Raw genomic sequence first — 459,931 nt, forward strand, 5'->3', positions numbered from 1 at the left:
CGGGTAGGCCGCATCAGGCCAGACGGCGGGCCGGCCCCAGCTGTTGCGGACCATGTAGTTGAGGACAGGTTCACCCAGCCCGGCCCGGCAAAGGACGAGCCGCATTTTCGTCTCCTGCGGAGAATCCGCCCCCACCCGGATATCGGCCAGCGCTGCACGCGCCGTCCGCACCCCGCGCATACCGGGATGCGCGGCGACCATCCGCTGCAGCTCGCCGATCGAGGCCAGTGCAACGCGGGGCGCAGGAAAGTCCCGGCCGTGTCCGACGACGATCGAGTCGCCGGCCGCCACCAGCTCGTCCGGGGCCAGCAAGGACGCCAGATCCAGCCACGTCCGGGCCGCTGAGGTGACGCGCAGGCCGTTCAGATTGACGACCTCGCCGGCAAGGAAGGTCAGGCGGTGCCCGACGACATTCCGGCGCCGGGGTTTGCTGCAGTTGCGTTCCCTCGCCACATGGATCCGCCAGTCCTCCTGCAGCCACGCCGGGAGGCTCACACCCCAGACCAAGCCGCCGGAGTGATGGGTAATGATCGACACGCCGTCGAGGGCTGTGAAGGCGCGCAGGTTGGACGCCGCGCCGCCGGGACCCCCGGCGGGGATCCTGATGCCGCGGGAAGGAATGTAGACGTCCGGCCGGCGTGTGCGTTTCCGGGTCAGTCCGGCGTCATCCGAGGCGGCGGCTGTGAAGGAGCCAGCCAGGAGTTCCGGCGGCAAAGGCAGGCGGGGCATGCTTCAGTTTCGCCGGTCCGGGACCCCCGCACCCGGTTATCCACAGGCCGGGCCCCGCCTGACAGCGCGAACGGGCACTTGGCGCCCGGAAAACCGCGGTTCCGGGGCGCCAAGTGTCCGCTCGCGCGAGGGGAGAGAGGGGAGAGAGGGGAGAGAGGGGAGAGAGGGGGGAGAGGGGGGAGCGAGGAGGAGGGAGAGGGAGAGCCCGGGGTGGAGGGGTTACTTCCGGAGCCGGGCGCGGACGCCCGTCTGCAGCCCCTTGACCAACGTCTTCGCGGCCTGGGCACACCGGCGGGCCAGCTGGTACGCGCCGTAGCGCAGCTTCCGCACCGGCAGGTCCCAGGTGCCGGGATAGGCCACCCCGCGTCCGCCGAAGGACTTCTTGAACACCGTGAAACCGGCCCACTTGTGGTCCGGCTGGTCTTCGGGGGCCACGCCCCAGAGGTCGACGTGCTTCAGGCCCTTGTCCCTGGCGTCGGCGATCAGGGTCACCAGCAGCGGAATGCCCGCGCTGAGCTTCCGGTGCGTGTCATCCAGCGCGGCGTGCGCGTAGGTGCGGGTGTCCGCCGAATCGTACGCCAGGGCGGCGGCGATCGGAGTGCCCTCCAGCTCGGCAATGAAGAGCGTCGCGGCCCCGGCCGGCATCAGGGAGCGGGCCACCTGGCTCAGGTACTCATCGCTCTGGGGCTTGAAACCGTTGCGCGCCGCGGTCATATGCAGGAAATCCAGCAGCACCGAGACCTCGGCCGGATCCTGGCTGGAGCGGAACGTCACACCCTTCTTGTGGATGTTCCGGTACAGGTTGCGGTTCACCGGCTTCATGTCCGCCAGGACGTCCTTGAAATCGCGGTCCAGGTCCACAATCCAGCTGAGCTCGGGCTGCTGGTTCGCCGGCGCGGGCTGCAGGCCGCGGCTGCGCAACACGGCGGCGGCGGGCGCTGGCAGGCCGGCACCTACCGGCTCAATCCGGACAAACACTGCCCCGCGGCTGCGCGCCAGATCCGTCAGGGCCGCCAGCGCGGCGTCGAACGCCTCCAGCGTAGAGGCCACCGGGCCGTAGGGTGCGTACAGCAGCTTCCCCGCCGGGTTCGTCTCCTCGACCGCGAGGAAGCTCCAGCCGGGCCCGGACTTTTCATGGACGGTCCGGCCCAGCGCGCGTTGGAAGTCGGCCCACGGGGGGCTCTGCAGGAAATAGTCCACGGTGTCAGGCTTTCAGTGCGGTGGTGACGGCAAAGGCCAGGGCTGCCTCGGTGGCGCCGGAGACGGCGTGCACGTTGACCGGCGCTTCGGCGGCGGGCAGGAAGGCGCTCGCGCCGCGGCCCAGGCGCAGCTCGCCCTTGGGGGAGTCGAGGAGGACGGCGCCGGCGACCACGATGATCACGGCGGCTCCGGACTGCGCCAGCGGGACCGGCTCGCCGCCGGGCTCCAGGTCCACCCGCTGCAGCTGGAATTCCCGGAACGGCGGCCGGAAGAGCTCCTGGCCCAGCATCGTGGTCCCGGCGCCGAGCATCGGCACGCCGACGGCCTCGAACGCAACGGTCTTGAGGAGCTCCGGCACGTCCACGAACTTGGGCGTCAGCCCGCCGCGGAGCACATTGTCCGAGGAGGCCATGACCTCGATCCCGAGGCCGTGGAGGTACGCGTGCACATTGCCGGCGGGCAGGTACACGGCCTCACCCGGCGCCAGCGAAATCCGGTTCAGCAGCAGCGAGATCAGCACGCCCGGGTCGCCGGGATATTCGCCGTTGAGCTCGACGACGGTCGACAGCTCCGCCTGGTAGGAGGCCGTGGGGGCGCCCGAGACCAGGGCGGCGACGACGGCGGCGGTCGCGTGCGAAACGTCCTCGCCGCCAGCTATCAGCCGTTCGAAGGCGGCGCGCAGGGCAGCCTGTTCGTCGGGTTGGGCCAGGTCTTCCAGCAGCTGCGGAACCAGCGGAGGGAGCTCGAGCCCAGCCAGGTCAAAGCACGCCGCCAGGTGCAGGAAGACGCCGCGGGATTCCACCGCCGGACGGAAGCCGCACAGTGCCTCGAAATCCGTCAGCGCGAAGATCATTTCCGGCTTGTGGTTGTCGTCCTTGTAGTTGCGCCCGGGGGCGGAGTGATCGACGCCTGCGGCCTCCTCCCGGGCAAAGCCTTCCCGGGCCTGGCGGAGCGTGGGATGCACCTGCAGGGAGAGCGGTCTGTCCGCGGCGAGGACCTTGAGCAGGAACGGCAGCCGGGGGCCGAACTCGGCGATGCTTTCGCCGCCCAGGTGATGCTCCGGGTCTTCCGCGATCAGCTCGTCCAGGGGCCGGCGTCCGTCGTCGTCAGCCCCCGCGGCGTGCGCTCCGCCGGAACCGGACGCGGCATACGACAGCGCCACGGACGGGGAGTCCGGGTGCGCGCCGATCCACAGCTCGGCCTCGGGCCCGCCGGACGCGGGCCTGCCGAGCAGTTTCGCAATCGCCGTGGTGGAACCCCAGGCGTAGGGCCGGAGGACGTTCTCGAGTTCGTACACTGCCTGGTCCCTATCTGGTTACTGACGTTCGGTCGCTAAAAGTTGGGTGGACCGCCGGATCAGGTCAAGTCCGCGTCCCGGATATCCGGAGCGCTTCCGGAGTCTAGAGCGGCGCGCACTGGCCGTTGGTCGCGACCAGATCGCGGATCGACTGTTCGTCGCCCTGACGCTTGAAATCGTTGAGCATCTCCTCCGTGATCGGCTCGCCGTCGGGCGTCGTGGTCACGGGGGTGAAGTCCGACGGCGGCGGCGGGGGCTGCGTGCCGGTTACCCCGCCGGCGGCGGAGAGCGGTCCGGGCGCCGCGGCCTGCGGGAGCAGGCTGTCATCGGCCGTTGCCGAGGCCTTCGCGGCGAGGAGCCGGTCCACCCGCTCGTGGATCTGATCGAAGTCCGGAACCGTTGAGAAGGAGGCGTCGAAGTCCGGCGGCCCGATGGTCAGGCGGCTCACTTCCTGGCCCTTGGCCTTCATCGCCAGGTCCACGAAGCTTCCGAGCTGGCCAGCGGAAATATTGGAGTCCACCACCTTGGTGCCCGCCTTGGCGATGTCTTCGAACTTGGACAGCAGCGTGGCCGGGTCGAGCTGCTTGAGCATCGCCTGCTGGACGCACTGCTGCCGCTGGATCCGGGCGTAATCGTCCACGAATTCCCGCGAACGGCCGTACCAGAGGGCGTGGTAACCATCCAGCGTCTGGTCTCCTGCCGGGATCCAGCCCAGCGGCATGCCGTGAATGCCGTTGGCCTCATCGACCATGTCGCCGCTCATCGGGACCCAGCCGCCCGCCTTGATCCGGATGCCGCCCATGGCATCGATGAGCTTGGAGAAGCCTTCCATGTCCACCAGCACGTAGGCCTGGACCTTGATGCCGAGCGTTCCGGACACCGCCTCCAGCGTGGCCTGCGCACCCGGGTCTTCCACCCCGGGGTAGAGGTCCTGGTGTTCGTTGGTGACTTCGGTGTTGATGGCGTTGATGAGGCATTCGTCGCCGCAGTCGTAGCCGTCGGGGTATATCTTGCGCATGGGGGAGTCTTCGCTGAACTGCGCGTTCTGGAGGTTGCGGGGCACCGAGATGATGGCGGTTTTGCCGGTCTTGGCGTCAACGCTGATGACGGAGAGGCTGTCCGGGCGGCGGCCCGTGCGGTCCGCTCCGGCGTCGCCGCCCATCATCAGGAAGTTGTACCGGCCCTCGGACGGCTCGATCGTGGGGCCGTTGGAGGAGAAGATGCTCCCGATTGCGTCCCGTCCCACGTTGAGCAGGTAGGCCGCATAGCCCAGTGAACCGCTGCCAAGGACCATCGCCAGCACGAGGGCCAGCACGACGGCGGGGCGCACCCCGGGTGCCAGCAGCGCCGGGCGGATCAGGCGCAGGGTGTTGTAGAACAGGGCGGCCCAGCCGATGGCGAGGACCGCGAGGCCGATGACCAGCAGGAGCGAGGCGATGGGGTTCGTCAGGAGGTTGATCAGCGTGGAACGCGCCGTCAGGAGAAGCACAACCGCCGCAAGGGTCAGTGCCCAGACGGTGAAGGTGACCCGCAGCGCGATCCTTCCGAGCCGCTTGTTGCCCGCGACGATCTGGGCGCTGCCGGGAACCAGCAGCGTCATCAGGACCAGCAGGAACGCGCGCTTGGTCAGGACCGGTGCCGCGGCGCCCGAGGGAAAGCGGACAGGGTCCGTCAGGGACGGCTGCGGCTGGTTCTGCCGGTCCGGCCGCCGTTTGTTCTGCGGAGCAGGGGCGTAACTATTGGTCATCGGGTGATCCTTAACGGCTGCTCCGCGTGGCTGTGCGTCCGTTCCCGTCGGAGAACACTTCGCTCACTTTTTGCCGGAGGTTGGCGCCTTTGCGCGTGGCGACGTCGTTGAGTTCCTGGGCGAACTCGACGAGGTCGGCCCTGAGCTGGGTGGCGAGGTCATCGGTGCCCGAGGCGAGCATCCGGACGGCGAGCAGCCCGGCGTTCCGCGCGCCGCCGATGGACACCGTGGCGACGGGAACCCCGGCGGGCATCTGCACGATGGACAGCAAGGAATCCATGCCGTCGAGCGTCTTGAGCGGCACCGGTACACCGATCACGGGGAGCGGCGTGACGGAGGCGAGCATCCCGGGCAGATGGGCGGCGCCTCCCGCACCGGCGATGATGACGCGCAGTCCGCGCGCGTGCGCGGTCTGCCCGTAGCGGATCATTTCGGCGGGCATGCGGTGGGCGGAGACGACGTCGGCCTCAAACGGGATGCCGAACTCGGCGAGCGCCTCGGCGGCAGCCTCCATCACGGGCCAGTCCGAGTCCGAGCCCATGACGAGGCCCACGATCGGGCCGCCGCTGAGTGGTTCGCTGCTCGCGGCGGGCATTTCGGTGCTGGCGCTCATGCGGTCTCCTCGGAAAGTCCTGATGGGGTGCCGGGCTGCGCCCGGCCGTTCCTGATGATGTTGGCCACCGTGGTGGCCCGCTCCCGGAGGGAGTCCACCTCCGCCGCGGACGTGCCGACAAGGTTGACGTGGCCGATCTTGCGTCCCGGCCGCACGGCCTTGCCGTAGCAGTGGACCTTCGCGGCGGGTTCGCTGGCGAGGGCTGCGGGGTAGGCGGAAAACAGGTCCTGGTTGTCGCCGCCCAGGAAATTCTTCATCACGACGACGGGGCCGAGGACGTCGGTGGCGCCGAGCGGCAGGTTAAGGATGGCGCGGAGGTGTTGTTCAAACTGGCTCGTGACCGAGCCGTCCTGCGTCCAGTGGCCGGTGTTGTGCGGGCGCATCGCGAGTTCATTGATCAGGAACCCTGCGCCGACGCCGGGCGTTTCGAACAGTTCAACGGCCATGACACCCGTGACGCCGAGCTCGTTGGCAATCCGGAGGGCTGCGTTCTCTGCCGCTGCGGCCACCTCGAGCGGGATGTCCAGGGCGGGGGCGATGACCTCGTCGCACACACCGTCGACCTGGATCGTGTGCACCACCGGCCAGGCCCTGGATTCGCCGTCCGGGGTCCGGGCGACGAGCGCCGAGAGTTCGCGGCTGAACTCCACCTTGGCCTCGGCCAGCAGGGGCGACATCGCCTCGAACCAGGCCGAGGTCCCGGCGGCGTCAGCGGCGGAATCAACAATCCGCACGCCCTTGCCGTCGTAACCGCCGCGGGGGGTCTTCAGGACCACGGGCCAGCCGGTGGCCTCGCCGAAGGCAGTGAGCTCCGCCACATCGGCGACGGCGGCCCAGCGCGGGTTGGGGAGTTCCAGCCTGTCGATGGCGGCGCGCATCACGAGCTTGTCCTGGGCGTGGACCAGGGCGTCCGGGCCGGGGTGGACGTTGACGCCGGCCCGGATCAGGGAGCGCAGATGCTCGGTGGGGACATGCTCATGATCGAAGGTCAGGACGTCCAGGCCGCGGGAAAACTCGAGCAGGTGGTCCAGATCGGTGTAGTCACCGACCGGGGCGTTGGCCACGGCAGAGACGGCAGAGACGCCCTCCCCTTCGGCAAGGACGCGGAGCTCGAAGCCCAGGGCGGTGGCCGCCGGGGCCATCATGCGGGCCAGTTGGCCGCCGCCAACAACACCGATTACAGGAAAAGTCACATCACCCAGCCTACCGAAGACCTCACCTTATCCCCGACTTAACCCCGAATTTGCGCCGTCGGACGCGGCAGGGACGGCGAATCCCGCCACATCGAGTCCGCGCTCCGACCAGGTTGGGAGGGCGCCCGTGCAGCTCCCAAGGCCCCCAGTTACCCCCTGCGGGGCGAGCTCCCGGCAATCGGCGCTAAAATAGTCCCTTGGCCCAATGGCCGACAGTTCCAGCAGGCCACGGAGGGTCATGATTACTACACTTAATGAGCGCATGCGCGGGCTTGCCTCGCTCTTCTGGCGCGAAGTGGCCAAATTCGGTGCCGTTGGAGGTGTTGCGTTCGTCATCGACAACGGACTCACGTACTACCTGATGCACGGTCCGATGACCGACAGCGAGGCCAAAGCCCGGTTTGTCGGCGCCAGCGTCGCCACCGTCTTCTCGTGGATCGCAAACCGCTTCTGGACCTTCCGGCGCCGCCGCCAGGACAACGTGGTGCGCGAGTTCCTGATGTTCATCCTCATCAACGGCATCGGCATCGGCATCTCCACCGGGTTCACCGCCCTCGCCAAGTACAGCTTCGGAATTACCGACAAGAACATGCTGTTCCTCGCGGGCGTCGTCGGCATCCTCGTGGCCACCGTGATGCGGTTCTTCGCCTACCGCTTCCTAGTCTTCAACAAGGAACTCGACGAAGAGCCGGAATTCTCCCACGACCACGAAATCATCGAGCGGCACCCGCACGCGGCTCCCGGCGTCCGGGTTCCTGAAGAGCAGGTCAAGGATCCCGAGCTGCCGGGCCCGCACTCCTAGGGTCCAGGGGCTACGGCCCGGCTTTAAGGACGGCGCCTAGCGGCCGTCGACGCGTTCCTCGCTGAGCAGCTTCTCCGTCACATCGACGTCGGGGTGCACCAGCACCACCGAACCGTCGGTCTTCCAGACGCCCAGCGACCGGGCCAGGGCTGCCTCGAGGCCGTCTCCGGCCGGCACCAGAAGCCGCAGTCCGGCGTCCTGCACCGAGGCGAAACCGTCCAACAGCCCGGCGTGCGTGTGCGCCGTCCCGGCGGTGCTCAGTACGGCCGGCCGGGATGCTTCCGGATCCACGTGCGGCATGAAGACGTCGCCGTGGGACCGGACTTCGGCGGCGTAGTCGACGACGCCGCTGGGCAGCTCGCCCGGCCAGCGCATGGCCAGGGCCGGCAGCGCCACTGCCAGGACGGCGTCGAACGCCCCTTCCGCGGCGGCAGGCCCCGGATCGGCGGTGGCCACAAGGTCCGCTTCTCCGGCATCGAGCACCAGTTCCATCCCCAGTTGCCAGGCCGCGAGGGCGAGGATCAGCGACTTCCAATGCGCGGGCAGGTCCAGGCGCAGCCGCGTACCGGGCTCGGCGTCGAGCTCGTCCTGCAGGAGGTTGCTGGTTTTCGCCACCCAGTTGTCCAGGACCCGGCCCGAGAGTTCAACGCGTTCGCCCTCCGGCCCGTACCAGGTGAGCCGCGGCGAGGTGGACTGGCCGGAACGCAGGGCTGTCATCAGATCGAATGCCGGGATGCTCATGCCTTCATCTTGCCACGGCCGTCTTGCCGGGGTGCGCGGACCCGTGATCTTCGTCATAGGCGCGCCGGAGGCTTTGCTCCGGACGCCATCCAGCCCGCCCGGAAGATCCCCGGGATTTCGGTAAAAACGTCCGGAAGTACTCAGCACCCTGACAACTACGGTGCCGCCGTGCGGGGGGCGGGCGAAAAATCCCGGGCGTGGCGTGCCTCCGCAACAGGTCTCAAGTTGATTATTATCTCCGCCGCGGCTTGACTCCCGGATACTTACACACGTGTAATTAGGTATCGAAGGCCAATGCGTAGAAACCGGCACACAACCGAGTGTCCGAGTGTCAGGCAAAAGGCTGCAAAATCAGAGAGGGAAACGCCAATGGGGCTAGCAGAGCGTATCCATGAAGATGCCGTCGTCGCCGGCCAGGCCACGGCGAAATACCGTTCACGCGGAGTGCCGAGTGACTGGTACGTAGATCCGGCCGATCCGGTCGCAGCCGACCGTTACAACGAACACACTCGAGACTCACTCCAGGACCAGGCCACGGCCTTCCTGGCGGCGCACGATGAACTTCTGGCCGGCAGCCCGGACCAGGACAACGATCTTCACGACCCGCCGATGGAACTGCACGCACTCCGCGCAGGCACCACCGCGCAGCCGGTCTGGATCGGGTTGCCGTCCCGGCAGGACTTCGACGATGAAGGCGAGCTCGGATGGCAGACGGATGCGCTGTGCGCACAGACGGACCCGGAGGCATTCTTCCCTGAGAAGGGCGGCTCCACGCGCGACGCAAAGAAAGTCTGCGGGGCCTGCAACGTGCGTTCGCAGTGCCTCGAGTACGCCCTGTCCAACGACGAGCGCTTCGGCATCTGGGGTGGCCTCTCCGAGCGGGAGCGCCGCCGGCTTAGGAAGCGAGCAGTCTAATTCTTCAGGAAGTACGAGTCACCGCCGTCGTGGTCTCCCACGACGGCGGTGACTTTCTCCCCAGGACCCTGGCAGCGCTGGCGGGCCAGACCCGGCCGGCGGACGCTGTGATAGGCGTCGACACCGGTTCCCGCGACCACTCTGCAGCTCTCCTGGAGCAGGCGTTCGGCAAGGCCAACGTCGCTCACTTCGCCCAGGCCAGAGGCGGCATGGGCGCCGCCGTGACTGCCGGACTCGCCGCCCTCGCGCCATGGCCTGCGAAGGGCGGGACGGCGGGGGGAAGCGGCTCAACCGGCCGGCCCGGTTCGGAATGGATCTGGCTGCTGCACGACGACGCCGCACCGGCACCCGAAGCCCTCGCCGAACTGCTCCATGCCGTGGAACGGGCCCCGTCCGTCACCGTGGCAGGCTGCAAGCAGCTGGACTGGCACGCCGAGCGGCGGCTGATCGACGTCGGCCTCTCCACCAGCCGCTGGGCCGAACGGTTGACCCTCATCGACGCCGACGAACTGGACCAGGGACAGTACGACGGCCGCAGCGACACCTTTGCCGTCAACTCCGCCGGCATGCTCGTCCGCCGCGACGTCTGGGAGGAACTCCGGGGCTTCGACCCCGCACTTCCGGGCAGCGGCGACGACGTCGACTTCTGCTGGCGCAACCGGCTTGCCGGACACCGGGTGGTGGTGGTGCCTGCCGCCAGGATGTTCCACGTTTCGCACCGGCCCCAGGCGATGGGCAATGCGAAGGCAGCCCGGAAGGCCCAGGTCCACCTGCGGCTCAAGCATTCGGCTGGCTGGAAACTTCCGCTGCATGCGGCGGGCGCACTCCTGGGGAGCCTTTTCAAACTTGTCCTGAGCATCGCTGTCAAGGACCCCGGCCACGGTTTCTCCCAGCTGCTCGCTACCTTTGGCGGCCTGGGACGCCCCGCTGCCGTGATCCGCGGCCGGCGCAATGCCGCGCGGACCCGCCGCATCCGCCGCTCCGTCATCAAGGGGCTGCAGACACCGCGGCGTGAGGTCTGGGCCCACCGGCGCTCCCTGATGGAAGCCCTGGGCGCGGACGACGCCGGCGAGGCCCTCACCGGCCACGAACTGGCCGAGCAACCCAGCGGCGACGCCGCGGACGACTTCGCCGCCCTCGCCACCTCCGAGCGCGGATGGGTGGGCAACGGCGCGCTGCTCGCCGTGCTCGTCACCACGGTGGCGTCCCTGATCGGCCTGCTCAGCCTCTTCCAGGCCGAGGCGGTCTCCGGAGGCGCACTGATTCCCGTCTCGCTCCGGCTGGGCGAGGTCTGGGACCACGCCTCCGGCTGGTGGATCACCCTCGGTGCGGGCCTTCCGGGGCACGGCGACCCCTTCGGCTACGTGCTGTGGCTGCTGGGCGTGCTGGGCGCGGGGGATGCCAACGCCGCCCTGGTCTGGCTGGTGGTCCTCGCCATGCCGCTGTCCGCGCTCGGGGCCTGGTTCGCGGCCGGTGCGCTGACGCAGCGCCGCCGGCTCCGCCTGGCCGCCGCGTTCGTCTGGGCCGGTGCCCCTGCCCTTCAGGTGGCACTCAACCAGGGACGCGTCGGTGCGCTGCTCGCCCACGTCATGATGCCCCTGCTCGTGCTCGCCCTGCTGCGGGCCACCGGCACCGCCGTCGGCCACGGCCGTCATGCTGTTCCGGCCCCGGGGGAGAGGCGCACTAGCGTGCAGCCTCCCGCCAGGCTGCAGCCTCCCGCCAAGCTGCAGCCTCCCGGCAGGCCGGGTAGTAACGGAACCCCGTCGTGGACCGCGGCGGCTGCAGCCGGGCTCGCGCTGGCCGTGGTCACCGCGGCTGCCCCGGCACTGCTGGTGCCCGCCGTCGTCGTCGTGGTCCTTTGCGGTGTGCTCCTGGGCCGGCGTGGCCGCACCGTGTGGTGGGCCCTGCTTCCCAGCGCGGCACTGTTTGTGCCGTTCGCTGTCTCCGTCATGGACCGGCCCCGGGCCGTGCTTGCCGATCCCGGCATGCCGCTGGGCTTCGACGCGGCGCCGCTCTGGCAGCAGGCGCTGGGGCAGCCGCTGCGGTTCGCAGCCGACGGCGGCCTGACCGGCCTCCCGTTCTTCGGCGGTTTCGGCGCAGCGGCGATTGTTCCCTGGGCGTTGCTGCTTGCACTGCTGATCGGCCTGCCCGCGCTGCTGCTCGCCGCGGCCGCGCTCTTCCTGCCGGGGCGGCCGGGCGTTGCCCGCTGGCTGTGGGCGGCGGCTGTCCTGATGCTGGCCGGGGGCTGGCTGGCGGGACACGTCGCCACCGGTGCCAGCGCGAGCGTCCTGGTCACGCCGTTCACGGGACCCACGGTGTCCGCTGCCGCGTTCGCCATCCTCGGTGCCGCGTTGCTCGGTGCCGAAGATTTGCTGGATTCTGCCGACCGGGCCGCCGCAGCGACGGCCGGGCGCAGGTTCCTGATCCGCGCCACCGCCGCCACGGCCACCGTCCTCCTGCTGGCCGGACCACTGGCAGGGCTCACGGCCTGGACCGCGCAAAACCTTCTCCAGCCCCCCACGCCGGCCGCGGAGTCCGCGGAGTCCGCCGACGCACCGTCAGCTGTGGATTCCACAGCGGCCGCCGGCCTGGTTGCCGGAACGGGAAGCCTCGGCACGCCACGGCTGGTCCGGCCGGCCATGCCCCGCACCCTCCCGGCCACCGCGGTCGACCGCGGCCAAGGCCCCGAACAGGCCCGGACCCTGATCATCACCGTCACCGGAAACGACGGCTACGGCGCCACCCTCATGCGTGGTGCCGGCACCACCCTGGACGCGCTGTCCACGGCCGCCGCCGCCCGCCCCATCCTGGGGCAGCCGGGCAGTGAGACGGTCCGGGACGACGACGCCGTCGCCGGTTCCCTCCGCGGTGTCGTCGCCATGATCGTCGCCGGACAGGGGGTGGATCCCCGCGAAGACCTGGAGCGGCTCGGAGTCGGCTTCGTGGTCCTGCGGGCCTCCGACACCGCGGCCCAGCTCACGGCCAGCAGGATGGACGCCGTCCCGGGACTCGTCGCCGTCGGCAAGACGGATGTCGGCTGGCTCTGGCGGATCAGCCCCCTGAACCAGCCGGTCATCGAGGCCGCCGACGTCGCGCACCGCGTGCGCATCGTCGACGGCGACGGTGCGGCCATCGGGCTGCTCCCCTCGGAGGCGGTGTCCGCCAGGGCCCCAGTGCCTGCCGGCCCGGAAGGCCGCCTCGTCGTGCTCGCCGAACGCGCCGATCCGGGCTGGAGCGCCTGGCTCGACGGACGCCGCCTGACCGCCACCACCTCGGGCTGGGCCCAGGCCTTCACCCTGCCCGCCGAGGGCGGCCAGCTGAGCATCCGCTATGAGGCTCCCTGGGCCCTTTGGGCAGGAATCGCGCAGGCCGTCGTGATCGGGCTGACCGTCCTGCTCGCGATTCCCATGCCGGCGCGCCGGCCGAAAACCGGGCTCTCACGGGACGAAGGCTCCCTGCGTAAGGAACATCAGCATGCATAAGGAAGCCAGCGACGGCGCGAAAGACAGCCCCGACGCCCCTGAACAGCAGGTAGCTGAACAGCAGGTAGCTGAACAGCAGGTAGCTGAACAGCAGGTAGCTGAACAGCAGGTAGCTGAACAGCAGGCAGCTGAACAGAAGACGTCGGGCAGGCCGGCCAGCCGAAGGGCAGCCGGCCCGGTGCCGACACGCCTGAAAATACCGCGGCGCGGGACAGTGGGGCGTGTCCTTTCCGCCCTCGCTCTCGTCGCCGCCGGCGGCGGGCTCGTGTCGGCGGCGTCGCTGGTGCCGCAGGAACGTGGCAGCAGGCAACTCGAGGCGCCCGTGGCGGCCGTCCCGGCCGGCGGCAACATCGGCGTCTGCCCGGGACCTGCCCGGCTGCTCGAAGGCACACCGGTGGGCACCGATCCGCAGTTCAGCCCGGAGTCTGCCAGCGCGAAAAGCGTCGTGAATGCTGTCGTGCTCAGCTCAACCGCGGGCACCCTGCCCGGCAGCCGGCTCGCCTCGCTGAAGGGCAAGACCCTCGTCGAGCTCGCCAAGGCCGCAGACCCGTCCGCGTCGGCAACCGCCGCCAAGCCCGCCGCCGGTGCGCCCGCGCCGCTGGCCGGGGTGGTGCGTGAGCGCGCCGTGGACGCGGTCAGCGTCCTGAGCGCCGATGCGCAGGCAAACCGCCAGCCCTCCGCCGGCGCCATCATGAGCTTCACGGCCGACGACGGGGACCTCCGCGGTTCAGCTGCCGCGGCCTGCCAGCAGCCTGCCAACGATCTCTGGCTGGTCGGCGCGAACACCGCGCTCGGCCGGACCGCCGTACTCAACCTCAGCAACGCCTCAACCACCCCGGCCACCGTCAGCCTGGACCTATACGGGGCAAAGGGCCTGATCCATGCGCCCGGAAGCCGAGGGCTCCTCGTGGCGCCCGGCAGCACCCGCTCCGTCATCCTGGCCGGGCTGGCCCCCGGTCAGGAACGGCTGGGCGTCCGGGTGCGCAGCGCCGGCGGCCCGGTTGCCGCCGTGATCCAGCAGAGCGTGCTGCGCGGGCTCACCCCTGGCGGAGTCGACTTCATCGTGCCGGGAACGGCCCCCGCGGCCCGCCAGGTGATCTCCGGCGTCGAGGTACAGGATCCCGCCGCCCTGGCGGCCCTCACTGCGAAGTCCGGTTCCGCTGAAGCCGGACCATCCCTTCAGATCGCGGTGCCCGGGTCCTCCGACGCTGTGGTGGCCGTCAAGCTGTACGGACGGGACGGGCAGAAAGCACTGCCTGGCGGGGGCGTCGTGGAGGCGAAGGCCGGAGCTGTCACCGAAGTCTCGCTGGCGGGTCTGCCGCAGGATTACTACACCGTCGAAGCCAGCTCGGACGTCTCCTTCACCGCTGCCGCCCGCGTCACGAAGGGACTGGCCTCGGAGGATGCCTCCGACGTCGCATGGTCGCCCGCCTCGGCCAGGCTCGGAAGCCAGCATGTTGTTCCGGTGCCCGCCGCCGGGGACCGCTTCCTGGTATTCGGGGCGCCGGGCGGACAGGCCACGATCTCTTACACCCCAATCACCGCTGACGGAAAAATTCGGACGGCCGCGGCCGCGGAGATCGCCGGTGGAACCACGGCGTCCTTCAAGGTGCCGGCCGAGGTGGAGGGTTCGCCGATCGTCGGCTACCAGCTGTCCGCCGCTGGTGAACCGGCCTACGGCGCGGTGCTGCTGCAGCAGGACAGCTCCCAGGACATCTCAACCATCGCGGTGGCGCCGGGAGCCGCAGGCCAGGAACAGGTCCCGGTTTCGCTGGGGTACTAGTCTGTTTTATTCGCTGAGGGACCGGCTGTTGTAGTCCGGGAGCCGGGCACGGCCGGGTCAGTAACGGCGGCGGTAGACCGGATCCAGGGATTCGGGGGGCACCCCGAGCATCTCGGCGGTGTGCTCCACGACGACGTCGTGGACGAGGTCCTGGAGTTCCTCCCGGCTGCCGCAGGCTTGTTCCACCACCCGGCGGAACAGGGTAATGACGGGACCTTCCTCGGCCGTGGCAGAGGTGTAGGCGCCCATCGGGGCGGGAGTGCCGTCCGATACGAGCTGCTCCAGGCCCGGCGGGATCTCGTCGACGGCAAAGCGGACACCATCCAGGGTCTTGCCCCAGATGTCATGGAGCCGCTGGGCTGAATCGAGCACGAAGTCATCAAAACGCTCGGAGCGGGTCCGGTACCCCGGCAGGGTGGGCAGCGTCAGCTCGCCCCGGAGCCCCCGGCCGTGCCTGTTCCTGCGGCGCTGCCTGAAGTTCTTCGGGGCAGCGGTGCGGCCGGAACCGGCCGGCGCGGAAACGGCGTCCGTGGCTGCGTTGTCGGGGTCAGCCAAGCGGACCGTAAAACCCGGATCTTGGTGCGATGACTGCATATCTTGACTCTAAACCCGGCAGATGATTTACGCGACACGGACCCCGCGACCCGCCGCCGCGGCCCTTGCGGTGGACCCGGGGATCCGGCAGGACCCGGCCGGACCGGGGTGTTTCAATGCGACGTTCCGGCGCCGAGGGGGAGTAGTCTGTGATCTCGTGGGTGCAATTCGTCTTTGTTCAAGGTCAGCCTGCCGCAATTCAGCGGTGGCCACTTTGACGTACGTCTATGCCGACTCCACCGCCGTTCTCGGACCCCTGGCAACCTACGCCGAACCGCATTGCTACGACCTCTGCGAACAGCACGCGGGATCCCTGACCGTCCCCCGGGGCTGGGAAGTCCTGCGGTTGGCCATGCCCGCTACGCCGGCAGGACCCGGCCCGGATGATCTGCTGGCACTGGCCAACGCCGTTCGTGAGGCGGCGTCGCGGCCCCCGGCATCCGAGACGAACCAGGGGCAGCGGAGCGCGCACCCCGCCCTGGAAGCGCCGGCCGCAGCCGAAGGCACCCGCCGGGGGCACTTGCGCATTCTGCGCGAACCCTCGTGAGCTGCAACTGGCGGTAGGCTGGGAACTGCAAAATCCGTAAGCCACCGGCGCCTGCTGCGGCGTCCACCAGGGAGCGTTCACCATGCCGAATCTCAGTCCCGAGCTGTTGTCTGTCCTGCGATGCCCCGTGACCGGATCCGCGCTGGTCCAGGAAGGCGAGGAACTCGTCGCCACCACGGCTGATGCAACCGGCGCGAAGCCTCGTTACCGCATCGAGGACGGTATCCCGCTGCTGCTGCCGCCGGAGCTGCTCTCGACAGCCACCTCTGCCCCCTCCGACCAGCACGACGCCGGTCCCCGCCACACCGCCGAATAGGCCCCGCCGCTGGGGCCCGCCGAATAGGCCTCGCCGCTGGGCCCCGCCGACCAGGCACGGCACAGCTCCCTCGGGCCGCCCTTCGGCACCGAACCGCTTTCTAGTCACCGACAAGCAAGGTCACCAAACGCAGGTGCCCGACCCCCAGCCGGCTACAACAAAGGATTCACATGACTTTCGATTACAGGATTGCGGACATTTCCCTGGCCGAGGCGGGCCGCCACCAGATCCGCCTCGCCGAGCACGAAATGCCGGGACTCATGTCCCTGCGCGAGGAATTCGGCGCCGGCCAGCCCCTTAAGGGTGCCCGCATCGCCGGATCCCTGCACATGACGGTCCAGACCGCCGTGCTGATCGAGACCCTCACCGCCCTCGGTGCCGAGGTCCGCTGGGCTTCCTGCAACATCTTCTCCACCCAGGACGAGGCCGCCGCCGCCGTCGTGGTCGGCAACGGCACCGCCGAGGCCCCGCAGGGCGTCCCTGTGTTCGCCTGGAAGGGCGAGACGCTCGAGGAATACTGGTGGACCGCCCAGCAGATCCTGACCTGGCCGGGCGCGGACGCCAACCCCGACCTCGGCCCGAACATGATCCTGGACGACGGCGGCGACGCCACCATGCTCGTCCACAAGGGCGTCGAATTCGAAGCCCTCGGCGCCGTGCCGTCCGCCGCCGCGGACGAGTCGGAGGAAGGCCGCGTGTTCCTCGAGGTGCTGCGCGCCTCGCTGCAGGAGGACCCGCAGAAGTGGACCCGGATCGGTTCCCGCCTGCTGGGCGTCACCGAGGAAACCACCACCGGCGTTCACCGCCTCTACCAGCTCGCCGAGCAGGGCAAGCTGCTGTTCCCGGCGATCAACGTCAACGACTCCGTCACCAAGAGCAAGTTCGACAACAAGTACGGCATCCGCCACTCGCTGCCGGACGGCATCAACCGCGCCACCGACGTCCTCATGGGCGGCAAGGTCGCCGTCGTGTGCGGGTACGGCGACGTCGGCAAGGGCGCCGCGGAGGCCTTCCGCGGCCAGGGTTCGCGCGTGATCGTCACCGAAATCGACCCCATCTGCGCGCTGCAGGCGGCCATGGACGGCTACCAGGTCGCCAAGCTGGAATCCGTCCTCAGCGAGGGCCACATCTTCATCACCACCACGGGCAACAAAGACGTCATCATGGCCGAGCACATGGCGGGCATGCGGGACAAGGCCATTGTCGGCAACATCGGCCACTTCGACAACGAGATCGACATGGCCGGCCTCGCCAGGATCCCCGGCATCAAGAAGGTTGAGATCAAGCCGCAGGTGCACGAATGGGTCCTCGACGCCGGCGCCCCGGAAGAGCGCTCCATCATTGTCCTCTCCGAGGGCCGGCTGCTCAACCTCGGCAACGCCACCGGCCACCCGTCCTTCGTGATGAGCAACTCCTTCGCGAACCAGACCATCGCGCAGATCGAACTGTTCACGAAGCGGGACCAGCCCGAGGGCGAGCGTGAGTACGAAAAGCAGGTCTACGTGCTGCCGAAGATCCTCGACGAGAAGGTGGCCCGGCTGCACCTGGATGCCCTCGGCGTGGAGCTGACCGAGCTGTCCAAGGACCAGGCCGAATATCTGGACCTCGAAGTGGCCGGCCCGTACAAGCCGGAGCACTACCGCTACTAAAAGCCGGTGCCGGCTGGAAAGGGCTCCCGACCCCGCGGTCTGGAGCCCTTTCTTTGCGACCGGATCGTGGCGGAACGCGCGGTCGGGTTCCGCCACGAATTCGCCTATGCTGGCAGGAGAGCGTCTGGAAGGACCTGAGTATTGTGATCGCCCCGAGAAGCTGGAGCACCGGCCGCAAGCTGGCCGTGCTCGGAGCGGTGTGCGCCCTGGCCGCGGGCGGCGGAGCGTTTGCGGCGACAGGTCCGCTGGCCCGCGCATCCTTCGCGTCCGAGGCCACGTCGCCGGAGCGTTCGACGCCGGGACTGGCCTTCCCGGTTGTGGCGCCGGCAGAACTTGACGTCTCGCCGGCGGACGACGCCAAGCCGGTCAACCCGGCCGCGCCGGTGACCTTGAAAGTCAGCAACGGCCGGATTGAGCGGGCGGCACTCACAAGCGGTTCCGGCGACGCGGTGGAGGGAACCCTCAGCGCCGGCCGCTCCAGCTGGACCGCGTCGGAGCCGCTGAAGTTCAACACCCGCTACTCCTTCACCTTCTCCGTGGTGGACGCGGCCGGACGCAAGACCAACAACACGCGCAGCTTCTCCACGGTTTCCGCCGCCAATGAAGCCGATGCCGCAATTTACCCGCTGGACGGCATGAAGGTCGGAGTCGCACAGCCGCTGCAGATCACCTTCAGCGAACCCGTGCTGAACCGGGACGCCGTCGAGAAGGCCATCAAAATTACCTCCAGCGCGGGCCAGGCCGGGGACTTCCACTGGTTCAGCAACACCATGGTTCGGTACCGGCCGGAGAGTTTCTGGACAGCGAACAGCACCATCACGATGGACATGCAGCTGTTCGGAGTGGACCTGGGCAAGGGGCAGATCGGTAACTTTAATAAGTTGGTCACGGTCCACATCGGAGACAAGAAGCTCGCGGTCGCCGACGCCGCTGCGCACACCTTCTCGATCAGCATCAATGACCAGCCGGCCGGATCCTGGCCCGTCACGATGGGCGATCAGCGCTTCCCCTCCGCCCGGGGATACCTGGTTCTGATGGAGAAGCACCGGTACGACCACTTCGTCGCCGCGAGCATCGGCCTGAAGCCGGGGGATCCGGCGAACTACGGGGAACTGGACGTTGAGTATGCCACCCGGCTCACTCCCAGCGGCGAGTACATCCACCAGGCCCTGGATTCCGCGCTGCCCTACATCGGCAACACGAACGTGTCGCACGGCTGCATCGGCATGACGGCGGACCGGGCCGCCTGGGTCTTCAACAACATGACCAGCGGTGATGTGGTCCAGGTGGTCAACACGGAAGGCGACTTCGCGAATTTCGACGACGGCTTCGGGGACTGGAACATCCCCTGGTCGCAGTACGCGAACTGAGGCGGGTTCCGCGGGCAGTTCCGCGGACACCAGGAGTGGAATGACGTTGGGGGACGAAACATAAACATGGCCAAAATGACAAGAGTCAGGCGCCTCGGGCGCCGACGCGGAGAATCCGCAGGCCGCCTGCGGCCCGGGAGACGGAGCCGCGGAAAGTTCACCGGCCGGATCACCGGCAAGATGCTTGCCGTCGTCGGGATCTGCGCTGCCGTCGGCGCCGGCGCGCTCGGCGTCGCCACCGCACCGCAGTGGGCCCACGCTGACATGCCGTCAGAATCATCGGCGCCGATGCGGAACGTGCCGGGCCTCGCGGTTCCAGTGGTGAAGCCCGTCGAGCTCGGTGTGACGCCGACCGACGGCGCCAAGAGCGTCAACCCGGCCGCGGCACCCTCCGTTAAGGCGGTCAACGGCCTCGTGAAGGACGTGGTGCTGGAACCCGCCACCGGCGGTGGCCGGGTCCCGGGCAGCACCAGTGCCGACGGCTCCACCTGGACTGCGGAAGATCCGCTGGAATTCGACACCAAATACAAGTACAGCTTCACGATCGTGGACCAGGCAGGCCGGGAGACCAAGAAAACCCAGACCTTCAGCACGGTGGCGAAAGCGAACGAGGCCGATGCCGCAGTCTACCCCCTCAACGGCACCACCGTCGGTGCCGGACAGCCCATCGAGATTGTCTTCAGCGAACCGGTCCTGAACAAGGAGGCGATGGAGAAGGCGGTCACCGTTACCGCCTCCTCCGGCCAGGCCGCCGCCTGGCGCTGGTACTCGGACCGGCGCGTCCGGATCCGGCCCGAGGCGTTCTGGGCCGCCAACAGCCAGATCACGGTGGACCTGAAGCTCTTCGGGGTGGATTTCGGCAACAAAATGATCGGCAACTCGGACATGCTGGTGTCGTTCAAGGTGGGACCGCAGCGCCTGGCCGTCGTGGATGACACCACCAAGACGATGAAGGTCTACTTCGACGGGCAGCTGGTCAGGACCGCGCCGGTGACGCTCGGCGGCTCGGACTGGCTGTCGCCTTCGGGCTTCGCCGTCATCATGGAGCAGGAACGCAACTCGAAATTCAACGCCGGCAGCATCGGCCTGAAGCCGGGCGACAAAGGCTACTACCCGCCGCTGACGGTGGAATATGCCAACCGGCTGACCAGTTCGGGTGTCTACGTCCACCAGGCCCTCGCCTCGGCGTGGGGCGCTGTCGGAAGATTCAACGTCTCGCACGGCTGCGTCGGCCTCCTCCCGGCAGACGCCGAGTGGTTCTTCAACAACATGACGAGCGGAGACGTGGTCCAGACCCTCAATACCGGCGCGCCTCCGGTCGAACCGCTGGAAGGCTTCGGCGACTGGAACATCCCTTGGGCCCAGTACGCCAGGCGGTGATGGCGGGCACGGCCGCTACGCCTAAATAACCGCCGGAAATACCGTCACACGGGGTGGCACCTCGCCCGGCCAGAGGGTCTGGCGGTAGGCTCGGAGACAGATATGTTGCGTTGCCGGGCGCAGTCCTGGCGGCACGGAATCCTACGGAAGCGAAGCTGCAGTGACTGACACAGGTCCCACCCCTCCGAATCGACAGGATCCGCAGCTGGATCCGGCCGACGACGGCGATGAACCCGCTTTCGATTGGATGAAGCCGTCACCAGCAGGCACACGGGAATCGGGCAGCGACGAGCGGTCCGCGGGGACCGGAGCCAGCGCGACGCCTGGCAGCCGCGCCGACCGCAAGGCCGCGGAAGCGGCCGCCGGATCGCCGGGCGCCGGGCCAGTCGCGGAAGCGGCCGCCGGATCGTCGGCCGCCGGGCCCGGATCGCCCGCCAGCGAGCCGCTGCACACCTCCGCGCTGCAGATCCGTCCGCCTGAGGAGGACGTCGAGCGCCGCAATGCCGAACGCGAGCACGCGGCGAATACCAAGCCCGTCCTCCCGCGCGTGATGCAGGTCCTGTTGGCCATCTGCTACCCCATCATCCTGCTGGTGCTGGCCGTCCGGGCCGTGACCAGCCCCTTGTTCCTGTGGGTCGAGTACAACCGGCCCGGATTCCCGGGCGACGGTTACGGCTTCAGCACGGACGACCGCATGACCTACGGCTCCTACGCTGTGGACTACCTCAGCAACTGGGCCGGCCCGCGCTATCTCGGTGAGCTCGTCAACCGCGGCGGCGACCAGCTCTTCAAGGACGGCGAAGTCAGCCACATGGCGGACGTCAAGCTCGTCATCCTAGCCGCCTTCGGAGCCGGCATCCTGCTGCTCCTGCTCAGCCTCATCGCCGTGATCTACCTGCGGCGTCGCAGCACCGGAGGAGTCCGCCGCGGACTGTTCGCCGGCTCCATCATCACCCTCGTGATCATCATCGGCTTGGCAGTGCTGGCCGTGCTCGGCTGGGAGCAGTTCTTCACCGAGTTCCACCGCATCTTCTTCGCCAACGGCACGTGGACCTTCTCCTTGCAGGACACCCTGATCCGGTTGTTCCCGGGCCAGTTCTGGGTGGACGCCGGGATTGTGATCGGCGCCCTTGTGCTGCTCGCCTCCCTAGTCACACTGATCCTCACCTGGCCGACGCGGAAGCGCCGCGGCCTGCTGGAGAACGCTGCGGCCGCGGACAGCGTGCCCGCCGACGGCGCGGCCACGGAGGACGCGGCCGGAGAGTCTGCCGGAACGCGGTCCCGCGTCAAGCGCGTCAAGGCCCGGAGGGCCCGAGCCGGGGATAGTTCCGCGGAGGAGCCTGAAGACTCGGCGGCAACGGACGCCGACGCCGATACGGTGGCGGACACGGATCCGGCCCCGGCGGAAGGCCAGGCGTCCCGGGGTCACTCCAGCGCCGTCTAGGGGGCATTAAGCCGCCCGGATTCAGCCGTAAATCCGGTTGATCTGCGCCTGGAAATCCCGCACGACGGCTGCCCGCTTGAGTTTGAGGGACGGGGTCAAGTGCCCGGATTCCACGGTGAAGTGGGCGTCCAGGATGACGAAGCTGCGGATGGATTCAGCCTGGGACACGAGCGAGTTCGCCTCGTCTATGGCGCCCTGGATTGCCGCCCGGACCTGTTCGTTGCCCGTGGCTTCGGCCAGCCCCAGGGCTGGGACCTTGTGCGTGGCGCACCAGTTTTCCAGGCCTTCGGGATCCAGATTGACGAGGGCCGAAACGAACGGCCTGCCGTCGCCCAGGACGACGACCTGGCCCACGAGCTGATGCTCGCGGATCTTTTCCTCGAGCGGCCCGGGGGCCACGTTCTTCCCGCCGGCGGTGACCAGCACGTCCTTCTTCCGCCCGGTGATCGTCAGGAAGCCGTCCTTGTCAAGGGATCCGAGGTCCCCGGTGCGGAAGAATCCGTCCAGGAACGCTTCGGCGTTGGCGGCGGCGTCGGCGTGGTAGCCCTTGAAGACGCCGATCCCTTTGACCAGGATCTCGCCGTCGTCGGCGATCCGGATGGTGGTTCCGGGGACCGGGATGCCGACCGTCCCCACCTTGGTCCGGCTCGGGGTATTCGCGGTGCAGGGCGCCGTCGTTTCGGTGAGGCCGTAGCCTTCGAGGACCGGGACGCCCGCGCCCCGGAAGAAGTGTGCGTCGTGGGAGCTCAGCGGGCTGGCACCGGAGACGGCGTAGCCCAGCCGGCCGCCGAACGCCTGCCGCAGCTTCGGGTACAGCAGCCGGTCGAAGAGGGCATGCCTGGCGCGGGACGCCAGGCCGGGGCCGGGCCCCTTGCCCTGCGCCGCTGCGTCGAGGGCCTTCGAATAGTCGATCGCGGCGGCGGCCGCCGCCCCGAACAGCCGTTCCTGGCCGGCCAGCGCCGCTTTGTGCGCGGCTCCGGCATAGACCTTTTCCAAGATCCGGGGCACCACCAGCAGGAAGGTGGGCCGGAAACTGGACAGGTCCTCCAGCAGTTCCTTGGCGTTGGAAGTGTGGCCCAGGGTGGTTCCGGCGCTCAGGCAGATGACCTGGACGGCTCGGGCGAGGACGTGGGCCAGGGGGAGGAACATCAGGGTGCGGGAGCGGGGCTGCAGCAGGATTTCGGGAAGGAACAGCACAATGTTCCTGGCCACGAGGGCGAAGTTGCCGTGGGTGATCTCGCAGCCCTTGGGCCGGCCCGTGGTCCCGGAGGTGTAGACCAGCGAGGCCACGTCCGCCAGTCCCGCCGTGGCCCGGTGCCGTTCGAGCTCCCCGTCGCCCACACCGGTGCCGGCGGCGGCGAGGCTGGCCAGGTTGGGGGCGCCGCCGTCGTACTCCATCCGGACCACCGGGACCAGACGGTCCCCGAGCAGCTCGGAGGAGTCCAGAACGTTCTGGACGAGGGTGACCCTGGCCTGGTTTTCGGCGAAGACGCGCCGGGCGCCCGAGTCGTGGAGGATCCACTCGACCTGGCTGGGGGAGGACGTCTCATAGATGGGGACCGTCACACCACCGGCAAACCAGATGGCAAAGTCCACCACCGTCCACTCGTAGCGGGTGCCGGACAGGACGGCTACGGTTTCCCCCGGCGTAATGCCGCCGGCGATCAGGCCTTTCGCCAGGGCCGTCACCTGGTCCAGGAACTGCTGCGCGGAGATGTCGGCCCAGCCGGCCGGTCCCTTGCGGGAGTAGAGCGCGTGGACGGGATCCTTGGCATGTTGTGCCAGCAGCAGGTCCGTCACGTTGCTGTCCGGGTCCAGTTCGACGAGCAGTCCCGTACTTGCTTCTCTCACAGCCTGGTCTCCGTTCCGGGTCCGCGCGGGTGGCGGCGGACTTACCCTGTCATCCTGCCCTAGATCCAGGACGGCATCCACATCCGGAACCGCCAGTCCTGGTAGGGGATGGTCTCGGCAGCCCAGACGGGGTAGAAGAATGCGGACACGACGACGGCGGTGACCACGAAGAGCGTGACTAGGTACAACCCGGAGCGGCGCCGCCAGGGCGGATCCGTCCGTTTGCCCAGGACGAGGCCCAGGCAATAGACGAGGGCCAGCACCAGGTAAGGCTCGAAGGACACGGCATAGAAGTAGAACATGGTGCGTTCGGGATACATGAACCAGGGCAGGTAGCCCGCCGCGACTCCCGCGAGGACGGCCCCGGCCCGCCAGTCGCGCCGGCCGGCCCACCAGAAGAGCAGGATGCCCAGGCAGATGGCGGCGCTCCACCAGATCAGCGGATTGCCGACCGAGAGGATAGCCATGGTGCAGCTGCCCGTGCCGCAGCCGGGGCTGCCCGGTTTGGGGGATTCGTAGAAGAACGAGGTGGGCCGGCCCAGCACCAGCCAGCTCCAGGCGCTCGCTTCATAGGGATGGTCCGAGCTGAGCCCCTGATGGAACTTGTACGCCTCGAGGTGGTAGTGGGCCAGGGACCTGACGGCGTTGGGCAGCCAGCCCCAGTCCGCCGACGGGTTGGTCTCCGCCCAGTGCCGGAAATAAGCGTCCTGGGACCGGAACCAGCCGGTCCAGCTCGCGGCGTAGGTGAGAGCCGCGACCGGGACAATGCTCAGGAAGGCCGGGATACCGTCCTTGAGGATGCCGCCGCTGATCCAGCCGTGGATCCCGGCGATCCGCCGCGCGCTGAGGTCCCAGAAGACAGTCATCAGTCCGAATCCGGCAAGGAAAAACAGGCCGGACCATTTTGTCCCGACCGCCAGTCCCAGGCACACTCCGGCCGCAAGGCGCCACCAGCGGATGCCCAGCCACGGGCCGGAGGCGAGCTGGAGCGGGGAGGGCCGGCCGTCGGCGGAGGCCGCGGCCTGCCTGCCGAGCCGTTCCGCGAGCCGGCGCCGGCCGTCGTCGCGGTCCATCAGCAGCGCGCCGAACGCGGCAAGGACCCAGAACATCAGGAAAATGTCCAACAATGAGGTGCGGGACATCACCAGATGGTGTCCGTCCACCGCCAGCAGCAGCCCGGCCACAGCCCCGAGCGTCAGCGAACGGAACAGCTTCTGCGCAATCAGTGCCAGCAGCAAGATCGACAGCGTGCCGGTCAGGGCCGCTCCGAAGCGCCACCCGAAGGGGTTGTCGGGGCCAAAAAGCCACATGCCGGCAGCGATCATCCATTTGCCGACCGGCGGGTGGACCACGTATTCGGGCGAGTCCAGCAGGACTCCGGGGTTGCCGGCGATGAAGGAATCGTTGGCCTTCTCCGGCCAGGCGCGCTCGTAGCCGCTGATCAGGAACGAATAGCCGTCCTTGACGTAATAGGTTTCGTCGAAGACGAGGTTGCGGGGCGTGTCCAGCCGGACAAAGCGCAGGACTCCGCCGAGGGCGGCGGTGAGGACTGGGATGAGCCAGAACCACAGGCGCAGCGACGGCGGATAGTCCCGCCAGCTGCGGACGCAGCCGATCAGGCGCTCCTTGAGAGCCTCGGGGGTGTTGGCCTCCGAGGGGCGGCTGACCCAGCGATGCCCCTCCAGGTTGCGTCCGGAAGGTGCAGCTGAGGCCGCCGATCCGGCTGAACCGGCCTCGGCGGGCCGCGTGGGGGTCTGCGTCACGTTGCCCATGCTACCTTTCGCGGCTGTGCCCGTCGGGCCGCCCTGCCGCCCGCAGTAGGCTGGTCATGTGGACCCTCAACTCAGCACCTCCCCGAATCATCCCGACAGCGCCGGAATTCCGGCCGACCGCGCCGGGACTGACACCGGGCAGGACAACGCCCCTGACACCGGGCAGGACACCGCCCCGGCAGCCGCAGCGTCGCCCGGCGGACCGGGCCGGATCGTGCTGGCGGCGACCCCGATCGGCAACGTCGGCGATGCCTCGTCCCGGCTGATCGAGCTGCTCACGACGGCGGACATCGTCGCCGCCGAGGACACCCGGCGGCTGCACCGGCTGGTCCAGAACCTCGGCGTCACCGTGGGCGGCCGGGTGGTCAGCTACCACGAGCACAATGAGGCAGCCAAGACTGGCGAGCTGCTGGACCAGGTCCGGTCCGGGAAGACCCTGGTGATGGTGACCGACGCCGGGATGCCGTCGGTCTCGGACCCCGGCTTCCGCCTGGTCGAAGGAGCCGTGGCGGCCGGCCTTACGGTCACGGCCGTCCCCGGGCCCTCCGCTGTGCTCACGGCTCTGGCGCTCTCCGGGCTGCCCACCGACCGTTTCTGCTTCGAGGGGTTCCTGCCGCGCAAGGCCGGTGAACGGTCCTCCCGGCTGGCGGATCTCGATGCCGAGCGGCGCACCATGGTGTTCTTCGAAGCCCCCCACCGCCTGGAGCCGATGCTCCGCGCCCTGCGCGAACGCTTCGGCGCCGACCGCCGGGCCGCCGTCTGCCGGGAACTGACAAAGACGTACGAGGAAGTCATCCGCGGCAGCCTGCGCGAACTGCTGGAATGGGCCGAGAGCAACGAGGTGCGTGGCGAAATCGCCGTCGTGGTGGGCGGCGCCCCGGAACGGGAGCCCGGGAAACCGGAAGACCACGTGGCCGCGGTGAACGCGCTGATGGCGCAGGGGATCCGGCTCAAGGAAGCAGTCGCAGCGGTGGCCGAAGAGGCCAGGGTGAGCAAGCGGGAGCTCTACTCGGCGGTGCTCGCTGCGCGTTAGCCCGGCTGCCACCCCGCCGCATGGATCCGGCCTGTCGCCCGGTCGGCTGTGTAGCTGTGTAGTTGAGTAGCTGTGCAGCTGCACAGCGCATCCCACTGGACGTAGTGCGGACATGCGTAGACACTCCGGAGAATCCGGCAGTACCGTGGCAGTAAATCCAGCGCGGTTTCCACAGCGCTGAACCCGTTCCTAGTTCACCCCGAATTGCTGACGAGGGAGTCAACCGTGACTGTAACTGCCCAGCCCATTGTTACCGCCGAGCGCGAAAGCGCCCTGCTGGCCGCTGTTCCGACCGGCCTGCTGATTGACGGCCGGTGGCGCCCGGCCGCGTCCGGAAAGACCTTCGATGTGGAGGACCCCGCCACCGGCAAGGTGCTGCTGAGCATCGCCGACGCGGGGCCCGAGGACGGTGCCGCCGCCCTCGACGCCGCGGCCGCGGCACAGGATTCCTGGGCCAAGGTGCCGCCGCGTGAGCGAGGCGAGATCCTGCGCCGGGCCTTCGAGCTGGTGACCGAGCGCGCCGAGGACTTCGCGCTGCTGATGACCCTGGAAATGGGCAAGCCGCTTGCCGAGGCCCGCGGCGAAGTCACCTACGGGGCTGAGTTCCTGCGCTGGTTCTCCGAGGAGGCCGTCCGGGCCTTCGGCCGCTACTCCGTGTCCCCGGATGGCAAGTCCCGGCTGCTGGTGACGAAGAAGCCGGTGGGCCCGTGCCTGCTGATCACCCCCTGGAACTTCCCGCTGGCGATGGCCACCCGCAAGATTGCCCCGGCCGTGGCCGCGGGCTGCACCATGGTGCTCAAGTCCGCCAACCTCACCCCGCTGACCTCGCAGCTGTTCGCAGCCGTGATGATGGAGGCGGGCCTGCCGGCCGGCGTCCTGAACGTCATCCCCACCTCTACCGCGGGCGCGACCACTGGCCCGCTGATCAAGGATGCCCGGCTCCGCAAGCTCTCCTTCACCGGCTCCACCGAAGTCGGCCGCCGCCTGCTCTCCGACGCTTCCGAAAACGTGCTGCGGACCTCGATGGAACTCGGCGGCAACGCCCCGTTCGTGGTCTTTGAGGACGCCGACGTCGACGCCGCCGTCGCCGGAGCCATGATCGCGAAGCTGCGGAACATGGGCGAGGCCTGCACTGCCGCCAACCGCTTCATCGTGCACGAGTCCGTCGCCGATGAATTCGCCGCCAAGTTCGCGGCGAAGATGGCAACGATGACCACTGCACGCGGAACGGAAGCTGACTCCAAGGTCGGCCCGCTCATCGATGCGAAGAGCCGGGACAAGGTCCACGAGCTGGTCAGCGATGCCCTCGCCGCCGGCGCCACAGCCGTACTCGGCGGCGCCCCGGTGGAAGGTCCCGGCTACTTCTACCAGCCGACCATCCTGAAGGGCGTCACCGAGGGGACCCGGATCCTGTCCGAAGAGATCTTTGGCCCGGTGGCCCCGATCATCACCTTCAACACCGAGGACGAGGCCGTCCGGCTCGCGAACAACACCGAATACGGTCTCGTGGCCTACGTCTTCACCCGCGATCTGAACCGCGGCATCCGGATGGGCGAACACCTCGAAACCGGCATGCTGGGCCTGAACGCCGGCGTCATTTCCAATGCAGCCGCACCGTTCGGAGGCGTCAAGCAGTCCGGGCTCGGACGTGAAGGCGGTCTCGAAGGCATCGAGGAATACCTCTACACGCAGTACATCGGCATCGCCGATCCCTATGCCGGCTAGGTCCCACGCAGGTTAGCGGTCCACGCAGGCTAGGAAGCCAGCCTAGCTCCGGCGCACCCGGCGGAACACGTCGCGGGTCCTCAACCAGGAACCCGCGACGCCGCGCCGGGTGCGCTTTGCTGTCCGCGACACGGCGCGGAAGGGTTCGGAGATTGACTTCCGCCAGCTCGCCATGACCGACGGCGGCAACCAGGCCGCACGGAGGCGCACGAGCGGCCGCGCATTGACGCGCAGTGCCGCCTGGACCGCGGCGATCCTGGCGGCAGCCGCGCGGGCGGAGCCGTGGTCGGAGCCGCTGGTGGTCCCGCCTCCGGCGCCGCCAGGGCGGCCGTACTGGTGGCGTTCGAAGTCGCCGGTGAGGGAAACCACCGCCGCGTGACCGGCAGCGTCAACGCCGTCCGGCTGTCCCAGCGCGGCCGAGGCCCGCAGGCGCGCGCTGAAATGCCGCGGCGTCTCGCTGGTCAGCGGCGGCACGCCGTAGTCCGTTGCGAGATCACGCAATTCCGCATAGGCCGGCGGCGCAGATCCATCGCCGTCGGATCCGCCGCCCCCTTTCAGACGCCTGCGCCGGAGGCCGTTGCGTGCCAGCTGGGGGGAGGCCGCCAGCAGCGCCAACAGCAGCAGCGCACCGGCACCATACAGTGCGGGCAGCAGCAGGTTGCCCGCATCCGTCGTCGCTCCCCCACCCGGAACCGGGACCGGCGCGGCGCCGGGCAGCGGGGTGGGTTTGCCCTCGTCGGCCGGAATCAGGCCGTCGTTGCTTTCGTTGGTGCTGGCGCCGCTGGGAGGGGCGCTTTCCGTGGCGTAGGACGGCACCACCCCGCGGGAAGGCGTCGGTTCGAACGCCACCCAGCCCACGCCCTGGAAGTAGAGCTCCGGCCATGCATGGGCGTCGCGGGCGTCCACCTCGAACTCCGGCAGCGCCCCTTGGTCCGCGATCGACACCGTGCCGCCGGTGGGACGCCCCGGGGCGTAGCCGACGGCAATCCGGCTGGGGATTCCCTCCAGCCGGGCCATCACAGCCATGGCCGAGGCGAAATGGATGCAGTAGCCGCTCTTCTGGGTGAGGAAGTCCGCCAGCACGGAGAGCCCGTTGCCGTCGTAGCCGCCCTGCACCGGGGACTGGAGTGAGTAAGTGAACTCTGCGGAGCGGAGATACTTCTGGATGGCCATTGCCTTCGCGTAGGCAGTCGGGCTGCCGGAGGTCACGGCTTCGGCCGTCGTGCGCACGATCTCCGGAACGTTGTTCGGCGGCCGGAGGAACAGCTCGGGGACTCCCTGGGCCGGGGCAGGTGCCTGGGCCAGCAGATCCGGCGTCAGCTGCGGGGCAACGGAGAGCACCACATACTGCTGGTTCCTGGAGTTAGTGTCGACTCCCTTGATACTGAGCGTTGCCGGATCCCAGCTCCAGCGCCCGGTCAGGCCGTTGACAGCCTCGGGGGCGTAGGGCGCGGGGAGGTAGGGGCTGGTGAACTGGCCGGTGTTGACGGCGGTGACAACCCGGAGCTCCGTCGCGATGGACTCGAGTCCCGAGTCCATCCTTCCGGTGCCCGCCCGGCGGGTATCCTCCCGGTCATCCGGAGCCCAGGAATCGCCGTTGAAGCTGTCCACGGTCACGGACCGGAGGTATGGCGCGGACGGTGCATTCGTGGCAAAGGTGATGCGGCCGTCCCCGGTCGGACTGCGCAGGCTGTTACCGAGGCTGATCATCGGGTTGAGTCCGGTGGCTGCGCTGAACGGGTTCAACCGCGAGCCCTGGGGAAAGGTGCCCTGGTCAAAGCCGGGGAGCACCAGCTGGAGCAGCAGCGTGACGGCCAGCGCCAGGGCTCCGGTCAGCGAGGCCCGCCGGAGCTGTCCGGGGTTGCGTGCAGTGTCCGCCCGGGTCCGTGGGTCCGGAGCGAACCACTGGCTGCTGGCCAGGATCATCAGGTAACCGACGGCGGCGGCCGCGAAACCGAGCGCGCCGACGCTTTGCGGCTTGACCACCGCCGGGACCACGAGGATGGCCAGGATCCCGAGTCCGCTCGTGGCGGGCAGCGCCAGCGGGAGCGCCAGGGCGTCAACCAGCATCACCAGCAGCCCGAGGACGGCGCAGATCAGCAGCACGATTCCGGCGTTGGGGGCCACGGGGGAGCTCTCCGCGAGGATCGTTTCGCTGGCACGGCGCAGATAACGGCCCAGCTGGGTCATCGTGGCGCCGGACGGGATGAAACCGATGAAGCTGTGCGGGCGGAAGAAGGTGAACGTCAGGATCATGACGAGCGACGCCAGGCCGCCCAGACCCACGAACACAGTGCGCCACCGAAGTGCCCGGAGGCCCGCCATGGCCAGCGAGACGGTAAAGACCGTTGAAAGCACGGGGGAGTACCAGGCCCAACCCCTCAGGACCCCGTTGAGGCCAAGCGCGGCCCCCGCGACGGCCGTGGCGATCGCCAGGGCCATCACCCACGGTTGCGCTCCCACTCGTTCCCGCCGCCGAGGATCGGCCGGGGCAAGGACGGCCGCCTGTCCTCCGGTCCCGGACACGCCGGTGCCTGCGCGGGAGTCCCGCTGCGGTGTGAGTGTCATGGCCTGGCCCCAACGCCACGCCGCACGTCGGCGGTGCCCGGAGGAGGAACCGATTCGTCCTGGTCGAAGGCTGTCCAGGCAGCCCGGAGCGCCGTCGAGGCGGAGACGGCAACCGCCCGCCAGCCGCCGCGCCGCAACGCTTCAAGGACTGCGCCGGAGTCCTGCGCCTGCTCCGTGATGACGAGGGCAAAAGCATTGGCCCCGAAGGCGGCCGCCGGGGCGAGATCCCGGGCCTCACCCAGCGAGAGGTTCCCCAGGATGGCCAGGACGGGCCCCCGCAGACGGTGCGCAGCCAGCTTGTCCATGAGCCGGTCGTCGAACGCTTGCGGCCCGGCCTCGGTTCCGGCGGGAGTCCCGCGCCGGGCAGCATCCTTCGTCTCCCGGTGCGGGTGCTGGGGTCCGCTGAGCTGGATGGCGGCCAGACTCTCGGCGACGGACTGCAGCCCGGTGGCGCCGATGTATTCCTCGGTCTCAGGTTCGGGGGCGGACGGGGAATGGAGGAAGGCAGGCTCGCCTGCGGCATCCAGGAAGCGCAGCGCGTAATTGCGTTCGGACAGGTGGGCGCCGATCGACATCGCGGCCGTCACCGCCCATTCGAAGGCCTCGCTCGTGCTGAGCTCATGACCGTCCGCGTCCGCAACTCCGGAGGCCTTGGCATAGGAATGGGCGCCATGCGGGAACGCCGCAAGCCGCTGGTCCAGGATGATGGTGGCCTCCGGGGTCGTGACGGATTCCTCCTGGCGGACCATGAGTTCACCATGACGTGCGGTGGCGGCCCAGTGCACGCGCCGCATCGGATCACCGTGGCGGTATTCGCGGGTCATGACGTCGTCGTCGCTCGGGTTGGCGCGGAGCCTGGTGGCAGTAATGCCGTCGTGGCCGCGGGCGCCGGCCAGGCCTGTCACCGGCAGATCGACGGCGGCCGGAGTCACGGTGAGTATATCGCCGTCGTCGATCGCGTGACGGTGCAACGAGAGCCCGAAGGGGTCGCTGAATTCGGCCATAACCGGTCCGATCCGGAACTGGCCGCGTTTCCCGGACCGCAGATGGTATTCGTAACGGCTGGTCCCGCCCACCGCGGAACGCGCCGGAAAGCGGAAGGCGGGCGATTCCCCGAACCGGGCAGGAAGGTGCTCCTCCATGAGGGCATGTCCGGATCCGGTCCCGATCCGGGCCACGGCCAGGCGGACCGTCGTGGTGGCAGCAGTTTCGACGGTTGACGGATTGAACTCCCGGTAAACCCGGAACCGTGGCTTGAGGACCCGGGTCCCGGCGAGCGAGAGCAGCGGCAGGACGGTCACGAGGATGGCCAGCGCCAGCAGGTCGCGGCGCCCCATCACCTGGGCCGCCAAAAGGAAGACGCCACCCGCTCCCAGCAGGCCCCAGCCGCGCGTGCTGAAGATGTTTCTGGGAAACCGGTCCATCAACGACACGGCGGGGCCACCTAGCGGAGATTCGGCAACTGGGACGCCGGTCCGGCCGCCGGGACAGGGCCCGGCTTCCGGCCGTTGGCGGACGCGGGGGCCGCACCGAGCTCCGGGTTGACCGGGATCCTGGCCAGGATGGCCCGGACGACGCTTTGCGGCGTCTCGCCGGTGCTGGCGGCCTTGCGGTCCAGGATGATCCGGTGGGCCAGGACCGGCTCGGCAACGCTGACGACGTCGTCCGGCAGCACAAAATCCCGGCCCGCGAGGGCCGCCGTGGCCTTGGCCGCCCGAAGCAGCTGGAGCATGGACCGGGGACTGGCCCCGAGCCGGAGCATCCCGCTTTCCCGGGTGGCGCGTCCCAGCGAAACCGTGTACTCCTTGATCGACTTTGAGACGTAGACCTGCTGCACCGTGGCAATCATCGCGGCCACGTCACCGGCGGTGACCACAGCCGTCACACGCGTCAGCGGTGACGTCGCCTGGTGGGTCTCCAGCATTTCCATCTCGGAGTCCTTGTCCGGATAGCCCATGGAGATCCGCGCCATAAAGCGATCCCGCTGGGCCTCCGGAAGGGGGTATGTCCCTTCCATCTCGATGGGGTTCTGCGTGGCCACCACCATAAAGGGCTCATCCAGTTTGTAGGACTTGCCGTCCACAGTGACCTGGTGTTCCTCCATGCACTCCAGCAGCGCCGACTGCGTCTTGGCCGAGGCACGGTTGATCTCGTCACCGATGACGATGTTGGCGAACACCGCACCCGGCCGGAACTCGAACGACCGGGAGGCCTGGTTGTAGATGGACACCCCGGTGACATCGGAGGGCAGCAGGTCCGGCGTGAACTGGATCCGGCTCACCGAACAGTCGATGGTGCGGGCCAGCGTCTTGGCCAGCAGGGTCTTGCCGACGCCCGGGACGTCCTCAAGCAGCAGGTGCCCCTGCGCCAGGAGCACGGTCAGCGCCAGTTTTGCGGCATCCGCTTTGCCGTCGATCACGGTGTTGATGGCCTGCAAGACGCGCTCGCTGGCCGCGCGAAACTCCTCCGCAACCATGGCTGCGGGCAACCGCGCCGGGCGCCTGGCAGTTGCGTTTCCCTCCACGGCGGAGCCATCCTGGAAGCCCTGGCCTTCAGGGAGAACTTCGTCTACGGAGGTGCGGTGGTAGTCCATCGGCAGCCTTTCAGCCCTGGTGCGTTCCTTGGCGGGACCGGCGCGGATTGCCGGGCCCGTCATCGCGTGTTCGCCCTTATTGCTATCAGAGTACTAACAGAACTGCCGGGGCTGACAGAGAGTTCCGGGTAAATCTCCGGCACCGGCCCGGAGACGGATTAACCCGCCCCGGTTAAAACGGCCGGTTAAGCCAGCCCGTTAAGCCAGCCCGCGGCTCCCGGTTAAGGTAGACGGATGCGCAATCCCCTCACTCCGGCCCCCTTCCGCGCCCCGGGCAGCGACGGTGCGGGCCGGCAAGGATACCCGCCCGCGCCGGAACCCCTTCCGGTCCCGGTCATGGACAACCACACCCATCTGGACTTCCCCGACGCCGAACTGACGGTCAGCATCACGGACGCCCTGGACGCGGCCGAGGCGGTCGGGGTCCATGGTGCCGTGCAGGTGGGATGCGACCTGGAGTCCTCCCGGTTCACCGTCCGGGCCGTGGAGCTGGACGCACGGCTGCTGGGCGCCGTCGCGCTCCATCCCAACGACGCGCCCGGCTACGCCGCGCGCGGGGAGCTGGAAGACGCCCTCGCCGAGATCGAGGCGCTCGCCTGGCATCCGCGGATCCGGGCAATCGGGGAGACGGGGCTGGACTATTTCCGCACAGAAGGGGAAGGACTGGCGCATCAGCGCTATTCCTTCCGCCGGCACATCGACATCGCCAAACGCCTCGGGCTGACACTGCAGATCCATGACCGGGACGCCCACGAGGACGTGGTGCAGGTGCTGCGGGAGGAAGGCGCGCCGGAGCGGGTGGTCTTCCACTGTTTTTCGGGCGGGGAGCCGCTGGCCAGGATCTGCAACGACGAAGGCTGGTACATGTCCTTCGCGGGGACCGTGACGTTCAAGAACGCGGTGAATCTGCGCGATGCCCTGGCGATCGCGGAGCCGGAGCGGATCCTCGTTGAAACCGATGCCCCCTTCCTCACGCCGCACCCGCACCGCGGCCGCCCCAATGCCAGCTACATGGTGCCGTACACGGTCCGGGCCATGGCCGAATTGACTGGAAGCGAGCTCTCGGGGCTATGCGCCCGGATCAGCGAAAATACCGTGCGGGCATACGGATCCTGGGCCTGAAAGTGCCGCCCGCCACCGACTTTCGAGCATACCTGGTATGCACAAAATCTTGGTGGCTTTATAACGCTACGGTTACAGTGGTCAACTATTAGCCGGGGTCGGGGAAGGCCTACGGATAACTTCACTCCTGCAGGGCGTGCATTGTGGCCAAGGTTCCACATGCGCGCTCTCGTTTGTGAGTGTGGCAGTGCACACAGCTGCCGCGAACAGCCGGACCCGTTCCGGAGCTGCCCCTGGGGTGTTTGCGACGGCTGATCCTGTGCGCTTTTCCCCGTGCCCGGATGGTCCAAGAGATACGGGCAATCGTGGTCAAGTTCTTCACTTCGGACGGCAAGTTCAGCTTCGTCAAGGTCGGCACGCAACTCGTGGTGCTTGTGGCACTCGTGCTCGGCCTCGTGGCCTTCGTCGGCAACAACAAGACAGTCACGCTCAATGTCGACGGAAAAGTCAGCTCCGTGCAGACATTCGGCGGCACCGTCGGCCAGGTCGTCAAGGGCGCCAAGGTTGAACTGCAGCCGTCCGACAGGGTGTCGCCCTCGGCGGACGCCCATGTGCAGGACGGATCGGTCATCAACGTCAACCTCGCCAAGGCCGTCAAGGTCAGCCTGGACGGCGCCGAGCGGACCATCAACACCACCTCGCCCACCGTCGAGGGCCTCGTGACGGAACTCGGCGTCGCCAGCGCCTCGGAAGTGTCCGTCCCGAAGGACGCCCAGCTGTCCGTCTCCGGCTCCTTCGTGGCGATCTCGACGCCGAAGACGGTCAGCATCGTCGCGGACGGCAAGGCCGCCCGGACCACCACAACGGCAGCCACCGTCTCCCAGCTCCTCGCTGACGCGGGCCTGTCCCTGGGCGCCAGCGACCGGAGCTCACAGCCGGGCAACGCACCGGTCGTCAATGACATGGTCATCAAGGTCTCCCGCGTCGACGTCAGCAAGAGGGCGGATGTAACCGAGCCCGTGCCGTTCGAGACCCTCACCACCGAAAGCCCGGAGATGCTCAAGGGCGAGAAGGACGTGACCCAGGCAGGCGTGGCGGGCGCCAAGAACAAGAGCTTCAAGCTGGTCCTCGTGGACGGCCGGGAAGCGTCCCGGACCCTCGTGTCAGAGTCAGTCAGCGTCCCGCCGGTCACCGAGAAGATCACGGTCGGCACCAAGGAAAAGCCCAAGTCCGCGGCCCAGGCCGGAAACACCGGCGCCGCCGCCCCGGGGATGATGAACGAAGCCATGTGGGACAGGATCGCCCAGTGCGAGTCCACCGGCAACTGGTCGATCAACAACGGCAACGGCTACTACGGCGGCCTGCAGTTCGACGTCCGGACCTGGCTCAGTGCCGGCGGCGGAGCGTACGCCCCCAACGCCAGCCTGGCCTCCAAGGCCCAGCAGATCGACATCGCCAACCGGGTGTACGCACAGCGTGGCCTGCAGCCGTGGGGCTGCGGCTGGGCCGCCTCCCGCTAAGACCGGCAGCTCCGGCTGACCAGCACATGATTCACAACGGCTGCCGCAGCGTCTGACCACGGCTGCGGCGCCCGGCAGAGGCCGGGTCCGGTACTCCGGACCCGGCCTCTGCCATGCCCGGCTTTTGATCTGCCCGAGTTGTGGTGCGCGCCCTGTCCGCTGCCGGGGGACCGGCGCCGGCGCCCGGCTGCCCGGGCGCAGCGGACTCAAGCCGGCGGGATAGGATACTTAGGTGACTGAACCGACCCCCTCCGCGCCTGCCAACGTGGCCGGAACCGAGCGCGCCAGCGCGTCCGGAACCGTGCCCGGAACCACGCCTGCACCCCTCATGGGTGCCTCCGACATCCGCCGGCTGGCCGAGGAAATCGGGGTGCGTCCCACCAAGACCCTGGGCCAGAACTTCGTCATTGACGGCAACACCATCCGCCGGATCGTGGCAGCCGCGGACATCCACCCGGACGAGACCGTGCTGGAGGTGGGACCCGGGCTGGGCTCGCTCACGCTCGGCCTGCTCGACGCCGCCCGCGCCGTCGTAGCCGTCGAAATCGATCCGGTCCTCGCCGCGAAGCTTCCGGCCACCGTGAGCCAGTGGCGCCCCGAGGCCGTGGAGAACTTCCACCTGGTCCTCGCCGACGCCATGAAGGTCACCGGGCTGCCCGTGGAGCCGACGGCGCTCGTGGCAAACCTTCCTTACAACGTTGCCGTCCCGGTGGTTCTGCATCTGCTGCAGCATTTCCCCGGCCTCCGGCACGGACTCGTCATGGTCCAGGACGAGGTTGCCGACCGGCTCGCGGCCGGACCCGGCTCCAAGACCTATGGCGTGCCGTCCGTCAAGGCGGCCTGGTACAGCAGCATGCGCAAGGCCGGCGTGATCGGGATGAACGTCTTCTGGCCCGCGCCCAAGATCCACTCCGGCCTCGTCGCCTTCACGCGCAGGGAGCCGCCGGTCACCACGGCCACCCGGGAACAGGTCTTCGCCGTGATCGACGCAGCCTTCGCCCAGCGCCGCAAGACCCTGCGCGCCGCGCTGGCGGGCTGGGCCGGAAGCGCGGCCGAGGCCGAGCGTTGCCTGCGGGCGGCCGGCGTCGACCCCACCGCCCGCGGCGAAGTGATCGACATCGCGGCGTTTTCCCGGATTGCCGAAGCGCACGCCCGGCCCGAGGCCTGAACACCCCGCCTGCGTCCCCAGGCAGCCCCTGGGCGGACGCGATGTATTCGGTCAACGCTTGGAGCCTGGCACTGCCATGCCATAGCGTGGAGCCATGAACGCAGTGAGAGGGCGCTTTGCCGCGAGGACCGTCCGGGTCAAGGCTCCCGGCAAAGTAAACGTCTCACTCGACGTCGGACCCCGGCGCGGTGACGGCTACCACTCCGTCGCCAGCGTGTACCTCGCGGTGTCCCTCTACGAAGAGGTCGCCGCCACCAGCACAGACACCGGCGAGATCACGGTCAGCCTCAGTCCGGCAAGCACGCTGGACCTCGACGGCGTCGACATTCCACTCGATAAGCGAAACCTGGCCTATCAGGCCGCCGCCATCATGACCGATGTCTCGGAGCACTCCACCGGGGTCCACCTCGAGATCACGAAGCGCGTTCCCGTGGCGGGCGGCATGGGCGGCGGCTCGGCCGACGCCGCCGCCACCCTGCTCGCCTGCGACGCGCTGTGGAACAGCGGGCTCTCCCGCGATGAGCTGGCGCACCTGGCCGCTGAACTCGGCGCCGACGTGCCGTTTTCCCTGCTTGGCGGCACGGCCGTCGGACTGGGCCTGGGCGACGACCTGTCCCCGGCCCTGGTCAAGGCCCAGACGGACTGGGTGCTCGTCACAGCCGATTTCGGCCTGCCCACCCCGGAGGTCTACCGGACCCTGGACCGGCTGCGCGCGGCGGAAGGACTCGTCGTGGAGGAACCCACGGCCGTGGACGCCATGATCCTCAAGGCGCTGCGCAGCGGAGACGCCGATGCCCTCAGCCGGGTCCTGGTCAACGACCTCCAGCGGGCCTCCATCGAGCTGGCGCCGGAGCTCCGGGACACCCTGGGGCTCGGCGAATCGTGCGGCGCAATCGCCGGCATCGTTTCGGGCTCCGGACCCACCGTGGCCTTCCTCGCGCACAGTCCCGCGGCGGCCGCCGGACTGGCCGAGGACCTGCGCCACCATGGCCTCGAGGCCATGGCCGTCCACGGCCCGGTTCACGGGGCACGCATCATCTCCGATACGCTCCTTTAATAGCTCCGATGGCTTCGGTGCCATCCGCATGACCTTTTTCGCTTGACCATATTCTTATCTAGGAAAGCAGTTCCCAGTGGCACACCTGCTCGGCGGCGAGAACCTCACGGTTTCGTATGCAACCCGTACCGTCCTCGATGGCATTACCCTCGGCCTTGAAGAGGGCGACCGGATCGGCATGGTGGGCCGCAACGGTGACGGCAAGTCGACCCTCATGCGGCTGCTGGCAATGCGCTCCACCCCGGACTCCGGCCGCGTGACCAAGCGCAGCGAGGTCAACACCGGCTACCTGGACCAGAGCGACGTGCTCGACGGCGACCTCACCGTCGGTGCTGCGATCGTCGGGGATCAGGCCGACTATGAATGGGCCCGCAACCCGCAGATCCGCGAAGTCATGGGCGGACTCGTGTCCGACGTCGACTGGCACGCCAACGTCCACGCGCTCTCCGGCGGGCAGAAGCGCCGTGTGGCGCTGGCCAAGCTGCTGATCGAGGACCACGACGTCATCATGCTCGACGAGCCCACCAACCACCTCGACGTCGAAGGCGTCGCGTGGCTGTCCCGGCACCTGAAGACCCGCTGGCGGGCCAACCAGGGCGCCTTCCTCGTCGTCACCCACGACCGCTGGTTCCTGGACGAAGTCTGCACCAAGACCTGGGAAATCCACGATGGCATCATGGACCCGTTCGACGGCGGTTACGCCGCCTATGTGCTGGCCCGGGCCGAACGTGACCGCTCCGCTTCCGTGGTGGAAAGCAAGCGCCAGCAGCTCGTGAAGAAGGAGCTGGCATGGCTGCGCCGCGGCGCCCCGGCCCGCACCGCCAAGCCCAAATTCCGGATCGAGGCGGCCAACGCGCTGATCGCCGACGTCCCCGAACCGCGCGACTCGACGGCGCTGAGCAAGATGGCCACCGCCCGGCTCGGCAAGGACGTCTTGGACCTCGAGCACGTCTCGCTGGACTTCCTCGGCGGCGAGCCCGGGCAGAAGCTCTTCGACAACATCACGCTGCGGCTTGCGCCGGGTGAACGGCTGGGCCTCGTGGGCGTCAACGGCGCCGGCAAGACCACCCTGCTGAAGCTCCTCAACGGCGAAATCGAACCCACCTCCGGGAAGGTGAAGCGCGGCAAGACGGTTGTCACCGCGGTCCTGACCCAGGAGGTCAAGGAGCTCGACGACGTCTCGGACCTGCGCGTGATCGAAGTGATCGAGCGCGAAAAGCGTTCCTTCAACGTCGGTGGCAAGGAATTCACCGCCGGCCAGCTCGTGGAACAGCTCGGCTTCACCAACGAGAAGCAGTGGACCCCGGTCAGGGACCTCTCCGGTGGCGAACGCCGGCGGCTGCAGCTGCTGCGCCTGCTCGTGGGGGAGCCGAACGTGCTCATGCTTGACGAGCCCACCAACGACCTCGACACCGACACCCTGGCCGCCGTCGAAGACGTACTGGACGGCTGGCCGGGCACGCTCGTCGTCGTCAGCCACGACCGTTACCTGCTCGAGCGCGTCACGGACCACCAGATGGCGCTGCTGGGCGACGGCAAGATCCGCGCCCTGCCGCGCGGCGTGGACCAGTACCTCGAACTGCGCGAAGCCGCGCTGGCCGGCTCCACCATCACCGGCGGCGGCAACCCCGTCATCTCCTCAAGCTCAGGTTCCGCCCCCGCCGCAACCGGCTCCTCGGAAGCCGAGAAGCGCGACGCCCGCAAGGCCAAGAACCGGATCGACCGCCAGCTGGGCAAGCTCAAGCAGCAGGAAGACAAGATCCACGCCCAGATGACCACCGCCGCCGCCGATCCCTCCGCCGCGGGCCAACTCGCCGAATTGAACAAGAAGCTCAAGGACCTCGCCGGAGAACGCGAAGCCCTCGAACTCGAATGGCTAGGGGCCCTCGAAATCCTCGGCGAGTAATCTCCTGGCGGCCCGGGGGAGACAGGCCCAGTGTGTTGCGGCACGGCTGGACATGTCCCTCGGACCACTCAAGACCCTCAGGACATGTCCCTCGGTGCAGGCCACGGATGGACATATTAGTGTTATGTCCATTCCTCGGGGCCGGGGGAGCGCATGTCCCGCGGAGCGTTCGGAGCCCTGAGGACATGTCCCGCGGAGCATTCTTGGCGCCCGGAAGACAACTCCCTTCGCGCAGGCCAGCAATGGACATGTCCCTCGGTGCAGGCCTGGGATGGACATCTCCCTCAGAGCGCTGGAAACCCCCGGGACACGTCCCTCGGTGCACGCCACGGACGGGCATATTGGTGTTATGTCCATTCCTCGGGGCCGGGGGAGGGCATGTCCCGAGGAGCGCCGAAGACTCTCCGTCCCGCGGCAACAAGCGTGCCCCGCACCGGGCTTGGGATTCAGTCGTCGCTGCGGAGTCCGGGGTCCTTTTGCAGGCCGGTGAGGCCGTTCCAGGCGAGGTTGACCAGGTGTGCGGCGACTTCGCGTTTGTCCTGGGCGCGGCTGTCCTGCCACCGTTGGCCCGTCATCGCGACCATCCTCACCAGCATCTGGGCGTACATGGCGCCGTCGGCCGAGGTGAAGCCGCGGCGGGCGAATTCGCCGGCCAGGCCTTCCGTCCCGCCGGATGCCCTTGTGCGCTTGCTCACAGCACCACCATGCCCTGCGCGCCGTACCCCCGGCAGTCTGCGCCGGGTCCGGCCGGGCTCCCGGCGGCTGAGTCGCACGAGGCTCAACCTTCGTGGCAGAATTGGTTCTCGTGCCACCGGCTGAACGCCTGGGCATGGTCCGCCCTGGTGTAATGGCAGCACCCCGGCCTTTGGAGCCGTGGAGTATAGGTTCGAATCCTATGGGCGGAACCGCCGCGCATCGGCGGGGCGTGGAACATCCCCCGACGGGCGGGGACCGTCTGGGTCCAGTAGGATGAAGCTGACGCCGTGACCGGATTCTGGTCCGGACAAGCCGCGCGGATCCGGCAGGCCAGGTGCAGCAACAGGGCCTCAGCCGCGGGGCAACTCAGATCCACCGAACAGAGGCGCTGAGCCGCGCCGCTGAGCAAGGAGAGCCCGTACGTGAGCCCCGAGAATACCGGCCCAGCCGCCGTAATCGTCCTAGCTGCAGGTGCCGGTACCCGGATGAAATCCCGTACCCCCAAGATTCTCCACGCGATCGGCGGCCGCTCCCTCGTCGGGCATGCGCTCGCCGCCGCCCGCGCCATCAACCCGCAGCAGTTGGCGCTCGTTGTCCGGCACGAACGCGATCTCGTGGCCTCCCACGTCGCGACGCTGGACCCTGAGGCCCTGATTGTTGACCAGGACGAGGTGCCCGGCACCGGCCGCGCCGTGGAAGCCGCCCTTGAGGCGCTCGACGCGCTCGACCCCCAGGGTTCGCTCGGCGGCACGGTCGTCGTCACCTACGGCGATGTTCCCCTCCTTACCGGAGCGCTGCTGGCCGAGTTGGTTGCCTCCCACGAAGCAGACGGCAACGCCGTCACGGTCCTCACCGCCGTGCTGGACGACGCCACCGGCTACGGGCGCATCCTTCGCGCCGCGGACGGAACGGTCACCGGCATCCGGGAGCACAAGGACGCCACCGACGCCGAGCGCGACATCCGCGAGGTCAACTCGGGCATCTACGCCTTCGACGCCGGCGTGCTGCGTGACTCGCTCACACACGTCACCACCAACAACGCCCAGGGCGAAAAGTATCTCACCGACGTACTGGCGCTGGCCCGTGAAGCCGGCGGCCGGGTGGCCGCCGTCGTCACGGATGACCGCTGGCAGGTCGAAGGCGCCAACGACCGGGTCCAGCTTTCGGCCCTCGGCGCCGAGCACAACAGGCGCACCGTCGAAGCCTGGATGCGCGCCGGAGTGACCGTCGAGGATCCGTCCACCACCTGGATCGACTCCACCGTGACCCTCGACGAGGACGTCCGCCTGCTGCCCAACACCCAGCTGCACGGCGCCACCACGGTGGCGCGGGACGCCGTCGTCGGCCCCGACACAACCCTGACCGACGTCCGCGTGGGCGAGGGCGCCACGGTGATCCGCACGCATGGTTCCGGCTCCACGATCGGCGCGAACGCCAGTGTCGGACCGTTCACCTACCTGCGCCCCGGCACCGTCCTGGGGGAGACCGGGAAGATCGGCGCCTTCTACGAGACCAAGAACGTCACCATCGGCCGCGGCTCCAAGCTCTCCCACCTCGGCTACGCCGGCGACGCCGAGATCGGCGAGGGCACCAACATCGGCTGCGGCAACATCACGGCCAACTACGACGGCGAGAAGAAGCACCGCACGGTCATCGGCTCCGGCGTCCGCACCGGCTCAAACACCGTCTTCGTCGCCCCCGTGCAGCTCGGCGACGGCGCGTACAGCGGCGCCGGCGCGATCATCCGCCGCGACGTCCCCGCCGGCGCACTTGCCGTGACCGAGGCCAAGCAGCGGAACACCGACGGCTGGGTCCTCGCGAACCGCCCCGGTACCGTCTCGGCCGCACTGGCCGAGGCCGCCGGCGCCACCCCACCATCCTCCAGTACCCCGGCATCTACAGAAGAGGGCTAGCAAACATGAGCGAAATTACGGCACGCGGCGAGAAGAAACTGGTGCTTGCCGCTGGGCGCGCACATCCCGAGCTGGCGAAGGAGATCGCCAAGGAGCTCGGCACCGAGCTGCTGCCCCTGGATGCTTATGACTTCGCCAACGGCGAGATTTATGTGCGGGCCGGCGAAAGCGTCCGCGGCACCGACGCATTCGTCATCCAGGCCCACCCGGCCCCGCTGAACAACTGGCTGATGGAACAGCTGATCATGATCGATTCGCTGAAGCGGGCCTCTGCCAAGCGCATTACCGTGGTCTCGCCGTTCTACCCCTACGCCCGCCAGGACAAGAAGGGCCGCGGCCGCGAACCGATCTCCGCCCGGCTCGTGGCGGACCTGTACAAGACGGCCGGCGCGGACCGGATCATGAGCGTGGACCTGCACACCTCGCAGATCCAGGGCTTCTTCGACGGCCCGGTGGACCACCTCATGGCCATCCCGCTGCTCGCGGACTACATCCGTACCCGCGTCGCAGCCGACGACATCACAGTTGTATCCCCGGACACCGGCCGCGTCCGGGTTGCCGAGCAGTGGGCCGAGCGGCTCGGCGGAGCGCCGCTGGCGTTCGTGCACAAGAGCCGCGATCTCACCGTTCCCAACCAGGCCGTGTCCAAGACCGTGGTCGGGCAGGTCGAAGGCCGCACCTGCGTCCTGATCGATGACATGATCGACACCGGCGGAACCATCTCCGGGGCGGTCCAGGTGCTTAAGAACGCCGGTGCCAAGGACGTCATCATCGCGGCCACCCATGCAGTGTTCTCCGATCCGGCCGCCAGGCGACTCGCCGAATCCGGCGCCCGCGAGGTCGTCGTCACGGACACCCTGCCGATCAGCGCCGACAAGCGCTTCCCGCAGCTCACCGTTTTGTCCATTGCTCCGCTGATCGCCCGGGCCATCCGCGAAGTGTTCGACGACGGTTCCGTCACCAGCCTCTTCGACGGCAACGCCTAACAGCGCTGCTCGAGCCGGGTCCGGTTTCATAAACCGCGCCCGGCGCTGGTAGCCTTGTACCGAAACCTTGGCGAGGGAGAGCACCGGTAATCCGTATTCACGGTGAACCGGACTGCTGGTCTCCGTTATCGACTGGGTCTGAATCTCCCTTCGGAAGGGTGGCCTCGCGGCCACCCGGCGTTGAAGGTCGCAAACAGACCTCCGCCCTTGCTGAACACCGCTAGTCCACTAGGAGATACCCATGGCTGAGCAGAAGCTCGCAGCAGAAGTACGCACCGAATTCGGCAAGGGCTTTGCCCGCCGCGCCCGCATGGACGGCCTGATCCCCGCGGTGATCTACGGCCACGGCGCAAAGCCGATCCACATCACCCTGCCGGCCAAGGCGACCACGCTGGCCGTCCGCGCTGCCAACGCCCTGCTGACCTTGGACATCAACGGCGAAAAGCACCTCGCCCTCGTCAAGGACATCCAGCGCAACCCGATCAAGCAGATCATCGAGCACCTTGACCTCCTGACCGTCCGCACCGGCGAGAAGGTCACCGTGGACGTTCCCGTGCACCTGACCGGCGAGCTTGCCCCGGGCAACGTCTACAACCAGGAAATGACTGTTGTTTCCCTCGAGGCCGAGGCAACCCACCTGCCCACCGCCGTCGAGGTCAGCATTGAGGGCCGGACCGCGGGCGAGCACATCCACGCTTCCGACCTGGTCCTGCCGAAGGGCTCCGTCCTGCTGGCCGACGCCGAGTCCCTCGTCGTGCACATCTCCGAGGCCACCGAGGTCACCGAGGAAGCGGCTTCCGAAGGGGCCACCGCGGCTTCCGAGGCTGCAGCCGAGTAATTCCGGCGAATTTTGCGGTGGCCGGGTCCCTTTGGGGCCCGGCCGCCGTCGTCTCCGCCGCCGGGACGTCGACGCGGCTCCGGCCGCCCACGCCCCCTGGAACCGGACCGCCCCACAGAAGGACTGATCCATGACTGACAACTGGCTGATCGTAGGGCTGGGCAACCCGGGAGCCGAGTATGCCCACAACCGGCACAACGTCGGGCAGATGGTCCTCGACGAACTCGCCGCTCGCGTCGGCGGCCGCTTCAAATCCCACAAGTCACGGGCCCAGGTCCTGGAAGGGCGGCTGGGCATCGGCGGGCCCCGGTGCGTGCTGGCCAAGCCGCTGAGCTACATGAATGTTTCCGGGGGCCCGGTTTCGGCGCTCGCCAGGTTCTACGACATCGATCCCGGCCACGTCATCGCGGTACACGACGAAATCGACATCCCCTTTAACACTGTCAAACTCAAGATCGGCGGCGGCGAAGGCGGCCATAACGGACTGCGGGATATCTCCAAGGCCCTCGCCACGAAGGACTATCCGCGGATCCGGGTGGGCGTCGGACGGCCACCCGGGCGGATGGACACCGCGGACTACGTGCTGAAGGATTTTTCCGCCGCCGAGAAGAAGGAACTGCCGTTCCTGCTGGATTCCGCGGCAGATGCGGTGGAGGTCCTGGTCCGGGACGGCCTGCTCGCAGCCCAGCAGCAGTTCCATCCCGCGAAAGCCCCGTAGGCCCCGTAGCCCCCGTTTTTGGGTTTCCTGCCCGGACCGCCGGGCGGGCGCCCGGCGCCGCCCGCAGCCACGCCGCGGGCATTCCTTCCAAGCATCCGGGATTCCCGCTATGATCTCTCTACTCTCATGTCGGGGGATAGGGATACGCTACTTCTAAGCGGGCAATCTGGGGTTGCTGTCCGCAAAGCGGTACGAAGGAAACTAGATGTCGAGGGATTCACTGGGCTGGGGAAATGTTTCCACTACATTGGCACCCGCCGAAGAGCACGCTGCCGGTCCGGTCAACAGGCACAGGTGGTCCGGTCTTGCGCGCGCCGCCGACGCCGACCGCGTCCGCGAAGCATTGCTTGCCGACGGCCGGACGGGCGTGGTCATCACCGGTGACCGCGGCGTCGGCAAGTCGCTGGTGGGCCGCACCGCTTTGGCCGGGTTCGGTCCGGACATCTACACCCTGCAGCTCCGGAGCTCGGGACCGGGGTCAGCGACCCCGTACGGCTGCCTGGCGTTCACGCTGGCGCGCCTGCCGCAGAGCTCCCTTGGCTCCCCGACCGCCATTCTGCACGGGATTACCTCCTTGATCCGCGACGACGCCGCCGGGCGGCCATGCGTCATTTTGCTGGACAATGCCGGTGCGCTGGACGACCTGAGCACCGGGGTCCTGCTCAACCTGCTCCAGACTCAGACGGCCCGCCTCATCGCGACGGCCCAGCGCACCAGCGACCTGCCTCCTGATTTCTACTGGCTCATCACCTCCGGCCAGCTGGCCGAGGTCAGGCTCGCGAACCTTACGGAACTCGAAACCCTGGACGTGCTGCAGACGGCGCTGGGCCACCGCGTCTCGAGCGCTCTCGCCAACCAGATGCACCAGCTCGTCGGCGGCAGCCCGACGTTGCTCCAGGCCGTGGTCTCCGAGCAGATCGAGCGCGGAAACCTCGTGCTGTCCGGTTCCGTCTGGACCCTGCTTGACGAAGTGGTCCTGGACGGACGCACCGGGCTGGAAGACATTGTCAGGGCCCGCTATGCCCGCGAGACTCCGGTGGCCCGGGAAGTCATCGAAGTCCTGTCCTGCGCCCGGACCATGGCGCTGTCCCGGCTCGCGAGGATGTACGGGGCGGGCGTCATCGCGGACATGGAGGATGCGGGCCAGATCATCGTCGACCGCACCGACCGCCACTTCGTGACCCTGGGTGACCGCTATCTGGGTGACATCGTCCGGAACTGGCTCAGCGTGGAACGCCGCCTGGAGTTGCGGGACAAGGTGCCCGGTCATCGGCCGGACGAGCTCGGCGAACTGACCGTCGAGGACCTGCTCGCCTACGCGGCCTGGACCCACGACTGCCAGGCCCCGCTCGCGCCGGCGTACGCGCTGGCGGCAGCCGAGGCGGCTGTGAAACTTTTTGACCCGAAGTTCGCGCTCGAATGCGCCGGCAGCCTGTCCCGGGGTGACCGGGAATGGGCCGAAGGGCAGCTGCAGAAATCGGCGGCGTACCTGCAGCTGGGTCTGCCGCTGCAGGCGATGGCGGCCCTCGACGATATTTCGGAGGAACAGATCAACGCCCTGGGCGCGGGGGTGTTTGCGGAGCTTGTCGCCGCCAAGGCTGATGGCATGTCGTGGCTGGAGGACCGGTCCGGCAAGGTCCCTGAGCTGATCCGGCAGGCCCGGCTTCGGCTGCAGGAGCTCAGTCTGAATGAGCTCCCTGAGCCCGAGGAGGAGCTGGCCCGGGCGGGACGGTGCCTGGACCTCTGTGAGTTCAACTTTCTCTCCTTCATCGGTGATTTCGAGCCGATGATGGACAGGCTCACGGCAGCGGCAACCGCCGAGGGGCCAGGCATCGATCCGGTGCACAGGCTCAGGTGCGCCATCATCCTGATGGAAGCCCTGTGCATGACGGGCAAGGAGCTCGACGCGCGAAGACTCATGCGCGAAATCGGCGGCCAGCTGGGCGAATGGTCCAACGTCCCCCGGATCCGCGAGAATTTCGCCTGGAGATCGTTCAACGTGCTGCTGCTGTCCGGGTACTGGCGCCAGAGCATCGACATGCTCAAGGACGCCAGCGGACGGGCGGGGCACGGACTGCATTCCGGAAGCGCTGCCACGGACCTGGCTGTCGGGCTCGCGTATGTCTACGCCGGCCGCGGCTACATGGCGCTGGATCCGCTGCTTGCCGCAATTGCCCAGCTGGAGGTGCGGTCGAGTCTGCACTCCCTGCGGCAGGCCTACGCCGCAACCGCCTTTGCCTACGCCCAGACGGGCAATTCAATGCAGGCGACCATCTACCTCGACCGGGCGCGGTCCGCGGACGGCCCGGCACGGTTCGCGATCAGCAGCTCCGCCGAGTTCTGCATGGACATGGCCTCGCGGTGGCTGGGGGACCCGGAAGCGAGGGAGCGGCTGGTGCACACGGCTGAGGGCCACTTCCGCGCCGGCCGCTTCACTCTGGCCGGCATCTTCATGCTTGGTGCCACGGTCAACGGAACCGCCAAAGACTTCCTCTTTATGGAGGACATCGCCGCCAGGCGGCAGGGTCCGCTGGCGGAGCTGTCCCGGACGGTCGCCGAGGGCAGCCGGAAGAAGGACGCCGCGATCATGCTGGCGGCCGCCGAGCTCTCCGCCAACCTGGAACTGGACGCCGTCCAGGCCAGATGCGCCGCCCTGGCCTTCGACTTCGCCCAGGCCGCGGGACTGAGCGGAACCGCCAGCACAGCTCACACCATGCTGGAAAAACTTTCAGAGTCCGTCCCGGCCCTGCCGATCACGCCCCGGAACAAGGGCCCGCTGCTGACGGAAAGAGAACGGCAAATAGCCACCCTCGCCGGCAACGGCGTCTCAAACAGGGACATTGCCCTTGATATCGGCATTTCCGTGAGGACCGTGGAGGGCCACCTGTACCAGGTGTTCACGAAGCTCGGAGTATCTTCGCGGAGTGATCTGCTTGGACTCATCTAGGGCCCGCGCAACGTCGCCCGGAGCAGAGACGTCAGCCGTCCTGACCGGGCGGACGGAAGACCTGAAATCAGCAGTGGCGGCCATCCGGGGCGGCACCCACGTCGCCGTCATGCTGCTTGGGGACAGCGGCATCGGAAAATCCACCCTCATGGAAGCGGTCGTTGCAGAGCTCGGACCGGAAGTGACGCCGATTCGTATTCACGGCAGCCCCTCGCTGACGCACGTCCCCTACGGAGTGCTGGGTCCGTTCATCGTTGGCCTCCCGGTGCAGGAGGCCACTTCTCAACTGGCCGTCCTCAGGACGTTGTGGACCCATCTGGAGGAGGAGCGGCGCGCAACCCAGAAACCGCTGCTTCTGATAGTGGACGACGCCCACGACCTCGACGAGGCAACGGCGGGGATCCTGGTGGAACTTGCCGCCGCCGGCTGGGTGAAACTGCTGGTGGGGGCAGCCGCACGGCCCGGGCTGCCCGAACCGCTGCTGCAGCTATGGTTCGAAGGCATCGCCGAGCGGCACGATCTGCGTCCCCTGACGCAGCCCCAGACGACGGAAATGCTGGAGCAAACGCTGGGCCCCCAGGTCCTTCCGAACGTCGCCGAACTACTCTGGGAGGCGTCCGAAGGTAACCCGCTGCTGCTCAATTCCCTGATCGACGACGCGAAGAACGACGGAACGCTCCTTCAGCGCAAGGGAGTCTGGCTGCTGACACGGCCCCCGAACAGTCATGGCGACCGTCTGACCGACGTCGTCCGCCGCCAGCTGCTGCGGCGGTCGCCGGAGGAAAGGCAGGCGCTGAACCTCGTGGCGCTTGCCGAGCCGGTGTCCAGGGAACTGATTGAGGCCGTGGTCGGCGAAGACGCCGTGGCGGCACTGATCGTGCACGAAATGATCCGGGTCTCGGCCGCTCCCGATCCCGAACTGAGGCTGCGGCACGCCGTGTACGGTGACACGCTGCGCAACCTGATCTCCCCCGCGCGCAGCCTGCAGCTGCGGCAGAGCCTGCTGCGGCTCATGGACACGGAACCGACATCGGCCGAAGGGCTGCTGCGGCAGGTCAGCTGGTCAATGGAATGCGGAGCGGAGATGGAGGACCGGCAGCTGCTCAGGGCGGCGGTGCTGGCGAGCCGGCTCTACCAGGATGATCTGGCCCGCAAGGCCGCGTCCCTGGTCCAGGACCCCGAACTGCAAATAGCGGCACGGTCAGTGACGGCGCGGACCCACTACAACACCGGTGATTTCGCCGTCGCACAGGGTATTCTTGAGGCTGACTTCGGCACCGGGCACAGCGTTTCAAGCCTGCTGACCGGAACCCTGCTGTGGGCCGCCGTGCTGTCCGCGCAGGGCCACACACCGGCGGACATCATGGCCCGGGCGGGCGCGCTCGTGCAGGCCGGCGAGCGGCTGGCCCGGGAAAAACCGGCCGACGCCGGACGGATCCGCGCTGCGACGCAGGAACGGTACATGACGATTCAGAGCATGGTCCTGGCACTGGCCGGTGAGCTTGGCGGGGAAACGCCCGCGGAAGCAGGCGCAGCCCCTCCCGAGCCGCCGGTTAACCATCTGGACGAGGCATTCAGGCTCTCCCTTGAGTCCGAACGGCTCCTCGTCGCGGGCAAACCCGTCAGTGCCTTCGAGGTTGCCTCCAACGCGCTGAGTGCCGCTGGTGCCGGGCACGACGAACTGCACTTCCTCACGGGCTTCCTCATTGTGCGGTCCGCCGCGGCCGTGATTCACGGCGGCGACTGGCAGGCCGCCGAAACGCTGCTGGCTCGCTTTGCCGCCGGAACCGGGCCAAGCCTGATCTCTTTCGGCGGCGGTGTCCATGCCGCGCACGGCATCATCCTGCTGTACCAGGGGAAGGCCGCCCAGGCCCTGAACACGCTGAGCGGTGCCCTCGAGTCGCTGCGGCTCGCGGATCCCCAGCAGCTGTTCGGCCTGACCGCGGCGATGGCATTCGCCGCCGCCGCGGAAGTCGGCGCCAGGGAGAAAGCCGATTCATTCCTCGCGGACTATGGGTCCCTGCGGCCGGCTGTCTCGCGCTACCCGCGCACGCTCGCCGAGATGGCCGTGGTGTACGGCAAGGCTCGCCTTGGAAACCATCCGGAGGCCATCGCTGAGCTTCGGCTGCTGGGTCAGCCCGATCCCGGGCAGAACACTGCCGGGCTGGAGTTCGACGCGCTGGCATTCTGTCTCGCCCTGGGGGACCGTAACGCGGCGGCCCGGCTGCTCGAGCTGAAGCCCCAGCTGGAGGGCCGAAGACCGGCAGCGATCTGCGACTATGCGGCCGCCGTCAGCACGGACCTGGCCGCGGACCACCTGTCGGCCGCCAAGAGCTGTGAAGACGCCGAACTCTGGGGCTTCGCTGCTCTTGCCTATGATGCTGCCGCACACGCCTACCGGACGGCCGGCGACTCCCTGCGGGAACGCATGGCGATGTCCCACCGAAAGAGGTGCCTGGACCGGGCAGACAATGCCCCCGGACAGGAGCCGGAAGGCATCGATGATTCCCTCGGACTCCTGACGCGCCGGGAACGGGACATCGTGGCCCTGGCCGTCCGCGGGTTCAGCGACCGGAGGATCGCCGCCGCGCTCCAGGTATCCATCCGCACGGTTGAAGGCCACTTGTACCGGAGCTACGCCAAACTCAACGTCAAAGGCCGCGACGAGCTCCCCGGCATCCCCGGAAACTAGTGTCGCCGGAAACTAGCATCGCCGGACGCCAGCTTGACCGTTAGGCCGTCTACCCGGGCCGACAGGCCGTCTACCCGGGCTGACACGCTGTCGGCGCCGTCGGGTCTGCAGACGCTACGGCCAACGACACTCGGGTGCCTTGCCGACTACTTGGTTTCCGCACGCGGGTGTCTCGACCGATCTGAGTACATCCACGTAGACCCGGGTCAAGTACGCGCCACGTATTCGAGTACTACTTACGCATCCCGAAGAGTCCCGCGCTCCATAGTTTGGATATATCACTGGTCAACCATTGATTGCGAAGGTCTCACTCATGTTTCAGCAGGACGTCGGGCTGCCCGCGGGCAGCGGCAAAACAGATGCGATAAATCCGCCACAGCGCTTCGCCCAGGGGCGCTACGAGAAACCCTTCATCCGCAATCAGATCGTTGCGGACGTCGTCGAGACGCTGACAGCAGGCTCCGGCTGCGGCGTCGTCCTAGTGGGGGAGCACGGGGCCGGAAAGTCCTTCATCGCCCAACGCGCTCTCGAGCAACTCGGCCCGGAATACGCAGTGGTCCAGGTCCGGGGCAGCTCCATTTCCTCAAAACTTCCCTACGGCGCCCTGAGCGTTCTGCTCAACGACCTCGACGCTTCCCACCTCGAGCACCCCCTCATGGTGCTGCGGGGGCTCACCCAGGTGCTCCACAACAAGGCCCAGGGGCGGAGCATCGTCTTGTTCGTCGACAACGCGCACGACCTGGACGATCTGTCCAGCATGATGGTGGCCCAGCTCAGCGCCGGGGCTCATGTCACCCTGCTGGCCGCGTGTGTCGACCTTCCCCATGTGGGCGGGGACATCATGGGTCTCTGGAAGGACGACCTGCTGCGCCGGATGGACCTCGCGCCGTTCGACTTCGCCGAGGTTGCGGCCTCCCTCAGCCACGAATACGGCGGTCAGTTCTCACACACCGCCGCCCGGGCCCTGTGGAGCGCCAGCGGGGGAAACGCACTTTTTCTTCACTCGCTCGCGAGGGAGCAGATCAAACTTGGAACGATCGTCCGCCAGGACGCTGCCTGGGTCCTGAGCAACGGCCCCATCGCCCTGACGGGGGAAATCCGCGATGTCGTGAAGGCCCGCCTGAACCGGCTCAGCTCGGGCCAGCGCGATGTCTTTGAACTGTTGGCCCTGGCCGGCGCCGTCCCGCTGCAGACGCTCATGAGTATCGCGAACCCCCAGGACATGGATGCCCTGCAGGAGCGTGCCATGATCCGCGTCAGCCATGATCACCCGCCCATGGTCAGCGTTGCCAACCGGCTGTCGGCAGGGATCGTTGCAAGTGTGGTTCCCCCCGGCCGCAGCGCCGAGCTCCGCCGGCGGCTGACGGCGGTTCTCCAGGATTCGGAGCAGAGCGACGCCAGCGGATCAGCCGGCGTCGCCTGGGCACTGGACTGTGGCGAGCAGATTAGCCCGGAGACGGCCCTGGCCGCGGCACGCACAGCGAACAACTCGTCCGATCCGGCCGCGGCGCTGAGATTCATCCACGAGATCCGGGGTATCGATTCCGTCTCCCGGACCGCTGTCGAATCGGTCCATGCCTACGTCTCGTCCGACAATCATGACTCCGCGCGTCGTGTTCTTTCCGCACTGGATCACTCTGCCGGCGACGAAATTCCGCTGGCTGACTGGATCTCGCTGCAGCTTTTCCGGGCCGAACTGGACAAGCGAAGCATCTTGACGGCCGCAGGCGCCAAAGCCAGGCTGCAGGAGATCGGGCGGAGGCTCTCTGCTGAGCCCGACGGGGACCCCGCTGGGATGGATTCGGCCTGGCAGCGATTGCATCATGCTGAGGCTGAGCTCGCTGTTTTCGAAGGACGCTACCACGACGCCCTGTCCATCACAGATGTCCCGGACGTCGGCAGTCTGGACACCGAGTCACGGATTCTGATGGCAAGCCTGCGCTGCGAGGCCATGGCTGTCACCGGAAACGTTATCGGTGCCCTCGGGCTTGGCAAGCAGATCCTATCGTCGGCAGCTACGGTGCCCCTCGCGGACCGGGCCATGCGGGAGATCAGGGGCCGCTTCCTGCTGCTGATGCTGCTCTCGGCCAAGTTCAGGGAGGCATCCGCCTTCCTGGCGGGTTCCGCCGGCACGGCTGACCCCCAGGAACGGATGGGCGGGATGTTCGAGATCGGGCAGGGAGTCATCGAACTTCATGCCGGACTTCTCGACGAAGCGCTCCCACGGCTCCAAGCCGGCATGGACCAGCTTCTGGCTCGGGACCCCGATGCAGTGGCCGGTCTGGCCATGGCAGCCTTCGCCTACGCCGCCGCACTCCACGGTGACGAGGAGAAAGCCAGCCTTCAGTTGCTGGAGCTGGCGCAGCTGCAGCCACACGCGTCCTGGCTGGTGACCCGGATGACACGGTATTTCGAGCTGTGTGCCTTGGCTGAACTCGGACAGCGGGCGACGGCAATCCGGGCGCTCGTGGCAGAGGCAGACAGCGACACGGAAGCGTCGGCGTTGGCCCCCGGGCTGCTCTTCTTGTCCGCCGCGGCCCGGCTCGGAGACCGTCAGATGGCACTGAAGCTTGGAAGTCTGGCCGGAAGGGTCACCGGGCACTTCTCAGGCCTGTGCTCGCGGCTGGCTGACGGCGTGAAGGTGTCGGACAGCGAGCAGTTGCTGGCCGTCTCGAAAGACTCCGACGCCGCCGGCAACGCCATATTCGCCAGGGACGCGGCCCGCAAGTCCGTCAGCTGCGCCAACGACGCCGGAAACCGGATCGCGTTGCGGACCGGTCAGCGTACGCAGCAGTCTCTCGACGACAGGTTCGGCAGTCCGAAAAACGGTCTTCACTCGCTCACGACGTCGACGCTGACGGCCCGGGAATGTGAAGTCGCTGTCAGGGCAGCTGCGGGTACCTCCAACCGCAAAATCGCGGAACAGATGCATGTTTCGGTCCGCACGGTTGAGGGTCACCTTTACCAGGTGTACTCAAAGCTCCATGTGGCCAGCAGATCGGAACTCAAAGATGTCATCTCCACACCGACGGAAAGCGCGCGTCTCGGCTGAAACCGGGCCAGCCCTACGGGCTGCCCGGGTTCGTCCGGGTAGCCGGGGAGGTGCCCGGGATGGAAAGCCTCGCTGAAACCGCCCCCTTGATAGGGCTGTCCGGCCTGGTCAAGGATGTGGTGCGCTGCCTACGCGACGACTCCAGATCCGGTGCCCTGATCGTCGGGGCCGCCGGAACCGGAAAAACGGCCGTGTTCAAGGCGGTAATCCGCGACTTGCGTCCCCGCGGGACGGTGATTCGCCTCATAGCTACCCGTGCCTTGGCCGCGGTGCCGTTTGGAGCCTTGGCGCCCTATCTGTCGGAACTGCCGGACCACGAACTGGATTCCTATGCTGCCGTCCTGCGGGCAATGACGGGCCGGCTCAGGTCCGAGGCAATCCGGCCTCTGTTCGTGATCGACGACGCGCAGTGCCTGGACCGGGGGACGACACAACTGCTCGCGCGGGCCGTAGCCACAGGGGCCGCGGGCATCCTCGCCACCAGCCGGCCGGGGCCGTTGATTCCTGAGGAATTTCTGGCTCTTTGGGACGACGGGCTCCTTTCCAAGTTCGAACTCTCACGGCTCAGCCGGCCGGGCGTCCACGAGCTCTGCGAACAGGTGCTCCGGGCGGACGTCTCGCCCTGGGTGAGCGCGGTGTTCTCCGAGGCAGCCGAAGGCAACCCGCTGATGCTCATGTCCCTGATCGAGCACGCGCGGAGCAGCGGCGCCCTCGTGCTTCGGCACGGCGTGTGGTTTCTACAGGCCAATCCCGATCTGGCCGGGGTGCCTGCGGCCGACGTCGTCGACCAGCAGCTGCGCTCCATGACCCCGGAAGAGAGGACCGTCGCTACCATCGTGGCCCTGGCCGGCCCGCTCTCGCTGGGCCAGATTCTGAAGTTCAGCAGTCCCAAAGCCGTTGACGCATTGGAGGCGGCTGGAATCATCACCGTCTCCCCGGGACATGACCGTACCGTCAGGCCGGCCAGTCTGTTGCTGGGCGAAATCATCCGCCGCCGTGCCCCGGCGGGACAGAGTGCGGCCTTGCGGGCGAGTCTCTTCGCGCTGCCGTCGGCGGGCGCGGTTCGTCCCGAGGCGTTTCTGAACCAGCTGCGCTGGTCCTTGGACTGCGGAGCGCGTGTCCCCCCTGGGCAGCTGCTACAGGCCGCCGCGGCGGCCAACACCGATTTGGACCCGGCTGCCGCGATCCAGGCTGCCTGGGCTGTCCGGGACGCGCAATTTCTGCCGGAAGCCAGACTACAGCTGGCCTATGCGCATCACATCCTGGGCCGGCCCGAAGATGCCGTCGGCTACCTCCTGACGGCCTGGCCTCTGCGCTACGGGCGTGCGTCGTACCTTGCGGCGCGCCTCGCTGCCCTGCTCCCGGCTGCCGTGAAGGTGACCTTGCCCGGAAGCGGGACTGAGACGGCCCGCGGTGACGGACCGGACCTGACCTCGAACGAGCCCTCTTGGTCGCGGTCGCCGGCAGCCGGCATGGCGGCAGGCATCATGTACCGCCGTTGGGACGGGCAGTTCTCGGACCTTGAGGCAGGACTGCAGGATCTGATCGACGCAGCTGCAATGAATCCGGATATCCGCCTACCGGCTGTCTCCCTCCTCGCCGAATTGAGAGGCGCCGAAGGCCGCCTCCTGTCGGGACTGCGGCTGGACCGCGAAGCGTGGGCAGGCATCCGCAACGGGGGCCTGACCCTTCCGCTGGTCCGTGAGGAGCTACTGGCACGCCATTGCCTGAGCCTCATTCGGGCCGGGGAATGGGCGGAGCTCGCCGTTGCCCTGGACGACTACGCCTCGGACCATCCTGCCCGGCTGCTGTACAGCGGGGGGATGCTGCACGTGATGCGTGGGTTCTCGCTGTTGCGTCAGGGACGGATCCCAGAAAGCCTTGCGGAGCTTTTCCTGGGCGTTGAAGAACTCATCATCGCCGATCCCCTGGAAATGCTGCCCTTCGCGCACGCCGTAACCGGGTACGCTGCCGCCTTGGCCGGGCGCCCGGGGGAGGCCCAGGAACAGGCTCTGAAGTTCCGTACTGCCGCCTACAGTGGGCTGCAGAGCCTGCAACTGCTCTCCGAAGCGTATTGCCTTGCGGTTGAACGCCTCACGGGCCGGGATGACGGCCGGCGCGGCCTCGGAGACTTGGCAGACCAGGCGCAGCGCCAAGGTTTCAGGGGAGTTGAAACCGACATCAGGAGGCTGGTCCTCCGGAGCGGCGACACCGGCGGTGCCCCGGCTTTGGCTTCCAGCAGCAGCGCAGTGGAGGGGGCGGAAGCCCGGCTACTCGAGGCTTTTGCCCTCGCCGTGTCAGCGTCCGACGCAGCCGGACTGATCGGGATCAGCGACGAAGCGGCGGCTGCCGGACACGGGCTTCTGGCTTTTGAGGCCGCCCAGCAGGCGGCGGCCTGCCTTGAACACAGCCCGGATCGGTGGAGACTCTCTGCGGCCCAGCGCAGAGTCCATCACCTGATGGTGGATGTCGGCATGTCCGGGCACATGGACGTTGTCCGGAGCGAGCGGGGACCCGGGCTGACGGCACGGGAAACGGAGATTCTGGAGCTCGTGGCCGGCGGGTCCAGCAACGCCAACATCGCCACTGCCCTGTCTTTGTCGCCGCGAACGGTCGAGGGGCATCTGAGCCGGATATTCGCCAAACTTGGGGTCAGCCGCCGCGCGGAGCTCCTCGATGTTAAGCGGGAGAACCATCGCCCCCTATCGGCGAGCAAAGATGCCCCTGAGCTGCGGTGATACTGTCGGCCACACGCGACCTGGCGCATGAGCTGCGGTCAGTCTGCGTACTGCACGGGTGGCCGGTGGGCCCGGCGGGAGTATCACCAAGTAGTGGGACCGAGCGTTGGGAAACAGAAATCGGGTAAACGCTACTCGTGCACATATTAGGCCTGGGGGCTTCAATTAAGACAGTTCACGAAAAACCATAAAGGTCTCAAAATGAGAAACTTCAGGGCGGACATCGGCCGCGGGCTAAACCAGCATAAAAGTGTCGTCCCAGGACTCCTCTTGATTGCTGGCGCAGCTACTGCCACCATTGAAGGTGGTCGCGCCAATACCTCCCATCTCCGTACTCCTTCATTGGAATCGCACGGTGCCTTAGCCGGCAGCTGTGCGCCAAGGTCGGAGCCGGCGGCGTCAGAGCCTTCTGAGACCGAGGCTCTCCCCCCAGCCGCCGCCGGCTCCCTTAACGGTCTGCGCCACTGAACGACGTGGAACCGGCATGTGCGCCATGAATGAGCGCCGCCGGGGGAATCGCCCAGGGGGCTCGGGTGGAGTCGTGGAAGTCCTGGGCACAGGCGTGTCCCTCAAATAGCTTGGCCGCCGGCTGCATGACGCGGACTTCGCGATCGTGACGATCGCCGTCGCGGCCGCCTATTCTTCAACGTCGACGCCGGCTGACCCTTCCTCGCACTGCCCACGGCTGGTGTCTCCTGTCTGGCCGCCCGCATGCCACTCTCGTGCCGGGCCCGCCCTTCAAGAGACGGCCTCCAAGAGACGGCACCGTGAAGAGACCTTCCAGGAATCGGCTCCGAGGAATACGGGCGGGTCCTGGACGCTACCTTGGCGCCTTCTGAGGCATCGCCATGCTCGTCTTCCCTTGGACATCGACGTCGAACAGGGCGTCCGCCAGTTCGGCAGCTCCGCCAGGTAGCCGGTGGCAGAAACAATGCTGGAGCGTCCCGAACGCCCGTGTCAGCCTGGCGGGAGCCCTTCCGCCCCGGCCGCTGCGCAGGCCGGGGCGGGCCGCCTGGCGGCCCCGGGAAGCCGGCTGGCGGGTAGTCCATTGGCGGTGGCACGTAGCGACTACCCGTGTGGCGCCACTCCGGCGGGTAGTCCAGGGTGCCGGGGGCAGGAACGGTGCCGCGAAGATAGGTGGGACGTACTCGTGTGACCCGCACGTCCGGCTCATAGGTTAGCGATAGCAGTCAGTCAGTAATCGCTACGGCTACCAAGTGGGTCTCGATATGTGCTCTTCAATGCCTTGCGCCTTTGCCAGATTTTCCCTAATTTACAACACACGCGCAGCTGCGTGCCAGACCGGAGTCCGACCGTGAGCGCGCTCCGTGAAACTAGCCCTGCTCCACTCCTGACCCGACCCGTCTTCAGCTTTCCCAAGGTTTCCGCACCGCCGCTGCTGCGGCACCGGGTCCGCGTTGTCCGGGAAGGGACGCGCTGGAGCAACAAGTACCGCCGCGTGCTGGCCGTCAGTGACGGTTCCGTCATCTTCTCCGTTGCCGTAATCGCCGACATAGCCCGGTTCGGGCTCGATGAGGCCCAGGTCGCAGTCGGATGGTTCGACGTCGGCTATCTCCAGATTTCGATCCTCATCGCGGTGGCCTGGATGCTGGCGCTGGGCGCTTACCGTACCCGGGACCCCAGAATCGTGGGGATCGGAGTGGATGAGTACAAGCGGGTGATCAGCGCGACGGTGGCCCTTCTCGGCATCCTCGCCATGGTTTGCCTCGTCTTCCAGGTCGACATCGCACGCAGCTACTTCGCCCTGGCTTTCCCTCTCGGAGTGGCCGGCCTGATCGGCTCACGCTGGGTGCTCCGACGCTGGCTCAGCCGCCAACGCACCAAGGGGCATTATCTTTCACGGGTCCTGGTACTCGGGAAACCGCGGGACGTGAGCTACGTCGTCAACCAGATTGAAAAGAAGTCTGGAGCCGCCTATCACGTTGTCGGAGTGTCCCTGACGGGAGATTCCGGGATGCCGTGGCTGAATCTCGGCCGGCGGACAGTTCCCGTAGTGGCGGAATCCTGCTCCATCGTCGACGCTGTCCGTGAGCTTGGAGCCGATGCGGTGATCGTTGCCGGTGCCGGCAAAGGTGGCGGCGAGTATATCCAGGAACTTGGCTGGCAGCTGGAAGAATCGGCCACCGAGCTGATCCTCACCACCGGCCTGACCAACGTGGCCGGCCCGCGGATCCATGCCCGTCCCGTCGAGGGACTGCCGCTGATGCACGTTGAGCTCCCGCAGTACACGGGGGCCCGGCACACCCTGAAACGACTATTCGACATTCTGGCTTCCGCCTCGGCTCTGCTGGTCCTGCTTCCGGTCTTCCTGACGCTCGCCTTCCTGATCAAGCGCGACGGCCCGGGCAAGGTCCTGTTCCGCCAGGAACGGGTAGGCAAGGGCGGCAAGAAGTTCCTCATGGTCAAGTTCCGTTCCATGGTGGAGACCGCCGAGGAAGATCTGGCCGGCCTGCTGGATCAGAACGAAGGGGCGGGAATGCTCTTCAAGATGCAGCATGATCCCCGCGTCACTGACGTAGGTCGTTGGCTGCGGAAGTACTCCCTCGACGAACTCCCGCAGTTCTGGAACATCCTCAAGGGGGATATGAGCCTGGTCGGCCCCCGGCCTCCGCTTCAGCGGGAGGTCGACGGGTACAACAGCCGGGTACACCGCCGGCTCTACATCAAGCCGGGGCTGACGGGAATGTGGCAGACCAATGGCCGCTCCGAGCTGAACTGGCAGGACAGCGTCCGCCTGGATCTGTACTACGTGGAGAACTGGTCGCTCGCCGGGGATCTGATCATCATCTGGCGTACGGCGCTGCAGATGATCAAACCCGTCGGGGCATTCTGATGCGGCTGCCTCCCGGTGCAGCAGCACTTTCCCGTTCCCGAATCTGACCCGCAGCCTCAAGGAGATGCCATGAGCACACGTATCGGCTACGCCGCCGGAGCCTTCGATCTGTTCCACATCGGTCACTTGAACATCCTTCGACATGCCAAGAGCCAGTGTGACTATCTCGTTGCCGGTGTCGTCTCGGACGAATTGTGTGAGGCCACCAAAGGAACCCGACCGGTCGTTCCGCTGGTGGAGCGGCTCGAAATCGTCTCCAGCATCGGCTGCGTGGACCGGGCAGTTGCCGAAACCCACCCGGACCGGCTGGATACCTGGAAGGAAGTCGGTTTCAACGTTTTCTTCAAGGGTGACGACTGGCGCGGAACCCCGAAGGGAGTCCGGCTGGAACGTGCCTTCGCCAAGGTCGGTGTGGAAGTCGTGTACTTCCCGTACACCGTCCACACCTCAAGCACCGCCTTGCGCCGGACGCTCGAGGCCATCACGGCCTCGGCCCGGCGCGAGGCGGTCCACTAGAAACGCAACAGCTTCTTCCGTGCTGACAGTCCGGTCTCACCTGCCAGGACGCGCACATCCAACCCTTAGGAGGTCGGCGTGAAAAAATTCACAGCTAGCCCTGCACCGATGCGGATAGCGATGGTAGGAACGCGCGGCGTCCCGGCCCGCTACGGTGGTTTTGAAACGTGCGTTGAGGAAGTGGGCAAGCGGCTGGCTGCCCGTGGGCACAAAGTCATCGTTTACTGCCGGGCAGCAGAGGACACGGACACCTCACAAACGGAATACCAGGGCATGCAGCTGATCCACCTGCCGGCCCTGAAGCGCCGCTCCCTGGAGACGCTGAGCCACACGGGACTCTCCGCCGGACACCTGTTCGCGAACCGGGTGGACGCGGCCATTGTCTTCAACGCCGCCAACGCACCCTTCCTGCCGGTACTGCGTGCCGCCGGAATCCCGGTTGCCACCCACGTGGATGGTCTTGAATGGAAGCGGGCCAAGTGGGGAGGAATGGGCAAGCGCTACTACCGGCTGGCGGAGTCACTGGCTGTGCGTTGGTCCGATGCCCTTATTGCCGATGCCGCGGGCATCCAGGACTACTACCGCCGCGAATTCAACGTGGACACCACGTACCTGGCCTACGGTGCGCCGATCCTGGAATCCGGGGCCTCGCACCGGCTCCCTGAAATGGAGCTGGAGGCCGGGAAATACCACTTGGTCGTGGCCCGTTTCGAACCCGAAAACCATGTGCACCTGATCGTGGAGGGCTACGCCCGCAGTTCGGCGACTCATCCGCTCATTGTTGTGGGTTCCGCCCCTTACGCGGACGAGTACACCCGGCATGTCAAGTCACTGGGGGATGAGCGGGTCCGCTTTGTCGGCGGCGTCTGGGACCAGGAACTGCTGGACCAGCTCTATGCCAATGCCTTGATCTACTGGCATGGACACTCCGTGGGAGGCACGAATCCCTCCCTGCTGCGCGCGATGGGGGCAGGCGCCGCAACTAACGCCTACGACGTGACATTCAACCGCGAAGTGCTCGGCGAGGCCGGCGAGTACTTCGCTGACGCTGCGGCCATTCCGGACCTGGTCGCAAGCGCCGAGGACCCCACCTCGGACACGGTGCTGCGCGGGAAAAAGGCGCAGGCGGAAGCCCTGCGGTACGACTGGGACTGGGTGGCGGAAGGCTATGAGGAGTTGTGCCGCAACCTGGTGGAACGTCGCTCGCCTCCGGACGGCGCCAACAACGGACGCCGGACCGGCGCCTATCCGCTGGAGCCCTCCCAGCCGCTGACCGGAGCGCGGTCATGACCAGCACCCGCATCCCGGCACGGCCGCCCTCCGCCCGGGACCGCGGGTATTGGGAGATTGTCGCGCAATTGGCGGCGGCCCAGAAAACAGCCGCCCGCAGCGCACCTGCCTACTCGCTCTTTATCAACCGCAAGCTGGGCCGGCTGCTCGCGGCCTGGGCATACCGGGCCGGCCTGACACCGAACGCTGTCACGGGCCTCAGCGCGGCTTTCACGTTCAGCGGTATCGCGCTGCTGATGGTCTTTCCGCCCTCTGCCTGGCTGGGCATCGCCGTTGCACTGCTGCTGGTCACCGGCTATGCCTTTGACTCGGCCGACGGCCAGGTAGCCCGGCTCCGTGGTGGAGGCAGCCCGGCCGGCGAGTGGCTGGACCACGTGGTTGACGCCACCAAAGTCTCGATGCTGCCGCTTGCGTTGGCCGTTGGCCTGTACCGTTCCGGCGCCGTCGACACTGCATGGCTGCTGGTTCCGCTGGCATCCGCCGTGGTATCGGCCGTGCTGTTTTTCGGCATGATCCTCACGGAGCAGTTGCGCCGGCAGCACGGGGTCACGGCATCCAAGGCAGTACAGGGCCGCGGCTCGTGGCTGCGGCCGCTGCTGGTTCTGCCCATGGATTACGGCGTGTTGTGCCTGTCCTTCCTGCTGTTGGGCTGGCCGGCGGTTTTCGCCACTGCCTATACCCTGATCTTCGCCGGAACGACAGCATTTCTGTTGGCAGCCCTCCCCAAGTGGTATCGCGATCTCGCCTACGTAGGAAAGCAGGAACGCTGACATGGCAGTAACGCCCCCACGCAAAAGGCACACCATCATCGTCTCCGCCGCGGCGCTGCTCCTGGCTGCCGGCGTGCCCACAGCTGCCCTTCAGCTGAATGCGGAAGCTGAAGGCAGCCACGCCGCACAGCCGGTGACGATCACGCCCGAGGCAGGCTCGAGGGCATCCGAGTCAATCCAGGGCCCCGGGGCCGCCGCCACGGCCGCAACCCCGGCGCCCGCGGAATGGGGCGCAGCAACGTCGGAGCGTCCGGCAGACTCGGCACAGCCTGCGGCTCCCGTCCCCGCGCCGGCGGCACCCGAGGGAGCAGTGGCCGGAATGAGTGTTGTGGAACTCGCGGAAATCAAGCAGCCAGTCTCTGCCGCCGCCCTGGATGAACCGATCGCGATCGGTCCGAGAGTGGAGGCACATCTGGGCCAGCTGGAAGCCGTTGACGGCGAAGCGGCCGGCGTCGGGGAAGTGTCCGGGCCGGCTGTTCGCTTCGTTGTGACCTTGACCAACAGAACCGGTCAGGACCTGCCGACGAACAACACGGTGGTGACTGCCAATGCTGGTCCGGACGAGACGCCTGCCCTGCAACTCAGCGGGCCGGGTGCAACCAGCCTCCCGGCAGTGATTCCGGCCGGCCAGGAAATATCAGCGAACTTCGTGTTCCTTATCCCTCCTGAGCTCAGGAACCAGGTCCGAATCTTTGTCAATTATGAAGCCAGTTCACCGATTGCTGCCTTTGCAGGAACCGCACCAGGAGCGAAGAGCCAATGACCAACACTCATGAATCCACACCTGTTGAAGGCACCGGAAACCACCGGACCAGGCGGCCGCGGTCCCGGTTCTCCGCCCTGTCGGCCATCGTCGGGATCATCAGCTGCGCCGCGGCCCTGACGATCTTGCCGCCGGCCGGGGCGGACACGATGCCCGTCAATGCCGCGGATCCCGCCACGCCCGAAACCGTTTCCGCCGACGCTCTGCCCACCGCGCAGATCGACGGCGTGGTCTGGCAGCAGGTCATCGTCGGGAACACTGTCTACGCGGCGGGCAACTTCAAGACAGCCAGGCCGGCGGGATCGGCTGCCGGGATAAACACCGTCGCCAGAAGCAACATTGTTGCCTACAACCTGGATACCGGCGCCATTGTCCCCGGGTTCGCTCCTACCTTGAACGCCGAGGCGCGGAGCATCACGGCGTCCCCGGACGGGTCGAGGATCTACGTCGGGGGCAGCTTCACCAGCGTCAACGGCACAGCTGTCTATAACATCGCTGCGCTCAACCCGACAACGGGTGCGCTGATCACCAGCTTCCGGCCTCTGATGGGCGCGCGGGTGAACTCCATTGTGGCGACAAACGAGACCGTCTACGCCGGCGGCTGGTTCACCTCGGTCGGTTCAGTGGCACGCACGCGGCTGGCGGCCCTGAAGGCCAGCAACGGCGCGCTGCTGCCTTGGAACCCAACCGCGGATATCGGAGCGGTCAACGCCATGGTGCTCTCCCCGGACGGATCGAAAATGGTTGTTGGCGGTGCCTTCACCAGCCTCAACGGCTCCGCGAACCCGGGCTACGGTCTCGGCGCGGTCGACACCGTCGCCGGCGCCTCCCTTCCCTGGGCGTCGAACAGCCTGATCCGGAACGGGGGTACCAAGGCTGCCATCCTTTCGCTCAAGAGCGACGGAACCAACGTATACGGCAGCGGCTATGTCTTCGGAACGGGAGGCAACCTGGAGGGTGCCTTCTCCGCAAACTGGAACGACGGCTCCGTCAAGTGGGTCGAGGACTGCCACGGCGACAGCTACGACGTCTACCCTTCATCAACGGCGGTGTACGTAGCCTCCCACTCCCATGCATGTGAAGGGGTCAACGCATTCCCGCAGACAGACCCGTGGACCATGCATCACGGAACCGCCTACAGCAAAGCGGCAACACAGACGTTGTCGGCGACGCCGTACAGCGCGTATTACAACTTCAAGGGAAAGCCCGGGCCCTCACAGCTGAACTGGTATCCGGACTTCACCATTGGCACCTTCACCGGCCAGGGGCAGGCGACTTGGGCTGTGACCGGCAACGGCAAGTATGTGGTGATGGGGGGAGAATTCACGGCCGTGAACGGGCAGCCTCAGCAGGGGCTCGTGCGCTTCGCCACAAAAGATATCGCACCCAACAAGCGCGGACCAATGGCCGGTGGCAAGACTTTCCAGGCGTCGGCGGCTTCCTTCCAGCCCGGTACGGTGCGTGTTTCCTGGCCGGCGAATTGGGACCAGGACAACAGGAATCTCAGCTATGAACTCGTGCGGGACAACAAGATCGCTACACCCATCTACAAGACGTCCGTCGAGTCGACGTTCTGGAACCGCCCGCTGCTGAACTTCGTGGACTCCGGCTTGAACGCAGGGTCCAGCCATAGCTACAGAGTTTATGCCAGGGACCCCTTCGGCAATGTGATCCAGTCTCTCACCGCGAACGTGACCGTTGCGACGGCAGCCACAGCAAGCCCCTACGCCGATGCTGTCCTGGCGGACGGCGCAGCGAATTTCTGGCGCCTGGGCGAAGCCGGCGGGACCACAGCCATGGACACGGCCGGCAGTACGACGGCGACGGTCGGCACAGGCGTGACGCGCGGTATCGACGGCGCCATCAACGCGGACCCCAACACCGCCTCGACCTTTGACGGTTCGGTCAACGGAATTGCCGTTTCGGGTAACAAGGCTGCCGGACCGTCCGTGTTCAGCGCAGAAACGTGGGTCCGCACCACATCCACCGTTGGCGGAAAAATTCTCGGCTACGGAAACGCTGCCACCGGGAACTCGACCAGTTACGACCGGCACGTGTACATAGACGCCGCAGGCAAGGCCTGGTTTGGGGTAAATTCCGGTGGAGCCAAGACGGTGAACTCCACCCAGAGCATCAACGATGGCCAATGGCACCACATCATGGCGAGCCTGAGTGGGGCCGGCATGCGGCTCTTCGTCGACGGCAAGCTGGTGGCCCAGCGCACTGACGTGACGTCAGGCCAGGCTTACAGCGGTTACTGGCGCATCGGAGGGGACAACTTGGGCGGCTGGCCGTCGGCGCCGTCGAACGCCTACCTGTCCGGGGACATAGACGAGGTCGCCATCTATCCGACGGCGCTGACCCGGGGCCAGGTGCAAAGCCACTACCAGAAATCCGGCCGGACACTGAACCTGCAGCCGGCACCGGCTGACGCATACGGCAAAGCAGTTTTCGAGGCGGATCCGCAACTGTATTGGCGGTTGGGCGAAACCAGCGGGACTCAGGCCGGCGATTCGGGGCTGATGGGCAATCAAGGAACGCTGTATCCCGGCGCTACCTTGGGGGCGGCGGGCGCCATCTCGGGTACGGCGGACTCGGCGGCCGGATTTGATGGAGTGGGCGGCCTGTTGACCAGCAACAATCTCGCCAACAACCCGACGGTGTACTCCGCCGAGCTGTGGTTCAACACCACGACGTCGACGGGCGGCAAGCTGATCGGATTCGGCAATCAGAAATCGGGTCTGTCATCCAGCTATGACCGGCACGTTTACATGGAGACTTCGGGAAAACTGACCTTCGGCGTGTACACCGGCAGCAAGATCACAGTCACCTCGCCCGGCTCCTACAACGACGGTAAGTGGCACCATCTGGTGGCCAGCCAGTCCTCCTCGGGGATGGCCCTCTACGTCGACGGCGGATTGGCGGGCGCCAACCCGGAAACACGGCAGCAGGCCTACGACGGCTATTGGAGGGTCGGCGGCGACCGGACCTGGGGTCCGCAGCCGTACTTTGCAGGCCTTATCGACGAAGTGGCCGTCTACCCCACGGCGCTCACGGCTGCAGCCGTGGCCACGCACTATTCGCTGGGGGCGGGGACGGCGGTCAATGCCGCTCCGGTGTCCTCGTTTGCGGCGGCGGCGTCGGATCTGATGGTTGCCTTTGACGGGTCCGGTTCCTCGGATGCTGATGGGACCGTGGCTTCCTATGCCTGGGACTTTGGTGACGGGACGGCTGCCGGAACGGGGCAGAAGGTCTCGCACACCTATGGGCAGGCCGGGACGTATACAGCCCGTTTGACGGTCACCGATAATGCCGGCGCCACGCATGAGAGCTCGCAAAGCGTGACCGTTGTTGCTGCGGCGGTCAATGCCGCTCCGGTGTCCTCGTTTGCGGCGGCGGCGTCGGATCTGGTGGTTGCCTTTGACGGGTCCGGTTCCTCGGATGCTGATGGGACCGTGGCTTCCTATGCCTGGGACTTTGGTGACGGGACGGCTGCCGGAACGGGGCAGCAGGTCTCGCACACCTATGGGCAGCCGGGGACGTTTACGGTCCGCCTGACGGTCACCGATAATGCCGGCGCCACGCATGAGAGCTCGCAAAGCGTGACCGTATCGCAGGCCCCTGTTACGGTGCTTCCGCTTGCCAAGGACGGCTTCGAGCGGAGTGTTACCGGAGGACTGGGTGCTGCTGAAGCCGGAGGAAACTGGACGCTCAGCGGGTCAGGCTCCTTTTACTCAGTGGGCAGCGGAAGCGCAGTTATCTCGACCCCGGCAGGGAAAGGACCGGCTGCCCATCTTGGTTCAGTCGCTTCGGCGGCCGCCGACTCTGCGGTTACCTTCGCCATTGACAAGCTTCCAAGCTCAGGTGCAATTTATGTTTCGGTGATCGGCCGGCGGGTCGGTACCTCGGAATACCGGGCGAAATCCTGGATCACCACCTCAGGTGCTCTGCAGCTGCAGGTGACCAGGGTTGTCGGCGGAGTGGAAACGGCGATCAGCACGGGTACAGTTCCCGGCCCGTACGTGGTGGGTGACTCCTTGCGGTTGCGGCTGGCTGTTTCCGGTGCCGCCCCGACGACGGTGCAGGCCAAGATGTGGAAGATTGGCTCGGCGGAGCCGGCCGGCTGGCAGGCCACCGGGACGGATTCGACGGCCGGGCTTCAGGTCGCGGGGTCCGTCGGAATGCTGACCTACCTCTCCGGCATCGCCGCCAACGGACCTGTCAGCGTCAGGTTCGATGACTGGCTCACAGAAGAAATCAAGTGAGGGGAAAGCCATGACATTGCTCGCAAGGCACAGGGTCAATGATCCCGGGCAGAAGGATTGTCAGCCGATCACGGTGCTTCAATCCTTTCCCGTTCCCCGCCCGCACAGCAATCCTTACACCGAGCTGCTGAGCCGCAGCCTCCGGGACCTGCCGGACGTCACTGTGGTGAACTTCTCCTGGCGCCGGGCACTCATGGGCCGCTATGACGTCTTCCACGTGCATTGGCCCGAGATCCTGGTGGACGGGCATTCCCCGGTCAAGAAAGCGGTGCGCCAGATGCTGACGCTCATCTTGTTGGCAAAGCTGGCCGCCAAGGGAATTCCAATTGTCCGGACGATGCATAATGTCGGGCTGCCGCAGGGGATATCGCGGCGGGAGAAATTTCTGTTGCAGGTATTCGAGCGGCGAACCGCCTTGTGCATTCGACTGAACGCACTCACCGACGTACCTCCGAGGCTTCACGCCGTCACCGTTCCGCATGGCGACTACCGGTCGTGGTACGCCCCGCACCAAAAAAGCGGGGCGGCCGCCGGGAGGTTCGGCTACGTAGGACTTGTCCGGCGCTACAAAGGGGTGGAGTCCCTTGTCGAAGCTTTTGCCGCCATCTCCGGGAACCAGCCGGGGCTGACCCTGCGCATCGGCGGCAGGCCTTCAACAGCCGAACTGGCAACCACCATCCAGGATCTCGCGGGCGGCGACGCCCGCATTCAGCTGGATCTGCGCCAGCTCTCCGATAGCGTGCTCGTGGACATCGTGACGTCCTCGGAGCTTGTGGTGCTTCCTTACCGGTTCATGCACAACTCGGCCGGCGCGCTGACGGTGCTGTCGCTGGGCAGGCCGGTATTGTTGCCGGACAACGAGGTCAATCGGTGCCTGCTCGAGGAAGTGGGGCCGGGCTGGGTCTATTTGTACCAGGGCGATCTGGTGGCTGAGACTTTGGTAAACGCACTGCAAGCTGTCCGGTCCGGCGTCCGTTCCGCGGAGCCCGATCTGTCCCGCCGCGGATGGGACGAGACTGGACGGTTGCACTTGGACGCCTATCGAAAGGTACTCTCATGACCGGCCGGCCCCGAGTGCTGATGGCCCACCCCGGCGCTGAAATGTATGGCGCCGATCGGGTCTTCCTTGAAAGCGTCGCAGCTGCGGTCAACCACGGTGCAGCCGTCACCGTGGTGCTTCCGCAGACCGGCCCGCTTGTTGCCGAACTGGAACGGCTGCGGGTTCCTGTGCTGTTCTGTCCTACCCCCGTGCTCCGGAAATCGATGCTCCGTCCCAGGGCGCTCCTCGGCCTTGCCGGCCATTCCCTCAAGGCCTCTGTCAATGGCTGGCGGCTGATTGCCGGCGCCCGTCCAGACGTGCTGTACGTCAGCACGCTGACCATCCCGTTATGGGGTTTGCTGGGACGGCTGGCCGGGAAACCTGTGCTGACGCACGTGCATGAAGCGGAGGAATCAGCTCCTGCCATTCTGCAGCGCCTCCTGGCGGCGCCGTTGGCCCTTTCATCGTCCATCGTGTCCAACAGCCAATTCAGCGCGCGCCTGCTGGCCCGCTCGCTGCCGCGGCTATCCGGCCGCACCCATGTCTTGTACAACGGTGTTCCGGGGCCGGACAGCGTTGAGGGGGCACGGACGCCGATCCAGGGGCCGCTGCGCCTGCTGTATGTCGGCCGCCTCTCGCGGCGCAAGGGGGTGGATGTGGCGGTGGAAGCGGTGGCCCGGGCCCGGCAGGAAGGGGTCAACGTTTCGCTGGACATTGTCGGCGGCGTATTTCCCGGCTACGAGGAATTTGAAGAGGACCTTCACCGCCGAGTGCACGAGCTGGAATTGGACGACATCGTGACGTTCCACGGTTTCAAAGACGACGTGTGGCCCCTTCGGAAGGAAACGGACGTTGCCATCGTGCCGTCGAGCTTTGATGAACCCTTCGGCAATACGGCCGTCGAGGCGATCCTGAGTGCGCGGCCTCTGATTGTCAGTGATACGTCCGGCCTGCGAGAAGCGGCAGCGGGCTACGAATCGGCCCAGCTCGTTCCGCCAGGGGATATCGACGCGTTTGCGCGGGCGATTGTGCTGGTGTGGGCCAGATGGAATCACTACCGTCTGGCGGCGGTGCGCGACGCCGGGCATGCAGCGGCCCGCCACAGCGTGGAGACGTACGCTGAAGGCCTGAACGAGCAGCTGGACGCCCTTGTCGCCGGCTCGATCCAAGGGAGGACCCATGTCTTGCGCTGATGCTCATGTTGTTATCGCCGTGCTGACATATCTCCGGCCGGAGGGGCTGCAGGCGCTGCTCCCCCTGCTGATACAGCAAGCCGCCGGGGCGCCCCTGGCCACCAAGGTGCTGGTGGTTGACAACGATCCCAAAGCGTCTGCGCGGAGCGTCGTCGATTCCTTCGGATCCGATGTCCTCGTGTATGTGAACGAGCCGCGGCCCGGCATTGCGGCAGGGCGAAGCCGGGCCCTGCTGGAAGCGCGTGGTGCACGTGTCCTCGCCTTCATCGACGACGATGAACTTCCGTCCGCCGGCTGGCTGCGTTCTCTGCTGGACACCTACCACCGGACGGAGGCGGCGGCAGTGGTCGGGCCTGTCGTGTCCGAATTTGCTGTCAAACCGGAGGACTGGATCTCCAGCGGCGGGTTCTTTCAACGCCGCCGGCTCCCGACAGGAACTGAGGTTACGGTCGCTCACACGGGCAATCTTTTGTTGGATCTGGAACAGATCTCCCGGCTGGGACTGGACTTTGACTCCCGGTTCGGATTGACCGGGGGAGAAGACACGCTCTTTACGCGGCAGATCATTCAGCGCGGCGGCAAGATCGTCTGGTGCGATGAGGCGTTGGTTGCCGACATTGTTCCCGAGGACAGATCCACGCGCAAGTGGGTCCTGCAGCGTGCCTTCAGCAGTGGGAACACCTGGAGCCAGGTCAGCCTCGAACTGGCCGGTGGGGGATCCGGCGGGCGATACGGCCGTCTTGGAGACCACTGCCGCCTCGTGGGAGCGGGCTGCGTGCGATCCCTTGGCGGCGCCTTAAGATTCGTCTACGGGGTCGCCACCCACTCGGTGGCTGACAACGCCAAGGGGCTACGGACCTGCGCGCGCGGAGCGGGAATGCTCGTCGGCGCGTTGGGCTACAGCTATCAGGAGTACCGCCGTGGCTGAGGCTAGTGTGCAACATATGGATGATACTGGGGCAGCACCGTGGGCCATTGTCGTCGTGAATTATGGCTCGCACCGCCTTCTCGAAGCCAATCTCCTTCCCATGGCCAGGCAATCACCCGAGGCGCACATCGTCGTCGTTGACAGCTTTTCGACGGCTCCTGAGCGCACGGCTGTCCGGGTGCAGGCCCGCAGCAACGGCTGGCATCTGCTGGCGCCCGAGGTTAACGTCGGATTTGGCGGCGGCATGAACCTCGGCGTTGCCAGGGCCATCGAGCTCGGCGCTGAACGCATGCTCTTGATCAACCCCGATGCGACTATGGACCGCCGCGATGTCGAGTTACTGCAGGCCGAGGTTGCGGCCTCTCCCATGACCATGTGTGCCCCGGTAATCCGCACGTCCGAGGGCGCGGTGTGGTTCGCCGGAGCGGACCTGTATCTCCGCGATGGCAGCATCCGATCAGAGCGACGCCGCGGTGAAGTGAACGCCCCGTACCAATCCTGGCTGACCGGCGCATGCCTGATGATCAGCAGGCAGCTATGGGAGGTAGTGGGCGGCTTTGACGAGGACTATTTCCTGTACTGGGAGGACGTCGACCTTTCGCACCGCATCCTCCAGGCCGGTGGGCGACTGACCTGCGTAAGGACTGCGACCGCAATCCACGACGAAGGGGCCACCCACACTGACGACGCATCCGGAAACCGTCACCGCGCCAAGTCGCCGACCTACTACTACTACAACATCCGCAACCGCCTCATGTTTGCCCGGAAGAACCTCGACCTGAAAGACCGGCGCCGGTGGCAGCGTGGCTCGCTGAAGGCGGCCTACGAGATTCTCCTCCGGGGAGGGCGGCGGCAATTCCTGCACCGGCCCAGCCAGACCATCAAGCCTGCGCTTCGCGGCCTGAAGGATGGCTTGCGCCTGAAGGGCATCACCCCCGGCTCCGGCGGCGCCGCAACCGGAGGGCAGGTGCCGGGATGACTGGAAGTCTGGCGACGGAAGTGAACGGCGACCTGCTCACCGGGGTCGCAGCGGTGTTGGCCGTTCTGCTGGTGCTCGCGCTGCGAAAGTACCCGACGCTCGGCTTCTGCCTGTGGGCGTTCACCCTGTGCTTCGTGCCGATCTGGGTTGGTGCCGGCAGCAAGGTGTTCCTTCCAGGCCTTGTCCTGTTGTCGGCGCTCGCGGTAGTCGCCTGGGCGGGGAAGCCGGTGGCAGGTATTTCCGTCGTCGACATCGTTGTGCTGGTGATCGCCGTTCTCTACGGTCTTGCGTTCCTCCTCGGCCTTGAGCGGATTTCGGACGGGCTCACGCTGTTCGCCTACTGGATTCTCGCCTATGTGTTGGGGCGCCTTGCGCCAGCGCGCATCTCCGTTCCGGTGCTGTACCGGATCCTCGTTATCGTCTTCGCAGCAGTAGCCATACTGGCCCTGGTCGAGTACCTGAGGGGCGAGAATTTTTTTGTCAGGCTCTTCCCCTCCTCCAACGCCCAGTTCATGCTCTGGGGCCAGATCCAGCCCCGCGGGGGCGTGCTTCGTGTCGAGGGCGCCTTCGGCCATTCGATAGCACTGGGCGCCTGCCTGGCGCTGGCACTGCCCCTGGCCATGGCTGCGAAGTTGCCTCTCTGGATCAGAATGCTGGTGGTTTCGGGTCTCTTGGGGGCGGCTGCGCTCACCTTTAGCCGGATCGGGATCATTACGGCCGTCACGGCGCTCGTGCTGACGGTGGTGTTTCTTCCCTCGGGGCTGACGGCGCGGAACCGCTTGGCTTTCCTGGCCCTGCTGGCGGGTGCGGCGGCTGCGGCCTTGCCGCTCCTGACCGGGACTTTCCTGGAGGCTGGGGAGGAGGCCTCAGGGAGCGCCGAGTACCGGGCTGATCTCTTGGGTCTCGTTCCGCAAATGAGGCTGCTGGGCGTCGCCGATGTCTTCCAGGTGTTGCCTGACGGAACAGCGTATTTCGGGAATTTCCGTTCCATAGACAGTGCCCTGATTCTCCTGGGGCTCTCCTTCGGACTCATTCCCCTGCTCGGGGTAGGGGGCCTGTTGGTGGGGGCCGTGGTCCTTGTGCTTCGCCGCAAAGCCACCCCGCCGACCATCGCCCTCGTCGCGCAATTGCCCAGCTTCGCAACCGTGGCTCTTATCACGCAGTACTCTTTTTTCCTGTGGTTTATGTGCGGTCTCGCAGTCAGCACGCAGATGATTCAAAAAGAGCGCAAGCAACTAGTCACTCCGGAATTCAGGACGCCGCCAGCCGGCCGCATTGACTTGAACCGGCCGAAACAGGGGGTAAGCAATGAATGAGAAGCGCAAGGAACTCGAGTTCCTGCGGCGTCACTGGATAACGTTTATCGTATTCATCATGCTGGGTGCGGCAGGGGGCTGGGCGGCCGATCAGTTTAGTGATCCCCTCTATAAATCTCAGTCCAGCGTCTATTTTTCCCTCGATTTCTCGCAGTCCGCAACGGACCTCAACCAGGGCTCGAACTACACCCAGAAACAAATGGTGTCGTTTGCAAAACTGGCCGCTGCCCCGATTGTGCTGGACTCAGTTATTCGGGATTTATCCCTGGATACGTCCTCGCGGGCGCTGGCGAATTCCCTTGACGTCTCCTTTTCGCCTGACTCCGTGATTCTGCAGATTGTCGTGGCGGACCGGTCGGCCAGCCAAGCCAGGGACATAGCCAATGCGGTGGCACAAAACCTGACTCTGGTGGCGGAGCAAATCGGGCCAAAGTCCGGTGCCGGGAAGGGCAGCATCAGCGCCCAGACTATTGAGCAGGCGACGGCGGGATCCAGCCCTGGATCGTCCGATGTGAGGACCAACATTGCGGCAGGAGCCTTTTTAGGACTCCTGCTGGGCTTCCTGATGGGCCTCATCCGGGAGACACTACGCTCGCGTGTGAGGGGAGTGAGTGACCTTAAGTCCGCGGGGCCGGTAGCCGTTCTCGCCGTCGTGGAACCCCGTCCAGCCGGTGTGCCTCTTATGGTGGCCGAGCCTTCATCCACGTCCGCTGACCAGTATCGCCGCGCCGTGATGAACCTCCAACAGCTCCATGGGGCGGAAGGGCCGTTAAGCATTGTTGTGGCTGCCGCCTCGCGCCAGCGGTCCAACTGTCAGGTTACGGACAACTTGGCCGCCGCCTTCGCGGAGCAGGACACCCAGGTCATCGTGGTGCATGCATACCAGGGGAAGGATCCCACGGGAGGGCACGGCCTTTCGGACGTTCTGGAAGGCGACGTGGAGCTGGAGGAAGTGGTAAGCCCCGCCGCTGGCGGAACCTACGACGAGCTGATGGCCGGAACAACGGGAGCGAACCGCCACCGGCAGTTGGCGTCCAAAGGATTCGATGGCTTGATTGAGCGTCTGCAGTCGCTGTACGACGTCGTGCTCGTCGAAGCGGCGCCCCTTGATCAGGCGGCCGACGCCCTGCAGATCGCACGGCGCCTTGATGGTCTGGTGTTGACAGTCGAGGACGGAAAAACCCGGCGCCGCGACGTGCGGACGCGGTTGGAGGAGGTGCAGGCCGCTGGGGTTCAGATTTCGGGAGTGGTCTTCTGCCTCCGGAAGAGGCGATCGAAGAACGGAGGTGTCCGCACATCCCAGCCGGCCCGCGAGCAGGCGGCTCCTGCTCCCAGACACGAAATGGTTTGACGCCTGGAAATTTGACCCCCTGGAAACAGGTGCTTCGGAAGGGAGGCGGGCCCGCAGCCCGATGATTTCGACAGGCTGCGGAACGCATTTATCCATCACCGGCCGCATGTTTGCGTATATACCGTTTGTCAAACGTCGAGCGATTTGGACGCCTAAGCAGGGGAGCTGAGGGCCAGATTGCCCGGGGTGGCAGCCTTCAAGCACCAGTGCTAACGGTCTCATGAGTACGCGAACAACCGGACGGCCACGTTCCTTCGGTTTGCAACGTTCACCGACGCCTGGAGTTGTTAAGCATGCTCTCACCTCATCGCTCATGTTTCTCCCCGGCCAGGCTGGCCGCCCTCGCCGTGCTGTCCATTGCACTCGCGAGCACGCCGCCAGCCCAGGCCGCAACGCCCGCCAGCGTGCATGTCCAAGACGACTTTTCCAGCCCGCAGTCCGCGGGATGGGGGACGCCCGACAAAGGTGGACCATACTCGTACAGCAGCGACAAAGGACTGCGGGTGGTGGACCATTCGGGTGTCATCGCAATCGACGAGCCGGGATCGGCCCGCGACGTCACCTATGCCGGCGCCAGGGTCAACGACGTGCGGGTCTCAGCCAATGTGAATGTACGGGAACTGCCGCAGCAGGGCTGGGGTGCCACCTTCGCTCTCCAGGCCCGAAAATCCGGCGGATGGTCGTACCGCTCAACTGTGCGCACCACGCCCGACGGATCCGTTTACCTGGGGACCAGCCGCGTCGACGGTGCGCCGGAGACGGTCACGGAGCTGGGAGCTGAGCAACTGAGCGCCATAAACGCAGGCGCCGGCCAGAAGCTGAACATTCAATTCGAAGTCACGGGCGCGGATCCAGTGACGTTGAAGGCCAGGCTTTGGGTCGCCGGCAGCGTCCAGCCGGACTGGCAGGTGGTGGCTGACGACGCGTCGCCAGGCCGGATCCGAGCGGCAGGAACGACCGGCCTGTGGGCATACACGTCCACCGGATCCAATGCTGTGCGCTTCGGAGTGCAGCGTTTCGAAGCAACGGAGCCAGGAACTCGCGCAACTGCACCGGCTCCCGCACCGGCTCCCGCACCTGAGCCGGTCCCCGCGTCCAGTGCTCAGGCCGGATCCCTGCCGGTCGGGCGGGCAGCCTATCCCTACCCCGCCGGCGCCGTGTTTGTGGCATCCTCCGGGTCCGACACCGCCAGCGGCAGGATAGGCGCCCCGCTTCGGACCCTGCAGCAAGCGGTTCGTTCAGCCCCCGCGGGGGGCACGATCGTGCTGCGTGGCGGTGATTACCACGAATCGGTGATGCCGGAGAACAACAAGAAGCTGATAATCCAGAACTATCCTGGCGAAGCCGCCTGGCTGGATGGCAGCGAGGTCATTAAGGGATGGACTAAATCAGGCAATGCCTGGGTTCGTGCGGACTGGAATACGAACTTCGATGCAAGTCCCACCTATCGCCGCGGTGCAGCAGATAACACCGTCCCTGGCTGGTCATTTATTAGCGCGTTGCACCCGATGGCTGCCCACCCCGACCAAGTCTGGATTGGCGGCGCGGCACAAAAACAAGTGGGCAGCCGCGGCGCAGTCACAGCGGGTACTTTCTATGTTGATCTTGCCGGGAAACGTCTTTACGTGGGCAGCGACCCCGCCAGCCAAACCGTGCGCGCCAGTACCCTCAACAAAGCCATCTCCCTCCGCGCGGACGGCAGCGTGCTGCGGGGAGTGGGCGTACGACGCTACGCTCCGTCGGTGCCCGATATGGGCGCCATCGAAGTTAGCCAGCTGGCAGCCAACGGTCTGGTCGAAAACGTAGTGACAACTGACAACGCGACAACAGGGTTGACTGTCGGTGCACCCAACGTCGATCTGCGAAGGGTCACCAGCTCAAACAACGGCTTCCTCGGTATCCATTCTGTTTACGCCGATCACCTTCTCGCGGACGGTGTGCGGGTAACGAATAACAACACGGAGCACTTCAACCAAACGCCGGCAGCCGGCGGATACAAGATTACTCGTAGCAGGGATGTCACGGTGACCAACAGTGCGTTTTTGAACAATGACGGCACGGGCCTATGGATGGATGAGTCCGTCTACAACATGGCAGTGACAAATAACGTGATCTCCGACAATCGGAGGCATGGCCTCGTCGTCGAAATTTCCGATACTGCTGTGGTCGCGAACAATCGGATGAGAGGCAACGCCCGGAACGGAGTGTACGTCATCAACACGGGGCACGTGGCTGTCTGGAACAACACCATCGTCGGAAACCAAAACGGGATTCACGTCGCGCAGGATCAAAGGTCTGCCGCAAACCGCGGCACCGCCGGTCACGACCCCCGCCAGGTCAACCCGGACCCCACCATGCCGTGGATCAGCCAGGACATTCGGATCAGCAACAACATTGTTTCCGCCGGCCCGGACGCCGCGGGCCAGTTACTGGCAGTGGTGGATCAGACCGGCAAGAAGACGGGCCAGCAGATGGGCGTAGTGGTCAACGGCAACCTGTACCATCGAAGCTCTGCAGCGGCTCAACCCTCGTTGTTCTCATGGGCCGTTGGGACAACAGGCAGCAGAAATTACGGCGACTTGACGTCCTACCGCCAAGGCACGGGCCAGGACGCCAGAGGAATGCTGCTCACCGGCCCGGCGGCGGTGACACCGGCCGGCGAAGTCTCGGTTGCGGTTACTTCAGCCATCCCCTCGGTGGCTGTACAGATACCCGCCCGGATCAGGGCGCTGACCGGATTCTCGACAGACCCCAGGCTGGGTGCGTCTGTCAGCGGACGATGACCTCGTGGCCGCGACGGCGGGCAGCGTTCCCGGCCTGGCTGCTGCCCGGCAGCGCAATTCGGCGACTCTTGGTGTTCCACCGGTTTGGGTGTGCCGGTCGGTTGCCGTTGGCGAGGACCTCTCACAGAGCCAGCAGGAGCGGATCCCATCGTCAATGCACTGTCACAACGAGCCCTTCCCGTCCTTCGAAGATTTTTCGTCGTCGCGTGAAGATCCACCCTTACCGTGCCCGCGGCGGGTGGGCCGCAGCATGCGTCGGGCGACGTCCAGGATTTCCTGGGCGTCCCGTCGGATCGGCGGAATGACCAGGGCAAAGCAGGCGCAGATGATCAGGGCAGCCCCCACGGCGGAGAGGAGAGCCATCAGCGCCGGCACATCCGCCAGAGCGGTTGCGACCACCCAGGAGGTTGCCGCCGCGACAAATGACATGATCACGATGCGGAGGGCCCCTCCATAGAGGCTGCGTACCGGCACGGGAGTGCAACGGGAGAGCCACCAGAAGGACAAAGGCCACGTCAGGGCAGGGGCAAGAGCGTAACCGGCGGCAACGCCGATGACGCCCCACTGGCTGCCGAGGAGGACTAACAGCACTTTGACGACGGACGAAACAACCGAGTACTGCACGAGGTTCCGCGTCAATCCACGAGTGACATAAACCCAGTAGCCAACGAAGGCAAGCATCTGGAAAATTCCGGAAATGGCCAACAGCGAAAGGATGGGAGCCACCCCGCTCCACTCGCCGGCTCCCAGGAAAACGGCCGTCAAGGGCACACATGCGCCCGCGCCCGCGCCCAGCACGAAGCCCAGACTGTGGCCCAGTGCGCTCTGTCCCCGGAGCAGAAATGCCGAATAGCGTTTCTCATCGTCCTGCAGGCTGGCAAGGATCGGAATCGCTATCCGGGTGACCGGGGCGCGCACCTGGTTTAAGGGGTTCATCAGCAATTGGAAGGCTCGGTTGTACTGGCCGAGCGGGTCGGCTCCATATCGCAGCCCGATGATCACCGAGTCTGCATTGCTGCTGACGTAGCCGATGAGCTGGGTCGCTACGATATTCCAGCCGAAACGGAGCATCCCATCCATCGATGTGGCTCTGGACGGCCTACCCGGCAACCAGCGCGCACCTGCCACTACTATGACGAGCATGACGGCGAACTGGACCAGCTGCTGGGCGACCAGCGCCCAATAGCCGGCACCACCGGCTGCGAGCCCGGCCGCAACGCCAAGCGCGACGACGGGGCCAGCCACATCGGCCGTTGCGAGCAGTGTGAACCGCAGGCTTCGGTTGAGGTCCGCACGGTATTGGGTGGCTATGCCGTTCAGGAGGAACGTCCACGCCAGGCTCTGCGCGATCGGAACCAATGAGGGCTGTTGATACAGCGTCGCGATCAGCGGGGCAGAAATCCAAACGAGGATTGAAAGCAGCAGTCCTATGGACGTGTTGATCCAGAACAGATTGTTGCGCTGGCTCTTGGAGAGGGTCCTGGCTTGGATTGCGGCCGTGGACAGGCCAAAATCCCGAAAGATGTCGGCAACGCCGATTACTGCGGCAACCATGGCCAGAAGGCCATAGTCTGCCGGCGAGAGCAGCCGCGCGAGGATGGCAACCGAGAGTACCTGAACTGCTATTCGCAGGGCTTGGCCGGACATCGTCACGAGGACGCCCCGCGCGGCTTGGTTTGCGAGCGATGGCACCACCGCTACATTGCTCTTCACCCGGTCACTGGACCTTGTCTCGCTGAAAGGATTCCAGCGACCGCTGCGCAACAGCCAGCAGGTCCGCCGCCTTTGCCAGCACAGCGTCCACCTGCCGCCCGAGGCCGGGGTCGGCACAGACGGCAAGCACCGCGGCCACGGGATCCGGATGGCTGCGGAGATCAACCGTGTGGTTCCACCCGAGATCCTGGAACAGGGGAGCGAACTTGCGCGAGTAGGCCAGGGGGACAGCCGGAGTGCCCGACGAGAGCGCGTTCAGGCAGGCATGCATCCGTGATCCAATCACTATGCTGCCACTTGCCAACAGCTCCCTGACGCTGGTGAGGGACGTCGGTATCAGCACCTCGGCCCCCGGGGCGTGCGCAGCAGCGAACTCCCGGATAGCCGGAACATCATTGTCGGCAACAGGGGAATCAAGGACGTGGGCCACGAGGCTCACGCTCCTTCCGTCGCGGAGCAGCTCCTGATACAGGGCCGTGACGGTCCTTCGGTAATGCTCCGCGTCCACGTGGGGACCTGGAGTCCACAGGAGTCCGGAGATGTTGAGGATCACGTCACGCTGTGCCGTCCGCGGGGCCTGGGGCAGCGCGAACACGACATCCGTGCTTTCCACGTCCACCGGCCGTCCCAGCTTTTCGGCATGGGCCGCGCTTGCCGAGTCCCGGGACATCACGGCCGCCGCCGTCTTAAGGCTCCGTCGTCCTAGTGCCCGGCCGGCCGCAGAAACGAAGGGACCGATGGTCTGTGGCCCGAGAATAAGCGGTACGCCGGCCCGGCGCACAAGTTCCGCGACCATTCCCATCGCAAAGAGGCGCTCCACTCCATACAGATCTGCAAAGCTGTCTCCCGAGCGGGTATCGATCACCACGTCAAAACTTTGGAGCCACTTTTTCAGTCCGCGGTTGCCTGTCACCCACTCCTTAGCCAAGGATTTGGGACTGCTGATAGGCATGGGTGCGGTGCCCTTGCCATAATCCTGAAATTCGATTTCGGCATCCGGCCAGGCGCGCTTAACTAACGCAGCTGTTCCTTCCGCCAGGACATGGAGCCCCAAGTTCGCCGAATCCTGATGAGCCCATAACACTAAAACCCTCACGGCGCCGCGTTCCTTGGCTGGGAGAGAAAGGTCCGCCGAATGTCCAATTTTCCCCTAAGCTCGTCGTGGCCCTACGGAAGCATGAAAGCCGCCGGCAGTCCTCTAATTCGTCCGTGGAATAAGCAGAATCAATCCCAGATCCAGCTGCCGGGCCGGTTGCCCTGAATATCCACCAGATGCCTGCGTCTAATGTAGTTTGCAAATGTTGTTTTCTCCAGAGGTGAAGCAGGGTACACCGACGTGCGGCGGCCTGCGGCAGAAGTGGTAGTGGCCGGTCCGCACGAGCGACTGTCGCACCGCGACTTCCTGGCACTCCTGCCGGCCCTGCTGCTCGTGCGGCACTACTGCAGGAGGTGCAGGGCGACGGCCTTGACCGCTCCTTCCGCAGCACATGAGATGATTACGTAAGGATTGTATTGCGTAATTGGCCCATCCTTGGGCCGCCAAGGGAGGAATCAACGGTGACAACAGTTTCAGCTTCGACGTTCCCGGGTCCTGTTGCCACCGCACTGGACAACGCAGAGGTCCTGCGGATCCGCAACGACTTCCCGATCCTGGGCCAGTCCGTCAACGGCAAGCCCCTAGTGTACCTGGATTCCGGGGCCACGTCGCAGAACCCGCTTAGCGTGCTGGAAGCCGAGCAGGAATTCTATGAACAGCGGAACTCGGCGGTCCATCGCGGTGCCCATCATCTCGCCGTTGAGGCCACCGAGGCCTTCGAAGACGCCAGGGAAACGGTTGCAGCCTTCATCGGGGCCGAGCCGGACGAACTCATCTGGACCTCGAACGCCACCGAAGGCCTGAATCTGCTCAGCTACTCCTTCCTGAACGCCTCCCTGCCCGGGGCGGCCCCCGAAGCGGCCCGCTTTGCCCTGTCCACCGGTGACGAAATCGTGGTCACGGAGATGGAACACCACGCCAACCTGATTCCGTGGCAGCAGCTGGCAGAACGGACCGGAGCCGCACTGCGCTATATCCCCGTGGATGACCGCGGCGCCCTGGACCTCGACGCCGCCGCCCGCATCATCGGCAGCCGGACGCGCATCCTTGCCTTCACCCACGCCTCCAACGTCCTCGGCACCATCAACCCGGTGGCGGCGCTGGTCGCGCTGGCCCGGTCCGCCGGGTCGCTCGTCGTGCTGGACGCCTGCCAGTCCGCGCCGCACCTGCCTCTGGACGTCAAGGCACTTGACGTGGACTTCGCTGTCTTCTCCGGGCACAAGATGCTGGCTCCGACCGGAATCGGCGGGCTGTACGGCAGGTCCGAACTGCTCAACGCGATGCCACCGTTCCTAACCGGCGGCTCCATGATCACGACCGTCACCATGGAGCGGGCCGGATTCCTGCCCAGCCCGCAGCGCTTTGAGGCCGGAACCCAAAAGATCTCGCAGGCCGTGGCCCTCGCCGCCGCCGCGAACTACCTGAGCGAAACCGGGCTGGACCGGATCCATGCCTGGGAGTCCGAGCTCGGTCAGCGCCTGGTGGAGGGCCTTGAGTCCATCCCGGGGATCCGCGTACTGGGACCGGCTGCGGGCCAGGAACGGATCGGGCTGGCCGCGTTCGACGTCGCGGGCGTCCACGCGCACGACGTCGGGCAGTTCCTGGACAGCCGCGGCATCGCCGTGCGGGTGGGGCACCACTGTGCCCAGCCGCTGCACCGCCGGCTTGGACTGACGGCGACGACGCGTGCCAGCACCTACCTTTACAACACCACGGACGATGTGGACGCGTTTCTGCAGGCCGTCGCCGATGTCCGCGGATACTTCCAAGCCTGAGGACGGCAGTACATGAGTCTCGACCAGCTGTACCAGCAGATCATCCTGGAGCACTCCAAGGCCCGGCACGGCAGCGGGCTGGCCGGCGCAGTCGTCCCCGACGGCGCGAGCAGCGGCCAGTCGCATCAGCTCAATCCGGTGTGCGGGGACGAAATCACCGTCCGGGTCGCCGTGGCGGACGGCAAGGTCAGGGAAGTGCGCTGGGACGGTGACGGCTGTTCGATCTCGATGGCGTCAGCATCCGTGCTGACGGACCTCGCCGAAGGCATGGCTGCCGAAGAGTTCCGCGCCGTGATCGACAGTTTCCGTGAGGTGCTGCGCTCCCGCGGGAAAGTGGCCGCGGATCCGGAAGTGCTGGGGGACGCCGCCGCGTTTGAAGGCGTGGCACGCTACGCAGCCCGGGTCAAATGCGCCATGCTGTCCTGGGTCGCCGCCGAGGACGCGCTCGGACAAGCCCTCGTACGCTGACCCTGCCCGCGCCTGCCCGGCTCAGGGCCGGCCGAGGCCCTTGTAGGTCCAGCCCGCGGCGCGCCACTTGGCCGGATCCAGGACATTCCGGCCGTCGAGGATGCGCGGAGCGGAGACGAGGGCCCGGGTGGCGTGCGGGTCCAGCTCGCGGTACAGCTTCCATTCGGTCAGCAGCAGGACGGCGTCGGCCCTGCGCAGGGTGGTCTCCAGGTCCGGTTCCAGCGGGAGCTCCGGAAAACGCTTGGCCGCATTCGTGAGGGCCTGCGGGTCGGTGACTGTCACCACAGCGCCCTGAAGCTGGAGCTGTGCTGCGGCGCTGAGCGCCGGCGAGTCGCGGACGTCGTCGCTCTCGGGCTTGAAGGCGGCGCCGAGCACGGCGATCCGCTGGCCCATCAGCGAACCGCCGCAAAGTTCGCGGGTCAGCTCGACGACGCGGGTCCGGCGCCGCATGTTGATAGCGTCCACCTCGCGCAGAAAGGTCAAAGCCTGGTCCGCGCCCAGCTCGCCGGCGCGGGCCATGAAGCCCCGGATGTCCTTGGGCAGGCAGCCGCCGCCGAAGCCGATGCCGGCATCCAGGAACTTCCGGCCGATCCGTTCGTCCAGGCCGATAGCGTCGGCCAGCCGGGTGACATCCGCGCCGGTGGCTTCACAGACCTCGGCCATCGCATTGATGAAGGAAATCTTGGTGGCGAGGAACGAGTTGGCGGCGCTCTTCACGAGCTCGGCCGTGGCATAGTCGGTTATCAGCCGCGGCGTCCCCTTGGAGAGGGGCAGCTTGTAGACCTGGTCCAGGACAGCCACCGCGGGGTGTTCCTCGCTTCCGTCCGGGACACCGTAGACAAAGCGGTCGGGGTTCAGCGTGTCGGTAACCGCATGGCCTTCGCGTAGAAATTCGGGATTCCATACCAGCGTGGCGCCCGGTTCGGTCTCGGCGAGGATGTCGGCGAGCCGCGCCGCGGTCCCGACCGGCACGGTGGATTTGCCGGCGATGATGTCGCCCGGGGACACGTGGGCGGCCAACGCCTCCACCGCGGCATCAACGAAGCGCAGGTCGGCGCCGTTTTCGCCGCGTTTTTGCGGAGTGCCCACACAGATGAAATGGACCTCGGATCCGCGGGCGTCCGACATTTCAGTGGTGAACCTCAAGCGCCCCGATTCCTCGAGCTCGGAAAGTAGCTCGTCCAATACGGGCTCGTAGAACGGCGCCTGCCCCCTGGACAGCTGCGCCACTTTGATTTCGTCAATGTCGATGCCGACCACATCGTGACCGAGCTTCGCCATGCACGCCGCGTGGACTGCACCAAGATACCCGCAGCCGATAACCGAGATCCGCATTCCGTAGTCCTCCCGCAAAGGGTGTGATCACAGAGTACGTGTTGGGGACGCGTTTGGCACGGGCTTGCGGAGAGTCATGACCAGCAGCGTGAGCAGACTCCCGAGCGTGGCCCCTGCGGTGTTGGCGGCGACATCAAGCAGTGTGGGGTAGCGGGCCGGCAGGAAGAGGAACTGAGCGAGCTCGATCACACCGGACAGCAGCATTCCGGCGGCCACGCCTGCCCACCAGTAGCGCCTGCCAAGGATCCAGACGACCAGGGCGCCCAAGGGAACGAACAGGATCACATTGGACGCCGACTCCACGAAGGCGTAGTCAATCCACTCCGGAAGCCCCCAGGGGTGCAGCTTCTTCAGCGCCTTCGCCAGCAGCCCGGCTCCGGCGCGGTCCACGGGAACGGGCCACAGGGCTGTGGCGCCCAGGATGATCGCGTAGGCGGTGAATTCCCACCTGGCCACGCGGCGGCGGGGTCGCAATGGGCAACGCCTTTCGGTGGGTCGCGCGGATTTCCCTGAGTCTAGTGCCCCGAGCGCGGCGGCGGGCGGCAAAGGGTTTGCCGCGCGCCGCCGCGCTCGGGGCAACAGCCGGGCCACCGCGGTTTCGGCTAAGCCAGCAACCCGGCAATCCCGATTGCCGCCGTCGCCGCGCCCAGCCCCATTGAGACGCTGACGAGGACGATGTGGACCGTCAGGAAACGGGTAGCCCGGCCGCCGGCGTCGCGGGACCGCGGGTCCTTCATCACCCGGCGCAGGAACTGCGGCCAGACGGCGAGGGACCAGATGCCGGCCACGATCAGGACAACGGCCAGGATTGCGGGCAGTTCCACGCTGCTAGTGGCTTTCGAGCCAGGCCTGGGCCCGCTGCGACTGGATGTTCAGGGCCTTGCCGACCATCGGCTCGGCCGCTTCGGCGATCTTGCCGCCCAGGAACGGAACCGAGGACGTGACGGTGCCTTCGAGCTCGATCCGGGTGCTGCCGGCCGCGGACACGAGGCGCTGGACGGCGTTGACGTCCAGCGGGGCCCCGGCGACCTTCATCGAAATGCTGCTCTGCCGTGAACCGTCAGCGGCGGGTGCTGCCCAGGTCTCCACCTGCGTCACCTTCAGGCTCTCACCAACGAATTTCCGGGCGATGTCCGGCATCCGGGTGGTGGGGATGGTCCGGACGGTGGTGGTGACGAACGCGCCGGCAGGGTCACCGTCCACGGCAAACGATTCCAGGCTGCCGCCGACGTATTCGCTCGTGTGGCGCAGGAAATCCTCGTTCACGAGAACAGCGGTAACGCGGTCAACACTGTGGGGCAGGGTGGTGGATGCACTCAGGGGCATGGGATCTCCAAAGCTGTTGTACTGGACGTTTCGGGCTCCCAATATTCTACGGGGTGTGCCTGCCCGGCTCCGATTCGAGGTTCTGGAGATCCCGGGCGGCGGCCGTGATATTCCGTGACGTGGCGGGGAAGATCAGGCTGTGGAACGGCAGCACGGCGAGCCAGTAGAGGCGTCCGCCGTCCCCGGCCCCGCGGTAGGCTTGGAAGACCCGGGATTCTCACGAATTTCGGGTATTCGTGTTGCCTGCACCCCCGTGATCCCATCAGGAGCAACAGCTATGAGCCTCAACGGCCCCTCTCTCACCGGTTTGCGCCGCGTCCTCGCCGAAGACCGGAACTACGCCCGCATCCAGGCAGAGGCCGCCCGCGGTTTCGCCGCCCGCAGCGAGGACTACCAGATCAGCGCCCCGGCCGGCATGCGGTCCGCGCTGCTCACGGAAATGGCCGACGGACTCACGACACTCGCCAAGAACGAAACCGGCTCTGCCGGCTCTGCCGGAGACAGCCGCCGGACCCCCGTGGTTCTTGCCGTCACCGCGACCGGCCGCGAGGCCGAGGACCTGACCGCGGCCCTGCGAGCCTTCCTGCCGGCAGACGCCGTCGCCGAGTTCCCCAGCTGGGAAACCCTCCCGCACGAGCGGCTCTCCCCGCGCTCGGATACCGTGGGCCGGCGGCTGGCCGTGCTGCGCAGGCTGGCGCACCCCGAAACGTCCCCAAGCGGCGCCCTGCGCGTCGTGGTGGCCCCGGTGCGCGCCGTCGTCCAGCCGATCGTGGCGGGCCTGGGCGAACTGGTGCCGGTGACCCTGAAGGTGGGCCAGGAGGTCCCCTTCAGCAGCGTCGTGAAGAGCCTCGCCGACGCCGCCTACGCCCGGGTCGACATGGTGACCCGGCGCGGCGAGTTCGCCGTCCGCGGCGGCATGCTGGACGTCTTCCCGCCCACCGAGGACCACCCCGTCCGGGTCGAGTTCTTCGGCGACGAGGTGGACCAGATGCGCTGGTTCGCCGTCGCCGACCAGCGCTCGCTGACCGCGCCGGGCGTGCACCACCCCACCGAACTGCACGCCCCGCCTTGCCGCGAAATCCTGATCACGCCCTCCGTCATGTCCCGCGCCGCGACGCTGAAGTCCCAGCTCCCGGCCGCCGCGGACATGCTGGAAAAGATCGCCGGCGGCATCGCCGTCGAGGGTATGGAGTCGCTGGCCCCGGTGCTGGTGGACGCCATGGTCCCTTTCCTGGACCAGCTCCCGGCCGGCTCCATCTCCGTGGTGATCGAACCCGAGAAGGTCCGGACCCGCGCCCACGACCTCGCCGCCACCAACGAGGAATTCCTGGAAGCGGCGTGGTCCACGGCGTCCGACGGCGGCACGGCACCCCTTGACCTGACCTCACAGGCGTCCGAAGCCCTGCACTCCGCCAGCTTTCGTTCGCTGACCGAGACCCGCTCGGCGGCCCTCGCGCACGGCGTCTCCTGGTGGTCCATCACGTCCCTCGCCACCGACGAGGAGCTGCTGCCCGACGTCGACGTGCTGAACCTGCACGCCCGGGAACCCCGCGGCTACCAGGGCGACGTGGCGGAAATGATGGACTTCATCGGCTCCCATATCCGGGACCAGTGGCGGATGGTCGTGGTGACCGAGGGCCCCGGCCCGGCGCAGCGCCTCGCGGAACTCTTCCACGACAACGACATCCCGTGCGCCCGGGTGGAATCCCTCGACGACGAGCCGCAGGCCGGGCTGATCGAGGTGACCACCGCCGCCGTCGGACGCGGTTTTGTGCTGGACCCGCTCAAGCTGGCGCTGCTGACCGAGGCTGACCTGCTGGGGCGCACGTCCCCGGGCTCCACGAAGGACATGCGCCGGATGCCGTCCAAGCGGCGGAACGCCGTCGACCCCCTGCAGCTGGTGGCCGGTGACTCCGTGGTGCACGAACAGCACGGCGTCGGCCGGTTCGTGGAGCTGATCCAGCGCAAGGTCGCTGGTGGTGGCGACGGAGTGCGCGAGTACCTCGTGCTGGAATACGCCCCCTCCAAGCGCGGCGCCCCCGGCGACCGGCTCTTCGTGCCCACCGACCAGCTGGACCAGGTCACGCGGTACGTCGGCGGGGACACCCCCGCGCTGAGCAAGATGGGCGGCTCGGACTGGGCCAGCACCAAGTCCAAGGCACGCAGGGCCGTCAAGGAAATCGCCGGCGAGCTGATCCGGCTGTACTCGGCCCGGATGGCCTCCCGCGGCTACGCCTTCGGCCCGGACACCCCGTGGCAGCGCGAACTCGAGGAAGCCTTCCCCTATGTGGAAACCCCGGACCAGCTGACCACCATCAACGAAGTCAAAGCCGACATGGAACGCGAGATCCCGATGGACCGGCTGATCTCCGGCGACGTCGGCTACGGCAAGACCGAGATCGCGGTCCGGGCGGCCTTCAAGGCGGTCCAGGACGGCAAGCAGGTCGCCATCCTCGTGCCCACCACGCTGCTCGCCCAGCAGCACTACGAGACCTTCACCGAGCGGTTCTCCGGCTTCCCGCTCGTGGTCAAGCCGCTGTCCCGCTTCCAGGGCACCAAGGAAGCCAAGGAGACCGCAGCAGGGGTCAAGAACGGCTCCGTCGACGTCGTGATCGGCACCCACCGCCTGCTGTCCAAGGACTTCGCCTTCAAGGACCTCGGCCTCGTGGTGGTGGACGAGGAGCAGCGTTTCGGCGTCGAACACAAAGAGGCGCTGAAGAAGATGCGCACCAACGTGGACGTCCTGGCCATGAGCGCCACCCCGATTCCCCGGACCCTGGAAATGTCGCTCACCGGCATCCGCGAGACTTCCACCCTGGCCACCCCGCCGGAGGAACGCCACCCGGTGCTGACCTATGTGGGCCCGTACACGGACAAGCAGACCTCCGCCGCGATCCGCCGCGAATTGATGCGCGAAGGCCAGGTGTTCTTCGTCCACAACCGGGTTTCCACGATCGACCGCACCGCGGCGAAGATCCGCGAGCTCGTCCCGGAGGCCCGGGTGGAGGTGGCCCACGGGCAGATGTCCGAGAGCCGGCTGGAACAGATCATCGTGGACTTCTGGGAAAAGCGCTTCGACGTGCTGGTCTGCACCACCATCATCGAGACCGGCCTGGACATCTCCAACGCCAACACCCTGATCGTGGACGGGGCGGACAAGTACGGACTCTCGCAGCTGCACCAGCTGCGCGGACGCGTGGGCCGCGGCCGCGAACGTGCCTACGCCTACTTCCTCTACCCCTCCGAGAAGCCGCTGGGCGAGGTGGCGCTGGAACGGCTCAAGGCCGTCGCCACGCACAACGAACTCGGCGCCGGCATGCAGCTGGCCATGAAGGACCTGGAGATCCGTGGCGCGGGCAACCTGCTCGGCGGCGAGCAGTCCGGCCACATCCAGGGCGTCGGCTTCGACCTCTACATCCGGCTGGTCGGCGAGGCGGTGGCGGAGTACCGCGGCGAGGCCGAGGAGAAGGCTGCGGACATGAAGATCGAGCTGCCGGTCAACGCGCACCTGCCGCATGACTACGTGCCGGGCGAACGGCTCCGCCTTGAGGCGTACCGCAAGCTGGCCGGTGCCATCACCTACGAGGCGATCGACGAGGTCCTCGCGGAGCTTGTTGACCGCTACGGCGAGCTGCCGCTGCCCGCGAAGAACCTGATCGACGTCGCCCGGTTCCGGGTGGGCGCCCGCGAAGCCGGCCTGAGCGACGTTGCCCTGCAGGGCAACTTCATCAAGTTCTCCCCGGCGGAACTGCCGGAGTCCAAGCTCATGCGGCTCACCCGGATGTACCCCGGCGCGCAGGCCAAGCCGGCCCTGGACGCGGTGCTCATCCCCAAGCCGAAGACGGCCCGGATCGGCGGCCGGGACCTGCAGGACGCCGAGATCCTCGAATGGGCCAACGGCGTCATCCGCAATATCTTCTCCGACGCCGCTGTTGCTGCCGAACAGACGAGGAGTTAGCCCGTGATGGGAGGACACCACGCGGCGTCGGGAGCCGCGGCGTGGGTGGCTATTGCCTCAACCGGGCCGTACGCCCTGGGCTGGTATCCGCTGGACGCCACCGGGATCGTGATCGGCGGGATGGCGACGGCGGGGACGGCCCTGGTCTGCGACTGGGACCACCGCTCCAGCACGGTGGCGCATTCGCTGCCGCCGCTGTCCAATGTGATCGCCGTCGGCATCGAGAATGCCAGCGGCGGGCACCGGCAGGGCACGCATTCCCTGCTCGGTGCGGCGTTCTTCGTGCTGCTCGCGGCCATGGCCGGGCAGCTCCAGCTGCAGACAGAGTGGGGACTGCTGTCCCTCGGCGCCGGCCTGCTGTGCATGTTCATGATCAATATCGCGGCCAAGGCCTTGAAGCTCTTCCCGAAGTACGGCTGGATCAGCAACTGGGTCTTCGCCCTGGCCATGGCCGGGCTGGTGACGTGGCTCGCGCCGCACCAGTGGACCTGGCTCCCGGTCTCGATGCTCACCGGGGTGCTGGTGCACATCGTGGGGGATATGATCACGACCGGGGGAGTGCCGCTGCTGTGGCCGCTGGTGATCAAACCGCCGAAGTTCCTCCGGAAGGTGCCGCTGTTCAAGGACGTCTGGAAGGCCAACGGGGCATTCTCCATCCCGCTGCTGGGCCGCGCCGGTTCACGGCGGGAATGGTTCGTGCTGATCCCGGTCAGCGCCTACGCCATGATCGGCATGTTCGGCGCAGCGCTGGCCCTCGGCAAGGCACACTTCCCGGCCGCCGTCGCACTCGTTAGCGAGCTCGTCAGCAGCGTGTTCGGCCGGTCCCTGGCCGGCTAGTGTACCGTGTCATTGATTCCTTCAGGTCTAGTTTCGGTCAGCTCTCAGTCTGCGTCCAATTCCTCTTCTTTCGAGAGTGCTTCCACGAACTCGGGAGGCAAGGGGAGGCCGCTTGATGGGTAGAGGAACAGGGCCAGCGATATGGAGTCGGTTGTGGTCAGAAACATTTCAATGGGCTCGGTCCGGCCCGCGGTTTCAAGGATTAGGGTGAAGCCTTCGGTCCCCATGCTGGGGCGGAGAGACCATCTCTCCAGCGCCGGCGCAATATCCTGGTCCATCACTACGTGGTCTCCGCAGAGATCCCAGTGCGCACCGGAGTCGATCTTCGCCTTGTGCTCGGCACAGACGTAGACCTCGTGAAAATCGGCGCTTCTATGCCCCGCCACCACGAAGGCGGAGCCGGGATTCTGGCATCGGAGCACGGAACAAGTCCTCATGCTTGCTACGTTACTGAGGAGAAAGTGAGAAAAGGCTGAGCAGGGTCAGTACCGGGCGATGGTGAATGCGTCGGTGAAGGTGTAGCCCTTGGCCGGGACCAACCTGGCGGAGAGCTGGTCTGCTGTTGCTGTCACGTCCAGGGTCCCGAAGGCCGGGTCGCGGTTCCCGCCGGACCAAGTGGTGAAGTATCCGGCTTCCGAGTCGTTGTTGTTCACATCGTAGAGGCTTTCGCCGCCAACACCGACCGTGACGAATACCGTTCCGGCGCCCTTGGCCATGCTGGAGTCGGAATCGGTGATGCAGTTTGGCGAAAGTTCATTGGGTACCAGGGCAGGGCAAGCCGTGCCGAGAGCGAGCTGGTGGGTGCGCTGGTAGATGTGGTCATGGCCGGTCAGTACCAGATCCACTTTCTTCTCCAGCAGCATGGTTGCGAAGTCCTGGCCGACCTTGCAGTCGTATTTGCCCACGCTCAGGCACGGTGCGTGCATGCCGACGACCGTCCAGGGAATCTTCGCGGCTGTGGCCCCGTCGATGGCGTTCGTGGTCCAGTTCCAGCGGTCGCTGCCCTTGGAAAAGTCCAGGTGTTGCTGGTTCTGGAAGTCGATGCCCGGTGAGACCATGACGAACCGCACCAGGGGGTTCGTCTCGGGGACATCGACATACCATTGCGTTCCGTACTCGCCCTGGATTCCCGGCAGCTTGTTGGGCAGGCACTTGACGATGTTGGCGATGTCGCCGTCGCTGCCGTCGCTTTCGTGGTTGCCGGTGAGGACTTCGTACGGGAAGTTTTCGCCGAGCTTGCCCTTGACCATGTCGCAGAACTGCTGTTCGATCCCGGCTTTGTAGGTGAAGTCGCCGAGGGCGAGGTTGAACTGGGGTTTGAGGTCGGCGATGGTGTCCAGCACGTGCTGGGAGGTTTTCTTGACGCCGATGTCACCCTGGGTGGTGAAGTGCACCGACGCCGCCGCATTCGCCGGAGCGGACAGTGTCGGTTCCGAAGGGCCGGGCGTGGCCGAAGAGCCCGGCGGCGACGGCGCCGGGCCGCCCGCCTCGCACCCCGCCAGAAGCAGAGCCAGACTGACTAAAGCCGCAGTGAGGATGGTGCCCGTTCCGCGCTTTGCTGAGTTCCTCATGGTGCCTCCTGCCGGATCCGGAAATCATGAATACGATGCATTACCAGCGTCGCCCGGCGGTGCTGAGAGATCACTGAGCACCGCCGGCGTCGACCCGGACCGGAGGTTTCTCAGGTTCGGCTCAAACCGTTGCGACATACTGCCTGTATGAAGGAGAGGGGTCCCGATGAGGATTCTGGTCGTGGAGGATGAAAAGGGTCTCGCCGAAGCGGTCCGCCGGGGACTGACGAATGAAGGGTTCGTCGTGGACGTCATGCACGACGGCGTCAGTGGTCTGTGGGCGGCGACGGAAAATCCTTATGACGCGATCCTGTTGGATCTGATGTTGCCGCTTATGAACGGTTATGAGGTCCTGAGCGTGCTTCGGGAACGCAAGGTCTGGACTCCGGTGCTGATGCTCACGGCGAAGGACGGCGAGTACGATCAGACCGATGCCTTCGATCTGGGGGCTGATGACTATCTGACAAAGCCATTTAGCTTTCTCGTGCTGGTGGCACGGATCCGGGCGCTGATCCGCCGCGGGGCGCCTGAGCGTCCCGTGGTGTTGACGCTGGGTACCCTGACGCTGGACCCTCTTCTTCGCAGCGTCCGTCGGGGGGACACGGCGATCAAACTCACCCCGCGGGAATACGGGCTCCTGCAGTACCTCATCCGGCGTCACGACCAGGTCGTGACGAAGGCGGAAATACTCGACAACGTTTGGGACCCCGCTTTTGAGGGCGGCGACAACGTAGTGGAGGTCTACATCGGCTACCTCCGGCGCAAGATCGACGCTCCCTTCGGCGTGCAGACATTGTCCACGGTCTGGGGGATGGGCTATCTGCTCAGCGCCGACGGGGACCCGGGGAACGTTTCCCCCCGATCCTCCGGGACGTAGTGGCGCCGCGCCTCACACGTTAGGTCCGGGGAATTCCAGCTCGAAGCGGCAGTGGCCCAGCGGGCTTTCGGTGGCGCGGATAGAGCCGTGATGGGCTGACATGATTCCGGCCGCAATGGCTAATCCCAGTCCGCTTCCACCGCCTTCCCGGGACCTGCTCTCGTCGAGCCGGACGAACCGCTCAAAGACCCGTTGCCGGTCCGCTTCGGGCACCGGGTCGCCGTCGTTGTCCACGGTGATAACCGCGCCGGCTCCGGCCTCACCTGAGTTCAGGCTGATCTGGATCCGCGAGAAGGCGTACCGGTCGGCGTTGTCCAGGACGTTTCGAAGTACCTGTCCCACCCGGCGCGCGTCCCCGCTGATCCGCACGGGGGTGAGATCTGCTGTGATGACGTGTGTGCTTGTGGAGCGGAGCCTGCGGGTTTCGCGGTCTACGACGTCGTCGAGGTCAACGTCCTCCTCGTTGAGCCGAAAGCCCCCGTCATTGGCCTTGGCGAGGGTCAGAAGGTCTTCGACGAGGTAGTGCATGCGGGACGTCTCTTCGGCGAGAATGTCCGTCAGTTCGTGCCAGGTCTCGCCCGACGGGTCCGCGGCAGCGACCTCCACCCCGGCGCGCAGCGTCGCCAGGGGACTGCGGAGTTCGTGGCTGGCGTCCGAAATGAACCGGCGCTGCTCGCGGTCCGAGGACTGCAACCGTGCCAGCATCTTGTTCATGGTTAGCGCCAGAGACTGAATCTCGTCGTTGGTACGCGGAACGTCGACTCTTTCGTCCAGGCGCGCGCCGTCGATGTTGGAGACCTGCCCGCGGATCCTTTCCACCCGTTGCAGAGACCGCCCCACCAGTAGCCAAACCGAGACGCCGACCACAAGCAGCAGCAATGGAGTAGCGCCGAGCAGGAACCAGGAGACTGTGGAAACCGTTTCCGCCAGGAGCTGTACCGGGGACGCGACGACCACCGTGTAGGGCCCGTCGTCCAGCCGGACAGCGGTCGCGATGATCCGGAAGTCATCGGGGTCGCCGAGGCTCTCCAGGCTGGATACATCCTCCGTCAGGATCTGGTCCGGGGCAGGCCGCAGGGAGGTCAACGGCCGGTCCCCCGCGGTGGGCACTGACGCGGCCACGACGGCGCCGGCCGGGTTCAGGATTTGGACGATCTGTCCTCCGTGCGCGGTGGCGGCAATGTACCGTCCTGCTTCGGCGACATCCTGGTCCTGAATCTGGACGATGACTTCCAGGGCCTCGTGCCGGGCGGCCGACTCGGTCGAGGCGATCAACGCCCCCTGGAGCAGGACCAGAAGGGTGACCCCGCCGACCAGCAGCGCCATGGCGACGACGCCTAGGGCCGTCGCTGTGGCGCGCTTGCGAACTCCCCACTCTCCCCTGCGGGACGCGGGCCGACCGGCAAAGGGCTCGACTTTCATGTTTCAAGAATGGGCTAACAGTTGGTCACCGACAACTGGCCCCGTCCGGCTCTCAGCTCCGGCACAGGTACCCTAAGACGCTACTCAACGGTGGCGGACCACACCGGATCCACAGCCAACCATCGCGGCGGCGCCGGCAAACATTCAACCGTTATGAAAGGAACCGATCATTGCCACATAAACCATGACTCAAGTCTGATCGAAACCAGACCTAAAGGAATCAACGACACACTACAGTAGCGGTGCGCGGTTCTTAGACGACTGAAGCTCCGGAAAAACCCGGAGCTTCAGTCGATTAATTATTGCGGTGCCTAGCTCTCGCCAGCCGAGTCCGAGCGGCCGAGGATGGTCTGGGGGATCCAGAACGAACCGGCGAACAGGGCCAGGCAGGCGGCCATCGGCCACGGGTTGCCCAGCGTCAGGAAGGACAGCGAGTACAGGGAAGCGAGGAACAGGACCATCATCACGGAAAAAATGACAATGGTGGAGCCGAGGCCGTTCTCGGCCTGCGGGTTCTGCTGGGTCTTCGCGGTGTTGCTGGACATTCGTTCCTCCTCGGCCCCGGGGGGCTCAAAACTGTGGCGGCTGCCGGAGCGGATCAGTACGCGGACGAACCCTGTTCGCCCTTGACGATCGCGATGCCGGAGCTGGCGCCAATACGTGTTGCACCAGCAGCAATCATAGCCTGTGCATCGGCCCGGGAACGCACGCCGCCGGAGGCCTTGACGCCGAGCGTGGGGCCCACCGTGCGGCGCATCAGGGCGACGTCCTCGGCCGTGGCTCCGCCGCCGTTGAAACCGGTGGAGGTCTTCACGAAATCGGCACCGGCTTCCACTGCGGCCTCGCAGGCCAGGACCTTCTGTGCATCATCCAGCAGGGCGGTTTCAATGATGACCTTGAGGATGGCCCCACCGTCGTGGACGGCTTCGGCGACGGCGGCGATGTCATCGACCAGGGCGCCCTTGTCGTTGGCGCGGGCGGCGGCGATATCGATGACCATGTCGACCTCCTCCGCGCCGTCCAGCACGGCACCGCGGGCTTCGAAGGCCTTGACGTCGCTCGGGGTGGCGCCCAGCGGGAAGCCGACCACGGAACACGTCAGCACGCCGGAACCCTTCAGCGCTGTCTTGACCTTCTTGACCCAGATGGGGTTGACGCAGACAGACTTGAACCCGAATTCGGCGGCCTCCGCGCAGACCTTGAGGATCTCGGCCTCGCTGGCCTCCGGCTTGAGCAGGGTGTGGTCAATGTAGGAGGCAATGCTGACGGCGCTGTCCCCGGACTCCTGACCGGCGGGGGCGGCGCTTCCGGCGGCCGTGGGGGCTTCGTTGCTCATGGTGGTCCCTTTCCTGGCGGGCCGTGGACTGTCTTGTCCCTCTGGGAGGTTGTCCCTCTGGGAGGCCCCGGGGGCCTGCCGACACCGCGGCTCTCGTGGCTTCTCGGTGTCCATCTTGCCATAACAGGAACACGCTCCGGCGGCCCCGGCGGCCGCCCCGGCGGCGGCTCCGGCGCGCGCGGCTAGGCTGCCCTGACGAGGGGGTCAGCCAGGGTGGCCTGGAGCAGCTGCGAGGCGCAGACCGAGGCGGCGGACGCGGCGGCCACGAGCAGTCCCAGCCGCACGCCGTCGAACGCGGCAGCATCCCCGATGGCCCAGATGCCCGGCACCGAGGCGCGGAAGTCCTGGCCGATCACGATGCCGCCCCGGGGAGCGGTCTTGAGCCCGGCACTCACCGAGAGGGCGTCGCGGGCGATCCGTTCCTCCGCCAGGACCACCAGGTCGCCGTTCATGCGGGAACCGTCTTCGAACACGACGCCGGCCGCCGGCAGCATTGAGCCGGCAAGGTTCGGAACGACGGCCGCGGGACGCTGCGTGGTGCGGACGGGACGGACGCCCCGGGCGCGGAGCACCGCTTCCGCCTGCCCGGCGGCAGTTCCGGTGCCCACGAGGATGCCCAGGGGCCGCCTGCCGAGGACCCGGGTGACGTCCCTGACGGCCTCGCCCAGCCGGGTGGCGTCGTCGATCGTGGAGTAGCTGAGGCACCGGCCGGCGCCTTCCAGCGGCGCTCCGGACGGGGAGGAACCGGTGGCGATGACCAGCTGGTGGTAGCTGAACTCCAGGCCGTCCGCCGTGGTCACCCGCCGGGCGTCGGGATCGATGTAGCTGACCGGCTGGCCGAAGCGCACTGAAACCTGCGGAAGGGCGGCGAGCTCCAGGAACTCGGCGGGGGCGTTGTCCCGGTTGCTCAGTACCGTGATTCCGCCGGCGAAGGGTGTCCGGGTGAGCTGCCGGACGAGGGCATGGGCGGCCGGCCCGGCCCCTGCAATGACGAGCCGGGGCCGGGTCTGGGAATCGGGCCTTGCGGTGGAGGTGGCGGACATGGTGGGCCCTTTCGCTGGTGGCCGGTGGTGTGGCCTTCGTGCTTGATGCACCCAGCGTAGGCGTACGGTTTTTCCGGCGTGTTTCCCGGGTGTTGCGGTTTTTTCGCTGCCCGTTCGCCAATGTTTACCCGCCGGTAACAGCCTGCGTCACACGCGGATCCGGTAGCCGCGCTTCACCACGGTTTCCACGAGGCCGCCGTCCGGCAGCGAGGAGCGCAGCCGGCTGACCGTCATGTCCAGGGCATGGACGGACCCGCGCAGTTCCAGCAGTTCGGACAGCGCCTCCCGGGAGAGCACGGCCCCGCCGGCGCCCAGCAGGGCCCCCAACAGCAGCAGCGGGGCCGGCGCCATGTCCACGGCCTCGCCGTCGATCCGCAGCGAGCGGCCGCGGAGCTCCACGCTGCCCGAGGGCGTGTCCAGCCGGCGGACGTGGTTCAGGGCCAGGTGTTCGACGACCAGCCGGATCAGGGCGCCCATCCGGAACCGCTCCGGGACCAGCGGCTGCACGCCGGCGTCGAGCAGCGGCTGAGCCGTGACCGGACCCACGACGGCGGTGGCGACGTTCGTTTTGAGGCTCTCCACGAGCTGTTTGTACAGGCCCATTTCGTGCGCCGTGCTCCACATCGCGTCCACGGCCGGGGCGCTCGTGAAGGTCAGCACGTCCAGATTGCTGCTGCAGGCGGCCTCGATCAGCCGCGGCAGCCGGTCGGCGCCGTCGGGCTTGACCCAGCGGTACGGGGTGACGGTCAGGACGGTGGCGCCGGACATCCGCAGCCGCTCCAGCTGGCGCACGTCGGTGTAGCCGTGCAGCTGGACGGCCACGGTCTTGCCGCGCACCCCTTCGGCAAGGAGCATGTCCACCAGTGTCGCGGTGGTTTCGTCGCTGCTGATCCCGACGTCGGCGAGTCCGGCCGCGCGGACCGCACCGCGGGCCTTGGGGCCGCGGACGAACATCCGGGTGGCGCCCAGGGTTTCGAGGAGCTGTTCGCCGATGCCGAAGGTGTCCGCGGCCTCGCACCAGCGGCGCATCCCGTAGGCGGTGGTGGCGATGCAGAGCTCGGGCCGGGCATCGATGATGGCCCGGGTGTCCTCGATCAGTCGCAGGTCCTCCTGCACCGGGGCGATCTTCAGCGCCGGTGCATGCAGCACCTCGGCGCCGCGCCGTTCCAGGGCCTCGATCAGGTCCTGGGAGCGCCGGTGCGAGGTGACGCCGATCCGGAACCCCTCGAGGGGCAGTTCCGACTTCGCCAGGGCGTCCTCGGGGCCGACGGCGTCCGGGGCCCCGAGGACTCCGGACCCGGCAGCTCCGGAGAGGGCAGCCGGAGCAATGGCATTGAGCGCACTCACGGCTCTCACGCGCCCATCAGCGACGCGGCGAGGCGGTCCAGCTCGGCGGTGGCTTCGGCGCAGCCCCGGTTGGCCTCGGCCACCCGGACGACGTCGCCGATCACCAGCACGGCCGGGTTGGTGCAGTCCGCGGCTGCGGTGGTGATGGTGCCGAGTTCGGCGATGGTGGTGCGCTGGCCGGGACGGTAGCCGCGTTCGACGACGGCCATCGGCATGTCCGCCCGCATCCCGGCGCGGCGCAGGCCGGCGGCGAGCTGGTGCAGCGTGCCGATGCCCATCAGGACCACGATGGTCCCGCCGAGCCCGGCAAGGTGCGTGTGTTCCTTCTCGGTCAGCGGGGCGTGGCCGGAGACCACGGTGAACATGTGGCTGACCTCGCGGTGGGTGACCGGGATCCCGGCCGCGGCGGGGACGGAGATGGCGCTCGTGACGCCGGAGATGACCCGGACGGGCACGCCGGCCTTCACACAGGCCGCCACTTCCTCGCCGCCACGGCCGAACACGTACGGGTCGCCGCCCTTGAGCCGCACCACGTTCCTGCCTCCCAGGGCGGCTGCCACCATGAGTTCCTCGATCCCGGACTGGCTGACCGGGTGGTGGCCGGGCCGCTTGCCTACGTCCACCAGTTCGGCAGTGCTCAGCGAGGGAAGTTCCTGGTACGGGGCGAGCCGGTCGTAGAACACGACGTCGGCGTCCCGCAGTGCCTTGATGGCCGCCACGGTCAGCAGTTCGGTGGTTCCGGGGCCGCCGCCTACGAGAGTGACGTGGCCGGCGGGTCCGGCGGCGGGCTCGGCGGAGACGGGGATGCCGGTCCCGCGGCAGCGCTCCAGCAGGGCATCCCAGCCGGGCTGGCCGTCGTCGACCGCGGCCACGAGGAAGGGCCGTTCCGGCAGGGGGCCGTCGTTGGACGAGCCGCCGGGAGCGGTGAGCCGGGAGACAATGGCGCCGGCGGCTTCATAGCGCCGGACCGCCTGACGGGCGGCGGGGTCGGAGCCGGTGACGAGGACTTCGCGGCCGCTGAGATCGATGCTGAGCTGCATGGTTAGACCTTGCTTTCCTGGGCGGAGCTGTCCCGGTCGGGGCGTCCGGTGGCGGTGCTGCCAGTAACGGCGGCGTCGGCTGGCCTCATGGGGATGGAAGCTCCGATCAGCACTGGTTCCTGGCTGGCGCGTGTCTGAACGGCGAGCGCCTTCTCCTCGGCGGTGGCCGGACGCATCTGCCCGCGCTCGTCCGGGACGAAGGTGATGGAATCGTCCTTCTGGTCGGGGGCGTTGACGAAGGAGCGGAACCGGCGCAGGCGCTCGGGATCCTTCAGGGTGTCGGCCCACTCGTCCACGTAGGTGTCAACGTGCCTGGCCATGGCGGCTTCGAGTTCCTCGGCGATGCCCAGGGTGTCGTGCACCACCACGTCCTCGACGTGTTTGATGCCGCCGTCGAGCTCCTCCTGCCACCGGGCGGTGCGCTGCAGGCGGTCGGCCGTGCGGATGTAATACATGAAGTAGCGGTCGATGTACTTGAGCAGCGTTTCGTCGTCGAGGTCCTTGGCCAGCAGCTGGGCGTGCGCCGGGGTGGCGCCGCCGTTGCCGCCGACGTACAGGTTCCAGCCGTCCGCGGTGGCGATGACGCCGACGTCCTTGCCGCGGGCCTCGGCGCATTCGCGGGCACAGCCGGAGACGCCCATCTTCAGCTTGTGCGGGCTGCGGAGGCCGCGGTAGCGCAGCTCCAGCTGGATGGCCATGGCCACCGAATCCTGCACACCGAAGCGGCACCAGGTGGAACCGACGCAGGACTTCACCGTGCGCAGGCTCTTGCCGTAGGCCTGGCCGGACTCGAACCCGGCGTCCACGAGTTCCTTCCAGATCTCCGGAAGCTCCTCCAGCCGGGCGCCGAACATGTCGATTCGCTGGCCGCCGGTGATCTTGGTGTAGAGGTTGTACTTCTCGGCCACGGCGGCGATCACGCCGAGCTTCTTCGGAGTGATCTCGCCGCCGGCGATCCGGGGGACCACGGAGTAGGTGCCGTCCTTCTGCATGTTGGCCAGGGCGCGGTCGTTGGTGTCCTGCAGGGTGCCGCGGCCGGCGTCCAGGACGTAGGCGCTGTTCTGGCTGGCCAGGATGTTGGCGATGGTCGGCTTGCAGATATCGCAGCCTTCGCCGGTGCCGTACTTGGCCATGACCTCCTCGAAGGAGGTGAGTTCCAGGACGCGAATGGTCTCGAAGAGTTCCTGGCGGGACAGCTCGATGTGTTCGCAGAGTGCCTTGGAGACGGCGACGCCGGACTTGGTCAGTTCGGTTTCGAGCAGCTTCTTGAGCATCGGCACGCAGGAACCGCAGCTGGTCCCGGCGCGGGTGCAGCCCTTCAGCTCGCCGAGCTCCTGGACGGGAGCGTTGCCGTCGCAGGCCCCGCAGCCGTTGACGGTGTCGCGGATGGTTCCGGCAGCCACGTTGTTGCAGGAACACAGGATGGCGTCGTCCGGAAGCTCGGTGTCCGGGGCCTCGCCGCCGCCGGCCGCGGTGAGGTAGGCGCCGGGTTCGGCGGCCAGTCCGCGGCCCAGCATGGGCCGCAGGGAAGTGTACGGGGTGGCGTCGCCGACGAAGATGCCGCCGAGCAGGGTCTTGGCATCGTCCGTGGTGACGATCTTCTGGTAGACGCCGCGCGCGGGGTCGGCGTAGACGATCTCGAGGGCGCGCTCGGTTCTGGCGAAGGCGTCGCCGAAGCTGGCGACGTCGACGCCGGAGAGCTTGAGTTTGGTGGCGGTGTCGAAGCCCGGGAAGGTCGCAACGCCCCCGTGCAGCCGGTCCGCGACGATCTCGGCCATGGTGTTGGCCGGGGCCACGAGGCCCAGGCACATGCCGCCGAAGTTGGCCACCTCGCCGATCGCCCAGATCCCGGGCACTTCGGTGGAGCAGTCGTCGGAGATGACGACGCCGCCGCGCGGGCCGAGCTGGAACTGCGGGGCGGTGCCTTCGGTTTCCGGGCCGTTGGCCGCGCGGAACAGTTCGTCGCGGGGCTTCACGCCGATCGCGACGATCACGAGGTCGGCTTCGATGATGCGGCCGTCGGCCATGAGCACACCGGTGACCTGGCCGTCGTCGTCGGAGATTACTTCGGAGGGGAACACGCCGCCGTGGACGGTGAATCCCTTGGCCTCGATCAGGCGGCCAAGGGCCTGCCCGGCGCCCTCGTCCAGCTGGGTGTTCATGAGCCAGGGGGAGCCGTTGATGACGATGGGGTTGGCGCCGAGCTGCTCGGTGCCGGCCGCGGACTCGAGTCCCAGGAGGCCGCCGCCGATGGTGACGGCGTTGACCCGGCGGCCGAGTTTGGCCGTCAGCTCCGCGATCGCCTTGTTGATGGCCCGGACGTCCTCCAGGGTGCGGTAGACGTGGGTGAGTTCGGAACCGGGGATGGGCAGGCGGGCCGCGTCGGAACCGGTGGCGACGACGAGCTCGTCGTAAGGGTACACGGTGCCGGCCGCGGTGGTGACGTTCTTGCCGGCGGTGTCGACGCCGGTGACGCGCTCGCCGGTCTTGAGGCTGAGGGCCTCGTGGTCCCACATGGAAGCGCTGCCGAGGGTGAGGTCCACGCCGCTGTCCGTGAGGGCCTTGCTCAGCGCGACGCGGTCGTAGGGGAGGTGCGCTTCCTCGGTGAGGACCGTCACGTGCCAGCCGTCGAGGCCCCGGGAGTGCATGGCATCGGCGAAGCGGTGGGCGGCAGGACCGCCGCCGGCAACCACGATGCGGCGCGGTGTTGTAGTGCGCTCTGCGCCCTGGTTCTGGGGGCTTGAAGTCTGTCCGGTCACTGTGGGCCTTTCGCATGGGCCGCAGTCGGTGCTCTGCGACCTTCTCAATCGAAGTGTCCCTCCAGACTAGGCAAGCGCAGTTTCGCTTCAGTTTCCCTTATGTTTCGTGATCTTAACTTCTGCATCACGAACGCGTTTCCGGCCGCGTGAGTTCTCTTTTACCCGCCGGACACATTCGCTGCACGCCGCTGAAACACCGCGGCCCTAGCTTGGGTATGTGGCCGCAGGAGCGGCTGAGCCCGTGAGGGATGGATCAGAGAGGGGCCGAAAATGACTGCCGTACTTGAGAGCGCAGTACACGACCTTGAGGATCAGGCCGCTGGGCAGGCTGTTGTATCCGCAGCCGGCTGGCACCGCGTGTGCGCCGTGGAGGATCTGGAGCCGGCCTGGGGCGAGGCAGCACTGATTGCCGGCCGCCAGGTGGCCGTGATCCGCACCGTGTCCGGTGAGGTTTTCGCCGTCGCGCAGGAGGACCCGGCCACCGGGGCGCATGTCATGGCCCGCGGCATTACGGGGTCCCGCGGGGCACGCCCCACCCTGGCCTCGCCGCTGCACAAGGAGGTCTACGACCTTGGAACGGGTGAGTGCCTGGGCGCCCCGGGACTCCGTCTCGCCACCTTCGGTACCCGGATTGTGGGCGGGTACATTGAGGTCGAGCTCTAGGCCGAGCTACAGCCCGAGCTCTAGGCCGAGCTACAGCCCCAGGGCTTCGCGGACGTCGGCGAGGACGCCGTCCAGGGCGGTGCGTGCCTCGAGCCGTGCCGCAGGAAGTTCGGCCGCGGAGCCGACGCTGCGGATGACCTCCAGGTAGCACTTGAGCTTCGGCTCCGTCCCGCTGGGCCGGATGATGACCCGGCTGAGGTCCTTCGTCAGGTACAGCAGGCCTTCGGTCGGCGGGAGGTGCTCGCTGCCCTCGGCCAGGTCCGTGACCGTTTCGACGGCGGAGCCGCCAAAGGATTCCGGCGGGGAGACGCGCAGCCGGTTCATCATGGCGTCCAGCAGGCCCAGGTCCGCCACCCGGATGCTGAGCTGGTCGCTCGCGTGCAGGCCGTGGACGAGGTACAGCTCGTCCAGGGTGTCGAAGATGGTCTTGCCCCCGGCCTTGGCCGCGGCGGCGAATTCCGCGATCAGCACCGCGGCGGAAATCCCGTCCTTGTCCCGGGCGAGGGACGGCGCGACGCAGTAGCCCAGTGCCTCCTCGTAGCCGTAGAGCAGTCCGGGGACGCGCGCGATCCACTTGAAGCCGGTCAGGGTTTCCTCGTGGGCGTAGCCCGCGGCAGCCGCGATCCGCGCCAGCAGCCGCGAGGACACGATCGAGTTCGCGAAGACGCCGGCGGGGGCCGAGTCACCGGCGGCCGCCAGCCGGGCCACGACGTGTGCGCCCAGCAGGGCGCCCACCTCGTCGCCGCGCAGCATGCGCCAGGCGCCCGTGTCCGGATCCTTCGCGGCAACCGCGGCGCGGTCGGCGTCGGGGTCATTGGCGATCACAATATCGGCGTCCACGCGGGCCGCGGTCTCGAGGGCCAGGTCCAGCGCACCGGGCTCCTCCGGGTTCGGGAAGTTCACGGTGGGGAAGTCGGGGTCCGGCTCCGCCTGCTCCGTGACCAGGGTGACGTCGGCAAAGCCGGCCGCGTTGAGCGCCGCCACCGCCGTCCCGCCGCCCACGCCGTGCATGGGCGTGAGGACAATCTTGAGCTCCCGGGCCGGGAAGCGCGCGGGAACTGCCAGCGCTGCGACGGCGGACACGTAATCGGCGGCGATGGAGCGGTCCAGCACCGTCCAGCCGTCCGTGGCCAGGACCACTGAGTCCAGGGTGCCGACAGCGTCGATCCTCGCCGCGATCAGGGCGTCGTAGGGCGCAACGATCTGCGCGCCCCGGCCGCTCTCTTCGACGGCATGCCGGCCGAGGTAGACCTTGTAGCCGTTGTCCTGCGGCGGGTTGTGGCTGGCAGTCACCATCACGCCGCCGTCGCACTCCAGGGCCCGCACGGCGTAGGCCAGCAGCGGCGTCGGGAGCGCGGCCGGCATCAGGAAGGTCTCGACGCCGGCGGCAGTGAGGATCGCCGCGGTCTCTTCGGCGAAAACATCTGAGTTGTAGCGGGCGTCGTAGCCGACGACGGCGCGCGGCCGGGTGCCGGGGGCGGCCTGCGCGACGGCGTCGGCCAGGAAAGCGGTGAAGCCGGCCGCGGCGCGGCGCACGACTGCGCGGTTCATCCGGTTCGGGCCCGGTCCGAGGGCTGCACGCAGCCCTGCGGTGCCGAACTGCAGGGTGCCGCTGAAGCTGTCCGCCAGTTCCTGCCGGGCTGCGGCGTCGCCGTCGTCCGTGAGCCGGACCAGCTCGGTGAGGGCAGCGGCGGTGGCCGAATCCGGGTCCTGGGCAGCCCAGGTGCGGGCATCGCTCAACAGTCGCGAAAGTTCGGCATCAGAAGACGTCATGAGTACCAAACTATCCGCAATCGCGGAGGAATCGTCGCCCCGACGAGCGGGTTGGCCTTACGGTTCGGTCACGCCGGGGGCGCCCCATGGCCTTGACACCGATTTTTCCGGACACGTAACGTCTGGAATATGAAGATGGGCCGTGGGGTGGAATGGGCCGTGCACAGTTGCGTCAACATGGCGTGGACACCGGCGGGGGAGGCGGTCAACAGCGCCCGGCTGGCGGAGTACTACAAGCTTCCCGGCGCCTACCTGAACAAGCAGCTCCAGGCGCTGGTCCGCGCCGGTGTCCTGACCTCGGTCTCGGGACCCCGGGGAGGTTTCCACCTGGCACGCAGGCCCGAAAACATCACGGTCCTGGACATTGTCCTGGCGCTCGAGGGTCCCGAGCCGGCGTTCCGCTGTGAAGCCATCCTGGGAAGCATCCCCGAGCCCGACGCAGGAGTGAACCATGTCCGGACCTGCCTCATTTCGCAGACCATGCGCCAGGCCGAGCTGGTGTGGCGGCAAGCCCTGGCGCGCCAGACCATCGCCGGAATCGCCGATTCGATGGAGCGGCGGTTCCCGGACGACAGGCAGAAGGCGCTGAAATATCTTGCCACCGAACCCTACTAGAGCTTGGCATCTGGATCGCCTGGCTGCTGCCTTGGGAGGTGGAGGAACGCTTTCAGGACAGTTTGTCGATAGTGCGTGCGAAGGCCGGCCCCGGCCGGGTTGGTCGCTATGCCCTGCTTCTGCGGCCGGCAACGGCGCCAAAGATCAGGAGCACAATGACGGCACCGAGGATGGAGAGGAGCCAGGTCCGAAGATCGAAGAAGTCACCGAGGCCTCCACCGAAGATCAGCGAGCCGATCCAGCCGCCGAGGATTGCTCCCACGACACCCAGAACGAGTGTGACCACCCAGCCGCCTCCCTGCTGGCCGGGAAGGACCGCCTTGGCGATGGCTCCTGCGATAAGCCCGAGGATGAGAAATGCGAGAATTCCCATGACTGTACTTCCTTTCGGTAGACCGGTCGTGGAATGCGGCCGTAACCACGATTTAATCAGCATGCTTAGTGGCATGCAATACCCGGCACCCAAGGGCCGACGAAGGTCGCTCATGCGTCAATGGGATGGGCTGTGGTGTTGGGGGCGCGGCTGGGGCCATCGCCTGCAGGACTACGGTTTCGTGGGGAATGCCGTGCGGCGCCCAACAAATGCGACCGTCAGCGCGGTCAGGGCAAGCCCGCTCATGACGACCGGAAGGGCGATGCCGTCAAAGTTGCCGATGACGACGGCGCCGATCACGCCGGCGGCGAAGATGGCGACGTTGAAGGCGACGCCGAGCATGGAGTTCGCGACGTCGGCATTCTCGCCGCTTGCCATGCTGATGGCCGTTTGCAGTTGAGCTGCTGCGCCCCCGAAAGCCAGTCCCCAGAGGACGATCGCGACAAGGACCGCGACGATTGACTCGTGGCCGATGATGAAGACCACACCGGCGGCGATGAACAGTGTGATGCTGCCAAGGACCAGTGGCCGGAGGGCGCGGTCAATGACGGCGCCGGTGATGCCGATACCGATCAGGGCTGCGACGCCAAAGGTCACCAGCGCGACGTCGACGGAGAGCCGGAGGTTGCCGGAGCGGAGGTAGGCGGAGATATAGGTGTAAACGATGTTGTGCGCGAGCATCCAGGTGACGATGACGGCGAGGATCACCGCGACGCCGGGAATGTGGAGGATGCGCACCAGCGGGACGCGGGAGGCCACCGCCTGGCCGGGTGCATCGGGGACGAGGGCCGCGGCGAGCAAGGCGGTGATGAGTGTCAGGACCGCCAGCGTCCCGAAGGACCAGCGCCAGTCGAACGTTGTTCCCAGCCATGAACCCAGTGGGGTCCCGACGGCCAGGCCGATCGGAGTGCCGATCGAGGCGATCGCCAGCGCCCTGCCGGCGTATTTCGGGGCGGTGATGCGCCGTGCATATCCGGCGAGCATTCCCCAGATCAGGCCGGAGAAGGCCCCGGCAAGGAAACGTGACGCGAGGGACAGCGCAATCTCGCCGGAGAACGCCGTGATGATGTTAGCGACAAGGAATCCGAGGGCTCCCACGATGAAGACCGGCTTTCGGCGCATGCCCCGGGTCAGGGCGACAGCGGGCATCGTCGCGATGACCGTTCCCAGGGCGTAGGCACTGACGAGCTGTCCAGCGGTGCCCTCGCTGGTGCTCAGGCCGGCGGCGATTTGCGGCAACAGGCCAGCGGGCATGGTTTCGGTGGCGATGAGGATGAATCCCATGAGCGCCATGACCAGGAGAGCGGCCAAGGGCAGGCGGTCGCCTGGAACCGGCGAGTCCGCAGAACCCGGAACGGCTATGCGACCCATCGGGGCGTCCGCCGCCCCGTCGGCGACGCGGACCTCACCGGGGGCCTGCATGATGACTCCACGCATGATGGGTCCTCTCCTCGCTATCGGTTCGTCCTTCCATACAAGGACACCACTCATCGCGCGGACCTGGGAGTCCCGGTTGGTGGAGGTACCGACAGGGACTCCCTCGGCATGCGGACATCGTTTAGCGTGGACGTATGGACAATCGAGCGGAGGTGCGGGAGTTCCTGATCTCGCGTCGTGCCAAGGTGACTCCGGATCAGGTCGGTCTCCCATCCGGCGCCAATCGACGGGTCGAGGGGCTGCGCCGCAGCGAGGTTGCGACCTTGGCAGGGGTGAGCGTCGAGTACTACACGCGGTTGGAGCGCGGCGCGATCAGCGGCGCCTCACCCGAGGTCCTCGACAGCCTGGCCAGGGCCTTGGACCTGGATGACGCCGAGCGCGCGCATCTGTTCGACCTCGCCCACGCGGCAAGCCCGGTGGCCAGGCCGCCGCGGCGACGCAACTCGAAGACGTGGGTCCCTCACCAGAGCCTGCAGTGGGCGCTCGACGCGATCACCGCCGGCCCGGCATTCGTCCGCAACGGACGCATGGACCTACTCGCCGTCAACACTCTGGCCCGCGCGTTCTACAAGGACGTCTACGACATGCCGGGCCAGCCGCCGAACATCGCCCGGTACACCTTCCTCGATACCCCGCGCGCGCGACTTCTACCCCGACTGGGACCTATTCGCCGAGGTGACCGTCGCCATCTTGCGCACCGAAGCCTCCCGGGACCCACACAACAAGGAACTCCACGACCTCATCGGAGAGCTCAGCACCCGCTGCGAGGAGTTCCGGCGCCGGTGGGGCGCGCACAACGTCCGTCATCACGGCACCGGCTTCAAGACGTTCCACCATCCGGTCGTCGGCGAACTCACGCTGGCCTTCGAGGGCTTGGAAATGGCCGCCGAACCCGGCCTGACACTCACCATCTACACCGCAGAGCCCGGCTCCGGTTCCGAACAGGCGATGCGCCTGCTCGCCTCATGGGCCGCCAGTGAATACGGAACCTCGATACCCTTGTCTCCGGCAAGGGAATCCACCGACCGCTGACCCTGGCCGTAACGGCGAGTCGGCCCGAACCCTCATGGCGCCGCGCGGGACGCGCCACTCGCAAGCCCGCGCACGATGTGGGTTTCTAGAGCTTGGCGATGATCTCCGCGAGCAGCCGGGAGATGCGCGGGCCCGCGGCCTGACCGGCTTCGAGGACTTCCCCGTGGCTGAGCGGAACCGGGCTGATGCCGGCGGCGAGGTTGGTCACGAGTGAAATGCCGAACACCTCCAAGCCGGCGTGCCGGCCGGCGATGGCCTCAAGCGCCGTGGACATGCCCACGAGGCTGGCGCCGATCCGCTTGGCGTACTGCACCTCGGCCGGGGTCTCGTAGTGCGGTCCGGTGAACTGCGCGTAGACGCCCTCGTCCAGCGAGGCGTCGACTTCGCGGGCCAGGGCGCGGATGCGCGAGGAGTACAGGTCCGTCAGGTCCACGAAGGTGGCGCCTTCAAGCGGGGACGTGGCGGTGAGGTTGATGTGGTCGCTGATCAGTACGGGCGTGCCGGGCGTCCAGTCCTCGTTCAGGCCGCCGCAGCCGTTGGTCAGGACCAGCGTCTTGCAGCCGGCCGCCGCGGCGGTGCGCACGCCGTGGACCACGGCGCGGACGCCCTTGCCCTCGTAGTAGTGGGTGCGCGCGCCCAGGACCAGGGCCCGCTTGCCCTCCCTGGTCAGCACCGAGCGGATGGTGCCCGTGTGGCCCACCACCGACGGCGAGGAGAACCCCGGGACCTCGGCCGCGGACAGTGTCGCGGTGGTCTCGCCGATCAGTTCGGCGGCGTCGCCCCAGCCCGAACCGAGCACAAGGGCCACGTCGTGGGCCTCGACGCCCGTCTCTTCGGCGATGTAGTCGGCGGCGGCGCGGGCGGCGTCGAAGGGATCAGTGTCCAGGAATTCTGTTGTACTCACCGGTACAAGTTATCCTGCCTGTGCCGTGCTGCCCAGCACCGCGTGCGGCATGGTGCGGGCCCGTTTCTTGGTGGGCCGGGGCGGATGGGGGACAATGGATGATTGTGACTACGCATCCCGATTTCAGCTCACCCCGCATCGCAATCCTCGGCGGGGGGCCGGGTGGCTACGAAGCCGCCATGGTCGCCGCGTCACTGGGGGCGAAGGTCACCATCATCGAACGTGCGGGGCTCGGCGGCTCCGCGGTGCTGACCGACGTCGTACCGTCCAAAACGCTGATTGCGACGGCGGACCTGATGACCCGCGTGGGCGAGGCCGGCGAGCTGGGCGTCAAGTTCGACGTCGACGGCGGTGATTTCGCCCCGGTGATGCGGGCCGACCTCAAACACATCAATGACCGCCTCCTGGGCCTCGCGCGGAAGCAGTCCGACGACATCCGGGCCGGCCTGGAGCACCAGGGCGTCCGCATCCTGATCGGCTCCGGCAAAATGCTGGACAGCCACACCATCGAGGTCCTCACCGTCGACGGCACCGAAACCGTCGAGGCCGACGCGATCCTGCTGGCCGTCGGCGCCCACCCGCGCGAACTCCCCACGGCGCGGCCGGACGGCGTCCGGATCCTGAACTGGGCCCAGATCTACAACCTGGACGAGCTCCCCGAGGACCTGATCGTGGTGGGTTCCGGTGTCACCGGCGCCGAGTTCGCCTCCGCCTACAACGGCCTGGGTTCCAAGGTCACGCTGATTTCCAGCCGCGACCGCGTGCTCCCGGGTTCGGACACGGACGCAGCCGAGGTCCTGGAAGGCGTCTTCGAGCGCCGCGGCCTCAAGGTGCTGTCCCGTTCGCGCGCCGAGTCCGTGGAACGCACCGAGGACGGCGTTGTGGTCACCCTCGGCGACGGCTCGACGGTTTCCGGCAGCCACTGCCTCGTCTGCGTCGGCTCCATCCCCAACACGGACGGGATCGGCCTCGAGGAGGCCGGCGTGGCGCTCACCGAGAGCGGCCACATCAAGGTCGACGGCGTCTCCCGCACTACCGCGCCGAACATCTACGCCGCGGGTGACTGCACCGGCGTCCTGGCCCTGGCCTCCGTGGCTGCCATGCAGGGCCGGATCGCGATTGCCCACTTCCTGGGCGACAGCGTCATGCCGCTCAAGCTGCACCAGGTGGCCTCGAACATCTTCACCTCGCCGGAGATCGCCAACGTGGGCGTCTCCGAGGCAGAGATCGAGTCCGGCAAGTACCAGGGCGACGTCGTCAAGCTTTCGCTGAAAAGCAACGCCCGCGCCAAGATGCGCAACCACAAGGACGGCTTCGTCAAGATTTTCGCCCGGAAGGGTTCCGGCACCGTGATCGGCGGCGTCGTGGTGGGACCGAACGCCTCCGAGCTGATCTTCGCGATCTCCCTCGCGGTGACCCAGAAACTGCACGTCGACGACGTCGCCAGCACCTTCACCGTGTACCCGTCCCTGAGCGGTTCCATTTCCGAAGCCGCGAGGCGCCTGCACGTCCACATGTAGTCTCCGGGCGGGCCCGCCCAAGCAGAGTCCCCGCACCCTGCGGCGTCTGGACAATGCACAGCACCACCGACCCCGGGTCCTCCTGCCCCCGGTACTTCCGCAGCGCCCTCGGATCGGCATCAACGGTCGGGATCTCCATCCGGTGGCGTGACGATTACTCCTTCAGCGTGGAGGTCTGAGACGGCGTGGACCTGAACTGGGACCTGACGCTGGCCGCGACGCCGGTGAGCCGGCTGATGTCCGCGGTGTCCGGCGCGGTTCCGGAGCCGCTGTGGCGAAGCCGGACATTCCTGCGCGCCATGGGGGCTGTCGCCGGCCCCGCGCTGGGGGCGGGGCACATCGGGCTGACGGGCCGGGTGCCCAACGGCCAAAGCTTGGGGCGCGGCCCCGGCGGATGTGGTTTGTCCGCGAGAGCAAGGCGCACCTGCAGGGGCACAGCCTGGGTCAGACTTCAGCGCTGTCCGTCCAGGACAGGCTCGGTGACTTCTGGATCCCGCAGCGCGGCATCTTCATGATCGGCTCGTCCTTGTTCGAGCCCTTCGACCCCGCCACGCACCTCGCCAGGGGGCCCTGAGCCGCCCCGGGTCAGGAGTAAGCGTACGGCGGAACGGTGTCGCCGGCGGTGAACGGCTTGAACCAGTGCTCGAAGTCCAGTTCGCTGGCGTCATCTTCGAGATCATCGAGCCTGTCCGAATACAGGGCCTCACTGTCCGCGTCCTCCAGCAGGACTTCTTCGACGTCGGCCCGCCAGTCTTCGGGAAGGTCCAGTTCGTAGATGTCCTCGGTGATTTCGGCCTGGTCGAGCAGGCAACGGACGGCGAGTTCGGCGGCGAGGCAGCCGGGGGCGGTCCAGCCGCGGACCAGCGATGCGGTGACGTCGGCTGCGACCACGATGAACTTCTGGGCGAACTTTGCGTCGTAGCTGGCGGCGAACTGCGGCGGCAGCGAGGACAGCACCGAGGTTCCTGCGATATCGGTGGGCGTGACGGCTTCCAGCTGGCTCAGCGTGCCCAGGTCACGGAAAAGCTGGTCGATGAGGATGCTCGACGAGTTCCACAGCAGGCCTGCCAGCAGGCGCGTCTGGCGCACTAACTTCTCACGATCCTCCGGCGTGACGGCGGCCATCTCCTCCAGGTCTTCCGGGTCGAACTGGAGCCGCTGCTCAGCTGTCATGTCATCGGGATGCGGGTCGAGCCCCAGGAGCTCCAGGCTCAGCCCGGTCAGCTTCTCGGCGTCAGCCAGCAGTTCTTCGGTGATGTCGTCCTCGTCGGCGCTCATGGCCCCGATGCTACCGGGCAACCGCTCCCTGCCCGATTCCTGTGACGCGAACGTGTAGGGCCGATTCTGGGCTGGCGCTGGATGGAACCCGTCGGAACATGGTGTGCGGAAACCGCTATTTGGTCTCGGGACACGTAATGATGCGCGCTGATCGCCCTGAACTCGGGCCTGCCCAAGTTGAGGACACCCCAGCCCCTACGCCACCGCCCCCTCGAAGTGCTTCTCGATGATCCCCTTGATGTCGTCATGGCACCCGCCGCAGCCGGTGCCCGCCCGCGTCGCGCCTGACACCTCAGCCACAGTCCCGCACCCGTCACCAACGGCTGCAGCGATCTTCGTCCCGCTCACCCCCGCGCACCGGCACACGGTCCGCTCCGGATCCGCGGCACCCGCTGCAGACGCCTGGTCCGGACCGTCCAGGCGCAGCAACAAGGACCGGTCCGCCGGCAGCTCCGCGCCGCGTTCGAACAGCTGCACCAGCTCCGCCGCGGTGCGGGGCATGCCCACAGACACCAAGCCTTCGAGCACCCCGGCGCGGGTGGTCACCTTGACGTAGCGGCCGTGCTCGGGGTCGGCCCACTGGGCGATCTGCAGGCGGGCCCGCCCGTTCACTGCTCCGGCGGTCAAAACGTCCTCATCCCACGGGTCTGCCGAAACATCTCCGGCCACGGCCATGTTCATCCCGCGCGCCTTGAGCACAATGACGCCCGGCAGCTCCGGCGCCAGCACCGGCAGAGCCCCAGAGTCCGGAGCTCCGGAAGCCAGCAGCACCAGGTACTCCGCGAGCCATTCCGCCTGGCGCCACCCCGGACCTACCAGCCCGGACGGACCACGCGCGGTCCGGCACTCGACGCACTCCGGATCGGGGCAGCGGACCTCGGCGCAGTCGCCGATCGCAAAGATGTGGGGTTCGTGGTGGGCACGGAGCTTGTGGTCCACCAGGATGCCTGCCGCCGTCGAAAGTCCGCAGCCTTCCGCCAGTTCGGTCCGGGGCCGGACGCCGCAGGAGAGCACCAGCAGGTCGCCGTCGATCGCGGAGCCGTCATCGAGCAGCAGCGCCGAGAAGCCGCCGTCTGGCGCGTTGTGTTCCACCCCGACGGACCGCGCGTTGCCGGCCACCCGCACGCCGCAGTTCCGCAGGCTCGCCGCGAGCACCGCGCCGCCGCCGCGGTCGATGTTGCGGCCCAGCGGATGCGGTCCGTTGTGCACCACGGTGACCGTGGCACCTTCCTCGGCCGCGGCCAGGGCTGTCTCCAGGCCGAGCACGCCGCCGCCCAGGACCACCACGCGCTTGCCGCCCGCCACCGCGGCCTGCAGCACCGAGGCGTCGCGCAGGTCGCGGAGGGCAGTCACGCCGGCAGGCAGCACGGGGGCGGCCGGATCCGGGTTCAGCCCGGTGAGGTTGGGGATCACGGGGCGGGACCCCGTGGCGAAGACCAGCCGGTCGTAGCCGGCGGAGGTGCCGTCGCTCAGCTTCAGCTGCTGCCGGGCACGGTCCACCCGGCGGACGCGCACGCCGAGCCGGACGTCGACGCCCTCGGCAATCAGTGCGGCGGCGTCGGACAGGGCCAGGGCGGAGGCCGTGGTCCGGCCGACCCCGAGGTCCGCCACGAGCACGCGGTTGTACGCGGCCTCCGCCTCCTCGCCGATCACCGTCAGGTGCGCCAGTCCGCCGCGCACCGCCGGCAGCAACTCATCAACCAGCCGCGCGGCCACCGGCCCGAAGCCCACAACAACAATCCGCTCAGTCATGAGGCACCCTCTTTCTGCAGTACATCGACGCCGAGATTGGCAGCGCCCGGCCGGACCCACACCTTGCTGGTTTTGAACTCGGGCATCCCGGAAATCGGGTCCGTGGCGGCCTCGGTGAGACGGTTGGCGCTCTCCAGCTCCGGGAAATGGAACGGCAGGAACACCGTCTCCGGCCGGATGTCCGTGCTCAGTTCGGCGCGGCAGCTGACCTCGCCGCGTCCGTTGGAAATCGAGACGAAGTCGCCGTCGGCGATGCCCTGCGCGGCGGCGGCCGCAGGATGGATCTGCAGCCTTGCTTCCGGCTGGGCGGCGGCGAGGGCGGCGACCCGCCGGGTCTGCGCGCCGGACTGGTAGTGCTCCATCAGCCGGCCGGTGATCAGGGTCATCGCCGTTCCGGCCCGGTCTGCGGCTGATGCTGCGTCCGCGGCGGAAGGCGTACGACGGCGGGGTGTCACCGCCGTGAACACCGCCCGGCCGTCCGCGTGGGCAAAGGAGTCCAGGAACAGCCGCGGCGTGCCGGTGCTTCCGGACGGGTAGGGCCAGTAGGCGGCCTCGCCGCGGTCCAGCATGGCGTAATCGATCCCGGAGTAGTCGGCCAGGCCGCCTTCGGACGCGAGCCGGAGCTCCTCGAAAACGGTCTCCGGATCCTCGCTGAACATTGACGGCGCGTCCAGAGCTTCGGCCAGCCGGGTCATGATCCACAGCTCCGTGCGCACCCCAGGCGGGGGAGCGAGGGCGCGGCGGCGGCGGAGCACGCGGCCCTCGAGGTTGGTCAGGGTGCCCTCCTCCTCGGCCCACTGGGTGACCGGCAGGATGAGGTCCGCTTCGGCGGCGGTCTCGGAGATGAAGAAATCGCAGACCACCAGGAAGTCCAGGCTCCGCAGTCCTTTGATCACGGCGTTCGCGTCCGGGGCGGAGACCGCCACGTTGGCGCCGTGCACGAAGAGGCAGCGGACGCCGTCGGGCTGGCCGAGGGATTTGAGCAGTTCGACGGCGGGAACGCCAGGTCCGGGGATGAGCGCTTCCGGTACGCCCCAGACGCGGGCCATGTGGGCGCGGGCGGCGGGATCGGTGATTTTGCGGTAGCCGGGGAGCTGGTCGGCCTTCTGGCCGTGTTCGCGGCCGCCCTGGCCGTTGCCCTGGCCGGTGAGGGTGCCGTAGCCGCTGCGGGCGGAGCCGGGCAGGCCCAGCAGCAGCGCGAGGTTGATGGCGGCGGTGGCGGTGTCCGTGCCGTCCACGTGCTGTTCCACGCCGCGGCCGGTGAGGATGTAGCTGCCGCCCTGCCGGGCGCCGTCGGCCAGCCTGCGGGCGGTGTCCCGGATCAGCCCGGCAGGGACGCCGGTCAGGGACTGCACGCGTTCCGGCCAGTAGGAGGCGACGCTCCGGACCAGGGCCTCGTAACCCGAAGTCCGGGAGGCGATGTAGCCCGAGTCGGCGAGGCCTTCGTGGATCACGACGTGGGAGAGGCCGAGGAGCAGGGCGAGGTCGGTGCCGGGCAGCGGCTGCAGGTGCAGCCCGCCGCCGTCGGACGTGAACGCAGCGGTGGCCGAGCGGCGGGGGTCCACCACGATCAGCCCGCCGGCGTCGCGGGCGCCCTGCAGGTGCTGCACGAACGGCGGCATGGTCTCGGCGACGTTGGAGCCGAGCATCAGGATGGTGCTGGCGGCGTCGAGGTCCTCCAGCGGGAAGGGCAGGCCGCGGTCCAGGCCGAAGGCGCGCATCCCGGCTGCGGCGGCCGAGGACATGCAGAACCGGCCGTTGTAGTCGATCCGGGAGGTACCCAGGGCCAGCCGGGCGAACTTGCCCAACTGGTAGGCCTTCTCGTTGGTCAGCCCGCCGCCGCCGAAGACGCCGACGGCGTCGGCCCCGTAGCGGGCCCGGGTGTCCTTGACCGCGGCGGTGATGAGGTCCAGGGCCTTGTCCCAGCTGACCGGGCGGTGCACGCCGTCGGCGTCCTTGAGCAGCGGTTCGGTGACGCGGCCGGGGTGGGTCAGCAGCGAGGCGGAGGTCCAGCCCTTGCGGCAGAGGCCGCCGCGGTTGGTGGGGAAATCGCGTCCGCTGACTTCGAGGGGCGCCTCAGCGGGCGCCTCGAGGACGGGGGAGTCAGCGGCCGGCACGGGGTCTGACCCCGGCTGGACAGCCGGGGTCAGAGCCGCTGGGGACTTGAGCGTCATGGCGCACTGCAGAGCGCAGTAAGGGCAGTGCGTGTCGGCGCTTTTGGTCATGTTAGACGTGTCCCATCGCATTTCGGTTGGCGTTGCGGATGTAGAAGAACCAGCAGACGGCGAGCATCAGGACGTAGGCACCCACGAATCCGTAGAACGCCGGGGTGTAGGAGCCGCTGGCGGAGTTCGAGGCGTTGAGCACCTGCGGGATGACGAATCCGCCGTAAGCACCGATGGCCGAGATCAGGCCCAGGGCCGAGGACGCGAGCCGCTGGGTGGTCACCGTGCTGGCTCCTGACTTTGCTGCACGGCTTGAGGTGGCGAAGATGATGGGGATCATCCGGTAGGTGGCACCGTTTCCGAAGCCGCTGGCGGTGAAGAGCATCAGGAACAGGACCAGGAAGAGCCAGAAGTTCTTCAGCGGCAGGGTCCAGATCATGGTCAGGGTGATGACGGCCATGGCGGCGAAGGCTGTAACGGTCATCCGGGCGCCGCCCATGCGGTCGGCCATCCGGCCGCCGTAGGGGCGGGCCAGCGAGCCGACCAGCGGTCCGAGGAACGCCAGCGAGAGTGCCACGGTGCCGACGCCGATCGATGAGAACGCCGGGAAGTAGTCCTTGATGAGCTTGGGGAAGACGCCGGCGAAGCCGATGAAGGAGCCGAAGGTGCCGATGTACAGCAGCGCCATGACCCACAGGTGTGGTTCCTTGAGCGCGGCGAGCGAGCCCGCGACGTCGCCCTTGGCGCTGGTGAGGTTGTCCATGTACTTCCAGGCGCCGAACGCGGCGAGCAGGATCAGCGGGACCCACATGAGGCCGGCCATGGGCAGGTTGACGGTGCCGGCGGCCAGGAGGGTGATGGCAATCGGAACGGCAAGCTGTGCGACGGCGGCACCGAGGTTGCCGCCGGCGGCGTTCAGTCCCAGCGCCCAGCCCTTTTCGCGGGCCGGGTAGAAGAAGGTGATGTTGGCCATGGAGCTGGCGAAGTTGCCGCCGCCGAAGCCGGCGAGGGCTGCAACGAGGAGCATGGTGCCGAACGGGGTCTCCGGGTTGGAGACGCAGAGGGCCAGTCCGGTCGAGGGGATCAGCAGCAGCAGGGCCGAGACGATGGTCCAGTTGCGGCCGCCGAAGCGGGGGACCATAAACGTGTACGGGATCCGGAGGGTGGCGCCCACTAAGCTGGGCATCGAGATCAGCCAGAAGATTTCCGAGGTGGTGAAGGTGAAGCCGGCCGCGGGCAGCTGGACCACGACGATTGACCACAGCTGCCAGACCACGAAGCCCAGGAACTCGGCGAAGATGGACCAGTTCAGGTTGCGCCGGGCAATGGGGCGGCCCAGGGTTTCCCACTGATCTTTGTTCTCGGCATCCCAGTTGGCGATCCAGCGGCCGGGACGGTACTCAAGGGCGGGCCCACCGAGGGTGGTGCCGGCGTGGATATCGGGGGAAACGCCGGTTTGGGCGTTTGCGGTGCGTTCAGCAGTCACGGGGACCTCCTTGGGGGTGTTGTCCTTCCACGGTAGAGAAGCCGCGTTTCCGGGACCGTCGCCGTTTGTTAACGTGCTGTGACGTTTGCCTATCGGCGCGTTGGTTGCAGCGTGAGGGAAGCCGTGGGGCATAGTGTGATGACCACCACGTGAGACAAATATGAATGTCCAAATAGTGGAACGTTTGTCCAGTCAGTGGACGGCGGGAACTATTATCAGACATATACCAATCCCTTAGCCGAACGGCCCGGGGCCTCGCGCCCTGCAGCAACTCCGTCCGGTCTTGATGAAAGTGCTACTACATGCCATCCACTGCCACTTCCACGGAGCTTGGGTCCGCCAAACCGGTGAACTCGCGCGGCCGCGTGATCGTCGCCAGCCTGATCGGCACCACCGTGGAGTTTTACGACTTCTACGTCTACGCCACAGCCGCGGTACTCGTTTTCCCGAAGCTGTTCTTCCCGGGCCAGAACGAGACCACCCAGCTGCTGAGCTCCTTTGCCGTGTTCGGCGTCGCGTTCGTCGCCCGCCCGCTCGGCTCAATTGTCTTCGGCCACTTCGGTGACAAGTTCGGACGCAAGGGCACCCTGGTGGCATCTCTGCTGACCATGGGTATTGCCACCTTCCTCATCGGCTGCCTGCCCACGGCGCTCGTCCCGGGCTGGACCTTCTGGGCCCCGGCACTGCTGGTCGTCATGCGCTTCGCCCAGGGCCTGGCCCTCGGCGGCGAATGGAGCGGCGCGGCCCTGCTGGCCACCGAGAACGCCCCGGCCAACAAGCGCGCCATCTACGGCACGTTCCCGCAGCTGGGTGCCCCGATCGGCTTCATCATTGCCAACGTGATCTTCCTGGTCTTCAGCTACACCCTGACTCCGGCGGCGTTCGAAGCCTGGGGCTGGCGTGTGCCGTTCCTGATCAGTGCCGTCATGGTCATCATCGGCCTCTACGTCCGCCTCAAACTCATCGAAACACCCGCCTTCACCAAGGTGCTGGAATCCAAAGTGGTCGCCAAGCTGCCGCTGGCCAGGGTCTTCAAGACCAGCTGGCGCCAGCTCATCCTGGGCACGTTCATCATGCTCGCCACGTACGTGCTCTTCTACCTGATGACCACGTTCACGCTGACCTACGGCACCCGCGCCTCCAGCCTGGGCGCCGCCAAGGCAGCCGCAGAGAAGGCCGGCAAGCCGATGACCGAGGCCGCCGCGGCCGCCTTCGTGCCCGGCCTGGGCTTCACCCGCAACGACTTCCTCTGGATGCTGATTGCCGGCGTCGTCTTCTTCGGCATCTTCACCCTGATCTCCGGCCCGCTGGCCGAAAAGTTCGGCCGCCGCAAGATGCTGATCGCCGTCACCGCCGGCATCTTCGCCTTCGGGCTGCTGTTCGTCCCGCTTTTCAGCGGCGGCTTCATCGGCACCATGGCCCTGCTGATCCTCGGCTTCTCCCTGATGGGCCTGACGTTCGGGCCGATGGGCGCGCTGCTGCCGGAGCTGTTCCCCGCGAACGTCCGGTACACCGGCTCCGCCATCAGCTACAACTTCTCCAGCATCCTGGGCGCAGCGGTGGCCCCGTTCATCGCCGTCTGGCTCTGGGAAATGGCGAAGGGCAGCCCCGTGCTGGTCGGTGTCTACCTCACCGCCATGTCGGTCCTGACCCTGGTGGCACTGTTCCTGAGCAAGGAAACCCGCGACCTGGACTACGAGAACAACGTGGCCTGACGCTCCGACCTCGTTCCTGAGGAAAAAGCCCGGCGTGTTCACTGGGCGGGTTCTAGCGGTCGTTGCAACACCCAGAATTTTTGGGAGTTGCAACGACCGTGTCGTCTTTAACGAAGGAAGCTGCCAGCCGGAGGAAATACACGCCGGAGCAGAAGGCTCAGTTCTTTTCGGTGTTGGACCGGTGTGGGAGTGTGAGCGCGGCCGCGGCGGAGCTCGGCTTCAATCAGATGACGTGCTACCAATGGGTCCATAAATCTCGGCTCCCTGAGCGGGTCCCACGGAATCGGGAAGCTGGGCAGAGGAAATACACGCCTGCGCAGAAGGCTGAGTTCTTCGTCGTGTTCGACCGCGTCAAGAGCACGACGCAGGCCGCACGGGAGTTGGGACTGAATCCCGCAACTTGCGCCGGTTGGGTCCGTAAAGCCGGGCTGAAAAGCCATGGCAAAACGGGGACGGGTCCTCACCCAGGCCGGGATGAGTACTTCCGGCTGCGCAAGACCGGCGTGAGTCGGCGCAAAGCTGCCGCAGCGGTCGGGATACATCTCCGGACCGCCGAAGAGTGGGACCAGGGAATCCGTAAGTCCGGCGGCCGACGCATTTACCCGGATGGCCGAATCGTCGACTACAAACGTGGTGTGACCACCATGACCCCTCCCGCCGGCACGACCGGAACGACCCTGGTCCCCGTACCGGTATCAGCGTTGGAGAAATCTATCGATCCGCGGTTCCTGACCGTGCAGGAACGGGAGCTGATCCGGGACCTGCAGGCCGCCGGCACTTCGATCAGGGCGATCGCCCACGCCCTGGGACGATCGCCTTCAACGATCAGCCGCGAGCTGGCCAGGAATACCGATTCCCGGATGGGCTACCTGCCGCACGGGGCGCATCGGAAGGCCGCTGCCCGGCGGGCCCGGCCCAAGACGGCCAAGCTCGCTGGCGACTCGGACCTGCGTGACTATGTGAAGGACAAGCTGCTCCTACGCTGGTCTCCGGAGCAGATCAGCCACACGCTGGTCGAAGAGTTCCCCGACAACCCGGAGATGCGTGTGAGCCCAGAGACGATCTATCAAGCCCTCTACGTCCAGGCCAGAGGCGGCCTCAAACGCGAGATACAGGCAGCGCTGCGCACCGGCCGGACCCGCCGCAAACCCCACCGCACCGGCGAGCAACGCACCCCCAGGTTCGTGGACCCGATGGTCATGATTTCCGAGCGCCCGCCCGAGATCGAGGACCGCGCCGTGCCAGGCCATTGGGAAGGGGACCTCATTACCGGCGCCTATAACCAGTCAGCGATCGCGACCCTGGTCGAACGGACCACCCGCTACGTGATGCTCGTCCACCTGCCACATGACCACACCGCCGAAACCGTCCGCGACGGCCTCGTCAAGACCATGGCCACCCTGCCCGCGCACCTGCGAGGATCCCTGACCTGGGACCAGGGCGCGGAAATGGCCACCCACAAATCCTTCACCCTTGCCACCGACATGCCCGTCTATTTCTGCGATCCCGCCAGCCCCTGGCAACGCGGCTCGAACGAGAACACCAACGGGCTGCTGCGCCAGTACTTCCCGAAGGGCACCGACCTGTCCGTCTACGGGCCTGAAGACCTCGAACACGTCGCGCAGGAACTCAACGGACGCCCACGCAAAACGCTCGGCTGGAATACTCCAGCCGAGCGTTTACGTGATTTACTACTAACCACCTAACCAACAGGTGTTGCAACGATCCCTAGAATCCAAGCTGAACACGCCGGGCTTTTTCGCGCCGGGCTTCTTCAGGCGGGGCTCAGCCCGGACCCGTCAGCTGGCGTACAGCTCCACGAAGTTCCGGAGGATCTTCATCGGTTCCGTCGCCGTGAACTGCCGGGCATCCTCCATCAGCGTTTCGGCCGATTCCGGCGGGAAGTAGCCGGCGTGGCGGTAGATGTCGATCCTGGTGACCAGCCCTTCCGCGTCGAGCTCGGGGTGGAACTGGGTGGCGTAGAGGTTGGTTTTGATCCGGAACATGTGCACCGGGCAGGGGGCGGAACTGGCCAGGAGCACCGCGTGGGAGGGGAGAACGCTGCAGGCTTCCTTGTGGCCGGTGAAGGCCGTGAAGTTCTCCGGCAGGCCCTTCAGCAGGGGGTCCAGCAGCCCTTCTTCCGTCAGCTTGATGGTCACGCCCCCGAGCGCTTCGCCGTAGGTCCGGTCGATCACGGCACCCTGGTGCAGGCCCAGCGTGCCGACCCCGTAGCAGGCGCCAAGGAAGGGAAAATCCTCGGCCACGATCCGGTCCAGGAGCGCGGCAAGCTCCCGCTCCACCCGGTGCTGGGCGGCACTTTTTTGCTCGGGCGGGTCGCTGGAGGTGAAAGGGCTTCCGCCCACGATCACTCCCGAATACGCCGAGAGATCCAGCTCCGGCAGCGGAGCCGCCTCCATCCGGATCCGGTGCAGCTGCGCGGGTTCGAGCCCGGTATAGCGCAGGTAGGCGCGGTATTCGTCCTCGGCGGCTTTGTCCTCGGCACGCGAGGCGAGGAGCAGGAATGGCTTCACGGACCAAGTCTGCCTGCGCCGGGCATGGTGGCGCCAGAGGCGCGCCCGTGCCCGGCAGCGGCGGCTATTCGGCGACGGCGTCCTCGATCAGGGCTATTACGGCGCCCGCGGAGACGGTCTCGCCGGCGGCTGCTGCCAGCCCCATCACGATTCCGGCCCGGTGCGCGGTCAGCGGCTGTTCCATCTTCATGGCCTCGAGCACGACGACGAGATCGCCTTCGGCAACCGCGTCGCCCTCGGCGACGGCCACCTTCACGATGGTGCCCTGCATGGGGGAGGTCAGGGCGTTGCCGCTGGCCGCGACCGGGGCACCGCCGCTGCGGGAACGCTTCTTGGCCTTCGCCGGCTTGCCGCCGCCCCCGCTACCGGAAGTAACGGAGCCCAGCGACGCCGGGAGCACGACCTCCAGGCGCTTGCCGCCGACCTCGACGACGACGCGCTGCCGTTCGCCGGCGTCGGGCGCTTCAGCGTCGGTGCCGGTGGGCGTCCAGGCGGGGATGTCGTTGACGAAAGCCGTCTCGATCCAGCGGGTGTGGACTTTGAACGGTCCCTCGGCGGGGGCGAAGTCAGGGTTGCTGACGACGGCGAGGTCAAACGGGATGACGGTGGGGATGCCATCGACCACCATCTCCTCGAGGGCGCGGCGGGCGCGCTGGAGGGCCTGCGGGCGGGTGGCGCCGGTGACGATGAGCTTGGTGAGCATCGAGTCGAAGTTGCCGCTGATGACGTCGCCCTGCTCCACGCCGGAGTCGATCCGGACGCCGGGGCCGGTGGGGTTCAACAGGCGCGTGATGGTGCCGGGCGCGGGCATGAAGTTCCGCCCCGGGTCCTCGCCGGTGATGCGGAATTCGATGGAGTGACCGCGGACCTCGGGATCCCCGTAGCCGAGCTCCTCGCCGCGGGCCAACCGGAACTGCTCGCGGACGAGGTCGATTCCGGTGACTTCCTCGGAGACACAGTGCTCCACCTGGAGCCGGGTGTTGACCTCGAGGAAGGAGATGGTGCCGTCCTGGCCCACGAGGAACTCACAGGTGCCGGCGCCGAGGTAGCCGGCTTCCTTGAGGATGGCCTTGGAGGATTCGTAGAGCAGTCGGTTCTGCTCTTCGGTGAGGAAGGGTGCCGGCGCTTCTTCGACGAGTTTCTGGTTGCGGCGCTGCAGCGAGCAGTCGCGGGTGGAGATCACCACGACGTTGCCGTGGGCGTCGGCGAGGCACTGGGTCTCGACGTGGCGCGGGGCGTCCAGGAAGCGCTCGATGAAGCACTCGCCGCGGCCGAATGCGGCGACGGCCTCGCGCACGGCGGATTCAAACAGCTCCGGGATTTCCTCGCGGGTGCGGGCCACCTTGATGCCGCGTCCGCCGCCGCCGAAGGCGGCCTTGATGGCCACGGGCAGTCCGAACTTGTCCACGAACTCGAGGATTTCCTCGGCGGATTCCACAGGGTCGGCCGTGCCGGGGACCTGCGGTGCGCCGACCTTTTCCGCGATGTGGCGGGCCTGGACCTTGTCGCCGAGGGCGGAGATGGCCTCGGCGGAGGGGCCGATCCAGGTGATGCCGGCGGCGATCACCTTGGCGGCGAACTCGGCGTTTTCGGCCAGGAAGCCGTAGCCGGGGTGGATGGCGTCGGCGCCGGAGCGGTGGGCCACCTCGATCAGCTTGTCCATCACAAGGTAGGACTCGGCGGCGGTGTTGCCGCCCAGGGCGTAGGCCTCGTCCGCGAGGCGCACGTGCAGGGCGTCCCGGTCCGGGTCCGCGTAGACCGCCACGGAGGCGAGGCCTTCATCGCGTGCGGCGCGGATGATGCGCACGGCGATTTCGCCGCGGTTGGCAATCAGCACTTTGCTCATCGGATGGGTGCCGGCGGCGTTGCCTTCCGGGGATGATCGCTGCACGGGTTTTGCGGACTGCTCCGAATTTACTGACAAGGCGTCTCCTTCTTTCCTTCAGGGAGCCTAGCGCGGTTTTGTGGGTTCGGCCGATATTACTTGCGGATTCCGCGCGTAAACGGCCCATCCTTTGTAGGATTGCTACAAGGAGCAGCGAATTGACTCACTCAGCCCGCACCTCAGCAGGGTCCACCGCCCCTTCGGTCCAGAGTTCGGTGATGCCCACCTTCGCTTGGCCCAGCAGCCCGCGGAGGGTGGAAATGGAGAGCCCGACGACGGTGTGCGGGTCGCCGTCGACCTTGCGGATGAAGGCCCCGCCGTAGCCGTCGATCGTGAAGGATCCGGCGCACTGCAGCGGCTCGCCGGTGGCGATGTAGGCATCGATTTCCTCGGCGCTCATCTCCATGAAGTGCACTTCGGCGGAGGTCACGGAGCCGATCGTCGCGCCGGTGCCGCGTGCGGTGACGCCGCCGTCGTCGTATGCCCCTTCGCCGTCGGTGTCGCCGTCCATGTCTCGGCAGTCCACGAGCCAGTGGCCGGTGTGCAGCACGCCCATGCTGCCGCTCATCCGGAGCATCCGTTCCCTGGCGACCTCGGCCGTGTACGGCTTGCCGTGCGCCTCGCCGTCGAACTCGAAGACCGAATCGCAGCCGAGCACCAGGGCGCCCTCCGCCTCCGGCAGCGATGCCACGGCCTCGGCCTTGGCGCGGGCCAGCAGGAGGGCGGTGTCGTGCGGGTCGGTCACGCCGTAGCGGGCCTGGACGGCGTCCTCGTCCACATCGGAGACGAGGATCTCGTGCCGGATGCCGGCGTAGCTGAGCAGCTTGGTACGGGCGGGGGACTGGGAGGCAAGAATGAGGCGGGTCACCGCTCCAGCCTAGTTCACCGCGGCAGAGCGACGCGGGGTCACTTGCGGCCCATCCGCCGGGGGATTTTGGGCGCTAGGTAACCCCGCGTTGCTTTAGTGGGCGCCCTCGCAATGACAGGTAGACAGGCAACTGGGGAAGACGACTGCGGCGGATCACCGGGCATTAATGTCGTAGGTGCCTGAAAGACTCTAGGTATGAACGGCAATCGGGAGCCCTACGAGGCTCCGGCGGCAGCAGGCAGTGTGGCGGTCAGGGATGTGGCCCGTTCCCTGGCGGCTGTCCGGCCGTGCGGTGATTCTGCCGGCTTGATTGACCAGCTCCGGGAGCTGGAGGACATGAAGTCCGCCGCGGCCGCACTGCAGGCCCGCATCGCGGTCGCCTTCGACGCCGCCCAGCGCCGCACCCAGCGCGAGCAGGGCGTGCCCGCGGCCGAGCTTGGCGCCGGGGTCGCGGCGCAGATCGCCCTGGCCCGGCGCGAATCCCCCGCCCGCGGCGGACGGCTCCTGGGCCTGGCGAAAGCCCTCGTCACCGAAATGCCGCACACCCTCACCGCCCTTCACACCGGCCAGCTCAACGAATGGCGCGCCACCCTCCTCGTGAAGGAAACCGCCTGCCTGTCCGCCGCGGACCGCTGCGCCGTCGACGGCCAGCTCGCCGCCGACACCGGCACCTTCGCCGGCGCCGGCGACCGGGAGATCATCGCCGCCGCCCGGACCGCCGCCTACGGCCGCGACCCCCGCTCCGTCACCCAACGCGCCAGCCACGCCGCCACCGAACGGCACGTCAGCCTCCGCCCCGCACCGGACACCATGTGTTACCTCACCGCCCTACTCCCCGTCGCCGAAGGCGTCGCCGTGTACACCGCCCTGAGCCGGCATGCCGATTCGTTGCGCGCCGCCGGGGATCCGAGGGGCCGGGGCCAGCTCATGGCCGACGGCCTCGTCGAACGCCTCACCGGCACCCCCGGCGGGATCACCGGGATCGAGATCCAGCTCATCATGACCGACCGGACCCTGTTCCAGGGCGACTCCGAACCCGCCCGGCTCCCCGGCTACGGCATCGTCCCCGCCGGCTGGGCCCGCGACCTGCTCAAAAGCAAGGGCTGCACCGGAGCGGACGCCGCGGTAGCCGGCGTCGCTCTGCAGACCTGGTTGCGGCGGCTCTACACCGCCCCGGGCACCGGGGACCTGGTCGCGATGGATTCGAGGGCCAGGCTCTTCCCTCCCGGGCTCCGGCGCTTCCTCCAGGCCAGAGACGACACCTGCCGCACCCCCTACTGCGACGCCCCGATCCGGCACATGGACCACGTCATTCCATGGTCCGAAGGCGGAGAGACCACTGCCGCCAACGGAGCCGCGCTCTGCGAAGCCTGCAATTACACCAAACAAACCGCCGGCTGGACAAGCCGGCCACGACCCGGGTCCGCCGGCACCAACGAAATCAGACACGCGCTCGAGCTCACCACCCCCACCGGCCACAGCTACTACTCCACCGCGCCACCCCTGCCCGGCACACGGATACGGGACGCAGAGGCTGAAAGGCCGCTGGCCGGGTCAGCGGCCTCAACGGCACCTAACACCCGACGCGAACTCCGACACCGCGCCAAGATGCTCAAGCGAGCCCGGGCGGCCAGCTCGCTGGCCGCCTGATCGCCGACGCCTCATTGGCCAATCGGCCGCGAGCCGACTCCAGCCTGCGGCAATATCAGCGGACGGTGACCTCCGCAGGTTCCTCCGCGGACTCGCCGGCCGCCGTCGTACCCGGCGTGCGGAGCTGTGCACCTTCCACATCCACGTCCGGCAGGATGCGTTCCAGCCAGCGGGGCAGCCACCAAGCCTTCTCGCCGAGCAGGTACATCAGCGCCGGGACGATCGTCATGCGGACCACGAAGGCGTCCACCAGCACGCCAAACGCCATCGCGAAGCCCAGCGGCCGGACCATGAACAGGCGCGAGAAGATGAAGCCCGCGAACACGCTGACCATGATGATCGCTGCCGCAGTGACCACCGCGGCGGCGTGGCTGAAGCCGGAGCGGACCGCGTGTTTGGCGGATTCGCCGTGCATGTAGGACTCGCGCATGCCGGAGGCGATGAACACCTGGTAGTCCATGGCCAGGCCGAACAGCACACCAATCAGGATGATCGGCAGGAAGCTGAGCACGGCGCCCGGGTTCTCGACGCCGAAGATGGCCCCCAGCCAGCCCCACTGGTACACCGCCACGACGCCGCCGAAAGCCGCGGCCAAAGAGAGCAGGAAGCCGCCGGTGGCCAGGAGGGGCACAACGATCGAGCGGAACACCAGCAGAAGCAGGATCAGGGAGAGTCCCACCACGATTGCCAGGTACGGCGGCAGGGCATCGCCGAGCTTGGTGGAGACGTCCACGTTGCCGGCGGTCTGGCCGGTGAGGCCGATGCTGACGCCGGTGGAGTCCTTGATCGTGCCCTTTTCAGTGCGCAGATCGGAGACCACTTGGACTGTGGTGGCGCTGGCCGGCCCCTCCTCGGGGATGACCTGGAACACCGCGGTTCGGCGGTCTTCGCTGAGAGCCACGGGGACGGCGGCTGTGACGTTTTCGGTGCTGCGGAGAAAGTCAGCGACGTCGAGCTGCTTGGCCTGCGCCTCGGGAGCGCTGAGTCCGGCCGGGAGGTCACCTACGACGACGATCGGACCGGTCATGCCTTCGCCGAAGCTGCGTCCGGTGACGTCGTAGGCCTTGAAGGCCTGCGAATCGACAGGTTCGGACCCGCCGTCGGGCAGGGCGAGCCGCAGTTGGCTGGCAGGCAGGGCCACGATCCCGAGCAGCAGGACGCCGGCCAGCACTGCCATCACGGGGTGCCTGGTGACCAGTCCGCCCCAGCCATGACTGCCGCGGTATTCGTCCCTGGCACGGTCTTCGGTCTCGTGGCCGGGAGCGGTGTTGTGCTTCTCCGCCTTGGCCCAGGCCCGCTGGGAGATCAGCTTCCGGCCCACCAGGGAGAGGACGGCCGGGGTCAGGGTCAGGGCGACGACGACGGCGACGGCCACCGTGCCGGCGGCGGACAGCCCCATCACGGCCAGGAAGGGCAGGCCCGGGATGACGAGGGCGGCGAGGGCGATGATGACGGTCAGGCCGGCGAAGAGCACGGCGTTGCCCGAGGTGCCGGTGGCGAGGGCCACGGATTCCTCAGGATCCATGCCGGCAAGCAGCTGGCCCCGGTGCCGGTTGACGATGAACAGGGAGTAGTCGATGCCGACGGCGAGGCCGAGCATCAGCGCCAGCATCGGGGAGATGGAGCTCATGTCGAAGGCGCCGCTGAGGGCAAAGGTGCCGCCCACGCCCACGCCCACTGCCACGCCCACGACGGCCATGAGCAGGGGGAGGCCCGCGGCGATCAGGGTGCCGAGCATGACAATGAGGACCAGGGCGGCGATCGCGATGCCAAGAATCTCGGAAATGCCGAAGAGTTCGGAGACGTCCTCGGTGATTTCTTTGCTGGCCAGGGCGGTGACGCCGGCGGAGGAGACTTCCTTGACGATGTCCTGGACGTCCTGACGGACCTCCGGCTTGAGGCCGTTGATGGAGGTCTTGAACTGGACCTGAGCGATCGCGGCCTTTCCGTCCTCGGAGACGAAACGCATGCCTCGGGAGGCGTCCAACTGGCGCTGACCGAGTGCGAGCTTCCCGTTGCCGGTCTCACGTTCCTTGGTGCCGGCGTCGAGCTTGTCCTGCCCCGCGGCCAGGGCCGCCTTCTGCTGGCCGAGCTGTGCCTCGATGGCGGCCGCGGGGAGTCCGTCGGCGGCCATCTGCTGCTCGGCAGCTTCAAGCTGGGACTTGCCATCGGCGAGTTCGCCTGCGGCCTGGGCCAGCTGGGCCTCTCCGGCAGCTGACTGTTGCTGGGCGGTGGCGAGGTCTGCGGCGGCTTCTTCCAGCTGCGCCTGGGTGGCGAACGGATCAACCGTCCCTTGGACGTCAGGGAGGGCCTTCAGCTTGGTCAGCGCGGCGGACACGGCGTCCTTGCCGGCCTGGCTGAACCGGGCGTCATTGGCTTCGAAGACGATGCTGGCAGAGCCGCCCGAGGATCCGGGAAGTTCCTTCTTGAGCCTGTCCGCCATCTGCTGGGTTTCGGTGCCCGGTATCTGGAAGTTGTTGGACAGCGTGCCGTGGAAGGCCGCTGCAGCCCCGCCGACGGCCACCATCACTGCCAGCCACAAGGAAATGACGAGCCAGCGGTGCCGGTAGGAGAATTTGCCGAGGCGGTACAGCAAAAGTGCCATGTCAGAGCCGATCTGGGGAAGGGGTGGCGGTGGACGGGGCGGCCGGGCGGGCTGCCTGAGGAACAGCCTGGGCAGCGGCCGGGCGGGCGAAACCCGAGCCCAGCAGGCTCATGGAATCGATCAGGAGCTGGCGCAGGGTGGAGAGCGATTCCGGGGTCAGGGACCCGCCGCATCGGGCCAGCCAGACGTCCATGGCGGCCTTGCCGCAGGAGATGACGGAGCCGGCCAGGGCGCGGAGGTACAGTTCGTCGAGTTCGACGCCGGCGCCGAAGCGCTCGCGGGCCGCGGCAATGATTTCCGCGGTGCAGTGGTCCCAGGCTTCCAGCTCGGACCGGCTGAGCTGCGGATTGGACTGGCCCAGGCTGTACAGCTCGGCCATCGGGGCCACAGTCATCGGGTCTGCCAGTTCCACGAGGGCTGCGCGGGCCGATTCCAGAAAGGGTTCCCCGGCCGGGCGAAGCCGGAACTGCTGGAGCGCCTTGTCCAGGAAGCCGAAGGTGACGGCGGCGATCGCCGCTTCGGTGCTGTTGAAGTAGTTGAAGAAGGTCCGGCGGGAGATCCCGGCGTCGTCGGCGATGTCCTCGACCGTGAAGTTGCCCGGCCCCCTGGTACGGAGCAGGCCCAGGGCCGCCTCCGTGATGGCCTGGCGCGTGGCTGCCTTGTTGAGCTCGCGGCGGGAGAGCGCTCTGCTCTCCGGAGGCGCGGCCGTGGGGATCTCGGGGGAGTGCACACGGTTACACTACGTGCATGTTTGCACTGTGGGCAAGTTTACGAAGTGGGCAAGTTTATCCAGTGGGCAAGTTTACGCGGGCTGCTGTTTCCCCTGGCCGGTGAGGTAGATGGACTGGCCGGTGGCGCCGTCCTCCCCTTCGGCCAGCGGGATCGCGAACACGGCCGTGCCGTACGCGCAGACTTCCGTCCAGTTGGTTCCGAGCTCCGAGGTGTCGAAGCGCATGGCAACGATGGCGTTGGCGCCGCGCTGCTCCGCCTCGGTGACCATCCGGGCCATGACCTGCTGCCTGCTCTCGTAGAGGGCGCGGGTCATCTCGGGCAGCTCCCCGCCGCCGAGCGAGCGGAAACCGGCCATCACCTGGGCGCCGATGTCCCGGGAGCGGACGGTAAGGCCCATCACTTCGCCGAAGACGGCGTCGATCCGGTGGCCGGGGATCTTGTTGGACGTGACGATCAGCATGCCCCGAGCCTACCCACTTCCGGGGCCGTCGGACGGGAAGGATTCACAGGAAGATGAAAGCTTCCCGACAGCTCCCGCTGATGCGTCCGCCGCAAACTTGAACTACGTCTTGGAACAAAGACCCAACCACACAGAGCACAACACAGAGCACCACACAGAGCCGTGGCGGCACGGCAGATCCAGGAGACAGTCCATGTCAACCACAAAGAGAATCACGCTCGGCGTATCGGCCGCGGCTTTGGCACTCGGCGCCGGCCTGGGAGTCAGCGGAATGGCGTCCGCGACCACCACTCCGGCCCCCAGCCCCAGCTCGACGGCCTCGCCCGACAGCTCCACCGGCACCACCGACGGCCAGGGCATGCGCGGTGGCCACGGGCACGGCGGGGATCACGGCGGCCGTGGCGGCGTGCAGGCTGCCGCCCTTGCCACCAAGCTCGGCGTCGATGAGGCCAAGGTGACCGAGGCCCTGAAGGCTTTCCGCGACGCCAACAAGCCGGCCACCCCGCCGGCTGAAGGTACCCCGCCGGCTGAAGGTACCCCGCCGGCTGAAGGTACAAAGCCGGACCGCGCCGCCCGGGAGGCTGCCCTTGCGAAGTCGCTGGCGTCGTCGCTCGGCCTTGAGGAGTCCAAGGTCACCGCGGCCCTGGAGGAGCTCCGGACCGCGGCCCGGGCCGATCATGCTGCAGCACTGAAGACCAGGCTGGACAAGGCCGTCACGGACGGCACCCTGACCCAGGCAGAGGCCGACGCGGTCACCAAGGCCGTCGAAAAGGGCGTCATCGGCGGAGGCGGCCGCTAAGCCCGGCGGGATTCAAGCCGACCTCGCTTAACCAGAGAAGTCCCCGGGATCTCCCGGGGACTTCTCCTGTAAACGCTCGTTGCAGTCGCTACGCCTTCGCGTCCGCCAACTCGCGTTCTTCCCGCCCGGCTGCGGGAGCAGCGGCAGCCGAGGGGTCGACGGCGGCCGTGCCGGCGTCGTCGGTGGCTTCGTCACTGAACGGGTCACCGGTGCGCGGTGCGTTGTAGAGCGACTCGTTCAGGATGCCCTGGCGCTTGGCCACGATGGTGGGGACCAGTGCCTGCCCGGCCACGTTGACGGCGGTGCGGCCCATGTCCAGGATCGGGTCGATCGCCAGCAGCAGCCCGACTCCGGCCAGCGGCAGTCCCAGCGTGGATAGCGTCAGGGTCAGCATCACGACGGCGCCCGTGGTGCCGGCCGTCGCAGCGGAGCCCAATACGGAGACGAGGGCGATCAGCAGGTACTGGGTGAAGTCGAGCTGGATGCCGAAGAACTGGGCCACGAAGATCGCGGAGATGGCCGGGTAGATCGCGGCGCAGCCGTCCATCTTGGTGGTGGCGCCCAGCGGCACGGCGAAGGAGGCGTAGGCGCGGGGGACGCCCAGGCTGCGCTCGGTCACGCGCTGGGTCAGCGGCAGGGTGCCCACCGAGGAGCGGGAGACGAACGCCAGCTGCACGGCAGGCCAGACGCCGGAGAAGTACTGCTTGACGGACAGGCCGTGGGTGCGGACCAGGACCGGGTAGACCACGAACAGCACGAGGGCCAGGCCCACGTAGATGGCGAAGGTGAACTTGCCGAGCGAGCCGATGGTGTCCCAGCCGTAGATCGCCACAGCGTTGCCGATCAGGCCGACGGTGCCGATCGGGGCGATCCGGATGATCCACCAGAGGACCTTCTGGATCACGGCGAGGGCGGAGGCGTTGAGGTTCAGGAACGGCTCGGCCGCTTTGCCCACCTTGAGCGCTGCGATGCCGACGGCGATCCAGGATCTGGAGCACGTTGAAGCTCACGGCCGTGGTGGCGACGCCGTCGGTGACGGTGGTGCTGGCGCCCAGGCCGAGGAAGTTCTTCGGGAACAGGCCGGTCAGGAAGGCCCACCAGTCACCGGACTTGCCGGCGTACTTGGCCTCCTGCGTGATGCCGGTGCTCGCGCCCGGCTGCAGCAGCACGCCCAGGCCGATGCCGATCAGGACCGCGATCAGCGAGGTGATCGCGAACCAGAGCAGCGTGTTCCAGGCCAGCCGGGCGGCGTTGGAGACGGCGCGCAGGTTGGAGATGGAGCTGACGACGGCGGTGAAGATGAGGGGCACGACGGCGGTCTGCAGCAGCGAGACGTAGCTCGAGCCGATGGTCTGCAGCGTGGTGCCGAGGGCATTCGGGCTTGCCTTGGTGCTGCCGGTGTACTTGGCCAGCAGGCCCAGGCCCAGGCCGACGATCAGGGCGGCGATGATCTGGAAGCCGAACGAGCCGGCCCATTTGGGCAGCTGGGAGCCGGTCTTTCCGGCGGGTGCGGGGGTGCTTGTCTGAGTGCTCACCCGAACACGCTAGGACCGGGCTGGTTATCACGACGAACCGATGTTGAGAAATGTTACGCCGTCACCAGCGGGTATCCGGCGCGGAATCCCCGGTATCCCGGCGTCACGCAAGGACAATGTGAAGTTATTCCAGCCTCCGGTGTGGCGATTGTCTCGGCGGCCGGGGACTTACCCGAGCAGGGCGCGCTTGAGCGTGTCCAGGCCTACCGAGCCGATATTGAGCGCCTTGCTGTGGAACTCCTTGAGGTCGAAGCCGGGGCGGGATTCGAGCTCGGCACGGATCTGTTCCCAGAGCCGCTGGCCCACCTTGTACGACGGCGCCTGGCCCGGCCAGCCGAGGTAGCGGGTGAACTCGAACCTGAGCTGGCCTTCGCTGATGGCGAGGTTGTGCTTGAGGAACTCGTAGCCCTTGTCCGGGGTCCAGGTGCCGGAGCCCCAGCGCTCGGGGACCTCCAGCTCCAGGTGCACGCCGATGTCGAAGACGACGCGGGCTGCCCGCATGCGCTGCATGTCCAGCATGCCCATGTGGTCGCCCGGATCCTTCAAGTAGCCCAGTTCCTGCATGAGCTTCTCCGCGTAGAGAGCCCAACCCTCGCCGTGCCCGGAGGTCCAGCAGACGTTGCGGCGCCACTTGTTGAGCAGCTCGCGGCGGTAGGTGGCGGTCGAGACCTGCAGGTGGTGGCCGGGGACGCCCTCGTGGTAGACCGTGGTGGTCTCGGCCCAGGTGGTGAAGGTGTCCTCGCCCGGCGGCACGGACCACCACATGCGGCCCGGTCGGCTGAAGTCGTCCGAGGGGCCGGTGTAGTAGATGCCGCCTTCCTGGGTCGGGGCGATCTTGCACTCGAGCGTCTTCATGACATCCGGGATGTCGAAATGCACTCCGGCCAGATCCGCCACGGCCCTGTCGGAGAGCTCCTGCATCCAGGTCCTGAGGGCATCGGTGCCCTTGAGCTGGCGGGCGGGATCGCCATTGAGGATCTCCTTGGCTTCCTCGATGGTGGCGCCGGACCGGATCTCTCCAGCCACCCGCTCCTGCTCGGCAATCAGGCGGTCGAGTTCCTGCACGCCCCAGGCGTAGGTCTCCTCGAGGTCCACCGTGGCGCCGAGGAAGGAACGCGAGGCCAGAGCGTAGCGCTCGCGGCCCACCGCATCTTTTTCCGGGGCGAGCGGCAGCAGTTCGGCTGACAGGAAGCCGGCGAGCCGGGAGTAGGCCACACGGGCGGCGGCGGCGCCGGCGTCGAGCCTGGACTGCACGTCCTCCGGGAGCGCGACTTCCGCCATCTTGGCCTCGGCGGCAAGCTTGGCGAAGAAGCCGTCGTCCGCGGCATGCTTGGTGGCCTGTTCGATCACGATCGAGACCTGGCGGGCGGCGGAAACCTTGCCGTCCTCCTTGGCCGAGCGCAGCGACTCGATGTAGCCGTCGATCGCGGCCGGCACGTTGTGGGCGCGTCCCGCGATGTGGTCCCACTGCTCCGCGGTGTCCGTCGGCATGAGATCGAAAATCGCGCGGATATCCTGCGGGGGGGAGGCGATGTTGTTCAACTCGGCCGTGTCCCAGCCCGAATCGTGGATTTCCAGCTGCAGGCCCAGGCGTTCCCGCATGGCATCGAGGGTGACGGCGTCGACGTCGTCAACCGGCTCCAGTCCCTCGAGCGCGGCAAGCGCCCCGCGCGCGGCGGCGGCGAATTCCCCGCGCCCGGCGGGGGAGAAGTCCTGGTATTCGGTCTCGTGGCCGGGCAGCCCGAGTTCCGTGGCGAGGCTCGGGTTAAGCCGGATCAGGGTCTCCGTGAAGCCATCGGCGACAGCATCGATGGCCGTCTTCGGGCGCGCGGGGGCTGTGTGTTCAGTGGTTTCGGTAGTCACCCGAACGAGACTAGCCGGGCGCTGGCGGTTATGAAAAGGTTACTGAACTTTTCCGGCGGGGGCGGTCGTCAGCCCCGGCTGCGCTTCCACGCCCCGGGACCGGGCTGGGGTGCCAGCCGCAGTTGCTGCCGCCGGACCCAGTGCCGGACGCCGGGCTTCTCCGGTGCCGCTGTTTCGACGCTGCCGAGCGAGAGGACGACGGCGGTCAGCGCCGCCAGTTCCTCCGCCGTCGGCTCGCCCTTGACGACCGACAGCAGGCTTTCCGCGGGGGCCGCGGCCGGCTCGGCAGGGTCCATGGGCTCGAGCCCGCTCACAGCGGGATGTTCCCGTGCTTCTTGGCGGGCAGGCTGGCGCGCTTGTCCCGCAGGGCGCGCAGGCCCTTGATGATCTGCATCCGGGTCTCGGAGGGCGCGATGACGGCGTCCACGTAGCCGAGCTGGGCGGCCTGGTAAGGGTTGAGCAGCTCTTCCTCGTACTGCCGGATGACCTCGGCGCGCTGGGCCTCGACGTCGCCACCGGCCTCCGCCACCGCGGCCAGTTCGCGGCGGTACAGGATGTTGACGGCGCCCTGGGCGCCCATCACGCCGATCTGCGCGGTGGGCCAGGCCAGGTTGAGGTCCGCGCCGAGCTTCTTGGAGCCCATCACGATGTACGCTCCGCCGTAGGCCTTGCGGGTGATGACCGTCAGCTTGGGCACGGTGGCCTCGGCGTAGGCGTAGAGCAGCTTGGCTCCGCGGCGGATGATGCCTTGGAACTCCTGGTCCTTGCCCGGCAGGAAGCCCGGCACATCCACGAGCGTGATGATGGGGATGTTGAAGGCGTCGCAGTGCCGGACGAAGCGGGCGGCCTTCTCCGAAGCGGCGATATCCAGGGTGCCGGCGAACTGCAGGGGCTGGTTGGCCACGATGCCCACCGTGTGGCCCTCCACCCGGCCGTAGCCGATCATCACGTTGGGGGCGTACAGGGACTGCATCTCGAGGAAGTGCGCGTCGTCGACAATCTGCTCGATGACCTTGCGCATGTCGTAGGGCTGGTTGGCGGAGTCCGGGATCAGCACATCGAGGGCGAGGTCGTCGTCGTCGAGCTCCAGCTCCTGCTGGTGTTCCAGCACCGGGGCCTCGGCGAGGTTGTTGGAGGGCAGGAAGTCCAGCAGTTCGCGGACGAACTCGATCGCGTCGGCCTCGTCGGAAGCGAGGTAGGTGGAGGTGCCCGTGTTCGCGTTGTGCTGGCGGGCACCGCCGAGGGTTTCCATGTCCACATCTTCGCCGGTGACCGTCTTGATCACGTCCGGGCCGGTGATGAACATGTGCGAGGTCTTGTCCACCATGACCACGTAGTCGGTCAGCGCGGGGGAGTAGGCCGCGCCGCCGGCGGAGGGGCCCATGATGAGGGAGATCTGCGGTACGACGCCGGAGGCATGCACGTTGTTGCGGAAGATGTCCGCGAACATGGCCAGCGAGGCGACGCCTTCCTGGATCCGTGCCCCGCCGCCGTCGAGGATGCCGACCACGGGGCAGCCGTTGCGCAGCGCGAATTCCTGGACCTTGACGATCTTTTCGCCGTTGACCTGGCTCAGCGAGCCGCCGTAGACGGAGAAGTCCTGGCTGTACACGGCGACGGGGCGGCCGTCGACGGTGCCGTAGCCGGAGACGAGCCCGTCGCCCAGCGGCTTCTTCTTCTCCATGCCGAAGGCCGTGGAACGGTGCACGGCCAGCGCGTCGAATTCGACGAAGGAACCGGCGTCCAGCAACAGGTCGATGCGCTCGCGGGCGGTGTTCTTGCCGCGCGCATGCTGCTTCTGGATCGCTTCGGGGCCGGAGGGCTGCTCGGCACTGGCCTGGCGGTCGCGGAAGTCTGCAATCTTTCCCGCAGTCGTGGTCAGATCGTGGCTCATCAAGTGTCTCCGGCTCTGTCGCTGATAGTTCTGGCGCTGGTTGTTCTGAAGTTTCCTGGCCCTGTCCCGTGCGGCGGGTTTGGCCGGATTCCACAAATCTGGAAAACCGGACGGGGGCCTGCTGGCAAGTCTAGTGACGTAACGAGCCCAGGCCGCTGTAGAAAACCTACAATTTTCCCAGATTCTCCCCACCGTGACAGCGATGTTACTCGTCAGTAATATAACTCCGCTAGAGTGTCCTCATGACTTTGAGCAATGACGCTTCGGGCACCGCTGCAGGGCCGTACCAGGCCGCCGGTTCCCTCCAGGGCCGCACCGTCCTCATCTCCGGGGGCAGCCGCGGCATCGGCCTGGCCATCGCCACCCGCGCCGCGCGCGACGGCGCGAACATCGTCCTGATGGCCAAGACCGGCCAGCCGCACGCCAAGCTGGAAGGCACGGTCTACTCCGCCGCCGAACAGATCGAGGCGGCCGGCGGACAGGCGCTGCCGCTGGTCGGCGATGTGCGCAACGACGACGACGTCGCCGGCGCCGCTGCCGCCGCCGTCGAACGCTTCGGCGGGATCGACATCGTCATCAACAACGCCTCCGCGATCGACCTGTCCACGACCGACGCCGTGGACATGAAGCGCTACGACCTCATGCAGGACATCAATGTCCGCGGCACCTTCCTGCTGTCCAAGCTCGCCCTGCCCGCCCTGCGCGAATCCGGCGCCGGGCACATTCTCACCCTCTCCCCGCCGCTGAACCTGGATCCCAAGTGGGCTGGCATGCACCTGGCCTACACCATGGCCAAGTACGGCATGAGCCTGACCACCCTGGGACTCGCCGAAGAGCTCAAGGCGGACGGGATCAGCGTCAACTCGCTGTGGCCCTGCACTTTGATTGACACCGCCGCAATCCGGAACATGCCGGGCGGGGAGCTGATCGTCAAGGGCGCCCGCGGCCCGGCGATCATGGCCGACGCGGCCCACGCCGTGTTGACCGGCAGCAACGCCACGCCGGACTCCGGCAGCCGGAGCGGCAACTTCTACACCGACGAAGAAGTCCTGGCCGCCGCCGGCGTCACGGACTTCACGCCCTACAGCCTTGGCGCCCCGGAGAACCTGCTGGTCCCTGACATGTTCCTCTGAGTTTCCTGCCGGTCCCGGGATCCGGGCAGGCGGAGCCGGAGCCGGAGCCGCGGTGCCCGTTACTCGGTAGGATTCAAGCATGGAAGCCGCGCAGGAAGCCCCGGACCGTCCGCCCCTTGACGTGAACGCCCTCAGTGATGAGTCGTTCCTGGCTGCCCACGGCATCCCCCAACTCACCGTGGTGGAGTCCACCGGTTCCACGAACGCGGACCTGCTGCGCGGCGCCAGCGAGGATCCGGCCGCCTATCCGGACCTGACCGTGCTCACCGCCGAATACCAGAGCGCTGCCCGCGGACGGCTGGACCGCCGCTGGGAAGCCCCGGCCCGAAGCTCCGTCTCCGTCTCCCTCGTGCTCCGGCCGGTCAATTCCGATGGCCGGCCGTTGCCGACCCAGAGCTATTCGTGGCTGTCGCTGCTCGCGGCGCTGGCCCTGCGCGACGCGCTGCTGGAAACGGCAGGCATCCCGGCCGAACTCAAATGGCCCAACGACGTCCTGGTGCGCGGCCGGAAAATCGCCGGTATCCTGGCCCAGCTTGGGCCGATGCACGGCGGGGCGGTGCCGCCGGTGGTACTCGGCACCGGGCTCAACGTCTCCCTCACGGAGGCCGAACTGCCGGTTCCCAACGCCACCTCCGTGCTGTTGGAGCACCCGGCCACCGTGGACCGGACCGTGCTGCTGAAGAGCTACCTGTCCCGTTTCGCCACCCTGTACCGGAGCTTCTGCAACGCCGACGGCGACCCCGCCGCCGGGATGGCAGGCGGCCACTCGCTGCACAAGCGGGTCGAGGCCGTGCTGGCGACGCTCGGCAAGCAGGTGCGAGCCCACCTGCCCGGCGACCATGAAATCATCGGCCATGCCTCGCGCCTGGATGACTACGGCTCGCTCATGGTGGTTGACTCCGGCGGCCACGAGCACGTCGTGACGGCGGGCGACGTGGTGCACCTGCGGCCCTGGACGCCGCCCGCCCAGGAGCCGGACGGCAGGGCCGGCGGGAAGCCTGGCAGCGCCGAAAGTGGCTATGCGTAAAGAGCTTCTCCCGGGCGAGCAAGTCATTGCGGTGACCCGGCCCCAGCCCAGGACGCTGATGGTCCCGGCGCTGTTGTTCATCCTTGTTCCCGCCTTGGCCGCCTATGCCAGCGCCTGGATTGTGAAAGGCGGCCCCGCCAAGCTGGTTCCGCTGGTAACACGGGACTGGACGGTCTGGCTGACAGGAGTGTGCGTGGCGCTGGCGGCTTGGGTACTGCTTGGCTACTGCCTGCCCCGGGTGCTGACGTGGCACGCCACCCGTTACACGCTCACGAACCAGCGCTTAGTTGCCCGTTACGGCATGTTGCGGCGGCGCGATCAACAGGTCTACTTGGCCGCCGTCCGAAATGTCGAGATCCACCAGTCGTTGCTCCAACGCGTATTGCGGTCCGGGAATATATCCTTGGATACCGGGTACCCCTCCAGCACGGTGGTCCCCGACGTCCCGGAGGTGGTGACGTTCCGAAACTTCATACTTGACGCCATCAATGAACTCCCGCAGGGTGGGGGATTTGGGGCCGAGGGCATGATGCACAACCCCGACGGCACCCGCTACGGCGCCTGGCCATGGGAGACGAGAGAAGGTGGAAGAGATGAGCGCTGAGAACGTCCACCATGAAACCGGACTTCTGGCGGAGGATCCGTCGCACGTTGAAGACACCGTCGTCGAGGCCGCCACGCTCGAAGCAGCCGTCCTCGACTCCGCTGCCGGGACCTTCGCCGACCGCGACAGCGCGGCAGCGGACGGCACCCACGCAGCAGTTCTTCCCGTTGATTCCGCCGACGTTGATTCCGCCGGCACGGACTCCGCGGACAGCGTTCCCGAGGCGGGCCCGGAACCTGCCTCCGCGCCGTCCACCGGAACTATTTCCGCCGAACGCATCGCCGTGAAAGCCCTGGAACACCGGCTGCTCGGTGGGGAGCGCAAGCTTCGCCGCCGTGAAGTCGCGGCTGGCGCCGGGCTCTCGCTGCTCTCCGCCCGGAAACTTTGGCGTGCCCTGGGCTTCCCCAACCTGGGCGATGAGGACGTCGCCTTCACCGAACGCGACCAGGCCGCGCTCAACACCATCGTGGACCTGGTCCGGGCCGGCAAGCTCACCGAGGAAGCCGCCATCTCCGTCACCCGCGCCATCGGCCAGATGACGGACCGAATGGTGGTGTGGCAGATCGAGGCGCTGGTGGAGGACCTGGTCCACCAGCAGGGCGTTCCGGACTCCGTGGCCCGCAAGCGGCTGGTCAGCGAGTTGCCCTCCCTGGTGGACGCCCTTGAAGAGATGCTGGTCTACTCCTGGCGCCGCCAGCTCAACGCCGGCATCCAGCGGCTGGCCGTGCGGGCCGAGGCAGGGCTCCAGTCCAGCGAGGAGGGCCGCGAAGGGGACGAGGACGACACGCCGCTGCCGCTCGCCCGGGCCGTCGGCTTCGCCGACCTGGTTTCCTATACCAGCCTGTCCCGCCGTATGAACGAGAAGACGCTTGCCCAGCTGGTGCAGCGCTTCGAGAACAAATGCGCCGAAATCATCTCCGTCGGCGGCGGCCGCCTGGTCAAAACCGTCGGCGACGAAGTCCTTTACATCGCCGAAACCCCCGCGGCCGGCGCAGAGATCTCACTGGCCCTGTGCCGGGCCTTCACCGAGGACGAGATCCTGCCGCAGGCCCGGGTGGCCATGGTCTGGGGCCGCATCCTCTCCAGGCTCGGTGACATCTACGGGCCCACGGTAAACCTCGCGGCGCGGCTGACCGCCCTGGCGGATCCCGGAACGGTGCTCGTGGACTCCATGACTGCCGCCGCCCTCGAGCAGGATGAACGCTTCGTCCTGCTTCCGCGCCCCGCCGAAGACGTCCGCGGCTTCGGCGAAATCCACCCGGTCCAACTGCAGCGCGGCAGCGGCCGCGGCCTGGTCCTGGACTGACTTCTGTCCCGCTGCCCGATCCCGGGTAGGATCCCCGTTATCGCGGGCCCCAAGCCCGGTGACCGCTCCTTCTACCTAGGACAGGCATGAAATTCCAGCCGGACGCCGTTCCCCCCTCTGCTGATTCAGCATCCCGCTCCGTGGGGAGTCCCTCCAGTGCCCCCGGCAGCGCCCGCAGCCTCCGACTCAGCTGCGGCTACGGCACTGACCGTGGCCTGCGCCGCGAGATGAACGAGGACTCCTTCATCGCCGCCGATCCCGTCTTCGCCGTCGCAGACGGGATGGGCGGGCATGAGGCCGGCGAGATCGCCAGCGGCATCTGCGTGCGCACCCTCGCCGGGATCCCCCAGCTGGCGAGCGGAGGGCGGGACGCGACTGCCGGCGTCGTGCAGGAATACCTGCTCCTGGCTGACGCAAGCATCCGCGAGGCGACCGGATCCCGGGCCGGCACTACGCTCTCCGGCGTCGTGGTGGTGGAACAGCTGGGGATCCCGTACTGGCTCGTGGTGAACATCGGCGACTCCCGGACCTACCGGCTCAGCCAGGGCACGTTCAGCCAGGTCAGCGTGGACCACTCCGAAGTGCAGGAACTGGTGGACGCCGGCCAGATCAGCCGGGCCGAGGCAGCGGTGCACCCGCGCCGGCACGTGGTCACCCGTGCCCTCGGCGCCGGGGACGAGACCGGGGCCGACTACTGGCTGCTGCCCGTGGAGGAGGGGGACCGGATCCTGGTCTGCTCCGACGGCCTCAACGGCGAGCTGGACGACGGGCAGATCGCCGCCATCCTGGGCTCCGAAGCTGATCCGCAGGCGGCCGTCGACGAACTCATCCAGGCGGCCCTGGGCAGCGGGGGACGGGACAACGTCACCTGCATCGTGGTGGACGCCTCAAACGTCCCGGCCGCCGTCGATCCTCTGCCCGGCGCCGCCCGGACAATGTCGGGGATCTAAGGCAGGATAGGTCTGTGAGCATAGGGAAGACTGCAGCAGATACCGACGCCCAAAGCCCTGCCGGGGAGCTGGTCCCGGCCAAGGATGTGCGCGAAGAGTACGAGGACCTCGTGGAGCAGGTCCGCAAGCACCGCTTCGCGTATTACCAGGAGGACGCGCCGATCATTTCCGACGCCGAGTTCGACGAACTCTACCGGCGGCTGGAAACGATCGAGGCCATGCACCCCGAACTCGTGGCCAACGATTCGCCCACCCAGGAGGTGGGCGGCGAGGTGTCCGCAGCCTTTACCGCCGTCGAACATCTGCAGCGCATGTACAGCCTGGAGGATGTCTTCTCACTCGAAGAGCTGGAGGCCTGGGTTGCCAAAGCGGAAGCCAGCATCACAAGGCTCGGCAACGGGACGCCGTCGTGGCTGACCGAACTCAAGATCGACGGCCTGGCCGTCAACCTGCTCTACCGCGACGGCGCGCTGATCCGGGCCGCCACCCGCGGCGACGGCACCACCGGGGAGGACATCACGCACAACGTCCTGACCATCAAGGAAATCCCGCAGCAGCTCAGCGGCAGCAACTTCCCGGCCGAGATGGAGATCCGCGGCGAGGTCTTCATCCCCTCCAAGGCGTTCGCGGAATTCAACGAGGCCCTGATCGAGGCCGGCAAGGCGCCGCTGGCCAACCCGCGCAACGCCGCCGCCGGTTCGCTGCGCCAGAAGGACCCCGCGGAAACCGCCAAGCGGCCGCTGCGGATGTACGTGCACGGCATCGGTGCCCGCGAAGGGCTCGAAACGGCCAGCCAGTCGGACACCTACGCCCAGCTCGCCGCCTGGGGGCTCCCCACGAGCCCGTACTTCGAGGTCCTGCCGGGGCTGAAGGACGTGCTGGAGTTCATCACCCGCTACGGCGACAAGCGCCACAGCCTGGCCCATGAAATCGACGGCATCGTGGTCAAGGTGGACGACTTTGCCACCCAGCGGGCGCTCGGCTACACCTCACGCGTCCCGCGCTGGGCCGTCGCCTACAAGTACCCGCCGGAGGAAGTCCACACGAAGCTGCTGGACATCGCGGTCAACGTGGGCCGCACCGGCCGCGTCACCCCGTACGGCGTGATGGAACCGGTCAAGGTCGCCGGCTCGACGGTGGAGATGGCCACCCTGCACAACCAGGAAGTCGTCAAGGCCAAGGGCGTCAAAATCGGCGACATCGTGGTGCTGCGCAAGGCCGGGGACGTCATTCCGGAGATCGTCGGGCCGGTCCTTGCCCTCCGGGACCTGCAGGATCCGCCGGTGCGGGACTTCGTCATGCCCACCGAATGCCCGGCCTGCGGCACACCCCTGGCGCCGGCGAAGGAGGGGGACGTGGACATCCGCTGCCCCAACTCCCGCTCCTGCCCGGCGCAGCTGCGCGAACGCGTCTTCCACCTCGCCGGCCGCGGCGCCTTCGACATCGAGGCACTCGGCTGGGAAGCCGCCATCGCCCTGACCCAGCCGGCCGAGCCGGAAGCCGCGCCGCTGACCACCGAGGCGAACCTGTTCCGGCTCACGCGCGAAGACCTCGCCGACGTCCGCATCCGGCGCGAGAAGCGGTCCAAGGGGGTGGCCACCGGCGAGTTCGAGCTGGTGCCGTACTTCTACAGCAAGGGCACCGCCAAAACCCCGTCCAAGCCGACGGCCACCACGGAGAAACTCTTCCGGGAACTGGACAAGGCCAAGGCCCAGCCGCTCTGGCGTGTCCTCGTGGCGCTGTCCATCCGGCACGTCGGACCGCGGGCCTCCCGGGCGCTTGCGACGGCCTTCGGCAGCATGGATGCCATCCGGCAGGCCTCCGAGGAGGAGCTCGCCCACGTCGACGGCGTCGGCCCGGTGATCGCCCAGGCCCTCACGGAATGGTTCGCCGAGGACTGGCACCGCGAGATCGTTGACAGCTGGGCAGCCGACGGCGTCCGGATGGCGGACGAGCGCGACGAGTCCACACCCAGGACGCTGGAAGGACTGACCATCGTGGTCACCGGAAGCCTCGAGGGCTTCAGCCGGGACGAGGCCAAGGAAGCCATCCTGGTCCGCGGCGGCAAGGCAGCCGGCTCTGTCTCGAAGATCACGAGCTACGTGGTGGCCGGCGAGAACGCCGGTACCAAGCTGGACAAGGCCGAACAGCTGGGTGTGCCCGTGCTGGACGAGGACGGCTTCCGCGCGCTGCTGGCCACCGGCCCGGCCGCCGGTTCCGGCGCTTCCGACGAGGAAGAAACCCAGGAAGTGGTTGCCGAATGAGTGCGGATCCCGCCGCCACCCCGGAACTGACAGTGCTGCTCGAACTGGCCAAGGCGGCTGCGGCGGCCGGAGCTGCCGTCCTGGCCGGCCGGAACGCGGCCGAACTGGAGGTCAGCAACAAGGGCGATTCCGGGGACTGGGTGACAGCCTTTGACCTCGCCGCGGAAACAGCCGTCCGCGATGTCCTCACCGCCGCACGGCCGCGCGACATCATCACGGGGGAAGAGGGCGGCACCGTCCTTCCGGATACCCCCAGCGGCTACCGCTGGTCCGTCGACCCACTCGACGGCACCACCAACTTCATCCGCAACATCGTCTACTACGGCACCTCCGTGGCCGTGGCGGACCCCGACGGCGTCTGGCTGGCCGGCGTCGTCAACGCCCCGGCGCTGGGACGGACGTACTACGCCTCCCGGGGCCACGGTGCCTGGCTCGAGGAGAAGGGCCGGCAGACGCAGCTGTTTGGGCCCGTGACCGGGCGCAGCGGGCAGATCCTGGCCACCGGTTTCAGCTACGACCCGGCCGTCCGCTCGGAGCAGGCAAGCGGCCTGGGCTCTCTGATGGACGGCTTCGCCGACGTCCGCCGGCTCGGCTCCGCGGCCCTGGACCTCTGCCTCGTGGCGGACGGCAGCGTCGATGCCTTCGGTGAACGCGGCCTCAATGAGCACGACTTCGCCGCGGGTGCCCTGATTGCCGAAGAAGCCGGCTGCTGGGTGCGCCGGCCGCGGCTCACCAGCCCGCTGGCGGGCGGACCCTCCGACGATGATCGGCTGGCAGCATGGACCTGCGCCGGGCCCCTGGAGCTCTCCGGCAAGTTCCCGCTCTGAACGGGCACTGTGGCAGGCCCCTGTCCGAGTGCCGGCCTGCTTTCCTTGTCAAACTGATAGTTCAGTCACGGAAACGGCCCATCTGGCGGCTGCCGGCAGTGACCGACCGTACCATGGACAGGTGCCTTCGCAGATCCTCATTCGCCCCGCTGTTCCGGCTGACTACGACGCCGTTGCGCGCATCACCCGGGACGCCTACCTGGCGGCAGGCTACTTTGCGAGCGCCGACCACCCCTACATGCGGCAGATCCAGAACGTCGCCCAGCGGGCGGCGAAGGCCACGATCTGGGTCGCCGAGCGCGCCGGCCGGATCGTGGGCTCCGTGACGCTTGCCGTCGCCGGTGAGCCTTACGCCGACATCGCCCTCAGCGATGAACTGGAGTTCCGGATGCTCGTGGTGGACCCGGCGGTCCAACGCAGCGGAGCCGGCAAGGCCATGGTGCAGGCCATCATCGAGCATGGCAGGTCCCTGCCCGGCATCCACGCCGTGGCGCTCACCACTGGTATGACCTGGGAAAGCGCCCACGGCCTCTACCGGAAGACCGGCTTCGTGCGGGTTCCGGAACGCGACTGGCTGGTGCCGGACACGGACATCAAACTGCTCGTTTACCGCCAGGAGCTGTAAGCCCCGGTTTGGGCTGGACACCTGGGAGACGAGGCCCGCGCCCAGATTGAGGCCCTCAGCCGGTCCGACCCCAACGGAGCCACTGCACGTGCCCCCGGACAGGACATGCCCCGCGCCGGGCCCGGCCGATGGACATATTCCGGATATGCCCGGTCCCCGGGTCGAAGAATGGGCATGTCCCCCCGGGGACGTGGCCCGACGCCCCAGCGGAGCCACTGCACGTGCCCGGGCGCGAAGACTGGGCCTCAACCCCCGACAATTAGCGAAAATGACCACTAACCTCCGCCGGCTGCAGGCGGCAGGCCGTAGCGGTGTTCCGGACGGCCGGTGGTGCCGTAGCGCAGCTGGATGTCGACGGCGCCGTCGTCCGCGAGCGCGGACAGGTATCGCTGGGCGGTGGCCCGGGAGACGCCCACGCGCGCGGCGACGTCGGCCGCCGAGTACTGCTCGCCGGGCACCAGGGATTCGAGCACCGCTGCCTCGGTGGCGGACCGAGGCCGGGCCGAGGCGGTGACGTCCCCCGGGATCAGGGCGCGCTTGGCCCGCTCCACGGTGTCCTGACTGACGTTGCCGGGCTGGGCGAGGATCCGCCGGTAGCGCGCGTAGGAGCGGAGCTGCTGGGAGAGGGATTCGGCCGTGAAGGGCTTGAGCAGGTAGCCCAGGGCGCCGCGACGGAAGGCGAGCCGGAGCGAGGCCGTGTCCGAGGCCGCGCTGAGGATCATGGTGTCCACGTCCAGCTGGCGCAGCAGATCCAGCCCCGAGGCATCCGGCAGGTAGACGTCCAGCAGCACCAGGTCCGGGCGCAGGCTGTGGATCGCCTGCAGCGCCTGCGACGCCGAACCCGCCGGCGGCAGGGCCAGGAATCCGGCCGCCGAATCCACATAGGCCGCGTGCAGCTTGGCCACGTGGAAGTCATCATCGACAATCAGCACCCTGAAATCTTCAGACATCGTTGTCCCTCCGTAGTGAACCGGTCTGGTCGCCGCCGGAGGTAGTCCCGGGCAGCGTCGCGACGAACACGGCTCCCGGGCCGCCGGGGGAGCCCGGATCCAGCACCCGCACGTCCCCGCCGCGGCGCCGCGCGAGCTGCCGGGACAACGCCAGCCCCAGCCCCTGCCCGGCGCCTGCCCGGGCCGTCGGCTCCGACGTCGTGAATCCTTCCGCGAACACCGCCTCGGTGTCCGTAGCGGCATCGGGTCCGAGAGCGATTCCGTCGCCGGAATCGCCGACGACGATATGCAGGGTTCCCCGTCCGGTGGCGCCGCCGCCCTCCCCGGGTTCGTCCAGCACCTCCACCTCGACCCAGCGCTCCGGTGCGGAGCCGGCGACGGCGGCATTCACGGCGTTGTCGATCAGGTTCCCCAGGACCGTGGTGACCTCCTGCGGCTCCGTGACATGGCCGCGGACCAGGGTTTCCGGGCCGAGCCGCAGGCTCACGCCACGCTCGTCAGCTTCCACGCCCTTGGCACCCAGGAACGCCTGCAGATAGGGGTCCTGGAGCAGCTCGGCCTGGTCCACCGGGAATTTCAGCGGCCCGGTGGCCGCCAGACGCGCCAGGTAGTCACGCGCCTGCTGGTGCTGGCCGATGCTCATGAAACCGGCGATGGTGTGCAGCTGGTTGGCGAACTCGTGGCGCTGGGCGCGCAGGGCGGCGGACATGGTGCCGACGGCGTCGAGCTGGCGGGTCAGCTGCTGCAGCTCGGTCCGGTCACGCAGCATGACCACCCAGCCGAGGTCCTCCCGGCCGTGCAGGGCCTTGCGGGCGCTCGCCACGAGGACCCGGCCGCCGGCAACCAGTTCCACCGCGTCGCCTTCGGTGGCGTCGGCCCGGGTCAGGGCCTTGAGCTGGCCGGGGACTGCTGCCGCGGCCCAGGGGGTACCGGCCAGATCGGGCTCGCCGAGCAGCCGCTGGGCCGCGGCATTGAAGACACTGATCCGGCCGTCCGCGGACACGCCGATCACGCCGTCGTCCACGCCCTGCAGCACGGCGACCTGGTCGTGCACCAGGGTGCTGATCTCCTCCGGTTCGAGACCCAGCGTGAGCCGCTGCAGCCGCCGCCGCAGCAGGAAGGACGCGAGCACTCCGGCGAGCAGGGCGCCCGCGGCCGTCAGGGCGATGGGGACGATGTCCCGGGCCAGGCTCTGCCCGATGGTCTCGGTGGAGTAGCCGACGCTCACCTCGCCCACCACGGCGGCGGAGCCCGGCGCGTACACCGGGACCTTGGCGCCGGCGGACGGGCCCAGGGTTCCGGTGTTGCGGGTGGTGACCTCCTTGCCGGCCAGCGCCTCGGAGGGGTCCGTGCTGACCCGTTCGCCCAGCCTCTCGGCGTCGGGGTGGGCCAGCCGCAGGCCCGTCTCGTCGGTGATGACGACGAACAGCGCTCCGGTGCGGGCCCGCGCGCCCTCGGCGGCGGCCATCAGCGGGCCGGCCAGGAGCTCGGCGGCCGGGGGAGTGCCGGAGAGGGCGCTGATCGAGGTGACTTCCGCCCGAACCGAGGGGTCCGAGGCCACGGTCCGGGCCAGGGTGAGCGCCTGGCTCTCGGCCTCCCGGCCCAGCCGGTCGTAGGTCAGCCAGGCATGGACGGCGCTGGTGAGGAGCACCACGAGCGCCACCACCCCGAGCTGCAGCAGCAGCGTCTGGGTGGAAAAGCGCAGGGGAATCCGGCCTTTGAGCGTCTTCATGGCGGCCCTCCTGTGAGTGTGAGCAAAATGAGCAAAATGCTTCCAATAAGCAGTATGCCAATCAATTGAGCCAAAGACCCAGCCGTGATGCGCGCCACCCTAACGTCTGTAGTGCGCATCACACCGGAGTGGTGCCATTCAATGAAGAAGGAGCCGGCCGTGCTGGTATTACTTGGATTCGCCATGATCGCGGTATTCATGGTGCTGATCATGACGAAGAAGCTGACGCCAGTGCTGGCGCTCATCATCGTCCCCACAATCTTCGGACTTTTCGCCGGCGCCGGTCTCGGGATCGGCGCCATGGTGCTGGAATCCATGAAGTCCATGACGTCCACCGCCGCGCTGCTGATGTTCGCCATCATCTACTTCGGCCTGATGATCGACGTCGGACTCTTTGATCCGCTGGTGCGCTTCATCCTGCGCAAGCTGGGCAACGACCCGGCCAAGGTGGTCCTCGGCACCGCGATCCTCGCTGCGGCGGTCTCCCTCGACGGGGACGGCTCCACCACGTTCATCCTCACGACGGCGGCCATGCTGCCGGTTTACCTGCGGCTCAAGATGAGCCCCGTGGTCCTGACCTGCGTGGCGGGCCTGGCCAACGGCACCATGAACATCCTGCCCTGGGGCGGCCCCACGGCCCGCGCCGCCTCCGCCCTGAAGATCAGCGTCTCCGAGGTCTTCGTCCCGATGATCCCCTCGCTGATCGCCGGCCTCGTGGTCGTATTCGCCTTCGCCTGGCTGCTGGGCCTGCAGGAACGCAACCGCCTCCGCGCCGTGGCTCCGGAAATCTGGGCCGAGGGTGTCGAGTTCGACGGCGGTGCAGGCACCGGTGGTACCGGCCGCAAGGGCGCCCGCCGCAACAGCGGAGCCCCTGCCGGAGGGTCGTCCGTTGCAGTCCTGGAACGCACCGAGGACCTCGTCGACGAGCGCGATTCGGCCATGGCGGACACCGCCCTGGACCCCAACCGCGCCACCCTGCGCCCCAAGCTCCAGTGGTTCAACCTGGGCCTCACCGTCGCCATCATGGTCCTGCTGGTCGCGGACCTCGTGCCTTTGCCCTTCGTCTTCATGGTGGGCTCCGCGATCGCGCTGCTGGTCAACTTCCCCAAGCTCAAGGACCAGAGCGCCCAGCTCGTCGCCCACGCCCCGTCGATCGTCGCCGTGGTCAGCATGGTCATGGCCGCCGCGGTCCTGACGGGCGTCCTGAAAGGCACGGGCATGGTGGAGGCCATGTCCACCTGGCTGGTGCAGATCATCCCGTCCGACATGGGACCGTTCATGGCCGTCATCACCGGCGTGCTGAGCATCCCGATGACGTTCTTCATGAGCAACGACGCCTTCTACTTCGGTGTCCTGCCGGTGCTCAGCGAAACCGCCGGCCACTACGGCATCAGCGCGGCGGACATGGCCCGCGCCTCCATCACCGGCCAGCCCTTCCACCTGCAGAGCCCCCTGGTCCCGGCCATCCTGCTCCTCGTCTCCCTCGCCAAGGTGGACCTGGGCGACCACCACAAGAAAGTCCTCTGGCGCACAGCGGTCATCTCCCTGGTGATGCTCGCAGTAGGAGTCCTCACCGGAGCCATAGGAATCGGCTAAAAGCCAAGGAACACCACAAGAAATAACAACGAGACTGTCGAGTCGGAGATTTTCCGGACTCGACAGTCTCGTCTTGTCTGTTTCCGCATTCCCAAAGGCGAGAGGAGCACATCGGTGGCAGGACGGGCATCCGGAAGCGTGCGTCTAAGCGAGGGCCCACGCCGTCAGGGTTCCCTGCCCGAGCTTGCGAGGGGAGGGGGACAGTGGGGAGGACGAGCGAGCACGCGGAGGATCGTCCGGCCTGGCACCGGAAAGGTGACCGCCGGCGCCGCCAACGAGTGCGGAACGGCAGCCAAGGGGCACGTAGACTGGGACGGAAAATAATCCGAACTTGCAGGGGAGATCCATGGCTGCGATCAACCGCGACGACGTCGCGCATCTCGCGCAACTCGCGCACATCGAGATGAGTGCTGAAGAGCTGGACAGGATGGCCGGCGAACTCGCCGTCATCGTCGATTCAGTGAAGTCCGTCAGTGAAGCCGCCGGTGATGACGTCCCGGCCACGTCCCACCCGATTCCGCTGACGAATGTGTTCCGCGAAGACGTCGTGGGCCACACCTTCACGGCCGAGCAGGCACTGTCCGGCGCCCCCGACGCGTACGAAGGCCGCTTCAAGGTCCCCGCAATCCTGGATGAGGACTAAGAACATGACTGAAACCAACTCCGAGCTGATCCGCTCCTCCGCCGCGCAGCTCGCCGACAAGCTCGCCGCCCGCGAGGTCTCCGCCGTCGAGGTCACCCAGGCGCACCTGGACCGCATCGCCGCCGTCGACGGCAAGGTCCACGCCTTCCTGCACGTCAACACTGATGAGGCGCTCGCCGTCGCCGCCGAGGTGGACGCCATCCGCGCCGCCGGCGGCGCCGCCGCCGGGGAGCTGCACGCGCTCGCCGGTGTGCCGATCGCGGTCAAGGACCTCATCGTCACGGTCGGCCAGCCCACCACTGCCGGCTCGAAAATCCTCGAGGGCTGGCACAGCCCCTACGACGCCACCGTGGTCAAGCGCCTGCGCGCCGCCAGGATGCCGATCCTGGGCAAGACCAACCTGGACGAATTCGCGATGGGCTCCTCCACCGAGCACTCCGCCTTCGGCCCCACCCACAACCCCTGGGACCTGGACCGCATCCCCGGCGGCTCCGGAGGCGGCTCCGCTGCCGCCGTCGCGGCCTTCGAAGCCCCGCTGGCCCTCGGCACGGACACCGGCGGTTCCATCCGCCAGCCCGGCGCCGTCACCGGCACTGTCGGCGTCAAGCCCACCTACGGCGGCGTCTCACGCTACGGAGCGATCGCCATGGCCTCCTCACTGGACCAGATCGGCCCGGTCTCCCGCACCGTGCTGGACTCCGCCCTGCTGCACCAGGTCATCGGCGGGCACGATCCGCACGATTCCACCTCGCTGCAGGATCCGCTGGAGGACCTCGTCGCGGCCGCCCGGACCGGCAACGTGGACGGCATGAAGATCGGCATCATCAAGGAGCTCCACGGCGAGGGCTACCAGGCCGGCGTCGAGAACCGCTTCAATGAGTCCCTTGAGCTGCTCAAGGCCGCCGGCGCCGAGATCGTCGAGGTCTCCTGCCCCAACTTCAAGTACGCCCTGGGCGCCTACTACCTGATCATGCCCTCCGAGGCCTCCTCCAACCTGGCCAAGTTCGACGGCGTCCGGTACGGCCTGCGGGTCCTCCCCGAAGACGGACCGATGACGATTGAACGCGTCATGGGAGCCACCCGCGCCGCCGGCTTCGGCGACGAGGTCAAGCGCCGCATCATCCTGGGCACCTACGCCCTGAGCGCCGGCTACTACGACGCCTACTACGGCTCGGCCCAGAAGGTGCGCACCCTGATCCAGCGCGACTTCGAGGCCGCGTTCGCCAAGGCCGACGTGCTGATCTCCCCGACGGCCCCCACCACGGCCTTCAAGCTCGGCGAGAAGCTCAACGACCCGCTGGCGATGTACCTCAACGACGTCGCCACCATCCCCGCCAACATGGCAGGCGTCCCGGGGCTCTCCCTGCCCGGCGGCCTGGCCGATGAGGACGGGCTGCCGGTCGGCGTCCAGCTGCTGGCCCCGGCCCGCCAGGATGCCCGGCTGTACCGCGTCGGCGCGGTGCTCGAAGCCCTGCTCGAGGCCCAGTGGGGCGGGCCGCTGCTGGACAAGGCTCCTTCACTGACGGCCCCGTCCCTGACTGATTCTGCACCGGCGGTTGCTGCTGGCGCCCCCGCGAGCCACGGAGGTTCACACTCATGACTGACGCAACCCTCAGCTTCGAAGAGGCCATGGAGAAGTACGATCCCGTCCTGGGGTTCGAGGTCCACGTGGAGCTCAACACGAAGACCAAGATGTTCTCCTCCGCGCCGAATGTCTTTGGCGACGAGCCCAACACCAACGTCAACGAGGTGGACCTCGGCATGCCCGGCGTGCTGCCCGTGGTGAACCGGACCGCGATCGAGTCCTCGATCAAGATCGGCCTGGCGCTCAACTGCACGATCGCCGAAACCTGCCGCTTCGCCCGGAAGAACTACTTCTACCCGGACACCCCGAAGAACTTCCAGACCTCCCAGTACGACGAACCCATCGCCTACGACGGCCACCTGGACATCGAGCTGTCCGACGGGACCATCTTCCGCGTCGAAATCGAACGCGCCCACATGGAGGAGGACGCCGGCAAGCTGACCCACATGGGCGGCGCCACCGGCCGCATCCAGGGCGCGGACTACTCCCTCGTGGACTACAACCGCTCCGGTGTGCCGCTTGTCGAGATCGTCACCAAGCCGATCGAGGGCGCCGGCAGCCGCGCCCCCGAACTCGCCAAGGCCTACGTGGCCGCCGTCCGCGAAATCGTCAAGAACCTCGGGGTCTCGGACGCCAAGATGGAACGCGGCAACGTCCGCTGCGACGCCAACGTCTCGCTGCGCCCGCACGGCCGCGAACGCTTCGGCATCCGCTCGGAGACGAAGAACGTCAACTCGCTGCGCGCCGTCGAACACGCCGTCCGCTACGAGATCCAGCGGCACGCCGCCGTGCTGGATTCCGGCGAGCCGGTCATCCAGGAGACCCGGCACTGGCACGAGGACACGCGGACCACGACGTCCGGCCGGGCCAAGTCCGACGCCGACGACTACCGCTACTTCCCGGAACCTGACCTGGTGCCGATCACCGCGTCCCGCGAATGGGTCGAGGAACTGCGCGCCACACTGCCCGAGCCGCCGGCCGCCCGCCGCAAGCGCCTGCAGGCCGACTGGGGCTACTCGGACCTGGAGTTCCGCGACGTCGTCAACGCCGGCGTCATGGACGAGATCGAGGAAACCATCGCCGCCGGCGCCACCGCCACGGTGGCGCGCAAATGGTGGATGGGCGAGATCGTCGGACGCGCCAAGAACGCCGACGTCGAACCCGGCCAGCTCGGCGTCGCACCGGCCACCATCGTGGAACTGAACCGGATGGTAGAGGACGGCAAGATCAACAACAAGATGGCCACCGAGGTCCTCGACGGCGTGCTCGCCGGCGAAGGCACCCCGGCGGACATCGTGGAGAAGCGCGGCCTCGCCGTGGTCTCCGACGACGGCCCCCTCCTGGAAGCCATCGACGCGGCCCTCGCCGCGCAGCCCGACGTCGCGGACAAGATCCGCGCCGGCAAGTTGCAGGCGATCGGCGCGATCGTCGGCGGCGTCATGAAGGCCACCCGCGGCCAGGCCGACGCCGGCCGCGTCAAGGAGCTGATCCTGAAGCGCCTCGGCGTCGAAGGCTGAGGCAACGGACTTAACCCAACTGGGTCGCAGTTGTTGTCGTTTTGAACCCTCAGAACGACAACAACTGCCACCTACTTGGGTTCAGGGGTGCGTTCAGGCGTTGACGAGCCCGGTCATGATGGTCTGCAGTGCTTCGCAGACCATCATGACCGATCTGCGCTTCAGGTTTTCCGGCCGGGCCAGGATGTCGATCCGGCGCCGGGTGCTGATGCCCGCCAGCGGGCGCAGCACGATCTCCGGGTTCAGCACAGGCCGCGCGGTATGCCGCGGCAGCAGGCCGATCACGCTGCCCGTCGCCACGAGCGCGGCCACCGTGGAGTAGTCGTTGATCCGGTGGACGATGTTCAGTTCCCCGCTGGAGACGGCGGCGACGGCGGACAGCACGTCCGCGGGGGAGTAGCCGGCGTGGCTGGTCACCCACGGCTCGCCGACGACGTCGTCCGCCGTCACCGCCCGCTGGCCGGCCAGCCGGTGTCCGGCAGGCAGCGCGACATCGAGCGGCTCGTGCGCGAGCGGGATCACCGCGACGCGCTCCTCCGGCCAGCGCGGGCTGTGGTCCATCCGGTGCGCGAGGACCAGGTCATAGCGGGCGGTCAGGGCGGGGAAGTCCTGCTGGGCCACATCCTCGTCGGAGAGCAGGATCCGCGGCTGGTCCGGGGCGGCCAGCAGCCGCGCGAGCGGAGCGAACAGCGCCTGGCCGGCACTGTGGAAACCGCTGAGGGTCACGGGAGCGACGGGCGAACCGTGGTAGGTGCCGATCGCCGTCCGTGCGTCCGCCATGGCGCTGACGACGGCGGCCCCGGCATCCGCAAGCACCTGCCCGGCCTCGGTCAGGACCAGGTTGCGGCCTTCCTTCCGGGTCAGCGGAACCTCCACGGTCTTCTGCAGGGCGGCCAGCTGCTGCGAGACTGCCGAGGGCGTCACGAGCAAGGTTTCGGCGACGGCCTTGACGCTGCCGAGGGCCCCCAGTTCCCGGAGCATCTCAAGCTGGTGGATTTCCATGCCTGCCAGTCTATGCGGAAGAAAAAGCTAAATCGTCGATTGAGATAAATCGGGTTGTGCTAATGCTTTGTGCCCGGTGTAATGGGGTGAGTTGTCCCACACCTTCTTGTCCCGCACAGCGGGGCAACCCACCCCGCAGAGTAAACAGCACAGTTAGGAAGGCCCATGAAGGCTCTCTACAAGTCCGGCTCGCACGCAGGATTCGAGCTGGTGGACCGCCCGGAGCCGGAAGCCGGCGCGGGTGATGTCAAGATCCGCGTCATGACCACCGGCATCTGCGGCACGGACCTGCACATCCAGTCCTGGGACGCCTGGGCCCAGGGCATCATCAACGCGCCGCTGATCGCCGGCCACGAGTTCTACGGCGAGGTGGTGGAGATCGGCGAGGACGTCCTGGACGTCAAGGTGGGGGACCGCGTCTCCGGCGAGGGCCACATTGTCTGCGGCATCTGCCGCAACTGCCGCGCCGGCCGCAAGCAGATGTGCATCAACACCGTCAGTGTCGGCGTCCAGCGCGACGGCGCCTTTGCCGAGTACGTCGTGATTCCGGAGACCAACGTCTGGGTCCACCAGGACCCCTCCGTGACCCCGGAACTCGGCGCAATTTTTGACCCGTTCGGCAACGCCGTCCACACCGCACTCAGCTTCCCGCTGGTCGGCGAGGACGTGCTGATCACCGGCGCCGGACCCATCGGCCTGATGGCCATCGCCGTCGCCCGCCACGCCGGGGCGCGGAAGATCGCCATCACCGACGTCTCCGCGCCGCGGCTGGAACTCGCCCGGTCCCTCGGCGTCGACCTCGCGATCGACGTCTCCAGGATGCGCGTCAAGGACGCGCAGCGCGAACTCGGCATGCGCGAGGGGTTCGACATCGGCCTGGAAATGTCCGGACACCCCACGGCCCTGCCTGAGATGATCGACAACATGAACCACGGCGGCCGGATCGCGATGCTGGGACTGCCCAGCCAGTCCATCGACATCGACTGGGGCAAGGTGGTCACGCATATGCTGACCCTGAAGGGCATCTACGGCCGCGAGATGTTCGAGACCTGGTACGCCATGAGCGCCATGCTGTCCTCCAACCCGGTACTGCACGCCAACATCTCCGCCGTCGTCACGGACACGCTGCCCGCCGCGGACTGGGAAAAGGGCTTCGAGATCGCCCGCGCCGGCGTGGGCGGCAAAGTGGTCCTGGACTGGACCGGCTTCTAGGCTTTTCGCACCCGGCCCCCACCCGCCGCCGACATCCGGCACCTGACATAACCAGCTGAGGAGCACAACCCATGTATTCAGCCATCAAGGACCAGTTGCAGCGCGAGCTCGACGAGATCCGCAGCGCCGGCCTGTTCAAGACCGAACGGCACATTGACTCGCCCCAGGCCAACCGCATCAAGGCCGGGCAGATCGGCGAGTCCGGCGCGGACGTGCTGAACTTCTGCGCCAACAACTACCTGGGCCTGGCGGACCACCCGGAGATCATCGCCGCCGCCAAGGCCGCGATGGACCAGCGCGGCTTCGGCATGGCCAGCGTGCGCTTCATCTGCGGCACCCAGGACCTGCACCTGGCCCTGGAGGAGCGCGTCTCGACGTTCCTCGGCACCGAGGACACCATCCTGTTCTCCAGCTGCTTCGACGCCAACGGCGGCGTGTTCGAGTCCCTCTTCGGCCCGGAAGACGCCGTCATCTCCGACGCCCTGAACCACGCCTCCATCATCGACGGCATCCGGCTCTGCAAGGCCCAGCGCTTCCGCTACGCCAACCAGGACATGGCGGACCTCGAATCGAAACTGATCGAGGCCACCACGCAGGAGAACCCTGCCCGCCGCAAGATCATCGTCACGGACGGCGTCTTCTCCATGGACGGCTTCCTCGCGCCGCTCGAAGCGATCTGCGACCTCGCCGAAAAGTACGACGCCATGGTCATGGTGGACGATTCCCACGCGGTGGGCTTCATGGGCTCCACCGGCGCCGGAACGCCGGAACATGCCGGCGTCTCGGACCGGGTGGATATCTACACCGGAACCTTCGGCAAGGCCCTCGGCGGCGCGTCCGGCGGCTATGTCTCCGGCCGCGGCGAGGTGGTCGCGATGCTCCGCCAGAAGGCCCGCCCGTACCTGTTCTCCAACTCGCTGGCCCCGGCCATTGTCGCGGCCACGCTCACGGCCCTGGACCTCGTGGAGAACTCCGGCGAACTGCGCAGCAAGCTCTTCGCCAATGCGGAGCTGTTCCGGAACCGCATGAGCGAAGAGGGCTTCGAGCTGCTCCCGGGCGAACACGCGATCGTCCCGGTCATGTTCGGCGACGCCGTGATGGCCGCCAAGATCGCGGACCAGATGCTGCACCACGGCGTCTTCGTGACGGCATTCAGCTACCCCGTCGTGCCCAAGGGCGCCGCCCGGATCCGGGTGCAGCTCTCCGCCGCGCACAGCGCCGAAGACGTCGAGGCCTGCGTGCAGGCGTTCGTCCGGAGCCGGGCGGCGGTAGCTTCTGCAAAGATGTAACCATGTCAGCTCATTACGATGTCGTGATTGTCGGCGGCGGTATCGCCGGCCTGTCCCTTGCCTCCACCCTCGCCGGACAATGCAGCGTCGCCCTGGTCGAGGCCGAGCAGACCCTGGCATACCACACGTCCGCGCGCTCGGCCCGGCAGCTGATTCCCAGCTACGGCCCGCCCGTGGTCCAGGAGCTCACCCTCCGCACCCTGGAACTGATCGCCGCGCGCGACGCCGAACGGCCGGAGCCGGTGCTCTCGCCCCGCAGTTTCATGCTGATCGGGGACGACGCCACCGTCGGTGCGGCAGCAAGCGGCCACATGCGCCGGATCACCCACGCCGAGGCCATGGAGCTGTGCCCGGTCCTGGTCCCCGAATCCTTCAGCGCCGCAGGCCTGGATACCGGATCCTTCGCTTGCAACGCCCCCGTGCTGCTCGAGGACCACCGGCAGCGTGCCGAGGCCGGAGGCGTGGACATCATCACCGGCGCCAGGGTCCATTCCGCCCAGCGCCTCGGCACCGGCTGGGAACTCGGCGCCGGGCAGGAAGGCTTCCAGGCCGCCGTCGTGGTCAACGCCGCCGGTGCCTGGGCGGACGAACTCGCCGTCCTCAGCGGTGTCGAGAAAGTCCAGCTGCAGCCGTACCGGCGCACCGCGGCGATCGTCGACGTCGAACATCCCCTTCCGGACGGCACCCCCATGGTGGCCGCTGCCGACAAGTCGTTCTATTTCAGGCGAGACGGCGAGCAGGTGCTGATCTCGCCCTCGGAGTCCGTTCCGAGCGGCCCCGAGGACGCCCAGCCGATTCCGGGCGACGTCGAGGCCCTGATCACCCGGCTCAACAGCATCACCACCCTGGGCATCCGCGGCGTCCGCAAGGCCTGGACCGGGCTCCGCACCGAGGCAGCCGACGGCGTCCCGGTGGTGGGATTCGACGCCGAGGCCACCGGATTCTTCTGGCTCGCAGGCCAGGGCGGTTACGGGTTCCAGACCTCCTCCGGCATCGCGGAACTGGCCGCCGGGCTGATCCTGGCCGGACAAGGCACCGGAGCCGGGGCCGCTAGTCCGGCATCCCGGACAGTGGAGGCGCTGGCGGCTACGCGCTGGTCCATCCGGCGCTGAAGAATGGACTCATGAGCACCCTCATCACCAACATCGCCGAACTGATGACCCAGGACGCGGATCACCGGGTCCTGAAGAACGCGGCAGTGGTGATCGAGGGGGAGCGGATAGCCTGGCTCGGCGCCGCTGCCGATGCGCCGGCCGCGGACGGGGCTGTCGATGCCGGCGGCCGTGCCCTGCTCCCAGGCTGGGTGGATTCGCACACCCACCTGATCTTCGCCGGGGACCGGACCGCCGAGTTCGAGGCCAGGATGGCGGGGGAGAGCTACAGTGCCGGGGGCATTGCCGTCACCACCGGCGCTACCCGCAGCACAAGCGACTTCGACCTGACCCGGCTGGCGATGGGCCGGGTGGCCGAGGCCGTCTCGCAGGGCACCACGTACCTGGAGACCAAGACCGGCTACGGCCTGGACGTGGAGAATGAGGCCCGCAGCGCCCGGATCGCCTCGACGGTGGCGGACGAGGTGACCTACCTCGGCGCGCACCTCGTGCCCGACGGCCTGGATCCCGAGGAGTACACGGACCTCGTCTGCGGACCCATGCTTGCGGCGGTCCGCCCCTACGTCCGCTGGGCGGATGTCTTCTGTGAACGCGGTGCCTTCACCGAGGACCAGTCCCGCCGCGTGCTCAAGGCCTGCAAGGAGGCCGGCCTGGGGCTGCGCGTCCATGGCAATCAGCTGGGCGTTGGCCCCGGCGTGCAGCTCGCCGTCGAATTCGGCGCGGCCAGTGTGGACCACGTAAACTTTCTTTCCGCCTCCGACGTCGATTCCCTCGCCTCGAGCTGGACCGGCTGGGACGCGGCGGACGGTGTTGGCAGTGTTGGCGGTGTTGGCGGTGTTGGCGGCAAGCGGGGAACGGTGGCCACCTGCCTGCCGGCCTGCGACCTCTCCACCCGGCAGCCGCTGGCTCCGGGCCGGGAGCTGCTCGACGCCGGGGCGCAGCTGGCGCTGGCCTCCAACTGCAACCCGGGCACCTCGTACACGAGCTCCATGGCGTTCTGCGTCACCACCGCGGTGCTGCAGATGCGGCTCAGCGTCCACGAGGCCGTGCGTGCGGCGACCTACGGCGGCGCTTTGGCTCTCGGCCGGGAGTCCGGGAACGACGCCGACGGCGAGCGCGCCGTCGGTTCGATCGCCGTCGGACACCGCGCGGATCTGCACCTGCTCAACGCTCCTTCCGCAACCCATCTGGCTTACCGGCCGGGCATCCCGCTCACCCACGCCGTGTGGCGGGCGGGCGTCCGCGCCCGCTGACTGCGCCGTTCAACCGCGCAGTTCGACTCCGCAGTCGACTCCGCCCCTTGAAATCCAGGAGGACCGCATGGCTTGGCAGGAGAGCCAGCTGCGCGTCATGGTGGATCTGCTGCGTGCCCAGCGCGAGGGTGTGCCCGGACTTGCCCGGCGCCAGGAGCAGCGGCTCGCCGCCCTCGTGGCCCAGGCCCGGACCAGCTCGCCGTTCTACCGCGAGCTCTACCGCGGGCAGCCGGCCGGCACCGTCCTGCTGGGGGACCTGCCGCCGGTGACGAAGCCTCAGCTCATGGAGCGCTTCGACCACTGGGTCAGTGACCCCGGCGTCACGCGGGCGGGCGTCGAGGCGTTCGTCGCCGATCCCGACTTGATCGGCAGCCGCTACCGCGGGAAGTACTTCGTCTGCACGAGCTCCGGGACCACGGGACATCCCGGGCTGTTCGTGCACGACGCCGGCGCTGTCGCCGTGTACCGGGCCCACGGCGTCCGGATCGCCCGTGCGTCGGTCACCACGGGGACCGTCGGCCGGTTGCTCGCCCTGCTTCAGAAGAAATTCCGCGCAGCCGTGGTGGTGGGCACCGGCGGTCACTTCGCCGGTGTGGCCTGGATCGAGTCCGAGCGGCGCCGCAGCCGGGGGCGCCGGCACGCGAACCGCGTGTTTTCGGTGCAGCAGCCGCTCGCCCGGCTGGTCGCCGGACTCAACGACTTCGATCCGGCAATCCTCGTCGGCTACCCGAGCGCGCTCGAGCTCCTGGCTGAGGAACAGGCGGCCGGGCGGCTCCACGTCAGGCCCGCGGTTGTGGGGCACAGCGGCGAAGCCACCGGCGAGGACACCCGGGCGCACCTTGCCGCGGCGCTGGGCGGCGCGGTCCACAACGTGTACGCCGCCTCGGAGTTCACCCCCATTGCCTTGGACTGTGCCCGCGGCTGGCTGCACGTGAACAGCGACTGGGTCATCCTGGAACCGGTCGACGCCGGCTACCGGCCCACGCCGCCGGGAGAACCGTCCCACACTGTGCTCCTGACCAACCTCGCCAACCGGGTGCAGCCGTTGATCCGCTACGACCTCGGCGATTCCGTACTGGCCAGGGCTGATCCATGCGAATGCGGCAGCCCCCTGCCCGCCATCCGGGTCAGCGGCCGGCGCGACGACGTGTTGCGACTCGACTCGGCGGAGGGGCGCCCGGTGAGCATCCTTCCGCTCGCCATCACCGCCGCCGTCGAGGACACGCCCGGAGTGCGCCGCTCCCAGCTCCTCCAGAGCGGGCCGGCGGCGATCCGGCTGCGCCTTGACACCGAGCCCGGGGTCGATGCGGGCGCGGTGTGGCGCACGGTCGAGGCGGCACTGGCCAGCTACCTGGCCGGGCAGGGCCTGTCCAACGTACGCATCGTCCGCGCTGCGGAACCCCCGGAACAGAGCGCTCGGAGCGGGAAGTTCCGCCAGGTCATCGCGCGGCCCCGGCCCAACTAGCGGTCATCCGGGAGGCTTCTCCGCGACGTCACCGGATTCATAGTGCCCGGGATCAGACGGGAGTATCGTGGATCCAAGCCGGACAGTGCCGTCCGGCCAGGCAGCAATTAGCGGTCCAGCGCCGCTTGGCAATCGCCTAGGAGTGGTCATGACTTCGCCCACCATCCCCATACCCCAGCCTCCGCCGAAGCCGGTGGTCGGCAACCTGCCCGATATCGACTCCAGCAAGGGCGTCCTGGGAATAGTTGAGGTGGCCGAGCGGTACGGCCCCATCGTCCGTATCCAGTTCTTCAACCGCAGCGTCGTCGCCGTCTCCTCTCAGCAGCTCGTCAACGAAGTATGCGACGAATCCCGTTTCGGCAAGGTGCTGGGCAATGCCCTGCGGGAGGTGCGGGATTTCATCGGCGACGGCCTGTTCACCGCAGAGACACAGGAACCCAACTGGCAAAAGGCGCACCGGATCCTGATGCCGGCGTTCGGGCCTGCTGCGCTGAAACGGATGTTTAGCGGTATGGACGACATCGCCGAGCAGCTGCTCCTCAAGTGGGAGAGGCTCGGCCCCACCGTCCGGATCGACGTTCCGGACAACACCACCCGGCTGACGCTGGACACCATCGCCCTGTGCTCGTTCAGCTACCGTTTCAACAGCCTCTACCGGGAGGAGCTGCATCCCTTCGTCGGGGCCATGGTCCGTGCCCTGGTCATCGGTCACGCAGGCTCCCGGTCCAGAACAAGATCATGCTGCGCAGACGGCACCCCCAACGGACCACGACTCGTCTGAGCCGTCGCCCTCGACGCCCCCGGGCACTCATGCACTGGCACGACCAGATCGGAGCGACCCTAGCCCACACCCCGGGTGAGCCGCGCACCGCGGCATTCGGAGAGCGGCTGCGCCTCACACCGGTCAACACCCCGCGTCCACGCAAGCCGTGAGATACAACTGCGGTTTCCAGGTTCATTTTGCCCTTGTTTTCACATAAATACAGGAGTGGGCTAGACATGGGCGCGCTGCGGCCCGTTGTGTGACCATGTGGCGGAGCCTATCCAATAGTGACGGAACAACCGCTAGGAGAAAGTCATGTCCACACCACCGAGTGAGCAAAAAGAAATGAAGCCGTATGTCTTCCACGTGATGCCAATTGAAGGCGAGGACGAAAAGAAGTGGGACCTGCACAGGTTTCGGACAGCCAAACATGAGCACTTCCACACCGTGCAGCAGGCAGTAACGGCCGCACACGAGGAAGCCGGAACGCACTCGGCCCACATTGTCATCCACGCCCTCGACGGGCATGCCTACCGGGAGTATGACCTGCACTGAAACGAAAAACACCTCAGGGTATTGCCCACGACAAGTCAACGACGAAGGCGCTTCCTTCACAGTCATTTCAACGAAGGAAGCGCCTCGCTTGGCGGTGACGGAGGGATAGGAAACGTTTTAGCCCCGCAGGCCAGGAGCTCAAAGCGTGATCCATCCACTTAATAGGGGTGGCTTGTGAAGTAGTGGAAAATCCGACGTGAGTGTTCTGTCCGGCGTCGCTGTGGGGACCAGCTCACGGAACGTTAAAAAATACCACGGCAGCGGGTGTGGGCTCGGATCCAGCGGTAGAGGGTGGGCACGGAAATACCAAGGCCGCGGGCGACGTCACGGGGTGGGGTCCCATCAGCGAGGAGTTTCTTCGCCGAGGTGATTTTGCTGTCGGTCATGATTCGTTTGCGTCCGTGAGTGCCTGCGCGGGTGCGATCATGAAGGCCCGGGCGAAGATCAGGAACGCGGCTGTGGTCAGGGGCGCCCAACAGCAGGCGCGGCATCCCAGTGGAAGACGCTTCCCTCGCTGTGGTGGGCCGGGGGCCGCTGACCGCGGGCGGGCTGGTTATCGTGGGGCCGAAAGCGCATGGCGCCTCCAAAAGTAGGTGTCGAATCAACGTGGGCGGGAAGCTGGCCGGTGCGGTGCAAGGGATGGCGATGTCCCGGCCCGTTCCTGTTGTGTTCCGGTCCCCGCCCGGCCGGCTCAGGGGGGCGGTGTGACGATCTGTTCCAGGTCGGTGTCGCCGCTGGTCCCGTCGAGGCGTCAGGTTTCTTCTCCGTTGCACAAGACGATGACCGTGGGGATGCTCATGACGTTGTAGCGGGCGGTGAGCCGGGGCTGGGTGCCGACGTCGACGCGGTACTCATCGAAGGCAGCAGGGAGGTTTCGGTGAAGTGTTCGAGGCATGGCTCGAGCGCCCCGCAGGGGGCGCAGGATTCCTGCCAGAAGTCGAGCAGGTCCAGGCCCGGACGGAAAAGAGCGTGGACCAGTCCGGTTTCGTCGATCAGCGGGAAGGTGTTGTTCCTTATTCGTTCCCGGTCCTGCCCCGGGCTTTGACGCTGCGGATCGCGTCGACGAGCAGGGCGGGGCGGGTGCCGATGGAGTTGAGGAAGATCGCCGTGACGGAGGCGGCCATGGCTGCCATCGCCCAGACCGGGTAGACCAGCCCGGTGGCGGCCAGCGGGACGCCGATGCCGTTGAAGACAAAGGCCAGGGCCACGTTCGTGCGGGTCCGCCGGTAGGCGCGGTCGCTGATGTCGCGGGCTTCCATGTCTGCTGTCACATCCTCGCGCAGGAGCACGATGTCCGCGGACTCCACGGCAATGTCGGTGCCGCCCCCCGCGGCGATGCCGACGTCGGCCTGCATCAGGGCCGGTGCGTCGTTGATGCCGTCACCGACCATGGCGACCCTGGTGCCGTCGGCCTGCAGCTCGCGGATGATCGCGGCTTTGCCTTCCGGCCGTATCCCGGCCCGAACCCGGGTAATCCCGGTTTGTTCCGCCACCCGGCGGGCAGGCGTACCCTGAGCACACCGGAGTGCGCCACCGGGGAACCGGGCTAGCGGGCAGGCGGCGGTGCTCCGGACAGGGATGTTCAAGGCCTGAGGGGGCGGTTAGCGAGGGGTGTCAGGGCGCACCGACCGACCGGTAGAACATTGGTGCTCAATGAGGAGTGGCTGGCAGTGGAGGACGTGACGGCGGAGGTGTCAAAGGTGTTCCACGACCCGGACGGGGCGTTGCCCTTCACATTCCCTCTTCGGCAGCTCGGATGACGGCACGGTGGTTGCAGTCTCCCGGGTCTGGGCAGCGCCGTGGAGCCATTATTCTCTGGAAGACGGTCTACCTTGACCGCACCATAACCACCCTGAACAGCAACGGCGACACCACGAACCCGGACATCCTGCGGTTCCTCTCACGCCTGGGATGGGAACACATCAACCTCACCGGCGACTACACCTGGCCACGCACCAACCATATCAAACGGTAATACTGGAAATGCCCTTGAGCCGGCGTGACTCAGCAAAAAACTGACGTGCCTGGCGGCACTGTCTTTCCGACGATCTGTCCGCCGGCTCAAGGTCCGTTAAAAGGGGTGTCGAGCCAGGCGGACATGACCTCATAGGAGCCTGATACGACCAGTCCCATTACCGTTTTGTCTGCCCACCTGGCCCGCGCCCACTCATCAGCCATTGATCCGACTGGGGGCAATTTCCATTTTGGCAACCGAAACAATCAAAGTCATCGCCGGTATCGACACCCACGCCGACACACACCATGTGGCCGTCATCAACGCACACGGCAAACCCCTGGCAGACAGGGAATTCCTCGCCGTGGGATCCGGGTACCGGAAGATCGTGGAGTTCATCACCAGCTACGGCACAGTAGCGGCCGTAGGGGTCGAAGGAACAGGCTCCTACGGGGCGGCAATCGCCAAGACCCTTCGCGGGGAAGGTCTGACCGTGTTGGAGGTGAACCGCCCGAACCGGGCCGCGCGCCGACTGAAAGGCAAGTCCGATCCTCTGGACGCCTACCAAGCTGCCCAATCGGTACTCGACGGCCGGACCACGTCAATTCCGAAAGCCAAAGACGGTCCCGTTGAATGCCTTCGAATCCTGCGTGCCGGCCGGACATCGGCAGTGAAGGCCCGCACTGCAGCCATCAACCAGATCAAGGGCCTTCTCGTTTCAGCCCCGGACAAGCTACGGGCAAAATACAGAGGGCTCGGAACCTCAGCGCTGATCAACGCCCTACAGCGCACCCGACCTTCAGGCCACACAGCTGACCCCTAGTACGTATGCCTGCTGACATTGAAAGCCCTTGCCAACCGCTGCCACTCACTTGGGGCAGAAATCGCCACCTCTGACGCTGCGCTCGAGGAAATCCTCGACAGCTACGCGCCGATGCTCTGTGACCTTCCAGGTGTCGGAACGGAAGTCGCCAGCCAGCTCCTGGTCACCGTCGGAGACAACCCGGACCGCATAGAAAATGAGGCCCAGTTCGCTGCCCTCGTCGGGGGTCGCACCCATACCCGCGTCCTCGGGAAAAACAACCCGTCACCGGCTCAGCAGAGGCGGTGACCGCAACGCCAACCACGCCCTCTATCAGGTCGTCCTGGTCCGTATGGCCTCATGCCAGCGGACCAAAGACTACGTGGCCAAACGCACCGCCGAGGGCAAGAGCAAACGGGAAATCATGCGCTGTCTCAAACGATATGCAGCCCGGGAAATCTACCGCCAGATCACCAACCCCCAAGCAGCCCCAGACAACACACCGATCTGCGCCAAATGCGTACCACGCTGGGTTGCACCATCGCGACCGCAGCCAGCGAACTTGGCCAATGGCCCTCCAAAATTTCCCTTTTGGAACGGGGTCTGCTCCGAAACGACAACCTCGCGGGGGCCTATCGCCAATGGCTGACCGAGCAACAGCGGGTCGACTAGCGCATCACCTGTCGGGGGCGTACCTGGGTTTTCTACCGGGTGCTGCGGCCTTGTGCGGCGGAGGTGATGAGGTCGCTCTTGGTCAGCGGCGCGCCCGTACGCAGTGCTGTGGTCCAGGTCGCCGTGTCGGTAACGGCAGCCCAGTTCGAGTGCAGCAGCGCCATGAGGGTCTCGTGGACTTGGCGTGCTGCCGCGGTGCCAGCGTCATTGGAGAGGTCGATTGCTCCGGTCGCGTCTGAAAGGACTTCGACGGCGAAGCCAAGGGGCTCGGCGGCCGCGGCGGAGGCAATCACGCAGTTGTTCGTCATGTAGCCAACGAGCGTGATCGTGTCGATGCCCTGTTCCCGCAGCCAGGCTTCGAGTTCGGTGTCGGCGAAGATGCTGGAGAACTGCTTGCTGATGCGCTTGGCTGCGCCGTTCTCGTGGGCGGCTACTTCGGGGTGGTTCTGCCAGGTCGCCGATCCGGATGCGAACACCGGGGCTTCTGCCGGGAGTTCGTGCTGGACAAGCACGACAGGCGTTCCGGTCTGCTGGGCGGTGTCGATTGCGGTCTGGATGCGGGCGATGGATTCATCCCGGGCCGGGTATTGAATCGGGAGCAGTCCATCGAAGTATTCCTGTTGCGCGTCGATGACGATCAGGGCTCGGTGCGGTGCGGTCATGGGGTTCTCCTTCAAGGGGTGGTTGTGAACGTGTGCAATGTGGGTTTGGGTGCTACTGCGCGGCGGCCGAACGCGGTGCCTCCATGTAGGGCAGTGCGTAGTGATCGGCGATCAGGATGATCCCGCGCTGGTCGAGGGTTGCCGAGTGGCCGCCGACAACGAGCATCACCTCGTCGGCGCCGGTGCGCTTATGCAGGGCTTCGAGACGGTCGGCGACAGTAGCGGCGGTGCCGTGGAAGCTGCGGTTTGTGTAGGCGCCGAGGATCTGCCGTTCCTGCGTAGTGGCTTGGTAGGCCTCGACCTCGTCCGGAGGCAGGAGCAGGTAGCCCTCGTTTTTGAACATGCGCAGCATGGCCATCGCCGACGTCGCCGCCTGCCGTTTCGCCTCGGCCGGGTCATCGCTGATCGCCACGGGCACGCTGACAAGGGTATGGGGCTCGGCGAGCACAGCTGAGGGCTGGAAGCTTTCTTTATAAAGACGCATGGCCGTGTCGATGTCCGCGTCACCGAACTGCAACGCGAACGCATATGGTCGGCCCAGCTGCCCGGCCAGCTGCGCGGAGTACGGCGAGGAGCCCAGCACCCACATCTCCGGGGCGGTCGAGGGTGCAGGCACCCGGTTCTCCCTTGCCTGCCATGGGCCGGGCACCGCGTGGACGTGCCGGTACGGGTGTCCGGGAGGAAACTCGTCACCCAAGAACCCGAGCAACTCGAGCACCTGCTGTGGGAATCCGTCGTTGGCATCCGCGCCTCGACGCAGCGCGGAAGCGGTCGCCCCATCGGTGCCAGGGGCGCGGCCCAGCCCGAGATCGATCCGGCCCCGGGCGAGAGCCTCCAGCATCCCGAACTGCTCGGCGATCAGCAACGGGGAGTGGTTGGGCAGCATTACCCCTCCGGCGCCAAGGCGGATGCGCGTCGTCTCAGCGATGAGGCGGGCGACCATCAACTGTGGTGAAGACACCGAGGTCGCTCCCATCGCATGATGCTCCGACATCCAGAACCGGTGATAACCCCGCTGGTCCGCCGTCCGCGCCAGCGAGATAGTGCCCGCGAGCCCCTCCTCAGCGGTCATCCCCACTCCGGTGCCGCCCGCGGAGAGCACAGACAGCGTGAACGGGGCCGTGCCGGATGGTCGACCGAACTTCATACAAACTCCTCATGGAAAAATCTTCGTTTTGGCGTGATTGAAGCGTAGCAGGTGCCTCACGCTTAAATGAACCTGATACCATGAGAACCATGTCGGACCCACTGCTAACTGCCGTACCAGGTGCCGAGGAGCATCCCTGCCTCGCGCTGGTCAACAGCGCAAGCGAACTGGCCGGAGGCAAACGCTACGACGAACTGGGCACTCCTGAGGGCGCGGCGGCTTGGCTGATGGCGCACGATCTCATCGCATCGGAGACTGTGTTGCACGAGCACTGCCAGGGCAGACTCGCTGCGCTGCGTGCAGATCTGCGCGATCTCTTCACTGCGCACACCACTGGAGACGTCCCCACGACAGCGGCTGTGCATGCTGTTAATCGTGCGCTGACCCGCGCCCCCGGCGCGCTGCTGTTACGGTTCGACCCAGCGGCGGGGTTCACCCGTCGCGCCGACCATCCCGTGACGCAGGTCGTCGAGCACGTCATGGCAGTCATCGCCGATGATGCCGCCTCGCTGCTAAGCGGCGACCAAGCATCACTGCTGGCGTCCTGCGAAGCGGACTCGTGCCAGCGGTTCTTCCTCCGCACCCATGCACGACGGCAATGGTGCTCAACCCGTTGCGGCGACCGAGTCCGCGCCGCACGCGCCTACTCACGCAAACGCGCGATACACAGCGCATGAATCATGTGCTGCCGAAGCCAACAATCGGCCCGGTGGAACAAGCACACCCAGCTTCAAGTGCATTTGTGAGCCAAACCCGGCCCACAAGTCCTTTTAGCAGACTGCCATGCTCACCAAATCAGGATTTGACGCCTATAGGAGCATCCCCGCAAATACAGGCAACTACGACGCCCGGCAAGACCTTAGCTCGGATATTTCACTTTTTCACAAGCCACCCCTACTTCGCCTTCCCGGCAGCTGCGAGGTGCGGCTGCAGGTCCCCCTTCGACGCGGGCGCCGCCGCTTCGTCCTCAACCCGGGAGCGGCAGGGCGTCCGGGATGCGCGGCTTGGCGTTGCCGGCGAAGGTGAACTTGGCGTCGTCGCCTTCGCCGTCCACATCCACCACCACGATGTCGCCGGCGTGCAGCTCGCCGAAGAGGATCTTCTCGGAGAGCTGGTCCTCGATCTCACGCTGGATGGTGCGGCGCAGCGGCCGGGCACCCATCGCCGGATCGTAGCCGCGGGTTGCCAGGAGCACCTTGGCCGCGGGGGTGAGCTCGATGCCCATGTCCTTGTCCGCCAGGCGCTTCTCCAGCCGGCCGATCATCAGGTTCACGATCTCGATGATCTCGTCCTGGGTCAGCTGCGGGAAGACAATGACGTCGTCAACACGGTTCAGGAACTCGGGGCGGAAGTGCTGCTTGAGCTCCTCCGTGACGCGGGCGCGCATCCGGTTGTAGCCGGTCTGCGTGTCCGTGCCGGACTGGAAGCCGGTGGCAACGCTCTTGGAGATGTCCCGGGTGCCGAGGTTGGTGGTCATGATGATCACGGTGTTCTTGAAGTCCACCACCCGGCCATGGCTGTCGGTCAGGCGGCCGTCTTCCAGGATCTGCAGCAGCGAGTTGAAGAGATCGGCGTGTGCCTTCTCCACCTCGTCGAAGAGCACCACGGAGAACGGACGACGGCGGACCTTCTCGGTCAGCTGTCCGCCCTCGTCGTAGCCCACGTAGCCCGGAGGGGCACCGAAGAGACGCGAGACCGTGTGCTTCTCCGAGTACTCGGACATGTCCAGGGTGATCAGTGCGTCTTCTTCGCCGAACAGGAACTCGGCGAGGACCTTGGCGAGCTCGGTCTTGCCGACGCCGGTGGGACCGGCGAAGATGAACGAACCGCCCGGACGCTTCGGATCCTTCAGACCCGCACGGGTCCGGCGGATAGCCCGCGAAACCGACTTAATCGCCTCATCCTGGCCCACCACACGCTGATGCAGCTCCTCTTCCATCTTCAGCAGGCGCGAGGACTCTTCCTCGGTCAGCTTGAACACCGGAATGCCGGTGGCATTCGCCAGCACCTCGGCGATGAGGTCCTCATCGACTTCGGAGATGTCGTCCATGCCGCCGTTCTTCCACTGGCGTTCCTTCTCCTTACGCTCGGCGGCGAGCTTCTGCTCCTCATCGCGCAGTGACGCGGCACCCTCGTAGTCGGAGGCGTCGATCGCGGCGTCTTTGGCCTTCCTGACGGCAATGATTCTTTCGGCAATAGCCTTAAGCTCCGGCGGGGCCGTCATCCGGCGGATGCGCAGCCGGGCGCCGGCCTCATCGATCAGGTCGATCGCCTTGTCCGGCAGGAACCGGTCCGAGATGTAACGCTCCGAGAGGGTCGCCGCGGCGACCAGCGCGCCGTCGGTGATGGTGACCCGGTGGTGTGCCTCGTACCGGTCGCGGAGGCCCTTGAGGATCTCGATCGCGTCGGCGACAGATGGTTCCTTGACCTGGATCGGCTGGAAGCGGCGTTCCAGGGCGGCATCCTTCTCGATGTGCTTGCGGTAGTCATCCAGCGTCGTCGCACCGATGGTCTGGAGCTCGCCGCGGGCCAGCAATGGCTTCAGGATCGACGCCGCATCGATGGCACCCTCGGCCGCACCGGCACCCACCAGGGTGTGGATCTCGTCAATGAACAACAGAATGTCGCCGCGGGTGCGGATCTCCTTGAGGACCTTCTTCAGCCGCTCTTCGAAGTCACCGCGGTAGCGGGAGCCTGCCACCACGGAGCCCAGGTCCAGGGTGTACAGCTGCTTGTCCTTGAGAGTCTCCGGGACATCGCCGCGGACAATCGCCTGGGCGAGGCCTTCGACGACGGCGGTCTTGCCGACGCCCGGTTCACCGATCAGGACAGGGTTGTTCTTGGTGCGGCGGGACAGGACCTGCATGACGCGTTCCATTTCCTGCTCGCGCCCGATCACGGGGTCAAGCTTGTTCTCGCGCGCAGCCTGGGTCAGGTTGCGGCCGAACTGGTCCAGGACCACGGAACCGGAGGGAGTCGCTTCAGCCTGGTCCTGGCTCGGGCCAACGCCGGTGCTTTCCTTGCCCTGGTAACCCGAGATGAGCTGGATGACCTGCTGGCGGACCCGGCTCGGATCCGCACCGAGCTTGACCAGCACCTGGGCGGCAACACCTTCACCCTCACGGATGAGGCCGAGCAGGATGTGCTCGGTTCCGATGTAGTTGTGTCCCAGCTGCAGGGCCTCGCGCAGCGAAAGCTCCAGCACCTTCTTGGCGCGCGGAGTAAAGGGGATATGGCCGGACGGGGACTGCTGGCCCGGGCCGATGATCTCCTGCACCTGCTCACGCACGCCCTCGAGCGAAATGCCAAGGGACTCAAGAGCCTTGGCGGCAACACCTTCACCCTCATGGATCAGTCCCAAGAGGATGTGTTCGGTACCGATGTAACCGTGGTTCAGCATGCGTGCCTCTTCCTGGGCAAGCACAACCACGCGACGGGCACGGTCCGTAAATCGCTCAAACATTTCGCCACACTCCCGGCTACCCCCTCCTTGATGCTACGTCGCCGCAGGCCCACTTGGGGCGTTCGCGGGAGGCAAAATATTAGAGAGCCGGATTCATCCGACGTCCGGGTAAGTGGCAGGTTTTCGCACCGCTATCCGGCGTGCCACGGCGAGTGGACTCCGCCGCCATGACACCTCCTGCCGTTGGATGCCGATTCAATTCCCGCACCCAATCGGACCGGTTAATGACGGATGGCGGTTGAGCCCAGGCCGAGATGGTTGTTACGGCTGACGCCGACGATCAGGGTTGAACGGCAGCCTCGATGAGGTCATCAATTCCGTGTGCATCTCACACGCCGACGGATGCAGGGAAATCCGGTGAGAAACCCTGGCATTTCCCAATCGGTGAGCTGGCCGGATCTACGAATACGCTGACCGGCTGCGGCCACAGAATGCTGATGAGGCTTCTCGAAGCGCTCCATGGAGCAGACGGGCTCGTCACTGGGCCGCCGCCAACTTTCCACTACCGGAAGGGGCGCGGAATCCGTCATGCGCGGAGCGGGGATTCTGCATCGCCGGATCCATGAGGCAAGCTTTCCACCGGTCACGACAGAGGAAGGGAAAGCCGCTCCAACTTGGTCATTTTGATGCTTAGCGCTACTTTTCCGCGCAGTGGTCCTCGACCCCCGAGACAGCGCCGGTGGCCGTCGAAGAACTCCTGCAAGATTCCTGAACGCTGCCCCCAGGTCCGGCCGGTCTTTTCCACTGCTCCCGACGATGGCCGGAAGTACGTCCAGCACCGGCTCTGGGCGGACCGGGCCGATGTGGTCGAGCTGGTCAAACAGGGCGCCACGGTCTACGTCTGCGGCGACGGCAAGCACATGGCGCCGGAGGTCCGCGACACATGTGCGCTCATCTACCGGGAGGCGACCGGGGCCTCGGCGGCGGACGCCGATGCGTGGATGGATGAGGTGGAACGCACCCACGGCAGGTACGTGGCCGACATCTTCACGTGAAGATGCCACCGGTCAGAAGAACATCGGCGGGGCGTCCAGGACGGTCTCGTCCACGCGCCGGTCCACCCACTGGCTGAAGGGCTTGTCCAGTTCATACTTGCCGCGGTCGGTCCGCAGTAGCGTCCGGACCTCGGCGTTGTCCGGGTTGTTCAAGGACTCGAAGTACTCCACGGACCAATGGAACCAGCGCATGCAGAACAGCCGCATCGTGAGCCCGTGTGTCACGAACAGGGCGTTCGGGGCATAACTCGGCTTGGACCAGTGCCGGTACAGCGTCTCCATGAACGAGGAGATCCTGTCGTACACATCGGAGCCGGACTCGCCCTCCCGGAAACGGTAGAAGAAGTGGCCGTAGGCGTTCCGGAGCTCCTTCTGGTCCTCGATTTCGCCGGCGATCTGGAAGTTCGCCCAGTCCTGCTCGCGCAGCCGCGGCTCCTCGATGACCCGTTCCGTCAGCGGACCCAGGTTCAGTGCCTCGAGGGTCTGGTACGCCCTTAGATACGGGGAGACATAGACGCAGACGTGGCGGCCATCGAGCAGGCGCCGGACCTGCTCGCCGGCGGCCCGGGCCTGCTCGAGGCCCAGCCCCGTCAGCGGAATCCGGTAGTCAGGCACCCGGTTGTAAATGGAGGTGTCGGCGTTGGCGGCAGACTGGCCGTGCCGGATCATGATGATTTTCCCGGGCGCACTCATAAATCCCAAGCATAGGGCCCTGCAGCCCGGCGGATCCGCCAGAGCCCGGAAGCAGGCAACTGCCAGCAACTGCAGGCAAGATAGGAACATGTTGGTTCCCTCCCGCCGTCGGCTGCGGATAGAAGTGTTGATTGCCCTGGGCCTGTCACTGGGGCAGTCGGCCGTGTATTCAGTGGTGCAGCTGCTGGACAAGATAACCAGGGCGCCGCTGGCGCAGGGGACCTCCACGCTGAACCGCTCGCAAAGCAGCCGCGAGTACTTCGACCTCACCTACCAGCTGCTGGACATCATCTTCGCGCTGGTGCCGGTGGCCCTGGTGATCTACTTCCTGACCGAGCACCGGGCCGGCCTGCCCGGAGGCAGCAGCCTTTCCGGAAGCAGCAGCCTTTCCGGAAGCAGCAGCCTGTCCGGAAGCAGCAGCCTGCCCGGAAGCAGCAGCCACGGCGCCACCGCCTTCGGCAAGCTGGGCTTCAATTTCGCCCGGCCCGGCAAGGACCTGCTGCAGGGGCTGGGCCTGGCCGCGCTGATCGGGATTCCCTCGCTGGGCCTGTACGCCGGAGGCCGGGCGCTGGGGATCACGACGGCGATCATCCCCAGTGCGCTGGACTCCTACTGGTGGACGGTGCCGGTGCTGATCCTCTCCGCGGTCCGGCACGGGATCGTGGAGGAGGTCATTGTGGTGGGCTACCTGCTGGACCGGCTGGGCAAGTTCGGCTGGAGCATGCCCGTGGCAATCTTTGCCAGCTCCATGCTGCGCGGCAGCTACCACCTGTACCAGGGCTTCGGGCCGTTCATCGGCAATGCGGTCATGGGCGTGATCTTCGCGCTGATCTACACCCGGACCCGCCGGGTGATGCCGCTCGTCATTGCCCACGCGCTGCTGGACATCGTGGCGTTCGTCGGGTTCAGCCTCTTCGGCAAGGCCATCGGTCTGGGCTGAGCCGGCCCGGGCCGGGCCGGCTACCCGGCCGCCCCGCCGGCCGTTAAACGATCTCGGCCGCCATCAATGGGTGACGTCATTGGCACCCGCTGATGGCGGCCGAAGTGTTAGGGCAGTGAAGGCCTCAGATGGTGACGGCTCCGGAAGCGGTTTCGAAGGTGACGGAGAGGATGCCGGGCGTGCCATGCGGGGCAAGCCAGTTGACGGCGACATCTTCCAGCGGCTTCTCCACCTGTTCACCCAGCCATTCCGTGACGCGGTCTGCCGAGCCGGCGATGGTCAGGGACGTCATCTTGACGTCGCTCGGGTAGGCGTTGGAGGGGTGCAGCTCCGGATCGCCCTCCCACTTGAGCATGTACGGGACCTGGGGGTCGGCGATGAGTCCCAGGATGCCGATCTGCTTCCAGACCAGCTCGCGGCCGTCGGGGAACTTCCGGTTGCCGTTGACGGCAGCGCGGCCGAGCCGCTCTTCGAACGGTGCCAGGTCGTCAACCTCGACGCACCAGCCCATCCAGCCGCCGCCCGCTTCGGAGCGGGCGCGTACGGCCTGGCCGAAGGGAGCCTTGTCCGAAGCCGGGTGGTTCAGGACCTCGACGACTTCCAGGTACTTGTGTCCCGCGAGCGGGATAATCATGTTGCGGGTCCCGAAACGGGGGTGTACTCCGCCCTTTACGGCTTCGACGCCGAGGGCAGACGCAATACGGTCGGTGGTGGCTGCCAAACCATCTCGTTCACAGGCGTAAGAAACGTGATCCATGCGCATGCCATCATCTTGGCACTTTGTGATGGAGCTCTCAGCTTAGGGCATCCTAAGCGAGATGGGATGTCATTCTGTGGTGGTGCGGGCGCCATCGTTGCGCCCGTCACGGCAGGACTCCGCCCGCGGACCCGGGGTGCCGGAGGGCGGGCTTCATCTTTGTCACAAAGCTATCCAAGGCCCGGGGAGCGTTCCTACACTGAAGCCAGGTCATGAGTGCCAGCGCATAGCCCCGGCTTGCTGGCCGGCAACCCTCGTATCGCGGTGGGGTGCCCCGGGTGAAGACCTGGCCGTCCGGCGCCCGCCGGAGGGCAAGCGCGGCGCCTGCACCGCCCCCGGGCCGATGGCCTGTGGGGTGGGCTGTGCCCGGTCCTTGAGGAGTATTCCGATGTCCAATGCCTGGTCCTTCGAAACCCGCCAGATCCACGCCGGCCAGGAACCGGACAGCGCCACCGGCGCGCGTTCCCTGCCCATCTACCAGACGACGTCGTTCGTGTTCCCCAGCGCCGAAAGCGCCGCCAACCGCTTCGCGCTTGCCGAACTCGCCCCCATCTACACCCGGATCGGCAATCCCACCCAGGATGCCGTGGAACAGCGGGTGGCCAGCCTTGAGGGCGGCCTCGCGGCCCTGCTGCTGAGCTCCGGCCAGGCCGCGGAGACCTTCGCGATCCTGAACGTCGCCGAGGCCGGCGACCATGTGGTGGCCAGCCCCAGCCTGTACGGCGGAACCTACAACCTGCTGGCCCACACGCTGAAGAAGTTCGGCATCTCCGTGACCTTCGTGGAGGATCCGGACAACCTGGAGCAGTGGCGCGACGCCGTCCGGCCCAACACCAAGCTGTTCTTCGGCGAAGTGGTCTCCAACCCCCGCCAGGACGTCCTGGACATCGAGGGCGTCTCGAAGGTAGCCCACGAGGCCGGTGTCCCGCTGATCGTGGACAACACCCTCTCCACGCCGTACCTGATCCGGCCGATCGAGTGGGGCGCTGACATCGTGGTGCACTCCGCCACCAAGTACCTCGGCGGCCACGGCGCCGCAATCGCCGGCGTGATCGTGGACTCCGGCAACTTCGACTTCGGGAAGGACCCGGAGCGGTTCCCCGGCTTCAACACGCCGGACCCCACGTATAACGGACTCGTCTACGCCCGGGACCTCGGCAAGGACGGCGCCCTCGGCGCGAATCTCTCCTACATCCTCAAGGCCCGCGTCCAGCTCCTGCGCGACCTCGGCTCCGCCGTGTCGCCGTTCAACGCCTTCCTCATCGCCCAGGGGATCGAGACCCTGAGCCTGCGCGTCGAGCGCCACGTCGCCAACGCCACCAAGGTGGCCGAATGGCTCGAGGCCAGGGACGACGTCGAATCGGTCGCCTATGCGGGGCTGCCGTCCAGCCCCTGGTACGAGCGCGGCCGCAAGTACGGCCCCAAGGGGACGGGCGCCGTCGTGGCGTTCAACATCGCCGGGGGAGCGGAGGCCGGCAAGCGCTTCGTCGACGCCCTCGAACTGCACTCGCACGTCGCGAACATCGGCGACGTGCGCTCGCTGGTCATCCACCCGGCGTCGACCACCCACAGCCAGCTGTCGCCGGAACAGCAGACAATTGCCGGCGTCAATCCTGGACTCGTACGGCTTTCGGTGGGTCTGGAACACATTGACGACATCATCGCGGACCTCGACGCCGGCTTCCGCGCGGCCAAGGGCGTCTGAGTCCGCCGGTTCCCGGCACCCCTGCCGCGCAGGGGTGCCGGGAACCACGGCCTCGAGTCACATAGCCGTCATAATCTTCGCCACAACGGCGCCTCGTTTCGTAAGCTAGTGGCAGGTCATGAGTGCCAGTGACAGCCCCGGCTTGCTGGCCGGCAACCCTCCTTTTGCGGCGGGGTGCCCCGGGTGAAGACCTGGCCTGCCGGTCTGCCGACGGCGGGCAAGCGCGAAGTTAGGTCCTCACATGACGATTGCCGTCACCCGCACGGGTGTACCCGGAAGCAAAACCGCCCATATGCCAGCCACCGGCCCGGCCGTCGCGGTGCCCGAAACAGTGCCTGGCGCAGTGCCCGGCGCAGTGCCCGATACCGTGCCCGACGGGACCGTCCGGTACCTCCGGATCGGCGGCCTGGAACTCGAATCCGGCGCCCGGCTGCCCGATGTCACCCTCGCCTATGAAACGTGGGGGACCCTCAACGCGGACCGCTCCAATGCGGTGCTGATCGAGCATGCCCTCACCGGGGACACCCACGTCACCCGCGGTGCCGGCGAGGAGCCCGGCTGGTGGGAGCAGCTCGCCGGGCCCGGCGCCCCCGTGGACACCGACAGGTTCTTTGTTGTCTCCATAAACATCCTCGGTGGCTGCTACGGCTCCACCGGACCCTCGACGCCGGCTCCTGACGGCCGGCCCTGGGGCTCCCGCTTTCCGCTGGTCACCCTGCGGGACACCACCGCCGCCGAAGCCCGGCTGGCCGACGCCCTGGGCATCCGCAGCTGGTATGCCGTGCTCGGCGGATCCCTCGGCGGGGCGCGCGCCCTCGAGTGGGCCGTGACCTTCCCGGAGCGGGTCCGGCGCTGTGCCGTGATTTCCATCGGGGCCAGCAGCACTGCTGAGCAGATCGCCTTTGCCCAGGCCCAGACGCTCGCCATCCGCCAGGATCCGAGTTTCAAGGGCGGGGACTACTACGGCGGCCCGGGACCGGAAGCGGGCCTGGCCCTGGCGCGCCGGATCGCGCACATCACGTACCGCTCCGCCGCCGAACTGGACGGACGCTTCGGCCGGAATCCCCAGGCGTCCGAGGCTCCGCTGGAAGCCGGCTCCCTGGCGGGCCGCGGCCGCTACCAGGTGGAGAGCTACCTCGACCACCAGGGCAACAAGCTGGTCCGGCGCTTCGACGCGAACAGCTACATCGCCATCACCGAGGCCCTCATGAGCCACGACATCAGCCGCGGCCGCGGGGCGCTCGAGGAGGCCCTGGCGCCGGCCACGGCCGAGTTCCTGGTGGCGGCCGTGGACTCGGACCGGTTGTATTTCCCGGCGCAGTCCCGGGTGCTCGCCGAGGCGCTGCCCGGCGAGGTGGAGGTGCAGCTGATCGAGGCGCCGATCGGCCACGACGGCTTCCTGACCGAGATCGGGCAGCTCAGCGGCCAGCTCAGGGAAGGTTTCTTCAGCTGACCCTGCCCGCCGCCCGTCAATGGCCTTAAACCGCCATCGCCTCGGCCGAAACGGCCGCCGATTGTGCATTTTTGCAGATGCGCTCTGCACTAATGGCCGTTGAGGCCGGGGCCGGGAGCGACCATACTCATTGGGAATGATGCCGCGTGTCACAAATCACAGGCGTCCTCTGCCCAATGGTCCATAGGGTGTCGACGGAGACACCGAAGGAGTCACGATGAGTACGGAAAACGCGGCCGCGAGGCGCGCAGAAGAGCCCGACGTCAAAACGTCCGGCCTGAAGAAGGTCGTTGCCGCCTCCATGGCCGGCACCGTGGTGGAGTGGTACGAGTTCTTCCTCTACGCGTCCGCCGCCACCCTGGTCTTCGGCAAGATGTTCTTCCCCAACTCGGGGACCGAACTGGACGGCATCCTCGCCGCTTTCCTCACCTACGCGGTCGGCTTCATTGCCCGCCCCATCGGCGGGATCGTCTTCGGCCACTTCGGCGACAAGTTCGGCCGCAAGCAGCTCCTCCAGCTCAGCATCATCCTGGTCGGTGCCTCCACCTTCGCGATGGGCTGCCTGCCGGGCTTTGCACAGATCGGCTACTGGGCCCCGGCCCTGCTGGTCTTCCTGCGCTTCGTTCAGGGCTTCGCCGTCGGTGGTGAATGGGGCGGCGCCGTCCTGCTGGTTGCCGAGCACAGCCCCAGCAAGTCCCGCGGCTTCTGGGCCAGCTGGCCGCAGTCGGCGGTTCCGATGGGCAACTTGCTCGCCACCGGTGTGCTGTTCACCCTGTCCTCCACCCTGTCCTCCGCTGACTTCCTCGGCTGGGGCTGGCGGATAGCGTTCTGGCTCTCCGCCGTGATCGTCGTCATCGGCTACTACATCCGTACCAGGGTCAGTGATGCCCCCATCTTCCTGGAAGCCCGCAAAGAGGTCGAGTCCGGCCACAAGGGGTTCGGTGTCGCCGAGGTTTTCCGCCGCTACCCGCGGGGCGTCTTCACCGCCATGGGACTGCGTTTCGCGGAGAACATCCTGTACTACCTCGTGGTCACGTTCTCCATCACCTACCTCAAGACGGTCGTCCACACGGACACTTCGCGGATCCTGCTGCTGTTGCTCGTTGCGCACTTCGTGCACTTTTGTGCCGTACCGATGGTCGGCAAGCTTTCGGACCAGTTCGGCCGCAAGCCCGTCTATATGGCCGGCGCTGTCCTCGGTGCGACCTGGGGCTTCTTCGCCTTCCCGATGATGGACACCGGGAACGACCTCGTCATCCTCGCCGCGATCACCATCGGCCTGCTGTTCCACTCGCTGATGTACGCCGGCCAGCCAGCCATCATGGCCGAGATGTTCCCGACCCGGATGCGCTACTCCGGTGTCTCGCTGGGCTACCAGGTCACGTCGATCGTCGCCGGCTCGCTGGCCCCGATCATCGCCGTCGCGCTGCTGAGCGCCTTCGGCTCCTCCACCCCGGTGGCCATCTACCTGCTGATCGCCTGCGCCATCACGGCAGTCGCGGTCTTCTTCCTGAAGGAAACCCGCGGCATCTCGCTGCACGACGTCGACGCCGCCGACGCCCAGGGCACGGCCGACCTGCTTGCCGCAGGCAAAAAGTAACAGGCAAAAAGTAACAGGCAAGGAGTAACAGGCAAAAAGCAGGCTCAACCAACAGCCCCTGTCCCCGCACTGCGGGGACAGAGGCTGTTGTTCTGTGCGTGCTGTGCTCAGCTGGCGAGGACGCCTCAGCCTGCCAGAACGCCTCAGCCTGCCAGAACGTCCTGGCGGGCGGCGACCTCGGTGCGGATCGCTTCGAGCACGGCCTGCACGGGGGCCGAGCGCAGCGATTCCGAGCGCGCCACGGCCCAGATGGGGAGTTGCCGCTGGAAGTCGTCCGGCAGCACCGGCAGGAAGTCGGGATTCCCGACCACCAGGAAATTGGGCAGCAGCCCGATCCCGCCGCCCCGGCGCACGGCCTCGAGCTGGGCGAAGATGCTGGTGGCCTGGAAGCTGGACCGGGGCACGGGAAGCTGGGTGGAGCGGTGGCCGAGTTCGGCGACCTGCAGTGCCGATTCCACGTAGGAGACAAAGCCGTGCTGCCTCACGTCGTCGAGCGTGAGGGGCAGGCCACGCTCCTGCGCATACTGCGGGCTCGCATACAGCCGGAGGAAGTAGTTGCTGAGGAAGATGGTCTGGGCGTTGCTGACGTCCAGGTTCCCCACCACCACTTCGAGGTCCACCCCGGAGCGGTTCTGGCTGACCTTGCGCGTGGCGCTGAGCATTTCCACGTTGAGCGTCGGATGTTCCTGCTGCAGCCGCACGAGCGCCGGTGCGACGAAGCCGACGCCGAAGCCGTCCGGCGTCGCGATCCGGACCAGGCCGGAGAGCAGGTCCCCGGTCCGGGTGATGCGGCTGGACAGCGCGCCGAGGGTGCCCTCGATAGCCTCGGCCGCGGCGACCGCCTGGCTGCCGAGTTCCGTCAGCTCCCAGCCGTGTGGGCTCCGTTCCAGGGTGCGCCCGCCCAGCTGCTTGTCCAATGCGAGGATCCGGCGCGAGATGGTGGTGTGGGTGGTGCCCAGCGTCTCGGCGACCGCATTGAACCGGCCCAGCCGGGCCACGGTCAACAGGATCAGCAGGTCATCCGGGCTCGGAAGCCGTCTCAAGTCCACAATGACCTTCCTCCCACGTCCATGTGCATCCATGCACATGCCATCTGTAGTTTTTTACCTTGATTGCACTGTAACAGGATGTGATGCTGGACACGGAACATCCGGCGTCGAGGCCGGACCACGCAGCACAAAGCACGCAGCACAAAGCAAAGGAGCTTATGCCATGGCAGTAATCGCTTGGATCGGACTGGGGAACATGGGCGGGTCCATGTCGGTGAACCTGGCCAAAGCCGGGCACGACGTCCGCGGCTTCGACCTCAACGCCGAGGCAGTGGCCGCCGCCGAAGCCGGCGGCGTCAAGCCCGCCGGCAGCATTGCCGAGGCCGTCGACGGCGCCGACGTCGTCTTTACGATGCTCCCCAAGGGCGAGCACGCCCGCGCCGTCTACCTCGGCGAGGACGGCGTCCTGGCCCATGCGGCTACCCGCACACTGCTCGTGGACTCCTCCACCATCGACATCGCCTCCGCCCAGGCCCTGCACGACGCCGCGGCCGCCGCCGGCTTCCGCTTCGTCGACGCCCCGGTCTCCGGCGGGATGAGCGGCGCGAAGGCCGCAACCCTGACCTTCATGATCGGCGGCGAGGCCGGCGCCGTGGCCGAGGCCACCGAATACATCCAACCGATGGCGGCGAACATCATCCCGACCGGCGGCGCCACCACCGGCCAGGCCGCGAAGATCTGCAACAACCTGATGCTCTTCATCAACCTGGCCTCGACGGCCGAGGGTGCCGTGCTGGCCGAGCGGCTCGGCCTGGACAAGCAGGTGTTCTGGGACATCGCCTCCGTGTCCTCCGGCGACAGCTGGGCCCTGCGGACCTGGTACCCGGTGGCCGGCGTCGTCCCCACCGCGGCCTCCAACAACGACTTCGCGCCCACCTTCACCACCGAGCTGGCCAACAAGGACATCGGCCTCGCCATCAGCGCCGCGCGCGACACCGGCACCCCGCTGGAAATCGGCGAGCACGTGCAGCAGCTCTTCCAGCGGCTCGTCGATTCCGGCCAGTCCGGCAAGGACTGCTCAATGATCATCAAGCTCGTCGACGGCTCCCTCGAGTCCGCCAACTAGCCATGCTGCACTGCACCAAGCTGCACTTCACCAAGCTGCGCTGCACCAAGCTGCACGCTTCGAACCCGCACCACACGAAAGAGACCCACCCCATGGAACGCATTCCGCACTTCATCAACGGCGCCCTCATTTCCGACGCAGACCGCTTCGGCCCCGTCTTCAACCCGGCCACCGGCGAACAGGAAAAAGAGGTCGCTCTGGCGTCCGCCGCCCGCGTCGAGGAGGCCGTCCAGGCTGCCCGCGCGGCCTTGCCGGGCTGGCGCGCCACGAGCCTGGCCAAGCGCACCACCATCTTCTTCAAGGTCCGTGAACTGCTGATGCAGCGCCGTCCCGAGCTGGCGGCCCTGCTGACCAGCGAACATGGCAAGGTTCTCTCCGACGCCGAAGGCGAAATCACCCGCGGCCTGGAGAACATCGAATTCGCCACCGGGCTGTCCCACATGCTCAAGGGCGAGCGCTCCGAACAGGTGTCCGGCGGCGTCGACGTCCACTCGGTGCGCCAGCCGGTCGGCGTCGTTGCCTGCATCACGCCGTTCAATTTCCCCGCCATGGTGCCACTCTGGATGATCGGCAGCGCCCTGGCCTGCGGCAACACCGTGCTGCTCAAGCCGAGCGAGAAGGACCCGTCCTCCGCCCTCTTCATCGCCCAGGTCTTCGCCGAGGCCGGCCTGCCCGCCGGTGTGCTCAACGTGGTGCACGGGGACAAGGAAGCCGTGGATGTCCTGCTGGAACACCCGGACGTCAAGGCCGTCAGCTTTGTCGGCTCGACGCCGATCGCCCAGTCCATCTACAAGCGTGCCGCGGACCACGGCAAGCGCGTGCAGGCCCTGGGCGGCGCCAAGAACCACATGGTGGTCCTGCCCGACGCGGACCTGAGCATGGCCGCCGACGCCGCCGTCTCCGCCGCGTACGGTTCCGCCGGCGAGCGTTGCATGGCGGTCAGCGTGCTGGTGGCCGTCGGGAACATCGCCGATGAGCTGGTGGAGGCGATCACCACCCGGATGGCCACGCTCAAGATCGGCCCCGGCACGGACCCTGCCTCGCAGATGGGACCGCTCATCACGGCCGAGCACCGCGACAAGGTCGCCTCCTACGTGGCCGGCGCGGCCAACGAAGGGGCCACCGTGGTGGTGGACGGACGCACGCAGGAGTTCGACTCCAAGGGCTTCTTCATCGGCGTCAGCCTGATCGACAACGTCAAGCCCGGCATGAAGGTCTACGACGACGAGATCTTCGGCCCCGTGCTCTCGGTGGTCCGGGTCGAGACGTACGCCGATGCGGTTAAGCTCGTCAACGACAACGAGTTCGGCAACGGTGTGGCGATCTTCACCCGCGACGGCGGCGCCGCCCGGCAGTTCGAGTTCGACGTCGAGGCCGGCATGGTGGGCGTCAACGTGCCCATCCCGGTGCCGGTGGGAACTTTCTCCTTCGGCGGCTGGAAGAGCTCGCTCTTCGGCGACACCCACATGTACGGCCCCGAGAGCATCCGCTTCTACACCCGCGGCAAGGTGGTCACCACCCGCTGGCCGGACCCGTCCACCTCGGTGATCGACCTCGGTTTCCCGCAGGTCGACTGACACAGCCGGCCCGGCGCCGGTGCACGTACGAAGAGAGGCCCCGCAGCTGCGGGGCCTCTCTTCGTACGTGCCTGGCAGGGCGTGTGGGGCTAGCCCTTCATGATCTCCGCACGCTGGGCCATGTAATCCTCCATGGCGAGCTCACCGTTGCTGTAGCGCTGGTCCAGTTCCGCCAGCTTCCGCGCCCGGAAGCCCTGCGGGGCCGACGGCGGCGGCGGAACCGAAGGGCCCGACGGCTGCTGCTGCGCGCTATCCTGCCGTCCGGAACCCTGCTGTTCCGGCCGCGGTTGCGGCGGATTGTTCAGGTACTCGGGGCTGTCCTCGTAGGGGACGGGCGCCTGGTAGCCCTGCTGGCCCGGGAACTGCTGACCGGGGTACGGCTGGTTCGCGGGCGGCTGCGGGGCGCCCAGCTGGCCGAACCCGCCGTAGTAGTCCTGCTGTGTGTAGCCGTCCCGAGGTTGCTTGCTTTGCCCGCCGGGGAATTGGCCGAACTGTCCCGAAAATCCGCCGGGCCGGGACTGGTCCTGGTTCCGGCCGCGCACCGATTTCCTGTACAGGCGCATCGCCATCGGGACCAGGAATGATAATACGATGATCCAAAAGAACAGACTGTTCACGGTACCGCGCCTTTCAGAGGGTGTCCTTTCAGCTTAACCCCATCGCCTCCGGGGTTAGAGCCGGACGGCCGGCATCCCGAGGAAGCCGGCGTAGGCAGCCACGGCAGCCTCGATCGACTGCCCCCTGTCGGCCCCGGTGCCCGGCTGCAGACGGATATCCAGTTCGCAGCGGCCCCGGACGAAGCTGTGCCGCCACACCCCCGCGAGCCGGCCGTCGCGCAGGACGAGGTGCATGGGCTGGCCGGCCACGGGAGCGAACGGTGCGGTGCCGCCCAGGAAATGGCGCGATCTCGAGTACCCCATGACGTACTCGTCGTAGCACTGGATCAGGTCGATTCGCCCTGCCTGTCGGGTGCCAGCCTGTCCCGTGCCGGCCCCGCTGAAGTCTCCGCCGCCGGCGTCCCCGGCGTCCCCGGCGTCCCCGGCGTCCGGCGTCGGACGGGCGTAGAAGACGAGGCCGTCGATCACTGTCGGGTCGAGCGACCCCGGGGCTGCTTCCCGGGCGAGCCGCAGCCCGGCCCGGATGTCCGCCACCGTGAGCCCGGACCAGTCGGCGCAGTCCTTTTCCGTCGCCGGGCCGCGGCTGGTGAAGTAGCGGCGGACCAGCTCGGCCAGGGCCAGCGGTCGGTCCATCAGTCCGGCCCGTGCAGCGGGCACGCGTTCGTCAAAGAGGGCATACGTCTGTCTCAGCGCTCCGCCGGCGCTGCGCCCCGGCACCCCGCTGACCAGCACGCCGCTGGCTTCGGCGAACATGATCCGGTAGGCCAGCCCGAGGCCGCCGTCGGCGAACCCCGCTGTGAGGAGTGCGGCCGCGAGTTGCTCCCGGGTCTTGTGGGCGCCGCCGGCCACCGCCGCCGCCAGGACGCAGTTGCTCCGCGCGCCGTCGGCGGAGTCGATCCCGGACCGGCGGTACATCCCGGAGTTCCCTTGGTGCAGCCGGGGTGCGGAGAGCGCCAGGAGCCAGCGCAGATCGTCGCGGTGCACGAAGTGCCAGGTGGGCCGCAGGATATGGGTGCGAAGGATCGTGCCGTCAGACACCGCCTGTTCCACGTCGGCAGCCGAGGCGCCCGCGGTGCGCTGGGCCAGCGTCCAGCGCGCGTAAGGGAACTCCTGCGACTGGACAGCCAGGAGGTTCCTCACCGCCTCATCGACCGTTGCGGCGAAAGGTTCGCGCAGCTGCTGCCCGCGGAGCCGCAGCCTCACGACGTCGTCGGCGTCCATCCGTCCCGCCGGAGCTGTCCGGGCCGGCTCAGGACCGCGCTGGCTCTTCCGCGCCCGGCGGGCCTTCGCCGGAGCCCAGCGGTACCCCCGGGCCGAAAACGGGACCGGGCAGGGGGCGCTTGGCCGTGATGCCGTCGCCGGAGGAGCGGTGCCGCAGCCGGCGGACCACCCACGGCACGAAGTACTCCCGGGCCCACACGAGATCGCCCGAGCGGGCCTCCCGCCAGCTGCGTTGGGGCAGCGGCTTGGGGGAGAGCGGCTCCAGCGTGTGCTGGACGTTCAGGGAATCCAGCACCATGGCGGCGATGGTGTGGTGGCCCAGCGGGGAAAAATGCAGGCGGTCCGCGTCCCACATCCGGGGATCGTTCAATTGCCGCAATGACCACATGTCCGCGATGACGGCATCGTGCCGGGCGGCGATGGTGCGGAGGTTCTCGTTGTAGATGGCCACCTTGCTGCGGATCCGGCCCAGCACGGAGGAGCCGGTGTCCGGGCCGTTGAACAGGACCACCGTGGCCCCGCCCAGGCTCAGGATCTGCACTATCGAGTCCAGCTTTTCAGCCAGCACATCGGGGTCGCCGCCGGGCCGGATCAGATCGTTTCCGCCGGCAGACAGGGTCACCAGGTCCGGTTTGAGGGACAGGCAGTGCGCCAGCTGTTGGTCAACGATCTGCTGCAGGAGCCGGCCGCGCACGGCGAGGTTGGCATAGGCAAAGTCTTCGTGGCCGCGGCTCAGTTCCTCTGCCACGCGGTCCGCCCAGCCGCGGTGGCCGCCGGGGCTTGCCGGTTCGGGATCGCCGATGCCTTCCGTGAAGGAATCGCCCATGGCCACGTACCGGGTCCAGGGGTGGCTCAAGGCGCGTTCTGGTGGATTCTCCATGGCTTCGGATTCGCTCCGTTCATATCCTGCACTGTTCCTGCAAAGCTACGCCACCGTAGCTTATTACCGGCAGGTAACGGGAGGAGCGAACTGCAAGAATGGACCCATGACTCAAGCTGATGCCTTTCCTGCCCCCGTTGTCCTGTGGTCCAAGCCCGAGGAGGAGCGCGCTGGCAAGCCGCTCCTGGTCCTGCTGCACGGCTACGGGGCCAACGAACAGGACCTGCTGAGCCTTGCGGACATGCTTCCCGGAGAATTCACGGTGGCCTCGGTGCGGGCTCCCCTTGTCACCGGCCCCGGCTTCACCTGGTTCCCGCTGACCGCCTCCATCGACTATTCGCTCGACGCTGTCAAGGCGGCGTCGGGGTATGTGCTGGACTGGATCGACTCCGTCAAGGCCAACCACTCCTCGGTGACGCTGCTGGGATTCTCCATGGGCATGGCGATGGCCACCACGCTGCTGCGGCAGCGGCCCGCGGACTTTGCCGCCGTCGTCGGGCTGTCCGGTTTTGCGGTCAACGCCGACTCGGACCCGAGCTTCCGGGACGCCGAACTCGACGGAACCGTGCCGATGTTCTGGGGCCGCGACCAGCAGGATCCGGTGATTACTCCGGACAAGATCGAGTTCACCATGGGCTGGGTGCGCCAGCATGTCAAGCTGACCAAGGTGCTCTACACGGGGATGTGGCACGGCATCAACCAGCAGGAGGTCGGCCATGTCTCCGAGTTCCTCACGCACGAGGTGCTGAGCAGGTAGCGCGCCCGACGGCGACCCGCAGGAGCGCGCCCAGGCGCGCCGGGACGCCCGCGGCGGCTACGCGCCGGGCGCTTAAGCCCCGGCCGGGGTGGTGATCCGGACGGTCTGTCCGTTCACGGTCACGGTGTCGCCGTGGTGGAGCTGGCGGCCGCGGCGGTCCTCGATCTCACCGTTGACCTTCACGAGTCCGCTCCTGATCAGTTCCGCAGCCTCCACGCCGTCCTCCACCAGACTGGCGAGCTTCAGCAGCTGACCGAGGCGGATCATGTCGTCGCGGATGGGGATGTCTTCAATTTCCGGGTTGCTCATACAAGCAATAATGCCTGACGTAAGGTGTCACCAATGACCCACGCACCACGCCTCCCTCGCCTCGCCGGCCTGCCCTTGGCGGTGGCGGCCGGTCTGCTTATTCCGGTGCAGGGCCGGATCAACGGCGCGCTCGGCGCGGCCCTGGCGGACGGCATCGCCGCCGCCGTGGTCAGCTTCACCACGGGGCTGGTCCTGATCATCGCCATCTCGCTGGCGCTGCCCAAGGGCCGGGCGGGCCTGGCGCGGGTCCTGCCGGCCGTCCGGAACCGGGAGTTCCCGCCCTACTACGTACTGGCCGGCTGCATCGGGGCGTTCTTCGTGTTCACGCAGTCCTTCACCGTCGGCCTGCTGGGCGTCGCCCTCTTCACCGTGGCAGCCGTAACCGGACAGACGCTCAGCGGGCTGCTGGTGGATCGGATGGGGATCGGCCCTGCCGGAAAGAGGCCCATCACCGGCATCCGGGTGCTGGGCAGCATCCTGACCATCGCGGCCGTCGCCTGGGCCGTGTCGCCGCGCTTCTCCGGAGCCGAATCCGAGACCGCCCAGTTGCTGGTTCCGGTGCTGCTCCCGGTACTTGCCGGCTTCCTGATGAGCTTCCAGCAGGCGATGAACGGCACCGCGACGGTCCACTACGGCACGCCCATCACGGCCACCCTGGTGAACTTCGTCTCCGGCACGGTCCTGCTCTGGGTCGCCTGGCTGGTCAAACTCGCGGTCGCCGGCGCCGGCAACCCGCTCCCGGGGGAGTGGTGGTACTACCTCAGCGGCCCTATGGGCTGCGTCTTCATCGGGGTGGGCGCCCTGCTGGTGCGCAGCCTAGGCGTGCTGGTGACAGGACTCGGTATGATTTCCGGCCAGCTCCTGGGCTCGCTCGGCCTGGACCTTGCCTTCCCGGCACCCGGCACCGTGGTGGCACTTCCGACGGTGCTCGGAACCGTGCTGACTCTCGCCGCGATCATCCTGGCCACCCTGCCCTGGCCCCGGGGCGCCCTGAAGCGGTAGCCGTGAAGCGGGTGGCCTGAAGCGGTCGCCGTGAAGCGGGTGGCAGCCCGGTAGGCTAGGAGGCGCAGCTTCCTGCACCGCAATCCCTTGCACCACAGCTCTTTTGTTTTGCGTTTTGTTTTGCGTTTTAGTGCCCCGTCCGGCAACCAGCCGGGGTTCCGGGGCTGAGACCGCGGACCGCACCCAGCGGCCCTGTAGAAAGTGGAGTTCCCATGGCAGCAAAAACCGTCCTCGACCAGATCATTTCCCTCGCCAAGCGCCGGGGTTTCGTATTCCAGGCCGGTGAAATCTATGGTGGCTCACGTTCTGCCTGGGACTACGGGCCCCTCGGTGCCGAGCTCAAGGAAAACATCAAGCGCCAGTGGTGGCAGTCCGTGGTCCGCGGCCGCGAAGACGTGGTGGGCCTGGACTCCTCCGTCATCCTGCCCCGCCAGGTCTGGGAAGCGTCCGGCCACGTCGATGTGTTCTCCGACCCGCTGGTTGAATGCCTCTCCTGCCACAAGCGCTACCGCGCGGACCACCTCGAGGAGGAATTCGAGGAAAAGAAGGGCCGCCCCGCCGAGAACGGCCTCAAGGACATCGCCTGCGCCAACTGCGGCACCCGCGGCGAATGGACCGAGCCGCACGAGTTCTCCGGCCTGCTCAAGACCTACCTCGGCCCCGTCGCCAGCGAAGAGGGCCTGCACTACCTGCGCCCCGAGACGGCCCAGGGCATCTTCGTCAACTTCAGCAACGTGCTCACCACCTCCCGCAAGAAGCCGCCGTTCGGCATCGGCCAGATCGGCAAGTCGTTCCGCAACGAAATCACACCGGGCAACTTCATCTTCCGCACCCGCGAGTTCGAGCAGATGGAAATGGAATTCTTCGTGGAGCCCGGCACGGATGAGCAGTGGCACGAGTACTGGATGAAGGAGCGCATGTCCTGGTACACCGGCCTGGGCATCCGCGAGGAGAACCTGCGGTTCTTCGAGCACCCGCTGGACAAGCTCAGCCACTACTCCAAGGGCACCACGGACATCGAATACCGCTTCGGCTTCCAGGGCTCGGAGTGGGGCGAGCTCGAGGGCATCGCCAACCGCACCGATTTCGATCTCTCCACCCACGCCAAGGCCTCCGGCACGGACCTGAGCTACTTCAACCAGGCCACCAACGAGCGCTACACGCCGTACGTGATCGAACCCGCCGCCGGCCTGACCCGCTCCTTCATGGCGTTCATGATCGACGCGTACACCGAGGACGAGGCACCCAATGCCAAGGGCGGCGTCGACATCCGCACCGTGCTCAAGCTTGATCCGCGGCTGGCGCCGGTCAAGGCGGCCGTGCTGCCGCTGAGCCGCAACGAGGACCTGTCCCCGAAGGCCAAGGACCTCGCCGCCCAGCTGCGCAGGAACTGGAACATCGAGTTCGACGACGCCGGCGCCATCGGCCGCCGCTACCGCCGCCAGGACGAGATCGGCACGCCGTTCTGCATCACGGTGGACTTCGAGACCCTGGACGACCAGGCCGTCACCATCCGCGAACGCGACACCATGAGCCAGGAACGCGTCTCCCTGGACAAGGTGGAGGGTTACCTGGCCGCACGGCTGATCGGCGCCTGATCATGGCGATCGAATACCGTGAATGGCGCGAGGGCGACGACCTTGCCCTGTTGGAGATCTGGGGCGGCCCGGAAACCGTCCAGGCCGGGCAGTTCCGCGGCACACTGGCGCCGTCGGGCAACTCCCCGTGGCGCCGCTGCATCGTGGCCGAGGACGTCGTCGACGGCGTGGCCATCCCCGTCGCGGCGGGCGTGGTCCACGAGGCCTCGCTGCACCCGCAACGGCTCTGGGCCTACATCGAGGTGGACCGGCAGCACCGCCGGACCGGCGTCGGCTCCACGCTGCTGACCATGCTCCGGCACGAGGCCGCGCAGTCGCCGTCGGGAGTGACCCGGCTCCGCTCCAAGGTGGAGCCCGGCACCGCGGGGGCGGCCTTCGCCGAGGCGGCGGGACTGGCCCCGATCCAGCGCTCCCGGCTCGTCGTCGTGGAGCCCGGAGCGCTCAAGCTGCCGGTCTTCGGTGACGGTTCCGAGGCTGCCGCCTCCGAGCAGGTCGAGGATCTCGCCACCGGCTCGGTGGAGCTCAGCGACGTCGTAGGCCGCTACTACACGGCAGCGCACGGCTGGGACAGCCCCGGGGACCTGAGCATCGCCACGGTCCAGCGGCTGTTCCTGGACGAGCTGAGCGGAGCCCACGGCGCCATTGTGCTCCGGTCGCCGAGGGCGAGCGCCTTCGGCCAGGGCGTGCCGGCCAGCAGGAAGGGCCGGCTCGAGGCGTTCGCGATCAGCTACGCGGAGCTTGCCCCCGCCGAGGGGGAGGGCGGGGCCAGCTCCGGGCAGCCCACCGAGGTGTTCCTGGGCCATGACCCGGCGCTCTCGCTGGAAGAGGCCCGGGCCGCGGCGCGTGATCTGCTGGCGCTGATCGCGTTCCAGCATCCCGTGCTGCTGGAACTGGACGATTCGATGACCGCGGTGGGCGACGTCGTCGAACCGCTGCTGCAAAGCGGCAAGGCCCGCGTCCAGGGTGCCGAGACCCTCGTCGTCTCCGACTGACACCGCCCGCAGACCCATCTGACCCGCAGTTGTTGTCGTTTTACCGTTTTACCGGCTGGTAACGACAACAACTGCGGGTCAGTTGGGCTAAAGGACTACTGGCCGGCGGGCATCACCGGAGCGACGAAGCTGAACGTCATTCCCAGCAGCCAGACCAGCAGCAGGACCACCGGCAGATGGAAGATGAACTGCAGGAAAGTGAAGCCCACCAGGTCCCTGGCGCGCAGCCGCAGGACCGCCAGCAGCGGCAGCATAAAGAACGGGTTGACCAGGTTCGGCAAGGCCTCGGCGATGTTGTAGATCTGCACGGTCCAGCCGAGGTTCATGTTCACATCGGTGGCGGACTGCATCACGTACGGCGCCTCCACGAGCCACTTGCCGCCGCCGGACGGCACCAGGAGGCCCAGCACGGCGGTGTACAGCGCAATCACGACGGCGAACCCGCCGCTGCCGCCGATGTCCGAGAAGAACTCGGCCAGGTGCGCGGAGATGGTCATCCCGCCGTGGCCGGTGGCCTTGGTCAGGATCGCGGCCATCGCGGCGTAGAGCGGGAACTGGACCAGGATGCCGGCGGTGGCCGGGACGGCCTTGGTGACAGCCTGCAGGAAGTTCCGCGGCGTTCTGTGCAGCACCAGGCCCAGGATCAGGAAGACCAGCAGGTAGCCGTTGAGGCTGCTCACCACGGTCAGGAACGGCTTGGTCAGGAACTGCGAGACGAGCCAGCCGAGCGTCAGGATGCCCGCCAGGACGGGCAGGATCATGCTGTATTCGAGCCATTCGCCCGGGCGGGAGCGCGGCGCCGCTTCGCTGGGTTCGTCGTCGAGGTCGACGCCGAGATCCTCCGCGGTGCGGATGGCGCCGCCCTGCGGTGCGGAGAAGTGCGCGATCACGGTGGTGAGGGCCATCAGGATGGCCAGGGTGAGCAGCGACTGCCAGGTGAAGATCGTGGTGCCGAAGTCCAGGATGCCCGTGATCTTCAGCAGCGCGGGCGGCAGCGAGGCCGCGGTGGCCTGCAGCTGCGCGGCGGAGGAGGACAGCCCGAGCGCCCAGACGGCGCCGAGGCCCATGAACGAGGCCGCGCCGAGTGCGCGGTAGTCCACGGTCAGGTCCTTGCGGCGGGCAATGGCACGCGCCAGCAGGCCGCCGAAGATGAGGCTGAGGCCCCAGTTGAGGAAGGAGACGGACATCGACATCAGCGCCACAAAGCTCACGGCCGTGCGGGCCGTGGCCGGGATGAGGGCGAGACGGTTGATCAGCTTGGCCACCGGCGGGGAGGTCGCCACGACGTAGCCGGTGAGCACCACCATGGCCATCTGCAGGGTGAAGGCGGTCAGGTCCCAGAAGCCGTTGCCGAAGGAATCGGCGATCGACTGGGGTGAGGCGCCGATGGCCAGGGCGGCCAGGGCGATGATGACGACGCCGGCCAGGGCGAAGATGTAGGCGTCCGGGAACCACTTCTCGGTCCACGCCGCCATCCGTTGGGCTATTCGGGCGAGACCGCGTTCTTCGATGCCGCTTTTTGTCGGGACTGTGTTTGCCACAGAGGAGCACCTCTCCATTGAGTGCGATTTTGTACCCGATGGAGCTTAGTCAGGACGCTGCCGGGAACCTAAGCTTATCGACGGCGGCCGCGTGCGCGCCGCGGGCCCTCGGCCTCGTCCAGCCGCTGCCGCTCCTCGTCGCTGGGGGCTCCGCCGCCGAGGTCCGCCGGCATCCACCACGCGCCCGGGGCCGGGTCCAGCGGGAAGTCCGCGATGCCGGCGTCGATCCCGGCCTGCAGGACCTTCCGCAGCCTGGCCGTGGCCGCCTGGACGTCCTCAGCCGCGGCGACGAGCATGGGCTCGGCGACGTGGATGCGGACCGGGGCACACCAGGCACGGCGCGGCGAGAAGCCATGGTGGCGGGTCAGCAGGCGGTGGGATCCCCAGACGGAGACCGGGATGACCGGCACCCCGGCCTCCGCGGCCATCCGCACGGCCCCGGTCTTGCATTCACGGACCCGGAAGCTGCGGCTGACACCGGCCTCGGGCAGGATGGCGATGTACTCGCCGTCGCGGAGTTTCTGCACGGCGGCGTCGTAGGCGTGGGAGCCCGTCTCGTAGCCGACGACGACGTGCCCGGCGGCGCTGACGGCGGGTCCGGCGAACCAGTGGTCGGCCGCGCCCTGCGTAACCAGGAACCGCATCTGGGCCCTGCTGTGCCACCACAGCAGCAGTTCCGCGAAGGCGAAGTCGAGGTAGCCGAAGTGGGTGATCGCGATGACGGCGCCCCGGCCCGGGGCCGCGCGCCGGGACGAGCCCGCGGGGTATTCGGCGGGTCGCTCCGGTGCCGGGAGATTTTCCCGCCCGGTGACGATGACGCGGATCCGGAACAGCCGGTGCAACGCCAGACCTGTGCGGACGATGACGCGGTAGAAGCGGTCGTTGGGCTGGGGCCGCCAGGCCATGGTCAGTTTCCGCCTGCCCGGTGTCCGCCGGCCGGGCGTCCGCCCGACTGTTTTCTGCCCGTCGGGTGTCCGCCCGTCCCGCGCCCGTGGGGCGGCAAGGGCAGGAACCCGGAGGTGGACTCGATGTACTCCTTGTAGCCGGGACGGGCGGACATCGCCTTCTCCGTCAGCGGCTTGCCGGTCTTGCCGGCGAGCGTCCAGATCATCAGAGCGGGGGAGAGGATGGTCAGCACGCCGGGCCAGGAGTCGGCGGCGACGAGGAAGAGGCCGGCCCAGACGGCCGCGTCACCGAAGTAGTTCGGGTGGCGGGTGTAGCGCCAGAGGCCTGTGTTGAGAACTGTGCCGCGCTTGGCGGGGTCGGCCTTGAACTGTGCGAGCTGCCAGTCTCCGACTGTTTCGAAGACGAAGCCCACGATCCAGAGCAGGACCCCCAGCACGGCGAGCCAGCCGAGGCTCCCGGTGCTGAACATGCCGACCTGGACGGTGAGCGAGACGAAGAACAGCACCACGGCCTGGGGGAGGTACACGCGGCGCAGCGCGTAGTTGTCACGGGAGCCGGGGGCGGAGGAGAGCATGTCCACGTACCGCGGGTCCTCGTGGCCGCCGCGGGCGCGGAGGCCGATGTGGACGGCCAGCCGGATGCCCCAGACGGCCACGAGGGCCAGGAGCAGCAGGCGGCGGCCGCCGTCGCCGTGCCCGGCGGAAGGCAGCCAGGAGATGCCGGCCACAACGACGAAGCCGAGGCCCCAGACGGTGTCGATGACGGAGTGGCGGCTCTGGCGGACGGCAATGGCGAACGTCACGGCCAGCAGCACCACAAGCCCTGCCGCCACCCACGGCAGGCTGGCCAGAAACGCGTCGAGCGGGAAGGCCGGCATCAGAGCACCACCGGCAGGCGCGCGCCGGCGGCTGGGAGCAGGCTGCGGAAGGCCTCGGTGCTGCCAGGCATGTCGGCTCCGCTGTTGTTGCCGAACGCGTCCAGGATGAAACCGTTGGCGAGAGAGTTCCACAGGCCCACCCTGCGGATCATGAAGTGCCCCGTGCCCTTGAGGGAAACGTAGTCCACGGATTCCGCTACGCCCTCGGCCCGGCGGGCGTAGGCGAGCGAGTTGGCAGGGCTCGTCCAGCGGTCCTCGGTGCCGTGGACGATCAGCACCCGGCGTCCGGCGACGGGTTCCACCGGGGTTTTGCTGTCGAGCCACGGCGCGAGCGCCACCACGGCTTCCACCTGCGGGTCATCGGCAACACAGAGTGCGGTCAGCCCGCCCATCGAGTGGCCCAGCAGGTAGACCGGCACGCCGGGGTGCTCGCGGCTGATGTGGGACAGTGCCCAGCGCGCGTCCTGGACGGGGGACATGTCCTCCCCGTTCCAGCCGCGGTAGCGGTTCCGGAGCGTCCACACGGCCAGCCCGTGGGGGCCGCCCTGGGTCCGGAGGGCCCGGGCGAAGGGGAGCATCCGGGCCGGGCTGAGGTGCCGGGCGCGGACGGAGTCGTAGCTCTCCGAACGGCCGCCGTGCAGCACCAGGGCGACTCCCCGGGTTTCGCCGCTGGCCTCAGCGATGCTCAGCACTGCCTTCGCGTCAGTCCCGGGGCCAGCCATCCCGGCTTCGCGGTTGTCTATCTTGCGTATCGCCACGCCGGTGTCCTCCAGATCGTTCGTCCCTCAATTACCAACCATATGGCGCCGCGTCCGCAGTTCAAGGTCTGCAGCTGATCCGTTGATCGGCTGGGCCCGCCCGGGTTCCTGGGGACATGCCCATGGAACATTCGGAGCGGCGGCGCCCAACGATGGGACGGATGGATTGCCGCCGGCTGCGGGCTCCCTGCTGCGGCACCCCAGGCCCGGGCATTGGGCAGGGCCTGGATCCTATTGACGGCGCAGGGCTGGAGGAGTAGGCCTGTGCTGGTAAACCTCCGGACGCCATGCCGGCTGGGAGTGCAGATCACCGTCCGGGCCGGGTCTCATGACGAATATCCCGATACAGAAAATGAGACGGTACAGAAATGAACGGAATCAGCTTCGATAGCCTGCGCGAGCAAGTCCGCGGGCAGATCATCACGCCCGGCGACGCCGGTTACGACGCGGCGCGTGCGGTCTTCAACGGCATGATCGATAAGAGGCCGGCAGCGGTGGTCCAGGTATCCCAGGTGGCCGATGTCATCTCCTGCGTCGACTTCGCCCGGGACAACTCCCTGGACCTGGCGGTCCGCGGGGGAGGACACAGCGCCCCGGGCTTTGGCACGTGGGATGACGCCTTGGTCATCGACTTCGTAAACACCACCGGGGTCCGGGTCGATCCCGCAGCCGCGACGGCGCGCGCGGAGGCCGGTGCGACGTGGGCCGATTTCAACCACGCGACCCATGCCTTCGGGCTGGCAACTCCTGGCGGCATTGTCGGCTCGACCGGCATCGCCGGGCTGACCCTCGGCGGCGGCATCGGCTACCTGAGCCGCAAGTATGGGCTCAGCTGCGACAACCTCCTCTCGGCCGACGTCGTCACGGCCGAGGGAAAGTTCCTTACCGCCAGCGAAAGCGAGAACGAGGACCTGTTCTGGGCGCTGCGCGGCGGCGGCGGGAACTTCGGCGTCGTGACGTCATTTGAATACCGGCTGCACCCCGTGGACATGGTCCACGCCGGCATCATCATTTACCCCATCGAGCATGCGGAGACGGTGGCAACGTTTTACCGGAACTACATGGCCACCGCCCCTGAAGAGTTTGGGGCGTTCCTGGGCTTCCATCAGGGCCCTCCAGTTCCGTTCCTGCCCGAGCAGTGGCATGGCAAACCCGTGTGCGTCATCGTCGGCATGTGGACGGGCGATCTGGCGGAAGGTCCGGCACGCTGGCAACCGTTCCTGGACGCCGCGCCGGCGGCGGGCTCCATGGTGGGGCCAATGCCTTACCCCGCCTTGAACACGGCTTTCGACCCGCTGCAGCCCCCCGGCATGCAGGCCTACTGGAAAGCGGATTTTCTGGCGGAGCTCAACGACGGCGCCATCGCTGCGCACATCGAACACGGCAGCAAAGTCCCCAGCGTGCAAACCGCGGTACACATCTACCCCATCGATGGTGCTGTCCAGCGGGTGGGCGCCACGGACACGGCGTTCGCCAACCGGAACGTGAAGTTTTCGCCCGTAATCGCGGCGCAGTGGCTGGACCCCGCGGAAAACGAGGCAAACATCGCCTGGGTGCGGGACTACGCGGCCGCGCTGCGGCCCTACTCGGCTCCCGGCGGCTACATCAACTTCATGGACGGAGATGATCTGCCCAGGATCGCGGAGAACTACGGGGAGAACTACAAGCGACTGAGGGAGGTCAAAGCTAAGTACGATCCGCAGAACCTCTTCCACGTCAACCAGAACATCCCGCCCGCGTAACGTCCGGCGCGCCCCGCGCCCCGCGCGTCGCCGTCGCCGTCCGGTGTCGTCCGTCCGGCGCCGTCGCCCTCGGTGTCGTCCGTCCGGCGTCAACCGTCCGGAGGGGCCTCGCCAACCCCGTAAAGTTTCCGGCATGAGGTTGAACTGCTGATGGGCGCCGGACATTCACATGCGCACACGGGACATGCGGAGCCGACGCCCCAGGCGCGCGCCGCGCGGAAAAAGGCGAACTGGATCCTGGCCGCCGTCCTGATCCCGCTGACCCTGCTGACGCTCGCGGCGATGGTCATGCTGTGGCCCTCGGGCAGCAAAGAGGGCATCAAGCTGGCCAGCCCCTATGCGGCGGCGCCCGGCGTCACCTTTGACACCGGGAAAATCCAGCGTGTCGTCACCGGCAGCTGTACGGAGCGTGCCCAGCCCGGCGGCGATGCTGCCGGCCAGGCTCCGCAGCAGGGCGCGGAGTGCACCTTCGCCTTCACCGAGCCGGACAAGGGCGGCAACCCCGTCAAGGTGGTTATCAACCCCGACGTCGCCAAGTCCCATGGCGTCAAGGTCGGGGACAACATCCGCTATTTGAATCTTTCCAAAGCCCAGGGTGCCGCCGAAGCCCAGGGCACACCGGCCTACGTCTTCGTCGACTTCGTCCGGACGCTGCCCATCATCTTCCTGGCCGTGCTCTACGCCGTCGTCGTTATCGCGGTGGCTCGCTGGCGCGGCCTGCGGGCGTTGATCGGGCTGGTCGGGGCCTACGGGGTACTCGTGGCCTTCATGCTCCCCGGACTCGTGGAAGGCAAACCGCCGCTGTTGCTGGCGCTGGTGGGATCGACCGTGATCATGATCGGCGTGCTCTACTTCGCCCATGGCTTCTCCGCGCGGACCTCGACGGCGCTGCTCGGCACCATGTTCGGGCTAGGCATCACCGCACTGCTGGCGGCCTGGGCCACCGACGCCGCGAACCTCGCCGGGGTGGGCAGCCACGACGCCGCCACGCTCACGAACATTTCGGACAACATCTCGATCTCCGGCATCATCCTCTGCGGGCTCATCATCTCCGGCCTCGGCGTCCTCAACGACGTCACCATCACGCAGTCCTCTGCGGTGTGGGAGCTATGGGAGCTCGCCCCGGAAACGTCCGCCCGGCAGCTGTTCGCCTCGGCCATGCGGATCGGCCGGGACCACATCGCCTCCACCGTCTACACCATCGCCTTCGCCTACGCCGGTGCGGCACTGCCGGTCCTGATCCTGGTGATGCTCTACGAGCGGCCGCTCGGCGACGCCCTCACCAGCGCCGAACTCTCCGAGGAAGTGATCCGCACCCTCGTCGGCTCCGTCGGGCTGGTCCTGGCGATCCCGGTCACCACGATCATCGCGGTGCTGGTGGTCAAGGCCACCGGTATCCGGGGCGCCGCCAAGGTTCCCGACGCCGTCGGACGGGAGGCGGACGACGCCGTCGACCGGTCTGGCGACGTCAGGGACCGCATCGTTCTCGACCAGCGCACGTCCGCCGCCGGACCGGACGCAGACGATGGCGTCGTGGAACCAGCCCCCGAATCGCGCCGCGGGCGCCGGGCGGCCGCACGGGGCTGACCGCCGCGTATCCACATAGCCGGCCCGGATCCCGCCGATTTGCCCGGCTTTGAGACAATGATCTGGTGACTGTTGTAGCAACGACTCCCGCCCCCAAGCTGGAACTCCCGCCCCTGAAGCTCGGGCCCATCACGGTGGACACCCCCGTGATCCTGGCCCCCATGGCGGGCATCACCAACTCCGCCTTCCGCAGGCTCTGCCGTGAATACGGCGGAGGCCTCTACGTGGCGGAGATGGTCACCTCCCGCGCCCTCGTGGAGCGCACGCCCGAATCGCTGCGCATCATTTCGCACGACGACGACGAGAAAGTCCGCTCCGTCCAGCTTTACGGCGTGGACCCGGTGACCGTCGGCCAGGCCGTCCGGATGCTCGTCGAGGAGGACCGCGCGGACCACATCGACCTGAATTTCGGCTGCCCCGTCCCGAAGGTGACCCGGCGCGGCGGCGGATCGGCGCTCCCGTGGAAGATCGACCTGTTCACCTCGATCGTCCGGACCGCTGTGAAGGAAGCCTCCAAAGGCAACGTCCCGCTGACCATCAAGATGCGCAAAGGCATCGACGATGACCACCTCACTTACCTGGATGCCGGTCGGATCGCCCGGGATTCCGGGGTCGCCGCTGTTGCGCTGCACGGCCGTACCGCCGCACAGTTCTACTCCGGCCAGGCCGACTGGTCCGCGATCGCCCGGCTGCGCGAGGCCCTGCCGGACATCCCGGTGCTCGGCAACGGCGACATCTGGTCCGCGGAAGACGCAATCCGCATGGTCCGCGAAACCGGCGTCGACGGCGTTGTGGTGGGCCGCGGCTGCCAGGGGCGCCCGTGGCTGTTCGGCGACCTCATGGCCGCCTTCGAGGGAAGCGACGAGCGCCACAAGCCGGCCCTGCGTCAGGTGGCGGAAGGCGTGTACCGCCATGCTGAGCTGATGGTCGAAACCTTCGGCAACGATGAAGGCAAGGCGCTCCGCGAGATCCGCAAGCACATGGCGTGGTACTTCAAGGGCTACGTGGTCGGCAGTGAACTGCGGACCAAACTGGCGATGGTGACCAGTCTTGAGGTGCTGCGCGAAACGCTGGACCAGCTGGACCTTGATTCGCCGTACCCCGGGGTTGACGCCGAGGGCCCGCGCGGCCGCGCCGGCTCGCCCAAAAAGCCTGCCCTGCCCAAGGACTGGCTGCTGGACCGCAACATGGACGCCGAGCAGTCGCGCGAGATCTGCCACGCGGAACTGGACGTGTCCGGTGGCTGAAACCAGGACCACCGCCCCGGTGCTGGACGGCTACATTGCCCGCGACACCGCCCGCTGGGTGGAGGAGCCTGCCAAGAGCACCTACCGCTCCGACTTCGAACGTGACCGCGCCCGCGTCCTGCACTCCTCGGCGCTGCGCCGGCTCGGGGCCAAGACCCAGGTCGTGGCACCGGACACCGACGACTTCGTCCGCACCCGGCTCACCCACAGCCTCGAAGTGGCGCAGGTGGGCCGCGAACTCGGCCGGGCGCTGGGCTGCGACCCCGACGTCGTGGACACCGCCTGCCTCAGCCATGACCTTGGCCACCCGCCGTTCGGCCACAACGGCGAATCCGCCCTGAACGAGGTGGCCCATGCCATCGGCGGCTTCGAAGGCAATGCCCAGACCCTGCGGCTGCTGACCAGGCTGGAACCCAAGGTGCTGGCTCCGGACGGGCGCCCCGCCGGGCTGAACCTGACCCGGGCAAGCCTCGATGCCGCCGCCAAGTACCCGTGGTCCGCCGAGAACGCCCCCGTCATCCACGGCCAGCGGACCAGCAAGTTCGGCGCCTACGAGGACGACCTGCCGATCTTCGACTGGATCCGCGAGGAGGCCCCCGGACGCCGCTCCTGCCTTGAGGCGCAGGTGATGGACCTCGCGGACGATATCTCCTACTCCGTGCACGACGTCGAGGACGCGATCGTAGCCGGCCATTTCCAGCTGAGCTGGATGGACAACCCGGACCACCGCGCCCGGGTGGTTGGCTACGCCAAGCAGTGGTACCTGCCGCACAACGATCCCGCCGCGATCGACGCCGCACTGGCCCGCTTGGAGGCCACGAGCGTCTGGGTGCGCGAGGCTGACGGCAGCCGCAAGTCGATGGCCGCCCTCAAGGACATGACCAGCCAGCTCATCGGCCGCTTCTGCCAGAGTGCATTGGAGACCACGCGCGCCGTTTACGGACCGGAGAACCTGACCCGCTACAACGCGGAACTCATCGTCCCCGATGGGACTGTGATGGAAATCGCCGTGATGAAGGGCCTGGCCACCACTTTCGTGATGACCACCGAGCACCGGCAGCCCATCTACGAGCGCCAGCGCGAGGTCCTGCACGCCCTCGTCACGGCGCTGAGCGCCACCGGAGACCGCCACCTGGAGCCGATGTTCGCCGCCGACTGGCGCGACGCTGAGGACGACGGCGCACGGCTGCGCGTCGTGATCGACCAGGTCGCGTCGCTGACCGACGGTTCCGCGCTGGCCACGTACGAGCGGCTCGTCGGCAGTCTGCCGTCACTGTGGTGACTGCCGGGTGACGGGCGCCATAGCCGGCCCTTCGGCGTCGTGCCCGGGTATTAGGATGGCATTGTGGCTGGCCTGATCAAGCGTGAAGATATCGACGAGGTACGCCAGCGCACCGACATCAAGGAAGTCGTTGACGGCTACGTGACCCTCAAGGGCGCGGGTCTCGGTTCCTTCAAGGGTCTGTGCCCCTTCCACGATGAGCGCTCGCCCTCGTTCACCGTCCGCCCGCAGGTGGGCAGGTACCACTGCTTCGGCTGCGGCGAGGACGGCGACGCCATCTCCTTCGTGCAGAAACTGGACCACACCTCCTTCCACGAGGCCGTCGAAAAACTGGCTGCCCGGATCGGCTTCGAACTCCGGTACGAGGACGGCGGCTCGGGCCCCAACCGCGAGGACACCGGCCGGCGCCAGCGGCTGCTGGACGCCCACAAGGTTGCCGACGAGTTCTTCCGCGCCCAGCTGCTGACGCCCGGCGCCACCGAGGGGCGCAACTTCCTGCATGGCCGCGGGTTCGACCGCGGCGCCGCCGAACAGTTCGGCGTCGGCTACGCCCCGCAGGGCTGGGACTCGCTGCTCAAGCACCTCCGGGGACGGGGTTACACGGATTCCGAGCTCAAGTTGACGGGCATGTTCTCTGAAGGCGGCCGGGGGATCTACGACCGCTTCCGTGGCCGGCTGATCTGGCCCATCCGGGACATCGCCGGGGACACGATCGGCTTCGGGGCCCGCAAGCTCTATGAGGACGACCAGGGCCCCAAGTACCTCAACACCCCCGAGACCGCGCTCTACAAGAAGTCCCAGGTCCTCTACGGGATCGACCTCGCCAAGCGAAACATCGCCAAGGAACGCCAGCTCGTTGTGGTGGAGGGCTACACCGACGTGATGGCGTGCCACCTCGCCGGGATTACGACGGCGGTGGCCACCTGCGGTACAGCCTTCGGCACCGAGCACATCAAGATCGCCCGACGACTGCTGTCCGACGACGGCAGCGGGGGAGAGGTCATTTTCACCTTCGACGGCGACGCCGCCGGCCAGAAGGCCGCGCTGCGGGCCTTCGAAGAGGACCAGCGCTTCGTGGCGCAGACCTACGTTGCCGTGGAACCCAACGGCGCCGACCCCTGCGAGCTGCGCCAGTCCAAGGGCGACTCCGCCGTCCGGGACCTGATCGGCACCCGCCGCCCGCTCTTTGAATTCGCCATCCGCGCCACCCTGAAACGGCACAACCTGGACACAGTGGAGGGCCGGATCGGCGCCTTGCGGGAATCCGCGCCGGTGGTGGCCCAGATCCGCGACGCCGGCATCCGCCCGGCCTATGCCCGCGAACTGGCCGGCTGGCTGGGCATGCCGGTGGAGGAGGTCAGCCGTGCCGTCGGAGCGGCGGCCAAGCGTGCCACCCAGGGGCCATCCGGCGGGTCCGGGCACAGGGGACCGGGCCAGGGGTATGCTCCGGCTGCTGGCGGCGGAGCTCCGGCGCGGTCCGCTCCGGGTGTGGCGCCCTTGCCGCCGTCGGCCGTCCTTCCGTCTTTCAACCGGCCGGACCCGCGCGATCCGGTGGCCGCCATGGAGCGTCAGGCGCTTGAGGTCGCCCTGCAGGAGCCCGCGATGCTGGAGGGGGAGACCTGGCAGCGTTTCTCCGAGGCACGGTTCTCGACGCCGGCGTATCTGGCCATCCATGAGGCCATCCGGGCGACCGGTCTGGCCTTTACCGGGGATCCTCTGCGCTGGGTGGAAGGGCTGCTGCAGGAAGTCCCCGAGCCGCTGCGGCCGCTCGTGTCCGAACTCGCCGTCGTGCCCCTGCCGGCCAGCACGGCAGAAGGCGTGCAGCGGTACTGCAAGGACATCCTGGCGCGCCTGTTTGAGCTGCAGATCACCCGGGTCAAGGCGGACAAAATGGGCCAACTGCAGCGCCTGGACGCCTCGGCGGATCCTGAAGACTTCCAGCGGCTGAACCGTGAGCTCATGCAGTTGGAGGTGCAGCGGAGGTCGTTGCGCTCGGATGCCTGATTGTCCCGCCGTGTTGTCCCTCCGGGGGCAATTTCACTTCCCGGCAGAGTGTTTGCTAGGCTTATAGCCGCTTCATTCCTCCTTAGCTCAATTGGCAGAGCATTCGACTGTTAATCGAAGGGTTGCTGGTTCAAGTCCAGCAGGAGGAGCGCGCAGTCCCCGTTCCGGGTTACCGGGACGGGGACTTTTTTATACCCGGAGGGGTATTTGCGGCGTTCTCTGGGCAGGGCGCGCGGCCGATTTCCTAAGCGGCAAATCCTTTGCTAATGTCATACCTGCTTCATTCCTCCTTAGCTCAATTGGCAGAGCATTCGACTGTTAATCGAAGGGTTGCTGGTTCAAGTCCAGCAGGAGGAGCGGACAGGTCCCGCGGCCGGTGAACAGCCGGCCGCGGGACCTTTTTGTGCCCTCTTACGGCGGCTCATGGATTGGCTCAGACGAAGTACATCTCCACCTGAAGGAAGCGTTCGGCTTCGGCCACCGCGGCTTCGAAGGCCTCGTGCTCAGTGGGGGACTTCCGCGGCTCGCGGGGGTGCCACTCGTGCGGAGCGGAGTGAACCTGGGTGAAGCCGCCTCCGGGCGGAGCGAAGAAAATGCCGAAACGCTGCACGGGCCATTCAGGTGAAGATTCGGGGGCCACCAGCAGGGCCGAATCATAGGCCGGGTTGTACCACTGCGCGATCGGGCGCCGCCGGTCTTCGGTGAACAGTCCTGCGGCGAAGAGGGCGGCGGACTGGCGGCTGGTCTGACTGCACAGCCGATCCCACCACAGCGGCAGTATCCCGGCATCACACCGCTGCCACGTGGCCGGGAGGGGCGGAGGGTCCTGCCAGTGGGGCACGTTACAACTTTATCGCCCGCAGCGGACCGGGAACAGGGTCGTGGGACAGGGGTCACGGGTCAGGGCCTCGTGGCCAACCCGCACGTGGGGGACATGCCCCGCGCTGGGGTTGGCGGGTGGACATAGGCCCGGTATGTCCAGTCCCGGGCCCCAGGAATGGGCATGTCCTCCAGGCGGAGTTGTCCTGTGCTCCGCGCCGCCGTCGGACATGTCCCGCGCTGGGGTTGGCGGGTGGACATAGGCCCGGTATGTCCAGTCCCGGGCCCCAGGAATGGGCATGTCCTCCCGGGGAGTTGCCCGGTGCTAGTGGATTGAGGGCACGGTCCGGGGCCGGACGACGAGCCAGAGGGCCGCCGCGGCCAGGAAGATGCAGGCTGCCTGCACCCCGCCCATCGGGGTGGCGGAGCCGAGGCCCAGCCAGCCGACGACCGGCGAGATCAGGCCCGCCATCATGAATGTCGCCGCTCCCAGCAGGGAAGCGGCGGTTCCCGCCTGCGCGCCGTGCTTGGCCAGCGCCAGGACCTGCACACACGGGAAGGTGAAGCCGGCGCCGAGGATGTAGAACCAGAGCGGCACCATGACGCCCCACAACCCGAAGTCCAGCTGGTCGAAGACGACGATCAGCACGGCCATGAGGAACATCCAGGCCGTGGAACATCCCAGGATCCACTGGGGCGGGACCCGGCGGATCAGCCGGGAGCTGGTCTGGACGCCGGCCACGATGCCCAGCGAGTTGACGCCGAAGAGCAGCCCGTACTGCTGGGGACTGAAGCCGTAGACGTCCTGGAAGAGGAACGGTGAGGCGGAGAGGTAGGTGAAGAGGCCGGCGAAGTTCATGCCGCCCACCATCAGCAGGCCAACGAAGATCCGGTCCGCGAACAGCACACCGTAGCGCTGGCGCACCGTCATGCCGGTCTTCCCGCGCAGCTCGCGCGGCAGGGTCTCGCGGACCACGAACACGGCTGCGATGATGACGCAGGTCCCGTAGCCGGCCAGGAAGACGAAGATGCCCGGCCACGGGGTCAGCAGGAGCAGCTGGGAGCCGATCACGGGGGCGAGGATCGGTGCGAGGCCGTTGACGAGGGCCATCCTGGAGAACATCCGGACCATGGCGTAGCCGCTGAACAGGTCCCGGACCATGGCCATGGCCACGACGCCGCCGCCGGCCGCGCCGACGCCCATCAGGACACGGAAGAGGCCAAGCGTGCCGATATCGGTGGACAGGGCGGCGCCCAACGAGGCCGTGATGTGCACCGCGGTCGCCAGGATCAGCGGCATCCGCCGGCCGAACTTGTCGCTGAGCGGCCCCACCACGAGCTGGCCCAGGGCGAAGCCCAACGTCGTGCCCGTGAGCGTCAACTGCACGGCCGCCTCGGAGACGCCGAGGCTGGCTTCCAGCGCCGGGAACGCCGGCAGGTAGAGATCCACCGTGAAGGGCCCCAGGGCGGTCAGGGCGCCGAGCATCAGAATGTAGAGGAGCTTGCGGCGGCGGCTCAGGGAATCGCCGGGATTGGGGGGTGTACTCACAGGGGTCAATCCTAGGCCCGGCACAGCTGCCGGGCGCGGCAGCGTGGCGCGCCGCACCGTGCCCGCACGGCCCGGCCCGGGGCCAGAATGGTAGTTTTGACACCGGAGTGTGCGTCAAGCGGCGCGGACCGGCAAGCCCGCGTGAGCGGAATCACAGGTGTAACCAGTTAGGCGGGACCGATGAGCGGACGTCACAGCGGCGGGACAAATGGCGGGCTGCGCATTTCCGCGGTGCCCAGAACCCTGAAACTGATCTTCAAGCTGGCCCCCCGGCAGCTCAATGACGAGATCGCCCTCGCGAAGATTGAAATCAAGCGCAAGGGAATCCAGGTCGGTATCGCCGCCGCCTTCTTCGCCGTCGCGCTGGCTTTTGTCGCGTTTCTGGTGATCGGCCTTGTCGTGGCTGCCATCATGGGCCTGGCCACGATCATGCCCGCCTGGCTTGCCGCGCTGCTTGTCTGCGGCGTCTTCCTGCTGGTCGCCCTCATCGTTGGGCTGCTGGGACTCCGGAAGTTCAAAAAAGCCATGCCGCTGATGCCGGAAGACACCATCCGCGGCCTCAAGTACGACCTCGGCATCGCCAAGGAAGGCTCCGCCTTCGATCCGGCGGTCCTGGACCCCGACTCCGAGCAGTACAAGGCCGCCAAGGCCGCCAAGGCTGTAGCCGCCGCCAAGGCAAAGGCCGAGAAGGCAGCCAAGAAGGCCGCTGAACCGGACTTCGGCCCGCCGCCGACCGAAACGGAACTGCGGCGCCGGCTGGAGCAGCGCCGCACACACCTCACCGGGGTCCGCGACGAACTCAACGAGGAACTCGACGTCAAGACCCAGGCACAGGCCGTGCTGGCCGCGGCCCAGGTCCGGCTGCAGGACGGCAAGGAGCGGCTCAGCGACAACGTGGCCGGCTTCCGCTCGGCCCGTCGCTCCGCGAAGAAGCCCGCGACGTCGACCGGCCGCGGTGCGGCGGAACAGCTGAGCCAGCGCTGGAAGCCGCTCGCAGCGCTGGCCGCCTCGAGCGTTGCGTTGGTGTTCCTCCTGCGCAAGCTGATCAAGGACTAGGCAGCCCGTTGAACTGCAAGGCCCGAACGTTGCCGGCCACGGAAAGGGGCACTGGATGAAGTTCATCGGCGCTGGTTCCCGGCCTGGTCGGCCCGAGATCCACCACGACGGGGTCTTCACCATCCCCAATGTGCTGACGGTGGTGCGGTTCCTTGGCGTCCCGCTCTTCATCTGGCTCGTGCTCGGGCCGAAGGAATACGGCTACGGCGCCCTCGTCCTGGCCATCATGGGCAGCACCGACTGGGTGGACGGCTACATCGCCCGGCGCTTCAACCAGATGTCCAACCTCGGCCGGGTCATGGATCCCATCGCGGACCGGCTGGCGCTGATCGCCGTTGCTGTGACCCTCGTGATCGCCGGCGTCGTGGAGTGGTGGTACCTGGCGTCACTGCTGGTCCCTGACGCGATCCTGCTCTGGGTGTCGTTGTATTACTTCCACAGCCATCCGGACCTGCCCGTCAGCCGGGTGGGCAAAATCCGGACGGGCCTGCTGCTGGTAGGAACGCCGCTTCTGGTGCTCTCCAAACTCCCGATCCCGGCCACCGAGGTCTACGCCGTCGCCGCCTGGATCTTCCTTGGCCTGGGGCTCGTGGGGCACTGGATCGCCGGGTACAGCTATTTCTGGGCCATCATCCGCAAGGGCAAACAGCTTAAAGCAGTCGACGGCGGCCTCGGCTGATGGTCTGGATCGCAGTACTGCTGGCGGTGCTCGGCGCCTTCTTCCTGGCCTTTGGCGCGCAGCGCCAAGGCAGTGCAGTCAAGGCCGATACCGGCGGCCTGGCGCTCAGCAGCCACGGGCTGCTCCGCCTCCTGCGCAGTCCCCGCTGGATGTTCGGGCTGCTGCTGCTGTGTACGGGCATGGTCATGAACGCCATCGCCCTGGTCTCGGCGCCCCTCACCGTGGTCCAGCCGATCGGCGCGATTGCCCTTGTCATCACCACGATCGTCAACGCCAAGGACCAGGGGCTGAGCATCAACCGGGCCACGGTGGTGGCGATTTCAGCCTGCGTCACGGGCTCGGCGCTGTTCGTCGTGCTGGCTGTCAACGTGACCCAGGAAAACCACCACGTCAGTTCCTCTGATGAGCTGACGATCGTGCTGCTGCTGGCCCTGGCGGTGGGCCTGTTCGGTACGCTCGCCGTGATGTTCAAACACCGGACGAGCGCCTTCGTCTACATCCTCGGCGCGGGGGTTCTGTTCGGCTTCGTGGCCGTGCTGACCCGCATCATCGGCAGGCACCTGCTGGACCCGAATGGTCTGGCCCTGCTGAATGTCCAGTGGTATTCAGTGGTCGCGATCGTGGCTGCGGGCGGCCTCGGCTCGTGGTTTGTGCAGAGCGCCTATTCAGGCGGCCCCCCGGACCTGGTGATCGCCGGACTCACGGTGATCGACCCGATTGTGGGGATCGCGATCGGCATCGCGATCCTGGGCGAGCTCCGCCCTGATGTCCACGCCGTGATGGCGATTGCGATGGGGACGGCCGCTTCCCTTGCTATCGTGGGAGTGATAGCCCTCTCCAGGCACCACCCCGAGGTCACCAAGCGCAGGAAGGATGCGCGGAGGGCCTCGGGCCGGCCGTCCTAGGGCAACAGATCCAGACTTCAGCAGTAGGCCCGGCGCGCCTGCGCCGACGGCCAGCCGGCCACCACAGCCCCAGCTGCCCGCACCGTGACCACCAGGAGCTTTCCACGTGACCATGTCCGACAACCAGAAACCGCTGACCATCCTGATTGCCGCGGACACGTACCCGCCCCACGTCAACGGCGCCGCCATGTTCGGCTACCGCCTCGCCAAGGGCATGACCGCCCGCGGAAACAACGTGCACGTCCTGGCCTGCCGCCCGAGCAAGGGTCCGAGCTACAGCGAGTTCAGCGATGAAGCCACGGTCCACCGGATCCGCTCGCACTCGGTGCCCACCCACGAATACTTCCGCATCACGTTCCCGTGGGAAATCAAGAAGGAAATCAGCCTGCTGTTCGACCGCATCCAGCCGGACGTCGTGCACATCCAAAGCCATTACATGATCGGCGAGCATGTGCTCTATGAGGCCGTCAAGCGCGGCATCCGGATCGTGGCGACCAACCACTTCATGCCCGAGAACCTGAACCCGTTCCTGCCGTTCCCGCAGTGGTTCAAGGATATTGTCGGGCGCATCTCGTGGAAGGACATGGGCAAGGTCATGGGCCAGGCCGACGTCGTGACCACCCCCACGCCGCTGGCAGCCAGGGCGATGCACCAGCATGCCTTTCTCCGGAAGGTCCTCCCGCTCTCCAACGGGATCGACGCCGCCGCCTACGAGCTCCGGGCCGGCGAGACCCTGGAACGCCACACCAGCCCCACTGCGCTCTTCGTCGGCCGGCTCGCCGAGGAAAAGCATGTCGACGTGCTCATCGACGCCGTCGCCAAGACACCCGCGGACCTGGATATCCACCTCGAAATCGTCGGCGGCGGGGAAGTCCGGCCGGCCCTCGAAGCGCGGGTGGTCCGGCTCGGACTCCAGGACCGGGTCAAGTTCCTCGGCCTGGCGAGCGAAGCCGAGCTGAGGGAGGCCTACCTCGCGGCGGACGTCTTCTGCATGCCCGGTACCGCCGAGCTGCAGTCCCTCGTGACTCTCGAGGCGATGTCCGCGTCCACCCCGGTGCTGCTTGCGGATGCGATGGCGCTGCCGCATCTGGTGCGCGACGGCGAAAACGGCTACCTGTTCACGCCGAATGACAGCGACGACCTGGCCGCAAAGCTCATCCGGCTGTTCACGCTTCCCGCAGACGAGCTCGCGGCCATGGGCAAGACGAGCCGGGAGATGGTGGAGAACCACAGCCTCGGACGCACGCTCCAGACGTTCGAAGACCTCTACCGCGGCGCCAGCTACGACGACCTGGTCGTCTGAGCCCAAGGCTCTGCTGGCACGTAACAGTGAATAGTATTGTTAGAGTGTTTTTGCCCGGAAGCAGCCCGGCCCTCAGGGGCGGGACGGTCTCCGGGCGCAAGGGGCTATAGCTCAGCTGGTTAGAGCGCGGGACTCATAATCCTAAGGTCCTCGGTTCAAGTCCGAGTAGCCCTACTTTTCTGCGGGAATCCCGTCCGGGTCCGCACCACGGGAGCCGTGGCCGATGTTTCGACGTCGGCCACGGCTCCTTTCGTTTCCCCGGACGGCACCCGGTTTCTTCCCGTCCGACCGCGGCGGCTCCTTGCCCTTCTGACCGGAACCTGGCCATCCGATTGTGGGACACCCGAGGCCTGGGGTATGTTACTCATGAGTAACATACCCCGGCGCGACACCCCCGTGTCCTTTGGTCGCTGCTGATCACAAGTGAAGGAAGACCATGTCTAAGGCTGCAATCGACGTCAACAACCTCCCGTACGCTGATGGCGACTTCTTCGCCTTCGAGCAGCTGCTCAGCGGCAAGGAACAGGATCGGCTGGCCGAAGTCCGGGGGTTCCTGGCCCGCGAGGTCAGGCCGATCGCCGTCGACTGCTGGAACCGCGGCGAATTTCCGATGGAACTGATCCCGAAGCTGGCCGAGATCGACTTGGTCAGCCCGGTGAAGCGGCAGGGCTATTCGAACCTCTTCGCCGGGATCATGCATGCCGAGGCCACCCGCGCCGATACATCCATCGCCACCTTCATGGGAGTCCACGACGGGCTCTTTACCGGTTCCATCGAGGCCCTCGCCTCGCAGGAGCAGCAGGAGGCCTGGCTGCCGGACATCTACTCGCTGAAGAAGATCGGCGCCTTCGGCCTGACCGAACCCCTCGGTGGCTCCGACGTCGCCGGCGGCACCCGGACCACCGCAAGGCGTGAAGGCGACAGCTGGATCCTCAACGGCGAGAAGCGCTGGATCGGCAACGCCACGTTCTCCGACTGGGTGGTCGTCTACGCCCGCGACCTTGCTGACAACCAGGTCAAGGGCTTCCTCGTCGACACCAAAACCGAGGGCTACAGCGCCACCAAGATCGAAAACAAGATCTCGCTGCGCACCGTGCAGAATGCCGACATCATCCTGGACAATGTCGTGGTCCCGGACTTCTTCAAGCTCGCCAACGCCAACAGTTTCCGGGACACCAACAAAGTCCTGAAGGTCACGCGCCTCTCCGTCGCCTGGCAGGCCGTGGGTCAGCAGCTCGCAGCGTTCGACGTCGCGCGCCGTTACGCCGTGGAGCGCAGCCAGTTCGGACGCCCGATTGCCTCCTTCCAGCTGATCCAGCACCAGTTGGTCCAGATCCTCGGCAACGCCGTCAGCTCGATGGGCATGATGGTTCGGCTGTCCCAGCTCGAGGATGCCGGGGAAGCGAAGGATGAGCAGTCGGCGCTGGCCAAGGCCTTCACCACGGCCCGCATGCGCGAGAGTGTGGCCTTGGGCCGCAGCATCCTTGGCGGCAACGGGATCGTGACCGACTATGAGATGGCCAAGGTCTTTGCCGACGCGGAAGCCATCTACTCCTACGAAGGCACCCACGAGATCAACACCCTCGTCACGGGCCGTGCCATCACGGGAATCTCCGCGATCGTCTAGGGCTCGCCCCCTCTGGGGTAGCCAGGGACCCTGCATCACGAACAGCGGCCTTCATCTTGCGGTCGCCGGCCCGGACGCCTACGCCGGCGCCGGATCCAGAGGTGGCAGCAGGATGGAGGGCCGGAGGTCCATCACGAAGGCCAGCGGGTTGAGATACTCCTCTCCGCGCCTCACGCCCCAGTGCACACAGGGAACAGGTCCACAGTGGCCGGACAACACCTTGCCCAGGATCCCGCCGTCGGCCACCAGGGCCCCCGCTGCCAGCTGGCTCTCCACCGGCTCGAAACTGCTCCGCAGGCCGTTGCCGTGGTCTATCGTGATGACCGGCCGGTCCACCACGACTCCGACAAAGCTCACGGTGCCGGACGCGGGCGCGGTGACCGGGGCGCCGTCGGACGCCGCCTCAAGGTCCACGCCGCGGTGGCCGCTCAGCCACGGCCTGGCCGGCGGGTCGAAGGCCCGCAGTACCGCAGGCCTGGGGCTCAGCGGCCAGCTCCAGGCGGCGGACCCCGCCGGTGCGGGAGACGCGGCCGTCGCAACCGGGGCAAGCGCCAGGAATATGGCCGCGAGGAGCGCGGGGATCACTGCAGACCGAGTCTTCATGGACCCAGCCTGCCGACGCCGCCGGGTGTACAGAAGTACCCGCCCCGGCTATGTGGAAATGCCCCGGCGCAGACCCCGGAGCAGGTCCCGGCGCAGGCCCCGGCGCAGCCCCCGGCAGTACCCGGAGCAGCCCACGGATCAGCCCACGGAGCAGGCCCCGGCAGTACCCGGAAACCGTCCAATCCGGCAGTGTCCCTGTAGTACACTTGCTGGAGCAGTTTGCTGTGCCCTCATGCTTGTTCAATTTAGATTGTCTAAGCCGGCACGTCTCATTCAGAGGTGCGGGGGAGCAGTGGCTGACTACGCGTATCCAGCCCTCCCTATCGATGCTTTTCTTCCGCTGCGGAGGACTGCGCCTCTTGCGGTCCGGACCCCAGGTCCGGGTAAGAAGCGCAGTGGATGCCAGGAGCAGCGCCCGCCCGGGTGTCTGCTAATTAACCGTCAACTATTGGCAGGGTAAGACAGCCTAAGGGCTGTCTCATGAATGACCTGCCGGAAGGAGCGCCGGCATGCCCGTCGTAACTATGCGCCAGCTGCTTGACAGCGGCGTCCACTTTGGACACCAGACCCGCCGTTGGAACCCGAAGATGAAGCGATTCATCTTCACGGAGCGCAACGGCATCTACATCATTGACCTGCAGCAGTCGCTGTCCTACATCGACCGTGCCTACGAGTTCGTGAAGGCCACCGTTGCGCACGGCGGCACCGTTCTCTTCGTCGGCACGAAGAAGCAGGCGCAGGAATCCATCGCCGATCAGGCCACCCGCGTCGGCCAGCCGTATGTCAACCAGCGTTGGCTCGGCGGCATGCTGACCAACTTCCAGACCGTCTCCAAGCGCATCCAGCGCATGAAGGAACTGGAAGAGATCGACTTCGACGACGTCGCCGGTTCCGCGTACACCAAGAAGGAACTGCTGCTCCTTCGTCGTGAACTCACCAAGCTGGAAACCAACCTCGGTGGTATCCGCAACCTGACCAAGGCGCCTTCCGCGCTGTGGATCGTTGACACCAAGAAGGAACACCTTGCTGTCGACGAAGCCAAGAAGCTGAACATCCCGGTTGTTGCCATCCTGGACACCAACTGCGATCCGGACGAAGTCGATTTCCCGATCCCGGGCAACGACGACGCCATCCGCTCCGTCAACCTGCTGACCCGCGTTGTTGCTGACGCCGTTGCTGAGGGTCTCATCGCCCGCAACCAGCGCGCCACCGGCACCACGGAAGCTCCGGAGGAGCCGCTGGCCGAGTGGGAGCGCGAGCTCCTCGAAGGCAGCAAGACCGAAGAGGCTGCTGCCGCTCCGGCCGCTGAAGAGGCTCCGGCCGCTGCTGCCGCTCCGGCCGCTGAAGAGGCTCCGGCCGCTGAAGAAGCACCCGCCGCTGCTGCCGAGGAAGCTCCGGCAGCTGCCGAGGCCGCCCCTGCTGCTGACGACGCCGCTGGCGAAACCAAGTAGCAGGCCAGGCATCTGCCAGCTCAGCTGACAGGTATGTCTGACAAGTAAAACCGGATCTCCCCACACGCTCTCGGCAGCGCAAGGGGGTACTGACAGGATGGCCGCTCACTGGGTGAGCAGCCGTCCTGTCGGTCCGTACACCACACAAAATTTCTAGACAGAGGGGTTCACATGGCGAACTACACTGCCGCTGATATCAAGGCTCTGCGCGAGCGCACCGGCGCCGGCATGATGGATGTCAAGAAGGCTCTTGACGAAGCCAACGGCGACGCCGAGAAGGCCATCGAAATCATCCGCATCAAGGGCCTGAAGGGCGCTACCAAGCGCGAAGGCCGCTCCACCGCAGAAGGCCTGGTTGCTGCCAAGGTCGACGGCGGCGTCGGCGTGATGATCGAAGTCAACTGCGAGACCGACTTCGTCGCGAAGGCCGACAAGTTCATCCAGCTCGCCGACAAGGTTCTGGCCGTTGCAGTCGAGTCCGGCGCTGCCGACCTCGAGACCCTGCTGGCCACCGAGGTTGACGGCAAGGCGCTGTCCGAGGTCGTCGTCGAAGAAGGCGCCGTTCTGGGCGAAAAGGTTGTTGTCCGCCGCATCTCCCGCATCGAGGGTGCAACGGTCGACGCTTACCTGCACAAGACCTCCAAGGACCTCCCGGCCCAGGTCGGCGTCCTGTTCGCTGTTGGCGGCGAAGGCGAAGCAGCTGCTACCGCAGCCCACGACGTCGCCGTCCACATCGCCGCGATGTCCCCGAACTACCTCTCCCGCGAGGATGTTCCGGCCGAGCTCGTCGAGTCCGAACGCCGCATCGCCGAGGAAACCGCCAAGGCTGAAGGCAAGCCCGAAGCTGCAATGACCAAGATTGTGGAGGGCCGTGTCACGGGCTTCTACAAGGGCGAGGTCCTGCTCGACCAGGCATTCGCCAAGGATGCCAAGAAGTCTGTCGCGCAGATCCTCGAAGAGGCCGGCGTCAAGGGCGCCGCTTTCGCGCGATTCCGCGTCGGTTCCTAGTCAGACACCAGTCAGACACCTGTCGGCTCCTAGTCAGACACCTGTCAGACACTAGTCAGACACGCTAAGGGGGTGGTCACCGCGGTGGCCACCCCTTTTGCATGCACCCGGAGCAGGCACCCGGGGCCCGCCCCTGAAGCACGCCCCTGAACGCACCCGCCAGGGGCATGCACCGGCCAGGGTGGAATGACGCCTTTGGCCCCCGGCACGATAACCTTTTTTCAGAGTTCACCAACGGGAAGGCACCATGGAAACCGTCACCACTTCAGCCCAGCCAAAGAAGAGCCGGCGCAGAGTCCTGTTGAAGCTTTCCGGCGAGGTCTTCGGCGGCGGGAAACTGGGCGTTGACCCCGATACCGTCCGCGGCGTGGCCAAGCAGATCGCGGCCGCAGTGCCCGACGTCGAGGTCGCAATCGTCGTCGGCGGCGGAAATTTCTTCCGCGGCGCCGAACTGTCGCAGAGCGGCATGGACCGCTCCCGCGCCGATTACATGGGGATGCTCGGCACCGTCATGAACTGCCTGGCGCTGCAGGACTTCCTGGAGCAGGCCGGCGTTGAGACCCGCGTGCAGAGCGCCATCACGATGGGCCAGGTCGCCGAGGCCTACATTCCGCGCCGCGCCATCCGCCACATGGAGAAGGGCCGCGTGGTGATCTTCGGCGCCGGGGCCGGACTCCCGTATTTCTCCACGGACACCGTGGCGGCGCAGCGGGCCTTGGAGGTCCACGCCGACGTCGTCCTGATGGCCAAGAGCGGGGTCGACGGCGTCTACACGGCGGACCCGAAGAAGGACCCCATGGCCGAGAAGCTCCACCGCCTCAGCTACGACGATGCCCTGCGGCGCGATATCCGTGTCATGGACCAGACCGCGATGACCATGTGCAAGGACAACAACCTCACCATGGTGGTCTTCGGCATGGAAGGCGAAGGCAACGTCACCCGTGCCATCCTCGGCGAGGACCTGGGCACCGTGGTCACCCCCTAGCAACGGCTAGGATGTTTTCAGGACAGTTCCGCGCCCGGACCGGGGCATGACCAGGCGGAAGACACAGACGGAACCAACACCGTGCAGCACTCCCGTCCGCCGGGAGGCACCAATTTCTGAGGAGAGACCGTGATCGAAGAAACCTTGCTCGAAGCCGGGGACAAGATGGACAAGGCGGTTGAGGTAGCCAAGGAAGACTTCGCCTCGATCCGTACGGGCCGGGCGACGCCGGGCCTGTACAACCGGGTGCTCGTGGACTACTACGGATCGCCGACGCCGCTGCAGCAGCTGGCCTCCTTCGCCGTTCCGGATGCCCGCACGATCCTGATCACCCCGTTCGACAAGACCTCGCTGCGCGACATCGAGCGTGCCCTGAGCGACTCCGAGGTGGGCGCCAACCCGTCCAACGACGGCAACGTCATCCGGATCACCATCCCGGAACTGACGCAGGAACGGCGCAAGGAATACGTCAAGATCGTGAAGTCCAAGGGCGAAGACGCCAAGATCTCCATCCGCAACATCCGCCGCAAGGCCAAGGAAACGCTGGACAAGCTCGTCAAGGACGGCGACGCCGGCGAGGACGAGGGCAGCCGCGGCGAAAAGGAACTCGACGCCATGACCAAGGCACACGTCGACGGCATCGACGAGCTGCTCAAGCGCAAGGAAGCCGAGCTGCTCGAGGTCTGATGGGTCAGGCACAGCAGGCCCCCGGACCACACGTCCGGGGGCAGGGGAAGCAACGCAGTAACCCGACGCCCAAAGCCGGCAGGAACCTTCCTGCCGCCACTGCGGTGGGCCTTGGCATGCTCTTCCTCGTCCTGGGCGGACTGCTGTTCCTGCCGCTGGGCTTCGTGCTCATCACCACCGCCTTCGCGGTTTTCGGCGTCTGGGAGATCTTCCGGGCGCTGGAGGCCTCGGGCACGAGGCTGCCCGTCATCCCGGTGATGACGGGCACGGTAGGCATGCCCCTCGCCGCCTACTTCGGCGGCCTGGAAAGCCTGCTTTTCGCCATGCTGCTCAGCAGCGTGGCCGTGCTGCTGTGGCGCTCCCTGGAGGGCGCGGCCGGTTCGGCGCGGAGCATCTTCGCCGGTGTCTTCACCCTGACCTGGGTGCCGTTCCTGATCAGCTTTGCCGTGCTGCCCCTGCATACCTCCGGCGGCGAGACGCCGGTAGGACTCTGGCCCGGCGGCGTCGTGCCCCCGGGTGCCTGGCAGATCGCCACCCTGCTGCTGCTCGTGGTCTCCAACGACACCTTCGGCTACCTGGTGGGCGCCTCGCTGGGCAAGCACCCGATGGCCCCGAAAATCAGCCCCAAAAAGACCTGGGAGGGCTTCAGCGGCTCGATCGCCGGTGCCATGGTGATCGGCGTGCTGGCCAGCGTCTTCGTGCTGGGCAAGCCCTGGTGGGTGGGCGCGGTGCTGGCCGTGGGCATGGTCGCCGCGGCCACAGCCGGGGACCTGGCCGAATCCATGGTGAAGCGCGAACTGGGCATCAAGGACATGAGCAGCATCCTGCCGGGCCACGGGGGAGTGATGGACCGGCTGGACTCGATCGTGTTCGCCTCGCCCGTGGCTTTCATCCTCTTCTCCGCCGTTGCCGGCACCTAGCGCGCGCCCGGTTCCAACTTCGTTCCAACTTCCGGCCCTTAGAATGGTGCCAGCAAACCAGCCGAACGGCATTGAAGGAAACATAGTTACAGTGGACATTCAACAGCAGATTCCTGCTTCCTTTGACCGCGTGCAGCGGAACCAGTACGGCTACAACGCCAAGCAGGTCGACCAGTTCCTGCAGCGCGCACGGGTGTCTTTTGAGGCCCCGAATGCCGCGGGCCGTCCGGTCAAAAGCGCCGACGTCCGGGCCGTCACCTTCGACCCCGTCAAGGGCGGCTACGCGGCGGCCGGCGTCGACGCCGCCCTGGACCGGCTCGAGGATGCGCTTGCGCTGCGGGAACGCGATGAACTGATCGGGGAACGCGGCGAGGAAGCCTGGCTCCGCGACATCGGCCGGCTGGCCGGCCTGCTCCGCGGACGGCTCCACCGTCCCGACGGCCAGCGCTTCCGACGCCCGGCCAAAGCCAAGGTCCGGAGCTACAACACCACGGACGTGGACGACCTGTGCCACGAGCTGATCGGCTACCTGGAAGAGGACAGGCCGCTGAGCGTGGACAACGTCAGGCGCGCCGTGTTCCGGCCGGCTGTGGGCCGCGAAGGCTATGAGGAAAGCCAGGTGGATGCCTTCCTGGACCGCGCCGTTGAACTGATGGCCGCCATCGACTGACGGTCGCCGTCAGCGTTCGGTGGCCAGCGGCCGTTCGGGTGTGTGCAGCCTGGTCATCAACCGGGTGATCGACCGCGGCACGCGGTGTCTGGTTGCCCGGGACACCAGGACCACGACGGCGAAGGCTGCCGGGACCGTCCAGGCGGCGGGCTGTGCAAGCCACGACGGCGTGCCGGCACCCCCCAGCACGGAGCCGGCCACCATGGCTCCGCCGCAGAGCAGCCCGCCGGTCACCATGCCGGCGATCGCCCCCGCGTCCGTCAGCCCGCGCCACCAGATGCCCAGCAGCAGCACCGGGCAGATCGTTGACGCCGTGAAGGCAAACACCAGCCCCACGCTGCCGGCCAGCCCCAGGGAGTCCGTCATGGACGCGATCCCCAGCGGCACGATTGCCGAGATGACCGCCGCGAGCCGGAAGCCCCGCACACTGCCGCCGAGCACGTCCTGGCTGATCACGCCCGCCAGCGAGACCACCAGTCCGGACGTGGTGGAGAGGAACGCGGCGAACGCGCCGGCCACCACGAGGGCGGACAGCAGATCCCCGGCGCTCCCACCGATCAACCGGCCCGGCAGCAGCAACACCAGCGCGTCGGCCTGGCCGCTCTGCGCCAGCCCAGGCGTGAAGAGGCGCCCGATCAGGCCGTAGGCCGTAGGGAAAAGGTAGAAGACCGAAAGCAGGCCCAGCACAATCAGCGTGGTCCGCCGGGCGGACTGGCCGTCCGGGTTGGTGTAGAACCGCACCAGCACATGCGGCAGCCCCAGGGTGCCGAACAGCAGCGCCACCAGCAGGGAGACGTTCTGGTACGGGCTGGCCGGAGCGGCGGCGGTGGGATTCACCCCGGCCTCGGCCACCGCGGGGGCGCCGGTACCGGCCAGCGCGAACAGGATGAAGAGGACCGGCACGGCCAGCGCCGTCAGCTTCAGCCAGTACTGGAAGGCCTGGACGAAGGTGATCGAACGCATCCCGCCCGCCACCACGCTGACGGAGACGACGGCGACCACCGCCACCGGCCCCACCCACGCCGGCAGGCCGGTGGTGATCCGGATCGTCAGCGCGGCGCCGTGGAGCTGCGGGACGATGTAGAGCCAGCCGACCAGCACCACCACCACGCTGGTGACACGGCGGACCGCCCGCGAGTCGAGCCGGGCTTCGGTGAAATCGGGGATGGTGTACGCGCCGGAACGCCGCAGGGGAGCGGCCACGAAGAGCAGCAACATCAGGTAACCGGCGGTGTAGCCCACGGGGAACCACAGGGCGTCGGTGCCGGAGAGCAGGATCAGCCCCGCGACGCCGAGGAAACTGGCGGCGGAGAGGTACTCCCCGCCGATCGCCGAGGCGTTCCACCACGGCCGCACGGTGCGCGACGCCACGTAGAAGTCTCCGGTGGTGCGTGAGATCCGGAGCCCGTAGAAACCGATGACAGCCGTGGCCAGCGAGACTGCGGCGAAGGCCGCGACGCCGACGACCGGGTTCACCGGCGCCTCACTTGTCCCCGGCCAGGTCCCGGTAGCGGGCCTCGTTCCGTGCCGCCGTCCGCACATAGAGCCACGCACTGAGCCCGATCACGGGATAGATACCGGCGCCCAGCAGGACCCAGTCGAAGGGAAGGCAATCGTCGAGTCCGCCAGCCCGGGAACCAGCCCCAACATGAGCGGGAACGCGAGCAGGATCAGCAGGAAGCCGCCTGCCACCACGAGTCCGAGCCGCAGCTGGGAGCGGATCAGCGAGCGGACGAAGACCTGTCCGGCGTCGGATTCCTCCGCCGCTTCACGGGCATCAGTGGCTGACCGGGCGGCGGGCAGCGCCGTACCTCGAAGTGCCATGCTGCCCGGTGTCACGCTGCGCGGTGCGGTCACGCGGACGCGTGTCATGCCTGCGGCCGGATCCGGGTCGACTGCAGCTTCTCCCGTACGGACGGCAGGTGCCGGCGGCTGATGGGAAGCTCGGCCCCGGCCACGGTGACGCTGGGGCGCGCCGCCGCAAGCTTCATATGGCTGACGTGGTTCAGTGCGATTAGGTAGGAGCGGTGGGTGCGGATGAATCCGGCGTCGGCCCATTGCTGCTCAAGGTCGGCCAGCGGGACCCGGATGAGGTAACTCGCGTCGGCGGTGTGGAGCCTGGCGTAGTCGCCCTGCGCCTGGACGTAGGTGACGTCCTCGCGCCGGATCATCTTGGTGTGGCCGCCGAGGTCCACGGTGATCATCTCCGGCGCTGGGGCGCCGTCCTTGAGCAGCTCGCTGATCCGGCCGATGGACTTTGCGAGCCGTTCCGCCCGCACGGGCTTCAGCAGGTAGTCCACGGCAGCCAGCTCGAACGCTTCCAGCGCGCGGTCCTCGTCGGCCGTCACGAACACAACGGCCGGCGGGTGGGAGCTGCGGGAGATGACGCGGGCGATGTCCAGCCCGGACAGGGCCGGCATATGGATGTCGAGGAAGACGGCGTCGACCTCCTCGGCTTCGAGCGCACGGAGGGCCTCGGCGCCGGAGGAGGCACGGTAGATCGTGCCGATCCGGTCATCTTTGCGGAGCAGGAAAGCCAGTTCCTCGACGGCGGGGAACTCGTCGTCGGCGACGAGGACGTTAATCATGGTTCAAGACTACTGCCAGAGGCATTTTGACCTGTATCAGGCCAACGATCAGGCGTCGTGACGGGGCTGCGACTTGGGCACCCGCATGGTGATCAGGGTGCCCTCCCCGGGAGCCGTTTCGATCACGAGCCCGTTGTCTTCGCCGTAGACCTGCCGCAGCCTGGTGTCGACGTTGCGGAGCCCGACGTGGTCGCCATCGGTGTGCCCGGCGAGCACGGAGCGCAGCTGATCGGGATCCATGCCCACCCCGTCGTCCTCGATGGTCACCTCGGCAAAGGCGCCGGAGTCATTGGCCGTGATCGAGATGTGCCCCGGCCCCTCCTTGGCTTCGAGCCCGTGCCGGACCGCGTTCTCCACGAGCGGTTGCAGGCTCAGGAACGGGATCACGGTGCTGAGCACTTCGGGCGCGATCCGCAGGCTGACCTGCACCCGGTCGCCGAAGCGGGCGCGTTCCAGGAGCAGGTAGCGGTCGATGCAGCGCAGCTCCTCGGCCAGGGTGGTGAAATCGCCGTGCCGGCGGAAGGAATACCGGGTGAAGTCGGCGAATTCCACCACGAGTTCGCGCGCCCGCACCGGGTCCGTGTTGATGAAGGACGCGATCGCGTTCAACGAGTTGTAAATGAAGTGGGGGCTGATCTGGGCACGGAGCGCCCGGACCTCGGCCTCCATCAGCAGCGTACGGGAGGCATCGAGCTCAGCCAGTTCCACCTGGGTGGCCACCCAGTCGGCCACCTCGCTCGTGGCGCGCACCAGTCCCGCGCCGGCCGACGGGGCGAAGGCCGCCACGACGCCCACCACCCGCGTGCCGGCCTTGATCGGGGCGATCACGACGGCGCGTTCCACCTCCGGGGTGAGCGTCCCGGGTGCGGTGCCGCCGGCAAGCAGCTGCAGCTCGCCGGCCGGGATCACGGCCGTGTGGCCGCCGTCGAACACGCGGGCCGCGAGCCCCATCAAAGCGGGCTTGAGTTCCTCGCCGGCGCCGTCCCACGCGAGGACGCCCGTCGTGTCGGTAATCGCCAGCGCGTCGCTTCCCAGCAGGCTGCGCAACTGCCGGCTGGCCTTGGCCGCGCCGGCGGGATTGAGTCCGGTCCGCAGGTGCTGGCCGGCCAGGGAAGCGGCGTGCAGGGTCTTGTACGTAGCCTGTTCCGCGTCGGTGCCCAGCTCCCGGAACGAGCGGAGGACCTTGAGGCCGACGGCGACGACGACGGCGATCGCCATCGCGATCACGGCGATGGCGGCGGCGGTAAACAGCGGAGAGTCCGGCATGCTGCCAGCGTATCGCGGGCACCGCCGGGGCGTTGCGCGGCCGCCGTTGAGCGCAGCATCAGGACCGTTGAGCGACGCCGGCACGGCGACTATGGACTGTAGTGCACATCACGATGCACAGTGATTGTAGTCACATCGGCCCGGGGGACTGTTTCCATCAGGCTAACGCAGCCGGTGTCGACTAGCCAGTCTCAATGAGGAGGAACGATGGGTCACCACGCCCAAGAAGCGGACGCAGCGGCGGCCGTGGACTTCAAGGAAGTCCAGTCGACGGAGCGGTTCCAGCAACTACGCAAACGTCACCGCAGCTTTGTCTTTCCCATGGCCATTGCATTCCTGCTCTGGTACTTCGCCTACGTCGTGTTGGCCGACTACGCGGTCGGCTTCATGTCCACCAAGGTCTGGGGCAACATCAATATCGGCCTGATCCTGGGCCTGCTGCAGTTCGTGTCCACATTCGCCATCACCGGCTGGTATGTCAGCTACTCGAACCGGAAGCTTGACCCCATCGCCGCCGAGATCCGCCACGAAATCGAAGGCCACGAGTTCGACAAGCACGGCAATCAAATTGGCGGGGCAACAAAATGACATTCATGGTTCCCACAGTTAACGTTTCGGACCTCAAGGACACCACCCTGCTGAACATGGGCATCTTCGCCCTCTTCGTCGCCATCACGATGGTGATTGTGCTCAGGGCCAGCCGCAGCAACAAGACGGCGGCGGATTACTACGCGGCCGGGCGTTCCTTCACGGGGCCGCAGAACGGCACGGCCATCGCCGGCGATTACCTCTCGGCGGCGTCCTTCCTCGGGATCACCGGCGCGATCGCCGTCAACGGGTACGACGGCTTCATGTACTCCATCGGCTTCCTTGTGGCCTGGCTCGTCGCCCTGCTGCTCGTCGCCGAACTGCTCCGCAACACGGGCAAGTTCACCATGGCGGATGTGCTCTCCTTCCGGCTCAAGCAGCGCCCCGTGCGCATCGCGGCTGCCATCTCCACCCTCGCGGTCTGCTTCTTCTACCTTCTGGCCCAGATGGCGGGAGCCGGCAGCCTGATCTCCCTGCTCCTGGGCATCAGCGACTGGGGCGGTCAGGCCCTGGTGATCGTCGTCGTCGGCGCCCTGATGATCATGTACGTACTGATCGGCGGCATGAAGGGCACCACGTGGGTGCAGATCATCAAGGCGATGCTCCTGATTGCGGGCGCCGCCGTCATGACCTTCTGGGTCCTCGCGATCTACGGCTTCAACCTTTCCGACCTGCTCGGCGGGGCGGTGGAAACCTCGAAGAACCCGAACATCCTCAACCCGGGCCTGCAGTACGGCAAGTCCGAGACGTCCAAGCTGGACTTCATGTCCCTGGGCCTGGCCCTTGTGCTCGGCACCGCGGCCCTGCCGCACGTGCTGATGCGCTTCTACACGGTTCCGACCGCCAAGGAAGCCCGCAAGTCCGTGGTGTGGTCCATCTGGCTGATCGGCATCTTCTACCTGTTCACCCTCGTCCTGGGCTACGGCGCGGCCGCGCTGGTGGGCGCTGACACCATCAAGGGTGCCCCGGGCGGGGTCAACTCCGCGGCACCGCTGCTGGCCTTCCACCTGGGCGGACCGCTGCTGCTCGGCTTCATCTCGGCCGTTGCCTTCGCCACCATCCTGGCGGTTGTCGCGGGCCTGACCATCACCGCGGCGGCATCCTTCGCCCACGACATCTACGCCAGCGTGATCGCCAAGGGCAAGGCCGACGCCGACACCGAGGTCAAGGTGGCGCGCCGCACCGTAGTGGTGATCGGCCTGCTCGCCATCATCGGCGGCATCTTCGCCAACGGACAGAACATCGCGTTCCTCGTGGCGCTCGCCTTCGCCGTGGCCGCCTCGGCGAACCTGCCCACCATCGTGTACTCGCTGTTCTGGCGCCGTTTCACCACCCAGGGTGCCATCTGGAGCATGTACGGTGGCCTTGGTTCGGCCATCATCCTGATCGCGCTCTCCCCGGTGGTCTCGGGTATGAAGACGTCCATGATCCCGGGCGCCAACTTCGCGATCTTCCCGCTCAGCAACCCCGGCATTGTCTCCATCCCGCTCGCGTTCTTCCTGGGCTGGCTCGGTACAGTGCTGGACAAGAAGCTGGAAGACACCACCAAGCAGGCCGAAATGGAAGTCCGCTCCCTCACAGGTGTGGGCGCCGAAAAGGCCACCAACCACTAGCCACCAACCACTAGCCGCCAACCAGTAGCCACCAACCAGGGGCCGTGTGGACGCCGTCGCGTCCGTTGGCCGAAACTACAGGAGCCCCCGTGCGACCCACGGGGGCTCCTGTAGTTTGTTCCTGTCTCAGGCCGCGGGCCTGAGCCGGATATTGACCATCTTGAGCTCGTCCCTGCCCTGGAAGCGGTAGTTCAGTTCGACCCTCTTGCCGTCGCAGTCGAGGGAGCCTGCGACGTCGGCCCCGTTGATGCCGTTGTCGGAGCTGACCAACAGATCCGTGTAGTTCGGCTTGCAGGAACCGTCCAGCTCCAGGCCCTGGACGCCGGCGGCAAAGTCCTCCTTGGAGAGCTTGTCCATGAGGGCCGGATCCAGGTACATGTCGTACGCCGTGCCGGTGTCCCCGGCAATGATCAATTTGTTGAAGTCATCCGCGAGTCCCTTGGCTTTGTTCGTTGCCCCGCCGACGACGCTCAGCAAAACCCCGACGCCGATCGCCACGAGCAGCAGTACCCCGCCGACAATTCCCAGCACGATCCACAGCCCCTTCCGGCTCCTCTTCGGAGGCTGGGCGGGCGGCTCCTGTGCGGGCTCCCGCGGTGCCGGGTGGTGGGGATCCTGAGGAGTGCTCAAGAGTCATGCCTTTCTGGCGGTCCGCAAATCCACTGCCTGGGTCGCAGGGGCCGCGTTCCGGAACCCTTGGGAGTCGATGCGACCCAGCCTATAGCCACGCCCAGAGCCGGGCACTTCAAAGCGGCGGTGCCACGTCGTCGTTTGCTCAGCCTTCCGCGGAACCGCGTTCCAGCAGCGGCTGGATCCGGAACGGAATCAGCTCACCCATGGCCAGTGCGGTATCGGTCCGGTCTACTCCGTCGCAGGCCAGGATCTTGCCGTTTATCCGGAACAGATCCTCGGCGTCGAGCGCCACAACCCGCAACAGGAGGTCCGCCGAGCCGGTCAGGCCGAAGCCCTCCAGAATTTCCGGGATGCCGGCGAGCTCAACGGCCAACTGGCCCAGTTTTTGCTGCTGGACGTGCACGGAAATAAAGGCCATCAGCGGATACCCCAGCGAGGCCGGATTGATGCGCCGCTCGAAGGAGAGGAACACGTGTTTTTTCTCCAGCTGGGCCATCCGCGCCTGCACGGTATTCCGGGACAGGCCGAGCTTCTGGGCCAGGGCGACGACGGTGCGCCGGGGGTCGCTGGCCATGGCCGAAAGCAGGCGTGTGTCGGTGCCATCCAAGGTTTGCATAATGCGCAAGATTAGCACGGTCGGCCCACTCCAGACAGGGCATAATGCTCAATATTTTTGCGGGTGGTTGTACCCGATGAGCATTGTGAGTAGGGTCACAATTATCCGGGGCAACGGCGCCCGGGCGGCTGGCGCGCAGCGGGATCACGAGTCCTGCGAGCACCGGTCAGACGACGTCAGAAGGTTGCGGACAACTGTGTTTACCGACGACGCGGGCAAGGGCGGCATTGCCGCCGGAGGCCCGGGCAACAGTGCAGAATCAAACCGGCGCACGGGCGGGGATCTCGTCCAGCTCATCACTCCGGGGGGTGAACGTGTAAGCCATCCCGAGTTCGACCCCTGGGTTCAGGATGTCAGTGACGAGCAGCTCGGCGCGCTCTACGAAGACATGGTGGTGATCCGCCGGATCGACGCTGAGGCCACCGCCCTGCAGCGCCAGGGCGAGCTTGCCCTCTGGCCGCCGCTGCTGGGCCAGGAAGCTGCCCAGATCGGCTCGGCCCGGGCCCTCCGCGACGACGACTTCGTCTTCCCCAGCTACCGCGACAACGGCGTCGCCTACTGCCGCGGGGTACACGCGGAGGACCTCGTGCGCGCCTGGCGTGGCAACGCTTTGGCCGGCTGGAACCCCTACACGGTGAACGTGGCCACGCAGCAGATCATCATCGGCTCGCAGACGCTGCATGCCACCGGCTATGCCATGGGCATCCAGAACGATGGTGCCGACTCGGTCGCCGTGGCGTACTTCGGCGACGGTGCCACGAGCGAAGGCGACGTCAGCGAGGCCTTGGTCTTCGCCGCGAGCTTCCAGGCGCCGGTCGTGTTCTTCTGCCAGAACAACCACTGGGCCATCTCGGAACCCGTCCGGATCCAGTCCCACATCCAGCTCGCGGACCGCGCCTCCGGCTTCGGCATCCCCAGCATGCGGGTGGACGGCAACGACGTCCTGGCCGTGATGGCCGCGACCCGTATCGCCATCGACCGCGCACGGCGCGGCGGCGGACCCACCTTCATCGAGGCCGTCACCTACCGGATGGGCCCGCACACGACGGCGGATGATCCCACCCGCTACCGGGATGCCAACGAGCTGGAGGACTGGGCCGCCAAGGATCCGATCGCGCGGCTGAAGTCCCTGCTCGACCGCAAGGGCCTGCTGAGCGAAGATTTTGAAGCCGCCGTCGCCACCAAGGCGGACGCCGTGGCCAAGGCGCTGCGGGCCGGCACCATCAACATGCCCGAGCCGCAGCCAATGGACATCTTCAAGCATGTCTACAGCACGCCCAATTCCTCGCTGGACCGCCAGCAGGACCACTACTCCCGTTACCTGGCTTCCTTCGGCGATCCCGCAGAAGCCGCTTCTGAAGAAGGTGCAAGCTGATGACGCAGATGACCTTTGCCCGAGCCATCAATTCGGGCCTGCGCAAGTCCCTCGAAAATGATCCCAAGGTGATCCTGATGGGGGAGGACATCGGCGCCCTCGGCGGCGTCTTCCGTGTGACGGACGGCCTGCAAAAGGACTTCGGCACGCACCGCGTCGTTGACACGCCGCTCGCCGAGTCGGGCATCATGGGCACCGCCGTCGGACTCGCGTACCGCGGCTACCGCCCGGTGGTGGAGATCCAGTTCGACGGCTTCATCTACCCGGCCTTCGACCAGATCGTCAGCCAGGTCGCCAAGATGCACTACCGCACCCAGGGCGCCGTCAAGATGCCCATCACCATCCGCGTACCCTTTGGCGGCGGCATCGGTTCCCCGGAGCACCACTCCGAATCGCCCGAGGCCTACTTCACCCACACCTCCGGCCTGCGCGTGGTCAGCGTCTCCAACCCGCAGGACGCCTACACCATGATCCAGCAGGCCATCGCCTCGGACGACCCGGTCCTCTACTTCGAACCGAAGCGCCGCTACCACGACAAGGGTGAGGTGGACGAGTCCCTTGACCTCAGCGCCGCCCTGTCCATGGAGAAGGCCAGGGTCGTCACCGAGGGCAAGGACGTGACCCTTGTGGCCTACGGCCCGCTCGTCAAGACCGCCCGTGACGCCGCGCTCGCCGCCGCCGACGAGGGGGTTTCGGTCGAGGTCATCGACCTCCGCTCGCTGGCCCCGCTGGACTTCGCAACGCTGGAAGCCTCGGTCCGCAAGACCGGCCGGCTCGTTATCACCCACGAAGCCGGCCAGTCCGGCGGCCTCGGCGCCGAAGTGGCCGCCAGCATCACCGAACGCTGCTTCTTTCACCTCGAAGCGGCCCCGGTCCGGGTCACCGGCTTCGACGTCCCCTACCCCTACTCAAAGCTTGAAATGCACCACCTGCCGAGCCTTGACCGGATCCTCGACGGCGTCGACCGTGCCCTGGGCCGCCCCAACTCCCTCAGCGGGCTGGAAGGATGACCGCCACCATGATCAAGGAATTCAGGCTCCCGGACCTCGGTGAGGGTCTCACTGAATCGGAAATCGTCGCCTGGAAGGTCGCGGTAGGGGACACCGTCGCGCTCAACCAGATCATCGCGGAGGTGGAGACGGCCAAGGCCGTCGTCGAGCTTCCCTCGCCGTACGCCGGCGTGATCACCGCCCTGCACGAACAGCCGGGCACCGTGGTGGAGGTGGGCAAGCCGATCGTCTCGTTCGAGATTGAGGGCGACGACGGCGGGGCCGGCTCGGTTGACTCTGACGCCGGTGAGGCGGCCGCCAAGCGTGAGCCGAATCTCGTCGGCTACGGCGCGGTCCTCGAGGACTCCGGCCGCCCGGCCCGCCGCGCCCGCAGCTTCGCGGCCCCGGCTGCTTCGGTCGTCGCGCCTGTCACAGTTGCCGAAGCTGTTAAAACCGCACTGGTAGTTGAAACGGCTCCGGTAGCTGAAACCGCTCCGGTGGTGGCCGCGCCTGCCGAACGTCCGCGGTCCACGCCGCCGGTCCGGAAACTCGCCAAGGACCTCGGCGTCGACCTCGAAGCCGTCACCGGCACCGGGGAGCACGGGCTCATCATCCGGGACGATGTCCTGAACTTCGTCGGCGGAGGGGACCTTGCCGCGGTGTCCCAGGAGCTGGCGGGAACCCAAGCTGCAGGCCTTGGCGCCGGCCAGGGGCAGGGTGAGCGGGAAACGCGCACTCCGATCAAGGGCGTCCGCAAGTTCACGGCCGCCGCGATGGTGTCCAGCGCCTTCACCGCGCCGCACGTCACGGAGTTCCTGACCGTCGACGTCACGCCCACCATGGAACTGCTGGCCAGGCTTAAGGCCAGCCGCGCGTTCGCCGGCTACAAGCTCACACCTTTGACCATCGTGTCCAAGGCCGTGCTCATCGCGCTGCGGAACCACCCGACGCTCAACACCCGCTGGGATGAAGCCAAGCAGGAGATCGTCCAGTACAACTACGTGAACCTGGGCATCGCGGCGGCGACTCCCCGCGGCCTGACCGTGCCGAACATCAAGGATGCGGACCGGATGTCCCTGCTGGAGCTCTCCACGGCCTTGGCGGCGCTGACGGACACGGCGCGGGCAGGCAAGACCTCCCCGGCCGAGCTCTCCGGCGGCACCATCTCCATTACGAACATCGGTGTCTTCGGCATCGATGCGGGCACACCCATCCTCAACCCGGGCGAGGCCGCCATCCTCGCTCTCGGCGCGGTCCGCAAGATGCCGTGGGAGTACCAGGACGAGGTCGCACTGCGCCAGGTCATGACGCTGAGCCTCTCGTTTGACCACCGGCTGGTGGACGGCGAGCAGGGCTCGCGGTTCCTGCAGGACCTCGGCGCCATCCTGGCGGACCCGGGCATGGCGCTCGCCATGGTCTAACCGGTCACCGGCCTTACCAGGCTGCCGGCTGTTCCCTTCCAGGGGAGCGGCCGGCAGCCGTATTTCGTGGAGAGGTGTTCGGTGCGGGGGCACTTTGAGTGCAATGTTCGACGGCGGCGCCACGGTTCACGGCGTGTCCGCGCCAAAGTGCCCCCGGACGGAGTCCTGGAGTCCTGGAGTCCTGGCGTAGCTGGGTGCGCGGTGGGGGAGTTGCTTAGCCGAGGGGTTCGGGCGCGGCCGGGGCCATGAGGGCGGCCAGCGCCATGCTTTCGAGCAGCGGACGGGCACGCTTCACCGCGATCCGGCGCCCGTGGCTGCGCACCGAGTGTGGTGTGGAGTTGATCAGGCCGAAGGTGGCGTGGGCGCGCATCCGCAGCTCGGCGGCTTCGGTATCGGCGTGCAGCCTGGCCAGGACCTCAACCCAGAGCTCCACGTAGTTGCGCTGGAGCGTGCGGACCTCGGCCTGGTCGTCGTCGGCCAGGTTGCTGAAGTCCTGGTCCTGCACCCGGATGACGTCGGGATTGCTGAGTGCGAAGTCCACGTGGAACTCCACCAGCCGGGTCAGCGCCACCGCGTCGCCGTCGGATTCGGCCACCACCCGCCGGCCGCCGTCGAGCAGCTCCTGGCTGACGCTCAGGAGCAGGGCCCCGAGAACGGCCTGCTTGCCGGCGAAGTGCCGGTATACCGCCGGCCCGCTGACTCCCGCCGCGGCGCCGAGGTCCTCCAGCGAGACGCGGTTGAAGCCGTCGACGGCGAACAGCGCGGCGGCCGCGGAGAGCAGCGCCTGCCGGCGGTTCTCCTTGGCCTGGCTGCGCTGGGTTGCTGGAGGCTGGGTTGAAGGGGCCTGGATAGTCTGGCTGGGTTCGGTCACCGGCACATCCCTCGTTTCACATTCCGCGTGGCCGTGCGGCTTATTTGCGCGGCCCCGTGTTGGACATCACAGTTAATAGAGACTAACCTAAATCTCAGTTATGCGGTACTAACCGAAGTGGCTGGAACGGGCGCAATGAAGGCCCCCAGCATGCAGCCCCAGCATGAAGGTCGAGAACGGAAGCAGTCAATGGAGACAATCGCCAGCCAGGTCGACGCCGCGAGCGCCGTCTACGCCGCGAACCGGGAAGCCCAGCTGGGGCTGGCCCGTGAGCTGAAGGAACGGCTCGCCACCGCCGCGCTGGGCGGCCCGGAAAAGTCCCGGGAGCGCCATGTGGCCCGCGGCAAGCTCCTCCCGCGCGAACGCATCGACCAGCTGCTCGATGACGGCAGCCCCTTCCTGGAAATCGCACCGCTCGCGGCCAACGGCATGTACAACGACGATTCACCCGGCGCCGGTGTAATCGCCGGGATAGGCCTCGTGCACGGCCGCCAGGTCCTGGTCATCTCCAACGACGCCACCGTCAAGGGCGGCACCTACTATCCCATGACCGTGAAGAAGCACCTCCGGGCCCAGGAAATCGCGCTGGAGAACCGGCTGCCCTGCATCTACCTCGTGGACTCCGGCGGAGCCTTCCTGCCCAAGCAGGACGAGGTCTTCCCGGACAAGGAGCACTTCGGCCGGATCTTCTTCAACCAGGCCAAGATGTCCGCCGCCAGGATCCCGCAGATCGCCTCGGTGATGGGTTCCTGCACCGCCGGCGGCGCCTACGTTCCCGCGATGAGCGACGAGACCGTGATTGTCCGCAACCAGGGCACCATCTTCCTGGGCGGGCCGCCGTTGGTGAAGGCCGCCATCGGCGAGATCGTCACGGCCGAGGAACTCGGCGGCGGGGACGTCCACTCCAAGATCTCCGGCGTCACGGACCACCTGGCCGAGAACGATGGGCATGCCCTCCAGATCGTCCGGGATATCGTCTCCACGCTGCCCCGGCCGGCAGTCCCCGTCTGGGACGTGGACACCGCCGTCGAACCCCTGGCGGATCCGGAAGAGCTCTACGGTGCCGTTCCCACGGACGTCAACGCGCAGTACGACGTGCGCGAGGTGATCGCCCGGCTCGTGGACGGCAGCCGCTTCCACGAGTTCAAGAAGAACTACGGCACCACCCTGGTCACCGGTTTCGCGAAGCTGCACGGCCACCCTGTCGGCATCGTGGCCAACAACGGGGTGCTCTTCAGCGAGTCCTCGCTCAAAGGCGCCCACTTCATCGAACTGTGCGACCAGCGCGGCATCCCGCTGATCTTCCTGCAGAACCTCTCCGGCTTCATGGTGGGCAAGGACTACGAGCAGGGCGGCATCGCCAAGAACGGCGCCAAGATGGTCACCGCCGTCGCCACCGCACGGGTCCCCAAGCTCACGGTGGTGATCGGCGGCTCCTTCGGCGCCGGCAACTACTCCATGTGCGGGCGGGCCTATTCGCCGCGCTTCCTGTGGATGTGGCCGGCCAGCCGGATCTCGGTGATGGGCGGCAACCAGGCCTCGAGCGTGCTCGCCACCGTGAAGCGGGACCAGTACGAGGCGCGCGGGGAGGAATGGTCCGCCGAGGACGAGGAAGCCTTCAAGGCCCCGATCAAGGCCCAGTACGAGGACCAGGGCAGCCCCTACTATTCCACCGCCCGCCTCTGGGACGACGGCGTGATCGACCCCGCGGACACCCGCACCGTCCTGGGACTGGCGCTCGACGTCGTCTCCCGCACCCCGCTGCCGGAGACCTCCTTCGGCCTTTTCCGGATGTGAGCCAGCAGTGACTATTTCTTCGCCGACTACAAACTCCCCGAAGCCCCTCTTCGGAACCGTCCTCGTGGCGAACCGCGGCGAGATCGCCTGCCGCGTGATCCGGACCCTGCGTGCCCTGGGCATCCGTTCGGTTGCCGTCTATTCCGACGCCGACGCCGGCGCCCGGCACGTGCGCGAAGCCGACCTCGGGGTGCGGATCGGCCCGGCTGCCGCCGCCGAGAGCTACCTCAAGATCGAGGCCATCATCCAGGCCTGCCGCGACACCGGTGCCGAGGCCGTCCACCCGGGCTACGGTTTCCTGAGCGAGAACGTCGACTTTGCCCGCGCCCTGGAAAAGGCCGGCATCACCTTCATCGGTCCCGGCGTGGAATCCCTCAATGTCATGGGGGACAAGATCCGCTCCAAGAATCACGTCGCGGGCTACGGGGTTCCCGTGGTTCCGGGCATCGCCGAACCCGGGATGACGGATGCGCAGCTGATCGAGGCCGCTGCCGGCGTCGGCTTCCCGCTGCTGATCAAGCCCTCCGCCGGCGGCGGCGGCAAGGGGATGCACATTGTGGAACGCCCCGAGGAGCTGGAGGCCACCCTGGCCACGGCCCGCCGGGTCGCGGCAAGTGCCTTCGGTGACGACACCCTGTTCCTGGAGCGGCTGGTGCTCACGCCGCGGCACATCGAGGTGCAGGTCCTCGCGGACAACCACGGCAACGTCATCCACCTGGGGGAGCGCGAATGCTCGCTGCAGCGCCGCCACCAGAAGGTCATCGAGGAAGCGCCGTCGCCGCTCATTGAGGCCATGAACGACGGCGGCGCCACCCGCGCCCGTCTCGGCGAGGCCGCCTGCAACGCCGCGCGCAGCGTCAACTACTCCGGCGCCGGCACCGTGGAATTCCTGGTCTCGGACAACGCCCCGGACGAGTTCTTCTTCATGGAAATGAACACCCGGCTGCAGGTCGAGCACCCCGTCACCGAGATGGTCACCGGCATCGACCTCGTCGAATGGCAGGTCCGGATCGCCGCCGGCGAGGTGCTCACCGTGGCGCAGGACGACGTCGTGCTCAACGGCCACTCGGTGGAGGCGCGCGTCTACGCCGAGATCCCGGAACGGAACTTTCTGCCGTCCGGCGGCGAGGTGGTGCTCCTGGATGAGCGGGGCACGATCTTCACAGCAATGGACGATCTTGACTCCTTGACCCCGGCGTCGGCCGATCCGGCCATCCGGATCGATTCCTCGCTGCTGGAGGGACTCGAAATCTCCAGCGACTACGACCCCATGGTCTCCAAAGTAATTGCCTGGGGGAGCGACCGCACCGCTGCGCTGGACAAACTCGATACAGCCCTCGCCCGGTACACGGCGCTGGGCATAGACACCAACGTCGAATACCTGCGCCTGCTGATCAACGACGGCGACGTCCGCGCCGGCCGGCTCGACACCGGCCTGATCGAGCGCAAAATGCCGGACTTCACCTTCCGCCGGGCCGGCGATGCCGAACTGATCGCCGCGGCCATGCCATTCTGGGTCCTGGCCGAGGCGCCGCCAGCGGTGGGATCGCCCTGGGACACCACCACCGGCTGGCGGCTGGGCGCGCCCGCGCCGTGGAGGATGAGCTTCGGCGTTCCGGGCGGCGGGATCGCCACCGTGGCAGTCACCTGGCTGAGCAACACGGATCTCGGGCGCGCCCGGGTGCGGGTCAACGGCGGACCGGATCATCTCGTGGTGGTCATCGGGCTGTCGAGTGACGATGTTTATCTGGAGATCGACGGCGAGGAACTGCGGTTCGCGCAGGTGGCGTCCTGGCGGGACTACCCACGGGAGGACTACCCGCCGGAAGGCAATCCGCAGTTCGTCTATCTGGGCAACGAAGGCTGGTCCTGCCGGCTGGAGCCGCTGAGCCGCGAGGCGAGGCTGGCCCGGATGCTGGCCGCGATCGAACGCGACGAGGGCGCCGCAGACCCGGAGGTGCGCTCGCCGATGCCCGGCACTGTGGTGTCCGTGTCCGTGAGCAACGGCGACACCGTGGAAGCCGGGCAGGTGCTGCTCTCGGTGGAGGCCATGAAGATGGAACACCAGCTGGTGGCGCCGCTGGACGGGACAGTGCACGTCAGCATCACGTCCGGCGACCTGGTCAAGGCGGACCAGGTCCTGGCCACCATCCACGCTCCCGTTCACGCGCCGGAGCCGTCCAAGGCCGAGGACACGATCGAGGAAGCCGTCATCGCCATGGGCGCGGCGGAGTAACAGTCGCCCCACAACAGGCTCGGCAACAGAGCCAGGCTTTCAGCACCAGACCACAGACAAAGCGGTACAGGCAATCAGTACAGACGAAGGAGTCACCCCCATGGCAGATTTTGAACTCAGCGAGGAGTACCAGGACCTCAGTAACACCGTCCGCGAATTCGCGGACGACGTGGTGGCCCCGGTCTCCGCCAAGCACGACGAGGAGCACAGCTTCCCCTACGAGGTGGTGTCCCAGATGGCAGACATGGGCCTGTTCGGCCTGCCCTTCCCGGAGGAGTTCGGCGGCATGGGCGGGGACTACTTCGCCCTGGCGCTCGCGCTCGAACAGCTGGGCCGCGTGGACCAGTCCGTCGCCATCACCCTCGAGGCCGGCGTCTCGCTCGGCGCCATGCCCATCCACCGCTTCGGTAACGACGCCCAGAAGCAGGAATGGCTGCCGCTGCTGGCCTCCGGCAAGGCGCTCGCAGGCTTCGGCCTGACCGAGCCGGAAGCCGGCTCCGACGCCGGCGGCACCAAGACCACCGCTCGGGTTGAAGGTGGGGAGTGGGTCATCAATGGAAACAAGGAGTTCATCACCAACTCCGGCACCGACATCACCAGGCTCGTCACCGTCACCGCGGTGACCGGCCAGGAGGAGCGTCCGGACGGCAGCATCAAGAAGGAGATCTCCACCATCCTGGTGCCCACCAACACCCCCGGCTTCAAGGCGGAGAAGGCCTACAACAAGGTCGGCTGGAACGCCTCGGACACCCACCCGCTGACGCTCAACAATGTCCATGTCCCGGAAGCCAACCTGCTGGGCACCCGGGGCCGCGGCTACGCCAACTTCCTCTCCATCCTCGACGAGGGCCGCATCGCCATCGCCGCCCTCGCCGTCGGTGCGGCCCAGGGCTGCGTGGACCAGTCGGTGAAATACGCCAAGGAACGCAGCGCATTCGGGCAGAACATCGGCAAATACCAGGCCATCGCGTTCAAGATCGCCCGCATGGAAGCACGCGCCCACACGGCCCGGCTGGCCTACTACGACGCTGCCGCCCGGATGCTCGCCGGCAAGCCGTTCAAGACCCAGGCCGCCATCGCTAAGATGGTCGCAGGCGAGGCAGCCATGGACAACGCGCGGGACGCCACCCAGGTGTTCGGCGGCTATGGCTTCATCAACGAATTCACCGTGGCGCGCCACTACCGCGACTCCAAGATCCTTGAAGTCGGCGAGGGCACCACGGAGGTCCAGCTGATGCTGATCGCCCGCGAACTCGGGCTCTAACCGGCCCGCTGGCCGCAACTTTCCACCCGGTGGTCGAGCATGTCGAGACCCCTGAAAGGATCAACGATGATTGACAAAGTTGTTGCCAGCGCCGCCGAGGCAGTGGCGGACATCCACGACGGTGCCTCGCTCGCGGTCGGCGGCTTCGGGCTCTGCGGCATTCCCGTGGCCCTGATCGATGCCCTGCACCAGCACGGCACCAGGGACCTGGAAACCGTCAGCAACAACTGCGGAGTGGACGACTGGGGACTCGGGATCCTGCTGAAGGACGGCCGGATCCGCCGCACCATTAGTTCCTACGTGGGGGAGAACAAGGAGTTCGCCCGGCAGTACCTCTCCGGCGAACTCGAGGTGGTCCTCACCCCGCAGGGCACCCTGGCTGAGAAGATGCGTGCCGGCGGGGCGGGGATCCCCGCGTTCTACACTCCGGCCGGCGTCGGCACCCAGGTGTCCGAGGGCGGGCTGCCGCAGAAGTACGACGCCGAGGGCAACATCGCGATCGCCTCGGCGCCGAAGGAGGTCCGCAGCTTCAACGGGGCCGACTACGTCCTGGAGGAATCGCTGAACCCCGACTTCGGCCTGGTGCACGCCTGGAAGGGCGACCGGCACGGCAACCTGGTCTTCCACGCCACCGCGATGAACTTCAACCCGCTCTGCGCCATGGCCGGGAAGATCACCATCGCCGAGGTCGAGGAACTCGTGGAACCCGGCGAGCTGGACCCGGAGCACATTCACGTTCCCGGAATCTTCGTCCAGCGTGTCGTACTCGCGCCGCAGGTCCAGAAGCGCATCGAAAAGCGGACGGTCGCAGCGGCGCCGTCCGGGAACACCTCCGGGACCTCTTCCGGGACCACCTCCGGCAACATCGACCAGGCAGGAGCATAACCGTGGAAACGAACAGCTCGCAGGGCGCCCCTCCCCGTCCGGAAGCCGTCCGCCACGAATACCGGCGATCCGCCGTTGAACATCCCGAAGTCAAGGGCTGGACGCGCAACGAACTGGCCGCCCGGGTGGCGCAGGAGCTGCGCAACGGCCAGTACGTGAACCTGGGCATCGGCATGCCGACGCTGATCCCCAACTACATCCCGGCCGGCATCGAGGTGGTCCTGCATTCGGAGAACGGCATCCTCGGCGTCGGACCGTACCCGCGCGAGGATGAGGTCGACCCGGACCTGATCAACGCGGGCAAGGAAACTGTCACAGTGAACAAGGGCGCCGCGTTCTTCGATTCCGCCGCCTCCTTCGGCATGATCCGGGGCGGGCATGTGGACGTGGCCGTGCTCGGTGCGATGGAGGTCGCCGCCAACGGCGACCTGGCCAACTGGATGATCCCGGGCAAGATGGTCAAGGGCATGGGCGGGGCGATGGACCTCGTGTTCGGCGCCAAGAAGGTGATCGTGATGATGGAGCACGTGGACCGGAACGGCAAGCCGAAGATCGTGGAACGGTGCACGCTCCCGCTGACCGGCAAGGGCTGCGTGGACCGGATCATCACCGACCTCGCCGTGATTGACGTCGTGGCCGAGGGCGGAAAGCCCCGGCTGGTGCTGCGTGAACTGGCCCCCAATGTCTCGGTTGAGGACGTGGTTGCGGCCACCGGTGCCGAGCTTTTCGAGGAAGACCAGGAACTGACCGTATGACAACGAACCCTGCGCCACAGCCCGGCATCGAACCCCGGGTGGTTGAGCAGCGCGGACTCTACTTCGATGAACTCGAGGAGGACGTGGTCTACGCGCACCGTCCCGGCCGGACCGTGACGGAGACGGACAACGTCCTGTTCACCACCATGACCATGAACACCCAGGCACTCCACCTCGATGCCGCCTGGAGCGCCGACCAGCCGTTCGGCCAGCGCCTGATGAACTCGATGTTCACCCTGGCCACGGTGGTGGGGCAGTCGGTCCCGCAACTGACCCAGGGCACCATCATCGCCCAGCTGGGAATGACGGATGTGTCCTTCCCGCACCCGATGTACCACGGTGACACGCTGTACACGGAGACCGTCGTGACCGGGAAACGGCTGTCCTCTTCCCGGCCGGGCCAGGGGATCGTGACCATGAAGCACACCGGCCGGAACCAGCACGGCGACGTCGTGGCCCTCGCCACGCGCAGCTGCCTGATGTGGACGCGCGAAGCACACACCGGAGCGCAGAAGGAAAACGCTGCGCAGAAGGACAACGCTGTCCAGAAAGAACGCGCGGAAAAGCGGAGAATAGACACATGAGTTTCCTGATGGGCCCTGCCCTGCTGTTCTGCCCCGCCGACCGCCCCGAGCGCTACCAGAAGGCCGCCGAGCGCTCTGACGCCGTCATTGTGGACCTGGAGGACGCCGTCGCGCCGGCTGACAAGCAGCGCGCCCGCGGCGCCATCCTGGCCCAGCTCGGTTCCACCGGCGACGTCCCGGAATTGGACCCGAGCCGGACCATCATCCGGGTCAACCCGGCGGGCACGGAGGAGTTCGAGAAGGACCTGCACTGCCTCAAGCACACCCCGTACCGGCACGTCATGCTTGCCAAGGCCGAAAGCGCAGCCCAGCTCAAGGAGCTTGAGGGCTACGGCGTGATTGCACTGTGTGAGACGGCGGCCGGGATCCTCAACGCGGCCGCCATCGCTGCCGAGCCCAATGTTGTGGGATTGATGTGGGGCGCCGAGGACCTGCTCGCCTCCCTCGGCGGCACCTCCAGCCGGACCGACGACGGCGCCTACCGTGCTGTGGCGCTGCACGCCCGCTCCGCGGTGCTGCTGGCGGCGAAGGCATTCGGCAAGGAAGCCATCGACTCGGTCTACGTCAACATCCCGGACCTTGACGGTCTGGCCGTCGAAGCCGGGGACGCCGTCGCCTCAGGCTTCGGCTCGAAGGCCTGCATCCATCCGAACCAGGTGGCGGTGGTCCGCGGTGCCTACGCGCCCTCCGAAGCCGACGTCGCAGCGGCCACGGAACTGCTCGACGCCGCCGCCGGAGCAGGAACGGGCGTGTTCCAGTACAAGGGCAAAATGATCGACGGGCCAATCCTCAAGCACGCCGAGTCCACCCTCCGCCGCGCCGGCCGCTAACTTCAGGAGGTTCGTGCCGTCGTCCCGCTGGCCACCGAAATGTGGCGAGGTGGCGGCTCCGCAGGTCTGAACCTCGTCGATTCGCCAGCAATGGCCGGATTGGCGGGCCCTATTGCGGCCATCTGCGTCGAATGGGTGCTCCGTTGCGCTCATCTCGGCCATACGCGTCAAGCGGTACCTCCGGACGGTTGCTGAAGACCTACGACAAAGGGCCAGAAGTCGTGAGACTTCCGGCCCTTGCCGCGTGCACCCTTGTCAGGCCAGGCCAGGCCAGCTAGGTCGCCGGGGCTGCCTTGACGGCGAGGATGGGGCAATCTGCCTCAAGGAGGATCTGCTGCGCGGTGCTGCCCATGATCAGTTTGCCCACGGGCGTGCGCTTCCGCAGACCGATGACGATCAGCTCCGCACGGTAGTCCTCGGCGGCCTGCAGGACCTCGTTGGCCGCGTCGTTGCCCCGGACCGGCTGAAGGATGTGGTGTTCCACGCCCTCACGTCCCAGCCGCTCTTCGATGCCCGCGATGTCGCTGCCCTGGGCATACCGTTTGTCCACCGTCGCGTCTCCGCGCGACGAGTTGATGATCACCAGAAGCGTGCTGTTCCTTCGTGCCTCTGAGATGGCACGTTCCAGTGCCGCTTCCCCTTCGGGAGTGGGCACGTATCCGACGATGATGCTCACAGTTTCTCCTGTCGTGCTCGGGCGTGGCCGGCATCGACGTTGCTGCCGGCATGTTCTGAAGCCTGGGTGCCGCCGGCTGCGGGCGCTTCGGACACTGTATTTTCCGGCCCCAGGTCCGTCCCGCCAGTGGAGACGGGTGCGGTGGCGGGCCTGGATTTACGCCACAGTTTGAGCAGCAGCGGCCAGACGAGGATGATCGCCACGATGACGTAGATTCCGACGGCGATGGGCTCGCTCCAGAGACCGGCGGGGTTGCCGGCGCTGAGCTGCAGGGTCTGGCGCAGCTGGCCCTCGAGACGCGGCCCCAGGATCACGCCGAGGATGAGTGGGAGCACGGGGAGTCCGAACCGCCGCATCATGAACCCGAGCGCGCCGAGCACCAGCAGGAGCACCAGGTCGAACGCCTGCAGGTTCACCGAGTAGGCGCCCAGCGTGGCGAAGAACAGGATTCCCGCATACAGGTAGGGACGCGGCAGCTGCAGGAGTTTGGCCCACAGGGGTGCCAAGGGCAGGTTGATGATCAGGAGCAGGAAGTTGCCGATGAAGAGGCTGGCAATCAGTGCCCACACCAGGGGCCCCTGGCTCTCGAACAGCTGAGGTCCGGGCTGGATGCCGTACCCGGTGAACGCTGCCAGCATCACCGCCGCGGTGGCATTGGTAGGTAGCCCCATCGCCAGCAGCGGGGTCAGTGTGCCGGCCGCGGATGCGTTGTTCGCAGCTTCCGGCCCGGCCACGCCTTCGATGGCGCCATGTCCGAACTCCTCGGGGTGCTTGCTGAGGCGCTTTTCCGTGACGTAGGACAGGAAGGTGGGGATCTCGGCGCCGCCGGCCGGAAGCGCACCGAACGGGAAGCCGAAGGCGGTTCCCCGCAGCCAGGGCTTCCAGGACCGCTTCCAGTCCTGCTTGCCCATCCAGGGATTCCCCACCGGGATGACGTTAAGGGGGGTCCGGCGCAGGTGGGCGGCCACCCACAGGGCTTCACCCACGGCGAAGATGGCGACGGCCACCACCACAATGTCCAGGCCGTCGGTGAGCAACGGTTGGCCGAAGGTGAGCCGCCGCTGTCCCGTGACAGAGTCCATCCCGATCAGGCCGATCGCCAGGCCCAGGCCCAGCGAGGCAAAGCCGCGGAGCCGGGAGGACCCCAGCACGGCAGTAACGGCAAGGAGAGAAAGGACCATGATGGCGAAGTAGCTGGGGGATCCCAGACTGACCGCGAATTTGACCACGATAGGTGCACAGACGGCCAGCAGTGTGGTGCCGATGGTGCCGGCCACGAACGAGCCGATGGCTGCCGTCGCCAGCGCCTGGGCGGCCCTGCCGGCCTTAGCCATCTTGTGGCCCTCGATGGCCGTGACCACCGAGGAAGACTCACCGGGCGTGTTGAGCAGGATGGAGGTGGTGGATCCGCCGTACATGCCGCCGTAGTAGATGCCGGCGAACATGATGAAAGCGCTCGTGGGCTCCAGTACAGACGTCACAGGAAGCAGCAGGGCCACGGTCATCGCCGGGCCCAGTCCCGGCAGGACGCCGACGGCGGTGCCCAGGATAACGCCGATCACGGCGTAGAGGAGGTTCATGGGTGTCAGGGCGGTGGCAAAGCCGTCCATGAGGGAGGTGAAGACGTCCATTTAGAGAATCCCTTCCAGTAGGCCGGCGGGGAGCGAGATCCCGAGGCCGAGGTAGAAGCCGTAGAAGGTCAGGAGGGACAGAGCTACGGAGATGAGGCCGTCGCGGACATAGCGCCGGCTGCCCAGGGCCAAGACGCTGCCCCAAAAGAGGACGGTCCCGGAAATGACCCAGCCGGCCCAATCGATCAGCAGGATATTGGCGATGAAGGCGGCAGCCAGGGGAAGGACCGTTTTCCAGTCCGCCGGGTGGGTCAGGTCCACATCTTCGCCGCCTTCCGCTTCGCCGTGGCCGCCACGGAGAACGTTGATGGACAGCATTACCGCGCAGATGATCAGCAGGCCCGCGACGATGTAGGGAACGGTCTTGGGTCCGACAGGGTCCGACTTGGAGTAAGGAGTGACAAGGCCGGCGGCGTCCCACAGGACGAGCCCGCCGGCCGCCCCGAGCAGGAGGGCGACCCCCAGCTCGGAGCGGCCTTTGAGTTTGGTGGCTAAGGAACTCACGCCAGCCCAAGCTTCGTCAGTACGTCGGCCACCCGCTTGTCCTGCTCGGTCAGGAAGGTCTTGAACTCATCCCCGGTGAGGAACGCGTCGGTCCAGCCCCGCGTCTTGAGGACGTCCTTCCAGGACTGGCTTCCGTGCATCTTCTCCAAGGCGGCGATCAGGGATGCCTTGTCCGCATCGCTGATGCCGGGAGGCGCCACGATGCCGCGCCAGTTGCTGAAGACCAGGTCAATGCCCGATTCCTTCAGGGTGGGGGCATCGACGCTGTCAAGACGCTTGTCCCCGCTGGTGGCCAGGACGCGGACGTCGCCGGACTCGATCTGCTTGAGGAACTCACCGGCACCGGACGCGGCGAAACCCAGCTTGTTTCCGAGGATGGCCGGAAGAAGAGCGCCGCCGCCGTCGTAAGAGACAAAGTTAACCTTCGTGGCGTCAATGCCAACGGCTCCGGCCAGCTGCATCGGCAGCAGGTGGTCAGGGCCGCCGGGGGAGGAACCGCCGCCTACGCTGATGGAGGCCGGATCTGCCTTCCACGCTGACACGAGGTCATCGATCGTCTTGTAGGGCGAATCCTTGCCGACCATGATCGCGCCCGGCTCTTCGATGAGCTTGGCCAGGGGAGTGGTGTCCGTCAGCTTGGATTCGGTCTTGTTCGTGTAGCTCGCGCCCACCACGCCAAGGCCCATCAGCATGGCCAGGTCGCCGTTGCCCTTCTCATTGACCACCCGGGCCAGCCCCACGGTGCCGCCGGCGCCGGCGAGGTTGAACACCTCGGTGTTCGTGGCAATCTTCTCGTCGTCGAGAACCTTCGCCGCCGCCCGGGCGGTGGTGTCGTAACCGCCGCCGGCGGTGTTGGGGACCAGGATCTGCAGCCCCGTCACGGGGCCTGCAGCGGCGCCGGAGCTGGCGGGAGCGGTGGTGCTCTTGGTGGTCGCACCGCAACCGGTGGCCATCAGGGCGATGCCGGCAGCGACGGCGGCAATTCGCAATGCGCGGATCTGGCGCATGGGTGTTCCTCTTCTCAATAAACTGACCAGCAAATCTGACTGGTGATCTGATGCTAGGTGCGGAAGTGATAGGCATCACTCTTGTGTAACCAGAGAAAGTTAAGTTCATTGCGTTCATATTTCCGGTTTCCAACAGCTGCCAAACATATCGCGGGGCCGGTGCTGCACCTTGGGGTATAGTCCACTGTGCCGGACGGACCCCGGTGCGCACCCCCTCCAGCCCGGACGGCGGCTGAACCACGCACAAGGAAGACAGCACGTGACTCGACGAAGAGGGATGTCCCTTGCCGGGCAATACCTGGTCCTTCAGCTGCTGATCGTTCTGGCCGTCCTGGTGGCTGTCGTTGCAATCTCCCTCGCGCAGTCGGCAGCCGCCTTCGAGCGGATTGAGGGGCGCCGGGCGCTCTCTGCCGCGGAGGCGCTGGGCAACAATCCCACTGTCCGTGCGTTGCTGCCGAGTGCAGAGTCCCGGGGCGGTTCGGCGCTGCCGGCCGTGGCTGAATCGGTCAGGACTGTTTCCGGATCCTCCCAGGTGGCGCTCGCCTGGCCGAATGGAACCGTCGTGGCCTCATCGGATCCATCCCTGCTGGGCAGGGGACTTGAGCTCGGCAGCAGCCGCGTGATGGAGGGCCGCGCCTGGACCGGAGTGGTGGGCGGGACCGCAACCGCGATGCTGTCGGCGCACGTCCCGGTCCTGGACGATACCGGGGCGATGATCGGCATTGCGGCCATCAGCAGGAACTACCCCTCGACCTGGGAGCGGCTGGGCGATGCCGTGCCCAACCTCTTGACGTACCTCGGCGTTGCGAGCGTCCTGGGCGTGGCCGGGTCGCTGCTGCTCGCGCGCCGGGTCAAGCGCCAGACGCTGGGAATGGAGCCCACCGAGATCACCGGCCTGGTGGAAAACCGCGAGGCCATGCTGCACGGCCTCAAGGAGGGTGTGGTGGCCCTGGATCCGAACGAGCGGATCACCGTGGTGAACGAAAGCGCCCGCCAGTTGTTGGGTCTGGCGCCGGACTGTGTGGGAAAGAGCCTCAATGCCTTGGCCGTTGAACCGGCACTGCGGGACGTGCTGACACGTGACCAGCCCGGCCCGGACCGCTTGGTGCTGGTCGGTGAACGGCTGGTGGTCCTCAACCGGATGCCAATGTTGTCGCACGGGCGGACCATCGGTTCGGTGACCACCCTGCGCGACCGTACGGAGCTCGCCTCCCTGGAACGGGAACTCGGCGCCACGCGCACCGCGACGGATACGCTCCGCGCCCAGGCCCACGAATTTGCGAACCAGCTGCACACAATTTCCGGGCTGATCCAGATCGGGGAGTATGACGCGGTGGTGCAATTCGTGAACGGCACAACCCTGGACCGGACCCGGCTCAGCGACGACGTCACGAGCCGGATCGAGGACCCGGCGCTGGCGGCCCTGCTCATCGCAAAATCGAGCCTCGCGGCTGAGCGCGGAGTGACCCTGCAACTTTCCCCCGACTCCCGTCTGGAACGGGTGGACGACGAATTGTCGAGGGATCTGACCACCGTCGTAGGCAACCTGGTGGACAACGCTTTGGACGCCGTGACGGGCACGGCCGACGCCGCCGTTCAAGTGTTCATCGACGGCCGGGACCAGAAGCTGAGCATCGTGGTCCGCGACTCGGGCCCCGGCGTTCCTCCCGAAGTCCTCGAGGAGGTGTTCCGGCAGGGGTTCACTACGAAACAGCCCACCTCGGAAGGCGGCCGGGGCTACGGGCTGGCGCTGTCACGGGTCGTATGCCAGCGGCGGGGCGGACAGCTTACGGTGCACAACGACGGCGGTGCCGTCTTCTCTGCCCGGCTCTTCCCCAGGAGGTTTCAGCCATGATCAGGGTCCTGATCGTCGACGACGACTTCATGGTCGCGAAGGTCCATGCCGGCTTCATCCAGCGCAGTCCGGGATTTGCGGTGGTCGGGGCGGCCCACAGCGGTAGCGAAGCCCTCGCCAAGGCCAGGGAACTGGCGCCCGACCTCGTCCTGCTGGACATCCATCTACCTGACGTCAACGGGCTTGACCTGATCTCGCAGTTGCGCGGCATAGTGCCTGACCTGGACGTCCTGGTGATCAGCGCAGCACGGGAGAGCGAGACGGTGCGGCGGGCACTCCGCGGCGGCATCGTGCACTACCTGATCAAGCCGTTCTCGCAATCGGACCTGCAGGAGCGGCTCGCGCACTACCTGAGCGCCTATCACGGCCTGGACGCCTCAAAGGATGTGGCCGGGCAGTCGGATGTGAACCGGGTTTTCGGTGTTGAGCGCATGGAGCCGGGGGAGTTTCCGTTGCCCAAGGGATGCAGCGTCGAGACGCTGAGGTTGGTTGTAGGGGCGCTTCGTTCAGCCGACGCAGACCTCTCGGCCGCAGAAGTCGCCGACCTGTTGGGAGCATCACGGGTAAGTGCCCGCCGGTATCTCGAGTACCTCCACGATTCGGGCAGGGCGGACGTGCGGCTCAAGTACGGGGCGGGGCGGCCGGAACGGCGGTACGTGCTGAAGCCGGGCGCCCGGCCGTAGCACCGGCCCCGTCTCAGTCCTCCGGCGGCAGTGACATCGGCGCGATGGCTACGTACAGCGGGATCCGGATCCACCGCTGGCCTGTCGCGCGGAACTCGGCCCGGCTGGAGAAGCGGTAGAGGTAGCTGCGGGCCCGCACCCAGCGGGGGCGTCCGCCGTCGAACGGGTCGTGGCGCAGCAGCCTCAGTGTGGGCCGGTCGGCGGCGAGCAGCCTGGCCAACAACGCGTAGAACCATTCCTCGTGCACGGTGCGCAGCGGCAGGAACCACATCAGCCAGTCCAGCCGCAGATGGTAGGGGGCGTACTGGCGCGGGATGCGGCGGACATCGCCGGGTTTGCCCTTGAAGCCATACTCCCGCCACTCTGTGTCATCCCCGGGCTCCGCGTCGAGGGTCCCCTCCACGACGATCTCGATCCGCCGTTTCGTGACAGTGCCGAAGGCACCATAGGTGTTCACGAGCTGCCACCGGTTGAAACTGGCGTTCATCAGCTGGTAGTGGGAGAACAGGTTCTCGATCGGCCGGTAGCTGAGCACCACATGCAGCACGGTGGCGAGCAGGACCACCACGAGCCACGGGACCGGCGCCAGGCTGCCGGCGCCGGTGGCCGTCCCGCCGCCGGCGGCAGCACCAACACCCCACGCTGCGGCGTGCCAGTCGAGCGGGATCGCCGGCAGCACGGCGTGCGCCACGGGATCACTGACCGCGGCGAACGCGAGCAGGATCGCCATCCAGTTGAGCCAGGCGAAGTTGCCGCTCGCCACGAGCCAGAGCTGCGTGAAGATGATGATCCCGGCCGCGGCACTGCCCAGGGGCTGCGGGGCGAAGAGGAAGAACGGCACCAGCAGCTGGGCGAAATGGTTGCCCAGGACCTCCAGCCGGTGCCACGCCTTCGGGAGCAGATGTGCCTGCCGGCTCAGCGGCCCGGGCATCGGCTGGGTCTCGTGGTGGTAGTACAGGGCCGTCAGATCCCGCCACTCCCGGCCGCCCCGGATCTTGATCATGCCGGCACCGAACTCCAGCCGGAACACCAGCCAGGCCAGCAGGATCAGGATCGGCCGCGGCGGGGGAGTCTGGTCGGAGCCGAGGAACGCCACCGTGAACCCCGCCTCCAGCAGAAGCATCTCCCAGCCGAAGCCGTAGAACGTCTGCCCCACGTTGACGATCGACATGTACAGCAGCCACAGTGCAAGGAACGCGAGCAGCGGAACCCACGGCCGGCCCAGCTGGGGCAGCCCCACAATGAGCGTGGCGGCAACGGCCATCCCGCTCCAGCACACGCCGCGCAGCAGCCGGTCCGAGTAGCGCCACTGGAACAGGCTGGGCCGGCGCAGGCGGCTGAACCCCTCCAGATACTCCGGCACCGGCAACAGGCCGCGCTCGCCGAGGAGGGCCGGAAACTGGTTGAGCGAGGAAAGGAAGGCCACAAAGTAGAGCGTGGCGATGCCGCGCTGCAGCACCTGCCGGGCGAACTCGTACTCCGGCGCGTCGAACCATGCGGTCCACTCCACGATTTCCACGTTACGCCTGCGGTGCGGGCCGTCAATCGGGGGCGGCATTGGCTGCGGCACTAAGATCGAATCATGTTTGCTCTGGTCCTCATCGCCGTCGTGGCCGGGGCATTGGCTCAGCGGCTTGCCGGGCTTGGCTTCGGCCTGCTCGTATCCCCGGTGCTTGTGGTTCTGCTCGGCCCCTTTGACGGGGTGATGATCGTCAACCTCTGCGGTGCGGCGTCGTCGCTGCTGATCCTGTCCAGGGTGTGGCGGCATGTTCAGTGGAGACGCTACGCGGGCCTCGCCATCTCTGCCCTGCTGGGGGTGGTCCCCGGTGCATGGCTGGCCAGCCATGCACCGGAGGCACCGCTGGAAATCTGCATCGGGGTGCTGCTCATCATCGCCCTGCTGGCTTCGCAGCGGCTGAACCGCAGCTCATGGCGCGCCGCCGGCCCGGTTCCCATGGTGTCACTCGGATTTTCCAGCGGTCTCATGAACGCCGCGGCCGGCGTCGGTGGGCCGGCGATCACTGCCTATGCCATTGCCACCCGCTGGGATCAGAAGAGCTTTGGCGCCACCCTGCAGCCCTACTTCGTCACCACCGGGCTGTCCTCGTTGCTGAGTAAATACCTATTTTCCGGTGGCCATCTTCCAGCCTTGGAGGGCTGGCAGTGGCTGGGCATCCTGGCGGCCATGGTGCTCGGCATCGCGGCCGGCGATCTCCTGTCCGGGCGGATCCGGCCCGGGATTGTCCGCCGGATTGTCGTCGTCATTGCCTACACGGGGGCGGCATCCACGATGACGAAGGGCGTGGTGGAGCTTGCGTTCGGGTAGGCCTTCCCCGGGTGCGTCGGTTCGCCAAAAATGGCTGGGCAGGGCAAAGTCTGCCGTTACGTGTCAACTCGATGAGGAACGCAGGGCCCCCTCGCGGTGCGGGATACTTAAACCATGCAGCCGCGCAAGATCGTCCTCCTCGGATCCACCGGTTCCATCGGCAGGCAGGCGATTGACGTCGTCGACGGCGCCCCGCATCTTTTCGAGGTCGTGGCGCTCAGCGCCGGCGGCGGCAACCTGGAACTCCTCGCCGAACAGGCCGTGCACACCCGCGCCCCCGCGGTCGGCGTCGCTTCCGGCGACGCCTCCGTACTGCAAAAGCTGATCGACGACGCCGCCCGCGCCGCCAGCGTCACAAGCTACCGCCCGGACATCATCACGGGCCCGGATGCCTCCACGCGGATCGCGGAGACCGACGCCGACGTCGTGCTCAACGGCATCACCGGCTCCATCGGCCTGGCGCCCACCCTCGCCGCACTCAAATCCGGCGCAACCCTGGCCCTGGCCAACAAGGAGTCCCTGATCGTCGGCGGCGCCCTCGTCAAGGCTGCGGCGCGCGATGGCCAGATTGTCCCGGTGGATTCGGAGCACTCCGCGATCGCCCAGTGCCTGCGCTCCGGCACCGCCGCCGAGGTGGACCGGCTGGTCCTCACCGCCTCCGGAGGGCCGTTCCGCGGCAAGACCCGCGAGGAGCTTCAGGTCGTCACACCGCGGGAAGCCCTCGCACATCCCACCTGGGACATGGGTCTCATGGTCACCACCAACTCCGCCAGCCTGGTCAACAAGGGCCTGGAAGTGATCGAGGCGCACCTGCTCTTCGACATCCCGCTGGACCGGATCGACGTCGTGGTCCACCCGCAGTCCGTGGTGCATTCCATGGTCCAGTTCATCGACGGCTCCACCATCGCCCAGGCCTCCCCGCCGGACATGCGCCTGCCCATCGCCCTGGGCCTCGGCTGGCCGGACCGCGTGCCCCAGGCCGCCCAGGCCTGCGACTGGACCCGGTCCACCAGCTGGACCTTCGAGCCGCTCGACACGGAGGCGTTCCCCGCCGTCGGGCTGGCCAAGGATGCTGCCAGGCGGGGGAGCACTTACCCGGCCGTCTTCAACGCCGCGAATGAGGAAGCCGTGATGGCCTTCCACGCGGGCCGGATCCGCTTCACCGACATTGTCGATACCATCGAAGCCGTACTCAGCGAACACACAGGGTCCTCCGGGCTGACGGTGGAGTCCGTGCTGGATGCTGAAAGATGGGCACGTGCCCGCACCCACGAACGTTTAGCCGTCAGAAGCGTCTGAACAGCCGAGAAGCGTCTAGGAAGCAGCAGATCGAAGCATGAGCCCCGTCCTCCTCTTTATCCTCGGTGTCGTCTTTGTGGCGATCGGCATCGCCGTGTCCATTGCCCTGCACGAGGTGGGACACCTGCTGCCGGCCAAGCTGTTCAAGGTCCGCGTCACCAAATACATGATCGGCTTCGGGCCCACACTCTGGTCCCGGAAGAAGGGCGAGACCGAATACGGTTTCAAGGCCATCCCGCTGGGCGGCTTCGTCTCCATGATCGGCATGTACCCGCCGAACAAGGAGGACGGCACGGTGCGCCCCTCCAGCACCGGGATGTTCCAGTCGCTCGCCAGCGACGCCCGCTCCATGTCCCACGAGGAAGTCGGACCCGAGGACGGTAACCGCGTCTTCTACCGGCTCCCGGTCTGGAAGAAGATCATCATCATGCTCGGCGGTCCGGCCATGAACCTCCTGATCGGCGTCGTGCTCACGGCCGTGCTGCTGATGGGCTTCGGCGTCGCCACGCAGACCACCGCCATCGCCGATGTCTCCAAATGCCAGGTCAAGGCCGGCGAGACCGTGGACCCTAACTCCGCCGACTGCAAGCCCACGCCCGCCGCGGCCGCGGGGCTCAAGCCGAACGATGTCATCACCTCCTTCGACGGCAAGTCCGTGACCAGCTGGGACGAACTCACCGGCTGGATCCGCTCCTCCGCGGGCAAGCAGGTCAGCGTTACGGTGCAGCGCGACGGCGCCCCCGTCACCACCACCGTCACCCCAGTGCTGTCCGCACGGCCGGTCATCGGCGACGACGGCCGGCAGGCCAAGGACGCCGAGGGGAAGCTGCAGTACCAGGATGTCGGTTTCCTGGGCATCGGCGCGCAGACCACGCTCGTGCAGCAGCCGGCTTCGGCGGTGCTGCCGATGGCTGGCGAGAACATCAAGCAGATCGCCGGCGTCGTGGTGAACCTCCCGGCGCGGGTGGCCGGTGTGGCGAAGGCGGCCTTCAGCGAAGAGCCGCGCGACCCCAACGGACCCATCAGTGTGGTGGGCGTGGGCCGGGTGGCCGGTGAGGTCGCCGCGATGGAGCAGGTCCCGCTGCAGTCCAAGATCGGCGCCCTGGTGGGCCTGCTTGCCGGACTGAACTTCGCCCTGGCCGTCTTCAACCTGATCCCGCTGCTGCCGCTCGACGGCGGCCATGTGGCCGGCGCGCTGTACGAGGGCGCCCGGCGCAGGATCGCCAAGCTGTTCGGCCGTCCGGATCCCGGTGCCTTCGACATCGCCAAGCTGCTGCCGGTGACCTATGTGGTGGCGGTGCTGCTGATGGGCATGGGCGCCCTGCTGATCTACGCGGACATCGTCAAGCCGGTCAACCTCTTCGGCTGACGGGCCTGCCGGCCGGCTGACCTGACCCTGACCACCGCTAAACAAGGCCCCAAACCCCAGCCTGCGATCCAGGCCGGCTTTAGCCCGCGGTCCGGGGGCACTTTGCCGCGGTCCGGCGTCGAAACGGACGACGGCGCCCGGCGTTTCGTGTCAAAGTGCCCCCGGACGGCGCCGGGTAGCCCCGCCGGCCCCCGGCCCCGCCGGCTAACCGGACTGCGCTGATTTGTATTTCTCAGCTTATTTCAGTTTATTTTCAGTAATCAGTTGAAAATGATTGATTATCAAAGATCAGCCCTTTAGGCTGGAGCTATGTACGTCATGACCATCGACCAGCGCGGCAGTACTTCCGACGTCGACCGCGTGCCCGGACTCCTCGCGGAGCTGGCGGCACTGTCCAGCGCCGGGCGTTTCGAGCGCTCGGTCGGCGACGAAGTCCAGGGCGTACTCGAACACCCCGAGGAAGTCGTGGAGATCGCCCAGCATGCCCTGCGAAGCGGCCGCTGGTACGTCGGAATCGGGGTGGGGGCGGTGGACCTTCCGCTGCCGGCCAGCCCGCGCGAAGGGTCCGGCCCGGCCTTCGTCGCGGCCCGGCTTGCGGTGGACCGGGCCAAGGCCGCGGCGGCCCATGTGCCGCTCGCCGTCGTCTCCGGCGGCGCCGGCAGGGGAGCGCCGTCACCGGGAACATCCGCGGGGGTGAGGGCCTGCGCCAATGCCGAGGCGGTGCTGCGGCTGATCGGGCGGCTGGTCCAGGACCGGACCGAGGCGCAGTGGAGGGTGCTGGATGTGCTCCGCTCTGTCCAGCACGGCCATTCCGGCACCCGTGGCACGCAGAAAATCGCGGCCCGAACACTCGGAATCACGGAACAATCGGTGAGCCGCGCACTCCTGCGGTCCGGCTGGCAGGAAGAATGGGCCGCGAGGCCGGCCGCCGAAATGCTGCTGTCCCTCGCCCACGGACTGATCACCGGGACGGATGACGCCGCCGCCCAGCCCCAGGACCACAGCGCCAAGGACCACAGCGCCAAGGACACCCGCGCTAAGGACGACAGCGCAGAAGGAGACAGGTGAACGCCCTCTGGATCACCCTGGCCCTGCTCACGGCCGGTTTCGTTGGCTGGCCGGTCACCGCGCTGGTCTTCCGGCTCGCCCGGACCATCGACGACCGGGCCGACGCCGGCGCACATGCCGCCGGCTCTGACCCCGCCGGCTCTGATCCCGCCGGTGCGGAAGCTGCCGTTGAGGATCCCGCCGCGGACACCACCACCGACGTCGCGAACCCCCAGCCGGCCCTTCAGCCAGCAGCGGACGCCGCCACGGTCAGCAGCTCCCGCATCCTGCGCGGTGGAGCGATTATCGGCGTCCTGGAGCGGCTGGCGGTCTGCGTCGCGGTCCTGGCCGGCCAGCCGGTAGCCATTGCCTACGTGGTCGCCATCAAGGGACTTGGCCGCTTCGCCGAACTGAAGGAGACGCCGGTCGCAGCCGAGAGATTCATCATCGGAACCCTTACGTCCATGCTGTGGGCGGCCGGCATCGCTGCCCTGGCGAAGCTGCTTTTCCTCAACTGAACACAGGCCAGCCGGGGCTGGTCACGAGCCGGCTGGTCGAGCAGCGCAGTCCGAGCCTTGCAAGTCCGTGCCGTGCCTGGCCGGCCGCCGGATGGGTACCTGGCCGCCGGGGCGATAGTGTATCCGTATGACTGTTTTTGCTGTTGAGTACGTATACGACGCCGAATCCTCCGAAGCCCGTGACGCCAGCCGCCCCGCGCACCGCGAATGGACCGCTGCACTGGCGCAGGAGGGCGCGCTGCTCGCCAGCGGACCCTACGGCGACGGCGCCGGTGCGCTCCTCATCTTCAAGGCGGCCGACGAGACGGCCCTGAACGAGATCCTCAAGCAGGATCCGTTCGCCGCCGCCGGCGCCATTTCCGGAACCCGCACGACCGTCTGGGCACCCCTGACCGGCCTGCTGGCCGGCCACGCCGCCTAGCCCGTCCCCGCAACCAGCCCATCGATCCTTCGATCTACAAGGAGTCCATGTGACCTCGGTCAGCCTGGGAATGCCGTCAGCACCGCCCCCCGTTCTTGCTCCCCGTCGGAAGACCCGCCAGATCAAGGTGGGCTCGGTCGGCGTCGGCTCCGATTCGCCGATCAGCGTGCAGTCGATGACGACGACCCCCACCACGGACATCAACGCCACCTTGCAGCAGATCGCCGAGCTCACGGCCTCCGGCTGTGACATCGTGCGCGTGGCCTGCCCGTCCGCCGACGACGCCGAGGCCCTGCCGATCATCGCCCGCAAATCCCAGATCCCCGTGATCGCGGACATCCACTTCCAGCCGAAATACGTCTTCGCAGCCATTGAAGCCGGCTGCGCCGCCGTGCGCGTCAACCCCGGCAACATCCGCAAGTTCGACGACCAGGTCAAGGAAATCGCCCGGGCCGCCAAGGACCACGGCACCTCGATCCGGATCGGCATCAACGCAGGCTCCCTCGAGCCGGGCATCCTGAAGAAGTACGGCAAGGCCACTCCGGAAGCCCTCGTGGAATCCGCCGTCTGGGAAGCCTCGCTGTTCGAAGAGCACGGGTTCTACGACTTCAAGATCTCGGTCAAACACAATGACCCGGTCATCATGGTGGCCGCCTACGAAATGCTCGCCGAACAGGGTGACTGGCCGCTGCACCTCGGCGTCACCGAGGCCGGTCCGGCGTTTCAGGGCACCATCAAGTCCGCCACCGCCTTTGGTGCCCTGCTGTCCCGCGGCATCGGCGACACCATCCGCGTTTCACTTTCCGCGCCGCCGGTCGAGGAAATCAAGGTGGGCAACCAGATCCTGCAGTCGCTCAACCTGCGGCCGCGCAAGCTTGAGATCGTCTCCTGCCCGTCCTGCGGCCGCGCCCAGGTGGACGTGTACACGCTCGCCGAGCAGGTCACGGCAGGGCTGGAAGGCATGGAGATTCCGCTGCGCGTTGCCGTCATGGGCTGCGTCGTGAACGGCCCCGGTGAGGCACGCGAGGCCGATCTCGGTGTAGCCTCGGGCAACGGCAAGGGCCAGATCTTCGTGCGGGGAGAGGTCATCAAGACTGTCCCTGAGGACCAGATTGTTGAGACACTGATCGAAGAGGCCATGCGTATCGCTGAAGAGATGGGGGAGGCCGATGGCGAAGATGCTGTCAAGGGTAGCCCCGTGGTTAGCGTCTCGTAGGGACGGCACCGGCTCCGGCGTCGCAGTCCGTGCCCTGAACGGCCCGGACACAGCACAACTGCTGGACCTGGCCGGGCAGGACGCCGTCGCCAATGTCTTCATCCTCTCCCACCTGGAAAGCTCCGGCACGGCGGCTCCCACCGCCGGGGGAGCCAGCATCCTCGGCGTGTTCGACGGCGCTGCCCTGGTGGGTGCCTGCTGGGCCGGCGCCAACCTGGTACCGGTGCAGCTTGACCCGGAATTTGCCGGGCTCGTGGCCATGGCCGCGCACAGCTCCGGGCGCCGCTACGCCTCCATCTTCGGTCCGGCCGAGACTGTGATGGCCCTCTATTCCGGGCTGGAACGGCTGGGCCAACCCGCGCACGAAGTCCGGGACGACCAGCCGCTGATGACCATTTCCGGGACTCCTGCCGTCCCGCCTAATCCGGCGCTGGGCTTCGGCCAGCTCGCGGACTTCGACAGAATACTGCCTGCCTGCGCGGCAATGTTCGAGGAGGAAGTGGGCTATTCGCCCTATCTCGGCGGCCGGGAGTATTACAGCCGGCGGGTGAGGGGCCTGATCCGCCAGGGACATTCGCTGGTCCATCTGGACCCGGACGGCGAGGTTGTCTTCAAGGCCGAGCTTGGCGCGGTGACGCCCGGCGTAAGCCAGGTCCAGGGGGTCTGGATGAACCCGGCCTTCCGCGGACTGGGTCAGAGCGCCGGCTACATGGCCGCCGTCGTGGTCCTGGCCCAGACTCTCGCGCCGGTGACCAGCCTGTATGTCAACGGCTTCAACACCCGGGCCCGTGCCACCTACGAGCGCGTGGGCTTCCGGCAGGTGGGCACTTTCGCAACCGTTCTCTTCTAGGCGTCTCTCGTCCGGGTGCCGTTTCCGGAGGCGATCCCTCCCGCCCCAGCCCCCGGTTCCGGCGCTTCCGCCGGATCAGCCGGCAATTCTCCCGTGAGGTATCGCTCGATGGTGGGCGCCAGGAGCCTGACTACCTCGTCCTGGCTCGCGGAGGCCAGCGGCTCGAGCCGGATGACGTAGCGCACCAGCATCGCCCCCACCAGTTGGGTGACGACGAGGTTCCCGCGCAGGGCGACTTCCTCCGCCGGGCCGGGAACGCCGGCCATGATCCGGGACAGGATGGCCCGGCTGGCCACTTCCCGGAGCATTGCCGTCTTCGCCTTTGAACCGATCGTGCCCCGGAGGAAGGCCACGAGGCCAGGCTGCGCGGGGCTTTCCCAGAGGCCCAGCACCGCCCGGAGCAAGGGCTCGGCCCGCTGTGAAGGATCGCGGCGGTCCAGCCCGGCCAGCACCAGTCCCGGGTCGGCGGGCAGTTCAACGCTCAGGGCAAAGAGTTCATCCTTGCCGGTGAAGTAGTGGTGGATCATCGCCGGGTCCACGTTGGCTTCGCGTGCGATCCGGCGCAGGCTGGTGCCTTCGAAGCCATGCTCCGCGAACAACCGCCGGGCCGACGCGAGGATCTGGCTGCGGGAGTCTGTGTCGCCTGCCCGGCGGCCCCGCCGGACCTCGGGCCGGCCGCCGCTCACCCGCTCCGCCTGCGCAGGGTCAGCGAGGCCAGAACCAGCACCGCGAGGACAACCACGGACAGGATGCCGGTGTCCTGCCACAGTGGCTCCGTGGCATCTGCGTGGCCGGCGATCTCTTTCAGGGCATCCACCGAAAACGTCAGGGGGAGCACATTGGAGACGGCTTGCAGCACCTCGTTCATCCGGTCCCGCGCGACGAACAGCCCGCACAGCAGGATCTGCGGCACCACCACCACGGGCATGAACTGGACGGCCTGGAATTCGGTGCGGGCAAACGCGGAGCACAGCAGGCCCAGCGCCACACCCAGCACCGCATTGACGACGGCGATCATCACCACAAGGCCCGGGCTGCCCTTGATCTCCAGGCCGAACACCCAGTACGCGACGCCGGTGGCTACGAGTGATTGGAGGGCTGCCATGACCGAAAACGCCAGCCCGTAGCCGAACAGCAGGTCCGCTTTGTGGATGGGGGTGGTCAGCAGCCGCTCCAGGGTTCCTGACGTCCTTTCCCGGAGCATCGTGATCGACGTGACGAGGAACATCACCACAAACGGGAAGATCGCCAGCATCATGAGGCCCACCCGGTCGAAGGTCCGGGCGGCGCCTGGCGGGACGGTTTCGTTCTCGTAGAGGAAGTACACCGCCGTCAGCAGCAGGGCGGGGACGGCGAGCATCAGCGCCACGCTGCGGTGGTCGTGCCGCAGCTGGTCCAGCACGCGGGCCGTCGTGGCCAGCATCATGCGGAGATTCATTCCGTCACCTTCGCTTCAGCTGCCCGGCGCGTTTCACGGCCCGGATCCGATCCGGCCGCTGGGCCCGGGGGCGGCCCGTCGGCGGCCTCCGCCTGCCGGATGACGTTCAGGAATGCCAGCTCCAGGTCTTCGCTGCGGCCCCGCGCGCTGAGCTCGGCGGCGGTGAGGGATGCGAGGAGCCGGCCCTGCCGCAGGAGCAGGAGGGACGCGCAGTGGCTGGCCTCTTCCATGACATGGCTGGAGATCAGCAGGGTGCTCCCTGACCTGGCCATGGCCCCGAAGCGATCCCAGAGATCTGCCCGGAGGACGGGGTCCAGGCCCACGGTGGGCTCATCGAGGATGAGCAGCTTCGGGCGGGCCACGAGGGCGCAGGCCAGCGACACGCGGCTCACTTCGCCTCCGGACAGGTCCGCCGTCCTGGTGCGCGCCTGCCCTTCCAGCCCGACGGCGGCAATCACCTCGGCGGCATCGCGCCTGTCGGTGCCGTGCATGGCGCCGAAATAGCGAACGTTGGCTTCGACGCTGAGGTCAGGGTAGACGCTGGCCGACTGGGTGACGTAGCCGACTTCCTGCCGGAGGGACGGATGGCCGGCGGGCCTGCCGAGCACGGTCACCGAGCCGGAGGTTATGCGCTGGACTCCCACAATGGTGCGCATCAGGGTGGTCTTGCCGCTGCCGGAGGGGCCCAACAATCCGGTGATCCGCCCCAGGGGGATGGCGAAGTCGACGTCCTGCAGAATGTTCTTTCCGGCCTTCACGACGCGCAGGCCGTTCACCTGCACCGCTGCTTCCCCGAGGGGGACGGCGCCCGCCGCTGAATGGGACATGGTTTCCTCTGCCGAAAAGGGCAATGCCGATAAGGGCAATGCGATTCAATTCATCAACTGATGAATTGAATCTAGACCCCTGGAAAGGTTCGGTCAACGGAAAAATAACCGGATGCGGACTCTTGTTTTCGGCCCGGAAATCACATAGGTTCTACCTAGCCGTGCCGCAAGGGCGCGTGCGGCCCGCGGAGAACCCGGGGCCGCAAATGCCTTCAAGGGCAACACAAAAGTAGCTCACTGCCGGAGATCTGGCGGCGTTGGGGGCCGCAGAGCCACGCCATGACGGGATGACCAGCCGGAGACGGCCAGGGGCTTCCAGCTGTGATGGCGTGGCTCTTCCGTGTCCGGGCTGACGGTAGATTAGTACCTAGACGCTTTTGCTCAGTTCTGCCCGGTTTTACTGGGTTTTCCCGGCACCTCCCAGAAACGGATACTCCTCCAGTGGTCCTTCGACTCTCCAAGCTGTTCCTGCGCACCCTGCGTGAAGACCCCTCCGACGCCGAAGTGGCCAGCCACCGGCTCCTCGTCCGTGCCGGCTACATCCGCCGCGCCGCGCCGGGCATCTACACCTGGCTGCCGCTCGGGCTGAGCGTGCTGCGCAAGGTCGAGCGGGTGGTCCGCGAGGAAATGACGGCCATCGGCGCCCAGGAAGTCCACTTCCCGGCACTGCTGCCCAAGGAGCCCTACGAGGCCACCAACCGGTGGACCGAGTACGGCGATGGGATCTTCCGACTCAAGGACCGCAAGGGCAACGACTACCTGCTCGCCCCGACGCACGAGGAAATGTTCACCCTGCTGGTCAAGGACCTGTATTCCTCGTACAAGGACCTGCCGCTGAGCATCTACCAGATCCAGAACAAGTACCGCGACGAGGCACGCCCCCGGGCAGGCCTGCTGCGCGGCCGCGAATTCATCATGAAGGACTCCTACTCCTTCGACGTCGACGACGCCGGCCTGGACGCCAGCTACGCCGCGCACCGCGGCGCGTACCTGAAGATCTTCGAGCGCCTCGGCCTCGAGGTTATTCCGGTTGCCGCCACGGCCGGCGCCATGGGCGGCTCCAAGAGCGAGGAATTCCTGCACCCCACCGAGATCGGCGAGGACACCTTCGTGCGTTCCGCGGGAGGCTATGCGGCCAACGTCGAGGCCGTCACCACCGTGGTCCCCGCGGACATCGACTTCAGCGACGCCCCCGCCGCGGAAGTCCGGGACACCCCGGACACCCCGACGATCGACACCCTGGTCGACGCCGCCAACCTCCTCGTTCCCCGTGCCGAGTCCGACGGCGGCGCCTGGACTGCCGCCGACACCCTCAAGAACGTCGTGCTCGCCGTGACGCTGCCGACCGGCGAACGCCAGATCGTCGTCATCGGGCTGCCGGGCGACCGCGGCGTCGATCTCAAGCGGGTGGAAGCGAACATCAGTTCCTTCCTGCCGATCGCCGGCGAGATCACGCTGGAGGCCGCCAACGACGAAGACCTCAAGAAGCAGCCGCTCATCGTCAAGGGCTACCTCGGCCCGGGCCTGTCCCTGGACGCGCCACTGCTGGGCACCGAGGGCGCCGCGAAGGTGCTCTACCTCGTGGATCCCCGCGTCGTCAGCGGCTCCGCCTGGGTCACCGGCGCCAACGAGGCCGGCCAGCACGTGTTCGGCCTGGTCGCGGGCCGCGACTTCGGCTGGGACGGCGTGATCGAATGCACCGACGTGCGTGCCGGCGACGAGGCCCCCGACGGGTCCGGACCGCTGGAAACGGCGCGCGGCATCGAAATGGGCCACATCTTCCAGCTCGGCCGCAAGTACGCCGAGGCCCTCGGTCTGTTGGTCCTGGACCAGAACGGCAAGCAGGTCGTCGTCACCATGGGCTCCTACGGCGTCGGGGTCACCCGTGCCGTCGCCGCCCTGGCCGAATCCAACCATGACGACAAGGGCCTGGTCTGGCCGCGCGCCGTCGCACCGGCCGATGTCCACGTGGTGGCTGTCGGCCGCGGCGAAGAAATCTTTGCCGCCGCGGAAAAGCTGTCCCTCGAGCTCGAAGCCGCCGGCCTGGACGTCATCTATGACGACCGCCCCAAGGTGTCCCCGGGCGTGAAGTTCGGCGACGCCGAACTCGTCGGCGTGCCCACCATCCTCGCCGTAGGGCGCGGACTCGTGGACGGGGTCGTGGAGATCAAGGACCGCCGCAGCGGCAATGCCGAAAATATCGCCGTTGAGAAGGCCGTTGACTACGTAGTCAACGCCGTCCGCAACAGCTAACGGCACGCACGGGTGGTCTCGGGACTGGAGTCGATCGAACTCAGTACCCTCATCCTGATCGTGGTGGCCGGCTTCGCCGCAGGCTGGGTCGACGCCGTCGTGGGCGGCGGCGGACTGATCCAGCTCCCGGCGATGCTGCTGGTGCCGGGCATCAGCCCGGTGCAGGCGCTGGCCACCAACAAGATGGGATCAATCTTCGGCACCACCACCAGTGCCGCGACCTATTACGGCCGGGTCCGGCCGGACCTGCGCACCGCCTTGCCCATGGCGGTGATCGCGCTGGCCGGCAGCTTCGGCGGGGCGGTGCTCGCCGCCACCCTGCCGGCCAGCGTGTTCAAGCCGATCATCGTTGCCGCGCTCGTCGCCGTCGCGCTGTTCACGGCGTTCCGGCCGAGCGTGGGGGAGCTGACCAAGCTGCGGCATGACGGGCACCGGCACTACGTGGTGGCCTGCCTGATCGGCGGCGTGATCGGCTTCTACGACGGCCTGATCGGCCCGGGCACGGGCTCGTTCCTGATAATTGCGCTTGTCTCCGCGATGGGCTATGCCTTCCTGGAAGCGAGCGCCAAGGCCAAGATCGTGAACATGGCCACCAACGCCGGCGCCCTGCTGTTCTTCCTGCCCCACGGTGCCGTGCTGTGGGGCCTCGGGCTGGTGCTCGGCGCGGCGAACATGGCCGGCGGCTACCTGGGCGCGCGGACGGCGGTCAAACAGGGCAGCCGCTTCATCCGCGTCGTGTTCCTGATTGTGGTGGCGGCGCTGATCCTCAAGCTCGGTTCCGATATCTGGCAGGACTCTTTCGCATAGCACCCGCTCCCGCCGGCCGGTTACCGGGGGGCACCTTCCCGGATGGACCGCGGAGACTCCCCGTACAGTACCCCCCCGAACCGGGGCCGTCGGCGTAGCATGCTGCTATGTCAGCACCTGAAGAACGCTACAGCGATGCCCTGGAGGCTGCGGCACGGCACGCACGTTCCTGGCTTGCGAGCCAGGAAACACGGCACGTAGGCCCGCGAGCCACCGCGGCGGACCTGGCCGCCGACTTCGGCGGTCCGCTGCCCCGGGAAGGAATGCCGGCCGCGGAGGTCGTGGACTACCTGGCCAGAAAGGCCGAACCCGGCCTGATGGCGATGCCCTCCGGACGGTTCTTCGGCTGGGTCATCGGCGGCACCCTGCCGGCCGCGCTGGCCGCGGACTGGCTGGTCAGCGCCTGGGACCAGAACGCCGGATTGCGTTTCGCCACTCCCGCGACGGCCGCCATCGAAGAAGCCGCCGGCAAGTGGCTGCTCGAGCTGCTGGGGCTTCCGGAAGAGTCCGACGTCGGCTTCGCCACCGGTGCCACGATGGCGAACTTCACCGGCCTGGCCGCGGCACGGTGGCGCCTGATGGCCGACGCCAGCTGGGACCTCGACGGCGATGGCCTCACCGGGGCGCCCCGGATCCACTGTTTCGTGGGCCAGGAACGGCACGACACTATCAACCTCGGCCTGCGGTACCTGGGGCTGGGGCGGCCCACGGTGATCCCCGCGGACCGGCAGGCCGCATCAACCCCTCGGAACTCGACTGCGCCCTGGACGGCGCCCTTGCCAATGCGTCAGTCGGTGCCAACGGATCAGGCCCGGCCCCGCTGCTGGTCTGCCTGCAGGCCGGAAACCTGCATTCCGGAGCCTTCGATCCGTTCCTGGAGGCGGTCGCCGTCGCAAAAGCCCATGGGGCCTGGGTGCACGTGGACGGGGCGTTCGGACTCTGGGCCGCCGCCGTGCCGGAACTGTCCGCCCTGACGGCCGGGCTGCAGGGGGCCGATTCCTGGGGCACCGACGCGCACAAGACCCTCAACGTCCCGTACGACTGCGGGATCGCGATCGTGCGCGACGCCCGGGCACTGCGATCGGCGATGGGCCTGCACACCAGCTACCTGATCCAGGACGCGGACGGCGCGGCGGACCCGTTCGAGACGGTTCCGGAGCTGTCCCGCCGTGCCCGCGGCGTGCCGGTGTGGGCGGCGCTTAAATCCCTGGGCCGGGACGGCGTCGCCGGCCAGGTCCGCGAGCTCGTGCGTCGCGCCTCGCAGCTGGCGGAGCAATTGTCCGCGCTCGATGGCGTCGAGGTGCTTAACGACGTGGACTACACGCAGGTCTCGCTGGCCTTCGGCGACGACGCCGTGACCCGCGCGGTGACCGAAAGGATCATCAGTGACGGCCGGGTCTGGATGTCCGGCTCGCGCTGGCAGGACCGGGACATCCTGCGGATTTCCGTCAGCAACTGGAGCACGGACGACGCCGACGTGAAGGTCGCCGTCGACGCTGTCCGGGACGCCCTGGCCGCGGTCCGTGGGCGCCACGCTTAGCCTGCCGCTTCCCCCGGAGCCGGCAGTTCGTGCGGTGAGGGCAGCTCCGGCAAGGTGCGTCCGGCGAGGGTGCTGGCAACCCAGAGCGAGCGGGCCAGGTCTCCGTGGTGGCCGGGTTTCGAGGCGTACCAGAGGGCGTTGTCCACTTCCCGGGCCAGGCTCCACTGGCGGGCGGTTTCGGCGTCGAGGCCGGCGGCGGCGCTGAAGTCCCGGCAGCGCTCCAGCAGTCCCCGCTCCGGATCCGCCCGTGACAGCTCGGGAATCCGGTTCCACAACAGCGGAGCCACCGCGAATTCCGCCTCGCCGATCATGGGCTGCGGATCGATCGCGGCGTAGCTTTCCGCGTCGGCAACTTCCGAACCGTCCGCATCCTCCGGCCCGCCGGGCCGTACCGGACGGGCCAGGATGTTCAGGTAGTGCAAATCGGTATGGACCAGCACATCGGTCCCCGAGCGGCGGCCGACGGCTCCGCGGGTCTGGCACACCTCGAGTGCCGCCTCCAGCAGCCAGCGTGGGAACGGGCGGCCCAGTTGCTCCCAGCTCTCGGGCAGCTCATCGCTCCATTGCTCGGCCCGGGCCGCAATATGGTCGAATTCCTGCCACTCCGGCCGGCCGGCTGGCGTCAGGTCGGGCACCAGGCTGAGCCGGCGCACCACGGCTCCCCAGACGGCCACAGCCGAGTCCAACGGAAGGTCCTGCAGGGAGCGGGCAGCGTCCAGGCGCTCAAGCAGCAGCGCGCCGGCGTCGGAGTCGGCCGCCAGCAGCCGGACGGCGCCGTCCCCGCCCCACAAGGTGAGCGCGTGCCGTTCCACGAGCGCCTCGTCGTGCGGATAGGCGATTTTCAGGACGGCAGCTTCCCGCATCCCGCTGTCGGCGCCCATACGCCGGACCGGCACCACGATGGCCCCATGTCCGGTCCACGGCAGCCAACCCGGCGCAAGGTCCAGCACCAGGTGCCACTGGTCCAGGCAGCGGTTGACCAGCCGGGGGAGCGACGCCAGCCAGTCGCGGCCGTGGACCGTGCCGCTGTACCGGCGGCTGAGATCGGGCGGGATAGGGACATCTGCGGGCTGGCTCATCGGGTCCAGCGTAGTGGCTGAGGAGCGGAAGCACCGCCGGCAGGGGACGGGGAACCTAGACGACGCCGCTGGCGCCGAGCAGGTTGCCGATGATGAAGGTGGCTGCCAGGGCCAGCGCGCCGCCCATCACCACGCGGACCGCCGCCCTCAGTTTCGAGCCGCCGCCGATCCAGGCGCCCAGCGCTCCCGTGATCGCCAAGGCCACGAGGACGGCACCGAAGGTCAACTGGACACGGATGTTCTCCGGCGGCAGCAGTATGGCCAGCATCGGCAGGATGGCACCGATCAGGAACGCGACGAACGAGGCGAAGGCGGCGTGCCAGGGGCTGACGATATCGGTCTCGTCGATGTTAAGCTCCGCCGAAAGGTGAGCGGCCAGGGCGTCGTGCTTGGTGAGTTCGAGGGCCACCGTGCGGGCAGTCTCTGCGCTGAGTCCTTTGGCCTGGTAGATGGCAGCAAGTTCTTCCAGTTCCTCTTCGGGCTCGTCCAGCAGCTCCCGGCGTTCCTTCGCGATCAAGGCCCGCTGGCTGTCCTTCTGGCTGCTGACGGAGACGTATTCGCCCAGGGCCATGGAGATGGCGCCGCCTACCACGCCGGCGGTGCCGGCGACCAGGATGGGTCCGGAGTCCGTGGTGACGCCGGCGACGCCGACTACGATAGCGGCGACCGAGACGATTCCGTCATTGGCGCCCAGCACACCGGCACGAAGCCAATTGAGGCGGTGGGCGAGGTCGTTGTGATGGGGCTCGTTCTCATGCAGTGTGGGTGCGCGGCTGTCCATGATTACAGCAAAGCACCAGTGCCACGGGCTGGCCAGTATTACGACCCTAAGCAAGTCAAGCCAAGGCTCGGTCCGACGCCAGCTTCGCGTGCACTTTCGCCCTCCGGCGGGCCGGGCGGGGGCACTTTGACACGGACTCGCCGCGTTCTAGCCAGTCATCGCCCGTTTGGGGGCTCAAAGTAGCCCCGGACGGTGCGGTCACCCTGCCTGCGAGCGACCGGGGCTGGACGACGGAGGAAGTGTCGGCAACGGCGGGAAGGCGTCCGGGTCTGCCGCCAGGCCGGGCACGGGCCCGGGCTCTGCGCCCCACAGCACGGCCCGGCGGGCGGCGCCCACGAGAGCGGAGAGGGCCCATTGCCTGGTTTCTCCCTCGCTCAGGGCCACCAGATCGGCGTAGACCGGCAGTGCGGCGGTTTCAAGTCCGGCGAGTCCGGCGGCGGGCGAGGCCAGGAAGGACGGCGCCAAGGCATAGCCGGCCTCCCGCGGTGGAGGGGAGACACAGTGGCCGCGGCTTAGGGATTCCGCGCCGCTGACAAGCGCTTCGTGGCGGGCCAGCTGTTCAGCCGCCGATTTCGCCGCGTCGCCGCCCAGCCTGGTCAGGGCAAGCTGATAGCCGTAGATGCTTTGGAGTTCTGTCCGCACTGCCGCTTCAAGCGCCGCCTCAATCGTCGGGCCACCGTCCCCGGCGCTCGTGCCGGCCGGGGAGGCCGATGCCGATGGGCCGGGGCAGGCTCCGGACAATTGTGGCGGCGCCGGGTCCGCCTGCAGGGGTGCCGGGGCGCCGGAGGCCGCCGCGAGCGAGGACGCCTGAAGAAGCTGCGCGGTCCCGACGGCGGCCAGTAGCCGGGCCATACCGCCGTCGGCCACGGCAGCGTCACCGATCCGCTCGGAGCCGCTGCCGGCGAGGGCGGCGGCCAGCCCGGCGGCTGTGTCCGGCAGGGGAGGTGCCGGGGAGGACGGGTCACCGGTTGCGGACGGGTTTGACTGCAAGGACGGGTTTGACTGCACGGATGGGGTAATCAGCGCAGACTGGGGGGCCAGAAGCGCCCGGGCCTGGCTTGTCAGCAACGTCACAGTCTGCGAAAGGGAGGACTGGCCGGCGCCCGATGCGGAGTTGCCGAGCTGCTCTCCGGCTGCCCGGAGCCGCAGGGTTTCGGACAGTGCCGCAGCCCGCGCCCGCTCAGAAAACGGCGGTTCCCCGGGCGCTTTGGGGCTCCGGGGAATCAAAGCCACGCCGAGGCTGACCACCACCACGGCGATACACGCCAAGAGGGCGAAGCGGGGCAGGAACCGCGGAGTGAGCCCGCGCCAACGCTTTTCCCTGGTGTCGTCTTTCACAACAGACCATGTTGTCATGCCGGCTGGGAACTCCGTGCACCATGGTGCCTGGAAAATCGCTAGGCTAGTACACACAACATCATCTAGCGGGAGGCGGCCGGCATCATGACCAACGCAGAAGCCACGACTTCAACAGACCGGACCGGGACGGGGAAGGCTGAAGCCGCACCCGCTCAGAATTTGGAGGCCGAGCGCCTTCGCGCCCTCCTGGAACCCGCAGTCCTGGCAAACCGCCTGTACCTTGAGGACGTTTCCATCCACGTCGCCGGCGCCAACCGGGTGGTCCACGTAGTGGTGGACCTGCCCCAGGAAGAGACAGGCGGCGTCACCCTCGATGTCATCGCCGAGATTTCCAAGACCCTCTCGGACATCCTGGACAACGATCCCAGCACGGACGCCCGCCCGTACGAGCTCGAGGTCTCATCGCCCGGCGTCGGGCGTCCCCTCGCCGAGGAGCGGCACTGGCACCGCGCCCGCGGGCGGATGGTCACGGTCAAAGTCCTGCAGGGCGAAAACGTCACCGGCAGGATCCAGTCCGTCGATGACGGCGGCGTCACCCTGGTCCCGGAAATCGCCGTCAAGAAGGGCATGAAGCCCAAGCAGGGCGAGCCGGTCAAGATTCCTTTCGACAGGATCCGCAGCGGAAAAGTCGAGATAGAGTTCAGCCACCTCGAAGAGGCCGGGCTGGAAGACGCAAACAATGGACCTTCTGAGGAGGCCTAATGGATATTGACATGAGCGCACTGAGACTCCTGGAGCGTGAGCGTGAAATCCCGCTGGATCTCCTGATCCCGACCATCGAGCAGGCCCTGCTGGTGGCCTATCACAAGACTCCGGGGGCCTTCGAGAAGGCACGCGCCGAGCTGGACCGCAAGAGCGGCCACGTGACCATCTGGGCCACCGAGATCGACGACGACGGCGCCCCGATCGGCGAGTTCGAGGACACCCCCGCGGGCTTTGGCCGCATTGCTGCAAGCACCGCACGGCAGATCATCCTGCAGCGTCTGCGCGATGCTGAGGATGACAACGTCCTCGGCCAGTTCAAGGGCCGCGAAGGCGAACTCGTGGCCGGAACCATCCAGCAGGGCAACAACCCGCACATGATCCAGGTCAACCTCGGCACCGTGGAGGCGCTGCTCCCGCCGCCCGAGCAGGTTCCGGGGGAGAAATACATCCACGGCAACCGGCTCCGCGCCTTCGTGATCGATGTGCACCGGGGCACCAAGGGCCCCTCCATCACGCTGTCCCGCTCGCACCCCGGGCTCGTCCGGAAGCTCTTCGAACTGGAAGTTCCGGAGATCGCGGACCGTTCCGTGGAGATCGTCGCCCTGGCCCGCGAAGCCGGTCACCGCACCAAGATTGCCGTCAAGGCGAAAACCCCGGGGATCAATGCCAAGGGCGCCTGCATCGGTGAAATGGGTTCCCGCGTCCGGGCTGTCATGACCGAGCTGAACGACGAGAAGATCGACATCGTCGACTACAGCGATGACCCGGCAAGTTTCATCGCCAGCGCGCTGTCGCCGTCAAGGGTGAATTCCGTCACGATCATGGACGAAGCGACCCGGTCCGCCCGCGTCGTCGTCCCTGACTACCAGCTCTCCCTCGCCATCGGCAAGGAAGGCCAGAACGCGCGGCTCGCCGCCAAGCTCACCGGCTGGCGGATCGACATCGTCTCCGACGCCGTCGTCAACCGCGACAAATAGGCCGCACTTCCGGTCCGCCCGTCAGCGTCGGCGTCCGCTCAAGTTCGGGGTCCGGGCGCTGGAGGGGCTAGAATGGTCATGACCGCGCCTATGGGCCGGTGTCCGCGTGCCCTCAGCGCATCCGGGTTTTCGCTTGGCAAAGTCGTAGTTCCCAGACACTTCGCCGGGCGGGCTCCGGAATCCACGGGCAGGCAGACAGGTACTGGCAGGAAGATACTCGGACGTGGCACAAGTGCAACACCTCGAGAATCAGCCGCAGCGCACCTGCATCGGATGCCGACAAAAAGGCTCGCGGTCTGAGTTACTCCGGCTCGTCTCCGGCGGCAGCGGTTCATCCGCCGTCGTAGTGGATGAACGACGCCGGATGGCTGGCCGGGGTGCATGGCTGCACCCCAGCGAAAAGTGCCTGGCACTGGCGGTCAAACGTCGAGCGTTCGGACGCGCCCTCAACGGCGTAACCGGTACAGCCGACGTCGAGCGCCGGATCATGGCAGGCACGAAAGCCGCGGGCACTCCGGTGGCCGCAGCAACAACCGTCCAACCTGAAAGCGGGTCAGAAAACTGATGGAAACCCGATGAGTTCCCAGCGATGAGTGCGCAACGATGACAACTTTGTTGCGCTCTGCAATGGGCCTTTCAGCTGCACTCGCGGCGGAGGCCCGCATTAAGAAGTAGACGGTTCGTGCCTGGCTCGGTGCGGACCGAGACAGGAGAAATGTGGCCAAGGTCCGCGTACATGAGCTTGCAAAAGAGCTCGGTATTACTTCCAAAGATGCAGTAACCAAACTGCAGGAACTGGGCGAATTCGTTCGCTCTGCCTCTTCCACCATTGAGGCCCCCGTTGTGCGGAAACTCCGCAACGCATTCCCCGACGCGGCAGCTTCGAAGTCAGAAGCGCCCGCGTCCGCCCCCCAGGCACCCGCCAGCCCCTCGGCAACCCGTCCGGCGCCTGCGCCGGCCCCGGCTGCGCCCGGTGCCCCGGCGCAGGCAGCAGCAAGCAAGTCCGAAGCCCCGGCTCCGGCAGCAGCTGCCCCGGCACCCGCCGCACAGGCAGCACCCGCCGCTGCGCCGGCTGCGGCCAGCGCCGCACCGGCGGCTCCCGCTGCCCAGGCTCCGGCCGCTCCCTCGACGGCTCCGTCGACGGGCATCAAGCCCGGCGCGCGGCCTGCCCCGAAGGCTGAAGCTCCGGCTGCTCCGGCTGCTCCGGCACGCCAGGGCGGCTCGGCACCCCGTCCGGGCGGCCCCCGTCCCGGCAACAACCCCTTCGCCACGTCCCAGGGCATGCCCCGGGGCCGCGGCGGGGACAACGAACGTCCCTCGCGTCCGGGGAACAACCCGTTCGCTCCTTCCCAGGGCATGCCGCGTCCGGGCGGAAGCCGCACCGAGGGCGAACGCCCCGGCGGCCCGCGTCCCGCAGCAGGCGCAGGGGGTCCCCGTCCGGGTGCTCCCCGCACCGGCGGCGCTCCGGGTGCACGCCCGGGTGCTCCGCGTCCGGCCGGCGCTCCCGGCGCTGGCCGTCCGGCAGGAGCCGGCGGAAACCGTCCGACCCCCGGCATGATGCCTAACCGCACCGAACGTCCCGCACCCGCTGGTGCAGGGCGTCCCGGCGGCGGAGCCCGTGGTCCGGGCCGTCCGGGTGGCGCTCCAGGTACCGGTGCTCCCGGTGCCGGTGGCGGCGCTCCGGCCGGCGGTGGCTTCGGCAAGGGTGGCCGCGGCCGCGGTGGCACCCAGGGTGCTTTCGGTAAGGGCGGCGCAGGCCGTGGCAAGCAGCGCAAGTCGAAGCGCGCCAAGCGCCAGGAACTCGAGCAGATGAGTGCTCCGTCGCTGGGCGGCGTGAGCGTACCCCGCGGCGACGGCAACACCGTAGTCCGGCTTCGCCGTGGCTCGTCCATCACGGACTTTGCCGACAAGATCGAGGCGAACCCCGCCGCGCTGGTGACCGTGCTCTTCCACCTCGGCGAAATGGCCACGGCCACGCAGTCGCTGGATGAAGAGACCTTCGCACTGCTCGGCGAGGAGCTTGGCTACAAGCTCCAGGTCGTGTCACCGGAGGACGAGGAGCGCGAGCTGCTCTCCGGCTTCGACATTGACTTCGAAGCCGAGCTGGAAGCCGAAGGCGATGAAGACCTCGAGGCACGTCCTCCGGTTGTCACCGTCATGGGTCACGTTGACCACGGTAAGACCCGGCTGCTGGATGCCATCCGCAAGTCCGACGTTATGGCGGGCGAGCACGGCGGCATCACGCAGCACATCGGTGCCTACCAGGTCAGCCACGAGCACGAAGGCATCGATCGCAAGATCACCTTCATCGATACTCCGGGCCACGAGGCGTTCACCGCCATGCGTGCCCGTGGTGCGAAGGTCACCGACATCGCCATCCTGGTGGTCGCAGCGGACGACGGCGTGATGCCGCAGACCGTTGAGGCCCTCAACCACGCACAGGCGGCCAACGTGCCGATCGTCGTGGCTGTGAACAAGATCGACAAGGAAGGCGCCAACCCGGAGAAGGTCCGCGGCCAGCTGACCGAGTACGGACTGGTTCCGGAAGAGTACGGTGGCGACACCATGTTCGTCGAGGTCTCTGCCCGCCAGAACCTCAACATCGACGAGCTGCTCGAGGCTGTCCTGCTCACCGCAGACGCTGCCCTCGACATGCGCGCCAACCCGAACAAGGATGCCCGCGGTATCGCGATTGAAGCCAACCTGGACAAGGGCCGCGGTTCCGTTGCCACCGTCCTGGTTCAGTCCGGCACCCTGCACGTCGGCGACACCATCGTGGCAGGCACGGCCCACGGCCGAGTCCGTGCGATGTTCGACGACGACGGCAGCGTCCTGACCGAGGCCGGCCCGTCCCGCCCCGTGCAGGTCCTGGGTCTGTCCAACGTCCCGCGCGCCGGTGACACCTTCTTCGTGACCGCTGACGAGCGCACCGCCCGCCAGATCGCCGAGAAGCGTGAAACCGCCGACCGCAACGCCGCCCTGGCCAAGCGCCGCAAGCGCATCAGCCTGGAAGACTTCGACCAGGCTGTCGCCGAAGGCAAGATCGACACCCTCAACCTCATCCTCAAGGGTGATGTGTCCGGTGCCGTGGAAGCCCTCGAGGACGCGCTGCTCAAGATCGACGTCGGCGAAGGCGTCCAGCTGCGCATCATCCACCGCGGTGTGGGTGCGATCACGCAGAACGACGTCAACCTGGCAACGGTCGACAGCGCCGTCATCATCGGCTTCAACGTCAAGCCCGCCGAGCGTGTTGCCGAACTGGCAGACCGCGAAGGCGTGGACATGCGCTTCTACTCCGTCATCTACGCAGCAATCGATGACATCGAGATGGCCCTCAAGGGCATGCTCAAGCCCGAGTACGAAGAGGTCCAGCTTGGCACCGCCGAGGTCCGCGAGGTGTTCCGTTCCTCCAAGTTCGGCAACATTGCAGGCTCGATCGTTCGCTCGGGTGTTATCCGACGCAACGTCAAGGCCCGCATCACCCGCGACGGCAAGATCATCGGTGACAACCTCGCCGTTGAGACGCTCAAGCGCTTCAAGGACGACGCCACCGAGGTCCGCACGGACTTCGAGTGTGGTATCGGTCTTGGCTCGTTCAACGACATCAACGAAGGTGACATCATCGAGACCTTCGAGATGCGCGAAAAGCCGCGCGTCTAAGGCGGTTTAGCGTTACAGGTGCGGGGCCGTTGGATTTTTCCGGCGGCCCCGCCCCTACGCTGGGCGGCATGGGATCTGCGATCCCTTGCCGCCCAGCTCCGGCAGGCCCGATGCCACTCCCAGGCCGCCGGAATAAATCCAACGGGAGTCCGTCGTAGACTCGCCTTAGGCGCGTGGCAAAAAACCCAACGTGTGTACGCCAGTTGTTAACGCGCCGTCGTACATCCAAATTTTTAGGAGTGGAAATGGCTGATCCCGCACGGGCTGCCAAATTGGCGCAGCGGATTAAGGTTGTTGTTGCCGAGGCCCTGGGCCGTAGGGTCAAGGATCCGCGGCTTGAGGGCATTACCGTCACGGATGCGCGCGTGACCAACGATCTGCAGCACGCCACGATCTACTACACGGTGTTTGGTGACGAGCTGGTCCAGGCCGAGGCTGCCAAGGGGCTGGAGAAGGCCAAGGGTGTGCTCCGGCAGGAAGTCGGACGGAACATCACTGTCCGGCTGACCCCCACCCTGGAGTTCGTGGCGGACCAGATTCCGGTCAACGCCTCCAACCTGGAGGAACTGCTCCGGGCCGCCAAGAAGCGCGACGCCGAAGTGGCCGCGCTGGCCGCGAGCGCGACCCACGCCGGCGACGCCGATCCCTACAAGAGCGATACTCCCGAGGACGTGGAGCTCGACGAGGACGACTTCGACGAAGAGGACATCGACCTCAGGCCGGACAGCGATCTGGACGAGGACAGCAACACGTAGTCCCGAACACCGCACCTTCCTAAACAGCGCAGTGTTCTAACACCACAATGAAATGGCCGGACCCGGCGAGGGTCCGGCCATTGCTGTGTCCGGATCAGTCGTCCGAGTCGCGGGAATCCCGGCCCAGCTTCAAGGTTGCGACCTGCCCGTTCGGGGGCGCGGGGTCGGACGGCAGCGCATTCACGGTGGCGTAGAGCGTTGAACCACGAAGATCGACGTCGGCCGTCGAGCCCGCGGCCAGCACCACGCTGGTCTTGCCGGTGTGTCCGTCCAGCTTGAGGACTCCGTCGCCGAACAAGGACGCAAGGTACACATCGCCGTTCTCGTCCACGGCAATCCCAGTGGGGGACATGATCCCTTCAGCCAGCAACTTAACGTGCCCGTGCTCCGGATCGACTGTGAAGACGGCCCCGCGGGCTCCGGCGGCGGGGCTCTCCGGCCCGCCCGGCAGGGTTGACACGTAGAGCCGGCCGTCCGGGCCGGCCGCGACATCCGTCGGCACCGGCTCGAAGGCGTAGGACCGGCCCACCACACAGGGCGGCAGGTGCAGCTCTGCCGCAACAGCGGCCGAGATCCGGGACGGACGTGGCGGCAGTACCGCGACGGTTTCCGTCTTTCCGGACCGAAGATCTACCGACACCACGGTGTTCGCCCCGGCATCGGCGGCGTAGACGGTGCCATCGGAGACTGCGATCCCATAGGGATGGGAGTCCACCTCGCCGGTATAGGAGGCGGGAAGCTCCGGCGGGAGCTGCGAAACACAGTCTGCGGGAAGATCGCGGAAGCCGTAGTGGGCACCGCCGTCGGCGTTGTCCTTCTTTTCCAGTGCCGCGAAGTCACCGATGGTGCGCTGGCCGCCGTCGTCCTCAATGATCCGCACGTGGGCGGCGAGATCCCGATGGTCCTCGGGTCCGGCCCCCTGGCTCTCAAGGACGTAGGTGGCGGAACCATGGTGGGTGTTCCCGGCGACATCCCACTCGGTGTTTTCGTAGAGTACCTTTTTCGTGCCGTCAGCGGCGATCCGGGTCAGCCTGCTGGCGAACTCCTCGCTGACCGTCACTGAGCCGTTGCGGCCGGCGCTGACATGAAGTGGTCCCACGAGGCCATCAGTCAGCCGGACGGCGGTGTTCCCTGCGGGGCCGCCCGCGGGGTTGCCTGCGGCGTTCCCTGCGGAGGTCCGTTCCGGCGCTTCAGCAGCCGCAGGACCTGCAGCGATGAAGAGAACCGCTGTGGCGGCCGCAGCCAGCAAAGAGAATTGTTTTCTCATGGTGAGCTCCAAGGCGAGTGATGAACAATCCACAGCTTTGAGACCATTTCGACCACCCAATGAGGCCGGGCAGGCGGCCGGAAAACGCAGCTGCCCTATGGGCGGATTTTATTCGGTAGCGCCGGCAAAGTCGACGTCCCGAAGGTCATCCTCCGCGGCCGAAGGCAGGCCACTGGCTATGATCGGAACATGGATACGCCCCGCACAGCAGCCGAGACCGGCGAGTACCTGAACCAGGCAATCCGCCTCGCTGTCCGCAATGTGGCCGACGGCGGCGGGCCCTTCGGAGCAGTCGTGGTCACCGCGGACGGCCGGGCCTATGACGGCGTCAACCGGGTGACCCGGGACAATGACCCGACGGCCCACGCCGAAGTCGTGGCCATCCGCAGTGCCGCCTCCGCGACTGCCAGCTTCGACCTCAGCGGCGCCGTACTGTACGCCAGTTGCGAGCCGTGCCCGCTCTGCCTCGCTGCGGCCTTGTGGGCCCGGGTGGGTCAGGTGTACTTCGCGGCCGACCGGAATGCTGCTGCCGCCGCCGGCTTCGACGATGCCCTCTTCTATGAGTACTTCGAGGGGGCACGCCCGGAACTGATGCCGGTGCGCCAAGCTGCCGTTCAGGCGTCGGACCTGCCTTTCCAGGCCTGGCGCGACAACCCGGACCGCACCGAATACTAAGCTAAGCGCGTGTCCTTGAGAAGGGCGCCGGCGCCGCCGGAGGGACTTTTGACTCTAGGCCGGGTCTCCGCAGTGGCGTCACATGGAACCATGACGGCGGGTACACGGGAAAACAGCGGCGGGCCGTGGTCTCGGGCCTGATCAAGTGTCCCCGTTGCGGGAAAACCAACCGGATTCCGACGGCGGCGTCCGGACACCCGCGTTGCGGCCACTGCCGAACGGACCTTCCATGGATCGTAGAGGCCAGCGACCCGGACTTCGGAGTGATTGCCGAACAGTCCTCGACACCGGCCCTGATCGACTTCTGGGCGGCGTGGTGCGGGCCGTGCAGGATGGTCAGCCCCGTCCTGGACAAACTGGCCCAGGAACGGGCCGGGCGGGTCAAGCTCGTCAAGGTCGACGTCGACAAGTCGCCCCTGCTGTCGCGCCGCTTCGACGTCCAGGCCATTCCCACCATGCTCGTGATCCGGGACGGAAAAGTCGTGGCCCGGCAGACGGGGGCTCCGACGGCGGCTGCCCTCCGCAGCTGGCTTGACGGGGCGCTTTGACGGGGCACTTTGACGGGGCACTTTGACGGGGCACTGTCCTGGAAACCCACTTGAGCGTCCGCTCTTGACGCCTCACGAGGACACGCCTCCCGACGTGCCTCCCGAAAACGTGACGGCGATTCCTTCCGCGGCGATTCCTTCAGCGTTGATTCCTTCAGCGTTGATTCCTTCAGCGGCGCCTGCCCCGGGCCCCGCGGGCACCCAGGCCGCCCAGCAGGGGCGAACCCATACCTAGCAGGAACCCGAAGTCGTACCAGTTTCCGGCGCGGGCGGTGTTGTAGAAGGGGAACTCGCCCCACTGCCCAAAAACATGGACGATCAACACAATCCACGCCGTCAGCCCGTTCCAGATGCCCCAAAGCAAGTCCTGCCACCACATGCCTTACCTCCCCGACGGAACCATGTAACCCGGCTGCCCTGCGTCCTGGGTTCAGGCTAAGGGCGACGACGCCGGGGCGGTAGGGTCTATGGGCCCTTCAGCCGGCCCTGCCGGGTCGGGCGGCGGTTGAGGCCTGCCGGGCCGCGCTTCAGCCCCTCCGGTCTTCAGCCCTGCCGGGCCGGGAGCCGGCTGAGGCCTTCCACGAGTTCGTCCAGGCTGCTGCAGAGCGCAATCCGGATCCAGCCCTCGCCGATCGGGCCGAAGGCAGTGCCGGGGGCGAAGGACACCCCGGAGCCGGCCAGGAAACGCCGGACCCAGGAGCGGACGTCGCCGCCGCTGACGTGGGACACATCCGCCCAAAGGTAGAAGGCCCCCTGAGCCTTGAGGAACGGGATCCCCTTGGACTCCAAGACGGCCGAGGCGGCGTCCCGGTTGGCCCGGTAGTGGGCGTGGGCATGGCTGACGTAGTCCTGCGGGCCCGTGAGCGCGGCGAGCGCCGCGTACTGCGATGGCGAGGCGACACAGGAGACAATCGACTCCATCACGTTGTTCATCTTCTGCTCCAGACCGGGCGGGCAGATCAGCGCCCCGATCCGCAGCCCCGTCAGACCGTAGGTCTTGGACAGTGTCAGCGAGGTGAACACGCGGGCTTCGCCCGGGACGTCGCTGTCGAAGCGGGCAGCGCTCACATGCGGGACGTCGTAAGTGAACGTCTCGTAGCATTCGTCGGAGATGATCCACAGATCGTGGCGCCGGGCCAGTTCTACCAGGCTGCGCGTGAGCTCCTCGCCCAGGACAGCCCCCAACGGGTTGGACGGCGAATTCAGGATCAGGACCCTCGTCCGTGTCGTGATGAGCTCCTCGATGTCCTCGATCCGCGGCTGGAACTCGTGCTCCGGATACAGCGGGTAGCGCACGGGGACTCCATGAAGCAGGCTGCTCGTCATCGCGAACGTGGGATAACCCGGGTTGGGAATGAGGATTTCGTCGCCGGGGGAGAGCAGCAGGCTCATGGCGAAGTGGAGTCCCTGCTGGGCGCCGGCGACGACATGGACGCGGTCCGCTCCGACCGGCGTCGCGTTGTGTTCCCGGAACCGCGCCGCAAAAGCCTCCCGCAGTGCGGGGATGCCGGCGTTGGGCGTGTAATTGGTTTCGTCACGGTCCAGGCAGGCCATGCCGGCCTCGAGGATGTGGCGGGGGAGGGCGAAGCCCGGCTCGCCGATGCTCAGGACGATGGCGCCGGGAGTGCCCCAGGCAGCTTCGGTGATCTCGCGGATCTGGTTGATAGGGACGTCGCGGACGTGGGCGGCAAGCTCTGGCATGTCTGCCATCCTAACCGCCTGCGGGTTCCCGGAACGGCTGTGGGCGGGGTGCCCGGCCGGGGCTGGCCGTCTGGGGCGGGCCCCGCGCGCAGATATACTGGGAAGCGTGCTTTCTGGACTGGTGATAGTGGACAAGCCGCAAGGCTGGACCAGCCACGATGTGGTTGGACGGATGCGGCGGCTCGCCGGTACCCGAAAGGTGGGCCACGCCGGCACCCTGGACCCGATGGCCACCGGCGTCCTGGTGATCGGCATCAACAAAGCCACCCGGCTGCTGACCTACATCGTGGGCACCTCCAAGACCTATACGGCGACCATCCGGCTGGGCGAATCAACCGTGACAGACGACGCCGAGGGTGAGGTCACTGCCACGCACAGTGCCGCCTCGGTCACCGAAGAGGCCGTCCTGGCCGGCGTTGCCGCCTTGACTGGCGAGATCGAGCAGGTTCCCAGCAGCGTCAGCGCCATCAAGGTGAACGGCGAACGCGCCTACGCCCGGGTCCGTTCCGGCGAGGAGGTCAAACTGGCCGCCCGTCCGGTCACCATCCACCGCTTCGACATCCACGAGGTCCGCCCGGCGCGCGACGGCGAGGCGCTGGACGTGGACGTCACGGTTGAATGTTCCTCCGGCACCTACATCCGGGCCCTCGCCCGCGACCTGGGCAACGCGCTCGGCGTCGGCGGCCACCTCACGGCGCTGCGAAGGACCCAGGTGGGTCCGTACACGCTTGACCAGGCGCACACCCTCGAGCAGCTGGCTGAAGAACTGGACGTGCTGGAAATGTCCCGGGCCGCGCGGGCACTGATGCCGAACCGTGAACTCAGCGACGAGGAAACCACCGAGATTTCCTTCGGCCGGAGGATCGCCGCCGGAGCGGCCTCCGGTACCCCCGAAGCCGCGACGGCGGACAAGCCGGCCGCGGCCTTCGCCCCGGACGGCACCCTCGTGGCACTGCTGGCCGACGCGGGAAGTTACGCCAAGCCCGTGCTCGTCTTCGCCCCGGACAACGAGAAGCGCGCCGCCACGCAAGCGGCTCCGGAACAGCGGGGCCCAGGGCAGCAGACGGCAGCACGGCAGGCCCCATCCCAGCAGGCCGGGCAGTAGTGGACGCGTATTTTTACATTATCCTGGCGGTCGGGCTGATCTCCAGCGTCATCTGCCTCACCGCCGGCATCCTCAAGAAGGCTCCGAACGACACGACGATCCTGTCCGTGGCCGCCGTCGAGCTGTCCCTGCTGGTGTACCTGGTCGGCTCAATCGTCCGGGTCGCGGGTGGAGAGCGGATTGCGGGGGAGCCCTGGGAGTTCTGGGGCTACCTGCTGACTGCCCTGATGCTGCCCGTCGGCGCGGTGTACTGGTCCATCCTGGAGCGCACGCGCTGGAGCAACTTTGTCCTGGCGGCCGTCGGCGTCACAGCACTCGTGATGGCGGCACGTATGAACCAGATCTGGTACTGACTTGGAAGAGGCAAGAAACGTGACGGCAAAACCTTCGCACCAGGAAACCGGGGCGCACACCACTGCGACAGAATCCGCGACGGCGGCGTTGGACACCCGGAATACCGGTCCCGGCCGGCTGTTGATCGCCGTTTACGCGGTGTTTGCCCTTTCGGCGACTGCCCGGGCCGGCTACCAGATCCTCACGAAGTTCTCCGAGGCGCCGCTGGCCTACCTGCTGTCTGCCTTCGCCGCCGTCGTCTACGTCGTAGCCACGGTATCCCTCGCGAAGGCCGGCCGCACGTGGTTCAAGGTGTCCGTCTCGGCTGTGTTGGTGGAACTGATCGGAGTGCTGGTGGTCGGGGCGCTCAGCGTGTTCGACTCCGTGAACTTCCCGCACGAGACCGTCTGGTCCCTGTTCGGCCGCGGCTACGCCTTCATTCCGCTGGTGCTGCCCGTCCTGGGCCTTATCTGGCTGTACCGCCGTCGTCCGGCCCCGAAGCAGGCCTGACGCGTTTTAGTTGCTTAGCCGGGGTTGCCGCCGGGGTCCGGGACGCTTTATTCCGGGCCGCTTGGTTCCGCCGCCGGGTCCAGCTCCTGGAACAGCGTGATCTGCAGCCCGTCGGGCGCGGTGAGCCGGGAGTTCAAGGACCGCCACGGCGTTTCGCGCGGCTCCGCGATCAGGGTTCCCCCGGCGGCCACGAGATCCCGGGTGGCGGTTTGCGAGTCCTCGACTTCAAACGCGACCCGGAGCTTCGCACTCGGCTGGCCGTCGGCCTCGACCTGATCGATCATCCTGACCTGGGCCGGATTTGAGAGCTCCAGCGTGGCCCGGCCCGCTTCCAGGATGGTGATGCGGGCATCCCCTTCGCCTTGGATGACCTCGCGTTCGACCAGCCCGAGAACGTCCCGGTAGAACGTCACCGCGGCCTCGTAGTCTTCTGTCTCGACGACGAGGCGTAGCTGCCGGACAGGGGGTGGGATTCGCTCGATGCTGTTCATGCTCGAACTGTAGGACCTCACCGGCCGTCGGGGAATGGCTGCCGGTGAATTGTCAGTGCGCTTCGGTGCCTGTAGCCGACTCAGTCTCCATGCCGGTCTCCATCCCAGTCTCCAAGCCGGTCTCCATGCCCAGAAGCCGGCGGCGCAGTGCCGGCCAGGCTGCGGCAAAACCCGGGTGCAGTTCCTTGTCGCGGACCTGGTCTACCGGGACCCACTGGAGCTCCAGACTTTCGGGGTCGCTGATGGCTGGCTCAAACAGTTCAATAACCTGCACCGCGACGGTGGTGTAGCTCCAGTACCCGACGTCGAATACCGAGGTGAAGAGAACGCGGACGTGGCCGGGCGGGACGGCGGCTTCTTCCTGGGCCTCTCGCAACGCCCCGTGGATGGCCTCTTCCCCCTGATGCAGGGCGCCGCCGGGGAGTCCCCAGGTTCCGCCCTGGTCGCTCCACAGGGCGCGGTGCTGGAGCAGAACTCCCTTGGCGGCGTCGTGAACAAGGAGCCCGGCCGAGCCGAAGCGCCCCCAGAACTTGCCGCGGCCGCCGTCGACCCATGCGTCGCCCGGATCGCGGGGACCGAGCGGCCGGCGGGGTTCGCCGGACAGTGGCCCTGCGAACGGTTCCCCGGGTTGCGGGACGAAGGTGCTATCCATCCCTACAGCTTGCCATGGTCTGGGTCAGTGCCGGGCGTCGAGGGCCATGTTCGGTTGCCGGGTGCGGCGCCGGTTCCACAGACGGCGTCGGCTGCGGCGGCTAAATTGTCGTACCCCTTTGGCAGAGTTTAGCTATGGAAGCCATTGGAGAATTCATCCCGGAACAGGCCGCCCGGCCCTGGTCCGCGATTCCCACCGGCTCCCCCCGGCCGGCTGCCGCTGCCGGCGACTCGGACGCCACGGATTGTTCCCTGAAGGGGGCGCTTGCGCTGGTGCGAGATGCAACCACGACGGCGGTGGCAAACGCGGCGCTCTTTGGCGTGAGCGGCGCTTCGGACTTCTCCGGCCGTGTCGAGGAACTCTCCCGCATGGCAGAGTACTTGCAGATCGTTGCCGCCGCCGCAGTCGACCGGACCCGCCACGACGCGCTAACGGCATCTGTAGCCGCAGCGGCACGGAGCGGCTCAAGGACCGGAGCCCCTGCCGGCTGGTTGACCGGCTGGAACACCGCGGGGACCGCCGAGGCGGGCGCCCCCCAGGACGTTCCGCAAGGGACGGTCGCCGCATTGGCGACGGCCGCTGCGCCGGAATCCGTGGACGACGGGTACCGGGATACCACCGCGTTCTTGCGGGCGCGGCTGCGGATCAGCGCCTCGGAAGCCCGCCGTCGGCTGTCTCTGGCCAAGACCCTTCTGCCGCGTACCGGGATCGCGCGACAGTCCCTTCCTCCGGCGCAGGAAGAGCTTGCTGCGGCGGTGGCCTCAGGAAGTATCGCTTCACGCGCCGCGACCATCATCGCGCTTGCGTTGGACCGTGTCCGGTATGCCGCGCCGCCAGAGACTGCCGCCCGGATGGAACACGCCCTGATCATGACAGCTGTCGAGAGCGACCACGATTTCCTGACCCGGATCGCCAAAAGCTGGGTGGACGCCTTGGACCAGGACGGCGACGAACCCAGCGAAGAGGAACTGCGCCAGCGTCAGGGCGCCTTCATCCGGCGGACCAGCCGGGGGCTGCACCGTCTGGAAATCTTTGCCACGACAGACCAGTTCGAGCACCTTCTCACGGTCATGAACGTCGCCACGAACCCACGCATCGGTAGCGTCACCACAGTTGTTGAGCAGGTCGAGGCCGCGGCTGCCTCAGTCAACCCCGCTTCCCACGCCGGTACGGATGACGATGCACCAGAAGAAGCCGGTGCGGAACACTTGGACCTTCGTTCCAGACCGCAGCGCCTCCTGGACGGCCTCGTGGGTGCCTGCAAGGCCGCGCTCGCTACGGGAAACCTCCCTTCGGCGGGCGGACTGCGCCCTCAGGTAATGGTCACCATCGACTACCGGCATCTCCTTGACCAGCCTGAGGGCGCAGTCCCGGGCGCCGGGGCTTCCGGCTCGAACACAGGAGCGCATTCGAACACGGGAACGCTGATGTTTACCGGCCCGGTCACATCTTCGACCGTGCGCAGGATCGCCTGCGATGCAGACGTCATTCCGGTCCTGCTCGGCGGAGAAGGAAGGATCCTGGACATCGGCCGCGCCTCACGCGTCTTCCCGCCCCATATCCGGAAAGCCCTGACGGCGCGGGACCGGGGCTGTGCGTTTCCGCAATGCACCATCCCGGCGTCGTGGTGCGAGGCCCATCACATCAGTTACTGGTCGCGGGGTGGGAGCACGGGTACGGGCAACGGTGCCCTCTTGTGCTCCCATCACCACCACCTGATTCACAAGGAACAGTGGAATATCCAGATGCGAAGTGGCATTCCCTGGTTCGTCCCGCCTCCGCATGTGGATCCACGCCAGGTGCCGCGACGAAACCGCTACTCGACTGAGATTCGGCGGTGCCGGTTCCAAGGGGACGGCCCCAGGTGCGGGCCCGCAGGGGCAGCCTGTGGTGTTCAGCACGTCAGGATGTCCTGAAGGGAAGCGGTGTGTCCCTTTCGAACGGCACGGCACCCTGGGCAGGGGTCTGCGTGAACCATCCACCGTCCTGATTGCTGGCGTAGATCAGCATCCGGTTATTTCCGTCGAGCGGATCGCCGTCCGGATAGGACTGGCCGCAGGTTACGGGTGTTGAGGCGATGCGGAGTGGTCCGGGCGCTGGCTCGCCTTTGAGAACAGCCTCTACGTCCACCAGATGGATCCGCGCCCGGTAGCCGTAGATTCTGGTTTCCCCGTCCGTGCGGATGGGTTTCCCGACCACCACCAGGGTCGCGTCGTCGAACTGCTGCTGCGGTGACTCAAAGCGGATCCAATCGACACATGTGTCGGTGGCCGCGCCGGGAAAGAGGCCGCAGCCCGTCGTCAGGGTGGCGGCCAGTAGTGCCAGCACCGTCACCAATGGAGTCCGCATACTCCGAACCTAGCTGGCTGAGTGCCGGCGGTCTACAGGGGAAACGGGGCTGTCGGTCCCGGCCGCGGATAGTCAGTGGGGACAGTCACCGCGACCACCGGAACCGGGCGAAGACCCGCACCGGTTCCGGGCGGTACGTTCTTCCGCTCTGGGGATCCGCCCGAGGATGTCCTGGAGCTCAGTCATGGCGGACTCCTTCAGCGCTCGAGGGGGCAACGATGGTGTGAAACGGCGACCCCGCAGGCGCCGCTCAAGGGGGCGACGATGGTGTAGTCCGGTCTAACGGGCCGCGGAAGACAGCTTCGGGAGGGCCGGCCGGGCCGTCCGGGGCCTGCGGCGATTGCGGGTAATCTTAGAGAGTTCCGGAGCCGGCACCGTGGTCCGGAAGAGCTCATGGCAGGCAGCAAAAAGGCGAGGTTGATGGTCCACATCTGGAACGATCCGTCCGAAGTCCCGGCGGACTTCGGTCCTTCCGTTGTCACGTTCGGCAACTTCGACGGCGTGCACCGCGGCCACCAGCAGGTGCTCTCCCAGCTCATCCGGATTGCCCGGTTGAACCACGCCCGCGCCGTCGCCATCACCTTCGATCCGCACCCCGCGCAGGTGCACCGGCCGGAGTCCGCGCCGGAACTGATCATGGGGCTGGAGGACAAGTTGGCGGCCCTCGGCGAGCTGGGCCTCGATGCCGTGCTGGTGATGAAGTACTCACTCGAGCTGGCCAGCCTCACACCGGAGGAATTCGTCTCCACAGTTCTCGTCGACAGCCTCCGGGCCAGCCACGTGGTAATCGGCCACGATGCCCGCTTCGGCCGCGGCAACTCCGGGGACCTGCACACGATGCAGGAACTCGGGAAGAAGCTCGGCTTCGAGGTGCTGGTCATCAGCGAGTTCGGTTCCGAGGGTTTCCCCATTCACGACGACGCCGGCAAGGACCGCCGCTGCTCCTCCACCTGGGTCCGCGAGGCCCTGCGCGAGGGCGACGTCGCCACCGCCGCCGCCGTCCTCGGCCGTCCGCACCGGATGCGCGGCGAAGTCGTGCACGGCGCCGCCCGCGGCCGCAACCTCGGATTCCCCACCGCCAACCTCGCCTCCAGCTCGAGCGGCTACATCCCCGCGGACGGCATCTACGCCGGTTGGCTTGTGGACCAGGCCGGCACCCGCTGGCCGGCCGCCATCTCGGTCGGCTCCAACCCCACCTTCGACGGCGTCAGCCGTCAGGTGGAAGCTCACGTGATCGACCGTCCGGACGAGGCTCCGGAGGACTTCGATCTGTACGACCAGACAGTAGTGGTGGAATTTGTCGCCAGACTGCGCGGCATGGTGGCGTACCGTGGCCCTGAAGCGTTGGTGGACCAGATGCGTTTGGACGTGGTCCAGGCCCACGACATCCTGTTTGCGCACCGACCGCCCACCCAATCTGCGCACCAACCGCACCACTGATTCAGCTGGCGCACCGGCGGTCCACTACTGGGTCCCCGTGTCGATTCGCGGAATGATTCACAGCCATTTGGCAAGGAAGGCAAGAGAAGTGACCCTTGATAAGAATACGAGGGAGCTGGACAAGGATATTGTCCGCGACTTCAGCTCCCGGATGAGCTATGCGTCCTATCTGCAGCTGCCCACGCTGCTGAGCGCCCAGCAGCCCGTCAGCGCCCCGGAGCACCACGACGAGATGCTGTTCATCATCCAGCACCAGACCACGGAACTGTGGCTGAAACTGGTCCTGCATGAGCTCCACAGCGCCGCCGACTGGCTCCGCGCCGACGACCTCGGCTCGGCCCTGAAGGCGATCGCCCGGGTCAAGCACATCCAGAAGACGCTGACCGAGCAATGGTCCGTGCTGGCCACCCTCACTCCCACCGAGTACTCGCAATTCCGCGGCTTCCTGGGCAACTCCTCCGGGTTCCAGTCGAGCCAGTACCGCGCGGTCGAGTTCCTGCTCGGCAACAAGAACCGCAAGATGCTGCCGGTGTTCGAATCCGATCCGGAGGCCCACGCGATGCTGCTGGAGCTCCTCGAAGCCCCCAGCATCTACGACGACTTCCTGGCCTACCTCAAACGCCAGGGCTTCGACGTCCCGGCATCCTTGCTCGAGCGCGACGTCACGAAGGCCCACGAGTTCTGCCCCGAACTGGTCCCGGTGTTCAAGTACATCTACGAGAACGCGGCTGGCAACTGGGGCGCCTACGAAGCCTGCGAGGAACTCGTGGATCTGGAGGACAATTTCCAGCTCTGGCGCTTCCGCCACCTGCGCACTGTCCAGCGCACCATTGGCATGAAGTCAGGCACCGGCGGCTCCAGCGGAGCCGCCTTCCTGCAGAAGGCTCTTGAGCTGACCTTCTTCCCCGAGCTCTTCGCCGTCCGGACGGAGATCGGCCAATGAGCACCGGCACAACACCCGAAGACTCCGGCACTGAAATGGCAGCAAGCCCCGCGGCAAGCGCTTCGCGGGACGCCATGCGGCAGCGCGCCCAGGAACTTGACGCTGCCGACCCGCTGGCCGCCTACCGCGGGCACTTCATCGGCACGGACAAGGAGCTGTCCTACCTCGACGGCAACTCCCTCGGCCGCCCGCTCAAACGCACCGTCACGGATGTCGGCAGCTTCATCCAGGAGAGCTGGGGCGGCCGGCTGATCCGCGGCTGGGACGAGGAATGGATGGAGCTCCCGCAGGCCATCGGCGACCAGCTCGGACGGGCCGTCCTGGGCGCCGCGCCGGGGCAGACCATCATCGCCGACTCCACCACAGTGGTGCTGTACAAGTTGATCCGCGCCGCGCTGGCCGCCGTGAGGGACCCTGCGCGGACCGAAATCGTGCTGGACACGGACAATTTCCCCACCGACCGCTACCTCGTCGAGGGCATCGCCCGCGAAGAGGGACTGACGCTGCGCTGGATCGACGCCGATCCTGCCTCCGGTGTGACAGTCGAGCACGTGCGGGCCGCCACCGGGCCGGCCACCGCCGTCGTGGTCCTGAGCCAGATCGCCTACCGCTCCGGGTTCCTCGCAGATCTGCCGGGGATCACCGCTGCCGTGCACGACGCCGGCGCGCTCGTCGTGTGGGACCTGTGCCACTCCGCCGGCTCGGTGGAGATCGGCCTGGACGCGGCCGACGTCGATTTCGCCGCCGGCTGCACGTACAAGTACCTGAGCGGGGGACCGGGCTCGCCTGCGTTCGCCTACGTCAACGCCCGGCACCTGCCCGGCCTGCAGCAGCCGATCTGGGGCTGGATGGGACGCAAGGACGCCTTTGAAATGGGCCCCGGCTATGAGGCCGCCGCCGGCATCCGGGGCTTCCTCAGCGGCACCCCGGCCATCTTCGGGATGCTCGCCATGCGCGGGACGCTTGACCTGCTCGAGGAAGTCGGGATGGCAGCCGTGCGGGAGAAATCGCGGAAGCTGACCGCGTTCGCCGTCGAACTCCACGACGCCTGGCTCGCCCCGGCGGGCGTTGAACTCTCGACGCCGCGGGATCCGGAACTGCGCGGGAGCCACATCACGGTGGATCACCCCGCGTTCCGGAAGATGACCGCGGCGCTGTGGGAGCAGGACGTCATCCCGGATTTCCGGGCTCCGCAGGGCATCCGGATCGGGCTGTCCCCGCTCAGCACCTCCTTCACCGAGTTGTACCGCGGCGTGGCCGCCATCCGCGAACGGCTGGAGAGCAGTGCGGGCAGCCGTTTCGACAAGATTAGCGGCGTGCCGGTAAACTAAACGTTGGATCCGGCTGCAGTCCGTGGCGGCTGGTTCTTGTTGTGTACGGAAAACCCTCTGTTTCAGAACGGGGATCCGGCGCGGCACCCCCGGCAGTGAGTTACTGTTTCGGGCCTCACGGCACATCTCTAGGAGTTATCGTGGCACTTGAAGCCGCTGTAAAGCAGTCCATCATCAAGGATTTCGCAACGTCCGAGGCCGACACCGGTTCGCCGGAGGTCCAGGTTGCAGTCCTGACTCAGCGGATCAAGGATCTCACTGAGCACATGAAGGTGCACAAGCACGATTACCACACCCAGCGCGGTCTGCTGGCCATGGTTGGTCGTCGCAAGCGCATGCTGACCTACCTCAAGAACACTGACATCACCCGCTACCGTGCGCTCATCGAGCGTCTCGGCCTGCGCCGCTAGTCAGCTTTAAGGGGCGGCCCCTTCCGTGACGGAAAGGGCCGCCTTCTTCAAACAAAAACTCAACAGGAGGATCAACCGCATCACGCATTCGCGGTCCTCGGTAGTGATCCCCGGGAACGGCTTCAAGGAAATGTTGCCCGGCCCGTGGGTCTCGATCGATGACCGGGTGCAGTGCAGGCCAGTAGACAGATGCTGGACTGGGTTGATGCGGCTGGGCTCCGTGAACCATGAAACGGAGGTGACTCTCTATGGAGGGTCCCGAAATCCAGTTCTCAGAAGCAGTCATTGACAATGGCCGCTTCGGCAAGCGTGTAATCCGCTTTGAAACCGGCCGCCTTGCCAAGCAGGCAGCCGGCGCAGCGATGGTCTACCTCGATGAAGAGACCGCGCTGCTGTCCGCCACCACCGCCGGCAAGCACCCGCGTGAAGGTTTCGACTTCTTCCCGCTGACCGTCGACGTCGAAGAGCGTATGTACGCCGCCGGCCGCATCCCGGGCTCGTTCTTCCGCCGCGAAGGCCGCCCCTCCACGGAAGCCATCCTGGCCTGCCGCCTCATGGACCGCCCGCTGCGCCCCGCCTTCGTCAAGGGCCTGCGCAACGAGGTCCAGATCGTCGTCACCGTGCTCTCCATCAACCCGGACGAGCTCTACGACGTGGTCGCGATCAACGCGTCCTCGATGTCCACCCAGCTCTCCGGCCTGCCCTTCTCCGGCCCGATCGGCGGCGTCCGCGTTGCCCTCGTCGCCGATGAGAACGGCTCGCAGTGGGTTGCGTTCCCGAAGCACTCCCAGCTGGAGAACGCCGTCTTCAACATGGTCGTTGCGGGCAGGGTCGCCGGTGATGACGTCGCCATCATGATGGTTGAAGCCGAAGCCACCGACAACTCCTGGAACCTCATCAAGGAACAGGGCGCCACCGCCCCGACCGAAGAGGTTGTTTCCGAAGGCCTCGAGGCTGCCAAGCCGTTCATCAAGGCCCTTTGCGAAGCACAGTCCGACCTGGCCGCACGCGCAGCCAAGCCGACCGTCGAGTTCCCGGTCTTCCTGGACTACCAGGACGACGTCTACGCCGCTGTTGAAGCCGCTGGCGCCGAGAAGCTGGCCGCCGTCTTCCAGATCGCCGACAAGCAGGAACGCGACACCGCCTCCGACGAGCTCAAGGACGAGGTCACCTCCTCCCTGGCCGGCCAGTTCGAAGGCCGTGAGAAGGAGCTGTCCGCAGCCTTCCGCTCGGTCACCAAGCAGGTTGTGCGCCAGCGCATCCTGAAGGACCAGATCCGCATCGACGGCCGTGGCCTGACGGACATCCGCCAGCTCACCGCCGAGGTAGAGGTCCTGCCCCGCGTGCACGGCTCGGCCATCTTCGAGCGCGGCGAGACCCAGATCATGGGTGTCACCACGCTGAACATGCTCAAGATGGAACAGCAGATCGACTCGCTGTCTCCCGTGACGCGCAAGCGCTACATGCACAACTACAACTTCCCGCCGTACTCCACCGGCGAGACCGGCCGCGTCGGTTCCCCGAAGCGCCGCGAAATCGGCCACGGTGCCCTTGCAGAGCGCGCCATCATGCCGGTGCTGCCGTCCCGCGAGGAATTCCCCTACGCCATCCGCCAGGTGTCTGAGGCGCTCAGCTCCAACGGTTCGACGTCGATGGGTTCCGTCTGCGCCTCCACGCTGTCCCTGCTCAACGCGGGTGTGCCGCTGAAGGCCGCCGTTGCCGGTATCGCCATGGGCCTGGTTTCCGACCAGGTTGACGGCCAGACCCGTTACGCCGCCCTGACCGATATCCTCGGCGCCGAAGATGCCTTCGGTGACATGGACTTCAAGGTTGCCGGTACCTCCGAGTTCGTCACGGCGATCCAGCTGGACACCAAGCTCGACGGCATCCCGGCCTCCGTCCTGGCCGCTGCCCTGAAGCAGGCCCGCGAAGCCCGCCTGCACATCCTGGATGTCCTGAACTCCGCGATCGACACCCCGGACGAGCTCTCCGAGTTCGCGCCGCGCGTCATCGCGGTCAAGATCCCGGTAGACAAGATCGGCGAGGTCATCGGGCCGAAGGGCAAGATGATCAACCAGATCCAGGAAGACACCGGAGCCGACATCTCGATCGAGGATGACGGCACGGTCTACATCGGCGCCACGAACGGCCCGTCTGCCGACGCAGCACGGTCCGCGATCAACGCCATCGCAAACCCGCAGATTCCGGAAATCGGCGAGCGTTACCTGGGCACGGTCGTCAAGACCACGACCTTCGGCGCCTTCGTTTCCCTGACTCCGGGCAAGGACGGCCTGCTGCACATCTCCGAGCTGCGCAAGATCGCCGGCGGCAAGCGCGTGGACAACGTCGACGACGTCGTCTCCGTGGGCCAGAAGATCCAGGTGGAAATCACCAAGATCGACGACCGCGGCAAGCTCTCCCTGTCTCCCGTAGTGGCAGACGGGGCAGGCTCCGAGAACGCCGACAACGCCGAGGTCTCCGAGGAGTCCGCAGAATAGTCTTCTGCACCAAACAGCGGGGCCGGTGGATCATCCACCGGCCCCGCTGCCGTTACAGGTAGGATTGCAGGCAGATTTGGCACATGTTTACTGAAAGGCCTTGATGACTGTCGTACCCCTGCCGCTTGAGCAGAATCAGCATGCCGACACCCTGATCCATGGAGCCGACGGCGGTTCCGAAGTGCGCCGCTCGGTCCTGCCCGGCGGAGTCCGCGTGCTCACTGAAGCTATGCCCGGCCAGCGCTCGGCCACGATCGGTTTCTGGGTCGGAGTCGGCTCCCGCGACGAGGCTCCCGGCCAGCACGGCTCCACGCACTTCCTGGAGCATCTCCTCTTCAAGGGCACCAAGCGCCGCACCGCCCTGGAGATCGCCTCAGCCTTCGACGAGGTCGGCGGGGAATCAAACGCCGCCACCGCGAAGGAAAGCACCTGCTACTTTGCCCGGGTGCTGGACACCGACCTTCCCATGGCGATCGACGTCATCGCGGACATGATCACCGGTGCGGTCCTGGACGCGCAGGAGATGGAGCAGGAACGGGACGTCATCCTCGAGGAAATCGCGATGGACAGCGACGACCCCACCGACGTCGCGCACGAGAACTTCGTCGCCGCCGTGCTGGGAACCCACCCGCTCGGCCGCCCGATCGGCGGCACCCCGGACGCCATCCGGGCCGTCGCCCGCGACTCGGTCTGGGACCACTACCGCCGCTACTACCGCCCCGACGAACTCGTCATCACCGCGGCCGGGGGACTGGACCACGACGTCGTCTGCGGCCTTGTGGTGGATGCCCTGCATGCCGCCGGCTGGAGCCTTGAGCCGGATGCCGCTCCGGTCCAGCGCCGCCCCACGCAGCGCGCCGACATCGCCGGAACCGCCGGGCTGCACGTGGTCAAGCGTCCCGTCGAGCAGGCCAACATCATCATGGGCTGCCCCACGATCGTCGCGACCGACGAGCGCCGCTTCGTCATGAGCGTACTCAACGCGGTGCTCGGCGGCGGCATGTCCTCCCGGCTGTTCCAGGAAGTGCGGGAGAAGCGCGGGCTGGTCTACTCGACCTACTCCTTCGCCTCCTCCTACGCCGACGCCGGCTACTTCGGCATGTATGCCGGCTGCACGCCGTCGAAGGTCCGTCAGGTCCTTGAGCTCCTCGGCGCCGAACTGGACAAGCTGGCCGAGGGCGGCATCTCCGACGAGGAGCTCCGCAAGGCCGTCGGTCAGCTCTGCGGCGGAATCGTGCTGGCACTCGAGGACACCGGCTCCCGGATGTCCCGGCTGGGCCGCGCCGAACTGGTGTCCGGCGAATACCAGGACATCGACGAGACGCTGCGTCAGATCAAGGCCGTGACCGCGGCCGAGGTCCAGGAGCTGGCCCGTGAGCTGGCGGCCGCCCCGCGGACCGTCACCGTGGTGGGACCCTTCGAGGAAACCGAGACCTTCGGCCTCTGAGCTGCGGCTCCGGCTCGCCCGGGACCAAGCTCGCCCGGGACCTAGACAGCACAGGCGGCACCGCGTGATGATGGGGGCGGGGTCACTCGGGAGGACCCCCTGGAAGGAAAACATGGACCGGCCGCTGCCAGGCAGTGCACACGAGGCGCTTGAGGCGTTCCTGGGGCAGTGGACCGGCACCACGCAGTGGGAGGCCACGCCCTGGGGGCCGGCCCGGACAGCGGCCATTGAATTGACCTTCGCCCGGGCGGCAGCCGGCCTGGCCGTCACCCAGAGTTACCGGCACACGGAGGCCGACGGCAGCCGCTCCGAGGGCCACGGCGTCTTCACCATGGACCCCGACCGACCGGACACCCTCTGGTACCACGTGAACAGCGGCGGACTGCCCCCGGAGCCGCCCGCGCGCGCCAGCTGGCAAGAGGGTGTCCTCACCATGGAGCGGCGCAGCGACCGCGGCACCGCGCGGCATACCTTTCGGGTGGACGACGGCGTGCTGACGCACAGCGCCGGACTCCGGCTGGGCAAAGCAATCGAGTTCACCCCGTTCATGACCTCGATCTGCCGACGCGTGGCCGCCTAACCGCCGGCGAAGGGCGGCAGCACATCGACGACGTCGGCCGGCTTGAGTGCCGTGGCACGGTTCCGCACGGCCACCTCGTTGAGCAGGAAGCTGCTCCGGGACAGGATTCGGGCCAGCGGCGGGGTCCCGGCCGGGGGTTCCGGGCGCTCGACGGCGAGGATGGCGTCGAGCAGGGTCGCGAGGGTGTCGCCGTCGGACAGGTCAAAGAGTTCCTCGTCCACGCCGGCGGCGGCGCGCGCGGCAGCGAAGTAACGTACGTTCACAGGTGGTTCAGCCTCCGATGGCGCTCATGCTGCGATCCGGCTGGACGAAGTCCGGAGCGTCCAGTCCGACGTGGTCCATACCGTGGGCCTTGGGCTTGATCCACATGGCGTCCTGCCAGCGTTCGGCAAGTTGTTCGTCGCTGGCGCCCTCGCGGAGCAGCCCCAGCAGGTCGACTTCCTCGCGGGAGAACAGGCAGCTCATGATCTTGCCCTCGGCGGTGATGCGGGTGCGGCGGCAATCGGAGCAGAAGGGCTCGGTCACGGAGGCGATGATTCCCACGGTTCCCAGCACGGGGCCGGTCGCCTCGGCCGTTCCGGGCACGCGGGCCCGGACCTCGAAGCGTTCGGCCGGGGCGCCGTCGCGGTCCCGTGGATCGGCGCTGAGCACATAGTGCACGGAGAGCAGCTCACGGATCTCAGCGGCCGTGATCATGTTCCGGCGGGTCCAGCCGTGGTCGGCGTCGAGCGGCATCTGCTCGATGAAGCGCAGCTCGTAGCCGCGGTCCAGCGCCCAGGCCAGCAGGGCCGGGGACTCGACGTCGTTGATGCCCCGCATCAGCACGGCATTGAGTTTCACAGGACCCAGCCCGGCGGCCCAGGCGGCGTCCACGCCAGCCAGCACTTTGTTCAGGAAGGGGCGCCGGGTCAGCTTGGTAAAGGTCTCCTCGTGCAGCGAGTCCAGCGACACGTTGATCCGGGAGAGCCCGGCGGCTTTGAGCCCGGCGGCCTTTTTGTCCAGGCCCACGGCATTTGTGGTCATCGAAATCGGCAGCTCGGGGTGGGCCTGGCGGAGCGCCGAAATGATGTCCAGCAGGTCGGCCCGGACCAGCGGTTCGCCGCCTGTCAGCCGCAGTTCGCGCACGCCCAGCGTGTCAACGCCGATCCGCACGATCCGGACAATTTCCTCCGCGGACATCACAGCCTGCTTGGACAGCCACTCCAGGCCCTCGGCCGGCATGCAGTAGGTGCAGCGCAGATTGCATTTGTCCGTCAGGGAAAGCCGCATGTCCGTGGCACGGCGGCCGTATCGGTCCACAAGGCCGGCAGGCATCCCGGCCGGGCGTCCGGGCAGCGACGGGGTTCCGGCAGGGCCCGCGCCGGAAACACCTCCGACAGGGCCGGTTCCTTCACGTGGCTGGGGCATGCCAAGCTGAACACTCATAAAGTCAGGCTACGCCACCTCAGGGTAAGCATCACGCCCGTTGAGCCACGCATCTTGCGGATTTCCTTCGGCTGGAGCGGCCATGCCACGCCGGGCCGCTGTACCGGCCCCCGGGGGCGTGACATGGCCCGTGCCCCGGGCGGGTTGCGACCCTATGCTGGAAGGGTGAAAACCTTCCAGGGTGCGCCGGCAGCAGCGGCTTCCGGAAACCGGCGAAAACCGGACCGGCCGGCCATCATGTGGGCAGCCGCAGCCGGAGTGGCTGCTGTGGGCAGCGGGGTTGTCCTGGGGGAAGCCGCCGCCGGTCTCCTGAGTCCCTCCATCTCGCCCGTGACGGCCGTCGGCGGCGCCGTGATCGATGTGGTCCCTCCGGGCGTCAAGGACTGGGCCATTTCGCTCTTCGGCACAGCCGACAAGGTCGCGCTGCTGGGCGGCATGGCCCTGGCCATCGCGACGCTTGCTGCCCTGTCCGGGGTCCTTGAGCTCCGCCGCCGCTTCGCCGGGGTGGCCGTCATTGCGGTTTTTGGAGCCGTGGGCGTCGTCGCCGTACTGGGGCGGGCCGACGTGACCGCCAACGCGATCCCCGTCCCGCTGCTGGCCGCGGCGGTAGGCATCGGGCTGATGCGCTGGCTGGTCCGGCGGCTGGGGGAGTGGCAGGCCGAAGCCGGCCTTGTGGCCGGCCCGGCTGTGGAAGGCCGGACACCCGACGCCCCGACGCAGAGCCGGACGCCGGAGGCCGCGACGACGAGCCGGACACCGGGGAGCCCGGCACAGAGCCCGACGCCGTACAGCCCGGCCCGCCGCCGCTTCCTGCAGGCGCTCGGCGGAACGGCCGCCGTCGCCGCTCTTGGCGGGGTGCTTGCCGCCACGCTGAGGGGAGCCGCCGCCGCCGTCAGCGAACTGCGCAGCAAACTCGTGCTCCCGTCGCCCGCGTCGCCCGCCCCTCCGATCCCGGCCGGTGCCGAGCTGGGGCTGGACGGCATCGGTCCGCTGGTGACCCCGAACAAGGACTTCTACCGGATCGACACGGCGCTGCGCGTCCCGGTGGTGGACCCTGGCCAATGGACCCTGAAGGTCACCGGCCTCGTGGAGCGCGACATCGAACTCGACTTCGCGGCCCTGCTGGCCAAGCCCCTGATCGAACGGCACGTGACCATCGCCTGCGTCTCCAATGAAGTGGGCGGGGACCTGATCGGAAACGCCCGCTGGCTGGGCTGGCCGGTGAGGGAACTGCTGGCCCTGGCCGGACCCAAACCCGGTGCGGACATGGTGCTGTCCCGCAGCACCGACGGCTGGACCGCCGGCACCCCGCTGGAAGTACTCATGGACAGCAGGGATGCGCTGCTGGCTGTCGGCATGAACGGTGAACCGCTCCCGTTGGAACACGGATTCCCGGCCCGGCTCATTGTTCCCGGCCTCTACGGCTACGTCTCGGCGACGAAATGGGTCACCGAGCTGAAGGTGACACGCTTCGCGGACGATGTTGCCTATTGGACGCCCCGGGGCTGGAGCGAGCGCGGCCCTGTCAAGATCTCCTCCCGCATCGACGTTCCCCGGGGCGGACGTTCCGTCGCCGCCGGGACGGTGGCGTTCGGCGGCGTTGCCTGGGCCCAGCACACCGGTATCGGCAAGGTGGAGCTCCGGGTCAACCGCGGTGACTGGCAGCAGGCCGAGCTGGCGCCCGGGATCTCCAAGGACACCTGGTACCAGTGGAAGCTGGCCCTGCCGCTGACCCCGGGGCAGTACGAGGTGCAGGTCCGGGCCACGGACTTCAACGGCGTCCCGCAAGTGGAGGACCGCGCCCCCGTGGCGCCCAGCGGGTCCACCGGCTTCCACACGGTTACAGTTGACGTGAAGTCGTAGCGGGCCCGGCAACCACTGTTCCGGCAATCAGCGTCCAGGCATAGAGCCACGACAAAGGGTCATCACGAGGGGTCAAGAAAACGTATGCACCGCACCCAGACACTGCGCGTCAGCGTGGAAGCGCACCGCGAGGCGGTCCGCCGGCTGCTGGCCCCGCTCCGCACACCGGACCGGATTGAACGGCTCCCGCTGCTCGCGGCCCTCGGACGGGGACTCTCGGCGGACATCGTGGCGCCGGTGGACCTGCCGCCCTTCGCGAACTCGCAGATGGACGGCTTCGCCATCCGCAGCGCGGACGTGCCCGACGGCGGCACCGAGCTGCGCGTCGTGGCGCCCATCCCCGCCGGTGCCGCTCCGGACGGACTCGCCCCGGGCACGGCCGCCCCGATCATGACCGGAGCCATGATGCCGCCGGGAGCGGACGCCGTCGTGCCGATTGAGCAGGCGGTGCCGGACTCCTTTCCCGCGCCCGGAGAGCCGGCCACGGTCACTCTGCCCGCTGCCCCGGCCGGGAATTTTGTCCGCGACGCCGGCAGCGACATCCGCACCGGGGAGCTGGCGCTCGCCGCCGGGACGTACCTGGGACCGGGACAGCTGGGACTGCTGGCCGCGCTCGGGCTCACCGAAGTGGCGGTCTACCGCGCCCTGCGGATCCTCCTCGTCACCACCGGCGACGAAGTCGTGGAACCCGGCAGTCCGCTCGGGCCCGGCAAGATTTACGACTCCAACGGAACCCTGCTCGAATCAGCCATGCGTCAGGCGGGCCTGGCGGTGACCAGAACCGGCATCTCCACGGACCGCCCCGAGGAGCTCGCCGCACTGCTGCGCCGGCACACCCCGGACGTGGACCTGATCGTCACCACCGGCGGCGTCAGCAAGGGCGCCTACGAGGTGGTCCGGCTGGCGATGGACGGGCACGACGTCGAGTTCCTCGGAGTCGCCATGCAGCCGGGCGGCCCGCAGGGGATCGGAACGTTCGACGGCGTCCCCGTCCTCGGGTTCCCGGGGAACCCGGTGAGCTGCCTCATCTCCTTCGAAATGTTCCTGCGCCCCGTCCTCGGCGCCCTGTTCGGCTCGCCCGCCCCGCGTCCCAAGGTCCGGGCGCGGCTGGCCGAAGCCGTGACGTCCCCGCCGGGCAAGCACCAGGTCCGGCGCGGCACACTCCAGCCGGACTGCACAGTCCGCCTCGAAGGCGGCGCAGGCTCGCACCTGGTCAGCGCCCTGGCACACTCGAACGCCCTCATCCACGTCCCCGAAGGAATTGCTGCGCTCGCCGAAGGCGCAGAGGTGGAAGTATGGATGCTGTGAACGATGCAGAAATCCCCACACCGGGAAACCCGGCAGCTGTTAACGCGGACGCCGTTACCGATGAAGCCAGAAAACCGGTCCTGACCCACCTGCGCCAGGACGGCACCGCCCAAATGGTCGATGTGTCCAACAAGGCCGAGTCAACGCGGGAGGCCACGGCCACCGCCACGGTCAACAGCACGGCCGAGGTCCTGACCCTCCTCGGCGCCGGTGACCTGCCCAAGGGCGACGCCCTGGCCGTCGCCCGCATCGCCGGCATCATGGCGGCCAAAAAGACCCCCGAACTCATCCCGCTGTGCCATCCGCTGCCGATCGCCAAAGTCACCGTCGACTTCGAACTGGACACCGCCTCCATCACCGTGTTCGCCACCGTCAAGACCCTCGGCGTCACCGGCGTCGAGATGGAAGCACTGACCGCTGCCTCGGTGGCCGCGCTCAGCCTCTACGACATGATCAAGGCCGTGGACAAGCACGCGGTCCTGAACGACATCAAAGTGCTGGCCAAAAGCGGCGGCAAGAGCGGGGACTGGACCATATGAGCATGCCCGAACCCCACCGTCACGGCGAAGCGACCGGGCGGAAGGCCGGCGTCGTGATTGCCTCGACGCGGGCCGCGGCCGGCGTCTATGACGACCTCACCGGTCCCGTCATCATCGACTGGCTCACCGAACACGGCTTCGAGCCGTTCCCCCCGCTCGTGGTGCCGGACGGGGAGCCGGTGGGCGCCGCCCTCCGCGCCCTCCTCACCCAGCAGCCTGCCGTCATCATCACGAGCGGCGGCACGGGCCTCAGCGCCACCGACGCCACCCCGGAACAGACCCTGCCCCTCCTGGACCGCGAGATTCCGGGCATCATGGAAGGCATCCGGAGCGCGGGAACGGCCAAGACGCCCATGGCTATGCTGAGCCGGGGCCACGCGGGGGCAGCCGGACAGACCTTCATCGTCAATCTCCCCGGATCCCCGAAGGGCGTCATGGACGGCCTGAGCGTGCTGGATCCCATTCTCGGACATCTCTGCGACCAGCTGGAAGGCAGCCATGGGCACTGACACAGGATTTGAAATCGTCCACGCCGTCCTCAGCGACGAACCGATCTCCGTGGACCAAGCCATCGCCGCAGTCGAATCGGACACCGCCGGGGCCGTCGTCAGCTTCAGCGGCGTCGTCCGGAACCACGACGGCGGCAAACCCGTCCAACGGCTCAACTACAGCGCGCACCCGACGGCGCACCAGGTGATGGCCGACGTCGTTGCGGCCCTCGTCGCCGAGCAGTCGAGTGCCGGCGGACCCGGCGGTGAACCCGCCTCCGGGCAAGACCAGCCGGGGCAGGGCCAACCGGTGCGGATCTGGGCGGCGCACCGGATCGGCATGCTGGAGATCGGCGACCCGGCGCTGGTCTGTGCCGTCTCGGCCGCACACCGCGGCCAGGCCTTCGCGGTCTGCTCGGAGCTCGTGGACCGGATCAAGGCGCAGGTCCCCATCTGGAAGGAACAGTTCTTCACCGACGGCACGGTCGAGTGGGTCGGCGCGGGCGAGTAGCGCCAGACGGCGCGGGCGTGTAGCGCCAACCGGCGCGGGACCGGGCCGGCCAGGGCAGGACCTGTAACGCAGGGCCCCGGTTCAAGGAGGCACGGGCCCCGGCGGTAGGGTTGATGGCATGACCGAACAACTCGCAGTCGCCGTGCTGGGCGCGAACGGGCGCATGGGCGCCGAGGCGGTGAAGGCTGTTGAAGCCGCCGCGGACCTGAAGCTTGTGGCGGCCCTCGGCCGGAAGGATTCCCTGGACACACTCGTGGACGCCGGCGCCCTGATCGTGGTGGACCTGACGGTCCCGGAAAGCACCGAAGCCAACGTCCGTTTCGCGGTCGAACACGGCATGCACGCCGTCGTCGGCACCACCGGCTGGGACGCGGACCGGCTGGCACGGCTCGAGGAACTCCTCGCCGGCCAGGAAATCGGCGTCCTGATTGCCCCCAACTTTGCCCTCGGCTCGGTCCTCGCCTCGGCCTTCGCCGCCAAGGCCTCCCGGTACTTCGAATCGGTCGAAATCATCGAACTGCACCACCCGGACAAGGTGGACGCCCCCTCGGGAACGGCCGTGCGGACTGCCCAGCTGATCGCGGCCGAGCGGGAAGCCGCCGGTGTCCCCGCCAGCCCGGATGCCACTACCAGCGAACGCCCCGGTGCACGCGGCTGCGAGGTCGACGGCGTCCGTGTGCACAGCGTCCGGCTGCGGGGGCTCGTGGCGCACCAGGAAGTCCTGCTCGGCGGGCCGGGGGAGCAGCTGACCTTCCGGCACGACTCCTTCGACCGCGCCTCCTTCATGCCCGGCGTGCTGCTGGGCATCCGCAACGTTGCCGCGAACCCGGGCCTCACCGTGGGCCTCGACGGCTACCTGGACCTGGGACTCTGAGCGCCGTGGCCAATGTGCTGACCGCCCTGAAAGCCAACCGCACCAAGATCTGGGTCGGGGCCGTGACCCTGCTGCTCGTGTTCTACCTGGTGGTGTCCTTCCAGCGCTCCGTGCTGCTGATGTCCGATCCCAACCTCGTGGCGAAAGCCATCGGCGTGGCGTACCTGGTCCTCCCGCTGGTCGGTGCCTGGGCCCTCGTCCGGGAGCTGGTGTTCGGCGCCCGTACCGAACAGATGGCGAAAATCCTCGAAGCCGAGGTCGGACTGCCGGAGGACACGCTCCCGCGCACCCCGGCCGGACGGATCATCCGGGAGGCCGCGGACCTCGAATTCGAAAAGTACCGCGCCGAGACGGAAGCGGCGCCGGAGGACTGGCGCTCGTGGTTCCGGCTCAGCTGCGCCTACGACGCCTCGGGTGACCGCAAGCGCGCCCGCGCCTCGATGCGCGACGCCGTCCGGCTGTTCCGTTCCGGCTCGGCCGGGACGCCCGCGGCCTAACGGATGCGGGCCGGCTGGTACCGGCCCAGCTGGTTGGCCGCATGGGCCACCCATTCCAGCGGCCCGCGCCAGGCCAGGGCCGCGAAGATCCCGCCAATAATCACGACGGCGGCTGCCTGCGCCCAGTACACACCGTCCACCGTCCACCCGGACGGCAGCGGCTTCTGGTACAGGGCCGCCATGACGCACAAATGGGCCGTGTAGAGACTCAACGTCAGGGCGCCGGCGCCGCGCAAGGGGAGCAGCAGGTCCAGCTCGACCCATTCGGCAAGCCGGCCCAGCAGCAGGCAGAAGCCCACGACGGCGGCCGCGACCCCCGAAGTATGCAGCAGATCCAGCGTGCTGCCTGAGTGCGGGGCACTCGTGGCCAGCCACCACCACGATCCGGACTGCTCCACCCCGGCAACATTGACCTGCAGCAGGCTCCCCAACGGGTACGAGGGGTCCGCCAGTTGCTCTTCCAGCGCCCTCCGGCCGCCCCAGTCCTCCATCATGACGACGCTGGCCCATTTGGCCAGGACGGCCACCATGGCACCGCCGGCCAGCAGCAGCGCCGAAACGGCCGCCGTCGTCAGGGCCATCCGGCCGATGGCGAGGCCGATCAGCAGGTAGGCGATCCACTGGAACACGGGGTAATAGCCGGTCAGGAAAAGATCGCCGAGCAGGGCCCCCGGCGTGCCGAGGTCCTCCCAGCCGGGGTTGTGTCCGAGGTGCAGCGGCGGGGTGGCCGCCAGGAGCCAGGGCCGCAGCAGGAAAGCCAGCACCGGCGGCATGACGATCCAGAGGGCGGCGAGGGGCAACAGTTGTTTGACCCCCAGCCCAAGGAACGGAAGCACGCAGAGGAACAGGACTGCGTAATGGACCAGGATGATGGCGATATTGACTTCGAGTCCGCCCAGCGAGAGCCCGACGGCGCCGACCACGAGGGCGCGCAGAGTGATGCCGCGCCGGGCCGCCCATAGTTCCGGGCCCTGGAGGGGTTGCTGCTTTCCCGTTGACAGGGCCAGACCGATCCCGGCCAGCACGGCGAACAAGGCGGACGCTCGTCCGGAGAACACCAGCCCCACCCACGTCGGGGTGAGCTGGGCATTGGACTCGAAGGTGGGCAGCACGTGGGTTGCCATCATGCCAAGGAGCGCCAGCCCGCGGGCGGCATCGATGCCTGTCAGCCGGGCGCCGGGCCGCTTGCCCCGGGCGGTCCGGGAATGTGAGGCCGTTGCGCGCTGGGTCATCTTTCGATCGTCTCATGTCCGGCTGGCGCCGCGCCCCCGCAGGCAGTGGCCCTGAACATGTTCACAGGAGCTCCACAGGCCTTGTATTCGAATATATGTTCGAATACCATGATGCCATGAACAACGCATCAGAGCCCGCTTTCCACACTCAGGCATTGCAGGGTCAAGCATTGCAGGGTCAAAAATTGCAGGGTCAAGCATTTCCGGATGGGGCGCCCGGCGTGCTGAAGGCGATGAGTCCTGGCGTCGTGGATTTCCTCTTTCGGCAACTCGTCGCCGGCGAATCGGCGGAGGACTTCCAGTGGCATCGGGAGGGCATGGCGTTGTCGGCGCAGACACCCGGTGCCGAGCTTGCCCGCCGCCTCGCCGAGACCGACCTCGAAGCGCTGACGCCCACCGAACTGTTCCACTACGTGCGCGCCGCGCAGCGCCTTTCCGCCTGGGCAGAGTCCCTGCGCGAACACGCAGTCGGCCGCTACTGCGCAACGCCCTCAGCCGATGCCTCCCCGCCGCGGTGACCCGCCGCCGTGACCCGCGAGTTGTCCGCCGGGCCGCAGGGCTGCCTAGGATGGCAGGGTGACCACAGCGCTGACGCTCTCCGCCATCCAATACCGGGCCCTCGACGGCGGAATCGCCGCCAATGTCCCGGAGCATATCCGCCTCATCGAGGATGCGGACGCCCATGGCGCGCGGCTCGTCCTTTTCCCGGAGCTGTCCCTCACGGGCTACGAGCTCGATCCGCTGGCGGACCCGGATCGGTGGGTGACGGCCGGGGACGGGCGGCTGGACGGAATCGGGGAAATCTGCCGCCGGACCGGCATTACGGCAGTCGTCGGTGCCCCGTTCCAGGAAGCCGACGGCACACCGCGGCTGGCCTCGCTCGCCCTCCATCCCTCCGGTGCCGTGGACTACGCGTTCAAGTCGAGGCTCCACGGCCCGGAGAACCGGTTGTTCACGCCCGGGGACGGGGCCGTCCTCCTCGAACTCGACGGCTGGAAGATCGCCCTTGCCATCTGTTTCGACGCCGCCCACTCCGAACACGCTCTGGATGCCGCGGAGGCAGGGGCGGACGTCTACGCCGTCTCGGCCCTCTACACCGCGGGGGAGGACAGCCGGCTGGACAGCCATCTTGCCGCCCGGGCCATGGACAACCGGATCTTCGCCGTGCTCGCCAATCTGGCCGGCAGCACCGCACTGGGGCCGTCCTGCGGGTTGAGCGGTTTTTGGGGGCCGGACGGAATGGTCATCCGCCAGGCCGGCGGCACGGGTACCGAGGTGCTGACCGTGACCCTGCAACACCCTGCCGGCCGAGTTTGACGATCATCACGCTGCCTCCATTGCCCTAACATGCCGAAGACAGGGTAACGTTTTTACCATGGCTGACTCTGACATTCGCTCTTACACGTTCGGAACCCTCGTGACCGCCATGGTCACGCCTTTCACCACCGACGGTGAGGTCGACTATCAGAAGTCCGCAGAGCTGGCCAACAAGCTCGTCGACGACGGCAATGACGCCCTCGTCATCTCCGGCACCACGGGCGAAACCTCCACGCTGGAAGACGACGAAAAGGAAAAGCTGTTCCGTGTCATCGTTGAGGCCGTGGGGGACCGCGCCAAGGTGATCGCCGGGACCGGCACCAACCACACCTCGCACTCGATCGAGATGGCCAGGCGCGCCGTGAAAGCCGGAGCGCACGGCCAGCTGATCGTCACGCCGTACTACAACAAGCCGAGCCAGGCCGGCATCCAGGCCCACATCGAAGCCGTCGCCGACGCCGCTGACCTCCCCGTCATGGTCTATGACATTCCCGGCCGCGCCGGCGTCCCGATCCTGCCCGAAACCATGATCCGGCTCGCCGACCACCCGCGCATCGTCGCGCTCAAGGACGCCAAGGCCGATTTCGCTGCGGTGACCCGCGTCCTGGCGAATACTGATCTGGATGTCTACTCGGGCGACGACGGACTGACCCTGCCATGGATGGCAGCGGGCGCCGTCGGCCTCGTCAGCGTTTCGGCGCACGTGGCCACCAAGCAGTTCCGCGCCATGATCGATGCCGCACTTGCAGGCGATTTTGCCACCGCCCGCACCATACATTTCGAACTGGACCCCGTGGTCCGTGCAGTGATGACCCACATTCAGGGTGCTGTTGCTGCAAAGCAAGTTCTTAAGTGGCAGGGAGTCCTGCCCAACTCGGTTGTCCGTTTGCCCCTCGTGGAGCCGGGCGAAGCCGAGATCGAAACCATCCGCGAGGACTTGGCGGAAGCGGGACTGGTCTTTTCCTGATCGGGGGTTTTTCTGATTGGCAACGACCTCTCCGGCAACCGCCTGGAAAGTAGTGCACTATGACCCAAACCGCCCTTCCCGGCCTTGTCACGCCGCCGAAACTGCTCAAGGACACCCTGCGGATCGTGCCGCTCGGCGGCCTGGGCGAGATCGGCCGCAACATGACCGTCTTCGAAGTTGACGGCAAGCTGCTCATCGTCGACTGCGGTGTCCTCTTCCCCGAGGAAACCCAGCCCGGCGTCGACCTGATCCTGCCCGATTTCTCCTACATCGAGAACCGCCTCGATGACATCGTCGCCGTCGTCCTGACGCACGGCCACGAGGACCACATCGGTGCCGTCCCGTATCTGCTACGACTGCGCGCCGACATTCCCCTGGTGGGCTCCCGGCTGACGCTGGCCCTCATTGAGGCGAAGCTGCAGGAGCACCGGATCAAGCCCGTCATGCAGACGGTCACCGAGGGACAGGTTCAAAAGTTCGGCCCGTTCGAATGCGAATTCGTCGCGGTCAACCACTCGATCCCCGATGCCCTGGCCGTGTTCATCCGCACGGCCGGCGGCACCGTGCTGCACACCGGCGACTTCAAGATGGACCAGTTGCCCCTGGACGGCCGGATCACCGACCTCCGCCACTTCGCCAAGCTCGGCGAAGAAGGCGTGGACCTGTTCATGTCGGACTCCACCAACGCCGACGTCCCGGGCTTCACCACCGCAGAGAAGGACATCGGGCCCACCCTGGACCGGCTCTTCGGCCAGGCCAGCAAGCGCCTGATCGTGGCCTCGTTCTCCTCGCACGTGCACCGTGTCCAGCAGGTCCTCGACGCCGCCGCCAACCACAACCGCAAGGTTGCCTTCGTGGGCCGCTCGATGGTCCGCAACATGGCCATCGCCGAGAAGCTCGGCTACCTCGAGGTGCCGGCGGGCATCCTGGTCGACATCAAGAACATCGACAACCTGCCAGACAACCGCGTGGTCCTGATGTCCACCGGTTCCCAGGGCGAGCCGATGGCCGCGCTGTCCCGTATGGCCAACGGCGACCACCGGGTCGTCGTCGGCCAGGGCGACACCGTCATCCTCGCCTCCAGCCTGATCCCGGGAAACGAGAACGCGGTCTTCCGCATCATCAACGGCCTGCTCAAGCTCGGCGCCGACGTCATCCACAAGGGCAACGCCAAGGTGCACGTCTCCGGCCACGCCGCCGCCGGCGAGCTGCTGTACTGCTACAACATCCTCGAGCCGCTCAACGCGATGCCGGTGCACGGCGAGACCCGCCACCTGATCGCCAACGGCAAGATCGCTCTGGACTCCGGCGTGCCGGAGGAAAGCATCCTGCTCGCGGACAACGGCACCGTCATCGACCTCCGGGACCACCAGGCCGACATCGTCGGCCAGGTGGAGGTCGGCTTCGTCTACGTCGACGGCTCCAGCGTCGGCGAAGTCACGGAAGCCGACCTGAAGGACCGCCAGACGCTCGGCGATGAAGGCTTCATCTCCATCATCACCGTGATCCACCGCGCCACCGGCAAGGTCGTCTCCGGCCCCGAAATCCACGCCCGCGGCGTGGCCGAGGACGACTCCGTCTTCGACGAGATCATCCCCAAGATCAATGCCGCCCTGGAAGAAGCCGTGCTCAACCGCACGGACCACACCACACACCAGCTCCAGCAGGTTGTCCGCCGGGTGGTGGGCACCTGGGTCAACCGGAAGCTTCGCCGCAAGCCCTTGATCATCCCGGTGGTCCTGGAGGCCTAAGCGCCTGCCCTCGGAGCCCTCTGCGGGTGAACCGAGACGGCCTTCCTGACCCGCCCCAGCCCTTTGGCCGGGGCCGGCCAGGAAGGCCGTTTTGGCTTGCCGGTGGAACGCGTCACCGGCGCCCGGGGAAGGCCGTGGGTCCGCAACATGATCCCCGCGGAGGCCCGGAAATCCGCGGTTTTCGGCCCGGTGTCCGGTACCGTAGCGGGTATGGCGACACGTACTTCCTCCGCGCCTAGAGGAAACCCAGGCGGTAAATCAGGTAGTTCCACGGGCCGGGGCTCGGGCACAGCTGCGTCCAAAGCACGGCCCTCAGGTTCGGCGGGCACCGCACGGACCCGCCAGTTGGCCACCGTCGAACCCAAACAGCCCTGGCTGGTGCGGGTCGTTGCCGGCGCGTGGCTGGGGATTGCCCACGTCGTCGGCGCCGGGGTCCGCCGGGTCGGCTCTGACGTCAGCGACCTCGCCCCCGAGGACCGCCGCGACGGCGCAGCCCTGTTCAATCTCGCGCTCGGCGTCTTCGCCGCCACCTTCGCCTGGTGGGGCTTCCAGGGCTGGTTCCCGGACATGGTCTACGGGATCGTCAACGGCACCTTCGGCTGGATGTCCCTGCTGCTGCCTCTCATGCTCTTCGTCTGCGCTTTCCGCCTGTTCCGCCAGCCCGTTGACGGCCGCGGCAACAACCGGATCGGCATCGGTTTCCTGCTCATGACCTTCGCCGGCACCGGCCTGGCGCACATCATCGGGGGCGAGCCGACCGTCGCCGACGGTTTCGACGGCCTGCGCCAGGCCGGCGGCATGCTGGGCTATCTTGCCGCCGCACCGCTGGCCGCCATCCACGCCGCCGTCCCCGTGGCCGTGTACAGCGTGCTCGCCTTCACCTCGCTGCTGATCGTCACGGCCACACCCTTCGGCGCCATCCCCAGCCGGCTCAGGGACGCCTACGAGCACCTCATGGGCATCGACTTGGAGGAACACGACGCCGACGACGACCACGACCGTAGCTACCTCTACGAAAACGACACCGCTGCCCCGGCGAAGAAGAAGCGCCGGCGGCTCTTCGGCAAAGACGCCGACGCCGACGCCGGCCTGGAAGGCTACGTCGGGGACGAAGCTTTCGAACGTGCCCTTATCGAAGATGAGGAAGCAGCCAAGGAAGCCGAGGCCGCGAAAGCCGCCAAGGGCTCCAAATCCGTGGCTCCCGGCGTGCGCCGGCCCACCCAGGCCGAGATCGCCGTCGAAAAGATCAAGGCTGCCCAGGGCCTCGGCGCCGCCGCAAACGTCGGGGAGAACGCCACCGAGGCGATCCCGCTCGTCACCCCGGGAATGGTGGCCGCAGGGTCCCTGAACCCTGCCGCCGGAACTGCGGCGGCGGCCGCCGCCAAGGTCCCCTCCAACCCGGTGGCGCCGGCGCCGCTGCCCACGCCCATTCCGCAGCGCACCGAACAGCTCTCCCTGGCCGGGGACGTGACGTACACGCTCCCGGCGTCGGACGTCCTGACCCCTGGCTCCATCCCCAAGGAACGCACCGAGGCCAACGACGCGATCGTCGCCTCCCTGACCGAGACCCTCAACCAGTTCAACGTGGAAGCCCAGGTCACCGGCTTCAGCAGGGGCCCCACCGTGACCCGGTACGAGATCGAGCTCTCCCCGGGCACCAAGGTGGAACGCGTCACCGCCCTGTCGAAGAACATCTCCTATGCCGTCGCCAGCTCGGATGTACGGATCCTGAGCCCCATCCCCGGGCGGTCCGCGATCGGCATCGAGATCCCCAACACGGACCGCGAAACCGTGTCGCTGGGGGACGTGCTACGGAGCCAGAACGCCCGGCGGACGGAGCACCCCATGGTGATCGGTGTCGGCAAGGACGTCGAGGGCGGCTACGTCGTGGCGAACCTCGCCAAGATGCCGCACCTTCTGGTGGCCGGTGCCACCGGTGCCGGCAAGTCGGCATTCGTGAATGCCATGATCACCTCCATCCTGATGCGCGCCACCCCGGACGAGGTCCGCATGGTCATGGTGGACCCCAAGCGGGTGGAGCTGACAGCCTATGAAGGCGTCCCGCACCTCATCACACCCATCATCACCAACCCCAAGAAAGCCGCCGAGGCGCTGCAGTGGGTGGTCCGCGAGATGGACGCCCGTTACGACGACCTCGCCAACTACGGCTTCAAGCACATCGACGACTTCAACAAGGCCGTCCGGGCCGGCAAGGTCCACCCGCCGGAGGGTTCCAAGCGGGTCATCCGGCCGTACCCGTACCTGCTGGTGATCGTGGACGAACTCGCCGACCTCATGATGGTGGCCCCGCGCGACGTCGAAGACTCCATCGTCCGCATCACCCAGCTGGCCCGTGCGGCCGGCATCCACCTGGTCCTGGCCACCCAGCGCCCGTCCGTGGACGTCGTCACCGGCCTGATCAAGGCCAACGTGCCATCCCGGATGGCCTTCGCGACCTCCTCCGTCACGGACTCCCGCGTGGTCCTGGACCAGCCGGGCGCCGAGAAACTCATCGGCCAGGGCGACGCTCTCTTCCTGCCGATGGGCGCCTCCAAGGCCATGCGAGTCCAGGGCGCCTGGGTCACCGAGTCCGAGATCCACAAGGTGGTCGAACACGTCAAGGGCCAGCTCAAGGCCGTCTACCGTGACGACGTCGCCCCGGAGGCGCAGAAGAAGCAGATCGACGACGACATCGGGGACGACCTCGAGGTGCTGCTGCAGGCCACCGAACTGGTGGTCACCACCCAGTTCGGTTCCACCTCGATGCTGCAGCGCAAGCTGCGCGTCGGCTTCGCGAAGGCAGGCCGGCTCATGGACCTGCTCGAGTCCAGGGGAGTGGTGGGTCCCTCCGAGGGCTCCAAGGCACGCGACGTCCTGGTCAAGCCGGACGACCTCGCCGCCGTCCTCGCCGCCATGAAGGGCATGGACATGCCCGCCGTCGCTGATTCCCAGACCGCGGCACTGAGTGACAACGCCAACGCCAACATCGCCCAGGGCGGTTACGCGGAAGACCTCGTGGCGGCAGACCTGGACAAGCGCAGCCAGAAAGTTGAGTACTTCGACGGCGCAGACGGCTCGGACGGCTCTGACGGTGGCTCCAGGGGGGCCTCTGATGAGGACGACAGTGGTTCCGAGGACGCCTGGTCGCTCACCGGACGGTAGCCTAGGAAGGTGACTAGCGCCGACGCCAGAAGTGCCGGGTCCGCCTCGCGGATCTGGAACCTGCCCAACATCCTGACGATGCTGCGGATTGTGCTGGTGCCATTTTTCGTCTGGTTCCTCGTCGTTGACGCCCCCGGGCTGGACAGCCAAAACGGCGTCTGGCGCTGGGTCGCGGCGGCGACGTTCGCCGTCGCCATCTACACGGACAAGCTCGACGGCGACATCGCCCGCAGCCGGGGACTTGTCACCGATTTCGGCAAAATCGCCGACCCGATCGCGGACAAGCTCCTGATCGGCTCCGCCCTCGTGATGCTCTCCCTGCTCCAGGAACTCCCGTGGTGGGTCACCGTCCTGATCCTGGTCCGCGAGTGGGGCATCACCGCGCTGCGCTTCTTCGTCATCCGCTACGGCGTGATCCCGGCCTCGCGGGGCGGAAAGCTCAAGACCGTCGTCCAGACGGCGGCCATCTTCCTGTACGTCATTCCGCTGGCCTCCCTGGTGCCGTGGCTGGGGGTTGTGGCCTTCGCCGTCATGATGGTGGCCCTGGCCATCACGGTCTGGACGGGCGGAGAATACGTCATCGAGGCCCTCAAGCTGCGCGCCAGCGGCATCCGGGCACAGCACCAGCAGGCCCAGGAGGGCAAGCCATGACCACTCTGCATCCCAACCTTCACCGCATCGCCGAACAGGCCGTGACCGGAGCCATCGACCGCGGGCTGACCGTCGCCACCGCCGAATCCCTCACCGCTGGCATGGTCGCGGCGGTCCTGGCCGATACCCCCGGTGCCTCCGGGATGCTGCAGGGTGGTGTGGTGTCCTACCAGAACTCGGTCAAGGCCGATGTGCTCGGAGTTCCCCGGGACCTCCTGGACGCCGTCGGCGCCGTGGACGGGCAGGTCGCCGCCGCCATGGCCGACGGCGCCCGGCGGATCTGCGGTGCCGACATCGGCGTGTCCACCACCGGCGTCGCCGGCCCCGAGCAGCACGGAGGACAGGACGTCGGGTCGGTCTATATCGGCATCGCCACCGCGGACGGGTCGGCCTCGTACGCGTACAGCTTCGAGGGAAGCCGGGCGGAAATCCGCTCTCTGGCCTGCGCGGCGGCCCTGGACCGCCTGCTGGAGGTACTGGCGCCGGCAGGCTACCCTGCGTAAAGTTGCCGGGAACAAAAGTTGATTCCTAATAGTTGTTAGATTGTGTCGCCTCCGAATATGGGAGGCGCCTAGGATGAAAGCATCAATAGTTCGCCCTCTAGCGGCGGACTCGACATACGAGGGAGCAAGGCGATACAGATGGTAAAGCAGCCCGTATCCGTAAACGGCGTTGTCCGCTGGAAGGATGTGGGCCTCGCCGATCAGGCTAAGAGCGAACAGAAGGAGCGCAAGATGGTTGTACTTCGTCACGAAATCGGCGATGTTCTGCGCGATGTCCGCCAACGCCAAGGCCGTACCCTCCGCGAAGTCTCGCACAGCGCCCGCGTTTCACTGGGCTACCTGAGCGAAGTGGAACGCGGCCAAAAGGAAGCCTCCTCGGAGCTCCTTTCCTCGATCTGCTCGGCCCTCGATGTTCCGCTCTCCAGCATGCTCCGCGAAGTCAGCGACCGCGTCGCCGTCGTCGAGGGTGTGGCAGTTCCGGACACCGTCCCGCAGGAGTTCGCACAGCGCTACGGCCGTGACCTGGACCGTGAGCTCAACTCGGACCTGAACGACGAGTTGGCCAAGGGCCTTCTCTCCGGGGCGCGGTAGCCCCGGCCCCATTCGATCTAAGGAAGGTCCCCGGCGGTGTGCCGGGGACCTTTTCCGTGTCCGGGACGGAGCGCCGGACGACAGTTCACGGCAGTGTTCCGCCGCAACACTGCCGTGATGTGCCCTCCGGCGGAGTATTGGGCTCAGGCGTAGTTACGCGGACTCGTCCCTGGGGAAGCCGTCGCGCTCGTACGTGGCGTTGAGCTTGGCCATATAGGCCGCGAGGGCCTGCAGTTCCTCGGCCGGCCACTCTGACAGCCGCTCCCGGAAGACCTCACGCCGGGCGTCCTGGACCTGGTGCATCTTCTCCTCCCCCTTGGCCGTCAGCCTGATCGACTGGGCCCGGCCGTCGAGCGGATCGGCCTCCTTGGACACCAGGCCGAGGTTTTCCAGGAATGCGATCTGCCGGCTCACCGAAGGCTTGCCGACGCCGATGCAGGAGGCCAGCTCGGTCAACCGGATCGGACCCTTCCGGCGGATCACGCTGAGCAGGCCGTAGGCTGCCGGCTCCATGTCCGGATGGACCTGCCGCGAGAGCTGCTGGGACACGGACCGGGCGCGGCGCCACAGCACGCTCAACTGGTGCTCTACAGCGGTCAGGGCGGCGTCCGCGGGATCCTCGGCGTTCCCGGGAGAATTCAGTGAATTTTCGGGGCCCTCGGGTGGGTTGCTCATGGCAACCATTCTAGAGTCCCGGACCGTGAGAGACTTTATTGGTGCGAATCAGTGACTTTTGGCGGCTCATGGACGACGAGTTCGGAGCAGGCTATTCCCGGGTTCTCAGCAGCTCGCTGGTCCTGTCCGGGGTGGGTGGCCGCACCGCGGACCAGGCGCTCAGTGCCGGGGTGCCGCCGCGGCAGGTCTGGCTGGCCCTCTGCGAAGTCCAGGATGTACCGCCTGAGCGCCGGTTGGGCCGCGACGTCAAAACCCGCTGACCCGCGGCGGGACCAGGCCGGTCGAACACACCGAACACTGACACGCCGAACACTGACATGCCGAACACTGACACGCCGAACACTGACACGCCGAACACTGACACGCCGCCGGATTGTTCGAATATCTGTTCGGGTGGGACTATGCTTTTTTTAGAGCGCTTTCCACATACGCGATGCAGGCCGGCAACTCTGTCGGTGGGTGCCATTAGCGTCAGTGAAGACAGGTCAGCGATGACAGACGAAGGGCCAATACGGCCACTCCACAGCGAGAAAGCATTAGAGGTGTGAACCATGGCCGCAGCCCCGGATCGCCAGAAGGCGCTCGACGCAGCGCTTGCCCAGATTGACAAGCAGTTCGGCAAAGGCTCGGTCATGCGCCTGGGCGACGAAGTCCGTGCACCCATCGAGGTCATCCCGACCGGCTCCATTGCACTGGACATAGCCCTGGGAATTGGCGGGCTGCCCCGCGGCCGCGTCGTTGAAATCTACGGTCCGGAATCCTCCGGTAAGACCACCGTGGCACTGCACGCGGTGGCCAGCGCTCAGCGTCTGGGCGGCATCGCCGCCTTCATCGACGCCGAACACGCCCTGGATCCCGAATACGCGGCCAGGCTGGGCGTGGACACCGACGCCCTGCTCGTTTCCCAGCCGGACACCGGCGAGCAGGCCCTGGAGATCATGGACATGCTCATCGGCTCCGGCTCGCTTGACGTCATCGTCATCGACTCCGTCGCCGCGCTGGTTCCCCGCGCGGAAATCGAAGGCGACATGGGCGACAGCCACGTCGGTCTCCAGGCCCGCCTGATGAGCCAGGCGCTGCGTAAGATCACCGGCCGCCTGAGCCAGACCAAGACCACCGCCATCTTCATCAACCAGCTGCGTGAAAAAATCGGCGTGTTCTTCGGCTCCCCGGAAACCACCACCGGTGGTAAGGCCCTGAAGTTCTACGCCTCGATCCGTATTGACGTCCGCCGGATCCAGACCCTCAAGGAGGGCGCGGACTCCGTCGGTAACCGCACCAAGGCCAAGATCGTCAAGAACAAGATGGCCCCGCCTTTCAAGATCGCCGAGTTCGACATCATCTACGGCCAGGGCATTTCCCGTGAGGGCGGCATCATCGACATGGGCGTCGAGCACGGCCTGATCAAGAAGTCGGGATCCTGGTTCACGTACGACGGCGACCAGCTCGGCCAGGGCATGGAGAACTCGCGCCGCTTCCTGCGCGACAACCCTGAGCTCGCCTCCGAACTGGAGCGTCTCATCAAGGAGAAGCTCGGCGTCGGGGTGAAGGCCCCGGCCGAGACCGAAGCATCGCCGAGGCTGAAGGCCGTTGACGGCTTCTGACGGCCTGGTGTCCGAAGGCACGCCTTCACGACGCGGAGCGCGCAAAGGGGCAGGATTCTCATCCGGGAGTCCTGCCCCGGGCGTTGCCGACCGCGCCGGGCGTGAGGACAGTCCTCAGGACGGGCGCCGTCGTTCCCGTCCCTCGCCCGAGCAGCGCCGGGACGCAGATCCGGCGGCGGTAGCCCGGGCCATCGTGCTGCGGCAGTTGACGTCGTCGCCCAAGAGCAGACTTCAGCTTGCCCGAAAGCTGGCCGAGCGAAACATCCCCGGCGATGTCGCCGAAGCCGTACTGGACCGCTTCGAAGAGGTCCGGCTCGTCGACGACGCGGAGTTCGCGGACATGTGGGTCCGGAGCCGGTCCCAAAGCCGAAAGCTCGCGAAAGGCGCCCTGCGGCGGGAACTCGCGGACAAAGGCATCGACGCGGACACCGCCGCCATCGCCCTGGAACAGCTCAGCGACGAAGACGAGGAGGCCGCGGCCCGGGAACTCGTCCAGCGCAAACTTCGCGGCGTCACCGGATTCGAAGACCGCGAGGTGCGGGACAAGACCACGCGCCGGCTGGCCTCGATGCTCGCACGCAAGGGGTACCACCCCTCGCAGGCCTTCAGGATCGTGGGCGAGGTGCTCGAAGCCGTGGCAGCGGGGGCGGAAGCAGACCCGGACTATTGAATCCGGAGTCTACTGAACCCGGAGTCGGGTGAACCCTCCGGCACGGCGGCGGCGCGGACCCGTTACCCTTAACAGGTGAGTTTGACCATTCCCTCCCCAGCAGCCGGTACCACGCCCTCCCTGGACTCCTCGTCTGCAGCTGACGCCTTGCCCGCGCATGCTGCCGCGCAGCCGCGTACCTACCAGGTGCGCACTTTCGGCTGCCAGATGAACGTGCACGATTCCGAGCGGATGTCCGGGATGCTCGAAGCCGCCGGCTACGTCCCCGCCGCAGGTGAGCTGGCCGACGTCGTGGTCTTCAACACCTGCGCAGTCCGGGAGAACGCCGACAACAAGCTCTACGGCAATCTCGGCATGCTGGCTCCGGTCAAGGCCGCCAACCCCGGCATGCAGATCGCCGTCGGCGGCTGCCTGGCGCAGAAGGACCGCGACACCATCTTGAAGAAAGCACCCTGGGTGGACGCAGTCTTCGGCACCCACAACGTCGGTGCCCTTCCCGCCCTGCTGGACCGGGCGCGGCACAATAACGAGGCGCAGCTGGAAATCCTCGAATCTCTCGACGTCTTCCCCTCCACGCTTCCGACCAAGCGGGACTCGGTCTACTCAGGCTGGGTGTCGATTTCCGTGGGCTGCAACAACACCTGCACCTTCTGCATCGTCCCGGCCCTGCGGGGCAAGGAAAAGGACCGCCGGCCCGGTGACATCCTGGCCGAGATCCAGGCCCTCGTTGACGACGGCGCCATCGAAGTCACCCTGCTGGGCCAGAACGTGAACTCCTACGGCGTCGAATTCGGCGACCGGCAGGCCTTCTCCAAGCTCTTGCGCGCCTGCGGGGACATCCCCGGCCTGGAACGCGTCCGGTTCACGAGCCCGCACCCGGCCGCCTTCACCGATGACGTCATCGACGCCATGGCCGAGACCCCCAACGTCATGCCGCAGCTGCATATGCCGCTGCAGTCCGGCTCGGACAAGGTCCTCAAGGACATGCGCCGTTCCTACCGCTCCACGAAGTTCCTCGGCATCCTGGACAAGGTCCGGGAAAAGATCCCGCGCGCGGCCATCTCTACCGACATCATCGTCGGGTTCCCCGGTGAGACTGAAGAGGACTTCCAGGCCACCCTCGACGTCGTGGAGAAGTCGCGCTTCGCCACCGCCTTCACCTTCCAGTACTCCAAACGCCCCGGCACCCCCGCCGCGGACCTCCCGGATCAGCTGCCCAAGCCCGTGGTCCAGGAACGCTTCGAACGCCTCACCGCGCTGCAGGACCGGATCGCTGCCGAGGAAAACGCCCGCCAGCTCGGCCGCCGTGTCGAGGTCATGGTCACGGCCCAGTCCGGCCGCAAAGCCGAGGAAACCCACCGGCTCTCCGGCCGCGCCCAGGACCAGCGGCTGGTCCACTTCTCCGTCCCCGCCGGCGCCGAAGTGCCCCGCCCCGGCGATCTCGTGACCGTCACCATCACCGAGGCTGCGTCCTTCCACCTCGTCGCCGACCCGGTGACGGCGGACGACTACAGCCTCCGCCGCTCCCGCGCAGGCGATGCCTGGGACAGGTCCCAGGCCGACTCCTGCGGCGCGCCGGCGCCGGGGGCCGCCTCCGGCAGGACGGGTGTGTCTTTGGGCATGCCCACCCTACCGGTCCGCGGCCGCTAGCCGGTGGCAGGTCCGGAGGGCATTCCGGCCGGCAAGGCACAGGAGGACACTCAGGCCGACGCAGTGCGGGACGCACCGCCGGTGATAGCCGTCGTCGGGCCGACCGGTTCCGGCAAGTCCGACCTTGCCGTCTCGCTCGCGCTGGAGCTCGACGGCGAAGTCATCAACGCCGATTCCATGCAGTTCTACCGCGGCATGGACATCGGCACTGCCAAGATCACCGACGCCGAACGCAGGGGGGTGCCGCACCACCTCCTGGACATCCTGGACGTGACCGGGGAAGCCAGCGTCTCGGACTTCCAGCAGCAGGTCCGCGCGCTCATCACGGACATCCATACCCGCGGCAAGCGCGCCATCCTCGCCGGCGGCTCCGGGCTCTACGTCCGCGCCGCCCTTGACGTGCTGGAATTCCCTGGCACCGATCCTGCCATCCGCCGCCGGCTGGAGGCGGAACTGGAAGCGGACGGCCCCGCCCCTTTGCGGGCCCGGCTGGAGACCGTGGATCCGGCGTCCGCCGGCCGGCTCGGCGATGCCCGCCGGATCATCCGAGCCCTCGAGGTCCACGAACTGACCGGGCGGCCCTTCAGCGCCTTCATGCCCACCCGCGAGTATTTCCAGCCTGCCGTCCAGATCGGCCTCGAGGTGGACCGCGAACTGCTCAGGGAGCGGCTCGCCCGCCGCGTCCACGCCATGGTGGACCAGGGGTTGCTCGAAGAGGTCCGGCGGCTTGATGGGGCCGGGCTCCGGCTGGGCAGGACCGCCCCGCGGGCCCTCGGCTACGCCCAGTTCCTCCGGGTCCTCGACGGCGAGACCGGCGTGGAACAGGCGGCCGAGGAGACCATCGTCGCGACCCGGCAGTTCGCCCGCCGCCAGCTGACCTGGTTCCGGGCGGACCCCCGCATCCACTGGCTGGACTGGCAGGATCCCGGCCTCGTGACCAAGGCCGCCGCACTGTGCCGCCCCGGCCATCCGGGACCGGTAACCTTGAATCATGGATGAAACCCTCGCCGCAGCCGTTGACCAAAACGCAGAAGCCAACACTGCGGCCCTGAGCGGACTCAAATTCTCCAAAGGACACGGCACGGGCAATGACTTTGTGCTCCTCGCCGACCCGAACGGCACCCTGTCCGTCACCCCGGAGCAGGTCGCAGCACTGTGCGACCGCCACCGCGGCATCGGCGGAGACGGCCTGATCCGCGCCGTCCCCTCCAGGCTGCTCCCGGAAGGCCAGGAGCTGCTCACGGAGCACCCGGACGCCGAATGGTTCATGGACTACCGCAACGGCGACGGCTCGCTCTCGGAAATGTGCGGCAACGGGGTCCGCGTCTTTGTGCACTTCCTGATCGCCGAAGGCCTCGTCGAGCTGCCCGCCGGGGAATCCCTGACCATCGGCACCCGCGGCGGGGCCAAGACGATTGTCCGCACCGCGGCAGGGTACGCCGTCGACATGGGCCCCTGGGAGTTCATCTTCCCGGGCGAGGCCACCGCGCGAGCCATGGATTCACTGGTCAGCGCCACAGGACTTGAGGTCGCGCGGCCCGCTCTGTCCGTGAGCATGGGCAACCCGCATACCGTCGTTGCACTGGCCGAACTGGCAGAGCTCGAGGCCACGCAGCTGTTCACCGCACCCCATGTGGATCCGACGCCGCCCCACGGCACCAACGTCGAGTTTGTTGTGCCCTCCGAGCCGCTGGTGCACGACGGCGTCGGAACCATCACCATGCGCGTTCACGAGCGGGGCGTGGGCGAAACCCAGTCCTGTGGCACCGGCGCCTGCGCGGCCGCCGTCGCGATCCGCCACTGGGCCGGCCAGGGCGCCCCGGACGTCTGGAACGTCCACGTGCCAGGCGGTGTCGTCGGCGTGAAATTCTTCCTCGGCACCGAAGGCCACGAGCATGTCGAGCTCAGCGGCCCGGCCGTGCTCGTGGCTAGCGGGACGCTTTCCTGACCCGCAGGATGCGGAACGACTTCGAGGTGCTCTCGCGCGTCACGGTGAAGCTGCTGTCCAGCTCGGCGGCAAGCCAGCGCTGAAGCGAATCGGACCCCAGGTTCTTCTGCACCACGAGCCAGGCCGAGCCGCCCTCGGCCAGCCGCGGCAGCCACAGGAGCAGCAGGGCATGAAGCTCGTCTTTGCCGATCCGGATCGGCGGGTTGGACCAGATGGTGTCGAAACGCAGCTCCGGATCGACGGCGTCGGGTGTGCTGGCCGTGAGATTTCCCAGCCCCAGGAGCGCCGCGTTCTCGTTCGTCAGCGTCACGCAGCGCTCGTTCACATCCACCGCGCAGACGCGTGAATGAGGTGCCCGCAGCGCCATGGTCAGCGCGATCGGGCCCCAGCCGCAGCCGATGTCCAGAAGGTTTCCCTGCGGCGCAGGGGAGGGCACATCGGCCAGCAACACGGCCGTTCCCTTGTCGATGCCGTCCGGGCTGAAGATTCCCGAGGCGGTCTGCAGGTGGCGTGTCTCACCGGCAAGCTCCACGGTCAGTGGCTTGCGGGTGAACGGCCCGGCCGGCTGGGCGCTGAAATAGTGTGCAGACTCCATAACTGGCCAGATTAGTTGGCCCTCGACCTGTATGGGAAACCGATGGGAACCGCAGGGGAAACCGATGGGAACCGATGGGAAACCGATGCGAACCCCGATGCGAACCCGCCGGGAAGCAGTGGCCGCCCCGCCGGGCGCCTGCCGGTCCGGGCAGAATGACAGTCTGCTAGTCTTTGAGGCATGTTCTTGAACTTCAAGTAGCCGGCACGGGTTAAGTCCCGTCCCCGCAGCGACGCAGGTCCCTACCTTCCGCAAGTTTTTTTCGTGCAGCGCGCCCAATCCAGTGATTCCTTCCCTGTCCGGCGCCCGCATCACTTGGAGTCCCGCAATGCTCAGCGAATGAACATCCCTCAAAAGCGGCCTGATCCGCCAGGATCGGTCCTTAGTTTCCGCCCACTTCTCCCGCTCCCACCCTGCCCCGGCACCGCCGCCGCGGGCATCCCAGGAGGCCCGTTTGACCAATAGTCGTCAGCCCAGCGCGAATTCCGCCCCACACGGCACCGATCGGCACTATTCTGAAATTGCCGAACCTTCAAAGGAGACCATGACCAGTCAGCCCAACACCGGACCCGATTCAGCAGCCCAGGACATGAGTCCTGCGGAAATCCAAGCTGTCATCGACCGGATCCTCTCCAAGGAAACCCCTGCCCGGAAGGCGTCCCCGGCCGCCGGCGAGTCCAAGTCGGTGCTCGGCAAGGCCCAGGCGATCTCACGGCCGGACGAGGAACACAGCAACTACGACGGCGACCAGCAGGACCTTGAGGAACGGCACGCACTGCGCCGTACCGGCAGCCTGTCCACCGAACTGGAAGACGTCACCGAGGTCGAATACCGGCAACTGCGCCTCGAACGCGTCGTCCTCGCCGGTCTCTGGACTGAAGGCACCCTCGCCGACGCCGAGAACTCGCTGCGCGAACTCGCCGCCCTGGCCGAGACCGCCGGCTCGGAGGTCCTCGATGGGATTGTGCAGCGCCGCCAGAAGCCCGATCCGGGCACCTTCCTTGGCTCCGGTAAGGCCCAGGAACTCAAGGACATCGTGATGTCCACCGGCGCGGACACCGTCGTGGTCGACGCCGAACTGGCTCCGTCCCAGCGCCGCAGCCTGGAAGACATTGTCAAGGTCAAGGTCATCGACCGCACGGCCCTGATCCTCGACATCTTCGCGCAGCACGCCAAGAGCCGCGAAGGCAAGGCCCAGGTCGAACTGGCCCAGCTCGAATACCTGCTCCCGCGCCTGCGCGGCTGGGGTGATTCGATGTCCCGCCAGGCCGGTGGGCAGGTGGGCGGCGCCGGTGCCGGCATGGGCTCGCGTGGTCCCGGTGAAACCAAGATCGAACTGGACCGGCGCCGGATCCGCACCCGGATGGCCAAGCTGCGGCGCGAGATCGCCGCGATGAAGCCAGCCCGGGAAACGAAGCGCGCCAACCGCCGTCGTAATGCAGTGCCCTCGGTGGCAATCGCCGGCTACACCAACGCCGGCAAGTCGTCACTGCTGAACCGGCTGACCGACGCCGGCGTCCTGGTGGAGAACGCACTGTTCGCCACCCTCGACCCGACGGTCCGCAAGGCCGAAACCTCGGACGGACTGGGCTACACCCTCGCCGACACCGTGGGGTTCGTCCGCTCGCTGCCCACCCAGCTCGTGGAGGCTTTCCGCTCCACCCTGGAAGAGATTGCCGACTCGGACCTGATCCTGCACGTCGTCGACGTCTCCCACCCGGATCCGGAGGGCCAGATTGCCGCCGTCCGCAAGGTCTTCAGCGAGGTCGACGCCCGCAAGGTGCCGGAAATCATCGTCCTGAACAAGGCCGACGCCGCCGACCCGTTCGTGATCGAACGGCTCAAGCAGCGCGAACCGCGCCACATTGTGGTGTCGGCACGCACCGGCGAGGGCATCCCGGAACTGCTCAAGGCCATCAGCGAGGGCATCCCGCGGCCCAGCGTGAAGCTGGAACTGATGATCCCGTACAACCGTGGGGACCTGCTCAACAAACTGCACGAGACCGACGCCGAGATCCTCAGCCTCGACCACGAGGAGACCGGCACCCGCGCCGTCGTGATGGTGCGCGAGGGCCTGGCCGCTGAACTGGATTCGTTCATCAGCAATGACTGAGGCAGCGGTGGCCGGGGGGGACCCGGACGCGAACCGCCCGGCGGGGGAGGACCCGGAAGGGGACGCGTCCGGCGGAAAGGCTTCAGCAGGCAAGGGTTCAGCAGGCAAGGGTTCAGCAGGCAAGGGTTCAGCAGGAACCGGCGGACCACCCGGCGAGGAGTTCGTGATCGATCTGCTCGACAGGGCGGTGTCAGGCATGGGCGGACAGAGCCGCAGCGGCCAGCACGAGATGGCCCGGCAGGTGGCGCAGGCAATCGACACCGGCGACCATCTGCTGGTCCAGGCCGGCACCGGCACTGGCAAGTCCTTGGCCTACCTGATCCCGCTGATCGCGCATTCCCTTGTCAGTGACAAACCCACCCTCGTCTCCACCGCCACGCTGGCCCTGCAGACCCAGATCGTGGGCCGCGACCTGCCCAGGCTGCTCAAGACCATCACCCCTGCCCTGGACCGCCCGGTCAAGGTGGCCCTCGTCAAGGGCCGCTCCAACTATGTGTGCAAACACAAGCTCGAGGGAGGCTTCCCTTCCGAAGAACCCTCCGAGGGCCAGCTCTTCTCCCTCGGCGAGGACACGTCCGTGCCGCACTTCGCTGCCGCCATGGGCGGCCCTTCCTCCCAGCTCGGCAAGGAAGTCGTCCGGCTGCGCGAATGGGCCGAGGAGACCGCCACCGGGGACCGTGACGAGCTCATGCCCGGTGTGACGGACCGCGCCTGGCGCCAGGTCTCCGTCACGTCGATGGAATGCCTCGGCGCGCAGAAGTGCCCCCTGGCGGCCGAATGCTTCAGCGAACTGGCCCGGCAGAACGCTGCCGACGCCGACGTCGTCGTCACCAACCACGCCATGCTGGCGGTCAGCGCCTTCGAAGGCCTCGCCGTGCTGCCCGAGTACGACGTCGTGGTGGTGGACGAGGCGCACGAGCTGCAGGACCGCGTCACCGGGGCCGTGTCCGGCCAGCTCTCCGTGGCAATGGTGCATGTCGCCGCCTCCGGGGCACGGAAGCACACCGGCATCACGGTGGACGCGCTCAACAACGCCGCGTCCAACCTCGAGCTTGCCATTGAAGGAGTCCCCAGCGGGCTGATGCCCAACGGGCTCAACAGCGAGCAGCTCGACTCCGTGGACCAGCTGCGTGACGCCTGCCGCGCCGCGCTCTCCGATTCCAAGGGGGACAGCGCCAACACCGCCGACGGCGGGCGCCAGCTCGCGCGCTCCCGCCTCATGGTCATCCTGGAACTCTGCGAACGGCTGCTCGCTGCCCGCGAAAACCGCGAGGTGGTCTGGTTTTCCCGGAACAGCACTTTCGACCCTGCGCAGGGATACTCCCAGCCGGACGAGAGCGCACCGGCCCTGATCAACGTGGCCCCGCTGAGCGTCGCCGGACGGCTCCGCGAGGGTCTGTTCGCGGACCACACGGTCATCCTGACCTCGGCCACCCTGGCCATCGGCTCCGCCTTCGAACCGGCGGCCGGAGGTCTGGGCCTGGTAGGCCCCGGCGCGCCCAGCTGGACCGGAGTCGACGTCGGCTCGCCCTTCGACTACCCCAAGCAGGGCATCCTCTATGTTGCCAAGCACCTGCCCAAGCCCGGCCGCGGCACGTCCCCGGAGGCGCTGGACGAGCTGGAAAAACTGATCCGGGCTTCCGGCGGAGGGGCACTGTGCCTCTTCTCGTCCCGGCGGGCTGCCGAGGACGCCGCCGAGGCGATGCGCCCCCGGCTGGACATGACCATTCTGTGCCAGGGGGATTCGACCATGACGGCGCTCGTGCGCCAGTTCGCCGATGAACCGGACACCTGCCTCTTCGGCACCATGTCCCTGTGGCAGGGCGTCGACGTCCCGGGGGGCTCCTGCCGGCTCGTAGTCATCGACAGGATTCCGTTCCCGCGGCCGGATGACCCGCTCATGACAGCGCGCTCCCGCGCGGTGGCCCAGGCCGGCGGCAACGGATTCATGAGTGTGTCCGCAACCCACGCCGCGATCCGGCTGGCCCAGGGAGCCGGACGGCTGATCCGCACGACGACGGACAAGGGAGTCGTGGCGGTGCTGGATTCGCGGCTGTCCACGGAACGCTACGGGGGATTCCTCCGGGCCGCTCTGCCGCCGTTCTGGCCGACCACCGATCCGGCAATTGCCATGGCGGCTTTGGAACGGCTCTCCAAGGAGTCGGCGCAGACCGCCAAGTAGGCGGACGGAGCACCCCGCAGCAGGGAATGTGTTGGGCCCCGCCGGCATCCCCCTTCCGGGGGACGCCGGCGGGGCTCTGTGTGGCAGGTGCTAGAGGGAGCGCAAGACCGAGACGACCTTGCCCATAATGACGGCGTGGTCGCCGAGGATTGGCTCGTACTGCGTGTTCTGGGGCAGCAGCCAGGTGTGGCCGTCGCGCTGGCGGAACGTCTTGACCGTGGCCTCGTCGTCCAGCAGTGCGGCAACAATGTCGCCGTTCACGGCGTCACCCTGCCGGCGCACCACCACCCAGTCGCCATCACAGATGGCGGCATCGATCATCGAGTCGCCCGCCACCTTCAACATGAAGAGCTCTCCGTGGCCCACCAGCTGGCGCGGCAACGGCATGACGTCTTCCACAACCTGGTCCGCGAGGATGGGGCCACCGGCCGCGATACGGCCGACGAGGGGGACCATTGCGGTATCCGTAGCGCTGGCCAGTTCCGAGACGGACAGCCCGCCCACGGCACGCAGGCCGCTGGACTTCGCCACTCCCGAGACCTTGGAGCTGCCCTCGTCAAGGGTCAGCGGCATGAGCACTTCCATGGCGCGCGGCCGCTTGGGATCCCGCCGCAGGTAGCCGAGCTTCTCGAGTTGGGAGAGCTGGTGCGTCACGCTGGAGAGACTCGCCAGTCCCACGGTATCGCCAATCTCGCGCATGGAGGGAGGGTAGCCGTTGTCCGTCACCGAACGCTGGATGGTTTCGAGGATCTTCTTCTGCCGGACGGTCAGGCTCTTGGGAGGCCTGGCTGACTGCGGGCTCCGTTGGGACGCCCGGCCGCCGGTGGCTGGTGCTGCCATATTCGCCAATGCCTTTCCAATCCGCCCGGCTGCCTTGCGGCAGTTACCGGGACCTTCCGGCCTGAATGTCAGACCCCGCTGATCAACTACTGATGATCGACTGCAGAAGTGGTTGTCCTGTGACTCAAACGTAGGCCAGCCACACAGTTATTTCAAACATTTGTTCTAGCGAGTCTCGACAATGTTCGTTAATAGGTGCTAAAACTGGACAGGTGAAGTTCGAAGATGTGTTCGAACTTCCGGGGGTTTGATGAGGCATCGCAGTTGGATGAGGGCGTTTGTTCGGTTCTATGTTCGAAGGTTAGGCCGGTTGGCGGCAAGTACGTGGAGTACGCCGGGCGGCACAGTATGGTCCAGGAGGGCTCAGTTCATGTCAGCATCAAGCGCGTTTCACCACACTTTCGGCCATGACGCATCCGGCGGGTATGGCCGGTCCGTACCGCGGGTTTCCTTCCGTCCGGCCGCTCCGGCAGGCGGTGCGTCCCGCACCAAGCAGGCACCCCTGCGGCTGACCAGGCGAGGGCGGTTCGTCTTCTTCGGAGTGCCGTTGATCCTGCTGGCCGCCCTGATCCTTTCCTTCAGCGGCTTCCTGAATGCACCCGCCAAGGCTTCCGAATCTGTTGAGGAGCTGTCACTGACCCCCACCGTCTCTGTCACGGTGCAGCCCGGGGAATCGCTGTGGGCCATCGCCGGGACCGTGGCACCCGGGCGCGACCCCCGCGACGTCGTCGCCGACATCGTCCAGCTCAACAACCTCGATGCCGCCCGCGTCCTGCCCGGCCAGACGCTCTTCGTCCCGGCCCAGTAGTCCAGCCCAGTAGTCTTCCGGCCCCGGGAACGTCGCGTACCAAGCAGCCGCCAAGGCGCCGACGGACCTGGCCCGAGCCGTCACAGTTTCAGGGCCCGCCGCCGTCTCACTTAAACTACTGAAGTGACTGACCAGTTAGAGCGCCTGAACCGACTTCCCCTCCGGACCAATCTGCGGGGAATGAGCCCCTACGGGGCACCCCAGCTGGACGTCCCCATCCTGCTCAACGTCAACGAGAACACCCACGGTGTGCCGGCGGACGTCCGAGCGGCCATCGCCGCGGCCGTAACAGAGGCAGCGGCCGGCCTGAACCGGTATCCGGACCGCGAGTTCACGGAACTGCGCGAAGCCCTGGCGGAATACCTCGGGCATGGGCTGGGCGCGGAGCACATCTGGGCAGCGAACGGCTCCAACGAGGTGCTCCAGCAGATCCTCCAGGCCTTCGGCGGACCCGGACGCACGGCACTGGGCTTCCCTCCCACGTACTCCATGTACCCCCTGCTCGCCGCGGGGACGGACACGGAATACATCGTGGGGGTGCGGGCCGATGACTACGGGCTGAGTGCGGAGTCGGCGGCGCGCCAGGTCCGCGAACTTCAGCCCAACATCGTCTTCCTCTGCTCCCCGAACAACCCCACCGGCACGGGCCTGGGTCTCGATGTGGTGCAGGCTGTGTACGAGGCCGGCCAAGCCAGCCAGACGATCGTGATCGTCGATGAGGCGTACCACGAGTTCGCCCACGACGGTACGCCGAGTGCGCTCGAGCTGCTGCCGGGCCGGGAACGGCTGATCGTCTCGCGCACCATGAGCAAGGCCTTCGCCCTTGCCGGCGCGCGCGTGGGCTACATGGCGGCAGCCCCCGGGGTGGCCGACGCCCTTCGCCTCGTCCGGCTTCCGTACCACCTCTCCGCCATCACCCAGGCAACCGCCCTTGCCGCCCTGCACCACCGCGTGGCGCTCATGGCCGACGTCGAGGACATCAAGCGGCAGCGGGACAGGATCGTTGCCGAACTGCAGCGGATGGGCCTCAAGCCGTCCGCCTCGGATTCGAACTACGTCTTCTTCGGCGGTCTCCAAAACCCGCACGCGGTTTGGCAGGGACTGCTGGACGCCGGGGTGCTCATCCGGGACGTCGGCATCCCCGGCCACCTGCGCGTCACCGCCGGCACTGAGACGGAAACCACAGCCTTCCTTGAGGCCCTCGACCAGATCCTGAGCAGCCCCGCGAAACAGCGGGCCTAGACTTGACTCCGGGTCAAGCACAACGCCAGAACGCCTAGCACCGCCTTCATCACAAAAGGACACCTGCACATGAGCATCACCGGATCAACCGCTGCCCGGACCGCCCGCCTGGAACGGACCACCAGCGAGTCATCCGTCCTGGTCGAGATCAACCTGGACGGCACCGGCGTCTCGGACATCAGCACCTCGGTCCCGTTCTATGACCACATGCTGACGGCGCTGAGCAAGCACTCCCTGATCGACATGACGGTCAAGGCCACAGGCGATACGCACATCGATGTCCACCACACGGTGGAAGATGTCGCCATCACCTTTGGCGAGGTCCTGCGCACCGCGCTGGGGAACAAGGCCGGCATCCGCCGCTTCGGCGAGGCGACGGTGCCGCTGGACGAAGCCCTGGCGCACGCCGTCGTCGATGTCTCCGGGCGGCCGTACCTGGTCCACGGCGGCGAGCCGGCAGGCCAGGAATACCACCTGATCGGCGGACACTTCACGGGTTCCCTGACCCGGCACGTCTTCGAGGCGATCACCTTGCACGCGGGCATCTGCCTGCACATGAATGTCACCGCCGGCCGGGACCCGCACCACATCGTCGAGGCCCAGTTCAAGGCTTTCGCCCGCGCCCTGCGCGCCGCCGTCGAGCCGGATCCCCGCGTCGAAGGCATCCCGTCCACTAAGGGTGCACTGTGACCGGCAAGGTGCTGCAGGACGGCGCCATCCTCAACCCCGACGCCGGCCGGAAGCCCGTCTCACCCGAGGGCAAACCCACCGTTACGGTGCTGGATTACGGATCCGGCAACGTCCGCTCGGCCGTCCGTGCCCTGGAGCGGGCCGGCGCCGAGGTCATCCTCAGTGCCAGGCCCGAGGACGTCCTGAACGCCGACGGCCTTGTCGTCCCCGGTGTCGGAGCCTTCGAAACGGTCATGCGCGAGCTCAAGGCCGTCGACGGGATCCGGATGATCGGACGCCGCGTGGCCGGCGGCCGTCCCGTGCTGGCTATCTGCGTGGGCCTGCAGGTCCTGTTCGAGGCCGGTGTGGAACACGGCACCGAGGCCCTTGGGATGGGGGAGTGGCCCGGCAAGGTGGAACTGCTGCCTGCCGAGGTGGTGCCGCACATGGGCTGGAATACAGTTTCGGTGCCGGAAGGTTCGAAGCTGTTCGCCGGTGTCGAGAACGAGCGATTCTACTTTGTGCACTCCTACGGCGTCCAGAACTGGGATTTCGACGTGATCCAGCCCCGGATGATTGCGCCGCTGGTCACCTGGTCCGAACACGGCGCCCCGTTCATCGCGGCGGTTGAAAATGGTCCGTTGTGCGCCACCCAGTTCCACCCGGAGAAGTCCGGCGACGCCGGCGCACGCCTGCTGCGCAACTGGGTCGAGGGCCTGCGCAAGGGGTCCCCGGACGCGGCCGCCCCGGGCAGCGCAACCGGCGCCGGCCCGGAACAGGCCGCCTAGATGTGGTCCATCGTCCTGATGGGGCTTGCCGGCCTGCTGGTTGGCGGGGCGCTGTCCTTCCGGCAGCAGAAGAGTCCGCGCTGGGTCCAGATCGTCTTCTACGTGCTGGCCGGGATGTCGCTTCTGGCCGCCTATTTCCTGACGCTGCCCGCCTCCTAGCGGTCCCGCAGCATTCCCGACCATCCGCCGCCACCTGAGAAGCTGAGGATCCCCGATGACCACCGAAACCCCGCTGCCCGTGCTCGAGCTGCTGCCCGCCGTCGACGTCGTCAACGGCCAGGCCGTCCGGCTCGTTCAGGGCGAAGCCGGAAGCGAAACGAGCTACGGCACCCCGCTGGAGGCCGCACTCAACTGGCAGCAGCAGGGGGCCGAGTGGGTCCACCTCGTGGACCTTGACGCCGCTTTCGGCCGGGGATCCAACGCCGAACTGCTGCGCGAAGTCGTGGGACGCCTGGACATCAAAGTGGAGCTCTCCGGCGGCCTGCGCGACGACGAATCGCTCGAGAAGGCCCTCGATCTCGGCGTCGCCCGGGTCAACCTCGGCACCGCGGCGCTGGAGAACCCGGAGTGGACGTCCCGCGTGATCGAGCGCTTCGGCGACAAGATCGCCGTCGGCCTGGACGTCCGCGGCACCACCCTCGCCGGACGCGGCTGGACCAAGGAAGGCGGCGACCTCTGGGAGGTCCTGGCCAGGCTGGAAGAGGCTGGCTGCGCCCGTTACGTCGTGACGGACGTGACCAAGGACGGCACCCTGCAGGGTCCCAACGTCGAGCTGCTGCGCCGGATGGTGGAGAAGACCGGCAAGCCCGTCGTCGCGTCCGGGGGCATCTCCAGCCTCGAGGACCTCAAGGTGCTGCGCTCCCTCGTCCCGCTCGGCGTCGAGGGCGCGATCATCGGCAAGGCCCTCTACAACGGAAACTTCACGCTGCCCGAGGCACTCGACGCCGCCGGCCGCCGCTAACCGGACCGCAGCCATGGAACACCAGCCAGCAGGCACCAACCCGGCGCCGGACGCAGGCGGGAACACCGTCCCGCCCCGGCATCTGCCCGGGCACATCGCGGCAGCACTGGCGGGCGCCGGCGGTCCGGCCGACTCGGCCGGCCAGCCGTGGGCCGGGCGGAGCCTCGCCGGCGACGACGCCAGGATCCACAATTTCGAAGACGACGACGGCGCGGCGGACGCCGGTTACCTGGCGGCCCTCGCGCGCCTCGCCAGCGGCGACGGCGACGAAGCCGCAGTCATCGCCTCACTCGCCACCGCACGCGTCTTCGTGCCGATCCTTGCCCGGCTCGCGGAAGAGGGCGAAGGCTCGACCCGCCCGGCAGGGGACAAATTGCATGGGGACAAGGAGTCCGACATGGCCCTCGTCACCCTCAAGGCGCCCGACGGCCGGACGGCCATGCCTGTGTTCACCTCGGCCGCGGCGCTTCAGGCCTGGCATCCCGAGGCCCGCCCGGTTGCCGTGTATACGGCCCGGGCAGCGCTGTCCGCCGTCGCCGAGGGCGCCGAGCTGCTGGTTCTGGACCCCGGCTCGGACCTGACGTATGTGGTGCGCCGGCCCGCCGTCTGGGCCCTCGCTCAGCAGCAGCCGTGGACCCCGTCGTACGCTGATCCTGTGCTGGCGCAGTCCCTAGGCGCGGCCGCGGTAGGCTTTCCGGAGGTCCGGCGTGTTGAAATTCATCCAGGCGGTGGAGTTGCCTCAACTGCGGCTGATGGACGGCAGCTTCCCGGCGGAGGTGCGGGCCCGGAACTCCGGGTGGTCCTCTACCTCGAGGACGGGCTCGACGCCGCGGGGGTGCAGTCCATCGTGGCCGGCCTAAACAACGCCTGGGCCCGGAATGAATTGTTTGCCGAGCGGGTTGACTCGATCGAAGTCAAGTTGCAGCGCGCAGCACCATAGCTGACGGCCAGCGGGGGACTCCTGCCGGAAGCAGTACCAGGCTGCCGAGGGCAATACCAAAAGGGATGTAGTCCGTGAACTTCACGCTTTACCAGGAGCTGCTGGCCGTCCGGCCGATCAGGCGGCTCCTGCTGGTCGGGATGATTGCCCGCATACCGCACTCCGCCGCGGGCGTGCTGCTGACCCTGCACATCGTCCTGAGCCTGGGCCAGGGCTATGCCGCCGCCGGCGCCGCGGCAGCAGTCATGACAATCGGCATCGCCGTCGGGGCGCCCTGGCGCGGACGGCGTGTCGACACCGCGGGCCTGCGCAAGGCCCTGATCCCGTCCGTCATTTCCGAAACCGTCATCTGGTCGATCGTGCCGCACGTGTCCTACGAGCTGCTGCTGCCGCTGGTGTTTGTCGGCGGCCTGCTGACGCTGCCGATCTTCAGCGTCGTGCGCCAGTCCCTCGGCGTCCTGGCCACAGGGGAGCAGCGGCGCACCGCGTTTGCCCTCGATGCGATTTCCACCGAACTGGTCTTCATGATCGGCCCCGCCGCCGGCGCCCTCGTCGCCACCGCCGGCTACTCGGTCGTAGGCCTGACCATCGTCGGCATTGCCACCTCGGTGTCCGGGCTGTTCCTGATGTGGTTCAACCCGCCGACCCGCAGCCCCGTGGCCGGCCGCGGCCTCGACGCCGGGCTCGAGGCGGGACTCGATGCGGATGAACAGAATTGCGCGGAGGCCGCCGTCGTGGCTGCCGCCCCGGCACACCTGCAGGAAGCCGCCGCAGAGCTGGCCCCGTTGGCAGCCGCCGCCGAGCAAAGGCGGCAGCGGCGCGCCGGGCTACGCCACAAGGTCAACCATAATTTCGCCTGGTTCACGGCGGCCGTGGCTGCCGTCTTCGCCGTCGCGGCCGGGGCCGGCATGGTGCTCAGCGGCACCGACGTCGGCATTGTGGCCGCCCTCGAGACCGGCGGCCACCAGGCCGAGATCGGGCTCGTCTTCCTCTTCTGGTGCGCGGCCTCGGTGGTCGGCGGGCTGATCTACGGCGCCATGCACCGGCCGATCTCGCCGATCTTGCTGCTGCTCGGCATGTCCACCCTGGCCATCCCGATGGCGTTCGCGACAGACACCTGGACCCTGAGTCTGCTCTCGCTGCTGCCGGGACTGCTGTGCGCCCCGGTGCTCTCGGCGGCTTCGGAGAAGGTCGCCGAACTCGTCGACGAGAGCCGCCGCGGAGAGGCGATGGGCTGGTACGGATCGGCCCTGACCGGCGGCGTCGCCCTCGGGGCGCCGCTTGCCGGGCTCTTCATCGACGGCGTCGGCCCGGGGGCCGGGTTCGTCTCCGTGGGGGCTGCCGGCGTTGTGCTGTGCCTCGTGGGGCTGGTGCTGCAGCACCGTCGTCGTCGACTGCTGGCCTCGGCAGCCTAGCCAAGGCGTGTGGCTGGGCAGCGCCTCGGAACGCCGTGCAGGGAACTCGACGCACCGCGGTTAACGACGGCGGCGGGCGGACCGCTGAGGTCCGCCCGCCGCCGCGGAGTGAGTAGCTTGTGCCCGGTTCCTAGTTGACCGGTCCGGTGTATTTCTCGCCCGGGCCTTTGCCCGGGGCGTCCGGAAGGATGGACTCCTCGCGGAAAGCCAGCTGGAGGGACCTCAGTCCGTCACGCAACGGTCCGGCGTGCTGCGAGCCGATCTCGGGGGCAGCAGCCGTGACCAGGCCGGCAAGAGCCGTAATCAGTTTGCGGGCTTCGTCCAGGTCCTTGAGCTCTTCTGCGTTCTCCTCGGCGGCGAGGCCGAGCTTGACTGCTGCTGCGCTCATCAGGTGCACCGCTGCGGTGGTGATGACTTCGATCGCGGGGACCTCGGAGATGTCGCGGATCTGCTGCGAGACGTCGGCCTGAGAGCCGGCGGGCTCATAAACGTGTGAATTACTGTCTGAAGTGCTCATGCTGGTAAGCTTGTCACAGACCGACTGAATGTCGTTATTTCGATTTCTTCACTGTGGCAGCTGAACTGCCGTAGTGAAGGAACTCCCCTTGGGAAGCCCCCGATCCATACCTGCTTCGTCGAGTATGTGCGCCGGACGGGATTCTTTGGGTAGAATCGATTTCAGTTTGCAAGCGGAGTTCTCTCCCACCCGCGTCAGCCGCTCTCCTTCGGGAAGCTTCGGAAGAAGCAAGGTTGCCGGGTACCTGGTCGGGCATTTCCCTGAGGCGTCAGCCTGGCGGGAACGCATGCCGCCTCCTACGAGGCAGGCAATTCCGATCTTCGAGGCCTTCGATTGCTCCGGCAATTGGGGGCCTTCTCTATTTGCCGGTGGAATGCCACTCACGAACACAGGAGCTTTAACATTAGCGAGCCAAGAATCAATGAGCGTATCCGCGTCCCCGAGGTGCGGCTGGTCGGCCCTGCAGGCGAACAAGTAGGAGTTGTCCGTATTGAGGATGCCCTGCGTTTGGCTGCCGAGTCCGATCTTGATCTCGTTGAAGTTGCACCGCAGGCCAAGCCTCCGGTGTGCAAGCTGATGGACTTCGGCAAGTACAAGTACGAAGCTGCGGTCAAGGCACGCGAGGCCCGGAAGAACCAGACCAACACGGTTCTGAAAGAAATCCGCTTCCGCCTGAAGATCGACACCCACGACTATGAGACCAAGCGCGGCCACGCGCTCCGGTTCCTCGGTGCCGGTGACAAGGTCAAGGCCATGATCCAGTTCCGCGGCCGTGAGCAGCAGCGCCCCGAGATGGGCATTCGCCTGCTGCAGCGCTTTGCCGACGACGTCGCCGAAGTCGGCGTGGTGGAGTCAAGCCCGCGGATCGATGGTCGCAACATGGTCATGGTGGTGGGTCCCCTGAAGAACAAGGCCGAGGCCAAGGCGGAGGCACGCCGTGCGACGCAGCGCGCGGAAGCCAAGGCTGAGAACGAAGCCAAGGCCTCGGGGGCCCCGGGCCGCATGGACGTTTCCGGCGACGACAGTGCGCCGCTGACGCAGTCCCTGGCCGACCTCCTTCCGGAGGGATACCAGATCAAGACGGAGGCTCCGGCAACGGAAGCAGCTCCCGCCGTCGCCGAGGCCCCTGCCGCGGACAACGCGGTCAAGGACGAAGCAGTCGAAGAAACCGTAGCCACGGAGGCCCCCGCCGCCGAGGTCAAGGTGCAGGAAGCGCCGGCAGCAAAGGCTCCCGTCCAGGAAGCGCCCAAGCAGGAGGCCCCCAAGGCCGCTCCGAGGCGTGAAGCTCCGAAGGCAGCTTCCAAGCCGGCAGTTGCCAAGGCTCCGGCTGCGCCCAAGGCAGCAGCCGCCAAGGCCCCTGAGGCTGCCAAGGCGCCCGAGGTTGCGAAGGCACCCGAGGCTGAAACGGCCGCTCCGGCAGCGGCACCGAAGCCGGTGCCGCGCCCCGCGGCGCCGAAGCCTCCTGTGCGGCCTGCCGCTCCGAGGGCAGCCGCCAAGCCGGGCACCAAGAAGACCAACTAGTTCACGGCCGCCGGACAGCAATGTCCGGCAGCAAGCAACCAGCACGCCGCCCGCAGGGGCGGCTGCACGAAAGACTGCAGACCCTGTCTGCGGATACGTAAGGAGATCGGTTCCCATGCCGAAGATGAAGACCCACAGCGGTGCTAAGAAGCGCTTCAAGCTGACCGGCAGCGGCAAGCTGCGCCGCCAGCAGGCCAACCGCCGCCACTACCTCGAGCACAAGTCCTCCAGGCTGACCCGCCGCCTCGCCGGCGACAAGATCGTCTTCAAGGGCGACGCCAAGGTCATCCGGAAGATGCTCGGCATCTAAGTTCCAAGTTCTCTGACTGATTGCCACCTGGCAGCAGTCAACTACCAATAAGGCTTCTCAGGCCAGCCGGTTGTTCCGGCAGTAGACGCTTGGGATCAGAATTTTCGAAGGAGTACGCACGTGGCACGTGTGAAGAGGGCGGTAAACGCCCACAAGAAGCGCCGGGTTATCCTTGAGCGCGCAAAGGGCTACCGTGGACAGCGTTCACGCCTGTACCGCAAGGCCAAAGAGCAGCTGCTGCACTCGTTTGTATACAGCTACGGCGACCGCAAGAAGAAGAAGGGCGACTTCCGCCGCCTGTGGATCCAGCGCATCAACGCTGCATCCCGCGCCAACGGCCTCACCTACAACCGTCTGATCCAGGGCCTGAAGGCCGCTGAGGTCGAGGTTGACCGCCGTATGCTGGCCGAGCTTGCCGTTTCCGACGCCAACGCCTTCACCGCGCTGGTCAAGATCGCCAAGGACTCTCTGCCCGCCGACACCTCCGCTCCGGCCGGGACGGCTCCGAAGGCCAAGGCCGCCAAGAAGCCTGCTGCCAAGAAGGTTGCTGCTGAGGCGGCTGCTAAGTAGTTCCCGTAGTCCTCAAAAACTACGTCGTTCAAGAGCCGGCTGCGAAAGCAACTAAGGTTCTTATATGAACGAAACCGGGCGCCCGCAAGACTTTCCACTTTCCAATCCTCGAGCTGATCGGGTGAGGAAGGTGGCACAACTTGCCGGGCGCCCGGCCCGTTTAAAACGCAGCGAGTTCCTGGCGGAGGGCCCGCAGGCTGTCCGGGAGGCCCTGGTCCTGCACCAGAAAAGGATTGCCGCGGGGGAGCCCGGCGTCGTCCATGAGGTGTACGCAAGCGAGGCCTGCCTCGACCGGCACCCGGATCTGGAGACACTCGCGGAGGGCACCACCGCATACCTCGCCACCGACGAAGTGCTGGCCGCCATGGCGGACACGGTCACCCCGCAGGGCATTCTCGCGGTCTGCGGGTTCCTGGACGTCAGTATCGAACAGGTGCTCGACGCCGGCCCCCGGCTGATCGCCGTGCTGTGCCAGGTCCGCGACCCAGGGAACGCCGGCACGGTGCTGCGGGCGGCAGACGCCGCCGGCGCGGACGCCGTCGTGCTGACCGCCTCCAGCGTGGATATCTACAACCCCAAAGCTGTGCGCTCGACGGCGGGGTCCCTCTTCCACCTGCCCGTCGTCCTTGGCGCCGAAGTGGAAGAGCTCGTGGCCCGGTGCAAGGAGCGCGGCATCGGTGTGTTGGCCGCTGACGGCGGCGGCCAGCTGAACCTGGACCGGCTCCAGGACGAGAACGCGGCCCGCCGCCTGGGGGCATCCGCCGCCGGCTCCGACTACGCCCTGGAAAAGCCCACGGCCTGGCTGTTCGGCAACGAGGCCCAGGGCCTGTCCGAGGAAGAACTCGCGCTGGCGGACCACCGCGTGGCCGTGCCTGTGTACGGAGCGGCCGAAAGCCTCAACCTCGGCACCGCCGCGACGGTCTGCCTCTACGCCAGCGCCCGCTCACAGCAGGACGGCGCGTCGGGCCACTAGCGCATTGATGAGCCGGCCGGCCGGGCCACGGCGGCCGGACATACAGAGAAGGCCGGACATAGAGAAGGCGGGGGTCCACCGAATGGTGGGCTCCCGCCGTCGTTGCTGTCACCGCCCTGGCACTGTGCGCGCCGGGCCGGTGGCCTGTGCAATTACGTAGTTGTCTTGTTGCGTCCGGTAACGGCGCCGTAGATGCCGGCAACCACGAGGCCACCGACAATGGCCAGGATCCAGGAACCGAGATTCCAGAATTCCATCTTGCCGCCGCCGAATAGCAGGTCGCCGATCCAGCCGCCGACAATGGCACCGACAACGCCGAGCACGAGGCTGGTGACCCAGCCGCCGCCGACCTTGCCTGGCATGACTGCCTTAACGATTGCACCTACTATGAGTCCGAGAATGATCCAGCCTAGAAAGCCCATGTCTCCTCCTACATATTCGTCGGCATCCAAATTATGAATCCCGATTATGGCTTCAAGCTAACACCTGCGGCATCAAATGTCAGCAGGATCACCTCCAATCGTTACCTGCCTGCATCCGGCCTGAGATCGGCATGTGCCCGGGCATTGCGCGGTGCGGCAGCACGGTCCAGCGGGTACGGTATTCCATGCGGGTACGGGCGGATTCCGGTGCCCGCCAACACCCCAGTAGAACCCCCTAAGGAGAAGCTCACTTGGCTGCAAATGGCGGTACCAAGGCGATTGTTGCGGCGCTAGCTGCCAACCTGACCATCGCCGTCCTGAAGTTCGTCGCGTATTTCCTGACGCTGTCCTCCTCGATGCTCGCGGAGGCCATCCACTCGCTGGCGGACTCCGGCAACCAGATCCTCCTGCTCGTGGGCGGCAAGCGCGCCCAGAAGGCGGCGAGCCCGGAACACCCCTTCGGCTACGGACGCGAGCGCTACATCTACGCTTTCATCGTCTCGATCGTGCTGTTCAGCGTCGGCGGCCTCTTTGCGCTCTATGAAGCGTGGGGAAAGATCCAGCACCCGCACGCCATCGAGGGCGACTTCTGGTGGGTGCCGCTCGCGGTACTCATCGGCGCCATCATTGCCGAGTCCTTTTCCTTCCGGACCGCGATCATCGAGTCCAACCACGTCCGGGGCAAGCAGGGCTGGGTCAAGTTCATCCGCAGCGCCAAGCAGCCCGAGCTTCCCGTCATCCTGCTGGAAGACTTTGGCGCCCTCCTGGGCCTGGTCTTCGCGCTCTTTGGCGTGAGCCTGACGCTCCTCACCGGCAACGGCATCTGGGACGCGCTGGGCACCGGCATGATCGGCCTGCTGCTCGTCGCGATCGCCGCCGTGCTGGCCGTTGAGACGAAGTCCCTGCTGCTGGGCGAATCCGCGACCAAGGATGACGTGGCGAAGATCCGCTCCGCAATCGGGGCCGACGGCACCGGCATCATCCATCTCAAGACCCTGCACCTTGGCCCCGAAGAACTGCTGGTGGCTGCCAAAATCAGCATCGGCCGGGCGGACACCGGCCAGGAAATCGCCAAGGTGATTGACGACGCCGAGACCAGGATCCGTGAGGCCGTGCCGATTGCCCGGGTCATCTACCTTGAGCCGGATGTCCAGCGCGTCAGCACACCCTGACCGACTGCCCGGCCGACAGGAAGTCCCGGGGCCGCTGGCACGGTAGCCGCGATGCGGCTACCGTGCCAGCGGCCTCTTGCGTTCCACCACGCCGCTGATGACAGCGACGCCGAGACCCAGGAGGGCCAGAACGGCGCCCACGAGGGCGGGGGCGACATAGCCCCAGCCCCAGGCGATCACGAGGCCGCCAAGGAAGGCTCCCAGGGCGTTGGCGACATTGAGCGCGGCATGGTTGAGCGAGGAGGCCAGCGACGGGGCGTCGGGGGAGGCATCCAGCAGCCGGGTCTGCAGGGCCGGGACCAGCATCGAACCTGCCCCGCCCACCACAAAGACCATGACATAGGCAGACCACGGCCAGTGCACTGCCACGGCGTAGACCACCAGCGCCACGGCAATTGCGGGCAGCACCCAGTAGATGGTTCCCATGACGGACTTGTCAGCGAGGCGGCCGCCGACGATATTGCCCGCCACCATGCCCAATCCGTAGAGCGCGACGACGAGCGGCAGCCAGGCAGAGGGGATGCCGGCCACGGAGGTCATGGTGTGGGCAATATAGGTGTATGTGGCGAAGAAGCCGCCAAAGCCGACCACGCCGATCAGGAGCGCCAGCCAGACCTGGAGCCGCTTAAGAGCCCCAAGCTCGCGGCGGATGCTGGCATCGGCGTGGGGCTTCTGGTACGGCACGAACCTCCACAGCATCGCGAGCGTGATGATTCCGATCAGGCCCACCAGCAGGAAAAGCAGCCGCCAGCCGAACGCCTGGCCCATCCAGGTGGCGAAAGGCACGCCGATGACGTTGGAGATGGTCAGGCCGGCCATCACCATCGAAATCGCCCAGCCGCGCTTGGTTGGGGCCACCATCGACGCCGCAATGACGGCCGCGACGCCGAAGAAGGCGCCGTGCGGCAGCCCGGCGGCGAAGCGGGACACGAGCATGGTCCCGTAGTCCGGGGCGACGAAGGACGAGAGGTTGGCGATGCTGAAGAAGAGCATGAGCCCCAGGGCCAGGTATTTCCGCGGCAATTTGGCACCTACGGCGGCCAGCAACGGGGCGCCGATAACGACGCCGAGGGCATAGGCCGAGATCAGGTGGCCAGCCTCGGGAGTGCTGATGTTAAGGCCTTGCTCCACTTCCTTGAGCAGCCCCATCATGCTGAATTCCGTGGTGCCGATGCCGAATCCGCCCATGGCAAGGGAAACGATGGCGAGGGCAAGATGGCGGGTGCCGGTTCTGGGCGTCGCCGAGGCTTTTTGCGTGGTTGTCATTCGTCTGCTTTTCGAGGAAGATCCCGGCCGATGGCCAGGAGAATGCGGCATCTTAAATCTGATTTATGTAACGTCCGGGGCGCGTCCGGTATTCCGGGGAATCAGGAGGGCGGCTGCCTCCATTCTCCCCTAAGCGGGCACCGCCCTAGACTTGGTGACGTGACTGGACTCATTGACGTCGTTGGCGGCGCGGTACTGGATTCGCTGGCAGACCCGGGCCGGCTGCTCGTGGCGCGCCGGACCGCGCCCCCGCAATTTGCCGGCCTGTGGGAGTTCCCCGGCGGAAAGGTGGAGTCCGGGGAAACGGCCGAACAGGCCCTGCACCGCGAACTGCTGGAAGAACTTGGCGTCAACGTCCGGCTGGGCGCCGAACTCCAGGCCGCGTCCGCCTCCGGTTGGCCGCTGAACGACCGCGCCGCGATGAGGGTCTGGTTTGCGGAGCTCGTCGACGGCGATCCGCACCCCCTGCAGGACCACGATGAGCTGCGCTGGATCGACCTCGGGAACCGCCGGGAGGTACTGGCGCTGCCGTGGATCCCGGCCGACCTGCCCATCGTCGAGGCACTCCTTGACGCGCTGCAGGATTCGGTCCGCACCGCCCTGCCCGCGCACTGATCCCCGGCCTGCCTCTCGCCAAAGCGCGAAGCATGTGACTACTCTGAAGCGAATCGAGAGGAGTCGTCCGTGCAGGTCGGTGTCAGACGGGAGCAGCGAGCGGGGGAACGCCGGGTCGCGGCCACACCTGAGACGGTGCAGCAACTAACGGCTCTTGGCCTCGACGTTGCCGTGGAGAGCGGAGCAGGGAACGAGGCCGGTTTCCCGGACGCCGCGTTCGCCCAGGCTGGTGCCACCGTAGTCCCGGACCTCCTGCCCGAGTCGCTGGAGGTGCTCCTGCACGTCCGGCCGCTCAGCCCGGAGACGGCTGCAGGGCTGCGGCCGGGCACCATCACCGTCGGTTTCGGCTCGCCCGCCTCTGAACTGTCCACGGTACGGGCCCTTGCCGACGCCGGGGTCACCTCCTTCGCGCTGGAGCTGGTCCCGCGGATCTCCCGGGCACAGTCCATGGATGCGCTCAGTTCGCAGTCCCTCGTCTCGGGCTACCGGGCGGTGCTGGAGGCGGCCCTGCGCTACCCCCGTTTTTTCCCGCTGTATATGACCGCCGCCGGCACGATCCCGCCCGCACGGGTATTGGTCCTCGGCGCCGGGGTCGCCGGACTGCAGGCCATCGGCACCGCAAAACGCCTCGGCGCCAGGGTCTCCGCCAATGACATCCGGGCGGCTTCGGCGGACGAGGTCGCCTCGATGGGCGGCACCTTCATCCATCTGGACCTGGACAGTCGAAATGCGGACGCCGCCGCGGAAGGCAGTGGGGGCTATGCACGCGAACTCGGCGAGGACCGGGCCAAGCGCCAGCGTGGCCTGCTCGCACCCCACGTCGCGTCGGCGGATGTCCTCATCACCACGGCAGCCATCCCCGGCCGTGCGGCACCCTTGCTGGTGACACTGGACATGGTGGCCGGCATGCGGGCCGGATCCGTTGTCGTCGACCTTGCCGCCGAATCCGGCGGAAACGTCGAAGGTGTCATTGCCGGCCGGGACATCGAGGTACCCGTGGACGGCGGGTCCGTGACCCTGGTGGGGCTGCAGGACGCAGCCTCGGCGATGCCGTCCGATGCTTCCCGGCTGTACGCCAAAAACGTCGCCAATCTGCTCGCCCTGATGACTGCGGACGGCCAGGTCAGTCCGGACTTCGACGACGAGGTCGTCGCCGGAGCCTGCCTGACCCACGGCGGCTCGGTCCGGCACGCGGGGACTTCCGAGGCCATGGAGGCACTGAAGTGATGGGGCCTGAAGTGATGGAGGCTGAAGTGATGGAGACCCGGACGTAATGGAGACGCTGCAATGATGGATCCGATCACGCTGCTGACCGTAGTGGTGCTTTCTGTCTTCGTCGGCTTCGAAGTCGTCTCCAAAGTGACCAGCAAACTGCATACGCCGCTGATGTCCGGTGCCAACGCCATCCACGGCATCATCCTTGTCGGCGCCATCCTCGTGGCGGGGCAGGCCAGCGATCCATGGTTGCTCACGATCGCCCTGATCGCCGTGATTCTGGCGACCGCCAACCTGGTGGGCGGATTCGTTGTCACCGACCGGATGCTGGAGATGTTCGGCGGCCGGAGGCCAGCCAGGCCACGTGCTGAAGGCCGCGCAGGGGAGGACGGCACATGAGCCTCCTAGCCCCCGCGTGGACCGCCCTGTTCTACCTGGCGGCGGCCATCTGCTTCATCCTGGCGCTGAAGGGCCTCAGCTCGCCCCGGACCGCCCGCCGCGGAAACGCCATCGGCGCCGGGGGCGCGCTCGTCGCCGTGGTCACGGTCTTCCTTTCCGCGAGGCTGGAGAATATCCCGCTGATCCTGGCCGCGATCGCCGTCGGCTCCGCCGCCGCTGTCCCGGTGGCCCGGCGCGTGCAAATGACCCAGATGCCCCAGCTCGTCGCGTTGTTCAACGGGGTCGGAGGCGGGGCCGCCGCACTCGTGGCAGTGCTGGAACTCGGCCACAGCGCGGACCCCTGGGTGCGCCTGGCAGTGGCCTTCACCATGCTGGTCGGCGCCGTGTCCTTCGCCGGCTCCGCGGTGACGGTCGGCAAGCTGCAGGAACTGATCAGCACCCGCCCGCTGCTCTTCCCCGGCATGCCCGTGGTGATGGCCGTTGCGCTGGCGGGCGCCATCGCGTCCGGCGTCCTGGTCATCATCAGCGGTTCGACCGGCTGGGCCCTTGCGCTGCTGGTGCTGGGACTGGCAGCCGGGCTGCTGCTGGTGCTGCCCGTCGGCGGGGCAGACGTGCCGATCGTCATCTCCCTGCTCAACGCCTTCACCGGCCTCGCAGTGGCGGCGTCCGGCATCGTGCTCGGCAACGTGCTGCTGGTGGTCGCCGGCACGCTTGTGGGGGCCAGCGGCACCATCCTGACCAAGGTGATGGCCTCCGCCATGGGCCGGGGCGTGGCGGGCATCATGTTCGGGGCGTTCCGGGGAGGATCGACGGCGGGCTCGACCGTGCAGAGCGACCGCCCGGTGCGCTCCTCCTCGCCGGAGGACGTGGCCGTCCAGCTCGGCTACGCCCAACGCGTCGTGATCGTCCCCGGCTACGGGCTTGCCGTGGCCCAGGGCCAGCACACCGTCGCCGAGCTCGCCACCGCACTGCAGGCCCGCGGCATCGAGGTGGTGTTCGCCATCCATCCGGTCGCCGGTCGGATGCCGGGCCACATGAACGTGCTCCTGGCGGAAGCGAACGTGCCCTATGAGGCGCTCCGGGAGCTTGAGGAAGTCAACCCTGAATTCCCGAACACCGATGTCGCACTCGTGGTCGGAGCCAATGACGTGGTCAACCCGGCGGCCAAGTCCACGCCCGGGGCTCCGATCTACGGGATGCCGATCCTCGAGGTGGCACTGGCCGGCCAGGTGGTCTTCCTGAAACGCTCGATGCGCCCGGGATTCGCGGGGATCGAGAACGAACTCCTGTACGACCCGAAGACCACACTCCTGTTCGGCGATGCGAAAGACTCGCTGGCCAAAGTCCTGGGCGCGGTGAAGGCCCTCTAGGCTGAAGTTACGTGAGTTAAGACAGGAAGATCCCCGGGTTGGCTGCTGTGCCGGACGCTCTTCGTGTGAGGGCTTCGAAGAATTGGCCCCCTGCCGCCCCGCGATGACCCGACCGCTGACTGAGAGACGCGACATGATCGCCGGATAAGGACATGACGGCGCGGTTATCTGCTGGGTATCAACGTATCCGACAGACTGGAGGCTGTTTTGGTGCACCTATGGGCCGGTATCGATGCCGGCAAAACCCATCATCACCGCGTCGTGATCGGCGCTGATGATCTCCCTGCAACTCGCCCACGGCCAGAACATCCTCTACGTCCCCGCCAAAATCAGAATCCTATAAAACCGCCGCTAAACGCGGGGCGCATTGCCCTGTTGGACAATAAATCCAGTGTGTATTCTGTTCGTAAAGACCGCTGCGTCACACGGTCCTCAGGCCGCCGGCACGTCCCGGGAAGCCTTCCCGCTCCGGGGCCGTCTCGATGAGGAGGCGTCGATGTCCAGTCCTGATGTGCCAACGCGTGGGCCGGCCAGATCCGGTCCATACATCATCACCGGAATCCTGTTGACCATCGCCGTTGTGGTTCCGTTGTTTGTGCCCGCGTATTCGGTCGATGAGCCGCGCTTGGCCGGTATGCCGTTCTTCTACTGGTATCAGATGATGTGGATTCCGGTCACCGCTGGCCTGGTGGGGGTCTCCTACTGGCTGGTAAGCAAGGAGGATCGCCGCCGGCGCGAATCCGTGCGGGGCATGACCAGCGCCGAGGAGGAGCCATGAGCGGGGCCACCGTGCCGCTGGCGGTTCCGGACCGGCCCATTAGCGGCGTTGCGCTCGCCATTGTGATCATTCTCTTCGTCTTGGTGGCGGCCTTGGGGTTCGTTGCTGCGCGGTGGCGCCGGGAAGAGGCGACAGGGCTGCACAGCCTGGACGAGTGGGGCCTCGGGGGCCGCGGTTTTGGAACATGGGTGACCTGGTTCCTGCTCGGCGGCGACCTATATACGGCCTACACTTTCGTGGCCGTTCCGGCTGCAATGTGGGCCACTGGAGCAGTGAGCGGTTTCTTCGCGGTGCCGTACACGATCGTTCTGTACCCGATCGTGTTCCTCCTGATGAGCCGGTTGTGGTCCGTCTCGCACCGGCATGGGTTCGTCACGCCGGCCGATTTCGTTGGCGGCCGCTATGGCAGCAAGGCGCTTTCCCTTGCCGTCGCCGTCACCGGCATCGTCGCGACCATGCCTTACATCGCGCTGCAGCTGGTCGGCATAAAGGCCGTGCTCACGGTGCTGGGCCTGGGCAGTGCGGAGAACGTGCTGCTGACGGACCTGCCGCTGATCATCGCGTTCGTGGTCTTGGCCGCCTATACGTACACGTCGGGTCTGCGGGCTCCGGCCCTGATCGCCGTTGTGAAGGATCTGCTGATCTATCTGGCAGTGATCGTTGCGGTAATCTACCTGCCGATCAAGTTCGGGGGCTGGGGCACCATCTTCGACGCCGCCGAGGCGAAACTGGGTGCGGTCAACCCGGCTACCGGTAAACCCGCTGGAGTCTTCATTCCGGGCGCGGGCAGTTACTCCGCTTACTGGACGCTGGCTCTGGGCTCGGCCTTGGCGCTGTTTATGTACCCGCACTCGATCACGGGCGTCCTGGCGAGCAAGAGCAGGAATACGATCCGTAAGAATGCCGCGGTGCTGCCGCTGTACTCGTTGATGCTGGGGTTCCTGGCGCTGCTGGGCTACGCGGCTATATACGCCGGTACCAAGCCCATCGACTTGAACGGCACCGTCAACCCGCAGCTGGTAGTGCCGCAGCTGTTCCTCGATCACTTCCCGGACTGGTTTGCCGGTATCGCCCTGGCCGCCATCGCCATCGGTGCTTTGGTCCCGGCCGCCATCATGTCAATAGCCGCGGCGAACCTGTTCACCCGCAACATTTACCGCGATCTGATCAAGCCTGACGCCAATCCGCGGCAGGAAGCAAAAATCTCCAAGATCGCATCGCTTGTGGTGAAATTCGGTGCACTGGTTTTCGTTATTGCCATGGACCAGTCGGCAGCAATTAACATGCAGCTCCTCGGTGGTATCTGGATCCTGCAGACCTTCCCGGCGATCGTGGCAGGGCTCTACACCCGCTGGTTCCACCGGTGGGCGCTTTTCGGGGGCTGGGCAGCCGGAATCATCTATGGCACTGTCGCGGCCTACAACGTGGTCAACCCCGTCACCAAAGCCAACTTTGGCGGCTCCATCGCGGCCATCCCCGGCACCGACATGCAGGTCTACATCGCTGTCGTCGCGTTTGCGATAAACCTTATCGTTGCCGCAGGCCTGTCTCTGATCTTCCACGCAATGAAGCTCCCCGAGGGGAAGGACATCACCCGCAGCTCGGACTACGGCGCCGACGAGAACGATCCGAAGGTCGCCCAGATCCGGCGCGACTACCCGCTCGCCGAGCCCGGAGCCCCCACGCTCTGAGTCGCTGGGGGCCTCGACACCGTAAAGGAACCCGACTGACCTTATCCGCAGTGCCTCTTCGGCGACCAGGTAGGACGCGTCACTTGGCTGCCGGACGTCTTCAGAACAACGAGGGCTGCACGGCTTGCTCTGCCGGGCTTCCATGCCGGCCGGAGTGGCCGGCCGTCCCGGGGATGCTGCCGGCCGGATATTGGGCCTCTTCCTCCCGGGGATCCAAGTCATTGGCATCACCGTTGAGCTCCCGGTGGCTGAAGCCCTGCGAGCCGGAAAAGCCATGCCGGGCCTTGAAGTAACGGATGCGTCCGGCCAGCCAGACGCGGTACTCCTTCGAGGCATAGGAGCCGCTGCCGTACAGGCGCCGGTATTTGCCGGCGAGCTGGGGGTGCTCCCTCGCAAGCCACTGCATGAACCATTCACGCGTTCCGGGCTTGAGGTACAGGGCACCGGCCGTGACGCCGGTGGCGCCGGCCGCCGCGAGGGAACCGAAAAGGGAATCCAGGGCCTCGTCGCTGTCCGAGAGCCACGGCAGGATGGGCATGGCCATGACCCCGCACGGCAGGCCGGCCTCCCGCAGCCGGGAGACCAGCTTGAGCCGAGCCCGGGGACCAGGCGTGCCAGGCTCCACGGCTTCTGAGAGCCGCTCATCGGTCATCGCGAGCGAGATGCCCACCCCAACGGGGACCTGGGCCGCGGCGTGCTTCAGGAGCGGGATGTCCCGGGCGAGGAGGGTGCCCTTGGTCAGGATGGACAGGGGAGTGCCGGAATCGGCGAGCGCGCCAATGATGCCCGGCATCAGCTGGTAGCGGCCCTCGGCCCGCTGGTACGGATCGGTGTTGGTGCCCAGGGCGACATGCTGCCGTCCCCACGAGGGCTTCGCCAGCTCCTTGCGCAGGACCTCCGCGGCGTTGATCTTGACCACCACCTGGCTGTCAAAGTCCAGACCGGCGTCGAAGTCCAGGTAGGTGTGGCTCTTGCGGGCGAAACAGTAGACGCAGGCGTGGCTGCAGCCGCGGTACGGGTTGATGGTCCACTCGAACGGCATGCGGGAACCGGCGACCACCTTGTTGAGCACCGATTTGGCGGTGACCTCATGGAAAGTGACCCCGGCAAACTCAGGGGTTGAAACGGAACGCACAAGACCGAGCAGCGGGAGCAGTGCATCGGCGGCTGGGGCGGCCGGGGATCCACTGCTTCCACGGGGCGCTCCGGGTGCTCCGTTGCCAGGCGCTTTGTTGCCAGTCGCTTTATTGACGGCAGGGCTGAGTGCTTGTGCGTCCCATCTCATGCCTACATTCGAATGTATGTTCGAGTTTAAGTCAAGCCTCCCGCCGGGTGGTTCGGGCGCTCGCCGTCACCGTCCGCACCGCGCTGGCCACCACGGCGGACCTGAAGCTTGCCGCCGGCGGGCTTCACTCCGCAACCCGCCACCAGTGCGCCGACGAGCGGCGGACCGCCATCCGGAAATCAGTCGAGCAGTTCCCAGACCACACCCACCTTGGCGCTGACGCTGGACTCGCCGGCTTCCACGGCGAGCGATTCCACCGCGACGGCGCGCTGTATCCCGGCCACCGGAATGGGCGCCGGGAAACCGGACTGCTGGGCAACAGAGACCACCTTGCCCAGTGCGGCGCCGGCGAGGGACGCGAAGTGCCCGGCCGTGACGAGGGCGTCGGCCCATGCGGCTTCCCGGGCTCGGACGGCGACGGCGGCGGGATCCGCGAAGCCGAGCTCCAGCCCGTTGAGCCGGACGTCGTTGCCGCCGGCCGCGACGGCCGCGGCGATGATCTCCGAGGACGCTGCCAGCTCGCGGATCCGGACACTCAGCATGCTGGAGGCCAGGTAGCCGGACACCGTCTGCCCACGGCCCTCCTGCCAGTTGAGCTCGGCGCGGACATTGAGCCCCGAGGTGGTGATGTCCCTGTCCTGGATGCCGTGTTCGCGGAGCACGGCCGTGATCGCGGCCGAGGCCCCTCCGGCGTCGCCGTAGGCAGCGCCGACGTTTTCCCGGCGGCACTCGACGCCGATCGAGAGGGTCAGCAGATCCGGCTCGGCCTCCGCGCTGCCGGAGCCTGTGACTGAAATGGTCCTGGGGCTGTCCGTCATGTCATGCCTCGTTCCGCTCGGGGGCCGGGGATCCCGGGGTGCCGGTGGTCTGTGAGGGGCCTACCTCCGCGGATCCCGGCTCCGGATAGCCGCCGGCCTGCAGCCCGGCGTGCCGCTCGAAGACATTGCCGGAGCCGGAGTTGCCGGTCCGCCAGAGCGACCAGCCCGCCGCGAGAAAATACAGCGGCAGGAAGGGCACACCGAGGCACCAGGCGTACTGGGTGCTGTGACGCTCCTCGTGGCCCAGCAGAACCTGATTGCCGAGGGCCTCGTCCGGTCCGGCGCGGAACAGCACCACATTGCCGACCGTGAACGCGCCGGCGAAGGGCAGCCGCCAGCGGTAGCCGGTGGCGATCAGCAGGCCGCGGGGTCCGCGGCGGACGGGGGTGCGGGCACAGGCAGCGAGGAGCAACCCCAGCGGGGTCGAAGCATTCAGCACGTTCGCGATCTGCCGCAGCCGTTGTCCGGACGTCATGAGGCCATGCTAGTCCGGGGGGATCCCCGCCGGTCAGGGATCTGTGCAGTCCAGGGAGAGGGCGGCTCCGTCACGTTCGGGCCCGCCGGTGCAGTCAACTAGACTGGAGACGAGTGCCCGCCGGAGCGATTTCGGCGTGCCTGCCCTTTGTTAGTGCCCTTTGTCAAAGCCCGGTGTCATGACACTGTTCATGGCTCCGAGCTGTTGGCATGAACCGACTCGTAGCTAAGAACAGTAGATGACTGAAACTCTGCCGGGCGCCGCCATCCCGAATCCTCTGGATGAAGCCGCCATCACTGCCGCCGTAGACCAGGCCGTTGCCGCCATAGCCGCCGCCTCCACGCTCGATGAACTCAAGGCCGTGCGTCTTGCGCACACCGGCGAAAAGTCCGCCCTGAGCCTCGCCAACCGTGAGATCGGCGGACTGCCGAAGGACCAGAAGGCCACCGCCGGCAAGCTCATGGGGGCCTCCCGCGGACGCGTCAACAAGGCGCTCGCGGACCGCACTGCCGAACTCGAAGCCGAGAACGACGCGCGGATCCTTGTCGAGGAGACGGTCGACGTCACGGCGGCTCCGCGCCGCCGTCGTGCCGGTGCCCGGCATCCGCTGTCCACCCTGCAGGAACGGGTGGCGGACATCTTCGTCGGCATGGGCTGGGAGATCGCCGAAGGCCCCGAGGTCGAGTCCGAGTGGTTCAACTTCGACGCGCTGAACTTCAAGCCGGACCACCCGGCCCGCGAAATGCAGGACACCTTCTTCGTCGAGCCGCCCGAGGCGCACCTGCTGATGCGCACGCACACCTCCCCGGTGCAGGTCCGCTCGATGCTGGAACGCGAAGTGCCCATCTACGTGCTGTGCCCCGGCAAGGTGTTCCGCACGGATGAGCTGGACGCGACGCACACCCCGGTCTTCCACCAGTTCGAGGGCCTCGCCATCGACAAGAAGCTCAGCATGGCGGACCTCCTGGGCACCCTGGAGCACTTCACCCGGCAGATGTTCGGCGCCGAGGCCCAGATCCGGCTGCGCCCCAACTACTTCCCGTTCACCGAGCCCTCCGCGGAGCTGGACATCTGGCACCCCGGCGCCAAGGGCGGCCCGCGCTGGATCGAATGGGGCGGCTGCGGCATGGTCAACCCCAACGTGCTCCGCGCCGCCGGCATCGATCCGGACATCTATTCAGGTTTTGCCTTCGGCATGGGCATTGAGCGGGCGCTTATGTTCCGCAACGAGGTGGGCGACATGCGAGACATGATCGAAGGCGACGTACGTTTCAGCGAGCACTTCGGGATGGAGATCTAACAGTGCGTATCCCACTTTCCTGGCTGCGTGAATTCGCGCAGGTACCGGCCGGAGCAACGGCCGAAGACGTCATGGCCGAACTCGTCAAGGTCGGTTTTGAAGAAGAAGCGGTCCACCGCCCCACGGACACCCTCCAGGGCCCCATCGTGGTGGGCCAGGTGCTGAGCATCGTCAAGGAGCCCCAGACCAACGGCAAGACCATCAACTGGTGCCAGGTCCGGGTTGTCCCCGAAGGCCAGCAGCAGACCCTCACGGGCGACGGCATCGACCCCTCCGGCGTGCAGGGCATCATCTGTGGCGCCCACAACTTCGTGGAGGGGGACAAAGTAGTCGTCACCCTTCCCGGCGCCGTGCTGCCCGGCGACTTCCACATTTCGGCGCGGAAAACCTACGGCCACCTGTCCGCGGGCATGATCGCCTCCGTGCGCGAACTCGGCATCGGCGAGGACCACGACGGCATCCTGGTGCTCGCAAGGATCGGACTCGATCCGGAAATCGGCACCGACGCCATGGAGCTCCTGGGCCTTCATGACGAGGCCGCCGAGATCAACGTCACCCCGGACCGCGGCTACGCGTTCTCGATCCGCGGCGTCGCCCGCGAATACGCGCACGCCACCGGCACGTCCTTCACTGACCCTGCGTCCAAGGTCTCGGCACCCGCGGAACTTGCCGGAGGCTACGGCGTCAAGCTCAATGACGACGCGCCCATCTACGGCAAGCCCGGCTGCGACCGCTTCGTGGCCAGGACCGTCCGCGGCGTCGAGGCCACAAAGCCGACGCCCCCGTGGATGACGTCCCGGCTGCGTCTTGCCGGCATCCGCTCCATCTCCCTTCCGGTGGACATCTCGAACTACGTCATGCTGGAACTTGGCCAGCCCACGCACTGCTACGACCTGGACGCGCTGTCCGGCGACATCGTGGTCCGCCGCGCCGTGGCGGGGGAGAAGATCACCACCCTGGACGACAAGGAGCGCGCGCTCGACGTCGAGGACCTCCTGATCACGGACGGCTCCGGCGCGATCGGCATCGCCGGCGTGATGGGCGGCGCCGCCACCGAGGTCAGCGATTCGACGTCGAACGTCCTGGTCGAGGCGGCGCACTTCGACGAAGTCTCCATCGGACGCTCCCGCCGCCGGCACAAGCTCCCGTCCGAGGCCTCCAAACGCTTTGAACGCGGCGTCGACTGGCACGTCGCCAACGTTGCAGCCCAGCGCGTTGTCGACCTCCTGGTGGAACTTGCCGGGGGCAAGGCCGACGAGGCCGGGACCGACGTCGGAACCGCGCCGGACGCCGTGACCATCGCCCTTCCGGCCGGCTTTGCCGCCGCCCGGATCGGCATTGACTTCGGCGAAGAGCAGATTGTCACCTCGCTCGAGGACCTGGGTGCCGTCGTGGTGAAAACCGACGACGGCTGGATGGTCACCGCCCCGAGCTGGCGCAACGACCTGGAAACCAAGGAAGACCTCACCGAGGAGATCGCGCGGCTGGTCGGTTACGACAAGATCCCCGCGAGCCTTCCGGTGGCGCCTCCGGGCCGCGGACTGACCCGCGTCCAGCAGCAGCGCCGGCGCCTGGTCCAGTCCCTGGCCGCCTCCGGCCTCACCGAGGTCCTCGCGTACCCGTTCGTCTCCAAGGCCGCCAACGACACCTTCGGCATACCCATGGAGGGAACGCCGCGCAAGGCGCTCAAGCTGGCCAACCCGATCAGCGAGGAGCAGGGCTACCTGCGGACCTCGATCCTGCCGGGCCTGATCGAGGTGGCCAAGCGCAACCACTCCCGCGGCTTCCGCGACCTGGCGCTGTTCGAGGCCGGGCTCGTGTTCCTGCCCGGTGACACGCTCGGCACCGCCACGATCCCGCCGCTGGGCGCCAAGCCGGCCGACGAGGTGCTGGATGCCCTGTACGACGGCGTCCCGGACCAGCCGCTGTATCTCGCCGCCGTGCTGACCGGCCACGATTCACCCGCCGCGGCGGGCCACACGCCCCGAGCCTGGGACTGGGCGGACGCACTGGACATCGCCCGGCTCGCCGGCGACGTGCTTGGCGTCGAGATCGTCATCAGCCAGGGCCAACACCAGGCCTTCCACCCGGGACGGGCCGCGCAGCTGGCGCTCCGCACCGGCGAAGTCCTGGGCTACGCCGGCGAACTGCACCCGAAGCTGCTGGCCGCGCATGACATGCCCGCGCGCTCGGTGGCGCTCGAGTTCAACGCGGATGCCCTCTTCGAGGCCGCCGCGGACGTGATCGTCGCCAGGCACATCTCCACCTACCCCGTGGCCAGCCAGGACGTCGCCCTCGTGGTGCCGCAGGAGGTTCCGGCCGAAGAGGTGCTCGCCGCCCTGCGCGATGGTGCCGGCGAACTGCTCGAAGACGTCGCACTTTTCGACGTGTACGCGGGCAAGGGCATCGAGGACGGCAAGAAGTCGCTGGCGTTCAGCCTGCGGTTCCGGGCCGAGGACCGCACGCTGACAGCGGACGAGGCGTCCGCGGCCCGCGAAAGCGCCGTGGCCGTTGCCCACGAGCGCTTCGGAGCGGTCCAGCGCTGACGCACTGACCATCCCGGGAATCTGCCGATGCCGCCACTGCTCGTCGTGCGTTCCTGTCCTCCCTTCGGCCGTTCCGGCCACTCCGAAGGGCAGCCGGGAGGACAGGAACGCGACGCGCAGGAGCTGCTGGACGCCGTCGAACGAGGGCGTGCCGACGCCATGATGCCTGGCCCGAGGGCAGCTTTCGTGGCCGGCCGGCTGGCACAGCGGCGCTTCGCCGCCGAGCTGCTGGAGGTGCCGCCCTCCAAGCTGACCGTGGACTACAGCTGTCCCCGCTGCGGGACCGGGGCCCACATCTCACACGGCCGGCCCGGCTACTCTGTGACCGGTCCGGGTGCCAGGAGCACCGCCGCCCCGCTGCTGCTGAGCCTGTCCCGGAGCTCGGGGTGGACGCTGCTGGCAGCCGTGGTTCATCCGGAACCGGGCCTGCGGCTTGGTGTGGACGTCGAGGATCCCGCACGGACGGATTTCGCCGGTTTCGACGACGTCGCGCTGGCTCCGGCGGAACGCCGGGAGCTGCAGGGACGTCCGGCCCGGGCACTGCCGCGCGAACGTGCGCGGTTCTGGGCCCGGAAGGAAGCCTGGCTGAAGATGACCGGCGACGGGCTTCGGACAGCCCCGGACACCCTCGAGGTGTTGCACCGTGCCGGACTCCGGGACCTCGCTCCGGCGGAGACGGGCATGCCCCAGGACCTCGCCGCAGCCGTCGCGCTTTCGCTCGGCACCAGATTCTCGGCGCCAGACCGACGCCCTAACTGACCGGCAGCGGCGGGAGTGCCTCCTCGTACAGCCAGGGGTGCAGCAGGGCCTCGGTGTCCAGGCCGGTCGCCCGATCCGCGGCGAGGATGAACTGGGCTGTTGACACGGAGCCGTGGCGGTTGCGGTCGGCCCAGTCGTGCAGCAGCGCGAAGAAGGCCAGGTCGCCGCAGCGCAGCCGCAACGCGTGCAGCGCGAGGGCGCCGCGCTTGTAGACACGGTCATCAAACATCAGTTCCGGCCCCGGGTCACCCACCAGCAGATCCTGGCTGCCGGCGTCGAGCCTCCGCCAGGCGGCCGCGGCGCGGTCCGCGAGCGGCAGGACGCCGGCTTCCTCGGACCAGATCCATTCCGCATAGCAGGCGAATCCCTCATGCAGCCAGATGTCCTTCCAGGACGCGGCCGTCAACGAATTCCCGAACCACTGGTGCGAGAGCTCATGGGCCATCATCCGCTGGGACTCCCACTCCAGGCCCAGATGGTTGCGGCCCAGGATGGAAAGGGTCTGTGCCTCGAGCGGAATCTCCAGCTCGTCCTCCGTCACCACCACCGTGTACGCCGGGAACGGATAGGGTCCGAAGCAGTTCGTGAACGTGCGCATCATCTCCGGCTGGCGCGCCAGGCCCTCGCGGGCAGCGCCCGCCAGGTCCGGCGGCACTGCCACGAACTGCGGCACCAGTCCGGCCGCGTGGGATGGATTGAGGGCCACGAGCTCATAGCGGCCGATCTGGACCGTCGCGAGGTAGGTGGACATGGGCTCGGATTGCTCGTAGACCCAGGTTTCGCGGCTGGACCGGCTGCTGTGCGAGAGCAGCACCCCATTGCACACGGCCCTGTAGTTGGCGTCCGTGGTCACGGTCATCCGGTAGCTGGCTTTGTCCCGCGGGTGATCGTTGCAGGGGAACCAGGAGGCCGCGCCGTTGGGCTGACCGGCCACGAGCGCCCCGTCGGTGAGTTCCTCCCAGCCCACTTCGCCCCAGAGGCCGCGGCGGGGGACCGGGTTCCCTTCGTACCGGATGTCCAGGGTGAATTGCTCGCCTGGCAGCAGGGCAGCATCCGGGACGACGACGAGCTGATCGGCGCGCTGGCTGAACTTGCGCACCTTCCGGCCGCTGAGCTGCACCTTGGTGGCCCGCAGCCCGGTCAGATCCAGCACGATGGCCGAGGCAGGATACTGCGCGACCGCGTGCAGGACAGCGCGTCCGTTCAGGCGGTTGCTGCTGAGCCTGTAGTCCAGTTGGAGTTCATAGCGCGTGACGCGGTACGCGTTGGTGCCGTGGCCCGGCAGGTAGGGATCCGGCGCCCCCGCTTCCTCTTCCGAGGGCAGGGCACGCCCGGTGCCGGCAGCTGTGCTGGAACTCATACGCTGGGATTCATGCGACTGGGGGTCATCGGAGCGGGCCTTCGGGATTGCGGGTGCGGGGACTGGCCTTGCGGAGCGTGGCTACCTGGGCTTGTGGGCCGGCTGGCCCGGTCCACCCCAGGGGCTGACGGGATTTCCCATCCAGTACGTCGCGGCCGGCACCGTTTCACCCCGCATCACGAGGGACGCCGGCCCCACCGTGCCGCCGGCGCCGATCCGTGCCTGGGGGAGGATGACCCCGTGCGGTCCAATGGTTGCTCCGTCTTCGAGCGTAACAGTGTCGATGCTCATCACACGGTCGTGGAACAGATGGGTCTGGACGACGCAGCCGCGGTTGACGGTGGAGTTCCGGCCCAGGGTCACGAGGTCCGCTTCGGGGAGCCAGTAGCTTTCGCACCAGGTGCCGGCGCCGATCTTCGCGCCGAGGGCGCGGAGCCACCAGACCAGTGCCGGCGTCCCGGTGGCCGCGCGGGCAAACCAGGGGGCACTGACCATCTCGATGAAGGTGTCTACTACCTCGTTGCGCCAGATGAAGGAGCTCCACAGGGGATGCTCGCCCGGATGGATCCGCCCGACCAGGACCCATTTAGCCACCACGGCGCTGCCCGCGGCCACGGCGCCGGCCAGCAGGACCACGACGCCGCCCAGTGCCGCGGCCACCCCGTAGTTGAACGTCGTGGCCAGCCAGTCAAGGGCGAGAAGGACCCCGGCGGCGATCGCCACGGTCGCCACCACCGGCACGAAGCGGCCCAGCTCCCACAGGGCGCGGGCAAGCTTGAGCCTCAGCGGCGGCTGGTAGGTCCGGGTGTCGTCGGAGGCGATCGCGGTGCGCCGCAGCCTGACCGGCGGGCTGCCCAGCCACGAGGTCCCGGATTTGGCCTTCGCCGGCGTCGCCGAAAGCACCGCGATGAGGGAGTTCTTGGGCACGTTGCGGCCCGCGCCCGTCATGCCGGAATTCCCCAGGAAGGAACGCTTGCCGATCTTGGCCGGGGCAATCCTCAGCCAGCCGCCGTCGAGCTCGTAGGACGCCACCAGGGTGTCGTCGGCGAGGAAGGCGCCTTCGCCCACGGTGGTCATCTTGGGGATCAGCAGGACCGTGGAGGCCTCGACATTCCTGCCGATTTTGGCGCCCAGCAGGCGCAGCCAGACCGGGGTGAAGAGGCTGGCATAGATCGGGAACAGCAAGTCGCGGGCCAGGTCCAGCACGCGTTCGGTGGCCCAGACCTGCCAGCCGATCCGGCTGCCCACCCGGTAATAGCCTTCTGCCAGCCCCACGCCGAGGAGACGGGTGGTGAGGAGGATCAGCACCAGGTTGGCCAGGAACCAGACCAGCGCGGCCAGCGGGAGGGACAGCAGAAGTTGGGGCAGTGCGGCGGAGAGGGATGCGCTGCCGCGGATGAAGAGGAACATCACCAGGGCGGCGACCGCCGCGGACAGCAGGGGGATCAGGGCCAGCACCGCTGACGCGGCAGCGAAGCCGGCAAACCAGAGCCGGCCGATCAGGGGATGCTCCGGCCAGGAGTGCCTGGCTTTGCCACGCCGTCCCGCGGGGGATCCCGCCACGAGCTGGCCGGCCTTCACCTTGCCCAGCACGGCCGAGCCCGGCTCCACCTGGGCCCCGGCGCCGATCATGGCTCCCGGCATCAGGGTGCTTCGTGCGCCGATTGTTGCGCCGGCGCCGATGTGGATGGCGCCGATGTGGACCCGGTCGCCGTCGATCCACCAGCCCGAGAGGTCAACTTCAGGCTCGACGTTGCAGCCGCTGCCGAGGGAGAGCAGGCCGGTGACGGGCGGGAGCGAGTGGAGCTGGACGTTAAACCCGATCTTCGCCCCGAGCGCCCTGGCGTAGTAGGGCACCCACGGGGCACTCGCCAGGCTGATGGCGCCGGCGAGGTCTTGGATCTGCTCGGCGAGCCAGAGGCGCAGATGCACGCGGCCGGAGCGGGGATACGTTCCCGGCGTTACCGTTCGGAGCAGCAGGCGGGCGGCGGCCACGGAGATCAGCATCCGGCCCGGGGGGCTGACGAACACCAGCCACGAGGCGCCCACCCACCACCAGGACACCGTGGGGGCGGCGCTGAAACCGGCAAGGGCGGAGAGCAGGTTGTTCGCCGCCATCAGGTAGCTCAGCCAGCGCATGCCCACAAGGACGTGCAGCGGGACACCCATCAGGGTCTGGAAGATCTGCGACTTGCGGGCGGTGGGGCGGACGGTGCGTTCCGGGGCGGGCCCGGCGCCGCCTTCGGGAAGCGACTGGCGGGCGGCATCCACGAGCGCGCCGAGCCGCGGGGTCGCGTAGATGTCGGCCACCGTGATGGTGGGGTAGCGCACGCGCAAGGCCGAGACGAGCTGCGCGGCCGCGAGGGAACCGCCGCCGTAGGCGAAGAAATCGGCGTCGAGGTCGGCGACGCCGCTGCCCAGCACCGCGGTCCACTGCGCCACGATCCATTGGGCGTCGTCGGGAAGGTTCAGTGGCGCCTTCGCCGCATCAGCGGCACCGGCGCCGGCAAGCGGCCAGGGCAGGGCGTGCCGGTTGACCTTGCCGCTGGTCTTGGTGGGAAGCGAGTCAACGAGCGTGAGCAGGGGGATCAGCGGGGCCGGCAGGCTCGCGCCGAGCAGCTCCCTCGCGGCTGCCAGATCAAGCTGCTTGCCCGCGGCCGGGGCGAGATAGCCGACAAGGATCTGGTTGCCCGCGGCCGTGGTCTGCACCGCGGCGGCCGCGCCGGCAACATCGGGAAGGGCCTGCAGCGCAGCGTCGATTTCGCCGAGTTCGATCCGGCGTCCGCCGAGCTTGACCTGCTCGTCGGCACGGCCTTGGAAGATCAGCCCGGCGGCTTCGTAGCGGACCAGATCCCCCGAGCGGTAGGCCCGCTCCCAGCCGAGGGAGGGCATCGGGGCGTATTTTTCGGCGTCCTTCGCCGGGTCCAGGTAGCGGGCCAGCCCGACGCCGCCGATGATCAGCTCGCCCACCTCGCCTTCGGCGACGGGGAGGCTGTTGGCGCCGACGACGGCGAGGTCCCAGCCGTCGAGCGGCAGCCCGATCCTGATCGGCCCCGGGCCGCCGAGCGGTGCAGCGCAGGCCACGACGGTGGCCTCGGTGGGGCCGTAGGTGTTCCAGACCTCGCGGCCCTCGACGGCGAGCCGGTCCGCGAGTTCCGGCGGGCACGCTTCACCGCCGAAAATCAGCAGCCGGACGCTCTCAAGGGATTCGACCGGCCAGAGGGCGGCCAAGGTGGGCACCGTTGAGACCACCGTGATGCCGTGGCTGATCAGCCACGGTCCGAGGTCCATACCGGTCCGGACCAGGGCACGGGGAGCCGGGACGAGGCACGCACCGTGGCGCCAGGCCAGCCACATTTCCTCGCAGGAGGCGTCGAAGGCGACCGACAGGCCGGCCAGGACCCGGTCCTGCGGGCCGATCGGATCGTCCTGCAGGAAGATCCTGGCCTCGGCGTCGACGAAGGCCGCCGCGGAGCGGTGCTGCACGGCGACGCCTTTGGGTGTTCCGGTGGAGCCGGAGGTGAAGATCACCCAGGCGTCGTCGTCCGGGCCGGGAAGCCTCTGGGCGGGAAAGGGCCGGGTCCGCCGGGGGTCCGCCACATTCTGTCCACCGGCGCGCAATATTCCGGCCACCGCCGCCTCACCGAACACCAGTTTGGCCCGTTCGTGTGGGTCGTCCGCGTCCACCGGAACGTAGGCTGCCCCGACCAGGAGCACGGCCAGGATGGCAATGTAGAGCTGGTTGGTGCCGGACGGAATCCGGACGCCGATCTTGTCTCCCGCGCCGAGGCCGGCCCGGTGCAGCTCCCGCGCCCTGGCCCGGACTGCCGCCAGAAGCTGGGCGTAGCTCAGCGATTCGTGGCCGTCGTCGAGCGCGGAGGCGTCCGGGAACAGCGAGGCGGTCGCCTGCAGGATCTCGACCAGCGTCCGCTCCGGTGGCCCGGCCAGTGACCCCGGCAGCTGTGCCCGATGAACCTGACGAACGGATACCGGCCCGGCGGCGCCTGCGGCGGACGGCGGAAGATCGCTGCGGTGCGGTTGCTGCTCAGTCACAGGGGCATTGTCTCCGGGCAAGATGAACAGCAGGGGTCAGGGTTTGCCTGCTGTTCGTCCACCGTTTCTTGCACTGTTGGTGCGCTGTCCGCATGATGTTCCCTGGCGTGCCTTCCGGATCCTTGCTGACCCTACGGGACCAGGATGACCTTGCCGGTGGTGCGGCGCTGCTCCAGGTCCGTGTGGGCCTGGGCGGCCTCCGCCAGGTCGTAGCGGGCGCCGATCCGAACCTTGAGGGTCCCGTTGGCGGCCGCCGCGAAGATCTCGTCGGAGCGCCAGCGGCGTTCCTGGGGGTTGAGCAGGAAGTGGCCGATCGTGGGCCGGGTCAGGGACAGCGAGCCGCCGGCGTTGAGCCGCTGCGGGTCGAAGGGCGGGACCGGGCCGGAGGCGGCACCGAAGAGCACCAGTGTGCCGCGGATGCGCAAGGCGGCGAGGGAACCGTCGAAAGTGTCCTTCCCGACGCCGTCGTACACCACATCCGCGCCGGTTCCGTCGGTCAGTTCGCGGACCCGGGCGGAGAAGTCTTCATACCGCAGCACATGGTCGGCTCCGGCCTCGCGGGCCAGCTGCTCCTTGTCGTCGGTGGACACGGTGGTGATGACGCGTGCGCCCTTGGCCTTGAGCAGCTGGATCAGCAGCAGGCCGACGCCGCCGGCTCCGGCGTGGAGCAGTACGGTGTGGCCCGGCTCGACCCGGAAGGAGGAGTTGATCAGGTAGTGCGCGGTGATGCCCTGCAGCGGGAGGGCGGCCGCGGTGAAATCGTCGACGCCGCGCGGGACCGGCAGCGCTTTGGCCTCGTCGACCAGGGCGTAGCCGGCGTAGCTGTTGACGCCCTCGGCCGTGGCGACCCGGTCGCCGGGGGAAAACCCCGTGACGCCCTCGCCCACTTCCTCGACGGTGCCGGCCGCCTCGGAGCCCGGGGTGAAGGGAAAGGGCACCTTGTACGCACCGCTGCGCTTGTACGTGTCAATGAAGTTCACGCCGACGGCGGAAACTTTGACCAGCAGCTGGCCGGGCCCCGGTACCGGACGCTCCACTTCGGTCAGCTCCAGGACCTCGGGTCCCCCCGCTTGGCGGGCGACGATTGCATGCATCATTGCGTCTCCTTCTCCGGCCGGGGATTTCCTGGTCCGGATCCTCGATCCATCCTAGGGACACCGGCGCCAACGACGAAGTGACGGCCGGTAAACGGCCGTCACTTCGGGGCAAACACGTGGAGCGGCGCGGACGCCGGTAGCGGTACGGCCGCCTAGTAGCGGCGCGTCACTGTTGCCATCGGGCATTCGAAGTGCCGCCCGGCGGCGAGCCCGACGTCATTAAGATAGCGGACGATGATGCCGTAGGACTGCAGCAGCGTGGTTTCGGTGTAGGGAACCTGGTGCTTCTTGCAGTACTCACGGACGATCGTGGCGGCCTTGTCCAGCTGCGGGCGGGCCATGTCCGGGAAGAGGTGGTGCTCGGCCTGGCGGTTGAGGCCGCCCAGCAGGATGTCCATGAAGCGGCCGCCGGAGATGTTGCGGGACGTCAGGACCTGCCGGCTGAAGAAGTCCACCCGGCTGTCCGCGGGCAGGACCGGCATGCCCTTGTGGTTCGGGGCAAAAGAAGCCCCCATGTAGAAACCGAAGACTGCGAGCTGGACGCCGATGAACGCGAACGCCATGCCCAGCGGCAGGAAGGTGAAGGCCAGCACCGGGAGCAGGCTCAGGCGCGCCACGAGGATGGGGATTTCAACCCAGCGGTGCGTGACCTTGGCGCCGCGGAAGATGAACTTGACCGAATCGATCTGGAGCCCCAGGCCCACTAGGAACAGCAGCGGGAAGAAGAGCCAGCCCTGTTTGCGGGTCAGGAACGAGAACCGCCCCTGCCGGGTGGCCGCGGCTTCCTCGTGGAAGGCGATCGCGCCGGTGGCGATGTCCGGGTCCTTGGAGATGACGTTCGGATGGATGTGGTGCGCGCCGTGCTTCTGCTCCCACCAGGAGTAGCTCATGCCGGCCACGGAGGTGGCGAGCAGCCGGGCGGTCCAGTCGTTGGCGCGGCGGGAGGCGAAGATCTGCCGGTGCCCGGCCTCGTGGGCCAGGAAGCTCAGCTGCGTGCATAGGATGCCCAGGGCCGCCGCGATGAGGAGCTGGAACCAGCTGTCACCGATCAAAGCGAAACCGAACCAGGTCGCGGTCATCAGCAGTACCAGCACGGAAAAGACGGTGACGTAGAAACCGACACGGCGTTCCAGGAGACCGGCGGCCTTGACGCTCTTGAGCAGTTCCGAATAGCTGAGAACGACGGCGTTGGGCTGCCGGACCCGCGATTTTGGGCGCACAGAAGTTGTCGCAGTGGCAGGGAAAGTGGTGGTCATCTAGGGCGTGCCTCGTAACTGTTTCGGGTAACGCTGCATCCGACACTCGGACCGCACGGTCTGGATCACCCTTCTACCAAGCATACGGCCCGGGGCTTCGCTGGCCTCCCGGACCGGACCGGATCGGCTCTCGGCGGAACGCCGGGTAGGAGAAAAGCGGGCACACTCAAGCGCATGCATAAATATCGGCACCTATGCATACTCTTGCTGTATAGTGGTGGCTATGACTATTTCTGTTGCCGTCTCCGGGGCGAGCGGTTATGCCGGCGGCGAGGTCCTGCGGCTCCTCGCTGGTCATCCCGACGTTACGATCGGCGCCATCACGGCCCATAGCAACGCCGGTTCCAGACTAGGGGAACTGCAGCCGCATCTCCATGGTCTGGCCAGCCGCATCCTGGAGGACACCACGGTCGAGAACCTGTCCGGACACGACGTCGTGTTCCTGGCCCTGCCGCACGGCGCCTCCGCCGGGATCGCGGCCCAGCTGCCTGCCGGAACGGTCGTGATCGACGCCGGCGCCGACCACCGCCTGGCGGATCCGGCTGCCTGGGAAAAGTTCTACGGGTCCCCGCACGCCGGAACCTGGCCCTACGGTCTGCCGGAGCTGCCCGGCCAGCGCGACGCGCTCCGCGGCGCCACTCGGATCGCCGTCCCCGGCTGCTACCCGACGTCGGCCCTGCTGGCCCTCACCCCGGGCTTCAGCAACGGCCTCCTGCAGACGGACGACGTCGTGATCGTCTCCGCCTCCGGTACCTCCGGGGCCGGCAAGGCCGCCAAAGTCAACCTGATCGGCGCCGAGGTCATGGGCTCCATGAGTCCGTACGGCGTGGGCGGCGGACACCGGCACACGCCGGAGATCGAACAGGGCCTGTCCAAGGCCGCCGGCGGGCCGGTCACCGTCTCCTTTACGCCCACGCTGGCGCCCATGAGCCGCGGCATCCTCACCACGGCGACCGCGAAGATCCGGCGCCAGCCAGGACGCAGTGTGACGGCTGAGGAACTCCGCCGCGCCTGGAGTGAAGCGTACGACGACGAGCCGTTTGTCCACCTGCTCCCGGAAGGGCAGTGGCCCTCCACCAAGTCGGTGCAGGGATCCAATCACGCCGTGATGCAGTTGGCGCTCGACGAACACACCGGCCGCGTGATCATCACGTGCGCCATCGACAACCTGACGAAGGGGACCGCCGGCGGCGCCGTGCAGTCCATGAACATTGCCCTCGGCCTGGCGGAAACCGCAGGCCTCGAACTGCAGGGAGTCGCACCGTGAGCATCACCGCCCCCCAGGGATTCCGTGCCGCCGGCGTCACCGCCGGCCTCAAGGCCTCCGGCAACCCTGACCTGGCCCTCGTTGTCAACGACGGGCCCTCCAAGGCCGCCGCGGCCGTCTTCACCTCCAACCGCGTGGCCGCCGCCCCGGTGCACTGGTCCCGCGAGGTGGTCAAGGACGGCCGGGTGGACGCCGTCATCCTGAACTCCGGCGGCGCGAACGCCTGCACCGGTCCGCAGGGCTTCCAGAACACGCACACCACCGCGGAGAAGACCGCCGAAGCGCTCGGCGTGTCCGCCACGGACGTCGTGGTCTGCTCCACCGGCCTGATCGGCGAACAGCTCCCGATGGAGAAGATCCTTGCCGGGATCGGCGCCGCCTCGGCTGCACTGGACCCCGACGGCGGAGCCGCGGCCGCCACGGCGATCATGACGACGGACTCCGTGTCCAAACAGGCCGTCTTCACCGGCATGGACGCCGCAGGGAGCCAGTTCACCATCGGCGGCATGGCCAAGGGCGCCGGCATGCTCGCTCCCGGCCTCGCCACGATGCTGGTGGTCCTCACCACGGACGCCGACGTCCAGCCGGACATGCTCGACGTCGTACTCCGCGACGCCACCCGGGTCACCTTTGACCGGGCGGACTCCGACGGCTGTATGTCCACGAACGACACCGTGCTGCTGCTTGCCTCCGGTGCGTCCGGAGCCGTGCCGTCCGCCGTCGACTTCGGCACGGGCCTGACCCAGGTCTGCGCCGAGCTGGCCCGCAAGCTGATCGGCGACGCCGAGGGCGCCAGCCATGACATCGCGATCCGGACCTTCAACGCGGCCAGCGAGCGGGACGCGGAAACCGTCAGCCGCGCCGTCGCCCGCTCCAACCTGTTCAAGACCGCGATTTTCGGCAAGGACCCCAACTGGGGCCGCGTGCTCTCGGCAGTCGGCACCACGGATGCCGTTTTTGAACCCGACCAGCTGAACGTTTCCATGAACGGCGTACAGATCTGCCGCAACGGCAGCATCGGCGATGACCGCAACCTCGTGGACCTGGAACCGCGCGAGGTCCTCGTCGAGATCGACCTCCAGGCCGGCGACGCCGAAGCCACCATCCTGACCAACGACCTCACGCACGACTACGTCCATGAAAACAGCGCCTACTCCAGCTGACCCCCTGGAAGGACGAACAGTAGGACGAACAGTAGGACGAACGGTAGGACGAACGGTAGGACGAACGGTAGGACGAACAGTATGAACACCCAGACACGCGAGACCACATCCATGTCCGATGCCCAGAGCAAGGCCGGCACGCTGATCGAGGCACTGCCCTGGATCCAGCGCTTTGCCGGCAGCACCATGGTGATCAAGTACGGCGGAAACGCCATGGTCAACGATGAACTCCGGCGCGCATTCGCCGAGGACGTCGTCTTCCTTCACCATGTCGGCATCCACCCCGTCGTGGTGCACGGCGGTGGCCCCCAGATCAACGCCATGCTCAGCCGGCTCGGCATCGAATCCGAGTTCAAGGGCGGCCTGCGGGTCACCACCCCCGAGGCCATGGACGTGGTCCGCATGGTCCTCACCGGCCAGGTCGGCCGGGAACTCGTGGGCCTGATCAACTCGCACGGCCCCTACGCCGTGGGCATGTCCGGCGAGGACGGCGGCCTGCTCCGCGCCGTCCGCACGGGGACCGTCGTGGACGGCGAAGAAGTGGACCTGGGGCTCGTCGGCGAAGTCGTCGGCGTGAACCCCGAGGGCATCCTGGACATCGTCGCGGCCGGCCGGATCCCCGTGATCTCCACCGTCGCCCCGGAGATCTTCGATGACGGGAAACGCGACGGAGCAACAAAACAAGCGCAGACCACCGGGCAGGTGCTCAACGTCAACGCGGACACCGCCGCCGCGGCCCTCGCCGAAGCCCTCGGCGCTTCGAAACTGGTGATCCTGACCGACGTCGAGGGGCTCTTCGCCAACTGGCCGGACCGCTCCTCGCTGATTTCCTCGCTCACGGCCTCCGAGCTGCGCGAGCTCCTGCCGCGCCTGGAGTCCGGCATGATCCCCAAGATGGAAGCCTGCCTCAAAGCCGTCGAGGGCGGCGTGGAACGCGCGCACATCGTGGACGGTCGGCTGCCGCACTCGATGCTGCTGGAAACCTTCACGACCGCGGGCATCGGCACGCAGGTCGTCCCGGATGAGGAAGTAAAGGCATGAACCAGATCGCAAAGTCACCAGAGCTTACTGAAATCATCGAGACCAAGGGCCACGCCACCGGCGCGCAGTGGCTGTCCCGCTACTCCTCCTCGCTGCTGGGCGTCTTCGGCACCCCGCAGCGGGTCCTGGTCCGCGGCTCCGGCTGCCTCGTCTGGGACGCCGACGGCAAGGAATACCTGGATCTGCTCGGCGGGATCGCGGTCAACGCACTGGGCCACGCGCACCCCTTCGTCACCTCGGTGATCTCCAGCCAGCTTGCCACCCTGGGCCACGTCTCCAACTTCTTCACGAGCCCCACCCAGATCGCTTTGGCCGAACGGCTGCTGGAACTCAGCAAGGCCCCGGCCGGCTCGAAGGTGTTCTTCGCCAACTCCGGCACCGAGGCCGTCGAGGCCGCGTTCAAGCTGGCGCGCCGCAATACGGGCGCCAGCCCGAACGGTACGGAACAGCCCCGGACAAAGATCATCGCGCTCGAAGGGGCCTTCCACGGCCGCACCATGGGCGCCCTCGCGCTGACCGCGAAAGAGGCCTACCGGGCGCCGTTCGCGCCGCTGCCGGCCGGCGTCGTGCACATCCCCTTCGGTGACATCGACGCGCTCCGCGCTGAAGTGGACCACACCGTCGCCGCGGTGTTCCTCGAGCCGATCCAGGGCGAGGCGGGCGTCCGTCCGCTGCCCGCGGGCTACCTGCAGGCGGCCCGGGAAGCTACCAGCGCGGCCGGCGCGCTGCTGATCCTGGACGAGGTGCAGACCGGGATCGGCCGCACCGGCAAATGGCTCGCCAGCGAGGACGCCGGAATAGTGCCCGACGCCGTGACGCTCGCCAAGGGCCTGGGCGGCGGCTTCCCGATCGGCGCCCTCCTCACGTTCGGGCCCGAGGTCTCCTCGCTCCTGTCCGCCGGCCAGCATGGCACCACCTTTGGCGGCAACCCCGTCGCCACCGCCGCGGCACTGGCCACCCTGCATGTCCTCGAAAACCAGCAGGTCCTGGCCCACGTCCGGGACGTGGGGGAGCACCTGCGCTCGGGCCTCGCCGGGATCGACGGCGTGACCGAAGTCCGCGGTGAAGGGCTGCTGATCGGCTTCGACCTCGACGCCGACGTCGGCCCCGCCGTCGTGACGGCCGGCCTCGAGGCGGGCTTCATCGTCAACAGCCCCGGCCCGCACACCATCCGCCTCGCGCCGCCGCTGATCCTGACCACCGGCCAGGCCGACCGCTTCCTCGCGGCGCTGCCCGCCCTCCTCCAGACCGCAAAGGACGCCCAGTGAACGCCACAGCAGCCACCCGCCACTTCCTCAAGGACACGGACCTCAGCCCCGCCGAACAGGCCGAAGTCCTCGAGCTCGCCGTCCGGATGAAGGCCGCCCCCTACAGCGTGCAGCCGTTTGCGGCGGAAGGCAGCGGCCGCAAGACCGTCGCTGTCATCTTCGACAAGACCTCCACCCGGACCCGGGTCTCCTTCGCCACCGGCGTGGCGGACATGGGCGGCAACGCCCTCATCATCAACCCGGGCGAGGCGCAGATCGGCCACAAGGAATCGGTCGAGGACACCGCCAAGGTGCTCGAGCGCATGGTCTCCACCATCGTGTGGCGCACCGGCGCGCACTCGGGACTCGTCGCCATGGCGGAAAACTCGAAGGTCCCGGTGATCAACGCACTCTGCGACGACTACCACCCCTGCCAGCTGCTCGCCGACCTGCTGACCATCAAGGAACACAAGGGCGGGCTCAAGGGCCTCACCATGAGCTACCTCGGCGACTCCGCCAACAACATGGCCAACTCCTACCTGCTCGCCGGCGTCACGGCGGGCATGCACGTGCGTATCGCCGGCCCCGAGGGCTACCTGCCGTCCCCGGAGATCATCGCCGCCGCCGAGGACCGCGCAGCGGAAACCGGCGGCTCGGTGCTGGTCACCGTCGACGCCGCCGAAGCGCTGCTGGGCGCGGACGTCGTTGCCACCGACACCTGGGTGTCGATGGGCCAGGAGGACGAGAAGGAAGCCCGGCTGCGGCTGTTCCGCGACTACGCCGTGGATGAAGCGGCGATGAAGCTCGCGGCGCCGGACGCCGTCGTGCTCCACTGCCTGCCTGCCTACCGGGGCTACGAGATCGCCGCCGGGGTCATCGACGGAGCGCAGTCCGTGGTCTGGGACGAGGCCGAAAACCGGCTGCACGCCCAGAAGGCGCTGATGGCCTGGCTCATGCACCGCTCCGGCCTGGCCGTTGTTGACGGGCTCGACTAGTGTCCGTCCAGCCGAGCTCCCCGGGGGCCAGCCCGGCCACCAAGACGGCCCGGCAGGCGCGGATCACCGCGATCCTCACCGGTGAGTCGGTCCGCTCGCAGGCGGAACTGGCGGCACTGCTGGCGGACGACGGCGTCCAGGTCACCCAGGCCACCCTGTCCCGGGACCTCGTGGAACTGGGCGCGGTCCGGGTGCGCGGCAAGGACGGCGTGCTCGTCTACGCGGTGCCGGGGGAGGGCGGAGAACGCGCGGCCAGGAGCGGCGTCACCCAGGAGATCCTCGACGCTCGGCTGTCCCGGCTCTGCGGGGAGCTGCTGGTCACCGCCGAAGCATCCGCGAATATAGTGGTGCTCCGGACGCCGCCGGGCGCGGCCAATTTCCTTGCCCTCGCGATCGACCACTCGGTGATGCCTTCGATTCTTGGCACCATCGCCGGGGACGACACCGTGCTGCTGGTCACCCGCGATCCGCTCGGCGGCGCGGCCCTCGCGGCGCGCTTCCTCCAGTTCGCCGAGGAAGCCGGCCCCAGCCAGTAAGCTGCCCGGCTTTGTGACAGGCTTTCACCAGACAAACAAATAACCAACCAACAACTAAGGAGCATTTGAAGTGACTGAGCGTATTGTGCTGGCCTACTCCGGTGGCCTGGATACTTCCGTAGCCATCGGCTGGATCGGTGAAGCCACCGGAGCCGAGGTCATCGCCGTGGCGGTCGACGTCGGACAGGGCGGCGAGTCGCTGGAGACGATCCGCCAGCGTGCCTTGGGTTGCGGCGCCGTCGAAGCCTATGTGGCCGACGCGAGCGACGAGTTCGCCAATGAGTACTGCATGCCCACACTGAAGGCCAACGCCCTCTACCAGGGCCATTACCCGCTGGTCTCCGCGATCTCCCGCCCGGTGATCGTCAAGCACCTGGTCAAGGCAGCCCGCGAATTCGGCGCCACCACCGTGGCCCACGGCTGCACGGGCAAGGGCAACGACCAGGTCCGCTTCGAGGTCGGCATCCAGACCCTCGGCCCGGACCTGAAGTGCATCGCCCCGGTCCGCGACCTCGCCCTGACCCGCGACAAGGCCATCGCCTTCGCCGAGGAAAAGGGACTGCCGATCGAGACGACCAAGAAGAACCCGTACTCGATCGACCAGAACGTCTGGGGCCGCGCCGTCGAAACCGGCTACCTCGAGGACATCTGGAACGCCCCCACCAAGGACATCTACGACTACACCGCCACGCCGGAATTCCCGCCGGCCCCGGATGAGGTCACCATCTCCTTCGAAGCCGGCGTCCCGGTCGCGATCGACGGCGTCAAGGTCACCCCGCTGCAGGCCATCAAGGAACTCAACCGCCGCGCCGGCGCGCAGGGCGTCGGCCGGATCGACGTCGTCGAGGACCGCCTCGTCGGCATCAAGTCCCGCGAGATCTACGAGGCACCGGGCGCCATGGCGCTCATCACGGCGCACAAGCACCTCGAAGACATCACGATCGAACGCGAGCAGGCCCGCTTCAAGGCGACCGTCGGCCAGCGCTGGTCCGAACTGGTCTACGACGGACAGTGGTTCTCCCCGCTCAAGCGCTCCCTCGACGCCTTCATCGAGGACACCCAGCGCTACGTCACCGGCGACATCCGCATGGTGCTGCACGGCGGCCAGGCCATCGTCAACGGACGCCGCTCCGGGACCTCGCTCTACGACTTCGACCTCGCCACGTACGACACCGGCGACACCTTCGACCAGTCGATGGCTCGCGGCTTCATCGAGCTGTGGGGTATGTCCGCCAAGGTTGCCTCCAGCCGCGACCTCCGGGTCGCAGGGCAGTGAGTCAGCAGCAGGGCCCACGGGCGCAGGGGTCCCCGGCCGAGCGAAGCGAGGCCGGGGTGCGCTCGGGGACCAATGAAGGCGCGCTGTGGGGCGGCCGGTTCGCCGGCGGCCCCGCGGACGCCCTCGCCGCCCTGAGCAAGTCCACGCACTTTGACTGGCGGCTGGCCCGCTACGATATTGCCGGGTCCAAGGCGCACGCCCGCGTGCTGCACAAGGCCGGGCTGCTGGACGACGCCGAGCTCGAAGGCATGCTCGACGCCCTGGGCCGGCTGGACGACGACGTCGCCTCCGGCGCCTACCTGCCCGCGGAATCCGACGAGGACGTGCACGGGTCGCTGGAACGCGGGCTGATCGAGCGCGCCGGCACCCAGCTCGGCGGCAAGCTCCGCGCCGGACGGTCCCGCAACGACCAGGTGGCCACACTGGGGCGGATGTTCCTGCGCGACCACGCCCGGATCATCGCACGCGGTGTGCTCGCCACGATCGATGCCCTCGTGGAGCAGGCCAAGGTTCACCGGGGTGTGGCCATGCCGGGCCGCACCCACCTCCAGCACGCCCAGCCGGTGCTGCTCAGCCACCACCTTCTGGCCCACGCCTGGGCGCTGTTGCGCGACGTGCAGCGGCTCCAGGACTGGGACAAGCGCGCCGGTGTCTCGCCCTACGGCTCGGGCGCCCTTGCGGGCTCCTCGCTGGGGCTGGACCCTGAGGCCGTCGCAGCAGAGCTGGGTTTCTTCTCGGCGACGCACAACTCGATCGACGGCACCGCCTCCCGCGACGTCTTCGCCGAATTCGCCTGGATCACGGCCATGATCGGCGTGGACCTTTCCCGCGTCTCGGAGGAAGTCATCCTGTGGGCCACCAAGGAGTTCTCCTTCGTCACCCTGCACGATTCCTACTCCACCGGGTCCTCGATCATGCCGCAGAAGAAGAACCCTGACGTGGCGGAACTGGCACGCGGAAAGGCCGGCCGGCTGATCGGCAACCTGACCGGGCTGCTGGCCACGCTGAAAGGCCTGCCGCTCGCGTACAACCGCGACCTGCAGGAGGACAAGGAACCGGTCTTCGACGCCGCCGACACGCTGGAGGTCCTGCTCCCGGCGGTCTCCGGCATGATCGCGACGCTGACGTTCAACACGGAGCGGATGGAGTCGCTGGCACCGCAGGGCTTCGCGCTGGCGACGGACATCGCCGAATGGCTGGTCCGCCAGGGTGTCCCGTTCCGCGAGGCGCACGAGCTCTCCGGTGCCGCGGTCAAGCAGGCCGAAAGCCGCGGCGTCGAACTCTGGGACCTGACGGATGATGAATACGCCGCCATCTCGGAGCACCTGACGCCGGAGGTCCGCACCGTCCTGAGCACGGAGGGCTCGCTCAACAGCCGGAACTCCCAGGGCGGCACCGCCCCGGCCGCCGTCGAGCGCCAGCTGCTCTTCCTCGAAGGCGAGCTCGCCGGCGTCCGCGCGTACGCGGGGTAGCGACCGTTTCTGCGCGAGATGGCATTTCGCGGCAATGTTCTTCGATAACACTGCCGCGAAGTGGCGTCTCGCGGCGCTTAAGGTGGTTCCATGAGCGAATCCTTCCGACAGTACCTGCGCTCCCTGCCCGATTTCCCGGAGGAGCTCCCGGACTTCAATCCGGCCGCGGCCCACGCGGATCCGGCGGAGCTGTTCCGCCAGTGGCTGGCTGAGGCGCTGCAGGCCGGGGTTCCGCAGCCCAACGCGTGCAGCCTGGCCACTGCCGATGAGCAGGGCCGTCCCTCCGCCCGGATGCTGATCCTGAAGAACATCGACGCCGACGGCTGGCACTTTGCGTCCTCGCGGGCCTCCCGGAAAGGCCGTGAGCTCACGGCCAACCCGCACGCGGCGTTGAACTTCTACTGGCCGCAGCAGGGCCGGCAGGTCCGCGTCGTGGGCCCGGTGGCGGAGCTGGGCGCGGAGGCCTCCGCTGCCGACTGGCACAGCCGGCCCGGGGCGGACGGCAGCGACAATCGGGACTGGCAGCTCTACGCCATCCGGCCCCGCGAGATCGAATTCTGGCAGGCCCGTCACGACCGCCGGCACATCCGCCACCGCTTCGGTCCGGAGGAGCTGAGTTAATCCCGGTTAATCCGGGAGCTCGGCTAGGATGGGCGCTATGACCGAAATCACCCCGCAAGAGCTTCTGGAAGAACTTCACCGCGCCGCCGACGTCGTGGCCGGAATCACCGCCGAACTGACGGATCAGGGCGTCTTGGCGCCCTCGGAGCTGCCGGGCTGGACCCGCGGCCACGTGCTGGCCCATGTCGCCGGCATCGCCAACGCGATGGCCCGCCAGCTGGAATTCGCAGCCCGCGGCGAAAGCATCGAGCTCTACGACGGCGGATTCGAAGGCCGCACCCGCGCGATCGACATGGCCGCGGGCCACGGCATCGAGGAACACCGCGCCGATGTGGAGGCCGCCCTGGAACGGGCCCTGCGCGCCTTCGGGGCGCTGGATGCAGCCGGCTGGCAGGCCCCGATTACCTATCGCGGCGGAGTGGTGTTCGACGGCGGCCTGGCGCTCTGGCGCGAGCTCGTCATCCACGCCACCGACCTGGGCACGGGACGTGGTCCCGAGACCTGGAGCCGGCCGTTCTGCGAGCACCTCTTCGACTTCCTGGCCGCCCGGGTGCCGGCGGGCGAAAGGTTGGTGCTCCAGCCGCTGGGCCTCCCGCCGGTGGCCATCGGCAGCGGCGGCAAATCGACGGTGATCAACGGCATGCTGACCGACATCGCCGCCTGGCTCGCCGGCCGCAACCCCACCCTCGGCAGCCTGCGCGCCACTGCCGCGGCCGACGGCGTCGACCTTCCGGAGCTGCTGCCGTGGCCCGCCGGCGCGCCCGTCACCCGTTGACACTCACGCGAGGTGAGACTTCGCGCCCATGACTTTGCCTTCCAGGCATGGGCGCGAAGTCTCACCTCGACGCTGATTGCGGGAGGGCCAGGGCCGCCTGGTGTTCCCGGTCCAGCAGGCTTTCCTTGATGGCCAGTCCCCAGCGGAAGCCGCCCAGGGTGCCATCGGTCCGGATGACGCGGTGGCAGGGCACGAACAGTGCCGCCGCATTGAAGGCGCAGGCACTGGCCGCAGCCCGCACGGCCTTCACATTCCCGGACAGCTCCGCGTATTCCGTGTAGGTCACCGGATGCCCGGGCGTCACCGTCCGGAGCATGTCCCAGGCGTGGTTGCGGAACGGGCCGGACTTCTGCAACACCGGAACGCCCATGGCGGGGGCAGGATTGCCCGCGTAGAACTCCTCGACGGCGGCCGAGATTCCGCCGAGCTCGGTGACGGTCTGGTACTCGCCGGGGAGCAGCTCCGGATGGATCTGGCCGGTCAGTTCCCCCGGAACCGCGGTCCAGCCCGAGGCCAGCACCGTCCCGTCCCGGGCAATGATGGTGAAGGGGCCGTCGGGGGTGGACATGGTCAACAGCTGGGCTTTCATTGCGTCACTTTCTTCCGGGTGGGGGTCTTTGCCGGCGCGCCGGACAGTGTTGCAGCGCGCGCGGCGGCCTGCGCAGCTGAGGCCGCGCGCCAGAGGTGCATGGTGGCGTAGGAACGCCACGGGCTAAGCTCACGGAAATCAGGGCTCAGTTCCGGGCCATTCCTGCCTTGGGCGAGGGACCGGATGCCGTTCCGCACGGCAGCGTCACTGGCGAGGAAAACATCCGGGGCGCCGATCACGCGCATCGCGACATAGCCGACGGTCCACGGCCCGACGCCGGCCAGCGGAAGCAGCTTGGCCTCGAGCCCGGGCAGGTCGTCGCCGTAGCCGAAATCGAGGTCCCCTGAGGCCATCGCCGCGGCCGCCCCGCGGACGGAGTCGATGCGGGGCTCCCGGAGCAGTTCGAAACCGGACTCCGCGATCTGCGCCGCCGTCGGAAAGAGCCGGTGAAGGCCGTCGGCGGGAACCAGGCTTTCACTCCCGGCCGAGGACAGCTGGACGAGGGCCGTGCGTGCGGCAGCCACGGTGATCTGCTGTCCGATCATGGCCCGGACCAGCAGCTCCTGCGGGTCCACCGCTCCCGGCATCCGCATGCCAGGCGCGTTGGCGACGCTGGCGGCCAGCCGCGGATCCGCGGCCAGGGCAGTATCGATCGCGACCGGGTCGGCGTCGAGATCCAGCAGGCGGCGGACCCGGCTGAGCAGGGAGGGCAAGTCCCGCAGGTCAACGGCCCCGATCGTCAACACGAGCGGCCGGCCAGGGGCGCCGGCGTCGTAGTCCACCCGGAACCGGGCGTCCCCGTTTGCCAGCCGCAGGGTCCGGGCGTAGGAACGCGATGTTCCTTCCTCGATGCCGGGGATGGCGCGGACGGCGAGGAAGTCGAAGACGCCCGGATCAAACGGTTCACGGTAGGGGAGGTTCAAGGTCAGCGCCGTCGACGACACCGCGGTCAAGGCTGGCGCCTGGTGGCGCCGGGCGGTGGCCCGCAGCGCCGAGGGCGTCATCGCGAAAACCTCGCCTATGGTCTCGTTGAACTGGCGCACGCTGCTGAAGCCGGCGGCGAAGGCGATGTCGGCCACTTTCATGGACGTGGAGACGAGCAGGGTCCGGGCCGTCTGGGCACGGCTCGCCCGGGCCAGCGAGAGCGGCCCGGCTCCGAGCTCATGGCTCAGGATCCGGTTCAGCTGGCGGGAGGAATAGCCCAGCCGGGCGGCGAGCCCTTCGACGCCGTCGCGGTTGATCACGCCGTCGTTGATGAGGCGCATGGCGCGGCCCGCGATGTCCGAGCGAAGGTTCCACGCCGGCGTCCCGGGGACTGCCTCCGGCAGGCAGCGTTTACAGGCGCGGTAGCCCGCGTCGTGGGCCGCCGCCGACGTCTCGTAGAAGGTGACATTGCCCGCTTTGGGCGTCCGGGCGGGGCAGGAGGGCCGGCAGTAGATGCCGGTGGTCCGGACAGCGGTATAGAACTGCCCGTCGAAACGGGTGTCCCGGGCGTCGATTGCCCGGTAGCGCTGCCAGAAGTCCATGAGTTCATCCTGCCAGCTTCCCGGTACGGCTGCTAGCGGAAATCGGACACGGCCGTGGAGCAGTGCACGGGTCTTTGTTAAAGTCGGACCATGACGTCCAACCCGCCGCCTGCCGCGAGCCTGCGGGAGCTGCTGTCCGCCGATGCCCGGCAGGTGGCGCCGCTGCTGCTCGGCGCAGTCCTGACGTATGAGGGGCGCGACGGCACGGTCTCGGTCCGGATCACCGAGGTGGAGGCCTACATGGGTCCGCATGACTCCCGGCACCCCGACCCCGGTTCGCACACCTTTCGGGGCGCGACTGCCCGCACTGCACCGATGTTCGGCCCCGCCGGGCACCTCTACGTCTACTTCACCTACGGCATGCACCATTGCGCCAACATCGTCTGCGGTCCGGATGGCGTGGCCTCCGCGCTGCTGCTGCGGGCCGGCGAAGTCATCGAGGGGGAGGAGCTGGCACTCGCCCGGCGTCGGACGTCGAAGTCCCCCAAGGACCTGGCAAGCGGACCTGCACGGCTCGCCACCGCGCTCGGACTGACGACGGCGGACAGCGGCCGCGATGCGCTCGATGCCCCGTTCCGGCTTGAGCTGCCGCACACCCCTGCCACGGACATCAGCTCCGGGCCGCGGGTTGGCGTGTCCGGGGCCGGCGGCACGCACTACTATCCCTGGCGCTTCTGGCTCACCGGCGATCCGACCGTCTCCCGCTACAAGGCCGCGAAGGTGCGGACGGCGTAGCTGAGTGGGCAACCTGAGTCCTAAGCACCGGCAGTGGGGGATGATGAAGCCTTATGGGCGAGGGTAAACGTGGAAAACCAGCCAGCGAGCTCGAAAGGCTCCAGATTTTTGAGCCGCTGGCCACCGAGTACTTCCGAATGGTTGAGCTGTTCAAACCCGGTGGAGGACCGGTGGCCCTAAACTCCGTCGAGGGGGAGCGCAGGCACTGGGTGGAGCTCTTCCGTGCGGCGCTGTTGCGTAAATTTATCGTTCGTGATGAGCACGTTTCGCTCAAGCTAGTGGTGAGGGCCCTGCGCCTATGCAACTACACGGGGGACCGCAAAGTGGTTGAGGGCGCCGAACAAGTGGCTAGTCTCTTCACCGACGAGATGGTTGGGGACCGTCATACGTTGATGTCAGGACTCGCCCAATCTAATGAGCATGACCTTTTCGAAGACGTTCTCTATGGACGGCTCTTGCATGGTGACGCCGACAGGTTCCACCGTTCCGGATGGGCCGACGACTACGCCCGGATGAGTGCCGTAGCGGCCGGACGGTTCGACGCGGAGCGCGCGCTCAGGAAGGCGCTTGAAGTCGTCAGGTACGGGCTCGCGAATGAACTCCTGCAGTCCCCAGGTGTACCGACAGACGATACCCAGCCTCCGGCGAGCAACAGGTAGGTAGGTCTACAAGGCAGCGAAGGAGCGGAGCGCGCCCTGCTGCGCGTATAGCTGGACGATTCCCGACTCCTCGGTAGAATGCCTGCAAAAACGGACACATGCCGTCGGGTTGACCGGAATGGTTGTAGAATGGTTGGTCTGTCTTTTTCGATAGGGGAACGCCCGATGCACGACGCTGATTTGGCCCATGAACGCGACTATGTAGCCGGACTCTACGCCCGGCTCGATGAGTTGCGGGCAGAAAAGCGCGCCCAGCTGGCCCAGGTCCGCCGCGCCGGTGCCGTAGGTACCATGCAGAATGTCTCCGAGCGTGACGCGTTCGCGGCGCTCTATGAGGACCGCCTCGCCCAGCTCGATGCCGTTGACGACCGCCTGGTGTTCGGCCGGCTGGACCTCGATTCTGGGGAGGCGCAATACATCGGCCGCATCGGCCTGACCACGGAGGACCTCCAGCGCCTCATGGTGGACTGGCGCGCGCCGGAAGCCGGCCACTTCTACCAGGCCACCGCTTTCGACCGGCAGGGAGTCCGCCGGCGCCGGCACCTGATCCTGCAGGGCCGCGAGGTCAAAGCGATCGAGGATGACGTGCTCGACGCCGACATGCTCGCCGATGGCGATTCGCTCCAGGGCGAGGGCGCCCTGCTGGCAGCGCTCAATTCCAAGCGGACCGGCCGGATGTCGGACATCGTCGGGACCATCCAGTCCGAGCAGGACCGGATCATCCGCTCCTCGATTTCCGGCGCCCTCGTCGTCCAGGGCGGCCCGGGCACCGGCAAGACAGCCGTCGCCCTGCACCGCGCCGCCTACCTGCTGTACACCCACCGGGACCGCCTCAAGACCGCCGGCGTGCTTCTGGTGGGCCCGTCGTCGTCGTTCATGAAGTACATCGAGCGGGTGCTGCCCTCCCTCGGCGAGACCGGCGTCGTGATGGCCAGTGTGGGCCGGCTGATGCCCGGCATCCATGCTGTGGCTGAGCCGGAATCCGCCGTTGCCGCCATCAAAGGCCGGCTGGAGATGGCCCAGGTCGTCGCGAATGCCGTGGCCAACAGGCAGCGCATCCCCGCCGGGAACAGGGTCCTCGAAGTCGACGGGCGCAAGCTGCTCCTGACCCCGCGGCAGGTCCGCCGGGCCAGGGACAAGGCACGCGCCGCCGGCAAACCGCACAACGAGGCCCGTGTCTCGTTCGTCAAGATCCTGCTGCGCGAACTGACCGAACAGTTGACCGAACTGGTGGAGGCCGGAAGCATCGGCAACAACGCCGACCGCTCCTACCTGGCCGAGGACGTCCGCTCCGCCCGGGACGTCCGCATAGCCCTGAACCTGTGCTGGATGCCGATGACGCCCGAGAAGCTCGTGGGGGAGCTCCTGAGCAAGCCGGCCATCCTGGCGGCGTGCACACCGAACCTCAGCCCGGCCGAGCGCGCCCTGCTGCTCCGGCCCGCCGATTCACCGTGGACCGAGGCCGACGTGCCGCTGCTGGATGAGGCCGCCGAGCTGCTCGGCGAGCTTGACGCGGCGGCCGGCAGGGGACTGGCACAGCAGGAACAAGACCGCGCCCGCGATCTTGCCAACGCCAAGCAGACCCTGGTCAACATGGAAACCGCGGGAGTGGACGTCCTCATTTCCGCCGAGGATCTTGTGGACCAGAACCAGGAGCGCGAAGCCCGGCTGACCGCAGCGGAGCGAGCCACGACCGACCGCAGCTGGGCCTTCGGGCACATCGTGGTGGACGAGGCGCAGGAGCTCTCGCCGATGCAGTGGCGCCTCCTCGTGCGCCGTTGCCCGCTGAAGTCCTTCACGATCGTGGGGGACATTGCCCAGACCAGTTCCGTGGCCGGCGCAAATTCATGGCAGGGCGCCCTCGCCCCGATGTTCGGGGACCGCTGGCAGCTTGAGGAACTCACCGTCAACTACCGGACGCCGTCCCAGATTGCCGAAGCGGCCGCCCGGATGGCCAACGCGGCCGGGCTGGTTGTTTCCGCGCCCAAGGCTGTCCGTGAGGGACGCTGGTCGCCGATCATCGACCGGGTCGAGCCGGGCCAGATCGTCAGCAAACTTGTGGAGGTTCTCCCGCAGGAACTGGATGCCCTCGAGGGCGGCCTGCTGGCCGTGATCGCCGACGGCGACCTCCTCCCGGAGGCCACCGCCGCGCTGCGCGCCGTCTATGGCCGCCGCGTCGGGACGGATGCCGGCAGCTACGTGCAGGACATTGTGGTGATCAGCCCCCGCGAGGCCAAGGGCCTGGAGTTCGACGGCGTCGTGGTGCTGGAGCCGACGGCCATGCTCAACCATGAGCACGGCCGCGTCGGCGACCTCTATGTGGCTATGACCCGGCCCACCCAGCGGCTGCGGCTCATCGCCGCCGCCGGTGTGCCGGCCGGCATCGAGGACTGAACCTGCCGCCGTCGGCCGCTCCTGGCCGGCGGCGCTGCGGGGACACCGCGTCCCCTGACGGTCACACACGCTGAGCGGGTCCCGATCCTGCTAACTTAGATTCCGTGTCCCAGCTAAATGATCTCGATTCCCAGCAGAATGACCCAAGCTTCGCCAATATCTGGCAGGAGCTGAAATGGCGCGGCCTCGTCCACGTCTCCACGGATGAGGCGGAGCTGGAAAAGCTGCTCGCCGGGGACCCGATCACCTATTACTGCGGGTTCGATCCCACCGCGCCGAGCCTGCACCTGGGCAACCTGGTGCAGCTGCTGCTCATGCGCCGGATCCAGCTGGCCGGCCACAAGCCCCTGGGCCTCGTAGGCGGTTCCACCGGCTTGATCGGTGACCCGCGCCCGACGGCGGAGCGCACCCTCAACACCAAGGACACGGTTTCGGAGTGGGTCGGGTACTTGCAGGCCCAGGTCCGCCGTTTCCTGAGCTTCGAGGGCGATAACGCAGCCCGGATGGTCAACAACCTGGACTGGACGGCGCCGCTGAGCGCCATCGACTTCCTGCGCGACATCGGCAAGCACTTCCGTGTTGGCACCATGCTGCGCAAGGATGCCGTCGCGTCCCGCCTTGGCTCCGACGAGGGCATCAGCTACACGGAGTTCAGCTACCAGATCCTGCAGGGCCTGGACTACCTCCAGCTGTTCCGCGACTACGGCTGCGCGCTGCAGACCGGCGGCTCTGACCAGTGGGGCAACCTGACCAGCGGCACCGAACTCATCCGCAAAGTTGAGGGCAAGCATGTCCACGCACTGGGCACTCCCCTCATTACCAACTCCGACGGCACCAAGTTCGGCAAGAGCGAAGGCAACGCGATCTGGCTGGATCCGGACATGTGCAGCCCGTACGCTTTCTACCAGTTCTGGCTCAACACGGCGGACGCCGACGTCGCGGCGCGCCTTAAGGTGTTCACCTTCCTGAGCCGTTCCGAGATCGAAGCCCTGGAGGCTGCCATTGCGGAACGGCCGTTTGCCCGGGAGGGACAGCGGAAGCTGGCGTACGAAGTGACCTCCCTCGTGCACGGTGTGGACGCCACGGAGAAAGTCATCGCAGCATCGGCAGCACTGTTCGGCAACGGTGACCTGACCATGCTGGATGAGGCAACCCTGCAGGCCGCGACGTCAGAACTGCCCTCCGCCACCGTCGACGCCGGCGGGTTGGGAATCGTTGAACTGCTGGTGGCCTCCGGCCTGTCCGAGAGCAAGTCGGCGGCCCGTCGCACGGTGGGGGAAGGCGGGGCCTACGTGAACAACGCCAAGGTGTCGGATCCCGAGGCTGTTATCGCCCCCAGCCAGCTGCTGCACGGACGGTACCTGCTGCTGCGCCGGGGCAAGAAGAGCCTGGCAACTGTGGAAGTCTCCGCGACTTAGTCTTCGTCCTATCGTTCGGGCCTCCGGGTCGTTCGGTGTCCCGGCGCGTTTGCCGGCGTCCAAAAATGTCACCTACACGCTCCTTCCCCGCCGAGTTGCAAGGCAGGGGAGGAGCGTGTATTGTTTTCTGAGTCGCCGCCGCTGAGTGGCGACAAACCCCCACTAAATAGAGAAGCAATTTTTTCTGCGCATTGGCGCAGATATGAAGAATTGCTTCACATTTTGCTGGGCGGATTCGTTCCACCGGTAAATTTCGAGAGAATATCTTGGATTTGCAAAGTGGAAATGAATGAAATAAGCTCTAGATATCGCAGCGAAGAAAAGCGAAACACGGAATTCAAATGAATTGTTTCGACAAGTATTCGAATGTGTCTGTTGTTTGAGAACTCAATAGTGTGCCAAGTTTGTTGATACCAATTTGTTTATATGGATTGGTTGAATTTGCCGGGCCCGCCACCCCGTGGTGTGGTCTGGTGTTTTTGGCTGGTTTCAAATTTTGTGCAGCCTTCGCGTCCCGTTTTCCCGGGGGTGTTGGTTGTGTCTGTTTTTGTTTTACTTCAACGGAGAGTTTGATCCTGGCTCAGGATGAACGCTGGCGGCGTGCTTAACACATGCAAGTCGAACGATGACCCGGTGCTTGCACCGGTGATTAGTGGCGAACGGGTGAGTAACACGTGAGTAACCTGCCCTTAACTCTGGGATAAGCCTGGGAAACTGGGTCTAATACCGGATATGACTCCTCATCGCATGGTGGGGGGTGGAAAGCTTTATTGTGGTTTTGGATGGACTCGCGGCCTATCAGCTTGTTGGTGAGGTAATGGCTCACCAAGGCGACGACGGGTAGCCGGCCTGAGAGGGTGACCGGCCACACTGGGACTGAGACACGGCCCAGACTCCTACGGGAGGCAGCAGTGGGGAATATTGCACAATGGGCGCAAGCCTGATGCAGCGACGCCGCGTGAGGGATGACGGCCTTCGGGTTGTAAACCTCTTTCAGTAGGGAAGAAGCGAAAGTGACGGTACCTGCAGAAGAAGCGCCGGCTAACTACGTGCCAGCAGCCGCGGTAATACGTAGGGCGCAAGCGTTATCCGGAATTATTGGGCGTAAAGAGCTCGTAGGCGGTTTGTCGCGTCTGCCGTGAAAGTCCGGGGCTCAACTCCGGATCTGCGGTGGGTACGGGCAGACTAGAGTGATGTAGGGGAGACTGGAATTCCTGGTGTAGCGGTGAAATGCGCAGATATCAGGAGGAACACCGATGGCGAAGGCAGGTCTCTGGGCATTAACTGACGCTGAGGAGCGAAAGCATGGGGAGCGAACAGGATTAGATACCCTGGTAGTCCATGCCGTAAACGTTGGGCACTAGGTGTGGGGGACATTCCACGTTTTCCGCGCCGTAGCTAACGCATTAGTGCCCCGCCTGGGGAGTACGGCCGCAAGGCTAAAACTCAAAGGAATTGACGGGGGCCCGCACAAGCGGCGGAGCATGCGGATTAATTCGATGCAACGCGAAGAACCTTACCAAGGCTTGACATGAACCGGAAACGCCTGGAAACAGGTGCCCCGCTTGCGGTCGGTTTACAGGTGGTGCATGGTTGTCGTCAGCTCGTGTCGTGAGATGTTGGGTTAAGTCCCGCAACGAGCGCAACCCTCGTTCTATGTTGCCAGCGCGTGATGGCGGGGACTCATAGGAGACTGCCGGGGTCAACTCGGAGGAAGGTGGGGACGACGTCAAATCATCATGCCCCTTATGTCTTGGGCTTCACGCATGCTACAATGGCCGGTACAAAGGGTTGCGATACTGTGAGGTGGAGCTAATCCCAAAAAGCCGGTCTCAGTTCGGATTGGGGTCTGCAACTCGACCCCATGAAGTCGGAGTCGCTAGTAATCGCAGATCAGCAACGCTGCGGTGAATACGTTCCCGGGCCTTGTACACACCGCCCGTCAAGTCACGAAAGTTGGTAACACCCGAAGCCGGTGGCCTAACCCCTTGTGGGAGGGAGCTGTCGAAGGTGGGACTGGCGATTGGGACTAAGTCGTAACAAGGTAGCCGTACCGGAAGGTGCGGCTGGATCACCTCCTTTCTAAGGAGCACCTACAAACGTTCCGCCCGTGTATGCGGGGTGTGGGGTTTGTCAGGAGTACGCCCGTTGCGCAGACGCTAGTTCTGCGGCGGGTGCTCACGGGTGGAATATCAGCAGATAGCGGCCGCGTGTTCTTCTCCTTACCCAGTACGGATCCTCTCTTGAGGGGTTCCTGGAACGGTGCGGGGGCGGGTTGCATGCGGTTTAGTGTTTGGCACACTGTTGGGTCCTGAGGCAACAGGACCATGGCACGGCCGGGTTTCCTTACGGGGAGGCTTGGTTGTGGTGTGGGTTTTGTTTGTTTCTGGTTTCCTGGCTGCACCGATCATACGGTTGTGCCCCTTATGCGGGGGTTCGTGTGGGGTGTGTGGTACGGGGTTGTTGTTTGAGAACTACATAGTGGACGCGAGCATCTTTTATAAGAAGCAATTTCCAAGAATATGAACCTGGATCTGTTGTTCTGCCTTTCGGGGTGGAGTGATGGTTTTCATGGTTCTCTCGTGAATTAGTTTTTTGATCTTTTGTGGTCAAGTTTTTAAGAGCACACGGTGGATGCCTTGGCATTAGGAGCCGAAGAAGGACGTAGGAATCTGCGATAAGCCTGGGGGAGTCGATAACCGGACTGTGATCCCAGGGTGTCCGAATGGGGAAACCCCGCCGGGGGCGCGAGCTGCCCGGTGACCCGCATCTGAACACATAGGGTGTGTGGGGGGAACGCGGGGAAGTGAAACATCTCAGTACCCGCAGGAAGAGAAAACAATAGTGATTCCGTCAGTAGTGGCGAGCGAACGCGGATCAGGCTAAACCGTTCCATGTGTGATAGCCGGCGGGCGTTGCATGGTCGGGGTTGTGGGACTTCCCGTTCTGTCTCTGCCGGGACAGTGGGGTGAGTAGTACAGGCATAGGTGAACGGTCTTGAAAGGCCGGCCAGAGAGGGTGTGAGCCCCGTAACCGAAATGTTGTGTACCGCCTGGTGAAGTATCCCAAGTAGCACGGGGCCCGAGAAATCCCGTGTGAATCTGTCAGGACCACCTGATAAGCCTAAATACTCCCTAATGACCGATAGCGGACCAGTACCGTGAGGGAAAGGTGAAAAGTACCCCGGGAGGGGAGTGAAACAGTACCTGAAACCGTGTGCTTACAATCCGTCGGAGCAACCGCAGCTTGCTGTGTAGTTGTGACGGCGTGCCTTTTGAAGAATGAGCCTGCGAGTTAGTGTTACGTCGCGAGGTTAACCCGTGTGGGGAAGCCGTAGCGAAAGCGAGTCTGAACAGGGCGTTGCAGTGGCGTGATCTAGACCCGAAGCGAAGTGATCTACCCATGGCCAGGTTGAAGCGACGGTAAGACGTCGTGGAGGACCGAACCCACTTCAGTTGAAAATGGAGGGGATGAGCTGTGGGTAGGGGTGAAAGGCCAATCAAACTTCGTGATAGCTGGTTCTCCCCGAAATGCATTTAGGTGCAGCGTTGCGTGTTTCTTACCGGAGGTAGAGCTACTGGATGGCTAATGGGCCCTACAAGGTTACTGACGTCAGCCAAACTCCGAATGCCGGTAAGTGAGAGCGCAGCAGTGAGACTGTGGGGGATAAGCTTCATAGTCGAGAGGGAAACAGCCCAGACCACCAACTAAGGCCCCTAAGCGTGTGCTAAGTGGGAAAGGATGTGGAGTTGCGAAGACAACCAGGAGGTTGGCTTAGAAGCAGCCATCCTTAAAAGAGTGCGTAATAGCTCACTGGTCAAGTGATTCCGCGCCGACAATGTAGCGGGGCTCAAGTACACCGCCGAAGTTGTGGATTTCAGATGATAGCCAAGCCGCCCCCTCGTGGGGTTGGTTCAGGCGTCTGGAGTGGTAGGGGAGCGTCGTGTGGGCAGTGAAGTCGCGGTGTAAACCAGCGGTGGAGCCTACACGAGTGAGAATGCAGGCATGAGTAGCGAAAGACGGGTGAGAAACCCGTCCGCCGAATGATCAAGGGTTCCAGGGTCAAGCTAATCTGCCCTGGGTAAGTCGGGACCTAAGGCGAGGCCGACAGGCGTAGTCGATGGACAACGGGTTGATATTCCCGTACCGGCGAAGAACCGCCCATGCTGAACGGGGGACACTAACCGCCCGAAACCTGCCTGACCGCCCTTCGGGGCGGGAGGGTTTTGGTGGAGCGCGGGACCTGATCCCGGGAGGCAAGCGTATTAACAGGTGTGACGCAGGAAGGTAGCCGAGCCGGGCGATGGTTGTCCCGGTCTAAGGAGGTAGGGCGAACGGTAGGCAAATCCGCCGTTCATGATGCCTGAGATCTGATGGGACCCCCTCACGGGGGGATTCGGTGATCCTATGCTGCCGAGAAAAGCATCGACGCGAGGTTCCAGCCGCCCGTACCCCAAACCGACACAGGTGATCAGGTAGAGAATACTAAGGCGATCGAGAGAATTATGGTTAAGGAACTCGGCAAAATGCCCCCGTAACTTCGGGAGAAGGGGGGCCCCCATCGTGATGGACACTAGCTGTCCGGAGCGTGCAGGGGCCGCAGAGACCAGGGGGAAGCGACTGTTTACTAAAAACACAGGTCCGTGCGAAGTCGCAAGACGATGTATACGGACTGACTCCTGCCCGGTGCTGGAAGGTTAAGAGGACCGGTTAGCCGCAAGGCGAAGCTGAGAATTCAAGCCCCAGTAAACGGCGGTGGTAACTATAACCATCCTAAGGTAGCGAAATTCCTTGTCGGGTAAGTTCCGACCTGCACGAATGGAGTAACGACTTCCCCGCTGTCTCAACCATAAACTCGGCGAAATTGCAGTACGAGTAAAGATGCTCGTTACGCGCAGCAGGACGGAAAGACCCCGAGACCTTTACTATAGTTTGGTATTGGTGTTCGGAGTGGCTTGTGTAGGATAGGTGGGAGACGTTGAAGCCCGGACGCCAGTCCGGGTGGAGTCATCGTTGAAATACCACTCTGGTCACTTTGGACATCTAACTTCGGCCCGTAATCCGGGTCAGGGACAGTGCCTGATGGGTAGTTTAACTGGGGCGGTTGCCTCCTAAAAAGTAACGGAGGCGCCCAAAGGTTCCCTCAGCCTGGTTGGCAATCAGGTGTCGAGTGTAAGTGCACAAGGGAGCTTGACTGTGAGAGAGACATCTCGAGCAGGGACGAAAGTCGGGACTAGTGATCCGGCGGTACATTGTGGAATGGCCGTCGCTCAACGGATAAAAGGTACCTCGGGGATAACAGGCTGATCTTGCCCAAGAGTCCATATCGACGGCATGGTTTGGCACCTCGATGTCGGCTCGTCGCATCCTGGGGCTGGAGTAGGTCCCAAGGGTTGGGCTGTTCGCCCATTAAAGCGGTACGCGAGCTGGGTTTAGAACGTCGTGAGACAGTTCGGTCCCTATCCGCTGCGCGCGCAGGAAATTTGAGAAGGGCTGTCCTTAGTACGAGAGGACCGGGACGGACGAACCTCTGGTGTGTCAGTTGTACTGCCAAGTGCACCGCTGATTAGCTACGTTCGGATGGGATAACCGCTGAAAGCATCTAAGCGGGAAGCTCGCTTCGAGATGAGATTTCCATACACCTTGTGTGTGAGAGGCCCCCAGCCAGACCACTGGGTTGATAGGCCGGATGTGGAAGCGAGGACTAACGACTCGTGAAGCTGACCGGTACTAATAGGCCGATAACTTACACCACACACTCTCTTCGTGAACGGATTCAAAAGACGTTCACACCATGGGGAGGGTACAAAGAAACAAGACTGCTTGCGTCCACTATGTGGTTCCCAGACAACAAACCCGTTCACACGGCATGTTGTCCCAGGAACCGACAACTGAATAACAACACCACAGTTGTAACACCAGATTTCCCACCCCCACAGGCCACGGCCAGGAGGGTCGGGAGCAAGGGTTACGGCGGTCATAGCGTGGGGGAAACGCCCGGTCCCATTCCGAACCCGGAAGCTAAGACCCACAGCGCCGATGGTACTGCACCCGGGAGGGTGTGGGAGAGTAGGTCACCGCCGGACAACCATTAAACACGGTCGAGAGCCTCCAGACACAGTCCGGAGGCTCTCCCGCATTTAACGGCTTGTATCTGACCTCACGGATCGCGGCTGCCATTTCCTGAAGCGCGCATATTTCTGGTTGTGAGCCGCCTAGCTTTTCACCTATCCGTCCAGCGGCGGAGTACGCGGGGGAGCGGTCCGACGGGTGCCTAACGCCTCAACGGCGGCGGCGAGGTGCAGTAGCGCGCTGTCGTCGTATGCGCGGCCGGCGATTGTGAGCCCTACGGGCATACCGGTGTCGGCCATGGTGCCCATCGGAACGGTCACGGTCGGTATGCCGAGGTGTCGGGGTACGAGGTTGCCGTTGGCCACCCACACGCCGTTACACCAGGCGTGGGCGGCGGATGCCTCGTTCGCGTCGGCGTCCGCCGGGCCGACGTCGGCGACGGCCGGGAAAATGACAGCGTCCAAGCCGCGCTCGTCCATCCATTCCTCGAGGTCCTCGCGGCGGGTTTCCTCCAGTCCCCGCAGTCCTTCGGCGAGGTGTGGGATTGCATGAAGCGGTGGGATTCCTTCCTCCCGCGCGCGTACGGCGTATTGGGCGAGGTCGAAATCCAGTTCACCGTAACGGTCCGGCAACGCACCCTCCGGATGGGGGAAGATCCGCGGCCCGTCGACGTCGGCGAGGCGGTGCAGGTCCGGGTCGCCGTTGGCGTCGAGGAAGTCGTTCCAGGCCCACATCGACAATTCCCACAGTTCGTGTTCCAGGTACTCGGGGCTGACCAGTCCGCGGGTGTGGATCATGGGCGCACCGGGGCGGTCGCCTTCGTAGTTGGTCACGACGGGGAAATCGACTTCTACAACCTCGGCGCCGGCGGCCTCCAGGTCACTGCGCATGGTCTCCCAGAGGTCGAGCACGGAGGGCCGGGTCTTGATGCGTTGTCCTGTGGGCCCGCCGATGCCGGGGGAGGCGCCCGTGCCCGCGTCGGGGTCGGCGTTGATGTACATTCGTGGAACTCCGAGCCGGGTGCCCGCGAGAACCCGTGCGGCGGCCGTGGCGTCGGTTAAGGCGAGGGTGCGGTAGGAGTCGGGGCGCACGCTTGACGCCGCGGGGATCTCGACCCACGGCTGCACGCGCCAGAAGTCGCCGCGGGCCTCGGTGTCGTTGGCGACTACCACGTCGAGCACCTCGAGTAGGTCGCGCATGGTTCGGGTGTGCGGGACGACGACGTCCATCGTCGGTACGAGTGGCCAGTTACCTCGCACGGAGATGATCCCGCGTGAGGGTGTGTATGCGCACAGCGCGTTGTTCGAGGCCGGTGCACGGCCTGAGGACCAAGTCTCCTCACCGAGTCCGAACGCTGCGAAGCTCGCCGCCGTCGCCGTGCCTGAACCATTGGAGGAGCCTGAGCCGAAGGCCGCGGTCAGGTAGTCGGCGTTGTAGGGGCTCTCTGCGCGTCCGTAGACACCCCGCTGCATGCCGCCATTGGCCATCGGGGGCATGTTGGTCAGTCCGATGAGCACCGCTCCGGCCGCGCGCAGTCGTTCGATAGTGAAGGCGTCGCGCTGGGCGACCAGGTGCTCGAAGGCTGGGGAGCCGGCCGCCACGGTGAGCCCGCGGATCTGGAAGCTGTCCTTGGCGGTGTAGGGGATGCCGTCCAACGGCCCCGATACCGCGCCGCGGGCACGGCGCTGATCGGAAGCGCGGGCCTCGGAAAGGGCGTCGGGGTTCATGACGACGAGGGCGTTGAGGCAGATCCCGGTCCGGTCGTAGGCCGCGATCCGGTCGAGGTAGAGACGGACCAGTTCCTCGCTCGTCACGCGGCCGGACTCCAGTGCTGCCCGGAGCTCGGCGATAGTAGCCTCGACGACGTCGAAGGTGCTCATCGGCGGTCCTCCGCACCCATTGCTGTCCGCCGGGGAGACGGCTGCTGCTGGGTGATGCAGTGGATGCCGCCGCCGAAGGCGAAGATGTCGCGGGCGTCAACCAGCTCGATAGTGCGGCCGGGGTAGGCATTCGCCAGGATCCCCGCCGCGACGGCGTCGTTCGCGTCGTCGAACGCGCACAGGATGACCGCGTCGTTGGCGACGTAATGGTTGATATAGGACCAGTCGACGAAGCCGTCGCCTGCGTCCAGGACCGTGGGGGCGGGAACATCGACGATGTGCAGGCGGCGTCCTGCGGCGTCGACGGCGTTCTCCAACACTGATCGGATCTCCCTGCTGATCTCGAAGTCGGGATGGCGCGGGTTCTCCTGCCGATGGACCAAGACCGTCCCGGGACCTGCGAACGCGGCGACGATGTCCACGTGGCCGCGGGTGCCGAACTCGTCGTAGTCACGGCTCAGCCCGCGCGGGAGCCAGATCGCTTTCGTGGTGCCGAGGCGGGCGTGGATCTCCGCCTCCACCTCGGCCTTGGTCGCCCCGGGGTTGCGGCCGGGGTCCAGCTGCACGGTCTGGGTCAGCAGGACGGTGCCCTCGCCGTCGACGTGGAAGCCGCCCCCTTCGTTGACAAGGAGGCTGGGCCGCAGTTCGGCGCCCGCCTGGCCGGCGACGAACCGTCCGACGTACTGGTCCTTTTCCCAGGCTGCCCATTCCTGGGCGCCCCAGCCGTTGAAGACCCAGTCCACGGCCACCAGGGTCCCGTCGGGCCCGTGTGTGAAGGTGGGTCCGGAATCGCGCAACCAGGCGTCGTCCAGGGGCGCGTGCACGACCGTGATCCCCTCACCGAGTGCGGCGTGGGCCGCTTCTGCGTCGGCGGGTTCAGCGACGACGGTCACGGGCTCGTGGCGGGCGATGGTCCGGGCGACGGCGGTCCAGGCGCGTCGAGCGCGCTCCAGGGTGTCGCTGCCGGCGGCACCGAAGGTGTCGTTGGGGGTGGGGAAGGCAATCCAGGTCCGGTCGTGGAGGTGCCACTCTGCGGGCATGACGGTGTCCGTTGCTATGGCAGGTTTCATGGCGGGTATTTCTTTCGATGAGTGAGGGATGGGGAGGCAGGCAGAACCGTTGCTATGGCGCAACCGCCGCGACGGTGGCGTCGAAGGCGACACGTCCGCCCACGACTGTGAGGCGCGTCCGATTGGTCAGCAGCTGCTCGGCCTCGGAGAGGAAAGGATTGGTGTCGAGGACGGTGAAGTCGGCGAAGTGGCCGGGCACGATGCGGCCCTCGCGGTCCTCGGCGCGGCAGGAGTAGGCAGCGTCGCGGGTTCCGTGGCATAGGGCGTCGGCCAGGTCCAAGGCGTAGTCCGGCTGGTTTGGCGGCAACGAGGGGTCGATAGCGGACTTCCGAGTCGTGGCGATGTACATGTTGGGCAGCGGCTGGTGCGGGGCGGTGGGCGCGTCCGTGCTCAGGGCCAGGGTGGCTCCGGCTGCGACGAATTCGGTCCAGGGGTAGGCCCGTTCGACTCGGTGGTCGCCCAGCACGGCCTTCCAGTTGTCCTGGATTGCAGGGTCGGCGTGGACGGGTTGCACGGAGGCCACCACACCGAGGGCGGCGAGCCGCCGCACGTTGGCGTCGGTGACGGTCTCAAGGTGCTCGATGCGGTGCCGGCGGTCCATGGGGCCGTTGACCCGGTGCGCCTCTTCGAGGGCGTCCAGGGCGATGTCCGACGCTTCGTCGCCGATGGCATGCAGGGCAATCTGCATGCCGGCAGCGTCGGCGGCGACCACGATCGGGATCAGGGACTCCCGGTCCCAAATGGGTTCACAGCGGCTTCCGTCGGCGTAGGGCTCCTTCATGGCTGCAGTGCAGCTGTCGATGACGCCGTCGATGACGATCTTGATTCCGCAGATTTGGAGCCACTCGCCCGAGAGCTCCGCGGCCAATTCTGCGGCCCGGTGGACCTGGGCGAGGTTGTCCTGGTCGGCCGCGTGTCGGAAGACGAGCCAGTGGCCCTTTACCCGCAGGGGCAGGGAGCCGCCGTGGCGGTGCAGGGCACGTCGGAAGGTGTCGAGGTCGTCGTCCTGAACGGCCATGTCCACGGCGCTGGTGACGCCGGCCGAGAGGTAATGGTCGAAGGCCGCCTCGAGGTGCGAGTCGCGGTCCGTGTCAGTAGCGGCCCGGGCCAGGGCGGGCCAGACGATCTGCTGCGCGGCTGTCTCGTAAAGCATTCCGTCGGCCGCCGCGGTGGCCGGGTCGCGGCCGATCCGGCCGCCGATCGGGTCTGGCGTGGCATCGTCGATACCGAGTTCCGCCAGTGCTGCGCTGTTGACCCAGACTGAGTGCAGGTCGTTGGCGTCGAGGTACACGGGTCGGTCGGCGACGGCCTCGTCAAGGATCTGGCGGGTCGGCGCAACACCCCCCAAGGCGCTGTAAAGCCAGCCTGCGCCCAGGATCCTGGGCGCCTGTGGGTTCTCCGCGGCCGCCTCACGTAGCCGCTGCTGAATGTGGGCAAGGTCCGAGGCGTCGCGCAGGGCCACCTTCTGCACGGCCTGTCCCATCATCAGCAGGTGGGTGTGGGCGTCGACGAACCCGGGCAGGACGAAGCCACCGGCCAAGTCGACCTCCGCGGCGTCGGGCCCTGCGGTCCGGCGCGCGTCGGCCTCGGTCCCGACGTAACTGAACCGGGACTCCTCGACAACAAAGGCTTCAGCAGTAGTGCCGTCTGCGGTGAAGACGGTGGCATTGGTGTAAAGGGTGCGCTCGTTCAAGGTTGGACTTTCATGTGGTGTGGACGGGGTGGCGGACATCAGGCGATCGCCGCCTGGGGGAACCTGGGCTCCGGCGACCGGCCGGCCGAGGCGGCCTCGATGCGAACGGAGATGCGGGAGATCACGATGAGCGGGATCAGAAGCGCGAAGGTCATGCACGCCAAGACGATGCCCATCCCGGCGTAGCCCATCCCGGCCGAAAGGGATGTCCCGAAGACGGGGGCGAAGGAGGATCCGATGAGGTATACGCCCAGCAGTGGGGCAGACCAGCGTCCCGAGGCGTCCAGCGCGACGGCGACAGCGAGGATGTAGACAAACGCGGCCGCGTAGATCGTGTTCCAAGCGATGATGACCGCCAGGTACCATCCCGGTTCGGTCACGGTCCCGGAGAGAAGCTTGAGAAGACCGCCCGTCACGAGAACTAGAGCAAGGGGCACGGTGCGTCCCAGGCGCCGCCCGAACACGCCGACTAGTGCTGTGGCAACCAGTCCGCCCAATGCGGACAGGCTCAATGCCAAGCCCATCCCGGTCTCGTCGAGGCGGGCCTGGTCTGCCCCCATAGTGGCGGCCACGGCCCACAGCGAGTCCTCGCTGAGCGCCCACAGGGCGAAGCATGCCAACAGCCCGACCCCCGCAAATGTCGTAGTGCGGGAGGACCCAAGGGTTGTTGTTGCGGGCAAGGAGGACCCTGAGGTGGATGTGGGGGCGGGTCGGTCCGGCAGCCATGCCGTGGTCAGCAGGGCAGCGGCAGCGAGGCCGGCAAGCAGTCCGAAGGCACTGCCCATTCCGGCCCCCAGAGCAGGGATCGCGAACAGGACGACCGACACGATGGCCCGGTTAGTGAAACCGTTGATGCCCGAAGCGCGGTCAGGGTTGCGCAGGGCGCCCAACGCAGCACCGCCGGCGGAGACGGCCCCGCCGGCGCCCATGCCGCCGATGACGATGCCGGCGATAACTACGGGTACTGACGGAACAAATGCGGCGGCACCGAAGCCCAAAGCGGTCAAGGCCAGGCCCACACGGGCAACTACATACCGGCCTCCACCGGCTGAGGACCATCGGGAGGTCAACAGACACGACGCGGCGCAGGCCAGCAGGGACGCTGTGATCAGGACACCCGCATCAGTGACGGAGAACCCGAGCTCGCCGGTCAGGGCCACGATCATGACCGGTACCAGGTTGGCGGTCATGAACCCCACGACGCTGATCCCGAAGACGGAGACGGCGCGCCTGGCCGTCAGCTGTACGCGGCCGGAGCCCTCTGGCTCCACACTGTTTTTGGACATGGTCTTCCTTCGAGGGGTGGACTAGATGTGAATGCCGTCACTAAATGAAAGGCATTCATTTAGTGTGGGGCATCTTCCGCCTCACCGCAAGAGGTTACTGAAAGGCTTTCATTAAATCTTCTGGAGCGCCCTGGCCCGCACCCCGGCAACGAGCAGATCCAAGCCGAAAACGAAGGCCGCCTCCGCCCGCTTCTCAACGGAGCCGGAATTTGCGACCGCACGATGAAGCGCGGGGAACTGCCCCTCCGGCGGTGACCAAACAACCTCCGGTGCGGTCAAGTCAAGGGCCGCCCCCAGAGCTAGATAGTCAATCGTGGCGATCGCCGGGCCGATTTGGCCCTGCTCCAGGCCGGCCCTCTCGAGCGTGACGGCAATATCCTCGTAGAGGCTCACCACGCCGAGATCCTGAACGGTTTGCGTGATCAGCAGGGGCACGAGCCGCGGGTGGGCGGCGAATCCGTCGCGGTAGGCGCGCACGAGGGCACGCAGGGCGTCCTCCCAGGGGAGACTTTCGATCCGAGGCGGAACCTGTGAGGCGAATAGCCGCCCCCGCATCAACTCGATGATGTGCTCACGATTTTCGATGTGGTTGTACAGGGCTGACTGGCTTACGCCGAGCCGGCGCGCCATCTTCGGGAAGCTGAAGTCCCCCGCCTCATCAACGAGCACTAACGCCGCCGTGACGATCGCATCGACGGACAACAGCGGAGAGTGGGGACGAGGCATCTGAGACTCCTTGGGTAGCGCAACTCCTCTGAATGTACTCTCAAATCCGTGGCGGTGAGGGCGGATGAGCCAGGGCCATGGACGCCTGCCACCTCAGAGGTCTGAGAGCGGTAAATGATCTAGCCACGGTGACACCGCCGGACCTTCGCGAAACCTGGGTTCTGTCGTTGTCCGTGGGTCCGGTCAGCGGGCGATGATGACTTTGACGCCGCTGGCTTCAAAGGCGGCCTTGTCGGCGGGGGTGATGCCGGCATCGGTGATGAGGTTGCGGAAGACGAATCCGCTCATGGTGGCGAAGGATCTTTGGCCGATCTTGGACGAGTCCGCGACCATGTATGCCTCGGACGCGCGCCGGGCCATGAGCGAGTTGACGGTGGCTTCGCCTTCGTCGTTCACGGTGGGTCCCAGTATGGGGTCCGCACCGTTGACGCCGATGAAGGCGAGGTCCAGCGCCACTTTCTGAAGGGTCGCGTCCGCGAAGGGGCCCACCAGTTCGTATGAGCGGGCGTTGACGATTCCGCCGGTCACCATGATTTTGATGTTGGGGCGCACGGCGAGCTGGGCTGCGATGTTAATCGCGTTGGTCACGACGGTCAGTGCCGGCCGGTTCGATGGAACGTTCAGGTCCGCTCTGGTGGACAGCACCTGGGCGATGGCGGTGTTGGTGGTGCCGCCGGAGAGGCCGACCACGGCGCCGTAGGGGATGAGGCTGCTGGCGGCCTGGGCTATGAGCTGTTTTTGCAGGGAATTGTCATCGCGGTTGTAGCGGCCGGGCAGATCGTAGGCCACGGAGCCCTTGACCGCTCCGCCTCTTGTACGGGACAGCAGTCTCTGGGATGCCAGGCCGTCAAGATCACGCCGGGCCGTGGCCGGCGACACGGCCAGCTTTTCAACGATTTCGTCCACTTCAACCTGTCCGCTTTCGGCAAGCAGGTTCAGGATCGCGTTAAGCCGCTCGGTCCGGTTCATGAGTCTGGCTCCAGAGTGGTGAAGAGCGTCAGCAGTCTGGCCGCCTCGGGCACGAGCGCGTCCCTGCCTGCCCGGAAGTATCTGCGTGAGTCGACCAGGGCCGGATCGGTGTCGAGGCAGGTGCGGACGGCCCGGGTGAAGAACCCGTTCAGGTGGGTGGAGACGTTGATCTTGGTCATTCCGGCGGAAATCGCGGCGACGATGTCTTCGTCGGCAACCCCCGAGGATCCGTGCAGCACCAGGGGAACATCCAGTGTCTGGTGAAGGCGGGCGATCAGTTCCAGATCGAGCGCGGCGCTGCGTTCGGTCATCGCGTGGGAGGAGCCGACGGCGACGGCGAGGGCGTCGACTCCGGTTGCGGCCACGAAATCGGCGGCCTCCGTCGGGTCTGTGCGCACGCCGGGTGCGTGGGCTCCGTCCTTGCCTCCGACCTTGCCCAGTTCCGCTTCCACGTATACGCCCATGGCATGAGCATATTCCGTGACCCGCGCTGTGGCCGCGATGTTGTCCCCGTAATCGAGGTGGGCTCCGTCATACATGACGGAGCCGAAGCCCAGATCCACGGCCTGCATGGCCAGTTGCTCGTTTTCTGCATGATCGAGGTGAAGGGCGACGGGCACGCTCGCCGTTCGTGCCAGGGCCAGCGACGCCAGGGCCAGCGGTTCGAGTCCGCCGTGGTATTTGGCGCAGTTTTCGGAGATCTGCAGGATGAGCGGCAGGCGGGCCCTCTCTGCGCCCGCGATCAGGCCTTCCACTGTCTCCAGATGGATGACGTTGAAGGCGCCCTGCCCGACGCCGCGGGCAACCGCGTTGCCCATGAGTTCTGCTGTGGGTGCAAGGGTCATGGCGTGTTCTCCTCCTGGGTGATGATCAGGTCCTGTGCCAGTTCGGCGTGGCGCGGTGAAATTTCGCCGGCGGCCGGCATGAGCACGGCGGCCGCCGACCAGGCGGTGGCCGCGCGCAGGATTTTCTCCGGATCTCTCTCGCCCGAGGCAAGGGCAACAGCGGCAGCGGCGACGGCCGCATCGCCGGCACCTGTGGGGTTGCCGGTCAGGGGCTGGGGCAGCCGCGCTTTCCAATGGCTGCCCGGGGCTTGGTCCGTGAAGGCGTACATGCCGTCGGCGCCCGCGCTGACGAGAACCATCCGTGCCCCCAGGTCCAGGAGATGGCGCGCTGCCCGGGGCAGGTCGCTCTGGCCCGTGGCGTCCATCAGTTCCTCGTGGTTCGGCTTGAGGAGGTCCGCTCCTGCCCGTGCCGCGTCCAGCATTCCCCGGCCGGAGGTGTCGATGACCGCGGGCAGGTCATGCCTGTGCGCGAGCGTGACTAGTTCCGGATAGAAATCGTCGGGGGCGTGTGCGGGGAGGCTGCCGGATCCGACGAGAACCCCGCAGCGCGGTGCGCCGCCGTCCGGGTTCCTGTCCAGGGCCTGTGCGACGGCGGCGGTCAGAGCCTGCCACTCGGAAGCCCCCAGTGGGCGTCCGTGTTCGTTGAATATGGTGGTTAACTCCCGTGCGGCGTCGACGAAAGCGATGCTTCGACGGGTAGTTGCGGTAACCGGGATGAGCCTGTGGGGCATGCCGCTGGCCTCCAACTCGGTGCGGAACACGGTTGCGGTGGTGCCTCCCACCGGTGCCACAGCGAGGACGGGGTGGCCCATTTGGTGGGCGACGCGTGCGACGTTGAGTCCTTTGCCTCCTGCCCGCTCCAGTGGTGGGGAGACGCGGTGCGTCCGGCCCGGGTGGATGCCATTGACGTGGTAGGTCATGTCCACTGCGGGGTTGGGCGTGACCGTGACGATGAGGCGCCCTGGGGCTGTTGACGGGGAGTTCATAGGGCCTCGATGTCAGATTCGATGGTGTCCAGGAGTTCACGGGCTTTGAGTGCGGAGCCGATCAGTCCGGCGTTTTGGCCCAGCGTCGCGGGAACGATCAGGGGGCGCCGGTGGATGGTCAGCAGTTCCTCCACGCGGGTCCGCAGGGGACCGAGCAGCGCCTCGCCGGCCTGGGAGAGACCGCCGCCGATGACGATCGTCTGGGACCCCAGGATCGAAACGCAGTGGACGATGCTGAATGCAAGCGCGTCGATGGCCTCGTTCCAGACCCGGCCTGCGTCCGGATCTCCGGCTGAGGCGAGGGCCAGAACCTGCTGGGCGCCGCCGGCCACGCTGCGACCGGTGGCGGCGGTGTAACGGGCAGCAACGGCTCCGGCCGAGCCCACGGCTTCGAGAATGGTCGTTGAGCCTGGCCGGTCGGGATCCGGTACCGGGGCGTGACCGAGTTCGCCGGCGTATCCGCCGCCGGTCAGGCGCCTGCCGTCGCTGAATACTGCCCCGGCGATGCCGGTTCCGATCACCAAGACGACCGCGTCGGCCGTGCCCCGGGCTGCCCCGAACCGGAACTCGGCTTCCCCCGCTGCCCCGACGTCATGCCCGAAGGCAACAGGGAGTCCGAGTGCGGCCTGTGCCCGTGCAGCGAAGGGGAAGTCTTTCCACCCCAGGTTCGCTGAGAGAATGCCTGTGCCCGTTACTTCATCGACCAGGCCGGGGACGATGAGTCCGGCAGCGCTGAAGGGAAAGTTCGCATACCGCTCCCGGAAGTCCGCCGCCAGTTCCGCGATCTTTTGAATCACGGCTCCTCCCGTGCCTTCCGGGTGCTTGGGGGTGGGCAGCCGCTGCAGGCCGATGATGCGCCCGGAGGGCAGGACGATGCCTGCCTTCATATCAGTTCCGCCGACATCGAAGGCCAGCACTGCCGGCCGGGTTTCGGCGCCGAAACGTCCGCCGTCATCATTCATTGGCTAGGCATCCAGAATGACGGATCGGCTCAGGTTCCGCGGCTGATCGGGATCCAGGCCGCGGGCGCGGGCACGTTCCAGGGCAACTTTCTGGGCCCGCACAAGCTCGGCAAGCGGTGCCGTGTCGCGGTGGATGTACAACCCCCCGGTGCCTGCCATGTCCGAGGCCAAGCCTTGCGGCTCCTCTCCGAAGAGCCAGGTGACGCGGTTGGGGGCGGCGATGGAGATAGGCCCGTGCCGGTATTCCATCGCGGGGTAGGACTCGGTCCAGGACTGGGAGGCTTCGCGCATCTTCAGGGCTGCCTCGTGGGCCAGACCGACGGTCCAGCCGCGGCCCAGGAAGGTGAACTGTTCAGCGTCGATAAGCTCCGGGGCTACCGGTTCCAGCACGGCAGCACCTGCATCGGTGATGGCCGAATCCACCGGGAAGCCCAGCGCGGTCTGCAGGTAAACCAGCGCTGTGGTGGCGAACCGGGTCTGCACGACAGACTTTTCATCCGCGTACGGCAGGCCGACAACGGAGCCGGCGACTCCCGTGATGGGCGAGCCGGTGTCACCGACGAGAGCCACGGTCGGGATTGTACCCTGCAGCCGGTCCAGGACTTCAAGGACCTCGGTCGTCGTCCCGGAGCGCGTGATCGCAACGACCGCGTCATAGCCGCGGTTGACAAAGGCCTCGGACGCCGCGAAGGCGTCCGTCACCCCACGGCCTCCCGATTCCCTCAGGGCCGCATAGGACTGGGCCATGAACCAGGACGTGCCGCAACCGATGACGGCGATCTTCTGCCCGTCAGCGGGCAGCAGGCGGCGGGCTTCGGAACGGGCCTGCTCGGAAGCCCGCGCCCAGACCTCGGGCTGGGAAGACAGTTCGGCTTCCATGTGGGCACCAATCAGGGGACGGACGAGATGCGGCTCAGTCATGAGGACAGGCTCCTTCTGGAGAGGGATCAGATACAGGTCATCAGGGAACATGAACGCATGCAGCAGGCGGCGCCGTTCAAACTCACCCAACAGGATGATTATTGCTGATTGCATTGACCATGTAAACATCACTAACAAGCTAATGACGTCTTTGGATCCTGGCCGTGCAAAAAATGACCGGAAATTGCCCGGTCCTGAGCGGGGAGGTGCTATCGACGTTCACCCGAGGAGAAGGCTTCCGCTGCAAAAAGGGTTGACCTGAGGGCTGGATCACGAGACAATCAACGGGCAGCATGATTGCAAATGATTGTAATCTTGGCGCTCACATCACATATCGTCACAACTGCTTCTCAGCTTGCGTAGGCTTTCCTGCTTCAAGCCCGCGGCGGAGGCGGGTGACGTCCGTTGAAAGTAAAGGAAGACCATGAAGAAGCCCTTGCGCACCGGCGCACTCGCCTCAATCGCGGCAGCCAGCATGCTGCTCTCCGCCTGCGGGTTCGGCGGATCCGGCGGCGGCAACGCCGGCGCCGCCGAAAACACCATCAACCTTTTGGTCCCGAGCTATTCCGACGGCACCAAGGGCCGCTGGGAAGGCATCATCAAGGACTTCGAAGCCAACAACCCGACCATCAAGGTGAACCTTGAAGTCCAGTCCTGGGACAACATCAACGATGTCGTGAGAACCAAGATCCAGGGAAAACAGGCCCCGGATATCCTTAACATCGATGCTTTCGCCGGCTTCGCCAAGGACCAGCTGCTGTACCCGGCGAAGGACGTTCTCTCGGAGTCCACGGCGAAGGACTTCCAGGACACATTCGTGAAAAACGCCTCCGTAGCCGGTACCCAGTACGGCATGCCACTGATCGCTTCCGCGCGCGCTCTCTTTTACAACAAGGACCTCTTCGCCAAAGCCGGAATCTCCGCGCCGCCGAAGACCTGGGATGAGCTGGAAGCGGCTGCGCAGAAGATCACCGCGGCCGGCACCCCCGGGTACGGGCTCCCGCTCGGTTCTGAGGAGGCGCAGGGCGAAACCGGGATCTGGTTCTATGGTGCCGGCGGCGGCTACGGCGACGCCGAGAAAATCACCGTGGACACTCCGCAGAACCTCGAGGGCGCCAATTTCATGAAGAAACTGGTGGATGAGAAGGTCACGCAGGCCAACGCCGGCGCCACCAACCGCACCCCGCTGATCAACGTCTTCATCCAAGGCCAGCTGGGCATGATCGAGGCCCTGCCACCGACGGTGGGCCAGATCAAGGAAAAGAATCCGGCCCTGCAATACGGTGTGGCCCCAATCCCCACCAAAGACGGATCGCCTTTCACCCTCGGCGTCGCTGACCACTTGATGGCCTTCAAGAACGACGGGAAGAAGCAGGAGGCGATCAAGAAGTTCCTGGACAACTTCTACTCGACCGACGTTTATGCCAAGTGGGTCTCAGCTGAAGGGTTCCTGCCCACCACCAAGTCAGGCGCCGACAACCTCTCATCCAACCCGGATACAAAACCCTTCCTTGACCTGCTGCCCAACGCCAGGTTCTACCCGTCCACCAATAAGGCCTGGACCGCAACACAGGGCGCGGTGAAGTCACTGATTGGTCAGATCGCGCAGGGCACAGACCCGGCTTCAGTGCTGAAGGACATCCAGGCCAAGGCCGACGCCGCTTCCTAGACCCCCAGACGCCGCTTCCTAGACCCCCAGGGGATGGCCGGTGACTGACGAACATGTCACCGCCGGCCATCCCCGTACAGACCCGCTGAGACCCCGGAGAATCTCCCATGAGTACAACAGTCGCCAAGGGCGATACCCCAGACACCCCCGCAGCCGGGCCTGCTGCGCCCCGGCGCCCCAAGGCCGGCCGTGGCCGGGACAGCATCTGGAAGGCGCTGCCCTGGATCGCCCCCTGCCTGGTGCTGATTTTCGGCATCGTCCTTTTCCCCGCCGCCTACATGATCTACAACGCGTTCCGCTCGATCAGCAGCTACGGGACGGACACCGGCTCCGCGGGGCTGAAGAACTTTACGTTGGTCTTCGCCGACCCTGCCCTGCCCCGCATCCTAACCAACACCGTGGTGTGGGTTGCCGCAGTGGTCATCATTACCGTGGTGCTGTCCCTGGCGCTGGCACAATTCCTCAACAAGCCCTTCCCCGGGCGGACCCTGGTCCGGATGGCTGTGATTGTGCCCTGGGCGGCCAGCGTGGTCATGACCACTACCGTGTTCGTTTACGGCCTGGACCCCTTCTACGGCATCATCAATAAATTCATGGTGGACCTGCACCTGATAGATGTCCCCTTCGGCTTTACGAAAAGCATGCCCTCGGCTTTCATCGTAGCGATCCTGACCGCAGTCTTTGTCTCCCTGCCTTTCACCTCCTACACCATCCTCGCCGGCCTGCAGGGCGTACCCGGGGAGGTACTGGAGGCCGCAAAAATGGACGGCGCCAGCCCAGCCCGCACTTACTTCAGTGTGATCCTGCCGCAGCTTCGCGACAGCCTCGCCGTGGCGGTACTGATCAATATCATCAACGTCTTCAACAACCTCGCGATCCTGAAACTCATTACCGGCTCCCTACCCGGATACGACGCCGACACCCTGATCACCCGCATGTTCAAGTGGATCCAGGTCGACCAGCGGCTGGATGTTGCCAGCGCCATGAGCGTTGTCAACTTCGCCATTGTCCTGGTGATCGTGGCCGCCTACGTCAAGATCGTCAAACCCATGAAGGAAGTGGACTAATGGCACATTCGACGCTCCCGCCCATGGCCGGCACGACGCCGGCAGGTCCCGCCGTCGTCAGCACCGCACCGCGCAAGACGCGCTATGGCAGCGACCAGGCCAGCGGCCCTCGTGTCGCTCTGCGCATGGTGGCCGGCCTAATCATCGCGCTGATCTTCATTTCTCCCTACGTGATCATGGCCATCGGGTCACTGAAGAGCCGCCCGGAGATCCTGGGCGTCCCCCCCGAATACCTGCCGGCGACGCCCCGCTTCGACAACTACGCCACCATGTGGTCAACGCCGGAGACACCACTGCCGCAAAACCTGATCTCCACCATCATCATCGCCTCCTGCGCCACCATCCTGGTGCTGCTGGTCGCCACCCCCGCCGCGTACTACACGGCCAGGTTCAAGTTCCCGGGAAAAATGGTCTTCATGTTCCTGGTGATCGTGACGCAGATGCTGCAACCGGCAGTACTGACCGCAGGCCTGTTTCGGGAGATGCTCGCCCTGAACATTGCCGACACCTGGCTCGCAATGATCCTTATCAATGCCGCCTTCAATCTCTCCTTCGCGGTATGGATCATGCACAGCTTCTTCGCCGGTGTGCCGAAGGAAGTCGATGAGGCGGCGCAGATTGACGGCGCCGGCAGATTCAGTGTCCTGTTCAAAATAAACCTCCCCCTCGTGTGGCCGGGCATCGTCACCGCCATCATCTTCACTTTCGTCTCCTGCTGGAACGAGTTCGCGGCCAGCCTCGTGATCCTGCAGACTGCCGGAAACCAGCCGCTCTCCGTCGCCCTGACCAAATTCGTTGGACAGTATGACTCCGCATGGCAGTACGTCTTCGGTGTCTCAATCGTCGCCGTCGTGCCCGTGGTGATCCTGTTCATGCTGATCGAAAAACGACTGATCGGGGGACTGACCGCCGGCAGCGTGAAGTGAACACCGGCAGAACGCCACGACATTCCAAGCCATCCGACGCCGGGAACCTCCCCGGTTCCACGACAGGAACAACGAAACTCACGTGAAAATCATCAAGACCGGCACCTCCGCCCAAGCCGGTGTCCGCGCCGCCCGGATCGTTGCCGCACTGATCAGGGAAAAGCCCGATGCAGTCCTGGGGTTGGCCACCGGCTCCTCACCCCTGCCCTTGTACGAGGCACTCGCCCGGGAGAATCTCGATGTGCGGAACGTGCGCGGATTCTCCCTCGATGAATACCTCGGACTGGGCTCCACGCACAAGCACAGCTACGCCCAGGTCATCCACCGCGAAGTCATCGACCGGCTCGGTCTAACCCCCTCCCTCATCCACACCCCGGACGGACAGGCGCAGGACGCCGCCCTGGAGGCTTCAGACTTTGAAGCCCGCATCCGCACCGCCGGCGGCATCGACATCCAGATCCTCGGCATCGGTTCCAACGGACACCTGGCCTTCAACGAACCACCGTCCTCATTTACCTCCCGGACCCGAGTGGTTGAACTGGCGGACAGCACACGAACAGACAACGCCCGGTTCTTTGACTCGCTGGAGGACGTTCCCATCCACGCCATCACCCAAGGCCTGGGCACCATCTCCGAAGCACGGCACCTGCTGCTGATCGCCCACGGCCAGCGCAAAGCCGAGGCCGCGGCGCGGGCCATCGAAGGGCCCGTCACCGAGCAGTTCCCGGCATCCATGATCCAACTCCACCCCCACGTCACCGTCATCCTCGACGAGGCAGCCGCAAGTAAACTGCAGCGCAACTGACACGCCGCAGCTGGGCCAACGAACGAAAGCATGACGTCATGATCATCGAAGCAGCACGCATTTTCAGCGCCGGCCAATGGCTGGAGCCCGCGTGGATCGAAATATCCGGGACACTCATCCAGGCCATCGGCCGGGGGAAGCCGGCCCGCGAACCCGACATCAGGCTGGAAACGGCCCTCGTTCCGGGATTCATAGACGCCCACGTGCACGGAGGCGGAGGGTTCAGCTTCAATGACACGGACCCGGACGCTGCAAACGGAATAGCTGAAACCCATCTGCGCCACGGAACTACCTCGATCATGGCAAGCTTGGTTACCGCGCCTCTGGATCAACTCGAAGAACACGTCCGGGCCCTTGCGCCAAAAGTCCGCAACGGCGTACTGGCCGGCATCCATCTCGAAGGGCCCTGGCTCAGCCGTTCACACCAAGGAGCGCACGCGCCGGAACTGCTGCGCACCCCGGACCCACACGAAATCAAACAGCTCCTGCAGGCAGGCGCCGGAACCGTGCGCATGGTGACCCTTGCTCCCGAACTGGAAGGGGGCCTCGATGCCCTACGCCAGATCCTGGACCACGGAGCCATCGTTGCAATCGGACACACGGACGCCTCCTACGAGCAAACCCAGGCAGCCATCCGTGCCGGGGCCACCGCGGGAACCCACATCTTCAATGGGATGCGGCCCATCCACCACCGGCAGCCCGGACCGGCCATAGCGTTACTGGAAGACCAGGAAGCGTTCGTCGAACTGATAGCCGACGGCGTCCACCTCCACCCCGCGATGATCCGGACAATCTTCAACAGCCCGGCGAGCGCAGTCCTCGTGACCGACGCCATGGCAGCGGCCGCAGCCCCCGAAGGCCGCTATAGGCTCGGGCACCTGGACGTTGACGTCCACGACGGGCAAGCCCGCCTGACGAGCAACGGCAGCATCGCCGGCAGCACGCTCACCCTGGACGCAGCACTCCGGTACGCCGTTCAGACCGCCGGCGTCCCGCTCACCGAAGCCCTCAAAGCACTGACCCAGCACCCCGCCAACATGCTGGGACTGACAGACGTCGGCCTGCTGCAACCCGGCAAACGCGCCGACCTCCTCGCACTCGATCCCGACCTCACCGTCGTCGCAGTCATGCGCGCCGGACAATGGATCTCCCACCCCTCATCCAGCGGCTTCTAAAATCGGGGCCTCATCCTTTGTCGACTCTGACCTCACCCAGCGCGACGCGGAACCGATTCCCACCCGATCTACCCGACATACGTGCGCTGTTATCGGCCGTCACGACGGCCGCGCCGGGCAGCCCGATACTGAGAACAGGGCGAACACGGGATGCAGGACCTCGCCAGCCGGCCGCATCGGTTTCCTTGGCAGGCTCCTGTGCGCCCGAGCAGCCCGCAGTCCGGTCAATGCAGCCGGGCTTCAGGCCGCCGATAATCACCGCAAGGCCAAGTTCGAAGCCGAGACGGCCGCGCTCGTGGGACTAGCCGGCCGTCAGCGACCCCTCGGAAGGCACGGTCTGGAACCTGGCCTGTGACACTTGCCACCGGGAGGGCTCTAATGGCCAGTGCCGTTAGCCGGTCACTGCGTACTCGCCTAGAATTGGATGAGATGTACGGACTTCGAAGCGCTTGATTTCGGGTTGCGTAGTGAACGAAACACGGAACAGAGCGGCTGCGATTGCGCCAGTGGTCAGCTCATAACAGGAGGAATCCAGCATGGCTGAGCACAACGACGGCGGCGGCAAAGACCGCGGCAACTTCGGCGGCGGACGAAACACAGGCGGTGGCGGGTTCCGCGGAACAAACAATGCCGGTGGCGACCCCCGAGGATTCCGAGCCAGGGACGACCGTGGCTCCGAGGGCTCCCGCCCCTCCTCCAACGATCGTGATCGAAAGCCTCCCTACAGCGGTGGTGGGGATCGTGATCGTAAGCCTTTCGGTGACCGCGGCCCGCGTGAAGGCGGGGGAGAGCGTCGCAGCTACAGCGGTGGTGGCGATCGTGATCGTAAGCCGCCCTACAGCGGTGGTGGCGATCGTGATCGTAAGCCCCCCTACAGCGGTGGTGGCGATCGTAAGCCGTTCAGCGGAAGTGATCGTAAGCCGTTCAGCGGAGGTGGCGATCGTGACCGCAAGCCTTTCGGTGACCGCAAGCCTTTCGGTGACCGTGGCCCGCGTGAAGGCGGGGGAGAGCGTCGCAGCTTCAGTGGTGGCGATCGTGATCGTAAGCCGCCCTACAGCGGTGGTGGCGATCGTAAGCCCTATGGTGACCGTCCTGTTCGCGACGGGGATCGTAAGCCGTTCAGCGGTGGTGGCGATCGCGACCGTAAGCCGTACGGTGATCGTGCCCCACGTGAAGGTGGCGGAGAGCGTCGCAGTTTCGGTGACGGAGATCGCGATCGTAAGCCTTTCAGCGGTGGTGACAACCGGAAGCCGTTCGGCAGCCGTGATGACCGTCCGGCCCGCAGTTTTGACCGAGATGACCGTCCGGCCCGCAGCTTCGACCGCGGCGGTGACTCGGGCCCGCGCCAGTTCGGCCGCGACCGTGCCGAGGACCGCCCGGTCCGTGTACCCAATGCACGGGACCTTCGCAGCGCCAATCGCCCCGACCGTGAGCGTTCACCCCAGATCGACGAAGACGTCACCGGCAAGGAACTGGACCGCGCTACGCAGCACCAGATCAAGACCCTGGAAGACAACAGCGCCGAGTGGGTTGCACGCCACTTGGTCATGGCCGGCCGCCTCATTGACGAAGAACCCGAACTCGCTTTCCAGCATGCCCTCGCGGCCAGCCGCCGCGGCGGACGCCTCGCGGCAGTCCGTGAAGCCGTCGGCCTGACTGCCTACGCCGCCGGGCACTACGGCGAGGCCCTGCGCGAATTCCGCACCTACCGGCGGATCAGCGGCTCCAACATGCACCTGCCCGTCATGGCGGACTGCGAACGTGGTCTCGGCCGCCCGGACCGTGCCCTGGACATGGCACGCTCGGACGAAGCCAAGGATCTCGACGCGCCCGGCAAGGCGGAACTGGCCATTGTGGCTGCCGGCGCCCGTACCGACCTGGGTCAGCTCGACGCCGCCGTCTCCGAATTGGAGATCGCACAGCTCGATATCAACCGGGCCTTCTCCTACAGCCCCCGCCTCTTCCGTGCCTACGCCGATGCCCTGGCAGCAGTGGGCCGCACGGCCGAATCCGAGAAATGGCAGCGCCAGGCCGTCGTCGCCGAGAACGCGCTCGGCCTCGACGTCTCAGAGGATCCGGACATCATCGACCTCGGCTGGGACGAGGAAGAGGAAGCGCGCGAAGAAGAGCAGCAGCGCCGGCTCCTCACCCAACAGGCTGCCCAGCAGGAATCTGCCTCGGCCGCGGAAGAGGCGGCCCCCCGTGCTGCCACGGCCGCAGCAGTGGCCGGCATCACGGAAACGCCCGCAGCGGAGGCCGGACTCACCGCTCTGGAGGAAGGCTCCGACGACGTCGAGTCCGACTTCTTCGAATCCGACGACGCCGAGTCCGATGAAGACTCTGTGGAAAAGGACGCCCTGGACCGCTCAGAAGTTCTGGCCGGGGACGAGTCCGAGGATGCAACAGACTCCGACGACGACGTCGACGCGGATCACGCAACGGACTCCGGGCAACCGGACCGCACCGAGGACTAGACGCGGATGGACGGCAAGGACCTGATCTCTACGTTCGACGCGCTGCTCGCTGATCTGGATGGCGTGGTCTACGCAGGACCCCACGCCATCCCGGGAGCCGTGGAGTCCCTCCGCAGGCTCGCCGGAATCGGCGTCGGGCTGGGCTACGTCACCAACAACGCGTCCCGGACGCCTGCACAGGTAGCCCAGCACCTGCGCGAGCTCGGGGCGCCGGCGGAGGACCATCAGGTGGTCAGCTCCTCGCAGGCCGCAGGGGAGCTGCTGGCTTCGCTGCTGCCTCGCGGCGCCCGCGTGCTGATCACCGGCGGAGACGCCCTGGCCCGAGAAATTGAACTTGTGGGGCTGGTCCCGGTCCGGAGCGCAACGGAGGAACCTGTTGCGGTGGTGCAGGGATTCCACCCCGACCTCGGCTGGAAGGACCTCGCGGAGGCCTCGTATGTCGTCGCCGGCGGCGCCCTGTGGGTGGCCACCAATACGGACATGTCCATTCCCCAGGCCCGGGGCATCGCCCCGGGCAACGGCACGCTGGTCGCCGCGGTGACCGCGGCAACCGGGCAAAAGCCGCTCGTTGCCGGCAAACCGGAGGCACCCCTCTTCCACGCGGCCGCCAAGCGCCTGGCCGCCGACCGGCCCCTCGTCGTCGGCGACCGGCTCGACACCGACATCCTCGGCGGCAACAACGCCGGATTCGCCACGGTGGCCGTGCTGACCGGCGTCGACACGCGGGAGTCCATCCTCGCCGCACGCACCCTCGAACGGCCCGGGTTCCTCATCAACGACCTCACGGACCTCTATCGCCCCTACCCGGCGGTGGAGCACGACGCCGGACGGTACGGCTGCGGCGCCGCCTCCGCCGTCGTGGACGGACAGACAGTCCACGTCAGCGGAGATCCCGACGATCTCAATGCCTGGCGTGCCGCGTGTTCCGCATGGTGGGCCGCCAACCCTGAGACCCTCAGTCCCCTGTCGCCGGTTCTCGAGTGGCTGGATCACTAGAGTGGATGCATGACCGAGCTGAACCCTGCACTTGAGACGGAAGCTGCAAACGAGCCAACCCTGGACGCGGACACAGCCACAGACACGGACACAGACACGGACACAGCCACGGACACAGCCACTGCGACGGACCCGGAGATGCTGGAAACCCGGGTGGACTGGCCGTCCCTTCCGGCCGGGGCAGCCGCCCAGGACCCGTATGTGGACGCCCTGCTCGAACGGCTCGGCACACTGCCCGGGCTGCCCGTCGCCGTCCACGGCGAAGTCTTCGCAGGCCTGCATGACGATCTGTTGGAGGCGTTGAACGAGGACGTATCAGGACCCATCAACACGGCAGGGGATACCGCATCATGAGCAGGCTTGACCAGGCCCTCGTCGGCCGCGGGCTGGCGAGGTCCCGAACCCATGCCGCACGGCTCATCGCCGAGGGCAAGGTCAGCTCCGGCGGCGAAGTGCTGGCCAAAGCCTCCCTCCAGGTGAACGACGATACGCACCTGGACGTCGCGGCCACCGACGAGGACAACTACGTCAGCCGGGCAGGGCACAAGCTGGCCGGCGCGCTGGACGCCTTCCCCGCCGTTGCGGTGGCGGGCAAGCGCTGCCTCGACGCCGGTGCCTCCACCGGCGGATTCACCGAGGTGCTGCTCCGCCGCGGCGCGGACCACGTCGTGGCTGTCGACGTCGGCCATGACCAGCTGGTCCCGCAGATCCGGAGCGACCCGCGGGTCTCCGTGCATGAGGGCCTCAACGTCCGCTACATGACGCCGGCCGAGATCGGCGGGCCCGTCTCCCTGACAGTGGCGGACCTGTCCTTCATCTCCCTGACCCTGGTGGTTGCGCCCCTGGCCGCCTGCACCGAGCCCGGCGGAGACCTCGTCCTGATGGTCAAACCGCAGTTCGAGATCGGCAAGGACCGGCTGGGCCGCACCGGCGTCGTGACCTCCGACCGGGAGCGCCGCCTGGCCGTGGGCAAAGTTGCCGCCGCCGCGATGGATGCGGGCCTGGAACTGCAGGGCCTGGCCAGCAGCCCGCTGCCCGGCCAGGACGGAAACGTCGAATACTTCCTGTGGATAAAGCGCGGGATCCGGACAGACCTGCCTAAGATCGAGGAGCGGGACGCAGCCGTTGCTGCGTTACTGGGAACGATCTGGCCAAAGCAGCAGCAGCACTAGAAGGCGGAACCCGATGAGCAGGCGTGTCCTCATCCTTGCCCACACCGGCCGCGAGGAATCCCTCAAGGCTGCCTGGGAAGCGTGTGCCCAGCTCCACGCTTCCGGCATTGTTCCAGTGATGCAGAAGTCCGAGCTCGGCGACATGGTCCGGTTCTTCGGCCGCCTGGACCACCCCGTCGAGGTCCTGCACGACCACGTGCAGCTGCCCGACGTCGAACTCGTCATGGTCCTCGGAGGGGACGGAACGATCCTGCGTGCGGCGGAACTGGTGCGTGAGGTGGACGTGCCGCTGTTGGGCGTCAACCTCGGGCACGTCGGGTTCCTGGCCGAAAGTGAGCGGGCGGACCTGGCGCAGACGGTCGAATGGATCGCCAGCCGGGAATACACCGTGGAAGAGCGGATGACCATCGACGTGCAGGTCTGGGTCCGCGGGCAGAAAATCTGGCACACTTGGGCCCTCAACGAGGCGGCGATCGAGAAAGGCAACCGGGAACGGATGCTCGAAGTGGTCACCGAAGTCGACGAGCGTCCCCTCACCTCGTTTGGCTGCGACGGCGTCGTCCTGGCCACTCCCACCGGCTCCACGGCCTACGCCTTCTCCGCCGGCGGCCCCGTGGTGTGGCCCGAGGTCGAAGCCCTAGTGATCGTGCCGATCAGCGCCCACGCGCTTTTCGCCAAGCCGCTGGTGGTGTCTCCTCGCTCGAGGCTTGCCGTCGAGATCCTGAACCGGACGGGTGCCCAGGGGGTGCTCTGGTGCGATGGCCGCCGTTCGGTGGACCTGCCGCCCGGCGCCCGCGTGGAAGTCACCCGCTCCGCCACGCCCGTGCGGCTGGCGCGCACCCACCAGACCCCCTTCTCCGGACGGCTGGTCCGCAAGTTCGAGCTCCCCATCCAAGGCTGGCGCGGCCCCATGCCGCAGGCCGCGGCCATCCACACCGGGCCGATACCGGTCATCCGTACCCCGAGGCCCATGCCCCCGCTGCCCACACCCCGGCACGCCGGGCCCGGCGAAACAACAGATCCCTCGACTGCGAAGTGACCCATGCTTGAAGAACTGAGAATCCGCGACCTCGGCGTCATCACCGACGCGACGCTGCCCCTCGGACCGGGGCTGAGCGTCGTGACGGGTGAAACAGGTGCCGGCAAGACCATGGTGGTGACCGCCGTCGGGCTGCTGCTGGGCGCCCGGTCCGACGCCGGCGCCGTGCGCAGCGGCGCGAAGAGCGCCTCCGCGGAGGCGATTGTGAAACTCGACGCCGGACACGCCGCGGTGGCACGGGCCCGTGAAGCCGGGGCGGACGTCGAGGAATTCGACGGCGGCGCCGAGCTGCTGCTGGCGCGCAGCGTTGGCGCCGACGGCCGGAGCCGGGCGTACCTCGGCGGCCGGGTAGCGCCTGTGGGGGTGCTCGCCGAGATCGGCGAAACCCTCGTGGTGGTCCATGGCCAGTCCGAGCAGATCCGGCTCAAGAGCCCGGTGGCGCAACGCGGCGCCCTGGACAAGTTTGCGGGGGAGAGCCTCGCCGGGACCCTGGCCGCCTACCAGGACCTGCACGGGCACTGGAAGACCATCCAGGCCGAACTGGACTCGCTCCGCAGCGCCGCCCGGGAACGCCTGCGCGAGGCGGAATCGCTGGAGGCGGCCCTCGGCGAGATCGATGCCGTGGACCCGCAGCCGGGGGAGGACGATTCGCTCAAGGCCGAGGCCGTCAAGCTTGCCAACGTCGAGGAACTCCGGATCGCGGCCACGACGGCGCACCAGGCACTCATCGCCGAAGACTTCGGCGAAGGCAGCGACGCCACCGCCCTGGTGGATGCCGCCAAGCGCACCCTGGAGCACGTGGCCGAACACGATGAGGAGCTGGGATCCGCGGCGGCACGGCTGGCCGAGGTCGGCTTCCTGCTCAACGACATTGCCACCGAACTTGCCAGCTACCAGGCGTCCCTCGACACGGAGGGCCCGGAACGGCTCGCCGAGATCGAGGACCGGCGGGCGGCTCTGGCAAGACTCGTGCGCAAGTACGCGCCGAGCATCGATGAGGTGCTGGTCTGGGCCGAGGAGTCCCGGGCCCGCCACGAGGAGCTGCAGGACGACTCGACCCGGATCGAAGCGCTGGACGCCGACGTCACCCGCACCGAGGCCGGGCTCCGGAAGCTGGCGGCCGCCATCAGCAAGGCGCGCAAGAAGTCCGCCAAGGAGCTCTCCGCCCGGGTCAGTGCGGAACTGAAAGCGCTGGCCATGGCCGACGCGACCCTCGTCATCAACGTCGACCCCGGCGAGCAGCTGGGCCCGTTCGGCGCCGACGACATCTCCTTCCTGCTCCAGCCGCACTCCGGCGCACCTGCCCGCCCGCTGGGCAAGGGTGCCTCCGGCGGCGAGCTTTCGCGTGTGATGCTCGCCATCGAAGTGGTGCTCGCCGCGGTGGATCCGGTCCCGACGTTCGTCTTTGACGAGGTCGACGCCGGCGTCGGCGGCCGGGCCGCCGTCGAGATCGGCCGGCGGCTGGCGATGCTGGCCCGGCACGTCCAGGTCCTCGTGGTCACGCACCTGCCGCAGGTGGCTGCCTTCGCGGACCAGCACATCCGGGTCACGAAGACCTCCGTGCGGGGCGCTGACGGGGCAACGGCAACCGGCTTCACCTCCAGCGACGTCCGGCTGCTCGATGCCGCGGAGCGCGTCCGGGAGCTGGCCCGGATGCTGGCCGGCCAGGAGGACTCGGAATCCGCCCAGGCGCATGCCCAGGAGCTGCTGGACGACGCCAGGCTCCTGCCGCAGCAGGCCTGACAACTCTCACGACCAGCAAACGACCAGCAAACTACAAGCAGACGGCTGGGATGACAATCACAGTTGCCGCCCGCAAACACACCCTTCCAAAGCAGAATCGATGATAGGCTCGAACTCCGTGGTGCAGCGATCAAATTCCCGTGTAAATTCCCGGTTCCCGGGCTCGTCCAAGACGACCAAACACATCTTCGTCACCGGTGGTGTGGCGTCCTCGCTCGGCAAAGGACTGACGGCTTCGAGCCTCGGTCACCTGCTGCGGGCACGCGGTTTGTCTGTAACAATGCAAAAGCTCGATCCCTATCTGAACGTGGATCCGGGCACGATGAACCCCTTCCAGCACGGCGAAGTCTTCGTGACCGACGACGGCGCCGAGACGGACCTCGACGTCGGCCATTACGAGCGCTTCCTCGATGAAAACCTCGAAGGCTCGGCCAACGTCACCACCGGCCAGGTGTACTCCACGGTCATCGCCAAGGAGCGCCGCGGCGAGTACCTCGGCGACACCGTCCAGGTCATCCCGCATATCACTGATGAAATCAAGCGCCGGATGCGCCTGCCCGCCGAGGGCAAGAACGCCCCCGACGTCATCATCACCGAGATCGGCGGCACCGTAGGAGACATCGAGTCGCAGCCGTTCCTCGAGTCCGCCCGCCAGGTCCGCCAGGACATCGGCCGCGGAAATGTCTTCTTCCTCCACGTTTCCCTCGTGCCGTACATCGGCCCGTCGCAGGAACTGAAAACCAAGCCCACGCAGCACTCCGTTGCCGCGCTGCGCTCCATCGGCATCCAGCCCGAGGCGATCGTCATCCGTTCGGACCGCGAAGTCCCGCAGCCGATGCGCGACAAGATCGGCCGCATGTGCGACGTCGACATCGACGCCGTCATCGGCTGCCCCGATGCCCCGAGCATCTACGACATCCCGAAAACCCTGCACTCACAGGGCCTGGATTCCTATATCGTCCGCGCCCTCGACCTTCCCTTCAAGGACGTTGACTGGACCAGCTGGGACAAGCTCCTCGACGCGGTCCACAACCCCAAGCACGAGGTTGAGATCGCCCTGGTCGGCAAGTACATCGACCTGCCGGACGCCTACCTGTCCGTGACGGAAGCGCTGCGCGCCGGCGGGTTCGCGAACAACACCAAGGTCAAGATCCGCTGGGTCCCCTCGGACGAATGTGAAACGCACGAAGGCGCGGTCAACTCCCTGGACGGCGTGGACGCGATCTGCGTTCCCGGCGGCTTCGGCATCCGCGGCCTCGAAGGCAAACTGGGCGCCCTGAAATACGCCCGTGAAACCAAGCTCCCGGTTCTGGGCCTGTGCCTCGGCCTGCAGTGCATGGTGATCGAGTACGCCCGCAACGTGGTCGGCCTCGAAGGTGCTTCCTCGTCCGAGTTCGAGCCGGATTCCAAGTACCCCGTGATTGCCACCATGGAAGAGCAGCTGGACATCGTCGACGGCAAGGGCGACCTGGGCGGCACCATGCGCCTGGGCCTGTACGAGGCCAAGCTGGATGAAGGTTCCGTGGTCGCCGAGACGTACGGCACCACCAAGGTCAGCGAACGCCACCGCCACCGCTATGAGGTCAACAACAAGTACCGCGAGCAGATCGCCGCCAAGGGCCTGGTGTTCTCCGGAACGTCCCCCGACGGCAAGCTCGTGGAGTACGTGGAACTTCCCCGCGACGTCCACCCGTATTACGTGGCAACGCAGGCGCACCCGGAGCTCAGCTCACGGCCCACCCGGCCGCATGCGCTGTTCTCGGGGCTGGTCAAGGCCGCCCTGGATCACCAGAAGACCGACGACGGCCGGCAGGGTGCCGCCCAGGAAGGTGCCGCCGAGGAAGCCCCTGCCAAGGATGCCGCTGCCAAGGAAGCCGCCGCCGCTGCGAAGCCGTCATCAGCTGTAGCGTCCAAGTAACTCCCGACTTAATCAAAGGACGGCGCGATGCCCGGTAGGTCTGAGACCCCCAATGCTGCACGGCAGGTTTCGGATCAACCGAGCCCGCGCCGTCTTTTGTCATCCCAGACGGTCTACGAAGGCCGGATCTGGGATGTTGTCAGCGACAGCTTCCAGCTCACCGACGACGGCGATGCCCTCGTCCGCGACTACATCGAACACCCGGGCGCGGTGGCGGTTTTGCCGATGAACGACGCCGGCGAATTATTGCTGATCAAGCAGTACCGGCACCCCGTCGGGATGGACCTTTGGGAGATCCCGGCGGGACTTCTCGACGTCGAGGGCGAGGACTTCGTCGCAGGAGCCGCCCGCGAACTGGCCGAGGAAGCCGACCTCGTCGCGTCACAGTGGAACGTGCTGGCCGACTTCTTCAACTCGCCCGGGTCCTCCAGCGAAGCCATCCGGATTTACCTGGCCCGCGGACTCAGCGATGTGCCCGGCCACGAACTGCACGTCCGCACCGACGAGGAAGCCGAAATCGAGCTGCACTGGACGCCGCTCGACGCCGCCGTCGCCGCGGTGCTGGAGGGACGCCTGCACAACCCGTCGGCTGTCGTCGGCATCCTTGCCGCCGCGGCGGCCCGCGCCGACAACTTCGGGAGCCTCCGCCCGGCCGACGCGCCGTGGCCCGCCCATCCCAGCCAGCGCTGATGGTGGAACTGGTGGCGGCCGGGCCACCCGCCCCGCAGGAAGAGGGCGCCCTGCAAGAGCGTCCCGGCGCCCCGGCCCGGGCGCCGACAGCGATTGACCGCGCGATGACGGATTATCTTCAGCACATGGGCGTGGAACGCGGACTCGCGGCCAACACCCTCTCGGCGTACCGTCGGGATCTGGCCCGCTACGCCAAGCACCTTGCGCAGTCGGGCCGGCAGCTTCCCGCAGAGGTCACCCGGCACGACGTGACCTCCTTCGTCCAGGCGCTCTCCAACGGCTCCGACGGCGGTTCCGCCCTGGGCATCCGGTCTGCCGCCCGGACAGTGGTGGCCGTCCGCGGCCTGCACAAGTTCTGGGCGCTGGAAGGTGTCACTGCCACGGATCCCGCCAGCGATGTCCACCCGCCCATGCCCGGCAAACGCCTGCCCAAGGCCATCAGCGTCGACGAAGTGACGAGGATCCTCGAGGCGGCCGGCGCGGACACCGCGACGGGTCTGCGGGACCGGGCCTTGCTGGAGTTCCTGTACTCCACCGGTGCCCGCATCAGCGAAGCCGTGGGCCTCGATGTCGACGACATCTCCCTGCAGGGCGAACAGCAGGCCGACGAGACGGGCCCGGCAATCGTCCGTCTGTTCGGTAAGGGATCGAAGGAGCGGCTGGTCCCGCTGGGGTCCTTCGGGGCCAGGGCCCTCGACGCCTATTTGGTCCGTGGCAGGCCGTTGCTCGCGGCCAAGGGGAAGGGTACTCCCGCGCTGTTCCTGAATGCCAGGGGCGGCCGGATCAGCAGGCAAAGCGCCTGGACCATCCTCAAGACGGCCGCCGGGAAGGCCAACATCACCAAGGACGTCTCGCCCCACACCCTGCGGCACTCCTTCGCGACCCACCTGCTGGAAGGCGGGGCCGACGTCCGTGTGGTCCAGGAGCTGCTTGGCCATGCTTCAGTCACCACCACCCAGGTGTACACGCTGGTCACTGCCGACACCCTGCGCGAGATCTACGCCGCGGCGCATCCCCGGGCGCTCGGCTAGAAGCGTTCGGGGCACCGTCGACGTCGGACTTCACCGCCGGAACGCCGACGCGCTGTCCCAGGCGTCCAGCTGCTCCGCCGCGGGAATCCAGACCTCACCTGCGTCGATTTCCGAGTGTGCAGCGCTACTTCCACTCGAACAGGCGGCCTTCGGACTTGCCGTCGGCCACCTGGTACTCGAACAAGACCGCGATCCCGTTGAGGCTACTCAACTCGTCGGAGGTGGATTCGTAGAACAATGCACCCCGCCAGGCGAGTTGGCCCGGACCAGTGAATCTACCGACGCCGCTGCCGGTGAAGGTCGCAGTCTGCCCGCTTGCGGTGACGACAAAACCGTTTCCGGTGCCGGCGACCGTGCCGCTGGGACGAATCGTGCCGACGTAAGTGACCGTGACGTCAACTTGGACACCACAGAGCGTGCCGACCTGATGATCGGTGACTTCGCTGCGCGGACCGAGACCAATGTCTTCCAGAACCCGCGTGCTGATGGTTTGTCCAGTGAATTCCCCGATTTGCTCTCCGAGCATCATGATCTCCTTGCCAATTGGATAGGTGCATGGACCGGAACGAATGCCACGTCGACTGACGTGACGCTCCAATCGTAGGGCGGAGACCGCTCGAGGTCGACGGCTGCACGGTGCCCGTTTCGGACAGTTCGGATGAGCCCGATCCACGCGAATGACGGCGGCAACGGCGCGGGGTCCCTGCAGCGCTAATCTTGGAGTCATGACCTCCGCCCCCGTCACCCTGTGCTTCCTGCTCCGCGATGCGCCCGGCGGAGGAACGGAGGTCCTGCTTGGCCTGAAAAAGACCGGCTTCGGCAAAGGCAGGATCGTCGGGCTCGGTGGCCACGTCGAACCGGGGGAGAGCGACGCCGAGGCAATTTGCCGGGAGGTTCTCGAGGAGGCACGGATTACAGTGCGGCAGCAGGACCTGAGCGACGCCGGCGTGGTGGAATTTGTCTTCCCGGCCAAACCAGAGTGGAACATGCACACGCGTCTCTTCACCGCCCGTCTGTGGCACGGCCACCCCCAGGAATCTTCGGAGATTATTCCGGAGTGGTTCCCTACGGGGGCGCTGCCCGTGGACCGGATGTGGCAGGACGCGGATCACTGGCTGCCCCTAGTGCTGGAAGGCCGGACGGTGGATATTGTCGTCACACTGAACGCCGACAACGAAACTGTTGCTTCGTCTGTGAGTATCCTCCGGAGCCCATAAACGGGCCCTTCGCAGATGAGCGTGGTTAGGGCGGTCTGAGAATGCCGCCGCGGTGTTGGCCGTTTCCTGTGCGGCGTGGTGCGGCGGGAAAGAGGTCAGGGCCTCTTTGAATTGGTAGCGACCAAGCAACCAATACCCAAAAGAGACCCTGACATGAATAATTCTATGTCTTGTTCCGGTGGCCGCTGGTGCACGCGCGCGGATGCGCTGCTCGGTGTCGAGGGCGTCCACGTCAGCTCCGTCACGGCAACTACGACCGGCCTGCTTCTGGGCGTCGAGACCGGCGATACCGTCAGCGGTTGCCCGGACTGCGGCGTCGTCGCGGTCGGCCACGGACGCCGTCAGGTCCGCCTGCACGACATACCGTGTTTCGGCACGCCGGTGCGGCTGCTGTGGGCCAAGCGGGTCTGGCGCTGCCCGGACCCGGACTGCCCGAGGACCACGTTCACCGAGGAACACCCGCTGGCCGGCCCACGGGCGAAACTCACCACCCGGGCCGTGGGGTGGGCGACCGACGCGTTGCAGTGTTTCGACACCTCGGTCTCGGCCTTGGCCCACCAGCTCGGCGTCTCCTGGCACACAGCCTGGGACGCCATCAAGGCAGAGGCCACCCGGCGGATCGCAGCGGCCGGCAGGCTGACGGGGGTGAATGCGCTCGGCGTCGATGAGCACGTCTGGTCCCACACCGGCCCGCCCGGATCCGGCATGGTCACCGGAATCGTGGACCACACCCGCGACGCCCACGGCGTGGTCCACGCCCGGCTGCTGGACCTCGTTCCGGGACGGTCCGGGAAGGCCTACGCCGACTGACTCAAAGACCGCGGCACCGGATTCACCGCCGGCATCAAAACAGCGGCGCTGGATCCGTTCCGCGGCTACGCCAACGCGATCCGCGACGAACTGCCCGAAGCCATCACGGTCCTGGACGCTTTCCATGTTGTGAAATTGGGATCGGCCATGGTCGACGAAGTCCGCCGGCGGGTTCAGCAGGAGACCCTGGGGCACCGCGGCCGCAAGGGCGATCCGCTCTACGGGATCCGCCGGACGCTGCAGATCGGCGCCGAACACCTCACCGAGAAACAGACCGCACGGCTCGATGCCAAGCTTGTGGCCGGGGACCACGGCCACGAAGTCACGCTGGCCTGGCAGTGCTACCAGAAGCTCCGCAACATCTACCACGCCAGGCCGGAGAAAGGCCGGGAACTCGTCAACGAGGTCCTCGCGTCGTTCCCGACCTGTCCGATCCCGGAAGTCGCCCGGCTCGGCCGGAGCCTGCGGGCCTGGAAGGCCGCGATCCTGGCCTACTTCGACACCGCTGGCGCCTCCAACGGACCCACCGAAGCGATCAACGGCGTCATCGAAACCACCCGCAGAATCGCCCGCGGCTTCCGCAACTTCCCCAACTACAGACTCAGATGCCTGCTCGCCGCCGGAGGACACCGTCCCTACCGGATCAAACAGACCAACCATGCCTAAATGCGAAGGGCCCATAAACGACGGCGGGCCGGTCGCCTCCCAGAGGTAACCGGCCCGCCGTCGTGCGCTGTTCCGTTGTTAAGTCGTAGTTACGGCACGTGCCGTTCCTCGACGCCGTTGTATTCGCTCAGCGGACGGATCAGCGAATTCGCGTCCAGCTGCTCCATGATGTGCGCGGTCCAGCCGGTGATGCGGCTGGCGACAAACAGGGGAGTGAAGGTCGCGGTGTCGAAGCCCATGAGGTGGTAGGTGGGACCGGTCGGATAATCGAGGTTCGGCTTGATCGCCTTGGCCTCGTCCATCGCCGTTTCCAACCCGTTGTACAGGCCCAGCAGCTCGGGGCGGCCGTAGTGCGCAATCATCTTGTCCAGGGCGGCCTTCATGGTGGGCACGCGGGAGTCGCCGTGCTTGTAGACGCGGTGGCCGAAGCCCATGACCTTCTTCTTCTGGGCCAGGGCGTTTTCCATCCAGGCCTTGGCCCGGGTGTGCGCCTCGTCCAGTGACTCCTCCGGCCGGATGCCGATCTCGTCGAAGGTGTGCATGACGGCCTCGTTGGCCCCACCGTGGAGCGAGCCCTTGAGCGCGCCGATGGCCCCGGTCACGGCCGAATGAAGATCCGAGAGCGTGGACGTGATCACCCGGGCCGTGAAAGTGGAGGCATTGAAGGAGTGCTCGGCGTACAAAATCATGGAGACATTGAACGCGTCGACTACTTCGGGGACGGACTCCTCGCCGAACGTCATCCAGAGGAAGTTGGCGTCGTAACCCAGATCCTCGCGGGGTTCCACCACGTCCTGGCCGTGACGGCGCCGCTGGTCGTAGGCGACCACGGCGGGCATTGCCGCGAACAGATCAATGGCCTTGGCCAGATTGGCCTCGCGGGAGGAGTCCTCAGCGAGGGGGTGCCGGGCACCCATCACGGAGGCCGCCGTCCGGCAGACATCCATCGGGTGGGAGGTGACCGGCAGAGCGTCGATCACCTGTTTGACGACAGGGTCAAGCGCACGTCCGGCGCGTTCCCTGGCCATGAATTCCGCCAGTTGCTCCGGGGTGGGCAGCTCGCCATTCCACAGCAGGTAGGCAACTTCCTCGAAGCTGCACCTGGCGGCCAGCTCCTGCACGGGGTAGCCCCGGTACAGCAGTGAATTCGTGTCCGGGTTTACCTTGGACACCGCGGTGTAGTCCACTACGACGCCGGCGAGGCCCTTTTTGATCTCTTGTTCAGCCATGCTGAAACTCCTTTGTTCCTGTCGCCTGTTGTGCCGGCCGGAGCCGGAAATCGGATGCGGGGATCACTGACCGGGGATCTGGAAATTGAAGACCCCGGTGTCAAAACGGTTGTAGGCCTCATAGTCCACGAGGTCATACAAACGCGCACGGGTCAGCATGTTTCCAACCTGTGACTCCTGTGTTCCGTCGTCCCTAATCGATTCCAGAGTACGCTCCGCAGCGCCCATGGCACTACGGAGCAGCGTCACCGGATAAATGATCATGTTGACCCCGACGCCGGCCAGCTGCTCCACCGTGAACAGTGCGCTCTGGCCGAATTCGGTCATGTTGGCCAGGATCGGCACGTCGACGGCGTCACGGATCGCCTGGAACTCGCTGAGGTCCTTCATCGCCTCGGGGAAGATGGCGTCCGCCCCGGCGTCGACGAGGGCCCGCGCCCGGTCCTGGGTGGCCTGCAGCCCGTCGGTGGCGCGGATGTCGGTCCGTGCCATGATCAGGAAGTTGGGGTCACGCCGCGCGTCGGCCGCCGCGCGGATGCGCTTGGTGGCGGTGTCGAGGTCCACGACGTTCTTGCCGTCAAGGTGGCCGCAGCGCTTTGGGTTGAACTGGTCCTCGATGTGGCAGCCGGCCAGGCCCGCGTTCTCCAGTTCCTGCACGCTGCGGGCCACATTCATCGGCTCCCCGAAGCCGGTGTCGGCATCGACGATGCAGGGCAGGTCCGTCATCCGGGCGATCTGCCCGGCCCGGGTGGCCACTTCGGTGAGGGTGGTGAGGCCGATGTCCGGCAGGCCGAGGTCGTTGGCCAGGACGGCGCCGGAAATGTAGACCCCGGCGAAGCCCTTCTCCTCGATCAGCCGTGCCGAGAGCGGGTTGAACGCGCCCGGGAACTGCTGGACGGTTCCGGAGGCCAGGAGCTCGCGGAAGCGGGTCCGCTTCTGCTCCGGCGTGACCTTCGAGTACAGCATCAGAAGAGCCCCTTCGGTGCGGCGGCGGGGTCGATCACGCCGTCGGCCGCCTGGATGTTGAGCTGGTCCAGTTCACCGGCGGCGAGTTCGGGCAGCCTGGCGGCGGCGGCGAGGAAGCGTTCGATTTCTTCGTCGGCCACGAGCCCGGCGGCGAGGGTGCGGAACTTGTTCACGTACTGTTCCCGGGCGAACGGCCGGGCACCCAGCGGGTGCGCATCGGCGACGGCGATCTCATCGGTGATGACCGTGCCGTCCTTGAGCGTGATCTCCACGGAACCGCCGAAGGCCTTCTCGGCGATGTCGAGGGAGTGGTAGCGCCGGGTCCATTCCGGGTCCTCGACGGTGGTGACCTTGTGCCAGAGTTCCACGGTGTCCGGACGCGCCGCGCGTTCGGGGGCGTAGGAATCGACGTGGTGCCACGCGCCGTCCTGCAGTGCGACGGTGAAGATGTACGGGATGGAGTGGTCCAGCGTTTCGCGGCTGGCCGTGGGGCTGTACTTCTGCGGATCGTTGGCGCCGGAGCCGATCACGTAATGGGTGTGGTGGCTGGTCTTGATCAGCACCGACTCCACGTTGGCGGGGTCCTTCAGCTCGGGATGCTCGCCGTGCAGCTTGCGGGCGAGGTCGATCCAGGCCTGCGCCTGGTATTCGGCAGAGTGTTCCTTGGTGTAGGTGTCCAGGATGGCGCGCTTGGCTTCGCCGGCTTCGGGCAGCGGCACGGTGTAGTTGGCGTCGGGGCCGTCCAGCATCCAGGCGATGACGCCGTCTTCGCCTTCGTAGATCGGCACCGGGGAGGTCTGGCCGCGCATGGCACGGTCCGTGGATTCGACGGCCATCTTGCCGGCAAATGCCGGTGCGTGGGCCTTCCAGGTGGAGATCTCGCCTTTGCGGGACTGCCGGGTGGCGGTGGTGGTGTGCAGGGCCTGGCCGATCGACTGGAAGATGGTCTCGACGTCGAGCCCCAACAGGGTCCCGATGCCGGCGGCAGCGGAGGGGCCGAGGTGTGCGACGTGGTCGATTTTGTGTTCGTGCAGGCAGATGGCCTTGACCAGGTTGACCTGGATCTCGTACCCGGTGGCGATGCCGCGGATCAGGTCCTGGCCGCTGGAACCGACGTGCTGGGCCACGGCGAGGACCGGCGGGATGTTGTCACCCGGGTGCGAGTAGTCCGCGGCGAGGAAGGTGTCGTGGTAGTCGAGTTCACGGACCGCGACGCCGTTGGCCCAGGCCGCCCATTCGGGGGCCACCCGCTCTTCGATGCCGAAGACCTTCGAGCCTTTGCCGCCGGTGGTCGGGCCGTGGGTCAGCGCCTGCGCGCGGGCGGCGACGATCGGTGCACGGTTCAGCGAGGCGATGGCCACCGAGGCGTTGTCGATGACGCGGTTGATCACCATGTCGGTGACCTCGTCGGTGACGGCGACGGGATCCGCGGCCACCTTGGCGATCTTGTAGGCGAGCTGGTCCTCGCGGGCCAAGTTTTCCTCGCTCTTGTAAACGCGGACGTGGTGTTCCTTAACCATGGTGCTCCTTTTTTAGTGAAGTATGTGCGTGGCTTTGACGTGGGAAAGACTGCGGTGCAGATGGAGCGTCGTGGCGGCTTCGGCCAGCCGGGGGTTGCCGGCTGCGATCGCCTCGGCAATGGCTGCGTGTTCGGCGGCGGCTGCGGTGAGCCGGGCCGCGTCGTCGGCCGCGAGCCGGCGGACCCGGACCAGGTGCACGCGCAGGCTGCGCATCGCCTGGGCCAGGTAGGAGTTGGAGATCGCGGCGTCGATGGCCGAGTCCAGCCTTCCGACGAGCCCGTAGTAGTCGTGCCGGGCCGGATCCCCGCCGTTGATCAAGGCGGGGGCCTGGAGCAGTTCGTTCCGCAGCTGCTCAAAGGTCGCGCGGTCGCCGCGTTCGGCGGCCAGGGCGGCGGCCTTCCCTTCCAGGGTTTCGCGCAGCTCGAACAGCTCATCGATGTCCTCGAGCGAAATGTCGGTGACGACGACGCCGCGGACGCCCGCCGTCGTCGTCAGGCCCTCTGCGGTGAGCCGGCTCAGGGCCTCCCGCAGCGGGGTGCGTGAGATGCCGAGCCGTTCGGACTGCTCTACTTCCGCAAGCACCGTTCCGGGTAGGAGACGCCATTCAATGATGTCGTCGCGTAGGGCCGCGTAGGCCTTGTCGCTGGCGCGCATCCTGCCTCCTTCGGTGCTGGGCCCTCAGTGATGGACCAGAAACAGTGTATACACGCGCGGGCCATTTGGCCAGTAATTCTCCAATATCGGGCCGCAAAGCACCAGCTGTGTATACACAGGCCCTTGTGCTGTCCGCCGGGGCCGGGCTACCATGAGCTCCATCACAACGTCGTGGACGGGATTCATTTCATGGTCACCAAGAGCTACCGGGACAGTTACGAACGCAGCCTCGAACAGCCCGCAGAATTCTGGCTGGAAGCCGCGCGCAGGATCTCGTGGTCGACGCCGCCGCGGCAGGCGCTCGATTCCAGCCGGGCACCGCTCTACGGCTGGTTTCCGGACGGGGTCCTGAACACTTCCTACAATGCCCTGGACCGCCACGTGGCGGAAGGCCGCGGCGCACAGGACGCCCTGATCTACGACTCCGCCATGCTGGGAACCCAGCAGCGCTTCAGCTATGCCGAACTCACGGAGCTGGTGGCCCGCTTCGCCGGGGTCCTGCGCAGCCACGGCGTGGGCAAGGGCGACCGCGTCGTGATCTACATGCCCATGATCCCTGAAGCGGCCATCGCGATGCTCGCCACCGCCCGGCTCGGCGCCGTGCACTCCGTGGTCTTCGGCGGCTTCGCGCCCAAGGAACTCGCCGCCCGCATCCGGGACGCAGCCCCCGCCGCAGTGGTGACGGCGTCCGGTGGCCTCGAGCCATCACGCCGGGTCGAATACCTGCCCGCCGTCGCAGACGCCCTGGAACTGGCGGGCACGCCGGACACCCCGGTGCTGGTCAAGGCCAGGGAAGGCTTCGACTCCACTGTGGCCGACCACGCCGGCTGGCTGGACTGGGACACCGAGATGGCCGCCGCCGAGCCGGCCGCACCGGTCGACGTCAAGGCAACCGATCCGCTCTACATCCTCTACACCTCGGGAACCACGGGCGCCCCCAAAGGCGTCGTGCGGGACAACGGCGGCCATGCAGTGGCGCTCAGCTGGACCCTGGAAAACATTTACGACGTCGGCCCGGGGGACGTCATGTGGACCGCCTCCGATGTCGGCTGGGTGGTGGGGCATTCCTACATCGTCTACGGGCCGCTGCTGGCCGGCGCCACCACCGTCCTGTACGAGGGAAAGCCGGTGGGGACGCCCGACGCCGGCGCGTTCTGGCGGGTGATCCAGGACCACAATGTCAACGTGCTGTTCACCGCGCCCACCGCGCTGCGCGCCATCCGGAAGGCCGACCCCGAGGCAAAGCTGCTCGAACAGTACGACATTTCCGGCCTGCGCACCCTGTTTGCGGCCGGTGAGCGGCTGGACACGGACACCTTCCACTGGGCCTCCCGGGTCCTGGGCGTCCCGGTGGTGGACCACTGGTGGCAGACCGAGACCGGCTGGGCCATCTGCGCCAACCCCCGCGGCCTCGATGAGCTGCCGATCAAGGCAGGCTCGCCCAGTGTCCCGATGCCCGGCTTCAGGCTCGACGTCGTCGATGGCACCGGCGAGGACGTCGAGGCCGGCACGGAAGGCAACATCGTCCTGGGACTGCCGCTGCCGCCGGGCACGCTCACCACGCTCTGGCGCAACGACGAACGCTACATTTCGTCCTACCTTCAGGCGTTCGAGGGCTACTACGCCACCGGCGACTCCGGCTACCGGGACGAGGACGGCTACGTCTTCGTCATGGGCCGGACCGACGACATCATCAACGTGGCCGGACACAGGCTCTCCACGGGTGCGATGGAACAGGTGATCGGGCAGCATCCGGCGGTGGCCGAATGCGCCGTGATCGGTCTCGCCGACCCGCTCAAGGGCCAGCGGCCCAGCGGTTATGTGGTGCTCAAGTCCGGGGTGGACGTGCCCGAGGAGACTCTGGTCAAGGACCTCATTGCCCTGGTGCGGCGCGACATCGGGGCGGTGGCGGACTTCAAGCACGTCACCGTGGTGGAGGCCCTGCCCAAGACGCGTTCGGGAAAGATCCTGCGCAAGACCATGCGTCAGATCGCCGACGGCGACGACTACGTGGTGCCGTCCACAATCGAGGACGCCGGCGTGATCGACCAGCTCATCGGGACCCTGCGCCCCGCCGCAGGTGGGGAGTAGCGGCCCGGGAGTAACAGGCGGGGGAGCAGCGGCCGGCACTTGGGTCGTCCTTGTGTTGCAGAGTTACCGTGAACCTGGGGTTTGCTGTGCCAACTTCATCCATGCCTCAATGCCGGTGGCATCCAGCGGAAGGGCGTCGGAGATGACGTCAGAGCCCGAGGAAGTGACCACAGTATCGTCCTCCAGCCGGACACCGATTCCGCGCAGCTCCGGCGGCACGGTGAGGTCGTGTTCGTGGAAGTACAGCCCCGGCTCCACCGTCAGCACCATGCCCGGCACCATCGGGGCACCCTGGTAGCTCTCGTAGCTGGACTGCGCACAGTCGTGGCAATCCAAGCCCAGGTGGTGGCCCACCCCGCACACCAGGTAGCGGCGGTGGTGCTGGCCTTTCGGAGACAGCGCCTCGTCCACGGAGACCGGCAGCAGGCCCCAGTCGTGCAGGCCGTTGGCAATGACCTCCATGCAGGCCTGGTGGAAGTCGGCGAAGTACTTGCCCGGCCCCACCTGGGCAAGCCCGGCCCGGTGCGACTTTTCCACGAGGTCGTGGACCTGCCGCTGGATAGGGCTGAAGGTACCCGAGCCCGGGAACGTGCGCGTGACGTCGGCGGTGTAGAAACTGTTGGTTTCCACACCCATGTCCAGCAGCAGGACCTGGTCCTCCAGGACGGGGCCGTCACACCGCACCCAGTGCAGCGTGGGGGCATGCTTTCCACTGCCCACAATGGTGGCGTAGCCGACTCCGTTGCCGTAGGCACGGGCGTGCCGGTCAAAGGTGCCCTGCAGCCAGCGTTCGCCGCGGCCGGAAATGGCCGTGGGCACCTCGGCCAGCACGGCCGCAAAACCTTCAACCGTGTGGTCCACGGCCTCGCGCAACTGGGCGATCTCCCATGGATCCTTCACCATGCGCAAGGTAGAGAGCTCCCTGCCCAGCATGGCACCGGCGTCGATGCCGTGGCGGGCGGCAAGCCCGGCAGGCAGGCTGCCGGCACCCAAGGTGGCGGACCCGGGCCGCATGGCCGCGGTGATGCCGGCGTCCAGCTCGGCCAGCGGCTTCACGGGCAGCGCCAAGGCTTCGGCCCAGTCGGAAAAATCGGGTGCCGAGCCAACCCACATCTCCCCCTGGGCGGCATTTGTGAAGAACTCGGGGTTGTCGGCATAAAAAGGTGCCGGGATGTAGAGCACGGAGTCGTGCCCGGCGGCCGACGGCGCCATGACCAGGACCGCGCCGTCAATCGGGGCACCGGTCAGCCAGTAAAAATCGGAGTCCGGGCGGAAGCTGTAGTAGGTGTCATTGCTGCGCACGGGGGCCGTTCCGGCGCCGATGACCAGGGTCTGGCCGCGGAACGCCTCGGATGCCCGGGCCCGGTGCTCCCCGGCCGCTGCTGCAGCACCGGCCACGACGGGCGGCGTCCGGTCCGGGGTGCCCCATCCCTGGCTCATGTAATCGGCGAACGCCGGGATGTTTGCCAGCCGGGGCAGGCGGGGGTCCGTCCCAAGGGGTGCCGGCATGGAACGGATGGCGGTGGCGTCTGTTGAAGTCATACGAGTTTGTTTCCCATCTCCACCTCAATGCGCGGGGCACAGGAGCACCTCCCCACATTTGTGGCGTACTTTTTGTTGTAGCGAATTGTTCGTTTTGCACTGGTTGAAGCCGGTGCTCAATATCTCCCAGGTGGCTGCACAGGATGGCTGTTTCCTGCATAGGCACCGAATCCCGGAACGTGCGTCCCGCCGGCGAGTATCCACCAGAAGGGATCATCGCCATCGAGGCGTCGCCTCAGGATCTCTTGTCCCGGGCTCGCCCGCCGGCGTCGCCAGCGGACAAGGTGCGAGGCGGCCGCCTGCAGCCAGTTTGAAGCAACCATCAGTTCAGTTCCTTTCGCGTTGCGAGTGCAGGGGAAGGGGCCGGCCCCGTGCCCGGTGTTTCGGGCGTCCCCTGCGGTACCCCCGCAGGGTGGCCCGACGTGCAAGGTTGCGCACTCCGCCATGCATGGCGTGCTAATGGCGTAGAGCGGCTACCCGTTCCGGCGTCCGTCTACGAGGCGCGGCAGTCCGAGCGGGTTTTCCTCCCGCAGGGCGTCGGGCAGCAGATGCTGCGGGAAGCCCTGGTACGCGACGGGTCGGAGGAAGCGTTCGATCGCGGCGGTGCCGACGGAAGTACTGCCAACAGCAGTCGTCGCCGGGTAGGGACCACCGTGCTGCTGGGCGTAGGTGACCGAGACGCCTGTGGGCCACTGGTTCCAGACCACGCGGCCGGCCTTGCGGGCGAGGACTTCTACCAGGTCTGCGACATTGCAAGATTCCGTGCCATGGATCGTGGCAGTCAGCTGCCCCTCGAAGGTCCCGGCGAGTTCCGGGAGTTGGGACTCGTCGTCGTATGCCACAACGACGGCGGCCGGGCCGAAGCATTCTGTCTGGAGCGTTTGCGGCTCAGCAAGCACGTCCGCGGCCGTGGTGAGCAGGAGGGTGGGGCCGGGAGGGGCGGCCAGAGGTGCCGGGCCCTGGGCCAGGACGTCGATGCGGGGGTTGTCCTGCAGGCCAGCGAGCACCGCTGTGTAGCCGGACTGGATCCGTTCGTTGAGCAGTGGAGCGGCAGGCGGCAGGGTGGCATTGCGCAGCGCCTCCACGACGCCCGAGCCGGCCGGGACGAACAGCATGCCGGGCTTGGTGCAGAACTGCCCGGCCCCCAGGGTGAAGGACCCAAGGAACCCTTCGGCGATCTCCGCGCCACGCTCGGCGGCTGCGGCTTCGGTGACGAATGCCGGGTTGTTGCTGCCCAGCTCGCCGAAGAAGGGGATCGGTTCGGGCCGGGAGCTTGCGATGTCGAAGAGCGCCCGTCCGCCGGGGATGGAGCCGGTGAAAGCTCCGGCTTTGACCCGGGGGTCCCGCAACGCCGCGGAGCCGGCGGCGGTACCGGTGATCAGAGCGAAGGCGCCCTCTGGTGCTCCGGCCGCGCCGAGGGCTGTTGTGACCACTTCGCCGGTCATCCGGGAGAGACCCGGGTGCCCGGAATGGGCCTTGAGCAGCACGGGGCTGCCCGCGGCAAGGGCGGAGGCGGTGTCGCCGCCTGCCACCGAGAACGCGAAGGGAAAGTTGCTGGCTGCGAACACGAGGACCGGGCCCAGGGGCACCAGCATGCGGCGCAGGTCTGGCCGCGGCGCGCCCATGGGCCAGTCGGCGTCGGCGTGGTCCACACGGGCGTCCAGGTAGGCGCCATCTCGGAGCACCTCTCCGAAGAGGCGCAGTTGGAAGGTGGTGCGCTTTAGCTCGCCCCGGAGACGGGCCTCGGGCAGGTTGGTCTCGCGTTCGGCCACCGGGATCAGCTGGTCTGCCGCTGCGTCGAGGGCGTCCGCCACGCAGTCGAGCAGGGTGGCGCGCTCAGCCGGGCGCAAGGCCGCGAGCGGCGCGGCGGCCGTATGCGCGGCGGCGAGGAGCGACTCAAGTTCGGCATCAGTGGTGGGCTCTACTATGGCGGGGGCGATCGCGGTCATGTGCGGTGTCCTTCCGGAACGGGGTCAGTGGTATTGGTTTCAGCTGTCTGCAATGTCGAGGGAGGCGAGTTCGCCGATGCTGACGGGCGCGCCGAGCGGTCTCTTGGCGGCGTCTTTCAGGGACTGGGCGGAGGCCGAAGCACCCGGCCCGGCCCCAAGGCAGGCTGTTGCGAAACCGCAGACCCTGCCCTGGCACCAGCCCATGCCGGCACGGGTGAAGGATTTCAGGCTGCGGCTGTCGCGGGCCTCAAGCGTTTCCCGGGCCTCGGTGAGCTGGCCGGCAGTGACCTCCTCGCACCTGCACACGGTCGTGTCGGGTGTGAGCCATTCCTGCCAAGCGGCGGGCACCGGGTGGGCCCGGTGCATGGCCTCGGCGAAGCGCCGATGCCGTGCGGCGCGGGACGGTTCGGCGCGCGACGGTGCGGCGTAGGCCCCCGCGCCGGGCTCCCGGGCCGCTGCCGCTCCTGCCGTGAGACCTTCAATTACGGCCAGGGATGCCCCTCCGACGCCGGTGACTTCCCCCGCCAGGAACAGGCCGGGGATGCTGGACTCCTGACGCTCATCGACGATGCCGACAAGGGAGCCGTCGGCGTCGAGCCTGGTATCGGCGCCGAGGGCTACGGGCAGTTCCATCTGGGGAGTGAAGCCCCAGCCAAAGCCGACCACATCGACGTCGTCGTAGACGCCTTCGGTGCCGGGCCGGACCCTGCCGTCGGCATCGACCTTTGCCGTCCGCACGCCTGAGGCACGGTCCTGGCCGAGGATCTCGGTGACGATGCTGCGGGTACGGTACGGGATCCGGTGCCGGGCGAACACTGCTGCGTACTCGGCCCCTTCAAGGGCCTTCCCGGGAACTCCGGCGGCCGCGCGCAGATGCGGCAGCCATGCTGTCGGGGAGGAGGACTCGAGCACAGCAAGGACCTGGCCGCCGGCTTCCGCGATTCCGGCCGCCACCGGGAGCAGGAACGGGCCGGTGCCGGCGACGACGAATCTGCGACCTGGCAGTGTTCCGTTTCCTTTCAGGAAGGCCTGGATGCCTCCGGCGGCCATGACCCCGGGCAGCTCCCAGCCGGGGACCGGCAGCTGCCGGTCGTAGCCTCCCGGGCACAGCACCAGACGGCGCGCGACGACGGTCCGCCCGACGCCGGCGCCAGAGCCCGCTGGGCCGTTGCCGGACGCGTCTTCGGATCTTGCCCCGGCCACAGTTGGCGTCGTGCGCAGGGTGAAGCCGGCGTCGTTCTTCTCCGGCATCCAGACCTGGAGGCCGGGAAGGTAGGTGATTTGCCCACGGCGGCGCGCCGTGTCGAAGCGGGCACGGAGGTCAACGTAATTGCGCCAGCCATGGTGCCCGGCACCGTCTGGCTCCGGCACTACGGGCTCGGGGCGATGGCGCCAGAACTGCCCGCCCGGCTGGGCGCCGGCGTCCACAACTGCGACCAGGGCCCCTGCCTCGGCGGCCGCGACGGCCGCGGCCAGGCCGGCGGGTCCGGCGCCCACGACGGCTACGTCAGCCTTTACGAGGCCGCCAACCTCGCCAGGGCTCACGGCCGGCCTCCCTCAGCATGAGGGTACGAGCCGTCAATCTGCATGCCATCACTTACTTCAACGAGGCACGCACGCTGGTTGGCCGCGCCGTCGACGGTGACAAGGCAGTCGAAGCATACGCCGATTCCGCAGAATAACCCGCGCGGCCTCTCTCCCTTGCGCGTGCTCCGCCAGGCGGTGATGCCATGGGCCACCAGGGCGGCGCCGACGCTCTGGCCGGGTGCAGCCTTGAGCGGGCGGCCGTCGAAGCGGAGGGTTAGTTCATCGGTAGACCCGCCGGGCGTCTCTGCCGCGCTCTGTGCCTGGGTGCTCATGCGGTAGCCTCCTGGTGATGTGTCGGGGTGGGATCAGCCGCCAAGCCGAAGCGGGCCGGCGCGAAGGGGGAAAGGTCCAGATCCGGGGACTGGCCGGCCAGGGCCTGGGCCAGGAGCTTGCCGGTTCCGGCGGACAGGCCGATGCCGGCGCCCTCGTGCCCGGCGGCGTGCCATAGCCCGGGGGCGCGCTCATCGTGTCCGATCACCGGCAGGTGGTCCGGGCAGTATGGGCGGAAGCCGTGGTAGTGGCGGATGGCCTTGACGTCCTCAAGAAAAGGGAAGAGGGCGGTCGCGTTGCGGGCAAGCAGGCGCAGTGCGCTGGTGCTCACCGAGCGGTCAAAGCCCACGCGCTCCCGCGTCGAGCCGATCAGGATGGTTCCTCCGGGGGTGCTCTCAACCACGGGCGAGGCCTGCAGCCCGGCGTCTGAACTGCCGACGTTGTCGATGTATTCCGCCGCGTAGACCTTGTGGTGGACCATCGGCGGGAGCGGCTCGGTGACCAAGACGAAGCCCCGTCTGGGCAGGACCGGTACGTTGACGCCGGCCAGTGCGGCGAGTTCCCCCGCCCAGGTGCCGGTGCAGTTCACGACGGCGCCGGCGGCGAAATCCCCTCGAGGGGTCCGCACACCGGTCACGCGGTCGCCGCTGCGCAGGAAACCCGTCACGGGCGTCCCCGCCAAGAAGCGGGCCCCCGCCTCGGTTGCGAGTCGGACGAGGTGGGCCGCGACGAGCATCGGCTGGACCTGGCAGTCCTCGCGGTAACTGGCCCCGCCAAGGGCCTCGGGGGAAATATGCGGCTCTGCTTCCCGTAGCGCATCGCGGTCAAGCTCCTCGACGGCGACGCCGTAGCCGGTCTGGACGGCCATGACGCGGTGAAGGGAGGCGAGGCTGCTTTCGCGGGAGGCCACGATGATCCCGCCCTTGGACTCAAATTCCCAGAGCTTCTTGTGCTCGCCCAGGTCTCCGTGCCATACCTCCAGGGAGTAGCGTGTCAGTTCGAGTTCGGGGCCGAGTTCCTTGTCCGAGACCAGAATGTTCCCCTCGCATGCGGAGGATGTGCCGCTGGCCGGCAGGCCCTTGTCCAGGACTGTGACGGTCAGGCCCTGCTGCGCGGCGAAGTACGCGGTGGCCGCACCGACGACTCCGGCGCCAATGACGAGTACGTCGCTGGCTGCGTTCATGGCTGTTGCTCCTGGTCTGGTTTTTCGTGCTCACCGGTGGCCCAGAGGCCGCGGGCGTGGCCGATGTGGCGGCGCATGAGCTCGCGTGCCGCCGGTCCGTCGCCTGATTCAATGAGGTTGAGCAACTCGTGGTGTTCTTGGGCCGAGTCGGCCAGGCGGTCGCTCTCGCTCAGCGTTTTGAGACCGTACATCCGGGTGCGTGCGCGAAGACTGGTCGCGAGCTCAACGAGCTGGTTGTTGCCGGTGTAGCGCAGAAGCTCGGCGTGGAAATCGCGGTCGGCGGCCAGATATGAGGCCAGGTCCCCCTCACGCGCTGCGTTGACGATGGCGTCTGCCATCGAGCGAAGTGTGGTGATGCCTGAGGGCGGGACGGTCCCGGCAATGTCGGCCATCACGGGAGGCTCAAGGAGCAGCCGGATCTCCGAGAGCTCGTCGAGCTCACGGTCGCTCATGCTGGTGATGCGGAATCCCTTGTTCTTCATCGTCTCGACCAGGCCTTCGCGGGTCAGATCCATCATGGCTTCCCGCACGGGCGTGGCCGAGACGCCGAAGGCCGCGGCCAGGGCGGGCGCAGAGTACAGGGTGCCTTCCTTGAGCGTGCCGGCGATGATGGCGGTGCGCAGAGACTCTGTGACGGATTCGCGCAGGCTGTACTGGCGGCCGAGCGGTGCTATCGGGAGTTCGTTGTTGACTGACACGGTGAGAACTCCTTGTGCGGTCTTCATGGCGTGCTTCTTCCTTCTTCATACACCACGGCGGCCGTGACGAGGTCTTCCCATGCCATGCCAACGCCGGCGTACAGGCACGGCCGGCCGGGCGTGCGATTAAACCGTCCGGTGACCAGGTCTTGAAGGTTGGCGGGACGGATGGCTTCCCACTCCTGGACGGTTCGGGCCGGGATCAGGTCTCCGGCCTCGCGCCAGGCGGAGGCGCGTCCCTCCACGACGACGTCGCTGCGGCGCACGAGTGCGGCGTCAACCTCGCGCGCGTCCAGTCCGTGCTGACCCACCGCGGCGACCACGGCTCCGGGGGCCACCAGTCTGCCGTCGAAGAGCGGAGTGCGCGAGGAGGTCGTGCAGAGCACGATGTCCGCGTCGGGCACCTCTGCGACGGTTCCCGGGCGGAGCTCGATGTCCTCGGTGGCCAGCTGCGCGATGAGCGTCCGCACGCGCTCGGGGCGCAGTCCGACGACTGAAAACTTTGCATCGGGGATGACCGCGTTCGCCGCACGAACGTGGTTGAGTGCCTGGGTTCCGGCGCCGAACACGAGCACCCGGGGAGGCTCCGGGGCGCCGCCGGACGCGGCGCCCCGGATATGCTTTACGGCCAGGAGCGTGGTGGCAGGCGTGCGGATTGCGGTGAGTTCGTTGCCGTCCATCACAGCCAGCGGCGCCAGGGTGCCGGAGTCGACGAGGAGATAGACGCCTTGGATCTTCTCCAGTCCGCGCGCGGGGTTGCCCGGGGCAACGGTGAGGGCCTTGATGCCGCTGTAGCTGCGGCCGACCGCCGGCATGAGGAGGAATGCCCCGCCCGGGGCGGGGCTGAAGAGCCTCGGACTGTCCTCCTCCGGATCCACGCCGTTCCGGAGGGCCCGCTCCAGGGCCGCGATCGCCGTCGTCCACGGGGCGGCCGCGCGAACGGCCGCCGCATCAAAGTAGGGAAGGCTCACAGCAGGAACCCTGCTGGAAACGGATCGGTGGGATCGAGGAAGTACTGCGCCGTGCCGGTCAGCCACGCCCTGCCTGTCACTGTTGGGACAACGGCCGGCCGGCCGGCCACCTCGGTCTCCTCGATCAGCCTGCCGGTGAAGCGCGAACCGATGTAGGACTCGTTGACGAAGTCGGCGCCCAGGGCGAGCTCGCCGCGGGCGTGCAGCTGAGCCATCCTGGCGCTGGTGCCGGTGCCGCACGGTGAGCGGTCGAACCAGCCCGGATGGATGGCCATGGCATGGCGGGAGTGCTCGGCCGTGGAACCGGGAGCCTTGAGGTAGACGTGGTGGCAGCCGCGGATGTCGGCACGCTCGGGGTGCACGGGCTCGTCCGCGGCGTTAATGGCGTCCATGATCGCGAGGCCGGCCTTGAGCAGGTCATCCTTGCGCGAGCGCTCAAAGGGCAGTCCGAGGCTGTCGAGGTCTACGATCGCGTAGAAGTTCCCGCCGAAGGCCAGGTCATAGGCGACGGTGCCGTAGCCGGGGACTTCCACCGTGGCATCGAGCCGGTCCACGAAGGAAGGGACGTTGCGCAGCGTGACCGACGCCGCCCTCCCGTCCTCGACGGATACTTCGGCGATCACCAGGCCGGCCGGCGTGTCCAGCCGCACCGTCGTGACCGGCTCGACCACCTCGACCATTCCGGTCTCCACCAGCACGGTCGCGACGCCGATGGTGCCGTGCCCGCACATGGGCAGGAGCCCGGACACTTCAATGAAGAGGACGCCGAAGTCCGCATCCGGCCGTGTGGGCGGTTGGAGGATGGCCCCGCTCATGGAAGCGTGGCCGCGCGGCTCGGTCATGAGGAGGGTGCGGATCCAATCGCAGTGCTCCATGAACCACAGGCGGCGCTCCGCCATGGTGGCGCCAGGGATCGTCCCGATGCCGCCCGTGATGACGCGCGTGGGCATGCCCTCGGTATGCGAGTCCACGGCGTGGAAAATGCGGTTGGTTCTCATCGGGTACTCCTTGGGTTCCTGTGGTGTCGGATCCCGGTGCGGCGCGCGGCGCCGCACCGGGAAGGCAGGCTTGGCCTGGAATCTGGCGTGGACCTGAGGTTACTTGTAGCCCTTGGCGAGGGCCGCCTCGGTGTCGCGGACGACGGCGTCGCGCACTGCTGCGCTGAGCGGTCCGCGCGGCGGGCGGCAGACGCCACCGCGCAGGCCCACGACGTCCATGGACAACTTGATGGCCTGGACGAATTCCGTCTTACTGTCCCAACGCAGCAGGGAGTGCAGATCACAGTAGATCTCACGGGCGCGCTCCAGATCCGAGACGTCGCCCGAGGTGGAGAGCCGGTAGAGCTCGAGGGTGGACTCCGGAATTGCGTTGGGGTAGCCGGACACCCAGCCGACGGCACCGGCCAGGCCCATCTCGACTACGGTGTCGTCGGTGCCGATGAGCAGATCGACCTCGGGGGCCAGCTCCTTGATTTCGTAGGCGCGGCGCACGTCGCCGGTGAATTCCTTGACGCCGACAATGAGGCCTTCGCCGTGAAGGCGGGCAATGAGCTGCGGGGTCAGGTCCACCTTGGTGTCGATGGGGTTGTTGTATGCCACGATCGGCAGCCCGACGGCGGCAGCGCGGCGGTAGTGGTCCACCACCTCGTCGTCGTTGGCCCGGTAGGCGTTCGGAGGGAGCAGCATCAGCGAGCTGGCTCCGGCCTCGACGGCCTGCTCCGCCCACTTCAGCGTCTGCAGGCCCCCGTAGGCGCCCACTCCTGCCATGACGGTGAAGCCCTCGGGCGCCGCCTCGACCGCCGTCGTGATGACGCGGGCGCGCTCTTCCTCGCTCAGGGTCTGGTATTCGCCCAGGGAGCCGTTGGGGGCCACACCGTCGCAGCCTGCACTGGCCAGGAACTGGACGTGTTCGGCATAGGCGTCGTAGTCGATGCTCAGGTCGTCGTTGAACGGCAGTGCTGTGGCGACGAGTACGCCGTGCCAGGGCTTGCGGGTTTCGGTCATGATCATGTCCTTTCGTGGGGCACACGCGGCGCCGTCATTGTGTTGCCGTGAGCTGCCTCACAGCCAGTCTACCATGTGACATTGCACAGGTGGTCTAAATGTGGTGCCGGGCCGAAGCCCGGCACTCTGGGTCGGTCGGCGGGGTCAGCTTGCGGGAACCACGTACTGCTTCGAGGCAACCTTCCCGAGCCCCTCGGACAAGCCGGCGTCGGTCAGGAGCTTGGTGATGGTCCCATCCCCGCGCTGTGCGGTGATGCCGGCGTCGAGCGCTTCGCGCAGGCTATTGTTGCCCTTGGTCATCGGGAAAGCGGCCTCGGGTGCGTTGGCGATTGCCCCCACCCGCGGGTCCGGCTTCTCATTCGCAAGCGCCACCTTGACGCCGGCGACATCCTTGAACTGGAGCACCTGCACACCATAGGCGTCGACGTCCGCGTCGAGTCGGCCGGCGTCGAAGTCGGCCTTGAGCTCAACACTGCTTGGGTAGGTGACAAGCTTGTCGCCCAGGATCTTCTTGAGGTCTTCAACCCACAAGTAGCCGTCGATCGTGCCCACCTTGTTCATCTTCTCAAGGTCCGTGACGGTGGTGGCGCCGGTCTTCGAGGTGATGCCCATGCCGTCCAGATATGTGGAGGCGGAGAAGTCAACGGCCTTGAGGCGCTTCTCGGTTGCGTCGATCGTGCCGACTGCCAGGTCGATGTTGCCGCCGGAAATGGACTGGACGGCATCCGCGTAGGTGGCCTGCTGGTAGGCCGGTTCGAGGCACTCGTCCTTGGCGATCTTGTTGACGATTGCGATGTCGATGCCGTTGGGCTTGCCGCTGTTGTAGCTGCTGAACGGCGGGATATCGATGACGCCCACCGTGAGCTTGCCCGGGGCGACGGTCTGGATTCCCGAATGCTGGGGTGTGCACGACGATGTGCTCGCATTCGTGGATCCGCCGCACGCCGTTAGTGCGAGGCCGAGGGTGATCGCGGTGGCAGTCAGGATGCCGGCGCTCTTGAGGGGGTGCGTTTTCATGGTTTCTCCTGGGTGTGTTGGGGATGGTGCGGAGTAGGTGGGGTGGAACGGTCAGGTGTGGCGGCCCATGCGCTTCTCGAAGAAGACGGTGATCCACGTGGCCGGCATCGAGATGACGGCATAGCAGAGGCCAGCGAGGGTGAAGATTTGCAGGTAGTTGAAGTCCTGGCTGCCGATGTTGTAGGCCGTCTTCATCAATTCAGGGACGGCAATGCCGTAAGCCAGCGACGTTCCTTGGAATACCTGGATCGCGACGCCCATCAGTCCGGGGATCGCTGAGCGCATGCCTTGCGGCATGATGACCCGGAAGAAGGTGTCGCGCTGCGACAGGCCTAAGGCGTTGGAGGCCTCCTGCTGTCCGCGGGCCACGGACTGGAGGCCCGCTCGCATGATCTCGCTCGAGTACGCTGCCGAGTTCCAGGTGAGGGCGAGGCATGCGGCTGTGATGCTCTCGAATGCGATCCCGAACTTCGGCAGGCCGTAGTAGAAGAGGTAGAGGATCACCAGGGCCGGTGCGCCGCGGCCGATCTCGACGACGGCGAGTCCGAGAGTACGGACGGCCAGGTTCTTGGCGGTCACCATGAGGCTGAGGCCCAGACCCAGCGGATAGCCGAAGAAGATTGAGATGCCTGCGATCAGGAGGCTGACGCCGAGGCCGGACATCATCTGCGGGAGGTAGCCCACCCATTCTGTAAGCCAAGTCATGCGTAGATGGCCTTCCTCATGCGGGAGTCGAGTCGACGGGACAGATAGGCAACCGGCAGGCTAAGCACGATGTAGAGGACGCCCACGATGATGTAGGGCAGGATCCCCTCGACCGTGGGGTGCTGCCGTGCGAAGGCCTGGGACTGGAACACCATCTCGGTGACGATGATCGTCGAGGCGATCGAGGAGTCCTTGAGCAGGCCGGTCAGGTAGGTGGCGATGGACGGGGATACGATGCGGAAAGCCTGCGGGGCCAGCACACCGAAGAACGTGGCCGCCGGGGCCAGCCCCAGGGCGTGTGACGCCTCGCCCTGACCTCGGGGGACAGACTGCAGACCGCCGCGAAAGATCTCGGCCAGGTAGGCCACGGAGACAATACCGAGGCCGACGATGGCCGCGCTGACCGGGTTGAACTTGAAGGTGCCGATCTGGATGCCGAACTTGAGCAGGAACAGCCACACGATGATTGGCACTCCCCGGACAAGATCAACGAAGAGCCGGGAGGCCAGCCTCACCGGCAAATTCGATGATGACAGTCCGATGGCGAGGGGAACGGCACCGACAATGCCGATGGCGAACGCCGACAGGGTCAGCCCCAGGGTCATGGGCAGCCCCTGCAGGACGGCGGAGAGCGCATCCATGTCAGCGCTCCAGCACGGCGCGCAGGAAGCGGCGGGTACGGGCCTCCTGGGGATCGCTCATGATGGCCCGCGGATCGCCTTGCTCGATGATCTTGCAGTCGGCCATCACGACAAGCGTGTCCGAGACGTCACGGGCGAACTGCATCTCGTGGGTTACAACGATCATCGTCATCCCATCTGCTGCCAGCTCGCGCATCACGGCCAGGACTTCAAGCCCCACCTCGGGGTCGAGGGCTGAAGTCGGTTCATCGAAGAGCATGATGCCCGGGTCCAGGGCCAGAGCCCGCGCGATGGCAATGCGCTGCTGCTGACCTCCGGAGCACCGGCCAGGATGCTGGCCCGCTTTCTCCTTCAGGCCCACCCGCTCAAGCAGCTGCATCGAACGCTCATCGGCTTCCTCCTTGCTGCGGCCAAGAACCTTCTGCTGCGGAAAGCTGATGTTCTTCAGCGCGGACATGTGCGGAAAAAGGTTGAAGGACTGAAAAACCATGCCGACCGTGCGCCGCAGCGCGGCAAGGTCCGGGGCATTGACGTCTTTACCCGGCTGAATGGTGTGTTCGCCCACCTGGATGGTGCCGGAGTCAGGCCGCTCCAGGAGGTTGATGCACCGAAGGAATGTGCTCTTGCCGGCGCCGGAGGGGCCAATGAGCGCCGTTACCGTCCCGGGCTCGACGTGCAGGGAGACATCGTCAAGGACGACGTGGTCGCCATAACGCTTTGAGATATTGTCCAGCTTGATGCCGGTACGGGGGGCGAGCTTGCCGTTCGCGATTTCTGAAAGGGTCATAGCGATCTTCCATGTGTGGACTAGGTAAACACGGTCCCTGTGGGCCGTGTCACATCATATGTGCAATGGTACATGACACTATCGGGCGTGTGAAGACTTTTATTTAGCTGCCATTTTCCGAAGGACTGCACGGGTGCCTGACGTCATGTGCACTTGCTGGTCTTGTCACCAGCGGACCGCACGGAAATCCCGAAGGTGTCTGCACAATCCGTCGTTCGTATGGGGAACTGGCGAGGACTGCGTGAAGCACTGGGAGCGAACTGTGCCTGCGATACCTTCGTTGTCACCAGCTCGACCGGTTGGCCGGCTCTGTCCTGGACGCCCGCGAGATAGCCGATGAACTCTGGCCGTGGGAACAAGCTCAGCATCGGCGGATCCGTCCATGACCCGAACGATCCAACGGGAAAGCTGCTGTTCAATGCTTTGGCGATGGTTGCCGAGATTGAAGGGGATCTCATCTGTGCCCGCACACGGGAGGGGATGAAAAGTCGCCAAGGCCAAGGGCCGGCTGCGCGGGAAGAAACCCAGGCTCTCCATCGGCCAGGAGCCCCGCCTCGTGAAGCTGCACGCGGCCGGCGATCACACCATGTCAGAGTTGGCCGAACTGTTCTCCGTTGGATGCTCCACCGGTCGAGGGCACGGCAATAGCGGTGGACCCAGTCGGGACGTGAGGCCCAGCACCGCCGAATGCTGGGGAGCGTCCCACACCCTAGGTTCTCTCGGGGTCCTGCGTGACTGCGGCAGGGAACATACCTCGTTTGTGCAGGTCAGGCGTCGTCGGGCGCCACTCTGGCGTGGGCCACAGGTGTGGTCCTAGTGTTCACACCCGTCGGAGTGTGGCCGGTTGAGCCGGGTCATCAGCTCGCGCTGGGGCAGTCCCGCCGGCCAGTCCCACAACGGCACCTCCGGCTGTTCAGGAATCTGCGCTTTTGAAGCTGAGTGTGTCTGCTCCGCTCTTCCACTGAAGGGTGTCCTGGCTGAAGGTCATTTCTACCGGACGTTTCAGGAATTCCAGGACCCACTGGTCTTGCCGGCCGAGCTCCTCCGGGCACCCTATAGCGCCGATGGCAAGGTCACCGGCGGTCATGGCGTTCCCGGCGATTTCCACTGGCCCGCTAATGGGCGCGCAGTTGGTCCTCACGCTCAGGTAAAGGTCCCCAGTTACGGAGTTCAGCTGGACCCTGAGGCTGCCCGACGCCACCCACGGCAGATTCCTTCCACCCGCTGTTCCGGAAGTGCTCGTATAGATGGCACACGGGGCCGATGGCAGGAACGCCGCACATGTTTCCTGGGGCGGGGTGGAGCTGGTCGGGGAGGCAGCGGAAATCACAGGGATGGTCGGGGCGGGACTGAGGCTGGTCGAGGAAGGAGACGATACGGAAGGACCTTGTCCGTCCGAAGTCTGGGCTCCGCAAGATGTCATTAGTGTGCCGATCAAGACGAGAGGAACACCATAGTTCCAGGCCCCAGTGCGCTTCATTGTGCTCCCTTGAAGGTGGACGCTGCTGGGAGCCTATACGCACGCAGCGGCTTTGTCTTGAAGCTGGCCCAGAGGCCGTGTCACCAGAGGTGGATCCGCTGACTGTTGTAGCCACAGCCGCGCTCGGCTGACACGAGTGTGGCTTGGTCTTCGCGAACGCCCCATACCGGTCCCGGCCGCGCCTTCACCAGACAGACGAAGTCATGCGTTCGTCTCCACCCGTAGGACATTGCCAAGGGCTTGTGGGACTCCGGCAACGTCCCACGGCCTATCCACATCCCAGGTCACCTCGGGGTCCGACGGGACTCCGGCAAGGGAAGAGACCTCGATTGTGCAAGTTAGGCGTCGTCGAGCGCCACTCTGGCGGGGGCCACAAGAGTGTGGTCCTAGTGATTGCACCCGTCGGGGTGTGGCCGGTTAAGCCGGGTCATGAGCTCGCGGTTGGCTGCCCGTGCCGCGTCGAGCTCGTCGTCGCGTTCTGAGAGTTGCCGGTGTTGTTCTGCGGTGTGTTGTTCCAGCTCGGTGACGCGGCGGTGCAGACGGTCGACATCGTCGGGGGCTCCGAGGCCGGACTCTCGCCACACCTGTTCGCCGAGATGCTCGGACAGGCGCTGGCGGAGTTGGGCGTTTTCGCGGGTCAGGCGCGTGATGCGGTCATGAGCGTTGGCCAGGTCGGCTACGAGGGATGGCCTGCTGACGCAAGGGCCTCTGGTGCTGGCGGTGGTTGGTTCGGCGGCCTTGAGGAGTACCGCGGCGTGAAGATCGCGGTGGCGATAGAGGAAGCTGCGGTCCACCCCGGCGCGGCGGGCGATCGCGGAGATGCTTTTTCGGTGCCCAGATGGACAGCTTGCTCAAGCGCGGCGAGAACACGTTGCCGGCATCGTGTGCTGTGGGCTTGCCGGGCCGCGGCGATGCCGTTGGTGTTATTGTTCACGGTCTCTCCAGTCCCGCGCTGGTATCGGGCTTGCCCCTGATGGCAGGCATACCCAGACTGGTGACCTGGCGGGTACGCCGAACGGCCGAAATGGCGGCGGCGATGTCGGCTTGTTCGGCGGGGGCGAGCTGTTCAAGATGTTCCCCGACCCGGTGCACGAGTTCTTTCACCCGGCGGATTTCTTCCTCTGAGGGTAAAGCTTCTGTTCTGGCCCAGTTTTCGAGATCGGTGGTGGCCAGCACGCGTTCGCGGTCACGGAGCAGGTCATGCAGGTATGCCTTCAACTCGGGCAGGTGCGAGGGATCGGTGTGGAAGTGATCGCAGCCGACGCAGCGAAACCGGAATGGACAGGACCCACCCCCTGCCTGGACGTTGGAGGGTTCGTGACAGTTGCCGTAGGGCACCGATACCTGGCCGAGCGTGTGGCGCGCGTGCTCGTCTTCGAGTAAAGCCTGGGCGTCTCGCCAGAGGTGGTTGCCGTGCCGGTCAAACCGGTGGTCGGCCAGCCGGTCGACCGCGGCACGGCGGCGTTTCTCGCCGACCTGGTAATAGGTCTGAGTCGAGCTCAACAGCTCGTGGCCCATCAGCTCGGCGAGTACATCGAGCGCGACGCCGGCGTCGGCGTGCCGTTGCGCGTAGGTGTGCCGATAGGAGTAGGGCGTGATCGTGGTCAGGTCGTAGCTGCTGCCGTCGGAGCGCCGGAGAGGAGAGGGCAGCGAAGCGATCCAGCCGCGGTGGGCCCGGCCGATGCGATGCCGGGCCATCGGACGCCGGCCGTCCGGGTCTTCGTCAGAGGGCAGCAGAACCAAGGACGCCGGGTTGCTGTCGGGGAACCGCTCCCGGATTGCTTTCTGTTGGGTGGTGATTAGCTCGGCGGTCGCCTGGGTGATCGGAAGCCGTCGGCCCGGCCTGTTGTTCTTGAGGTCGTCGTAGACCAGGACATAGTTCTCGTCGTGGTCGCGGTCTATGCAGTCCCAAGGCAGGTTCAGGATCTCGCCGGGACGGCGGCCTGTGTCGATGAGCAACTCGATCGCAACAGCCAACCCTTTGGGCATGCGCGTGCGCAGCAGCGGCAGGGCATCGCAGAGCTGGGCGAGGATCTCGGGAGGCAGCGACCGGTTTGGAGTTTGCCGGTCGGGGCGCCGGGGAATGTCCTCGCGCCGGAACGCGAAGTCGTCAGGCAGCCCGCTGAGCGGGTCACCGGCACGGGTCAGGCCGAGCAGCCGCATCTGACGCAGCGCATGATGAGCCTTTCGACAGCTCAGGGATCGGGACAACGCGGTGATCTTCTCGCAATGCTCCAGGTAGGTGAGTCGCTGCAGAAACAACTCAATGTCAGGGCGGCCGAGGTCACGGATGATCAGGCCGCGGTCGCTTCGATGGGCGCGCAAGCTCTCTGAGAGCCCCGCCAATGCCGCCACGTGGGCTCTCAGCACCGTGGTGGCGCCCTCGCCCCGACGATGTATCAGGTCGTGTATCGCCCACCGTTTCGCACCCTCGCGTAACCACGGTTGGCTTATCGCCGTGAAGTCCAACCGTCCGCTGTGGCCAAACAAGGACATCGCCCAAATGTCCTTGGCCTGTTCTGCCTCCAACGGGTCCTCGTGCGTCGGCGTGACCAGAGCACGGGCTGGCACGGCGGTCACCTCGTCACGTTCCCGGTGACGTGGCGGCCCGGGGCTACCCGCTCCACCGCCGCGCGCAACCGCTCCGGTGCCGGATGGACATACACCTGGCTCGAGCTGATCGAGGCATGGCCGAGGAGCTCTTGGACCTCGTCGATGCTCCCGCCGGCGTCCAGGACGTTGCTGGCAAACCCATGACGCAGCGCATGCGGGTGCACGGCCGGATCCAGACCCGCCCGGCGGGAGGCCGCGGCCAGCAGCTACCGCAGCGGGAGTCATCGGCGCGCCGATGGGCGCCCGGAACAGGTTCACGAACAAGAAATCGCTCTCACCTGCCGCGGTATTCATGGCTCTCTCGGTGAAGTACTGGTCGTGGGCATACACGACCAGCGAATCCACCGGGACGATCCTGGAGTGCCGCGATTTTGCCCACGCGCCGTTAGTGTTCTGCCTCCGCACCACGTGCAGGTGAGATCCGGGGAAGCGACAGCCCAAGGACGATGAGTCGACCAGGAAATGGACGTCCTCACGCCGCAGTCCAACCAGCTCGCCGCGACGCAATCCAGCCCGCGCGAGCAGCATCACCAGCAGCCGGTCACGCGCCGAGAGGCATGCCCTCAGCAGCGCGAGGACATCTTCATCGCGGGCCCGGTCAGGCCGTTGCCTGATAGCAGGAACCCTGTGCCGGGCCTTCATCCGCAGCCTCCAGACGCCGTCCTCGCCGCGCGCCTCAGCCGGCAGATCCTGGCTATTGGCAAGCTCATAAAGATGACCCAGCACTCCTCTCGGAGCGTCGCCGTGATCCACCGCGAAGGCCAGGAAGCCCCGCACCCCTGCGAGCACGCAGTTGATCCGCCGCGGTCCTCGGACCGCAGTCTCGACCGCGCCGCCGGTTGTTGTCCCCGGCTGCGACGGGGAGTGGCGGAGCCACAACACGAACGCCGGCATCTTCCCCGCAGCGGCCCGCCAGTCTTGCCCGGTGGCCGCGCACCACGATAGATAAAGTGCGACCGCGCCCGCATAGGTCTTAGTCGTCGACTCGGCAGCATCACGCCCGAACCGTAAATACCGCAGATATGCATCCGCCACAGAAATGACCAGCAGGTCCTCGCCGATCACTGTCCAGTAGCGCATTCCAGAAGGCATCTGGACCGGAAAAGTTCGCATAGTCATCTCCTACGCCAATCATGAACGCCATCACGACGAACACCTGACCGACACACGGAGAGAACCCGTCGTCCACCAAGCAAGCGATCCAACTTGTGCCACAGTCCACCACAGGTGGTCGGACCCCTATAGAACCAAGGTAGTGAGACGCCCCTACTCGGGCGCGAGGCTCAGGTGTCGAGGAAGTCCCATTCGGCCCCAAGAACCCATCTCAGCGCCGAGAGCTTTCCGTTGAGCATTCCCCACTCAAAATCGGTATAGGGGCCCAACGTCTCACCATACTCGGCTTCTACACGCTCCATAGGTGGTCCAGCCACTTTCGTGTACCTGGCCAAGCCCTTGGTGTCCTCGGCCTCCTCAAGTTCATAGATGCGGTTCAGCTTCCGCTGGTACCAGACCCGGTCGAATAGTTCCTGCTCCCATTTCTGGATTTCAACTAGCAGACGGGGATTCTCAACAAAGTCCGATTCATCCAGCATCTCGGTCAATTCATCGCCAAAGTGATCCCGTAACGTCGACTCAAGACCATCGAAGCCGAGCGCGTACATCGACCCCTTGTGAGCGAATACAGACTCAAGATCCTTATGCGGTTGCCTCTTGTCGCCGTTGTCCAAGGAGAAGTCGTGCGAGTTACTCGTCACGAAGGCGTGGGGATCCTCGGCAAGATCAGCTTCCGAAGTCGCAGAAATGTACAGCTCGATAAGAAGTGCGTCCGCAACGCTGTTCCGAGAGCGATGAAAAGGGGACTTCTTATCCAAGCCCCGCTTGACGACCCGGCCGTTTTCAACGCCGGTTGGTTCCAGTCGAATACCGGCTTGAAGCAGTTCAAAGATGTCATCGAAATTCCGGGTCGTCATGGCTCCGATGAGAGGAATATGGTGTGCCAGGCCATCGAGAGCGTTCAGGGCCTGTTCGAGGTCTTCGCTGTCGTACGTTGCTCCAATATCTGTCCGCAGGAGTCGAAAGAGATCTGCCACTCGAGTCGTCATTGCTTGTTCCGCACGAGGACGGTTCCGCTCAAATTCCTCTATGACCACTTGGGTACAAGAAGTCGGAGATCGCCTTGGCGGATGAACTGATGTAAGGCAACGATCCATTTTTGGCCATCACGTCGGGCCGCGAGATCCAGCCAGGTCGAAGTATCAACAAAGAGGTTCAGCACGGCCCCACACTAGCGGTTGGGGACCGTCGGGGGCACGCCCATCCGGTGATTCCCTGTCTTCTCAGAACTCGGTTCATGACACTGGCTCGACTGGCTCTATTTGAGAACTATTTTCGAGATGCGCAGTTCAGGTGACGACTCTCTTCGCAGCGACCATTTTCCCGCTGCTGCACTCCTCCTCGCCGAAGCGAACGGCACGGAAGCGGAGTGTCGTATACAGGGCACCCTCACCGGACAGTTCACCAGGTCGGCCTTTAGTGACGTTCCCAGAAGTTAGGGACAACGGCGCAGATTAGCAGGGGTGACCGAGAAGCCCACCGCAAGCGACTGGGCAGCAATGGCGGCAGACCCGTTGGCCTGGACAAAGATGCCTACAAATTCCGGATCTTTGTCGAGAGGGCGTTCAAAGTATTCAAGCAATGGCGCGGGCTTCCCACATTAGGACGAAGCTGTGGAACTCGTCATTTCCTCGGGCCGTCCGATCGCGCAGGTCACGCCGGATATTGGGGTGAATGAGGGGACGCTGGGGACAGATGAGGAACACCGGGAGCCCCGGTGAACCCCATCCGCCCCCTCACCAAGCCTGGGACCCTGCAAGAGGACCGAGCAGGCCTTCTGAGAGTCAGTGCGGCAGTGTCGTCATGTGGGGAGTGTTCCAGGGATAAGACGTCTGCGCCCCGTGCGCTTGAACGGATTCCGCGGCTGCCCGGACGGCCAGCGTGCAGGCTTGGATGAGGGTGAGACCGCGGGCGAGGCCTGCTGCGGCGGTGCCGACGAATGCGTCCCCGGCGCCTGTAGTGTCAACAGCATCGACGGTCGGTGCCAGAAGATGCTCGATGCCGCCGGCGCCGGCGATAATCGCGCCATCGGATCCCAATGTGACGACCGCAGAAGGCACCCCGGTATCGATGAGGGCCTCCGCCAGGGACTTGCCGAGTCGTATCGCGTCGCCGGACGCGGCAGGGATTTCGGCGGAGAGCAGGCTCAGCGCCTCGGCTGCTTCATGCTCGTTGACGATCAGTGGATCAGCCAAGCGGAGGGTTTCCGCTGCAACACCGATGACCGGTGCCAGATTCAGGATGACGCGCGTGTCCGTGCCGGCTATGGCGTGGACGGCGAAGTCGACGGTGGTGGCCGGAATTTCGCCCTGCACTATGACGACGGCGCAGTTCATCAGTTCAGGCAGTGCGGCTTCCACCATTGCGGTGTCGACCCTGAGGTTGGCTGCCGGGACTACGATGATGTTGTTTTCACCGGCCCGATCGACGGCGACCACCGCCATCCCGGTGGGGCCCTCCAGGGCGGCCACATGGCAGAGGTCAACGTTTGCCTCTCGAAGCAGCGAAGTGGAAACCCCGGCGTTGCCATCGGTTCCGACGGCGCCCACCATGAGAGTCGGTACTCCCTGCCTTGCAGCGGCCACGGCCTGATTGGCGCCTTTGCCGCCCGGAGAAAGCGTTCCGCCTTCACCCAGAACCGTCTGCCCCGGGCGGGGGAGCCGGTCAACCAGCAGCAGCAGATCCACGTTGATGGATCCAATTACGCCTACGCGTTCCTGTTTCATTCCGTCCTTCCCGCCCCTTCAACTGATATGCGGACTGGGATTAGATGTCCTTGGATACCCAGCGGACGATTCCGCTGAAGATCTCCTGGTAGCCGCTCCAGTCCTCGCAGAACGCCTTCGGCGCCCAGTGCGGGGAGCAGTCGGAGGTGAAGACGGCGCTTCGGCCGGAGCCCTGCTCGGACAGGGCAATCAGCGGGTCGCCGTTGATGGTGGCGACCAACTCGGCTCCCGCCTTGAGTACGGTTCGGTTGTAGCCGAGCAGGGCCGGCCATTGGCCGCCTGCGCTGCCCAGTACCGGATGGCCGGCCCTTTCTACGTTTGCACACATGCCGGCGGGCAGTTCCCAGCGGTCATCCTCGGCCAGCATCTCTACCGGCAGCACCTCCGCGAGGGCGGTATTGCGGAAGGCCGCGCGGGCCTGGAAGCCGGAGAAGGAGAGGTAGCCTCCGATCATGACCAGTCCGCCGCCGTCGCGGGTCCAGTCTGCCAGCGCCTGAAGCCGGTCCATTCCTGGTGTGAAGAGTTCGAACACGCCCGGTGCGAGCTGAATGGAATTGGCGCCGATATCCGAGAGGATGATCACGTCGTATCGCCCGAGGGCTTCAGCGGAACCAGGGAAGTCCGTGGGGACGATGTGGCCCGGCATATGGGTGACTTCGTGGCCTGCTGCTTCGAGGGCCTTCTTCAGCGGACCGACGCCCTCAACGTAGGAGTGGACGGAGAATTCGTCGACACCTTTGACATGAGTGGAGGTGGTCATCCAGCTTTCGCCGGCAATTAGTACTTTTGTCATGATTCCTTCTGGGTTATGAGGTTCGGGCATTGTGGAAAAGGGCGGCCGGGTTGTCCCTCATGATTCCGGCGATGTGCTCGACTGAGATACCGCGCTCAAGGAGCCGCTGGGGAAACGCGAACGGAACGTAGCTGAAGCCGTTGCCGCCGTATCTGGTGAGCATTCCCTTAAGGAATACGTCGTGGCTAAGCATGATCCGCTCGTGGTGAGAGCCTTCGATCAGTCGGGCGATGGCGTCGGCCGCTTGTGCCGGGCTAGGAGATGCGCCTTCGCTGGCGAAGTTGTAGGGCATCCCGATCATGTCGAAGCAGAGATAGGCGCCGCGCGCGGCCAGTTCGTCTTGATACTGCGGATCGTCGAAAGACGGATCCATATGGCATAGGACCACGGCCTCGGGCCGGACTCCGATTTCGTCTAGGACGATATCCAGGATGCGGTGGCCCAGCCGCATCCAGCCCGGCAAATGGATGAACAGCGGGACGCCCAGCGTTTTCTGGGCCTGTGCTGCGGCCCGGAGCGACTTCTCCTCTGCCACGGTGAACAGCGGGGATACGCCGATCTCGCCGATGACCCCGGGTTTGATCCCGTCGCGCTGGAAGTCCTCCATGATCAGCGCTGTCAGTTCCTCCTCGGAAGCGGATAATTCGGCCGGAGATTGGAATTTTTGCAGGTATGAGCCGGAGCCCATGACGACGTTGACATCGGCGGCCACCGAGTACGCTTTCAGCGCCGCGGGATTGCGTCCGAGCCCGGGCGGGGTGAGATCGATGACCGTACGGCCGCCCATGCTGCGGAAGGAACGCAGGTCCTCCACGATGGCGTCTGCGTCCGTTAGGCCGCAGTTGTCCCGGCTGTTGTAGGGATGTTCGCGCAGCAGCCAGGCCAGTTCCGCAGTGACAGGTCCCTCCAGGAGTTCCCTGATGTTTTGATCCGGTGCCGGAGTGTAGGCACCGGTCAGGTCATTGGCCAGATGCTCGTGGGGCAGGACCAGGCCGAGTTCGGTGTGCTCGATGGTGCCGGTAACGGTCTGGACTCGGGTCATTTGTTGCCGCTCAGCTTCGCCAGCAGGTCGGAGAGCTTCTTACCGCGCATATTGATCCAGATGGCTACGAGTAGCACCAGGCCGGTCACGATGGGGGTTATGAACGGGCTCATGCCCACCAAGGTGAGGCCGTTGGCGATTAGGCCGGTCAGGATCGCCCCGATCAGGGTACCGACGACAGTGCCGCGGCCGCCGAATAGGTCCGTTCCGCCGATGACGACGGCGGCGATTACCGTCAGCTCCAGGCCGACGGCGGAGTTCGCGGACCCGGAGCCGAGACGGGCGGCAATCAGTACACCGGCAATCCCGGCTGCAAGGCCGGAGAAAGCCAGTGCCCACATCTTGATCGCCTTGGTGTTGACTCCGGCGCGGCGGGTGGATTCCTCGTTGGAACCGATGCCGGTGATGTACTGCCCGAAGCGCATCTTGTGCATTAGTACCAGTCCTGCGGCGAATACCAGCAGACCGACCCAGGCCAGCCAGGAGATCCCGAGGAAGGAACTGGAACCGATCTGGCGCATGACCGTGTTTTCGCCGATCGGAATGGAGAAGCCTTCGGTGGAAAGCAGCGCGAAGCCTCTGATGACGGACATCGTGGCCAGAGTAACGATGAAGGAGGGGATGCCCTGGTAGCTGGTCAGGTAGCCGTTGATCAGGCCCCAGCCCAGACCCATGATGCAGGAGAACACCATGACGAGGGAGGAGTTCATGCCGGTACTGATCAGTTCTGCGGAGGTTGCGGCGATAAAGGCGGCGATGGCACCGACGGAGAGATCGATCTGCCCGGCGGTGATGACGAATGTCATGGCCACACCAATCACCAGCACCGGAGCAATCTGGGTGGCCAGATTAGAGAGGTTCGCCAGGGACAGGAACGCCGGGCTGGCGATGGCAAAAACTGCAGCGATCAGCACCGTGACGACACCCATGAGGAGTGTCGGCTTGTTCGATCGCTCCAGCCATGAGGGCGTTTTCGTTCGAAGGATGGCACTGTGGGCTGTCTTGAGAGTGGTCATTAGGATGCCTCCGGATACTGATCGTCGGCTCGGGTGATCATGGCGACGAGCTTTTCAATGTTTAGTTCCCCGATCGGCCTGTCATCGACGCTGCGCCCCTCGTACATGGCAGTGACCCGGTCGCAAACCCGGAAGATGTCCTGCAGGCGGTGGGTGATCAGGATGACGCCTACCCCTTCTTCGGCGACCTTGCGGATCAGTCGCAGCACGGATTCCACTTCGGCGACGGCCAGAGCCGCCGTCGGCTCATCAAGGATGAGCACATCGGGTTTGAAGGAAACGGCCCGGGCGATGGCCACCGTCTGGCGCTGGCCGCCGGAGAGGGTGCCGATTTCCTGATATGTGGACTTGACCCGGACATGCAGGTCTTCAAGTACCTTGGCGGCATGTCCGTGCATGGCGTCCCGGTCCAGGAACCGCCCCTTCATGGGCTCGCGGCCTAGGAAGAGGTTGCTGGCCACATCCAGGGTGTTGCACAGCGCAAGGTCCTGGTAGACAATTCCGACGTTTTCCTTCCGCGCATCGCTGGGGCTTGAGAACTTTACGGACTTGCCCCGGATGAGGATCTCCCCCTCATCGTGTTGTTCGGCGCCGGCCAGGACTTTCATCAGGGTGGACTTGCCGGCGCCGTTGTCGCCGACGAGCCCAAGCACTTCACCGCGGCGGAGCTTCAGATCCACACCCTGCAGCGACTTCACGGGGCCGAATGATTTCTTAATCCCACGCAGTTCGACGAGGAGTTCGTTTGCGCTCATGGCGGTCACTTCTTGAGGTAGTACATGTAGTCGCCGACGTTATCCGGTGTGACGATCTGGGTGGGCACGGGGATGTTCTTCTCCACCGTCTTGCCGCAGCTCAGCTCAATGGCGGCTGTCATGGCATCGTATCCGAACTTGAAAGTGTTCTGTTGGACGACGCCTTTGACGTACCCAGCCTTCAGCCCGTCAACGGCGGGTACGGAGAGGTCCCAGCCGACCACGTTGATGCGGTCCTGGGCCATCTGGTTTTTCACGCCGGCCACAAGGCCGATCAGGGCCGGTTCGCCGGTGGCATAGACGTATTTGAGGTCGGGGTTGCCGGTAAGCAGATTTTCGGCGGAGGTCTGAGCCGTTTCCTGAACGTTCTTACCGTCGACAACGGTGCCCACCGTCATACCCTTGGCCCTGATTGCCTCTTCGAAGCCCTTCTGTCGTTCGAGCTGGATAGTGGAGTTCAGGGCGCTGACCACCCCCACCTTGCCAGTTCCCTGTACCTGCTTGGCCAGAAAATCGCCCATCTGCGCTCCGCTTTCGGCGTTGGAGGTGCCGACTTGTGCGGAGACGGACGGGTCCTTGACTATGGCATCCACAGCGACGACCTTGACGTTGGCCTTGCTGGCGGACTGGAGCGCGGGTTTGATCCCTTCGGTGTCTATCGCTGCCACGACTACAGCCTGGACCTTCTTGGCCACCAGGTTGTCTACCGCGTTGGCCTGCTGGGTCGGGTCATCGTTCCCGCTGACGATCTGCAAGTCCACGCCGGCCTTGTCGGCGATGGTCTGCGCGCCGGTGTTGATCTGGTTGAAGAACAAAGCCTGCAGGTTGGGAGTTACCAGGCCGATCCGCAGTTTTCCGCCGTCCGGAGCCTTGCAGGATTCAGGAAATCGCTCCGGCTGGGGGATTACGGCCGAAGCCGCGGCGGCGCTTCCATTGCCGGTAGGAGATTGGGAGGCCGTTGACGGGGCGTCGCAGGCGGCAAGTGCCAACGCCAGGGCGGCGACGGAAAGGGCGGCAGTTATTCGCTTATTCATCTGTGATTCCTTTTCTCGATGACTGGTGCCAGATGTGAGTTAGTACAGTTCCAAAAAATCCGTCAGTTCACGGCGCGTGGGGGCCGCGCGGGCTCCGGGATGCCGGCAGGACAGGGTCGCGGCGGCTGCGCCGGTGGTCGCGGCGTCGACGGCGGTCGCGCCCCGCGCCAGTTCCGCCAGGTACACGCCGGCAAAGCAGTCCCCTGCCCCCGTATCATCGGTGACGCTGACCGACCGAACCGGGATTTGGCGGGCCTGATGGCCGGGCTCCAGGACAGTCAGGCCCTGCGCCCCGCGGGTTACGACGATTGTTGTCCCCTCCGTCGCGGCCAGCTGATCCAGCGCCTCAATGGTGAAGCCGCAGGCCTCGCTGAAGATGCGGCTGCTGCCGATCAGATGTTGTGCGGCGCGTGCCGCACGGATCACTTGATCAGCCTCGGTACAGCCGTCGACGTCGACGACCAATGCAGCTGGCGCATTCGTCGGCACCCAGAGACTGTCCCAGCGGTAGCCGTCCACATACACCCAGTGCTGCTGCGTGCGATCGAGCCGGTTGAGGACCTGCCTGAGGTCCTCAACTGTCAGAGCGTCATCTTGGCTGATGACGGCGCGTTCGCCGCTGACATCCAGGAGAATTACAGCATGCGTCAGATACGCATCCGTGCGGGTCCAGTCGGTCGAGACCCCCTCGCGCCGCAGGCCGGCAAGGAAATCCGAGGATTCAGCATCCGATCCCACCACGCCCGCGAAGGTGGGTGTGGCTCCAAAGCGGGCCGCGGCCACGGCGGCGTTGGCGGCCATGCCACCGTCGTGCTGCCGGATGAACCGCGCGTGCCGGCGTTCGCCGACGCCGGGCAGTTCATCCAGCTGGATGACGATGTCCCGGTTGGCGTAGCCACAGAAGACAATCATGGTGCCCCTACAGTCCTGCGGCGCGGGCCACGGCGGCCACCTTGGAGGACTCCGCGCGGCCCCACCAACGGCCGTTGTCCTTCACGGAGGAGGCAACGATGGCGCCATTGCACTCATCCAGCAGCTGGTCGACGTTGGCCTCGGTGATGCCCGAGCCGATGATTACCGGAAGGACGGTGCTTTCCCGGATGCCCCGGACCTCCTCCACGCTGGCGGCATCCCCGGTCCGGGACCCGGTGGCAATCAGAACATCAGCATTGAAGAACTCTGCGTCTTCGGTCTGTTCGGCCAGCGTCCGGTCCGCGACGATGGCGTGGGCGCCGTGTTTGACGTGCACATCGGCGAAGACCTTGACACCCTGTGCCTGGATCCGGGCGCGGTAACGGGTGGTGCGGGCGGCCTGACCCTCGATGAAACCCTCGTTGGCGACGTAGGCGTTGGCCCATTGGTTGACCCGGATCCAGCCGGCCCCGGCCGCATGTGCTGCGGCCACGGAACATTCGCCGGCATTGGAGAGGATGCTGACTCCCACCTGCGGGCCAAATTCCTCGACTACCCGGCGCGTAATGACGGCCATGGCCGCCGCCGTTTCATAGCCGTGTTCGCCTGGTTTCTGGAAAGGGATGTCCCAGTGATTTTCCACGATGACGCTAGTGAAGCCGTTACGAAGATAAGTCCTTGATTCCTCCAGCCCGAATGCTGCAATCTCTTCCACCGGCTGGCCCATGTACTGGGGACTGCCGGGCAGAGGAGGAAGGTGCACGGCGCCGATCAACACCCGGTCCGCGGCGAAGAGTTCCGCCATTGCGGACCTCTTGGGTGGGTACACGCCGAGTTTTACCGCCTGCATCTATGCCTCCTGGGAACATGCTGAGAAAACGTTTTCTGATCGAACTAAGACGATGTTAGGCAGGTTAGCGTGTGGCCGTCAACACATTTCTGGGAAGAAATTATGGTTGAAGATACGAAATATGCAGGAAACATGGGCAGTTTACCTCCGCGGTCGGCGGCGGGTCAGGCTAGAGTTGTGGCCGACCGACTGGTAGATTGAGAATACGTTTTCACGCCGAGGGAGGCTCAATGAGCAAGGTGACAATCCATACGGTCGCCGAGCACGCGGGAGTGTCCATCGCCACAGTGTCGCGAGCACTGGCCGGATCCGATACTGTGGCGCCGGAACTTCGGCAGGCAGTTGAGAGGTCCGCCCGGAAGCTGGGCTATGTGCGGAACAACATTGCCAGCGCGCTGCGCAGCTCCAAGACCCGGACCGTCGGGATGGTGGTTCCTGAGATCGCCAATCCCTTCATCACCGAACTGGTGCAGGAAGTCGAGGATGCACTGCGCGTCCGAGGATTCCAGTTGCTGTTGTGCAGCGCCCATCAGGACCCGGCTGGCGAGAACGAGGCGCTGCAATCGCTGATTGCCAGGCAGATAGACGGGATTATCATCAGCCCGGTAAACGCGGCGACCAGCATGACGGCCGTCAAGGCCGCCGCCGCCACCAAGCGCCTGGTTCAGGTGGATCAGAGGATCGACGGGCTGGATGCCCACTGGATCGGCGTGGACGACGAGCAGGGCATCCGCCTCGTGCTCCGGCATCTAAAGGACCAGGGAGTGAACAGCGCAGGGTTTGTGAGTGCGCGGGAAGCTGATTCGTCCTCGGTCACCCGATATCAGGCCTTCCGGCAACTCTGCGGGGAGATGGGGATAACAGTGGCTGAGGAACATGTCAGGCTAGGCGACTACAGCGCCTCCTTCGGCCGCCGGGCGATGACGGAGTTGGTGGAACAGGGCGGGCTGCCCGATTCGCTGGTCTGCGGTGCGGACGTGATTGCCATCGGCGCCCTGCAAACCTGCTACCGAACCGGACTGAAGGTCCCGGATTCGCTTCTGCTGACCGGATTCGATGACATTGAATTCGCCGACCTGTGCGCGCCGCGGCTGACCACAGTCCGGCAGCCTCTTAGAGCCATTGCCCGTCAGGCCGTCAAGCTACTGCTCGACGACGACCAAGAGACCACCGTCCGCCTGGCACTGGCTCCCCGGCTGGTGGTGCGGGAAAGCAGCATGCGCCGCCCGCGCCAGAATGGGAGCGCCGATGACTGACCAAGAAGCCCTGGAATTCCTGAAGCAATTAGTCCGGCACAGGTCGGATTCCCGCGATCATGGGGCACAACGTGAGCTCCAGACACGGATCGTCGACAGACTGAAAACGACAATTCAGCGACTAAGAATCCGTCAAGGATCCGACGAAGATTACCCCTGGACGCTCATCACCACTGGCCCCAGCGCCGATCCGATGCTGCTCTTTGCCTGCCACCTGGACACTGTCCCGGTCGGGGACCCGGGACAGTGGGCACATCCGCCTTTCTCCGGACACATCGACGGGGCTCGTATTTACGGCCGCGGCACTGTGGATATGAAAGGCGGCATCGCCGCCGCGGCGACTGCACTGGCCTTAGCCAGTGATCTCAACAAACATGTTGGCCTCCTGCTAACCGCTGATGAGGAAGTTGGAAGTCTAGGGGCGCCCGACGCGGCCGGCTCACTCATTGGGCAGCGCATTGGAGCCGTCATTATTCCTGAAGCAACAGACAACAAGATCGTTCTGGGACATCGCGGAGCATTATGGCTGCGCGTGCGCTCCGACGGTCTTGCCGCACACGGCAGCACCCCGGACCTGGGGATCAACGCCGCATTGAAAATCTCGGCCGTGTTGCTCCGTGCCCAGCATGAACTCCCACTGACGGGGGACAGTTTCCTCGGCGCTGAAAGCTGGAATCCGGGAATCCTTGCAGCCGGGTCTGCGGCGAATATCGTTCCAGACTCCGCGGAAGCCGTTATCGACATGAGGGTGGTCGGCAATGGCAGTGCGCTCCTGAACTGGTGGAAAGCGCAACCGGAAATTGCCAGTGTGGAAACCATCCTTTCGCTGGTACCACTGCGAACCACAGACACTGCGCCTCTGAGTACCGGGGACACCGAAGTCAATCGAAACCCCGCACCGTACTTCACCGATGGATCGGCCCTAGCTCAGGCGCTGCCCGGTGTTCCCATCGTCATCTGGGGACCTGGCACTTCCGACCAGATGCACGCCCGTGACGAATCCCTGGAGCTGCAGTCCCTATTCATGGCCCTCAGGCATTTTAGGGGCGCCGTCGCTGACTGGAACTAGGGCGTGTCCCCAAATTCTTTGAGTCAGATGGTGAACGCGCGAAGGACGACTCCGTTGCGATACGTGAGGACGACGTTGTCGTAGCTGGCGGCAAGCCCGCGCCTTTGCTTGAATACAGAAGGCCGTGGAAACCGACGAGCAGCGTCAGGCGCGCCGCCGAACAGGCCGGGGAATCCCGGGCAGAAGGTGCCGTCGTCGATGAAGACGCGGACGAGCTGCCGCATCACGGGTTCGGGGTAGTCCATCAGTTCGGAGAGCCGGCGGCGCACCTGCCCGAGGGCAGGCAGCGTAAATTCTGCCCGGATCCCTTCCCACGTCTGATCCCTGACCGGCTGGCGGTTCAATGTCGCCGCGGCCTAGTCGCTGATGTTTTCCAGCAGCCACTGGTGGAGAACGGGTCCCGTCGCAGCGTGAAAGTCCGCAGCGTGGAGTTGGACCCGAGGCGGATTATCTGCCCTCCGGGAACGTTTGGGCAGGTCAGCCACGGATGCCGGCACGAGCCACGTTGGGCACGTCCGGAACTTTGGCGAGACGTTGTCCCAATTCCAAGAACTGGGACGACACCATGCCGGTGATTCAGAGTGGAACCAGTAGTGCCGGCAGGAGTAGTGCAGACGGCTTCGGACTGTTGTGTAACTGTGACTGTTAACTTCGTCTGGCGGTTCAACCCTCAACGGACGTTTTGGAGGTCACAGCCTTGTAAATGGGACGCTGATCTTACGGGCCATCGGGCCATCCGATAAGTGCGTGCAGTTCTGAGGCAACATCTTCCACGCTGCGCCCGTCTGTGGTTATTCGATGCACCCAGCTCGGCGTCAGTGCCTCAAGTTCGCGCGCTCTGGTACTGCTGCGGTTGATGTGCTCCAGAAGGTCGACCCCCTGGATTCGGCCTCTCAATCTGGCGTGAGCCGTCTCGTCGGTGGAGGTCAAAAGCACGGCAGTAATCCTAGGCCCGTCACCCATGGCCGCTGCGAGTTGGTCTGTGAACCGGACGCAGACGGTGTTGGTGTAGATCATCCGCCGGTACCCGAGGCCGCGATAGTTATTCCACACCGCTGACAGGTTCCGTTCGGCCAGATGATGTTCCCAAGGAGCGGGGTACGCCAGGTCGAGGTTGTCGCCCTCGACCACGCAATGCTTGACGTCCCGCTGAGAAAGCTGAGCATGGAGCTCAACCCGAAACCACGTGTGTTCGAGCTCAAGCAGCAGGTCAACGATCCAGGCGCTGTAGCCGGTCCCACCTGATACGGCCCCGTCTAATGCTTGGCTCTGCATCAGACGGGGCCGTGGTCGAGCGATCATTCCCCAACGGAGTTCCTGGCAGGCTCGGGTATGGCTGCGACGGCGTCGATTTCGATGAGGAAGTCGCCCAGGAACGAACCGACGGTGGTTCTTGCTGGGTAGGGGGCTTCGACGAATTCTTCGTAGGTGGCGTTGAAGCCTGCGAAGTCCCGGCCGGGGTGATGCAGGTGCACCGTTGCTTTGACGACGTGGGAGAAGTCCAGTCCGTGCCCGGCCAGGACGGCAGCCAGGTTTTTCATGGCCTGTACTGTCTGCTCCTCGATGGTGGTACCGACGGTGTCTCCGGTGACGGGCTCGTGCGGTGTCTGGCCCGCGGTGAAGAGGAAGCCGTTGGCGGCGATGGCCTGGGAGTAGGGGCCGGCCGGGCTGGGCGCGAGGTCTGTGCTTACCTGCTGTCGAGGCATGGGTTTGTTCCCTTCACGGGGCCGGCCTCATGGCCGGCCTGGGTTGGTGGTGTTTAGAGGACCTTTGAAAGAAAGGCCTGTGTGCGTTCGTGCTGCGGCGAACCCAGGACCGCCGCCGGGGCTCCGCTTTCGACGACCACTCCCTGGTCCATGAAGACGACCTGGTCGGAGACCTGGCGGGCGAAGGCGAGTTCGTGGGTGACCACAACCATAGTCATTCCCGCCTCGGCAAGGGACTTCATGACGTCGAGGACTTCGCCGACGAGTTCGGGGTCGAGCGCGGACGTGGGTTCGTCGAAGAGCATGAGCTTGGGCTTCATGGCCAGTGCCCGGGCGATCGCGACCCGCTGCTGCTGCCCGCCGGAGAGCTCCTGGGGGTAGGAATGCCCCCGGTTGCCGAGCCCTACGCGGTCCAGCAGCGTCTGCGCCTCGGCGGTGACCTCGCTGCGCGGACGGCCCAGAACGCGGATGGGTGCTTCGACGATGTTCTCCAACACCGTCATGTGCGGGAACAGGTTGAATCGTTGGAAGACCATTCCCGCGGCGCGTCGTGAACGCGCTGTCTGCCGCTCCTTCATTTCGTAGAGGCGTCCGTTGCGTTCGGCGTAGCCCACCAGATGTTCGTCCACGTACAGGCGTCCGGCGTCGACCTTTTCCAGGTGGTTGATGCATCGCAGGAAGGTTGTCTTTCCGGAACCGGACGGGCCGATCAGGCAGGTCACCGAGCCGCGTTCGATCTTCAGATCGATGCCCTTGAGGATTTCCGTTGAGCCGAAGCTCTTGCGGACTCCCTGGGCCTCCACCATGGCGGTGTTCATGATGCTGTCCTTGTCTTTGACCGGCGGGTCGGCCGCGGCGCGGTGTCGAAGCCGCGGCCATAGCGCCGTTCGAGTTTGGTTTGGAAGAAGCTCAGGATGGTGGTCATCAGCAGGTACCAGAGGCTGGCGACGATGAGCAGCGGGATGGTTTGGTAGTTGTTGGAGTAGATGATCTGGGCCGAGTACAGCAGGTCAGAGATCGCCAGTACGCTGACCAGGGACGTGCCCTTGAGCATCGAAATCACCTGGTTGCCGGTCGGCGGGAGGACCACGCGCATCGCCTGGGGGAGGATGACGCGGCCCATGAGCTGGGTCCCGTTCATTCCCAGGGCCCGGGCGGCGTCGTACTGGCCCTTGTCCACCGATCCGATGCCGCCGCGGATAATCTCGGCCATGTAGGCGGCCTCGTTCAAGGAGAGCCCCAGCAATGCGGCACACAGGGGTGTAATGAGCACATTGGCCGAACCCAGGGCCAGCGAGGGGCCGCCGAAGGGAAGGCCGAAGGCGATCACCGGATACAGTGCGGCGATGTTGTACCAAAAGATCAGCTGCACCAGCAGGGGGGTGCCGCGGAAGAACCAGATGTAGCCGCGGCTGATGGTGCTGACGATCGGATTGGCCGAAAGCCGCATGATGGCCAGGACCGTGCCCAGGGCGATGCCGACGCTCATGGACACGACTGTCAGCAGGATGGTCAACCAGGCCCCGGTGAGGATCTGCGGGGCGAAGAGATATGAGACGACGACGTCCCAGTGGTAGCGCTGGTTCACCGCGACGTCCCATCCCGCGCCAAGCGCGAGGACACTGAGAACGACGGCGATGGCCCGGCGGACCGGATGCCGCAGGGGCACCACCGGGATGGAATCCGCCGATGCCGGCAAGGATTCTGTCCTGGTGTCAGGGATTGAGTGTTGCTGCATGGTGTTCACCTCCTACTATTGGGCGAAGTTGACGCGGGCGTCGGCGATGGCGCTGGACTCAAGGCCGTACTTGCCGAGAACCGTGCGGTAGGAATCGCTGGTGACCACAGCGGAGAGCGCTGCGCCGACGGACTTGACCAGGCCGGAGTCCTTCGGCATGCCGACCCCGACCGCCGCGAAGTCATACGTGGCGGCGACCTCGACCTGGGAATTCTGCGCGGAGGCGAAGTTCAGGATGGGTTGATCAGCCAGCACTGCGTCCAGCCGGCCGCTGGTGAGAGCAGAGATGGCTTGCCGCGTGTCTTGGAACTCGCTTGTTTGGATCTGCTCCTTGCCGGCCGCGCTGCAGGCCTTGTTGGTGTCCGGGACGTTGACCGTCAGCTGGTAGGACCCGGTCAGGAGTCCGACCTTTTTGCCGCACAGGGATCCTTCACCGTCGATCCCCAGAGGGTTGCCTGTCGGCACCGCAATGGCGGTGCCCATCTGCATGTAGTCAACGAAGTCCAGAACCTCCATGCGCTTTTCCGTGGGCGTCATTGAGGAGACAGTCATGTCGTACCGGCCCGCGGCGATGCCCGGGATGATGGAGTCGAAATTGGCGACCTGGATCTCCACCTTCACTCCCAGGGCCTCACCGATGAGGTGTGCGATGTCCGGGTTGGTCCCGGTCATATCCTGGGTTCCTTCACGGTAGAACTGTGTCGGCGGCTCGTTGGTGGGGATGGCAACGCGCAGAACCTTCGTTGATTTGATCGATTCCGGGAGCAACTGTGCGGCTGCCTCGTTGACCGCGAGGGCTGGGACCCCGGTGCCGGACCCGGCGGAGTCTCCCGACGGCGTCGACGGTGCGGAGGCGGTGCTTGGCGCGCATGCGGTGGCCGCCAGCAGGAGTGCCGTGGCCATGACGGCAGGGATGCCGCGTTGAATGAGCTTCGCGGGAGCGGGTGCTGTGAAGGTTTTCATCAGGGGGTCCTCAGATCGGAGTAGGCCAGCTGGGCAGCGGGAAATTTGGCAGGGGGATTTCGGTGGGAATGGTGCAGGTGTTGGCCTCGCTGCGGTGCCGGATCAGCTCACGGCCTTCGACACGCAGCTCCTGGATTGTGGAAACACCCAGCAGCATCATGGTGCGCGTCATTTCCGCTGCCAGCAGCTTCAGGACATGGGCAACGCCTGCCTGGCTCGCGGCTGCCAGGCCGTAGAGATAGGGTCGGCCGATGGAACAGGCATCGGCACCAAGGGCGAGAGCCTTGACAATGTCGGATCCTCGGCGGATGCCGCCGTCGACGATGATTTCGACCCGGCCGGCTGTCTTGTCAACGATGTCGGGGAGTACATCCAGGGGTGAGGCCATGTGGTCCAGCTGCCGTCCTCCGTGATTGCTGACCTGGATGGCGTCGATGCCGATCTCGGCTGCGGTGGCGGCGTCGTTGGGGTTGACGATTCCTTTAAGAATGATGGGACCGTTCCAGCGTGCCCTCAGGTCCCGGATGTCGTCCCAGTCGGTCGGTTCGTACGAACCGGCCAGCAGGGTCCGCCACATGTCAGGGGTACTTGAAAGCTGGCCCTCAGGGATTTCCGCGTCCAGGTTCGGGAAGGCAATCGCGTCATGGGCCAGGAATCCAAGCGCCCACCGGGGGTGCAGTGCCCCCTCCACAACGGTTTTCATCTTGATTGATGGCGGCGCGGTGAATCCGTTACGGTAGTCCCGCTCACGGTGACCGATGGCCCGGCAGTCGACATTCACCAGAAGGGCTTCGTAGCCGGCCTTCGCGACCCTGTCCAGAAGCGCCTGAAGTTCGACCTTGTCCGCAATGGGTTCGATGTTGAACCATCGCCGAAGTCCGGGGGCAGCGGCACTCACGCGTTCCATCGTCGTCGTACTCAGATGTGCCAGCCCGTACGGCACGCCGGCCTCAAGGGCTGCACGGGCCACCGCGCTCTCTCCGTCCGGGTGGAACAGCCTGGTGCCACCGGTTGGGGCGAGAGTCAAAGGCATCGCAACCGGGCCGCCCAGGAGGGTTGAGCGGAGGTCAAGATTCTCGACCGATCCCCACTTCGGGAGGAAGGACCAGTCATCAAAGGATGACCGGTTGCGCCGCAGGGAAACCTCATCCTCACCGCCGCCCTCGATGTAATCAAAGATGCTTCCGGGAAGGCGTTTCGCGGCCATTTTCCTCATATCCTCGACGCTGTAGCAACGCCGGGACAGGCGCTCCGACACGGACCGGGCCGGTCCCTGCACCGAGGCGAGGGCCTTGATGTCCTTGAATTTCATGATTCATCCTTTGGTTTCTTTCTGGAATTCTCTGTCTCTTCCTCCCCAATGGTGACCTAGATCTCCCTCCATCTATATGTGGATTCTCCCGAAAGATTTACTTTTGCCTTGTGATAACGTCCATGTATGGACATTGAGGAACAGGGCTTGGGAGAGGGCGATCTCCACGGGGCCGTCGTACGGCTCTCGGATTGCATCCAGCTGATGCAGGCCGATCTGGTGCATGCCAATCCCACACCGGAGAACCTCGGTCATCCCGTCTCGGACGTCCTCATGTATGACCCGTTGGACGAATGGACAAGCGTCGATGACCGCATCATCCTGGCCGTCGGTCTGACCTGCGGTTCGGTAGATTTCGACCAGCTGCTGCACCGGGCCGCGAACAGCAACGCAGCTGCGGTGATCGTCAAAGCCCACGGGACGCCCATGGAACGGCTTCGTTCCGCCGCCGTCCTGCACAGCCTGGCCGTCCTCGTTGCACCGGACAATGTGGATTGGACGCGCCTGGTGGCGCTGGCCAGGGCCTCCGTCATGGGGGCGGCGGCAGATTCAGTCTCAGGGGTCCGCCTCGGAGACCTCTACGCATTCGCCAACGCTGCCGCGTCGATCACCAGCGGCGCAGCCAGCATCGTGGATCCGCTCGGACGAGTGCTCGGATACTCGACACTGCCGGGCCAGCCCGTCGACGAACTGCGCCGCGTCACCACCCTCTCCCTGCAAGAGATCAAGCCGCCTGCATTCGATACAGATTTCAAGATCGTCTACGCATCCGCGGGCGCGGTGCTGATCCCCTCAAGAGACGAGGAGATGGACAGACTCGCCCTCGCCGTGAGAGCCGGCGGGGAACTGCTGGGCTCGATCTGGATCATCGACCCGGGCGAAGACAAGCGAGAGGCGGCGCTGGACGCACTCGACAGGATGGCGCCACTGGCCGGACTGCACATGCTCCATGCCCGTTCAGCTGCCGACTTCGGGGAACGCCGAAACGGGGACTTGATCCGCACGCTCATGGACGACACCGCGCATGCTTCATTTGCCGCCGCCCAGCTCGGGCTCGATGCAGCCCACGGGCTGGCGGTCGCGGCATTTTCGATCGTCCGCCCCGAAACTTGGACTCTTGAATCGGTGCGCGAAATCCAGCGGCTACTGCATCTTGTAACGACGGTCTGCAACATCCAGTTCAACACCAGCCACAGTGCCCTCATTGACTCGGTCGTCTACGCCCTTCTGCCCTGCGAAGGAACCACCCCCAGGGCCGTGCATCGGCGCGTGGTCCAGGAGATCGGGGCGTACGCCCACACGATCAGCTCCTACCCGCTCTTCGCAGCAGTTGGCGGCATCGCGCCCCGGGTAGAGGACCTGCCAGAATCCAGATCCGAAGCGCTGCAAACGCTGCAGTATCTACTCCGCCGGCACACGGCAACACCGGGTTCCAATGGGGGGCAATCCCCGGCCGCTGGGCTTTTCGAGGACTACCGAATCCCGCTGAACCTCTTGAAAATCGGGGCGTTCATCGCCGACACCGGGCTCTCCGACCTCGACGACATCACCAAGATCCAGGCCCACGACGCGGAGCAGCAAACCGACTACCTGGACACCCTGCGGGCTTACCTGGCTTCCAACGGAAATATCTCCACGATGGCAGCACGCCTCCACGTGCACAACAACACCGTCCGCTATCGGGTCGCACGCTTGACCAAGGACTTTGACCTCGATCTGGACGACCCACAGAAGCGGCTCTGGCTCTGGCTGCGCCTCACAACCATGGATCTCACACCTCAGGCAAAACCAACCATGCCGAAGTAGCAGCGGAAATACTCAACTTCTGAGCCGAAAACAGGCCACCCGCCGAGATTCGGATCAGCCCGACTGAGAAATGAATGGTCGAATCCCTGGAGCCGTGCTTTCGTGGACATATATGCAACTCCATCTGGGGGTCATATGAGACGCCGTTTGGATCCGAAGAGTGTTCGCCAGATCATTGCCTTCTCGCTCACGATTGCTGTTGCCCTTGTCTTCCTGCTGGTTCCCGTATACAGCGAAGTGAAGCTGATAAATGGCGGGCCAGACCAGGTCACTACCTCGACCTTGCTTGAGACCGTAGGCCCTCCATCTTGGTGCCCTTGCTCATCCCCGTGGCTCTGACCGGACTGCCGCTCCTGCTAAGGGGACGGGCACAGGTCTATGCATCCGTCGCGACTACCGTTGCTCTCGCCATTTTCACCGTCATCGCCTCCGCAAGCATCGGCTGGTTCTACGTGCCGGCCCTGGCTGCTGCGTTGGCCTCCCTATTGGCCCCATCGAGAAAGCCGTGGAACACCAAGGTCAACCCTTCATGGCGGGCCAGCGTTGAACACAAGGCTGCCCAGTAGCGGCGGGGAGGAGCAGGCTTACGACGGCGGCCGGTTCCAGCGGTATTCGTTCTCCGGCCGCCCGGGCGCGCCGTACCGCGCCGTGCGGGAAACAGTTCCGGCGTCGGCGAGGTACTCGAGGTAGCGGCGGGCGGTGACCCGGGACATGCCCAGCCCCTCCATCACCTCGCTGGCTGACACCGCCCCGGTCTGCAGCTTCATGAAGTCCTGAACGGAATCCAGCGTGGACACTGCCAGGCCCTTGGGCAGCGGCAGTTCGGATGGTGCCCGCAGGCTCGCAAACGCCTGGTCCACATCACTTTGGGAGGCACCGGGCCCGGAAGCCCCGGTCCCCGGCGAGGCCAGCTGTTCACGGAACAGCCGGTAGCTGGCAAGTTTGTCCGCAAACGTGGCGTAGGTGAACGGCTTGATCAGGTACTGGACCACGCCAGTGGCCACCGCGCTGCGGACGATGTTCAGCTCCCGCACGGCGGTGATGGCGATGATGTCCGCAAAGAGCCCCGCCGCCCGCATCCGGCGCGCGACGTCGAGCCCGTGCAGGTCCGGGAGGTTCATGTCCAGCAGCACCAGCTCCACCGGGTCGCCTGCCGCCGAGAATTCCGCCAGCAGGCGCAGGGCGGACTGCCCGTCGGGTGCGGAGCCGGCCAGCGTGAAACCGTCAAGCCGGTTGACGTAAGCGGCGTGGGCCGCGGCGGCGATCGGTTCGTCTTCGACGACGAGCACCCGGATGTCACTCATGGCTGTCCCTCTGTTGTCACCGGCAGTGTGACGCGGAACAGTGCTCCGGCCGGGCTGGTGATTGTCATGGTACCGCCCAGGCGCTGCACCGCCTGGCGGACCAGGGCCAGGCCCAGGCCGCGTCCGAACGGCCCCGGCGCCTTCGTGCTGAATCCGTGCCGGAAGACGTCCTCCACAGCCTCGGGGTCGATTCCGGGGCCGCTGTCCTCGACCATGATCTCGACGGCGGTCCCGGTGGTCTCGACGGTCAGTTCCACGAGCCTGGGCGCCGGTGCTTCGGCGGCGGCGTCGATGGCGTTGTCCAGCAGGTTCCCGAGGATGGCCACGAGGTCCTGCACGGCCAGTCCGGTCACCGCCGTGGAGCCGCCGGTGTTCAGGATCAGTTCGACGCCGCGTTCGTGCGCTTCGGCGGCCTTGCCCATGATCAGGGCGCCGAGCACGGGTTCCTCGATGGAGCTCACGAGGTCATCCGTCAACCGCTGGCTGAGTTCCAGGTCCTTGGTGGCGAAGTCCAGGGCCTCCGGGGCCCGCCCCAGTTCCATCAGCGAAACGATGGTGTGGAGCCGGTTGGCATGCTCATGGGTCTGGGCACGCAGGGCGTCGGAGAGCGTGCGCATGGTTTCCAGTTCGCTGCCGAGGGACTCGATTTCGGTGCGGTCCCGGATGGTGGCCACCGTGCCGAAAACCGCAGCGCGCTGGCGGGCCGCGGCGGAGCCAGGGCCCACCGCCGGCCCCTGGTTGACCACCAGGATCCGGGAGCCGGTCAGGTGGATCTCGTCGAGCGCCGTCCGCCCCGACTCGAACAGTTCCTTGAGGCTGGGAGCCAGCGGCAGCTCCGCCAGCGACGGTGCCGCCTGGCGGCCGCCTGCTGCGGTTCCGCCGCCGTCGGAGCCGGTGGAGTCAGCGCCGGTGGAGCCCGTGCCGGCAGCCGGAGCGCCGGCAACTGCAGCGCCGTCGGAGGAGCGCTTCGTCAGCCCCAGCAGTTCGGCGGCCTGGTCGTTGTACATCACCACCTTGCCCTTGGAATCGATCAGGATCACGCCCTCGCGGACTGAATGCAGCACCGATTCGTAGTAGGCGAACAGCTGGGCGAGCTGCTCCGGACCCCAGCCGCGGGTGACCCGGCGCAGGTACCGGCCCAGCAGCCAGGATGCCACCGAACCGCCTGCCAGCAGCGCCACGACGATGGCCAGCAGCGCCGGCAGCCTGCCGGACACCGCAATGTCCACGGTCCGGACCGTCACGCCCGCCGCCACGAGCGCCCGTACGGTGCCGTCGGCATCCTTGACCGGGGCGATGGTGCGGACCGAGGGCCCGAGAGTGCCGGCCACGACCTCCGTGAACACCTGGCCTTTGAGGGCTGCGTCGATGGAACCGATATAGGGCTTTCCCAGTTCCTCATCCCGGGGATGGGTCCACCGCGTGCGGTCCGGGGCCATGATCGTGATGAAATCCGCGTCCGCGTCCTTCATGATTTTCAGGGCATACGGCTGGAGCAGGGCTGACGGATCGGCGGCGCTCGCCGCCTCCAGCACGAGGGGGGTGTCGGCCACCGTGACGGCAATGCCGGCCATCCGGCGGCCGGCCTCCTCGTAGGCATGATCGCGCGCGTCAACGAAGGTGGCCGTGCCGATGATGGCCGTCAGGGCCACCATGAACAGCAGATGGGCCACAAAGAGCCTGCGGGCGATGCTCCAGCGGTGGATCATCAACACCTTCCATGACCAATATGAACGCAACGGTGAGCTAAATCACTCGATCGCTAATGATGGATATCACACCCCATCGACGTGATCAGCTCAGAGCCTGGGCCGCAGCGTCTTCCAGATTATCCCTAAGGAGACAACCATGGCCTCTCAACGAGGAGAGTCAGCGGCACCGGCCGCGACGACGGTCAAGAAGCGCAAGGGGCTCGACAAGTCCCACTACCTGTACATCGCGGTCATCGTGGCCGTGATCCTGGGTGCCCTCGTGGGGCTGCTGTTCCCCGAGGTCGGCAAATCGCTGAAGCCGCTGGGCGACGGCTTCATCAAGCTGATCAAGATGATGATCGCTCCGATCATCTTCTGCACCATCGTGCTGGGCATCGGCTCGATCGCCAAGGCCGCCACGGTGGGCAAGGTGGGCGGGCTGGCCCTGGGCTACTTCATCGTCATGTCCACCTTCGCGCTGGCCATCGGACTGGTGGTAGGCAACCTGATCCACCCGGGAGAGGGCCTGAACCTGACGCCGTACGACCCAAACAAGAAGGCGGCCACTGACAGCACCGTCGACTTCCTGCTCGGCATCATTCCGGGCGACATTCCGGTGCTGCCGACACTCCTGGCCGCCATCCTGGTCGGCTTCGCCCTACAGAAGATGGGCCCGCAGGGCGCCCCGATCCTCAAGGCCATCGGCCACGGCCAGGCCCTTGTCTTCCGCATCCTGATCATGATCATGTGGCTGGCCCCGGTCGGAGCCTTCGGCGCGATCGCCGCCGTCGTCGGTGCGACCGGCTTCCAGGCCATTGTCAGCATGTTCACCCTGATGGTCGCCTTCTACATCACCTGTGCGCTGTTCATCGTGGTGATCCTCGGCGGATTGCTGCAGGTCGTGGCTGGCGTGAACATCTTCCGGCTGATGAAGTACCTGGCCCGCGAATACCTGCTGATCTTCTCCACCTCATCTTCCGAAGCCGCGCTGCCCCGCCTCATCGCCAAGCTGGAACACCTGGGTGTCTCCAAGCCTGTCGTCGGCGTCACGGTCCCCACCGGTTACTCCTTCAACCTGGACGGCACGGCCATCTACCTGACCATGGCGTCCCTCTTCGTCGCCAACGCGATGGGCACCCCGCTGGATCTCGGTGCGCAGATTTCCCTGCTGATTTTCATGATCATTGCCTCCAAGGGTGCCGCCGGTGTCACCGGTGCCGGACTGGCCACCCTGGCCGCCGGCCTCCAGGCTCATGCGCCCCAGCTTCTGGGCGGCGTCGGGATGATCGTCGGCATCGACCGCTTCATGTCCGAGGCCCGCGCGCTGACCAACTTCACCGGCAACGCCGTGGCCACCGTGCTGATCGGCACCTGGGTCAAGGAGATCGACGGCGGACAGGTTGAGCGTGTCCTGTCCGGAGCCGAGCCTTTCGACGAGCAGACCATGATTGCGGCCCACGGCGTGCACGAGGCAGCTGAGGAGCCCGCCCGCCCGGTACGGGCGAACGCCTGACCAGCAGCTTCACTGCCGTCACACCGCAGCATCAGCCGCGTTGATCACCGATAAAACCGCCCGGACGCAGACCAGCGTCCGGGCGGTTTTTCGTGGCAAAACGCCAACCTTCGACTTTTACCAGAAGGTTCAGGCTCAAATAAAGGCCGCTGTCAAGGTCCGCGGAATACCGTGTCGGGCGCTGTAGCCTTGGGAGGAATAAGACTCCGCTGGAGGTCCAGCGGCAGCAATTTCAAGCACGACAATCACCGTCATCGAAAGTGTGGATAGATACGTGAGCAGCGAACAGGGTTCAGCAACTCTGGAAGGCACCGAACTCGATCTGGAAGACGCCGTCATGGGCCCCACCGGGCGCCCCAAACGCGACTTTCCGGACCCCGCGCCGCTGTCATCCCACGGCCCTGCGCGGGTCATCGCCATGGTCAACCAGAAGGGTGGGGTGGGCAAGACTACTTCCACCATTAACCTCGCCGCTGCGCTGGCGGAATACGGCCGCCGGGTGCTCCTGGTCGATTTCGACCCGCAGGGTGCGCTGTCCGCGGGACTGGGCATCAACCCCCACGAACTCGATCTCACGGTCTACAACGTGCTGATGGACCGTAAGGTCGACATCCGTGACGCCATCCACAAGACCGACGTCGAGAACGTGGACCTGCTGCCGGCCAATATTGACCTCTCCGCCGCGGAGGTCCAGCTGGTCAATGAGGTGGCCCGCGAACAGGTTCTTGACCGCGCGCTGAAAAAGGTCGAGGACGATTACGACATCGTCCTGATCGACTGCCAGCCCTCGCTAGGCCTGCTCACAGTCAACGCGCTGACAGCTGCCCACGGCGTCATCATTCCGCTGATCTGCGAATTCTTCGCCCTGCGTGCGGTGGCGCTGCTCGTCGAGACCATCGATAAGGTCCAGGACCGCCTGAACCCGCGGCTCCAGGTCGACGGCGTGCTCGCCACGATGTACGACGCCCGCACCCTGCATAGCCGCGAGGTCATCTCCCGTCTTGTGGAGGCCTTCGGTGACAAGGTCTTCGAAACCGTCATCAAGCGGTCCATCAAGTTTGCCGATGCCACCGTGGCCGCAGAGCCCATCACCACCTACGCCGGCAACCACATCGGTGCCGAGGCCTACCGCAACCTCGCCAAAGAACTCATTTCGCGCGGCGGCGCGCCCTAGTCAGGTCCGTGGCAGAGTCGGGTGCTCCCACAGCGGAGCTGAGTGTGCCAGCGGAGCTGAGTGTGCCAGCGGAGCTGCATATGCCGGCGGGTGCGCAGGCGGGGAAAAAGCCCGGCTTTGAAGTCCGGCTGGCCAACTTCACCGGCCCGTTCGACCTCTTGCTCGGCCTGATTTCCAAGCACCAGCTGGACATCACCGAGGTGTCACTGTCCACGGTCACGGATGAATTCATCAAGTACACCAAGGGCCTGCAGCAATTGGGGGAGGAGTGGGCCCTGGATGAGGCCAGCGAATTCCTGGTGATCGCCGCCACCCTGCTGGACCTCAAGGCGGCCCGGCTGCTCCCCGCCGGCGAGGTCGAAGACGAGGAGGACATCGCACTGCTGGAAGCCCGTGACCTGCTCTTCGCCCGGCTGCTGCAGTACAAGGCCTTCAAACATGTCGCCGGGATGATGGGGTCCACCCTGGAGCTCGAGGCCTGCCGGTTTCCGCGCCAGGTTGCGCTCGAGGAACACTTCGCCGCACTGCTTCCTGAACTTATCTGGCGGCACAGCCCTCAGCAGTTCGCCGCCCTGGCCGAGGCGGCCCTTAAGCCCAAGGCGGGCGCCCCCACCGAGGTCGGCCTGGCGCACCTTCACGGCAGCCCCGTCAGCGTCAAGGAGCAGGCTGAACTGCTCGGCCAGCGCTTGCGCCTCGGCAATCCGCTGACTTTTCGGGCGCTCATCGCCGACGCCGAATCCACCCTTGTCGTAGTAGCTCGGTTTTTGGCGCTGCTGGAGATGTTCCGCGACGGCACCGTCGCTTTCGACCAGCTGCTGCCGCTGGGGGACCTGACCGTCCATTGGACCGCCGGGGCAGAGGCCTGGAGCAGCGGAAACCTGAGTGAAGAATATGAGGAACAGCCTTGAGTGACATGAGTTCCGGCCCGGCCCGCGAAGAGGCCGGAGCCGACGGCGCGAGCGACGCCGGACCCGATGTCGCCAGCCTGCCGGGCGGCGCCCGCGCTGCCCTCGAGGCCGTGCTGATGGTGATCGACGAGCCGGCCACGGCCACCGGGCTGGCGGCGGGGCTGAACCTGACGGTCGACGTCGTCGAGGGTCTGCTGGCGGAACTGCAGCGGGAGTATAACGGCTATACTGTTAATGCCCCGGATGTGGACGACGCCAGTTTGAACGGCTTCAGCTCCACCGCCCGGGGTTTTGAATTGCGGAATATCGCCGGAGGCTGGCGGATCTATTCCCGCGCTGAATTCGCCGATGTCGTCGGCGGTTTCGTGCTGGAGGGACAGACAGCCAGGCTGACGCAGGCGGCGCTCGAAACGCTCGCCGTCATCGCTTACCGCCAGCCCGTATCACGGGCGCGGGTGTCTGCAATTCGAGGAGTCAATGTTGACTCTGTCGTGCGGACGCTGACGCAGCGCGGGCTGATCGAGGATTCGGGAACAGATCCCGAGTCCGGGGCCATCCTGTACCGTACGACGTCGTATTTCCTGGAGCGAATGGGAATCGGCTCGGCGGCTGAATTGCCGCAGCTTTCACCCCACCTTCCGGGGCTGGAAGGCATCGAAGAGTTCTACGACGCAGGAAGAATGTAGGCAGGAACAACTGCCTGCGCACGAGTATCCACCAGGGCAGAACCATTTTGCCCTCGTTGGCGGGTGTTGTCGGGAGACAGCGGCCGTCGGCCGATAAACGAAGGACGGGTCATGACACAGGCGGGACGCCAGGGTTCACCACGTAACAGTGCCGGACAAAACAGTGCCGGACAAAAAGGTGCTGGACAAAAAGGTGCTGGACAAAAACCGGCGCAGGGCTCAGGCCGCGGCGCACAGGGCGGTTCAGGCCGCCCGGCGCAGGGCGGTGCCGGCCGCAGTTTCCAGGGCGGCGGAAGCCGCAGCGGGGCCGGCTTCAAGGGCGGCGGAGACCGCCCCTTCAAGCACCCCAAGCCCCGCGAAGAGGCATTCATCGACCCGGACCTGCAGGGTCCCGATGGCGCGCCGTCTGCGAGCCGGCCGGCTTCCGGCGACTGGAAGTCCAAGGCGCCCTCCGGCAAGGAGGCAGCCCGCAAGGCCGCCGCCCGCAAGCCCGGCTTCGGCAAGGCCCCCGGAACTCCCGGCGCCCTCAAGCCCAAGCCGCGTACCGGAGCCGCCAAGTTCGCCGCCCCCCGCGCGTTCGGCAGCGAACGCTTCGGCCAGAACCTGGGCCCCGTGCGCAAGCCTGCCCGCAAGCGCGGACCGCGAGCCGAGGTACCCCAGTCCGAATTGCACGACCAGGACGGCATCCGCCTCCAGAAGGTCATGGCGTCGGCCGGCGTCGCCTCACGGCGTGTCTGCGAGGAAATGATCTCCGAAGGCCGCGTCGAGGTCGACGGCCAGGTCGTCACCGAGCTCGGCGTCCGCGTCGATCCGAAGACCGCCGTGATCCACGTCGACGGTCTCCGCATCCAGCTGGACGAGAACATGGTGTACATGGTCTTCAACAAGCCCAAGGGCGTTGTCTCCACGATGGAAGACCCGGATGGCCGTCCCTGCATCAGCGACTTCGTCCGCAACAACCACGGCGAGCGGCTCTTCCACGTGGGCCGGCTCGACGTCGCCACCGAGGGCCTGCTGCTGCTGACGAACGACGGCGAACTCGCCAACCGGCTGACGCACCCCTCCTACGAAGTGCCCAAGACCTACCTCGTGCAGGTCCGCGGGCCGTTCCCGCAGGGCATCGGTGCCGAGCTCAAGGCCGGCGTCGAACTCGAGGACGGCATCGCCTCGGTCGATTCCTTCAAGCTCGTTGACTCGACCCCGGGCCACGTGCTGATCGAGGTCATACTGCACTCGGGCAAGAACCGGATCGTCCGGCGCCTCTTCGACGCCGTCGGCTTCCCGGTGCTGCGCCTGGTCCGTGTCAAGGTCGGACCCATCGGCCTGGGCGACCAGCGCCAGGGCAGTATCCGCAACCTTGGCAAGCAGGAAGTCGGCCACCTGCTGGCATCCGTAGGGCTGTAGGGCATGTCCGCTTTTCGTACCCGCGGCCGCGGCCACCTCAACGGCCCGGTAGTGGTCGTTGGAACGGGGCTCCTCGGCACCAGCATCGGGCTGGGGCTGCGGGGCCGCGGGGTCCCGGTGTTCCTCTCCGATCCCTCGCCCACCAACCAGGCCGTCGCCGTCGACATCGGCGCAGGCCTGCCGTTGACGCGCCTCGACGCCGAGCGGCCTGAACTCGTGGTGGTTGCCGCTCCGCCGGATGTCACCGCGGACGTGGTGGCGCAGGCCCTGACGGACTACCCGCAGGCCGCCGTGATCGACATTGCCAGCGTCAAATCCGGCATCCAGGCCGAACTACGCGCCCGCGGGGCCGACCTCGGCCGCTATGTGGGAACCCACCCCATGGCCGGCCGGGAGAAGTCCGGTCCGGTGGCCGCCCGCGGTGAGCTGTTCACCTCCATGCCCTGGGTGCTGTGCCCCTCGGCGGAAACGTCGCCCGAGGCCTTGCAGACGGCACGCGCCCTGGCAACGGACCTTGGCGCGGTCGTGTCCGAATTCGGAGCCGAAGAACATGACGAGGCCGTGGCGCTCGTCTCGCACCTGCCCCAGATCATGTCCTCGCTCGTGGCCAGCCGCCTGCAGGGCACGCCCCTGCACGCGCTGTCCCTCGCCGGGAACGGGCTGCGGGACGTGACCCGCATAGCGGCGAGCGATCCCACCCTCTGGGTGCAGATCCTTGGTGCCAATGCGGGCAAAGTCGTCGGGATCCTGAACGGCGTCCGCGAGGACCTCAACCGCCTGATCGGCACGCTCGAGAACCCGGCCGCCCCCGGCGCCCGGCTCGACCTGGCCCAGCTGATCAGCGAAGGCAACGCCGGACAGTCCCGGATTCCGGGCAAGCATGGCGGACCCCCGCTGGCCTACTCCTGGCTGACGGTCCTGGTCGATGACACCCCGGGCCAGATCGCCAGGCTCCTCACGGAGATCGGCGAGATCGGCGTCAACCTCGAGGACCTCCGCCTGGACCACTCCTCGGGCCAGAACGTGGGCATGGTGGAAATCTCCGTACTGCCGAACAAACATGACCTATTAATCGAAGCCCTCAACGATCGCGGATGGCGGGTACTCCAGTAATGACCCAGGAACTCATAGAAACGGTGGACGTTGTCCGCCCCGGAAAAAACCTCGTCGTGGCTATCGACGGACCGTCCGGATCGGGCAAGTCCAGCGTCAGCAAGGAAGTCGCACGGCGGCTCAGGCTTGCCTATCTCGATACCGGCGCCATGTACCGCGCCCTGACCTGGTTCTGCCTGGATTCCGGGACCGACCTGGAAGACGGGGCTGCGGTTGAGGCTGCAGCCGAGAACCTTCCGCTGGAGATCAGCACCAGCCCGCAGGAAGAGTACGTCCGGGTCGGCGGCGTCGACATCACCCTCGCCATCCGGGAGCCGGCGATCTCCGCGGCCGTGAGTGCCGTGGCCACCACCCTCGGCGCCCGCACCGAACTGATCCGCCGCCAGCGTGAGCTGATCGAGCAGCACCACCGCCGCATGGTGGTCGAGGGGCGTGACATCACCACCGTCGTCGCCCCGGGCGCCGAAGTCCGGATGCTCCTCACCGCGAGCGAGGAGGCGCGCCTGCGCCGCCGGGGGATCCAGCTTGGCGGCAGCCAGAACGCCGAGCAGCTCGCCGCCCAGGTGACCCAGCGTGACGCCAAGGACTCCACCGTTGTGAACTTCACCCAGGCCGCCGACGGCGTGGTGACCCTGGACTCTTCGGACCTGGACTTCGCCCAGACGGTCGACGCCGCCCTCGGCATCGTGGAAAGTGTCATCAACCACACGGTCACCAAGGGTGTCTGAGCTGCAGCCGGCGGTGCCGGGCCGGTGGACGACGGCCTGGAGCCGGCCCGTGGGCTGGCTGCTGGACCACGTCGTGTACCGGACCTCCGTGACGGGGCGCGCCAACGTCCCGGCTTCGGGCCCGGTAATCTTTGCCGGAAACCACATCAGTTTCCTGGACGGACCCGTCATGTTCGGCGCCGCACCCCGGCCCATGCACATCCTGGTCAAGAAGGAGCTGTTCACCGGCTTCCTCGGCCGGGTGCTCACAGCCTCCGGCCAGCTGGCCGTTGACCGTGCGGGCGACCGCGCGGCGCTTCAGAAAGCCAGGAGAGTCCTCGACGCCGGACGGTGCGTCGGGATCCTCCCCGAAGGAACACGGGGGAGCGGCGAAGCCGCGGCGATCAACAACGGAGTCGCCTGGCTCGCGCTGACCGCCGGCGCCACCGTGGTCCCCGTGTCCATCCTCGGCACCCGGATCGGCGCCGAGCACCTGGACGCCGTCCCCGGGCTGCGCCGCCGGCTGCATGTCAGCTTCGGCGGGGCCCTCAATGTCAGCCGCCGGCCGGGTGAGACCGGCCGTGTTTCAATGGACAGGGCGGGAACCGAGATCCGCGCTGCGCTGGCCCGGCATGTCCAAGACTCCATTACATACAGTGGGCAGCCCTTGCCCGACGCGGATTCCCCGCAAGAACGTCATGAAGCAGTAGCCGGGACGCCGGCAGATCACCCCATAAGGAATGTGCAATGAGCGATACGACTCAAACCTCCGGCCAATTTGGCGCCGGCGAAGACGAATACACGCCCACCGGCACGGACCAGGTGGCTGAGCATCTCGCCGCCCTGGACGACGAGGAAGCAGAGGTCCGCGCGGCCTCCCTCCGTGCCGGCCTGGACGACTACGAGCTGGATGAAGACGACGCCGCCCTCCTGAGCGGCGAGTACGAGGACGAGGATTTCGACGGTCCAGTCAAGCTTGATCCCGTGCTGGCCATCATCGGCCGTCCGAACGTGGGCAAATCAACCCTGGTGAACCGAATCCTCGGCCGCCGCGAAGCCGTGGTGGAAGACACACCTGGCGTCACCCGTGACCGTGTCATGTACTCGGCCACCTGGAACGGCCGGAACTTCACCGTGGTCGACACCGGCGGCTGGGAGCACGATGCCCGCGGCATCCACGCCCGTGTGGCCGAACAGGCCGAGATGGCCGTGGAGCTCGCCGACGCCGTGCTGTTCGTCGTCGACTCCGCCGTCGGCGCCACGGCCACGGACGAGGGCGTTGTGAAGATGCTGCGCAAGTCCAAGAAGCCGGTCATCATGGTGGCCAACAAGGTGGACGACTTCGCGCAGGAAGCCGACTCGGCGACGCTCTGGGGCCTCGGCTTCGGCGAGCCGTACCCGGTTTCGGCGCTCCACGGCCGCGGCGTCGCCGACCTGCTGGACCACGTCATGGACACGCTGCCCGAGTTCTCCACGATCGAAGGGCTGGAACGCTCCGGCGGCCCGCGCCGCATCGCCCTGATCGGCCGGCCCAACGTCGGCAAGTCCTCGCTGCTGAACAAGCTCGCCGGATCCGAGCGCGTGGTGGTGGACAACACCGCCGGCACCACCAGGGACCCGGTCGATGAGTTCATCGAACTCGGCGGCCGGACCTGGCGCTTCGTCGACACCGCCGGCATCCGCCGCCGGCAGCACATGGCCCAGGGCGCGGATTTCTACGCCTCGCTGCGGACCCAGAGTGCGCTCGAAAAGGCGGAGGTCGCCGTCGTGCTCCTCGCCGTGGACGAAGTCCTCAGCGAGCAGGATGTCCGCATCCTGCAGCTGGCGATCGAGTCCGGCCGCGCACTGGTCCTCGCGTTCAACAAGTGGGACCTGCTGGACGACGAACGCCGCAGCTACCTGGAGCGTGAGATCGAGCAGGACCTGGCCCACGTGGCGTGGGCGCCGCGGGTCAACATTTCGGCGCTGACCGGCTGGCACAAGGACAAGCTGGTGCCGGCCCTGGACACCGCGCTGGAAAGCTGGGACAAGCGCATCCCGACCGGACGGCTCAACGCGTTCCTGGGCGAACTTGTCGCGGCACACCCGCACCCGGTCCGCGGTGGCAAGCAGCCCCGCATCCTCTTCGGCACACAGGCCTCCAGCCGGCCGCCGAAGTTCGTGCTGTTCACCACCGGTTTCCTGGATCCGGGCTACCGCCGCTTCATCACCCGCCGGCTCCGGGAGACCTTCGGTTTCGAGGGCACCCCGATCGAGGTCAACATGCGCGTGCGCGAAAAGCGTGGCAAGAAGCGTTAATTCCGACACACCGCGCCCGTGGCACCTTGAGAATGTCACGGGCACCCTCCGGGATCGTGTAAGCTTTTGGAGGTGGTTCGGCCGGACTGCTCAGATGGAAATCTTCGGATGACATCGAGGCGGAGAACGGCGGAACCAGCGGGCTGTAGCGCAGCTTGGTAGCGCACTTGACTGGGGGTCAAGGGGTCGCAGGTTCAAATCCTGTCAGCCCGACCAACACAAAAAACCCCGCCATTCCTGACAA

Annotated in this window: 389 protein-coding genes, 5 tRNA genes, 3 rRNA genes, 10 pseudogenes and 2 riboswitches (1 of these 409 only partly in view); of the genes and pseudogenes, 244 read left to right on the plus strand and 163 right to left on the minus strand. The window is 66.9% G+C overall.

What is annotated here, in order from left to right; all coding sequences use genetic code 11:
• The 6 genes from ACQCSU_RS17655 to ACQCSU_RS17680 form a co-directional block, all read right to left on the minus strand.
• Nucleotides 1-729, minus strand: the 5' portion of a protein-coding gene (locus ACQCSU_RS17655) for an endonuclease domain-containing protein (RefSeq protein WP_426976546.1). Its footprint begins 261 nt before the window's first position; the window shows 729 of its 990 coding nt (coding positions 1-729); the start codon lies at nucleotides 727-729; its stop codon lies beyond the left edge, outside the window.
• A gap of 219 nt (nucleotides 730-948) precedes the next feature.
• Complete coding sequence (locus tag ACQCSU_RS17660; RefSeq protein WP_426976547.1) at nucleotides 949-1,929, minus strand: lipid II:glycine glycyltransferase FemX; 981 nt, start codon at nucleotides 1,927-1,929, stop codon at nucleotides 949-951.
• Between the two features lie 4 nt (nucleotides 1,930-1,933).
• Nucleotides 1,934-3,226 (minus strand): mannose-6-phosphate isomerase, class I, encoded by a 1,293-nt coding sequence (manA, locus tag ACQCSU_RS17665; RefSeq protein ID WP_426976548.1) that lies wholly within the window; start codon nucleotides 3,224-3,226, stop codon nucleotides 1,934-1,936.
• Nucleotides 3,227-3,329: 103 nt separating this feature from the next.
• On the minus strand, nucleotides 3,330-4,973 hold the full coding sequence (locus tag ACQCSU_RS17670) for an LCP family protein (RefSeq protein ID WP_426976549.1): 1,644 nt from the start codon (nucleotides 4,971-4,973) through the stop codon (nucleotides 3,330-3,332).
• Between the two features lie 10 nt (nucleotides 4,974-4,983).
• The gene (gene purE / locus ACQCSU_RS17675) at nucleotides 4,984-5,586 is read right to left on the minus strand and encodes a 5-(carboxyamino)imidazole ribonucleotide mutase (protein WP_426976550.1); all 603 of its coding nucleotides are present in this window, start codon (nucleotides 5,584-5,586) and stop codon (nucleotides 4,984-4,986) included.
• On the minus strand, nucleotides 5,583-6,731 hold the full coding sequence (locus ACQCSU_RS17680) for a 5-(carboxyamino)imidazole ribonucleotide synthase (RefSeq protein ID WP_426979833.1): 1,149 nt from the start codon (nucleotides 6,729-6,731) through the stop codon (nucleotides 5,583-5,585). Before ACQCSU_RS17680 ends, purE begins: the two co-directional genes overlap by 4 nt.
• Before the next feature lie 286 nt (nucleotides 6,732-7,017).
• On the opposite strand from ACQCSU_RS17680, the gene ACQCSU_RS17685 reads away from it, so the two are divergent.
• Nucleotides 7,018-7,581 carry a GtrA family protein gene (locus tag ACQCSU_RS17685; protein WP_426976551.1) on the plus strand — a complete coding sequence of 188 codons (564 nt, stop codon included), beginning with the start codon at nucleotides 7,018-7,020 and terminating at the stop codon, nucleotides 7,579-7,581.
• 36 nt (nucleotides 7,582-7,617) lie between these two features.
• On the opposite strand, the gene ACQCSU_RS17690 is transcribed toward ACQCSU_RS17685, so the two are convergent.
• Nucleotides 7,618-8,322 carry a TIGR03089 family protein gene (locus ACQCSU_RS17690; protein ID WP_426976552.1) on the minus strand — a complete coding sequence of 235 codons (705 nt, stop codon included), beginning with the start codon at nucleotides 8,320-8,322 and terminating at the stop codon, nucleotides 7,618-7,620.
• A 369-nt stretch (nucleotides 8,323-8,691) separates the two neighbouring features.
• On the opposite strand from ACQCSU_RS17690, the gene ACQCSU_RS17695 reads away from it, so the two are divergent.
• From ACQCSU_RS17695 to ACQCSU_RS17705, 3 genes are read left to right on the plus strand one after another with little or no spacing between them, the layout of a single operon-like run.
• The gene (locus ACQCSU_RS17695; RefSeq protein ID WP_426976553.1) at nucleotides 8,692-9,237 is read left to right on the plus strand and encodes a WhiB family transcriptional regulator; all 546 of its coding nucleotides are present in this window, start codon (nucleotides 8,692-8,694) and stop codon (nucleotides 9,235-9,237) included.
• Between the two features lie 29 nt (nucleotides 9,238-9,266).
• Nucleotides 9,267-12,719, plus strand: a complete 3,453-nt coding sequence (locus ACQCSU_RS17700) for a glycosyltransferase (protein ID WP_426976554.1) — start codon at nucleotides 9,267-9,269, stop codon at nucleotides 12,717-12,719.
• Entirely contained in the window at nucleotides 12,712-14,502 is a 1,791-nt protein-coding gene (locus tag ACQCSU_RS17705) for a DUF5719 family protein (RefSeq protein WP_426976555.1), read from the plus strand. The genes ACQCSU_RS17700 and ACQCSU_RS17705 overlap by 8 nt, the downstream gene beginning before the upstream one ends.
• A gap of 57 nt (nucleotides 14,503-14,559) precedes the next feature.
• Here the strand turns inward: ACQCSU_RS17705 and ACQCSU_RS17710 are convergent, their stop codons facing one another.
• Nucleotides 14,560-15,096 (minus strand): metallopeptidase family protein, encoded by a 537-nt coding sequence (locus ACQCSU_RS17710; protein WP_426976556.1) that lies wholly within the window; start codon nucleotides 15,094-15,096, stop codon nucleotides 14,560-14,562.
• 157 nt (nucleotides 15,097-15,253) lie between these two features.
• On the opposite strand from ACQCSU_RS17710, the gene ACQCSU_RS17715 reads away from it, so the two are divergent.
• The 6 genes from ACQCSU_RS17715 (at nucleotide 15,254) to ACQCSU_RS17740 (ending at nucleotide 21,802) form a co-directional block, all read left to right on the plus strand.
• Complete coding sequence (locus ACQCSU_RS17715; RefSeq protein WP_426976557.1) at nucleotides 15,254-15,643, plus strand: DUF3499 domain-containing protein; 390 nt, start codon at nucleotides 15,254-15,256, stop codon at nucleotides 15,641-15,643.
• An 82-nt stretch (nucleotides 15,644-15,725) separates the two neighbouring features.
• Nucleotides 15,726-15,959 (plus strand): Trm112 family protein, encoded by a 234-nt coding sequence (locus ACQCSU_RS17720; RefSeq protein ID WP_426976558.1) that lies wholly within the window; start codon nucleotides 15,726-15,728, stop codon nucleotides 15,957-15,959.
• A 170-nt stretch (nucleotides 15,960-16,129) separates the two neighbouring features.
• The gene (gene ahcY / locus ACQCSU_RS17725; protein WP_426976559.1) at nucleotides 16,130-17,608 is read left to right on the plus strand and encodes an adenosylhomocysteinase; all 1,479 of its coding nucleotides are present in this window, start codon (nucleotides 16,130-16,132) and stop codon (nucleotides 17,606-17,608) included.
• A 146-nt stretch (nucleotides 17,609-17,754) separates the two neighbouring features.
• Nucleotides 17,755-18,978: a L,D-transpeptidase gene (locus ACQCSU_RS17730; RefSeq protein ID WP_426979834.1), complete on the plus strand. Its 1,224-nt coding sequence runs from the start codon at nucleotides 17,755-17,757 to the stop codon at nucleotides 18,976-18,978.
• A gap of 180 nt (nucleotides 18,979-19,158) precedes the next feature.
• Nucleotides 19,159-20,358 (plus strand): Ig-like domain-containing protein, encoded by a 1,200-nt coding sequence (locus tag ACQCSU_RS17735; RefSeq protein ID WP_426979836.1) that lies wholly within the window; start codon nucleotides 19,159-19,161, stop codon nucleotides 20,356-20,358.
• 160 nt (nucleotides 20,359-20,518) lie between these two features.
• Nucleotides 20,519-21,802: a TIGR01906 family membrane protein gene (locus ACQCSU_RS17740; protein ID WP_426976560.1), complete on the plus strand. Its 1,284-nt coding sequence runs from the start codon at nucleotides 20,519-20,521 to the stop codon at nucleotides 21,800-21,802.
• A 21-nt stretch (nucleotides 21,803-21,823) separates the two neighbouring features.
• On the opposite strand, the gene ACQCSU_RS17745 is transcribed toward ACQCSU_RS17740, so the two are convergent.
• Nucleotides 21,824-23,653, minus strand: coding sequence for an AMP-dependent synthetase/ligase (locus tag ACQCSU_RS17745; RefSeq protein ID WP_426976561.1), 1,830 nt, complete (start codon nucleotides 23,651-23,653; stop codon nucleotides 21,824-21,826).
• Nucleotides 23,654-23,712: 59 nt separating this feature from the next.
• On the minus strand, nucleotides 23,713-25,425 hold the full coding sequence (locus ACQCSU_RS17750) for a dolichyl-phosphate-mannose--protein mannosyltransferase (RefSeq protein WP_426976562.1): 1,713 nt from the start codon (nucleotides 25,423-25,425) through the stop codon (nucleotides 23,713-23,715).
• A gap of 211 nt (nucleotides 25,426-25,636) precedes the next feature.
• Between ACQCSU_RS17750 and rsmI the strand changes: the two genes are divergently transcribed.
• Nucleotides 25,637-26,458, plus strand: a complete 822-nt coding sequence (gene rsmI / locus ACQCSU_RS17755; RefSeq protein WP_354242865.1) for a 16S rRNA (cytidine(1402)-2'-O)-methyltransferase — start codon at nucleotides 25,637-25,639, stop codon at nucleotides 26,456-26,458.
• Between the two features lie 225 nt (nucleotides 26,459-26,683).
• A complete protein-coding gene (locus ACQCSU_RS17760) occupies nucleotides 26,684-28,183 on the plus strand; it encodes an NAD-dependent succinate-semialdehyde dehydrogenase (RefSeq protein WP_426976563.1) in 1,500 nt (499 codons plus the stop codon).
• Between the two features lie 42 nt (nucleotides 28,184-28,225).
• Here ACQCSU_RS17760 and ACQCSU_RS17765 read toward each other — a convergent pair whose 3' ends face one another.
• The 3 genes from ACQCSU_RS17765 to ACQCSU_RS17775 are packed head-to-tail and all read right to left on the minus strand — an operon-like array spanning nucleotide 28,226 to nucleotide 33,344.
• Entirely contained in the window at nucleotides 28,226-30,751 is a 2,526-nt protein-coding gene (locus ACQCSU_RS17765) for a transglutaminaseTgpA domain-containing protein (RefSeq protein WP_426976564.1), read from the minus strand.
• The gene (locus ACQCSU_RS17770) at nucleotides 30,748-32,184 is read right to left on the minus strand and encodes a DUF58 domain-containing protein (RefSeq protein ID WP_426976565.1); all 1,437 of its coding nucleotides are present in this window, start codon (nucleotides 32,182-32,184) and stop codon (nucleotides 30,748-30,750) included. Before ACQCSU_RS17770 ends, ACQCSU_RS17765 begins: the two co-directional genes overlap by 4 nt.
• Nucleotides 32,185-32,195: 11 nt before the next feature.
• Nucleotides 32,196-33,344 carry an AAA family ATPase gene (locus tag ACQCSU_RS17775; RefSeq protein WP_426979837.1) on the minus strand — a complete coding sequence of 383 codons (1,149 nt, stop codon included), beginning with the start codon at nucleotides 33,342-33,344 and terminating at the stop codon, nucleotides 32,196-32,198.
• Between the two features lie 234 nt (nucleotides 33,345-33,578).
• On the opposite strand from ACQCSU_RS17775, the gene ACQCSU_RS17780 reads away from it, so the two are divergent.
• The 5 genes from ACQCSU_RS17780 (at nucleotide 33,579) to ACQCSU_RS17800 (ending at nucleotide 40,057) form a co-directional block, all read left to right on the plus strand.
• Nucleotides 33,579-34,466: a TatD family hydrolase gene (locus tag ACQCSU_RS17780; protein ID WP_426976566.1), complete on the plus strand. Its 888-nt coding sequence runs from the start codon at nucleotides 33,579-33,581 to the stop codon at nucleotides 34,464-34,466.
• 305 nt (nucleotides 34,467-34,771) lie between these two features.
• Entirely contained in the window at nucleotides 34,772-35,926 is a 1,155-nt protein-coding gene (locus ACQCSU_RS17785) for a transglycosylase family protein (RefSeq protein ID WP_426976567.1), read from the plus strand.
• A 232-nt stretch (nucleotides 35,927-36,158) separates the two neighbouring features.
• Nucleotides 36,159-37,094: a 16S rRNA (adenine(1518)-N(6)/adenine(1519)-N(6))-dimethyltransferase RsmA gene (gene rsmA / locus ACQCSU_RS17790; protein ID WP_426976568.1), complete on the plus strand. Its 936-nt coding sequence runs from the start codon at nucleotides 36,159-36,161 to the stop codon at nucleotides 37,092-37,094.
• 94 nt (nucleotides 37,095-37,188) lie between these two features.
• Nucleotides 37,189-38,151 carry a 4-(cytidine 5'-diphospho)-2-C-methyl-D-erythritol kinase gene (locus ACQCSU_RS17795; protein WP_426976569.1) on the plus strand — a complete coding sequence of 321 codons (963 nt, stop codon included), beginning with the start codon at nucleotides 37,189-37,191 and terminating at the stop codon, nucleotides 38,149-38,151.
• A gap of 76 nt (nucleotides 38,152-38,227) precedes the next feature.
• The gene (locus ACQCSU_RS17800) at nucleotides 38,228-40,057 is read left to right on the plus strand and encodes an ABC-F family ATP-binding cassette domain-containing protein (RefSeq protein ID WP_426976570.1); all 1,830 of its coding nucleotides are present in this window, start codon (nucleotides 38,228-38,230) and stop codon (nucleotides 40,055-40,057) included.
• A gap of 446 nt (nucleotides 40,058-40,503) precedes the next feature.
• Here ACQCSU_RS17800 and ACQCSU_RS17805 read toward each other — a convergent pair.
• A pseudogene (locus ACQCSU_RS17805) lies at nucleotides 40,504-40,713 on the minus strand (TetR/AcrR family transcriptional regulator); the annotation flags it as partial.
• Nucleotides 40,714-40,890: 177 nt separating this feature from the next.
• Between ACQCSU_RS17805 and ACQCSU_RS17810 the strand changes: the two are divergent.
• The 22 genes from ACQCSU_RS17810 (at nucleotide 40,891) to ACQCSU_RS17915 (ending at nucleotide 76,684) form a co-directional block, all read left to right on the plus strand.
• Nucleotides 40,891-40,962 (plus strand) — tRNA-Gln (locus ACQCSU_RS17810).
• A gap of 213 nt (nucleotides 40,963-41,175) precedes the next feature.
• A complete protein-coding gene (glmU, locus tag ACQCSU_RS17815; RefSeq protein WP_426976571.1) occupies nucleotides 41,176-42,666 on the plus strand; it encodes a bifunctional UDP-N-acetylglucosamine diphosphorylase/glucosamine-1-phosphate N-acetyltransferase GlmU in 1,491 nt (496 codons plus the stop codon).
• A gap of 5 nt (nucleotides 42,667-42,671) precedes the next feature.
• Nucleotides 42,672-43,652, plus strand: a complete 981-nt coding sequence (locus ACQCSU_RS17820; protein ID WP_426976572.1) for a ribose-phosphate diphosphokinase — start codon at nucleotides 42,672-42,674, stop codon at nucleotides 43,650-43,652.
• Nucleotides 43,653-43,893: 241 nt separating this feature from the next.
• Entirely contained in the window at nucleotides 43,894-44,490 is a 597-nt protein-coding gene (locus ACQCSU_RS17825) for a 50S ribosomal protein L25/general stress protein Ctc (RefSeq protein ID WP_426976573.1), read from the plus strand.
• A 130-nt stretch (nucleotides 44,491-44,620) separates the two neighbouring features.
• Nucleotides 44,621-45,208, plus strand: coding sequence for an aminoacyl-tRNA hydrolase (gene pth, locus ACQCSU_RS17830; RefSeq protein WP_426976574.1), 588 nt, complete (start codon nucleotides 44,621-44,623; stop codon nucleotides 45,206-45,208).
• 205 nt (nucleotides 45,209-45,413) lie between these two features.
• Nucleotides 45,414-48,155 (plus strand): LuxR C-terminal-related transcriptional regulator, encoded by a 2,742-nt coding sequence (locus tag ACQCSU_RS17835; RefSeq protein WP_426976575.1) that lies wholly within the window; start codon nucleotides 45,414-45,416, stop codon nucleotides 48,153-48,155.
• 73 nt (nucleotides 48,156-48,228) lie between these two features.
• A complete protein-coding gene (locus ACQCSU_RS17840; RefSeq protein ID WP_426976576.1) occupies nucleotides 48,229-50,847 on the plus strand; it encodes a LuxR C-terminal-related transcriptional regulator in 2,619 nt (872 codons plus the stop codon).
• Between the two features lie 313 nt (nucleotides 50,848-51,160).
• Nucleotides 51,161-53,899, plus strand: coding sequence for a LuxR C-terminal-related transcriptional regulator (locus ACQCSU_RS17845; protein ID WP_426976577.1), 2,739 nt, complete (start codon nucleotides 51,161-51,163; stop codon nucleotides 53,897-53,899).
• Between the two features lie 59 nt (nucleotides 53,900-53,958).
• Complete coding sequence (locus ACQCSU_RS17850) at nucleotides 53,959-56,637, plus strand: LuxR C-terminal-related transcriptional regulator (RefSeq protein ID WP_426976578.1); 2,679 nt, start codon at nucleotides 53,959-53,961, stop codon at nucleotides 56,635-56,637.
• Nucleotides 56,638-57,952: 1,315 nt separating this feature from the next.
• Nucleotides 57,953-59,491 carry a sugar transferase gene (locus ACQCSU_RS17855; protein WP_426976579.1) on the plus strand — a complete coding sequence of 513 codons (1,539 nt, stop codon included), beginning with the start codon at nucleotides 57,953-57,955 and terminating at the stop codon, nucleotides 59,489-59,491.
• A gap of 69 nt (nucleotides 59,492-59,560) precedes the next feature.
• Entirely contained in the window at nucleotides 59,561-60,007 is a 447-nt protein-coding gene (locus ACQCSU_RS17860) for an adenylyltransferase/cytidyltransferase family protein (RefSeq protein WP_426976580.1), read from the plus strand.
• Between the two features lie 108 nt (nucleotides 60,008-60,115).
• Nucleotides 60,116-61,297: a DUF1972 domain-containing protein gene (locus ACQCSU_RS17865; protein ID WP_426979838.1), complete on the plus strand. Its 1,182-nt coding sequence runs from the start codon at nucleotides 60,116-60,118 to the stop codon at nucleotides 61,295-61,297.
• Nucleotides 61,294-62,067, plus strand: coding sequence for a CDP-alcohol phosphatidyltransferase family protein (locus tag ACQCSU_RS17870; protein WP_426976581.1), 774 nt, complete (start codon nucleotides 61,294-61,296; stop codon nucleotides 62,065-62,067). The genes ACQCSU_RS17865 and ACQCSU_RS17870 overlap by 4 nt, the downstream gene beginning before the upstream one ends.
• Before the next feature lies 1 nt (nucleotide 62,068).
• Nucleotides 62,069-62,830 carry a hypothetical protein gene (locus ACQCSU_RS17875; protein WP_426976582.1) on the plus strand — a complete coding sequence of 254 codons (762 nt, stop codon included), beginning with the start codon at nucleotides 62,069-62,071 and terminating at the stop codon, nucleotides 62,828-62,830.
• Nucleotides 62,827-67,095: a PKD domain-containing protein gene (locus ACQCSU_RS17880; protein WP_426976583.1), complete on the plus strand. Its 4,269-nt coding sequence runs from the start codon at nucleotides 62,827-62,829 to the stop codon at nucleotides 67,093-67,095. The genes ACQCSU_RS17875 and ACQCSU_RS17880 overlap by 4 nt, the downstream gene beginning before the upstream one ends.
• A gap of 163 nt (nucleotides 67,096-67,258) precedes the next feature.
• On the plus strand, nucleotides 67,259-68,155 hold the full coding sequence (locus tag ACQCSU_RS17885; protein ID WP_426976584.1) for a glycosyl transferase: 897 nt from the start codon (nucleotides 67,259-67,261) through the stop codon (nucleotides 68,153-68,155).
• Entirely contained in the window at nucleotides 68,152-69,327 is a 1,176-nt protein-coding gene (locus ACQCSU_RS17890) for a glycosyltransferase (protein WP_426976585.1), read from the plus strand. The genes ACQCSU_RS17885 and ACQCSU_RS17890 overlap by 4 nt, the downstream gene beginning before the upstream one ends.
• The gene (locus tag ACQCSU_RS17895) at nucleotides 69,314-70,255 is read left to right on the plus strand and encodes a glycosyltransferase family 2 protein (protein WP_426976586.1); all 942 of its coding nucleotides are present in this window, start codon (nucleotides 69,314-69,316) and stop codon (nucleotides 70,253-70,255) included. The genes ACQCSU_RS17890 and ACQCSU_RS17895 overlap by 14 nt, the downstream gene beginning before the upstream one ends.
• A 16-nt stretch (nucleotides 70,256-70,271) precedes the next feature.
• Nucleotides 70,272-71,234, plus strand: a complete 963-nt coding sequence (locus ACQCSU_RS17900) for a glycosyltransferase family 2 protein (RefSeq protein WP_426976587.1) — start codon at nucleotides 70,272-70,274, stop codon at nucleotides 71,232-71,234.
• Between the two features lie 20 nt (nucleotides 71,235-71,254).
• A complete protein-coding gene (locus ACQCSU_RS17905; RefSeq protein ID WP_426976588.1) occupies nucleotides 71,255-72,550 on the plus strand; it encodes a hypothetical protein in 1,296 nt (431 codons plus the stop codon).
• A complete protein-coding gene (locus ACQCSU_RS17910) occupies nucleotides 72,543-73,901 on the plus strand; it encodes a hypothetical protein (protein ID WP_426976589.1) in 1,359 nt (452 codons plus the stop codon). Before ACQCSU_RS17905 ends, ACQCSU_RS17910 begins: the two co-directional genes overlap by 8 nt.
• Nucleotides 73,902-74,404: 503 nt before the next feature.
• A complete protein-coding gene (locus tag ACQCSU_RS17915; RefSeq protein ID WP_426976590.1) occupies nucleotides 74,405-76,684 on the plus strand; it encodes a right-handed parallel beta-helix repeat-containing protein in 2,280 nt (759 codons plus the stop codon).
• 162 nt (nucleotides 76,685-76,846) lie between these two features.
• On the opposite strand, the gene ACQCSU_RS17920 is transcribed toward ACQCSU_RS17915, so the two are convergent.
• Both ACQCSU_RS17920 and ACQCSU_RS17925 read right to left on the minus strand, forming a co-directional pair.
• Nucleotides 76,847-78,514 carry a lipopolysaccharide biosynthesis protein gene (locus tag ACQCSU_RS17920; RefSeq protein ID WP_426976591.1) on the minus strand — a complete coding sequence of 556 codons (1,668 nt, stop codon included), beginning with the start codon at nucleotides 78,512-78,514 and terminating at the stop codon, nucleotides 76,847-76,849.
• Nucleotides 78,402-79,493: a polysaccharide pyruvyl transferase family protein gene (locus ACQCSU_RS17925; protein WP_426976592.1), complete on the minus strand. Its 1,092-nt coding sequence runs from the start codon at nucleotides 79,491-79,493 to the stop codon at nucleotides 78,402-78,404. The genes ACQCSU_RS17920 and ACQCSU_RS17925 overlap by 113 nt, the downstream gene beginning before the upstream one ends.
• Nucleotides 79,494-79,954: 461 nt before the next feature.
• Here ACQCSU_RS17925 and ACQCSU_RS17930 point away from each other — a divergent pair, with 461 nt between their 5' ends.
• Together ACQCSU_RS17930 and sufU are read left to right on the plus strand one after the other, a co-directional pair.
• Nucleotides 79,955-81,268, plus strand: a complete 1,314-nt coding sequence (locus ACQCSU_RS17930) for a SufS family cysteine desulfurase (RefSeq protein ID WP_426976593.1) — start codon at nucleotides 79,955-79,957, stop codon at nucleotides 81,266-81,268.
• 12 nt (nucleotides 81,269-81,280) lie between these two features.
• Nucleotides 81,281-81,736, plus strand: a complete 456-nt coding sequence (gene sufU, locus ACQCSU_RS17935; RefSeq protein ID WP_426976594.1) for a Fe-S cluster assembly sulfur transfer protein SufU — start codon at nucleotides 81,281-81,283, stop codon at nucleotides 81,734-81,736.
• Nucleotides 81,737-81,757: 21 nt separating this feature from the next.
• Here the strand turns inward: sufU and ACQCSU_RS17940 are convergent, their stop codons facing one another.
• The 4 genes from ACQCSU_RS17940 to ACQCSU_RS17955 form a co-directional block, all read right to left on the minus strand.
• The gene (locus ACQCSU_RS17940) at nucleotides 81,758-83,071 is read right to left on the minus strand and encodes a UDP-glucose dehydrogenase family protein (RefSeq protein ID WP_426976595.1); all 1,314 of its coding nucleotides are present in this window, start codon (nucleotides 83,069-83,071) and stop codon (nucleotides 81,758-81,760) included.
• A gap of 27 nt (nucleotides 83,072-83,098) precedes the next feature.
• On the minus strand, nucleotides 83,099-83,545 hold the full coding sequence (locus tag ACQCSU_RS17945) for a VanZ family protein (RefSeq protein ID WP_426976596.1): 447 nt from the start codon (nucleotides 83,543-83,545) through the stop codon (nucleotides 83,099-83,101).
• A 128-nt stretch (nucleotides 83,546-83,673) separates the two neighbouring features.
• On the minus strand, nucleotides 83,674-83,895 hold the full coding sequence (locus ACQCSU_RS17950; protein WP_426976597.1) for an SCO4848 family membrane protein: 222 nt from the start codon (nucleotides 83,893-83,895) through the stop codon (nucleotides 83,674-83,676).
• Between the two features lie 4 nt (nucleotides 83,896-83,899).
• Complete coding sequence (locus ACQCSU_RS17955; RefSeq protein WP_426976598.1) at nucleotides 83,900-84,397, minus strand: DUF2505 domain-containing protein; 498 nt, start codon at nucleotides 84,395-84,397, stop codon at nucleotides 83,900-83,902.
• 277 nt (nucleotides 84,398-84,674) lie between these two features.
• Here ACQCSU_RS17955 and mfd point away from each other — a divergent pair, with 277 nt between their 5' ends.
• Nucleotides 84,675-88,355, plus strand: a complete 3,681-nt coding sequence (gene mfd, locus ACQCSU_RS17960; protein ID WP_426976599.1) for a transcription-repair coupling factor — start codon at nucleotides 84,675-84,677, stop codon at nucleotides 88,353-88,355.
• Between the two features lie 6 nt (nucleotides 88,356-88,361).
• Nucleotides 88,362-89,192 (plus strand): metal-dependent hydrolase, encoded by an 831-nt coding sequence (locus ACQCSU_RS17965; protein WP_426979839.1) that lies wholly within the window; start codon nucleotides 88,362-88,364, stop codon nucleotides 89,190-89,192.
• 44 nt (nucleotides 89,193-89,236) lie between these two features.
• Here the strand turns inward: ACQCSU_RS17965 and ACQCSU_RS17970 are convergent, their stop codons facing one another.
• Together ACQCSU_RS17970 and ACQCSU_RS17975 are read right to left on the minus strand one after the other, a co-directional pair.
• Nucleotides 89,237-89,614, minus strand: coding sequence for a hypothetical protein (locus tag ACQCSU_RS17970; RefSeq protein WP_426976600.1), 378 nt, complete (start codon nucleotides 89,612-89,614; stop codon nucleotides 89,237-89,239).
• A gap of 60 nt (nucleotides 89,615-89,674) precedes the next feature.
• Nucleotides 89,675-90,763 carry a metallophosphoesterase gene (locus ACQCSU_RS17975; protein ID WP_426976601.1) on the minus strand — a complete coding sequence of 363 codons (1,089 nt, stop codon included), beginning with the start codon at nucleotides 90,761-90,763 and terminating at the stop codon, nucleotides 89,675-89,677.
• Between the two features lie 166 nt (nucleotides 90,764-90,929).
• Here ACQCSU_RS17975 and ACQCSU_RS17980 point away from each other — a divergent pair, with 166 nt between their 5' ends.
• Complete coding sequence (locus ACQCSU_RS17980) at nucleotides 90,930-91,640, plus strand: response regulator transcription factor (protein ID WP_426976602.1); 711 nt, start codon at nucleotides 90,930-90,932, stop codon at nucleotides 91,638-91,640.
• 12 nt (nucleotides 91,641-91,652) lie between these two features.
• Here the strand turns inward: ACQCSU_RS17980 and ACQCSU_RS17985 are convergent, their stop codons facing one another.
• The 7 genes from ACQCSU_RS17985 to nirB form a co-directional block, all read right to left on the minus strand.
• On the minus strand, nucleotides 91,653-93,062 hold the full coding sequence (locus tag ACQCSU_RS17985; protein WP_426976603.1) for a sensor histidine kinase: 1,410 nt from the start codon (nucleotides 93,060-93,062) through the stop codon (nucleotides 91,653-91,655).
• Nucleotides 93,063-93,373: 311 nt separating this feature from the next.
• Nucleotides 93,374-93,607 carry a hypothetical protein gene (locus ACQCSU_RS17990; protein ID WP_426976604.1) on the minus strand — a complete coding sequence of 78 codons (234 nt, stop codon included), beginning with the start codon at nucleotides 93,605-93,607 and terminating at the stop codon, nucleotides 93,374-93,376.
• A gap of 53 nt (nucleotides 93,608-93,660) precedes the next feature.
• Nucleotides 93,661-94,398: a deoxyribose-phosphate aldolase gene (deoC, locus tag ACQCSU_RS17995; protein ID WP_426976605.1), complete on the minus strand. Its 738-nt coding sequence runs from the start codon at nucleotides 94,396-94,398 to the stop codon at nucleotides 93,661-93,663.
• A 182-nt stretch (nucleotides 94,399-94,580) separates the two neighbouring features.
• Nucleotides 94,581-95,441, minus strand: coding sequence for an FAD-dependent oxidoreductase (locus ACQCSU_RS18000; RefSeq protein WP_426976606.1), 861 nt, complete (start codon nucleotides 95,439-95,441; stop codon nucleotides 94,581-94,583).
• Nucleotides 95,442-95,588: 147 nt separating this feature from the next.
• Nucleotides 95,589-96,692, minus strand: coding sequence for a uroporphyrinogen-III synthase (locus tag ACQCSU_RS18005; protein WP_426979840.1), 1,104 nt, complete (start codon nucleotides 96,690-96,692; stop codon nucleotides 95,589-95,591).
• A 101-nt stretch (nucleotides 96,693-96,793) separates the two neighbouring features.
• On the minus strand, nucleotides 96,794-97,828 hold the full coding sequence (gene cobA / locus ACQCSU_RS18010; protein ID WP_426976607.1) for a uroporphyrinogen-III C-methyltransferase: 1,035 nt from the start codon (nucleotides 97,826-97,828) through the stop codon (nucleotides 96,794-96,796).
• 2 nt (nucleotides 97,829-97,830) lie between these two features.
• Nucleotides 97,831-100,587 carry a nitrite reductase large subunit NirB gene (nirB, locus tag ACQCSU_RS18015; RefSeq protein WP_426976608.1) on the minus strand — a complete coding sequence of 919 codons (2,757 nt, stop codon included), beginning with the start codon at nucleotides 100,585-100,587 and terminating at the stop codon, nucleotides 97,831-97,833.
• A gap of 270 nt (nucleotides 100,588-100,857) precedes the next feature.
• On the opposite strand from nirB, the gene nirD reads away from it, so the two are divergent.
• Complete coding sequence (gene nirD / locus ACQCSU_RS18020) at nucleotides 100,858-101,250, plus strand: nitrite reductase small subunit NirD (RefSeq protein WP_426976609.1); 393 nt, start codon at nucleotides 100,858-100,860, stop codon at nucleotides 101,248-101,250.
• A gap of 30 nt (nucleotides 101,251-101,280) precedes the next feature.
• Here nirD and ACQCSU_RS18025 read toward each other — a convergent pair whose 3' ends face one another.
• Entirely contained in the window at nucleotides 101,281-103,023 is a 1,743-nt protein-coding gene (locus tag ACQCSU_RS18025) for a phospho-sugar mutase (RefSeq protein WP_426976610.1), read from the minus strand.
• A gap of 177 nt (nucleotides 103,024-103,200) precedes the next feature.
• Here ACQCSU_RS18025 and ACQCSU_RS18030 point away from each other — a divergent pair, with 177 nt between their 5' ends.
• Nucleotides 103,201-103,638: an RrF2 family transcriptional regulator gene (locus ACQCSU_RS18030; RefSeq protein ID WP_426976611.1), complete on the plus strand. Its 438-nt coding sequence runs from the start codon at nucleotides 103,201-103,203 to the stop codon at nucleotides 103,636-103,638.
• A gap of 106 nt (nucleotides 103,639-103,744) precedes the next feature.
• Here ACQCSU_RS18030 and ACQCSU_RS18035 read toward each other — a convergent pair whose 3' ends face one another.
• Together ACQCSU_RS18035 and ACQCSU_RS18040 are read right to left on the minus strand one after the other, a co-directional pair.
• The gene (locus tag ACQCSU_RS18035) at nucleotides 103,745-104,011 is read right to left on the minus strand and encodes a GlsB/YeaQ/YmgE family stress response membrane protein (RefSeq protein ID WP_426976612.1); all 267 of its coding nucleotides are present in this window, start codon (nucleotides 104,009-104,011) and stop codon (nucleotides 103,745-103,747) included.
• A 171-nt stretch (nucleotides 104,012-104,182) separates the two neighbouring features.
• Entirely contained in the window at nucleotides 104,183-105,448 is a 1,266-nt protein-coding gene (locus ACQCSU_RS18040; protein WP_426976613.1) for an MFS transporter, read from the minus strand.
• A 134-nt stretch (nucleotides 105,449-105,582) separates the two neighbouring features.
• Here ACQCSU_RS18040 and ACQCSU_RS18045 point away from each other — a divergent pair.
• Nucleotides 105,583-106,480, plus strand: a pseudogene (locus ACQCSU_RS18045) (helix-turn-helix transcriptional regulator).
• Between the two features lie 85 nt (nucleotides 106,481-106,565).
• Here the strand turns inward: ACQCSU_RS18045 and ACQCSU_RS18050 are convergent.
• Nucleotides 106,566-107,384 carry a purine-nucleoside phosphorylase gene (locus ACQCSU_RS18050; protein WP_426976614.1) on the minus strand — a complete coding sequence of 273 codons (819 nt, stop codon included), beginning with the start codon at nucleotides 107,382-107,384 and terminating at the stop codon, nucleotides 106,566-106,568.
• Between the two features lie 104 nt (nucleotides 107,385-107,488).
• Here ACQCSU_RS18050 and ACQCSU_RS18055 point away from each other — a divergent pair, with 104 nt between their 5' ends.
• Nucleotides 107,489-108,904 (plus strand): NAD(P)H-quinone dehydrogenase, encoded by a 1,416-nt coding sequence (locus ACQCSU_RS18055; RefSeq protein ID WP_426976615.1) that lies wholly within the window; start codon nucleotides 107,489-107,491, stop codon nucleotides 108,902-108,904.
• A gap of 394 nt (nucleotides 108,905-109,298) precedes the next feature.
• Nucleotides 109,299-109,478: a hypothetical protein gene (locus ACQCSU_RS18060; RefSeq protein ID WP_426976616.1), complete on the plus strand. Its 180-nt coding sequence runs from the start codon at nucleotides 109,299-109,301 to the stop codon at nucleotides 109,476-109,478.
• Nucleotides 109,479-109,489: 11 nt separating this feature from the next.
• On the opposite strand, the gene ACQCSU_RS18065 is transcribed toward ACQCSU_RS18060, so the two are convergent.
• From ACQCSU_RS18065 to ACQCSU_RS18080, 4 genes are all read right to left on the minus strand, one after another.
• On the minus strand, nucleotides 109,490-110,182 hold the full coding sequence (locus tag ACQCSU_RS18065) for a hypothetical protein (RefSeq protein WP_426976617.1): 693 nt from the start codon (nucleotides 110,180-110,182) through the stop codon (nucleotides 109,490-109,492).
• A gap of 195 nt (nucleotides 110,183-110,377) precedes the next feature.
• Entirely contained in the window at nucleotides 110,378-111,934 is a 1,557-nt protein-coding gene (locus ACQCSU_RS18070) for an FAD-dependent oxidoreductase (RefSeq protein ID WP_426976618.1), read from the minus strand.
• A complete protein-coding gene (locus tag ACQCSU_RS18075) occupies nucleotides 111,931-114,159 on the minus strand; it encodes a molybdopterin oxidoreductase family protein (protein ID WP_426976619.1) in 2,229 nt (742 codons plus the stop codon). Before ACQCSU_RS18075 ends, ACQCSU_RS18070 begins: the two co-directional genes overlap by 4 nt.
• Before the next feature lies 1 nt (nucleotide 114,160).
• Nucleotides 114,161-115,585: an MFS transporter gene (locus ACQCSU_RS18080; RefSeq protein WP_426976620.1), complete on the minus strand. Its 1,425-nt coding sequence runs from the start codon at nucleotides 115,583-115,585 to the stop codon at nucleotides 114,161-114,163.
• Nucleotides 115,586-115,887: 302 nt separating this feature from the next.
• On the opposite strand from ACQCSU_RS18080, the gene ACQCSU_RS18085 reads away from it, so the two are divergent.
• Together ACQCSU_RS18085 and ACQCSU_RS18090 are read left to right on the plus strand one after the other, a co-directional pair.
• On the plus strand, nucleotides 115,888-117,300 hold the full coding sequence (locus ACQCSU_RS18085; RefSeq protein WP_426976621.1) for an MFS transporter: 1,413 nt from the start codon (nucleotides 115,888-115,890) through the stop codon (nucleotides 117,298-117,300).
• 503 nt (nucleotides 117,301-117,803) lie between these two features.
• On the plus strand, nucleotides 117,804-119,006 hold the full coding sequence (locus tag ACQCSU_RS18090) for an IS30 family transposase (RefSeq protein ID WP_426976622.1): 1,203 nt from the start codon (nucleotides 117,804-117,806) through the stop codon (nucleotides 119,004-119,006).
• A gap of 93 nt (nucleotides 119,007-119,099) precedes the next feature.
• On the opposite strand, the gene ACQCSU_RS18095 is transcribed toward ACQCSU_RS18090, so the two are convergent.
• From ACQCSU_RS18095 to ACQCSU_RS18105, 3 genes are all read right to left on the minus strand, one after another.
• Nucleotides 119,100-119,831, minus strand: coding sequence for a glutamine amidotransferase (locus ACQCSU_RS18095; protein ID WP_426976623.1), 732 nt, complete (start codon nucleotides 119,829-119,831; stop codon nucleotides 119,100-119,102).
• Between the two features lie 64 nt (nucleotides 119,832-119,895).
• Nucleotides 119,896-121,677 carry an acetyl/propionyl/methylcrotonyl-CoA carboxylase subunit alpha gene (locus tag ACQCSU_RS18100; RefSeq protein ID WP_426979841.1) on the minus strand — a complete coding sequence of 594 codons (1,782 nt, stop codon included), beginning with the start codon at nucleotides 121,675-121,677 and terminating at the stop codon, nucleotides 119,896-119,898.
• Between the two features lie 202 nt (nucleotides 121,678-121,879).
• The gene (locus tag ACQCSU_RS18105) at nucleotides 121,880-122,584 is read right to left on the minus strand and encodes a Maf family protein (RefSeq protein ID WP_426976624.1); all 705 of its coding nucleotides are present in this window, start codon (nucleotides 122,582-122,584) and stop codon (nucleotides 121,880-121,882) included.
• A 195-nt stretch (nucleotides 122,585-122,779) separates the two neighbouring features.
• Between ACQCSU_RS18105 and ACQCSU_RS18110 the strand changes: the two genes are divergently transcribed.
• Nucleotides 122,780-124,234 (plus strand): DUF222 domain-containing protein, encoded by a 1,455-nt coding sequence (locus tag ACQCSU_RS18110; protein ID WP_426976625.1) that lies wholly within the window; start codon nucleotides 122,780-122,782, stop codon nucleotides 124,232-124,234.
• Nucleotides 124,235-124,289: 55 nt separating this feature from the next.
• Here ACQCSU_RS18110 and ACQCSU_RS18115 read toward each other — a convergent pair whose 3' ends face one another.
• From ACQCSU_RS18115 to ACQCSU_RS18125, 3 genes are all read right to left on the minus strand, one after another.
• Nucleotides 124,290-126,839 (minus strand): MMPL family transporter, encoded by a 2,550-nt coding sequence (locus ACQCSU_RS18115; RefSeq protein WP_426976626.1) that lies wholly within the window; start codon nucleotides 126,837-126,839, stop codon nucleotides 124,290-124,292.
• 1 nt (nucleotide 126,840) lies between these two features.
• Entirely contained in the window at nucleotides 126,841-127,569 is a 729-nt protein-coding gene (locus ACQCSU_RS18120; protein WP_426976627.1) for a TetR/AcrR family transcriptional regulator, read from the minus strand.
• Nucleotides 127,570-127,641: 72 nt separating this feature from the next.
• Nucleotides 127,642-128,031, minus strand: a complete 390-nt coding sequence (locus ACQCSU_RS18125) for a YbjQ family protein (protein WP_426976628.1) — start codon at nucleotides 128,029-128,031, stop codon at nucleotides 127,642-127,644.
• Nucleotides 128,032-128,224: 193 nt separating this feature from the next.
• On the opposite strand from ACQCSU_RS18125, the gene ACQCSU_RS18130 reads away from it, so the two are divergent.
• Complete coding sequence (locus tag ACQCSU_RS18130; protein WP_426976629.1) at nucleotides 128,225-128,830, plus strand: hypothetical protein; 606 nt, start codon at nucleotides 128,225-128,227, stop codon at nucleotides 128,828-128,830.
• A gap of 88 nt (nucleotides 128,831-128,918) precedes the next feature.
• Here the strand turns inward: ACQCSU_RS18130 and ACQCSU_RS18135 are convergent.
• The 4 genes and pseudogenes from ACQCSU_RS18135 to ACQCSU_RS18150 form a co-directional block, all read right to left on the minus strand.
• Nucleotides 128,919-130,365: pseudogene (locus ACQCSU_RS18135) on the minus strand (dicarboxylate/amino acid:cation symporter).
• Between the two features lie 168 nt (nucleotides 130,366-130,533).
• On the minus strand, nucleotides 130,534-132,228 hold the full coding sequence (locus ACQCSU_RS18140) for a DUF885 domain-containing protein (RefSeq protein ID WP_426976630.1): 1,695 nt from the start codon (nucleotides 132,226-132,228) through the stop codon (nucleotides 130,534-130,536).
• 68 nt (nucleotides 132,229-132,296) lie between these two features.
• On the minus strand, nucleotides 132,297-132,524 hold the full coding sequence (locus ACQCSU_RS18145) for an acyl-CoA carboxylase subunit epsilon (RefSeq protein WP_426979842.1): 228 nt from the start codon (nucleotides 132,522-132,524) through the stop codon (nucleotides 132,297-132,299).
• A 14-nt stretch (nucleotides 132,525-132,538) separates the two neighbouring features.
• On the minus strand, nucleotides 132,539-134,122 hold the full coding sequence (locus tag ACQCSU_RS18150) for an acyl-CoA carboxylase subunit beta (RefSeq protein ID WP_426976631.1): 1,584 nt from the start codon (nucleotides 134,120-134,122) through the stop codon (nucleotides 132,539-132,541).
• A 242-nt stretch (nucleotides 134,123-134,364) separates the two neighbouring features.
• Between ACQCSU_RS18150 and ACQCSU_RS18155 the strand changes: the two genes are divergently transcribed.
• The 8 genes from ACQCSU_RS18155 to ACQCSU_RS18190 all read left to right on the plus strand — a co-directional run bounded on the left by ACQCSU_RS18155 (nucleotide 134,365) and on the right by ACQCSU_RS18190 (nucleotide 142,858).
• The gene (locus tag ACQCSU_RS18155; protein WP_426976632.1) at nucleotides 134,365-135,255 is read left to right on the plus strand and encodes an SDR family oxidoreductase; all 891 of its coding nucleotides are present in this window, start codon (nucleotides 134,365-134,367) and stop codon (nucleotides 135,253-135,255) included.
• 79 nt (nucleotides 135,256-135,334) lie between these two features.
• Nucleotides 135,335-136,282: a biotin--[acetyl-CoA-carboxylase] ligase gene (locus tag ACQCSU_RS18160; protein WP_426976633.1), complete on the plus strand. Its 948-nt coding sequence runs from the start codon at nucleotides 135,335-135,337 to the stop codon at nucleotides 136,280-136,282.
• On the plus strand, nucleotides 136,275-136,886 hold the full coding sequence (locus tag ACQCSU_RS18165; RefSeq protein WP_426976634.1) for a PH domain-containing protein: 612 nt from the start codon (nucleotides 136,275-136,277) through the stop codon (nucleotides 136,884-136,886). Before ACQCSU_RS18160 ends, ACQCSU_RS18165 begins: the two co-directional genes overlap by 8 nt.
• The gene (locus ACQCSU_RS18170) at nucleotides 136,876-138,192 is read left to right on the plus strand and encodes an adenylate/guanylate cyclase domain-containing protein (protein ID WP_426976635.1); all 1,317 of its coding nucleotides are present in this window, start codon (nucleotides 136,876-136,878) and stop codon (nucleotides 138,190-138,192) included. The genes ACQCSU_RS18165 and ACQCSU_RS18170 overlap by 11 nt, the downstream gene beginning before the upstream one ends.
• Nucleotides 138,193-138,278: 86 nt before the next feature.
• A complete protein-coding gene (locus ACQCSU_RS18175) occupies nucleotides 138,279-139,142 on the plus strand; it encodes a PP2C family protein-serine/threonine phosphatase (protein ID WP_426976636.1) in 864 nt (287 codons plus the stop codon).
• A gap of 14 nt (nucleotides 139,143-139,156) precedes the next feature.
• A complete protein-coding gene (ligA, locus tag ACQCSU_RS18180) occupies nucleotides 139,157-141,406 on the plus strand; it encodes an NAD-dependent DNA ligase LigA (protein WP_426976637.1) in 2,250 nt (749 codons plus the stop codon).
• Nucleotides 141,403-142,233 carry an inositol monophosphatase family protein gene (locus ACQCSU_RS18185; protein WP_426976638.1) on the plus strand — a complete coding sequence of 277 codons (831 nt, stop codon included), beginning with the start codon at nucleotides 141,403-141,405 and terminating at the stop codon, nucleotides 142,231-142,233. Before ligA ends, ACQCSU_RS18185 begins: the two co-directional genes overlap by 4 nt.
• Before the next feature lie 121 nt (nucleotides 142,234-142,354).
• Entirely contained in the window at nucleotides 142,355-142,858 is a 504-nt protein-coding gene (locus ACQCSU_RS18190) for a GNAT family N-acetyltransferase (RefSeq protein ID WP_426976639.1), read from the plus strand.
• Between the two features lie 275 nt (nucleotides 142,859-143,133).
• On the opposite strand, the gene ACQCSU_RS18195 is transcribed toward ACQCSU_RS18190, so the two are convergent.
• Nucleotides 143,134-143,808, minus strand: a complete 675-nt coding sequence (locus ACQCSU_RS18195; RefSeq protein WP_426976640.1) for a response regulator — start codon at nucleotides 143,806-143,808, stop codon at nucleotides 143,134-143,136.
• Complete coding sequence (locus tag ACQCSU_RS18200; protein ID WP_426976641.1) at nucleotides 143,801-145,540, minus strand: ATP-binding protein; 1,740 nt, start codon at nucleotides 145,538-145,540, stop codon at nucleotides 143,801-143,803. The genes ACQCSU_RS18195 and ACQCSU_RS18200 overlap by 8 nt, the downstream gene beginning before the upstream one ends.
• Before the next feature lie 159 nt (nucleotides 145,541-145,699).
• On the opposite strand from ACQCSU_RS18200, the gene ACQCSU_RS18205 reads away from it, so the two are divergent.
• The 4 genes from ACQCSU_RS18205 (at nucleotide 145,700) to gatB (ending at nucleotide 150,881) form a co-directional block, all read left to right on the plus strand.
• Nucleotides 145,700-147,136, plus strand: a complete 1,437-nt coding sequence (locus ACQCSU_RS18205; RefSeq protein WP_426976642.1) for a CitMHS family transporter — start codon at nucleotides 145,700-145,702, stop codon at nucleotides 147,134-147,136.
• A gap of 346 nt (nucleotides 147,137-147,482) precedes the next feature.
• A complete protein-coding gene (gene gatC / locus ACQCSU_RS18210) occupies nucleotides 147,483-147,779 on the plus strand; it encodes an Asp-tRNA(Asn)/Glu-tRNA(Gln) amidotransferase subunit GatC (RefSeq protein WP_426976643.1) in 297 nt (98 codons plus the stop codon).
• A 4-nt stretch (nucleotides 147,780-147,783) separates the two neighbouring features.
• A complete protein-coding gene (gene gatA / locus ACQCSU_RS18215; RefSeq protein WP_426976644.1) occupies nucleotides 147,784-149,379 on the plus strand; it encodes an Asp-tRNA(Asn)/Glu-tRNA(Gln) amidotransferase subunit GatA in 1,596 nt (531 codons plus the stop codon).
• Nucleotides 149,376-150,881, plus strand: a complete 1,506-nt coding sequence (gene gatB / locus ACQCSU_RS18220; RefSeq protein ID WP_426976645.1) for an Asp-tRNA(Asn)/Glu-tRNA(Gln) amidotransferase subunit GatB — start codon at nucleotides 149,376-149,378, stop codon at nucleotides 150,879-150,881. The genes gatA and gatB overlap by 4 nt, the downstream gene beginning before the upstream one ends.
• A 93-nt stretch (nucleotides 150,882-150,974) precedes the next feature.
• Here gatB and ACQCSU_RS18225 read toward each other — a convergent pair whose 3' ends face one another.
• Entirely contained in the window at nucleotides 150,975-151,883 is a 909-nt protein-coding gene (locus ACQCSU_RS18225) for a LysR family transcriptional regulator (protein WP_426976646.1), read from the minus strand.
• Nucleotides 151,884-152,048: 165 nt separating this feature from the next.
• Here ACQCSU_RS18225 and tdh point away from each other — a divergent pair, with 165 nt between their 5' ends.
• The 7 genes from tdh to ACQCSU_RS18260 all read left to right on the plus strand — a co-directional run bounded on the left by tdh (nucleotide 152,049) and on the right by ACQCSU_RS18260 (nucleotide 159,532).
• A complete protein-coding gene (gene tdh / locus ACQCSU_RS18230) occupies nucleotides 152,049-153,095 on the plus strand; it encodes an L-threonine 3-dehydrogenase (RefSeq protein ID WP_426976647.1) in 1,047 nt (348 codons plus the stop codon).
• 71 nt (nucleotides 153,096-153,166) lie between these two features.
• Nucleotides 153,167-154,384, plus strand: coding sequence for a glycine C-acetyltransferase (locus ACQCSU_RS18235; protein ID WP_426976648.1), 1,218 nt, complete (start codon nucleotides 153,167-153,169; stop codon nucleotides 154,382-154,384).
• 2 nt (nucleotides 154,385-154,386) lie between these two features.
• Nucleotides 154,387-155,496, plus strand: a complete 1,110-nt coding sequence (locus tag ACQCSU_RS18240; protein WP_426976649.1) for an NAD(P)/FAD-dependent oxidoreductase — start codon at nucleotides 154,387-154,389, stop codon at nucleotides 155,494-155,496.
• An 11-nt stretch (nucleotides 155,497-155,507) separates the two neighbouring features.
• The gene (locus ACQCSU_RS18245) at nucleotides 155,508-156,749 is read left to right on the plus strand and encodes an imidazolonepropionase (RefSeq protein ID WP_426976650.1); all 1,242 of its coding nucleotides are present in this window, start codon (nucleotides 155,508-155,510) and stop codon (nucleotides 156,747-156,749) included.
• A gap of 67 nt (nucleotides 156,750-156,816) precedes the next feature.
• Nucleotides 156,817-158,214: a phenylacetate--CoA ligase family protein gene (locus ACQCSU_RS18250; protein ID WP_426976651.1), complete on the plus strand. Its 1,398-nt coding sequence runs from the start codon at nucleotides 156,817-156,819 to the stop codon at nucleotides 158,212-158,214.
• A gap of 148 nt (nucleotides 158,215-158,362) precedes the next feature.
• On the plus strand, nucleotides 158,363-158,995 hold the full coding sequence (locus tag ACQCSU_RS18255) for a cytochrome P450 (RefSeq protein ID WP_426976652.1): 633 nt from the start codon (nucleotides 158,363-158,365) through the stop codon (nucleotides 158,993-158,995).
• A 297-nt stretch (nucleotides 158,996-159,292) separates the two neighbouring features.
• Nucleotides 159,293-159,532 carry a hypothetical protein gene (locus tag ACQCSU_RS18260; RefSeq protein ID WP_426976653.1) on the plus strand — a complete coding sequence of 80 codons (240 nt, stop codon included), beginning with the start codon at nucleotides 159,293-159,295 and terminating at the stop codon, nucleotides 159,530-159,532.
• Nucleotides 159,533-159,774: 242 nt separating this feature from the next.
• Here the strand turns inward: ACQCSU_RS18260 and ACQCSU_RS18265 are convergent, their stop codons facing one another.
• The 3 genes from ACQCSU_RS18265 to ACQCSU_RS18275 all read right to left on the minus strand — a co-directional run bounded on the left by ACQCSU_RS18265 (nucleotide 159,775) and on the right by ACQCSU_RS18275 (nucleotide 161,025).
• Nucleotides 159,775-160,023, minus strand: a complete 249-nt coding sequence (locus ACQCSU_RS18265) for a helix-turn-helix domain-containing protein (RefSeq protein WP_426976654.1) — start codon at nucleotides 160,021-160,023, stop codon at nucleotides 159,775-159,777.
• Between the two features lie 260 nt (nucleotides 160,024-160,283).
• Entirely contained in the window at nucleotides 160,284-160,427 is a 144-nt protein-coding gene (locus ACQCSU_RS18270; protein WP_426976655.1) for a hypothetical protein, read from the minus strand.
• A gap of 118 nt (nucleotides 160,428-160,545) precedes the next feature.
• Nucleotides 160,546-161,025: an HAD-IC family P-type ATPase gene (locus ACQCSU_RS18275; protein WP_426976656.1), complete on the minus strand. Its 480-nt coding sequence runs from the start codon at nucleotides 161,023-161,025 to the stop codon at nucleotides 160,546-160,548.
• 311 nt (nucleotides 161,026-161,336) lie between these two features.
• Here ACQCSU_RS18275 and ACQCSU_RS18280 point away from each other — a divergent pair.
• The 4 genes and pseudogenes from ACQCSU_RS18280 to ACQCSU_RS18295 form a co-directional block, all read left to right on the plus strand.
• Nucleotides 161,337-161,507, plus strand: a pseudogene (locus ACQCSU_RS18280) (Tn3 family transposase); the annotation flags it as partial.
• Between the two features lie 229 nt (nucleotides 161,508-161,736).
• Nucleotides 161,737-162,309: an IS110 family transposase gene (locus ACQCSU_RS18285; protein ID WP_426976657.1), complete on the plus strand. Its 573-nt coding sequence runs from the start codon at nucleotides 161,737-161,739 to the stop codon at nucleotides 162,307-162,309.
• A gap of 111 nt (nucleotides 162,310-162,420) precedes the next feature.
• Nucleotides 162,421-162,597, plus strand: a complete 177-nt coding sequence (locus ACQCSU_RS18290; protein ID WP_426979843.1) for a transposase — start codon at nucleotides 162,421-162,423, stop codon at nucleotides 162,595-162,597.
• Nucleotides 162,545-162,937 (plus strand): transposase, encoded by a 393-nt coding sequence (locus ACQCSU_RS18295; protein ID WP_426979844.1) that lies wholly within the window; start codon nucleotides 162,545-162,547, stop codon nucleotides 162,935-162,937. Before ACQCSU_RS18290 ends, ACQCSU_RS18295 begins: the two co-directional genes overlap by 53 nt.
• Nucleotides 162,938-162,992: 55 nt before the next feature.
• On the opposite strand, the gene ACQCSU_RS18300 is transcribed toward ACQCSU_RS18295, so the two are convergent.
• Both ACQCSU_RS18300 and ACQCSU_RS18305 read right to left on the minus strand, forming a co-directional pair.
• Entirely contained in the window at nucleotides 162,993-163,622 is a 630-nt protein-coding gene (locus ACQCSU_RS18300; protein WP_426976658.1) for a cysteine hydrolase family protein, read from the minus strand.
• A 52-nt stretch (nucleotides 163,623-163,674) separates the two neighbouring features.
• Nucleotides 163,675-164,769 carry an LLM class flavin-dependent oxidoreductase gene (locus ACQCSU_RS18305; protein ID WP_426976659.1) on the minus strand — a complete coding sequence of 365 codons (1,095 nt, stop codon included), beginning with the start codon at nucleotides 164,767-164,769 and terminating at the stop codon, nucleotides 163,675-163,677.
• 80 nt (nucleotides 164,770-164,849) lie between these two features.
• On the opposite strand from ACQCSU_RS18305, the gene ACQCSU_RS18310 reads away from it, so the two are divergent.
• On the plus strand, nucleotides 164,850-165,446 hold the full coding sequence (locus tag ACQCSU_RS18310; RefSeq protein WP_426976660.1) for a CGNR zinc finger domain-containing protein: 597 nt from the start codon (nucleotides 164,850-164,852) through the stop codon (nucleotides 165,444-165,446).
• Nucleotides 165,447-165,736: 290 nt separating this feature from the next.
• Here ACQCSU_RS18310 and ACQCSU_RS18315 read toward each other — a convergent pair whose 3' ends face one another.
• Nucleotides 165,737-168,232, minus strand: coding sequence for an ATP-dependent Clp protease ATP-binding subunit (locus ACQCSU_RS18315; RefSeq protein WP_426976661.1), 2,496 nt, complete (start codon nucleotides 168,230-168,232; stop codon nucleotides 165,737-165,739).
• Nucleotides 168,233-168,858: 626 nt separating this feature from the next.
• Between ACQCSU_RS18315 and ACQCSU_RS18320 the strand changes: the two genes are divergently transcribed.
• A complete protein-coding gene (locus tag ACQCSU_RS18320; RefSeq protein WP_426976662.1) occupies nucleotides 168,859-169,227 on the plus strand; it encodes a hypothetical protein in 369 nt (122 codons plus the stop codon).
• Between the two features lie 12 nt (nucleotides 169,228-169,239).
• Here ACQCSU_RS18320 and ACQCSU_RS18325 read toward each other — a convergent pair whose 3' ends face one another.
• Complete coding sequence (locus ACQCSU_RS18325; RefSeq protein WP_426976663.1) at nucleotides 169,240-169,920, minus strand: histidine phosphatase family protein; 681 nt, start codon at nucleotides 169,918-169,920, stop codon at nucleotides 169,240-169,242.
• A gap of 88 nt (nucleotides 169,921-170,008) precedes the next feature.
• Here ACQCSU_RS18325 and ACQCSU_RS18330 point away from each other — a divergent pair, with 88 nt between their 5' ends.
• Nucleotides 170,009-170,860, plus strand: coding sequence for a CPBP family intramembrane glutamic endopeptidase (locus ACQCSU_RS18330; RefSeq protein ID WP_426976664.1), 852 nt, complete (start codon nucleotides 170,009-170,011; stop codon nucleotides 170,858-170,860).
• A gap of 124 nt (nucleotides 170,861-170,984) precedes the next feature.
• Here the strand turns inward: ACQCSU_RS18330 and ACQCSU_RS18335 are convergent, their stop codons facing one another.
• On the minus strand, nucleotides 170,985-171,623 hold the full coding sequence (locus tag ACQCSU_RS18335; RefSeq protein ID WP_426976665.1) for a VOC family protein: 639 nt from the start codon (nucleotides 171,621-171,623) through the stop codon (nucleotides 170,985-170,987).
• A 202-nt stretch (nucleotides 171,624-171,825) separates the two neighbouring features.
• A riboswitch (SAM riboswitch) is annotated at nucleotides 171,826-171,941 on the plus strand.
• A 64-nt stretch (nucleotides 171,942-172,005) separates the two neighbouring features.
• Between ACQCSU_RS18335 and ACQCSU_RS18340 the strand changes: the two genes are divergently transcribed.
• The 3 genes from ACQCSU_RS18340 to ACQCSU_RS18350 all read left to right on the plus strand — a co-directional run bounded on the left by ACQCSU_RS18340 (nucleotide 172,006) and on the right by ACQCSU_RS18350 (nucleotide 176,375).
• Nucleotides 172,006-173,322 carry a bifunctional o-acetylhomoserine/o-acetylserine sulfhydrylase gene (locus tag ACQCSU_RS18340; protein ID WP_426976666.1) on the plus strand — a complete coding sequence of 439 codons (1,317 nt, stop codon included), beginning with the start codon at nucleotides 172,006-172,008 and terminating at the stop codon, nucleotides 173,320-173,322.
• A 114-nt stretch (nucleotides 173,323-173,436) separates the two neighbouring features.
• A riboswitch (SAM riboswitch) is annotated at nucleotides 173,437-173,552 on the plus strand.
• An 11-nt stretch (nucleotides 173,553-173,563) separates the two neighbouring features.
• Nucleotides 173,564-174,775 (plus strand): homoserine O-acetyltransferase MetX, encoded by a 1,212-nt coding sequence (gene metX / locus ACQCSU_RS18345; protein WP_426976667.1) that lies wholly within the window; start codon nucleotides 173,564-173,566, stop codon nucleotides 174,773-174,775.
• A 217-nt stretch (nucleotides 174,776-174,992) separates the two neighbouring features.
• Complete coding sequence (locus ACQCSU_RS18350) at nucleotides 174,993-176,375, plus strand: MFS transporter (protein ID WP_426976668.1); 1,383 nt, start codon at nucleotides 174,993-174,995, stop codon at nucleotides 176,373-176,375.
• Between the two features lie 143 nt (nucleotides 176,376-176,518).
• Here ACQCSU_RS18350 and ACQCSU_RS18355 read toward each other — a convergent pair whose 3' ends face one another.
• A complete protein-coding gene (locus tag ACQCSU_RS18355; RefSeq protein ID WP_426979845.1) occupies nucleotides 176,519-177,418 on the minus strand; it encodes a LysR family transcriptional regulator in 900 nt (299 codons plus the stop codon).
• A gap of 169 nt (nucleotides 177,419-177,587) precedes the next feature.
• On the opposite strand from ACQCSU_RS18355, the gene mmsB reads away from it, so the two are divergent.
• Nucleotides 177,588-178,490 (plus strand): 3-hydroxyisobutyrate dehydrogenase, encoded by a 903-nt coding sequence (mmsB, locus tag ACQCSU_RS18360; RefSeq protein WP_426976669.1) that lies wholly within the window; start codon nucleotides 177,588-177,590, stop codon nucleotides 178,488-178,490.
• 92 nt (nucleotides 178,491-178,582) lie between these two features.
• The gene (locus ACQCSU_RS18365) at nucleotides 178,583-180,067 is read left to right on the plus strand and encodes a CoA-acylating methylmalonate-semialdehyde dehydrogenase (RefSeq protein ID WP_426979846.1); all 1,485 of its coding nucleotides are present in this window, start codon (nucleotides 178,583-178,585) and stop codon (nucleotides 180,065-180,067) included.
• 89 nt (nucleotides 180,068-180,156) lie between these two features.
• Here ACQCSU_RS18365 and ACQCSU_RS18370 read toward each other — a convergent pair whose 3' ends face one another.
• Genes ACQCSU_RS18370 through ACQCSU_RS18380 form a run of 3 tightly spaced genes read right to left on the minus strand, consistent with a single transcriptional unit; the run spans nucleotide 180,157 to nucleotide 182,785 of the window.
• Entirely contained in the window at nucleotides 180,157-180,684 is a 528-nt protein-coding gene (locus ACQCSU_RS18370) for a hypothetical protein (protein ID WP_426976670.1), read from the minus strand.
• Nucleotides 180,685-180,738: 54 nt separating this feature from the next.
• Nucleotides 180,739-181,905 (minus strand): winged helix DNA-binding domain-containing protein, encoded by a 1,167-nt coding sequence (locus tag ACQCSU_RS18375; RefSeq protein ID WP_426976671.1) that lies wholly within the window; start codon nucleotides 181,903-181,905, stop codon nucleotides 180,739-180,741.
• A 28-nt stretch (nucleotides 181,906-181,933) separates the two neighbouring features.
• On the minus strand, nucleotides 181,934-182,785 hold the full coding sequence (locus ACQCSU_RS18380; protein ID WP_426976672.1) for an SGNH/GDSL hydrolase family protein: 852 nt from the start codon (nucleotides 182,783-182,785) through the stop codon (nucleotides 181,934-181,936).
• A 106-nt stretch (nucleotides 182,786-182,891) separates the two neighbouring features.
• Between ACQCSU_RS18380 and ACQCSU_RS18385 the strand changes: the two genes are divergently transcribed.
• Nucleotides 182,892-183,542 carry an alpha/beta hydrolase gene (locus ACQCSU_RS18385; RefSeq protein WP_426976673.1) on the plus strand — a complete coding sequence of 217 codons (651 nt, stop codon included), beginning with the start codon at nucleotides 182,892-182,894 and terminating at the stop codon, nucleotides 183,540-183,542.
• A gap of 72 nt (nucleotides 183,543-183,614) precedes the next feature.
• On the opposite strand, the gene ACQCSU_RS18390 is transcribed toward ACQCSU_RS18385, so the two are convergent.
• The gene (locus ACQCSU_RS18390; protein ID WP_426976674.1) at nucleotides 183,615-183,851 is read right to left on the minus strand and encodes an RNA-binding S4 domain-containing protein; all 237 of its coding nucleotides are present in this window, start codon (nucleotides 183,849-183,851) and stop codon (nucleotides 183,615-183,617) included.
• A 33-nt stretch (nucleotides 183,852-183,884) separates the two neighbouring features.
• Between ACQCSU_RS18390 and ACQCSU_RS18395 the strand changes: the two genes are divergently transcribed.
• The 3 genes from ACQCSU_RS18395 (at nucleotide 183,885) to ACQCSU_RS18405 (ending at nucleotide 187,443) form a co-directional block, all read left to right on the plus strand.
• Complete coding sequence (locus ACQCSU_RS18395; protein ID WP_426976675.1) at nucleotides 183,885-184,853, plus strand: DMT family transporter; 969 nt, start codon at nucleotides 183,885-183,887, stop codon at nucleotides 184,851-184,853.
• Between the two features lie 212 nt (nucleotides 184,854-185,065).
• Nucleotides 185,066-186,451 (plus strand): glycine--tRNA ligase, encoded by a 1,386-nt coding sequence (locus ACQCSU_RS18400; RefSeq protein WP_426976676.1) that lies wholly within the window; start codon nucleotides 185,066-185,068, stop codon nucleotides 186,449-186,451.
• A 2-nt stretch (nucleotides 186,452-186,453) separates the two neighbouring features.
• Nucleotides 186,454-187,443, plus strand: coding sequence for a GNAT family N-acetyltransferase (locus ACQCSU_RS18405; RefSeq protein ID WP_426976677.1), 990 nt, complete (start codon nucleotides 186,454-186,456; stop codon nucleotides 187,441-187,443).
• Nucleotides 187,444-187,538: 95 nt separating this feature from the next.
• On the opposite strand, the gene ACQCSU_RS18410 is transcribed toward ACQCSU_RS18405, so the two are convergent.
• The 4 genes from ACQCSU_RS18410 to ACQCSU_RS18425 form a co-directional block, all read right to left on the minus strand.
• Nucleotides 187,539-188,984: a short-chain fatty acid transporter gene (locus ACQCSU_RS18410; protein WP_426976678.1), complete on the minus strand. Its 1,446-nt coding sequence runs from the start codon at nucleotides 188,982-188,984 to the stop codon at nucleotides 187,539-187,541.
• Between the two features lie 74 nt (nucleotides 188,985-189,058).
• Nucleotides 189,059-189,889 (minus strand): lysophospholipid acyltransferase family protein, encoded by an 831-nt coding sequence (locus ACQCSU_RS18415; RefSeq protein ID WP_426976679.1) that lies wholly within the window; start codon nucleotides 189,887-189,889, stop codon nucleotides 189,059-189,061.
• A gap of 2 nt (nucleotides 189,890-189,891) precedes the next feature.
• Nucleotides 189,892-190,767 carry a DUF1295 domain-containing protein gene (locus tag ACQCSU_RS18420; RefSeq protein WP_426976680.1) on the minus strand — a complete coding sequence of 292 codons (876 nt, stop codon included), beginning with the start codon at nucleotides 190,765-190,767 and terminating at the stop codon, nucleotides 189,892-189,894.
• Nucleotides 190,767-191,519 carry an alpha/beta hydrolase gene (locus ACQCSU_RS18425; RefSeq protein WP_426979847.1) on the minus strand — a complete coding sequence of 251 codons (753 nt, stop codon included), beginning with the start codon at nucleotides 191,517-191,519 and terminating at the stop codon, nucleotides 190,767-190,769. Before ACQCSU_RS18425 ends, ACQCSU_RS18420 begins: the two co-directional genes overlap by 1 nt.
• 374 nt (nucleotides 191,520-191,893) lie before the next feature.
• On the opposite strand from ACQCSU_RS18425, the gene ACQCSU_RS18430 reads away from it, so the two are divergent.
• The 7 genes from ACQCSU_RS18430 (at nucleotide 191,894) to ACQCSU_RS18460 (ending at nucleotide 199,744) form a co-directional block, all read left to right on the plus strand.
• Entirely contained in the window at nucleotides 191,894-193,267 is a 1,374-nt protein-coding gene (locus ACQCSU_RS18430) for an FAD-binding oxidoreductase (RefSeq protein WP_426976681.1), read from the plus strand.
• Nucleotides 193,268-193,417: 150 nt separating this feature from the next.
• Nucleotides 193,418-194,854 (plus strand): YibE/F family protein, encoded by a 1,437-nt coding sequence (locus ACQCSU_RS18435; RefSeq protein WP_426976682.1) that lies wholly within the window; start codon nucleotides 193,418-193,420, stop codon nucleotides 194,852-194,854.
• A 65-nt stretch (nucleotides 194,855-194,919) separates the two neighbouring features.
• A complete protein-coding gene (dusB, locus tag ACQCSU_RS18440; protein WP_426976683.1) occupies nucleotides 194,920-196,101 on the plus strand; it encodes a tRNA dihydrouridine synthase DusB in 1,182 nt (393 codons plus the stop codon).
• Complete coding sequence (locus tag ACQCSU_RS18445) at nucleotides 196,094-197,383, plus strand: deoxyguanosinetriphosphate triphosphohydrolase (RefSeq protein WP_426976684.1); 1,290 nt, start codon at nucleotides 196,094-196,096, stop codon at nucleotides 197,381-197,383. Before dusB ends, ACQCSU_RS18445 begins: the two co-directional genes overlap by 8 nt.
• A gap of 63 nt (nucleotides 197,384-197,446) precedes the next feature.
• Nucleotides 197,447-199,387 (plus strand): DNA primase, encoded by a 1,941-nt coding sequence (dnaG, locus tag ACQCSU_RS18450; RefSeq protein ID WP_426976685.1) that lies wholly within the window; start codon nucleotides 197,447-197,449, stop codon nucleotides 199,385-199,387.
• Nucleotides 199,388-199,463: 76 nt separating this feature from the next.
• Nucleotides 199,464-199,536, plus strand: a tRNA-Asn gene (locus tag ACQCSU_RS18455).
• Nucleotides 199,537-199,671: 135 nt separating this feature from the next.
• Nucleotides 199,672-199,744, plus strand: a tRNA-Asn gene (locus ACQCSU_RS18460).
• 76 nt (nucleotides 199,745-199,820) lie between these two features.
• Here ACQCSU_RS18460 and ACQCSU_RS18465 read toward each other — a convergent pair.
• Both ACQCSU_RS18465 and ACQCSU_RS18470 read right to left on the minus strand, forming a co-directional pair.
• Entirely contained in the window at nucleotides 199,821-200,228 is a 408-nt protein-coding gene (locus ACQCSU_RS18465; protein ID WP_426976686.1) for a hypothetical protein, read from the minus strand.
• Nucleotides 200,229-200,531: 303 nt separating this feature from the next.
• A complete protein-coding gene (locus ACQCSU_RS18470) occupies nucleotides 200,532-201,755 on the minus strand; it encodes a multidrug effflux MFS transporter (protein WP_426976687.1) in 1,224 nt (407 codons plus the stop codon).
• 180 nt (nucleotides 201,756-201,935) lie between these two features.
• Between ACQCSU_RS18470 and ACQCSU_RS18475 the strand changes: the two genes are divergently transcribed.
• The 6 genes from ACQCSU_RS18475 to ACQCSU_RS18500 all read left to right on the plus strand — a co-directional run bounded on the left by ACQCSU_RS18475 (nucleotide 201,936) and on the right by ACQCSU_RS18500 (nucleotide 207,325).
• Entirely contained in the window at nucleotides 201,936-202,811 is an 876-nt protein-coding gene (locus ACQCSU_RS18475) for a phage holin family protein (RefSeq protein WP_426976688.1), read from the plus strand.
• A gap of 55 nt (nucleotides 202,812-202,866) precedes the next feature.
• A complete protein-coding gene (locus ACQCSU_RS18480) occupies nucleotides 202,867-203,490 on the plus strand; it encodes a CDP-alcohol phosphatidyltransferase family protein (RefSeq protein ID WP_426976689.1) in 624 nt (207 codons plus the stop codon).
• The gene (locus ACQCSU_RS18485; protein ID WP_426976690.1) at nucleotides 203,490-204,395 is read left to right on the plus strand and encodes a DMT family transporter; all 906 of its coding nucleotides are present in this window, start codon (nucleotides 203,490-203,492) and stop codon (nucleotides 204,393-204,395) included. Before ACQCSU_RS18480 ends, ACQCSU_RS18485 begins: the two co-directional genes overlap by 1 nt.
• A gap of 112 nt (nucleotides 204,396-204,507) precedes the next feature.
• Complete coding sequence (locus ACQCSU_RS18490) at nucleotides 204,508-205,698, plus strand: glycosyltransferase (RefSeq protein ID WP_426979848.1); 1,191 nt, start codon at nucleotides 204,508-204,510, stop codon at nucleotides 205,696-205,698.
• 100 nt (nucleotides 205,699-205,798) lie between these two features.
• A tRNA-Ile gene (locus ACQCSU_RS18495) sits at nucleotides 205,799-205,872 on the plus strand.
• A gap of 262 nt (nucleotides 205,873-206,134) precedes the next feature.
• Nucleotides 206,135-207,325 (plus strand): acyl-CoA dehydrogenase family protein, encoded by a 1,191-nt coding sequence (locus ACQCSU_RS18500; protein WP_426976691.1) that lies wholly within the window; start codon nucleotides 206,135-206,137, stop codon nucleotides 207,323-207,325.
• A gap of 78 nt (nucleotides 207,326-207,403) precedes the next feature.
• Here the strand turns inward: ACQCSU_RS18500 and ACQCSU_RS18505 are convergent, their stop codons facing one another.
• Nucleotides 207,404-207,928: a M23 family metallopeptidase gene (locus tag ACQCSU_RS18505; RefSeq protein WP_426976692.1), complete on the minus strand. Its 525-nt coding sequence runs from the start codon at nucleotides 207,926-207,928 to the stop codon at nucleotides 207,404-207,406.
• Between the two features lie 509 nt (nucleotides 207,929-208,437).
• On the opposite strand from ACQCSU_RS18505, the gene rpsB reads away from it, so the two are divergent.
• From rpsB to ACQCSU_RS18535, 6 genes are all read left to right on the plus strand, one after another.
• The gene (gene rpsB / locus ACQCSU_RS18510; protein ID WP_426976693.1) at nucleotides 208,438-209,379 is read left to right on the plus strand and encodes a 30S ribosomal protein S2; all 942 of its coding nucleotides are present in this window, start codon (nucleotides 208,438-208,440) and stop codon (nucleotides 209,377-209,379) included.
• A 171-nt stretch (nucleotides 209,380-209,550) separates the two neighbouring features.
• Nucleotides 209,551-210,387: a translation elongation factor Ts gene (tsf, locus tag ACQCSU_RS18515; RefSeq protein WP_426976694.1), complete on the plus strand. Its 837-nt coding sequence runs from the start codon at nucleotides 209,551-209,553 to the stop codon at nucleotides 210,385-210,387.
• A gap of 247 nt (nucleotides 210,388-210,634) precedes the next feature.
• Nucleotides 210,635-211,372 (plus strand): UMP kinase, encoded by a 738-nt coding sequence (gene pyrH, locus ACQCSU_RS18520; protein WP_426976695.1) that lies wholly within the window; start codon nucleotides 210,635-210,637, stop codon nucleotides 211,370-211,372.
• Between the two features lie 129 nt (nucleotides 211,373-211,501).
• Nucleotides 211,502-212,059: a ribosome recycling factor gene (gene frr / locus ACQCSU_RS18525; protein WP_426976696.1), complete on the plus strand. Its 558-nt coding sequence runs from the start codon at nucleotides 211,502-211,504 to the stop codon at nucleotides 212,057-212,059.
• Nucleotides 212,059-212,979 (plus strand): phosphatidate cytidylyltransferase, encoded by a 921-nt coding sequence (locus tag ACQCSU_RS18530; RefSeq protein WP_426976697.1) that lies wholly within the window; start codon nucleotides 212,059-212,061, stop codon nucleotides 212,977-212,979. Before frr ends, ACQCSU_RS18530 begins: the two co-directional genes overlap by 1 nt.
• 43 nt (nucleotides 212,980-213,022) lie before the next feature.
• Nucleotides 213,023-213,649 carry a DivIVA domain-containing protein gene (locus ACQCSU_RS18535; RefSeq protein ID WP_426976698.1) on the plus strand — a complete coding sequence of 209 codons (627 nt, stop codon included), beginning with the start codon at nucleotides 213,023-213,025 and terminating at the stop codon, nucleotides 213,647-213,649.
• A 9-nt stretch (nucleotides 213,650-213,658) separates the two neighbouring features.
• Here ACQCSU_RS18535 and ACQCSU_RS18540 read toward each other — a convergent pair whose 3' ends face one another.
• From ACQCSU_RS18540 to ACQCSU_RS18555, 4 genes and pseudogenes are all read right to left on the minus strand, one after another.
• Complete coding sequence (locus ACQCSU_RS18540; RefSeq protein ID WP_426976699.1) at nucleotides 213,659-215,125, minus strand: cation acetate symporter; 1,467 nt, start codon at nucleotides 215,123-215,125, stop codon at nucleotides 213,659-213,661.
• A 7-nt stretch (nucleotides 215,126-215,132) separates the two neighbouring features.
• Nucleotides 215,133-215,521: pseudogene (locus ACQCSU_RS18545) on the minus strand (hypothetical protein).
• Entirely contained in the window at nucleotides 215,518-216,237 is a 720-nt protein-coding gene (locus ACQCSU_RS18550) for a LytR/AlgR family response regulator transcription factor (protein ID WP_426976700.1), read from the minus strand. The pseudogene ACQCSU_RS18545 and the gene ACQCSU_RS18550 overlap by 4 nt, the downstream one beginning before the upstream one ends.
• A gap of 48 nt (nucleotides 216,238-216,285) precedes the next feature.
• Nucleotides 216,286-217,503 carry a sensor histidine kinase gene (locus ACQCSU_RS18555; RefSeq protein ID WP_426976701.1) on the minus strand — a complete coding sequence of 406 codons (1,218 nt, stop codon included), beginning with the start codon at nucleotides 217,501-217,503 and terminating at the stop codon, nucleotides 216,286-216,288.
• A gap of 207 nt (nucleotides 217,504-217,710) precedes the next feature.
• Here ACQCSU_RS18555 and ACQCSU_RS18560 point away from each other — a divergent pair, with 207 nt between their 5' ends.
• Nucleotides 217,711-218,091 carry a DUF485 domain-containing protein gene (locus tag ACQCSU_RS18560; protein WP_426976702.1) on the plus strand — a complete coding sequence of 127 codons (381 nt, stop codon included), beginning with the start codon at nucleotides 217,711-217,713 and terminating at the stop codon, nucleotides 218,089-218,091.
• Nucleotides 218,088-219,704: a solute symporter family protein gene (locus ACQCSU_RS18565; RefSeq protein ID WP_426976703.1), complete on the plus strand. Its 1,617-nt coding sequence runs from the start codon at nucleotides 218,088-218,090 to the stop codon at nucleotides 219,702-219,704. The genes ACQCSU_RS18560 and ACQCSU_RS18565 overlap by 4 nt, the downstream gene beginning before the upstream one ends.
• Nucleotides 219,705-219,830: 126 nt before the next feature.
• On the opposite strand, the gene ACQCSU_RS18570 is transcribed toward ACQCSU_RS18565, so the two are convergent.
• Together ACQCSU_RS18570 and ACQCSU_RS18575 are read right to left on the minus strand one after the other, a co-directional pair.
• A complete protein-coding gene (locus ACQCSU_RS18570; RefSeq protein ID WP_426976704.1) occupies nucleotides 219,831-220,334 on the minus strand; it encodes a hypothetical protein in 504 nt (167 codons plus the stop codon).
• 145 nt (nucleotides 220,335-220,479) lie between these two features.
• Entirely contained in the window at nucleotides 220,480-220,953 is a 474-nt protein-coding gene (locus ACQCSU_RS18575; RefSeq protein WP_426976705.1) for an Lrp/AsnC family transcriptional regulator, read from the minus strand.
• Between the two features lie 196 nt (nucleotides 220,954-221,149).
• Here ACQCSU_RS18575 and pdhA point away from each other — a divergent pair, with 196 nt between their 5' ends.
• From pdhA to ACQCSU_RS18590, 3 genes are read left to right on the plus strand one after another with little or no spacing between them, the layout of a single operon-like run.
• A complete protein-coding gene (pdhA, locus tag ACQCSU_RS18580) occupies nucleotides 221,150-222,328 on the plus strand; it encodes a pyruvate dehydrogenase (acetyl-transferring) E1 component subunit alpha (protein WP_426976706.1) in 1,179 nt (392 codons plus the stop codon).
• Complete coding sequence (locus ACQCSU_RS18585; RefSeq protein WP_426976707.1) at nucleotides 222,328-223,338, plus strand: alpha-ketoacid dehydrogenase subunit beta; 1,011 nt, start codon at nucleotides 222,328-222,330, stop codon at nucleotides 223,336-223,338. The genes pdhA and ACQCSU_RS18585 overlap by 1 nt, the downstream gene beginning before the upstream one ends.
• Complete coding sequence (locus ACQCSU_RS18590) at nucleotides 223,335-224,738, plus strand: dihydrolipoamide acetyltransferase family protein (protein ID WP_426976708.1); 1,404 nt, start codon at nucleotides 223,335-223,337, stop codon at nucleotides 224,736-224,738. The genes ACQCSU_RS18585 and ACQCSU_RS18590 overlap by 4 nt, the downstream gene beginning before the upstream one ends.
• 214 nt (nucleotides 224,739-224,952) lie before the next feature.
• Here the strand turns inward: ACQCSU_RS18590 and ACQCSU_RS18595 are convergent, their stop codons facing one another.
• Nucleotides 224,953-225,609 carry a TetR/AcrR family transcriptional regulator gene (locus ACQCSU_RS18595; protein ID WP_426976709.1) on the minus strand — a complete coding sequence of 219 codons (657 nt, stop codon included), beginning with the start codon at nucleotides 225,607-225,609 and terminating at the stop codon, nucleotides 224,953-224,955.
• 189 nt (nucleotides 225,610-225,798) lie between these two features.
• Here ACQCSU_RS18595 and ACQCSU_RS18600 point away from each other — a divergent pair, with 189 nt between their 5' ends.
• From ACQCSU_RS18600 to ACQCSU_RS18630, 7 genes are all read left to right on the plus strand, one after another.
• Nucleotides 225,799-227,406, plus strand: coding sequence for a carboxyl transferase domain-containing protein (locus ACQCSU_RS18600; protein WP_426976710.1), 1,608 nt, complete (start codon nucleotides 225,799-225,801; stop codon nucleotides 227,404-227,406).
• 7 nt (nucleotides 227,407-227,413) lie between these two features.
• Complete coding sequence (locus tag ACQCSU_RS18605; protein ID WP_426976711.1) at nucleotides 227,414-229,642, plus strand: biotin carboxylase N-terminal domain-containing protein; 2,229 nt, start codon at nucleotides 227,414-227,416, stop codon at nucleotides 229,640-229,642.
• Nucleotides 229,643-229,742: 100 nt separating this feature from the next.
• Nucleotides 229,743-230,906, plus strand: a complete 1,164-nt coding sequence (locus tag ACQCSU_RS18610; RefSeq protein ID WP_426976712.1) for an acyl-CoA dehydrogenase family protein — start codon at nucleotides 229,743-229,745, stop codon at nucleotides 230,904-230,906.
• Nucleotides 230,907-230,972: 66 nt separating this feature from the next.
• Entirely contained in the window at nucleotides 230,973-231,791 is an 819-nt protein-coding gene (locus tag ACQCSU_RS18615; RefSeq protein ID WP_426976713.1) for a CoA transferase subunit A, read from the plus strand.
• Between the two features lie 2 nt (nucleotides 231,792-231,793).
• Entirely contained in the window at nucleotides 231,794-232,546 is a 753-nt protein-coding gene (locus ACQCSU_RS18620; RefSeq protein WP_426976714.1) for a CoA transferase subunit B, read from the plus strand.
• Nucleotides 232,543-233,130: a MaoC family dehydratase gene (locus ACQCSU_RS18625; RefSeq protein ID WP_426976715.1), complete on the plus strand. Its 588-nt coding sequence runs from the start codon at nucleotides 232,543-232,545 to the stop codon at nucleotides 233,128-233,130. Before ACQCSU_RS18620 ends, ACQCSU_RS18625 begins: the two co-directional genes overlap by 4 nt.
• Nucleotides 233,127-233,960 (plus strand): HpcH/HpaI aldolase/citrate lyase family protein, encoded by an 834-nt coding sequence (locus ACQCSU_RS18630; protein WP_426976716.1) that lies wholly within the window; start codon nucleotides 233,127-233,129, stop codon nucleotides 233,958-233,960. The genes ACQCSU_RS18625 and ACQCSU_RS18630 overlap by 4 nt, the downstream gene beginning before the upstream one ends.
• A gap of 274 nt (nucleotides 233,961-234,234) precedes the next feature.
• Here the strand turns inward: ACQCSU_RS18630 and ACQCSU_RS18635 are convergent, their stop codons facing one another.
• Genes ACQCSU_RS18635 through ACQCSU_RS18650 form a run of 4 tightly spaced genes read right to left on the minus strand, consistent with a single transcriptional unit; the run spans nucleotide 234,235 to nucleotide 237,778 of the window.
• Entirely contained in the window at nucleotides 234,235-234,636 is a 402-nt protein-coding gene (locus ACQCSU_RS18635; protein ID WP_426976717.1) for a universal stress protein, read from the minus strand.
• Nucleotides 234,633-236,267 (minus strand): tripartite tricarboxylate transporter permease, encoded by a 1,635-nt coding sequence (locus ACQCSU_RS18640; RefSeq protein WP_426976718.1) that lies wholly within the window; start codon nucleotides 236,265-236,267, stop codon nucleotides 234,633-234,635. Before ACQCSU_RS18640 ends, ACQCSU_RS18635 begins: the two co-directional genes overlap by 4 nt.
• The gene (locus ACQCSU_RS18645) at nucleotides 236,268-236,771 is read right to left on the minus strand and encodes a tripartite tricarboxylate transporter TctB family protein (protein WP_426976719.1); all 504 of its coding nucleotides are present in this window, start codon (nucleotides 236,769-236,771) and stop codon (nucleotides 236,268-236,270) included.
• Nucleotides 236,768-237,778, minus strand: a complete 1,011-nt coding sequence (locus ACQCSU_RS18650; RefSeq protein WP_426976720.1) for a Bug family tripartite tricarboxylate transporter substrate binding protein — start codon at nucleotides 237,776-237,778, stop codon at nucleotides 236,768-236,770. The genes ACQCSU_RS18645 and ACQCSU_RS18650 overlap by 4 nt, the downstream gene beginning before the upstream one ends.
• Nucleotides 237,779-238,055: 277 nt before the next feature.
• Here ACQCSU_RS18650 and ACQCSU_RS18655 point away from each other — a divergent pair, with 277 nt between their 5' ends.
• Both ACQCSU_RS18655 and ACQCSU_RS18660 read left to right on the plus strand, forming a co-directional pair.
• The gene (locus ACQCSU_RS18655) at nucleotides 238,056-239,633 is read left to right on the plus strand and encodes an ATP-binding protein (RefSeq protein WP_426979849.1); all 1,578 of its coding nucleotides are present in this window, start codon (nucleotides 238,056-238,058) and stop codon (nucleotides 239,631-239,633) included.
• Complete coding sequence (locus ACQCSU_RS18660; RefSeq protein WP_426976721.1) at nucleotides 239,630-240,316, plus strand: response regulator; 687 nt, start codon at nucleotides 239,630-239,632, stop codon at nucleotides 240,314-240,316. Before ACQCSU_RS18655 ends, ACQCSU_RS18660 begins: the two co-directional genes overlap by 4 nt.
• A 13-nt stretch (nucleotides 240,317-240,329) precedes the next feature.
• Here the strand turns inward: ACQCSU_RS18660 and ACQCSU_RS18665 are convergent, their stop codons facing one another.
• Nucleotides 240,330-241,826 carry a lipase maturation factor family protein gene (locus tag ACQCSU_RS18665; protein ID WP_426979850.1) on the minus strand — a complete coding sequence of 499 codons (1,497 nt, stop codon included), beginning with the start codon at nucleotides 241,824-241,826 and terminating at the stop codon, nucleotides 240,330-240,332.
• A gap of 72 nt (nucleotides 241,827-241,898) precedes the next feature.
• Between ACQCSU_RS18665 and ACQCSU_RS18670 the strand changes: the two genes are divergently transcribed.
• From ACQCSU_RS18670 to ACQCSU_RS18705, 8 genes are all read left to right on the plus strand, one after another.
• Nucleotides 241,899-242,642 carry a TSUP family transporter gene (locus ACQCSU_RS18670; protein WP_426976722.1) on the plus strand — a complete coding sequence of 248 codons (744 nt, stop codon included), beginning with the start codon at nucleotides 241,899-241,901 and terminating at the stop codon, nucleotides 242,640-242,642.
• A gap of 114 nt (nucleotides 242,643-242,756) precedes the next feature.
• Nucleotides 242,757-243,941 carry a 1-deoxy-D-xylulose-5-phosphate reductoisomerase gene (gene dxr / locus ACQCSU_RS18675; protein WP_426976723.1) on the plus strand — a complete coding sequence of 395 codons (1,185 nt, stop codon included), beginning with the start codon at nucleotides 242,757-242,759 and terminating at the stop codon, nucleotides 243,939-243,941.
• A 37-nt stretch (nucleotides 243,942-243,978) separates the two neighbouring features.
• Complete coding sequence (locus ACQCSU_RS18680; RefSeq protein ID WP_426976724.1) at nucleotides 243,979-245,310, plus strand: M50 family metallopeptidase; 1,332 nt, start codon at nucleotides 243,979-243,981, stop codon at nucleotides 245,308-245,310.
• A 309-nt stretch (nucleotides 245,311-245,619) separates the two neighbouring features.
• Entirely contained in the window at nucleotides 245,620-246,378 is a 759-nt protein-coding gene (locus tag ACQCSU_RS18685; protein ID WP_426976726.1) for a MarR family transcriptional regulator, read from the plus strand.
• Nucleotides 246,375-246,875 (plus strand): hypothetical protein, encoded by a 501-nt coding sequence (locus ACQCSU_RS18690; RefSeq protein ID WP_426976727.1) that lies wholly within the window; start codon nucleotides 246,375-246,377, stop codon nucleotides 246,873-246,875. Before ACQCSU_RS18685 ends, ACQCSU_RS18690 begins: the two co-directional genes overlap by 4 nt.
• Nucleotides 246,876-247,002: 127 nt before the next feature.
• A complete protein-coding gene (locus tag ACQCSU_RS18695) occupies nucleotides 247,003-247,296 on the plus strand; it encodes a YciI family protein (RefSeq protein WP_426976728.1) in 294 nt (97 codons plus the stop codon).
• 49 nt (nucleotides 247,297-247,345) lie between these two features.
• Nucleotides 247,346-248,512, plus strand: a complete 1,167-nt coding sequence (gene ispG / locus ACQCSU_RS18700; protein ID WP_426976729.1) for a flavodoxin-dependent (E)-4-hydroxy-3-methylbut-2-enyl-diphosphate synthase — start codon at nucleotides 247,346-247,348, stop codon at nucleotides 248,510-248,512.
• On the plus strand, nucleotides 248,475-249,362 hold the full coding sequence (locus ACQCSU_RS18705) for a DUF4081 domain-containing protein (protein WP_426979851.1): 888 nt from the start codon (nucleotides 248,475-248,477) through the stop codon (nucleotides 249,360-249,362). The genes ispG and ACQCSU_RS18705 overlap by 38 nt, the downstream gene beginning before the upstream one ends.
• On the opposite strand, the gene ACQCSU_RS18710 is transcribed toward ACQCSU_RS18705, so the two are convergent.
• The 3 genes from ACQCSU_RS18710 to ACQCSU_RS18720 are packed head-to-tail and all read right to left on the minus strand — an operon-like array spanning nucleotide 249,359 to nucleotide 251,627.
• Complete coding sequence (locus ACQCSU_RS18710) at nucleotides 249,359-250,048, minus strand: TetR family transcriptional regulator (protein ID WP_426976730.1); 690 nt, start codon at nucleotides 250,046-250,048, stop codon at nucleotides 249,359-249,361. The genes ACQCSU_RS18705 and ACQCSU_RS18710 overlap by 4 nt on opposite strands.
• On the minus strand, nucleotides 250,045-250,788 hold the full coding sequence (locus ACQCSU_RS18715; protein ID WP_426979852.1) for an ABC transporter permease: 744 nt from the start codon (nucleotides 250,786-250,788) through the stop codon (nucleotides 250,045-250,047). The genes ACQCSU_RS18710 and ACQCSU_RS18715 overlap by 4 nt, the downstream gene beginning before the upstream one ends.
• Nucleotides 250,789-250,796: 8 nt before the next feature.
• Entirely contained in the window at nucleotides 250,797-251,627 is an 831-nt protein-coding gene (locus ACQCSU_RS18720; protein WP_426976731.1) for an ABC transporter ATP-binding protein, read from the minus strand.
• Between the two features lie 441 nt (nucleotides 251,628-252,068).
• On the opposite strand from ACQCSU_RS18720, the gene ACQCSU_RS18725 reads away from it, so the two are divergent.
• The 3 genes and pseudogenes from ACQCSU_RS18725 to ACQCSU_RS18735 all read left to right on the plus strand — a co-directional run bounded on the left by ACQCSU_RS18725 (nucleotide 252,069) and on the right by ACQCSU_RS18735 (nucleotide 256,227).
• Nucleotides 252,069-253,880, plus strand: coding sequence for a proline--tRNA ligase (locus ACQCSU_RS18725; RefSeq protein WP_426976732.1), 1,812 nt, complete (start codon nucleotides 252,069-252,071; stop codon nucleotides 253,878-253,880).
• 12 nt (nucleotides 253,881-253,892) lie between these two features.
• Nucleotides 253,893-254,687 carry a sulfite exporter TauE/SafE family protein gene (locus tag ACQCSU_RS18730; RefSeq protein WP_426976733.1) on the plus strand — a complete coding sequence of 265 codons (795 nt, stop codon included), beginning with the start codon at nucleotides 253,893-253,895 and terminating at the stop codon, nucleotides 254,685-254,687.
• 107 nt (nucleotides 254,688-254,794) lie between these two features.
• A pseudogene (locus tag ACQCSU_RS18735) lies at nucleotides 254,795-256,227 on the plus strand (pyridoxal phosphate-dependent decarboxylase family protein).
• Here the strand turns inward: ACQCSU_RS18735 and ACQCSU_RS18740 are convergent.
• From ACQCSU_RS18740 to ACQCSU_RS18750, 3 genes are all read right to left on the minus strand, one after another.
• On the minus strand, nucleotides 256,224-257,306 hold the full coding sequence (locus ACQCSU_RS18740; RefSeq protein WP_426976735.1) for an aminoglycoside phosphotransferase family protein: 1,083 nt from the start codon (nucleotides 257,304-257,306) through the stop codon (nucleotides 256,224-256,226). The pseudogene ACQCSU_RS18735 and the gene ACQCSU_RS18740 sit on opposite strands and share 4 nt — an antisense overlap.
• A 55-nt stretch (nucleotides 257,307-257,361) precedes the next feature.
• On the minus strand, nucleotides 257,362-258,087 hold the full coding sequence (locus ACQCSU_RS18745; protein ID WP_426976737.1) for a VIT1/CCC1 transporter family protein: 726 nt from the start codon (nucleotides 258,085-258,087) through the stop codon (nucleotides 257,362-257,364).
• Nucleotides 258,088-258,285: 198 nt separating this feature from the next.
• Entirely contained in the window at nucleotides 258,286-259,425 is a 1,140-nt protein-coding gene (locus tag ACQCSU_RS18750) for a ferritin-like domain-containing protein (RefSeq protein ID WP_426976739.1), read from the minus strand.
• Between the two features lie 105 nt (nucleotides 259,426-259,530).
• Here ACQCSU_RS18750 and rimP point away from each other — a divergent pair, with 105 nt between their 5' ends.
• From rimP to rbfA, 5 genes are all read left to right on the plus strand, one after another.
• The gene (rimP, locus tag ACQCSU_RS18755; protein ID WP_426976740.1) at nucleotides 259,531-260,148 is read left to right on the plus strand and encodes a ribosome maturation factor RimP; all 618 of its coding nucleotides are present in this window, start codon (nucleotides 259,531-259,533) and stop codon (nucleotides 260,146-260,148) included.
• Nucleotides 260,148-261,128, plus strand: a complete 981-nt coding sequence (gene nusA / locus ACQCSU_RS18760) for a transcription termination factor NusA (protein WP_426976742.1) — start codon at nucleotides 260,148-260,150, stop codon at nucleotides 261,126-261,128. Before rimP ends, nusA begins: the two co-directional genes overlap by 1 nt.
• Before the next feature lie 232 nt (nucleotides 261,129-261,360).
• Nucleotides 261,361-261,693 carry a YlxR family protein gene (locus ACQCSU_RS18765; protein ID WP_426979853.1) on the plus strand — a complete coding sequence of 111 codons (333 nt, stop codon included), beginning with the start codon at nucleotides 261,361-261,363 and terminating at the stop codon, nucleotides 261,691-261,693.
• A gap of 152 nt (nucleotides 261,694-261,845) precedes the next feature.
• Entirely contained in the window at nucleotides 261,846-264,788 is a 2,943-nt protein-coding gene (gene infB / locus ACQCSU_RS18770) for a translation initiation factor IF-2 (RefSeq protein WP_426976744.1), read from the plus strand.
• Between the two features lie 245 nt (nucleotides 264,789-265,033).
• Nucleotides 265,034-265,543 (plus strand): 30S ribosome-binding factor RbfA, encoded by a 510-nt coding sequence (gene rbfA / locus ACQCSU_RS18775; protein WP_426976746.1) that lies wholly within the window; start codon nucleotides 265,034-265,036, stop codon nucleotides 265,541-265,543.
• Between the two features lie 94 nt (nucleotides 265,544-265,637).
• Here the strand turns inward: rbfA and ACQCSU_RS18780 are convergent, their stop codons facing one another.
• Nucleotides 265,638-266,810, minus strand: coding sequence for a ScyD/ScyE family protein (locus ACQCSU_RS18780; protein WP_426976748.1), 1,173 nt, complete (start codon nucleotides 266,808-266,810; stop codon nucleotides 265,638-265,640).
• 189 nt (nucleotides 266,811-266,999) lie between these two features.
• Here ACQCSU_RS18780 and ACQCSU_RS18785 point away from each other — a divergent pair, with 189 nt between their 5' ends.
• Together ACQCSU_RS18785 and trxA are read left to right on the plus strand one after the other, a co-directional pair.
• Entirely contained in the window at nucleotides 267,000-267,485 is a 486-nt protein-coding gene (locus tag ACQCSU_RS18785; RefSeq protein WP_426976750.1) for a nucleoside deaminase, read from the plus strand.
• Between the two features lie 125 nt (nucleotides 267,486-267,610).
• On the plus strand, nucleotides 267,611-268,033 hold the full coding sequence (gene trxA / locus ACQCSU_RS18790) for a thioredoxin (protein WP_426976752.1): 423 nt from the start codon (nucleotides 267,611-267,613) through the stop codon (nucleotides 268,031-268,033).
• A 169-nt stretch (nucleotides 268,034-268,202) separates the two neighbouring features.
• Here the strand turns inward: trxA and ACQCSU_RS18795 are convergent, their stop codons facing one another.
• Nucleotides 268,203-268,412, minus strand: coding sequence for a hypothetical protein (locus tag ACQCSU_RS18795; RefSeq protein ID WP_426976754.1), 210 nt, complete (start codon nucleotides 268,410-268,412; stop codon nucleotides 268,203-268,205).
• 164 nt (nucleotides 268,413-268,576) lie between these two features.
• Nucleotides 268,577-269,734, minus strand: coding sequence for a pyridoxal phosphate-dependent aminotransferase (locus ACQCSU_RS18800; protein WP_426976755.1), 1,158 nt, complete (start codon nucleotides 269,732-269,734; stop codon nucleotides 268,577-268,579).
• Between the two features lie 106 nt (nucleotides 269,735-269,840).
• Here ACQCSU_RS18800 and truB point away from each other — a divergent pair, with 106 nt between their 5' ends.
• The 3 genes from truB to ACQCSU_RS18815 all read left to right on the plus strand — a co-directional run bounded on the left by truB (nucleotide 269,841) and on the right by ACQCSU_RS18815 (nucleotide 271,682).
• Entirely contained in the window at nucleotides 269,841-270,839 is a 999-nt protein-coding gene (gene truB / locus ACQCSU_RS18805) for a tRNA pseudouridine(55) synthase TruB (protein ID WP_426976757.1), read from the plus strand.
• Nucleotides 270,839-271,192, plus strand: coding sequence for a hypothetical protein (locus ACQCSU_RS18810; RefSeq protein WP_426976758.1), 354 nt, complete (start codon nucleotides 270,839-270,841; stop codon nucleotides 271,190-271,192). The genes truB and ACQCSU_RS18810 overlap by 1 nt, the downstream gene beginning before the upstream one ends.
• Nucleotides 271,193-271,280: 88 nt before the next feature.
• Nucleotides 271,281-271,682, plus strand: coding sequence for a hypothetical protein (locus tag ACQCSU_RS18815; RefSeq protein ID WP_354244852.1), 402 nt, complete (start codon nucleotides 271,281-271,283; stop codon nucleotides 271,680-271,682).
• A 47-nt stretch (nucleotides 271,683-271,729) separates the two neighbouring features.
• Here ACQCSU_RS18815 and ACQCSU_RS18820 read toward each other — a convergent pair whose 3' ends face one another.
• Together ACQCSU_RS18820 and ACQCSU_RS18825 are read right to left on the minus strand one after the other, a co-directional pair.
• On the minus strand, nucleotides 271,730-272,173 hold the full coding sequence (locus ACQCSU_RS18820; RefSeq protein WP_426976760.1) for a VOC family protein: 444 nt from the start codon (nucleotides 272,171-272,173) through the stop codon (nucleotides 271,730-271,732).
• Nucleotides 272,174-272,225: 52 nt separating this feature from the next.
• Nucleotides 272,226-272,825 (minus strand): NUDIX domain-containing protein, encoded by a 600-nt coding sequence (locus ACQCSU_RS18825; protein ID WP_426976762.1) that lies wholly within the window; start codon nucleotides 272,823-272,825, stop codon nucleotides 272,226-272,228.
• A gap of 134 nt (nucleotides 272,826-272,959) precedes the next feature.
• Here ACQCSU_RS18825 and ACQCSU_RS18830 point away from each other — a divergent pair, with 134 nt between their 5' ends.
• Nucleotides 272,960-274,741 (plus strand): DUF222 domain-containing protein, encoded by a 1,782-nt coding sequence (locus tag ACQCSU_RS18830; RefSeq protein WP_426976764.1) that lies wholly within the window; start codon nucleotides 272,960-272,962, stop codon nucleotides 274,739-274,741.
• On the opposite strand, the gene ACQCSU_RS18835 is transcribed toward ACQCSU_RS18830, so the two are convergent.
• On the minus strand, nucleotides 274,728-275,174 hold the full coding sequence (locus ACQCSU_RS18835) for a hypothetical protein (protein ID WP_426976765.1): 447 nt from the start codon (nucleotides 275,172-275,174) through the stop codon (nucleotides 274,728-274,730). The genes ACQCSU_RS18830 and ACQCSU_RS18835 overlap by 14 nt on opposite strands.
• A gap of 420 nt (nucleotides 275,175-275,594) precedes the next feature.
• On the opposite strand from ACQCSU_RS18835, the gene ACQCSU_RS18840 reads away from it, so the two are divergent.
• The 7 genes from ACQCSU_RS18840 (at nucleotide 275,595) to ACQCSU_RS18870 (ending at nucleotide 283,823) form a co-directional block, all read left to right on the plus strand.
• The gene (locus ACQCSU_RS18840; protein WP_426976767.1) at nucleotides 275,595-276,614 is read left to right on the plus strand and encodes a bifunctional riboflavin kinase/FAD synthetase; all 1,020 of its coding nucleotides are present in this window, start codon (nucleotides 275,595-275,597) and stop codon (nucleotides 276,612-276,614) included.
• A gap of 88 nt (nucleotides 276,615-276,702) precedes the next feature.
• Nucleotides 276,703-277,557 carry a tryptophan 2,3-dioxygenase gene (kynA, locus tag ACQCSU_RS18845; RefSeq protein ID WP_426976768.1) on the plus strand — a complete coding sequence of 285 codons (855 nt, stop codon included), beginning with the start codon at nucleotides 276,703-276,705 and terminating at the stop codon, nucleotides 277,555-277,557.
• Nucleotides 277,558-277,592: 35 nt separating this feature from the next.
• A complete protein-coding gene (locus ACQCSU_RS18850; protein ID WP_426979854.1) occupies nucleotides 277,593-278,888 on the plus strand; it encodes a kynureninase in 1,296 nt (431 codons plus the stop codon).
• 140 nt (nucleotides 278,889-279,028) lie between these two features.
• On the plus strand, nucleotides 279,029-279,298 hold the full coding sequence (rpsO, locus tag ACQCSU_RS18855) for a 30S ribosomal protein S15 (RefSeq protein WP_354244612.1): 270 nt from the start codon (nucleotides 279,029-279,031) through the stop codon (nucleotides 279,296-279,298).
• A gap of 248 nt (nucleotides 279,299-279,546) precedes the next feature.
• Entirely contained in the window at nucleotides 279,547-281,796 is a 2,250-nt protein-coding gene (locus tag ACQCSU_RS18860) for a polyribonucleotide nucleotidyltransferase (protein ID WP_426976770.1), read from the plus strand.
• A 103-nt stretch (nucleotides 281,797-281,899) separates the two neighbouring features.
• Nucleotides 281,900-283,243 (plus strand): M16 family metallopeptidase, encoded by a 1,344-nt coding sequence (locus tag ACQCSU_RS18865; RefSeq protein WP_426976772.1) that lies wholly within the window; start codon nucleotides 281,900-281,902, stop codon nucleotides 283,241-283,243.
• Nucleotides 283,244-283,355: 112 nt separating this feature from the next.
• Entirely contained in the window at nucleotides 283,356-283,823 is a 468-nt protein-coding gene (locus ACQCSU_RS18870; protein ID WP_426976774.1) for a DUF1579 domain-containing protein, read from the plus strand.
• Here the strand turns inward: ACQCSU_RS18870 and ACQCSU_RS18875 are convergent.
• Together ACQCSU_RS18875 and moaA are read right to left on the minus strand one after the other, a co-directional pair.
• Nucleotides 283,820-284,086 carry a MoaD/ThiS family protein gene (locus ACQCSU_RS18875; protein ID WP_426976776.1) on the minus strand — a complete coding sequence of 89 codons (267 nt, stop codon included), beginning with the start codon at nucleotides 284,084-284,086 and terminating at the stop codon, nucleotides 283,820-283,822. The genes ACQCSU_RS18870 and ACQCSU_RS18875 overlap by 4 nt on opposite strands.
• Nucleotides 284,087-284,093: 7 nt before the next feature.
• Nucleotides 284,094-285,248 (minus strand): GTP 3',8-cyclase MoaA, encoded by a 1,155-nt coding sequence (gene moaA, locus ACQCSU_RS18880; protein ID WP_426976778.1) that lies wholly within the window; start codon nucleotides 285,246-285,248, stop codon nucleotides 284,094-284,096.
• Nucleotides 285,249-285,485: 237 nt separating this feature from the next.
• On the opposite strand from moaA, the gene ACQCSU_RS18885 reads away from it, so the two are divergent.
• The 7 genes from ACQCSU_RS18885 (at nucleotide 285,486) to ACQCSU_RS18915 (ending at nucleotide 291,328) form a co-directional block, all read left to right on the plus strand.
• Entirely contained in the window at nucleotides 285,486-287,111 is a 1,626-nt protein-coding gene (locus tag ACQCSU_RS18885) for a molybdopterin-dependent oxidoreductase (RefSeq protein ID WP_426979855.1), read from the plus strand.
• 84 nt (nucleotides 287,112-287,195) lie between these two features.
• Nucleotides 287,196-288,419: a molybdopterin molybdotransferase MoeA gene (locus ACQCSU_RS18890; RefSeq protein WP_426976780.1), complete on the plus strand. Its 1,224-nt coding sequence runs from the start codon at nucleotides 287,196-287,198 to the stop codon at nucleotides 288,417-288,419.
• Nucleotides 288,407-288,958 carry a cyclic pyranopterin monophosphate synthase MoaC gene (gene moaC / locus ACQCSU_RS18895; RefSeq protein ID WP_426976781.1) on the plus strand — a complete coding sequence of 184 codons (552 nt, stop codon included), beginning with the start codon at nucleotides 288,407-288,409 and terminating at the stop codon, nucleotides 288,956-288,958. Before ACQCSU_RS18890 ends, moaC begins: the two co-directional genes overlap by 13 nt.
• Nucleotides 288,955-289,467: a MogA/MoaB family molybdenum cofactor biosynthesis protein gene (locus ACQCSU_RS18900; RefSeq protein WP_426976782.1), complete on the plus strand. Its 513-nt coding sequence runs from the start codon at nucleotides 288,955-288,957 to the stop codon at nucleotides 289,465-289,467. The genes moaC and ACQCSU_RS18900 overlap by 4 nt, the downstream gene beginning before the upstream one ends.
• Nucleotides 289,457-289,957 (plus strand): molybdenum cofactor biosynthesis protein MoaE, encoded by a 501-nt coding sequence (locus ACQCSU_RS18905; protein ID WP_426976783.1) that lies wholly within the window; start codon nucleotides 289,457-289,459, stop codon nucleotides 289,955-289,957. Before ACQCSU_RS18900 ends, ACQCSU_RS18905 begins: the two co-directional genes overlap by 11 nt.
• Nucleotides 289,958-290,075: 118 nt before the next feature.
• Nucleotides 290,076-290,831: a 4-hydroxy-tetrahydrodipicolinate reductase gene (gene dapB, locus ACQCSU_RS18910; RefSeq protein ID WP_426976785.1), complete on the plus strand. Its 756-nt coding sequence runs from the start codon at nucleotides 290,076-290,078 to the stop codon at nucleotides 290,829-290,831.
• Between the two features lie 5 nt (nucleotides 290,832-290,836).
• Nucleotides 290,837-291,328 (plus strand): hypothetical protein, encoded by a 492-nt coding sequence (locus tag ACQCSU_RS18915; protein WP_426976786.1) that lies wholly within the window; start codon nucleotides 290,837-290,839, stop codon nucleotides 291,326-291,328.
• Here ACQCSU_RS18915 and ACQCSU_RS18920 read toward each other — a convergent pair.
• The gene (locus tag ACQCSU_RS18920; protein ID WP_426976788.1) at nucleotides 291,325-292,560 is read right to left on the minus strand and encodes a heparan-alpha-glucosaminide N-acetyltransferase domain-containing protein; all 1,236 of its coding nucleotides are present in this window, start codon (nucleotides 292,558-292,560) and stop codon (nucleotides 291,325-291,327) included. The two genes, ACQCSU_RS18915 and ACQCSU_RS18920, sit on opposite strands and share 4 nt — an antisense overlap.
• Before the next feature lie 116 nt (nucleotides 292,561-292,676).
• On the opposite strand from ACQCSU_RS18920, the gene ACQCSU_RS18925 reads away from it, so the two are divergent.
• The 8 genes from ACQCSU_RS18925 to ACQCSU_RS18960 all read left to right on the plus strand — a co-directional run bounded on the left by ACQCSU_RS18925 (nucleotide 292,677) and on the right by ACQCSU_RS18960 (nucleotide 301,502).
• Complete coding sequence (locus tag ACQCSU_RS18925) at nucleotides 292,677-293,078, plus strand: hypothetical protein (protein ID WP_426976790.1); 402 nt, start codon at nucleotides 292,677-292,679, stop codon at nucleotides 293,076-293,078.
• A 58-nt stretch (nucleotides 293,079-293,136) separates the two neighbouring features.
• Nucleotides 293,137-293,877 carry a carbon-nitrogen hydrolase family protein gene (locus ACQCSU_RS18930; protein ID WP_426976792.1) on the plus strand — a complete coding sequence of 247 codons (741 nt, stop codon included), beginning with the start codon at nucleotides 293,137-293,139 and terminating at the stop codon, nucleotides 293,875-293,877.
• A 58-nt stretch (nucleotides 293,878-293,935) separates the two neighbouring features.
• A complete protein-coding gene (gene dapA, locus ACQCSU_RS18935) occupies nucleotides 293,936-294,844 on the plus strand; it encodes a 4-hydroxy-tetrahydrodipicolinate synthase (protein WP_426976794.1) in 909 nt (302 codons plus the stop codon).
• Between the two features lie 59 nt (nucleotides 294,845-294,903).
• The gene (locus ACQCSU_RS18940) at nucleotides 294,904-296,595 is read left to right on the plus strand and encodes a ribonuclease J (protein WP_354244566.1); all 1,692 of its coding nucleotides are present in this window, start codon (nucleotides 294,904-294,906) and stop codon (nucleotides 296,593-296,595) included.
• Nucleotides 296,596-296,805: 210 nt separating this feature from the next.
• Entirely contained in the window at nucleotides 296,806-299,757 is a 2,952-nt protein-coding gene (locus ACQCSU_RS18945) for a DNA translocase FtsK (protein ID WP_426979856.1), read from the plus strand.
• Nucleotides 299,758-299,766: 9 nt separating this feature from the next.
• On the plus strand, nucleotides 299,767-300,408 hold the full coding sequence (gene pgsA / locus ACQCSU_RS18950; RefSeq protein WP_426976796.1) for a CDP-diacylglycerol--glycerol-3-phosphate 3-phosphatidyltransferase: 642 nt from the start codon (nucleotides 299,767-299,769) through the stop codon (nucleotides 300,406-300,408).
• On the plus strand, nucleotides 300,405-300,911 hold the full coding sequence (locus ACQCSU_RS18955; RefSeq protein ID WP_426976797.1) for a CinA family protein: 507 nt from the start codon (nucleotides 300,405-300,407) through the stop codon (nucleotides 300,909-300,911). Before pgsA ends, ACQCSU_RS18955 begins: the two co-directional genes overlap by 4 nt.
• Before the next feature lie 138 nt (nucleotides 300,912-301,049).
• Nucleotides 301,050-301,502: a helix-turn-helix domain-containing protein gene (locus tag ACQCSU_RS18960; RefSeq protein WP_426976799.1), complete on the plus strand. Its 453-nt coding sequence runs from the start codon at nucleotides 301,050-301,052 to the stop codon at nucleotides 301,500-301,502.
• Nucleotides 301,503-301,655: 153 nt separating this feature from the next.
• Here the strand turns inward: ACQCSU_RS18960 and ACQCSU_RS18965 are convergent, their stop codons facing one another.
• Entirely contained in the window at nucleotides 301,656-302,177 is a 522-nt protein-coding gene (locus ACQCSU_RS18965) for a MarR family winged helix-turn-helix transcriptional regulator (protein ID WP_426976801.1), read from the minus strand.
• A gap of 41 nt (nucleotides 302,178-302,218) precedes the next feature.
• Between ACQCSU_RS18965 and ACQCSU_RS18970 the strand changes: the two genes are divergently transcribed.
• The 6 genes from ACQCSU_RS18970 to dapF all read left to right on the plus strand — a co-directional run bounded on the left by ACQCSU_RS18970 (nucleotide 302,219) and on the right by dapF (nucleotide 308,049).
• A complete protein-coding gene (locus ACQCSU_RS18970) occupies nucleotides 302,219-302,437 on the plus strand; it encodes a DUF3046 domain-containing protein (protein ID WP_426976803.1) in 219 nt (72 codons plus the stop codon).
• Between the two features lie 291 nt (nucleotides 302,438-302,728).
• A complete protein-coding gene (gene recA / locus ACQCSU_RS18975) occupies nucleotides 302,729-303,781 on the plus strand; it encodes a recombinase RecA (RefSeq protein ID WP_426976805.1) in 1,053 nt (350 codons plus the stop codon).
• A 190-nt stretch (nucleotides 303,782-303,971) separates the two neighbouring features.
• On the plus strand, nucleotides 303,972-304,451 hold the full coding sequence (locus ACQCSU_RS18980; protein WP_426979857.1) for a regulatory protein RecX: 480 nt from the start codon (nucleotides 303,972-303,974) through the stop codon (nucleotides 304,449-304,451).
• Nucleotides 304,452-304,526: 75 nt separating this feature from the next.
• Nucleotides 304,527-306,101 (plus strand): tRNA (N6-isopentenyl adenosine(37)-C2)-methylthiotransferase MiaB, encoded by a 1,575-nt coding sequence (gene miaB, locus ACQCSU_RS18985; RefSeq protein ID WP_426976807.1) that lies wholly within the window; start codon nucleotides 304,527-304,529, stop codon nucleotides 306,099-306,101.
• A 63-nt stretch (nucleotides 306,102-306,164) separates the two neighbouring features.
• Complete coding sequence (gene miaA / locus ACQCSU_RS18990; protein WP_426976809.1) at nucleotides 306,165-307,100, plus strand: tRNA (adenosine(37)-N6)-dimethylallyltransferase MiaA; 936 nt, start codon at nucleotides 306,165-306,167, stop codon at nucleotides 307,098-307,100.
• Nucleotides 307,093-308,049, plus strand: coding sequence for a diaminopimelate epimerase (dapF, locus tag ACQCSU_RS18995; RefSeq protein ID WP_426976811.1), 957 nt, complete (start codon nucleotides 307,093-307,095; stop codon nucleotides 308,047-308,049). The genes miaA and dapF overlap by 8 nt, the downstream gene beginning before the upstream one ends.
• On the opposite strand, the gene ACQCSU_RS19000 is transcribed toward dapF, so the two are convergent.
• Complete coding sequence (locus ACQCSU_RS19000; RefSeq protein WP_426976813.1) at nucleotides 308,030-308,644, minus strand: class I SAM-dependent methyltransferase; 615 nt, start codon at nucleotides 308,642-308,644, stop codon at nucleotides 308,030-308,032. The two genes, dapF and ACQCSU_RS19000, sit on opposite strands and share 20 nt — an antisense overlap.
• A gap of 544 nt (nucleotides 308,645-309,188) precedes the next feature.
• Between ACQCSU_RS19000 and hflX the strand changes: the two genes are divergently transcribed.
• Together hflX and ACQCSU_RS19010 are read left to right on the plus strand one after the other, a co-directional pair.
• Nucleotides 309,189-310,757 (plus strand): GTPase HflX, encoded by a 1,569-nt coding sequence (gene hflX, locus ACQCSU_RS19005; protein ID WP_426976815.1) that lies wholly within the window; start codon nucleotides 309,189-309,191, stop codon nucleotides 310,755-310,757.
• A complete protein-coding gene (locus ACQCSU_RS19010) occupies nucleotides 310,750-312,939 on the plus strand; it encodes an ATP-dependent DNA helicase (protein ID WP_426976817.1) in 2,190 nt (729 codons plus the stop codon). The genes hflX and ACQCSU_RS19010 overlap by 8 nt, the downstream gene beginning before the upstream one ends.
• Before the next feature lie 90 nt (nucleotides 312,940-313,029).
• Here the strand turns inward: ACQCSU_RS19010 and lexA are convergent, their stop codons facing one another.
• Nucleotides 313,030-313,779 carry a transcriptional repressor LexA gene (gene lexA, locus ACQCSU_RS19015; protein ID WP_426976819.1) on the minus strand — a complete coding sequence of 250 codons (750 nt, stop codon included), beginning with the start codon at nucleotides 313,777-313,779 and terminating at the stop codon, nucleotides 313,030-313,032.
• Between the two features lie 370 nt (nucleotides 313,780-314,149).
• On the opposite strand from lexA, the gene ACQCSU_RS19020 reads away from it, so the two are divergent.
• The 8 genes from ACQCSU_RS19020 (at nucleotide 314,150) to ACQCSU_RS19055 (ending at nucleotide 320,602) form a co-directional block, all read left to right on the plus strand.
• A complete protein-coding gene (locus ACQCSU_RS19020; RefSeq protein WP_426976821.1) occupies nucleotides 314,150-314,587 on the plus strand; it encodes a LysM peptidoglycan-binding domain-containing protein in 438 nt (145 codons plus the stop codon).
• Between the two features lie 123 nt (nucleotides 314,588-314,710).
• Nucleotides 314,711-315,829 carry a histidinol-phosphate transaminase gene (locus tag ACQCSU_RS19025; protein ID WP_426976823.1) on the plus strand — a complete coding sequence of 373 codons (1,119 nt, stop codon included), beginning with the start codon at nucleotides 314,711-314,713 and terminating at the stop codon, nucleotides 315,827-315,829.
• A gap of 69 nt (nucleotides 315,830-315,898) precedes the next feature.
• The gene (gene hisB, locus ACQCSU_RS19030) at nucleotides 315,899-316,519 is read left to right on the plus strand and encodes an imidazoleglycerol-phosphate dehydratase HisB (protein WP_426976824.1); all 621 of its coding nucleotides are present in this window, start codon (nucleotides 315,899-315,901) and stop codon (nucleotides 316,517-316,519) included.
• Nucleotides 316,516-317,286: an imidazole glycerol phosphate synthase subunit HisH gene (hisH, locus tag ACQCSU_RS19035; RefSeq protein ID WP_426976825.1), complete on the plus strand. Its 771-nt coding sequence runs from the start codon at nucleotides 316,516-316,518 to the stop codon at nucleotides 317,284-317,286. Before hisB ends, hisH begins: the two co-directional genes overlap by 4 nt.
• A complete protein-coding gene (locus ACQCSU_RS19040; protein ID WP_426976826.1) occupies nucleotides 317,287-317,445 on the plus strand; it encodes a hypothetical protein in 159 nt (52 codons plus the stop codon).
• Nucleotides 317,446-317,500: 55 nt separating this feature from the next.
• Nucleotides 317,501-318,247 (plus strand): bifunctional 1-(5-phosphoribosyl)-5-((5-phosphoribosylamino)methylideneamino)imidazole-4-carboxamide isomerase/phosphoribosylanthranilate isomerase PriA, encoded by a 747-nt coding sequence (gene priA / locus ACQCSU_RS19045; protein WP_426976827.1) that lies wholly within the window; start codon nucleotides 317,501-317,503, stop codon nucleotides 318,245-318,247.
• A 13-nt stretch (nucleotides 318,248-318,260) separates the two neighbouring features.
• Complete coding sequence (locus ACQCSU_RS19050; protein WP_426976828.1) at nucleotides 318,261-319,187, plus strand: SseB family protein; 927 nt, start codon at nucleotides 318,261-318,263, stop codon at nucleotides 319,185-319,187.
• 74 nt (nucleotides 319,188-319,261) lie between these two features.
• A complete protein-coding gene (locus ACQCSU_RS19055) occupies nucleotides 319,262-320,602 on the plus strand; it encodes an MFS transporter (RefSeq protein ID WP_426976829.1) in 1,341 nt (446 codons plus the stop codon).
• Between the two features lie 130 nt (nucleotides 320,603-320,732).
• Here ACQCSU_RS19055 and ACQCSU_RS19060 read toward each other — a convergent pair whose 3' ends face one another.
• Nucleotides 320,733-321,119: a DUF1844 domain-containing protein gene (locus ACQCSU_RS19060; protein WP_426976830.1), complete on the minus strand. Its 387-nt coding sequence runs from the start codon at nucleotides 321,117-321,119 to the stop codon at nucleotides 320,733-320,735.
• 345 nt (nucleotides 321,120-321,464) lie between these two features.
• Between ACQCSU_RS19060 and infC the strand changes: the two genes are divergently transcribed.
• The 4 genes from infC (at nucleotide 321,465) to ACQCSU_RS19080 (ending at nucleotide 324,493) form a co-directional block, all read left to right on the plus strand.
• The gene (infC, locus tag ACQCSU_RS19065) at nucleotides 321,465-322,640 is read left to right on the plus strand and encodes a translation initiation factor IF-3 (protein WP_426979858.1); all 1,176 of its coding nucleotides are present in this window, start codon (nucleotides 321,465-321,467) and stop codon (nucleotides 322,638-322,640) included.
• Between the two features lie 115 nt (nucleotides 322,641-322,755).
• On the plus strand, nucleotides 322,756-322,950 hold the full coding sequence (gene rpmI / locus ACQCSU_RS19070) for a 50S ribosomal protein L35 (protein ID WP_009358635.1): 195 nt from the start codon (nucleotides 322,756-322,758) through the stop codon (nucleotides 322,948-322,950).
• A gap of 120 nt (nucleotides 322,951-323,070) precedes the next feature.
• Nucleotides 323,071-323,520: a 50S ribosomal protein L20 gene (gene rplT / locus ACQCSU_RS19075; RefSeq protein ID WP_426976832.1), complete on the plus strand. Its 450-nt coding sequence runs from the start codon at nucleotides 323,071-323,073 to the stop codon at nucleotides 323,518-323,520.
• A gap of 64 nt (nucleotides 323,521-323,584) precedes the next feature.
• Nucleotides 323,585-324,493, plus strand: coding sequence for a TrmH family RNA methyltransferase (locus tag ACQCSU_RS19080; RefSeq protein WP_426976833.1), 909 nt, complete (start codon nucleotides 323,585-323,587; stop codon nucleotides 324,491-324,493).
• Between the two features lie 152 nt (nucleotides 324,494-324,645).
• On the opposite strand, the gene ACQCSU_RS19085 is transcribed toward ACQCSU_RS19080, so the two are convergent.
• Complete coding sequence (locus tag ACQCSU_RS19085) at nucleotides 324,646-324,915, minus strand: GlsB/YeaQ/YmgE family stress response membrane protein (protein ID WP_354247576.1); 270 nt, start codon at nucleotides 324,913-324,915, stop codon at nucleotides 324,646-324,648.
• Nucleotides 324,916-325,166: 251 nt separating this feature from the next.
• On the opposite strand from ACQCSU_RS19085, the gene ACQCSU_RS19090 reads away from it, so the two are divergent.
• Nucleotides 325,167-326,087, plus strand: a complete 921-nt coding sequence (locus ACQCSU_RS19090) for a cation diffusion facilitator family transporter (RefSeq protein ID WP_426976834.1) — start codon at nucleotides 325,167-325,169, stop codon at nucleotides 326,085-326,087.
• 57 nt (nucleotides 326,088-326,144) lie between these two features.
• Here the strand turns inward: ACQCSU_RS19090 and ACQCSU_RS19095 are convergent, their stop codons facing one another.
• Entirely contained in the window at nucleotides 326,145-327,353 is a 1,209-nt protein-coding gene (locus tag ACQCSU_RS19095; RefSeq protein ID WP_426976835.1) for an MFS transporter, read from the minus strand.
• A 159-nt stretch (nucleotides 327,354-327,512) separates the two neighbouring features.
• Here ACQCSU_RS19095 and ACQCSU_RS19100 point away from each other — a divergent pair, with 159 nt between their 5' ends.
• The 6 genes from ACQCSU_RS19100 (at nucleotide 327,513) to mctP (ending at nucleotide 333,421) form a co-directional block, all read left to right on the plus strand.
• Nucleotides 327,513-327,968 carry a (deoxy)nucleoside triphosphate pyrophosphohydrolase gene (locus ACQCSU_RS19100; protein WP_426976836.1) on the plus strand — a complete coding sequence of 152 codons (456 nt, stop codon included), beginning with the start codon at nucleotides 327,513-327,515 and terminating at the stop codon, nucleotides 327,966-327,968.
• Nucleotides 327,969-328,037: 69 nt separating this feature from the next.
• Entirely contained in the window at nucleotides 328,038-329,195 is a 1,158-nt protein-coding gene (locus ACQCSU_RS19105; RefSeq protein WP_426976837.1) for a Re/Si-specific NAD(P)(+) transhydrogenase subunit alpha, read from the plus strand.
• A 63-nt stretch (nucleotides 329,196-329,258) separates the two neighbouring features.
• Entirely contained in the window at nucleotides 329,259-329,582 is a 324-nt protein-coding gene (locus tag ACQCSU_RS19110) for an NAD(P) transhydrogenase subunit alpha (protein ID WP_426979859.1), read from the plus strand.
• Nucleotides 329,579-330,952, plus strand: a complete 1,374-nt coding sequence (locus ACQCSU_RS19115) for an NAD(P)(+) transhydrogenase (Re/Si-specific) subunit beta (protein WP_426976839.1) — start codon at nucleotides 329,579-329,581, stop codon at nucleotides 330,950-330,952. Before ACQCSU_RS19110 ends, ACQCSU_RS19115 begins: the two co-directional genes overlap by 4 nt.
• A 496-nt stretch (nucleotides 330,953-331,448) precedes the next feature.
• A complete protein-coding gene (locus tag ACQCSU_RS19120) occupies nucleotides 331,449-331,730 on the plus strand; it encodes a DUF3311 domain-containing protein (RefSeq protein WP_426976841.1) in 282 nt (93 codons plus the stop codon).
• Nucleotides 331,727-333,421, plus strand: coding sequence for a monocarboxylate uptake permease MctP (gene mctP / locus ACQCSU_RS19125; protein ID WP_426976843.1), 1,695 nt, complete (start codon nucleotides 331,727-331,729; stop codon nucleotides 333,419-333,421). Before ACQCSU_RS19120 ends, mctP begins: the two co-directional genes overlap by 4 nt.
• Nucleotides 333,422-333,521: 100 nt before the next feature.
• Here the strand turns inward: mctP and ACQCSU_RS19130 are convergent, their stop codons facing one another.
• From ACQCSU_RS19130 to ACQCSU_RS19140, 3 genes are all read right to left on the minus strand, one after another.
• Nucleotides 333,522-334,706, minus strand: a complete 1,185-nt coding sequence (locus ACQCSU_RS19130) for an Rv2578c family radical SAM protein (protein ID WP_426976845.1) — start codon at nucleotides 334,704-334,706, stop codon at nucleotides 333,522-333,524.
• Nucleotides 334,707-334,885: 179 nt separating this feature from the next.
• On the minus strand, nucleotides 334,886-335,524 hold the full coding sequence (locus ACQCSU_RS19135) for an SIMPL domain-containing protein (protein WP_426976847.1): 639 nt from the start codon (nucleotides 335,522-335,524) through the stop codon (nucleotides 334,886-334,888).
• A gap of 1 nt (nucleotide 335,525) precedes the next feature.
• On the minus strand, nucleotides 335,526-335,999 hold the full coding sequence (locus ACQCSU_RS19140; protein WP_426976849.1) for a hypothetical protein: 474 nt from the start codon (nucleotides 335,997-335,999) through the stop codon (nucleotides 335,526-335,528).
• Nucleotides 336,000-336,237: 238 nt separating this feature from the next.
• On the opposite strand from ACQCSU_RS19140, the gene pheS reads away from it, so the two are divergent.
• From pheS to ACQCSU_RS19155, 3 genes are read left to right on the plus strand one after another with little or no spacing between them, the layout of a single operon-like run.
• Nucleotides 336,238-337,299: a phenylalanine--tRNA ligase subunit alpha gene (gene pheS / locus ACQCSU_RS19145; RefSeq protein ID WP_426976851.1), complete on the plus strand. Its 1,062-nt coding sequence runs from the start codon at nucleotides 336,238-336,240 to the stop codon at nucleotides 337,297-337,299.
• A gap of 2 nt (nucleotides 337,300-337,301) precedes the next feature.
• Nucleotides 337,302-339,845: a phenylalanine--tRNA ligase subunit beta gene (gene pheT, locus ACQCSU_RS19150; RefSeq protein WP_426976853.1), complete on the plus strand. Its 2,544-nt coding sequence runs from the start codon at nucleotides 337,302-337,304 to the stop codon at nucleotides 339,843-339,845.
• 27 nt (nucleotides 339,846-339,872) lie between these two features.
• Complete coding sequence (locus ACQCSU_RS19155) at nucleotides 339,873-340,604, plus strand: 4'-phosphopantetheinyl transferase family protein (RefSeq protein ID WP_426976855.1); 732 nt, start codon at nucleotides 339,873-339,875, stop codon at nucleotides 340,602-340,604.
• Here the strand turns inward: ACQCSU_RS19155 and ACQCSU_RS19160 are convergent.
• The 4 genes from ACQCSU_RS19160 to ACQCSU_RS19175 form a co-directional block, all read right to left on the minus strand.
• A complete protein-coding gene (locus ACQCSU_RS19160) occupies nucleotides 340,597-341,964 on the minus strand; it encodes a M1 family metallopeptidase (RefSeq protein ID WP_426976857.1) in 1,368 nt (455 codons plus the stop codon). The genes ACQCSU_RS19155 and ACQCSU_RS19160 overlap by 8 nt on opposite strands.
• An 81-nt stretch (nucleotides 341,965-342,045) precedes the next feature.
• Entirely contained in the window at nucleotides 342,046-345,924 is a 3,879-nt protein-coding gene (locus ACQCSU_RS19165) for a Pls/PosA family non-ribosomal peptide synthetase (protein WP_426979860.1), read from the minus strand.
• A gap of 224 nt (nucleotides 345,925-346,148) precedes the next feature.
• A complete protein-coding gene (locus ACQCSU_RS19170) occupies nucleotides 346,149-347,114 on the minus strand; it encodes a quinone oxidoreductase family protein (RefSeq protein ID WP_426976858.1) in 966 nt (321 codons plus the stop codon).
• 152 nt (nucleotides 347,115-347,266) lie between these two features.
• A complete protein-coding gene (locus tag ACQCSU_RS19175) occupies nucleotides 347,267-348,370 on the minus strand; it encodes a fatty acid desaturase family protein (protein WP_426976859.1) in 1,104 nt (367 codons plus the stop codon).
• Nucleotides 348,371-348,593: 223 nt separating this feature from the next.
• Here ACQCSU_RS19175 and argC point away from each other — a divergent pair, with 223 nt between their 5' ends.
• The 10 genes from argC (at nucleotide 348,594) to ACQCSU_RS19225 (ending at nucleotide 358,763) form a co-directional block, all read left to right on the plus strand.
• Nucleotides 348,594-349,637, plus strand: a complete 1,044-nt coding sequence (gene argC, locus ACQCSU_RS19180) for an N-acetyl-gamma-glutamyl-phosphate reductase (protein WP_426976860.1) — start codon at nucleotides 348,594-348,596, stop codon at nucleotides 349,635-349,637.
• Entirely contained in the window at nucleotides 349,634-350,800 is a 1,167-nt protein-coding gene (gene argJ / locus ACQCSU_RS19185; protein WP_426976861.1) for a bifunctional glutamate N-acetyltransferase/amino-acid acetyltransferase ArgJ, read from the plus strand. The genes argC and argJ overlap by 4 nt, the downstream gene beginning before the upstream one ends.
• An 81-nt stretch (nucleotides 350,801-350,881) precedes the next feature.
• On the plus strand, nucleotides 350,882-351,841 hold the full coding sequence (gene argB, locus ACQCSU_RS19190; protein WP_426976862.1) for an acetylglutamate kinase: 960 nt from the start codon (nucleotides 350,882-350,884) through the stop codon (nucleotides 351,839-351,841).
• Entirely contained in the window at nucleotides 351,838-353,109 is a 1,272-nt protein-coding gene (locus tag ACQCSU_RS19195) for an acetylornithine transaminase (protein ID WP_426976863.1), read from the plus strand. Before argB ends, ACQCSU_RS19195 begins: the two co-directional genes overlap by 4 nt.
• Nucleotides 353,106-354,083 (plus strand): ornithine carbamoyltransferase, encoded by a 978-nt coding sequence (argF, locus tag ACQCSU_RS19200; RefSeq protein WP_426976864.1) that lies wholly within the window; start codon nucleotides 353,106-353,108, stop codon nucleotides 354,081-354,083. Before ACQCSU_RS19195 ends, argF begins: the two co-directional genes overlap by 4 nt.
• Entirely contained in the window at nucleotides 354,083-354,619 is a 537-nt protein-coding gene (locus ACQCSU_RS19205; RefSeq protein WP_426976866.1) for an arginine repressor, read from the plus strand. Before argF ends, ACQCSU_RS19205 begins: the two co-directional genes overlap by 1 nt.
• A gap of 70 nt (nucleotides 354,620-354,689) precedes the next feature.
• Nucleotides 354,690-355,895, plus strand: a complete 1,206-nt coding sequence (locus ACQCSU_RS19210; protein ID WP_426976867.1) for an argininosuccinate synthase — start codon at nucleotides 354,690-354,692, stop codon at nucleotides 355,893-355,895.
• Nucleotides 355,892-357,367: an argininosuccinate lyase gene (argH, locus tag ACQCSU_RS19215; RefSeq protein WP_426976868.1), complete on the plus strand. Its 1,476-nt coding sequence runs from the start codon at nucleotides 355,892-355,894 to the stop codon at nucleotides 357,365-357,367. The genes ACQCSU_RS19210 and argH overlap by 4 nt, the downstream gene beginning before the upstream one ends.
• Before the next feature lie 90 nt (nucleotides 357,368-357,457).
• The gene (locus ACQCSU_RS19220) at nucleotides 357,458-357,988 is read left to right on the plus strand and encodes a pyridoxine/pyridoxamine 5'-phosphate oxidase (RefSeq protein ID WP_426976869.1); all 531 of its coding nucleotides are present in this window, start codon (nucleotides 357,458-357,460) and stop codon (nucleotides 357,986-357,988) included.
• A 37-nt stretch (nucleotides 357,989-358,025) separates the two neighbouring features.
• The gene (locus ACQCSU_RS19225) at nucleotides 358,026-358,763 is read left to right on the plus strand and encodes a maleylpyruvate isomerase family mycothiol-dependent enzyme (RefSeq protein ID WP_426976870.1); all 738 of its coding nucleotides are present in this window, start codon (nucleotides 358,026-358,028) and stop codon (nucleotides 358,761-358,763) included.
• Nucleotides 358,764-358,824: 61 nt separating this feature from the next.
• Here the strand turns inward: ACQCSU_RS19225 and ACQCSU_RS19230 are convergent, their stop codons facing one another.
• Together ACQCSU_RS19230 and ACQCSU_RS19235 are read right to left on the minus strand one after the other, a co-directional pair.
• Entirely contained in the window at nucleotides 358,825-359,352 is a 528-nt protein-coding gene (locus ACQCSU_RS19230) for a methylated-DNA--[protein]-cysteine S-methyltransferase (protein ID WP_426976872.1), read from the minus strand.
• The gene (locus ACQCSU_RS19235; RefSeq protein ID WP_426976873.1) at nucleotides 359,349-360,878 is read right to left on the minus strand and encodes an AlkA N-terminal domain-containing protein; all 1,530 of its coding nucleotides are present in this window, start codon (nucleotides 360,876-360,878) and stop codon (nucleotides 359,349-359,351) included. The genes ACQCSU_RS19230 and ACQCSU_RS19235 overlap by 4 nt, the downstream gene beginning before the upstream one ends.
• 90 nt (nucleotides 360,879-360,968) lie before the next feature.
• Between ACQCSU_RS19235 and ACQCSU_RS19240 the strand changes: the two genes are divergently transcribed.
• The 7 genes from ACQCSU_RS19240 to rrf all read left to right on the plus strand — a co-directional run bounded on the left by ACQCSU_RS19240 (nucleotide 360,969) and on the right by rrf (nucleotide 372,170).
• Nucleotides 360,969-361,613: a DNA-3-methyladenine glycosylase gene (locus ACQCSU_RS19240; RefSeq protein ID WP_426976874.1), complete on the plus strand. Its 645-nt coding sequence runs from the start codon at nucleotides 360,969-360,971 to the stop codon at nucleotides 361,611-361,613.
• A 53-nt stretch (nucleotides 361,614-361,666) separates the two neighbouring features.
• Nucleotides 361,667-362,272, plus strand: coding sequence for a hypothetical protein (locus tag ACQCSU_RS19245; RefSeq protein ID WP_426976876.1), 606 nt, complete (start codon nucleotides 361,667-361,669; stop codon nucleotides 362,270-362,272).
• A gap of 165 nt (nucleotides 362,273-362,437) precedes the next feature.
• Nucleotides 362,438-364,666, plus strand: coding sequence for a HelD family protein (locus ACQCSU_RS19250; protein WP_426976877.1), 2,229 nt, complete (start codon nucleotides 362,438-362,440; stop codon nucleotides 364,664-364,666).
• Between the two features lie 104 nt (nucleotides 364,667-364,770).
• On the plus strand, nucleotides 364,771-366,084 hold the full coding sequence (gene tyrS / locus ACQCSU_RS19255; RefSeq protein ID WP_426976879.1) for a tyrosine--tRNA ligase: 1,314 nt from the start codon (nucleotides 364,771-364,773) through the stop codon (nucleotides 366,082-366,084).
• A gap of 557 nt (nucleotides 366,085-366,641) precedes the next feature.
• Nucleotides 366,642-368,166 (plus strand): 16S ribosomal RNA (locus ACQCSU_RS19260).
• A gap of 525 nt (nucleotides 368,167-368,691) precedes the next feature.
• A 23S ribosomal RNA gene (locus tag ACQCSU_RS19265) occupies nucleotides 368,692-371,839 on the plus strand.
• Between the two features lie 214 nt (nucleotides 371,840-372,053).
• Nucleotides 372,054-372,170: ribosomal RNA gene (gene rrf, locus ACQCSU_RS19270) — 5S ribosomal RNA — on the plus strand.
• The 16S, 23S and 5S rRNA genes sit together here, the layout of an rRNA operon.
• A gap of 141 nt (nucleotides 372,171-372,311) precedes the next feature.
• Here rrf and ACQCSU_RS19275 read toward each other — a convergent pair.
• From ACQCSU_RS19275 to ACQCSU_RS19320, 10 genes are all read right to left on the minus strand, one after another.
• The gene (locus tag ACQCSU_RS19275) at nucleotides 372,312-374,036 is read right to left on the minus strand and encodes an amidase (RefSeq protein ID WP_426976880.1); all 1,725 of its coding nucleotides are present in this window, start codon (nucleotides 374,034-374,036) and stop codon (nucleotides 372,312-372,314) included.
• Entirely contained in the window at nucleotides 374,033-375,106 is a 1,074-nt protein-coding gene (locus ACQCSU_RS19280) for an agmatine deiminase family protein (protein ID WP_426976881.1), read from the minus strand. Before ACQCSU_RS19280 ends, ACQCSU_RS19275 begins: the two co-directional genes overlap by 4 nt.
• 52 nt (nucleotides 375,107-375,158) lie before the next feature.
• Complete coding sequence (locus ACQCSU_RS19285) at nucleotides 375,159-376,799, minus strand: amidohydrolase (RefSeq protein WP_426976882.1); 1,641 nt, start codon at nucleotides 376,797-376,799, stop codon at nucleotides 375,159-375,161.
• Between the two features lie 38 nt (nucleotides 376,800-376,837).
• The gene (locus ACQCSU_RS19290) at nucleotides 376,838-378,085 is read right to left on the minus strand and encodes an MFS transporter (protein WP_426976883.1); all 1,248 of its coding nucleotides are present in this window, start codon (nucleotides 378,083-378,085) and stop codon (nucleotides 376,838-376,840) included.
• Between the two features lie 111 nt (nucleotides 378,086-378,196).
• Entirely contained in the window at nucleotides 378,197-378,811 is a 615-nt protein-coding gene (locus ACQCSU_RS19295; protein ID WP_426976884.1) for a TetR/AcrR family transcriptional regulator, read from the minus strand.
• 183 nt (nucleotides 378,812-378,994) lie between these two features.
• Nucleotides 378,995-379,780, minus strand: a complete 786-nt coding sequence (locus ACQCSU_RS19300; protein WP_426976885.1) for a DeoR/GlpR family DNA-binding transcription regulator — start codon at nucleotides 379,778-379,780, stop codon at nucleotides 378,995-378,997.
• Complete coding sequence (locus ACQCSU_RS19305; protein WP_426976886.1) at nucleotides 379,777-380,625, minus strand: class II fructose-bisphosphate aldolase; 849 nt, start codon at nucleotides 380,623-380,625, stop codon at nucleotides 379,777-379,779. The genes ACQCSU_RS19300 and ACQCSU_RS19305 overlap by 4 nt, the downstream gene beginning before the upstream one ends.
• Nucleotides 380,622-381,611: a 1-phosphofructokinase family hexose kinase gene (locus ACQCSU_RS19310; RefSeq protein WP_426976887.1), complete on the minus strand. Its 990-nt coding sequence runs from the start codon at nucleotides 381,609-381,611 to the stop codon at nucleotides 380,622-380,624. The genes ACQCSU_RS19305 and ACQCSU_RS19310 overlap by 4 nt, the downstream gene beginning before the upstream one ends.
• Complete coding sequence (locus ACQCSU_RS19315) at nucleotides 381,608-382,573, minus strand: ROK family protein (protein WP_426976889.1); 966 nt, start codon at nucleotides 382,571-382,573, stop codon at nucleotides 381,608-381,610. The genes ACQCSU_RS19310 and ACQCSU_RS19315 overlap by 4 nt, the downstream gene beginning before the upstream one ends.
• A gap of 3 nt (nucleotides 382,574-382,576) precedes the next feature.
• Nucleotides 382,577-383,494, minus strand: coding sequence for an SIS domain-containing protein (locus tag ACQCSU_RS19320; RefSeq protein ID WP_426976890.1), 918 nt, complete (start codon nucleotides 383,492-383,494; stop codon nucleotides 382,577-382,579).
• Nucleotides 383,495-383,918: 424 nt separating this feature from the next.
• Between ACQCSU_RS19320 and ACQCSU_RS19325 the strand changes: the two genes are divergently transcribed.
• The 14 genes from ACQCSU_RS19325 (at nucleotide 383,919) to xerD (ending at nucleotide 400,199) form a co-directional block, all read left to right on the plus strand.
• Nucleotides 383,919-385,163: an extracellular solute-binding protein gene (locus ACQCSU_RS19325; protein WP_426976892.1), complete on the plus strand. Its 1,245-nt coding sequence runs from the start codon at nucleotides 383,919-383,921 to the stop codon at nucleotides 385,161-385,163.
• A 107-nt stretch (nucleotides 385,164-385,270) separates the two neighbouring features.
• Nucleotides 385,271-386,230, plus strand: coding sequence for a carbohydrate ABC transporter permease (locus ACQCSU_RS19330; RefSeq protein WP_426976893.1), 960 nt, complete (start codon nucleotides 385,271-385,273; stop codon nucleotides 386,228-386,230).
• The gene (locus tag ACQCSU_RS19335; protein ID WP_426976894.1) at nucleotides 386,230-387,156 is read left to right on the plus strand and encodes a carbohydrate ABC transporter permease; all 927 of its coding nucleotides are present in this window, start codon (nucleotides 386,230-386,232) and stop codon (nucleotides 387,154-387,156) included. The genes ACQCSU_RS19330 and ACQCSU_RS19335 overlap by 1 nt, the downstream gene beginning before the upstream one ends.
• A gap of 82 nt (nucleotides 387,157-387,238) precedes the next feature.
• Nucleotides 387,239-387,961, plus strand: coding sequence for a glucosamine-6-phosphate deaminase (nagB, locus tag ACQCSU_RS19340; protein ID WP_426976895.1), 723 nt, complete (start codon nucleotides 387,239-387,241; stop codon nucleotides 387,959-387,961).
• Nucleotides 387,962-387,999: 38 nt separating this feature from the next.
• A complete protein-coding gene (gene nagA / locus ACQCSU_RS19345; RefSeq protein ID WP_426976896.1) occupies nucleotides 388,000-389,136 on the plus strand; it encodes an N-acetylglucosamine-6-phosphate deacetylase in 1,137 nt (378 codons plus the stop codon).
• 536 nt (nucleotides 389,137-389,672) lie between these two features.
• Entirely contained in the window at nucleotides 389,673-391,610 is a 1,938-nt protein-coding gene (locus tag ACQCSU_RS19350; protein ID WP_426976897.1) for a hypothetical protein, read from the plus strand.
• A 6-nt stretch (nucleotides 391,611-391,616) separates the two neighbouring features.
• The gene (locus ACQCSU_RS19355) at nucleotides 391,617-392,606 is read left to right on the plus strand and encodes an HAD-IIA family hydrolase (protein WP_426976898.1); all 990 of its coding nucleotides are present in this window, start codon (nucleotides 391,617-391,619) and stop codon (nucleotides 392,604-392,606) included.
• 9 nt (nucleotides 392,607-392,615) lie between these two features.
• Nucleotides 392,616-392,960, plus strand: a complete 345-nt coding sequence (locus ACQCSU_RS19360) for a hypothetical protein (protein WP_426976899.1) — start codon at nucleotides 392,616-392,618, stop codon at nucleotides 392,958-392,960.
• Entirely contained in the window at nucleotides 392,957-393,778 is an 822-nt protein-coding gene (locus ACQCSU_RS19365) for a TlyA family RNA methyltransferase (protein WP_426976900.1), read from the plus strand. Before ACQCSU_RS19360 ends, ACQCSU_RS19365 begins: the two co-directional genes overlap by 4 nt.
• Before the next feature lie 13 nt (nucleotides 393,779-393,791).
• A complete protein-coding gene (locus ACQCSU_RS19370) occupies nucleotides 393,792-394,817 on the plus strand; it encodes an NAD kinase (RefSeq protein ID WP_426976901.1) in 1,026 nt (341 codons plus the stop codon).
• A 3-nt stretch (nucleotides 394,818-394,820) separates the two neighbouring features.
• A complete protein-coding gene (recN, locus tag ACQCSU_RS19375; RefSeq protein ID WP_426976902.1) occupies nucleotides 394,821-396,560 on the plus strand; it encodes a DNA repair protein RecN in 1,740 nt (579 codons plus the stop codon).
• A gap of 100 nt (nucleotides 396,561-396,660) precedes the next feature.
• Nucleotides 396,661-398,478 carry a CTP synthase gene (locus ACQCSU_RS19380; protein WP_426976903.1) on the plus strand — a complete coding sequence of 606 codons (1,818 nt, stop codon included), beginning with the start codon at nucleotides 396,661-396,663 and terminating at the stop codon, nucleotides 398,476-398,478.
• Nucleotides 398,479-398,505: 27 nt separating this feature from the next.
• The gene (locus ACQCSU_RS19385) at nucleotides 398,506-399,168 is read left to right on the plus strand and encodes an NUDIX domain-containing protein (RefSeq protein ID WP_426976904.1); all 663 of its coding nucleotides are present in this window, start codon (nucleotides 398,506-398,508) and stop codon (nucleotides 399,166-399,168) included.
• 104 nt (nucleotides 399,169-399,272) lie between these two features.
• Nucleotides 399,273-400,199 (plus strand): site-specific tyrosine recombinase XerD, encoded by a 927-nt coding sequence (gene xerD / locus ACQCSU_RS19390; RefSeq protein WP_426979861.1) that lies wholly within the window; start codon nucleotides 399,273-399,275, stop codon nucleotides 400,197-400,199.
• 124 nt (nucleotides 400,200-400,323) lie between these two features.
• Here xerD and ACQCSU_RS19395 read toward each other — a convergent pair whose 3' ends face one another.
• The gene (locus tag ACQCSU_RS19395; RefSeq protein WP_426976905.1) at nucleotides 400,324-400,728 is read right to left on the minus strand and encodes a hypothetical protein; all 405 of its coding nucleotides are present in this window, start codon (nucleotides 400,726-400,728) and stop codon (nucleotides 400,324-400,326) included.
• Nucleotides 400,729-400,924: 196 nt separating this feature from the next.
• On the opposite strand from ACQCSU_RS19395, the gene ACQCSU_RS19400 reads away from it, so the two are divergent.
• Together ACQCSU_RS19400 and ACQCSU_RS19405 are read left to right on the plus strand one after the other, a co-directional pair.
• A complete protein-coding gene (locus tag ACQCSU_RS19400; RefSeq protein WP_426976906.1) occupies nucleotides 400,925-401,416 on the plus strand; it encodes an 8-oxo-dGTP diphosphatase in 492 nt (163 codons plus the stop codon).
• Nucleotides 401,417-401,569: 153 nt separating this feature from the next.
• Nucleotides 401,570-402,892, plus strand: a pseudogene (locus ACQCSU_RS19405) (ISL3 family transposase).
• An 89-nt stretch (nucleotides 402,893-402,981) separates the two neighbouring features.
• Here the strand turns inward: ACQCSU_RS19405 and ACQCSU_RS19410 are convergent.
• The 4 genes and pseudogenes from ACQCSU_RS19410 to ACQCSU_RS19425 all read right to left on the minus strand — a co-directional run bounded on the left by ACQCSU_RS19410 (nucleotide 402,982) and on the right by ACQCSU_RS19425 (nucleotide 407,261).
• Nucleotides 402,982-404,121: a bifunctional 2-methylcitrate synthase/citrate synthase gene (locus ACQCSU_RS19410; protein ID WP_426976907.1), complete on the minus strand. Its 1,140-nt coding sequence runs from the start codon at nucleotides 404,119-404,121 to the stop codon at nucleotides 402,982-402,984.
• A gap of 63 nt (nucleotides 404,122-404,184) precedes the next feature.
• Nucleotides 404,185-405,087, minus strand: a complete 903-nt coding sequence (prpB, locus tag ACQCSU_RS19415) for a methylisocitrate lyase (RefSeq protein WP_426976908.1) — start codon at nucleotides 405,085-405,087, stop codon at nucleotides 404,185-404,187.
• Nucleotides 405,087-406,607, minus strand: a complete 1,521-nt coding sequence (locus tag ACQCSU_RS19420; RefSeq protein WP_426976909.1) for an MmgE/PrpD family protein — start codon at nucleotides 406,605-406,607, stop codon at nucleotides 405,087-405,089. The genes prpB and ACQCSU_RS19420 overlap by 1 nt, the downstream gene beginning before the upstream one ends.
• Nucleotides 406,600-407,261, minus strand: a pseudogene (locus tag ACQCSU_RS19425) (GntR family transcriptional regulator). Before ACQCSU_RS19425 ends, ACQCSU_RS19420 begins: the two are co-directional and overlap by 8 nt.
• 189 nt (nucleotides 407,262-407,450) lie before the next feature.
• On the opposite strand from ACQCSU_RS19425, the gene ACQCSU_RS19430 reads away from it, so the two are divergent.
• Nucleotides 407,451-409,352, plus strand: coding sequence for an AMP-binding protein (locus ACQCSU_RS19430; RefSeq protein WP_426976910.1), 1,902 nt, complete (start codon nucleotides 407,451-407,453; stop codon nucleotides 409,350-409,352).
• A 63-nt stretch (nucleotides 409,353-409,415) separates the two neighbouring features.
• Here the strand turns inward: ACQCSU_RS19430 and ACQCSU_RS19435 are convergent, their stop codons facing one another.
• The 13 genes from ACQCSU_RS19435 to ACQCSU_RS19495 all read right to left on the minus strand — a co-directional run bounded on the left by ACQCSU_RS19435 (nucleotide 409,416) and on the right by ACQCSU_RS19495 (nucleotide 422,705).
• The gene (locus tag ACQCSU_RS19435) at nucleotides 409,416-410,894 is read right to left on the minus strand and encodes an aminopeptidase P family protein (protein ID WP_426976911.1); all 1,479 of its coding nucleotides are present in this window, start codon (nucleotides 410,892-410,894) and stop codon (nucleotides 409,416-409,418) included.
• A 473-nt stretch (nucleotides 410,895-411,367) separates the two neighbouring features.
• A complete protein-coding gene (locus ACQCSU_RS19440; protein ID WP_426976912.1) occupies nucleotides 411,368-412,843 on the minus strand; it encodes an aldehyde dehydrogenase (NADP(+)) in 1,476 nt (491 codons plus the stop codon).
• A 39-nt stretch (nucleotides 412,844-412,882) separates the two neighbouring features.
• Entirely contained in the window at nucleotides 412,883-414,388 is a 1,506-nt protein-coding gene (locus tag ACQCSU_RS19445) for an FAD-dependent oxidoreductase (protein WP_426976913.1), read from the minus strand.
• Complete coding sequence (locus ACQCSU_RS19450) at nucleotides 414,385-414,702, minus strand: (2Fe-2S)-binding protein (protein WP_426976914.1); 318 nt, start codon at nucleotides 414,700-414,702, stop codon at nucleotides 414,385-414,387. Before ACQCSU_RS19450 ends, ACQCSU_RS19445 begins: the two co-directional genes overlap by 4 nt.
• Nucleotides 414,699-415,883 carry an NAD(P)/FAD-dependent oxidoreductase gene (locus ACQCSU_RS19455; RefSeq protein WP_426976915.1) on the minus strand — a complete coding sequence of 395 codons (1,185 nt, stop codon included), beginning with the start codon at nucleotides 415,881-415,883 and terminating at the stop codon, nucleotides 414,699-414,701. Before ACQCSU_RS19455 ends, ACQCSU_RS19450 begins: the two co-directional genes overlap by 4 nt.
• Entirely contained in the window at nucleotides 415,880-416,608 is a 729-nt protein-coding gene (locus ACQCSU_RS19460) for a GntR family transcriptional regulator (protein ID WP_426976916.1), read from the minus strand. Before ACQCSU_RS19460 ends, ACQCSU_RS19455 begins: the two co-directional genes overlap by 4 nt.
• Complete coding sequence (locus ACQCSU_RS19465; protein ID WP_426976917.1) at nucleotides 416,605-417,552, minus strand: ornithine cyclodeaminase family protein; 948 nt, start codon at nucleotides 417,550-417,552, stop codon at nucleotides 416,605-416,607. Before ACQCSU_RS19465 ends, ACQCSU_RS19460 begins: the two co-directional genes overlap by 4 nt.
• On the minus strand, nucleotides 417,549-418,550 hold the full coding sequence (locus ACQCSU_RS19470; RefSeq protein WP_426976918.1) for a proline racemase family protein: 1,002 nt from the start codon (nucleotides 418,548-418,550) through the stop codon (nucleotides 417,549-417,551). Before ACQCSU_RS19470 ends, ACQCSU_RS19465 begins: the two co-directional genes overlap by 4 nt.
• Nucleotides 418,551-418,649: 99 nt before the next feature.
• Nucleotides 418,650-419,555 (minus strand): dihydrodipicolinate synthase family protein, encoded by a 906-nt coding sequence (locus ACQCSU_RS19475; RefSeq protein WP_426976919.1) that lies wholly within the window; start codon nucleotides 419,553-419,555, stop codon nucleotides 418,650-418,652.
• Nucleotides 419,556-419,699: 144 nt separating this feature from the next.
• On the minus strand, nucleotides 419,700-420,572 hold the full coding sequence (locus ACQCSU_RS19480) for a substrate-binding periplasmic protein (RefSeq protein WP_426976920.1): 873 nt from the start codon (nucleotides 420,570-420,572) through the stop codon (nucleotides 419,700-419,702).
• Between the two features lie 51 nt (nucleotides 420,573-420,623).
• The gene (locus ACQCSU_RS19485) at nucleotides 420,624-421,277 is read right to left on the minus strand and encodes an amino acid ABC transporter permease (protein WP_426976921.1); all 654 of its coding nucleotides are present in this window, start codon (nucleotides 421,275-421,277) and stop codon (nucleotides 420,624-420,626) included.
• Entirely contained in the window at nucleotides 421,274-421,918 is a 645-nt protein-coding gene (locus ACQCSU_RS19490; RefSeq protein ID WP_426976922.1) for an amino acid ABC transporter permease, read from the minus strand. The genes ACQCSU_RS19485 and ACQCSU_RS19490 overlap by 4 nt, the downstream gene beginning before the upstream one ends.
• A 1-nt stretch (nucleotide 421,919) precedes the next feature.
• Entirely contained in the window at nucleotides 421,920-422,705 is a 786-nt protein-coding gene (locus ACQCSU_RS19495) for an amino acid ABC transporter ATP-binding protein (RefSeq protein WP_426976923.1), read from the minus strand.
• Nucleotides 422,706-422,924: 219 nt separating this feature from the next.
• Here ACQCSU_RS19495 and ACQCSU_RS19500 point away from each other — a divergent pair.
• Nucleotides 422,925-423,333, plus strand: a pseudogene (locus ACQCSU_RS19500) (recombinase family protein); the annotation flags it as partial.
• A 285-nt stretch (nucleotides 423,334-423,618) separates the two neighbouring features.
• On the opposite strand, the gene ACQCSU_RS19505 reads toward ACQCSU_RS19500, so the two are convergent.
• The 14 genes and pseudogenes from ACQCSU_RS19505 to ACQCSU_RS19570 all read right to left on the minus strand — a co-directional run bounded on the left by ACQCSU_RS19505 (nucleotide 423,619) and on the right by ACQCSU_RS19570 (nucleotide 437,039).
• Nucleotides 423,619-423,813 carry a hypothetical protein gene (locus tag ACQCSU_RS19505; RefSeq protein WP_426976924.1) on the minus strand — a complete coding sequence of 65 codons (195 nt, stop codon included), beginning with the start codon at nucleotides 423,811-423,813 and terminating at the stop codon, nucleotides 423,619-423,621.
• A 758-nt stretch (nucleotides 423,814-424,571) separates the two neighbouring features.
• Entirely contained in the window at nucleotides 424,572-424,979 is a 408-nt protein-coding gene (locus tag ACQCSU_RS19510; RefSeq protein ID WP_426976925.1) for a hypothetical protein, read from the minus strand.
• A gap of 136 nt (nucleotides 424,980-425,115) precedes the next feature.
• Complete coding sequence (locus ACQCSU_RS19515) at nucleotides 425,116-426,714, minus strand: tyrosine-type recombinase/integrase (RefSeq protein ID WP_426979862.1); 1,599 nt, start codon at nucleotides 426,712-426,714, stop codon at nucleotides 425,116-425,118.
• 47 nt (nucleotides 426,715-426,761) lie between these two features.
• On the minus strand, nucleotides 426,762-427,004 hold the full coding sequence (locus tag ACQCSU_RS19520) for a tyrosine-type recombinase/integrase (protein ID WP_426979863.1): 243 nt from the start codon (nucleotides 427,002-427,004) through the stop codon (nucleotides 426,762-426,764).
• Nucleotides 427,005-427,092: 88 nt separating this feature from the next.
• Nucleotides 427,093-427,917, minus strand: a pseudogene (locus tag ACQCSU_RS19525) (hypothetical protein); the annotation flags it as partial.
• A 164-nt stretch (nucleotides 427,918-428,081) separates the two neighbouring features.
• The gene (locus ACQCSU_RS19530) at nucleotides 428,082-429,008 is read right to left on the minus strand and encodes a PIN domain-containing protein (protein WP_426976927.1); all 927 of its coding nucleotides are present in this window, start codon (nucleotides 429,006-429,008) and stop codon (nucleotides 428,082-428,084) included.
• Nucleotides 429,009-429,695: 687 nt separating this feature from the next.
• Entirely contained in the window at nucleotides 429,696-430,637 is a 942-nt protein-coding gene (locus ACQCSU_RS19535; protein WP_426976929.1) for a ribokinase, read from the minus strand.
• A gap of 40 nt (nucleotides 430,638-430,677) precedes the next feature.
• A complete protein-coding gene (locus ACQCSU_RS19540) occupies nucleotides 430,678-431,430 on the minus strand; it encodes a glutamine amidotransferase (RefSeq protein ID WP_426976930.1) in 753 nt (250 codons plus the stop codon).
• A 13-nt stretch (nucleotides 431,431-431,443) separates the two neighbouring features.
• Nucleotides 431,444-432,472, minus strand: coding sequence for a phosphotriesterase family protein (locus ACQCSU_RS19545; RefSeq protein WP_426976931.1), 1,029 nt, complete (start codon nucleotides 432,470-432,472; stop codon nucleotides 431,444-431,446).
• Nucleotides 432,469-433,488 carry an ABC transporter permease gene (locus ACQCSU_RS19550; RefSeq protein WP_426976932.1) on the minus strand — a complete coding sequence of 340 codons (1,020 nt, stop codon included), beginning with the start codon at nucleotides 433,486-433,488 and terminating at the stop codon, nucleotides 432,469-432,471. Before ACQCSU_RS19550 ends, ACQCSU_RS19545 begins: the two co-directional genes overlap by 4 nt.
• A complete protein-coding gene (locus tag ACQCSU_RS19555; RefSeq protein WP_426976934.1) occupies nucleotides 433,488-434,243 on the minus strand; it encodes an ATP-binding cassette domain-containing protein in 756 nt (251 codons plus the stop codon). Before ACQCSU_RS19555 ends, ACQCSU_RS19550 begins: the two co-directional genes overlap by 1 nt.
• A 5-nt stretch (nucleotides 434,244-434,248) precedes the next feature.
• On the minus strand, nucleotides 434,249-435,277 hold the full coding sequence (locus ACQCSU_RS19560; protein ID WP_426976935.1) for a substrate-binding domain-containing protein: 1,029 nt from the start codon (nucleotides 435,275-435,277) through the stop codon (nucleotides 434,249-434,251).
• 39 nt (nucleotides 435,278-435,316) lie between these two features.
• Nucleotides 435,317-436,189, minus strand: coding sequence for a carbohydrate kinase family protein (locus tag ACQCSU_RS19565; protein ID WP_426976936.1), 873 nt, complete (start codon nucleotides 436,187-436,189; stop codon nucleotides 435,317-435,319).
• Between the two features lie 7 nt (nucleotides 436,190-436,196).
• Nucleotides 436,197-437,039: a BtpA/SgcQ family protein gene (locus tag ACQCSU_RS19570; RefSeq protein WP_426976937.1), complete on the minus strand. Its 843-nt coding sequence runs from the start codon at nucleotides 437,037-437,039 to the stop codon at nucleotides 436,197-436,199.
• 230 nt (nucleotides 437,040-437,269) lie between these two features.
• On the opposite strand from ACQCSU_RS19570, the gene ACQCSU_RS19575 reads away from it, so the two are divergent.
• Nucleotides 437,270-438,295, plus strand: a complete 1,026-nt coding sequence (locus ACQCSU_RS19575) for a LacI family DNA-binding transcriptional regulator (protein WP_426976939.1) — start codon at nucleotides 437,270-437,272, stop codon at nucleotides 438,293-438,295.
• Nucleotides 438,288-439,364 (plus strand): M20 family metallopeptidase, encoded by a 1,077-nt coding sequence (locus ACQCSU_RS19580; RefSeq protein ID WP_426976941.1) that lies wholly within the window; start codon nucleotides 438,288-438,290, stop codon nucleotides 439,362-439,364. Before ACQCSU_RS19575 ends, ACQCSU_RS19580 begins: the two co-directional genes overlap by 8 nt.
• A gap of 23 nt (nucleotides 439,365-439,387) precedes the next feature.
• On the opposite strand, the gene ACQCSU_RS19585 is transcribed toward ACQCSU_RS19580, so the two are convergent.
• The 7 genes from ACQCSU_RS19585 to ACQCSU_RS19615 all read right to left on the minus strand — a co-directional run bounded on the left by ACQCSU_RS19585 (nucleotide 439,388) and on the right by ACQCSU_RS19615 (nucleotide 445,083).
• A complete protein-coding gene (locus ACQCSU_RS19585) occupies nucleotides 439,388-439,708 on the minus strand; it encodes a hypothetical protein (protein WP_426976943.1) in 321 nt (106 codons plus the stop codon).
• A 373-nt stretch (nucleotides 439,709-440,081) separates the two neighbouring features.
• Nucleotides 440,082-440,639, minus strand: a complete 558-nt coding sequence (locus ACQCSU_RS19590; protein ID WP_426976945.1) for an ATPase — start codon at nucleotides 440,637-440,639, stop codon at nucleotides 440,082-440,084.
• Nucleotides 440,640-440,662: 23 nt separating this feature from the next.
• On the minus strand, nucleotides 440,663-441,070 hold the full coding sequence (locus tag ACQCSU_RS19595; RefSeq protein WP_426976947.1) for a RidA family protein: 408 nt from the start codon (nucleotides 441,068-441,070) through the stop codon (nucleotides 440,663-440,665).
• Nucleotides 441,071-441,123: 53 nt separating this feature from the next.
• Nucleotides 441,124-441,888 carry an amino acid ABC transporter ATP-binding protein gene (locus ACQCSU_RS19600; RefSeq protein ID WP_426976949.1) on the minus strand — a complete coding sequence of 255 codons (765 nt, stop codon included), beginning with the start codon at nucleotides 441,886-441,888 and terminating at the stop codon, nucleotides 441,124-441,126.
• A complete protein-coding gene (locus tag ACQCSU_RS19605) occupies nucleotides 441,885-442,808 on the minus strand; it encodes an amino acid ABC transporter permease (protein ID WP_426976950.1) in 924 nt (307 codons plus the stop codon). The genes ACQCSU_RS19600 and ACQCSU_RS19605 overlap by 4 nt, the downstream gene beginning before the upstream one ends.
• A gap of 15 nt (nucleotides 442,809-442,823) precedes the next feature.
• Nucleotides 442,824-443,771, minus strand: a complete 948-nt coding sequence (locus ACQCSU_RS19610) for an ABC transporter substrate-binding protein (RefSeq protein ID WP_426976952.1) — start codon at nucleotides 443,769-443,771, stop codon at nucleotides 442,824-442,826.
• A 10-nt stretch (nucleotides 443,772-443,781) separates the two neighbouring features.
• Nucleotides 443,782-445,083, minus strand: coding sequence for an alpha-hydroxy acid oxidase (locus ACQCSU_RS19615; protein WP_426976954.1), 1,302 nt, complete (start codon nucleotides 445,081-445,083; stop codon nucleotides 443,782-443,784).
• A 126-nt stretch (nucleotides 445,084-445,209) separates the two neighbouring features.
• Here ACQCSU_RS19615 and ACQCSU_RS19620 point away from each other — a divergent pair, with 126 nt between their 5' ends.
• Both ACQCSU_RS19620 and ACQCSU_RS19625 read left to right on the plus strand, forming a co-directional pair.
• On the plus strand, nucleotides 445,210-446,889 hold the full coding sequence (locus ACQCSU_RS19620; protein WP_426976956.1) for a PucR family transcriptional regulator: 1,680 nt from the start codon (nucleotides 445,210-445,212) through the stop codon (nucleotides 446,887-446,889).
• A gap of 308 nt (nucleotides 446,890-447,197) precedes the next feature.
• Entirely contained in the window at nucleotides 447,198-447,455 is a 258-nt protein-coding gene (locus tag ACQCSU_RS19625) for a hypothetical protein (RefSeq protein ID WP_426976958.1), read from the plus strand.
• A gap of 18 nt (nucleotides 447,456-447,473) precedes the next feature.
• Here the strand turns inward: ACQCSU_RS19625 and ACQCSU_RS19630 are convergent, their stop codons facing one another.
• Together ACQCSU_RS19630 and ACQCSU_RS19635 are read right to left on the minus strand one after the other, a co-directional pair.
• On the minus strand, nucleotides 447,474-448,193 hold the full coding sequence (locus tag ACQCSU_RS19630) for a response regulator (protein ID WP_426976960.1): 720 nt from the start codon (nucleotides 448,191-448,193) through the stop codon (nucleotides 447,474-447,476).
• Complete coding sequence (locus tag ACQCSU_RS19635) at nucleotides 448,190-449,902, minus strand: sensor histidine kinase (protein WP_426976962.1); 1,713 nt, start codon at nucleotides 449,900-449,902, stop codon at nucleotides 448,190-448,192. Before ACQCSU_RS19635 ends, ACQCSU_RS19630 begins: the two co-directional genes overlap by 4 nt.
• A 139-nt stretch (nucleotides 449,903-450,041) precedes the next feature.
• Here ACQCSU_RS19635 and ACQCSU_RS19640 point away from each other — a divergent pair, with 139 nt between their 5' ends.
• The 10 genes from ACQCSU_RS19640 (at nucleotide 450,042) to ACQCSU_RS19685 (ending at nucleotide 459,903) form a co-directional block, all read left to right on the plus strand.
• Complete coding sequence (locus ACQCSU_RS19640; protein WP_426976964.1) at nucleotides 450,042-451,397, plus strand: cation:dicarboxylate symporter family transporter; 1,356 nt, start codon at nucleotides 450,042-450,044, stop codon at nucleotides 451,395-451,397.
• 274 nt (nucleotides 451,398-451,671) lie between these two features.
• Nucleotides 451,672-452,571: a ParA family protein gene (locus ACQCSU_RS19645; RefSeq protein ID WP_426976966.1), complete on the plus strand. Its 900-nt coding sequence runs from the start codon at nucleotides 451,672-451,674 to the stop codon at nucleotides 452,569-452,571.
• 8 nt (nucleotides 452,572-452,579) lie between these two features.
• The gene (locus ACQCSU_RS19650; RefSeq protein ID WP_426976968.1) at nucleotides 452,580-453,479 is read left to right on the plus strand and encodes a segregation and condensation protein A; all 900 of its coding nucleotides are present in this window, start codon (nucleotides 452,580-452,582) and stop codon (nucleotides 453,477-453,479) included.
• Between the two features lie 5 nt (nucleotides 453,480-453,484).
• Nucleotides 453,485-454,165, plus strand: a complete 681-nt coding sequence (gene scpB, locus ACQCSU_RS19655; protein ID WP_426979864.1) for an SMC-Scp complex subunit ScpB — start codon at nucleotides 453,485-453,487, stop codon at nucleotides 454,163-454,165.
• 111 nt (nucleotides 454,166-454,276) lie between these two features.
• Complete coding sequence (locus ACQCSU_RS19660; RefSeq protein ID WP_426976970.1) at nucleotides 454,277-455,569, plus strand: pseudouridine synthase; 1,293 nt, start codon at nucleotides 454,277-454,279, stop codon at nucleotides 455,567-455,569.
• A 3-nt stretch (nucleotides 455,570-455,572) separates the two neighbouring features.
• On the plus strand, nucleotides 455,573-456,682 hold the full coding sequence (locus ACQCSU_RS19665; protein ID WP_426976972.1) for a prephenate dehydrogenase: 1,110 nt from the start codon (nucleotides 455,573-455,575) through the stop codon (nucleotides 456,680-456,682).
• On the plus strand, nucleotides 456,682-457,410 hold the full coding sequence (gene cmk / locus ACQCSU_RS19670) for a (d)CMP kinase (protein ID WP_426976974.1): 729 nt from the start codon (nucleotides 456,682-456,684) through the stop codon (nucleotides 457,408-457,410). The genes ACQCSU_RS19665 and cmk overlap by 1 nt, the downstream gene beginning before the upstream one ends.
• Nucleotides 457,411-457,459: 49 nt before the next feature.
• Nucleotides 457,460-458,140, plus strand: a complete 681-nt coding sequence (locus ACQCSU_RS19675) for a lysophospholipid acyltransferase family protein (protein WP_426979865.1) — start codon at nucleotides 457,460-457,462, stop codon at nucleotides 458,138-458,140.
• Complete coding sequence (der, locus tag ACQCSU_RS19680) at nucleotides 458,137-459,687, plus strand: ribosome biogenesis GTPase Der (RefSeq protein ID WP_426976976.1); 1,551 nt, start codon at nucleotides 458,137-458,139, stop codon at nucleotides 459,685-459,687. Before ACQCSU_RS19675 ends, der begins: the two co-directional genes overlap by 4 nt.
• 139 nt (nucleotides 459,688-459,826) lie before the next feature.
• A tRNA-Pro gene (locus tag ACQCSU_RS19685) sits at nucleotides 459,827-459,903 on the plus strand.
• The last annotated feature ends 28 nt before the right edge of the window (nucleotides 459,904-459,931 follow it).

The sequence above is a fragment of the Pseudarthrobacter sp. O4 genome (assembly GCF_050157025.1).
Lineage (GTDB): Bacteria > Actinomycetota > Actinomycetes > Actinomycetales > Micrococcaceae > Arthrobacter.

Coding starts and splice junctions, on each gene's coding strand:
- ACQCSU_RS17670 (WP_426976549.1), bottom strand. CDS start 4,973: ATGACCAATAGTTACGCCCCTGCTCCGCAGAACAAACGGCGGCCGGAC.
- purE (WP_426976550.1), bottom strand. CDS start 5,586: ATGAGCGCCAGCACCGAAATGCCCGCCGCGAGCAGCGAACCACTCAGC.
- ACQCSU_RS17680 (WP_426979833.1), bottom strand. CDS start 6,731: ATGATGGCCCCGGCGGCCACCGCCCTGGGCTTCGAGCTCCGCGTCCTT.
- ACQCSU_RS17685 (WP_426976551.1), top strand. CDS start 7,018: ATGATTACTACACTTAATGAGCGCATGCGCGGGCTTGCCTCGCTCTTC.
- ACQCSU_RS17690 (WP_426976552.1), bottom strand. CDS start 8,322: ATGAGCATCCCGGCATTCGATCTGATGACAGCCCTGCGTTCCGGCCAG.
- ACQCSU_RS17695 (WP_426976553.1), top strand. CDS start 8,692: ATGGGGCTAGCAGAGCGTATCCATGAAGATGCCGTCGTCGCCGGCCAG.
- ACQCSU_RS17705 (WP_426976555.1), top strand. CDS start 12,712: ATGCATAAGGAAGCCAGCGACGGCGCGAAAGACAGCCCCGACGCCCCT.
- ACQCSU_RS17710 (WP_426976556.1), bottom strand. CDS start 15,096: ATGCAGTCATCGCACCAAGATCCGGGTTTTACGGTCCGCTTGGCTGAC.
- ACQCSU_RS17720 (WP_426976558.1), top strand. CDS start 15,726: ATGCCGAATCTCAGTCCCGAGCTGTTGTCTGTCCTGCGATGCCCCGTG.
- ahcY (WP_426976559.1), top strand. CDS start 16,130: ATGACTTTCGATTACAGGATTGCGGACATTTCCCTGGCCGAGGCGGGC.
- ACQCSU_RS17735 (WP_426979836.1), top strand. CDS start 19,159: ATGCTTGCCGTCGTCGGGATCTGCGCTGCCGTCGGCGCCGGCGCGCTC.
- ACQCSU_RS17750 (WP_426976562.1), bottom strand. CDS start 25,425: ATGGGCAACGTGACGCAGACCCCCACGCGGCCCGCCGAGGCCGGTTCA.
- ACQCSU_RS17765 (WP_426976564.1), bottom strand. CDS start 30,751: ATGACACTCACACCGCAGCGGGACTCCCGCGCAGGCACCGGCGTGTCC.
- ACQCSU_RS17775 (WP_426979837.1), bottom strand. CDS start 33,344: ATGGACTACCACCGCACCTCCGTAGACGAAGTTCTCCCTGAAGGCCAG.
- ACQCSU_RS17780 (WP_426976566.1), top strand. CDS start 33,579: ATGCGCAATCCCCTCACTCCGGCCCCCTTCCGCGCCCCGGGCAGCGAC.
- ACQCSU_RS17795 (WP_426976569.1), top strand. CDS start 37,189: ATGAACGCAGTGAGAGGGCGCTTTGCCGCGAGGACCGTCCGGGTCAAG.
- ACQCSU_RS17820 (WP_426976572.1), top strand. CDS start 42,672: ATGAGCGAAATTACGGCACGCGGCGAGAAGAAACTGGTGCTTGCCGCT.
- ACQCSU_RS17825 (WP_426976573.1), top strand. CDS start 43,894: ATGGCTGAGCAGAAGCTCGCAGCAGAAGTACGCACCGAATTCGGCAAG.
- pth (WP_426976574.1), top strand. CDS start 44,621: ATGACTGACAACTGGCTGATCGTAGGGCTGGGCAACCCGGGAGCCGAG.
- ACQCSU_RS17835 (WP_426976575.1), top strand. CDS start 45,414: ATGTCGAGGGATTCACTGGGCTGGGGAAATGTTTCCACTACATTGGCA.
- ACQCSU_RS17845 (WP_426976577.1), top strand. CDS start 51,161: ATGTTTCAGCAGGACGTCGGGCTGCCCGCGGGCAGCGGCAAAACAGAT.
- ACQCSU_RS17850 (WP_426976578.1), top strand. CDS start 53,959: ATGGAAAGCCTCGCTGAAACCGCCCCCTTGATAGGGCTGTCCGGCCTG.
- ACQCSU_RS17860 (WP_426976580.1), top strand. CDS start 59,561: ATGAGCACACGTATCGGCTACGCCGCCGGAGCCTTCGATCTGTTCCAC.
- ACQCSU_RS17865 (WP_426979838.1), top strand. CDS start 60,116: ATGCGGATAGCGATGGTAGGAACGCGCGGCGTCCCGGCCCGCTACGGT.
- ACQCSU_RS17870 (WP_426976581.1), top strand. CDS start 61,294: ATGACCAGCACCCGCATCCCGGCACGGCCGCCCTCCGCCCGGGACCGC.
- ACQCSU_RS17875 (WP_426976582.1), top strand. CDS start 62,069: ATGGCAGTAACGCCCCCACGCAAAAGGCACACCATCATCGTCTCCGCC.
- ACQCSU_RS17880 (WP_426976583.1), top strand. CDS start 62,827: ATGACCAACACTCATGAATCCACACCTGTTGAAGGCACCGGAAACCAC.
- ACQCSU_RS17890 (WP_426976585.1), top strand. CDS start 68,152: ATGACCGGCCGGCCCCGAGTGCTGATGGCCCACCCCGGCGCTGAAATG.
- ACQCSU_RS17895 (WP_426976586.1), top strand. CDS start 69,314: ATGTCTTGCGCTGATGCTCATGTTGTTATCGCCGTGCTGACATATCTC.
- ACQCSU_RS17900 (WP_426976587.1), top strand. CDS start 70,272: ATGGATGATACTGGGGCAGCACCGTGGGCCATTGTCGTCGTGAATTAT.
- ACQCSU_RS17910 (WP_426976589.1), top strand. CDS start 72,543: ATGAATGAGAAGCGCAAGGAACTCGAGTTCCTGCGGCGTCACTGGATA.
- sufU (WP_426976594.1), top strand. CDS start 81,281: ATGAGTCTCGACCAGCTGTACCAGCAGATCATCCTGGAGCACTCCAAG.
- ACQCSU_RS17940 (WP_426976595.1), bottom strand. CDS start 83,071: ATGCGGATCTCGGTTATCGGCTGCGGGTATCTTGGTGCAGTCCACGCG.
- ACQCSU_RS17955 (WP_426976598.1), bottom strand. CDS start 84,397: ATGCCCCTGAGTGCATCCACCACCCTGCCCCACAGTGTTGACCGCGTT.
- mfd (WP_426976599.1), top strand. CDS start 84,675: ATGAGCCTCAACGGCCCCTCTCTCACCGGTTTGCGCCGCGTCCTCGCC.
- ACQCSU_RS17965 (WP_426979839.1), top strand. CDS start 88,362: ATGGGAGGACACCACGCGGCGTCGGGAGCCGCGGCGTGGGTGGCTATT.
- ACQCSU_RS17975 (WP_426976601.1), bottom strand. CDS start 90,763: ATGAGGAACTCAGCAAAGCGCGGAACGGGCACCATCCTCACTGCGGCT.
- ACQCSU_RS17980 (WP_426976602.1), top strand. CDS start 90,930: ATGAGGATTCTGGTCGTGGAGGATGAAAAGGGTCTCGCCGAAGCGGTC.
- ACQCSU_RS17985 (WP_426976603.1), bottom strand. CDS start 93,062: ATGAAAGTCGAGCCCTTTGCCGGTCGGCCCGCGTCCCGCAGGGGAGAG.
- ACQCSU_RS17990 (WP_426976604.1), bottom strand. CDS start 93,607: ATGTCCAGCAACACCGCGAAGACCCAGCAGAACCCGCAGGCCGAGAAC.
- deoC (WP_426976605.1), bottom strand. CDS start 94,398: ATGAGCAACGAAGCCCCCACGGCCGCCGGAAGCGCCGCCCCCGCCGGT.
- ACQCSU_RS18000 (WP_426976606.1), bottom strand. CDS start 95,441: ATGTCCGCCACCTCCACCGCAAGGCCCGATTCCCAGACCCGGCCCCGG.
- cobA (WP_426976607.1), bottom strand. CDS start 97,828: ATGCAGCTCAGCATCGATCTCAGCGGCCGCGAAGTCCTCGTCACCGGC.
- nirD (WP_426976609.1), top strand. CDS start 100,858: ATGACTGCCGTACTTGAGAGCGCAGTACACGACCTTGAGGATCAGGCC.
- ACQCSU_RS18025 (WP_426976610.1), bottom strand. CDS start 103,023: ATGACGTCTTCTGATGCCGAACTTTCGCGACTGTTGAGCGATGCCCGC.
- ACQCSU_RS18030 (WP_426976611.1), top strand. CDS start 103,201: ATGGCGTGGACACCGGCGGGGGAGGCGGTCAACAGCGCCCGGCTGGCG.
- ACQCSU_RS18035 (WP_426976612.1), bottom strand. CDS start 104,011: ATGGGAATTCTCGCATTTCTCATCCTCGGGCTTATCGCAGGAGCCATC.
- ACQCSU_RS18040 (WP_426976613.1), bottom strand. CDS start 105,448: ATGCGTGGAGTCATCATGCAGGCCCCCGGTGAGGTCCGCGTCGCCGAC.
- ACQCSU_RS18060 (WP_426976616.1), top strand. CDS start 109,299: ATGTGGTTTGTCCGCGAGAGCAAGGCGCACCTGCAGGGGCACAGCCTG.
- ACQCSU_RS18065 (WP_426976617.1), bottom strand. CDS start 110,182: ATGAGCGCCGACGAGGACGACATCACCGAAGAACTGCTGGCTGACGCC.
- ACQCSU_RS18070 (WP_426976618.1), bottom strand. CDS start 111,934: ATGACTGAGCGGATTGTTGTTGTGGGCTTCGGGCCGGTGGCCGCGCGG.
- ACQCSU_RS18075 (WP_426976619.1), bottom strand. CDS start 114,159: ATGACCAAAAGCGCCGACACGCACTGCCCTTACTGCGCTCTGCAGTGC.
- ACQCSU_RS18085 (WP_426976621.1), top strand. CDS start 115,888: ATGCCATCCACTGCCACTTCCACGGAGCTTGGGTCCGCCAAACCGGTG.
- ACQCSU_RS18100 (WP_426979841.1), bottom strand. CDS start 121,677: ATGAGCAAAGTGCTGATTGCCAACCGCGGCGAAATCGCCGTGCGCATC.
- ACQCSU_RS18110 (WP_426976625.1), top strand. CDS start 122,780: ATGAACGGCAATCGGGAGCCCTACGAGGCTCCGGCGGCAGCAGGCAGT.
- ACQCSU_RS18115 (WP_426976626.1), bottom strand. CDS start 126,839: ATGGCACTTTTGCTGTACCGCCTCGGCAAATTCTCCTACCGGCACCGC.
- ACQCSU_RS18125 (WP_426976628.1), bottom strand. CDS start 128,031: ATGCTGATCGTCACGTCCAACAAGATCCCCGGCCACCGGATCGACGCC.
- ACQCSU_RS18130 (WP_426976629.1), top strand. CDS start 128,225: ATGTCAACCACAAAGAGAATCACGCTCGGCGTATCGGCCGCGGCTTTG.
- ACQCSU_RS18145 (WP_426979842.1), bottom strand. CDS start 132,524: ATGGACCCTGCCGAGCCGGCCGCGGCCCCCGCGGAAAGCCTGCTGTCG.
- ACQCSU_RS18150 (WP_426976631.1), bottom strand. CDS start 134,122: ATGAGCCACGATCTGACCACGACTGCGGGAAAGATTGCAGACTTCCGC.
- ACQCSU_RS18155 (WP_426976632.1), top strand. CDS start 134,365: ATGACTTTGAGCAATGACGCTTCGGGCACCGCTGCAGGGCCGTACCAG.
- ACQCSU_RS18160 (WP_426976633.1), top strand. CDS start 135,335: ATGGAAGCCGCGCAGGAAGCCCCGGACCGTCCGCCCCTTGACGTGAAC.
- ACQCSU_RS18165 (WP_426976634.1), top strand. CDS start 136,275: ATGCGTAAAGAGCTTCTCCCGGGCGAGCAAGTCATTGCGGTGACCCGG.
- ACQCSU_RS18170 (WP_426976635.1), top strand. CDS start 136,876: ATGAGCGCTGAGAACGTCCACCATGAAACCGGACTTCTGGCGGAGGAT.
- ACQCSU_RS18175 (WP_426976636.1), top strand. CDS start 138,279: ATGAAATTCCAGCCGGACGCCGTTCCCCCCTCTGCTGATTCAGCATCC.
- ACQCSU_RS18185 (WP_426976638.1), top strand. CDS start 141,403: ATGAGTGCGGATCCCGCCGCCACCCCGGAACTGACAGTGCTGCTCGAA.
- ACQCSU_RS18195 (WP_426976640.1), bottom strand. CDS start 143,808: ATGTCTGAAGATTTCAGGGTGCTGATTGTCGATGATGACTTCCACGTG.
- ACQCSU_RS18200 (WP_426976641.1), bottom strand. CDS start 145,540: ATGAAGACGCTCAAAGGCCGGATTCCCCTGCGCTTTTCCACCCAGACG.
- gatC (WP_426976643.1), top strand. CDS start 147,483: ATGGCTGCGATCAACCGCGACGACGTCGCGCATCTCGCGCAACTCGCG.
- gatA (WP_426976644.1), top strand. CDS start 147,784: ATGACTGAAACCAACTCCGAGCTGATCCGCTCCTCCGCCGCGCAGCTC.
- gatB (WP_426976645.1), top strand. CDS start 149,376: ATGACTGACGCAACCCTCAGCTTCGAAGAGGCCATGGAGAAGTACGAT.
- ACQCSU_RS18225 (WP_426976646.1), bottom strand. CDS start 151,883: ATGGAAATCCACCAGCTTGAGATGCTCCGGGAACTGGGGGCCCTCGGC.
- tdh (WP_426976647.1), top strand. CDS start 152,049: ATGAAGGCTCTCTACAAGTCCGGCTCGCACGCAGGATTCGAGCTGGTG.
- ACQCSU_RS18235 (WP_426976648.1), top strand. CDS start 153,167: ATGTATTCAGCCATCAAGGACCAGTTGCAGCGCGAGCTCGACGAGATC.
- ACQCSU_RS18240 (WP_426976649.1), top strand. CDS start 154,387: ATGTCAGCTCATTACGATGTCGTGATTGTCGGCGGCGGTATCGCCGGC.
- ACQCSU_RS18245 (WP_426976650.1), top strand. CDS start 155,508: ATGAGCACCCTCATCACCAACATCGCCGAACTGATGACCCAGGACGCG.
- ACQCSU_RS18250 (WP_426976651.1), top strand. CDS start 156,817: ATGGCTTGGCAGGAGAGCCAGCTGCGCGTCATGGTGGATCTGCTGCGT.
- ACQCSU_RS18255 (WP_426976652.1), top strand. CDS start 158,363: ATGACTTCGCCCACCATCCCCATACCCCAGCCTCCGCCGAAGCCGGTG.
- ACQCSU_RS18260 (WP_426976653.1), top strand. CDS start 159,293: ATGTCCACACCACCGAGTGAGCAAAAAGAAATGAAGCCGTATGTCTTC.
- ACQCSU_RS18265 (WP_426976654.1), bottom strand. CDS start 160,023: ATGCCGCGCCTGCTGTTGGGCGCCCCTGACCACAGCCGCGTTCCTGAT.
- ACQCSU_RS18270 (WP_426976655.1), bottom strand. CDS start 160,427: ATGCCTCGAACACTTCACCGAAACCTCCCTGCTGCCTTCGATGAGTAC.
- ACQCSU_RS18290 (WP_426979843.1), top strand. CDS start 162,421: ATGCTCTGTGACCTTCCAGGTGTCGGAACGGAAGTCGCCAGCCAGCTC.
- ACQCSU_RS18300 (WP_426976658.1), bottom strand. CDS start 163,622: ATGACCGCACCGCACCGAGCCCTGATCGTCATCGACGCGCAACAGGAA.
- ACQCSU_RS18305 (WP_426976659.1), bottom strand. CDS start 164,769: ATGAAGTTCGGTCGACCATCCGGCACGGCCCCGTTCACGCTGTCTGTG.
- ACQCSU_RS18310 (WP_426976660.1), top strand. CDS start 164,850: ATGAGAACCATGTCGGACCCACTGCTAACTGCCGTACCAGGTGCCGAG.
- ACQCSU_RS18315 (WP_426976661.1), bottom strand. CDS start 168,232: ATGTTTGAGCGATTTACGGACCGTGCCCGTCGCGTGGTTGTGCTTGCC.
- ACQCSU_RS18320 (WP_426976662.1), top strand. CDS start 168,859: ATGCTTAGCGCTACTTTTCCGCGCAGTGGTCCTCGACCCCCGAGACAG.
- ACQCSU_RS18325 (WP_426976663.1), bottom strand. CDS start 169,920: ATGAGTGCGCCCGGGAAAATCATCATGATCCGGCACGGCCAGTCTGCC.
- ACQCSU_RS18330 (WP_426976664.1), top strand. CDS start 170,009: ATGTTGGTTCCCTCCCGCCGTCGGCTGCGGATAGAAGTGTTGATTGCC.
- ACQCSU_RS18335 (WP_426976665.1), bottom strand. CDS start 171,623: ATGCGCATGGATCACGTTTCTTACGCCTGTGAACGAGATGGTTTGGCA.
- ACQCSU_RS18340 (WP_426976666.1), top strand. CDS start 172,006: ATGTCCAATGCCTGGTCCTTCGAAACCCGCCAGATCCACGCCGGCCAG.
- metX (WP_426976667.1), top strand. CDS start 173,564: ATGACGATTGCCGTCACCCGCACGGGTGTACCCGGAAGCAAAACCGCC.
- ACQCSU_RS18350 (WP_426976668.1), top strand. CDS start 174,993: ATGAGTACGGAAAACGCGGCCGCGAGGCGCGCAGAAGAGCCCGACGTC.
- mmsB (WP_426976669.1), top strand. CDS start 177,588: ATGGCAGTAATCGCTTGGATCGGACTGGGGAACATGGGCGGGTCCATG.
- ACQCSU_RS18365 (WP_426979846.1), top strand. CDS start 178,583: ATGGAACGCATTCCGCACTTCATCAACGGCGCCCTCATTTCCGACGCA.
- ACQCSU_RS18375 (WP_426976671.1), bottom strand. CDS start 181,905: ATGGACGCCGACGACGTCGTGAGGCTGCGGCTCCGCGGGCAGCAGCTG.
- ACQCSU_RS18380 (WP_426976672.1), bottom strand. CDS start 182,785: ATGGAGAATCCACCAGAACGCGCCTTGAGCCACCCCTGGACCCGGTAC.
- ACQCSU_RS18385 (WP_426976673.1), top strand. CDS start 182,892: ATGACTCAAGCTGATGCCTTTCCTGCCCCCGTTGTCCTGTGGTCCAAG.
- ACQCSU_RS18390 (WP_426976674.1), bottom strand. CDS start 183,851: ATGAGCAACCCGGAAATTGAAGACATCCCCATCCGCGACGACATGATC.
- ACQCSU_RS18395 (WP_426976675.1), top strand. CDS start 183,885: ATGACCCACGCACCACGCCTCCCTCGCCTCGCCGGCCTGCCCTTGGCG.
- ACQCSU_RS18400 (WP_426976676.1), top strand. CDS start 185,066: ATGGCAGCAAAAACCGTCCTCGACCAGATCATTTCCCTCGCCAAGCGC.
- ACQCSU_RS18405 (WP_426976677.1), top strand. CDS start 186,454: ATGGCGATCGAATACCGTGAATGGCGCGAGGGCGACGACCTTGCCCTG.
- ACQCSU_RS18415 (WP_426976679.1), bottom strand. CDS start 189,889: ATGGCCTGGCGGCCCCAGCCCAACGACCGCTTCTACCGCGTCATCGTC.
- ACQCSU_RS18420 (WP_426976680.1), bottom strand. CDS start 190,767: ATGCCGGCCTTCCCGCTCGACGCGTTTCTGGCCAGCCTGCCGTGGGTG.
- ACQCSU_RS18430 (WP_426976681.1), top strand. CDS start 191,894: ATGAACGGAATCAGCTTCGATAGCCTGCGCGAGCAAGTCCGCGGGCAG.
- ACQCSU_RS18435 (WP_426976682.1), top strand. CDS start 193,418: ATGGGCGCCGGACATTCACATGCGCACACGGGACATGCGGAGCCGACG.
- ACQCSU_RS18475 (WP_426976688.1), top strand. CDS start 201,936: ATGAGCGGACGTCACAGCGGCGGGACAAATGGCGGGCTGCGCATTTCC.
- ACQCSU_RS18480 (WP_426976689.1), top strand. CDS start 202,867: ATGAAGTTCATCGGCGCTGGTTCCCGGCCTGGTCGGCCCGAGATCCAC.
- ACQCSU_RS18485 (WP_426976690.1), top strand. CDS start 203,490: ATGGTCTGGATCGCAGTACTGCTGGCGGTGCTCGGCGCCTTCTTCCTG.
- ACQCSU_RS18490 (WP_426979848.1), top strand. CDS start 204,508: ATGTCCGACAACCAGAAACCGCTGACCATCCTGATTGCCGCGGACACG.
- ACQCSU_RS18500 (WP_426976691.1), top strand. CDS start 206,135: ATGTCTAAGGCTGCAATCGACGTCAACAACCTCCCGTACGCTGATGGC.
- ACQCSU_RS18505 (WP_426976692.1), bottom strand. CDS start 207,928: ATGAAGACTCGGTCTGCAGTGATCCCCGCGCTCCTCGCGGCCATATTC.
- rpsB (WP_426976693.1), top strand. CDS start 208,438: ATGCCCGTCGTAACTATGCGCCAGCTGCTTGACAGCGGCGTCCACTTT.
- tsf (WP_426976694.1), top strand. CDS start 209,551: ATGGCGAACTACACTGCCGCTGATATCAAGGCTCTGCGCGAGCGCACC.
- pyrH (WP_426976695.1), top strand. CDS start 210,635: ATGGAAACCGTCACCACTTCAGCCCAGCCAAAGAAGAGCCGGCGCAGA.
- ACQCSU_RS18530 (WP_426976697.1), top strand. CDS start 212,059: ATGGGTCAGGCACAGCAGGCCCCCGGACCACACGTCCGGGGGCAGGGG.
- ACQCSU_RS18535 (WP_426976698.1), top strand. CDS start 213,023: ATGGTGCCAGCAAACCAGCCGAACGGCATTGAAGGAAACATAGTTACA.
- ACQCSU_RS18550 (WP_426976700.1), bottom strand. CDS start 216,237: ATGATTAACGTCCTCGTCGCCGACGACGAGTTCCCCGCCGTCGAGGAA.
- ACQCSU_RS18555 (WP_426976701.1), bottom strand. CDS start 217,503: ATGCCGGACTCTCCGCTGTTTACCGCCGCCGCCATCGCCGTGATCGCG.
- ACQCSU_RS18560 (WP_426976702.1), top strand. CDS start 217,711: ATGGGTCACCACGCCCAAGAAGCGGACGCAGCGGCGGCCGTGGACTTC.
- ACQCSU_RS18565 (WP_426976703.1), top strand. CDS start 218,088: ATGACATTCATGGTTCCCACAGTTAACGTTTCGGACCTCAAGGACACC.
- ACQCSU_RS18575 (WP_426976705.1), bottom strand. CDS start 220,953: ATGCAAACCTTGGATGGCACCGACACACGCCTGCTTTCGGCCATGGCC.
- ACQCSU_RS18585 (WP_426976707.1), top strand. CDS start 222,328: ATGACGCAGATGACCTTTGCCCGAGCCATCAATTCGGGCCTGCGCAAG.
- ACQCSU_RS18590 (WP_426976708.1), top strand. CDS start 223,335: ATGACCGCCACCATGATCAAGGAATTCAGGCTCCCGGACCTCGGTGAG.
- ACQCSU_RS18600 (WP_426976710.1), top strand. CDS start 225,799: ATGGAGACAATCGCCAGCCAGGTCGACGCCGCGAGCGCCGTCTACGCC.
- ACQCSU_RS18610 (WP_426976712.1), top strand. CDS start 229,743: ATGGCAGATTTTGAACTCAGCGAGGAGTACCAGGACCTCAGTAACACC.
- ACQCSU_RS18615 (WP_426976713.1), top strand. CDS start 230,973: ATGATTGACAAAGTTGTTGCCAGCGCCGCCGAGGCAGTGGCGGACATC.
- ACQCSU_RS18625 (WP_426976715.1), top strand. CDS start 232,543: ATGACAACGAACCCTGCGCCACAGCCCGGCATCGAACCCCGGGTGGTT.
- ACQCSU_RS18630 (WP_426976716.1), top strand. CDS start 233,127: ATGAGTTTCCTGATGGGCCCTGCCCTGCTGTTCTGCCCCGCCGACCGC.
- ACQCSU_RS18640 (WP_426976718.1), bottom strand. CDS start 236,267: ATGGACGTCTTCACCTCCCTCATGGACGGCTTTGCCACCGCCCTGACA.
- ACQCSU_RS18650 (WP_426976720.1), bottom strand. CDS start 237,778: ATGCGCCAGATCCGCGCATTGCGAATTGCCGCCGTCGCTGCCGGCATC.
- ACQCSU_RS18655 (WP_426979849.1), top strand. CDS start 238,056: ATGTCCCTTGCCGGGCAATACCTGGTCCTTCAGCTGCTGATCGTTCTG.
- ACQCSU_RS18660 (WP_426976721.1), top strand. CDS start 239,630: ATGATCAGGGTCCTGATCGTCGACGACGACTTCATGGTCGCGAAGGTC.
- ACQCSU_RS18670 (WP_426976722.1), top strand. CDS start 241,899: ATGTTTGCTCTGGTCCTCATCGCCGTCGTGGCCGGGGCATTGGCTCAG.
- dxr (WP_426976723.1), top strand. CDS start 242,757: ATGCAGCCGCGCAAGATCGTCCTCCTCGGATCCACCGGTTCCATCGGC.
- ACQCSU_RS18680 (WP_426976724.1), top strand. CDS start 243,979: ATGAGCCCCGTCCTCCTCTTTATCCTCGGTGTCGTCTTTGTGGCGATC.
- ACQCSU_RS18685 (WP_426976726.1), top strand. CDS start 245,620: ATGTACGTCATGACCATCGACCAGCGCGGCAGTACTTCCGACGTCGAC.
- ACQCSU_RS18695 (WP_426976728.1), top strand. CDS start 247,003: ATGACTGTTTTTGCTGTTGAGTACGTATACGACGCCGAATCCTCCGAA.
- ACQCSU_RS18705 (WP_426979851.1), top strand. CDS start 248,475: ATGCTGTCAAGGGTAGCCCCGTGGTTAGCGTCTCGTAGGGACGGCACC.
- ACQCSU_RS18715 (WP_426979852.1), bottom strand. CDS start 250,788: ATGATGCTGGCCACGACGGCCCGCGTGCTGGACCAGCTGCGGCACGAC.
- ACQCSU_RS18720 (WP_426976731.1), bottom strand. CDS start 251,627: ATGTCCCATTCAGCGGCGGGCGCCGTCCCCCTCGGGGAAGCAGCGGTG.
- ACQCSU_RS18740 (WP_426976735.1), bottom strand. CDS start 257,306: ATGAGCCAGCCCGCAGATGTCCCTATCCCGCCCGATCTCAGCCGCCGG.
- ACQCSU_RS18745 (WP_426976737.1), bottom strand. CDS start 258,087: ATGGACAGCCGCGCACCCACACTGCATGAGAACGAGCCCCATCACAAC.
- rimP (WP_426976740.1), top strand. CDS start 259,531: ATGACCAACGCAGAAGCCACGACTTCAACAGACCGGACCGGGACGGGG.
- nusA (WP_426976742.1), top strand. CDS start 260,148: ATGGATATTGACATGAGCGCACTGAGACTCCTGGAGCGTGAGCGTGAA.
- rbfA (WP_426976746.1), top strand. CDS start 265,034: ATGGCTGATCCCGCACGGGCTGCCAAATTGGCGCAGCGGATTAAGGTT.
- ACQCSU_RS18780 (WP_426976748.1), bottom strand. CDS start 266,810: ATGAGAAAACAATTCTCTTTGCTGGCTGCGGCCGCCACAGCGGTTCTC.
- ACQCSU_RS18785 (WP_426976750.1), top strand. CDS start 267,000: ATGGATACGCCCCGCACAGCAGCCGAGACCGGCGAGTACCTGAACCAG.
- ACQCSU_RS18795 (WP_426976754.1), bottom strand. CDS start 268,412: ATGTGGTGGCAGGACTTGCTTTGGGGCATCTGGAACGGGCTGACGGCG.
- ACQCSU_RS18800 (WP_426976755.1), bottom strand. CDS start 269,734: ATGCCAGAGCTTGCCGCCCACGTCCGCGACGTCCCTATCAACCAGATC.
- ACQCSU_RS18820 (WP_426976760.1), bottom strand. CDS start 272,173: ATGAACAGCATCGAGCGAATCCCACCCCCTGTCCGGCAGCTACGCCTC.
- ACQCSU_RS18825 (WP_426976762.1), bottom strand. CDS start 272,825: ATGGATAGCACCTTCGTCCCGCAACCCGGGGAACCGTTCGCAGGGCCA.
- ACQCSU_RS18830 (WP_426976764.1), top strand. CDS start 272,960: ATGGAAGCCATTGGAGAATTCATCCCGGAACAGGCCGCCCGGCCCTGG.
- ACQCSU_RS18835 (WP_426976765.1), bottom strand. CDS start 275,174: ATGCGGACTCCATTGGTGACGGTGCTGGCACTACTGGCCGCCACCCTG.
- ACQCSU_RS18840 (WP_426976767.1), top strand. CDS start 275,595: ATGGTCCACATCTGGAACGATCCGTCCGAAGTCCCGGCGGACTTCGGT.
- ACQCSU_RS18850 (WP_426979854.1), top strand. CDS start 277,593: ATGGCAGCAAGCCCCGCGGCAAGCGCTTCGCGGGACGCCATGCGGCAG.
- ACQCSU_RS18860 (WP_426976770.1), top strand. CDS start 279,547: ATGGAGGGTCCCGAAATCCAGTTCTCAGAAGCAGTCATTGACAATGGC.
- ACQCSU_RS18865 (WP_426976772.1), top strand. CDS start 281,900: ATGACTGTCGTACCCCTGCCGCTTGAGCAGAATCAGCATGCCGACACC.
- ACQCSU_RS18870 (WP_426976774.1), top strand. CDS start 283,356: ATGGACCGGCCGCTGCCAGGCAGTGCACACGAGGCGCTTGAGGCGTTC.
- moaA (WP_426976778.1), bottom strand. CDS start 285,248: ATGAGTGTTCAGCTTGGCATGCCCCAGCCACGTGAAGGAACCGGCCCT.
- ACQCSU_RS18885 (WP_426979855.1), top strand. CDS start 285,486: ATGTGGGCAGCCGCAGCCGGAGTGGCTGCTGTGGGCAGCGGGGTTGTC.
- ACQCSU_RS18890 (WP_426976780.1), top strand. CDS start 287,196: ATGCACCGCACCCAGACACTGCGCGTCAGCGTGGAAGCGCACCGCGAG.
- moaC (WP_426976781.1), top strand. CDS start 288,407: ATGGATGCTGTGAACGATGCAGAAATCCCCACACCGGGAAACCCGGCA.
- ACQCSU_RS18900 (WP_426976782.1), top strand. CDS start 288,955: ATGAGCATGCCCGAACCCCACCGTCACGGCGAAGCGACCGGGCGGAAG.
- ACQCSU_RS18905 (WP_426976783.1), top strand. CDS start 289,457: ATGGGCACTGACACAGGATTTGAAATCGTCCACGCCGTCCTCAGCGAC.
- dapB (WP_426976785.1), top strand. CDS start 290,076: ATGACCGAACAACTCGCAGTCGCCGTGCTGGGCGCGAACGGGCGCATG.
- ACQCSU_RS18920 (WP_426976788.1), bottom strand. CDS start 292,560: ATGACCCAGCGCGCAACGGCCTCACATTCCCGGACCGCCCGGGGCAAG.
- ACQCSU_RS18925 (WP_426976790.1), top strand. CDS start 292,677: ATGAACAACGCATCAGAGCCCGCTTTCCACACTCAGGCATTGCAGGGT.
- dapA (WP_426976794.1), top strand. CDS start 293,936: ATGGCTGACTCTGACATTCGCTCTTACACGTTCGGAACCCTCGTGACC.
- ACQCSU_RS18940 (WP_354244566.1), top strand. CDS start 294,904: ATGACCCAAACCGCCCTTCCCGGCCTTGTCACGCCGCCGAAACTGCTC.
- ACQCSU_RS18945 (WP_426979856.1), top strand. CDS start 296,806: ATGGCGACACGTACTTCCTCCGCGCCTAGAGGAAACCCAGGCGGTAAA.
- ACQCSU_RS18955 (WP_426976797.1), top strand. CDS start 300,405: ATGACCACTCTGCATCCCAACCTTCACCGCATCGCCGAACAGGCCGTG.
- ACQCSU_RS18960 (WP_426976799.1), top strand. CDS start 301,050: ATGGTAAAGCAGCCCGTATCCGTAAACGGCGTTGTCCGCTGGAAGGAT.
- ACQCSU_RS18965 (WP_426976801.1), bottom strand. CDS start 302,177: ATGAGCAACCCACCCGAGGGCCCCGAAAATTCACTGAATTCTCCCGGG.
- recA (WP_426976805.1), top strand. CDS start 302,729: ATGGCCGCAGCCCCGGATCGCCAGAAGGCGCTCGACGCAGCGCTTGCC.
- dapF (WP_426976811.1), top strand. CDS start 307,093: ATGGATGAAACCCTCGCCGCAGCCGTTGACCAAAACGCAGAAGCCAAC.
- ACQCSU_RS19000 (WP_426976813.1), bottom strand. CDS start 308,644: ATGGAGTCTGCACACTATTTCAGCGCCCAGCCGGCCGGGCCGTTCACC.
- hflX (WP_426976815.1), top strand. CDS start 309,189: ATGACCAGTCAGCCCAACACCGGACCCGATTCAGCAGCCCAGGACATG.
- ACQCSU_RS19010 (WP_426976817.1), top strand. CDS start 310,750: ATGACTGAGGCAGCGGTGGCCGGGGGGGACCCGGACGCGAACCGCCCG.
- lexA (WP_426976819.1), bottom strand. CDS start 313,779: ATGGCAGCACCAGCCACCGGCGGCCGGGCGTCCCAACGGAGCCCGCAG.
- ACQCSU_RS19020 (WP_426976821.1), top strand. CDS start 314,150: ATGTCAGCATCAAGCGCGTTTCACCACACTTTCGGCCATGACGCATCC.
- hisB (WP_426976824.1), top strand. CDS start 315,899: ATGAGCATCACCGGATCAACCGCTGCCCGGACCGCCCGCCTGGAACGG.
- ACQCSU_RS19040 (WP_426976826.1), top strand. CDS start 317,287: ATGTGGTCCATCGTCCTGATGGGGCTTGCCGGCCTGCTGGTTGGCGGG.
- priA (WP_426976827.1), top strand. CDS start 317,501: ATGACCACCGAAACCCCGCTGCCCGTGCTCGAGCTGCTGCCCGCCGTC.
- ACQCSU_RS19050 (WP_426976828.1), top strand. CDS start 318,261: ATGGAACACCAGCCAGCAGGCACCAACCCGGCGCCGGACGCAGGCGGG.
- ACQCSU_RS19060 (WP_426976830.1), bottom strand. CDS start 321,119: ATGAGCACTTCAGACAGTAATTCACACGTTTATGAGCCCGCCGGCTCT.
- rpmI (WP_009358635.1), top strand. CDS start 322,756: ATGCCGAAGATGAAGACCCACAGCGGTGCTAAGAAGCGCTTCAAGCTG.
- ACQCSU_RS19080 (WP_426976833.1), top strand. CDS start 323,585: ATGAACGAAACCGGGCGCCCGCAAGACTTTCCACTTTCCAATCCTCGA.
- ACQCSU_RS19085 (WP_354247576.1), bottom strand. CDS start 324,915: ATGGGCTTTCTAGGCTGGATCATTCTCGGACTCATAGTAGGTGCAATC.
- ACQCSU_RS19095 (WP_426976835.1), bottom strand. CDS start 327,353: ATGACAACCACGCAAAAAGCCTCGGCGACGCCCAGAACCGGCACCCGC.
- ACQCSU_RS19110 (WP_426979859.1), top strand. CDS start 329,259: ATGGATCCGATCACGCTGCTGACCGTAGTGGTGCTTTCTGTCTTCGTC.
- ACQCSU_RS19115 (WP_426976839.1), top strand. CDS start 329,579: ATGAGCCTCCTAGCCCCCGCGTGGACCGCCCTGTTCTACCTGGCGGCG.
- ACQCSU_RS19120 (WP_426976841.1), top strand. CDS start 331,449: ATGTCCAGTCCTGATGTGCCAACGCGTGGGCCGGCCAGATCCGGTCCA.
- mctP (WP_426976843.1), top strand. CDS start 331,727: ATGAGCGGGGCCACCGTGCCGCTGGCGGTTCCGGACCGGCCCATTAGC.
- ACQCSU_RS19130 (WP_426976845.1), bottom strand. CDS start 334,706: ATGAGATGGGACGCACAAGCACTCAGCCCTGCCGTCAATAAAGCGACT.
- ACQCSU_RS19135 (WP_426976847.1), bottom strand. CDS start 335,524: ATGACGGACAGCCCCAGGACCATTTCAGTCACAGGCTCCGGCAGCGCG.
- ACQCSU_RS19140 (WP_426976849.1), bottom strand. CDS start 335,999: ATGACGTCCGGACAACGGCTGCGGCAGATCGCGAACGTGCTGAATGCT.
- pheS (WP_426976851.1), top strand. CDS start 336,238: ATGACTGAAACTCTGCCGGGCGCCGCCATCCCGAATCCTCTGGATGAA.
- ACQCSU_RS19155 (WP_426976855.1), top strand. CDS start 339,873: ATGCCGCCACTGCTCGTCGTGCGTTCCTGTCCTCCCTTCGGCCGTTCC.
- ACQCSU_RS19160 (WP_426976857.1), bottom strand. CDS start 341,964: ATGAGTTCCAGCACAGCTGCCGGCACCGGGCGTGCCCTGCCCTCGGAA.
- ACQCSU_RS19170 (WP_426976858.1), bottom strand. CDS start 347,114: ATGATGCATGCAATCGTCGCCCGCCAAGCGGGGGGACCCGAGGTCCTG.
- ACQCSU_RS19175 (WP_426976859.1), bottom strand. CDS start 348,370: ATGACCACCACTTTCCCTGCCACTGCGACAACTTCTGTGCGCCCAAAA.
- argC (WP_426976860.1), top strand. CDS start 348,594: ATGACTATTTCTGTTGCCGTCTCCGGGGCGAGCGGTTATGCCGGCGGC.
- argB (WP_426976862.1), top strand. CDS start 350,882: ATGAACACCCAGACACGCGAGACCACATCCATGTCCGATGCCCAGAGC.
- ACQCSU_RS19195 (WP_426976863.1), top strand. CDS start 351,838: ATGAACCAGATCGCAAAGTCACCAGAGCTTACTGAAATCATCGAGACC.
- ACQCSU_RS19220 (WP_426976869.1), top strand. CDS start 357,458: ATGAGCGAATCCTTCCGACAGTACCTGCGCTCCCTGCCCGATTTCCCG.
- ACQCSU_RS19225 (WP_426976870.1), top strand. CDS start 358,026: ATGACCGAAATCACCCCGCAAGAGCTTCTGGAAGAACTTCACCGCGCC.
- ACQCSU_RS19230 (WP_426976872.1), bottom strand. CDS start 359,352: ATGAAAGCCCAGCTGTTGACCATGTCCACCCCCGACGGCCCCTTCACC.
- ACQCSU_RS19235 (WP_426976873.1), bottom strand. CDS start 360,878: ATGGACTTCTGGCAGCGCTACCGGGCAATCGACGCCCGGGACACCCGT.
- ACQCSU_RS19240 (WP_426976874.1), top strand. CDS start 360,969: ATGACGTCCAACCCGCCGCCTGCCGCGAGCCTGCGGGAGCTGCTGTCC.
- ACQCSU_RS19245 (WP_426976876.1), top strand. CDS start 361,667: ATGGGCGAGGGTAAACGTGGAAAACCAGCCAGCGAGCTCGAAAGGCTC.
- ACQCSU_RS19250 (WP_426976877.1), top strand. CDS start 362,438: ATGCACGACGCTGATTTGGCCCATGAACGCGACTATGTAGCCGGACTC.
- ACQCSU_RS19275 (WP_426976880.1), bottom strand. CDS start 374,036: ATGAGCACCTTCGACGTCGTCGAGGCTACTATCGCCGAGCTCCGGGCA.
- ACQCSU_RS19280 (WP_426976881.1), bottom strand. CDS start 375,106: ATGAAACCTGCCATAGCAACGGACACCGTCATGCCCGCAGAGTGGCAC.
- ACQCSU_RS19290 (WP_426976883.1), bottom strand. CDS start 378,085: ATGTCCAAAAACAGTGTGGAGCCAGAGGGCTCCGGCCGCGTACAGCTG.
- ACQCSU_RS19295 (WP_426976884.1), bottom strand. CDS start 378,811: ATGCCTCGTCCCCACTCTCCGCTGTTGTCCGTCGATGCGATCGTCACG.
- ACQCSU_RS19300 (WP_426976885.1), bottom strand. CDS start 379,780: ATGAACCGGACCGAGCGGCTTAACGCGATCCTGAACCTGCTTGCCGAA.
- ACQCSU_RS19305 (WP_426976886.1), bottom strand. CDS start 380,625: ATGACCCTTGCACCCACAGCAGAACTCATGGGCAACGCGGTTGCCCGC.
- ACQCSU_RS19310 (WP_426976887.1), bottom strand. CDS start 381,611: ATGAACTCCCCGTCAACAGCCCCAGGGCGCCTCATCGTCACGGTCACG.
- ACQCSU_RS19315 (WP_426976889.1), bottom strand. CDS start 382,573: ATGAATGATGACGGCGGACGTTTCGGCGCCGAAACCCGGCCGGCAGTG.
- ACQCSU_RS19320 (WP_426976890.1), bottom strand. CDS start 383,494: ATGACTGAGCCGCATCTCGTCCGTCCCCTGATTGGTGCCCACATGGAA.
- ACQCSU_RS19325 (WP_426976892.1), top strand. CDS start 383,919: ATGAAGAAGCCCTTGCGCACCGGCGCACTCGCCTCAATCGCGGCAGCC.
- ACQCSU_RS19330 (WP_426976893.1), top strand. CDS start 385,271: ATGAGTACAACAGTCGCCAAGGGCGATACCCCAGACACCCCCGCAGCC.
- ACQCSU_RS19335 (WP_426976894.1), top strand. CDS start 386,230: ATGGCACATTCGACGCTCCCGCCCATGGCCGGCACGACGCCGGCAGGT.
- nagA (WP_426976896.1), top strand. CDS start 388,000: ATGATCATCGAAGCAGCACGCATTTTCAGCGCCGGCCAATGGCTGGAG.
- ACQCSU_RS19350 (WP_426976897.1), top strand. CDS start 389,673: ATGGCTGAGCACAACGACGGCGGCGGCAAAGACCGCGGCAACTTCGGC.
- ACQCSU_RS19355 (WP_426976898.1), top strand. CDS start 391,617: ATGGACGGCAAGGACCTGATCTCTACGTTCGACGCGCTGCTCGCTGAT.
- ACQCSU_RS19360 (WP_426976899.1), top strand. CDS start 392,616: ATGACCGAGCTGAACCCTGCACTTGAGACGGAAGCTGCAAACGAGCCA.
- ACQCSU_RS19365 (WP_426976900.1), top strand. CDS start 392,957: ATGAGCAGGCTTGACCAGGCCCTCGTCGGCCGCGGGCTGGCGAGGTCC.
- ACQCSU_RS19370 (WP_426976901.1), top strand. CDS start 393,792: ATGAGCAGGCGTGTCCTCATCCTTGCCCACACCGGCCGCGAGGAATCC.
- recN (WP_426976902.1), top strand. CDS start 394,821: ATGCTTGAAGAACTGAGAATCCGCGACCTCGGCGTCATCACCGACGCG.
- ACQCSU_RS19380 (WP_426976903.1), top strand. CDS start 396,661: ATGATAGGCTCGAACTCCGTGGTGCAGCGATCAAATTCCCGTGTAAAT.
- ACQCSU_RS19385 (WP_426976904.1), top strand. CDS start 398,506: ATGCCCGGTAGGTCTGAGACCCCCAATGCTGCACGGCAGGTTTCGGAT.
- xerD (WP_426979861.1), top strand. CDS start 399,273: ATGACGGATTATCTTCAGCACATGGGCGTGGAACGCGGACTCGCGGCC.
- ACQCSU_RS19395 (WP_426976905.1), bottom strand. CDS start 400,728: ATGATGCTCGGAGAGCAAATCGGGGAATTCACTGGACAAACCATCAGC.
- ACQCSU_RS19400 (WP_426976906.1), top strand. CDS start 400,925: ATGACCTCCGCCCCCGTCACCCTGTGCTTCCTGCTCCGCGATGCGCCC.
- ACQCSU_RS19410 (WP_426976907.1), bottom strand. CDS start 404,121: ATGGCTGAACAAGAGATCAAAAAGGGCCTCGCCGGCGTCGTAGTGGAC.
- prpB (WP_426976908.1), bottom strand. CDS start 405,087: ATGCTGTACTCGAAGGTCACGCCGGAGCAGAAGCGGACCCGCTTCCGC.
- ACQCSU_RS19420 (WP_426976909.1), bottom strand. CDS start 406,607: ATGGTTAAGGAACACCACGTCCGCGTTTACAAGAGCGAGGAAAACTTG.
- ACQCSU_RS19430 (WP_426976910.1), top strand. CDS start 407,451: ATGGTCACCAAGAGCTACCGGGACAGTTACGAACGCAGCCTCGAACAG.
- ACQCSU_RS19435 (WP_426976911.1), bottom strand. CDS start 410,894: ATGACTTCAACAGACGCCACCGCCATCCGTTCCATGCCGGCACCCCTT.
- ACQCSU_RS19440 (WP_426976912.1), bottom strand. CDS start 412,843: ATGACCGCGATCGCCCCCGCCATAGTAGAGCCCACCACTGATGCCGAA.
- ACQCSU_RS19450 (WP_426976914.1), bottom strand. CDS start 414,702: ATGAGCACCCAGGCACAGAGCGCGGCAGAGACGCCCGGCGGGTCTACC.
- ACQCSU_RS19455 (WP_426976915.1), bottom strand. CDS start 415,883: ATGAACGCAGCCAGCGACGTACTCGTCATTGGCGCCGGAGTCGTCGGT.
- ACQCSU_RS19460 (WP_426976916.1), bottom strand. CDS start 416,608: ATGAAGACCGCACAAGGAGTTCTCACCGTGTCAGTCAACAACGAACTC.
- ACQCSU_RS19470 (WP_426976918.1), bottom strand. CDS start 418,550: ATGAGAACCAACCGCATTTTCCACGCCGTGGACTCGCATACCGAGGGC.
- ACQCSU_RS19475 (WP_426976919.1), bottom strand. CDS start 419,555: ATGACCGAAACCCGCAAGCCCTGGCACGGCGTACTCGTCGCCACAGCA.
- ACQCSU_RS19480 (WP_426976920.1), bottom strand. CDS start 420,572: ATGAAAACGCACCCCCTCAAGAGCGCCGGCATCCTGACTGCCACCGCG.
- ACQCSU_RS19485 (WP_426976921.1), bottom strand. CDS start 421,277: ATGACTTGGCTTACAGAATGGGTGGGCTACCTCCCGCAGATGATGTCC.
- ACQCSU_RS19490 (WP_426976922.1), bottom strand. CDS start 421,918: ATGGATGCGCTCTCCGCCGTCCTGCAGGGGCTGCCCATGACCCTGGGG.
- ACQCSU_RS19495 (WP_426976923.1), bottom strand. CDS start 422,705: ATGACCCTTTCAGAAATCGCGAACGGCAAGCTCGCCCCCCGTACCGGC.
- ACQCSU_RS19530 (WP_426976927.1), bottom strand. CDS start 429,008: ATGGATCGTTGCCTTACATCAGTTCATCCGCCAAGGCGATCTCCGACT.
- ACQCSU_RS19535 (WP_426976929.1), bottom strand. CDS start 430,637: ATGAAACAGGAACGCGTAGGCGTAATTGGATCCATCAACGTGGATCTG.
- ACQCSU_RS19540 (WP_426976930.1), bottom strand. CDS start 431,430: ATGACAAAAGTACTAATTGCCGGCGAAAGCTGGATGACCACCTCCACT.
- ACQCSU_RS19545 (WP_426976931.1), bottom strand. CDS start 432,472: ATGACCCGAGTCCAGACCGTTACCGGCACCATCGAGCACACCGAACTC.
- ACQCSU_RS19550 (WP_426976932.1), bottom strand. CDS start 433,488: ATGACCACTCTCAAGACAGCCCACAGTGCCATCCTTCGAACGAAAACG.
- ACQCSU_RS19555 (WP_426976934.1), bottom strand. CDS start 434,243: ATGAGCGCAAACGAACTCCTCGTCGAACTGCGTGGGATTAAGAAATCA.
- ACQCSU_RS19560 (WP_426976935.1), bottom strand. CDS start 435,277: ATGAATAAGCGAATAACTGCCGCCCTTTCCGTCGCCGCCCTGGCGTTG.
- ACQCSU_RS19565 (WP_426976936.1), bottom strand. CDS start 436,189: ATGATTGTCTTCTGTGGCTACGCCAACCGGGACATCGTCATCCAGCTG.
- ACQCSU_RS19570 (WP_426976937.1), bottom strand. CDS start 437,039: ATGCAGGCGGTAAAACTCGGCGTGTACCCACCCAAGAGGTCCGCAATG.
- ACQCSU_RS19575 (WP_426976939.1), top strand. CDS start 437,270: ATGAGCAAGGTGACAATCCATACGGTCGCCGAGCACGCGGGAGTGTCC.
- ACQCSU_RS19580 (WP_426976941.1), top strand. CDS start 438,288: ATGACTGACCAAGAAGCCCTGGAATTCCTGAAGCAATTAGTCCGGCAC.
- ACQCSU_RS19590 (WP_426976945.1), bottom strand. CDS start 440,639: ATGCAGAGCCAAGCATTAGACGGGGCCGTATCAGGTGGGACCGGCTAC.
- ACQCSU_RS19595 (WP_426976947.1), bottom strand. CDS start 441,070: ATGCCTCGACAGCAGGTAAGCACAGACCTCGCGCCCAGCCCGGCCGGC.
- ACQCSU_RS19600 (WP_426976949.1), bottom strand. CDS start 441,888: ATGAACACCGCCATGGTGGAGGCCCAGGGAGTCCGCAAGAGCTTCGGC.
- ACQCSU_RS19605 (WP_426976950.1), bottom strand. CDS start 442,808: ATGCAGCAACACTCAATCCCTGACACCAGGACAGAATCCTTGCCGGCA.
- ACQCSU_RS19610 (WP_426976952.1), bottom strand. CDS start 443,771: ATGAAAACCTTCACAGCACCCGCTCCCGCGAAGCTCATTCAACGCGGC.
- ACQCSU_RS19615 (WP_426976954.1), bottom strand. CDS start 445,083: ATGAAATTCAAGGACATCAAGGCCCTCGCCTCGGTGCAGGGACCGGCC.
- ACQCSU_RS19620 (WP_426976956.1), top strand. CDS start 445,210: ATGGACATTGAGGAACAGGGCTTGGGAGAGGGCGATCTCCACGGGGCC.
- ACQCSU_RS19630 (WP_426976960.1), bottom strand. CDS start 448,193: ATGAGTGACATCCGGGTGCTCGTCGTCGAAGACGAACCGATCGCCGCC.
- ACQCSU_RS19635 (WP_426976962.1), bottom strand. CDS start 449,902: ATGATCCACCGCTGGAGCATCGCCCGCAGGCTCTTTGTGGCCCATCTG.
- ACQCSU_RS19640 (WP_426976964.1), top strand. CDS start 450,042: ATGGCCTCTCAACGAGGAGAGTCAGCGGCACCGGCCGCGACGACGGTC.
- scpB (WP_426979864.1), top strand. CDS start 453,485: ATGAGTTCCGGCCCGGCCCGCGAAGAGGCCGGAGCCGACGGCGCGAGC.
- ACQCSU_RS19660 (WP_426976970.1), top strand. CDS start 454,277: ATGACACAGGCGGGACGCCAGGGTTCACCACGTAACAGTGCCGGACAA.
- ACQCSU_RS19665 (WP_426976972.1), top strand. CDS start 455,573: ATGTCCGCTTTTCGTACCCGCGGCCGCGGCCACCTCAACGGCCCGGTA.
- cmk (WP_426976974.1), top strand. CDS start 456,682: ATGACCCAGGAACTCATAGAAACGGTGGACGTTGTCCGCCCCGGAAAA.
- der (WP_426976976.1), top strand. CDS start 458,137: ATGAGCGATACGACTCAAACCTCCGGCCAATTTGGCGCCGGCGAAGAC.